Consider the following 457000-nt stretch of genomic DNA (forward strand, 5'->3'; position numbering starts at 1 on the left):
GGGATCCCGACGCCCTGGTCGTCAAGGTCGACGACCCGGGCCCGGCCTCGCCCGGCGACGCGGGCGGGACGGGCAGTGGGCTGGCCGGGATGCGGGAGCGGGTCGCCGCGTTCGGCGGCAGCATCACGGCGGGGCCGGTGGCGCCGTCGGCGGGGGGCGGGTTCCGGGTCCGGGCGGTGCTGCCGACGCGGCAGGGGCCCACGGTCGAGCCGACGGGCCCGGCAGGCGAGTGGCCGCGGCCCACCGGCGAGCGTCCGGAGTCCAGGGGTGAGGGGCAAGGGCCCACCGGCGAGCGGGAGGGCTCGTGATCCGGGTACTGCTGGCGGACGACCAGGTGCTGGTCCGGGCCGGGTTCCGGGCGCTGCTCGACATGCAGGACGACCTCACCGTGGTCGGCGAGGCGGACGACGGCGAGGCCGCGCTCCGCCTGGCCCGCGAGCTCCTGCCGGATGTCGTCCTGATGGACATCCGGATGCCCCGGATGGACGGGCTGGAGGCCACCCGCCGGATCGCCGCCGACCCGGCGCTGGCCGAGGTGCGGGTGGTCGTGCTGACCACCTTCGAGCTGGACGAGTACGTCTTCGAGGCACTCCGCTCGGGGGCGGCCGGGTTCCTGGTCAAGGACACCGAGCCGGCCGAACTGCTCCGTGCCGTCCGGGTCGCGGTCGCGGGCGACGCCCTGCTCTCGCCGGGGGTGACGCGTCGTCTGATCGGCGAGTTCGCCGCCCGCTCCAAGGCACCGGAGGCGGCGGTGGCGGGCCTGACGGACGTCTCCGTGCTCACCGAGCGCGAGCGGGAGGTGCTGGCGCTGGTCGGCATGGGGCTCTCCAACGAGGACATCGCGCGCCGGCTGGTGGTCAGCCCGCTGACCGCGAAGACGCACGTCAGCCGGGCCATGGTGAAGCTCGGCGCGCGGGACCGGGCGCAACTCGTGGTGCTGGCCTACGAGTCGGGGCTGGTCCGGCCGGGGTGGCTGGGCTGAGGTACGGGCGGCCCGGGCGGGTGGTTCAGGCGCGCCGCGGGGTACCCGATGGGGCTCCGTACTCCCCGTGCCCCTGCGGCGCGGCCGTCCGTACTCCCGCGGGAGTATCCCGACTGCCGCTCCCCGGAGGACGCGGGAGTAGCTCCGTCGGCGGGACGCTCAAGTCACCTCGGGAACCGTCCCGAGGTCCTTGAAGCCCACCGCCGAGGAGATGAACCATCATGTACACGCTGCTGGCCGACCACGACGGGCACTGGCCGGGCCCCTGGATCCTGCTGATCCCGCTGGCCTGGGCCGCCGTGGTGTTCCTCGTGATCGTCCTCCTGCGCCGGACGGTCTGGCGCCGGGGCTGCGGAGCCGGTCCGGACCACCCGCTGGCCGTGCTGGGCCGCCGCTACGCCGAGGGCGACATCGACGCCGAGGAGTACCGCGCCAAGCGGGCCGTGCTGACAGAGTCGCGCCGCGGGCAGGGCGGCGGGCAGGGCGGCGCGCAGTACCGAGGGGGTGCCGGGAAGTGACCACCCTCGACGTCGTACGCGGCACCGCCGCGCGGGTCGCCGACGCCGTCAAGATCTACGGCGTCGGCGGTACCGAGGTCCGGGCGCTCGACCACGTCACGGTCGAGTTCCCGGCCGGGCGGTTCACCGCGATCATGGGCCCCTCCGGCTCGGGCAAGTCCACCCTGATGCACTGCGCGGCGGGGCTGGACACCCTCACCGCCGGCAGCGCCTACATCGGTGCCACCGAGCTGGGCGCGCTGGGCGACCGGCGCCTCACCCTGCTGCGGCGGGAGCGGATCGGCTTCGTCTTCCAGGCCTTCAACCTGGTGCCCACGCTCACCGTCCGGGAGAACATCACCCTCCCGCTGGACCTGGCCGGCGCCGCGCCGGACCAGGCCTGGCTGGACGCGCTGATCGACGTCGTCGGCCTCGGCGACCGGCTGCACCACCGCCCGAGCGAGCTCTCCGGCGGCCAGCAGCAGCGCGTCGCGGTGGCCCGGGCGCTCGCCGGGCGGCCGCAGGTGGTCTTCGCCGACGAGCCGACCGGGAACCTCGACTCCCGCACCGGCGGTGAGGTGCTCGGGCTGCTGCGCCGCGCGGTGGACGAGATGGGGCAGGCGGTCGTCATGGTGACCCACGACCCGATGGCCGCCGGGCACGCCGACGAGGCGCTGTTCCTCGCCGACGGCCGTCTGGTCGACCGGATGGAGCGGCCCACCGCGGGCGGGGTGCTGGACCGGATGAAGGCCTTCGAACGGGGGCGGTCATGACGTCCACGACGGCCGCCGTCCGGCTCAGCCTGCGCTCGCTGGGCGCGCACAAACGGCGCCTGGTCGGCACCTTCCTGTCGATCCTGCTCGGGGTCAGCTTCCTGACCGGGACGATGGTGCTCGGCGACACCCTGCGGGCCAACTTCGACACCCTGTTCGCCGACGCCAACGCCGGTACCGACGTGGTGGTCCGCAGTGCCGACGTCCTCGATTCCCCGGGGGCGCCCGGCGGCGTCAGGGCACCCGTCGACACGGGGCTGGTCGACCGACTGCGCGCCGTCCCCGGGGTGGCCGCCGCCGAGGCATCCGTGCAGGGAGCGGGCCAGCTGGTCGGCAGCGACGGCAAGCCGATCGGCGGGCAGGGACCGCCGACCCTGGCGGGCAACTGGCTCGGTGACAGCCGGCTCAACCCCTACAAACTGGCGGAGGGCCGGGCGCCCTCCGCGCCCGGCGAGGCCGTGATCAACCGGGGTGCGGCGAAGACCGGCGGGCTGCACCTGGGCTCCACCACCGTGCTGCGCACCCCCGACCCGATGACGGTCACCATCGTCGGCATCGCGACCTTCGGGGAGAGCGCCGACGGGATGGGGCCGAGCACCTTCACCGCCCTGACGTTCGGGGACGCCGAGCGCTACCTCACGCCGAAGGGCGCCGGCCAGGCCGGATCGATCCAGCTCCGGGCCGCGGGCGGGCTATCGCAGCGCGAGCTGGTGGCCCGGATCGCCCCGCAACTGCCGGCTGGGGTGGAGGCGGTCACCGGGGCGGCGGCCACCCAGGAGAGCACCGCGATGGTGTCGGGGCGGTTCCTGACCATGTTCACCACGCTGCTGCTGGTCTTCGCCGGGATCGCGCTGCTGGTCGCGACCTTCACCATCCACAACACCTTCGCCATCGTGGTCGCCCAGCGGACGAGGGAGAACGCCCTGCTGCGGGCGCTCGGCGCGGTGCGTGGCCAGGTGCTCGGGGCGACGCTGGCGGAGGCGCTGGCCGTCGGTGCGCTGGCCTCGCTCGGCGGGCTGATCGGCGGGATCGGGGTGGCGGCGGGGCTCAAGGCGCTGTTCTCGGTGCTCGGCTTCTCACTGCCGACCGGCGGCATGGTGATCAGCACGGCCGCGGTCGTCCTGCCGCTGCTGGTCGGCACGGTGGTGGCGGTCGGCTCGGCGCTGCTGCCGGCGGTCCGGGCCGGGCGCACAGCGCCGTTGGCGGCCCTGCGTGAGACCGGTGTGGACCGGGCGGCCGAGGGGCGGTCCGGCAGGGTCCGGGTGGCACTCGGTGCGCTGCTGGTCGCGGCCGGTGTCCCGGCCGCGACCGTCGGGGCGACCGTCGGGCCGTCGGTGACGCTGACCGCCGTCGGGGCGCTGGCGGTCCTGGCCGGCGTGGTGGTGCTCGGCCCGGTCGCCGCCGCCTTCGCGGTCCGGACGCTGGGCGCCCCGCTGCCCCGGCTGCGCGGGGTCTCGGGCACCCTGGCCCGGCGCAACGCGGCCCGTAATCCGCGCCGGACGGCGGCCACGGCGAGTGCCCTGATGATCGGCGTCGCGGTGGTCACCCTGTTCACGGTGTTCGGCGCCTCCATCAAGGCCACCCTGGACACCACGGTGAGCGCGTCGTTCGCCGGCGATCTCGCCGTCACCGCGCCCTCGTTCGGTGCGGGTGGCAGCGGGGTCAGCCCGAAGCTGGCCGACACCGTCGCCCAACTGCCCGAGGTCCGGCAGACGGTGGGCCTCGGCCGTGGCGTCGCGCGGATCGACGGCCATGGGCGGACGCTGGACGTCACCGATCCGGGGCGGCTGGCCGGCATCGTCGACCTCGGGAGGGTCGACGGCACCCTCGACACCCTGGGCACGGACGGACTGGCGGTCTCGCGCAGCGAGGCCGAGCAGCACGGCTGGCGGCTGGGCCAGAGCGTCACCGTCGGTTTCACGGACGGCGCGAGCGGCCCGTTCACCATCCGTGCCCTGTACGAGGGCGGCGGTCTGGCCGGGGACTACCTGATAACCCGCCAGGCCTGGGCTCCGCACCGTGGCCAGGACGCGGACACGATGGTGGCCGTCGGCCTGAAGAGCGGGGTGACGCTCGGCGCGGGCAAGGCCGCCGTCGAGAAGGCCGCGGCCCCGTTCGGGAACCCGAAGGTGCAGGACCGGGACGAGTACGCGGAGAGCGCCGCCGGAGGGGTCGACATGATGCTCTCGGTGGTCTACGCGCTGCTGGCGCTGGCAGTGCTGATCGCGCTGCTCGGCATCGCCAACACGCTGACGCTGGCCGTGCACGAGCGGACCAGGGAGCTGGGCCTGCTGCGAGCGGTCGGCCAGACCAGGGCGCAGCTGCGTGGCATGGTGCGTTGGGAGTCGGTGCTGGTGGCCGCCTTCGGCACGGTGGGTGGGCTCGGCCTCGGGGCCTTCCTCGGCTGGGCGCTGGTGCGGGCCTCGGACAGCGCGGGGACGGGCTCGTTCGCGATACCGCCGGGGCAGCTCGCGGTGGTGCTGGCAGCCGGACTGCTGGCCGGTGCGGTGGCCGGCCTCCGTCCGGCGGGGCGGGCGGCGCGGCTGGACGTGCTCCGGGCGATCGCGACGGAGTGAGACGACGTGAAGCGGAGTAACCGCAGCGGACATGGAGGAGTGGGGCGACCGGATGGCCTGAAGCGGACGCCCGGAGGCGCGCGGGACAGGCGACAGGGGCAGGAGACGGCCGGCAGAAGGCGGTAGGCATGAAGCGCTGGACGCGGGGCAGGTGCGGGCGGGTGCAGGGGCCGGCCGCACCCGCCGTGGACGTCGACCCGGAGGCCTCAGGGCGCTAGGACCTCAAGCCGCGACCTCAAGCCGCGGCCTCAAGCCGCGACCTCCAGCCGCGACCTCCAGCCGCGACCCCAAGCCGCGACCCCAAGCCGCGACCCCAAGCCGAGGCCCCAAGTCGAGGCCCCAGGGCCCCAGGACCTCACCCGTCCTGCGGGAACACCTGCCGCAGCAGCGGGTCCGGCAGGCCGCGGCGGTGCCACTCGCGCGGGTAGCCGAGCGAGACCTCCTCGAACCGGACACCGTCGTAGTTGGTCACCCGGGGGATGTGCAGATGCCCGTAGATCATCGCGGCGGTGTTGAAGCGGCGGTGCCAGTCGGCCGTCAGCTCGGTGCCGCACCACTGGGCGAACTCCGGGTACCAGAGAACCTCGGTGGGGTGACGGACCAGCGGATAGTGGTTGACCAGGACCAGCGGCAGCTCGGGGTCGTGGGCCGCGAGCCGCTCCTCGGTGATCCGGACACGCTCCCGGCACCAGGAGTCGAGATCGGGGAACGGGTCCGGGTGGAGCATCCGCTCGTCCGCGCAGACCACGCCGCTGCTGTAGGCGGCCGCCAGGGACTCTTCCTTGGTGGTCGTCCCCGGCGCACGGAAGGAGTAGTCGTACAGCAGGAACAGCGGGGCGATGGCGACCGGCCCGCCGGCGCCCTCCCAGACCGGGTACGGGTCCTCGGGGGTCACGACACCGAGGCGGCGGCAGAGTTCCACCAGGTGCTCGTAGCGGGCGACGCCGCGCAGCTGCACCGGGTCGTCGGGGTGGGTCCACAGCTCGTGGTTGCCGGGGGCCCAGATCACGCGGGCGAAGCGTTCGGCGAGCAGGCCGAGGCTCCACTCGATGGAGGTGGTGAGTTCGGCGATGTCACCGGCGACGATCAGCCAGTCGTCGGGGGAGTCGGGCTCCAGCTTCTCGACCAGGTCACGGTTCTCCTGGTAGGAGACGTGGAGGTCGCTCACGGCGACCAGCCTGCCTGCCCGTCCGGGGCCTCCGGACCCTCCCATCCGTCCCGACTGCGCGTCACTCTGGTACTCGGTCGTCACTCCAGCCCCCATACAGTCACCCGGCCGATAGCGCCACAGTACGGGGACGGACTGGCGTGGCGCCGCAGATTGGCTGGATCGGTCGTTCGAGTGGCCCGGTTCCGGCCCTGGCCGGACGGTGCTCGGGGCGGCCGACCCGGTGCCGTCTCAGGTGCCGATCTGCCAGAGCACGCCGTGGTCGGCGGCAGTGGTGACGAAGAGGACGGCCAGGGCGGCGACGCCGAGCACCAGGCCCAGGACGGCGCGCCCACGGCGGCGGGTGCCCCGCACGAGGGCGAGCGTGGCCAGGATGATGGCGAGCGGCCCCAGGACGATGTTGAAGAGCAGCAGGCCGGGCAGGCCGAGCAGGAAGGAGGCGACGGCCAGGTTGTCGGCCTCGGCGATGGTGTGACGGCGCGTCGTCCTGGTGGCGGTGCTCGTGGCAGCGCTCGTGGCGGCGCTCGTGGTGTTGCTGGTGGCGGTGCGTGTTGCGGTGCTGGTTGCGGTGCGCGTGGCGGTGCTCATGATGGCGGCGAGTCCTTCCGAAGAGGCGCGGCGGCCGGAGGGTGAGACGGCCGAAGAGCAGGGGCGTGCCGGCTCAGCGCTGCCGCAGGCGGGCGATGCCCTCGCGGGCGCCGAACGCGAGCAGCCAGGCGGTGATGGCGGCGGAGGCGGTGAGGAAGACCGGGAGCGTGGTGTGGGCGGCGGCGCCGACGAGGACGCCCATGGCGACCAGGGCGGTGAGCAGGATCATGGCGGGCCCTTCCGGCAGCAGGCGGTGTGAGCAGGTCGTGCGAAATCAGCGGTGCGAACGGGCGGTTCCGCACCGGCGGTGCGGAACTTTGGGTTTACAAGTGTTCGCTGAATCCTCGGCCACTCTACGCCCGACTGGCCAATTTCGGCAAACACTTGTTTACTGAATGACGTGAGTCACACCGTGGGGGCCAGACAGGCCCAGAAGCAGCAGAGTCGGCGCGCGTTGCTGGATGCGGGGTTGGGCCTGCTGGCCGACCAGAACCTGGCGAGCCTCGGCGTGCGCGAGGTCACCCGCGCCGCCGGGCTCTCACCGGCCGCGTTCTACCGTCACTTCCCGGACCTCGCCGCGCTCGGTGTGGCGCTGGTCGAGGAGTCGCTCGCCAGCCTCCACGTGATGGTCCGTTCGGTGCTCGCCGGGGAGGGCGGGGCCGAGAAGCTGATCGACCGGACGGTGGACGTCATCGAGCAGCACGTCCGCGAACACCGCGCGCATGTGCGCTTCCTTTCGCGCGAGCGGCACGGGGGCGTGCGTCAGGTGCGGGAGGCGATCGACGCCGAACTGGGGCGGTTCGCCGAGGAGGTGGGCGCGGCGCTCGCGCTCCAGCCGGTGTCGCAGGGGTGGAGCCGGGAGGATCTGCGGATGCTGGCCGAGCTGTACGTCGACCACATGGTTTCCACGGCCGCCGCCTTTCTCGAGGCCCAGGAGGTCGACCCGGCCCGCGAGCGGCGCATCGCCGCCACCGCCCGGCTCCAGCTGAGGCTGATCAGCCTCGGTCGTCGCCACTGGCAAGGTGGCTGAAGGCAGTTGAGGTGGCCGGGGGCCGCGACTGCGCGGCCTCTCCGTTGTGGGCGGACTCTTGACATCACGTCATGTCCGCGCCAGCTTTGGGTGCACCCCCACAACGAGAGGTCTCTCATGAAGAAGCCGCTCATAGGCATGCTCACCACGCTCCTGCTCGCCGGGGCCACCGCCCTCGCCGGAGCCCCCACCGCATCCGCAGCCTCCGCCCAAGCCGCGGCCCCCGCCGAAGCCGCCGCCGTAACGACCGCGGCCACAGCAACCGCTGCCGACGGCGCTGCCGAAGGCACTGCCGCCGACAGCTTCACCGCGCAGGCACAGGCCGCCGCTGCCGTGAACTTCGCCGGCACGGTGGCCCTCAGCAACTGTTCCGGTTCGCTGGTCCGGCTCCCCGGCTCCGCCGCCACCGACCCTGCGCTCGTCCTCTCGAATGGCCACTGCCTGGAGAGCGGCTTCCCCGGCCCGGGTGAGGTCGTGGTCAACCAGGCGTCCAGCCGCACCTTCTCGCTGCTCAACTCCACCGGTGGCAAGGCCGCGACGCTGCGCGCGACCAAGGTGGTCTACGGGACCATGACCGACACCGATGTGTCGATCTACCAGCTGAACACCACCTACGCCTCGATCCAGTCGCGCTACGGGATCGCCCCGCTGACCATCGCGGCGGGCCACCCGGTGCAGGGCACCTCGATCAAGGTGGTCTCCGGCTACTGGAAGAAGATCTACTCCTGCTCGGTCGACGGCTTCGTCTACCGGCTGAAGGAGGGCTCCTGGACCTGGAAGGACTCGGTCCGCTACACCTCCAGCTGCAACACCATCGGCGGCACCTCCGGTTCGCCCGTGGTCGACGTCAGCACCGGCCAGGTCGTCGCCGTGAACAACACCGGCAACGAGGACGGCCAGCGCTGCACCGACAACAACCCGTGCGAGGTGGACCAGAACGGCGTGGTGACCGTCCGGCAGGGCATCAACTACGCCCAGGAGACCTACGGCATCCCGGCCTGTTTCGCGGCCGGCAACCGCCTCGACCTCACTCTGCCCGGCTGCACCCTGCCGCGCCCCTGACCAGCACATCTTTTCCCGGTGGGCCATCCGCGATCGGCGGGTGGCCCACTCGGCCGTCTACCGGACGGCCGTCCGACCGGCAGCCGGCCACCGGCTGCCGGAGAGTGTCGAACAGTTCCGTTGACCCGATGGAGAGTTGATGTCCACCAAGCTCAGAAGGCTGCTGGTCGCCGTTCTGCTGATACCCATGCTCGGCCTCGGCCTGGCGACGCCCGCGTTCGCGCAGGGGGAGCCCGGCAGCCCGGATGCCCGCGGCGGGTCCTCGGTCGCCGACGACGCCTCGGCCGACATCAAGGACCGCCTGGCGGCGATCCCCGGGATGACCGTCACCGAGGAGAAGCCCACCGACGCCGACCACCGCTACTTCCTGCTCACCTACACCCAGCCGATCGACCACTTCCGCCCGTGGTTGGGCACCTTCCAGCAGCGGCTGAGCGTGCTGCACCGGGGTTTCGACCGCCCGACGGTCTTCTACACCAACGGCTACACCCTGGGTACCACCCCGTCGCGCACCGAGCCGACCCGGCTGACCGACGGTAACCAGGTCTCCATCGAGTACCGGTACTTCACGCCGTCGCGCCCGGAGCCCGCCGACTGGACCAAGGCCGGCATCGAGCAGGCGGCCACCGACTCGCACCGGATCATCACCGCGCTCAAGCGGATCTACCACCGTGCGTGGCTCTCCACCGGGGCCAGCAAGGGCGGCATGTCCTCCACCTACCACCGCCGCTTCTTCCCGGAGGACGTGGACGGCACCATCGCCTACGTCGCGCCGAACGACGTCGACAACCGCGAGGACTCCGCGTACACGGAGTTCTTCGAGAACGTCGGCACCCCGCAGTGCCGTGCGGCGCTGGACGCCGCCCAGCGTGAGCTGCTGGTCCGCCGCGACCGGCTGGAGGCCCGCTACGTGGCCGACAACGCCGCCGCCGGCTCGACCTTCACCACCACCGGCAGTGCCGACCGGGCGTACGAGGCGGGCGTGCTCGACGTGGTCTGGGCGTTCTGGCAGTACAGCACCCAGGCGGACTGCGCCAGCGTCCCGCCGGGGGCCGCCGCCACCGACGACCAGCTGTACGCGTGGTTCGACGCCCAGTCCGGCATCACCGGCAACAGCGACCAGTCGCTCGCCAAGTACACCGCGTACTACTACCAGGCGGGCACCCAGCTGGGCTCGCCCACCTTCGAGGTCCCGCACCTCAAGGGGCTGCAGCACTACGACTTCAAGGAGCTGTACTCGCCGCGCACCTACGTGCCGAAGAGCATCCCGATGCGCTTCGACCCGTCCGCGATGCGTGACATCGACCGCTGGGTGAAGCACTCGGCCGAGCGGATCATCTTCGTCTACGGGCAGAACGACCCGTGGGGCGCCGAGCCGTTCCGACTGGGCTGGGGCAGTGAGGACAGCTACGTCTACACCGTGCCCGGCGGCAACCACGGCTCCAACATCGGCAAGCTGCCGGCGGCGGAGTCGGCCGAGGCCACCGCGAAGGTGCTGGAGTGGGCCGGCCTGGCCGACCCGGCGGCGGCCCGCTCGCTCGCCCAGTCGCACCAGATCCCGCCGTTCGGCCCGCTGGACGAGGAGGGCCTGAAGCTGGAGCACAACCGCCTCTAGCGGCGGCCGGGCCACCACGGCCTCCGGCGGGCGGTGGCAACGTCACCGCCCGCAACGGGCCGGGCCCAGATCGCCCGTAACAGCCGCCCGTGACAGCCGCCCGCGACAGCGGCACGCACGGTCCACGAGGGGCCCTCCGCCCGGCAAAGCACCGGCGGATGGCCCCTTCGCGCGGGCGTGCGGCCGGCCGGGGAAACAATGCCGCGCACCCCCTCCCCGAAGCAGTGAATCGATGCTTCAATGCTTCCGTGGCCTACCGACGCACGCCCGCCGTACAAGCCCGCCTGGACGCCCAACGTGAGGCGGTGCTCCAGGCCGCGGTCCTGCTGCTCGCCGAGCGCGGCTACCGCGGCTGCTCGATGGCCGCCGTCGCGGATCGCGCCGGGATCGCCACCGGCAGCCTCTACCAGCACTTCGCCAACAAGGCCGAGCTGTCCGTCGAGCTGTTCCGCCGGGTGGTCACCCGCGAGATCGCCGCCGTCAACGAGGCCGTCGCCCGCCGCGAGACCCCGCTGCAGCGGATCGCCGCCGTCGTCGAGACCTTCGCCGCCCGCGCCCTGCGCGCGCCTCGGCTCGCCTACGTGCTGCTGGTCGAACCGGCCGACGCCGTCGTGGACGCCGAACGCCTGGTGTTCCGCCGGGCGTTCCGCGACGTGATCGCCACCGAGATCGCCGCCGCCGTGGCGGCCGGCCGGCTGCCCCGGCAGGACCCGGAGCTGACGGCCGCCGGCATCGTCGGCGCGGTCGGCGAGGCCCTGGCCGGCCCGCTCGCCGAGGCCCACGCACCCGCTACCGGGGATACCCCGCCCGAGGTGGTCCCCGCCCTGGTCTCCTTCACCCTGCGTGCCCTGGGAGGACGCGATGACAGCGACGCATGAGGTCACCAACCAGGTGCCCCTGCCGTACGGACACGACACCGCCGCCGACCCGGCGCTGCTCGCCGCCCTGCACCGGGCCGGCGCCGGCTGGGCCGAGCCGGAGCTGCACGAGCTGGGCCGGCTGGCCGGCTCCGAACAGGCCGCCGAGTGGGGCCGGTTGGCCAACGAGAACCCGCCCGTGCTACGCACCCACGACCGCTTCGGCCACCGGATCGACGAGGTCGAGTTCCACCCCGCCTGGCACGAGCTGATGCGCACCGCCGTCGGCCACGGCCTGCACGCCGCGCCCTGGCGGGACGACCGGCCCGGCGCGCACGCCGCCCGCGCGGCCAAGTTCTTCGTCTGGGGCCAGGTCGAGGCCGGCCACACCTGCCCGGTCTCGATGACGTACGCCGCCGTCCCCGCCCTGCGCGCCACCCCCGCCCTCGCGGCCGAGTTGGAGCCGCTGCTGGCCGCCACCGAGTACGACTTCGGGCTGCGCGAGCCGCACGGAAAGCGCGGGCTGATCGCCGGCATGTCGATGACCGAGAAGCAGGGCGGCTCGGACGTCCGCACCAACACCACCACCGCGACCCCGCACGCGGACGGCACCTACCGGCTGACCGGGCACAAGTGGTTCACCTCGGCGCCGATGTCGGACCTCTTCCTGACGCTGGCCCAGGCGCCGGGTGGGCTCAGCTGTTTCATGCTGCCGCGCATCCTCCCGGACGGCGGCCGAAACCGCCTCCACCTCCAGCGGCTCAAGGACAAGCTGGGCAACAAGTCCAACGCCTCCGCCGAGATCGAGTACGACGGCGCGGTCGGCTGGCTGGTCGGCGAGGAGGGCCGGGGCGTCCCGACCATCATCGAGATGGTCAACATGACCCGCCTCGACTGCACCGTCGGTGCCGCCTCCGGCATGCGCCTCGGCGCCACCAGGGCCGTCCACCACGCCGTCCACCGCCACGCTTTCGGCCGGGCGCTGGTCGACCAGCCGCTGATGCGCAACGTGCTCGCCGACCTGGTGGTGGAGTCCGAGGCGGCCACCATCGTCGCGATGCGGCTCGCCCAGGCCACCGACCTCGCCCTCGCCGGGGACGAGTCCGAGACGCTGGTGCGGCGCCTGGGGCTGGCCGTCACCAAGTACTGGGTCTGCAAGCGCGGTCCGGCGCACGCGGCGGAGGCACTGGAGTGCCTCGGCGGCAACGGCTACGTCGAGGAGTCCGGCATGCCCCGGCTCTACCGGGAGGCGCCGCTGGTCTCGATCTGGGAGGGCTCCGGCAACGTCGCCGCCCTGGACGCGCTGCGCGCCATGGCCAAGCGGCCGGACACCGTCGAGGCCTTCCTCGGCGAGCTGGACGCGGCCGCCGGCGCGGACCGCCGGCTCGATGCCGCCGTCGCCGGACTCCGCAAGCAGCTCGCCGACCTGAGCGACGTGGAGTTCCGGACACGCCGGCTGGTCGAGTCGATGGCGCTGGCCTTCCAGGGCTCGCTGCTGGTCCGCCACGGCGACCCGGCGGTGGCGGATGCCTTCTGCGCCTCCCGCCTCGGGGGTGACCACGGCGCCGCCTTCGGCACGCTGCCCTCCGGCCTCGACGCCGGGGCGATCATCGACCGCGCCCGCCCGGTGCCCGCATGAGCGACGACGAGGTGGCGGACGTCCGAGGCTTCTGGCAGGGCCTCGGTCTGCCCGGCCTGATCGACGTGCACACCCACTTCATGCCGAAGAACGTCCTCGACAAGGTGTGGGCGTACTTCGACGCGGCCGGCCCGCTCGTCAACCGTCCCTGGCCGATCACCTACCGCCAGGCCGAGGCCGAACGCGTCGAGCGCCTGCGGGAGTTCGGCGTCCGGGCGTTCACGTCCATGCTGTACCCGCACAAGCCCGGCATGGCCGCCTGGCTGAACGCCTGGGCCGCCGACTTCGCCGCCCGCACCCCGGACTGCCTGCACACCGCGACCTTCTTCGCCGAGCCCGAGGCGCCCTCCTACGTGGCGCGGGCGATCGAGGACGGTGCCCGGGTGTTCAAGGCACACCTCCAGGTCGGCGGCTACGACCCGACGGACCGCCGGCTGGACGAGGTCTGGGGGCTGCTCGCGGAGACCGGCACCCCGGTGGTCAGCCACTGCGGATCCGGCCCGGTGGCGGGCAAGTTCACCGGCCCCGGCCCGATCGGCGAGGTGTTGGACCGACACCCCGGGCTGGTCCTGGTGGTCGCCCACCTCGGCATGTCCGAGTACCGCGACTTCCTCGACCTCGCCGAGAGACACCCGTCCGTCCGGCTGGACACCACCATGGCGTTCACCGACTTCGTCGAGGCGGACGATCCGTTCCCACGCGCCGAACTGCCGCGCCTGCGCGTCCTCCAGGACCGCGTCCTGCTCGGCAGCGACTTCCCCAACATCCCGTACCGGTACATGCACCAGCTGGAGGCGCTGGACCGGCTGGGCCTGGGGGAGGAGTGGCTTCGCGCGGTCTGCCACGACAACGCGGCCACGCTGTTCGGCCTGGCCGCCTGCTGAGGCGGGCACGGTCACGCAGTTCGGCCTCCCCGGCCGCTGACGCCGGCACCGCCATGCTGTTCGGTCCGTGTGGTCGCTGACGCCGGCGGTCACCCGACCGGACGCAGCAGCCTCAGCACGTCCCCGTGCAGCCCGGGCGCGGCGGCGAGGAAGCTGTCGGAGCCGGCCGTCCAGGCCGCCCCGGCGGCGTCCGTCACCGTCGCGCCCGCCTCGGTCGCGATCAGCGCCCCCGGCAGCAGGTTGCCCGCGTCCGCCCCGTACTCCCAGAACAGCGTCAGCTGCCCCGATCCGACCTGGGCGACCTGCAGTGACGTCGGCCCGAGGTTGCGGACCGCCAGCACCGAGCCCAACACCGCCGTCAGCGACTCGCCCGCTCGGCGCAGCGCCACCGGGTCCGCGGCCACCAGCGGTGGCTGGCTGGTCCCGGCGACGGCCACCGGCAGCTCGCGCTCCGGCGGTGCGACGGGCCGCCCGTCGAGCTCGGCGCCACCGCCCCGCACCGCGCGGTACGTCCGCCCGCCGAGCTCCGGCGCGTGCACCACGGCCAGCACCGCGGCACCGTCCCGGAGCAGGGTGGCGGTGACCGCCCACTGCTGCTGGCCGAGCAGGTACTGCACGGCGCCGTCGGTGGCGTCGCAGAGCCACCACTCGCCCTCGGCCGGCACCGCGCCCTCCAGTTCGTCCGTCACCCAGCCGGCCTGCGGGCGCAGTTCGCCCAGCCGTGCCCGCAGGTGGGCGGCGGCCGGGCCGTCCAGCTCGGCGAAGTGTGCCATCGCCTCCGCGACCGTCCGCGCGGGGGTGGGCTCGGCCGGGCGCGCCGCCGCCAGCCGCGCGCCGACCTCCCGCACCGCCGCCTCGACCCCGGGCAGCAGCTCCCTCAGCTCCTGGACCTCGTCGTTCATCGCTTCTCCTGTCCTGTCCGCCGCGGGCCGGTAGCGGGATCTTCCGGCCGCCCGGGACAAGGAGTACCGTCATTGCTGTCGAACAGGACGGCACAGCGGCCATTACTGACGGGGATCGGACTTCATGGACCTCTCGACTGCTGATCCGGACACGGCCCTGGACACTCTGGACCGCCGTCTGGTCTGCGCCCTGCAGGTCGACGGCCGGGCCGAGACCGGCCGGATCGCCGAGGTGCTCGGTGTTTCCGCCCGGACCGTCACCCGCCGGCTGGCCAGGATGCAGCAGGCCGGTCTGCTGCGCGTGGTCCGGATGCCCGATGTCGAGGACGCCGCCGTCGGCGCGCTGCTGCTGCGGGTCCGGGTGCTGCGCGGCAAGGTCGACACCATCGCGCAGGCCCTGGCGGACCGTCCGGACGTCCCGTTCGTCGACGTCATGCTCGGCGGCCAGGAGGTCGGCGCGGTGATGCTGGGCGACGCCGGCTCCCGGGACCGGCTGCTGTACGGGCAGCTGCCCGCCACCGCGGCGGTCACCGAGACCACCACGTACGCGGTACTGCACGCCTTCTCCGACGCGGGGCGGTGGCAGGCCGGCTACCTGGACGAGGCCGAGGTGGTCGCGCTGACTCCTGCGGCCCCGGCGCCGCCCGCCGACGGCCCCCGGGAGAGGTCCCCGCTCGACGCGCTCGACCGGGCCCTGCTCGCCCGCCTCTCCGTCGACGCCCGGCAGTCCCACGCCGCCCTGGCGGCGGCCGTCGGCGCGCCGGAATCGACCGTCCGCCGCCGGCTGCACCGGCTCACCGCAGCCGGTCTGCTCCGCACCCACGCCACCGTCGACCCACGGCTGCTGGGCATGGCCGTGGACGCCAACCTCTGGCTGGACGTCCCGCCGGGCCGGCTCGCCGAGGTCGGTACGGCGCTGGCCCGCCATCCCCAGGTGCACGGGGTCTTCGCCACCAGCGGCCCGGCCAACCTGATGGCCACCCTGTTCTGTGCGGACCACGGCGGTCTCTACCGCTTCCTCACCGGGACCCTCGGCCCGCTCGGCGTCGACCGCGCCGAGACGGCCATCGTCGCCCGCGCGGTCAAACGGGCGGGCGTCCCGTTGCACCGCCCGCGCCCACGGCCCTGACCCGGTCCCGACCCGAACCTGCGGCGCTTCCTCGCACCCGACGCGGTGGTCAGCGGCGGCAACGGCCTCGCCTAGCTGGCCTTCTCCGGGCCGTGGCGACCTGCCGGGTGCCGGCGGATCCACCCCGGTCGAGCCGGGCGCCGTCCGCCCGTCGCCGTACCGGCCTCGATCCCCGCGGTCGTCATGGCAGGACCGTACCGGGTGGGCCGTTCCGGCCGGTCAGGCGCCGCTGGTCGAGCCCGGCCGGATGATCATCAGCACCACGACCACCGCCCAGAGCAGGTTGAAGACGCCGGCGGTCATCGGCAGCAGCCGCAGGCCCTGAACGGCCTTGCCGTGCTCCGGGGCCCCGCCGTCGAGGTCGAGCGCGTCCACCGCCGCCTGCTGGGCGGGGAGCACGAAGAGCAGCAGGGAGAGCGCGGCGAGTGCGGTGAGCACCATCGAGACGATCAGCCAGGACTGCCCGAGCACGTCCATCACCTGGGCGACACCGATGCCCATCACCGGGACGGCTATCCCCAGCAGCGCGTAGACCTGGGTGATCCGGTGCAGCAGGCGCAGGGTGCCCGCCTCGGCGGCCCGGTCGGGTCCGCCGGCCAGAGCGGCCTTCGCCCGGCGCGGGAACATGCTGACGGCCACCGCCACCGGGCCGATGAACAGCACCGAGGCGAGGACGTGCAGGCTCAGCAGGAACTTGGCCATGGCGGGGGCACCCCTTGATCCAACGGGGGCTGCGTGCCGGGGACGCGGCGCGGGCAGCCGGGGCGTCCGGTTTCCGTGCCCCGAGCAGGCACGCTAACACCGCTTATCCGGGGCGCCGCCGGTCGGGTCGGGCCTCCGGTCGGGCTCGGTCAGCCGGCCGGCGGCGCCAGCAGCACGACCCGCGGCGCCGCGGTGCTCACGGCCGAGACGGCCGCCCCGTGCGCGGCGTCGGTCCAGTCGAGCAGATGCAGGTCCTGGTAGCGGCTGCGCAGCGGCCCGTCCGCCGGGACGTCGAGCGGCAGGGCGGAGAGATCGACGGCGGAGAGCCCGTCCAGGCTGGTCCGCCCGAGCTTGATCAGCGACTCCTTCCGCACCCACTGCCGCAGGAACGCCACCCCCGGCTCCGGGTGCGCCTCGACCAGCCGCAGCTCCGCCGGGGCGAGCACCCGCCGGGCGACCTCGGGGAGCGCGCCGCCGCGCGTGGCCAGTTCGACGTCCACGCCGATCGGCTGGTGTCCGGCGGCGGCCGCGATGACGCCGTGGGTGTGCGAGAGGCTGACGTGGACGTCCGGGTGGTCCGGCAGGTACGGGCGGCCGTGGTCGGCCTTTCCGCAGTCGGGGCAGTTCTGGGCCAGCGTCAGCCCGGCGGCCGGGACGCCGAGCAGGCGGGCGGCGCAGAGCCGGACCAGGATGTGCGCGGCGGTGAAGTCGGCCCGTCCGGAGTCGCGCCGGAACCGGGCGGCGCGCTCGCGCTCCAGCGCGGTGAGCAGGTGCTCGCCGGCCTCGGGATGCCGCAGCACGTCGGCACTGGCCGCGACGGCGGCGAGCGGGGCGTGCGGATCCTGGTCCTCGGAAGTCATGGTGCCAACCTAGCGGCGGCGCGGCCGGCGCGCGGTGACGGGCCCGGGTGGAGGAATCTCGGACCGCTCCTGAGGGCCTATAGGGTATGAATCATCCTATTTAGTGTTGGATGCACCGGATTGGCTGGAATCAACACAGGATCAACCGAACCACGGCAGGCTTCCCGGCCTGCCTTTTTCTCTGTGCGGAGGAAATGTGTCGATGGGTCAGGGCACCGGTGCGCCGGATCACCGGACGACCGCCACGAAGAGAGCGCCGGAGGCCCGCAGGCGCCGCGCCGTCCGGGTGGCGGTGGCCACCGTCGTCGCGGCGCTGCCGCTGGCCGCCGTGCTGACGGTCGGTGCGGCCGCACCGCTCGCGCCGCCGCTCGGCGCCTGCACCGGGCCCGACTGTCCGGCCGTCTGGCCGTCGCCGCCGCACAACGGCGACTTCGCCGGCCGGGACGCCACGATCAACGTCTTCACCGGCGGCGACTACACCGTGAACGGCCGGGCCGTGGAGGCCGAGGGCAAGATCGTCGCCCTCGGCGACCTCACCATCGACAGGAGTCAGGGCGGCGGCGGCTTCAACATGGGTGTGGTGGGCGTCGGTTCGCGCGTCGTGCCGCCCGACGGAAGTGACTTCGTCACCGTCGGCGGCAACGTGGACGTCAAGACCGGCAACCGGCTCCTCATCGGCGGCAGCGACTCCAAGGGTCAGGCCTTCGGCAACCTGCGGTACGCGGGCACGCTATCCGGCACCGTCAACATCGACCCGACCGGCCGGGCGATCAAGGATGCGGACGCCGCCGCGCCCTACCGGTCGGTGCTCACCCGGATCGAGGAGATTTCCTCCTGTGTCGCCAGGGCGACCGCCACCGGCACGGTCGCGGTGACCAACAGCGAGGCGACCTTCACCGGTGACGGGACCAGCATGAAGCAGGTCTTCAACGTCACTCGGAACCTGGGTTCGGCCACCCGGCAGATCGGACTGGTCTTCGCCCACATCCCGGCCGGCGCCACCGTGGTCGTCAACGTTCTGCCGGACGACGCGATCGTCAACACCTACACCGGCACCGGCCTGGCGGGCGACCAGACCACCGAGATGCGGTCCAGGCTGATGTGGAACTTCCCCACGTCGACCAATGCGCGCATCCTCGGCAGCGCGCAGTTCCAGGGCTCGGTCATGGCGGGCAACGTCGGCGGCACCACCACGATCGCCCTCCCCGGCCTCAACGGGCGGGTGTACCTGGCGGGCAACCTGATCCAGACCGGCACCGGCGGCTACGAGATCCACAGCTACCCGTTCGACGGGGACCTCCCGGACTGCGTCGTGACGCCGAGCCCGTCACCGACGTCGCCGAGCCCCTCGCCCACCTCACCGTCCCCCACCTCACCGTCCCCGACGTCACCCACTTCCACCTCGCCGTCCCCGACGTCTCCGACTCCCACCTCGCCGTCCCCCACCTCGCCGTCCCCCACCTCGCCTGCGCCGACCTGGTCGAGCGCCGCGCCGACCAGCCCGACCGTGCACCCGACCAGCCACCACCCCACGAGCCACCACCCCACCGGCCATCAGCCGACCAACGGCACGTCGACCGGCGGCAGTGGTGAGCTGCCGTCGACCGGCGCGGGCAACGCCCCGGTCGTCCTCGGCCTGGCCGGGGTCGGGGTGCTGGGTCTCGGCGGTCTCGCCGTCCTGGCCGCCCGCCGGCGCGGACGCCACAGCTGACCGCTGCAGCTGCGCGTCGCGGCTGAACGCCGTCACGCCGCTCGCTGCAGCTGAGCGTCACAGCCGAACGCCGTCAGGCCGCCCGCTCACCCGAGCGGGCGGCCTGACGCGTCGTGGGGTTGCGCTCATCGCGTCGGGTAGTCCGCCAGCCCCGTCCCCAGCAGGTTGAAGGCCACCTCGACCGCCGCCGTCACCCGGGTGCGGACGGTCCCGGTCGGCTCGCCGGCCACGATGCCGCGCCGGATCTCCGCCATCACCGCCCGGTGCGCCCCCGCGACGGCGCCGGCGAGCACCCGCGGCAGGGGGTCGTCCGGGTCGGCTCCCGACTCCGCGGCCAGTGCCGCCGCGAGCGCCGCCTCGGCGCGTTCGCCCAGCTCCAGCAGCCGGGCCCGCAGGGCCGGGCTCTCCGCGACCACCCGCCAGAACACCACCGCCTCGGCGGTCAGCCCGTACGTCGGCTCGCCCGCCGCCAGTCCGGCCAGGAGGTCGGCCCGGACGGCGTCGACGGCGGACGTGCCCGACCGCCGCTCCCGCACCACGGTGGCCAGGCGGGCGACCACCTCCTCCTGCCGGTCGAAGAAGAGGTCCTCCTTGGTCGGGAAGTAGTTGAAGACCGTGTTGGCCGAGACCCCGGCCGCCCGGGCCACCTCGACCACGGTGACCTGGTCGAACCCGCGCTCGGCGAACAGGCCCATCGCCGTGTCGGCCAGCAGGGTCCGGGTCTGCTGCTTCTTGAGTTCGCGAAGTCCCATGGGAGGAATCATAGTGTCACGCTAAATTTGCAGTGACACCAAAAATATCGGCTACGGTGGCGGCATGACCTTCACCTTCGGCATCTACCCCGGCGGTCTGCTCGGCGACGACACCGGCGTGATCGAACCCGTCCGCCCCGACGACCCGGCCCTGATCGCCGCCGCTCTGCGGGAACTCCAGGGCGCGGCGCCCGCGTTCCTGGTGCGCGCCTACCGCCACCACCCCGAGGGGGTGCCCACCCCGGCCGAACCGGAGCGCTACGCGGTCGAGGGCCGCCGGCTCGACCTCGTCCTCCAGTTCCGCGAGCCGAGCGGGAGTCTGGACGGCTGGCTGGACTTCGTCCGGCGGACCGTCCGGACCGAGGGGCACCGGATCGCCCTCCTGCAGATCTGCGAGGAGCCCAACGTCGACCTGCCCGCGCTCGACGGCAGCACCCCCAATATCCGCCAGGCGTTGGTGCAGGGCGTGATCGCGGCCAAGGAGGAGGCGCTGGCCTGCGGTCACGACCTCGCCGTCGGCTTCAACGCGGCGCTGAACTTCGACCCGGCGGACACCTTCTGGCCGGAGCTCGGCGCCCTCGCCGACGAGCGTTTCCACCGCGCGCTCGACTACGTCGGCCTGGACTTCTTCCCCGACGTCTTCCGGCCCGTCCCGCCGGAGCGGCTGGCGGAGGTGGTCGCCGCGGTGCTCACCGGCTTCCGGCAGGACTCCCTCGCCAAGGCCGGCATCGGTCCGTCGGTGCCGGTCCGGATCTGCGAGCACGGCTGGCCCACCGGTCCGGACCGGAGCGAGCGGCGGCAGGCCGAGGTGGTGGAGGAGGTGGTCCGGACGGTCGCCGGTCTCGCCGCCGAACTCACCATCGAGGGCTATGCGTTCTTCAGTCTGCGGGACGCGGACAGTGCGGGCTCCGGGGCCTTCGACCGTTTCGGCCTGCTGCGGGACGACTACACCCGCAAGCCGGCCTTCGACGTGTACCGGCGGCTGGTCGAGGAGCTGACCTCGCCGTGACGGCAACGCGGGCTGTGGGTGTGGGTGGATCGCGGATCGCCGGCCAGGGGGCGCCTGGCCCGCGATCACTGATCCCGGCCCACCGGATCGACTCATCTGCTCGACCTCGCCGGCCCATGACCTGCTCGACGGTCGGGCCGGCCGTCCAGTCGCCGTCGACGGTGGGCTCGGCGCCGGTGACAGGGGAGGAGTCGTCGGGGGTCAGGTCACCTCGCCGCGCCGGGAGAAGCGTTCCTCCCGCCACTCGCCGCTCTCCAGCACCTCGGCCAGCTGCTGTGCCGCATCCCAGACGTCCGTGTACGACAGGTAGAGCGGGGTGAAGCCGAACCGCATGAGGTCCGGGGCGCGGAAGTCCCCGATGACCCCGCGCGCGATCAGCGCCTGCACCACCGGGTAGCCGTCGGCGTGCCGCAGTGCGACCTGGCTGCCGCGCCGGGCGTGCTCGCGCGGGGTCGCCACCTCGACCCCGTCCAGGCCCTCCGTCAGGTTGATGAACAGATCGGTCAGCGCCAGGCTCTTCGCCCGCACCGCGGCCAGGTCGGCCCGCTCCCAGACGTCCAGCGAGGACTCCAGCGCGGCCTGGCCGAGCAGCGAGGGCGAGCTGGTCAGGAAGCGGCCGATGCCCGCCTTCGGGTCGTACCCGGGCTCGAAGGCGAACGGGCGGGCGTGCCCGAACCAGCCGCTCAGCGGCTGCTCCGGCCCGGCCGCGAGGTGGCGCTCGGCCACGTACAGGAAGGCCGGCGAACCGGGGCCGCCGTTCAGGTACTTGTAGGTGCAGCCGACCGCGAAGTCGGCGCCGCTCGCGCCGAGCCCGACCGGCAGCGCACCCACCGAGTGGCAGACGTCCCAGATCATCAGGGCGCCCGCGGCCTGCACCCGGGCGGTGATCCCGGGCATGTCCAGCAGCTCGCCGGTGCGGTAGTCCACGTGGGAGAGGACGACGGCGGCGACGTCCCCGTCCAGGTGCCGGTCCAGCTCCTCCGGCGTGACCAGGACGCTGCGCGCGCCCTCGAACAGCCGGGTCACGCCCTCGGCGATGTAGAGGTCGGTCGGGAACGCCGCGCCGTCGCCGAGCACCGTGTGCCGGCCGGGGCGAAGCCGCAGTGCGGCCGTCAGCACCTTGAACAGGTTGACCGAGGTGGTGTCGCAGACCACCACCTCCGCCGGCCCGGCCCCGACCAGCGGGGCGATCCGGCGGCCCAGCCGGTAGGGCTGCTCGAACCAGCCGGCCTCGTTCCAGCTGCGGATCAGCTCCCGGCCCCACTCCTCCTCGACCACCTGCCGCACCCGCCCGGGGGTGCGGGCCGGCAGCGCGCCGAGGGAGTTCCCGTCCAGGTAGACGACCCCCTCCGGCAGCGCGAACTCCTTGCGGAACGCCGCCAGCGGGTCGACGGCGTCCAGCGCCGCGCAGTCCTCGCGCGTGATCATGCCCGGTCTCTCGCCCACTCTGTCGTCCATTCCTCTGGTCACATCTCGCCCGGTCGCGTCCGGCCCGTTCACAGCTCGTCCCGGACGGTCCACAGCTCGGGGAAGACGTCCTGCTCGGCGGCCTTGCGCAGCCAGGTCAGGCCGCTGGACCCGCCCGAGCCCGGCTTGGCGCCCATCGCCCGCTTGACCGCCGCCAGGTGCCGCTGGCGCCAGCGGGTCACCCGCTCGGCGACGTCCAGCAGCGCCTCGGCGAGCGGCTGCAGTGCCGCGTACCCGGGGTCCGTGTAGACCTGCCGCCAGGCCGCCTCCACCGCCGGGTCGGCGCGGTGCCGCTGCTCGGAGGGCTCGTGCGGCACGGCCAGCCCGCGCCGGGCGAGCAGGGCCAGCGCGTCGTCGTACAGGCCGGGGGAGCGCAGTGCCGCGCTCAGCTCGGCGTGCGTCTCCGGCACCTCGTCGTACATCCGCAGCAGGGCGGCGTTCTTGTTGCCGAGCAGGAACTCCAGGTGCAGGAAGGCCGAGGACTGGAAGCCCGAGGCCTCGCCGAACACCGAGCGGAACGCGTTGAACTCCTGCGGTGTCATGGTCGCCAGCAGGTCCCAGGACTCCGTCAGCACGTCCTGGACGTGGGTGCCGCGGCGCAGCGCGGCCAGCGCGGCCGGCAGGTCGTCCTCGCGGAGTGCCTGCTGGGCCAGCGTCCATTCGTGCCGCAGCAGGCCGAAAAGCAGCTCCATCACCTGGGTGGAGACGATGAACGACATCTCGGCCGGCACCTTGCTGCGCGGGTTCTGCAGGCTGTGCAGCTCGGCCAGCCGCACGTACCGGGCGTACGGGGTGCCGTGACCCGGTTCGCCGCCCGGGCCGAACGACAGGTTCGGTTTCTCCACCGCGTCGTGCCCCATCCCGATCCCTCCTGATGACCCGCACAGTTGCGGGGCCCCATTGTGCGGCGGCCACCACCCGCTCTTGAATGGGCTCCGGGCACCCCAACGGCACTCGGACTTGTCGTTCGAGAGGTCTTTCCGCCGATCTGCTTTATGATCGCGAAACGGCTGGATCCGGCCACACAACGCCCGCCGACCACGACCTTCCTGGAGCCGCCATGGACGCCGTCGACCGCCGCCTGCTCGCCGAGCTCCAGGCCGACGCCCGGCTCTCGTACAACGAACTCTCCCGCCGGGTGAGTCTCTCCGCACCCGCCGTCGCCGAACGGGTGCGCCGGCTGGAGGCCGACGGGGTGATCAGCGGCTACCACGCCCACGTCGACCCCGCACGGGCCGGGCTGCCGATCACCGCGCTGGTCCAGCTGCAGTGCTACGGCCCCCGCTGCGTGCTGCGCGACCCCGAGGTGGCCCGCTGGCCGGAGGTGCTCCAGCTGCACCGGGTGACCGGTGGCGCCTGCTGCGTGCTGCTGGTCGCCGTGCCCGCGATGGCCGACTTCGAGGCGCTGATCGACCGCCTCGGCGCCTACGGGCAGCCGGCCAGCTCGATGATCCTGTCCAGCCCGGTGCCCTGGCGCCCGGTCGTCGCCCCCTGAGCGGGCGGGTCCCGCACGGCGGCCCGACGGAACGTCAGGTCCGGCGGAGCGGTAGGTTCCTCGCCATGCCGAACGACGACCGTCACATCCTGCTGCTCTCCGGCAGCCTGCGCGCCGGCTCCACCAACGAGACGGTGCTGCGCACCGCCGCCGCGGTCGCGCACTCCACCGAGGGCGTCACCGCCACGTTCTACACCGGCCTGGCCGGACTGCCGCACTTCAACCCCGACGACGACACCGACCCGCTGCCCGCGCCGGTCACCGAACTGCGGGCCGCCATCGAGGCCGCCGACGCCCTGCTGATCTGCACCCCGGAGTACGCGGGCACGCTGCCCGGCTCGTTCAAGAACCTGCTCGACTGGACGGTCGGCGGCACCGAGATCTCGGACAAGCCGGCCGCCTGGATCACCGCCGCCGCCCCCGGCCGGGGCCAGGGCGCCGAGGCGACGCTGCGCACCGTACTCGGCTACACCGGCGCCGCCGTGCTGGACGAGGCCTGCGCACGGATCCCGCTGGACCGCTCGGGCGTCGGCCCGGACGGGCTGGCCACGGACCCGCTGGTCCGCGACCGGATCGGCGAGGTGCTGGCCCGCCTGGCGGCCGGCTGACCCCGGCCCTCCGCCGAAGGACCCCGGACCCTGCCGGCCGGGCTCAGTGCCCGTCCGGCAGGTGCAGGCCCAGCCCCGCCAGGCCGTTCAGGAACAGTTCCACCCCGACCGCCGCCAGCAGCAGGCCGAGCAGCCGGGAGAGCACCTCCAGCGAGGTCCGGTGGGTGCGCTGCATCAGCGGGGCGAGGGCCGCCACACAGAGGTAGTTGATCACCACGACGGCGATGTACGCCCCGGCGACGGTGGTCCGCCACCCCCAGTCGTCCTTGGTGAGCGAGCCGACCAGTACCGCGGTGACCGCCAGCGGGCTGGCGATGTACGGCAGGAGCAGCTCGCGGATGCCGTCCACCATCGGATTGGCCAGGTGTTCGTCCTCGTCGTCGCTGGCGCCGAGGTGGATGCCGAGGACCAGGGCGACGGCGTAGATGAAGAAGATCGCCCCGCCCGCCAGTTGCAGCGACTGGTCGCTGATGTGGAAGAGCGAGGTGACGGCGTCGGCGGTGTAGGCGAGCACCAGCCCGATGACGGCGGAGATCACCGTGGACCAGGCCGCCAGCCGCCGCAGCTCGCCGGTGGTGCGGCTGCCGGCCAGCCGGGCGAAAGACAGCAGGACCTTCGGCGGGCCCACGACGGCGAAGAAGGCGATGAAGGCGGTGCTCAGGTTGAAGACGAACATGGGCCAAGCATGGCCGTGCTGATCATCGTAGTTCGACCGCCACGCCCTCCGCGCGCAGCGTGACGAGGATCGCGTCGAAGTAGTCGAGCCGCCGCTCGCCGAGGAAGACCGTGCCGGTCAGGTGCCGGCGGGCGGTGCCGGCGTCCTGCCAGAGCAGGGTGAACGGGGGAGTGGGGCCGAACCCGCCGTGCAGGCAGTCGGCCAGCGCGTCGAGGTTCGAACCGTAGTAGCCCCCGGGCCCGTTCAGGGCGGCGCCGAGGGCGGTGTAGAACGCGGCGCGGTCGGTGACCCCGCGGCCGTCCAGCACGTAGGTGGGCCGTTCCGGCCGGGTGACGGTCATCCGTCCTCCATTCCTGCTCACCCCCGTTCGCCCGGGTATTCCCTCCCTCCTCGATATTCGCCCGGATGGCGGTCCCGGGTCGAACCGGCCCGCCCTTTCGGCTCCTATGGAAGCCGGATCACCCTCCGCTGGAACGAGGACTCGACATGTGTCTGAACCGTAAGGACCTGGGCCTGCTGGCCCTGCGCGGCGCCGTCGGCGGGGTGCTGATCGCACACGGCACCCAGAAGCTGTTCGGCTGGTTCGGTGGCGGCGGCCTGGAGGGCACTGCCCAGGCGATGGAGCAGATGGGCTTCCACCCGGGGCGGCGGAGCGCCATGGCCGCCGGCCTCGGCGAGGCGGGCGGCGGCGCCATGCTGGTGGCCGGGCTGGCCACGCCGGCGGCCGGTGCGGTGGTGGCCGGCACCATGGCGGGGGCGGTCGCGGTGCATGCGCCGGCTGGCTTCTTCATGATGTCCGGCGGCTACGAGTACCCGGCGTTCCTGGGCGCGACCGGGCTGGCGCTGGGCCTGGCCGGCCCGGGGCGGTACTCGCTGGACCACCTGACCGGCCACGCCTTCGACCGCCCGTGGGTGGGCATGCTCGCCTTCGCCGCCAGCGCGGCCTCCGCGTACGGCGTGGTGGCCCGCCGCCGGCACGCGGTGCGGCTGAGCGAGGAGCGGGCCGCCATGGAGGCGGAGGACCAGGAGGGCTCGGGCCTCTCCTGATCCCTGCCCGCTGCCGCGAGGCCTGATGGCCTGAACGCCGATCGCCGGTCGCCGGAAACCGCCCCCGTTCGCTCCCGTCCGGCGGCGTCCCGTGCGCGGGAAGTCGGACCGGCCGACTTCCCGCGCACCGGTCCTCCGGGAACGCCACTCCTCACCCGGACGAACCAGCCCTGCTGGCGGGTGGGGCCACCACCTCGGAGGGTGGTGCGGGAGGTGTGCCGGGCACCCCGGCGCCGGGCAGAATCGAGGACCCCCGATGGATCGCCAGCCGGACCGTCAGCCGGACCGCCGGCCGGACCGTCAGCCGCAGCACCGGCCGGACCGCCGGACGACAACCCCCCACCGGCCCACCGCCCTGGACCCGGACGCCCCCGTGGTCCGCCGCCCCCGTCGTGCGTTGGCCGGCGTGCTGGCGGCGGCCGTGCTCGGCGCGGCGGCCCTGGCCGGCTGCTCCTCGGGCAGCAAGGCGAGCAGCGTCGCCTCCTCGGCCGCCGGCGCGGTGGAGTCCGGCATCTCGGCGGCTGCCTCCGCTGCCGCCTCCGCCGCCGCCTCGGCGGTGGCCTCGGCCGCGGGCGGGCTCTCCTCGGCGGCCGCGTCGGCGGCCTCCTCGGCGGAGGCGGCGGCCTCCTCGGCGATCGCGGGGATCAAGGGCGGGCTGGACGCCAAGGGTGATGTCACCACGGGCGAGGTGAAGATCGACTCGGACGGCAAGGCCGAGGTGCCGCTCACCGTCACCAACCACGGGCAGCAGTCCGACCGGTACGTGATCCAGGTCAACTTCACCGACGGCTCCGGCAACGTGCTGGACGCGACGGTGGTGACCGTCGAGGACGTCGCGGCCGGGCAGAGTGCCCAGGCCACCGCGAAGAGCAACCGTGATCTCAGCGGCACGGTCAAGGCGGAGGTGGCCAGCGCCGTCCGTTACTGACGTCCGTCGCCGATCTGCGAGGCCCGTACGGAGCCGCAGGTCAGCGGGGGCCGGGCGGGAGCGGGTGAACCTTAAGGGCGGCTCAAGGCTCAACATCACCCCTTGACGGGGGAGTTGGTCTAGTCCATTTTAATCCCAGGTGCAGGGAGCCCCTGAACCGGCGTCAGCGGTCGAGGCCGCGGGCGCCGGTTCGGCATATCCCGGTGTCCGTCAGGCATGTTCCCGCTCGATTCCCTTCCTCAGTTCTGTCATGCCCTGGTCGTGCGGCCCCACCCCGTACGGACCCGCCGGGGCGGCGGAATCCCCCACAACCAGGAGTCACGCACCCATGCTCCGTTCACGTATCGAAAGGGCCGGGACCCCGGCTCAGGAGGGCGGCCGCCGCCGGCGCCCGAAGAGCCTGGCCGCCATCGCGGCCGGCACGACCGCCTCCCTGCTGCTCGGCGCGGGCCTCGCCCTCTCCGGCGGCGCCTCGGCCAACGCGGCCGTCACCAACTCCACCGGCGCGCCGGCCACCAGCGGTGGCATCAAGGTCGCCTACTTCGACCAGTGGTCGGTCTACGCGAACGCGTACTACCCGAAGACGATCCAGGACACCGGCGTGGCCGGGAAGCTGGACTACCTGATCTACTCGTTCGCCAACATCCACCCGAGCGACCTCGGCTGTTTCGAGGCCACCAAGGCCGCCAGCCAGGACGACAACAACCCGAACGCCGGTGACGGTGCGGGCGACGCGTTCGCCGACTACCAGAAGAGCTACGGCCCGGACGTGGCGGTCGACGGTGTCGGCGACGCCTGGGGCCAGCCGATCGCGGGCAACTTCAACCAGCTGAAGAAGCTGAAGGCGAAGAACCCCAACCTCAAGATCCTGATCTCGCTGGGCGGTTGGACCTACTCCAAGTACTTCTCGGCGGCGGCCGCCACGGACGCCTCGCGCAAGCACCTGGTCTCGTCCTGCATCGACATGTTCATCAAGGGCAACCTCCCGGCGGACGCCGGCTACGGCGGCCCGGGCTCGGCGGCCGGCATCTTCGACGGCATCGACATCGACTGGGAGTACCCGGGCGGCGGCGGCCACACCGGCAACATCTCCAGCCCGAACGACAAGCAGAACTTCACTCTGCTGCTGAAGGAGCTGCGCGAGCAGCTCGACGCCCAGGGCAAGGCCGACGGCAGGACCTACGCCACCGCGGCGGCGGTCGGCGCCGGCCAGGACAAGATCCGGAACGTGGAGACCGACAAGATCGGCCAGTACCTCACGTTCCTGGACATCATGACCTACGACATGCACGGTGCCTGGGACGCCAAGGGCCCGACCAACCACCAGGCCCCGCTCTACTCCGGCCCGGACGACCCGATGACCCCGGCCACGCCGGGCCACGGCAAGTACTCGGTCGACGCCGCGATCAAGGCGTACACCGCCGGCGACACCGACTACGGCATCCCCGGCGGCTTCCCCGCCAAGAAGATCAACGTGGGGATCCCGTTCTACTACCGCGGCTGGACCGGCGTTCAGAACAACGGCAAGAACGGCCTCTTCCAGCCCGCGACCGGCCCGGCCGCCGGCGCGGCGATGTCCGGCAACGTGCCCGGCATCCAGATGTACAAGGAGCTCGCGGGCTTCGTCGACAACCCGGCCAAGACCTTCTGGGACGACACGGCGAAGACCACGTACTTCTATGACGGCACCACCTTCTGGACCGGTGAGGACGCCCGCTCGATCCAGGCCAAGGTCGACTACGCCCACTGCAACGGTCTCGGCGGTTCCTTCGCCTTCTCGCTGTACGACCTGGGCACCAGGACCGCGCTGTTCGACAAGATGGTCGAGGCCACCAACGGCTCCGCCGCCGGCTGCCCGGCCGCGCCGACGCCCACCCCGACCGCGACCCCGACGGTGACCCCCACGCCGACCCCCACCGCGACGGCCACCCCGACCGCCACCGCGACCCCGACGGCGACCGCCACCCCGACCACCCCGGCCGGCTGCTCCGGCGCCCCGGCCTGGGACCCGGCCGCCACCTACGCCACCCCGACCAAGGTCTCCTGGAAGGGCCACTACTACACCAGCAAGTGGTGGACCAAGGGCGAGGACCCCACCACCACCGGCCAGTGGGGCGTCTGGACCGACAACGGCCCCTGCTGAACCATCCGAACGCCCGAGCGCATGACGGTCTGACGGACCCGCGCACCAACCACCCGCAGCACAGACGGTCCGGCCCGCCGGGGGAGCTCCCCCGGCGGGCCGGACCGTCCGCGGTCTCCCGGCGCTCAGGCCAGGTCGTCGGTGCGCCCGAGGGCGTCGGGCTGGGTCTCCTCGATCCGCCGCAGCATCCGGGCCAGCATGCCGGAGAGCACGGTGCGCTCCTCGCCGACGAGGTCCTGGAGCAGCACCTCCTCGAAGACGGCGGCCATCCGCATCGACTCCAGCCACTTGTCGCGGCCGTTCTCGGTCAGCTCGATGATCACCCGGACCCGGTTGGCCTCGTCGCGCTCCCGGGTGACGAGGTCCTCGGCGACCATCCGGTCGATCCGGTGGGTCATCGCGGCCGGGGTGAGCCCGAGCCGCTTGGCCAGCTCGCCCGGGCCCAGCTGGTAGGGGCTCCCGGCGACCACCAGGGCCTTGAGCACCTCCCACTCGGCGGAGGTGATTCCGAGCACAGTCAGCTGCCGGTCGTAGGCGACGCTCATCCGCCGGGCGACCCGGGAGAGGGTCTGCACGATGGTCTCCACCTGGGGGTCCACATCGGGGAATTCCCGCTGGTAGACGGCCACCTGCTCGGCGATGCCCAGCTCTCGGGCGGTGGCCGGCGCGGGCTTCTCTGCAGTCATGCGGACCAGTGTCGCATGCGGGGTGCACCCCTTAAGCCTTTGACTCCTGACTCTTCCGGTGCTAAGACTTTATATCGTCAGACTTTAGCTCTTAAATCTTCCGGACTTAAGAGTATCCAGCGAAACTCGGCTCGGTGAGCCGGGAGCGACCTCGAAGGGGTGTGCACGGTGACCGGCACGGTGAAGCAGCAGAGGCAGCAGCGTCATGGGGCGGGCGGCCCGCTGCGCCGCGTCCAGATCGGCAACGCGCTCAGTGCGTTCGGCAGCGGGTTCACGATGCCGTACATGTTCGTGTACGTGGACCAGGTGCGGGGGCTGGGCTCGCTGGCCGCCGGGATGGTGTTCACCGTCTTCGCGCTGGCCGCGCTCGCCGTCCTCCCGTTCACCGGCCGCGGCATCGACAAGTACGGCCCGCGCCCGGTGCTGCTGGCCGGCGCCGCGCTCGCCGCCACCGGCGCGTTCGCGTTCGGCCACGCCACCGGGACCCCGGCCCTGCTGGTCTCCTCGTTCCTGTTCGGCGCGGGGGTCACCACCTGCCAGCCGGCGCTCGCCACGATGATCGTCCGCTGCTCGACCCCCGCGACCCGCTCGCACGCCTTCGCGCTGCAGTTCACCCTGATCAACCTGGGGATGGGCATCGGCGCGCTGGTCGGCGGCCAGATCGTGGACGTCGCCGACCCGGCCAGCCTGACCCGGCTGTTCACCATCGAGGCGGCGACCTTCCTGGGCCTGGCCCTCGTCACCGGCACAGCCCGCATCCCGCATGCGGCCCCCGTCCTCGTCCAGGACCAGAAGGGCGGCCCGCAGGGCCTGCGTGCACTGGTCGCCGACAAGGCGATGCTGCGGCTCTGCGTGCTCGCCGGGCTGATCTTCTTCACCTGCTACGGCCAGTTCGAGTCCGGCGTCGCGGCCTTCGCCACCGACACCGTCGGTACCGCGCCCTCCACCCTGGGCATCGCCATCGGCGCCAACGCGCTGACCATCGTGGTGCTGCAGATGTTCATGGTGCGGATCACCGCCCGCCGCCGGCGCACCACCGCGATGGCCGCGGCCGGCGTGGTCTGGCTGGGCGCCTGGGCGATGGCCCTGGTCGCCGGCCTGATCCGGACCGAGACCATGGCCGCCACGGTCGCGATCGTCTCGATCTACGCCCTCTTCGGGGTCGGCGAGTCGCTGCTCGCCCCCACCATGGGCCCGATCGTCGCCGATCTCGCCCCGGCCCGGCTGCTCGGCACCTACAACTCCGGGTACGCCCTGGTGAAGCAGGTCGCGATCGCGGTCGGCCCGGCCGTCGGCGTGCTGCTGGTCGGCTCCGGCACCTGGCCGTTCTACCTCGCGGCGATGGCCGGCTCGACCCTGCTGATCGTCGCCCTGGCACTGAAGCTGCGGCCGTACCTCACCGCCGCCCAGGACAACGCGGCCCCGGTCGTGGTCCGCACCGCCCTGCCCGTCCGGGAGCTGCAGACCGCGGCGTGACCTGCCCTGAGCAGCGTCGCGACTGGGCCGTCAGGGTCACCTGGACGGCGCCCGTCGTGCTTGGATTCGTGACCACCGGCACATAGTGTCAGTGGCTGTTGACCGCCCGGCCCCGGCCGGCACAGGCGAGACAGGCGAATCGGCGAGGCTATGACGCAAGCGGCGCTCACGCACCCACCCGCACCACCAGCCCCCGCAGCCCCCGCACCGGCGCCGCGGGGGCTGCTGCGCTGGGCGGCCGACCGGGCCGGCTGGCTCGGGCCGATCGGCGTGGCGCTCTTCGCCGGGATCCTCCGGTTCTGGAACCTCGGCTACCCCAACGCCTTCGTCTTCGACGAGACGTACTACCCCAAGGACGCCTGGTCGCTGCTCCACCAGGGCTACGAGGGGACGTGGCCGGACAGCGCCAACGCCGACATCCTGGCCGTCCCGCAGCACATCCCGCTCACCGCCGCCCCCGAGTTCATCGCCCACCCGCCGCTCGGCAAGTGGGTGATCTCGATCGGCGAGGCGGCCTTCGGGCTGCACCCCTTCGGCTGGCGGTTCATGACCGCGCTGCTCGGCACCGTCACCGTGCTGATGCTGGCCCGGATCGGCCGCCGGCTCTTCGGCTCCACCCTGATCGGCTGCACCGCCGCCCTCCTGATGTCCGTCGACGGCCTCCAGCTGGTGATGAGCCGGGTCGGCCTGCTCGACGGCGTCCAGATGTTCTTCGTCCTCGCCGCCTTCGGCAGCCTGCTGGTCGACCGCGACCGCACCCGCGCGCGGCTGGCCGCCGTCCGCGACGCCTACGGCGGCGACACCGTCCGGCTCGGCCGGCGCCCCTGGCGGATCGCCGCCGGGGTGTTCCTCGGCGCCGCCTGCGCGGTCAAGTGGAACGGTGCCCCGGTGCTCGCCGCCTTCGGCCTGCTCACCGTCCTCTGGGACCAGTCCGGCCGCCGCTGGGCCGGCGCCCGCCGCCCCTGGCGCTCGATGCTGCGCCGGGACGCGCTGCCCGCCCTGCTCGCCATGGTGGGCTCGGCCCTGGTGGTGTACGTCGGCGCCTGGGCCGGCTGGCTCGCCGCCGGCGGCAAGTCCGGCGGCGGGTACGACCGGCACTGGGCCGACAGCCGGGCCGGCCTCTCCCCGGACAGCGTCCTCGGCGTCCCGCTGCCGCAGGTCCCGATGAGCTGGGTGCCCGCACCGCTGCGCAGCCTCTGGCACTACCACTCGCAGATGTACGACTTCAACACCGGGCTGAGCACCCCGCACACCTACCAGTCCAACCCGTTCAGCTGGCTGGTCCAGGGCCGTCCGGTCTCCATGTACTGGGAGCAGGTGCCGAACGGACAGCACGGCTGCACCGCGTCCGGCGGCTGCGCCGCGCAGATCCTCGGCCTCGGCACCCCGCTGCTCTGGTGGACGGCCTGCTTCGCCCTGGTCTACCTGCTCTGGCGCTGGTTCTTCCGCCGGGACTGGCGCTCCGGTGCGGTGCTCTGCGGCGTCGCCGGGGTCTACCTGCCGTGGTTCCAGTACCAGGAGCGGACGGTCTTCTCGTTCTACATGGTCGTGCTGGTGCCGTTCCTCTGCCTGGCCGTCGCCCAGATGCTCGGCGCGGTGCTCGGGCCGCAGGGCTGCTCGCCCGAACGGCGGCGGATCGGCGCGGCCGGGGCCGGGCTGATCGTGCTGGCCATCGTCGGCTGCTTCGCCTTCTTCTACCCGCTCTACACGGCGGAGGTGATCCCGATGACGTCCTGGCAGGACCGGATGTGGTTCACCAGCTGGATCTGACCCCCGTGACCCCGGCGGAGGCGGTGCTGGCGGCGGGCAGCGGCCAGCTGCTGCCGGTCACCCCGGTGCTCGGGGTGGTCACCGCCGTCCTGCTGGCCGCCGCCGTGGCCGTGGCGGGGTGGGGCCTGCTCGGGCACGGGCACGCGGTGCTCCGGGCCGGCCTGCGCGCGGTGGTGCAGCTGGCCGCCGTCGCGCTGGTGATCACCTGGGTGGTCGGCTCGCTCTGGTGGTCGGCGCTGTTCGTGCTGCTGATGTTCGCGGTCGCGGTGCGGACGGCCGGCCGGCGGATGACCCCCGGGCCGGAGTGGAGGTGGGCGGCCGCGCCGATCGGCGCCGGGGTGCTCCCGGTGCTCGCGCTGCTGCTGGGCGTCGGACTGCTGCCGCCGAAGGGCCTCTCGGTCATCCCGGTCGCCGGCATCCTGATCGGCGGCGCGCTCACCGCCACCTCGCTGGCCGGCCGCCGCGCCCTGGACGAGCTGCGCCAGCGCCACGGTGAGGTGGAGGCGGCGCTCGCGCTGGGCTTCGAGGCGCGGGACGCGCGGCTGGAGATCTGCCGCACCGCCGCCGCCACCTCGCTCGTCCCGGCCCTCGACCAGACCCGGACGGTGGGCCTGGTCACACTGCCCGGCGCCTTCGTCGGCATGCTGCTCGGCGGTGCCACCCCGGCGCAGGCGGGTGCGGTGCAGCTGTTCGTGCTGGTCGCGCTGCTGGCGGTGGAGTCGGTCGCGATCGTGGTGGTGCTGGAGCTGGTCGCCCGCGCGCTGGTGGGGGCGGAGCCCGTGCACGGGGGCGTCCGGTAGGCTGGTGGGCGTTGAAGGGGAGTAGCCCTCCACCGGACCGTCGACATACTGGCCCCTCGCGGGCCCGGCGCCCGGGGCACGCGTCGTTCTCGGCGTGCCGGCGAGACCTTCGGCCGCAGTGCTGTGAATCTGTCCAGTGCTGTCGGGCCGAAGCGTCCCCCAGCGGAGCTGCCGAGGCCGGGCAGCCCGACCGAGGGAAACCGAACCCCCGATGAGCAAGCGAATCACCAGAAGGCGCGTACGGGCGCACGCCCCTGCCGGGCGAAGCGGGGCGGGCGCATGAGCCTGACCGTTCTCGCCATCACCTTCGGCATCGTCTTCCTGGCCGAGCTGCCGGACAAGACCGCCCTGGCCAGCCTGATGCTCGGCGCCAAGTACCGCGCGAGCCACGTCTTCGCCGGCATCGCCGCGGCCTTCGCCCTCCAGGTCGGCATCGCCCTGGTCGCCGGCCACCTGCTCTCGCTGCTGCCGCACCGCTGGGTGGAGGGGGTCACCGGCGTGCTGTTCCTGGCCGGGGCCGCCATGCTGCTCTTCCACGGCGGGGGCGACGACGAGGACGGCCACGCCGCCAAGGAGCCGTCCGCCAACAGCTTCTGGAAGGTCGCCGGGGCCAGCTTCGTGGTCGTCGCGATCGCCGAGTTCGGCGATCTCACCCAGATCATGACCGCCAACCTGGCCGCCAAGTACGCCGACCCGCTCGCCGTCGGCCTGGGTGCCTGGCTGGCGCTCTGCGCCGTCGCCGGGATCGCCATCGTGGGCGGGCAGAAGCTGCTGAAGCACGTGCCGATGAAGGTGATCATCCGGGTGGCGGCCGGCGTGATGGTCCTGATGGCCGGCGTCAGCATCTTCCAGGCGGTCACCGGCTGACACCCGGTCAGCAGCCCGGGTCGGCCTCCAGGGCGGCCCGGGTCTTGGGCCCGTAGACGTTGTTCTCGCCCTTGATCCGGTTGTAGTGCTGGTAGTCGCTCAGCACGGTCTGGGTCCAGTAGTCGAAGGTGCCGGTGATGATCGACTTGTCGACTATTCCGCATTCGGCGACCCACAGGCGCTGCTGCATGTCCTTGACGTCCGGGCCGGTCATGTTCAGCTGGAGCACCCGGACCGTCGGGGTCGGGGTGGGGGTCGGCGTCGTCGCCGTGGGGGTCGGCGTCGGGGTGGGGGTCGGGCTCGGCGCGGGCGGCGGGGTGGTCGGCGCCGGGGGAGCCGGCGCCGCCGGCGGCGTCGCGGCCGTGGCAGTCGGGGTTGCCGTCCTGGTCGGGCTCGGCTTGGCGGTCCTGGTCGCGGTCGGGCTCGGCGTGTCGCCGGCCGACGGCGGCGGCGCGCTCGGGCTCGGAACCGGCGGGGTGGTGGGGTCGACCGGCGCGGGCGCCAGGGTCGTCGAGGGCGCCGGCTGCGCCTGGTGGCCCGGCTCGGCGGAGGGCGTCACCGCGTACGCCAGGCCGACGGTGAGCGCCAGGAGTCCTGCGCCGGCCGCGATCAGCAGCGCCCTGCGCCGGGCTGTCGGGCTCCCCTCCGCCTGCTCCGCCGCGCGGCGGGCGGCCCGGCCGCCGGTGCTGCTCGCGGGTCCGGCGGGGGCGGAGTGCTCGAACGGGAAGAGGCCGATCTCGCCGCCGTCGGCAGGGGGCTGCCGGTACTCGTCCTGCTGGTACCCGTCCTGGTGGTACTCGTCCTGGTGGTACCCGTCCTGCCGGTAACCGCCCTGTCGGGGCGCCGGCATGACGGGGGGCAGCACGGTGGTCGCGTAGGCGTCGGCGTCCGGGCCGGCCGGCGGGACGGGTGGCAGTACGGTCGTCGGGGGTGCGGCGGGCGGGCCCGTCGGAGGCTGGACCGGCGGCAGCACGGTGGTGGCGAACGGGTCCGCCGAGACGCCGCCCGCCACGATGCCGCCCACCGGGAGGCCCCCCGACGGGGTGTCCGCGACCTGTCCGACGGCCTGCGGCACGTACGGCCGCACCAGCGGCGGGCCTTCGAGGTGCGGCAGGACGGCGGTCTCGGTCAGGCCCGGGTCCGGGAGGCACCCACACCCGGCGGATCGTGCGGTGCCGCACGTCGGGCAGCGCTGGTCCGGCATCGGCCGGTCCTCCTCGGTCTCGGATCAGTTCTCGTGTGCCCCCGACGCGTTCCCGGGCGGGTGCTCCCGGACGGCCGCTCGGACGTGCTCCCGGAGGCACGTGCCCGGACGTGTGCTCCCGGGGGCGAACGCGCCTGATTATGCAGGACGTCTCCGAGGGGGGACAGGGGCGTCCGGCCCGCTCTGGGGGTGTTGTGCCGGTTGGTGGTGGTTGGGAGTTGAAGAACGGTCGGCGAGCCCGGCCCGTCACCCGGATGGCCGCCGTTCTTACGTTCGGCTCAACTGGACGGCGCAAACCAGGGCGATTCTGACAGCATGGTGAACCGGGAGTGATCGTCCGCATGGACCCCGGCCGGCCGGGGCCCGCCACCCCGGGCCCGCGCCCCGCCCCGGGCCCGCGACCCCCTACGGAGACCCCATGACGGATCCGATCGCCGCGTCCGACCGGAGCCCGGCTAGCGAGCCGGGCCCGCCGGAGGTCACCGTCCCCAACCTCTGGGTCCCGATCGGCGCCCTGCTGCTGGCGATGCTGCTCGCCGCGCTGGACCAGACCATCGTCTCCACCGCACTGCCCACCATCGTCAGCGACCTCGGCGGCCTGGAGCACCTCTCCTGGGTGGTCACCGCGTACATGCTCGCCTCCACCGCGGCCACCCCGCTCTGGGGCAAGCTCGGCGACATGTACGGCCGGAAGCGGTTCTTCCAGGCCTCGATCGTGATCTTCCTCTTGGGTTCGGTGCTCTGCGGCATCTCCCAGAACATGGGCGGGCTGATCGCCTTCCGCGCCCTCCAGGGCCTCGGCGGCGGCGGGCTGATGGTGCTTTCGCAGGCCATCGTCGGCGACCTCGTCTCCCCCCGGGACCGCGGCAAGTACCAGGGCCTCTTCGGCGCCGTCTTCGGCGTCACCAGCGTGCTGGGCCCGCTGCTCGGCGGGCTCTTCGTGGACAACCTCAGCTGGCGCTGGGTCTTCTACATCAACCTGCCGATCGGCGTGGTCGCCCTGGTGGTGATCGCCGCCGTGCTGCACGGGGTGGAGGTCAAGCGGCGGCACCGGATCGACTACCTGGGCACCGTGCTGATCGCCTCGGTGGCCACCTGCCTGGTGCTGATGACCTCCCTCGGCGGCACGACGTGGGCGTGGAACTCCTGGCAGATCGTCGGCCTCGGCGTGTTGGGCCTCGTCCTGCTGGTCGCCTTCGTCGCGGCCGAACGGGCCGCCGACGAACCGGTGCTGCCGCTGCGGCTGTTCCGTTCGCAGACGTTCAGCCTGGTCGCCGTCATCTCCTTCGTGGTCGGCTTCGCCATGTTCGGCGCGCTCACCTACCTGCCGACCTTCCTCCAGGTGGTCATGCAGGTGTCGCCGACCATGTCCGGCATCCACATGCTGCCGATGGTGCTCGGCATGCTGCTCACCTCGATCGGCTCCGGCCAGATCGTCGCCCGCACCGGCCGCTACCGGATCTTCCCGATCGCCGGAACGGCCGTCACCACCGTGGGCCTGCTGCTGCTCTCCCGGCTGGACGAGAACACCAGCACCTTCGAGATGAGCTGCTACTTCCTCGTCTTCGGCCTGGGTCTGGGCCTGGTGATGCAGGTGCTGGTGCTGATCGTGCAGAACTCCGTCGGCTACCAGGACCTCGGCGTCGCCACCGCCGGAGCCACGTTCTTCCGCTCCATCGGCGCGTCCTTCGGCGTCTCCATCTTCGGCGCGCTCTTCGCGTCCGGGCTGAACGACCGGCTGCGGGACGCCCTCGCCGGAGTGCCGCTGCCGCCCGGCTTCAACCCCGGGGCGGTCAGTTCCGACCCTCGCGTCATCACCGTGCTCCCCGCCGACGTGCAGGCCGGGATCCACCACGCGTACGCCGAGTCGATCACCCGGGTCTTCCTGTACGCGGTGCCGGTCGCCCTGGTCGCCTTCGTGCTCTCGCTCTTCCTGCGCGAGCAGAAGCTCCGCGCGACGGTGACCACGCCCGACCTCGGCGAGTCGATCGGCCTCAACCCGGTCGAGCGCTCCTCGCTGGACGAGATCGCCCGCGCCCTCTCGGTACTGAGCAGCAGGGAGGCCCGGCACGACCTGTTCCGGAGGATCACGGAGTCGGCCGGACTCGACCTCAAGCCGGCCTCCAGCTGGCTGCTGTTGCAGATGTACCACCACGGCTCGGTCGAGCCCGCCGGGCTGGCCGAGCGCCGGACCATCCCGACCGCGGTGGTCGAGCAGGCCGTTGGCGAGGTCGAGGGCCGGGGGCTCGCCTCGCGCACCGCCGGCCTCCCGCTGCGGCTCACCGAACCGGGCGAGGCGGTGGCGCTGCGGCTGGTGGCCGCGCGGCGGGAGCAGCTCGCCGAGCTCCTCGGCGACTGGGACGAGAAGCAGTACACGGACCTCGCCGACCTGCTGACCCGGCTGTCGTCCGGACTCTGCGCCGACCTGCGCGACCGGCCGGACCGGGTCGGCCCGGAGCGCCCGTACCCGGGGGAGGGGCGTTCGTCCTGAAGGCCCCTCAGGGGGAGCCGAACCAGCGCGGGGTGTCGAGACGGAACGGGTCGCCGGGGGCGAGCGCGCGCAGGTCCGTCTCCAGGGCGCGCAGCCGCTCCTCGCCGAGCGTGGCGGACCACTGCGCGCGCAGTTCGTCGAAGATCCGGGCGGAGCGGACGAGGCAGTCGACGCCGCGCACGGTGAGCCGGACCACCTTGCGGCGGGCGTCGGCCGGGTCGCTGCCGCGCTCGACGTAGCCGAGCTGTTCGAGCTGCTCGACGGTCTTGCCGGCGGCCTGCTTGGAAACGCCGAGCCGGCGGCCGAGCTCGACGGCGGTGGTGCCGTGCGGGCCGATCGCCTGGAAGACGAAGCCGTGCATCGGGCGCAGGTCGGGGTGGCCCTCGTGGGCGATGCGCTCGTGCAGCTCGTCGATGATCACGCGGAAGGCGAGCAGGAGGCGCAGCGGCAGTTCGTAGCCGGGGGGCGGGGGTTCGCTTGACATGATGGACAACCTCATTGACTATATAGACAACGACATTGTCCATCTTAGGGGGCCCTACCGATGTCAGTCATCCGCAGCACCGAAGCCCGCCGCACCGAGACGCCCAACGCCGTCATGACCACCTACGCCTCGCCCACCCAGGGCGGCGCCGCACTGGCCGTGTGGCACGTCGACATGAAGCCCGGCCGGCAGGGACCGCTGCACGCCATGGACACCGAGCAGGTCTGGACGTTCCTGACCGGGGACGTCGTGATCGACCTCGCCGGGGAGGAGGTCGCGGTCGCGGCGGGTGACACCGTCGTCCTGCCGGCGGACGTCGCCCGTCAGCTGCGGACCTCGTCCGGGTTCACCGCCGTGGTGGCCTCGCCCACGCCGTCCGTCGCCTACAACCCGGACGCCGTCACCCCGGAGGGCGCCTGCGGGCTGGCCCCGCGGGGCGACCAGCGGGTCGTCCCGCCGTGGATCGCCTGATGCAGCAGGACACTCCCGCACCGCGGTGAGCGCGGTACGGGAGTGTCGGGTGCTGGTGCCGGGTGTCAGCACCAGGGGGTGTCAGTCGAGGCGGAGGTGGCCGCCGCGGTCCAGCTGGTCCACCATGCCCCAGGAGGCCTCGTTGTTGCGCAGGTTCGAGGTCAGGCTGCCCCCGCGGCCAGCGGGGACGTAGTTCGCGTCACCGTAGAACCACGGGTACACCCAGACGCCGATGGTCGAGTTACTGGCGTTCTCGACGGAGGCGGCGTTGTTGCGCACCTTCTGGCCGTAGCCGGCCGAGCCGTACTGGTCCTGCTTCCAGAAGGTCCCGTCGATCTCGCCGTCCTGGACGGTGTACTCCATCGTCATCGCGCCCTCGGCGCCCGGCGAGTAGTAGATGCACAGGGTGACGTAGGCGCCGTTGCTGTCCTTGCAGCGCACCGGGTTGCTCCAGGTGCTCCAGCCGTTGATCGTGGTGACGCTGTCGGCGTTGGCCGGGCCCGCGCCGGTGAGCATGGTGGTACCGGCGATGGCGAGCGCCGCCGCGCCGGTGGCCAGACGGCGGCCGGTCGACTTCAGCTTCATGGGTGTTGGTGCTCCTTCACTCGGTGGAGGGTTGCCGGGTCGGCGGAACCGGTCCGCGGTCCGGCTGCCGGACCGCCTGCTGCGGCGGTCACGGCACGGCCCCGTCCGCCCGCCCCGCGGTCCGCGCCCGACGTGAGGGCGGGGAGCGGGTCGGATCGGCCAGGGATGGTTCGGGGTGGTTCGGGGTGGTCCCAGGGGCGGGGGAGGTCAGAGGGCGGCGGGCGTGGGGGACGACCAGTCGTGGTCCAGCAGCCGCCCCAGCGCTCCCACCTCGGAGTCGAGGCTCGCCTTGACGCCGGCCAAGTCCTTCGCATGCTTGGCGATCGCCGCGTTCTGCAGGGTGGACTCGGAGGCGAACCAGATCCCGGTCACGTTGGTCCGGCCCTTGCAGTCGACGTCGGCCACGGCCTGGGCGATCTCCGCGTTGCCCGGTGCCGGGTCCTTCATCGTCGTGACGGTCGCCGGCGCCTTCAGCGGATCCGCGATGTCGAAGCCGCGGCCCTTCATGCAGTCCGCCCAGGCGGTGATGGCCGCGACGACCTCCGGCACGGACCTCGACTCGGTGAAACTCGCCGACTTGATGTCGGTCACCACGCCCTGCGGCCCGTTGCCGGGCCCCTGCGGGCCGCCGACGGCACCCGGCAGAACACGGTCGAGCTCCGCGAAGCAGCCGCCCTCGGGCAGGGCCTTGCCCTGGTACGAGGTCACCCGGGAGCCGCGGGCCGGGTCGACGCCGAGCAGGACGGTCTGGGCGGCTGCGGGCATCGCGGCCAGCGCGACCGGCTGTTCGGGGGCGGCCGGAGCGGACGCGGCCTGCGGCAGGTGATAGCCCCACCGGGCCGCGCTGTCAGCATCGGTGATGCCGTAACGGCGGTTCATCAGCGTGAAGGCGTGCACACCCGGGCCGTCCGGCCCTGGCTTCGCCGGCACCGGGTAGTCCAGCCCGTACCGCTTCATGCAGGAGCCGGTGGCGGCCTTGCGCACCCAGTCGAACTGCACCGACTGGACCGCCGTCAGCATGTACTGCTCGATGGGCAGGTGGAGTCCGGCGATGCCCGCGCCCGCCGTGGGCGGCGCCACCGGAGTGGTGGGCGGTGCGGCGATCGGTGGCACCGCGGACGTGGCCGTTGCCGTGGCGCAGCCGCTCACCAGTGCGAGTAGGGCCAGCAGCCCCGCCCCGAGGCCGGCGGGGTGCGCTTCGCGGGGAGTACGGCTGCAGCCTGTCCTCTCACTCCGGCGCAACGGCATGGCGGATCGCTCCTCGGGTCCGGTCTGGGTCTGTCGGCCCGGGCGCGGTCCTGGGAGGCGGGCGGTCGCGGCGCACCTCACGGGAGGCGGCGACCCGGCCCGGCGCCGGGCGTTTGCCCAGCGTAGGGGAGCCGCCGGACGGTGATCGCGCCCCGGACTCCGGTGGGACGCACCGCATTTCGTCTCACCGCCGGGACCTGCGGTTTGGGACGGCCGACAGCGTCCGAATGGAGACGTCCCACGGTGTTCCGGGGGCGCGGCTCGCCCGCGGAGGCCGCGCGGCCCCGCACCCGGCCGAGGCGTCAGGTGTAGGAGACTGCAGCTGACACAGACGAGGGCCGGAGCCCGACACGGGCCCCGGTGGACGAGGAGGTGCGGCATGTCCGTGGTGAAGATCAACGTGCTGACTGTTCCGGTCGAGCAGCGCGAGGTGCTGGAGAAGCGGTTCGCCTCGCGGGCCGGGACGGTCGAGAACTCGGACGGCTTCGAGTGGTTCGAGCTGCTCCGCCCGGTCGAGGGGACCGATCAGTACCTCGTCTACACCCGCTGGCGCAGCGAGGACGACTTCAAGGCCTGGATGGAGGGCCCCATGCAGGCCGCCCACCGCCAGGGCCCGCCCGCCGCGGAGGGCGAGGCCCCGAAGAGGCCGGCTGCTTCGGGCTCCACGCTGTGGTCCTTCGAGGTCGTCCAGTCGACCGGGCCGAAGGCCTGAGGTTGTCATGGTGAGCGGCGCGCCCGGATCAGTCCGGGCGCGCTGCTTTGCGATGGCGCCCCCTGTTCGGCAGTTGATCGATGGCTCGCCGTCGGTTCAGCCCGCAGGCAGGCGCCTCGCCGAGTCCATCGGCATGGCGGCGTAGGAGCAAACAGAACAAGGGGCAGAGACCCTGCCCCGCCGCTCCGTGATCGGCCCGTAGCGTCGTGTGACGTCACGGGCTCTTCGCTGTGAGGGAGCGGCTATGGCAAGGCGGGCGACCGGCGACGACGTGCAGCCGGTTCCGAAGCGCGGGGGATCCCAGGAGCAGTCTCGGGGCTGGAGCCCCTTGGACGACTGTCGGGCCGCCAGGCGCAATGCGGGACACGCGGCCGCCGCCGAGGCCCTGAGCCGGGACGCCGTCCTCGCGCACTGCGAGTGCGTTAACTGCGTCTCTGTGGAGGCGTCGTGAGTGCCGGCGAGCTGGAGCCGGTGGACCCGTGGCTGTCCGTGCTCGGTGCCCCGCAGCGGCACCGAGCACGAATTCTGCGTCAGGCGATCACCGCAGGCGAACCTGCCATGGTCGAAGGGTGCCTGAAGTGTGCGGAGTTGGACGCGCGAGAGGCCTCCGCTCGGGCTGCCTTCGACCACTCCGGGACCGTGGACGCACGTGTGCTGATGCGCCGCCACCACGAGAGTGCGCACCAGTGACGGACGACGGGCTGGACGGCGGAGGCACGCTCGACACCCGTCGGCTTACCGCTGCGTTTGCCGTCTCCGTGGCAGGCGTCGTGGTGGTCGCCGCGATGCTGCTGACGTTCTGCTGTGCGGGTGGCGCGTAGGCGCTACTCCAACTCCCGCCCTGGCCGCCGGATCCTGGCGGCGAACAGGCGGTCGGAGCGGGTCCACATCACTGAACGTCCCCACCGCAAACGAGCGTTGGGGAGAACCTCGGCGTGAGGAGACACAAGTATGACGACTCCGGCGCCGCCGCAGCAGCAGCCCGAGCCACACCCCACCCCGAGGACAAGCCGGACCAACTGATCGGCTGACCAGTGGGTTGGTCGTGTTCCGCCCGCCCTTGTCGCGCTACGGCGAAAGGGCGGGCGGGCCCCGCGTCGGATCACCTCACAGGGTGTCCTTCACCTTGATGTAGCCCTCCTCTACGACGAACTGCTGGTTGGGGTTGCCGGCCCCGCACTGGTAGATGAAGGCGTTGTCGTTGTTGTTGCGCGTACCGCCGACGTCCAGGCACATCTCCTGGGCGGTGCCGAGGGTCGACTCCAGGACGAACGAGCCCCGGCGCAGCAGCCAGGACTGGTTGGCGGTGGCCGCGTCGGAGTACTCGCAGGCCCAGATGCGGACGTTGTCTCCGTTGAAGCCGGTGTTGTCGGCGTCGAGGCACATCTCCGGGTTGGTGCCGACGGTGTCGGCGACCTTGACCCGGCCTTCGTCGAGGACGAACCGCTGGTTGGTGTGGTCGAGGCACTGCCAGATCCGGGCGTTGTCGGCGTTGAACCGGGTGTTGCCGATGTCCAGGCACATGCCCTTCGGCACGCGCGGCGGGGTGGCGACGTTCAGGGTGCCGTCGGTGATCGTGTAGTCGGTGCCGTTGTTCGGGTCCCGGTAGCGGAAGCTGCCGTTGCCGCGCGGGAGTGTGGTGTTGGCCGGTGCCGAGGCGTCCACGGTGACCTGCGGGGAGAAGCGGAAGTACCCGTTGGACGGCCAGCCGCTGCGGCCGCCGTTGAGTCCGTAACCCTCGCAGGCGAGCGTTCGGCCGGCGTTGCTGAGCGTGCAGTTTCGCAGGCCCACATTGTTGCCGGTCCAGGACGAGCCGTCGCCGCTGTACTGGGTGGGGACGGTGGACTGCGGGGCGAAGGTGGTGTTGCCCGGCGCGGTGAACACGGCCGACATGCCGGAGGGGGGAAGGAGGCCGGGCCCGCCGTTGTTCTGGTACGTCCACGGCACCGCGGCGGTCTGGCCCGGGGCGATCGTCACGGTGGTCGGGGCGTCCCGGCCGATGAAGGTCACGGCGGCGGCGGGTGACGCGAAGGCGCCGGCGAGCGCCAGGGACGTCAGGGCCACGGTCGCCGCACGGGCGACGCCCCGGTTGAGGGAACTCACGAACTCGACTCCATTTCCTGGACGGCAGGTGCGGTCGAGATATTCGTGGACGAACCGGCCCTTCGGGGCTGTGGGTCACGCCCGCGTCGCGGGATTCACCTGGAAGAGGTGTGTTCCCGCTCGGGGACGCCGCCACCTGGCGGCGGGCGGAACTCCACGGGTGCGGCAAAGGCGGCTCGGCGGGTCGCCCGGCGCAGGGCGCGCAGGACGGGGGTGCCGAGGGTGAGGCAGAGGACGACGGTGAGGGTGGCGCGGGGGAGGTCCCAGCCGAGGGAGGTGGTGAGGCAGTAGGCGGCGAAACGCACCAGGTTGGCGCCGACCGGGTCACCGGGGACGAAGGAGATCGAACTCGCCAGACCGGCGATGTAGGGCCAGCCCTGGAGGTTCATGATCGTGCCGTAGAGCACGGAGGACAGCGCCCCGTAACCGGCCAGCAGGGCGAGTTCGCGGCGGCCGCGGAGGGTGGCGGCGCCGGGCAGCAGGCCGGCGCCGAGGCAGACCCAGCCCATGGAGAGCATCTGGAACGGCAGCCAGGGTCCGACCCCGCCGGTCAGCAGAGCAGACGCGAACATCGAGAGCGAGCCGAGCACGAAGCCGAAGCCCGGGCCGAGCACCCGTCCGGCCAGCACCATCAGGAAGAACATCGGCTCCAGCCCGGCCGTCCCTGCGCCGAGCGGGCGCAGGGCCGCGCCCGCGGCAGCCAGCACGCCGAGCAGGGCGACCGACTTGGCGTCCAGGCCGGGCGCGCCGCCGCCGGCCGTGCGGCCCTCGGAGATCTGGGCGATCACGACGGCGAGCAGCAGCGGCAGGAGCAGGGCGAACAGCCAGGGGGCGTCGGTGGAGTGGCCGACCAGCGCGGAGTCGGTGGCGGCGAGCAACGGCCAGCCGAAGGCGGCCACGCCGACCAGGGAGGTGAGGAGCAGGGTCGCGATCGAGCGGCGGCCGAGGGGGACGGGGCGGGTGAGGACGGCAGAGCGGGTGAGGGGGCGAGGGGCGGCGGCGGGGCGAGGGGCGGCGGGGCGGTTCATCCGGCGCTCCCGTCGGGGCCGGTGCCGGCGTCGGGTTCGGCGCTGTCGTCGGGTCCGCTGTCGGCGTGGAGGGCCCGCTCGACCTGGTGGACGGTGATCCAGGGGGAGGGGGCGAGGATCTTGGCGACCTGCGGGGCGAACGCGGGCGAGGAGACCACCACTTCGGCCGTCGGACCGTCCGCGACGATCTCGCCCTCGGCCAGGATCACCGTGCGGTGGGCGAGCTCGGCGGCCAGCTCCACGTCGTGGGTGGCGAGCAGGACGGCGTGGCCCTCGGCGGCGAGCGTGCGCAGGATCTCGACCAGACGGGCCTTGGCGGCGTAGTCGAGGCCACGGGTCGGTTCGTCCAGCAGCAGGAGCGGGGGCCGGGCGGTGAGGACGACGGCCAGGGCCAGGGAGAGTCGTTGGCCTTCGGAGAGGTCGCGCGGGTGGGCGGCGTCGGCGATGCCGGGCAGCAGCCGCTCCACCAGGGCGCGGCAGGTGCCGGGGGCGGCGCCCGCGTCGCTGTCGGCGGCGGCGCACTCGGCGGTGACGCTCTCCCCGTAGAGCAGGTCGCGCGGGTCCTGCGGGACGAGGCCGACCTGGCGGATCAGGTCGGCGGGCCGTGTGCGGTGCGGGGTGAGCCCGCCGACCCGGGCGCTGCCGGAGGCGGGCGCGTGCAGGCCGACCAGGGTGCCGAGCAGGGTGGACTTGCCGGCGCCGTTGCGGCCCATGAGCGCCGTGATCTCGCCGGGGCGGAGGGTGAGGTCCACTCCGCGCAGGGCGGGGACGGGGCCGCGCTTGACGGCGAGGCGGTCGGTGACGGCGACGGCGGCGGGTGTGGTGGTGGGTGTGGCGGGGGGCTCCGAGGGGGCGGCTGTCGGGGAGGGGGCGGCCGTCGGGTGCAGGCCGTCGAGCCGGGTGCGCAGGGCGGCGGCCCTGCGGCGGGCGTCGCGGACGGAGAGCGGCAGCGGGTCCCATCCGGCGAGCCGGCCGAGGCCGACCACGGGCGGGTGGACGGGCGAGTGCGCCATCACCTCGGCCGGCTCGCCGAGGACGGGCGGCGCGCCGGGGTTGAGCAGCAGGACCTGGTCGGCGTACTGGACGACCCGCTCCAGCCGGTGCTCGGCCATCAGCACGGTGGTGCCGAGGTCGTGGACCAGTCGCTGCAGCACGGCCAGCACCTCCTCGGCGGCGCCCGGGTCGAGCGCGGAGGTGGGCTCGTCGAGGATCAGCACGCGGGGATGGACGGTGAGCACCGAACCGATCGCGACGCGCTGCTGCTGGCCGCCGGAGAGGGAGCCCAGGGCGCGGTCGCGGAGGTCGGCGAGGCCGAGCAGGTCGAGTGTCTCCTCGACCCGGCGCCGCATCACGTCCGGAGCCAGGCCCAACGACTCCATGCCGTAGGCGAGTTCGTCCTCGACCGTGTCGGTGACGAAGTGCGCCAGCGGGTCCTGGCCCACCGTGCCGACCAGGTCGGCGAGTTCGCGCGGCCGGTGCTCGCGGGTGTCGCGCCCGCCGACGGTGACCCGGCCGTGCAGCACACCGCCGGTGAAGTGCGGGACGAGGCCGCTGACGGTGCCCAGCAGGGTGGACTTGCCGGAGCCCGAGGGGCCGACCAGCAGGCAGAGTTCGCCCTCGGGGATCGTCAGGTCGACGCCGCTCAGGGCCGGGGCCCCGGCGTCGGCGTACTGGACGGAGACCTGCTCGAAGGTGATCACGAGGCCCTCCGGGGCGGGTGCGGTGCGGCGGGTGCGGCGGGTGCGGCGGGTGGCGGTGCGGCGGCCTCGGCCAGGGTGCGGGCCGGGGTGCGGGCCCGGGCGGGGGCCTGGGGCGAGGCGGTCACGAGGCCCTCCGGGGTGGCTGCGGGGCGGCGAACGCCGGGACCAGGCCGACGAGGACGGCGACGACGGCGGCCAGCGGCAGGGTGGGGGCGGTCGGCGGGACGACGGTGGGGGCGAAGGCGGCCGGGTCCCGGGCGGAGAGCCAGATCGTCAACCCGGCCCCGGCGGCGCCCGATCCGGCGGTCAGCCACTCGGGCAGCGCCCACGGATCCGGCCGGTAGCGACTCCTGGTGGAACGCCGGCCGCCGAGCAGCAGCCCGGCGAACGCGGCGGCCAGACCGAGCAGCAGCACGGGCAGGGCCCAGCCGGCGCCCCCGGCGGTCAGCAGTCCGTACGCGGCGAGGCAGACGCCGAGCAGGCCGGCCAGAGTGAGCACGGCGGTGGTCCGGGCGAGACGCGGCGGGACGTCGGCGGTACGGCCGAAGCCGCGGGTGTCCATGGCGGCGGCGAGTGCCACCGAACGCTCCAACGCGCCCTCCAGAACGGGAATCCCGACGCTCAGCACGGCGGCGATGCCCCGGTCGGTACGCCCACGCAACCGGCGCGCGGCGCGCAGCCGCTGGACGTCGGCGACCAGGTTCGGCGCGAAGGTCATCGCCACCACGACGGCCACGCCCGCCTCGTAGAGCGCACCCGGTAGCGCACGCAGCAGACGGGCCGGGCTGGCGAGGGCGTTCGCGGCGCCGACGCAGACCAGCAGGGTGGCCAGCCGGAGTCCGTCGTAGAACGCGGCGAGCAGGCCCTCGACGGTGACCCGGCCGCCGATCCGCACACCCTGCGCCCAGGCGGGCAGCGGCACTTCGGGGAGGGTGAAGAGCACATGCGTGCCGGGGACCGGCGAACCGAGCAGCACGGCGAACACCAGGCGGATGCCCAGCACCAGCAGCCCCAGCCGAAGGAACGCGCCGTAGGAACGCGACCACGGCGCATCGCCGCGCCGCGCGGCCACCACGTAACCGGCCACGGCGACGAGGAGCAGCAGGAGGATCGGGTTGGTGGTCCGAGTGGCCGCCGCGCCCAGACCGAGCGCCCACAGCCACCAGGCCCCGGGGTGCAGCTGGCGGGGGCCGATGGGCGGGCGGCGAGCGGCGCGGGGGGCGCGGGGCGGGCCGGCGGCGCGGGGTGTGGTCACGGGGGAGGGGGTCCAGGTCGGGGGTGGGCGGGTTGGGGCGGCATGGTGCCGGGGCGGACAGCGGGCGTTGGGCGGCGCCCGGAGTAGGAAGTCGGACGGGCCGGCTTCCTACTCCGCCTTGGTCGTACGGGCGGTCATTTTCTGTAGACCGGTCGTCATAAGTAGACCGGTCGATATAGATAGGCCGGTCGGTATATGTGGACCGGTCGACATATTCGGGCGCCCGCTTCAGCGGCGGCGACGCGCTTGCCAGACGGCGCCCGCGGCCAGGACGGCGATGAGCGCGGCGCCGGCGATCATGCCGGGGTTCGGGCCGCCGGTGCCGGGCGAGTCGTCGTTGCGCGCGGCGCCAGTAATGGCGTCGGCGGAGGAACGGTCGGAGGGCTGATCGGAGGGCCGGCCTGCTGCGCCGAGCTGGTCGGCACAGCCTGCCTTCGGGTGGCCGGCGATGGCGCAGAGCAGCCCGCTGGTGTCGTACCGCAGCGGCGGGGCGACGGTGGCCAGCACCTCGGCCGAGCTGGCGTTGCCGGGTACGACGGCGCAGGCGGTACGGGGCCCCGGCGGGGTCTCGCCGCCGGCGTCGGCGGCGGTGCCGAAGTCCAGGACGACGCCAACGCGTTTCCGCCCCTGCTGCGCGGGCGTGCCGCCGCAGACGGTGGCGAAGTCCGGGGCGGTGCCGGGGCGGGCGGCGTCCCGGCCGCCGTCGGGGCTGACGGCGAAGCGCCATCCGTCCACGCCACCGTCCGGCGGCACGTACACGGAGGGCCCCTGCTGCTGGTAGGCCCACCCGCCGTCGGACCACTTCCAGAACGACCAGTACCGGTACCCGGCGGCCTGCGCCGGCGCGGCCGCGAGCACCAGCAGGATCAGCACCCCGGCCACCACCCCGGCGACGAACCGGACGAGAGCGGGCGCCACCCGTCGGCAGTGGCCGGGAGCAGCGGGTGCCGCGGTGGATCCTGCCGGAGCAGCTGCTGCTGGGGCGGCGGCTGCCGGGGGGCCCGGTGCCGCGGCTGCTGCTGCCGGGCTCACCGGTGCCGGCGTGGTCGGGCTGGTCACGGCTTCGGGCCGCGCTTGCGCTGAATGCTCAGGACCACGCCGCCGCCGATGCCGATGAGCAGGCCGATGCCGATCGGCCACCACTGGCTGATGCTGCCGTCCTTCTTCCCCTTCGCCGGCGCGGAGGCCGTGGCGGAGGCGGTCGCCTTGGGCACCGGGCCGAGGGCGGTCAGCTGGGCGACGAGGTCGCCGCCGAACGAGGCCGGGTCGCGCTGGGCGGCCTGGGCGACGAGCAGCAGGGTGGCGGTGGCGGAGGCGTCGGTGCCGCCCTTGGTCCAGGTGGTGCCCTCCTTGGCCAGCCAGTCCACCGCGCCGGCGGCCTGCTGCGGGTGGCCGCCCTGGATCAGGCCGAGCGCGGCCCAGGCGGTGGCGGTGTAGTCGGGGGTCGGGGCGGCGCCGGGGGTGGTGAGGGTGAGGTGCTGCCCGCCGGCGGCGAGCTGAGCGGTGAGGTAGGCGCCCGCGGCCTCGCCGGAGTCGGCGCGCGGCACGGCCGTCGGCGCCGAGCCGGCCGCGCCGGTGGAGCCGTCCGCGCAGGTGAGCGCCTTGGGCGCGGCGTCGGTCCGGTTGGTGTTGGTGACCGGCAGCTTCCCGCCGACGGCGGCCAGCGAGGCCTGGCCGGTGGCGAGGGCGTTCGGTTCGAGCGCACCGTCCGGCTTGGGCTGGTAGGCGAAGGCGCCGCGCTGGTCGGCGGGGGCGGCGCAGCCGAGCTGGAAGAGCGCCAGCCCGTCGAAGGCGCTCTTGCCGGCCTTGGCGACGCCGGCCGGGTCCACCTTGGCGGCGAGCAGGGCGTTGACGGCGAGGCCGGTGGAGTCGGCGTCGCCGGGGCTGCCGGGGTTGTAGGCCCAGCTGCCGTCCGCGTTCTGGTTGGCCTTGAGCCACTGGACGCCCTTGTCGACGGCGTCCTGGTGCCCGCCGAGTGCGACCAGCGCCTGGACGGCGACGGCGGTCGCGTTGCTGTCCCCGGTCGCGGCGGCGCAGGCGGCCGTGGTGTCCGCACGGAAGGACTGCCAGCCGCCGTCCGCGCACTGCTGGCCGGTGAGCCAGGAGACGGCGGAGTCGGCGGGCGTCACCTTGGCGCCCGCCAGTGCGGTGAGGGCGAGCGACTGCCGCCACACCCCGTCGAACGTCGGGTCGCCCTTGCCGTACAGGCCCTCGGGGACGGCCGCGGCGCTGGGTGAGGGGCTGTCGGCGAGGGCCGGCACGGCGGCGGCGCCGGTGAGCAGCGTGGCGGTCAGGGCGGCGGCGCCCAGGCGGGCGGCGGTGAGCATGGTGGAGGTGAGCCTTTCGGTGAGCGGTGGTGGCCCGGGTGGGCCGATCCGTAGACCTCGACGGGTGCCGGGCGCGGGTGTGCCCGGTGTGGCCGCTCGCCCCTCCCCGGGCATTCCGACTCGCCCGGCCGTCCAGCGCCGGGCTCACGGTTGCGGGGTCAGTGCCGGATTCGCACCGGCTTTCCCCGGAGGAGAAGCGGGATGGAATTGTCCTGCGGCTCGACTCTAGCGGCCGCGCGGGGGCTGCCGAACCGGCCCGGGCGAGAACAGGTTCCACTTGGGCGGCGGGCACCGCCACCGATCGGGGCGAGCACCGGCGAACGGCCGCACGGCAGCGGTGAGCCGGCGGCCGGCAGGCGGCCGACCGGCGTCACGGCAGGGTGAGCAGCCGGGCGGCGGTGTGCAGGTCGGCGCGGACCTCGGCGATCGAGGAGCGGCCGGAGAGCCAGGACACCAGCGCCGAGTGCCAGGTGTGCTCGATCACCCGGACGGCGGCACGCTGGCTCTCGGTGGGCGGACCGGACTGGCCGATCGCGTCCAGGATCAGCTGTCCGGTGGCGGTGCTCACGAGGTCCACCTCGGTGCTGACCGAGCGGTCCGCGAAGGAGAGCGCCCGGACCATCGCCTCCGCCAGCAGTGGTTCGCGCTGGAGCGCGTGGAACGCGCGGGTGAGTGTCTCGGCGACCCGCGGGGCCGGTTCGAGCTCGGCCGGAGGGTGCCGCCGGACGTGCTCCTGGAGGCTCTGCAACTGCTCCAGCATGACCGCGACCAGCAGATGTACCTTCGACGGGAAGTACCGGTACAGGGTGCCGAGCGCGACCTGCCCGCCCTCCGCGACCTCCCGCATCTGCACCGCGTCGTACCCGCCGCGGGCCGCCAGCGCGGTCGCGGAGCGCAGGATCCGCCGCCGCCGTTCGGCCTGCCGGGCGGTCAGCGGCGGGCCGTCGGGGTGCGGTGCGGGGGTCGGTGCGGAGCGCGGCGCGGGGTGCGCCGCGGCGGGCGGCGCAGGGTGTGGTGCGGCGGGCGACGGCAAGGGTGCTCCCGGTGCGCGAGAGTGGCGGGGTGCTCCTGAAGTGCCGGAGCATGTCCGGAACGGTTCCGGAGCAGGTCCGTCCGGCCGGTCCGGCGGAGCTGGTCCGGCAGGTCGGGCGGGTGATCCGGCGTGGCGTGAATCACCAGCCCTGGCTCCTGACGAGAAGCTACGGGCCGGTATCTTCGAGGTCTCTCATTGTTCACATGGTCAGTGGCGAACTCCACCTCACACTGAAACCTGATCTACTTTACCGACCGGCAGCACACCTAGTAGCAGAGATGGGGGCCGAGGATGACCGCGCGACCGCTGCGGATTGCCCTCCTGTCGTACCGCGGCGACCCGTTCTGCGGCGGCCAGGGCGTCTACGTACGGCACCTCTCCCGTGAACTGGCCAGGCTGGGCCACCACGTGGACGTGATCGGCGCCCAGCCGTACCCCGTACTGGACGAGGTCGAGGGCCCCGGCTCGGTCCGGCTGGTCGAGCTGCCCAGCCTGGACCTCTACCGCGCCGACGACCCCTTCCGCACACCGGACCTCGCCGAGTACCGCGGCCCGGTGGACGTGCTGGAGGTCGCCACGATGCACACCGGCGGCTTCCCCGAGCCGCTGACCTTCTCGCTGCGCGCCCGTCGGTACCTTGCCCTGCACAAGGGCCGCTACGACGTCGTGCACGACAACCAGACCCTCGGTTACGGCCTGCTCGGCCTCGGGCGGCACGGGTTCCCGCTGGTCACCACGATCCATCACCCGATCACCGTGGACCGGCAGCTGGAGCTGGACGCGGCCCCCACCAGACTCCGGCGGCTGTCGCTGCGCCGCTGGTACGCCTTCACCCGGATGCAGCGCCGGGTGGCCGCCCGGCTGGAGCACATCATCACCGTCTCCGGCAGCTCGAAGCGGGAGATCGTCGAGCACCTGGGCGCCGCGCCCGGCGCGGTCTCGGTGGTGCCGATCGGCGCCGACACCCGGCTCTGGTCGCCGTCGGAGACGGTGCGGCGGATGCCCGGCCGGATCGTCACCACCTCCAGCGCGGACGTCCCGCTCAAGGGGCTGGTGTACCTGGTGGAGGCGCTGGCCAAGGTCCGCACCGAGCGGGACGCGCACCTGGTCGTGGTCGGCAAGCCGCAGAAGGAGCAGGGGCCGGTCACCGAGGCGGTGCGCCGCTTCGGCCTGGAACGGCACATCGAGTTCCGCAGCGGCCTGACGGACCAGGAGCTGGTCGACCTCTACCGCTCGGCCGAGGTGGCCTGCGTGCCGTCGCTGTACGAGGGCTTCTCGCTGCCCGCCGCCGAGGCGATGGCCACCGGTACGCCGCTGGTCGCCACCACCGGAGGGGCGATCCCCGAGGTGGCCGGGCCGGACGGCGAGACCTGCCTGGCCGTCCCGCCGGGCAACGCGGACGCGCTGGCGGCGGCGCTCGGCCGACTGCTGGACGATCCGGAGCTGCGCGAGGCGCTCGGCGAGGCCGGGCGCGAGCGGGTGCTCGAACGGTTCACCTGGCAGCGGGCCGCCGAACTGACCGCCGAGGGCTACCGGGCAGCGATCGCCACCGGGGTCGGGCAGCGCGCCCGCTCCGGTCCGGGCTGGCGGTACGTGGCCTGACGGCCGCCACGTCACCCTCTCTTCAAGTCATTCTGTCCCCCGCCCGGTCTGACGTGGCGTCGGAAGCGTTTGGTACCAAAGGAATGGGAGCCCCGCAGTGCTGACCGTTGATTTCTCGCGCTTCCCGCTCGCCCCCGGCGACCGGGTGCTCGACCTGGGCTGCGGCGGGGGGCGGCACGCGTTCGAGTGCTACCGGCGCGGGGCCAACGTGATCGCCCTCGACCAGAACACCGAGGAGATCGCCGAGGTCACGAAGTGGTTCGCGGCCATGGAGCAGGCCGGTGAGGCGCCCGAGGGCGCGTCGGCCGTCGCCATGGAGGGCAACGCGCTGGCCCTGCCGTTCGAGGACGAGTACTTCGACAAGATCATCATCTCCGAGGTGATGGAGCACATCCCGGACGACAAGGGCGTGCTCAACGAGATGTTCCGCGTCCTCAAGCCCGGCGGCCTGCTCGCCGTCACGGTGCCGCGCTGGCTGCCCGAGAAGATCTGCTGGGCGCTCTCCGACGAGTACCACGAGGTCGAGGGCGGCCACATCCGCATCTACCGCGGCGACGAACTCCTCGGCAAGCTCAAGGACGCCGGCCTGGAGCCGTACGGCACCCACCACGCCCACGCGCTGCACTCGCCGTACTGGTGGATCAAGTGCGCGGTCGGCGTGGACAACGACAAGGCGCTGCCGGTCAAGGCCTACCACCAGCTGCTGGTCTGGGACATCGTCGGCACCCCGGTGATCAGCACCCTCACCAAGGCCGCCGAGAAGGCGCTCAACCCGGTCATCGGCAAGAGCTTCGTCGCCTACGCCTCCAAGCCCAACCGCGCCGAGACCGCCAGGGCCGGCGAGTGACCGCCGCCGTCCCCGAGGTGCTGCTGCTGGACGGGGTGCTCGACGCCGAGCAGGCCGCCCGCACCGTCCGCAGCATCCTCGCCGAGCAGCAGAGCGACGGCGCCATACCCTGGTTCACCGGCCACCACCTCGACCCGTGGGACCACACCGAGGCCGCGATGGCCCTGGACACCGCCGGCGAGCACGCCGCCGCCGAGGCCGCCTACCGCTGGCTGGCCGCCAACCAGAACCCCGACGGCTCCTGGTACGCGGCCTACAGCTACGGGCAGGGCGGCGGCACGGACGGCCAGGTCTCCAACTCCGCCAAGGAGACCAACTTCTGCGCGTACGTCGCGGTCGGCGTCTGGCACCACCACCTCAGCACCGGTGACGACCCGTTCCTGGACTGGATCTGGCCCGTCGTCAGGCGCGCCCTGGACTTCATCGTCGGCCTGCGGCTGCCCGACGGGCCGATCTCCTGGCGGGTCGACGAGAACGGCTCGGCGCCCGACGAGGCGCTGCTCACCGGCTCGTCCTCCATCCTGCACGCGCTCCGCTGCGGCCTGGCCATCGCCGACTACCTGGAGGAGCCGCAGCCCGACTGGGAGCTGGCGGCCGGCCGGCTGCGGCACGCCATCGCCCACCACCCCGAGCGGTTCCTCGACAAGGACCGCTACTCGATGGACTGGTACTACCCCGTGCTCGGCACCGCGCTGCGCGGCCCGGCCGCACTGGAGCGGATCGAACGGGACTGGGACCGCTTCGTCGTGCCCGGCCTCGGTGTGCGCTGCGTCAGTGACCGGCCCTGGGTGACCGGCGGTGAGAGCGCCGAACTGGCCCTCGCGCTCTGGGCGGTCGGCGAGTCCGACCGCGCGGTGGACATCCTGCGCTGGATCCAGAAGCACCTGCGGCACACCGACGGCTCGTACTGGACCGGCTACGTCTTCGAGGACGACGCCATCTGGCCGGAGGAGCGCACCACCTGGACGGCGGGCGCGCTGCTGCTGGCCGTCGCCGCGCTCGGCGGCGACCCGGCCACGGTCGCGGTCTTCGGCGGCGACCAGCTGCCCGCCGGACTGGTGGTGCAGGACTGCTGCTGAGGCGGCCCCGCGAGGCACTGGGCCGCCGAGGACTCGGCGTCCCAGTGCCTCGGCGTCTGAGCGGCTCAGGGCTCGACGGCTCGGCGCCGCAACGCTGAAGGGGCGGGACCGGATTCCTCCGGTCCCGCCCCTTCGATGTTGCCGCTCGGGCGTCAGCCGCGCTGGATGCCCGAGGTGTCGGCCAGCACGCCCTGGGTGCCGTCCTGGAGCTGGGCGACCAGCGCGGCGCCGCGCTGCTCGACCGCCAGGTACCACGTGCCCGGGACCAGCTCGCCGACCGGGCCACCGGCCGGGTTGTCCTTCGCGGCCAGCTGACGCGGCGCCGGGACGGCGAACCAGAACGGCGCGAAGTCGGCGGCCGGGGCCGCCGGGGCGGGCTGCGCCTGGGCGGCCGGAGGCTGCTGGGCAGCGGCCTGCTGGGCGGCACCGTCCTGCGGCTGGCCGGCCTGCGGGGCCGGGTAGCCGTAACCGCCGGGCTGACCACCGAAGGCCGGCGGCTGCGCCTGGAGCGGGTCCTGACCGGGGGCCGGGTAGCCGTACTGGCCGGGCTGGCCGGGCTGACCGGCGTGCGGGGCCGGGTAGCCACCCGGGTAGCCCTGCGGGGCGGCCGGCTTGTCGGTCACCAGCGGCGCCTTCAGCGCGGGCACCAGCGGGGCGGCCGCGGCGGCACCGGCGAGCACGATCAGGGAGATGACGGCGAGCCAGGCGCCGAAGCCGTGGTCCAGGCCCTTCGGGCCGCCGCCCAGGGACCAGATCGAGGTCCAGAGCGCGGCGACGGCGAAGGCGATGCCCCACTGGTCCAGCCGCAGGCCGAGCACCTGGCGGTCGGCGGCCGCGGCACCCTGGAAACGCTGCACCAGGATCAGCACGGCGGCGAGGATGCCGAGCAGGAAGACGGAGGGCAGGACGGGGAACAGGACGCTGTCCCAGGCGTTCTGCGACGTGTCACCGCAGTACCTGCCACTGCAGTCCACGGTCCAGTACGGCAGGAAGGAGGCGATGAAGAGCAGGACGGCCGCACCTGCGACGGCGGCGTCTCCCCTGGTGAGAGCGCGCAGATTCACTAACGTTCCCCTCGTTGGTGTGTCGTGGACGGCGGTTTTTGCGCGGTCGGCTTGACCGGCCCGGAAAACTCCGAACGGACCAGAAGCCTAGGGCCAACCGCCTCGCGGGTGCACAGCGGGCTCGGGAATGGGGCGAAGTCGTTGCAAACTGTGCGGGTCCGACTCCTGCCGTCCACCTGGTGGTCGAGCCGGCCCTCTCGGCCGCGGACGCCTACCGGGTGGTCAGAAACGTCGTCAGCGCGTCGGCGATCCCCTGCGCCGCCTGCTGGCGCCACTGAGGGTCCGTCATCCGCCTGGCGTCGGTCGAGTTGCGCATGTTACCGCACTCGATGAACACCTTGGGCACCGTCGAGAGGTTAAGCCCGCCGAGGTCGGAGCGGGTGTCCAGCCCCTGACTCGCCGTGTAGTCGGCGTACGGCTCGCCGGTCGCCGCGTGGAAGCCGTCGCGCAGCAGCAGGCCGAGCCGGTGCGAGGGCGCGACGATCGCGGAGTTGTCCGCCTTCCCCGCGACCACCTTGGCGGGCATGATCACGTGGAACCCGCTGCCGCCGGCCGGACCGCCGTCGCCGTGCACCGAGACCGCCGCGTCGGCGTGCGCCTCGGCGCCCGCGCGGGCGCGCTCGTCGATGCACGGGCCCCAGGGCCGGTCGCCGTCCTGGACCAGCACCACCGTGGCGCCGCGGGCGGTCAGGATCGCGCGGGCCCGGCGGGACACGTCCAGGGTGTACTCGGCCTCGGTGTAGCCGGCGTTGGTGGAGGTGCCGGTGGTGTCGCACTCCTTGCGGGCGTTGCCGATGTCGACCAGGCGGTTGATCTCGGTGGTGTGGGCGAAGTTGCCGGGGTTGTGGCCGGGGTCGAGCAGTACGGTCCGGCCGGCGAGGGCGGTGGACACGGGAGCGGACGCGGTGGTGGGCGTGGTCCCGGGAGAGGCCGACGGTGAGCCCGTCGGTTCCCCTCCGGCGGGGGTGGCCGGGGCGCTCTCGGCGGTCGTCGGAGTGGGCGGCTCCGGAGTGGACGGCTCCGGAGAGGTGGACGGCGCCGGCGGAGCGGCCGCCCCGGCCGTGTGGGCCGACGGTGCGGCACCGTCCGCCCGGCCGTGGTCGGCGACGGCCTGCCAGCCCAGCCAGCCGGCCAGACAGAGCGGCACCACTGCGCCGGCCACCGTGGTGGTGCGCAACAGGCGGGAACGGCGGGGCGGTTCGTCGTGCGTACTGCCGTCGGTGGTGCGGGTCACGGGTGGTTCAGATCCTGTCCTGGGTGCGCGCGGTCAGGCCGTACAAGTCCGCGATGGTCTTCCACTTCGTCACGAAGTCCTTCTTCGCCTGGGTGGCCTGCGGGTTGAGCTCGTCCGCGTGCTTCTTGTCGGCGGTGTTCGGCGCCGAACCGGAGCATCCCTGCGTGGACACCGTGCGCGCCCAGCTCGCGTACGCGCGGTCGATGTCGGCGGACAGCTGCCAGGCCGACTTCAGCGACGCCACCGCGTCCGCACCGCCGGGCAGGTCGGTGACGGCCAGGGCGGCGAGCTTGGTGAGCAGCTGGTCGCGCTGCTTGGCGCCGGTGTCGAAGACCTGCGCCGCGCTGTCGATGTCGGCCTTGGACGGGCAGCTGGACACCTTGGCGACCGCGCTGCCGATCGGCGCCTTTGCGCTCTCGCCCTGGGTCAGCAGTTCGTCCAGCGTCTTGGCCTGGGCCTGCGCGTTGGGGCCGGCCGCGCCGGCCGTGGGGCTCGCGGACGCGGTGTCGGAGGCGGTCGGACTCGGCGCGTCGGCCGAACCGCTGGGCACCGGGGCGGGCTGCGGGTTGCCGGAGGCCGCCGCGTCCGTGGGTGCGCCGGTGGGGGACGGGGCGGGGGCGGCCTTGTCGGCCGAGTCGCCGGTGCCCTTCACCGCCCAGAGGATGCCGCCGCCGATCGCCAGCACCAGGAGGAGGGCGAAGGTGATCAGCAGCGGCGCACGCTTGCTGCCGGGGCGGTCCTCGTCGTCCAGGTCGTCGTAGCCGGTGGCGTAGTCGGCGGGGTAGCCGGGGGCGTAGTCGGTGCGCTGGTCGGGCTGCCCGTACGGCTGCTGCTGGGGGTACTGCTGGGGCGGGTACGGCTGCTGGGAGTCCGGCCGCTGCGGGTACGGGGGCTGCGGCGGGGCCGCCGGGTAGCCGTAGCCGTCGGGGCGGGCCGGGCCCTGGTGCTGCGGGGTCGCGTGGCCCGGGAAGCCGCCGGCGGGCGGGGCCGAGGGCGGTGCGGCCGGCGGCGGGCCCGCCGGCTGCGGGGCTGCCGCCGGGAAGGCGGGCGCGGTCGGGGCGTCGTAGCCGGGGGTCGCCGACAGGTACGGGCGCGCGCCCAGCGGCGGGCCCTGGTCGCCGACGGCACCCGGCCCGGGCGGCTGAGGCGCCCCGGCGGGCGGAGCGGCCGCGGGCGGGGGCGTGGCGGGGTTCTGGGCGGTGCCGGGGGCAGGCTGCTGCTGCGGGCCGCGGACCCAGCCGCCGGCGCCGCCGCGCGCGGTGGGGTCCCAGACCGCCGGAGCGGTGTTCTGCTGGTCCGTCATTGCGCTCTAGCCCCCACCGTCTGCCCGGATGCTCTGCCTGGTGCTGTGCCGTTTTGTCGCTGTGCGTCGCCCGCGGCATCCGTCGGCGCCGCGCGGACACCGTACCGTTCGAACCCCCGCCCGACAGCCCCGGCACGACGTTAGAGCATCCGTGATCGCCCTGGGGCGGGTCCGCTGATCTCGGCGCGGACGGATCAGGCGGCGGTCCGGCGCAGCACCCGCAGCGAACCGGTCACCGAGATCTCCTCGAACCCCTCGGCGAGCGCCCGCAGGTACACCCGGTACGGGGCCTGGCCGCCGTCCGCCGGATCGGGGAAGACGTCGTGCACCACCAGCAGGCCCTCGGGTGCCAGATGCGGCGCCCAGCCCTCGTAGTCGCCGGTGGCGTGCTCGTCGGTGTGGCCGCCGTCGATGAAGACCAGGCCGAGCCGCCCGCCCCAGAGCGCGGCGATCTGCGGCGAACGGCCGACCAGCGCCACCACGTGCTCCTCCAGCCCGGCCGCGTGCAGCGTGCGGCGAAAGCGCGGGAGCGTGTCCATCCGGCCGACCTCCGGGTCCACCAGCGTCGGGTCGTGGTACTCCCAGCCGGGCTGCTGCTCCTCGGACCCACGGTGGTGGTCGACGGTCAGCGCCACCGTCCCCGCCTCCCTGGCCGCCGCCGCCAGCAGGATCGCCGAGCGCCCGCAGTACGTGCCGATCTCCAGCACCGGCAGCCCCGTCCGCCGCGCGGCCGTCACCGCCGCCGCGTACAGCGCCAGCCCCTCGTCCACCGGCATGAACCCGGTCGCACCCTCGAAGGCCGCCAGCACCTCGGCCCCGGGTCGCGTGTTCTCCAGGAGGTCGGACATGGCAGCTCCTTGCCGGGGGTGGTCGGTACTCCGTACTCGCCGTCGGACCCTACTCGACGGTACGCCCCACCGTCCCCCCACCCCGACCTGCGCCGGAGCCGGAAGCGGGGCGGCCCGGCCGGCTTTCCGTGTCCGGTCCGCCCGGTCCGCCCGGTCAGCTCAGGGGGCGAGGAGGGAGCGGGCGATGCGGAGGCGGTGGGGGGCGAGTTCGGTGGCGATGGCGGCGGACTCGGCGGGGGAGGCGGTGACGGCGGCGGGGAGGGGCGGGCGCTGGGCGAGGAGGGCGAGGCGGAGGTGGGTCGGGGGGTGGGTGGAGTCCACGGCGGCCCGGTCCCGGGCGGAGCGGCGGAGCAGGCGCTCGCGTTCGAGCGGCGGGACGCCCGCGAGGTGGTCGCGGAGCTGGTCCCAGAGGGTGTCGGCCTTCGAGGCCTGTGGGGCCTTCGAGGCCTGTGAGGCCTCTGAGGCCGGCCGGGCGTCGGCCGCGCCACGGCGGGTCGTCCGGGGGCGGCTCTGGTGGCCGGCGCGCACGCGGGAGACCAGCGTGCCGGCGGCCCCGTCGAGCAGCAGTGCTTCCAGCATCCCGCGGGCGGCCTCGGTGGACGCGGCCTGCGCGGCGAGCGTGTCCGCGTGGTACTCGGCCTGGTGGCCGGCCCGGGCGGTGAGCCGGTCGAGGAGGAGCAGGGTCCGCAGCAGCAGCCAGGCGAGGGAGTACAGCACCGCGTTGCTGATGAGGTCGGCGACGTGGAACAGGAGCCGGAATCCCGCCCACTGCGCGCGCCTGCGCGGCCGGGCGAGGTCGTACCAGTGCGCGAGCGCGCCGATCGCGGCGTTGAGCCAGAGGCCGCGCCGGTGGTCGCCGTTGACCTGGTGGGCGAGTTCGTGGCCGAGCAGGGCGATCCGCTGTTGTCCGTCGAGCGCCTCCCAGAGCGGCAGGCCCAGGGTGAGCACCGAGTGCCGGCGCAGCCCGACCACGGCGAGGCCGGCGTTGAACGAGCCGTCGACGCGGATCACCCCGACCGGCCGTGCTCCGAGTTCGGCCGCGACCCGGTCCGCCAGGCCGTAGAGGGCGGGCGCCTGGCTCCGGGTCAGCACGGTCTCGCCGCGCGGCACCCGGCCGATCCGCGGGCGCAGGAGGACGACGACCGCGAGGGCGGCCGCACCCAGGCACCGGAGCGGGGTGCTCCCGGTGACGAGCAGCCAGAGTGCCCAGCCGAAGAGTGCGGTGGTGACGAGGTGGACGAGCGACGCGACGGCCGCCGCTGCGAGCCAGTCGCGTCGTCCGGCGGAGGTGGTGCGGCCTGCGGCGAGGTCCTGGTAGAGCTGCTCGGTCCGGGCGGCCACCGCCCGCTCGTGCGGGGTGGCAGGGGCGGTCGGAGCGGTCGCGGCGTCGTGCTCCGGTACGAGGTTCCATTCGCAGCCGGGGCACCAGACGGCGAAGCGCGGGTCGGCGTCCAGGGGCGCGGCGCACTGGGGGCAGGTGTGGGGCGTGGCGCCGGGGGGAGCGTCGGCAGGCGGGGTGGCAGGGGCGGCCGGAGCGGCGGGTGAGGACACGGCGGATGATCATGCCACTGGTGGTCCGTGTCCGGCACCTGTCGTCCGCTGCCCGGCACCCGTCGTCCGCTGCCCGGGGGCCGCCGGCGCTGCCCGGGGGCCGCTGAGTGGAACGTGTTCTACTCCGGGCGGGCGTACCGTGCCAGAATCGGCCCGACCACCGATCCGAGGGGAACCCGGGAGCAGCCCCATGCGCGCAGCCATCCTGCACAAGACCGGCCAGGACACGCTCGACGTCCGCGACGACGTGGTGGCGGTCGGCTTCGGCCCCGGCAAGGTGAGAGTCCGCCTGCGGGCGGCGAGCCTCTGCCACTCCGACCTCTCGGCGATGAGCGGTGTCCTGCCGCAGCCCGCGCCGTTCGTCCCCGGCCACGAGGGCGCCGGTGACGTGGTGGAGGTCGGCGAGGGCGTGACCGGCATCGAGGCCGGCGACCGGGTGGTGCTCTGCTGGATGGCGCCCTGCGGCCGCTGCGCCCACTGCGAGCGCGGGCGCGGACACCTCTGTGTCTCCAGCCTGCGCCGGCTCGGCGCCCCGGGGTTCCGGTTCGACGAGGACGGCGTCCCGGTCGAGGCCTCCGGCTTCTACGGCACCGGCTCGTTCGCGGAGGAGGTGGTGGTCGAGCGTGACGCCGTGATCAAGGTCCCGGCCGACCTGCCGTACGAGCTTGCCGCCCTGATCGGCTGCGGTGTGACCGCCGGCATCGGTGCCGCCGTCCACACCGCGCAGGTCGAGCCGGGCGCCTCCGTCGCGGTGATCGGCGCCGGCGGGGTGGGCGTCGCGGCCGTGCAGGGGGCCCGGGTCTGTGGCGCGGGCCGGATCGTCGTGGTCGACCCGGTCACCTCGCGGCGGGAGCGGGCGCTGGCGTTCGGTGCCACCGACGCGTTCGCCCCCGAGGAGCTGAAGGCCGTCGCGAAGGGCATGCCGGGCGGCGGGTTCGACTACGTCTTCGAGGCGGTCGGCCGCGCGGCCACCGTCCGGGCCGGGTACGACGCGGCGCGGCGCGGGGGAGCGGTGGTGGTGATCGGTGCCGGGGCGCAGGACGACCTCGCGCAGTTCACCATGGGCGAGCTGTTCTTCAACGAGAAGCGGCTGCTGCCGTCGCTGTACGGCGGGGCGTCCGTGCCGCGCACCATCGCGCTGGTGGTGGACCTCTGGCGGTCCGGGCGGATCGACCTCGAGGGGATGATCACGCACCGGGTCGGGCTGGCGGACGTCAACGAGGCCATCGCGCAGATGCGGGGCGGCGAGGCGCTGCGGACGGTCGTCACGCTGGCCTGATAGCCGTCGCCGGACGTGACAGGGCCCGCCGGTGCACCCGGCGGGCCCTGTCACGTACTGCGGGAGCGGGCTCAGCCCTGGTCGGCTCCGGTGCCGAGCCGGTGCCGCCCGTGCGGGTCGGCCTCCGGGCGGTCGTCGGCGGCGGAACGGCCGCGGTGGCGGCCGTGCGACGCGGTGTCCTCGGCCGTGGTCCCGTTGGCCGCGGGTCCGGTGGTGTCGGTGAGGGTGTCGGACATCAGAATCGTCTTCCGTGCGAGGGGGCAGGTGCTTCGGCGCCAGGCGGGCGCCGCGGGCGCGTCGGGCGCGTGACCGGCATGATCGGGCGCAGCAGCCGCGCCAGAGCCGGTGATCACGGCCCGTGCCCCGGCCACCATAACGGCCGGAACGGGCGAGATCCTATCGAGATCCTGATGGGTGGTCCGCGAACGGCACGGCTCCGCGCGGCCCGTCCGAACCCAACCAGTGGCCCACCAGCCGGCGGTACAGCGGCGACAGCACCTGGAGATCGCCGTGCCGTGCGAGCACGCCGCGGCCGCCGTCCAGCAGCAGGACGCGGTCGGCCCGGAGTGCCGAACCGATCCGGTGCGCCACCACGACGAGCACCCCGGGCCGGGCCGCGAAGGCCCGCTCGACCCGGTCCTCGGCGGCGGCGTCCAGGTGGCAGGTGGCCTCGTCCAGCACCACGACGGGGGCGGGGGAGAGGTACGTCCTCACCAGCGCCAGGAGTTGGCGTTCGCCGGCCGAGAGCGTGCCCGGATCGGCGAGCACGGCGTCGGGGCCGCCTAGCCGGGCGACGAGCGCGTCGGCGCCCAGGAGGGTTGTGGCGTGCGAGAGTCGGGAGTCGTCGGGGTGGGCCCTGGCGGGGTGGGCCTCGGCGGGCGCGTCGGGCCAGCAGAGATTGGCGCGGACCGTACCGGGGAACACGTACGCCTCCTGCGGGAGCAGCGCCACCAGGCGGGCGCGCCCGGCGTCGGGGAGCAGGTGCGGGCGGACTCCGTCCACGGTGACCTCGCCGTCGAGCGGCACCAGCAGGCCGGCGAGCAGCGCGGCGAGGGTGGACTTCCCCGTTCCGCTCGGGCCGACGACGGCCAGGTGCTCGCCGGGGGCCGTCGTCAGGTCGAGGCCGGCGAAGACCGGTTCGGCGGCCGGGCCGTGGGCGTAGCGGAGGGCGGTGAGGCGGAGGGTGGGGGGTTCCGGCTCGGGGCCGTGGCCCGGACCAGGGTCGCGATCCGGCTCGGGTCCGGGTTCCGGCTCGGGTACGGTCTCCGGCTCCGGTTCGTCGGAGGTGGTGGCGAGGCGGTCGAGGACGACGGCCAGGCTCAGCAGCCAGCCGCCGACCGTACCGGCCAAGGTCCTGACCGCGGGGTCGAGTTGCTGGAGCAGATAGGTGGCCACGCCGAGCAGTTCGCCGGGCGTGAGGCCGCCGCCGCCGAGCAGCCAGGGCGCCGCCGCGACCACCGCCAGCACGGGCAGCCGGCCGCCGAGCGCGACCACCAGCGAACGGGCCGCGGCGGCCCGGCCGAGCGCGCGGGAGGCGGCGGCGCTGTCCCCGGCGCCGGCGGCGAGTGCCTCGGCCGTGCGCTGCCGGGCGCCGGTGGCCTGAATGTCGCGCAACCCGTGGAAGGCGCGGCCGGCCTCGGCGGCGAGGCGCTCCTCGGCAAGCACGACGGCGCGGCGCCGGTCCACCAACGGGCGCAGCAGCCGGGCGAACAGCAGGCCGGCGGCGAACAGGGGGACGAGGACGAGCGGCAGGGCGGCGGGCGCGAGCAGGGTCAGACCGACCAGGGCCGCGGCCAGGGTCACCCCGGCACCGCGCAGCGTCCGCAGCAGGGTGGCGGTCAACTGCCGCGCGGATTCGACCTGTTCGGTGAGCCGGGCGACCTCGGCCGGATCGGCGTACGGCCGGGCGAGCGCGCTCAGGACGACGCGTTCCACCAGAGCGTCCCGCAGCGGTTCGACCACGGCCGCGAGGTGCGGGAACCCGGCCCGCGCCGCGTACGCGCGGGCGGCGGTCACCGCCCCGAAACCGGCCAGCCAGGCCACCCCGACCGCCGGCCGCCCGGCCAGGAACCCCTGGTCCACGGCGGCCGACACCATCAGCCCCGACACCAGCGCCGGCAGAGCCTCGAGCCCGGACCATCCGAGCAGCCGCCACAACGCCCCCCTCGTGCTCGCGAGTTGCCGCCCGAGCAGCACCCAGCCGGGCGAGCGGTGCTGCACGAGAACTCGGCGGGGCCGACTTCTGGTGTGAGCCGGGGGCGCCCCCACCGGCCCGGTGGGGGCGGGGCCCGCGCAGGCACCCTCGGGGTCGGAGAACGGCTCGGGGAGCCGCGCAGGAAGTCGACCGGGCCGACTTCCTGCGCGCGGCACGCCGCCGACGGCGCTGTGCCGGCCCATCAGGCGGTGGCCGTTTCGAGGGCGGTGGCCGCTTCGAGGGCGGTGGCCGCTTCGAGGGCGGTGCCGGAGAGGGTGGCGCGATAGTCGGGGTCGCCGAGGAGATCGGTGTGCGGGGCGAGGGCGCGGAGCCGGCCGGCGTCGAGCCAGGCGACCAGGTCGGCGCGGGCGGCCGCCGCCTCGCGGTGGGCGACCACCAGCCGGGTGCGTCCGTGAGTGGCCTGCTCCAGGGCCTCGGTGACCTGGTACTCGGTGGCGAGGTCGAGCCCCGAGGTGGCGTCGTCCAGCACCACCACCCGCACGGGGCGGGCCAGCAGCCTTGCCAGCCCCAGTCGTTGCAGCTCGCCGCCGGAGAGCCGGAGCTCGTCCAGCGGAGTGTCCCAGCCGGCGGGCAGACGGCGTAGGAAGCCGTCCGCGCGAGCGGCGGCCGCGGCCTCGGGGCCGGCGCCGTCCAGCGCCTCGCGGACGGTCCGGCCGGTCAGCGCGGGGCGCTCGAAGGCGTAGCCGACGGCGCGGCGCAGTTCGGGGGCGGTCAACTCGTCGACGGGGACGCCGTCGACGAGCACCCGGCCCTCGTCGGGGTCGCGCAGCCGGCCGGGCAGAGCGGCCAGCAGGGACTTGCCGCAGCCGGATCGGCCGACCAGGGCGACGGTGTGCCCGCCCGGCACGGTGAGGTCGAGCGGCCCGAGCAGCACACGGTCGCCGTCGCGTACCACCACACCGCGGAAGGCGAGTTCGCCCGCGCCGCCCTCCGGCAGGACGGCCGTGCCGCCGACGGCCGGTGCGAGCTCCAGCAGTTCGTTCACCCGGGCCTGCCCGGCCCGTGCGTGCGCCACCCCGACCAGCGCCTCGACCTGCTCGAAGAGCCCCGCCCCGAGCGCCGCCCAGCCGGCTGCCGCCGCGAGCGCGCCGGGCGCCAGCGTGCCCGCCGCCACCAGGGCGCCGGCGGTGGCCAGCACCGCGACCTCGACCACGGCGATCAGCAGCGTCGCCTGCCACGCCGTCCGCCGCTGGGCGGCCCAGAGCGCGTGCCCGGCCTCCGAGAGAGCGGGGAGCGGCTCCAGCACGCGCGCCGCCTCGCGCCGCCTCGCACCGGCCGCGTGGATGCTGCGCAGCCCGGTGAGCGCGCCGGCGAGCCGGCCGGCGAGGTCGGCCTGGACCTCCTGGTAGCGGAGGAAGACCTGCCCGGCCTCCCGCAGGAAGAGCCGGATCAGCACCACCCCGGGCACCACGCCGCCGAAGAAGGCGAGCGCCAGCCAGGGCGAGAGCACCCCGAGGCCGACGATCGCGCCGAGCGAGGTGAGCAGCGCGGTGGTCGCGCCGAGCACGGCCGGAAGCCGGCCGCCCGCGTCGGCGGCGGAGCCGACCAATCGCGCGGTCAGGTCGCCGGGCGGCGGCCCGCCGTGCCGGAGCCGGCCGCCGGGGCCGAGGTCGAGCAGGTGGCGCACCAGCCGGCCGCGCAGGGCGGCGGTGGCCTCGGCCGCGCAGGCGGGACCGGCCGCGGCGGCGAGCGCGTTGACGGCGGCGGCCGTGCCGAGGACGAGGGTCAGCAGCCCGAACGCGGAGCCGCCGGCGTCCCGGTCGAGCGCGGCGTCGACCGCGCCGGCGAGTGCCGGGGGCAGGGCGAGCGTGGTGGCGGCCTCGGCGGGCAGGGCGACGGCCAGCGCGAGGGTCCAGCAGGTGGGGCGGCGGGGCATGGGCGGGCTCCCGTCGGGGTGGGTCGTGGGTCGGCAAAGGGGCGGGGCGAGTAAGGAAGGAAGGAGCGGGGACGGCGAGGGGGAAGGAGGCGGGCGCAAGGGAAACGAGGGGGAAGAAGGCGCAAGGGGGCGCGGGAAAGGAAGGGAGCGAAGCGAAGGGCGGAACGGGACGGCGCCGCTCCCGCCTGTCCGGACAGGCGGGAGCGGCGCCCGTGGGTCACCGCATCAGCGGGTGACCGACCGCCGTACGACTAGCTGATCGTGAAGATCAGGCAGGTCAGGATGAGACAGGTGTACTGGCAGCCGCCGCCGTGGCCGGTCAGCTCGACGGACTCGGTCTCGGGCAGCTCCTGCAGGGCCGCGAGGTCGGTCTCGAAGTCCACCATGTTCTCCATGATCGGGTTCCTCCCCTGTGTTTCCGCCCGCCGCGATCTGCGGTACGGGCGTCGGGTGTTGCTCCCGCGGCGGCCTCCATCCACCACCGCGGGTACCACCCCGGGCCTTCGGGGCCCGGGAGTCTGTGAGCGGACCGGGTCGCCCCGTCCGGTCGGCCGGGGGCTACCCCGGTCGGCCGGTCCGCAGGAAGGCGGCCAGCAGTTCGTGCAGCACGGCGGCGCCGTCCTCGGCCAGCACCTCGTGCCCGGCGCCGGCCGCTTCGACGTACCGGAAGTCGGCGCCCTCGGTGCGGCCGATCCGCAGCAACTCGTGCCGCAGCGAGCGGGACTGGCCCACCGGGACGACCTCGTCCCGGTCCCCGTGTACGACCAGCAGCGGTGCGCTGAGCCGGTGCGCCAGCTGGAGCACATCGCGCGGGCCGCGGGCGTCCGCGATCGTGTCCCCGCCGCCGAGCCGGGTGGTCAACGCCCTGACGGGGGGCGCGGCTTCGGCCAGAAGCCGGGCGCCGGACAGGAACGGCGCGACCACCGCGCAGCGCGCGACCTGCTCGGCCGGCGCGTGCGCGGCCGCCAGCAGGGCCAGGAACGCGCCGTAGCTGACGCCGAACAGGGCGGGCGGCTCCAGGCCGAGTGCGGCGCGCTGGCCCGCGATGCCGTCCAGCAGGTACAGGATGTCGTCGAGGTCGGGCCCGCCCCAGGCGCCCCGGATGGCCATCGCGTGCGCCAACCCGTAGCCGGTGGAGCCGCGTTGGTTGGGCGCGACCACGGCGATCCCCTCGGCCGCCATGCGCTGCAGGGCGGGGTCGAACTCCAGCCGCCAGGCGTCCGCCGGGCCGCCGTGCAGGGCCAGCACCAGGTGCGGGCTGCTCAGCCAGGCGTCGCCGCCGTACACGACGGCCTCCAACGGCCCGGCCGGACCGGCGAGTTCGAGACTCTGGGCCGGGTGCCAGCGACCGCCGTCGCCGGGCGGGGTGGAGCCGTCGAGTTGCCAACCGGCCGAGGCGGTACGGGAGGTGCGCGGTCCGCCGGGCTGCCAGGGCAGGACGGTGTCGCGCCACGGCCCGGGCAGGCCGGAGCCGAGCGGCGCCAACTGCAGGGGCAGCGGCACCGGTCCGGGCCCGACGGGTGCCGGACCGTGCGCCAGCAGCGCGTCCACGTCCAGGGTGGCCAGCGCCGTCGGGTGGTCGGGCGAGGAGTACGGCACCCGCAGCCCCGCGTCCGACCAGTGTCCTACCGCGCCGAGCCGACCGGGTGGCACCGGCAGCGGGTCCAATCGCCCGGCGGAGGGCCGCCACAAAGCCAGCGCCGAGCCCGCGCCGTGGTCGATCTGGACCACCACCCGGGCCCCCTCCGGCGCGGGCCGCAGAGCCACGGGGCGCAGGAACATGCCCGAGACGTGCAGGCACTCCGGGAACCGCAGCGGCTCCCCGCCGCCCAGCAGGCCCCAGCCCAGCCGGTCGGTGCCGGGCGCGTCGCTGCGCACCATCGCGAAGCTGCTGTCCGGATCGAACAGCACCAGCCGGTCGTTGCTGCGCTCGCCGATCTCCAGCAGCGGGGTGACGGCGCCGCTGCGCAGGTCCAGGACGACGGTGCGGACGATGCCCGAGTCGACCCGGTCGAGCGACAGCAGCGTGCCGGCGCGGTCGAGCCAGACACCGCCGCCGTGCAGTCCGGGGATCTCGGCGACCTGCCGGGGCTCGCTGCCGTCGGCGTGCACCAGCCAGACGGTGGTGGCCGGGCGGGTGTCGGTTCCCAGCGCCACGGCGACCGGGGCGCTGGGGCCGTCCAGCGTACGGGCGTCGTCCGGCGTTCGCCGGCCGTCCGGCGCAGGTGGGCCCTCCGGCGCAGGTGAGCTCTCCGGGGTAGGTGCGCCCTCCGGCGCGCGGGCGCCGTCCGTAGAAGCCGCCGGAAGCGGCAGCAGTCGCAGGCCGGGCCGCCTCAGGGTGGCCAACTGACGTTCGGTGGTGGCCGGTTCGCGGCCCGGTTCGGCCGCGCTGAGCGCCACCAGGTCGTGCCGCTCGCCGTCGTGCCGGCAGACCAGGACCGAGCCGTCGGGCAGTGCGATCAGCTGCGAGCGCAGGTTCTCGGACCGGTTGCCGGGCAGTGCCAGTGAGGTCGGCACGGCCGGTCCCGTCGCCGGCAGGTGCCAGCTCTCCGCGTACCAGCCGCCGTCGGCGGCGGAGGCGAGGCAGGCGGCGTGGCTGCCGTCGGCGGCGAAGGTGAAGCTGAGGCGGCGCAGGGCCTGCGTCGCGCTCCTGGTGGCCACGGTCATGTCGCCCTCGTCTCGCCTGCGGGGGGCGGGAGTTCGCCCGGCGGCGCCGGCGGCACCGGGTCCACCCAGAGCCGGGGGCCGCCGTGCCGCAGCCGCAGCAGGAAGGCGAGCGCGCCGGCCGTCCCGGTGCCGTACGCGGCGGCGCAGCCGGTGCCGGTCTCGTCGGGCAGCACCAGCAGTCCGTCGCGCAGCGCCGGCCGGGCGGTGATCAGCTGCGCCAGCTCATCGGCTCCGGAGCGGAATTCGGCGTCACCGGTGAACTCGGCGAGGTCGATCAGGTATTCGCCGTTGCCGGCCAGCCCGTGGCAGGCGCTGACGCCGCAGTGCCAGCGCCCGGCCAGGACGGCGCGCCCGGCGGCGAGGGCGAGTTCACGGGCGGTGGCGTCGCCGGTCACCTGCCAGAGCCGGAGCAGGAAGGTGCCCGCGCCCGAGGCGCCGCTGCACCAGTGGGCGAGCCTGACGTGGTCGGGGTCGCCGGCGTCCTGCGGCCACCAGGCGCTCTCCTGCGCCCCGTCGCGGGACTCCCACCGCACGGTGGCCGCGAGCGTCCGCCCGGCCTCGGCGGCGCCTTCGAGCAGCGCCCGGTCGCCGGTGGCCTCGGCGGCGGCGAGCAGGAACGCGCCGACGCCCGCCACCCCGTGGGCGAACCCGAGGTGGGTGATCCCGGCGAGCGCCGAGTCGAAGTCCTTCGGGACCGGCCAGACCGTGCCGTACGGGGTGGCCTTTCCGGCGGCCAGCAGACCGTGGCCGCAGCGGGCGGCCCGGGCCAGGAACTCCTGGGCGGCGTCGGTGCCCGGGGCATCGGCTGCGAGGCGAAGCTGGAGGAAGCCGGCACCGGCGGCGCCGTGACAGACGTCCGGGTTGGGCCATTCGACGGCTATCCCACGGGCCAGCCCGGCGGCGCGTTCGGCGAGCGCCCGGTCGCCCAGCGAACCGGCGGCGTCCAGCAGCGCCCAGGCGGTGCCCGAGCGGCCGAAGTGCAGCCCGGGCAGGACGACGGGCTCGGCGGCGCACCGGCGCTCGATCCACTCCACGGCCGTCTCCGTCGTCCGGCGGGCCTCCTCCCGCACCCCGGCCGGCAGGCCGCGGGCCACCGCGGCCCGGGCGAGCAGGGCCAGCACCCCGGCGGCGCCGTGCTGCACGTTGCAGGGGTCGGACCGCTGCCCGGCCGGCACGGTGGGCCAGAGCCGGTCCCGCCGCAGCGGGGTGGCGGTTGCCGCGAGGTGGCGCAGGCCGTCGTGCAGGACCCGGTCGACGACGGTGTCGCCGTCCTCGGCGGGGCGGCCGGCCGAGGCGCCCGCGGGCGCCGGCCCGGCTGCCTCCGTGCGGCCGCCACCCGGCGCCGGCTCCCCGGGCCCGCCCGCCAGGGCCTCCCGGACACGGTGAAGGGGCCACCGCTGCTCGGCTTCCTCCGCGCGCAGCCCCAGCACCACCGGCGCGAGCCGCCGCGCGGTGTCGCCCGAGCGGGCGGCGAGCGCGAGCCAGCGGCCGAGGCGGTCGGCGACGGGGCGGGCGTGCGGCAGGTCCTCGGGCAGCAGCGGGTCGTGGCCGGTGGCGAGCAGGAAGAACAGGCCGCCGAGCGCGTACAGGTCTGCCGTCGGCTCGGCTGCACAGCTGCCGTGGCCCGCCGGTCCGTCCTCGACCAGGGCGAGCCGCCCGGGCCCCTGCTCGGGGGCGCGGTAGCCCGGGGTGCCGGCCGAGCCGGCGCGGCGGCCGGCCTCGGCGGCCAGCTCCAGGTCGACCAGCCGCAGCGTGCCGTCGGGCTGCACCAGGACGTTGCCGGGGGAGAGGTCGCGGAGCACCAGGCCCAGCTCGTGCACCCGCTCGACGAGGTCGAGCAGGGCGTGCACCAGGGGACCGGCCTCGGCCCAGTCGACGTCCGGGCTGCCGTCGCGGCGCAGCCGGGCGGCGACCCAGCTGCCCAGCGGTTGCCCGGCGATTCGTTCCTGCACGAGGAAGAGCGAGTCGTCCTGCTCGATCAGCTCGACCGGCCTCGGCGCCAGCCCCCGCCCCTCCAGCCGGGTCAGCAGCGCGGCCTCGTGCCGCAGCGCGGCCCGGGCGTCCGTCCCGGAGCGGTCGACCTCGATGTGTGCGCGGGCCTGCTTGACCACGACCTCCGCGCCTCCCTCGGTGTCCCGGCCGAGGAAGACCCCGCCCTTGGCGCCGTGCCGGATCGCGCCGGTGATCACGTACCGCCCGGCCAGCAGCACCCCGCCGGCCCCGCGCCGCGCCGCGGCCGGCTTGGCCGCCCCGGGCCCACGGCGGCCGGGGACGGCACCCCGCCCCTCGGCCCCCCGCCCGCCCGCTCCCTGCTCCTCGACGCCCCACCCCTCGACCCCCGGACCCTGCGCCAGCGGGTCGCGCGCCCACGGCGGACACCGGTACGAAGCCCCGCGCACGTCCTCGACCCGCTCGCCGCCCGGTCCGCGTAGCATCGACCGGTACCCGCCGTCGTTGCCCAGCTCGGCGCGGGCCGCGAAGGCGCCGTACCGGTAGTGGACGCGACTGCCGGGCCGGTACGGCCGGTCGGAGAGCACGACCGGCCCGGGCAGGCCGTCGGTGGCCCGGTGCAGCGCGGCGGCCAGCCGCCGGAACTGCTCCTCGCCGTCCGGGTAGACCGTGATGAACTTGCCCGCCGAACCCCGCTCGCTGTTACGCGAGTTGAGCTCGTGCAGCTGCGCCGGTCCGGCGGCGAACTTGAACGCGCAGGGGTCGTCGGCCAGCACCTCGGCGGCTGCGGCCAGCACCGCGCCGCCGACCGCCGACGCCGCGCTGACGTGGATCTTCCAGCCCTCCCCGGCCAGTTCACCCGCGGACGGCCTGGCCGTGCACCAGAAGCCCTCGACGGTGACCTCCCAGTCGCCGTCGCCTCCCCGGCCCCCGGCGCCGGCCAGCGCCGCCCGCGTGATCTCCGGCCACGAGCCGGCCGCTTCCGGCCCGCGGCCCGCCGATCCCTTTCCCCCGGCCGTACGAAGCGATGTGCCCGCCCCCATCCGCATTCACATCCCTTCGTCTCGGCCGGCGCCCGTGGGTGCCCACTGCTCCGGCACCCGGGCACACGGCCACGGCCTGATCGGTTTCTCGGAAACACGGGAGCGCTGCCCCGGCCGCGTCCGCCGCGGACCTCGGCCGGGACCGGGCCCCTTCCGGAGCCCGGAGCGGGCCCGTCTGACCTGGGCCCGAGCTCCGGCGGAGCGCCTTCCCGACCCCCTGGCCGGGGCAACTCCCGTTCGCAGAAGTGAAGTTACTTTCGGTTTCGGGGCGGGCTCAACGCGTAGCGAGTCACTTCACTCGTAAGGGTGATCTGGGCGCTGTTTCGAATGTGTGCGAGCCGCCCGCTGTGAGCGGTGAACCCCGCGCGCCCCGGCAGGCGCGCCGCCCGAACGGCCCGTGCGCCGTCTCCCGGCGCCGCCCGTGCGCCGCCCGAACGCACCGGACGGCGGATTGACGCGCATCTGTACGCCCCGTCCCCCACACCGGGCACCGCGCGGGCCGGCCGGCCGGGCCCGCGCCGGCCCGGGAACGCACCGGGCCCGGGCGGCCCGGGCGCCCCCGCGCGCACGGTAGTCTCGACAGGTGCCGAAACTGTCCGACGTCATCACCGCGCTCGAAGAGGTCTACCCGCCCCAGTGGGCGGAGTCCTGGGACGCCGTCGGCCTGGTCTGCGGGGACCCTCAGGCCGAGGTCCGCCGCGTGCTCTTCGCCGTCGACCCCGTGCAGGCGGTGGTCGACGAGGCCGTCGAGTGGGGTGCCGACCTGGTGGTCACCCACCACCCCCTCTATCTGCGCGGCACCACCAGCGTCGCCGCCACCACCTTCAAGGGCCGGGTCGTGCACACGCTGATCCGGGGCGGCATCGCCCTGCACGTGGCGCACACCAACGCCGACCACGCCGACCCGGGCGTCTCGGACGCGCTGGCCGAGGCGGTCGGCCTCCGCGTCACCGGCCCGCTGGTGGCGGACCCGACCGACCCGCTGGGCCGGCGCGGCACCGGCCGGATCGGCCTGCTGGAGCCCCCGCTCACGCTCTCCGCCTTCGCCGCCCAGGTCGCCAAGGGCCTGCCGGCCACCGCCGCCGGCGTCAGGGTCTCCGGGGACCCGAACCGGCTGGTCAGCCGGGTCGCGGTGTGCGGCGGCTCCGGCGACGGCCTCCTCGCCGAGGTGCGCGCGGCCGGTGTCGACGCCTACCTCACCGCCGACCTGCGCCACCACCCGGCCTCCGAGGCCGCCGAGGCGGCGCCGGTCGCGCTGCTCGACGCCGCACACTGGGCCACCGAGTGGCCCTGGCTCGCCCTGGCCGAGCGGGCGCTGCACGGCGCCGCCGAGCAGCGGGGCTGGGCCGTGGAGACCAAGGTCTCCGACAAGGTCACCGACCCGTGGACCGCGCACGCCCCCATGTCCTTCACCGCCTGACCCGATTCACAGGAGCTCTCCGCTTGAACGCCGCGCCCGCCGACCAGATCCGCCTGCTCGACCTCCAGGCCATCGACTCGAAGCTCGACCAGCTGGCCCACCGGCGTCGCAGCCTGCCCGAGCACGCCGAGATCGAGAAGGCCACCGCCGACCACACCGCGCTGAAGGACCTGGTCGTCGCCGCCCAGGCCCAGCAGGGCGACACCACCCGCGAGCTGACCAAGGCCGAGCAGGACGTCGAGCAGGTCCGCGCCCGGGCCGCCCGCAACCAGCAGCGCCTGGACTCCGGCGCGATCACCTCGCCGAAGGACCTGGAGAACCTCCAGCACGAGATCGGCTCGCTGGCCAAGCGCCAGGGCGACCTCGAAGAGGTCGTGCTGGAGATCATGGAGCGGCTGGAGTCGGCCCAGACCCGCGTCATCGAGCTGACCGCACGCCTGGAGCACTCCTCGGTCGTACTCAAGGAGGCCGAGGGCCGCCGGGACGCCTCCTTCGCCGAGATCGACGGCGAGGCCGACAAGGTCCGGCGCGAGCGCGAGACCGTGGCCGCCGTCGTCCCGGCCGACCTGCTGAAGCTCTACACCCGCCTGCGCGAGCAGCAGGGCGGCGTCGGCGCGGCCCGCCTCTTCCAGCGCCGCTGCGAGGGCTGCCGGGTCGAGTTCGCCGTCTCCGACCTGAACGCCATCAAGGCCGAGCCCAAGGACGCGGTCGTCCGCTGCGACAACTGCGGCCGCATCCTGGTGCGCACCGCCGACTCGGGCATCTGATCCGGTGGCGGGGCGCAGGTTCATCGTCGAGGCGGACGGCGGCTCCCGGGGCAACCCGGGGCCGGCCGGCTACGGCGCGGTGGTCCGGGACGGTGACACCGGCCGGATCATCGCCGAGGCCGCCGAGTTCATCGGCCACGCCACCAACAACGTGGCCGAGTACAAGGGCCTGATCGCCGGCCTGAAGGCGGCCAGGGAGATCGACCCGGACGCCTCGGTGGACGTCCGGATGGACTCCAAGCTGGTGGTCGAGCAGATGTCCGGGCGCTGGAAGATCAAGCACCCCGACATGCAGCCGCTCGCCGCCGAGGCACGCGGCGTGCTCCCGCGCGGCCAGGTCAAGTACACCTGGATCCCGCGCGAGAGGAACAAGGACGCCGACCGGCTCGCCAACGAGGCGATGGACGCGGGCAAGGCCGGCCGCCAGTGGGAGCCCAGGCCGCTGAAGTCCGCGTCGCCCGTCGTCGTGGAGCCGGCCGCCGAGCCGCCGCTGGAGAAGGCCGCGCCGAAGGCCGGCTGGGCGGCCGCCGCCGACCTCGGCACGCCGACCACCTTCGTCCTGCTCCGCCACGGCGAGACCCACCTCACTCCGGAGAAGCGTTTCTCCGGCAGTGGCGGCAGCGACCCGGAGCTCTCCGAGAAGGGCCGCTGGCAGGCCGAGCGGGCAGCGGAGGCGCTGGCCGCCCGCGGCTCCGTCCAGGCCGTGGTCAGCTCCCCGATGCGCCGCACCCGGGAGACCGCGGAGATCGTCGCCGCCCGCCTGGGCCTGGACGTCCGGTACGAGGACGGGCTGCGCGAGGTCGACTTCGGCGACTGGGAGGGACTCACCTTCGCCGAGGTCCAGCAGCGCTACCCGGACGACCTCAACGCCTGGCTCGGCTCGCCCAAGGCCAAGCCGACCGGCAGCAGCGAGAGCTTCACCACCCTCACCCACCGGGCCGGGGTCGCCCGCGACAAGATCCTGGCCCGCCACCCGGGCAAGACCGTGCTGGTCGTCTCGCACGTCAGCCCGATCAAGACGCTGGTCCGGCTCGCGCTCGGCGCCCCGCCGGACTCGCTCTACCGGATGGAGCTGTCCGCCGCCGCGCTCTGCGCCGTCCAGTACTACGCGGACGGCAACGCCTCGCTGCGGCTGCTCAACGACACCGGGCACCTGCGCTGACCGCCGGTGGGGGCTCCCCTGGCCATCAACGGTTCGCATGGCTGGAATGACTGTCTTCCCGGTTCGTGACGTTTGTTCCATGGCAACAGCGATGCCTTGCGGTGGAAGCTCGGGTGGCCGGGTGGCCGGGTGGCCGGGTGGCCGGGTGGCCGGTGTCCCCGGCCCCCGCCGGCGCCCAGGCGGCGCTGGATCCGCCGGACCGGGCCCGGCCGGTTCTCCTGGCGCGACATGAACTCCCGACCCGACCGGTCCTCCCCGCCGTGGTGACCTCCGCGTCCATCACATCGCGCGGCGGCATGACCGCGCGCACCGGGGTGGACGTCACGTCGCCGAGGTGCCCGGCCGCGCGGCGAGGCCAGGGCACCCACAGGCGCGACGCCGGGCGTACCGCCACCACCAGCGTCCTCGCAGCAGTGCGCAGCTTGTCCCCCGAGCGGTGGGAGGCGAGGACGACGTCCGCAAGGGCCAACCGGCGGCGACCGTGGAAAAAATCGCTGTCCGATCACCGGGGCACGGTGATAGACAATCGGCGTGGAAAAGAATCTTGGGTTCCCTGACCTGCTGCGACTGATCGATGAGCGGTCGACCGCCTTCCGCGCCGTGGTCGCCGCCGCGCCCAGTCTCGACGCACAGGTGCCGACCTGCCCCGGGTGGACGCTGTTCGATCTGGTGAAGCACCTGGGTGGGGGAGACCGTTTCTGGGCCGCCATCGTCGGCGCGGGGCCTGCCGACGCTCCCCCGGCCGAGGCCGCCGCTGCGCGCGCCGCTCTGGTAGTGCCGCGGGAGCGTGAGGCCCTGCTGGCCTGGCTGGCCGCGTCGACGCAGCTTCTGCTGAGCGCCCTGCGCGAGGCCGGACCGGAGAGCGGTTGCTGGACGTGGTGGCCTGCGTCGCAGTCACCGCCAACCTCCGGCGGTGTCGCCCGGCACCGGGTCCAGGAGACCGCGGTGCACACGTACGACGCCCAGCTCGCCTCGGGCGCCCCGCAGCCGCTGCCGGTCGAGGTGGTACTCGACGGTGTGGAGGAGTTCCTGTTCACCGTCTGCGGAACGCCGAGTGCTTGGCCGCACAAGCCCACGGCCTTCGACTTCCACGCCGCCGAGGGCCGCTCCTGGCGCCTCACGGTCGACGGCGACGGCGCACGCTCCGCCCGCATCCCCGCGCCCACTGCCGCGACCGGCGAGGACTCGGACGCAGCCGGCGCCTCCATTCATGGCACGGCCAGTGAGCTGGTCCTCTACTTGTACGACCGTATTCAGGCCGATTCCTTGCACGTTGACGGAGATGCAGGGCTGCTCGACCTGCTCCGCGCCTGGGAGCCGGAGGAGAAGTAGGACGTAGGGGGGGGGGGGGGGGGGGGGGCGCCCCCCCCCCCCCCCCCCCCCCCCCCCCCGCCGCCCCCCCCCCCCCCCCCCCCCCCCCCCCCCCCCCCCCGCCCCCCCCCCGCCCCCCCCCCCCCCCCCCCCCCCCCCCCCCCCCCCCCCCCCCCCCGCGGGGGGGGGGGGGGGGGGGGGGCGCCGGGGGGGGGGGGGGGGGGGGGGGGGGGGGGGGGGGGGGGGGGGGGGGCGCCCCCCCCCCCCCCCCCCCCCCCCCCTGGTCAGAGCTCGAACTCGCGGCCTCCGCACGCAGGAATGACCCGCAGGGCCGCATCAGAGCGCATCGGTGACGACCTTCCAACCTTCCGTGTGGTGCTGCCGGTTCGCCGGCGCGCGGAGGTCGGCGCCCTCGGTGACCCAGAGGTCGACGAACAGGTAGTCGCTCGGGTCGGTGGGGAGCCCGAGGCCGGCTGCCCGGCGCACGAGATCGGTGAGGTGGTCGGCGTAGAGCCGCTTGAGGTCGGGCTTGCATAAGTCCGGCGCGGCCCAGGCATCTTGACGCGAGCTCCGTTGGGGTTGTCGTCGCGGGGGCGACCGAGATGATCGGGGTTCCCCCTCGGCCCATGTCGAACTCGTGGATGCGCATGCCGAGGGCTTCACCGATCCGCATTCCGGTTTCGGCGAGCAGGGCGAACAGGAAGCGGTCGCGGAGGTTGCCCACCCACTCACCCTGGTTGTTGTCGGTGCACACCAGGTGCAGCCGTAGTCCCCAGAGGAAGCGCGAGTGGCTGGCGCAGTACCCGTACTGCGCCCACTCGGCCAGGTCGGAGCGTTTGACGGTTTCACGGGAGCGTCCGCATTCGACCGGCGTGGAGTCAACGACCCACACGTCGTCGGTCCACCCGATTCATCTCTTCGGCGGGCTTGTCCCAGACAAGCGAACAGCGCCACAGCGGATGGCGGCGAAAGTGACTCCCGGGCAGTAGCCGTCTCGCTCGCCTGCGGACCTCGCCCCACGCCATGGTCGCCATCCGGGCGGGCATGCCGTCCGGGTCGGTCTTGCCCCCATGACGGCGGGCATCGAGTCGGGCTGCCGGGACTCCCGCGCCGCTGATGATCCCGCCCTGCGCCGTCCGATTTCCGGTCAAGCCGACAATCACCAGATCATCTAGCCCGGTGGAAAAACCGGTTGCCGCAGGCAGCGGGCTGGATCACTATGGCCCGCATGGACCTGTGAGATGCCACGTACCGACAACTGAACGAGTCGCGCGTACGACCTCGGAGCCTGAGTACCCGGCTGCCGTAACGGTCGACCGCGCCCGCGTGTGCATTTTCCAGATGCTGGGAGCCGCGGCCCTGGGTCGCGAGAGCTCCCGCTCAGCCATGAAAGCAACCCGTAATCATGCATATCGACCGCAAGGCCCAGTGGGCCGTGCGCCAGTCCGGCCTGCCCACCATCGTCCGCCGCTGCCCGGACTGCTCCAGCGTGCGGCACCACCCCTCCGGCAAGATCCGGGTCAACGCGAACGGCAAGCTGCTCGACGTCTGGCTGCTGCTGAGCTGCGACGGCTGTGACCGGACCTCGAAGGCGCCGGTCCACGAGCGCGTGCACGTCTCGGCGCTCAAGCCCGCCCGGCGGGAGGCGTACGAGGCCAACTCACCGGCGATGGTCCGTGAGTTGGCGATGAGCGCGTCGCTCGCCATGAAGAACGGCTACCGCCTGGACTGGGCCGGTACCTGGGCGCTGGAGACCAATATGCCCAGCCCGGTGCTCGACGGGCCGGGTCCGCTCACGGTCGGGGTGGCCTTCGAACTGCCCGCAGCGGTCCGGCTGGAGCGGCTGCTGATGCTCGGCCTCGGGCTCAGCCGCAGCGGGATACGCCGCCTGGTCGCGGCCGGGCGCGTGCAACTGCCGGTGCCCGTGGACGGCAAGGTGCACCAGGACTTCGAGTTCACCGTTGCCGGGGCTGCTCCGGCCGGCCCCGGCCGCCTGGTGGAAGCCCCGCACCCGGTCGCCCGGCAGGTACGCCGGGACACGCTGGTGCTGGCGGCCGAGCGCTGATCGCGGCTGATCGCAGCTGCGATCAGCCGACTGCGGCTTGTGGATCCGGGTGCGTCCGGAACGGTCCGGACGCACCCGGCAACGTGTGGCTCAGCTGCGGCGGCGGGCGATGGTGATGATCTGGCGGCTGTTCGCGTCGATCGGCCCGTGGCCGGGGTCGCCGTACTGGGCCTGCACCTCGAAGCCGGCCTCGGCGAGGATGGCGTTGAGCGGTTCGACGTCGAGGAAGCAATCGATCATCCAGCGATGACGTTACGTCGTTTACGTCGTTGAACGCCTTGGATGCCCGTTGATACCCCGGGGGAGCCCCCACCGCGCCGCGGATCAGTGGATCTCGGTGACCACCACGTCCAGCTGCCACGGCTTGCGGGCGGTGCCCTCGGCCGCGACCTCCACCTTGTGGTCCAGCCCCCGCAGGGCGTCCACCAGCTCGCCCGGCGTCTTCGGCTCCGCGCCCGCCACCAGCAGGTCGCGCACCAGCCGGCCCTTGGTCGCCTTGTTGAAGTGGCTCACCACCGTGCGCTTGCCGTTGCGCTCCTGGAGCACCCGCACGGTCGCCGTCCGGGATGCCACCTCGCCCGCCGGCTTCCACGCCGCCGCGTACGCCGAGCTGCGCAGATCCAGCACCAGGCCGTCCGCCACCTCCGGCAGCACGGACGCCATGGTGCCCCGCCAGTACGCCCCGAGCGCCCCCAGGCCGGGGAGTTTCACGCCCATCGAGCAGCGGTAGGGCGGGATCCGGTCGCCGATCCGCACCGCGCCCCAGAGCCCCGAGAACACCAGCAGCGAACGCGCGGCCCGGTCGTAGGCGGCCTCGTCCAGCCGGGCCAGCCCGAGGTTGTCGAACAGCACCCCGGTGTACACCTCGCCGGCCGGCAGCGCTCCCGCCGTCGGCAGCGCGGCATTGCGCGCGATCTCGCCGCGCAGGCCCGGGCTCAGCCCGAGCACCTCGGCGGCCGCGTCCTCGTCGCCCCGGCAGAGCCCGACCAGGGTCTCCAGCACCTGCGCCCGCGCCGCCGTCAGCCCGGGCAGCGACAGGCCGTCGAGTGCCACCGGCACCCCGTCGGCGGACGCGGCCTTGCCCTCCGAGGGCGGCAACAGCACCAGCACAGCGGACTCCTCAACAGTTTGTGGCGGACGATCCCCGCCACCCTACGCAAAACCGCCCCCGGACCGGGCGCCCGGTCCGTCCTGCGAACGCCCGGCGGCCGCCGCAGGGGGTGCCCGCCCGCCCGGCGGCCGTTCCGGCCCGTCCCTGCCCGGCCGCTGACACCACTCCTGGGAAGCAGGCCCGGGTACCGGCGCGCCCGCCCCCGGATCCGCCCGGAATCACCCGATTCGCCCTACGCTGCCTCCATGCCACGCCGAAAACTGCGCGTCAAGGCCGCCGACTCCGCCCGGATCAACGCCGAACTGGCCGAGTTGCGTGCCCGTCTGGAGATCCACACCGAGTGGCCCGACCCCGTCCTCGCCGAGGCGGAGGAGGCGGCCCGCACGCCACGGCTGCCGGAGTACGACGCGACCGAGCTGCCGCTGTTCACCGTCGACCCGCCCGGATCCCGGGACCTCGACCAGGCCATGCACCTGACCCACCGCCCGGGCGGCGGCTACCGGGTGCACTACGCGATCGCCGACGTGGCGGCCTTCGTCCGGCCCGGCGGGCTGATCGACGCCGAGGCCCGCCGCCGCGTCCAGACCCTCTACTTCCCGGACCACCGCGTCCCGCTGCACCCGGCCCGGCTCTCCGAGGACGCGGCCAGCCTGCTGCCGGGGGAGACCCGCCCGGCCCTGCTCTGGCAGCTCGACCTGGACGCCGACGGCGCCGTCGTCCTCGCGGACCTGCGCCGCGCCCTCGTCCGCTCGCACCGCAGGCTGGACTACGCCGCCGTCCAGCGCGCCGTCGACGGGGGCGGCGCCGACGAACAGCTCGCCCTGCTCGCCACCGTCGGCCGGCTGCGCGAGGAGCAGGAGCGCACCCGCGGCGGGATCAGCCTGCCCGTCCCCGAGCAGGAGATCGAGGAGACCCTGCACGGCTACGTCCTCGGCTACCGCGCACCCACCCCCGCCGACGGCTGGAACGCCCAGATCTCGCTGCTCACCGGCATGGCCGCGGCCGAACTGATGCTGGATGCCGGCGTCGGCCTGCTGCGCACCCTGCCCGCCGCCCCGCCCGAGGCGTACGCGCGGCTGCGCCGCACCGCCCGCGCGCTGGACGTGGACTGGCCGGACGGCCTGCCGTACCCGGAACTGATCCGCTCGCTCGACCCGGACGCCCCGTTGGACGCGGCCTTCCTCAACGAGTGCACCGGCCTGCTGCGCGGAGCCGGCTACCGGGCCTTCGACGCCACCCAGGGCCTGCCGGCCCCGGCCGACCCGGTGCACGCCGCGCTGGCCGCGCCGTACGCGCACTGCACGGCGCCGCTGCGCCGGCTGGGCGACCGGTTCGCCCAGGAGATCTGCGCGGCCGTCGCCGCCGGTGAGACGGTGCCGGACTGGGCCCGGGAGGCGCTGCCCGCCGTCCCGTCCCTGATGGCGGGCGGGGACCGCCGCTCGGCCGAGGTGGAGCGGGCCTGCGTGGACCTGGTGGAGGCGGAACTGCTGGCGGGCCGGGAGGGGGAGGACTTCCCGGCGCTGGTCATCGACGTGGACGAGCAGCGGCCGACCCGCGGCACGGTCCAGCTGCGCGAGCCGGCCGTCCGGGCCCGCTGCGACCGCCCCGACGGCGCGGGCGGCGCGCCGGGCGCCGGCGGCGGCCTGCCGCTCGGCGAGCAGGTCGTGGTCCGGCTGACGGTGGCCGACCCGGCCACCCGGACGGTCCGCTTCGCCGCCGTCTGATCCCGGCCCGGTGGGAGGATCGTCCCGTGACCGAACAGACCTCCCCCCGTCCGCGGTCCGCCGAGCAGCCGTCCGCCGTTCCCGGCCGGCGCCGTCGGCTGCTGGTGCTGGCGATCTGCTGTCTGAGCCTGTTCATCGTCGGGCTCGACAACACCGTGGTGAACATCGCCCTCCCGGCGATCCAGAAGGACCTCGACGCCCCTGCCTCCGGGCTGCAGTGGATCATCGACGCCTACACCCTGGTGCTGGCCTCCCTGCTGATGCTGTGCGGCTCGGTGGCCGACCGCTTCGGCCGGCGCCGGGTGTTCCAGACCGGCCTGCTGCTCTTCGTGCTCGGTTCGCTGCTCTGCAGCCTGGCGCCGAGCCTGGCCTGGCTGGTGGTGTTCCGCGCGGTGCAGGCCGTCGGCGGCTCGATGCTCAACCCGGTGGCGATGTCGATCATCACCAACACCTTCACCGAACCGAGGGAACGGGCCCGGGCGATCGGCATCTGGGGCGGTGTGGTCGGCATCTCGATGGCGCTCGGCCCCCTGCTCGGCGGCTTCCTGGTGGACGGCGCCGGCTGGCAGTCGATCTTCCTGATCAACGTCCCGGTCGGCCTGCTCGCCTGCCTGCTTACCGCCCGGTACGTCCCCGAGTCGCGCGCGCCGCGGGCCCGCCGGCTGGACCCGGTCGGCCAGCTGCTGATGGTGATGCTGCTCGGCTGCGGCACCGCCGCGATCATCGAGGGCCCCGAGCACGGCTGGACGTCCCCGCTGATCCTGGCCCTCGCCGCGACCGCGCTCGCCGCGCTGGTGGCTTTCCCGCTCTGGGAGCGGAGGGTCCCCGAACCGCTCGTCGACCCGCGGTTCTTCCGCAGCGCGCCCTTCACGGGCGCCACCGTCACCGCCGTCTGCGCCTTCGCCGCGCTCGGGGGCTTCCTCTTCCTCAACACCCTCTACCTCCAGGACGTCCGCCACTACAGCCCGGTCGAGGCGGGCCTGTGGACGCTGCCGATGGCCGGGATGATGCTGGTCTGCGCGCCGCTCTCCGGCCGCATCGTCGGAGGCCGGGGACCGCGTGGCCCGCTGGTCGCGGCCGGCCTCGGGCTCGCCGCCAGCGGCGTGCTGCTCACCCGGCTGACCGCGGGCTCCCCGGCGTCCCTGCTGCTGGTCGCCTACGCGCTGTTCGGCTTCGGCTTCGGCATGGTGAACGCTCCGATCACCAACGCCGCCGTCTCCGGCATGCCGCGCGCCCAGGCGGGCGTGGCGGCGGCGGTGGCCTCGACCAGTCGGCAGGTCGGCCAGTCGCTCGGCGTCGCGGTGATCGGCACCGTGGTCACCTCGGCCGTGATCGGCCCGCTCGCCACCGGCTTCGCCCCGGCCAGCCACGCCGGCTGGTGGATCGTGACCGGCCTCGGCGTCGCCATCCTCGTCCTCGGCCTGGTCACCACCACCACCTGGGCCACCGGCACCGCCGCCCGGGTGGCGGCCCGCCTCGGCGGCGAACCGCCCGTCGTCAGGCCCGGCGTACGGGAGGCCCCGCCCGAGCGGCTACCATGACCACTACGGCGGACGAGCCGGCCGGGCGGTCGCGACGGGTCCTCAGGGCCCGCCGAGGAACGTCCGGGCTCCACAGAGCAGGGTGGTGGGTAACGCCCACCCGGGGTGACCCGCGGGACAGTGCCACAGAAAACAGACCGCCCGCCGCTCTGCGCCCCGCGAGGGGTGGCAAGGCGGCGGGTAAGGGTGAAACGGTGGTGTAAGAGACCACCAGCGACCGGGGTGACCCGGACGGCTCGGTAAACCCCACCTGGAGCAAGGTCAAGATCGGCGCCCTCGGGCGCCGTGCGCGGATGCCTGAGGGCTGCTCGCCCGAGTCCGCGGGTAGACCGCACGAGGCTGTCGGCAACGGCAGCCCTAGATGGATGGCCGCCTCCCCGGGCCGCGCAAGCAACCCGGGAGACAGAACCCGGCGTACAGGCCTGCTCGTCCGTCCTCAGGCGTGGTGAAGGCCCGCCGGTCCGCTCAGCGGGCCGGCGGGCCTTTCTCCGTCCGCCCGCGGTTCAGGCCGGGTGGGCGCCGACGGCGTCGCGGATCTGCTCGCCGAGGCCGCCGTTGACGCGGGCGCAGTTGGCGCAGCAGAAGAACCGGCCCGCCACCTCCACGCCGTGGCCCACGATCCGGACCTGGCACTGTTCGCAGCGCGGCGCGAGCTTCTCCATCGCGCACTCGAAGCTGTCGAAGGTGTAGACGTCGCCGGTGATGGTCTTGATCTCGAAGGCGAGCCAGTAGTCGTTGCCGCAGGTGACGCAGATGGCCATGGTGGCCGTCTCCCTTCCGGTGGGGGCTGAACGGCCGGTCGGGCGCTCAGCCCTTCCCAGTGTCGGAGCGGCCCCCGGGGGCGGCCACTCGGCCGCACCCGCCCGGGAGGCCCGGGAGGCCCGGCAGGCCCGGCAGGCCCGGACGTACCGGGGCCGGGCCGGCGGCGGGCCCAGGTGAGCTCAGGCGGGCCGGGCCGACAGCTCCTCCAGCGCCCGGACCGCCCGGTCGGCGTCCTCGATGCCGACGAACAGGTGGTCGTGGTGGAAGCCGGCCACCACGTTGCAGCTGATCCCCTCCTCGGCCAGCCGCCCCGCCACGGCGGCGGTCAGGCCGACGGCCTCCAGTGCCGAGTGGATCTGCAGCGTGATCCAGGCCGCCACGTAGTCGTAGCGCAGGCCGAGCGCGTCCGCCTCCTCCTGCGACACCACCACCGTGACCCCCTCGGGCTCGGCGACCGTCACCACCGGCCGCATCCCCGCGGGCACCTTCGCGGGCAGCGTGCAGTAGACGTACCGCCCCGGGTTGAGCTGCGGGTGCATCCCGCGCAGCAGGGTCGCAAGGTCTCGTTCACCGGCCATGCCCGCCACCGTAGCGGCTGGGCCTGCGCCGCACGGGTCGTCGGCCGACGTGTCGGAAACCGTTGACGAGCGACAGTCACCGATATATCGTCGAGTTATCGAGACAGTTACTCGACTGTCCGAACGACCGACAGACCGATCATGTGGAGGTGGGCGCCATGCGCTCAGGACGACGATTTCGTGAGGAGGGCCCGCTCGGCGGCCGGCGCCGTGGGCCGGGCCCGGAGTTCGGGGGGATGCCCGGGGAGGGCTTCGAGGGCCGGAGTGCGTTCGGCCCCTTCGGTCCTCCGCCATTCGGGCCCGGACGCCCGATGGGCGGGCCGTTCGGCGGCTTCGGCGGGCACGGGGGCCGCGGGCACGGTCCGCGCGGCCGGCGCGGCGGGCGGGCCCGGCGCGGGGACGTGCGGGCGTCGCTGCTGGCGCTGCTCCAGGAGCGGCCGATGCACGGCTACGAGATGATCGCGGAGATCGCCGAGCGGACGGGCGGGGCCTGGCGGCCGAGCCCGGGCTCGATCTACCCCAACCTCCAGCTGCTGGAGGAGGAGGGCCTGATCACCGCGGAGGAGGTCGGCGGCAAGCGGCTGGTCTCGCTCACCGAGGCGGGCCGGGCCGAGGCCGAGGCGGGGGCCGCCGAACCGTGGGCGGAGGCCGGCCGGGAGGTCGACTGGGAGGCCGTCCAGGAGGTCGGCCAGGCGCTCGGCGCGGTCGACCACGCGATCCGGCAGGTCATGACGACGGGCACGGAGGCGCAGCGCGCCAAGGGCCTGGCGGTGCTGAACGAGGCCCGCAAGAAGCTGTACCTGATCCTCGCCGAGGACGCGTGACGGCTCAGGGGCCGGGGGCGGACGGTGCTGCTGCTCAGGGGCGGACGGCGAACAGTGCCACGCACGCGAGCAGCAGCACCGCCCAGCCGAACCAGAGCCAGCCGTTCGGTCCGATCGCCGCGCTGTAGACGCTGACCACCACCAGCAGTCCGGCGGTGACGGCGGCCACCTGCCGGTTGTGGTGCATCACCGCGCGGGGCTTCGTCCTGGGGTGGTGCCGTACGGTCCTCGCCATCGCCGTCCTCCCTGGGTCGGGCTCCCGAGGGGAGCGGCCGTCACCCGGAGGCGCGGGTGCTGGCCGCCTCGTCGTACTCGTAGCGCCAGTACCAGCGGGCGCCCCGCTGCTGCTTGGCCCGGATGTACACCAGTGTGCGCGCGGGCGTCTCGCCGTGCGCGGGGACCGGCACCTTGTAGGTCTTGGGCACGCCGTACATGGGCCCCAGCGGGATCGGCAGGATCCGGCCGTCCAGGGGTCCGCCGACGAATTCGGTGTCCGCGCTCTTCACCACACCAGGGTCTCACCCCGGCGCAGGTGGCCGGCGGGCGGCTTCGCGGGGGCCCGCAGGTGAACGGCCGCCCGGGGTGGTCCGGGGGAGGGCTTGTGACGCGCAGGTGCCGGGAGTGTGACCGGAGAGGCACCGCCCCCGGTCATTCGGAGGCCCCGCGCACCCTTATCCTTCCTGTTACGCCCTCGGGGTTCACCCGGGTCAGCGGGCCCCGTACGGGCCGGGCAAGGCGCACGTCGGTGTGCCCGCCGGGCCGCCGAGCCGCAGCGTCCGTGCTGCCGTGACTCCGTACCGTGACCCGGGCGTCGGCCGTCCGGCAACCCCGGCTCCGGCCGGCAGGGCGTGGACGGCAGGGCCGAGCACCACCCCGGGAAGCAAGCGGGGGGCGCTGTGCGTTGCGTCGGAGTGGTACGTCGAATGCTGTGTCACACCAGGCACGGCAGTGCGCGGAGAGGGGCCCGATGGAAGCCGGCAGCAGGTGGACGACCTGGTGGCAGAAGCGTGACCGTCAGCGGGTGCGGCCGGGCGACGTGGACGGCCCCGCCGCCAGACTGGACCAGCTGCTGGGCGCCGTGCGCGCCGGATTCCCGCTCGCGCCCGCCGCGCATCCGGCCGGCTACCGGTGTTCCTGTGACCGGGTCGCCTGCCCGGCCCCCGCGCAGCACCCGGTCTCCTTCGCCTGGCAGACCCAGGCGACCACCGACCCGGAGCAGGTCGGCCGCTGGCTCTCCCGGGATCCCCAGGCCAACTTCATCACCGCCACCGGCCGCGCCCACGACGTGTTGGACGTGCCCGCCGAGGCCGGCCGGCTGGCCCTGGAGCGGCTCACCGCGCTGGGCGTCGAGGGCCCGGTGGCCGCCGTCGGCGAGGACCGCTACCTGTTCTTCACCGCCACCCGGGGCACCCCGGTGGACGAGGACGAGTGGTGGCCGAGCGCCCTCGACTCCACCCCGGACACCATGTCCGAGCACCCCGGCCTGCGCTGGCACTGCCGCGGCTCGTACACCCTGCTGCCGCCGGCCGCGCTGCCGGACGGCTCCGAGGTGCGCTGGCTGCGCGGGCCCGAGCAGCCCCTGCCGGACCCGCTGCGCGTCCTGGACGTGCTGACCGACGCCTGCACCGAGGTGGGCGCGGTCGCCGAGGAGCAGTGGCTGATCGGCTGACGCGCCCACCCCGGGTGGTTACGGCAGGGTGAGGATCTCGGCGCCGTCCGCCGTGACGACCAGGGTGTGCTCGAACTGCGCGGTGCGCTTGCGGTCCTTGGTGACGACGGTCCAGCCGTCCGCCCAGACCTCGTAGTCGTAGGTGCCCAGGGTCAGCATCGGCTCGATGGTGAAGGTCATCCCCGGCTTGATCACCTCGGTGGCCCGCTCGCTGTCGTAGTGCGGGATGATCAGGCCGGAGTGGAACGACGTGTTGATGCCGTGCCCGGTGAAGTCCCGCACCACGCCGTAGTCGAAGCGCTTCGCGTAGGACTCGATGACCCGGCCGATCACGTTGATCTGGCGGCCGGGCTTGACCGCCTTGATGGCCCGGTTGAGCGACTCGCGCGTCCGCTCGACCAGCAGCCGCGACTCCTCGTCCACGTCGCCGCAGAGGTAGGTGGCGTTGAGGTCGCCGTGCACCCCGTGGATGTAGGCGGTGGCGTCGATGTTGACGATGTCCCCGTCCTGCAGCACGGTCGAGTCCGGGATGCCGTGGCAGATCACCTCGTTGATCGAGGTGCAGATCGACTTCGGGAAGCCCCGGTAGCCGAGGTCGGACGGGTAGGCGCCGTGGTCGCACATGTACGTGTGGGCGACGGCGTCCAGCGCGTCCGTGGTGACCCCGGGCGCGATCAGCTTCGCGGCCTCCTCCATCGCCTGCGCGGCGATCCGGCTCGCGATCCGCATCTTCTCGATCGTCTCGGCGCTCTGCACCTCGGGCCCGGTGTACGGCGCCGGCGCCGGCCGCCCGACGTACTCGGGGCGCGCGATGTGCGCCGGGACCTTGCGGGTGGGGGACTGGATGCCGGGTACGAGAGCCATGGCTGCGAGTCTATCCGCCGCCCCTGACCCGCCCGGGGGCGTGCGGAGGGGCCCCCTCCTGGGAATGATCCGTACCGACCTGCCCCCCCGAACGGGAGTGACCGCCATGCCCCTGGGATTCCACCGCAAGCCGACCGGCAAGCCCGGCGAGTGGTTCTACTGCATCAAGCACGCCAAGGTGGAGGAGGGCCCCGAGTGCCCCGCCAAGGACCGCCTCGGCCCCTACGCGAGCCGCGAGGAGGCGGCGCACGCGCTCCAGCTCGCCGACGAGCGCAACCGCGAGTGGAAGAACGACCCGCGCTGGAGCGACAGGCCGACGGACGGCCGGGCCGAGTAGTCGTCAGCGGCCCTCGGGGCGGAGGTGCGTCGTCGTCAGCCGCCCTGGGGGCCGAGGTACTTCGCGCTGGTGAGCGGGGCGAGGAGCTCCCAGCCGAGCGAGGTGTAGAGGGCGTGGCCGTCCGGGGTGCCGGCGAGGATGCCGGTCTGGGCGCCCTGGTCGAACGCCGCGGTGGCGAGCGTCCGCATCACCAGGCTGCCGAGGCCCCGGCGGCGGTGTTCGACGGAGGTCTCGACCTGGTCGACGACGGCGGTCGCGCCGAGCGGGACGGTCTGCCCGCGGGCCGCCAGCGCGCCGCTGGCGTCGGTGACGAGGGTGCGGACCACGCCGCCCCGGGTCCAGGTGCGCAGGCGGTAGCCGTCCGGGGCGGTCAGCCGGTGGGCGGGGGCCGGGGCCAGCGGGACGGTCATCAGGTAGCCGGGTTCGTCGTCGATCCACCAGTCGGGGCCGAGCCAGGGGGCGACGAGGGCCGGCTCCGCGAAGATCTTGAGCCACGTCCCCTCGGCGCGGACGTCGCCGGCGACCTTGCGGACGTCGGCCTCCCGTACGGCGTCCCCGGTGGCGTCGAGGACGTGCCGGGTGACGTGGCCGGTGACGCCGACGTCCACGGTGTACCCCCACGGCTCGACGACGGGCGGCGCCGCGAGCCGCGACACGACCCACCCGTCCACCCAGCAGCGAACGACGTTCTCCGTCGTGATCTCCAGCATGGCCACCCCTCCGACCGACGATCCGATGAAGGAAAGAGTAATAGGCCAAGTGGCCAAGCGCTACTTACTTCGAGTGATCGCCTCCGTTTGTCCCACTGCTGCGGCCGCCTCAGCTCGCTCCGCCTCCGCTTGCTCGGCCGCCGCCCGCTCCACCGCGGCCTTCTCGTGCTCGGCGCGGACGGCCGCCGCGTGGGGGTCGGTGCGGTCGTCGTAGGCGAGCAGGCTGGGCAGCGCCGCGACCAGGGCGATCACACCGGTGACGCAGGCGAGGCCGCCGGCCCAGACCGACGCCCGGACGCCGACCAGCCCGGCCATGCCGCCGGCCCGGACCTGGCCGAGCTGCGGGCCGAGCGAGTAGCTGAGCAGCTCCACGCCGGCCATCCGGCCGCGCACCTCGTCCGGGATGGACTGGTTCCACATGGTGGAGCGGGCGATGCCGCTGATCTGGTCGGCGCCGCCGGCCACCGCCAGGCAGAGCAGCACGAGCCAGACGGAGGCGGAGAACCCGGCCAGGGCCATCGCCGCTCCCCAGCCGAGGGCGGCGGCCACCAGCATCCGGCCCTGCCGGTGGATCCGGGAGACCCAGCCGCTGGTCACCGAGACCGCCAGCGCGCCGACCGCCGAGGCGGAGTACATCAGTCCCAGCGCCCAGTCGGCGTGCAGCTCGGAGGCCAGGAAGGGGAAGATCGCCACCGGGAAGGCGAACAGCATCGCGACCAGGTCGACGGCGTACGTGCCCAGCAGGTCCTTGCGGCTCCAGGCGTACCGCACCCCGGTCAGGACGGCCCGTACCGACGGCTTCTCGGCGTCGGTGGGCGGTGGCACCGCGCGGATCCGGGCGAGCAGCAGCAGCGAGGCGGCGAAGGTGAGCACGTCCAGCGCGTACGCGGTCTGTACCCCGGCGAATGCCACGATGATCCCGGCCAGGGCCGGGCCGGCCACCGAACCGACGTTGCGGTAGAGGGAGTTGAGCGCGAACGCGGCGGTCAGCTGGTCGTGCGGGACGATCCGCGGAGTGAGCGAGTCCAGCGCCGGGCGCTGGAGCCCGTCGGCGGCGGCGACCAGTGCGGCCACCAGGTAGACCGGCCAGAGCACCGGCGTCGGCAGCAGCGCGTTCAGCAGCAGGACGCCGGTGAGCAGGCCGAGCCCCGCCTCCGAGAACAGCACCAGCCGGCGGCGGTCCAGCGCGTCGGCGAGTGCTCCGCCCCAGAGGCCGAAGACGATCAGCGGCACCAGCTCGAAGGCGCCGACCAGGCCGACCGCGAAGGACGATCCGGTGAGCTCCTTGATCTGCAACGGCACGGCGACGTAGGTGAGAAAGCTGCCGAGGCTGGTGATGCACCCCGAGAGCCAGAGCAGCCGGAAGTCCCGCGAGGAGTGCCAGGGCGTCAGGTCGGGGCGCAGCGATCGCAGCAGCGTCCGCAGCCGGCTGCTCGGGGGTGGTTCGGAGTCGTTCACGAACGACCATCCTCGGCGGGCCGTTCGCGCCCCGGCAACAGGTTTTCCGTGCCCGCCTGTGCCTGCCCGTGCCCGCCCGCCTGCGCGCCGGGCCGGGGTGCGGGCGGGGGCCCCTTACCAGCGGTTGACGGCCGGCCCCGCGGTGAGCCGCCCGGCGAGATCGGCCAGGCGGCCGAGCACCGACCGGCGGGCCGAGGGCTCCCCGGCGGCCGCGCTGACCAGGTGCTGGGCGAGGTCGAACGGCTCCTCCTCGGCCGTACCGACCGTCAGCCGCTCGTGGGCCAGGCCCGCCAGGCCGCCCGGCCCGGCGGTGCCGTCCAGGGCGAGTACCGTCGCCCCGCCGCGGCGGGCGTCCTGCACCCGCTCCAGCAGTCCCTCGCCGGCCGCCGCCGGGGCCACCACCAGCACGGTCGCCCCGCGCCCGGCCCCGGCCAGCCGCCGCAGGCCGTGCGCCAGGTGGGCCGGGGCCCCGGCGGGCACGCGGTGCCGAAGCAGGGTCGGTGCCAGCCGGGGGACGTCCGACCAGGCGGCCTCGTCCTCCAGGTGCGCGGCCAGGTGCCAGGGCTCGTACGCCTCGGTGCCGACCAGCAGCAGCCCGTCCGCACCGCGCCGGCCGACCGCATGCCGCAACGAGCCGGCGAAGCCACCGACCGCCTCCAGCCAGCCCGTACCGGCCAGCCGATCCCGGAGTGCCGAAACTCTCATCGCGTCCATGCGGCACAGAATGTCGCGGCGGGCCCGGCATTTGGCAGGATCGGCCCATGACTTCCCTCGATTCAGCGACAAACCCGGCCCACGAGCTGCCGGACGTCTCGCAGCTGGTGGTCGGTGTCCTCGGCGGCACCGGCGACCAGGGGCGGGGGCTCGCCCTGCGGCTCGCCAAGGCCGGCCAGCAGGTGATCATCGGCTCGCGCGACGCCTCCCGCGCCGAGGCCTCGGCGGCCGGACTCGGCCTCGGCGTGCGCGGCGCCGACAACGCGACCACCGCGCGGGAGAGCGACATCGTGATCGTCGCCGTCCCCTGGGACGGGCACGCCGCCACCCTCTCCGCCCTGCGCGAGGAGCTGGCCGGAAAGATCGTGGTGGACTGCGTCAACCCGCTCGGCTTCGACAAGCAGGGCGCGTACGCGCTGGTGCCGGAGGAGGGCAGTGCCGCCCAGCAGGCCGCCGCGCTGCTGCCGGACTCGCGGGTCACCGCCGCCTTCCACCACCTTTCGGCGGTGCTGCTCCAGGACGAGACCGTCGAGCAGATCGACACCGACGTCATGGTGCTCGGCGAGGAGCGCGCCGCCACCGACATCGTGCAGGCGCTGGCCGGCCGGATCCCGGGGATGCGCGGCATCTTCGCGGGCCGGCTGCGCAACGCCCACCAGGTGGAGTCGCTGGTCGCCAACCTGATCTCGGTCAACCGGCGGTACAAGGCCCACGCGGGCCTCCGGATCACCGACGTCTGAGCCGGCACCCGGACCGGTACCGGAGCCGGCACCCGGACCGGTACCGGAGCCGGCACCCGGACCGGTACCGGAGCCGGCACCCGGACCGGTACCCGGGTCGTCGCCGCGGGACGTGCCGGCCGCCGGTCTCACCCCTGGACCAGGTCCGGGGGTGAGGTCGGCGACAATGGGGGCCGACCGTCAGTCCGCGCTAGGAGCCCCCGCCATGCCCCGCACGTCCCTCTTCGCCTCGATCGTCGTCGTCCTCGCGCTGGCCGCCGGTGTGGTCTCGCTGACCCAGGGCTTCTGGTGGGGCCTGATCTGGATCCCGATGGCGGGCGTCGCCAGCAACGTCCTCTGGCTGAACCTGCGCCGCGAGAAGCTCGCGAAGGCCGCCGCCGAGCGGGCCGGCCAGCACGCCTAGCCTTTCCGGGCCTCCGGGCCTTCCGGCTCCTAGTTCTTCCAGAACGAGAACAGGTACCGGCCGAGCGTCGCGTAGTCCGCGTCCGCGCCGAACAGGCCCATCAGGCCGTACACGGCGTCGAAGAAGAACCGGTTCACCTCGGGCTGCCAGAGCAGTGCGAAGACCGCCAGCATCCCGTACGGGGCGAACGGCTCGACCGCGCGCCTCGTCCGGTACGACAGCCACGGCTCGATGATCCCGTAGCCGTCCAGGCCGGGCACCGGCAGCAGGTTCAGCAGGGCCGCGCTCAGCTGGAGCAGCCCGAGGAAGCCCAGCGCGCCGGAGAACGGCGAGACGGTCAGCTCGTAGCCGTGCCACTGGGCGTGCACCGACGGGTCGTCCAGCCAGCCCGCGCCGATCGGGATCAGCAGCAGCGCCGCGCAGGCCAGGTTGACCAGCGGGCCGGCCGCCGAGATCAGGCTGTGCTTGAGCCTGCCCTCGATCCGGTGGCGCTCGATCCAGACCGATCCGCCGGGCAGGCCGATGCCGCCGAGGATCACGAACACGACCGGCAGCACGAAGCTGAGCAGGATGTTGGTGTACCTGAGCGGGTTGAGCGTCAGGTAGCCCTTGGCGCCGACGGTGAGGTCGCCGCCGTGCAGCGCGGTGCGCGCGTGCGCGTACTCGTGCAGGCAGAGCGAGACCATCCAGCCCGCCACCACGAACAGGAACACCCCGAACGAGGCGTTGCCGTACCCCGCGTACACCGCCCAGCCGGACGTGGCGAGTATCGCGAGCAGCACCCAGAACACCGGGCTGATCCGGCGGTCCTCGCTGCGCGAGCGCTGCGTTGCGGCGAAGGTCATGGTGTGGGTGCTCCGGGTGTCTGGGGGGTGTCTCGGGTGTGGGTGTCCGGGATGGGGCAGGGACCGATCATGCCGGGCGGGTCCGTCGGCGGACAAGCCGTCCCGGGTGAACGTACGACGACCCGGTCCCGGTTCCGCGCCCCGGTGCCGGACAGGGGAGCCCCCGTGCCGGACAGGCGAGCCCCGGCACCGGACAGTGAGCCCCGACGGCGGACCGCGGAGCCCCCGGCACCGGACACTCGCACCGGCCACCGGCGGCGGCCCGGACAATTGTGCGTGCCGGCGGCGGCCATCGACCAGAATGGGCGGGTGCACTACGGCATCCTCGGAACCACCACGGCCCACCACGACGACGGCACCCCCGTCCCGCTCGGCGGGGCCCGGCTGCGGGCGCTGCTCGCCGCGCTGGTCCTGCGGCAGGGGCGGCCGGTGCCGGCCGACCTCCTGGTGGACGAGGTGTGGGACACCGAGCCGCCGCAGGACTCCTCCGCCGCCCTGCAGACCCTGGTCGGCCGGCTGCGCCGCACCCTCGGCCGCGACCGGGTCGGCTCCGGCCCGGCCGGCTACTGGCTGACCGAGCCGCGCACCGACCTCGGCGAGTTCCAGCGGCTGGCCGGCGAGGGCCGCCGGGCGCTGGAGGAGGCCGACCACGCGCTGGCCGCCGAGAAGTTGAGGGCCTCCCTGGCGCTCTGGCGCGGCCCGGCCCTCGCCGACCTGCCCGACCGCAGCGGCCCCGCCACCCGGCTGGAGGTCCAGCGGGACGAGGCCCGCCGCCACCGGATCACCGCCGACCTCGGCCTCGGCCGGGCCGCCGAGCTGGTCGCCGAACTCGCCGAGCTCTGCGAACAGCAGCCGCTGGACGAGCCGTTGCAGTACCTGATGGTCCAGGCGCTGCGCGAGAGCGGGCGCACCGCCGAGGCGCTGCGCCACTACGAGCGGACCAGACGGGTCCTGGCGGACGAGCTGGGCGTCGACCCCGGTCGCCAACTCCAGTCCCTCTACGCCGAGTTGCTGGCACCCGTGGAGCCGGTCGGGCCTTCGGTGCGCGAGCAGGCGCCGCCGTCGGCCCCGCTGCCCCGAAGTACGGGCAACCTGCGCGGCCGGCTGACCAGCTTCGTCGGCCGGGAGGGCGATCTGGCCGCCCTGCGCGGAGCCCTGACCGGTAGCCGGCTGGTCACCCTGACCGGCCCCGGCGGCTCCGGCAAGACCAGGCTCTCGGTCGAGGCCGGTCGCGCCGAACAGGGCACCGGGCGCTGGCCGGACGGCGTCTGGCTGGCCGAACTCGCCCCGCTGGAGAGCCCGGCCGCCGTCCCGGCCGCCGTGGTCTCCGCGCTCGGCCTGCGCGAGATCGTGCTGCACACCGGCAGCATGGTCGCCGAGGTGCTGGAGAAGCGCGCCGAGGACCCGGTGCGCCGACTGGTCGAGCACTGCGGCCACCGCCAGATGCTGCTGGTCCTGGACAACTGCGAGCACCTGATCCAGGCCGCCGCCGATCTCGTCGACCGGCTGCTCGCCGAGTGCCCCGGCCTCACCGTTCTCGCCACCAGCCGCGAGCCGCTCGGCGTGCCCGGCGAGACCGTCCTGCCGGTCGAGCCGCTGCCCGACCCGGTGGCGCTGCGCCTGCTCGCCGAGCGGGCCGCCGCCGCCCGCTCCGGCTTCGACCCGCAGAACGACCCGGAGGCGTGCGCCGAGATCTGCCGGCGCCTGGACGGCCTGCCACTCGCCATCGAACTGGCCGCCGCCCGGCTGCGGGTGATGACCGCCCGCCAGATCGCGGACCGCCTGGACGGCCGGTTCGCGCTGCTCACCGGCGGCAGCCGTACCCTGCTGCCGCGCCAGCAGACCCTGCGCGCGGTGGTCGACTGGAGCTGGGACCTCCTCGGCAAGCGCGAACGGGCGGTGCTGCGCCGGCTCTCGGTCTTCGCCGGCGGCTGGACGCTGGAGGACGCCGAGGCGATCTGCGCGGACGACGTGGAGGTGCCCCGCGAGGAGGTCGCCGACCAGCTGCTGTCGCTGGTCGACAAGTCCCTGCTGGTGGCCGACCTCGACGGCGAGGGGCTGCCGCGGTACCGGATGCTGGAGACCATCCACGAGTACGCGACCGAGCGGCTGGCCGAGTCGGCCGCCGAACGCGGCGCCACCGAGAGCCGTCACCTGGCGCACTTCCGCGAGCTGGTCAGCACCGCCGACCTGAGCGTCCACGGCCCGCAGCAGCTGCACTGGCTGGGGGTGCTGGCGCGCGAGCAGGACAACATCCGGGCGGCGCTGCGCCGCGCGGTCGACCTGCGGGACGAGGAGCAGGCGCTCGTGATGTCCCTCGGCATGAGCTGGTACTGGTCGCTGCGCGGCTTCAGCCTGGAGGCCCGCGACTGGTACGAGGCGGTGGCCGCGCTCGGCCCGGACCCGTTCGATCCGGACGGACCGGCACCGGTGCCGGTGGAGCGGAACGTGCTCGCGTACGGCCTGCCGATGCCCGAGGGGGTCATCGAGGAATCCCGCCGGCTGATCGTCCTGTACCGCCTGGCCGGGCTCTTCGAGGGCAGCCTGGAGGTCCTCGGCGACCCGATGGCGACCGCCACCGCGCAGCGGCTGCTCGACGCGTACAGCCCGGACCTGCCGCAGTCCTACCGCTTCCCGGCGCTGATGCGGGTGTTCGGGGCCTTCCTGGCCGGCCGCCTGGATCTGCTGAAGGACCTGGTGGACGACGCGGTCCGCGGCTGCGAGGAGCACGGCGGGCCGAACGACCTGGCGTTCATCCTGCAGATCCGGGCCAAGATGATGAACGACTGGCCCGGTGGCGAGGAGCAGGGTGCCCGGGACGGAGAGAAGTCCCTGGAGCTGTACACCCAGGCCGGCAACCTCTGGGGGATCTCCCAGGCGCTGGCGGCCCGCGGCGAGTCGCTGGCCAACCGGGGCATGGCCGACGAGGCCGCCGCCGCGTACGAGCGGGCGATCGAGCTGGCCGAGGAGCTGGGTGCGCCGCAGGAGGTGCCGATCCTGCGGGTGAGCCTCGGCGGTGCGGTGCTGGAGCGGGACATGGCGGAGGGCGAGCGGATCGTCCGGGACGCGATCGCCGGGATCGACGCTCCCGGGGCGAACCAGGCCACCACCGGCGCGCTGCTGTTCGGCCGTCTGACGCTCTGCGGCGTCCACGCCCAGCGGGGCGAGTACGACCAGGCGCTGGCCGAACTGGACAAGCTCGACAGCAGCAGGGTCGGCGGCTTCGCCCCCGGGGTGGTCAGGGGGCTGCTGACCACCGCCCGGGGCTGGGTCCTGGCCCGCGCCGGCGAGCCGGACGAGGGGCTTGTCCTGCTCCGCGACGGCCGGCGGCTGCTCGGCGCGATGGAGGCGGCATCCGGGTTCGCGGAGCAGATGACGGTCATGGTGGTCCCGGCCGTGGCCGGGGTGCTGCGTGCGTTCGCCGAGCGCGACGGGGACCTGGAGCGGGCCCGGGCGGCCGCCCGGCTGCTCGGCGCACACACCGGGTTGAACGGCCCGAAGGGCGGTTACCTGGACCGGATGGAACGCGATCGCGCGGCCGCCGCCCTGCGGAGCCTGTTGGGTGACGCCGCGTACGAGAGCGCCGTGGCCGCGGGCGAGGGCCTGACCTCGCAGCAGACCAAGCTCCTGCTGGACGACCTGATCGGCTGACGGGGGCCGGCCGGCCCTCACGAGGGCTGAGGGCCGGCCCCCGGGGTGAACCGAAGGGCCGGCCGTCCGGTCCCGGGGCCCGTCCCCCCGGGGCCGGACGGCCGGCCCGTCCACGGCGCGCGGCCTCAGGTCCGCTTGCGGAACCGGGCCACCGCGAGCGGCGCGAAGACCGCGGTGACGCCCACCGACCAGCCCAGCACGATGAGCACCGGGTGGGCCACCGCACCCTCACCGTTGAGCAGCGCCCGGCAGGCGTCGGCCAGCGCCGAGAGCGGGTTCACCTTGGTGAAGGACTGCAGCCAGCCCGGCATGGTGCTGGGCTCGGCGAAGATCGAGCTGCCGAACTGCATCGGCATCAGGACGAGCATGGAGACCCCCTGGACGGCCTGGGCGCTCTTCATCGCCATGCCGAGCAGCATCGAGATCCAGACGATCGACATGCCGAACACCAGGGAGAGACCGATTGCGGCCAGCAGCTCCAGCGGTCCGGTCTTCACCTCGAAGCCGAGGATCAGCGCGAAGCCGATCAGGATGGTGAAGGAGACCAACGCCCGGAAGGTCTCCGCGGCGATCTTGGAGAGCAGGACGGAGGACCGGCCGATCGGCAGGGTGCGGAAGCGGTCCATCACCCCGGTCTGGAAGTCGCTGTTCAGCCCGGTGCCGACGGCCATCGCCAGGGTGAGGCCGGTCTGCCCGAGCAGGCCGGGGATCATGTACTGCTTGTAGGCGTCCTGGCCGCCGGCGATCGCGCCGCCGAAGACGTAGACGAAGAGCACGGTGAAGATGATCGGCATCAGCACGGCGTCGAACATCGACTCCGGGTCCGCCTTGATCCGCATCAGGTTGCGGCGGGTCAGCGCGCCGACGTGGCGCAGGTTTCCGGCCAGGCCGATCCGGGTGTCCTCCACCCGGGCGGGGGAGGCGGTTGCGGTGGTCATGCGACGGGCTCCTTGGCGAGGCTGGGGGTGGTCGCCGCGGGCGCCGTGGCGGTCGCGGGCTTGCCGGTGATCGCGAGGAAGACCTCGTCCAGGCTGGGCACCTCGGTGTCGATCCCGGCTATGGCGAAGCCCCGGGTGCCGAGCACCCCGATCACGGTGGTGAGCTGGTCCTCGCCGGTGATCGGCACCGAGAGCAGCCCGGTGTCGGCGGAGAAGGTGGCCTCGGCCCTGCCGGTCTCCTGGAGGCAGCGGGCCATCGCGGGCAGTTCGGCCGGGTGCGCCGCGCGGACCTGCAGGGTCTGCCCCCCGACCTGGGCCTTGAGTTCGGCCACGCCTCCGGCGGCGATCACCCGGCCCCTGTCGATGACGGTCAGCTCGTCGGCGAGCTGCTCGGCCTCCTCCATGTACTGGGTGGTGAGCAGCACGGTGGAGCCCTCGGCGACCATCCGCTGCACCTCGTCCCAGACCTCGTTGCGGGTGCGCGGGTCCAGGCCGGTGGTGGGCTCGTCCAGGTAGAGCACCCGGGGACGGCCGATCATGCTGGCGGCCAGGTCGAGGCGGCGGCGCATGCCGCCGGAGTAGGTCTTGGCGACCCGCTTGGCGGCCTCGGTGAGCGAGAAGCGCTCCAGCAGCTCGGCGGCGCGGGCCTTGGCGTCCTTGCGGGAGAGGTCGAGCAGCCGGCCGATCAGGTAGAGGTTCTCGTACCCGGAGAGCATCTCGTCGACGGAGGCGTACTGGCCGGTGAGGCCGATGGTGCGGCGCAGCTGCTTGGGCTGGCGCAGGACGTCGTAGCCGCCGACGACGGCGGTGCCTGCGTCGGGCTTGATCAGGGTGGAGAGGACGCGGACCAGGGTCGTCTTGCCGGCGCCGTTGGGGCCGAGGACGCCGAGCACGGTGCCCTCGCGGACGGTGAGGTCGACTCCGTCGAGGGCCTTGGTGGCGCCGTAGTGCTTGACGATGCCGCGGACCTCCACGGCGTTGCCCGTGGCGGGCCCCCGGTCGTTCGGGGCGGTGGCGATGCTTGTCATGCCTCCAGGCTGTCCGGCTCCGCTGTCAGCGGGCTGTCACCGCCCGGCCGGCGCCGCCGTCCCGGTGTCGTCCCGCTGTCATCCCGCTGTCGCGCCGCCGACAGCGGCCGCCGCCGGCGGTGGGCGGGGCAGGCGGTGGGCGGGGCAGGCAGTGGGCGGGGCAGGCCAAGGGCCCCGCTCCGGCCCCGGGGACCTGGGGAGAGCGGGGCCCTGTCCTTCCGTCAGTGGAAGGTGTGCTCGGGGGCCGGGAAGGCCCCGGACTGTACGTCGTCGGCGAACGCGCGGGCGGCCTCGCCGAGGACGGCCCGCAGGTTGGCGTACTGCTTGACGAACTTCGGCACCCGGCCGGCCGTCATGCCGGCCATGTCCGTCCAGACCAGGACCTGGGCGTCGGTGTCCACGCCCGCGCCGATGCCGACGGTCGGGATCGACAGCTGCTCGGTGACCTGCGCGGCCAGCTCGGCGGGCACGGCCTCCAGGACGACGGAGAACGCGCCGGCCTGCTGGACGGCCTTGGCGTCGCGCAGCAGCTGGTGCGCCGCCTCGTCGCCGCGGCCCTGGACGGGGTAGCCGCCGAAGGCGTGCACGGACTGCGGGGTGAGGCCGATGTGCGCCATCACCGGGATGCCGGCCTCGACCAGCAGCTCGATCGAGCGGGCGCTGCGCTCGCCGCCCTCCAGCTTGACCGCGCCGACCCCGGCCTCCTTCATCAGCCGGGCGGCGTTGTGCATGGCCTGCGCGGGGGACTCCTGGTAGGAGCCGAACGGCAGGTCGGCCACGATCATGGCCCGCTTGGTGCCGCGGACGACGGCGGCGGAGAGCATCACCATCTGATCCATGGTCACCGGGACGGTGGTCTCGTAGCCGAGGTGGCAGTTGCCCGCCGAGTCGCCGACCAGCAGGACGGGGGTGCCGGCCTCGTCGAAGACGCCCGCGGTGAGGGCGTCGTAGGCGGTCAGCATCGACCACTTCTCCCCGCGCTGCTTGGCGGCGGCGAGGTCGCGGACGGTGACGCGGCGGTTGGTGACCCCGCCGTAGAGCGTGGCGGTCGACGCCTGGTTCTGGGCAGGCGAAGGCGAAGAAGCGTTCATCGAACAGGCTCCTGAAGGGTTGTCGTCTCGTGGCGCCGTGTGGCGTCCCCGGATCACCTCCATGCTTGCACGCCCCGGCACAGCCGCAAAGAGGCGTGCCGCGGGTGCGGTGCGATCTACGGCACACCGGCCCTGGCGTACGGCGCCCCGGCCCCTGGAGGAGGCCTTTGCCCACAATTTACGAAACGGGCTCGTCTCGTATCGAAAATAGCGCTACGCTGACCCAGGGGGGTTACGAGACGCTTGCGGCTCGGAATTGCCCGCCAGTGTCACGCCACCACGGACGGGAACCGCAATGACCACCGCAGTCGCGCCACCTCGCGTGCCGGAAGCCATCCACCGCCGGCGCTGGGCGATCCTGGGCACCCTCGTGCTCGCCCTGCTCGTCGTCGTCCTCGACAACTCGATCCTCAACGTCGCGATGAAGACCATCGCCTCCCCGGCGCCCACCGGCCTCGGCGCCAGCCAGAGCGACCTGGAATGGTCGATCAACTCGTACACCCTGGTCTTCGCCGGGCTGCTGTTCACGGCGGGCCTGTTCGGCGACCGCTTCGGCCGCAAGCGCTCCCTGCTGGCCGGCATGGTCGTCTTCGGCATAGCCTCGCTGCTCTCCGCGATGGCCGCCTCGCCCGGTGAACTCATCGGCTACCGCGCCCTGATGGGCGTCGGCGGCGCGCTGGCGATGCCCGCGACGCTGGCCATCATCATGAACGTCTTCGAGCGCTCCGAGCAGCCCAAGGCGATCGGCATCTGGGCCGGCGCGGTCGGTCTGGCCATCGCCATCGGCCCGATCACCGGCGGCCTGCTGATCGAGCACTTCTGGTGGGGCTCGGTCTTCCTGGTCAACGTCCCGATCGTGATCGTCTCGGTGATCGCGATGGTGCTGCTGGTGCCCGAGTCCAAGGACCCGAACCCGGGCCGGCTCGACCCCGTCGGCGTGCTGCTCTCGATCATCGGCCTGGTCGCGCTGATCTACGGCATCATCAAGGGCGGCGAGCTGGCCGACTTCACCGCTCCCGGCGCCTGGGTGCCGATCCTGGTCGGCGTGGCCGCACTGGCCGCCTTCGTCTGGTTCGAGCGCCGTACCGCGCACCCCGCGCTGGACGTCAGCTGGTTCCGCAACAAGGTGTTCAGCGCCTCCGTGGTCGTCGTCGGCGTGGTCTTCTTCGCGCTGATGGGCGTCTCCTTCTTCGGCGTCTTCTACACGCAGAGCGTGCGCGGCTACAGCGCGCTCCAGGCCGGCCTGCTGATGCTGCCGCTGGCCGTCGCCCAGCTGATGTTCGCGCCCCGGGCCCGGCTGGTCGTCGACCGCTTCGGTGTCAGCGCCACCTGTGCCGGCGGCATGGCACTGATCGCGGTCGGCTTCCTCGGCTACCTGATGCTGGACGCGACCACCCCGATCTGGATCCTGGTGGTGCTCGGTTTCCTGATGGGCGCCGGTATGGCACACGTCATGCCGCCGGTGACCGTCGCGATCATGGGCTCCCTGCCGCGCGAGAAGGCCGGCGCGGGCTCGGCGGTCAACAACACCTTCCGGCAGGTCGGCGGCTCGCTCGGGGTCGCCGTGCTCGGCGCGGTGCTCTCCACCGTCTACCGCGACGGCATGGCCGACAAGCTGGACCAGCTGCCGACCGAGGCGCTGCGCGAGAAGGCGGGGGAGTCCCTGGAGGCCACCCTGGCCGTCGCCGACCGGCTCGGCCCGCAGGGCGCCGCGCTGATCGGACCGGCCAACGACTCCTTCATCAACGCCATGCACGTGGTGGCCGGTCTCTCCGCCGGCATCACCGTGGTGGGCGCCCTGTTCGCCTGGTTCCTGCTCCCCGGCCGGATCCCGGCGGGCGGCCCCGGCGGTGCGCCGGGCGGCGCGCCCTCCCCGGAGAAGGCGGCCGGCCCGGCGCGCGAGACCGAGGCCGCGGGCGCCTGACCCGGCCACGGTGCCCGACCCGGCCGCCGGTGCCTGACCTGCGGCTGGGCGCGACCGAGTCGCGACCGGGCTGCGCGACAATGGGGGCCCTGCCCGGCCGCGTCCGGACGGGCAGGGCCGTCGTCCGCACCCAGGCCCCACCGGCCCGGCCGGCGGACGACAATCGGGAGTGGGAACGGCGCCTCGCGCCCGCAAGACCCAGGGAGAAGAGCGGGGATGAAGACGGACACCACGGCCGAGCCGGACTGCACCAACCCGCGGCGGGGCCGCCCGCGCAGTGAGGCGGCCGAGCAGGCGATCTTCGCCGGGGTGGAGGAGCTGATGGCGGCCGGCACCAGCCTGTCCGAGCTGACCATCGAGGGCATCGCCACCGCCGCCGGCGTCGGCAAGGCCACCATCTACCGCCGCTGGCCCAACAAGGAGGCCCTGCTGGTCGACATGGTCAGCCGGCTGGAGACCCCGGTGCCCGAGCCCACCGGCGGCAGCGCGCGGGACGACCTGGTCTCGATGATCGAGTACATGCGGTTGCGCGGCCTGGCCAAGCGCACGCGCTGGGTGCTCAAAGCCGCGCTCAGCCAGATGCAGGGCCTTCCGGAGCTGCACAGCGCGTACCGCGAGCGGGTGATCATGCCGCGGCGCCAGCTGGCGCGGGAGGTGATCCAACGCGGCATCGACGAGGGCGAGCTCCGCTCCGACCTCGACGAGGAGCTGCTCGGTGACCTGCTGCTGGGCCCGATCCTCTACCGCAGCATCCTCTGGGACGACTCCGACCTGGAGGACCCCGAACTGGCCCCCCGGATGGTCGACGCCCTGCTCCAGGGCCTGGCCGGCCCGGCGGCCCGGGGCTGACCGGGGCTGACCGGCAGATCCCGGAGTCCTTCGTCCGGGAGCCCTTCGTCCCGGAGCTCCGCGTCCCGGACCGGGCAAATCCGGAGCCCTTCGTTCCGGAACTGTCCGGTCCGGATGCTCGCGGCCCCCTTTGCGGCCCCCGGCGTGGCCTGGCTCACCAAACCGGGCCGCGCCGGAACCCCGCTCCACCGGCCCCGCGTCTGTCCCGGCATAGGCTGAGCCGGGAATCCGATCAAACCGGCACCAGTCCGGCACCGTGCCCGCCCACCGGCGGCTTCGGGTGCCGGACCGGCAGGCGGGACGAACGACGGGAGCCACGGCATGGCGCAGGCGGACAGGGCTGACCGGACGGGGGCACCGGCGGCGGAGGGCAGCGGCCCGGCCACCGCCGACGGCGCCGGCGACCGCCCTGACGGCCCCGGTGGCCCGGTCGGCGCCGGCGACTACCCCGACAGCCCCAGCGGCCCGGTCGGCGCCGGCTCCGGGAGCTCCGGCGGCTCGGGCCCCACCGGCGCGGGCTTCCTGGGCCTGCGCGGCTGGGGCCGGGACGGCCGGGGCAGCACCACCTGGCGGCGCGGCCTGGTCGTCGCCGCCCTCGGCTTGTTCACCGCGGCCCTGCTGGCCTTCCACTCCGAGGTGCCCAACGGAGCCGGCAACCTCGGCAGCCTGCTGGAGACCTTCCTGCCCTGGCTCGGCCTCGCCGTCCCGGTGCTGCTGGTGCCCGCCCTGCTGCGCCGTTCCGCGACGGCATTGGTCGCGCTGCTGCTGCCGGTGGTGATCTGGTTCAACATGTTCGGCGGTCTGCTCAGCGACAAGAGCGGCGGCACCGGCGACTGGACGGTGGTCAGCCACAACGTGGCCGCCGCCAACGCCGACCCGCAGGCCACGGTGAAGCTGCTGAAGGAGTCCGGCGCGCAGGTCGTCGCCCTCCAGGAGCTGGCCGGCAGGGCGCTGCGCAGCTACGAGACCGGGCTGGCCGACGCTTACCCGTACCACGCAGTGGAGGGGACCGTCGGCCTCTGGTCCAAGTACCCGATCAGCGGGGTCTCGGTGGTGGACATCAAGATGGGCTGGACGCGGGCCTTCCGCGCCCAGGTCGCCACCCCGCAGGGCCCGGTCGCGGTGTACGTCGCGCACCTGCCCTCCGTCCGGCTGAAGGCCGAGGGCGGCTTCACCGTCAACCAGCGGGACGCCAGCGCGCAGGCCCTCGGCGACGCCATCCAGGCCGAGCAGCTGAAGAAGGTGCTGCTGCTCGGCGACCTCAACGGCACCATGAACGACCGAAGCCTGGCGCCGGTCACCTCGCAGATGCGCTCGGCCCAGGGCGCGGCCGGCGACGGCTTCGGCTTCAGCTGGCCGGCGTCCTTCCCGATGGCCCGGATCGACCAGATCATGAGCAAGGGCGGCCTGCAGCCCACCGACTCCCGCACCCTGGGCCGGGACGGCAGCGACCACCTCGCGGTGGCCGCCACCTACAGGTACTAGGGGTCGCTCAGCCCCGGCGCCAGCGGTTGGTGATCGGGAGGCGGCGGTCCCGGCCGAAGCCCTTGGCCGAGATCTTCGGGCCCGGCGGGTACTGCCGCCGCTTGTACTCGGCGGTGTCGACCAGCCGGACCACCCGGTCCACCACGGCCGGGTCGAAGCCGGCCGCCACGATCGCGTCCCGGCCCTGGTCACCCTCGACGTAGAGGTCGAGCACGGTGTCCAGCAGGTCGTAGTCGGGCAGCGAGTCGGTGTCCTTCTGGTCCGGCCGCAGCTCGGCGGACGGCGGCTTGCTGATCGTGTTCTCGGGGATCGGCGGGACCTCGCCGCGCCGCTCGGCCTCTTCGTTGCGCCAGCGGGCGAGGCGGAAGATCAGCGACTTGTAGACGTCCTTGATCGGCCCGAACGCGCCGACCGAGTCGCCGTACAGGGTGGAGTAGCCGACCGCCAGCTCGCTCTTGTTGCCGGGCGCGAGCACGATGTGCCCCTCCTGGTTGGAGATCGCCATCAGCAGCGTGCCGCGCAGCCGGGACTGCAGGTTCTCCTCGGCCAGGCCGGTCAGCTCGGTGGCCGCCAGGTAGGCGTCGAACATCGGCGCGATCGAAACCGTCCGGAAGTGCAGCCCGGTACGGCGTGCCAGCTCGGCCGCGTCGTCCTTCGAGTGCTCCGAGGAGTACCGGCTCGGCATCGAGACGCAGTACACGTTCTCGGCGCCGATCGCGTCCACCGCGACGGCCGCCACGAGTGCCGAGTCGATGCCGCCGGAGAGGCCGATCAGCACCGAGCGGAAGCCGTTCTTGCGCACGTACGCCTGGGTGCCGGAGACGAGCGCGGCCCAGATCTCGGCCTCGTCCGAGAGGCGGGGGGCGACCTCGGCCCGTACCGTCCCCGGGCCTTCGGCCGCGGATGCCCCGACGGCGGGCGCCGGCAGCGGCTCGCCGTCCAGCTCCGTGCGGACCAGGTGCAGGCCGTCGCTGAGCAGCAGGCCGTCGGTGTGGTCGCTGCTCGCGGCCGGAAGCTCCAGGTCGAGGACGAGCAGGTGCTCCTCGAACTGCGGGGAGCGGCCCAGCACCTCGCCGTCGGCGCCGACCACGATCGAGTCGCCGTCGAAGACCAGCTCGTCCTGGGCGCCGACCATGTTGACATACGCCAGCGGGCAGCCCGCCTCGGCGGCGCGGCGCCGCACCAGCTCCAGCCGGACGTCGTCCTTGTTGCGCTCGTACGGCGAGCCGTTGATCACCAGCAGCAGGCCGGCCTCGGCCTCGCGGGCGGCGGTCACCCGGCCGCCGTCCTGCCAGATGTCCTCGCAGATCGCCAGCGCGACGTCCACCCCGTGCAGCCGCAGCACCGGCAGCTGGTCGCCGGGGACGAACCAGCGGAACTCGTCGAACACGCCGTAGTTGGGCAGGTGGTGCTTGGCGAACCGGGTGACCACCTCGCCCCGGTGGAGCACGGCCGCGCAGTTCTGCGGCGACCCGGCCGGGCGGCCGAACCGCGGCGAGGCGTGCTCGGAGCGGCCGAGGTAGCCGACCACCACCGGCAGCTCGCCCAGCCCCTCGGCGGCCAGCCGGGCGGCGAGCTCGACCAGCGCGGACCGGGATGCCTCGACGAACGAACGGCGCAGGGCGAGGTCCTCGACCGGGTACCCGGTCAGGGCCATCTCGGGGAACGCGACCAGCTGGGCGCCGGCCTCGGCGGCCCGCTTGGTCCAGTGCACCACCTCATCGCCGTTGCGTGCGATGTCACCGACCCACGGGTCGGTCTGGCTCAGGGCGAGACGCAGATTGGGCATGCTTCGGAGTGTAATCGTCTATCTGACGCAATGTCTCGGGCGGGGGTCGCCACTGCCCTCGGAGCCGGAGATCCGCCATGATGGGGTCAGTCGCTTTCGGGTGGTTTCCGGGCGTAACACGAACGTAAAGAGCAGAGGTGAGACTGTCCCCATGGGCAAGCAGCAGGAGTTCGTGCTTCGGACGCTCGAAGAGCGTGACATCCGTTTCGTCCGGCTGTGGTTCACCGACGTGCTCGGGTTCCTGAAGTCGGTGGCGGTGGCACCGGCGGAGCTGGAGCAGGCCTTCGAGGAGGGCATCGGCTTCGACGGCTCGGCGATCGAGGGCTTCGCCCGGGTCTACGAGTCCGACATGATCGCCAAGCCGGACCCGACCACCTTCCAGATCCTGCCGTGGCGCTCGGAGACGCCCGGCACGGCCCGGATGTTCTGCGACATCCTGATGCCCGACGGCTCGCCCTCCTTCGCCGACCCGCGGTTCGTGCTGAAGCGCACCCTGGAGAAGGCGTCGGACCTGGGCTTCACCTTCTACACCCACCCCGAGATCGAGTTCTTCCTGCTGAAGAACCTGCCCGGCGACGGCACCCCGCCGATCCCCGCCGACCAGTCCGGCTACTTCGACCACACCCCGCGCGGGGTCGGCCACGACTTCCGCCGCCAGGCGATCACCATGCTGGAGTCGATGGGCATCTCGGTGGAGTTCTCCCACCACGAGGGCGCCCCCGGCCAGCAGGAGATCGACCTGCGCTACGCCGACGCGCTCTCGACCGCCGACAACATCATGACCTTCCGCCTGGTCATGAAGGAGGTCGCGCTGGAGCAGGGCGTGCACGCGACCTTCATGCCGAAGCCGTTCTCCGACCACCCCGGCTCCGGGATGCACACCCACCTCTCGCTCTTCGAGGGCGACCGCAACGCCTTCCACGAGTCCGGCGCCGAGTACCAGCTCTCCAAGGTGGGCCGCTCCTTCATCGCCGGCCTGCTGAAGTACGCCGCGGAGACCGCCGCCGTCACCAACCAGTGGGTGAACTCCTACAAGCGGATCTGGGGCGGCTCCCAGCGCACCGCCGGCGCCGGCGGCGAGGCCCCGTCCTACATCTGCTGGGGCCACAACAACCGCTCCGCGCTGATCCGCGTCCCGATGTACAAGCCGGGCAAGCAGGGCTCCACCCGGATCGAGGTCCGCTCCCTCGACACCGGCTGCAACCCCTACCTCGCCTACGCCGTCACCCTCGCCGCCGGCCTCAAGGGCATCGAGGAGGGCCTCGAACTCCCGCCCGGCGCCGACGACGACGTCTGGGCGCTCACCGACTCCGAGCGCCGCGCCCTCGGCATCCAGCCGATGCCGCAGAACCTCGGCGAGGCCATCGACCTGATGCAGCGCAGCGAGCTGGTCGCCGAGACCCTCGGCGAGCACGTGTTCGACTTCTTCCTCCGCAACAAGCGCCAGGAGTGGGAGGAGTACCGCTCCGAGGTGACCCCGTTCGAGCTGCGGAAGAACCTCCAGGTGCTGTGACGCTTCATCAACTGTCGAGTGGGCCTGCTCCGATCGGAGCAGGCCCACTCTGCTTCGGCGGGGGCCCGGTTCCCGCGCCGGCGCCGGCCCGGAGCAGCCGGGGGCTGCTGCCGACGGGTGTGCGCCGCGAGGTGGGGCGGGCTGCCCGGACCGCGTCCCCCGCGCACGCTAATTCCTTGAGCCATTGTGCTTACTCTGCAGCGGTGCGAACCGCGACCGGGTGACGGGGGAGCGTATTCAGAAGATCCGTTTTGCGGATCATCCTGGAGTGTCATGCGTACTCGAATCACCACCCTGGTTCTGTCCGGAATCGCCTCGGCCGCCCTCGCGTGGGGCGCCGGCGGCACGGCCTACGCTTCGCCCCTCGTCGACCACGGCGCCGCCTCCGAAACGGCCGGGGCCAAGGGCGAATGGGTCGACAGCCTCCTGCGCCTGGCGGAGGAGGGCACCGGCTCGGCCGCCGGCGCCTGGACCTTGACCGGTCGCAGCACCGTCTACTCCGCGCCGGTGGTCCGCCCGGCCCACCGGGCCGACGGCGACACCGAGACCGGCGACGCCGCGGCCGACAGCCCGGCGCCGGACCTCGCGGAGCCGGACGCCGCGGACGCCGCCGACGCCGCCGAGCAGGAGGACTCGGTTCAGCCGGGCGAGGGCAGCCCCGAGCGCGGCCGGCCGATGGCTCAGCCGCCGGAGCTCGTGGTCCCCGAGGGTTCGTCGGCCGGTACCGGCGAGCACTGCGACGAGGGCGGGCACGGCCACCCCGGCGATCACGGTTCCTCCGACTGCGTCTGCCCCCCCGGTGACCACGGCGATCACGGCGGTCACGAGGGCCATGGTGACCACGGCGATCACGGCGGTCACGAGGGCCATGGTGACCACGGTGACCACGGCGGTCACGAGGGCCATGGCGACCACGGTGACCATGGCGGTCACGAGGGTCACGGTGACCACGGCGGTCACGAGGGCCATGGTGACCACGGTGACCATGGCGGTCACGAGGGTCACGGCGACCACGGCGGCCACGAGGGCCACGGTGGTCATGGCGGTCAAGACCAGGGGCAGGGTCAGAGCGGCCAGCAGGGTCAGGCTCAGGGCCAGGACCAGGCTCAGGACCAGGCTCAGGACCAGGCCCAGGGCCAGAGCCAGAGCGGCTCGCAGAACCAGGGCCAGGACCAGCACGTCAACGTGACCGTCAACGTGCAGAACGTGGTCACGAACAACCTCAACAACAGCGCGAACAACAGCGCCGCCAGCAACTCGAACAACTCCGCGCAGAACAGCGCGCAGAACTCGGCGCAGAACAACCAGTCGGCCTCGCAGGCCAACAACCTGTCCAACCACCAGAGTCAGGACAACGACCTGTCCAACAAGCAGAACCAGTCCAACCACCAGGCCTCGCACAACCTGAACGTGAACAAGGTCGACCTCGTCGCGAAGGAGCGGACGCCGAGCAAGACGGCCCACCACGGCGGTGGCGAGCACGGAGGGAAGGCCGGGCAGCACGGTGGGGGTGGGGAGCACGCGGCCGGTCACCAGGGTGCGGCGGACGAGCAGAGCTCGGCCGGGCACCACCACGGCGAGCTGGCCGAGACGGGTACCCAGAGCACGCCGATCCTGCTCGGCCTGGCGGCCGCGTTCGTCGCGGCGGGTGCGGCGGCGATGCGGCTCGGCCGACGGCGGGCATGACCGGGCCCGTCCCTCGGGGTTCCGGGTAGCGTGCGCGGTCGCACCGCGTGACTGTCCGGCGGGCAGCCGTCCCGGTCGCTTGGCCGGGCCGGCTGCGAACGGGCAGGCGAGCCGACACGCCCCGCCGGCGGCCGGGCCCTCCGGTCGGTCCGCCGGCGGCCGGGTGGGTCCGGTCCGCGGTCACGTCCGGCGCGGAGCCGCGGGGGCGCGTAACCTGCTGAGCGGGCGGATGGAGGGGCCATGGCGGTGGAGGAGCAGCGGGCCGGGAGCCGGATCAGCCGGCCGGAGATCAGGCTGGTCCGGCGCGGGTTCACCGATCCGGCGCAGGCCGTCCGGCTGCTCGCCGGGCCCGGCCTGGAGGGGCTGGCCGACGATCCGGTGCTGCTGGACGCGCTGGGCGCCACCGCCGACCCGGACCTCGCCCTGCTCGGCCTGGCCCGCCTGCTGGAGGCCGCCGACGCGCCGGACCGGCACACCCTGCGCGACACCCTGACCACCTCGAAGCCGCTGCGCGACCGGCTGCTGGGCGTTCTCGGGGCGTCCACCGCGCTCGCCGACCACCTGGCCCGCCACCCGCACGACTGGCACGCCCTGGTGACGTTCGAGCTGCGCGACATGCACCCCGGCCCGGACGACTTCCGGCGCGCCCTCCAGCAGGGCGTCCGGGACGACGCCGTCCGGGACGACGGCGCCGCCCGGGCGGACGCGCTGCGGGTCGCCTACCGCCGCTGCCTGCTGGCCGTCGCCGCCCGCGACCTCACCGGCACCACCGACCTCGCGCAGACCGCCGCCGAGCTCGCCGACCTGGCCGGCGCCACCCTGCAGACCGCCCTGGACATCGCCGCCCAGCAGGATCCGGACGCCGCCCGGGCCTGCCGCCTCGCCGTCATCGGCATGGGCAAGTGCGGCGGGCGCGAGCTCAACTACGTCTCCGACGTGGACGTGATCTTCGTCGCCGAGCCGCAGGAGGGCGTCGACGAGCACGAGGCGCTCAAGGCCGCCACCCGGCTCGCCGCCGCGATCACCCGGCTCTGCGGCGACACCACCGGCGAGGGCACCATCTGGCCGGTGGACGCCAACCTGCGCCCGGAAGGCCGCAACGGCCCGCTGGTCCGCACCCTGGCCAGCCACCAGGCGTACTACCAGCGGTGGGCCAAGACCTGGGAGTTCCAGGCCCTGCTCAAGGCCCGCCCGGTGGCCGGCGACGCCGAGCTGGGCGCCGACTACCTGGCCGCGCTGGAACCGATGGTCTGGCAGGCCGCCGCCCGTGAGAACTTCGTCGCCGACGTCCAGCAGATGCGCCGCCGGGTGATCGACTCCATCCCGGCCACCGAGCTGGACCGCCAGCTCAAGCTGGGCCCCGGCGGGCTGCGCGACGTCGAGTTCTCCGTCCAGCTGCTCCAGCTGGTGCACGGCCGCACCGACCCGGCGCTGCGCAGCGGCAACACCCTGGAGGCGCTCGCCGCGCTCTCCCGGGGCGGCTACGTCGGCCGGGCCGACGCCGCCTCGCTCGACACCGCCTACCGCTTCCTGCGCTCGCTGGAGCACCGCATCCAGCTGCACCGGCTCCGCCGCACCCACCTGATGCCCAAGGGCGCGGAGGACCTGCGCCGGCTGGCCCGCTCGCTCGCCCCGCTGATCAACGACGACACCCGGGCCGACCCGGTCGCCGCCCTCCAGCGGGAGTGGAAGCGGCACGCCGTCGAGGTGCGCCGGCTGCACGAGAAGCTGTTCTACCGGCCGCTGCTGGACGCCGTCGCCGAGTTGCCGGCCGGTGCGGCCGGCCTCACCCCGGACGCAGCCCGGGCCCGGCTGGAGGCACTCGGCTACGCCGACCCGGCCGCAGCGCTGCGCCACCTCTCCGCGCTGGCCTCCGGCGTCAGCCGCAAGGCCGCCATCCAGCGGACGCTGCTGCCGGTGCTGCTCGGCTGGTTCGCCGACTCCGCCGACCCGGACGCCGGGCTGCTCAACTTCCGCCAGGTCTCCGACGCGCTCGGCCGCACCCCCTGGTACCTGCGGCTGCTGCGCGACGAGAGCGCCGCCGCCGAACAGCTCGCCCGCGTCCTCTCGGCCGGGCGGCTCGCCCCCGACCTGCTGCTGCGCGCCCCCGAGGCGGTGGCCATGCTGGGTGACCCGCAGGGCCTGGTGCCGCGCGGCCGGGCCGGGCTGGAGCAGGAGATACTGGCTGCCGTCGGCCGGGCCGACACCACCGGCGCGGCGGTCGCCGCGGCCCGCTCGGTGCGGCGCCGCGAGCTGTTCCGCACGGCCGCCGCCGACGTGCTCGGCCGGCTCGGCGACGATCCCGCCGAGGCCCTGGAGGCCGCCGGGGAGGCGCTCACCGCGCTCAACGCGGCCACCATGCAGGGCGCGCTGCGGGCCTGCATCGCCGGCTGGGAGGCCCGGAACGGCGGCCTGCCGACCCGGATCGCGGTGATCGCCATGGGCCGGTTCGGCGGGCACGAGCTCGGCTACGGCTCCGACGCGGACGTGCTCTTCGTCCACGAGCCGCTGCTCGGCTCGCTGGAGCACGACGCCGCGAAGGCCGCCCAGGCGGTCTGCCACGAGCTGCGCGCGCTGCTGGCGGCGCCGTCCACCGAGCCGCCGCTGGAGGTCGACGCCGACCTGCGCCCGGAGGGCCGCAACGGCCCGCTGGTGCGCACCCTGGCCTCGTACGCGGCGTACTACCGGCGCTGGTCGCACGCCTGGGAGAGCCAGGCGCTGCTGCGGGCCGAGCCGGTGGCCGGGGACGAGGAGCTGGGCACGCGGTTCCGGCAGCTGATCGACCCGCTGCGGTACCCGGGGGCCGGTGTGCCGGAGCGGGACGTGGTGGAGATCCGCCGGATCAAGGCCCGGATCGAGGCCGAGCGGCTGCCGCGCGGGGCCGACCCGACCACCCACACCAAGATCGGGCGGGGCGGGCTGGCCGATGTCGAGTGGACCGTCCAGCTGCTCCAGCTCCAGCACGGGCACGAGCTGCCGGCCCTGCGGACGACGCGGACCAGGGCCGCGCTGGCGGCCGCCGCCGAGGCCGGGCTGGTCGGTGGGGAGGACGCGGCGGTGCTGGACGCCGCCTGGGTGCTGGCGTCGCGGGTGCGGTCCGCGGTGATGCTGGTGCGCGGGCGGCCGGGGGACAGCTTCCCCGCGGACGCCCGGGAGCTGGCCGGGGTGGCCCGCTACCTGGGCTACGGCGCAGGGCACAGCGGCGAGCTGGTGGACGACTACCGGCGCACCACCCGGCGGGCCCGGGCGGTGGTGGAGCGGCTGTTCTACGGGTGAGGCGGCTCGCCACGGGCTACGGGTGACCGCCGCTCGGTGGGACGCGGAAGGGCCCGGTGATCGCTCACCGGGCCCTTCCGTCGGTATGAGGGGCGTGCGAGAGGCGTACGGGACGCGTACGCGGGGTTCGGGGTCAGCGACGCCCGGCGCTCACCTCGGGGGAGCTCCACTGCTCGGGGACGGTGATCGGCTCCTGCGCCGTCTCCCGGGCCGGGACCCTCGGCAGCTTGTACGGCCAGACGTAGTAGAGCCAGCGGGCCGCGAGGAAGCCCACCAGCAGGCAGAGCTCACCGCCGACCGCGTCCATCCAGAAGTGGTTGGCGGTGGAGATGATCACCAGCAGGGTGGCCGCCGGGTAGAGCAGGCCGAGCACCCGTACCCATGTCCGGCGGGCCAGGAAGAAGATCGCCAGACCGCACCACATCGACCAGCCGATGTGCATCGAGGGCATCGCCGCGTACTGGTTGGAGACGTGCGTGGCCGGCCCGGAGGCCATCGAACCCCAGGTGTTGTGGACCTTCAGGGTGTCGATGAACCCGCCGTCGGTCATCAGCCGGGGCGGCGCCAGCGGGAAGAAGTAGAAGCCCACCAGCGCGATGCCGGTGGTGACGAACAGCACCGTGCGGGCCGCGACGTAGCGCCCCGGGTGCCGGCGGTAGAGCCAGACCAGGACGCCGATGGTCACGATGAAGTGCAGCGTCGCGTAGTAGTAGTTCATCCCGACGATCAGCCACGAGACCTTGTCGACCGCGTGGTTCACCGAGCGCTCGATCGCGACGCCGAGGCTCTGCTCGAAGTCCCAGATGAGGCTCGCGTGCTTCTGGGCCGTGGCCTCCTGCTCGGGCACCGCGTTGCGCACGAGGGAGTAGACCCAGTAGCTGATCCCGATCAGCGCCAGCTCGAACCAGATCCGCGGCCTGGCCGGCGAGCGGCGCTGCTCGCGGACGCGGTTGCGCAGCGCCGCCGAGCGGGTCTGGGCCGCGCGGGTGGCTCCGTCGGGCATCTGGCCGAGCACGGCCGGGGCCGGTTCGGAACCGCCGCCGTGGGCCGCGTCGGCGTGCTCGGCGCCGGGCTGCTCGATCTCGGTTGGTTCCCCCATGACCGAGAAGTCTGCCAGACGTCCCGTAGCCGTCTGCTCATCCTCTGGAAGTGGATTCTTCACCGGCTGTCCCCCTTGAGGGTTAGGGGGTTTCTCCCACCGGGGTAGGGGGTGAGGCTGGGTCTGGTGCTAACCGGTGGGACGGGCATACGTCCCATTGTCACGCCGGGTGGATCGACCGGCGCAATCGGGGGGTCGGGGTGCGGTACGACGAGCGGATTTTCCCCGAGCGAAACGGTTTCTGCATCTTGCTGAAACATATTGCAGCCCGCTAGCGTCCTGGCAACTCGATCACCCCTTCCCCCGCAGGGAGCCCTCAGTGGCCGATGTCCCGCCCCGGCGCCGCCGCGGCACCACCCGCAGACCCGGCCGGACGGCCGTGCTGCTCGCCGCCTCGCTGACCGCCGCCACCCTCGGCACCGCCCCGGCCGTGTTCGCCGCCGCCCCGCCCGCCCCGCCGTCGGACGCCGCGCTCGCCGCCACCGCCGGCCGCCACGACCTCACCCGTGAGCAGTTCTACTTCGTCCTGCCGGACCGGTTCGCCGACGGGGACCACGCCAACGACACCGGTGGGATCGTCGGCAGCCGGCTGGACCACGGCCTCGACCCCGCCGACAAGGGCTTCTACCACGGCGGCGACCTCGCCGGCCTGATCCAGCGGCTCGACTACATCCAGAACCTCGGCACCACCGCCATCTGGATGGCGCCGATCTTCAAGAACAAGCCGGTGCAGGGCACGGGCGAGAACGCCTCGGCCGGCTACCACGGCTACTGGATCACCGACTTCACCCAGGTCGACCCGCACTTCGGCACCAACGAGCAGCTCAAGGAGCTGATAGCCAAGGCGCACCAGCGGGGCATCAAGGTCTTCTTCGACGTCATCACCAACCACACCGCCGACGTCATCGACTACCAGCAGCAGCAGTACGGCTACCGCTCCGCCGGCGCCTACCCGGTGCTGGACGCCGACGGCCGGCCGGTCGACGAGACCGCGGTGGCCGACGCCGGCGCCGCCTGGCCGAAGCTGACCAAGGACTCGTTCCCGTACAGCCCGGTCTTCCGCAAGCCGGCCGACGCCACCGCCAAGATCCCGGCCTGGCTCAACGACCCCGCGCTCTACCACAACCGGGGCGACTCGACCTTCGTCGGCGAGTCCGCCACCGAGGGTGACTTCTCCGGCCTGGACGACCTCGACACCCAGAACCCCAAGGTGGTGCAGGGCTTCGAGAAGGTCTACCAGCAGTGGGTCAAGGACGCCGGTGTGGACGGCTTCCGGATCGACACCGTCAAGCACGTCAACATGGCCTTCTGGCAGCAGTGGGCGCCCGCGCTCAAGGACTTCGCGGCCAAGCAGGGCAACAAGAAGTTCTTCATGTTCGGCGAGGTCTACTCCGGCGACCCGGCGGTCACCTCGCCGTACGTCACCAAGGGCAGGCTCCAGGCCACGCTGGACTTCCCGTTCCAGAACGCCGCCCGCTCCTACGTCTCGCAGGGCGGCCCGGCCTCAGGCCTCGCCGACGTGTACGGGCAGGACTACCGCTACACCACCGCCGACACCGACGCCTACGAGCTGCCCACCTTCCTCGGCAACCACGACATGGGCCGCTTCGGCTCCTTCCTGCTCAGCGACAACCAGGGCGCGGACGAGGCCACCCTGCTGAAGAAGGACCGCCTCGGCAACGAACTGCAGTTCCTCACCCGCGGCCAGCCCGTCGTCTACTACGGCGACGAGCAGGGCTTCACCGGCGCGGGCGGCGACAAGGACGCCCGGCAGGACCTCTTCGCCTCGCAGACCCCCTCCTACAACAGCGACCGGGTGCTCGGCGGCACCGCCGGCCCCGCCGACCGCTACGGACAGGGCGGCGAGCTCTACCAGGGCATCGCCGGGCTGGCCAAGCTGCGGCGCGACCACCCGGCGCTCGCCGACGGCGCCCAGATCGAGCGGTACGCCGCGGACGGCGCGGGCGTGTACGCCTTCTCCCGGATCGACGCCGGGCAGCAGATCGAGTACCTGGTCGCGGTCAACAACGCGACCGAGGCGAAGACCGTCACCCTGGACACCTTCTCCGCGGGCCAGGGCTTCGACCGGATCTACCCGGCGGCGGGGGAGCGGCTGACCAGCGGCGCGGACCGCAAGGTCACCGTCACCGTGCCGGCGCTGTCGTCCGTCGTCCTCAAGGCGGCCGGCCGGCCGGCCCCCGTCGCGGCCGCGCCGGCGATCGGGGTGAAGGCCCCGGCCGACGGTTCGTCCGGCGCCGTCACCATCGGCGCCGACGTCGACGGCGGCGGCTTCAACCGGGTCTCCTTCGCCGCGCAGGTCGGCGACGCGCCCTGGCAGGTGCTCGGCACCTCCGACACGGGCAGGTCCGGCCCGGACGGCCACAGGCTCTTCCAGGTCACCCAGGACCTGAGCACCGTCGCCCCCGGCACGGTGGTCCGGTACAAGGCCGTGGTGCAGGACTCGTCCGGCCACCTGCGCTCCGCCACCGGCAGCTTCACCACCGGCGCCCCCGCACCCAAGCCGGTGCCCAGCGCCACCGCCCGCCCGTACGCCGTCGTGCACTACCAGCGCAGGAACGGCGACTACGACGGCTGGAACCTCTACGCCTGGGGCGACCTCGCGGACGGCGAGGCGACCCCCTGGCCGGCCGGGCACGGCTTCACCGGCCGGGACGCGTACGGCGCCTTCGCCTATGTGAAGCTGAAGCCGGGCGCCTCCGACGTGGGCTTCATCGTGGAGAAGGACGGCGTCAAGGACGTGGACGCCGACCGCCATCTCGATGTCGGCGCAGGCGGTGAGATCTGGCTCAAGGAGGGGGACCAGGCCGTCCGGACGGCCAACCCCGGACCGGTGAACACCCAGCCCGCCGCCACCGCGGTGATCCACTACAACCGGGCCGACGGCGACTACGACGGCTGGGGCCTGCACGACTGGACCGGCGCCGCCAACCCCACCGACTGGGGCAACCCGCTGCAGCCGGTGCGCCGCGACGCCTTCGGCGCCGTCTTCGAGGTGCCGCTGGCCCCCGGCGCGACCAGCCTCAGCTACATCCTGCACAGGGGCAACGACAAGGACCTGCCGGGCGACCAGTCGCTGGACTTCGCCGTCAACGGCCGCGAGGTCTGGATCCTCGGCGGCCGCGAGGGCTACCTGCTGCCGCAGAACGCCGCGGCCTCCTCGCAGCTGGACCTCGGCTCGGCCAAGGCCCAGTGGATCGACGCCCGGACGGTGGTCGTCCCGGCCGCCTACGGCGCGGCCGACGCCGCCCTGGCCGGGGGGACCAGCGCCCAGCTGGTGTACGACCCCGAGGGTGCCATCACGGCCGACAAGGGCGTGCTGAGCAGGCCCGGCCAGTGGATCCGGCTGACGCCCGCCCCCGGCGGGCTCACCGACGCGCAGAAGGCCAAGTTCCCGCACCTGGCCGGCTACCGCGCCTTCACGGTGGACCCGCGGGACACCGGCCGGGTCGCCCAGGCCCTCCGTAGCCAGTTGCTCTTCACCGAGCACCTGCCCAGCGGTGCCGCCCTGGCCGCCACCGGGGTGCAGACCCCGGGCGTGCTCGACGACCTGTACGCGCGCCGCACCGGCCGGGTGGACTTCGGCCCGGCGTACTACAACGGCAAGGTGGCGCTCTCGGTCTGGGCGCCGACCGCGCAGGAGGTCTCCGTCCAGCTCTTCGACGGCCCGGCCGGCGGTACTCCGAAGACGGTGCCGCTGAAGCTGGACGACGAGACCGGCGTCTGGGAACTCGTCCGGGACAAGGCCGAGTTGGACGGCAAGTACTACCTGTACCAGGTCAAGGTCTGGGCGCCGAGCGTCCAGAAGCTGGTGGTCAACACCGTCACCGACCCGTACTCGGTCGCCCTCTCCGCCGACTCGAGGCGCAGCCTGGTCGCCGACCTCGCCGCCGAGGGGCTCAAGCCGCAGGGATGGGAGAACCACACCGTCCCGAAGGCCGTGCCGCCCGCGCAGCAGCAGATCCAGGAACTGCACGTCCGGGACTTCTCGGTCGAGGACACCACCGTGCCGGCCGCCGAGCGCGGTACCTACCTGGCCTTCACCGAGTCCCAGTCGGCGGGCATGCAGCACCTGCGCGAGCTGGCCAAGGCGGGCGTGACCACCGTCCACCTGCTGCCGACCTTCGACATCGCCACCATCCGGGAGAACCGGGCCGAGCAGAAGCTGCCCGCCTGCGACCTCAAGTCCCTTGCGGCGGACAGCGAGAAGCAGCAGGAGTGCGTGGCGGCCGTGGCCGCCGAGGACGCCTACAACTGGGGCTACGACCCGCTGCACTACAACGTGCCGGAGGGCTCGTACGCCACCGACCCCGGGGGCACCGCGCGGACCGTGCAGTTCCGGCAGATGGTGCAGGCGATCCACGCGGCCGGGCTGAGGGTGGTCCTGGACGTGGTCTACAACCACACCGCGGCCAGCGGCCAGGCCGAGCACTCGGTGCTGGACCGGGTCGTCCCCGGCTACTACCAGCGCCTCGACGCCAACGGCAAGGTGACGACCGACAGTTGCTGCTCGGACACCGCGCCCGAGCACGCCATGATGAACCGCCTGGTGGTCGACTCGGTCACCACCTGGGCCCGCGAGTACAAGGTGGACGGCTTCCGCTTCGACCTGATGGGCCTCGACCCGAAGTCCACCATGCTGGACGTGCAGGCCGCGCTGCGGAAGATGACCCCGGACTCGGACGGCGTCGACGGGAAGAACGTCTTCCTCTACGGCGAGGGCTGGAACTTCGGTGTCGTCGCGGACAACGCCCGGTTCGAGCAGGCCACCCAGCTCAACATGGCCGGCACCGGCATCGCCACCTTCGACGACCGGATCCGGGACGCGGCGCGCGGCGGCAACTTCCAGCTCTCCTCGGCCCCGCAGCAGGGCTTCGCCTCGGGGCTGTTCACCGACCCGAACGGCTCGCCCGCCAACGGCAGCCCGGAGGAGCAGAAGGCCCGGCTGCTCAAGCAGATGGACCAGCTGAAGGTGGCGCTCACCGGCAACCTGGCCGGCTACCGCTTCACCGACAGCTCCGGGAAGTCCGTCACCGGCGCGGGCGTCGACTACAACGGCGCCCCGACCGGCTACGCGGCCAAGCCCGGCGAGGCCGTCGAGTACGTGGACGCGCACGACAACGCCGACCTGTTCGACGCGCTGGCGTACAAGCTGCCGGCCGGCACCGCGCCCGCCGACCGGGCCCGGATGCAGGCACTGGCGCTCTCGCTGACCGCGCTGACCCAGGGTCCGGGCTTCGCCCAGGCCGGCAGCGACCTGCTGCGCTCCAAGTCGCTGGATGCCAACTCCTACGACTCCGGGGACTGGTTCAACGCCATCCACTGGGACCCGGCGCAGGGCAACGGCTGGGGCCGGGGTCTGCCGCCGGCCGCGGACAACAAGGAGATGTGGCCGGCCGCCAAGTCCCTGCTGGCCGACCCGAAGCTGACGGTGGGCGCCGCCGACATCCGGGCGGCCAGTGCGCAGTACCAGCAGTTCCTGCAGATCAAGCAGGGCTCGCCGCTGTTCTCGCTGCCCACCCTCGCCGCCGTGCAGCAGCGGCTCTCCTACCCGCTCTCCGGCACGGCCGGCGAGACGCCCGGGGTGATCACGCTGCACCTGGACGGCACCGGGCTGGCGGGCGCGGAGAAGGGCGTCACCGTGGTGTTCAACGCCACGCCCGCCACGCAGGGGCAGACCGTGGCCGCGCTGAAGGGGACGGCGCAGGCGCTGCACCCCGTCCAGGCGGGCGGCGCGGACCAGGTGGTCCGACAGGCCGGATTCGACGCCGCGACCGGCACCTTCACCGTGCCCGGCCGCACCGTGGCGGTGTTCGTCCAGCACTGACGGCCCGCCCGGCAGGGCCCCGCTCCGCCGCCGGCGGAGCGGGGCCCGGTGCGTTCCGGACCGGATGCCGACGGGTATGGCCGAAATCCGACCCTGGCACGGCCTGAATGGTGACGTGCCGCACCCGTGCGGCGCTGCCGTCCACCATCCGGACGTCCGAGGTGCCCTGAGTGCTGGTCAGTGGCCGCCGAGGGTGATCGAACCTTTCCTGTGGTAATGAAAACCGTCTTCGAGAGTTTGTGTGCCTGTAACACGAATGCCCGCCTGACGGATGAACGGGTCCGGTAGCTAATCGGCCAATCCGTGGCATGCATCTGTCATTAACGACTCGTTTGCTGCCACGATTCCTCCGGCTGCAGACGAGGGGGCCCCACCCCCCGGTGCAGCTGTCCCAGGTCACGAACAGCGCGTCCCCCTGCCAAGAACTCGCTCGGCAACTGCTCCGCAACCGCACCCGCGCCGCGAACCCGGCGGCGGGGGCCCCCACTGCGCCGCAACCCTGCGGCCAGGTTCTCTCCACCGTTCGCGAACCCGCGCCGGTCGGAAAAGGAGTCCGCATGTCCCGTTACACCCAGGCCCGGAAGGCAGCGGTTGTCATGGCCGCCTCCACCGCGCTGCTGGTGACCGGCATTCCGGTCATTGCGCAGGCGGCCACTCCGGACGCTCCGGCAGCCGTTGCCGCCCAGCAGGCGAGCCGCGCCCAGCTGATCGCCTCCGCGAGCCAGCAGTCCACCTCCCTCGCCCAGACCCTGGGCCTGGGCAGCGAGGAGAAGCTGGTCACCAAGGACGTGTCCCAGGACGCGGACGGTACCCGCCACCTGCGGTACGAGCGCACCCTCAACGGCCTTCCCGTCCTCGGCGGCGACCTGGTGGTCCACCAGTCCGCCACGGGTGCGACCAAGGGTGTGGACCGCGCCAGCACCGCCGCGCTGACCGGTGTGAGCACCACGCCGAAGCTGGCCGCGCCGGCCGCGCAGTCCGCCGCGCTGGCCGCCGCCTCGGGCTCCTCGCTGGACGCCGCGCCGCGCCTGGTGGTCTGGGCCGCCGACAACAACCCGCGCCTCGCCTGGGAGACGGTCGTCACCTCCACCGAGGCCGACGGCACCCCGAGCAAGCTGCACGTGGTCACCGACGCCACCTCCGGTCAGGTCATCCAGAAGTTCGAGGGCATCCAGACCGGCACCGGCAAGGGCGTCTTCGTCGGCAACGTCACCATCGGTACCACCCAGTCGGGTTCGTCGTACCAGATGAAGGACGGCGCCCGCGGTGGGATGTACACCACCAACCTGAACCACGGGACCTCGGGCACCGGCACCCTGTACAGCAAGTCCAGCGACAGCTGGGGTGACGGCACCGTCGCCAACAGCGAGTCCGCCGCGGTCGACGCCCACTTCGGTGTCGCGGCCACGTGGGACTACTACAAGAACACCTTCGGCCGCAACGGCATCCGCAACGACGGGGTCGGCGCCTACAGCCGCGTCCACTACGGCAACAACTACGTGAACGCCTTCTGGGACGACTCGTGCTTCTGCATGACGTACGGCGACGGTGACAGCAACACCCACCCGCTGACCGAGCTCGACGTCGCGGGCCACGAGATGAGCCACGGCGTGACCGCGGCCACCGCCAACCTGAACTACTCGGGTGAGTCCGGCGGCCTCAACGAGGCCACCTCGGACATCTTCGGCACCATGGTCGAGTTCTACGCCAACATCCCGACCGACAACCCCGACTACCTCATCGGGGAGCTGATCAACATCAACGGGGACGGCACCCCGCTGCGCTACATGGACAAGCCGTCCAAGGACGGCGGCTCGGCCGACTACTGGTCCTCCACCGTCGGCAACAAGGACGTCCACTACTCGTCCGGTGTCGCCAACCACTTCTTCTACCTGCTGTCCGAGGGCAGCGGCGCGAAGGTCATCAACGGCGTCAGCTACAACTCGCCGACCCAGGGCAACATCACCGTCACCGGCATCGGCCGGGACAAGGCGGCCGCGGTCTGGTACCGCGCGCTGACCACCTACATGACCTCCACCACCAACTACGCCGCGGCGCGCATCGCGACGGAGAAGGCGGCCACCGACCTGTACGGCGCGGGCAGCGCCGAGCTCAACGCGGTCAGCACCGCCTGGGCGGGCGTCAACGTGGGCACCGTGCCGAACCCGGGTGGCGTCACCGTCACCAGCCCGGGCAACCAGAGCACCGCGCTGAACGGCGCGGTCAACCTGCAGATCGCCGCCACCGGCGGCACCGCCCCGCTGACCTTCTCGGCCACCGGTCTGCCGACCGGCCTGTCGATCAGCTCCAGCGGCAAGATCACCGGCACCGCGACGGCCGCGGGCACGTACAACGTGACCGTCACCGCGAAGGACTCCGCCAACAAGACCGGCTCCGCCAGCTTCACCTGGACCGTCTCCGGCGGCGGTGGCGGCACCTGCACCCCGGCCCAGCTGCTCGGCAACGCCGGCTTCGAGACCGGCAGCGCCGCCCCGTGGACCGCCACCAGCGGTGTCGTGGACAACAGCGCCTCGCAGGCCGCGCACTCCGGCTCCTGGAAGTCCTGGCTGAACGGCTACGGCTCGACCCACTCGGACAACCTCTCGCAGACGGTCACCATCCCGGCCGGCTGCAAGGCGTCGCTCAGCTTCTACCTGCACGTCGACACGGCCGAGACCGGCTCGACGGTGTACGACAAGCTGACCGTCACGGTCAACGGCACCGCGCTGAAGACCTACTCCAACGTGGACGCGGCCGCCGGCTACCAGCTGCGGACCTTCGACCTCTCGTCCTACGCGGGCCAGACGGTCACCCTGAAGTTCGCCGGCACCGAGGACTCCTCGCTGCAGACCAGCTTCGTGATCGACGACACCTCGATCCAGACCAGCTGAACCCGGGCCGGTAGCGCCGGCGGAACCAGGTAAGACAGGTGCGGGGCCCGGCAGCGACTGCTGCCGGGCCCTGTGTCGTGGGCCGGTGCCGGTGCCGGTGCCGGTGCCGTGTAGTGGGCCGGGCCGGGCCGGTGCCGTGGGCCGGGCAGGTGAGTTTTCGGAAACCGCCCGGCAACTGCGGAGCAACCGCCGGGCAACACGAAACACCGGTGAAACGTGTCCGTCCGCGACCGGAAATCCGTCCTCGCGACACTCTCCCAACCGCGACCTGCGAACCCCACCCTGACGCAGGCCTTTGGGAAGGCACCCCCTATGTTCCTGGCTGACTCGTCGCCCGGCCTCGACACCGGTGACACCGCCTGGCTGCTCGCCAGCACCGCGCTCGTCCTGCTGATGACCCCCGGGCTGGCGCTCTTCTACGGCGGCATGGTCCGCACCAAGAGCGTGCTCAACATGATCATGATGAGCTTCGTCTCGATCGCCGTGGTCACCGTGGTCTGGCTGCTGGCCGGCTACTCGCTCGCGTTCGGCCGGGACGCCGGCGGCTGGGGCCTGATCGGCGCCCCGGACCACCTCGGGATGGCCGGGATCACCCCCGCCTCGCTCACCGGCCACGTGCCCACCGTGCTGTTCGCCACCTTCCAGCTGACGTTCGCGATCATCACCGCCGCGCTGATCAGCGGCGCCATCGCGGACCGGGCGAAGTTCGGCTCCTGGGTGGCCTTCACCGCCGTCTGGACGCTGCTGGTCTACGTCCCGGTGGCGCACTGGGTGTTCGCCCCCGACGGCTGGATCCTGTCGAAGCTCGGCGCGCTGGACTTCGCCGGCGGCACCGTCGTCGAGGTCAACTGCGGGGCCAGCGGCCTGGCTCTGGCGCTGCTGCTCGGCCCGCGGATCGGGTTCCGGAAGGAGGCGATGCGCCCGCACAGCCTGCCGCTGGTACTGCTCGGCGCGGGCCTGCTCTGGTTCGGCTGGTTCGGCTTCAACGCGGGCTCGGCGCTCGGCGCCAACGGTCTGGCCGCGTCCGCTCTGCTCAACACCCAGGCGGCGGGCTGCACCGGGCTGCTCGGCTGGCTGCTGGTGGAGAAGCGCCGGGACGGTCACGCCACCACGCTGGGCGCCGCCTCGGGCGCGGTGGCCGGCCTGGTGGCGATCACCCCGTCGTGCGGCAGCGTCGACCTGCTCGGCGCGCTGCTCATCGGGCTCGCGGCCGGTGTGGTCTGCTCGTACGCGGTCAGCTGGAAGTTCCGGTTCGGCTTCGACGACTCGCTGGACGTGGTGGGCGTGCACTTCGTGGCCGGCGTCATCGGCACCGGTCTGATCGGCCTGTTCGCCACCGCCGCGATGACCGGCGGCCCGGCCGGCCTGCTGCACGGCGGCGGCCTCGGGCAGCTCGGCAAGCAGCTGGTGGCGATCCTCGCCGTCGCGGCGTACGCCTTCGCCGCGACGTACGGGATCGGGCGGGCCGTCGACCGGGTGATGGGCTTCCGCGCCAGCGAGGAGCACGAACTCACCGGCCTGGACCTCGCCGTGCACGCCGAGACCGCGTACGATCACGGCGTCCTGGGGCACGGCACGACCGCCCACGCCACCACCACCGTGCTCACGCACCCGTCCGACAGGGCCTCCTCCGCATGAAGCTGATCACCGCGATCGTCAAGCCGTTCAAGCTGGACGAGGTCAAGAACGCGCTGCAGGCCGTCGGTGTGCACGGACTGACCGTCACCGAGGCCAGCGGGTACGGCCGGCAGCACGGCCACACCGAGGTCTACCGGGGCGCCGAGTACCGGATCGACCTGGTGCCCAAGGCCCGGATCGAGGTGGTGGTGGAGGACGAGGACGCCGAGCGGGTGATGGAGGAGATCGTCCGCGCCGCCCGTACCGGCAAGATCGGTGACGGCAAGGTCTGGGCCGTGCCGGTGGAGTCGATCATCCGGGTCCGCACCGGCGAACGCGGGCCGGACGCGGTGTAGGGCCGCTCCCGGGGCGCCGCCCGGGAGCCCGACCGCCTGCGGGCGGTGCCGGTGCCGCCGGTGGAGCAGCTGTACCCGGCCGCCCGGCGGACTCGCCGCGGGCGGCGCAGGGCGGCGTGACGGCCCGTGAGAGCCCCTGCGCATACCGGGGCCGCGCCGGCCGCCCTGCCCGCCGTCGTAGCGCGTCCAGGGCCCCACGGGCGGCAGCGTGCGCGGGCGCGGCGACCAGGGTGAGCCCCGGGCCCCGTCGGCCGCGTACTGCTCGGACTCCCGGCCCCGCCCGTTCCGCCCCCGCCCGGTTCCGCCCCCGTCCGCCGCTCATCCGGCGTGGCCGCTCGTCCGACGTGGCTGTTCGTCCACGATCGTCCAGGGGGATCCCCGGCCGTCCATGCCGCCGACCCGCGGCCGTCCACGCGGTGGAGGCGGGAGCGTCGCATACGAGCTTTCCGGAGCTGCAGAAACGTTGCTTCCAAGGCCTTGACGGGCTCTGGCCACGACTCTAGGTTCAGCGCTGCAAGTTTCCAGAAAGTTTCAGCAATCTTTCACGAGCGGTACCCCAGGCTGCCCCCACCCCAGCCCCCAGGAGACATCGTGGTCACCACCGCCCCCACCCGCCGGCCTGCCCGGACGGCCGGCGCGCTCACCGCCTCGGCGGCGCTCGCCCTCTCGCTCACCGCGGCGTTCGGCGCCGCCCCCGCCCAGGCCTCCCCGCCCGGCAACGGCAAGGACGTCACGGCGACGCTCTTCGAGTGGCGCTTCGACTCCGTTGCCAAGGCCTGCACCGACACACTCGGCCCGAAGGGCTACGGCTTCGTCGAGGTCTCGCCGCCCCAGGAGCACATCCAGGGCAGCCAGTGGTGGACCTCCTACCAGCCGGTCAGCTACAAGATAGCCGGGCGCCTCGGCGACCGCGCGTCCTTCAAGAGCATGGTCGACGCCTGCCACGCGGCCGGCGTCAAGGTGGTCGCCGACTCGGTGATCAACCACATGTCGGCCGGCTCCGGCACCGGCACCGGCGGGACGAACTACACCAAGTACAACTACCCCGGGTACTACCAGGACCAGGACTTCCACTCCTGCCGCGCCGCGATCAGTAATTACGGCGACCGCTCCAACGTGCAGAACTGCGAGCTGGTCAACCTCTCCGACCTCAACACCGGCAGCGCCTACGTCCAGCAGACCATCGCCGGCTACCTCAACGACCTGGCCTCGCTCGGCGTCGACGGCTACCGGATCGACGCGGCCAAGCACATCGCCGCCGCCGACCTCGCCGCGATCAAGGCGAAGACGGCCAACCCCAACGCTTACTGGGTCCAGGAGGTCATCTACGGCGCGGGCGAGCCGATCCAGCCCTCCGAGTACACCGGTACCGGCGACGTGGACGAGTTCCGCTCTGGCACCTGGCTGAAGAGCGCCTTCCAGGGCGGCCGGATCGCCGACCTGGCGAACTGGGGCTCCGGCCTGCTGTCGAGCGACAAGGCCCGCACCTTCGTCGACAACTGGGACACCGAGCGCAACGGCTCCACCCTGACCTACAAGGACGGCTCCGCCTACACTCTGGCCAACGTCTTCATGCTGGCGTACCCGTACGGCGCGCCCAACGTCTACTCCGGCTACGCCTTCACCGGCCACGACGACGGCCCGCCGAACGGCGGCACCGTCAACGCCTGCTACAGCGACGGCTGGAACTGCACGCACGCGTGGCGGCAGGTGGCCAACATGGTCGGCTTCCGCAACGCGGTGGCGGGCACCGGGGTCACCAACTGGTGGTCCAACGGCAACAACGCGATCGCCTTCGGGCGCGGCAACAAGGGCTTCGTGGCGGTCAACCGCGAGTCCGGACCGGTCACCCAGACCTTCCAGACGTCGCTGCCGGCGGGCTCGTACTGCGACGTCCAGCACGGCGACCCGGCCGCGGGCGGCTGCACCGGGCCGTCGTACACCGTCGGTTCGGACGGCCGGTTCACCGCGACCGTCGGCGCGGGCGACGCGGTGGCGCTGTACGTGGGCGCCCCGGGCGGCTCCGGCGGCGGCAACCCGGTGAGCGGCGGCGCCTCCTTCGCGGTCAACGCCACCACCGTCCCGGGCCAGAACATCTACGTGGCCGGCAGCACCGCGGCGCTCGGCGGCTGGGACACCGGTAAGGCGCTGCTGCTCTCCTCGGCGGCCTACCCGGTCTGGAAGCTGGACGTGGCGATGTCCGCGGGGACGGCGTTCGAGTACAAGTACATCCGCAAGGACGCCGCCGGGAACGTCACTTGGGAGTCCGGCGCCAACCGGACCGCGACGGTGCCCACCTCGGGCGCGGTGACGCTGAACGACACCTGGCGTCCGTGACGCGTGCTGACGGCCGCTCCTTCCCGGCGGGGAAGGGGCGGCCGTCAGCCTGTCGTTCGACGGTTCCCCCTTGCGGGTGGCGTCGCCGGGTCAAACCTCCCGTATCGGGTGAACGCTGCCAGCATCACGGAAATGAGAGCCCTCCCCGTCGTCCTCGACGTCGAACTCTGCGGCGGCCGCTGGGACGGCCACCGCAAGCGCGTCAACGCCACCGCCCCGCCGCCCTCGCTGCGGATGGTGCTCCGCGCCGAACTGCCCGTCACCGAGGCCGGCGAGTACTGGCCGACCACCAGCGTCTACCGGCTCGACGAGCACGGCGCCCGGTGGCGCTAACCGGTACTCCCACGACGAGTAAGGCCGGCCTCGCGGCCGCCGGGGACTGCGCTCAGCCGCGCCCGATGTAGGGCATGGCCGTCGCCATCACGGTGGCGAACTGCACATTGGCCTCCAGCGGCAGCCCGGCCATGTGCCGAACGGTGCGGGCCACGTCGGCGACGTCCATGGTCGGCTCCACCGCGACCCGCCCGTCAGCCTGCCGGACGCCGACGCTCATCACCGCGGTCATGTCGGTCGCGGCGTTGCCGATGTCGATCTGCCCGCAGGCGATCCGGTACGGGCGGCCGTCCAGCGAGAGCGACTTGGTGAGCCCGGTCACGGCGTGCTTGGTCGCCGTGTACGCGATCGACTGCGGGCGCGGCACGTGGGCCGAGATCGAGCCGTTGTTGATGATCCGGCCGCCCTGCGGGTCCTGGGCCTTCATCTGCCGGAACGCGGCCCGTGCGCAGAGGAAGGCCCCGGTCAGGTTGAGGTCGACCACGGCCCGCCACTCGGCGACGTCCAGCTCGTCCACCGGGGTCGGCGCGCCGAACGTCCCGGCGTTGTTGAACAGCAGGTCGACGCGGCCGAACCGCTCGGCGGCCGCCGCGAAGAGCGCGTCCACCGCCGCCGGGTCGGTGACGTCGGTCGGTACCACGACGGCCCCGCCGTCGTCCGTCCCGGCCGCCGCTCCCGGTGCGGCCGCGTCACAGAGCCCGGCCGTCTCGCGCAGCGGCGCCTCCCGCCGTCCGGCGAGCACCGGCCGCCAGCCGGCGGCGGCCAGCTCCACGGCCACGGCGCGGCCCACCCCGCTCCCGGCTCCGGTGACGACGGCGATCTGCTGGGGCATGGCGGACTCCTCGGACGGTGGTACGGGCGAGCCGATCGTCCCCGATCCGGCTCCCGGAGTCACTGGTACGAGGGCCCAAAACGCGGCGGGCGCGGCACCTGCGCGACTGTGCTCCCCGCCGTCCGGCGGGGGCGCCTCCCCGCCGGTCGGCAGGGGTGCCGGAAGTCTTTACCGGATCAGGATCAAACGTTGGACCGACGTCGGTCGTACCGCAACCGGCCCGCCCCGGCCCACGTCATAAGATCGCAGGACGGCGCGCCGCCGCGAGGGAGGGCGCGCCGACTCCCGGGGGGTCACGGACGTCGTCGCGCCCCGGGCCTGTCCGGCCCCACCCGGGGGCCACCGCCCGACTCCCGACGGAGCGGGCGCGACACCGGTCGGAGAGTCCTCACCGTGCAGCCGCAGCCCACCCGTATTCGCGCCGTCCTGACCGGCGTCGCCGCCCTCACCCTGGCCGCCTCGCTGGCGGCCTGCGGCAGTACGGAGAGCGGCGGCGGGAAGAAGGGGGACTCCGCCAAGGCCGCCGGTACGCCGAGCACGAGCGGCAGCAGCGCCCCGGGCAGCCCGACGGCCGGGGGCAGCACCTCCGCCACGCCCGCCGGCGCCGCCCCGACCGCCTCGGGCAAGGTCCTGATGCCCACCGGTCCGACCGCCGCCCTCGCCAAGGCCCGGGACACCCCCGTCGGCCAGATCTTCGTGACCACGTTGGCCGGTCCCAAGTCGGGGGTCTCCGGCAAGGTCTGGGTCTGGCTGCCGCCCGAGTACAACGACCCGAAGTTCGCCAAGTCGGGCTTCCCCGTGCTCACCCTCTACGCGGGCGGCCAGAGCAACGGCTACAACACCTGGACCGACGACCAGCTGCCGATCCAGCAGCAGGACGCCGAACTGTCGAAGGCCGGCAAGGCACACCCGTTCATCATGATCATGCCGGTGCAGAACTTCACCTCCGACGAGAAGAACGCCCTGGACTGCTCCGACATCCCCGGCCAGCCCAAGATGGGCACCTGGATGGCCGAGGACATCCCGGACTTCGTCCGCGCCAACTTCCGCACCGTGAAGGGCCGTGACGGCTGGGGCCTGATGGGTGCCTCCACCGGCGCCTTCTGCAGCGCGAAGCTCGCTCTCCAGTACCCGGACAAGTTCAAGGCCGCCGTCCCGATCGACGGCTACTTCAACCCGGACTCCGGGTTCTGGAAGGGCCACGAGGCCGAGCGGCAGGCCAACAGCCCCGACGTGATGGTCGCCCAGGGCAAGGCCGACGTGAAGATGCTGGCCACCGCCGGCGGTGCCAACGGCTACGAGACCAAGCTGGTCAAGGCGTGGGTCGCCAAGGCCGCGCCGCCGCTCTCCGTCGAGTACTACGAGCAGCCCGGCGGCAAGCACCTCACCAGCGACTTCAAGAAGATGATCCCGGACACCCTGCAGTGGCTCAGCAAGAACCTGGCGGGCCCGGCGAGCGACTGACCCGGTCCGTGCCGCGCCGCCGGCGCCGGGAGTGCCTCCATGGCCCCCGGCGCCGACGCCTTTCCGGCGAGGTGGGCAGCCCCGGCCGGCCCGCTGACCTGCACGTCAATCGGACATTGATTCGGCTCTGATCGACTGTGAGCACTTTGGTGGAACCGCCGTCCACCAGCCGTGCCAAGTCGTGAAGAGAGTGTCATGCCGAGCCATCTGCTGCCCGTAGCGTCCCCGCCCGCAGCCCCCGCCCAGCGGGGCTCCGACCGTGTGCAGGCCGCCGACGAGGAGCCGCAGGCCGTCCGGTTCGCCGGGCTGCGGCTGGTGCACGCGGCGCTCCGCCGCGACCTGGCGCGGCTGCCCAACGCGCTGCGGCTGCTCCAGCCCGGCGAGGACGAGAAGGGCGCCGCACTGCTGCGGCACTGGCACTTCGTCAACGCGATGCTGACCTGCCACCACGAGCAGCAGGACGGCCGGGTCTGGCCGATCGTCCGCCGCTTCGCGCCCGAGCTGCGGCTGCTGCTCAACTGGCTGGAGGAGGACCACCACAACCTCGACCACTCCTTCACCCGGGTCGGCACCCTGGTCCGGATCGCCAGCCGGGACGCGGGCAGCGCCTGGCCGGTCGCCTACGCCATGGAGGACCTCGCGGCCCGGCTGGAGACCCACCTGCGGATCGAGGAGCGGCAGCTGCTGCCCCGGATGGAGCTGGTGTTCAAGACCACCTCCCGGGTCGGCGGCCTGCCCGAGCTGCTGGACCTGCTGCGCTCCGCCGACGGCCCGGGCACGGCGGACGCGCTCGCCTGGCTGCTGGACGGCGTCGAGCCGGCGCAGGTCGAGCGGCTGATCGCGGACTGCGATGACGACGTGGCCCGCAGCTGGCCGCACTGGCAGTCCACCTACCAGCGCTGCACCGCCCCGCTCTGGGGCGCGCCCGACGTCCGGGACGGCGCCGCCGAGTGACCGGCGGCCGATTTTCCGGGCCGGTGATCTACGCGCGTGGCGCATGCCCGGCACGCTTCGTCGGCCGCTGACCGCCCGAGCGGACGACGGGCGCCTACTCCGGCAGGCGGTTGAGCCAGGTCAGCGGAGTGACGGCGATCGCCTTGCCCGGCGAGCCGTCCCACTCCACCGGCAGGCCCGCCGCCTCCAGCGCCGCGACCACCTCGCGGCCGATCTCCACCGTCCGCCGCTCCGCCGAATCCTTCGACTCGCCCTCGGCGCGGAACCCGCCGTACCGCAGCATCAGCCCGCGCCCGGCGGCGGCGCCCTCGGTGTCCTGCTGGTGGAAGAAGACGAAGCCGCGGGAGTCCTCCTCGGCCTCGCCGCCGATCTCCTCGTAGCCGCAGCTCGCGCAGCAGGTGAAGTCCATGGCCGCGACGATGCCCTGATCCTCCAGGGCGTCGAACGCCTCCTCCAGCCGGTCCACGTCCGTCGTCTCCGGCCAGGACGCCTGCTCGGCCAGCCGCTCCCGCCAGAGCGGGGCGACGATCTCCTCGGCGTCCTCCTCCTCCAGCCCCTGGTCCTCGAACTCGTCGACCAGGGACTCGGCTATCTCGTCGGACTCCTGGAAGCCGCACCGGATCAACTCGCGGGCACGCTCCTCGGCCTCGCGCCGTACATCGAAGGTGAGCTCGGTCTCCTGGTTCATGCCCGAATCCTCGCACCGCCCACCGACACTCCCGCCGCCGGGCCCGGGGCTGCCGTCCGCCGGTGTTCTCCGGTCTCCGACTGCTCCCTGATCACCCGTCGGCCAGGTGCCGACCGCAGCCTGACCGCCGGCGCCGGCGTGTACGCGGGCCTGCCGCCGGCCGCCCGCCCTGTGCGCGGCCGGCAAAGCGGGTGCACCACCCGGCCGCCGGCTGCACCGGTGGCGGCCGGTCGCCGCTGTCTGGAGCCGATCGGGTGCACCGTGATGCCACGTCGGATCGGCACGGTCGCCGAGGAGTTCCGCGACGTGTCGTTCCGGCCGGTCGCCGCTCAGCCCGAGGCGAGCCGGAACTCCAGGTTGCCGAAGCGGACCTGGTCGCCCGGGCGGACCCGGACCCCGCCCGCGATCCGGAGGCCGTTCACATGGGTGCCGTTGGTCGAGCCGAGGTCGTACAGCACCCAGCTGTCGCCCTCCCGCCGCAGCTCGGCGTGGTGGCGCGAGACCGAGATGTCGTGCAGCCGCAGCCCCGAGCCGGGGACCCGTCCGATCGTCAGCTGACGTTCCCCGCCCTGCGGCAGGCTCAGTCCGGGGAGCCGCTCGATCCGCCACGCCCCGCGCAGCCGCACGCCGAACGCCGAGACCTGGCCCACCGTCCGCAGCAGGAACCGCCCGACGGGGTTGCCGGCCGGCAGGCCCGCCATCGCCTCGTCCAGCTCGGCCCGGCTGCTCGCGTGCAGCACGAGCTCCATCCGGCCGAGGAAGGTGTCGTGCGAGATCCGGCCGCTGCCCGCGCCCTCCCGCAGCACTCCGAGCGCCTGCTCGCGCTCGACCTCGGACGGCCGGACCACGTGCGTCCGGATCTCAGGAGACGTCATGGCCCGATTGTCGGCTCAGCCGCCCCCACCTGTCCAGATTGCGGCCGGGCCCCAGGGGGCGGCGCCGGCGGCGCGGACCGGGCTCCCGGGCGCGTTGAGGCGGGGTCAGCTCTTCCTCGCGGCGGCCAGGATCTTGACGGTGGTGTGCAGGAACCGGGCGGTGGCCGAGCCCCGGTAGGACTTGCCGAAGAGGTTGCCGGTGCTCTTCAGCCGGCCGTCCTGGAGGTGGACCACCACGTAGGCGGTGGCCGGGTCGGCGCCGATCACCTCGTAGTCGCCCTTCGGCGAGGTGTACGGGACCGGGAAGTCCGCCGGCAGCGGCTCGGAGAGGAAGTTGATCATCAGCCGGAGGTCCGGCGTGGCCTCGACGCCCGCGAACGGCTCGGCGGCGAGCACCGCCTCGACCTCCTCGACGGTGCGCAGCATCACCGGGACGGGGTAGCCGAGCGCCTCGGTCAGGTGCTGTTCGATGCGCCGGGTGAGCGCGGCTCGGTCCGGTTCGTCCGTGGTGAAGAAGATGTTGCCGCTCTGGATGTACGAGCGCACGTCGCCGAGGCCCAGCTCGGCGAAGAGGGCCCGCAGCCGCTCCATCTTCACCGTCCGGCCGCCGACGTTGACGGCCCGCAGGAAGGCGATGTACGTGGTCGTGGTGGTCATCCGGCCAGTCTGGCACCGGGGACCGACAACGCCCCGGTTCACCGGGATCGTCACCGGTCGGTGCCACACTGACGCCATGGCTACCTGGCAGGATTTCGAGCACGAGGCACCGGATCTGGCCCCCGCCGTGCGGGCCCGCTTCGAGGCCAACAAACACCACGTCCTGGCGACGCTGCGCAAGGACGGCTCACCCCGGGTGAGCGGCATCGAGGTGGACTTCATCGGTGCCGACCTCACCCTCGGGTCGATGTACGGGGCGGTGAAGGCCCGCGATCTCCAGCGGGACGGCCGCTTCGCCCTGCACGCCCACCCGGGCGACGAGACGATGGAGGGCGGGGACTCCAAGATCTCGGGCCGCGCCGTCGAGATCACCGACGAGGCCGAGCTGGCCGCCTACGAGGCCGATCTGCCAGAGCCGCCGCCCGGCCCGTTCCACGCGTTCCGGCTGGAGCTGGAGCAGGTGGTGCACACCACGGTGGGCGAGGACCACCTCTGGATCACGTCCTGGCGCCCGGGTGAGCCGGTGCAGCGCATCCAGCGGCACTGACGGCGGTACCGGCCGCGGCACCCACCGTGGTGCCGGTGGCCGCACCAGCACCGGGAGCGGCTCCCGCGCGGGTCAGCCCTTCTTCGGCAGTACGGACTTGAGCACCTCGGGCGTGCGGGCCACGACGGCGTGGCCGTCGTCCGCGGTGATGATCGGGCGCTGGATCAGGATCGGGTGCGAGGCCATCGCCGCGATCCAGCGCGCCCGGTCACCCGGCTCCCTGGTCCACTTCTTCATCCCGAGGTCCTTGGCGGACTGCTCGTCGAGCCTGGTGATGTCCCACGGCTCCAGCCCCAGCCGCTCCAGCACCTTCTCCAGTTCGGCGGCGGTCGGCGGGTCCTCCAGGTAGCGCCGCACGGTGTACTCGGCGCCCACGGCCTCCAGCTCGCCGAGCGCCGTTCGGCACTTCCCGCAGCGCGGGTTGATCCAGATCTCCATGCGGCCAGCGTACCGACCGCCCGGTCCGGCGCGGGTGAACCGGGCGCGGGCCGCCCGGCGCAGGGTCTGCGCCGGACGGGAACTTCCTTCCGCCCACGGAGGGTTGAGAGGCCAGGGGTCGGGTCTCGGGAGGGGAGCACCGGATGGACGGCGCGTCGATCATTGGACAGCTGATGACCAGCGAGGGCCGGGCGGATCCGTACCCGCTGTACGCGCGGGCGCACGAGCTGGGCGCGGCCGCCCCCGCCGGGCCGGGCACCGTACTGGCGATCGGGCACGCCGCCGCCAACCAGGTGCTGCGAAACCCGGCCTTCGCACTGGAGGACACCGGGGAACTGGCCCTGTCGGACGCCGCCGTCGCCCGGCACTCCTCCGTCACCCTGCTCGGCCGTTCGATCCTCCAGCGGAACGCGCCCGACCACGGCCGGGTCCGCTCGCTGATCGCCTCGGCGTTCAACGCCCGCCGGGTGGCCGCGCTGCGGCCGGCCGTGGCGGCGACGGTCGGGCGGCTGCTGGACGGCATGGCACAGCGCGGCGCCGACGGTTCGCCCGTCGACTTCATGGACGCCTTCGCCTTCCGGCTGCCGGTCGAGGTGATCTGCGAGCTGCTCGGCGTCCCCGGGCCGGACCGCCACCGCTTCCGGGGCCTCGCGGGCGACCTCACCATCGCGCTGGAGCTGATCCAGGACCTCGACGAGCTCACCGTCGCCGACGAGGCCGCCGAGGAGTTGTCCGGCTACTTCACCGCGCTGGTCGCCGAGCGCCTGGCCCGCCCGCAGGACGACCTGGTCAGCGATCTGGCCCGGATCGCCGCCAAGGCCCCCGACCGGATATCCGGCGCCGAGCTGCTGGCCAACCTGGTGCTGCTGCTGGTGGCCGGCTTCGAGACCACCACCAACCTGCTGGGCAACGGTCTCGCCCTGCTCTTCCGCCACCCGGAGGCGATGGACGGGCTCCGCACCGGCGCGGTGGCGCCCGAGCTGCTCACCGACGAGGTGCTCCGCCACGACTCCCCGGTCCAGCTCACCACCCGGGTCGCGGCCGCCGAGGGGCTCGCCGTGGCCGGGGTGCCGGCGCCGGCCGGCAGTGTGGTGCTGGTCCTGCTGGGCGCGGCCAACCGCGATCCGGCCCGCTATCACCGTCCGGAGCTGTTCGACCCCGGCCGCACCGACAGCCAGCCGCTCAGCTTCGGCGGCGGCCCGCACTTCTGCCTGGGCTCCCGGCTGGCCCGGATGGAGGCCGAGGTCGCCGTACCGGCCCTGCTCGACCGCTTCCCCAGGCTGGCTCCCGGCGGCGTCTCCACCCGCCGGGACCGCCTCGTCCTGCGCGGCTACGAGACGCTGCCGGTCACGGTCCGCTGAACTGCGGCTCCCGGGGCCAGGGGCGTTCGGCCCGGGCGGCCGGGACCAAAGCAAGGGGCCGGTGCGCCGCAGGTGGGGGAGCATGGAAGGACGAACCGGCCGCCCCGGACCGGTTCGCCCCGGACCGGCGCCCCCACCGGCCGGCCAGGAGGTCTCCGCCGTGCCCACAGCGCCCCGCCCACCGCAGCCGGTGGCCGAGGAGCCGAGACCGCCGCGCTGGGTGGCCTGGCTCCCGCTGGTGCTGCTGGTGCTCGACCTGGCGGCCGAGGCGGTCGTCCCGGACGCCGTCGCAGCCGGCTTCCTGCTGACCGCGCTGCCGGTGGTGGTGGCGTTCAGCTACGGCCCGGCGATCACCGCCGGCGCCACGGCCGGCACCCTCGTCCTCCAGCTCCTGCTGGCCCTGCGTGCCGGGCACCTCGACGAGCAGCACCACGTCTGGGTCTACATCTCCACCCTGCTCGCCGGCGTGATGGGCACCGCCCTCTCCTGGCAGCGGATCCGGCAGAGCCGCACCCTGCTGCGCACCCGCACGGTGGCCGCGACCCTGCAGCGGACCGTCCTGCGCCCCGTCCCCGAGCGGGCCGGCGGCCTGCGGGTGGCGGGCCTCTACCGGCCGCCAGTCCTTCGTGTGCGTAGAGGTCGTCGGCGAGAATCTTGGGGTGGACCAGCCGGTTCCGGATACGGGTGACGGCTGTGGCGCCATCGATTCGGCGGTCTGTTGCGTACTTGGCTAGAGCGGGGAGGGCAATTGGGTCGATCGAGGTCGGCTCGCCGGCGGAGGTCAGCAGATAGCGCAGTTTGTCCTCGGCGTGGCAGCTCTTGAAATCCTCCCTCGTCATCAGATTCCCCAGGACCAGTTTCGTCCAGGCCAGGTTCTCCAGCACGGGTGCGGCGGAGAGGATCCGCTGTTCGACGAAGCCCGTGGCCACCGCTTCGGTGGCCATCTGCATCTGAAAGCGCGTGGTGCCTTTGAGGGAGGGAGCGGCGAACGCCCTCAGGGCGCGGGTGACGAGTTCGACGCAGTCATCGGGGTTGCCGTGGTAGAGCCATCCCGATCCGATGGTCTGGGCCCGGTCGACGAGAGGGGAGAACCACTGCTCCCAATCGAAGCGCATGAGCGCTCACATCTGCCCCGTCAACACCTCTGACAGGACGGGATTCTGATGACAGCTCAGTAACAGTCAGGTTGCGGCGTAGTGCTTGACGACCTCTCATGCCCCATGGTTTCCTCCCTGCAGCACGCCGGATGTTCGACTTTCAAGTTGTTAGCGCTAACAATCCGTCGGAGACCCGGTGCCCCCCACCCCGCAGGGGTCACGCCTTGCCGCCGCCTCAGACGTGCCGTGCCTGGTCCGCACGCACCGAGAAGGACCGATCCCTGCCCAAGTCGCCCCTAGGAGGGTGCAGATGAACGCTCTCGGTACAGCTCGGCGAAGCTCGACACGGCGAGGATGGCGGCCTCGGATGGCCGCCATACTCTCGATGGTCTTCGTGGCCGGCTTCCTGGCCATGGTGAACCCGTCGTCCGCCTCGGCGGCTTCGGTCGACACCGGCAAGTGGTACGTGCTGGTCAACCGCAACAGCGGCAAGGCGCTGGACGACTACAACTTCGCCACCGCCAACGGTTCGCCCGTCGTCCAGTGGACCCGGACCAGCAACGAAGCCCAGCAATGGCGCTTCCTGGACTCCGGGAGCGGCTACTACCGCCTGCAGAACCGTAACTCCGGCAAGGTCCTGGACAACTACAACTGGTCCTCGGCCGACGGCACCGACGTCGTCCAGTGGAGCGACCTCAACGCGACCAACCAGCAGTTCCGCCTCGCCGACTCCACCGACGGCTACGTCCGCCTCCTGAACCGCCACAGCAGCAAGGCCCTTGAGGTCCAGGGCGCCTCCACCGCCGACGGCGGCAAGATCGTCCAGTACGCCGACTGGGGAGGCAGCAACCAGCAGTGGCAGCTCGTCCCCGTCGCCGACGTCTCCACCGGCACATGCGCTCTTCCGACGACCTACCGCTGGACATCGACGGGTCCGCTGGCGGAGCCGGCGAACGGGCAGCTCGCGCTGAAGGACTTCACCACCGTGAAGTACAACGGCAAGAACCTGGTCTACGCGACCACCTCCAACGGAACGTCGTGGGGCTCGACGGCGTTCAGCCCCTTCGCGAACTGGTCGGACATGGGAGCGGCCACCCAGACCGGGATGAGCCAGCCCGCGGTGGCGCCCGAACTGTTCTACTTCGCGCCCAAGAACGTCTGGGTGATGGTGTCCCAGTGGAGTCAGTGGCCGCTCTACTACCGCACGTCCAGCGACCCCACCAACCCCAACGGCTGGTCCGCAGCACAGCCGCTGTTCACCGGCAGCCTCCCAGAGGGCCCCGGGACCCGGAGGGACGCCCCGATCGATCCGACCATGATCGCCGACGACCAGAACATGTACCTGTTCTTCGCCGGTGACAATGGCAAGATCTACCGGGCGAGCATGCCGATCGGGAACTTCCCCAGCAGCTTCGGCTCGTCGTACACGACGGTCATGAGTGACACGGAGCAGCTTCTGTTCGAGGCGCCGGAGGTCTACAAGGTCAAGGGCCAGAATCAGTACCTCATGATCGTTGAGGCGCAGGGTACGAACCGCTACTTCCGCTCGTTCACCGCCTCCAGCCTGAACGGTCCGTGGACAGTCCAGGCCGGCAGCGAGAGCAGCCCCTTCGCGGGCCAGGCCAACAGCGGCTCCACCTGGGCCCAGGGCGTCAGCCACGGTGACCTGGTCCGCGACAATCCTGACCAGACCATGACCATCGATCCCTGCAACCTGCAGTTCCTCTACCAGGGCCTTCTCAAAAACGTCCCGGCGGGCACCGAGTACCTGGACCTGCCGTACCGGCCGGGCCTGCTCACGCTACAGCGCTGAGCCGCCTGCTCCACGGTGATCACGACGAGGAACCCCAGCCGCACATCGGCTGGGGTTCCTCATCCTCGGTCCGGGGCCCAGCGCGGGGTGCAGTCGCCGCTGTTGTCGATGTCGTCGGACATGGTGCCTTCTGTTGGTCATGCCGTGGACATGGGCAAGCTTCTCCAAGGGGCGAACGGCCCGGCGGACAGGTCGCTCCTCGGCCAGCGAGGCGAGCAGTGACCGACGCGGCCCGGGATCGCCTCCAGGGGGCTTGGCTACGAGGGGCGGCTGATCCGGCTCCTGGGCTACCTGGCGCTGCCGGCGGAGCGTGCAGGACGGGGATCCGGCCGAGGATGACGTGCTTGAACGGCCGCGCCGCCTCCACCTGCCCGTCGAGATCGCGGGGCACGCAGCCCCTGCACGCTCCGCGGTAGAAGATCGCTACTGATAGCGCTGCCGCTTCGGGGTACAGCTCGAACTCGGCGTGCGCAACAAGATCCTCGGTACCGGCTTCCCGCCGGGCGAGAGCCACCTGTCGGCCACGCATATGAGAGGCTGATGGGTTCGGGTGCTCCACGGGCCCGTTCCCCATTTCACTCTCATTTCACATCGCGAGCCGTCAGACAGTCGATGGCGGGTTCGAAGACAGCGTTTCCGCAGGTCAGAAGGGTTGTCTGACCTGCGAAAACGCTGAGAGATCAAACTGTGTTTCCGCAGGTCGGAACCACTCCTACAGGTCGCAGTTCTGATCGAACACGCCTCTGACCTGTGGAAACAGAGGTCGCATGGAAGGTCATTTCACAACCAGTGCACACGCGGCGGCCGCAACCGGATGAGATGAGTCGAGAAATACGGAGCAGTGACGAGGGATCGCATTGGCTGGTCGCTGCAGGGCGCTAAGCAGTGCTACCGAACTTCGAACCGGCTCGTGTGCGCCGCCGTCCAAGCCGCTCGCGTGCAGTCGCTCTACTCGCCGCCCGGCCCCTCGGCGGGCCTGTCCCGCGCGCCGGGGCGTGAGCTCACGCCCGCTTCCCCGGCGGCGCTCGCCGACGGCCCGTCAGGAGCACGGTCCCAGTGAGGCGTTGGTGGCGGTCGAGTAGATCCAGGCGGGTCAAGATTGGGTAACAGCGAGTGCTTCCTCTTGTCGACCCAATTGTTAGCGTTAACACTCTCACCGGAGCGAAACAGCGACGTCACTTCCGGTTCACACGAGCGACCTGGAAACGGCGCTGCCCGACCGCTCACGACTCCGGGCTGCGCACTCCCGCCGTCACCACGCCGACACGTGCCGCACTCGGAAAGAGACGGCCAGTCGGGCGGCCTTGTTCCCGCTGCGTCGTGCGGGGCCGACCGTGTCCCGCCCCGCCGAGACCGAGCCCGCCCACCACCCCAGTTCCTCCCTTCGCCCTGGTGCACGCACAGAACGATCAGGAGACGTCCATGTCCGCGCTTCGCGCCCGGCTGTCGGTGATGCTGCTCGCCGTCTGCCTCCTCTTCACAGGCCAAGCCCTGTCCGCAGCCCAGCGGGCCGCCGCCACCGATCCCGGCTACCTGATGGTCCACTTCACCGGCGACTCCGCGACCGGTCAGATGCTGTACCTCGCGCACAGTGCGGACGGCCTGCACTGGAACGACCTCAACGGCGGGGCACCGGTCCTGAACTCCATGATCGGCACGAAGGGAGTGCGCGACCCCGCACTGGTGCGCTCTCCCGACGGCAGCCGGTACTGGATCATCGCGACCGACCTGTGCGTCCGCTGCGGCTCGACCTACCAGAACGGCAGCCCCAACTTCGTGGTGTGGGAGTCGACGGACCTGGTGACGTGGTCGAACCCGTGGCTGCTCGGCGCCGCCGGACTGATCCCCGGTGGAAAGAACGCCTGGGCGCCGGAGGCGATCTGGAACCCCGAGACCAACGACTACGTCCTGTACTGGGCGACGAACGCCACCGTGAACGGCATCTTCAAGTACCGCATCTACTCCGCCCGCACCACGGACTTCCGCACCATCACCACCCCGCAGGTGTGGATCGACCCGCCCGGCACCACGCCGGTCGTCGACACCCAGATGACCGAGGTGCCCTCAGGTACCGGCCCCTACCGTTACCTGAGGGTCTCCGGCGACGGCCAGAACAACGTCGAGGGCAGCAACTCGATCCTGGGGACGTGGACCAACCTCGGCAACCTCTCCAGCATCGGCCTCACCGGCAACGTGGTCGAAGGCCCGGTCTGGATGAAGTTCAGGGATCGCGACGAGTGGGCCCTCTACATCGACTACAACAACCCGCAGGGCGTACGCGCGTACCGGCCGATCCTGACGGCCAACCCGTTCGACGTCAGCACCTACCGGCTCCAGCCCTCCACCGCCTACGACGTGGGCGGCACCGCGAAGCGGCACGGTGCCATCACGACCCTGACGGCGGCCGAGGAGAGCCGGGTGCTCGCCCGCTGGCCCAACACCCCCGCCCAGCGGCTCCAGTCCTTCAACTACCAGGACCGGTACGTCCGTCAGAGCAACTTCGACGTGCGGATCGACCCGAACGTCAGCCCGCTGGACGACTCCCGGTTCCGGCTCAGGCCCGGCCTGGCGGGTACCGGCACCGTCTCCTTCGAGTCGGTGAACCACCCCGGCTACTTCCTGCGGCACGCCAACTACGACTTCCAGCTCGCCCTCTACGACGGCAGCAGCCAGTTCGCCGCGGACGCCACCTTCAACAAGGTCGCCGGCCTCGCCGACTCCACCTGGTCGTCGTTCCAGTCGTACAACCACCCGGACCGCTACATCCGCCACTACGCCTACTACCTGAAGCTCGACCCGATCACCACCGCGACGGGACGCAGCGACGCCACCTTCCGCGTGACGAGCTGACCCGACCGTCTCACGGTGAGGCCTCACCGTGAGCGCTCTGCGGAGTCCGCCGCTCCGGCGGCGGACCCGACAAACTCCCGCGACGGCACCCGCCCGGAGCTACCGGCCGGGCCGAGCTGCCGCCGTGACGGCGGCACCCGGGAGCTCCACTCACCTCCCGCTCCATTCTGCGTAGGAGTTCTTCATGATCAAGGAACAGTGGATCCGCGCCCCCAGGCGCGCACTCCTCGCGGTGGGCGCCGCCGCGGCGCTCGCCGCCGGCCTGCTCACCGGCACGGGTAGCGCCCAGGCCGCCACCCAGGGGCCGTGCGACATCTACGCGGCCGGCAATACTCCCTGCGTCGCCGCGCACAGCACCACCCGCGCCCTGTACGGGACCTACAACGGCGCGCTGTACCAGGTCAGGCGCGCCTCCGACAACGCGACCAAGGACATCGGCCTGCTGAGCGCCGGCGGATACGCCGACGCCGCGCAGCAGGACTCCTTCTGCGCGAATACCAGCTGTGTCATCACCGTCATCTACGACCAGTCGCCCAAGGGCAACAACCTCACCCAGGCGCTCAAGGGGTACTGGCCCGGGCCGGCGGAGAACGGGAACGACAACCTGGCCAACGCCTTCGAGGCGCCGGTCACGGTCGGCGGGCACAAGGCGTACGGCGTCTACGTCGCCCCCGGCACCGGCTACCGCAACAACAACACCAACGGCATCGCCACCGGCGACCAGCCCGAGGGCATATACGCCATCTTCGACGGCACGCACGTCAACGGCGGCTGCTGCTTCGACTACGGCAACGCCGAGACGAGTGGCAACGACGACGGCGACGGCACCATGGAGGCCATCTACTTCGGCACCAGCACCGGCTGGGGCTCCGGCAGCGGCACCGGCCCGTGGATCATGGCCGACCTGGAGAACGGCCTGTTCTCCGGGGTCAACCGCGGCGTGAACGCGGGCGACCCGACCATCAACCACCGGTTCACGACCGCCATCGTCAAGGGCGGCCCGAACCACTGGGCCATCCGCGGCGGCGACGCCCAGTCGGGCGGCCTGTCCACCTTCTACGACGGCATACGCCCCACGGCCGGCGGCTACAACCCGATGAAGAAGCAGGGCGCGATCATCCTCGGCATCGGCGGAGACAACAGCAACACCGGCCAAGGCACCTTCTACGAAGGCGTGATGACCCAGGGCTACCCCTCGGACGCCACCGAGAACGCCGTCCAGGCCAACATCACCGCCGCAGGTTACAACAGTGGCTCGACCAGCACCGGAACCCTCACCCCCGGCTCCCGGATCTCCCTGCAGGCCACCACCGCACCCTGCTGCACCTCCCACTACCTGCGCCACAACAGCGCCGACACCAAGGTCGTGATCTCCGGCATCAACTCCGCCAGCTCGGCCACCGACAAGGCCAACGCCACCTGGATCGTCCGCGCCGGACTGGCCAACACCTCCTGCCTGTCCTTCGAGTCCGCCGACAAGCCCGGCCAGTTCCTGCGCCACTCCAACTACCAGCTCTACCTGAACACGGACAACGGCGGCAGCTCGTTCGCCCAGGACGCCACCTTCTGCCCCACCGCGGGCAACAGCGGAGCGGGCACCTCCTTCCAGTCCTCCAACTTCCCGACCAAGTACCTCCGCCACTACAACTTCACGGCCTACATCGCCGGCAACGGTGGCGCCAACGCCTGGGACAACACCAAGTCGTGGGCCCAGGACACCAGCTGGCTCACCGCGGCTCCCTGGAACTGACGAGGGACCGAACCCGTGGGCGGCCCCGGGCCGGGGCCGCCCACGGGTTCTCCATCCGCCCGCACCTTCCTACGCCGCGGAGGCACCAGATGAGCGCAACACCCCTCCCGTCGCGCCGGCTCTTCCTCGGCATGGCCGCGGCCGTGCCGCTGTCCACCACCGGCGTGCTGACCCTCGGCAGCCGGTCCGCGAGCGCCGCGACGACCTCCCCGTTCGTCATGGCCTACTTCACCCAGTCACCGAGGAACCTCGGCACGGACTACGGCCTGCACCTCGCCGTCAGCACCGACGCGCTGCAGTGGATGCCGCTGAACCAGAACAACCCCGTCGTCACCCCGACCGCGGGCGACGGCGGTCTGCGCGACCCCGTCATCCTGCCCAAGCAGGACGGCACCTACGTCGTCATGGCGACCAACCTGAAGGGCACCGACTGGACCAGGAAGAGCCCGTACATCCACGTCTGGGACTCCGCCGACCTGCGCTCCTTCGACAACTACCGCCTCCTGAAACTGCACGACATGGCCACCCACACCTGGGCGCCCGACGCCTTCTGGGACCCTTCCCGCGGCCAGTACGCCATCATCTACTCGGCCGTCAACAGCAGCGGCCACAACGTGATCATGGTCAGCTACACCACGGACTTCCAGACGGTGACGGCACCGCAGGTCTTCTTCGACCCCGGCTACGACGTCATCGACGGCACCCTGGCCAGGGGCGTGAACGGCGTCAACTACCTGTACTTCAAGGGCCACAACAGCCTCACGGGTGCGAGGTCCACCTCCCTCGCCCCCGGCAGCTTCACCCAGTTCACCTCGGGCCTGGCGCCGCAGGGAGGCATCGAGGGCCCGATCCTCGCCGAGGCCTCCGGCACCTGGTACCTGTGGGGCGACGCCAACGCGCTCTTCTGCACCTGGCAGACCAGCGACCTCTCCACCGGAACCTGGACCGCCACCGACCGGCGCGTCTACACCCAGCCGCTGAACTCCAAGCACGCCGACATCAAGCCGATCCCCCAGACCGTCTACGACAACCTGGTCGCCAAGTGGGGAAGGCCCGCCTGGAACCGGCTGAAGTCCTACAACTTCCCCGGCAGATACTGGCGGCAGGTCGATTCCCTCGGCCGCATCGACCCGTACCCGTTCGATCCCTACACCGACTCGCAGTGGACGCTGGTGCCGGGCCTGGCCGACTCCTCCGGCGTCTCCTTCCAGTCCCTCACGCAGCCGGCCCGCTATCTGCGGCACTTCGACTACCAGCTGCGGCTGGACGCCAATGACGGCACCACGAGGTTCGCCCAGGACGCCACATTCCACAGGACCGCCGGGCTCGCCGACCCGTCCTGGTCGTCGTTCCAGTCGTACAACTTCCCTGACCGCTACATCCGCCACTACGCCTACCAGCTGCGCATCGACCCGATCTCCACTGCTGCCGGCAGAGCCGACGCCACGTTCTCCGTCTGGTACTGAGGCCACGCGCCCGCTCCGAGTGCCCCCGGATCTCCCCTTCCGCATCGCGAGCCCGACAGCGCTCGGTGCGAGTCGGCGGCCTGGCGTTTCCGCAGGTCAGGAGGGTGCCTGACCTGCGGGGACGCCGGACCGGGGGAAGATCACCGCACGCCTCCATCGACGTTGATGCGCCCACGGAAATCGAGGCTGCCGCCTCACCGCCGACCGGCCACCCCGATCACGACGGGCTCCAGGGGCCCGCCCTGGCGCAGGCCGTCCAGGATGCGTTCATCAGCGGACTGTCGGCCTTCCTCCTCGTCGTCGCCATCGGGTGCCGGTTCCGTGCCCCCACCAAGAGCCCCCAACGCCGATCCGCTCAGCGGCAGCTCAGCAGTAGCAGAGCCTTGCTGACAGCACTGCCGCTCGGGGGAAAAGCTCGAACTTGGCCTGTGTCACAAGATCCTCGGACCGGCTTCCGGTCCGGCGGGGGCCGCCTGTCGGCCACGTCCAGGAGAAGCTGATGGATGCAGGGGCTCTGCGGGCCCGTTCTCCGTTTCACTCTCATTTCACATCGCTACGCAGCGCCACCGGCCAGGGGTGCGAGGACAGTAGTCTGCCGCACGGCGCGGTTGGTGATCCCCACGGGCGCGGTCACCTCGTCGAGGCGGAAGTGGTTGGCGACACTCTGCTCGGCGAAGCGTTCGACGACGGGCCTGCGCTCGGGCTCGTAGGTGTCGAGCAGGGCGTCTCCGGCCCCTCCGCGGAGCACTGCGGCGATCTTCCAGGCGAGGTTGTGGGCGTCCTGCACGCCGCTGTTGAGGCCGAAACCGCCAGTGTGCGGGAAACGGTGCGCCGCGTCGCCGGCGAGGAGCAGGCGCCCCTGCCGGAAGGCGCGGGCTGTCTGGGAGGTCATCGTCCACGTGCCGGTGGACCGGATGGTGACCTCGGTGCTGCCCAGTACCCGCGGGAGTGTCCGTTCCCAGTAGCGCCGGCTGTCCCTGGCGATTCCCTGTTCTGGGCGGAGGTAGGCGGTCATCAGGATGTAGTCGTCGTTCGCGTGGGCGATCAGGACGCCGCAGAAGGCGGGCTGGTAGATCCAGCTGAGCAGCGGGCGGACCGTGCCGGGCTGGTGCAGTCCGGGGGCGTGGAAGAAGACGCTGCCTCCACCCGGCGTCCGGCGCTCTGCCCGGCGCCGGGACGCAGTTGCTCGCGAAGATCTACGACCAGCCGATCCCTGCACAACATCCCCCAGGGCCTCCACGTGTCGGGGCGGCACGTCGAGCGCCCAAAGTGGGTCACGGTTCAGCCGCCGCCGACAGTGAAGCCGTGACCGACTCCGGCGTCCCCCTGGGGGAACCGTGACCGCAGGCGCCGCTTCTGGAGGTGACGGGTTCGTTCAGGCGCCCTCGGGCAGGGGGCGCCGGGCGACCTCGTGGGCGTCCTGCAGCGGCATGCCCAGCATCCGCAGGACCATCTCCGCCAGGTCCACCGCGGCCTTGTCGCCCTCGAGGTCGGGGCGGGCGAACCGCAGTTCCACCAGGGACAGTAGGGTTCCGCCCAGCCCGGACAGGGCGACCGCGGGGTCGGTGACCGTGAAGCGTCCGGAGGCCATGCCGGCTTCGAGATCGCGTAGTGCCCGCCGGGCCAGGCCGTTGTCGGAGTGGATGTAACCGAGGCCTCGACGACGCAGCACCTGCATTAGTTCCGGGTGGGAGTCGGCCATCCGGGCGCTGAGGCGGAAGCCTGCGGCGACACGTTCCGCCGGGTCCTCGATCCCGGTCAGCCGCTCGTCGCTCTGCTGCCCGAACTCCTCCAGGGCATCGACCACCGCGGCGTCGAACAGCTCGGCCTTCGAGTCGAAGTGGTTGTAGAAGGAGCCGAAGCCGACATCCGCCCGCTCGGCGATCGCCTGGATGCTCGCGCCAGCATCCCCGCTCTCGGCGAGTATCTGCCGGGCGGCGCGAATGAGCGCGCCGCGCGTCTCGGCGCGGCGCCGCTCAAACCGGTTGTTGGGTGGAGCTGAGGTAGGCATACGCAGAGTCTACCCTCCCTAGCGATGACGATCACATATCTGATGAATCTATCAAATCAGCAGCTGCGGGGACACGTCCTCGCGGTGACCGTCGCCGCCTGCGCGCCCCGAGACTTCGTGCAGTCAGAAGTCAGAAGTCAGAAGGCAGAAGGCAGAAGGCGGAAGGCAGAAGACGGACGGCCGGGTGCGGCGCGAGAAGATGGCCGGCTCTGCGGGCCGCGCGGCCTGCGGCACGGCGGGGCCGGCGACACGCCGTCGGCGGCGGGCTCTTGTGTTGACGGGCACAGGTGTGACTCTGATGGTTTAATCACTTCTGCGCATATGCTTCATCTCGTGCAGGCCGTCGGCCGTCGCTCGAAAGCTCCCCAAGAACATTTTGAGGCCAGATCAGGATCCCGGCGCGCCGGCCAGGGTTGGTGCGGGCGCCTGACTCCAAGGAGAGACGCCATGAGCGAGAAGGATCTGCAGTCGAAGTTCCAGAAGCTGCCGGAGGCCGTCCGGGAGAAGGTGGACGCTGCGCTGTCGGACGCGAAGATCGCGCTCAAGCTCCGCGTTGCCGAGGTGCTGGCCGACAAGGAGGAGATGGCCGAGCACGCCGTTACCACCGCCGGCCGGATCGGCGCCAAGAGCGGCGAGGTGTCCGAGCTGACGACGATCCTGCCGCTGAAGCCGAACGGCGCCGAACGCCTGCGGAAGTTCTTCAAGCTGGTCGGCGGGAACCTGGCGGGCGCCGGCCAGGTCGGCACGCTGCACAACATGCGCTTCGTGTTCCTCGAGAACGACACCAAGCTGCTGTTCGCGACCGCTTTCGACGGCGAGTGGGACCCCTACATCGACGACTTCGCGACCAAGATCCCCGAGTTCATGGACTACCTGTTCACCAACGTCGAGGGCTGGCCCGGCATTACCTCGCCCGACGTGAAGGACTTCATCGTCAAGTACCAGGTCCCGGCGGAGGCGTGGTTCGTCGCCCACCCCAACCTCACCGTCGCGGAGGGCCACCGGCTCAAGCGGCAGGAGGCCGCGGTGCAGCGTTTCCTGTCGGACCTCAACTGAAGGCAGGCGCACCATGCCGTCCCCGCTGTTCCGGCGGCTGCGCCGCCCGCCCACCCTTGACCTCGACGACATCCAGGCGACCCTGCTACGGGCCCGGCCCGAGCCCTACTTCGGCACCCACGCGATCCTGGAGATCGCCGAACCGGCCGCGGGCAGGGAACTGCTGCGCAGACTGGCTCCGCGGGTGACCTCGGCGGCACGCTGGGACGAACCGCAGCCGTCCTGGCTGGCCCTCGCGCTCAGTTACCAGGGACTGGTCGCGCTGGGTCTGCCGGAGACCTCACTGGCCTCCTTCCCCGCCAACTTCCGTGCAGGGATGGCGGCCCGCGCCGAGCGGCTGCGGGACACGGGCGTGAACGCGCCGGACCGTTGGGAGTTCCCCTTCGGCACGCCGCGCGTGCACGTCGCCGTCACAATTTACGCCGCGAGCGAGGCCGACTGGCGGGCCGAAGTCGCCGCCTATGAGAAGGAGTTGGGCGAGGTCTCGGGTGTACGGCTGCTGTCGCACCAGGACTTCGCGGCGGACGGGTTCAACGTGTTCGGCTACCGGGACGGCTTCAGCCAGCCGGTGGTCGAGGGCAGTGGCGCCGAACCGCTGCCGGGCGACGGACGACCCATCAAGGCCGGTGAGTTCGTCCTCGGCTACCCGAGCGAGACCGGTCTGCCGCTGCCCGTACCGGCTCCGGACGTCCTGGGTCGCAACGGCACCTACGTCGTCTTTCGCAAGTACCACTCCCACGTCGCCGCCTTCAACAAGTGGCTGCACGACAACGCCTCCACCGAGGCCGAACGTGAGCTGCTGGCCGCCAAGCTCGTCGGCCGCTGGCGCAGTGGCGCACCCCTCGCACTGACCCCGGAACACGACACGCCCGCGATCGGCGAGGACCCGAACCGGATCAACGACTTCGACTACTCCGCCGACCCACGCGGACTGCGCACGCCTCTCGGCTCCCACATCCGCCGGATGAACCCGCGCGACACCAAGCTCACGGTCCTCACCGACGTCAACATCCGCCGGATCGTCCGGCGCGGCACCTCCTACGGCACCCCGCTGCCCCCGGACCGCCTCAAGGACGACGGCAAGCCGCGCGGCCTGGACTTCATCGCCCTTGGGGCCCGGGCCATCGACAACGTCGAGTTCCTGCAGAGCGAATGGGTCGGCTCCGGCAACTTCATGGGTCTGGGCAAGGAGAAGGACCCGATGATCTCACTGCAGGACAAGGGCGCCTATTTCACCGTGCCGGGCACCCCGCCCCGCCGGGTGCAGAACATCCAGTCCTTCAACACCCTGCTCGGCGGCGAGTACTTCTTCATGCCCAGCCTCTCCGCCATCCGGTGGCTCGGCAGCATCTGACTCACCATCGCGCGGAGGTATTGATGACCACAGCCCGTTCCTACGTCCGCTACCACTCCGATGTCGAGCAGTTCCTCCCCGACGAGGAGGAGCTCGTCCGCCAGGTCGTCGAAGCCATGGGCAAGGCCAACCAGCAGGTCGCCGACAAACACCGCCACGGCCTGCGCGACGCCCACGCCAAGAGCCACGGTGTCCTGGTCGGCGAGCTGCGCGTCCAGCCCGACCTGCCCGCCCATCTTGCCCAGGGCCTGTTCGCCGAGCCGGCCACTTATCCGGTGGTCGTGCGCTTCTCCTCAGCCCCGGGCGGCCTTCGCTCCGACCAGGTACCGGTGCAGCGCGGCATGGCGATCAAAGTGATCGGGGCACCCGGCCCCCGTGCCCTGGACGACGGCTTCACCACACAGGACTTCCTGCTCGTGAACCATCCCACGCTGCCGTTCGGCAGCATCGCCGAGTACGCCAAACTCCAAGGCCTGCTGGAGAAACAGCCCCGCCAGAGCAACCAGCAACTGCAGCTCACGGGCTTGGCCGCGCGGACCGCGGCCAAGGCGCTCTCCCGCGCCGGACGACCGCTGCCGCCGGCTGTCGAAACCCTGGCCGCCGCCAACGACCACATCCTCGGCGAGACCTTCCATTCGATGGCGGCGCTGCGCTACGGCGACCACGTCGCGAAGATCTCCGCGTCACCCCGGTCGGCCAACGTCAAGGCCCTCACCGGCCGTCACATCGAGAGGAAGGCCGGCGAATCGGCGCTGCGCGACCTCGTCGTCGACTTCTTCGCGCGGGGCGACGCCCTGTACGAGATCCGCGCCCAGCTGTGCACGGATGTCGAACGCAATGCCCGTGGAGGACGCGTCGGTCCTGTGGCCGGAGGAACTGTCACCCCACGAGATCGTTGCGGTGCTGGACCTGCCGGCTCAGGACGCCTACAGCGACGCCCGCCGACGCTACGCCGACGACGTCCTGTCCTTCAGCCCGTGGCATGCCCTGGAGGCACACCGGCCGTTGGGCTCCATCATGCGGTCGCGTCGCGCCGCCTATCCCGCCTCCAGCGACTTCCGTCATCGCTTCAACGGCGTCGAGCCGCAGGAGCCGACCGACATCAAGGAGATTCCCGCCTGATCACCCGGTACGGTCCGCGGCTCTCGCCGCGGACCGTACCGCGGCTCGCGTGCCAGAATGACGGTGTCCGTTTCCCGTCCGGCTTTCCAGAGGTGCCTTAGTGCCGCAGCCCGTGGGCCGTGTGCCGCAACGACGCAACGCACGGTCGAACCGCGAGCGGATCCTGGCCACGGCCCGTCAGGAGCTGGGGCGCAACCCCGACACCACCCTGGAGGACCTGGCCCGCGCCTCCGGAGTCGTCAGGCGCACGCTCTTCGGGCACTTTCCCGGCCGGGCGGCCCTCCTGGAAGCGCTGGCCGAGGAGGCCGCCGAGGCCATTCAGGGCGCCGTGGCAGGCGTGCCCGAGGCGCCGGAACCGGCTGACCGGGCGCTCGCCCGTTTCTCGTTGGCGATGTGGCCCGTGGGTGACCGCTACAGGATGCTGCTCGCGCTCGCCCAACGGGATCTGGGCGTGGAACGGGTCACCGAGATCCTCGGGCCCGCCCGCGTCAGGATCACGACCATCGTGGAACGGGGCCAGCGCGACGGTGTCTTCCAGCCCCACCTTCCGCCCGCGGTACTCGGCGCCGCCCTGGAGGCGATGACCGTCGCCTTGCTGGAACAGGTCAACATGGGCGCGCTTCAGGACGACGGCACCAAGGTGGCTGTCACCATGCTCATCGCGGCCGGTGTGCCGGAGGGACAAGCCCGAGTCACGGTCGCCGAGGCCACGGCCCCGGACGCCGCGGCCAACGGTTGAGCCGCAGCCCGGACTGCCAGTGCGGGAGCCGGACCGGGGCCCGGCCGCGCGGGCCTGCCGGAACGGCAAGAGGACGGCGCTGGACTGTTCTCCAGTCCAGCGCCGTCCATCCTGGCCACCCGCGCAGGCCGCGTCCTCCCCGTCGAGAAGGCCGACCTTTGTCCGGTATCGGCCGCGTTGGCGCCGAGGACTCAGACAGCGCCCACGGTCTCGTCCTCCGGCGTCGTGACCTGAAGATCGCGGGGAGGCTGCGAGGCGCTCCTGCGGCCGGGCAGAACGGCGATGACGATCAGGGCGCCGGCAGCCATGATGACGCCGCCGATGAGACTGGTGTGGGCGATGGCGTGGGCGAAGGACTCGTGCACGGCCTGGAGCAGGGCCTGAGCCTGCTGGGTGCCGCCCTCGGGCATCTGCGCGGCGTGCTCGGCGACCGCGACGCCGCCGCCCACCGAGTCCCTGGCGGTGTCCATCGCTGCGGGCGGAAGCTGGCCGCCGACCAGGGCGGTCAGCTTGTCCTTGTAGGACGCGGCCAGCAGCGAGCCGAGGATCGCGATTCCGAGTGAGCAGCCGAGCTCCAGGGCGGTGTCGTTGGCCCCGCCGGCCACGCCGAGCTCGGATTCGGGGAACGAGCCCATGATGGTGTCCGTGGCCGGAGCAAGGCTCAGGCCGATGGCGAAGCCGAGCAGCAGCAGAGGCGCCAGGAAGTCGGGGTACGTGGAGCCGGCCTCGACCCTCGTGAGGAGGAAGACGCCCGCAGTGCCGACGATCATGCCGGTGCCCACCGTCAGCTTCACGCCCAGCCTGGGAGCGAGCTTGGCAGTGACCGCGGCGCCGACGAACACGGCTCCCGCCAGCGGCAGCAGCCGGACACCGGTCTCCAGCGCGTCGTAGCCAAGGACGAACTGCAGGAACTGGGTGGAGTAGTAGATCGACCCGAAGGTGCCGAAGAAGAAGAAGAGCACCGCGAGCATCGACCCGCTGAAGGGACGCTCCTTGAACTTGCGCACGTCCAGCAGGGGGTTGGCGTGGTGCAGCTCCCAGACGACGAAGGCCAGCAGGCCCGCACCGGCCGCGATGGCCGCACCGATCGGGCCCGGACCCCAACCGAAGTGCGGGCCCTCGATGGTCGCGTAGACCAGGCTGCCGACAGAGACGACCGACAGAAGCCCGCCGACGTAGTCGATGGCGCCCATTCGTTCCGCCTTCGAGGCCGGGACCAGGAGTGCCGCGCCGACGACGCCGAGGACCGCGACGGGCACGTTCATCAAGAAGGTGGAGCCCCAGGCGTGGTGCTGCAGCAGCCACCCGGCGGCCAGCGGTCCGGCGGCGATGGCGAGGCCGGACGTCGCGCTCCAGGCCGTGATGGCCTTGGCCCGTTCGGCCCGGGGGAAGATCGCGACCAGCAAGGAGAGGGTCGAGGGCATGACCACGGCAGCACCGACGCCCATGATCGCGCGAGCGGTGATGACCAGGTCGGTCTGGTGGACGAGTCCGCCCAGCACCGAACCGCCGGCGAAGATCAGCAACCCCAGGATCAGCGCGCCTCGGCGGCTGTACTTGTCGCCGATCGCACCGAGCAGCAGCATCAGCGCGGCGTAAGGGACGGTGTAGCCGTCGATGACCCACTGAAGGTCGCTGCTCGACAGGCCCAGATCCTTCGTCAGAGCCGGTGCTGCGACGACAAGTGAGGTGTTCGCCATGACGACGATCAGCAGGCTCAGGCAGAGCACCAGCAGAGCCCACCAGCGCCGCGGATAGGGCTCGGTCAGTTTCTCGGCAGGGGTCTTCGCAAAGGGCGGCATCGGGAGCTCCTCGGACGGGAGACGAAGCGGGGCTTCGGGACGTGGCGGATCGCGTGAGCGGCAGGAGCGCTGCTGTCGGCCTGTGCACCGACAGGCGCCATTAGTTGCCCACTGACGTGCAGGTTAGTTGATTGCTCACGGGTGGGCAAATAGTGACTCGGATCGCCTGGGCGCGTGGAGGTCCACAACTCTGATGAATCCATCATTTCCTCCGTGGAACGTCTTGACGAAGATACTGTCAAGGTTGATGATTCCCTCATTACGGCGATGTTGCTCGGAGGGCACCATGTCTGAAACCCGCGTCCACGAGCCCGATGTCAAGACGGCGCACCAGGACCTTCACAGCGAGCACGGCGCCCTGCGCGGCGAACACCCGGGCCGCTCCCGCAATCCCGTGATCAAGGTCGCCGATCTGGCCTGGCTGGAGTTCGAGAAGCCGGACCTGGACCGGGCCGGGGTCTTCGCCCGCGACTTCGGCTTCGGTATCGCCGCCCGGAGCAAGAGCGAGCTGTGGCTGCGGGGCACCTTCGCCGGCTCGCCCTGCATGGTGATCCGGCGCGGCCGGACCTCCCGTTTCATCGGCCCGGCGTTCCGCGCCGCCGAGCGGGCCGACCTGGACCGGCTGGCCCGCGCCACGGGCACCTCCGTACGGGACGCGGACGTGCCCGGCGGCGGCAAGGTGGTCGACCTGCTCGACCCCTCCGGCTTCCCGGTCCGGGTCGTGCACTGCGGGGAGGAACTGCCGGCGCTGCCCGAGCAGCAGCCGCTCCTGCTCAACTTCGGCACCGATCACCGTCGCACGAACGTCACCCAGCGCCCGCCGCGTGAACCCTCCCGCATCCAGCGTCTGGGGCACGTGGTCCTGGAGACACGGGTGTTCGGCCGGGCCCTGGACTGGTACCTGGACGCGCTCGGGATGATCGTCTCCGACTTCCTGTTCCTGGACGGGCAGCGCGGCCGCGGACCCACGATGGCGTTCGTCCGGTGCGACCTCGGCAGCGTGCCGGCCGACCACCACACCCTGGCGATGCACCTGGGGCCGGGCACCGGCTACGTCCACTCCGCCTATCAGGTCACCGACCTGGACTCGATCGCGGCCGGCGGCGAGTACCTCGCCGAGCGCGGCTACAAGCGCAGCTGGGGGATCGGTCGGCACATCCAGGGCAGCCAGCTCTTCGACTACTGGCGCGACCCGGACCGCTTCATGCTGGAGCACTTCGCCGACGGTGACCTGTTCTCCTGCGACGTGGAGCCCGGCTGGGCTCCGATGTCCACCAGCGGCCTGGCCCAGTGGGGGCCTGCGGCCACCCGCGACTTCCTCGGCGCCAGTCCCTCCCCGCAACGCGTCCGCGACGTGATCCAGGCGCTGCGGGGCGACAACGAGATGGACCCGGCACGCCTTTTCGGCCTGCTCAAGGCCGCCAAGTCCTGAGCCCCAACCCCCTCACGAAGGTACTGACATGAGCACCAATGTCCTGCGCACCGCCGACGGATGGTGGGTCGTCCGCGGCGATCGGGCCGTCCCCGTCGAGACCGAGGCCGCCACCACGGCCGAGCTGATCGCCGACCGTGACGCCGTGCGGGAGGCGACCGGCTCGGACGACCCGGGCACGCCGGTCGCGGATCTCGCCGTCCTCTCGCCGGTCACCACTCCCTGCCGGGTGGTCGCCCAGATGGTCAACTACCGTAGCCACGCCCGCGATTCGGGCTTCACCGGCGAGATCCCGCCCGCCTTCTTCCGCAAGGCCTCCGGGTCGGTCAGCGGCCCCGGCGACGCCGTCGTGCGGCCCGCCCACGTGAAGTTCCTCGACTACGAGATCGAACTCGGGCTGGTCATGGGCGCCCCCCTGCCCCTCGGCGCCGTCGTCGAGGAGCGCGACCTGCCGTCCTACGTCGCCGGACTGGTCATCACCAACGACGTCAGCGCCCGCGACGTCCAGCTGACCAAGACCCAGTTCTACGAGAGCAAGTCGTACCCCACCTTCACCCCGACCGGTCCCCACCTCGCCCTGCTGGAACCGGAGGACTTCGCCCACCTCCTCGATCTGCGCCTACGGCTGTCCGTCAACGGCGAGCCGCGCCAGGACCGCACCCTGGCCGACGTGATCGTCCGCCCCGCCCAGGCACTGACCCTGCTGGCCCGGTTCCAGACCCTCGACCCCGGGGACCTGCTGCTGACCGGCACACCCGGCGGCACGGCCCTGAAGGCTCCGCCGAAGCCGGTGGAGAAGATCGGGGCGCTGCTGCCGCCCGCGGTGAAGTGGAAGGCGTTCTTCAAGTCCCAGACGAAGAACCCGCACTACCTGCACGCGGGAGACGTGATCACGGCGACCATCGCGACCCCGGACGGCCGGATCGACCTCGGCGAGCAGCGAACTCCCGTCACGGACGCGAACTAACACACCGAAGTGAGCCGCACATGACCGTCGAAGCCGACGGGACGACCGTGCCCGTGGTGATCGTAGGGGCCGGACCGGTGGGCGTCACCGCAGCCCTGCTGCTCGCCCGGCACGGAGTACCCACCGTCGTCCTGGAACGACACCGGGACCGCTACCCCCTCCCGCGTGCCGTCGCCACCGACGACGAGATCTGCCGGATCCTCCAGGCCGCGGGCGTCGGCGAGGAGTTCTCCGCAATCGCACGCCCCGCCAACGGACTGCGACTGCTGGACGCCCAGCACCGGGTGATGGCTGAGTTCCCCCGCACCCCGCACGGCCACCACGGCTACCCGCAGACCAGCATGTTCGACCAGCCCGAGCTGGAACGACTGCTGCGCGACGCCCTCGCCCGCAACCCGCAGTGCGAGCTGCGCGCCGGCGTCGAGGTCACCGCCGTCGAAGCGGACCCGACCGGCCCGGTCCGCGTGAACTACCGCGACGAGGACGGGGAGCACCACCTGTGGGCCGAGGCGGTCCTCGGCTGCGACGGGGCCAACAGCCTCACCCGCGCCGCCATCGGCGCGGCCTGGGAGGACCTCCACTTCGAAGAGAACTGGACCGTCGTCGACGTCCGCACGAGCGCCGACGTGCGCTGCTGGGAGGGCGTCGACCAGGTCTGCGACCCGCGCCGCCCGGCCACGTTCATGCGGATCGGCGAGGACCGCTACCGCTGGGAGTTCCGGCTCCAGGACAGCGACGAGCCGGTCCGCGAGCTGGTCGCGCCCTGGCTGCCGCCGTCCTGGGACGGGGACTTCGAGGTCCTGCGCAAGGCGCAGTACACCTTCCGTGCACGCCTCGCCGACCGGTGGCGCAGCGGACGGATCTTCCTCCTCGGCGACGCCGCCCACCTCACCCCGCCGTTCATCGGCCAGGGCCTGTGCGCGGGGCTCCGGGACGCCTATAACCTCACCTGGAAGCTCGCCCGCGTCCTCGGCCAGGGCGGCGACGAGCGGCTGCTGGACGCCTACGAGAGCGAACGCAAGCCGCACGCCCGCCACCTGATACGGCTCGCCGTCCTCATGGGCTGGGCCATGACCGGCGGCCAGGACGGCGCCGCCGCACTGCGCCGAAACGTCCTGGCCACGGCCTGCCGCATACCGGGCCTGGCCACAGCGTTCGGACGCGACCTCAGCCCGCGCCTGACCGCCGGGCCCCTGATACGACGCCGCCTGCGCGGGGGCCTGGCCGGCCGCCACTGCCCCCAACCGTCGATCAGCGTCGACGGACGCCGCGTCCGCCTTGACGAGTACCTCGGCGACTCCTTCACCATCCTGACCGCCGCCGACCCCTCGCCGTCACTGCAGGCCCTCGCCCACGCGCTCGGCGTCCAGGTGATCCCCGTGACCGGCCTCGGCGACGACGGAACCGTCGCCGCCTGGCTGCGCGGCGGCCGGGCGGACGCCGTCCTGCTGCGCCCCGACCGCGTCGTCATGGACGTGATCCCGGCCGGCGGCCACGACTTCACCGACACCGCCGGCTGGGCCCACCTCCTGCACACCACGCGCAGCCCCCGACCCCCGCAACCGCAACAGTCCGCCACGAAGAGCCTGCTGAGGAGCGCCGCACGATGACCCGGCCGGAGCCTTTCACGACGCCTGACCCCCACGCTGTCGCGAGCAGCCGCATCATGGACTTCGCCCGCCACGTCGGACGCGACGGAGCCGACTACGCCTCCCTGCACCACTGGTCGGTGACCGACCTGGAAGGCTTCTGGGGCGCCGTGTGGGAGTACTTCCGCGTCGACGCGGAAACCAGCTACGAGCAGGTGCTGGCCGAGGAGCGGATGCCCGGGGCCCGCTGGTTCCCCGGAGCCACGCTCAACTATGCCCACCACGCCCTGCGCCACCCGGCAGACGACGACGTGGCGATCATCGCCCTCGACGAGACCGGGGCCGCGCACGAAGTGACCGCGGGCCGGCTGCGCGCCCAGGTCGCCTCGGTCGCCGCCACCCTGCGCGACCTGGGCGTCAGCCGGGGCGACCGGGTGGTCGGCTACCTGCCCAACACCCCGCACGCCATCGTCGCGTTCCTCGCCGCCGCGAGCCTCGGCGCGGTGTGGTCGGTGTGCGGGCAGGACTACGCCCCGAAGGCCGCCGCAGACCGGTTCGGCCAGCTCGAACCCACCGTCCTGATCGCTGCGGACGGCTACCTGTTCAACGGCACCACCCACGACCGCCGCGACGCCGCCCTCGAACTCGGCCGCGCGCTGCCGGGGTTGAAGGCCACCGTGCTGGTGGACCACGTGGGCCTGCCCTGGACGCCCCAGGCCTACCCATCCCTGACCATCCCCTGGGAGGACGCCGCCACCCGCACCGAGGAACTCACCTGCACGCCGGTGCCCTTCGACCACCCGCTCTGGGTCGTGTTCTCCTCCGGCACCACCGGCCTGCCCAAGGGCATCGTCCACGGCCACGGCGGTGTCCTGCTGGAACACCTCAAGACCCTCGCCCTGCACTCCGACCTCGGCCCCGGCGACCGCCTGCTGTGGTACACCACCACCCACTGGATGATGTGGAACCTGGTCGCCTCGACACTGCTGACCGGCGCCACCACGTGCACCTACGACGGCAGCCCGGCCCCCTTCGCCAAGCTCGACGTCCTGTGGGAGCTGGCCGCCCGCCACCGGGTCACCGTCTTCGGCACCAGCCCCCAGTACCTGCTGGGCATGGCCAAGTACGGCATCGACCCCTCGGCGCACGACCTGTCGTCGATCCGCGTCGTCGGCTGCACCGGCTCCGCACTGCAGGCCTCCGCCTACCCCTGGGTCCGCGACCACGTCGGCGACCACGTCCTGCTCGCCTCCATCAGCGGCGGCACGGACGTGGTGTCCGGCTTCGCGGGCAGCGCGCCCAACACGCCCGTCTGGGCCGGGGAACTGTCCGCACCCCAGTTGGGTGTCGCGCTGGCCGCTTACGACACCACCGGCTGCCCGGTCATCGACCAGGTCGGCGAACTGGTCGTCACCCGGCCCATGCCGTCCATGCCGCTCGACTTCTGGAACGACCCCGACGGCAGCCGCTACCACGACGCCTACTTCTCCACCTACCCCGGAGTGTGGCGCCACGGCGACTGGATCACCCACACCTCCCACGGCTCGGTCATCGTCCACGGCCGCTCCGACAGCACCCTGAACCGCAACGGCGTACGCGTGGGCAGCGCGGACATCCACGACATCGTCGAACGCCTCCCGGAGATCACAGAAGCCCTGGTCATCGGCGCCGAGGAAGCCGACGGCGGCTACTGGATGCCGCTGTTCGTCGTCCCGGCGCCAGGAGTGACGCTGGACGAGGCGATGCGCGAGAAGATCAAGGAGGAGATCCGCACCGGCGCCTCACCGCGCCACGTCCCCGACGAGATCCTCGAAGTCCCGGGCATCCCGCACACCCGCACCGGCAAGAAACTCGAGGTCCCCGTCAAACGTCTCCTGCAAGGCGCCCCCGCCGAGCAGGTCGTCAACCCCGCCGCCGTGGACGCCCCCGACCTCCTCGACCACTACGCCCGCCTGGGCGCCGCCCGCCGAAACCGGCCGTCACGATGACCGCGCAGATCATCCTCGTCGTTGGGCTCTGCCTGGTCTTCCCGCCCCTCGGCCTGGCCAAGATCGCCGGGGCACCTGTCTTGCGTCGAGCGGCAGCCCACCTCGGCCTGTCGTCCGGCCTCTACCGCCTCATCGGCACCCTGGAGGTGGCAGGAGCCAGCGGGCTGCTCCTCGGACTGGCTTTCACCCCGATCGGGGTAACCGCCTCGATCGGGCTGACGCTGCTCATGGGTGCGGCCGCGTCGGTGCACCTGCGTCGAGGCGACCCGCCCCGGCGGGCCCTGCCCGCCGCCGCGCTGGCCCTGTCGGCGCTGGCCTACACCTGGCTATCGCTCGTCGGCACCTGACGACCCGTGAACCTCTTCTGCCGATCCATCAGCTGGCGCCACGTGATGGCGCACAAGTCGACTCGCTCGAAGTCCAGGGTCCGAGGTTGATCCGGTCGGTTGGTCCTGGGAGGGCTGCTGGGACTGGGGCAGGTCTGACCATCGGGCGAGGCTGCTGTGTTGGTGGAGACTGGAGACTTCGGGACACGGACGGTCGCCTCGGGATACCTAGTGGCCTTGGTCCGTTCCGGTTGGCCACCCGGTTGCGTGCGGCCCGTCCCGCTGTTCCGGCGGGGCCGCCGGCGCCGTTCCGGGGTCTCCGCAGGCGCACGTTCCGCTCGACGTCTTCCCGCCGTCGTTGCGCTCAGCCCCTTCGGGCTCTGCGGCAGAAGATCGTCGGTGGTAGCGCTGCCGCTTGGGAGGTACAGCTCGAACTCGGCGTGCGCAACAAGATCCTCGGCGTCGACTTACCGTCCGGCGAGGGCCGCCTGTCGGCCCTGCGCGGGAGAAGCTGTCGGGCTCGGCGCTCTGCGGGCTCGTTCTCCGTTTCACCCCCATTTCACATCGCGAGCCGTCGGACGGCCGACGGCGGGTTCGAAGACAGCGTTTCCGCAGGTCGGAAGGGCGTCTGACCTGCGGAAACGATGAGAGATCACACTGCGTTTTCGCAGGTCAGAGGCACTCCTACAGGTCGTAGTACAGCTCGAACTCGTGCGGGTGCGGGCGCAGGGCGATCGGGGCGATCTCGTTGGTGCGCTTGAAGTCGATCCAGGTCTCGATCAGGTCGGGCGTGAAGACGTTGCCCGCGAGCAGGTACTCGTGGTCGGCCTCCAGGGCCTCCAGGACGGCCGGGAGCGAGGACGGCACCTGGGGTACGTTGGCGTGCTCCTCGGGGGCCAGCTCGTAGAGGTCCTTGTCGACCGGCTCCAGCGGCTCGATCTTGTTCTTGATGCCGTCGAGGCCGGCCATCAGCATCGCGGCGAAGGCCAGGTACGGGTTGGACGACGGGTCCGGTGCGCGGAACTCGATGCGCTTGGCCTTGGCGTTGGAGCCGGTGATCGGGATGCGGATCGCGGCCGAGCGGTTGCGCTGCGAGTAGACGAGGTTGACCGGTGCCTCGAAGCCCGGGACCAGGCGGTGGTAGGAGTTCACCGACGGGTTGGTGAACGCCAGCAGCGACGGGGCGTGCTTGAGCAGCCCGCCGATGTAGTAGCGGGCGGTGTCGGAGAGCCCGGCGTAGCCCTGCTCGTCGTAGAAGAGCGGCGAGCCCTCCGTCCACAGCGACTGGTGGACGTGCATGCCCGAGCCGTTGTCGCCGAAGATCGGCTTCGGCATGAAGGTGGCGGTCTTGCCGTTACGCCAGGCGACGTTCTTGATGATGTACTTGAACAGCATCAGGTCGTCGGCGGCGTGCAGCAGGGTGTTGAACTTGTAGTTGATCTCCGCCTGGCCGGCCGTGCCCACCTCGTGGTGCTGGCGCTCGACCTCCAGGCCGGCCGAGGCCAGCTCCAGGGACATCTCGGCGCGCAGGTCGGCGAAGTGGTCGACCGGCGGGATCGGGAAGTAACCGCCCTTGTACTTGACCTTGTAGCCGCGGGCGTCGCCCTCGGCGGAGCCGGTGTTCCAGGCACCGGCCTCGGAGTCGATGTGGTAGTACGACGCGTTGGCGCTGGTGTCGAAGCGGACCGAGTCGAAGACGTAGAACTCGGCCTCGGGACCGAAGAACGCGGTGTCGGCGATGCCGGAGGAGGCCAGGTAGGCCTCCGCCTTCTTGGCGACGTTGCGCGGGTCGCGGCTGTAGGCCTCGCCGGTGACCGGGTCCTGGATGAAGAAGTTGATGTTGAGGTGCTTCTCCTTGCGGAACGGGTCGAGCCGGGCCGTGGCCAGGTCCGGGACGAGTGCCATGTCGGACTCGTGGATGGCCTGGAAGCCGCGGATCGACGAACCGTCGAACATCAGGGTCTCGGACGGGTCGAAGGTCGCCGCAGGCACGGAGAAGTGCTGCATGACGCCCGGGAGATCACAGAACCGGACGTCGATGAACTTCACATCGTTGTCCTGAATGAACTGCTTCACTTCGGCGGCGTTGTTGAACATCCATCCTCCTCGGCGTGCGAATGGGGCTCACCCTAGGAATGGCCCGTTTCCAACCGGTGACCCGGTCGTTTCCTGAATGTTAACCGCCGTCGTTGAACGGGCGGCAAAGTCGTACGCTCCGGGGCAAAACGCTTCGCCCGCCCTGGTCGGGCCGCCTGAGTGGTCTGGACCAGTTGGGAAGTGCCGGAAGACGCGATTCACCCTCCGGGGGAGCCGGTGCAGGCCCGGACCGTCCGCCCGGTTAGTGTGGATTCGTGGACACCAGAGAAGCGTTGGGATCGTGGATCGACGGCCCGAAGGCGGCCGCCGAGAAGATGGGCACCGACTTCGGCCACCGCGGCGAGCGCCTCGGACTCCCCAAGGAGGGCACCGGCTCGATCGCCGGTCCGGGCCGCCGGCTGGGCGCGCTCTTCGTCGACGGCTGGCTGGTCTCCCTGGTCGCCTACGGGCTGATCGCCAAGGGCTCCCCGGGCTCGGCCAACATGTGGACCACCCCGCTCTTCTTCGCCGTCACCGCGCTGCTGCTCGCCACCACGGGGACGACCGTCGGCAAGCGGCTGTTCGGCCTGCGGGTGGTGCGCCTGGACGGCAGCCGCGCCACCATCCCCCAGGTGCTGCTGCGCACGCTGCTGCTCTGCCTGCTGGTGCCGGCCCTGGTCTGGGACCGCGACACCCGCGGCCTGCACGACAAGGCGGTCGGCACCGCCGAGGTGCGGATCTGAGGTCCGGCCCTGGGGCCTCGGTTCCGAGGCCCGGATCCCGGGGCCGAGGTTCGAGTCCCGAATCCCGGATCCGAGGCCGGGCCGGTGTCCGGACATCGGGCAGGTGCCCGGAAGCAGGTCTCGAGAACGTCGAACGGCCCCGCCGCGGAGCTTCCGCGGCGGGGCCGTTTCGTGCGAATGGGGAGGGGTGGGTCAGCGGGCCTGGCCGCCCTTGGGCATCCGGGCACCCTTGGGCATCGGGCCCTTGGGGATCGGCGCCTTCGAGAGCAGGTCGCCCAGGGCGCGCAGCCGGTCGTTGGTCTCGGTGACCTGGGCCGGGGTGATGGCGCGCGGCAGACGCATCAGGTGGATCTGCAGCTTCTTGAGCGGAATCTCGCCCTCGCCGTTGCCCACCACGATGTCGTGCACCGGCACGTCGCCGACGACCCGCGCCATCTTCTTCTTCTCCGAGGCCAGCAGCTGGCGCACCCGGTTCGGGTTGCCCTCGCCGATCAGCGCGATGCCGGCCCGGCCCACGGCGCGGTAGACCGCGTCCTGGCTACGGGTCACCGCGACCGGGGTGGAGCTGGCGCTCCAGCCTCGCCGGATGTTGTTCAGCACGGCCGCCACGGCCCCCGGCTGCCCCTCCATCTGTCCGAACGCGGCGCGTTCGGCCCGGCGCCCGAAGACGATCGCCATGGCCAGGAAGGCCACGATGAAGCCCAGGATGCCCAGGTAGATGGGGTGGTCGATTGCGAAGCCGATGGCGAGGAACACGCCGAAGGTCAGCAGGCCGACGCCGGCGATGATCAGGCCGATCTTGGTGTCGACCTTCTTGGTCATGGTGTACGCCTGGCGGATCTGCTTCAGCCGCCCGGGGTTTTCGGATGTTTCCCTCGCCATAACGCTCATGGTACGTGCCGTGGGTACGGGATATCCAAGCCCGGGTACCCGTTCGTCCCCAACCGTGACTCGGGTGAACCCGCGCGACTCCGTACGGGTACGAATGCGGGGGTTCCGAGGGGCGGTGCGCAGCCGCCGGGCGGAGCCCGCTAGCCGTGCGCGGACTCGGCGACGGCGCCGCCGGGCCGCGCGTCGCGCTCGCGGTCCGCCGCGTACCGGCGGTTCTCGCAGACCGCCGCCCAGGCGTTGCGGCGGGCCTGTCGCTGGCCGCCCGCCAGTAGCACGCTCTCGGCCAGTCGCAGCGCGGTGCCCACCGACCGGATGCCGACCTGCATGTCGAACAGCTCCCCTCGTGACGGACCCGGTGACAGGGTCCGTGGCGGAAATGATTCGAACGGTCCCATTGTCACCACCCCGTGTTACCAGACCGTGACCTGGCAGTCAAAGCCTGATGAACCCGAAGAACCCGAAGGGCGGAGCCGAGGCTCCGCCCTTCGGTGGCCAGAAGTCTCCGGCCGGTCAGACCGACGCCTGCTCGCGGCGCTCCAGCGCCTGCCGGTACAGCCGTCCGGCGCGGTACGAGGAGCGCACCAGCGGGCCGGACATGACGCCGGCGAAGCCCAGCTCCTCGGCCTCCTGCTGGAGCTCGACGAACTCGTGCGGCTTCACCCAGCGCTCCACCGGGTGGTGGCGCACCGAGGGGCGCAGGTACTGGGTGATGGTGATCAGCTCGCAGCCGGCCCCGACCAGGTCGGCCAGCGCCTGGCTGACCTCCTCGCGGGTCTCGCCCATGCCCAGGATCAGGTTGGACTTGGTGACCAGCCCGGCCGCGCGGGCCTGGGTGATGACGTCCAGGGAGCGCTCGTAGCGGAACGCGGGCCGGATCCGCTTGAAGATCCGCGGGACCGTCTCGACGTTGTGCGCCAGCACCTCCGGGCGGGACGAGAAGACCTCGGCCAGCTGCTCGGGCACCGCGTTGAAGTCGGGGATCAGCAGCTCGACGCCGGTGCGGCCGGCCTCGCGCCCGGCCGTCATCGCGTGCACCTGCCGCACCGTCTCGGCGTACAGCCAGGCGCCGCCGTCCTCCAGGTCGTCGCGGGCGACGCCGGTGATGGTGGCGTAGTTGAGGTCCATGGTGACGATGGACTCGGCGACGCGGCGCGGCTCGTCGCGGTCGAACTCGGCGGGCTTGCCGGTGTCGATCTGACAGAAGTCGCAGCGGCGGGTGCACTGGTCACCGCCGATGAGGAAGGTCGCCTCGCGGTCCTCCCAGCACTCGAAGATGTTGGGGCAGCCGGCCTCCTGGCAGACCGTGTGCAGCCCCTCCTTCTTCACCAGCGACTGGAGGGCGTTGTACTCCGGGCCCATCTTCGCGCGGGTCTTGATCCACTCGGGCTTCCGCTCGATGGGGGTCTCGCTGTTGCGGACCTCCAGGCGGAGCAGCTTCCTGCCGTCGGGTGCGACAGCGGACACGTGCGACTCCTAGAACTAGACGGGGTACCCCCAGGGTACGCCTGTGCTTGTACGGCCTTCGCCGGGCCGGTGGCCCGCAATCGCAGGGCAACATCGCTACCGGCGGGTAGATTCCCCGGACCTTCCGGGCGGATTCCCGGCTTTGCCGGGTCGATTTCCCGGACCTGCCGGGTCGTCCCGGGTCAGCGGCTGAGCGCCGGCTCCGGCAGTTCGGCGAACACGTCCGCCAGGTGCTTCTCGACCGCGGACAGCGCCTCGCCGACCGGGAAATCCCGGCCCAGCTCGCCGGAGAGCGACGCGACGCCCGCGTCCCGGATGCCGCAGGGCACGATCCGGTCGAACCAGGTCATGTCCGGATCGCAGTTCAGCGCGAAGCCGTGCATGGTCACCCCGCGCGAGACCCGCACGCCGATCGCGGCGAGCTTGCGGTCGTCGCCGCGTTGCCCGGCGTTGGAGGGCGCGTACTCCGGCCCGGCCAGGCGGGGGTCGATGCCCAGCGGCAGGCCCATCCGCAGGGTCAGCTTGCCGAGGTCCACCACCTGCGACGGGTCCACCACCGCGTCCGGGATGGCCTCGCCCAGCACCCAGACCCCGCTGCGGCCCTCGACCCGGGTGGTCTCCACACCGAACTCGCCGCAGGCCCGGATCAGGGCCTCCTCCAGCCGGCGCACGTACGCGACGACGTCCATCGGCTCGGGGAGCTTCACGATCGGGTAGCCGACCAGCTGGCCGGGGCCGTGCCAGGTGATCTCGCCGCCCCGGTTGACCTCGACCACCGGCGTGCCGTCCAGCGGCAGGTCGGCCGGGTTGGTGCGCCTGCCCATCGTGTACACGGGCGGGTGCTCCAGCAGCAGCACGGTGTCGGGGATCTCGTCCGCGACCCGCAGCGCGTGCAGCCGCTGCTGCTCTTCCCAGGCCTCCTGGTAGGGGACCGCGCCCTCGCCCATGCCCATCCGCACGAACCGCACGTTCTCGCTCATGCGCGCACCCCGCCGCACTCGGCGGTCACTTCGCGCGACGCGCACCGTCCGACCGTCTGCTCGCTACGCTCGCTCACCGTTGCTGCTCCTTGCCAGGCGTTCGAGACCAACCTCGCCACTGTACGCCCCGGCCGCGATCGGCCGTCCGGGTGCCCGCGGGCAGCCCCGGTCCGGCCGTCCGGTCAGTTGCCGGCGAGCAGCTGGAGCCGCAGCGCCAGCTGCAGCTCCAGGGAGCGTTCGGGGTGGTTCCAGTCCCGGCCGAGCAGCACCTCGACCCGGTCCAGCCGCTGCACCACCGTGTTCACGTGGACGTGCAGCTCGTCCTTGGCCCGGGTCAGGCTGCCGCCGCAGTCGAAGTAGGCGCGAAGCGTGCGGACCAGCTCGGTGCCGCGCCGGGCGTCGTAGTCCAGCAGCGGGCCGAGCGTCGCGCCGACGAAGCCGTCCACGTCGTGGCCGTCCCCGAGCAGCACCCCCAGGAAGCCCAGCGCCCGGGCCGAGGCTCCGTCCCCGGCCCGGCCGAGCACGCGCAGCGCCCGGACGCAGCGCAGGCCCTCGGCGTACGAGGCGGCCAGCGCGAGCGGGCCTGCGGCGGGCCGGCCGGCGCCCACGGTGACCGGGAACCCTGCCAGCCGGGCGAGCCGCTCGGCAGCCTGCTCGGCCGCCTCCTGCGGGGCGCCCGCCGAGCCGTCGTCCGGGAGCAGCAGGACGACTGCCTCGCCGTGCTCCGCGCTGATGCCGCGCGAGCCGAACAGGTACCGCCCGGCGGCGCCCGCCAGCCGGCCGCGGTCGGCGGCCGCTGTGGCGGCACTGAGCGCGGCGCCGGCGGCACCGGCCGGTTCGGCGACCAGCACCAGGTGCGGGCGGCCGAGGTCCACCCCGAGCCGGCGGCCGCGCGCGGTGAGGCCGGCCGGGTCGCGGTCGGGTGTGGTGAGCAGGTCGGCGAGCAGCTCGCCGCGGACGCGGTTCTCGGTCTCGGCGACCGAGCGGCGCAGCAGCAGGAGCAGTGCGGTGACCACACCGGCCCGCTCGAACAGCCGGCGGTCGGCGTCGTCCAGGCCCGGCCGGCCGAGCAGCACCAGGGTGCCCAGCGGCTCCTGGCCGGCGAGCACCGCGCAGACCCAGGCGTCGCCGTGCCGCACCGACCGGCCCTCGGACCGGGACGCCGCGACCGCCTCGGCCAGCCCCTCGGCGGGTGCGGCCCGGCCGGCCAGCGGCTCGCCGCCGGTGTCCAGGACGGCTATCTCGCCGCCCAGCAGCGCGGCCACCGCGGCGGCGACGTCCGGTACCTCGGCGCCGCGCAGCACCAGGTCGGTGAGCCGGTCGTGGCCCTGCTCGGCGCGCTGGACGGCGGCGGAGTGGGCCCGGATCAGCTCGTTGGCGCTGTTCAGCTCGGCGAGCGCGGCCCGGGTGTCGGCCAGCGACTTGGCGGTGTCCAGGGCGATCGCGGCGTGTGCGGCCAGGGTGCAGAGCAGCGCGACCTCGTCGGGGGAGAAGGCGCGCGGCGAGCGGTCGGCGGCGAAGAGCACCCCGATCACCCGGCCGCCGAGCAGCAGCGGCACCCCGATGATCGCGACCAGGCCCTCGTCCAGCACCCCGGCGTCGATGGTGCCGGTGTGGTGGAAGCGTTCGTCGGTCCGGTAGTCGGGGGTCGCGTACGGGCGGGCGGTCTGGGCGACCAGGCCGCCGAGGCCGTCGCCGAGGCTGAGCCGCAGGGTCTGGAAGAGCACGGAGACTGAGCCGTCGGTCACCCGCATGTAGGTGTCGCCGGCGGCCTCGTCCGGGAGGGTCAGGTAGGCGGTGTCGGTGCCGAGCAGCATCCGGGCCCGCCGGACGATCGCCTGGAGCACGGTGTCCAGGTCCCGGGAGGCGGCGAGATCCCCGGCGGTGTCGAAAAGGGCGGTCAGCTCGGCCTCGCGGCGGCGGTGCTGACGCAGCGTCCGGTGCACCCGCAGCGCCTGCCAGGTGGCGTCGTCGATCTCGCTCAGCACGGCGCCCGGAGCCCCCTGACGGCGCGCGTCGGCCAGCACGTCGGCGAAGTCCTCGGTGGCGGCGCCGGAGGCGAGCAGGTCGAGCAGCCGCCGCAGCGCGGGCGCCGAGCTGGTGTGGGGGACGGGGTCGTTCACGGTACGGCCGCCAATCGGCAGTGGGTCACAGGCCTCGGTCCCTGTCGTCGAAGTCCCGCCTTCCCGGCGGCGTCCGGGCGGACGACGCTGCTTCGAGGACAGGCCCCGGGGACGGAAGCGCGATCGTAGCTGCTCAGCCCCGGTGGCCGTAGCGGGCCGGCGCCCATCCGGTCATGAGCGCCGGCCGTGGAACGGGGTGTCAGGCGGTCGCGGGCTTGGCGAGCGCCACGGCCTCGGGAGCGGCCTCCGGCTCGACCTCCGTGAGGTCGCTGCCGCGGGTCTCCCGGCCGCAGAGCACCGCGAGGACGGTGACCGCGGCGGCGATCGCCACGTACACCGCGATCGGGGTGGAACTGCCGTAGTCCTTCAGCAGCGCGGTCGCGATCAGCGGCGCGGGCGCGCCGGCCGCCACCGAGGCGAACTGGGCGCCGATCGACGCACCCGAGTACCGCATCCGGGTCGCGAACATCTCGGAGAAGAAGGCCGCCTGCGGTGCGTACATGGCGCTGTGGAAGACCAGCCCGACGGTCACCGCCAGCACCAGCGAGCCGAACGATTTCGTGTCCACCAGCCCGAAGAAGACGAACGCCCAGATCCCGACGCCCACCGCGCCGACCAGGTACACCGGCTTGCGGCCGACCCGGTCGGAGAGCGCCCCGAAGAGCGGGATCAGCGCGAACTGGACCGCCGAGGCGATCAGCACCGCGTTCAGCGCGGTCTGCTTGGGCAGGTGCACCCGGGTCACGGCGTAGGCCAGGACGAACGTGGTCATCACGTAGTAGGAGATGTTCTCCGCCATCCGGGCGCCCATCGCCACCAGCACCTCCCGCCAGTGGTGCCGCATCACGGCGACCAGCGGCGGCTGCTCGGCCTGCCGCTGCGAGGCCTTGCGCGCCTCGGAGCGGGCCAGCGCCTCCTTGAACAGCGGGGACTCGTCCACCGCCAGCCGGATCCACATCCCCACCGCGACCAGCAGCGCCGACAGCAGGAACGGCACCCGCCAGCCCCACGAGAGGAAGGTGGCGTCGGACTGCACGGTGGTCAGCAGCGAGAGCACGCCCGCCGCCAGCAGGTTCCCGGCCGGTGCGCCGCCCTGCGGCCAGGACGCCCAGAACCCGCGCCGCCGGGCGTCGCCGTGCTCGGACACCAGCAGCACCGCGCCGCCCCACTCGCCGCCGAGCGCGAAGCCCTGCACCAGCCGCAGCAGGGTGAGCAGCACCGGTGCCGCCACGCCGACCTGGTGGTACGTCGGCAGCAGCCCGATCAGTGTGGTGGACCCGCCCATCAGCAGCAGGCTCACCACCAGCAGCTTCTTCCGGCCGATCCGGTCGCCGAAGTGCCCGAAGACCAGCGCGCCGAGCGGCCGGGCGGCGAACCCGATCGCGTAGGTGAGGAAGGAGAGCAGGGTCCCGGTCAGCGGATCGCTCGCCGGGAAGAACACCTTGCCGAAGACCAGCGCCGCGGCGGTGCCGTACAGGAAGTAGTCGTACCACTCGATGGTGGTGCCGATCAGGCTGGCACCGACCACCTTCCAGAGCGGTGAGCCCGGTCTCGCGACGGTGGGAGAACTGGCCATGGGATCAAGCCTCTCGGAGGGGGACGGGCGGGGTGCGGCGGGGAGCATCAGTGCGCGGTCCAGCCGCCGTCGACGGGGAGGCTGGCACCGGTGATGTAGGAGGCGTGCGGGGAGCAGAGCCAGAGGGCGAGCTGGGCCACCTCGTCGGGTTCGATGAGCCGCTTCACGGCGGTGCGGTCGAGCATGATCTGCTCCACCACCTCGTCCTCGCGGATGCCGTGCGCCAGCGCCTGGCCGGCGATCTGGCGCTCCACCAGCGGGGTGCGGACGTAGCCGGGGTTGATGCAGTTGCTGGTGACGCCGTACGGCGCGCCCTCCAGGGCGACCGTCTTGCTCAGCCCCTCCAGCGCGTGCTTGGCGGTCACGTAGGCCGACTTGAAGGCGCTGGCGCGCAGGCCGTGGACGGAGGAGATGTTGACCACCCGTCCCCAGTCCCGCTCGTACATGTGCGGCAGGGTGCGGCGCAGGATGCGGAACGGGGCCTCGACCATCACCCGCTGGATCAGGGTGAAGCGTTCCAGCGGGAACTCGTGCAGGGGCGCCACGTGCTGGAGGCCGGCGTTGTTGACCACGATGTCGGCGTCGTCCGGCAGGCCCTCGACCGCCTCCGGGTCGGAGAGGTCCGCGACGTGGGCGACGCCGCCGATCCGCTCGGCGAGCTCCCGGGCCGCGGCGGCTGAGAGGTCGACGACGTAGACCCGGGCGCCGGCCTCGGCGAAGGCCTCCGCGCAGGCCCGGCCGATGCCCGAGGCGGCCCCGGTGACCAGGGCCGTACGGCCGTCGAGCGGGCGGGCTGAAGTGGTGTCCATGGCCGAGAACGGTAGGAATCCTGCGGCCCGGCTCCTATGTGGTGGGGGCCTACAGCACTGCGGTGAACCATGGAGGTCATCACTACGACCATCGATCGGCGGTTCGGCCACCTGCAGCCAAACCCATCCTGTCCGGGCTTCCCCACAATGGGCGCCGATGCTTCACCCGTTCGGAGGATTGCTCGGCCAGAACCACCCATAGCGCCCGAATGCTCGCTACATTCGCGCCGATTCCCGACAGGGGGCGCCGCCACAGGCAGCCGAAGTGCTGGTGGAGCCGGTGCGGCGTCCGAGAGGTGTTGACTGACTATGCCCCAACGGCCTGCAACCGACAGCCCGGCGTACGGACCGCTCGACCCGCTCGACCAGCACCGAGGTCCGGTCGGCCGGGCCCTTCCGGACGCCCCCGACGCCCCGACCGCCGACGAGTTGCGAGTGCCCGCGCAGATCACTTCCGTCACGCCCGAACGGCACCAGGGCGCTGCCGCCGCCCCGGACGACTCTGCCGCGCCCGCACCCGCACCGCCCCCGCCCACGGCCGGCCACTCCGGCCCGGGTCCGCAGAACGGCCAGCTGGCCGCCCTGATCGAGGAGGCCGGGTTCTCGCACGCCGGCCTGGCCCGCCGGGTCGACCAGCTCGGCCTGGAGCACGGCCTCGACCTGCGGTACGACAAGACCTCCGTCACCCGCTGGCTCCGCGGCCAGCAGCCGCGCGGCGCCACCCCGGCCCTGATCGCCGAGGTCTTCACCCGCCGGCTCGGCCGCCGCCTCACCGCCCAGGACCTCGGCCTGGACGCCTGCGCCCCCGTCTACGCGGGCCTGGAGTTCGCCGAGACGCCGCAGGAGGCGGTGGACATCGTGGCGAGCATGTGGCGCAAGGACAACGGCCCGCAGTCGGAGCTTCGCCGGATCGCCTTCACCCCGGCCGGACTGGTCGTCCCCAGCCGGGACTGGCTGATCGGCCGGACGGACGAGCGCGTCGCCCGGGACGGCTCCACCCTGCCCCGCCCGGACGCCCCCGGCGCACCGTCCGCCGCCGCGCCCGGTGCGCCCGCCGCACCCCCGGTGCGCGGCCCGGCCCCGGCCCCTGGTGCGCCCTCCTCCCGGGCCTCCGTCCCGCCCTCGGCCGCCGGGCAGGCGGCGTCGACCGCGCTCGGCCGGGTGCCGAGCCAGAGCCGGCGCCCGCCCGTCGCCGTCGAGCCGCCGTACACCGACCCGGCCCGTGAGCAGCGCCCGGCGCTGCGGGTCGGCCGGGGCGACATCGCCGCCATCCGCGCCGTCGGGGACCTCTTCCGCGCGCTGGACCACGCCTACGGGGGCGGCCACGCCCGCCAGGCGCTGGTCCGCTACCTGGAGAGCGAGGCCGAGCCGATGCTGCGCGGCCGGTACGGCGAGCAGATCGGCCGGGCGCTGTTCGGCGCGGTGGCCGACCTGACCAGGCTGGCAGGCTGGACGTCCTTCGACATCGCCGCGCACGGCCTGGCCCAGCGCTACTTCGTCCAGGCGCTGCGGCTCTCCCAGGCCGCGGGGGACCGCGCGCTCGGAGGCTACGTCCTGGTGACGATGAGCCAGCAGGCGGTGCACCTCGGCCACGGCCGGGAGGCCGTCCAGCTGGCCCGGGTCGCCCAGCAGGGCGTCGGCACCGCCGTACCGCCCACCGTGCAGGCGCTGTTGCACGCCGCCGAGGCGCGCGGGCACGGCCTGCTCGGCGACGTCCGGGCCTGCACCACCGCGCTGGTCCGCTCCGAGCGGTCGCTGGCAGCGGCCCGGGCCGGCGACGAACTGCCCTCCTGGGCACGGTACTTCGACGAGGCCCAGCTCTCCGACGAGTTCGCCCACTGTTACCGGGACCTCCAGCAGTGGCGGACGTCCGCCCAGCACGCCGAGAAGTCGCTGCGGCTGCGCTCGCCCGCCTACGCCCGGAGCAGGATCTTCTGCCGGATGGTGCTGGCCACCGCCCGGCTCGGCATGGGCGACCTCGACGAGGCGTGCACCATGGCCACCGACGCCCTGCGCGCGGCCGGCGAGATGCGCTCGGCCCGCTCGCTGGAGTACGTCCGGGACTTCCACCGCCGGCTCACCCCGTACCGCGGCAGCCCGGTGGCCCGTGCCTTCGAGGAGACGGCCCGCCAGGCGGGGGTGATCTGACCTTCGACCACCCGCTCCCGGCGCTCACCCGCGGCCGGTCGCCCTCGGCGGCCGCCGCGCGGTCCCTGCGCCGGGAGCGGGAGGACCAGCGCCGGCACAGCGGTAAGAGCAGCGCCGGGAGCGGGGCGGGCAGCACCGGGAGCATGCCCGCGCCGACCAGCGCCGTCGCGGTGGACGAGGGCAGGTGCCCGGCGTCCGCCGCGACGGGGCCGGCCCCGACGGTCCTCGTGACCCGCCCCCGGCCGGGTCCGCGTCAGGCCGCCGCCTCCGCCTCGCGGGCGCCGGTCGGCAGTCCCAGGTCGCGCACCACGGCCTGCGCCGCCCGCCGGCCCGAGACCAGCGCACCCTGGGCGGTGCTGGTGTCCCGGTGGTCCCCGCAGACGTACAGCCCGGCCAGCAGCCGCACCGGGCGCCGGTGGTGGTGCGGCGGCGGCATGGCCGGTACCGCGTCGGGGACGTGGCGCACGCTCAGGAACTGCCACCCCTTGGTGGGCGCGCCGTACAGCTCCGCCAGCCGCGCGCGCACCGCCGGTTCCAGCGCGGCCGGGCCGCCGGCGTCGAACGAGCGCCGTCCGAGCACCGTGGTGGCGACCAGCGCCTGCCCGGCCGGGGCGTACGAGGGGTGCAGCTCGCTCAGCACCACCGAGTGCGAGACCAGCGGCGGCCGCCCGCCCGGACGGTCGCCGTCCAGCAGCAGGACGGCCTCGCCGATCGGCGCCCGGTCGGCCGCGTGGTAGAAGGTCGTGACGGGGTGGAAGTCCGGCAGCCGCAGGCCCGGCAGCAGCCCGGCGGCGGACCGCGCGCCGGTCGCCACCACCACGGCCTGCGCGCCGATCCGCCCGTGCCCGGCGGTCTCCACGCCGTCGGCCGCGATCGAGGTGACCTGCACCCCGGTGCGCACCGTCCCGGCGGGCAGCGCGGCGGCCAGCTGGGCCGGCACCGCCGCTATGCCGCCGGCGGGCAGACAGAGCCGGCCGCGTGCGTAGCTGCGCAGCACCAGGTCGGCGATCCGGCTGGACGTGCCCAGGGCCGGGTCGCTGAGCAGGGCGGCGAGCAGCGGCCGCAGGAAGCCGTCGACGGTGCGCGGGGCGAGGCCGCGTTCGGTGAGCGCACGGGCGGCTGTGGTCTCCGGCCGGGCCTGGAGCCGGCCGGCCGGGGTGGCGGCCAGCCGGCTGAGCCAGCTGCCCAGCCGGGCCTTGTCCAGCGGATTGCCCAGCGGGGCCCGGGTGGCGGCCTGCCGGGCGGTGGTCAGCTGCGGGTCCCCGGCGCGGTAGCGGCGGCCGCCGCCGTGCACGAGTACGCCGGGCGCGAGCGGGCGCAGTTCGAGGCGGTCCAGGTCGAGGACGCGGCGCAGCTCCGGGTAGGCGGTGTTGAGCAGTTGGCTGCCGTGGTCTAGCCGGAAACCGTCCAGTTCGCGGGTGGCCATCCGGCCGCCGACGCGGTCCGTGGTCTCCAGGACGTGGACGGTCAGTCCGTGGCCGGTCAGTACGCGGGCGGCGGCCAGGCCCGCGAGTCCGGCGCCCACCACGACGACGTCCGGGTCGGACTGTCGGCGGGCGCGGCGAGTGAAGTCGTACGTGGGCACTGGCGTGCTCCCTCCCTGGTCCCGGAGCTTCGGCCGACGCAGGCAGCGGGGTGCCGGGACACGGTCCGACGATGTGATGCCCAGTCAGTGTGAGCGTCAGACAAGCGCATCGGGCCGTATCCGGCGCCGGGAAGGGTTCGGCCGCACGGGATGGGGGTGCCGTCACGGACTGTGGCCCAAGGGGCCGGGTTCGGGGGTCTGCGGGCGCGCACGGTCACCAGGGGCGTGCGGCGCGCCCACTTCGTGCTCCCGTGCGCCCCCAGCCGGAGCCCCGACCGCCCCCCGTTCGGCATATGCCCCTGGCCGGCGTCGCCGCCGGAGCGGGCGTACGCGGGCCTGCGGCACCCGCGCGGACGGCGACCCGCCCCGGAAGCGGCTCGCAGGCACGACGCGGCCCGCCCCGGAAGCGGCTCGCCGCCACTACGCGACGCGCCCCCTCGGCGCCACGCGACGCGCCCCGCCGCAGGAGCGCTACAGCGCCGCCCGCACCGCCGAGTCCACGTCCGGGTGCTCGAAGCGGAAGCCCGCCTCCAGCAGCCGCTTCGGCACCACCCGGTGGCTGCCCACCACCTCGATCGCCAGCTCGCCCAGCACCGCCTTCAGCACCGGCGTCGGCACCGGGAACGCCGTCGGCCGCTTCAGCGCCCGCCCCAGCGCCGCCGTCAGCTCGCCGTTGGTCACCGGCTCCGGTGCGCTGAGGTTGAACGCGCCGCTCAGGTCGTCCCGGTCGATCAGGAACCGCAGCGCCGCGACCTCGTCCGCCAGCGAGATGAAGCTCCAGTACTGCCGGCCGTCGCCGAGCCGCCCGCCGAGGCCCAGCTTGAAGAGCGGGAAGAGCCGCCCGCCGGCCCCGCCCTTGGCGGAGAGCACCATCCCGGTGCGCGGGTGGACCACCCGGATCCCGGCGCGCTCGGCCGGCCGGGCCGCGGCCTCCCACTCGACGCAGACCTCGGCCAGGAAGTCGTCCCCGGCGGGGGAGTCCTCGTCGATCACCGCATCCCCGGTCTGCCCGTACCGGCCGACCGCCGAGGCGCTGACGAAGACCCGCGGAGGCTCCTTCAGCTCGGCCAGCGCGACGGCCAGCGTCTCGGTGCCGAGCACCCGGCTCTCCCGGATATCCCGCTTGTAGGCGTCCGTCCACCGGCGGTCGCCGACCCCGGACCCCGCCAGGTGGACCACCGCCTCGACCCCGGCGAGCCCGTCCCGGTCGACCTGCCCGAGCAGCGGGTTCCAGCCGATCGCCGTCGTCCCGTCCGGTTGCGGGCCGGTCCGGGAGCGGTGCCGGACCAGCCGGACCACCTCGTGGCCGTCCGCCAGCAGGGAGCGGACGAGTGCCGAGCCGATCAATCCCGTGGAGCCTGTGACCGCGATTCGCATGGGGTCATCCTCGCAGTTTCCGGGGGCCGGAACTCCGTGTACAGGCCGGGGGTCGCTGATTAGCATGACGCGCATGCACGACGAAGATCTGATCATCCGCCCCGCTCGGTCCGAGGACGAGAAGGAGCTGTCGGAGCTCAACCGCGCAGCCTGGTCCTGGCTGAGTGACGTCGCCCCGCAGCCGCCCGAGGGGGACGCGGTGTTCGACGAGCGCCACACCCCGGACCAGTTCCTGCTGGCGCTGCTCGGCGGCCGGGTCGTCGGCTACGTCCGGGTGGTCCCGCCCACCCCGCTGGCCAGCAACCGGCACGTGCGCCAGATCCAGGGGCTGGCGGTCGACTCCTCGGCCCGCGGCCGGGGCCTCGGCCGGGCGCTGGTCGAGGCCGCCTGCACGGCCGCCCGGGAGCAGGGTGCCCGCCGGATCACCCTGCGCGTGCTCGGGCACAACGCCCCGGCCCGGCGCCTCTACGAGGCCTGCGGCTTCGTCGTCGAGGGCTCGCTCACCGAGGAGTTCCTGATCGACGGCCGGTACGTGGACGACATCTGGATGGCCCGCCCGCTCGTGGCCTGAACCGCCCGGGCCCGCCCGCTCGTGGCCTGAACCGCCCGCCCGGGCCCGCCCGGGGCCGCCCGCACCCTCGGCACCCTCCGTCCCGCCGGTGCCGGACCCCCTGACGACCCGTCGGATTTCGTGTCCGGCCGGTAGCAGAGTCGTGACACACCCAACCTGTCTGGAGTAGCGCCACGCCGGGTACCGTACGGCCGTGAGCAACTCGACGCCTCCCGGGTGGTACCCGGTACCGGGTGCGGACGGCACAGCCGGTCATGAGCGCTGGTGGGACGGCACCGCCTGGACCAGCGACGTCCGCCCCGTCCAGGCGGGCGGCGGCGGGCTCGCCGACGCCCCGACACAGGTCTCCTGGCAGACCCCCCAGCAGGCGGCCCCCGCCCAGCCGCCCGCGTACGGCTACGGCGCCCCGCAGCAGGGCGCGCCCGGGTACGGCTACCCGGCACAGAACCAGCCCGCCTACGGCTACCCGCAGGGCGGCTACCCGCCGCCCCCGAAGCCCGGGCGGACCAAACCCGGCGTGGTGATCGGCATCGTGGCCGGAGTGCTGGTCGTGGTCGGCGTGGTGGTCGCGATCGCGCTCAACAGCGGTGGCGACACTCCGCGGGCGGACCCGACGCCGGTGCCGACGGTCACCGTCACGGACAGCCCGACCGCCAGCCCGACCAAGCGCACGCCCACCCCGACGCCGACGCCCACGCCGAGCCTGCCGCCGGTGCCGGTGATCAAGGACACCGCCGCCGACACCCAGCACTCCATCACCGTGCCGATATTCCAGGGCTGGGACGCGCAGACCGACACCACGCACTCGACGGTCTTCCTGGGCAGCGGCCGCTACACCTGTCCGACCGGCGGCTCCTGCATCCGCGGTCAGTTCTCGGTCGAGAAGGACACCATCTCCGGCACGTCCGCCCGGGCCGCCGCCGAGGCGGCGATGCCCACCTACGCGGGGGCGATCTTCACCGGGATCACCTCGCACACCGACGCCGGCTCCTCCAACACCACGGTGGCGGGCGTCTCCGGGTACGCGGTGCGCTGGCACATCACCACCTCGGACGGCACCAAGGGCTACGTGCTGATGGTGGCCGTCCCGGCCAAGGGCGGCGGCTACGTGGCCTTCGAGGGCGGCGTGGACGACGCGGCGGGCGCGCCCGACCCCGGCGTCCTCGACCAGATCCTCAAGGGCATCAAGCAGGACGGCACCGCCTCCGGCTCGGGTGCCTGAGACGGAGGCGCCGCCACGGCCCGGGCCGCGCAGCGTTGTCGGCTGCGGTGCCCGCGGCCCTGCCCGTGGCCCGATGCCGGCGGCTCAGTCCGGTGCCCGCGGCCCTGCCCGTGGCCCGGCGCCGGCGGCTCAGTCCGGTGCCCGCGGCCCTGCCCGTGGCCCGGCGCCGGCGGCTCAGTCCCCGTAACGCTCCCAGAGCTTGGGGAACCGTTTCGCCATCGCGTCCGGGTCGTCGAAGTCCAGGGAGGCACCCGACGGCCGCGCGGGCTGCCGCTCGCCCACCTCGGGCAGCGGCAGCCCGGTCAGCTGCTCGTACGCCTCGTCGGCGGCGTAGCCGAGGTCCTCGGCCTCGCCGTCCTCCTCCTCGTCGAAGTCCGGGAGCAGGTCGGCCAGGTCGTCCGGCTCGTGGAGCCCGCCCTCGAACACGTCCCGGCCCTGGCCGATCAGCCAGCAGCGGAAGTAGTCGAAGCTGTCCTCCGAGGCGCCGTCCAGCAGCAGGTACGCCGCGGCCCAGAGGTCGGTGCGGTAGGCGCGCTGGAACCGCGCCTCGAAGAGCCGGGCGAAGTCGATGACGTCGTCCGGGGTCAGTTGGACGAGCCGTTCCACCAGCCGTTCCGCCTGCTCGTCCGGGTCGCCCTCGGCGGCCTCCCGGGTGTCGTCGATGATCTGCCAGAAGTCGGTCTCGTCCATCACCGCTCCAGCATCCCCGTTCGCCCGCGCCCGCGCATGTGATGGGCCCGCGAAACGCCCGTTCTTCCGATGCCCGGCCCCTTTCGTCCGATGCCCGGCCTCCTCCGTCCGCTCCGGGAACGCGGAACCCCGCGCCGTCCGGGGACGACGCGGGGTTCCGGAGTTCCGCCGGAGTGCGACGGAGGAGCCTTACAGGCCGAGCTCGACCTCGAACTCGCCGGCCTCCAGGATCTCCTTGACGGCCACCAGGTAGCGGGCGGCGTCGGCGCCGTCCACCAGGCGGTGGTCGTAGGAGAGCGACAGGTAGGTCATGTCGCGGATGCCGATGGCGGTGCCGCCCTCGGCCTCGATGACGACCGGGCGCTTGACGGTCGCGCCGATGCCCAGGATGGCGACCTGGTTCGGCGGCACGATGACGGTGTCGAACAGCGCACCGCGCGAGCCGGTGTTGCTGATGGTGAAGGTGGCGCCGGACAGCTCGTCCGGGGTGATCTTGTTGCCGCGCACCTTGCTGGCCAGCTCCGCGGTCTTCTTGGAGATGCCGGCGATGTTGAGGTCGCCCGCACCCTTGATGACCGGGGTCATCAGACCCTTCTCGGAGTCCACCGCGATACCGATGTTCTCGGTGTCGAAGTAGGTGATGGTGCCCTCGGCCTCGTTGATCCGGGCGTTGACGACCGGGTTGGTCTTCAGCGCCTGGGCGGCGGCCTTGACGAAGAACGGCATCGGGGACAGCTTCACGCCCTCGCGGGCGAGGAAGGCGTCCTTGGCCTTGCCGCGCAGCGACATGATCTTGGTGACGTCCACCTCGACCACGCTGGTCAGCTGGGCCTGCTCGTGCAGGGCCTTCAGCATGTTGTCGCCGATGACCTTGCGCATGCGGGTCATCTTGACCGTCTCGCCGCGCAGCGGGGACGCAGCGGCGGCGGCCTTCGGCGCGGCGGCCGGGGCGGCGACGGGGGCCGGAGCGGCCTTGGCGGCCTCGGCGGCGGCGATGACGTCCTGCTTGCGGATCCGGCCGCCGACACCGGTGCCGGTGACGGAGGCCAGGGCGACGCCCTGCTCGGCGGCGAGCTTGCGCACCAGCGGGGTGACGTAGGCGTCACCGCTGTCGGCCACCGGGGCGGCCGGCGCGACCGGAGCCGGGGCGGCGACGGGGGCGGGGGCGGCCGGGGCGACCGGAGCCGGAGCGGCAACCGGGGCGGCCGGGGCAACCGGAGCCGGAGCCGGAGCGGCGACCGGGGCAGCCGGGGCAACGGGGGCCGGAGCCGGGGCGGCCGGAGCCGGGGCCGGGGCCGGGGCCGGGGCAGCAACCGGAGCCGGAGCGGCAGCCGGGGCCGGGGCGGCGGCGACGGCACCGGCGGCGCCGATCAGCGCGAGCTGGGCGCCGACCTCGGCGCTCTCGTCCTCGCCGACCAGGATCTTCACCAGGGTGCCGGCGACCGGCGACGGGATCTCGGTGTCGACCTTGTCGGTGGAGACCTCGAGCAGCGGCTCGTCGACCTCGACGGTGTCACCCTCGGCCTTCAGCCAGCGGGTGACGGTGCCCTCGGTGACGGACTCGCCCAGCGCGGGCAGCAGCACCGGGGTGGCGTCGCCGGCCGGAGCGGCCGGGGTGGCGGGCGCGGCCGGGGCCTCGGCGACCGGGGCGGGGGCGGCGGGCGCCTCAACGACCGGGGCCGGAGCGGCGACCGGAGCCGGGGCGGCCTCGGCGGCGGGGGCCGGAGCGGCGACCGGGGCGCCGGAGCCGTCGTCGATGACCGCCAGCTCGGCGCCCACCTCGACGGTCTCGTCCTCGCCGACCTTGATCGAGGCCAGGATGCCCGAGGCCGGGGCCGGGATCTCGGTGTCGACCTTGTCGGTCGAGACCTCGAGCAGCGGCTCGTCGACCTCCACGCGCTCACCCTCGGCCTTCAGCCAACGGGTGACGGTGCCCTCGGAAACGCTCTCGCCCAGCGCGGGCAGTGTTACTGAGACCGCCATGGTTTCAGCGACTCCTATCAAGTCTTGCGTACTGGAATGGGGGAAGGTGGGGCGCGATCAGTCGTGCGCGTGCAGCGGCTTGCCGGCCAGCGCCAGGTGCGCCTCGCCCAGGGCCTCGGACTGGGTCGGGTGCGCGTGGATGAGCTGCGCGACCTCGGCCGGCAGCGCCTCCCAGTTGTAGATCAGCTGAGCTTCGCCGACCTGCTCGCCCATGCGGGCGCCGACCATGTGGACGCCGACCACGGCGCCGTCCTTGACCTGGACGAGCTTGATCTCGCCGGCGGTCTTCAGGATCTTGCTCTTGCCGTTGCCGGCCAGGTTGTACTTGAGGGTGACGACCTTCTCCTTGCCGTACAGCTCGACGGCCTTCGCCTCGGAGATGCCGACGGAGGCGACCTCGGGGTTGGAGTAGGTCACGCGCGGGACACCGTCGTAGTCGATCGGCACGGCCTTCAGGCCGGCCAGGCGCTCGGCCACCAGGATGCCCTCGGCGAAGCCGACGTGGGCCAGCTGCAGGGTCGGGGCGAGGTCGCCGACGGCGGAGATCGTGGGCACGTTGGTGCGCATGTACTCGTCGACGAGGACGTAGCCGCGGTCCATCGCGACGCCGTTCTCCTCGTAGCCGAGGCCGGCCGAGACCGGGCCGCGGCCGATGGCGACGAGCAGCAGGTCGGCGTCGATCTGCTTGCCGTTCTCGGTCGAGACGCGCACACCGGTCTCGGTGTACTCGACGCCGGAGAAGCGGGCCTTCAGCTCGAACTTGATGCCGCGCTTGCGGAACGCGCGCTCCAGCAGCTTGGAGGAGTTCTCGTCCTCCAGCGGGACGAGGTGCGGCAGCGCCTCGACGATGGTGACCTCGACGCCGAAGGACTTCCAGACCGAGGCGAACTCGACGCCGATCACGCCGCCGCCGAGGATGACGGCCGACTTCGGGATGCGGTCGAGCTTGAGCGCGTGGTCGGAGGAGATCACGCGGTCGCCGTCGATGGTCAGACCCGGCAGCGACTTCGGCACGGAGCCGGTGGCCAGGACGATGTGGCGGCCCTCGATGCGCTGGCCGTTGACGTCCACCGAGGTCTGCGAGGAGAGCTTGCCCTCGCCCTGGATGAAGGTCACCTTGCGCGAGGCCACCAGGCCCTGCAGGCCCTTGTACAGGCCGGCGATGACGTCGTCCTTGTACTTGTGGACGCCGTTGATGTCGATGCCCTGGAAGGTGGCCAGAACGCCGAACTCGGCGGCCTCCTTCGTCTCGTCCGCGATCTCGGCGGCGTGCAGCAGCGCCTTGGTCGGGATGCAGCCGCGGTGCAGGCAGGTGCCGCCCAGCTCACCCTTCTCGACCAGGGCGACGCTCAGGCCCAGCTGAGCGGCGCGGAGCGCCGCGGCGTAACCGCCGCTTCCGCCTCCGAGAATGACTACGTCGAAAACGGTGCTGGCGTCGTTCGCCACGTCACGTCCTCCATGCAATGGGGTGGGTCGCCGGGCCGGTCGCGGTCCGGTGGGTCGGAAGCCTTTGTGAGGCGCCCAGTCGTGCCGGAAATACATCTTCGCACTTGTTCACGGCGGCTGATGTCCGGGTCCACCCCGGGGGTGTCCCACAGGGCGGTCACCGGGGTGGGAATACCCCCGACGGAAGGGCATCATCGCAGCTCAGGGCGGGGTTGACAGCGGCGTGAACGGCGCTTCGGGCGGTCTGTCGGCGGGCCGGTTCCGCACAGTGGAACAAAGTTTCGCCCGCAGCGAACAAGGGTGCGGGGCGGGGCTTCGTTCCTTACCCGCAGGTAACAGCGGTGCGGGCGGCCGGACGCCCGGTGGACGCGCCCGGAAAGCCGGACGGGGTCCGGCGCACCCGCGCCGGACCCCGTCCGCTCCGAACCTCCGGATCAGGCCTTGCTGCCCGCCGCGGTCTGCTCGGCGAAGCGGACCAGGGTGCGCACCGCGCTCGCGGTGCCGCCCTTGGGGGTGTAGCCGAACGGCGCGCCCTCGTTGAAGGCCGGGCCGGCGATGTCCAGGTGGGCCCAGTCGATGCCCTCGGCCACGAACTCCTTCAGGAACAGACCGGCCACCAGGCCGCCGCCCATCCGCTCGCCCATGTTGGCCAGGTCGGCGATGGTCGACTCGGTCATGCCCTTGCGCAGCTCGGCCGGCAGCGGCATCGGCCAGGACTGCTCGCCGACCTCGCCCGCGACGGTGTGCAGCGTCTCGCGCAGCTCGTCGTTGTTGGCCATCACGCCGAAGGTGCGGTGGCCCAGCGCCAGCACCATCGCGCCGGTCAGCGTCGCGACGTCGACGATCACGTCCGGCTTCTCCTCGCCGGCCCGCACGATGGCGTCGGCGAGCACCAGACGGCCCTCGGCGTCGGTGTTCAGCACCTCGACGGTCGTGCCGCCGTACATCTTCAGCACGTCGCCCGGGCGGGTGGCCGAGCCGGACGGCATGTTCTCCGCCAGCGCCAGCCAGGCGGTGACGTTGACGGCCAGGCCGAGCCGCTTGGCGGCGACCACGGCGGCGAAGACGGCGGCGGCGCCGGCCATGTCGCACTTCATGGTCTCGTTGTGGCCGGCCGGCTTCAGCGAGATGCCGCCCGAGTCATAGGTGATGCCCTTGCCGACGAACGCCAGGCTGGCCTTGGCCTTCGGGTGGGTGTAGGCCACCTTCACCAGTCGCGGCGGGTTGACCGAGCCGTTGCCGACGCCCAGCAGGCCGCCGAAGCCGCCCTTGAGCAGCGCCTTCTCGTCCAGCACCTCGACCTTGAGGCCGTGCTCCTTGCCGGCCGCCTGGGCGATCGCGGCGAAGCCCTTCGGGTTCAGGTCGTTGGGGGCGGTGTTGACCAGGTCGCGGGCCCGGTTCATCTCCTCGCCGACGACCAGGGCACGCTCGACGGCGGCCTTGGCGTCCTTGCTGCCCTTGCGGGCGGCCAGGAGGACGAGCTCGCCGACCGGCTCCTTGCCGTTGCCGTTGCCCTTGTAGGTGCCGAAGGCGTAGGAGCCGAGCAGGCCGCCCAGCGCGACCGCCTCGACCTCGTCGGCCGACTCGGCCGGCAGCGCCAGCGCGGCCTTCTTGCTGCCGGCCAGGGCGCGGGCGGCGACACCGGCGGCGCGGCGCAGCGCCTCCCGCCCGTAGCCGCCGTCGGCGGCCTCGCCGAGGCCGACCGCGAGCACGAGCGCGGCCTTCAGGCCGGCGGGGGAGGGCACCTTGACGGTCTCGCCCTCGGCGCCGGTCGCGCCCAGGGTGCTGAGGACCTCGGCCAGCTTGCCCTCGAACGCCTCGCTCACGGCCTCGGCACCGGGGGCCAGCACAATGCCCTTCGGGCCCTTCGCGACACCGATCACCAGGGCGTCCGCGCGCAGCGAGGCGGCGGAGGAGGTGCTCACAGACAATGCAGTCACGTAATGCGTCCTGTTCTTTCGCGGTCCACGACCGGTCGCGGCGCGGCTGCCGCACCGGCGCAGCCAGCCGCCGCCGCGGGCCTCCCGGTGGCGCGGGCCGGGTCCGGGGCCCCTGGCGCGCGCGGCCGCCGGTCGCGGCGGCCGCACACACCAGAAGCCCCGGCTCCTCGACGCGCGTCGGCCGGGCAGGACCTGCGACGGTGCAGGGCTGCGGTGCTCCACGCATGGTAGTCCGCATGCTGGGATCACGCGCCGCCCGGTGCCCGGTCGTCCGTTGCCGGTGCCCGCCGGTGCGCCTCAGCCCAGTAGCGCGAGCGCCAGGAGCGTGCCGGTCGCGGCGGTCTCCGCCATCGCGCCGAGGACGTCCCCGGTGATCCCGTCCAACCGCCGTATGCAGCGCCGCAACAGCAGCCAGGCGCACCCGAGCCCGGCCGCAACGGCCAGCGGAAGCCGGAGAACTGACCATCCGTCGGCCACGCCGGCGGCGGCCGCCGCCAGCATCGCCCCGGCGGTGGCCGTGATCGCGGCGGCCGGCGAAACCGTCCCCGCGACCATCGCACCGAGCCCGCCCGGCCGGGCGGCCGGCACCGAGCGCAGGCACCCCCAGGCGAGCGCGCACCGCGCGGCCGTGGCCGAGGTGAGGACGGCGAGTGCTCCGCGCGGCACCGAGGCGTCGAACTGCCCGGCCAGCGCGGCGATCTGGGCCAGCAGGACGAGCACCAGGGTGAGTACGCCGAACGGCCCGATGTCCGACTGCTTCATGATGCGCAGCGCATCCTCGGCCGGCTTGCCGCTGCCCAGACCGTCGGCGACGTCGGCCAGCCCGTCCAGGTGCAGCCCCCGGGTCAGTGCGGCCAGCATCCCGACCGCCGCCACCGCGCCGAGCAGCCCGCCCGCACGCCACGCGACCAGCGCCCCCGCGCCCGCCGCCATCGCCCCGAGCACCACCCCGACCACTGGGGCGGACGCCATCGCCCGCCCCGCCGCCGCCCGGTCCCACCGCTCGACCCGCACCCGCAGCACCGACAGCGTCCCGAACCCGAACCGCAGTCCGTCCCCCCAGCCGGCCTGGTCGTCTCTGCTCTGCACGAACCCGTTCCTCGGTCGGTCACCGCCCAGTACCGCGGCCCGGGAGGGGCGGGAACTGTGCGCGGCGGAAGGCCGCCATCGGTCCTGGAGCTCCGACGGCCGGTGGCCGTCGCTCTCTGCCCCAACGGGCAGGGCTCCGCTACACCCGCCCCAGCAGCTCCGCCGCCGACGGCAGCTTCGGCTGCTCCTTCGGCGCCGACGGCACGAAGGGCACGGGCGCCTGCTCGGCCAGGGTGTCCGCCGCGGCCTGGAGCAGCGGCAGTGCCATCAGCGCACCGATGCCCTCGCCCATGATGATCCCCTGCTCCTGGAGCGGCGTCAGGGTCAGCCGGTCGTACGCCTTCGCCTGGGCCGGCTCGCCGCTGGACTGCCCGGCCCGCCACCACTCGGGCGCCCGGAACGCGATCCGCTGCGCGACCAGCGCGCAGGCCGCCGAGACCACCCCGTCCAGGACGACCGGCAGCTTCCGCACCGCGGCCTGGAGCAGGAAACCGGTGATCGCGGCGAAGTCGGCGCCGCCGGTGGCGCCGAGCAGTGCCAACTGGTCGCCGAGCACCGGCCGGGCCCGCCGCAGCGAGTCCCGGATGGCCGCGCACTTGACCATCCACACCTTGTCGTCGATGCCCGAGCCGCGCCCGGTCACCGCGGCCGCGTCCGTCCCGCAGAGCGCGCCGACCAGCACCGCCGCCACCGTGGTCGAGCCGACCCCGAGGTCGCCCAGCACCACGAGGTCCGTCCCGGCGTCGGCCTCCTCGTCGGCGACGGCCATCCCGGCCCGGAAGGCCTTGACGGTCTCCTCCGGCGTCAGCGCGTCCTCGCGGTCGATCCGGCCGGAGCCACGCCGCACGCGGTGCGCGACCACGGCGTCGGGGAAGTCGGACGGTTCCGCGTCCACCGCGACGTCCACCACCCGTACGTCGGCGCCGAACCGACGGGCGAGCAGCGCCACCGGCGCGGTGCCGTCCAGGACCGCCCGGACCCGGGCGGCGGTGCCGCCCTGCGCGGGCAGCCGGGACACCCCGAGGGCCGCCACCCCGTGGTCGGCGGCGAACAGCAGCACCTTGGGCGCCGACAGCGGCCGCACCGGGGAGCGCCCCTGTACGGACGACAGCCAGCTGCCGAGCTCCTCCAGCCGGCCCAGACCGCCGCGCGGCCGGTCCAGCGTCTGCCAGCGCTCCTCGGCGGCTCGCCGGGCGCTCTCGTCGGGGCGCTCGACGAGCGAGGAGAAGGTATCGAGATCCACGGTCGTGTCCATCGGTCGGAAGGCTACACGCCGAAGGTGGTCAGCCTGCGGCGGGCTTGACGGTCAGAACCTGCCCCGCCACCACGAGCAGCACACGCTCCGAGGCGTCGGCCACCGCCATGTTCAGCCGGCCCAGGGTGTCCCGGAACCGGCGGCCCGCGGCGGTCGCCGGGACGACGCCCATGCCGACCTCGTTGCTGACCGCGACCACCTGCCGTCCGGTCGCCGCCCAGGCCTCGGCGAGCGCCTCGCACCGGGCCTGCACCGCCGCTTCGCCGCCGTCCGCCCACACGGCGTCGTCCCAGGCACCGCACTCGTCCATCACGGCGGTCAGCCAGAGCGCCAGACAGTCGATCAGCACCGGCGCCCGGTCCGCGTCGTCGGCCAGTACGGCTTCCAGGTCGCAGGTCTCGGCGGTGCGCCAGCTCGCCGGCCGCCGCTCGCGGTGCAGGGCGACCCGCTGCGCCCAGTCGGTGTCGTCGTCCCGGGTGCCGCTGGTGGCCACGTACAGCACGTCCTCGTACCGGCCGAGCAGCTGCTCGGCCTTGGTGGACTTGCCGGAGCGCGCACCGCCGAGGACCAGCGTGCGGGGGAGTGCGGGAGCAGTTGCCATACAGCTCATCCTGCCGGACGAGGCATACGGAAGATCCCACCGGGCAGGCTAAGGTGCGCAGCACACAGGGCCGTACAGGGCAGGCAGCACACAGGAGGAGCCGGGCATGGTGTGGACGTGGCGGTACGAGAAGGCGGACGGCACCGTGGTGGCCCCGGGCGGCGGCCAGGAGGAGGAGTTCGCCGGCCAGGGGGACGCCGAGACCTGGATCGGGGAGTCCTGGAAGCAGCTGGCCGAGGACGGGGTGGACACCGCGGTCCTGCTCGACGACGGCCGGGAGATCTACTCGATGAGCCTGCACGAGGCCTGAGGGCCGCCCGCCCCGGAGGTCAGGGCGAGTGACGGGCTACTTGGCCCCGAACACGTGCAGCAGCGCGGCGATCTGCCGGTACGGGTCCGTGCGGCCGGCCCGCTCCTCGGCTTCGAGCAGCTGGGCCAGCTGCCGCCCGTCCACCGGCGGCGCCGCGTCGTCGGGCGTGTTGTCGGTGAAGACCCGGACGCCGTACCAGTGCCGCAGCGGCACGGACACCTCGGAGAGGGTGACGGCGAGGTCGGCGAGCCGGTCGGCGCGGGCGGCCAGCCCGAGCCGGTTGTAGTACCGGTCGCTCTCGAAGGCGTGCAGGGCGGCCCGCCAGTCGCCGGCGGCGGCGGGACGCAGGGCCAGCGCGTCGCGGTTGCGGACCAGCAGGGAGAGCAGCCCGCCGGGGGCCAGCAGCCGGGCCAGCGAGGCGATCATCGGGTCCGGGTCCGGCAGGTAGGTCAGGACGCCGTGGCAGAGCACGACGTCGAAGCTGCGCGGCCCGAACCAGCGTCCGCACTGGTGGCCGTCGCCGCTGAGCAGCTGGAGCCGGCCGCGCACCTCCGCCGGTTCCTCGGCCAGCGCCCCCTGGGCGACGCCGAGCGCGACCGGGTCGGAGTCGATCCCGGTGACGTAGTGGCCGGCCCGGGCCAGGCGCAGCGCCTGGGTGCCCTGGCCGCAGCCGATGTCGAGGACGCGCTGCGCGTCGCGGCCGGTCAGCTGCTCGGCGAGCTGCCGGGCGACCATCTCCTGCCGGACGAGGTTGCGCAGGCTGCCGAGCCGGTCCAGCCAGGGGCCGGTGCCGCCGGCGAAGGAGCCGCTGCGCGAGGGCAGCCGGCGCTCCTGGGCGATCCGGTCGTGGCCGCCGTCCCCCTGGCCCGGCAGCGCGTACAGGCCGGGCCCCTCCCAGGCGGGAGGGGCCCAGCCGGAGTCCACCGGTTCGGCGGTCAGGGCTTCTCCCCGCGCCGCACCTGCGGCTTGGGCAGCCGGAGCCGGCGCATCTGCAGGATGCGCATCACGCCGTAGGCGACCGCGCCGCGGGTGTTCTGGCCGGCGAAGCGCTCGGCGAGCTGCTTGCGCAGACCGAAGCCGAGGCGGACGAAGTCCAGGATCACCAGGACGAAGAAGGCCAGGAACAGCACGGTGGAGAGCAGCTGGAGGGCCGGCACCTTCACGATGCTGAGGACCAGGATGACCACCGCGGCGGGCAGGAAGAACTCGGCGAGCGACCAGCGGGCGTCCACGTAGTCGCGGGCGAACTTGCGCACCGGGCCCTTGTCGCGGGCCGGCAGGTGGCGCTCGTCGCCCTCCAGCAGCGCGGTGCGCTGCTTCTCACGCTCGGCGCGCATGCGCTCGCGCGCCTGGCGGGAGGCCTCCTTGCGGTCCTTGGGCACGGTCACCCGGGTACGCCGGTTGGCCTCGGCCTCACTGCGCTTGGGCGTGGGGCGGCCCTTCTTCGCCTGCGGGTCGCGGGCCTGGGTCGTCTCGTCCTGCTTCTCCAGCACAGCGGCGGAGGCGGCGGCATCATCTGAACGGCGTCGGAACACACCACCAGCGTACGGGGTGCGGGACCGCTTCTTCGGGTGTCCTCGGACCCAAACGCATATCGATCGCGTGCGGCCGGGCCCGGTGCCGGGTTTCCGGGGGCCTTCCCGTAGGGGATCACTCCGGAGGACGGTGGGTGGGATGAGGGCCGGATCCACCGCGGGGATGAGGCAGTCGAGGGGGTCGCTGTAGCAGTCTTGTTGCAGGCAGGTGCACTGCGGCGACGGGCTCGCTGCACATACACTCGTCGTGTCTGGTAACGAGATAGAGACCGCAGGCCGGAGAAGGGGGCACCCGAGGCCCATGAGCGACGGAATCATGAAGCGTATGGGGCTGATCTTCCGCTCCAAGGCGAACAAGGCCTTGGACCGGGCGGAGGATCCGCGAGAGACGCTGGACTATTCGTACCAGAAGCAGCTCGAGCTGCTCCAGAAGGTACGTCGTGGCGTCGCGGACGTGGCCACCTCGCGCAAGCGCCTGGAACTCCAGCTGACCCAGCTCCAGCAGCAGTCCGCGAAGTACGAGGACCAGGGCCGCAAGGCGCTCTCGCTCGGCCGGGAGGACCTCGCGCGCGAGGCGCTGACCCGCAAGGCGAACATGCAGTCCCAGATCACCGACCTGGAGACGCAGTACCAGCAGCTCCAGGCCGAGGAGGAGAAGCTCACGCTCGCCTCCCAGCGGCTGCAGGCCAAGGTGGACGCCTTCCGCACCAAGAAGGAGACCATCAAGGCCACCTACACCGCGGCCCAGGCGCAGACCCGGATCGCCGAGTCGTTCTCCGGTATCTCGGAGGAGATGGGCGACGTCGGTCTGGCGATCCAGCGGGCCGAGGACAAGACCGCCCAGATGCAGGCCCGCGCGGGTGCGATCGACGAGCTGCTGGCCTCCGGTGCGCTCGACGACGCCAGCGGGCTCGGCCGCAAGGACGACATCGAGGCGGAGCTGGAGCGCGTGGCCGGCGGCTCGGACGTCGAGCTGGAGCTGGCCCGGATGAAGGCCGAGCTGACGGGCGGCTCGCCGTCCTCCGGCCCGCAGGCCATCGAGCAGGGCAAGGCCCAGGACGCGTCGCAGCAGGACACCCCGCGTATCAACTACAACAAGTGATCTGAGCTTCACCCCACCAACCAGGGAGACGCACGGCATGATCATGAGGGTCATGGGGGAGGGCCAGTTCGAGGTGGGCGAGACCCATCTGAACCGGCTCAACGAGCTGGACGAGGAGCTCCTCGCCGCACTGGAGTCGGGGGACGAGGAACACTTCCGGCGGGCGCTCGGTGAACTGCTGAGTGCCGTCAAGAAGTTCGGTACCCCGCTGGCGGACGACTCGCTGGAGCCGTCCGACCTGATCCTCCCGGACGCCGACGCGACGATCGACCAGGTCCGGCAGCTGCTTCGGGCCGAGGGTGACGGCCTGATCCCCGGCATCCCCGAGTAGCCGCCGTCTCGCGCCGGACGCCAGACGCGATGAAGGGCGGGCCCCCTCCGTGATGGAGGGGGCCCGCCCTTTCGGCGTCCGTACGGCGCCGGGCTACGGCAGGGCGAGCATCCGGTCCAGCGCCGCCTTGGCGTACTTCTCCGTCTCCGGGTCGACGCTGATCACGTTCGGCACCCGGCCCTCGACCAGCGACTCCAGCGCCCAGACCAGGTGCGGCAGGTCGATCCGGTTCATGGTGGAGCAGAAGCAGACCGCCCGGTCCAGGAAGACGATCTCCTTGTCGGGGTGCGCCTTGGCCAGCCGGCGGACGAGGTTCAGCTCGGTGCCGATGGCCCACTTGGAGCCGGGCTCGGCGGCGTCCAGCGCCTTGATGATGTACTCGGTCGAGCCCACCATGTCGGCGGCCGCGACGACCTCGTGCCTGCACTCGGGGTGCACCAGCACGGTGACGCCGGGGATGCGCGCGCGGACGTCGTTCACCGAGTCCAGCGAGAACCGGCCGTGCACCGAGCAGTGGCCGCGCCAGAGGATCATCTTGGCGTTCCGCAGCTCCTCGGCGGTCAGGCCGCCGTTCGGCTTGTGCGGGTTGTAGAGCACGCAGTCGTCCAGCGAGAAGCCCATCTCGCGCACGGCGGTGTTGCGGCCCAGGTGCTGGTCCGGCAGGAAGAGCACCTTCTCGCCCACCCGTCGGCCCCCGTCACCCTCGGTCGAGGCGCTTCGCGCCGCCCCTTCCTCGAAGGCCCACTCCAGCGCCCGCTTGGCGTTGGACGAGGTGCAGATGGTGCCGCCGTGCTTGCCGGTGAAGGCCTTGATGTCGGCGGAGGAGTTCATGTACGAGACCGGCACGGTGACGTCGGCTATGCCGGCGTCGGTCAGCACGTCCCAGCACTCGGCGACCTGCTCGGCGGTGGCCATGTCGGCCATCGAACAGCCGGCGGCGAGGTCCGGGAGGACGACCTGCTGGGCGTCGGTGGTGAGGATGTCCGCCGACTCGGCCATGAAGTGCACGCCGCAGAAGACGATGTACTCGGCCTCCGGGCGGGCGGCGGCGTCGCGGGCGAGCTTGAAGGAGTCGCCGGTGACGTCGGCGAACTCGATCACCTCGTCGCGCTGGTAGTGGTGGCCGAGGATGAAGACGCGGTCGCCGAGTGCGGCCTTGGCCGCCCGCGCGCGCTCGACGAGGTCCGGGTCGGAGGCGGCCGGGAGGTCGCCGGGGCACTCGACGCCACGCTCGCTGTTCGGGTCGGCCTCACGGCCGAGCAGCAGCAGAGCGAGCGGCGTCGGGGTGGGGTCGACGCCGTAGGTCTCGGTGATGGTGGTGGTCACGGGCGGGTGCCCTTCTGTGCGGCCGATCGGTCGGTGCAGCCTTCTCGTCTATCTGACGCTATCTATGATAACCGGTTAGCGTCAGACTGACGATGGCCGTCCTGTCGATGTGACGAGAACCGCTTGCCGGTTCGGAGCCCTCCGGCGGAGCCGGGAGCAAGATACGGCAGGGGTCCGGCGTGGCCGAATCGATATCCGGGCCGGATCGCGTTGGCTTGGCCCATGAAGGCAATCGCGATCCGCCGCTACGGCGGCCCCGAGGTGGTCGAGTACACCGAGCTGCCGGACCCGAAGGTCGGGCCGGACTCGGTCCTGGTACAGGTCAGGGCGGCGGGGGTGAACCCGGTGGACTGGCGGGTCCGCGAGGGGCGCCTGGACGGGCTGCTGGACGCCCACTTCCCGCTGGTGATGGGCTGGGACGTGGCCGGGGTGGTCCGCGCGGTCGGCGGCGGGGTCACCGAGTTCGCCCCCGGGGACGAGGTCTTCGGGTACGTCCGCAAGGACTGGGTCGAGCACGGCACCTACGCCGAGCTGGTCGCCGCGCCCGTCCGCACCCTGGCCCGCAGGCCGGCCGCGCTGGACTGGGCGCAGAGCGGCGGCCTGCCGCTGGCCGGGCTGACCGCGCTCCAGGGGCTCAAGGCGCTGGGGATCCGGGAAGGCGACACCCTGCTGGTGCACGCCGCGGCCGGCGGGGTCGGCCACCTCGCGGTGCAGCTCGGCAGGGCCTTCGGCGCACGGGTGATCGGTACCGCGGGGGAGCGCAACCACGACTACCTGCGGGCGCTGGGGGCCGAGCCGGTCGCACACGGCGAGGGCCTGGCCGGGCGGGTCCGCGCGCTGGCCCCCGGCGGTGTGGACGCCGCCCTCGACCTGGTCGGCGGCGGCGCCGCCGAGCTCTCCGCCGGCCTGGTCGCCGATCCGGCCCGGATCGCCTCGGTCGCCGACTACCGGGTGAAGGCGCTCGGCGGCCGGTACCTCTGGGTCCGCCCGGACGCCGCCGGGCTGGCGGAGCTGGCCGCCCTGGCCGACGCCGGCAGGTTCACCGTCACCGTCGCCTCCACCTTCCCGCTTTCCCAGGCCGCCTCCGCCCAGGCGCTGAGCGCCGAGGGCCGCACCCGGGGCAAGATCGTCCTGCTGGTGGACTGACAACCGTCCACCGGTCGTCATCTGCCAGCGGTGGACTCGGTCCTGTCATCCGCCAGAATGGTGCAGAACCGTTTCGGCGGCCGCCGCCTCCAGCTGCCCCTCGCCGATCCCGTACGACCTGTGGAGCCCCGCACCGATGAGCAGCAGCCGAGCGCACGAGACGGTCGGGGCCGACCTGGACGAGACCGACCGGCTGCTGCTCGCCCGGCTGGCCGGAGACGGCCGCGCCTCCTACGCCGAGATCGGCCTCCAGGTGAACCTCTCCGCCACCGCCGTCCGCCGCCGGATCGACCGGCTGCGGGCGCGCGGGGTCGTCCGCGGCTTCACCGTCGTCCTCGACCCGTCCGTCCTCGGCTGGCAGACCGAGGCCTTCGTCGAGGTCTACTGCCGCGAGCGGACCGCCCCCGAGGAGATCCTGGCCAGCCTGCGGCAGTTCCCCGAGGTGGTCGCCGCCTGGACGGTCACCGGAGACCCGGATGCCCTGGTCCACCTGCGCGCCACCGACATGCACCACCTCCAGGCGGTGATCGAGCGGATCCGCAAGGAGCCCGGCGTCCAGCGCAGCCGCTCCTCCGTCGTCCTCTCCCAGCTCATCGGCTGACCCCCGAAGGGCCCAGTACGGCCCCGGCCGGCCCCGGCGCAGGAATCCTGCGCGGACCGGCCCGAAGACGCCCGAATCCTGCCCGGCCGGCCGCGTTCCGACGCGCGGCGCCGGCCCCCCGCTGCCTAGGCTGATGACGTCCGGCAACGCGGTGACGAGCCCCGCGCCGCCGGTCCTCCCCCGACACCCCACAGCCGAGAGGGACCCCCGTGTCCGCAGCCCCCGACCGCATGCACCGGCCCGACAACGAACTGGTCGACCTGGTTTTCGACTACATGCGGGAGCGGCTGCAGTACGACCCCGTCCCGCTCGACCACCCCGGTGACGGCGAGCACCTGCGCGCCCAGCTGGCCGGCCTGCTCAACCCGGACGGCAACAACCCGGCCGACGTCCTCAAGCTCTACGACCACGAGCTCTCCCGCGCGGTGATCTCCGCCGACAGCCCGCGCTACCTGTCGTTCATCCCGTGCGCCCCCACCAAGGCCGCGCTGCTCTTCGACATGGTCGTCTCCTGCGCCTCCCTCCAGGGCATCTCCTGGCTGGAGGCGGCCGGCGCCATCGCCGCCGAGAACCAGGTGCTGCGCCTGATCGCGGACCGCGCCGGCATGCCCGAGACGGCCGGCGGCACCTTCGTCTCCGGCGGCTCGGCCGGCAACCTCTCCGCGCTGGTGGTCGCCCGCGACACCGCCCGGCGCAGGCTCGGCGTCGGCCCCGAGGCCCGGCTGCGGATAGCCGTCGCCGACCAGGTGCACTCCTCGGTCAAGAACACCTTCAACATCATCGGCGTCGAGGCCTTCAAGGTCCCCACCGTCGACCGCCGCTTCACCGGTGAGGCGCTGCGGGCCGCCCTGGCCGCCGACCCGAACCCGGAGACGGTGATCGCCGTCGTCGGCACCGCCGGCACCACCAACGAGGGCATCGTCGACGACCTGCAGGGCCTCTCCGAGGTCGCCCGCGAGCGCGGCCTGTGGTTCCACGTGGACGGTGCCTACGGCGGCGCGGGCCTCTTCGCCCCCTCGGTGCGCGAGCGCTACAACGGCATCGAGCACGCCGACTCGTTCGTGGTGGACCCGCACAAGTGGCTGTTCGCCCCGTTCGACTGCGCCGCGCTGATCTACCGCAACCCGCAGCTGGCCCGCGCCGTGCACACCCAGGACGCCTCCTACCTGGACGTGCTGCACACCGAGGGCGACGAGTGGAACCCCACCGACTACGCCTACCACCTGACCCGGCGCGCCCGCGGCCTGCCGCTCTGGTTCTCGCTGGCCGTGCACGGCACCCAGGCGTACACCGACGCCATCGAGACCGGCCTCCAGCTGGCCCGGGACACCGCGCAGCTGATCCGCGACACCGAGCACCTGGAGCTGCTGTTCGACCCGCAGCTCTCCGCGGTCTGCTTCAAGCGCACCGGCTGGACCAACGAGGACTACTACCGCTGGTCGCAGCAGCTGCTCGCGGACCAGATCGGCTTCGTCACCCCGACCGGCTGGGACGGCGAGACGGTCGCCCGCTTCGCCTTCCTGCACCCGGGCACCACCATGGACATGGTCCGGGAGATCCTGGACACCATGGTCTGACCAGGCCTTCGCAACCCCCGCCGGGGCGCCCGGCGGGGGTTGCGCCGTCCCCCCCCGCCGCGCCGTCCGGTGCACCGGCTACAGCAGCGCGCCGTTCGGCAGGTACGGCGTCGGTGGCCGCATTCCGCGCAGGCCCAGATAGCCCCGGGTCTGCGGGGCCAGCCCCACCTCCAGACCGACGTCCAGCGCCCACTCCTGCTCGGCGGTCAGGTACTCCACCTGGGCCTCCACCCCGTCCGGCACCCGGGCCAGCGCCTCGCGCAGCAGCCGCACGGCGATCCGCTTCGAGGTGGCGGCCAGCAGCTTCACCTCGCCGCCGTCCCGGTAGCAGTAGCCGCTGCCGGCCAGCGCGTCCGCCACCAGCAGCTCCTCGCAGTGGGCCAGCATCAGCTCGTGGTCCGGCCCGTGCGCGGCGCCGCGCAGCCGCCGGTCCACCGAGTCCAGCAGGTGCCGGTGGGTCGCGTTGCCGGGGTGCACCGGGATGTCCCCGGGATCGAGCAGCCCGGACCGGTCCACCCGCCCGGCCAGCCGCATGGCCGGGTACAGCGTGAACCCGGCCAGCCGGTAGCGCCTGGCCGCGGCCGGGGACGGCGAGGCGCAGAGCATCCCGCGCAGGCACCCCCGCCCGTACGTCGCGGCCCGCTCCAGCAGCAGCCGCCCGACACCCTTGCCCTGGGCCTCGGGCACCACCGCGAAGAGCGCGAGGATCCAGAGGCCCTCGCGGCGCAGCGACAGCACCGACCCGACCGGCCGGCCGCCGCTCTCCGCCAGCCAGCAGCCCTGCGGGTCGGTCCGCACCAGGTGTCTCGTCCGGGCCAGTGAGCGGACCGGCGGCGGGGCGTCGGCAGGGGCGCCGGCGCCGGGGGAGTCGGGGAGCGAGGCGAAGGAGGCGCGGGCGATGTACTGGACGGCCTCCGCGTCGGCGGCGGTGTCCTGGATCTGTCGCAGGATCATGCCTTCCATCCTGGCCGCCGGGACGCCCGGACGGGGCCGGTTCGTCCGGATCGGCAGGCCGGGCGGTGCCCGACCCCCGCCGGTTGTGCGAGCATGGGGAGCGTAGGGGAGCGGGTGGTACACCCGGCCCACGGAAATTCCGCCGCAGAAGACCACCGACGAAATACACCACCGTCCGGGAAATGAATCCGGACGGCCATCGGTTGGCACTGGCGGCAGACCGTCGTCAAGACCGGGAGAAAGCAGATGACCGTCCAGGACGAGACCACCGTCGAGAGTGGCATCCTCCTTACCGATGCCGCCGCGGCCAAGGTCAAGGGCCTGCTGGAGCAGGAGGGCCGCGAAGACCTCGCTCTGCGCGTCGCCGTCCAGCCCGGTGGCTGCTCGGGCCTGCGTTACCAGCTGTTCTTCGACGAGCGTTCGCTCGACGGCGACGTGATCAAGGACTTCGATGGTGTGAAGGTCGTCACCGACCGGATGAGCGCCCCGTACCTCGGCGGCGCCATCGTCGACTTCGTGGACACCATCGAGAAGCAGGGCTTCACGATCGACAACCCGAACGCCACCGGCTCCTGCGCCTGTGGCGACTCGTTCAGCTAGTCGGCAGACGGCGAAGGCGGCCCCGGATCCTCCCGGGGCCGCCTTCGCCGTTTCTGCGGACCGTCCGTGCCGCCTGCCCGCCGCCTACTTCCCGGAGACGTCCGGGGTCGCCGGGTCCGGACCGACGTGCGGGTCGGCCTCCAGCGGCACCGGCTGCCCGGTGGCGAGGTCCGTCACCGCCCGGCCCGCCAGCGGCTGCTTCAGCTCGGCCGACACCGTCTGCCGCTTGGCCAGCTCGGCGCAGACCTGCCCGGCCGGAACCGGCGCCGCCAGCGTGACCTTGACGTCCACCCGGCCCGGCTTGGACTCGTCCGCCTTCAGCGCGTACCGCTCGCAGACGCCGCCGTAGAACCAGACCGTCAGCTTGCTGCCATCCACCCGGTAGGTGACCGCGGGGCGGACCGCCGCCCCGCCCCCCTGCCCGTTCGGCGCCGGCTCGCCGACAGCGATGCCGTTGCCCGGGGGATCGGCCGGGGGCGCCGGCGGCTGCGCCGTGGACGAGGGCCGGGGGTCGGGGGTGCTCGCCGACGGATCGGCCGGCGGGGGCGTCACCGGCGTGGTGGCCCCGGCCGAAGGCGCCGCCGCGGAGGACGCGCCACCGGGGGACGCGGTAGCCGACGGCGTCGCACTCGCGGACACCGGCTGCGCCGAGCCGGGGGCCGCGTCCGAGGCCGACTTGCCGCCCCCGTCGCACCCGGCGACCGTGACGGCCGCCGCCAGCACCAGACCCGCCAGCGCCACCGTCCGCCGCCCGCGCGACCGGCGGGCAGGCACACCACCGGTGCGCCGGGGCATCGGCTCCAGATCCAACAGATCCATCTGTCCATCCTCCCGAGGGCTCAGCGGCACCGCCTTCCCGGCCGTACCGCGCGGATGTGACGTGCCCCGGACCAATCCGGTTCCCGTCCCTCCGCGCGGCCCCTCCGCCGGGCCGGCCGCGGGGCCGCCCCCGGGACGGCTCACATGCCGTATTCGGCCATTCCCGCGACCAGCCGCTGCGCCCCGGAGGAGACCCGGAAGCCGGCCCGGGCGGGGGTGGCCGGCTCGGGGCCGGTCGCCAGCAGCGGCCAGAACCGCCGCAGCTGCCGGGAGGAGTCCACCAGCGCGTCCAGGGTCTCGGCGTCCGCGTCACCCCGCAGGGCCGGCGGAACACGCAGTGGGTGGTAACTGGGCATCATCGGTGATCGCTCCGATCCACGGTGCCGCGGCCGCACTGCCACGGCTCGGTCGGGGCCGGACCCGGCCCCTGGCAGCGACCCTAGGCCGACCACCCGGCCCCCACCAGAGCTACCCGGGGGTAGTACACGTTCGACGGTGGCCGGTGCCAATTCCCGCGGTCTTGCCGCCGCCCGCCCCCCGCCGGGTACCGTGGGTGGGTTCGCCCCCTGCTTTCCGTGGCCATGCCGCCGTCCTGAGGAGACCTCCCGTGCGTATCGCCGTCGCCGGCTCGATCGCCACCGACCACCTGATGACGTTCCCCGGCCGGTTCGCCGACCAGCTCGTCGCCGAGCAGCTGCACACCGTGTCGCTGTCCTTCCTGGTCGACACCCTCGACATCCGTCGGGGCGGTGTCGCACCGAACATCGCCTTCGGCATGGGTGTGCTCGGCCTGCGTCCGATCCTGGTCGGCGCCGCCGGCGCGGACTTCGCCGAGTACCGCAGCTGGCTGGAGCGCAACAACGTGGACTGCCAGTCCGTCCACATCTCCGAGACCCGGCACACCGCGCGTTTCATGTGCACCACGGACGAGGACCACAACCAGATCGCCTCGTTCTACACCGGCGCGATGGCCGAGGCCCGCAACATCGAGCTGAAGCCGATCGCCGACCGCGTCGGCGGCCTGGACCTCGTGCTGATCGGTGCCGACGACCCACAGGGCATGGTCCGCCACACCCAGGAGTGCCGTACCCGCGGCTACGCCTTCGCGGCCGACCCGTCCCAGCAGCTGGCCCGCCTGGACGGCGAGGACATCCGGGAGATCGTCGACGGCGCCGCGTACCTCTTCACCAACGAGTACGAGGCCGCGCTGATCGAGACCAAGACGGGCTGGGACGCGGAAGAGATCCTCACCCGGGTCGGCACCCGGGTCACCACCCTCGGCAACAAGGGCGTGCGGATCGACCGCAAGGGCGAGCCCCCGGTGGTCGTCGGCTGCGCACCCGAGGAGACCAAGGCCGACCCGACCGGCGTCGGCGACGCCTTCCGCGCCGGCTTCCTGGCCGGTCTCTCCTGGGAGCTGGACCTGGAGCGCTCGGCCCAGCTCGGCTGCATGCTCGCCACCCTGGTGATCGAGACCGTCGGTACCCAGGAGTACGAGCTGCGCCCGAGCGCCTTCCTGCAGCGCTTCGAGGACGCCTACGGCGCCGAGGCCGCCGCCGAGATCCGCGCGCACCTGGTCAAGTAGCCTGCCGGCTCAGGTCGTTCGCCTCACCAGGTAGGCCGAGCCCCGGTCGCCGCCGTAGTCGGCGGCCGGGGCCTCGCCCAGGTACTCCTGCTCCCGCATCCCGCACCAGGCCGGGATGTCCAGCCGGGCCGCCTCGTCGTCCGCCAGCACGGCGACCGTCCCGCCCGGCGCCACCTCGCCGATCCGCCTGGCCAACTCGATGACGGGCAGCGGGCACCGCTTGCCGAGCGCGTCGATCACTGTGACTCGCCCGCTCGCCTCCGGGCGCTCGGACCCGGCGCCGACGCTCTTCTCTCCGGCGCGCCCTCCTTCGTCGGTCGCTTGTCGTTCCTCACTTTCGGCACCGGCGCGCCCTTCGGCTCGGGGCGTTGGCGGGGCCGTGACTCGCCCGCTCGCCTCCGGGCGCTCGGACCCGGCGCCGGCGCTCGCGGCCGCCGCCGGGGCCGGCAGGTCCAGCCCGAGCGGGGCGCGGACCCCGGCCACCACGTCCGGCAGTACGGCGAGGAACCGCTCGACGTCCTCCTCGGCCGTTCCGAACGGCAGCGAGACCCGGACGTTCCCCTCGGTGAGCACGCCCATCGCCGCCAGCACATGGCTCGGCGTCAGGGTCGACGAGGTGCAGGACGAGCCGGAGGAGACCGCGAAGCCGGCCCTGTCCAGCTCGGTCAGCAGCACCTCGCCGTCCACGTACAGGCAGGAGAAGGTGACGAGGTGCGGCAGCCGCCGTACCGGGTCGCCGACCACCTCCACCTCGGGTACCAGCTGCGGCACCCGGGTCCGGATCCGCTCGACCAGGGCATGCAACCGGGCGTTCTCCCGCTCGGCCTCGGCCCGCACCGCCCGCAGCGAGGCGGCCGCGGCCACGATCGCCGGCACGTTGACGTACCCCGGCACCCGGCCGTTCTCGCGCTCGTCGGCCGGCAGCGGCGAGGCGTACCGGACTCCCTTGCGCACTGCCAGCACCCCGACACCGGCCGGTCCGCCCCACTTGTGCGCACTGGCCGTCAGCAGCGACCAGCCCGCCGGGACGTCCACCCGCCCGGCGCTCTGCGCGGCGTCCACCAGCAGCGGCACCTCGCCGCAGAGCCCGGCCACCTCGGCCACCGGCTGCACCGTGCCCACCTCGTGGTTGGCCGACTGCAGGACGGCGAGCGCGGTGTCGGGACGCAGCGCCGCCGCGAACTCCCCGGGGTCCACCCGTCCGTGCCGGTCCACCGGGACGACCGCGACACTGCCGCCCGCCGTCCCTCCCCAAGCCTCCGGCCGGGGGGACCCCCATCGCTCCGCGGTGTGCAGCACGCTGGAGTGCTCGACGGCGGAGTGCACCAGGTGCCCGCCCCGCCGCCGGTTCCCGGCCAGCGCGCCGAGCATGCCCAGCTGCACCGCCTGTGTCCCGCTCGCGGTGAACGCGATCTCGTCCGGCCGGGCGCCGAGCACCCCGGCCACCGTCTCGCGGGCGGCGTCCAGCAGCATCCGGGCCTGCCGGCCGGAGCGGTAGAGCCGGGCGGGGTCGGCCCAACCCTCGTCCAGCGCGGCGGTCAGCGCCTGCCGCGCGACGGGGTGGAGCGGTGCGGTGGAGGCCACATCGAAGTACACGGTCACATTTAACGACACACCCGGGTGTATTCCAGCCTCCTTCCACGACTCACCGGCCGTCAGTCGATCAACCCGAATGTCCGATTCGTCCGCGTCCGACGGACCGTCACCCACGTTGTCCGAGGTCATCCCCCGATCGGGCGTACGGGCCTCGAATGCCTACGATGACCTGCGACGCAGCCCTTGCGGGGCCTGATCGGGCGACCGGGCGGCGCGTTACCGGGACCTGCCCGTCAGCAGCGCATAAGGCTGGAGTAGGGTTTGGCCCGCATAAGCATTCAAACCGTGCCCGTGGACGGGTCGCCGGGGAGGCTCACAATCCTCCGCGGGGCGACGCGAAGGCGGGCGAGACTTCGGGAAGGCGCTACGTGAGTCCCAACGGCTCCGACCGCTCGCCGCGGCGCACGATGCGGCGGAAGCTGCCTCAGGCGCTGGCACTGGGCCTCGTCATCGCGACCGCTACCGGCTGCTCGGCCAACGACCTCCCCAGGCTTGGCCTCCCGAGCCCCGTCACCGAGGAAGGACCCCTGGTCCTCCACATGTGGCAGGGCTCCTGGATTGCGGCTCTGGCAGTGGGCGCACTGATGTGGGGTCTGATCCTCTGGAGCGTGATCTTCCACCGGCGCAGCCGCACCGGTGTGCAGATCCCCCCGCAGACCCGGTACAACGTGCCCATCGAGGCGCTCTACACCGCGGTCCCCATCATTATCGTCTCGGTTCTCTTCTACTTCGTCGCCCGCGACGAGTCGAAGCTGATCTCCGTCTCCGAGAAGCCGCAGCACACGGTCAACGTGGTCGGCTTCCAGTGGAGCTGGGCGTTCAACTACGAGAACACCGAGAATCCGGACCCGGCCAACAAGGACGCCGCGTACGACGTGGGCACTCCTGCGGAGATGCCGACGCTGTGGCTCCCGGTCAACGAGTCCGTCGAGTTCCGGCTGACCTCGCGTGACGTCATCCACGACTTCTGGCCCATCAACTTCCTGATGAAGATGGACGTCGTGCCGGGTGTGGTGAACAAGTTCGAGGTCACCCCGAACGTCAAGGGCGAGTACGACGGCAAGTGTGCCGAGCTCTGCGGCGTGGACCACTCGCGCATGCTGTTCAAGGTCAAGGTCGTCGACCGCGCGGACTACGACAAGCACCTGGCGGACCTGCGGGCCAAGGGCCAGACCGGCGCGTTGCCCTCCGGCATCACGACCATGGGAAGTGAAGAGAAGTGACCATCCTCAACGAGCCCGCCGCGGCCGGCGGGGGCGCCGGGGCCGTCACGGTCGGGGCGCAGCGGACCCGCAAGCCGGGTTCGACCATCATCAAGTGGCTGACCACCACTGACCACAAGACGATCGGCACGCTCTACCTGGGCACGTCGTTCGCCTTCTTCCTGATCGGTGGCATCCTCGCCCTGGTCATGCGCGCCGAGCTGGCTCGTCCCGGGACCCAGATCCTGTCGAACGAGCAGTTCAACCAGGCGTTCACCATGCACGGCACGATCATGCTGCTGATGTTCGCGACGCCGCTCTTCGCCGGCTTCGCGAACTGGATCATGCCGCTGCAGATCGGCGCCCCGGACGTGGCCTTCCCGCGTCTGAACATGTTCGCGTACTGGCTGTACCTCTTCGGTTCGACCATCGCGGTGGCCGGCTTCGTCACCCCGAACGGTGCGGCCGACTTCGGCTGGTTCGCCTACTCCCCGCTGTCGGACGCGGTCCGTTCGCCGGGTGTCGGCGCCGACATGTGGATCATGGGTCTGGCTTTCTCCGGCTTCGGCACGATCCTCGGTGCGGTCAACTTCATCACCACGATCATCTGCATGCGCGCGCCCGGCATGACGATGTTCCGGATGTCGATCTTCGTCTGGAACGTCCTGCTGACCGCCGTGCTGGTCCTGCTGGCCTTCCCGGTGCTGGCCGCCGCGCTGTTCGCCCTGGAGGCGGACCGTAAATTCGGGGCGCACGTCTTCGACCCGGCGAACGGAGGGGCGCTGCTCTGGCAGCACCTGTTCTGGTTCTTCGGCCACCCCGAGGTGTACATCATCGCGCTGCCGTTCTTCGGCATCGTGTCGGAGATCATCCCGGTCTTCAGCCGCAAGCCGATGTTCGGCTACTCCGGCCTGATCGCGGCCACCATCGCGATCGCCGGTCTGTCCGTGACGGTGTGGGCCCACCACATGTACGTCACCGGCCAGGTGCTGCTGCCGTTCTTCTCCTTCATGACCTTCCTGATCGCGGTCCCGACCGGTGTGAAGTTCTTCAACTGGGTCGGCACCATGTGGAAGGGCTCGCTGAGCTTCGAGACCCCGATGCTCTGGACGGTCGGCTTCCTGGTCACCTTCCTCTTCGGTGGTCTGACCGGTGTCCTGCTGGCCTCCCCGCCGATCGACTTCCACGTCTCGGACTCGTACTTCGTCGTCGCCCACTTCCACTACGTGGTCTTCGGCACCGTCGTCTTCGCGATGTTCGCCGGCTTCCACTTCTGGTGGCCGAAGATGACCGGCAAGATGCTGGACGAGCGCCTCGGCCGGATCACCTTCTGGACGCTGTTCATCGGCTTCCACGCCACCTTCCTGGTGCAGCACTGGCTCGGCGCCGAGGGCATGCCCCGTCGCTACGCCGACTACCTGGCCTCGGACGGTTTCACCACCCTGAACACCGTCTCGACCATCGGCTCGTTCCTGCTCGGTCTGTCGATCCTGCCGTTCCTCTACAACGTCTGGAAGACCGCCAAGTACGGCGAGAAGGTCGAGGTCGACGACCCGTGGGGCTACGGCCGCTCGCTGGAGTGGGCGACCTCCTGCCCGCCGCCGCGGCACAACTTCCTCACGCTGCCGCGGATCCGCTCCGAATCCCCGGCCTTCGACCTCCACTACCCGGAGATCGCCGCGCTGGACTACCTGGAGAACCACGGTGAGCCGGCCAAGCACCTCGCCGGTGTGACCCCGGCCAAGTACGACGCTCCGCAGCTGGGCAAGGGCAAGAAGGAGGGCGACGCCTGATGAAGGAACAGGGCAAGATCTTCCTCGGCTTCGCGGTCTTCATCCTCGCGATGGCGATCACGTACGGCCTGTGGACCAACAACTCCGACCTCGGTATCGAGGCCGCGGGCACGACGGCGCTGTTCCTCGCCTTCGCGCTCTGCGCCTTCATCGGGTACTACCTCGCCTTCACCGCCCGCCGGGTGGACAGCGGCGCCGGTGACAACCCCGAGGCCGAGGTCGCGGACGACGCCGGCGAGCTGGGCTTCTTCGCCCCGCACAGCTGGCAGCCGCTCTCGCTCGCGATCGGCGGTGCGCTCGCCTTCATGGGAGTGATCTTCGGCTGGTGGCTGCTGTACTGGTCGATCCCGATCATCATGATCGGCCTCTTCGGCTGGGTCTTCGAGTTCTACCGGGGCGAGAACCAGAACCAGTAGGTCCTCCCCCTCTCGCACAGGGCCGGGCATCCCGCACGGGATGCCCGGCCCTTTTGCGTCCCCGGAGTGAGGCGCTCACTCCGGTGGGTCAACGGCGGGTCCCCCGGATGTCGCTCTTCCGTGGACCGTTCCTACGATCTGATCAATCGTGCGACCCCTCGGAGGCGGTCATGGCCGACAGGCGCGGAATCGCAGGTATAGGCAGCATCTCGCTGGCTCTCGCAGTACTGGCCCCGCTGGCGGCCTGCACGTCCGGTGGGGACGGCGACGTCACCGGCGCCGTCCACAAGGTCGACGCGGCCCCGCTCGTACACGTCTCGGCCGAGGGCACGGTGGACCCGTCCAAGCCCGTCACGGTGACCGCCGTCCCCGGCAGCCGGCTCACCGACGTCACCGTGGTCGGCCCGGACGGCCGGGTGGTGGCCGGGAAGCTCTCGGAGGACCAGCGCAGCTGGCAGACCACCGGGCGGCTCAAGGCGGCCACCGCCTACACCGTCAGGATCGCCGCCGCCGACGGCAACGGCGGCCGCGGCGAGACCACCGCGGGCTTCTCCACCCTCGCCGGGCAGCGCCTGCTGACGGCCAAACTCGGCCCGGACTCCTCCGGCAGCGGCCTCTACGGCGTCGGCCAGCCGCTCACCGTGCAGCTCTCCGAGGCGGTGAAGGACCCGCAGGCCCGCCAGGAGGTCGAGCGCGCCCTGACGGTCACCTCGCAGCCCGCCGTCACCGGCGGCTGGTACTGGGTGGACGACAAGAACCTGCACTTCCGGCCGGAGGAGTACTGGCCGACCGGGACGACCGTCAGCCTGGTCTTCGACGACACCGGCAGCCGGATCTCGGACGGCCTCTACGGCGGCGACCGCGCCGCTCTGGCCCTGCGGATCGGCGAGCGGGTGGAGTCGGTGGTGGACGCCGCCGCCCACGAGCTCACCCTGAAGCGCGGCGGCGAGGTCGTCCGGACGATCCCGGTGACCACCGGCAAGCCCGGCTTCGACACCCGCAACGGCGTCAAGGTGGTGCTCGGCCAGGAGCGCCAGGTGCGGATGAGCGGCGAGACGATCGGCATAGCCGCGGGCAGCTCGGAGTCCTACGACCTCAATGTCGAGTGGGCCACCCGGGTGACCTGGAGCGGCGAGTACGTGCACGCCGCACCCTGGTCGGTCGCCTCGCAGGGAGTGGCGAACGTCAGCCACGGCTGTACCGGCATGAGCACCGAGAACGCCAAGTGGTTCTACGACAACACCCGGGTCGGCGACCTGGTGACGGTGGTCAACAGCCACGGCGCCGCCATGGAGCCGTTCGGCAACGGCTTCGGTGACTGGAACGTCGCCTGGGCCGACTGGGTCAAGCACAGCGCCCTCGGACAGTCCGTCAGCACCACCCCGCCGTCCTCCCGGGCCCCCGCCACCGGGATCATCCGCCCGGAGGTCTGACGGGCCCGCCACGGGGGCTTTCAGCCCTCCCGGCCCGGCACCTCGTACGCCAGCCGCAGCGCGGTCTCCACGGCCGCCAGGGCGTCCGCTCGCGGCACCCCGAGGCGCCGGGCCCGCTCGGCGTACTCGGTGGCGGCCGCGGCGGCCAGCCGGTGGCCGGTGTCGCCGGTCGCGGCGATCAGGGTGCCGCGCCGGCCGTGGGTCTCCACCACCCCGTCGGTCTCCAGCTCCCGGTAGGCCTTGGCGACCGTCCCCGCGGCCAGCCCGAGCTGCTCGGCCAGGGCCCGGACGGTGGGCAGCCGCAGCCCGGTCGGCAGCTCGCCGCTGCGGGCCCGCTCGGCGATCTGGGCGCGGACCTGCTCGTACGGGGGAGTGGCGGAGGCGGGGTCGACGGACAGCTCCACGAGGGCTCCTGAGGGTGGGGCGAGGGCGGGAGGGACGACGGAAAGCCCGAGGGCCGCCGACCAGAGCGAAGTCTGGTCAGCGGCCCTCGGGGGTGACGCGGGGTGCGTACGGGATCAGTGGTGGCCGTGGCCGCTGGTGATCTCGTGGTGCTCCTCGGCGGTGGGCTTGGGAATCTGGCTGCCCTCGCCGAAGTAGCCGCGGGAGATCTTCGCCCGGGTGCGGGTGAGGATGCCGGCCTTGAGGGCCACGCCGTTCTCGTCCGTCTGGGCCGGGAGCTCGAACGGCTGCTGCTGCTCGTGCGCGGTGAGCTTGTGCAGGTCGCCCTGCGGCAGCTGCGCGTGCACCTCGACGAACTCGCCGTGCGGCAGGCGCTTGATGACGCCCGTCTCGCGGCCGTGCAGCACCTTCTCCTTGTCCCGGCGCTGGAGGCCGAGGCACCAGCGCTTGGTGATGATGAAGGTGAGCACCGGCACCACGAAGAAGCCGACCCGGACGAAGTACGTGACGTCGTTGAGCGACAGGTGCAGGTGGGTGGCGAAGAGGTCGTTGCCACCGGCGACCAGGAGCACCAGGTACAGGCTGATCCAGGCGGCACCGAGCGCGGTGCGGACCGGGGCGTTGCGCGGGCGGTCCAGGATGTGGTGCTCGCGCTTGTCGCCGGTGACCCAGCCCTCGATGAACGGGTAGGCCGCGATGGAGACCAGGACCAGCGGGAAGACCACCATCAGCGGGATGAAGACACCCAGGTTCAGGGTGTGGCCCCAGAGGCCGATCTCCCAGCCCGGCATGATGCGGATCAGGCCCTCGGAGAAGCCCATGTACCAGTCCGGCTGGGCGTCGGTGGACACCTGGTCGGGGCGGTACGGGCCGTACGCCCAGATCGGGTTGATCGAGGCGACCGCGGAGATGACCGCGATCAGACCGAAGACCAGGAAGAAGAAGCCACCGGCCTTGGCCATGTAGACCGGCATCAGCGGCATGCCGACGACGTTCTTCTCGGTCTTGCCCGGGCCCGCCCACTGGGTGTGCTTGTGGTAGAAGACCAGGATCAGGTGCGCGACCAGCAGGCCGAGCATGATGCCCGGGATCAGCAGGACGTGGATGGTGAAGAACCGCGGCACGATGTCGTGGCCGGGGAACTCGCCCCCGAACAGGAACATCTGGATGTAGGTGCCGATCAGCGGGGTCGCCAGGACGGCGCCCTCCATGAACCGGATGCCGGTGCCGGAGAGCAGGTCGTCGGGCAGCGAGTAGCCGAAGAAGCCGTCGAACATGCCCAGGACCAGCAGCAGGAAGCCGAAGACCCAGTTGATCTCACGCGGCTTGCGGAACGCGCCGGTGAAGAAGACTCGCAGCATGTGCACGAGCATCGCGGCCACGAAGACCAGTGCGGCCCAGTGGTGGATCTGACGGACCAGCAGGCCGCCGCGGACCTCGAAGCTGATGTCCATCGTCGACGCGTACGCCTCGGACATCGGGATGCCCTTGAGCGGGACGTACGACCCGTCGTAGATGACCTCGCCCATCGAGGGCTTGAAGAAGAGCGTCAGGTAGACGCCCGTCAGGATGATGATGATGAAGGTGTAGAGGCAGATCTCGCCCAGCATGAAGGACCAGTGGTCCGGGAAGATCTTCCGCAGGTTGGCCTTGGCGAGGGAGTAGATCCCCAGCCGGCCGTCCGTCCAGTCAGCGGCCTGCTCCCACTTGTTGGCGGGCTTGGCGCGCGTGCTGGCCGGCTTGGAGGCACCGGAGGTGGTGCTGCTCGCGCTACTCATCGAGCACGCTCCCAGTAGCTCGGGCCGACGGGCTCGTCGAAGTCGCCGGTGGCGACCAGGAAGCCCTTCTCGTCAGTGGTGATCTTCAGCTGCGGCAGCGGGTGGCCGGCCGGGCCGAAGATGACGCGCGCGCCGTCCGCCAGGTCGAAGGTCGACTGGTGGCAGGGGCAGAGCGCGTGGTGGGTCTGCTGCTCGTAGAGGCTGATCGGGCAGCCGACGTGGGTGCAGATCTTCGAGTAGGCGAGGATGCCCTCGAAGCCCAGCTCCCGGGACGCGTTGTCCTTGATGTCCTCCGGCGCGATGCGCACCAGCATCAGGGCGTCCTTGGCGATGCGCTGCTGGAAGTCCTCGTCGTGGGTGTGCAGACCCTGCGGCATCGCGAAGGTCAGCGACCCCTGGATGACGTCCTCGGCCTTCATCGGCAGGTTGGTGTTCATGTTGATGAGCGCCAGGGGCTTGGCCGGGGTGGCCTCGTCCCAGCCGGTGTGCTCCAGCTTGTCCTCGGGCAGCGGGCCGAGGTCGCGCAGCAGCACCACACCGGAGAGCGGCACCAGGGCCATCGAGCCGATGAGGGTGTTGCGGATCATCTTGCGGCGGCCGAAGCCGGACTCGGCGGCGCCGGTCCTGAACTGCTCGATGACGTCGTTGCGGACCTCGTCGTCGGCCTCGATCGGGTGACGCTCGGCCGGGATCTCGTGGTCCGACATCAGCGTGCGGGCCCAGTGGACCGCGCCCGCGCCGATCATGAACAGCGCCACACCCAGGGTCAGGCCCAGCGCGAAGTTCAGCGCGCTGATGTGGCCCAGCGGGAAGACGTAGACGATCTTGTCCGGGTCGATGGCCACGTAGGAGGCGATGAAGCCCACCGTGGCGAGCATCGAGATCACGAACATCAGCGAGACCTGGCGCTCCGCGCGCTTGGCGGCCCGCTCGTCGATGTCGGTGCGACGCGGTTCGTGGGCCGGCAGGCCCGGGTCGGCGAACGGATCGCCGTGGGCGGCCACCTCGTGGTGCCCGGCGGAGCCGTGCGACTCCGGGAGCTTCTCTTCTGGCATGTCCTGGCTCATGACTTCTTGGCCTTGGTGGTGTGGGCGGCGACCCAGATCGCGACCGCGATGAGTGCGCCGAGACCGAAGATCCAGCCGAACAGACCCTCGGTCACCGGACCGAGGCTGCCGAGCGTGAGACCACCGGGGTTCGGCTCATCGTTGGTGGTGTGGCGGACGAAGGCCACGATCTGCTTCTTCTGCTCCTCGGGCATGGTGGTGTCCGGGAACGACGGCATGTTCTGCGGGCCGGTCTGCATGGCCTCGTAGATGTGCTTGGCGTCCACACCCTCCAGCGACGGGGCGTACTTGCCCTGGGTCAGGGCACCGCCCTGGCCGGCGAAGTTGTGGCACTGGGCGCAGTTGGTGCGGAACAGCTCGCCGCCCTTGGAGATGTCCTCGGGGTTGGTCGAGGTGTACTGCTCCTCCCTCGGAGTCACCGGGCCGGGGCCGAGCGAGGCCACGAACGCGGCGAGCTGGTCGATCTCCGCCTGCGAGTAGATGTTCTTCTTGCTCGGCACCTGGGCGCCGGGCTGCTGGGCCGGCATGCGGCCGGTGCCGACCTGGAAGTCGACCGCGGCGGAGCCGACGCCGACCAGGCTGGGACCATCGCTGCTGCCCTGGCCGTTCAGGCCGTGGCAGGAGGAGCAGCCCACGGCGAAGAGCTTCTTGCCCTCATCGATCGCGAGCGACTGCGCGGCGACGTCGGCCTGCGCCTTGTCGGCGGGCGCGAACGCGGCGTACAGCCCCCCGGTTGCCGCCAGGGCGAGAAGTAGGACGACCAGCGCCGCCAATGGGTGGCGCCGTCGTGCGGAGAGCTTTTTCACGGAATAACCCCGGTGTCAGGATCTGGTCGACTGGTGGGTGCACCCGGCGGCCGGTCTGGCCGGCACGAGGCTGCCTGTCTAGGGCTGCGCGCGCGGTCGGTCGGTGGGAGCGTCGGCACCGGCAAAGAGGCCCGTCGCCGGTGAGGGCGGGGGCCCGAGGCCGGTGGCCAGCGACCTGATCAGCTGGTTACTTGATCAGGTAGATGGTCGCGAACAGGCCGATCCACACGACGTCGACGAAGTGCCAGTAGTACGACACCACGATCGCGGCGGTGGCCTGCTCGTGCGTGAAGCGCTTGGCTGCGTACGTCCGTCCCAGGACCAGCAGGAAGGCGATCAGACCACCCGTCACGTGCATACCGTGGAAACCGGTGGTGAGGTAGAACACCGTGCCGTACGGGTCGGAGGACAGCGAGAGGCCGTCCTTCTTGACCAGCTCGGTGTACTCGAAGATCTGGCCGCCGATGAAGATCGCGCCCATCACGAAGGTGATGACGAACCACGACCGGAGCTTCTTCACGTCCCCGCGCTCGGCAGCGAACACGCCGAGCTGGCAGGTGAGCGAGGAGAGCACCAGGATCGTGGTGTTGACCGAGGAGAAGGGCACGTTGAGGGCGTGCGCCTTCTCGCTCCAGAACTCGGCTCCCTTGACGGAGCGGAGCGTGAAGTACATCGCGAAGAGGGCCGCGAAGAACATCAACTCGGAACTGAGCCAGACGATCGTTCCGACGCTGACCATGTTCGGCCGGTTGACCGATCCGTGCGCGTGCCCGGTTTCTACTGCTGTTGCTGTCGCCACGACGGACATTATGTCGGTCCCTTATTCCGTCTTCACGCCGGGGGGTGTCCCTCGGAGTGTCCGGTGCGTGCGGTATGCCCCAGTGGGACCCGACGGAGCGTCCGGACGGCGGCTGAGCAGCGGCGTGTCCCTTTTCTGATGGTTCTTCGAAGGCCTCTTCGACCCTCTTGCCCTGCGTGTCGCTGCACGCCCGTGCGGCCCGCGGGGAGTAAGGAGAGGGCGGTTCTGTCGGCCGTACGGGTGGACCGCACCGCTGAGGGTGACGCGCCGTCCTCCGGGCGGGTGAGTCGTGGGCGCGGCGGCTTGAGATGGATCTCGCGGGAGGGGCTCGGCGGCCGGTGATCGGGAGTAGCATCCGGATTGAGGCGAACGTGGTCCGGATCACACTTCGAGGGAGCAGGGCCCATGGCGTACACGACCGACGAGACGCTGACCGTTCTCGTCTACAGCCACGACCGCAACACCCGCGAGCAGGTGCTGACGGCGCTCGGCCGCCGGCCGTCCGCGGACCTGCCGGAGCTGTCCTACCTGGAGTGCGCGACGACCCCCGCGGTGCTGAAGGCACTGGAGAAGGGGGGCGTGGACCTCTGCGTGTTGGACGGCGAGGCGGTGCCGGCCGGAGGGCTGGGGCTCGGGCGGCAGCTGAAGGACGAGATCTACGGCTGCCCGCCCGTACTGGTGCTGATCGGCCGGCCGCAGGACTCCTGGCTGGCCGCCTGGAGCCGGGCCGACGCGGCGATCTCCCAGCCGGTGGACCCGGTGGCGCTGGCCGAGGCCGCCGCCACCCTTCTCCGGGCCCGGCTGGCGAAGCGGACACCGGCCACCCGGTAGAAGGCGGACACCGGTGGCCCGGTAAGAGGGAGCGCATCTCACCAGGAGAGAAGAAGGGTCGCGGCGGGACGGTGGCGTCCCGCCGCTCGATAGGCTGACTCCAACCCTACGGAGATCCCTTTCCGGGAACCGACGAGAGCTGGAGTCAGCCATGGTGAACGTGAACCCTGCGAACGGCGGCAAGGACCCCGTGCAGGTGGTCCGCACCTGGCCGGACATCCTGTCGGTGCTGCTGCGGGGCGAGGACCTCGGCCAGGCGGACACCACGTGGGCGATGGACCGGATCATGAGCGGCGAGGCCTCCCCGGCCCAGGTGGCCGGCTTCATGGTGGCGCTGCGGGCCAAGGGCGAGACGGTCGGGGAGATCGCCGGCCTGGTGGACGCGATGTACGCGCACGCCGAACCGCTCTCCATCCCCGGCCCGGCGGTGGACGTCGTCGGCACCGGCGGCGACCGCGCCAAGACCGTCAACATCTCGACCATGTCGGCGATCGTCGCGGCGGCGGCCGGCGCCAAGGTGGTCAAGCACGGCAACCGGGCCGCCTCCTCGGCGAGCGGCTCCTCGGACGTGCTGGAGAAGCTGGGCATCGCCCTCGACCTCTCCGCCCGGAGGGTCGCCGAGGTGGCCGAGGAGATCGGGCTCACCTTCTGCTCCGCCGCCATGTTCCACCCGTCGATGCGGCACGCCGCCACGGCCCGGCGCGACCTCGGGGTGCCGACGGCGTTCAACATCCTGGGCCCGCTGACCAACCCGGCCAAGGTGACGGCCCACGCGATCGGCTGCTTCGACACGCGGCTGGCCGGGCTGATCGCCGGGGTGCTGGCCCGGCGCGGCTCCAGTGCGCTGGTCTTCCGCGGCGACGACGGTCTGGACGAGCTGACCATCACCACCACCTCGCGGGTCTGGATCGTGCGGGGCGGCGAGGTCCGCGAGACCACCTTCGACCCGCGCGAGGTCGGTATCGAGCCGGTCGGCATCGAGGCGCTGCGCGGCGCGGACCCGGCGTACAACGCGGACGTCGCCCGTCGGCTGCTGGCCGGGGAGCGCGGGCCGGTGCGGGACGCCGTCCTGCTGAACACGGCGGCGGCGCTGGTGGCGCTGGACCTCACCGACGCGCCGCTCACCGGGCAGCTGGCGGCGGGCATGGAGCGGGCCGCGGCCGCCATCGACTCGGGCGCCGCACTGGACCTGCTGAAGCGCTGGTCGGAGGCCACCAGCAAGGCGTGAGGCGGTAGTTGGGGCTCGCGCGGGGGAGTGACCCCGGGCGGGCCCCGCCGCATGAGCGCGCCGGGCCCGGGCGGCCCGCAGGCGGGAGCGCGAGCCCCGTCCGGATGGTGGACCTGTGTTTGACCACCCGGCGGACGCGACCTAGAGTCTTCGGCAGGTCATGAGTGACAGCGCCAAGCCCCAGCTTGCTGTCCGGCAACCCTCCGTCCGTGGCGGGGTGCCCTGGGTGAGGACCGGGTCCCGCGGCAATCCGTCCGCGTGACAAGCGCGGACGCCGGCGACACGCACTCCCCGGGGTCCTTCACCCAGGAGGAGTGCATCCCCATGTCCGTCGCCACCGAACTCTGCGCCCCGCTCCCCGTCCTCGGCCACGACGTCCTGGTCCCGCTGGCCAGCGGCGAGAAGGTCACCTACGCGGCGCTCGACTACGCGGCCAGCTCCCCGGCGCTCCAGCGGGTCTGGGACGACGTCGCCGCCTACGCCCCCTACTACGGCAGCGTGCACCGCGGCGCCGGCTACCTGTCGCAGCTCTCCACCGACCTGTTCGAGCAGAGCCGCCGTACCGTCGCCGAGTTCCTCGGCCTGCGCGAGGGCGACCAGGTGGTCTTCACCCGGGCCACCACCGACTCGCTGAACCTGCTGGCCGGTGCCGTCCCGGCCGGCACCCGGGTCTTCGCGTTCGAGACCGAGCACCACGCCTCGCTGCTGCCCTGGGCGCACGCCGGACTGGACGTCACCTACCTGCGCGCTCCGCGCTCGAGGGCCGAGGCGGTCGCCGCCCTGGACGCCGCACTGGCCGCGGCCCCCGAGGGCCCCAAGCTGCTCTGCGTCACCGGCGCCTCCAACGTCACCGGCGAGCTCTGGCCGGTCGCCGAGCTGACCGCGACCGCGCACCGGTACGGCGCCCGGGTGGTGCTGGACGCCGCGCAGCTCGCCCCGCACCACCGGGTCTCGGTGCGCGAGCTGGACGTGGACTGGATCGCCTTCTCCGGGCACAAGATCTACGCGCCGTTCGGCGCCGGCGTGCTGGCCGGCCGGGCCGACTGGCTGGACGCGGCCGAGCCGTACCTGGCCGGCGGCGGCGCCACCCGTACGGTGGCCCGGGAGACCGACGGCTCGGTGGCCGTCCAGTGGCACACCGGCCCGGCCCGGCACGAGGCCGGCTCGCCGAACGTGATCGGCGCCTACGCCGTCGCCTCGGCCTGCCGGGCGCTGACCGACGCCGGCTTCGACGCGCTCGAGGCCCGTGAGCAGCAGCTGGTCGCCCGGCTGAAGGCCGGTCTGGCGGAGGTTCCGCAGGTCAAGGTGCTCAACCTGTTCGGCGCCGACTCGGCCCGGGTGGGAGTGCTCTCCTTCGTCGTCCAGGGCTGGAACAGCTCGCACTTCTCGGCCGCGCTCTCCGCCGAGTACGGCATCGGGGTGCGCGACGGCCTGTTCTGCGCGCACCCGCTGCTGCGCACGCTGCTCGGCGACGAGGAGGTGGCACCGTCCGAGTGCGGCGCGCCGGAGCCGTCGCTGCCGGGTGAGCGGAGCCTGAACGCGATCCGGGTCAGCTTCGGCGCCGGCACCCCGGACGAGCACATCGAGCGCTTCCTGACCGCCGTCCGCGAGCTGGTCACGGACGGCGCGGCCTGGAACTACCGCAACGAGGGCGGCCGCTGCGTCGTGGACACGCGGCGGGAGGGCTGAGCCCTACTCGTCGAGGCCGAGCGCGAAGGCGGCCTCGAGGTCGTGCTGGGAGTAGGTGCGGAAGGCGATCTGGGTCTCGGTGTGGGCCACGCCCGGGACCTTGTTCAGCCGGCCGGGGATCACCTCGGCCAGGTCGTCGTGCCGGCGCACCCGGACCATCGCGACCAGGTCGTAGCCGCCCGTGACCGAGTAGACCTCGCTGACGCCCTCGATGGCCGCGATCGCCTCGGCGATCTCCGGGATGCGGTCGACGCTGGTCTTGATCAGGACGATGGCGGTGATCACTGTTCGGGCTCCTTTGTGAGGTGCGGCCAGGGTATCGGGCGTCAGCCCGACCGTCGCGGGGGGCGGGTGGCCACCGTGCAGGCGTACAGGAAGCCGGCCGAGAAGCCGATCACGTGGACGAGGTAGGCCACCCCGGGCCCGGCCGAGTGCACCGACCACCACTGCAGGGCGAACCAGAGACCGAGCACCAGCCAGGCCGGGAACCGCAGCGGGAGGAAGAGCAGGAGTGGTACGAGCGTGGTGACGCGGGCGTGCGGATGCAGCCTCAGGTAGGCGCCGAGGACGGCCGAGATCGCCCCCGAGGCGCCGATCAGCACCCGGGTGGAGTCCGGCGAGTGCGCCTCGGCCAGCGCGAAGCCGTACGTGGCGAGCGAGCCGGCGGCCAGGTAGAAGAGGGCGAAGCGGGCCCGGCCGAGCCGTTCCTCGACGGTGGGGCCGAAGACATAGAGGAAGAGCAGGTTGCCCAGCAGGTGCAGCCAGCCGGCGTGCAGGAAGAGCGCGCTGAGCACCGCGAGCGCCGGATGCTTGCCGGGGGTCGGCCGGGCCGGGCAGCCGGGCACCGGGTCGGGGGCCTCGGCGAGCTGTTCGGCGGTCAGCGGGCGCCCGGCCAGCAGCTCGGCCGGGACGGCGCCCCAGCGCTGCTCGTACCGCTGCTCCGCGCAGACCCGGTCCTGGCCGCGCCCGTACAGCGGGTTGAGCCCGGCGGCCGGGCCGAGCAGGAAGACCAGGGTGTTGAGCGCGATCAGCGCGTAGCTGACGGCCGGGACGGGAGTTGCCGGGCGGCCGGCCCGCGCACCGGTGTGGTCGAGGACCGGGATCGCCATGCGGCCAAGCATCCCTCCGCCCGGCACGGGCGGCACCGGGCTTACGGCAGGTGGGCTACGTCCTGTCCGGTCGAGGGGTTGTCCGCGGACTCCTGGGGTCGCCCGCGAGCGGGAGTTCGCGGACCTGCCCCGGGGGCGTGTCCGGGCCGCCCGATCGCTGTGACCGGTGGTCGGGACGGTTGCCTCAGGCAATAGGCTTGGGGCGGGCATTCCCGCCTCCCGCCGCCGATGCCGGGGCTCCGGGGGGAGCGCCTGAGCCCACCCAGGGACCACCCGAGAGGACCCCCGATGACCGTCCCCGCCCTGACTGCCGAGACGCGTTGGCGCTGCACCCTGTGCGGCAACCTGACCCGTTTCGACGTGACCCGTTCCGCCCGGGTCACCGAGTTCCTCCACTTCGACCTGGCCGGCGAGTCCAAGGTGGAGGAGACCGAGGTGCTCAGCGAGACCATCGAGTCGGTGCGCTGCCGCTGGTGCAACGCGGTGGACCAGGTCGAGCTCGTGGCCCGCCCCGGGGCCGAGGACGCCGAGGCTGCCGAGGCCGCCGAGCAGGGTTGATGCCCGGCCCGTGCGGAGGGCGGCGGTGCGGGGCACGGCCGCCCGCCGCACGGGACAATACAGACAGAGCGCACGGAGCGTGAGGACGAGGGCGGCCGCCGTTGGCCGTGCCGCTGGAACAGGATCGGAGCCTAGGACGTGGTGGACGCAGCGAAGGAGCCCGCGGGGCCGCAGGGGCGGCAGCCCGCTGTGGACGCGCAGGCGCCGGACGCGGCCGAGGCAGCCCCGTCCGCGCCCGCCCCGGCCGGAGACCCGCTGTCGGACGGGACGGCCGGCGCCGAGGAGTCCGGCGGTGACGAGCCGGCGGCAGAGCACGCCGACGGGACGGCGGCGGCTGCCGAGAAGGCCGCGGAGCGGGCGTCGGAGAAGCTCGACCGACCGCTGCCCGAGGGCGTGCGCCGCCGGGTGGTCGGCCTCGCCGCGGACGCGCTCGGCGGGCTGCCGCCGGGCGAGCTGCCGCAGACGCTGCGCCAGTACGCCAAGTTCACCCCGGCCCGGCGGGCCAAGTACGCGGCCACCGCGCTGGCTGCCGCGCTGGAGTCCGAGCCGGCCTTCCGGGTGCGGATAGCGGAGCGGCTGCGGCTGGGCCAGCCCGATCTGGTCAAGGCGCTGGAGTCCGGCAGCGTGCCCGGGGCCGCCGATCCGATGGACGTCGCGGCCGCCGCCTACCTGGTGCGTTCGGCGGGCTGGAGCCGGCTGGTGTCCGAGGCCGGCGAGGAGGCGGAGCGGGCCGGCGCCGAGGGCGCGGCCGCCGAGGCGGCCCGGCTGGTGGAGAAGCTGCAGGCGGAGCTGGCCGAGGTGCGGTCCGCGGCGCGCTCCGATCTGGACCGGCAGCGGACCGAGTCGGAGGACGTCCGCAAGGAGGCCGACTCGCTGCGCCGGAAGGTGCGGTCGCTGGAGAGCGACACCCGCAGGGCCCAGGCCGAGACCCGCCGGCTCAGCGCCGAACTGGAGGCGCTGAAGACGCAGTCGGGAGCCGAGCGCAGCGCGGCCGAGAACGAGGCGCGCCGGCTGCGGCACCGGATCTCCGAGCTGGAGAACGCCGCCGAGCAGGGCCGCCGGTCGGCCCGTGAGGGGCGCAGCGTCGAGGACATGCGGCTGCGGTTGCTGCTGGACACCGTGCTGCAGTCGGCGCAGGGCCTCCAGCGGGAGCTGGCCCTGCCGGTCTCCCAGATCCGGCCGGCCGACCTCGTGGAGGCGGTGGTCCCGGGTGCGGCCTCGCCGCACGACGTGGCCCGGCGCGGGCTGGCCGAGGACGATCCGGCGCTGCTGGACCAGCTACTGGCGATCCCGCAGGTCCATCTGGTGGTGGACGGCTACAACGTGACCAAGACCGGCTATCCGGCACTGCCGCTGGAGCAGCAGCGGATCCGGCTGCTGGGCGGGCTGGCGATGCTGGCGCAGCGCACCCAGGCGGAGGTCACCTGTGTGTTCGACGGCCAGGACCTGGACGTACCGGTGATCATGGCGCCGCCGCGCGGGGTCCGGGTGCGGTTCAGCCGGACCGGGGAGACGGCGGACGAGCTGATCAGGCGCCTGGTGCGGGCCGAGCCCCAGGGCCGGCCGGTGGTCGTGGTCTCCACCGACCGGGAGGTCGCGGAGGGCGTGCGCAAGGCGGGTGCGCGCCCTGTCGCCTCGGTGCTGCTGCTGAACCGGCTGGCCCGGCCGTAGGCTGTCCCGGGCCCCGCCGGACGGGGTGACGCCTGGTCAGCGCGGGGCTTGCGGTGCTGTGGCGATCTCGTGAAGTCATGGCGGCGGGGCGGAGTTCACGCCAACGGGGGAGTGGCGCAAAGCCTGGATCTTCACTAGGGTCTGGCGTCAAACCTATTTTCCGGATTCTCACTCGATTGGGTGAGTCCGTAAAAGGAAGGAGCCGGTCACTTGGCCTCCCACCGCCGTCCCAAGCAGCCGAGCCGCGCGCGGGTCTCCGTGCTCACCGCTGCCGCGGCGACCGCGGTCGCCCTCTCCGCCCAGGTCGCCGCCCACGCCGCGCCGACCCCGTCCCCCAAGAAGGAGGACGTGAAGGCGCAGATCGACCAGCTCCAGGAGGAGGCCGAGCAGGCGACCGAGAAGTACAACGGCGCCAAGGAGCGGGCCGACCAGCTCCGCAAGCAGGCCGACCAGCTCCAGGACCAGGTGGCACGCGGCCAGGACCAGATGACCCAGCTTCAGGGCGGGCTGGCCGCGGTGGCCGGCGAGCAGTACCGCACCGGTGGCATCGACCCGTCCGTGCAGCTGATGCTCTCCTCCGACCCGTCCGGCTACCTGGACAAGGCCTCCAGCGTGCAGCAGGCCAGCTCCAGCCAGGCCGACGCGCTCAAGGGCCTCCAGGACCAGCAGCGCCGGCTGGACCAGCAGAAGACCGAGGCCGCCGCGATCCTCGCCTCGCTGGACACCACGACCAAGGACCTGAACCAGTCCAAGGCCGAGGTCAACAAGAAGCTGAAGGAGGCCCAGGACCTGCTGAACTCGCTGAGTGCGGCGGACCGGGCCGCGCTGAAGGCCGCCCAGCAGCAGGACGACCGGGCCTCGCGCGGTAGCGAGCGTGCCGACCTCGGCAGCCTGCCGCAGGCCTCCGGTCTCGCCGGGGCGGCCGTCTCCAACGCGATGAGCAAGCAGGGCTCGCCGTACATCTGGGGCGCCACCGGCCCGAGCACCTTCGACTGCTCCGGCCTGATGGTCTGGGCGTACGGGAAGGCCGGCGTCTCGCTGCCGCGCACCTCGCAGGCACAGGGCAACGTCGGCACCCGGGTGCCCTCGCTCGCCGAGGCCCAGCCGGGCGACCTGATCATCTACCGCGACGACCGCAGCCACGTCGCGATGTACATCGGCAACGGCATGGTGGTGCACGCGCCGCACACCGGCGATGTGGTGAAGGTGATGAAGGCCGACGCGATGAAGATCAACACCATCCGCCGGGTCTGACGGACCGACACGCCCAGGGGCCGGGATCCGGCCCTGTGATCCGCGCCACCTCCGAGCGGGGGTGGCGTCGGTGTTCCCGGCCGTATGTGAGAAATGATCAGCTCCGCGTACGGCGCCCGTCACACCCGGTCATATTCACAAATGAACTTGGGTATTCTTCCGTCTTTTTTCTGACAAGGATTTGAACGGATCACGGTTCTGTTACTAGGGTCGTGCCTCGAACCACCGCACAGTCGATCACCCAGCCTGGGTGGCGGCGGGGGTTTACCGCCGAGTTCGTGAAGCAGCGGGACGGGTCGCAGACCGGTCCGACGGGGAGCCCAGCAGTCGGGGGCGCTGTGGAGCGGAGCCGGGGAACCAATGTTCCTCCGGGGTGAATCGGCGCCAGGTCGGCCGCTGGAACGGCCGGTGAGGCGTCGTAGGGCACGCTTCCGGCCCGAACCCGTCAGCTCACCCGGTAGGCGGGCGTTGGAAGAAGGAGTCCGCCTTCGTGGCGTCCCATCGTCGTCCCAAGCCTGCCGGCCGCGCCCGGGTCTCGATCCTGACCGGTGTCGCCGCCGCTGCCGTCGCCCTCTCCGCGCAGTCCGGCGCCCACGCCGACCCGACGCCGACCAAGGACCAGGTCAAGGAGCAGGTCGACCAGCTCAACGAGCAGGCCGAGCAGGCGACCGAGAAGTACAACGGTGCCCAGGCCAAGCAGCAGGAGCTGCAGAAGCAGGTCGGCGAGCTCCAGGACCAGGTGGCCCGTCAGCAGGCCTCGGTGACCGAGGCCCAGGGCGGCCTCGCCGAGATCGCCGGCGAGCAGTACCGCAACGGCGGCATATCGTCGACCGTCCAGCTGATGCTCTCGTCCAGCCCGGACAACTTCCTGAACCAGGCCGGTGCGCTGACCCAGGCCAGCAGCACCCAGTCCGGTGCGCTGAAGGACCTCCAGGAGCAGCAGCGCAAGCTCGACCAGGACCGCAACGAGGCCCAGGCCAAGCTCGGCGAGCTGGAGACCACCACCCAGCAGCTGAAGGCCTCCAAGGAGGAGGTCCAGGGCAAGCTGGCCAAGGCCCAGGACCTGCTCAACACGCTGACCGAGCAGGAGCGCCAGGCGCTGCGCGCGGCCGAGGAGAAGGCCGCCGCCGAGGCGAAGGCCAAGGCGGACGCCGCCAAGGCCGAGGCGAAGGCCAAGGCCGACGCCGACCGCGCCTCCCGCGACAACAGCCGCACCGACCTCGGTGCGTCGTCCTCGGCGCCGGCCGCCGCCAAGCCCGCCGCGCCGGCCGCCAACGGCTCGCGCGCCGCCGCCGCGATCGCCGCCGCCGAGAGCAAGCTCGGTTCGCCGTACGTCTACGGCGCCACCGGCCCGAGCTCCTTCGACTGCTCCGGCCTCACCGGCTGGGCCTATGCGCAGGCGGGCGTCTCGCTGCCGCGCACCTCGCAGCAGCAGGCCGGTTACGGGACCAACGTCGGCACCAACATCGCCAACGCCCAGCCCGGCGACCTGATCATCTACCGTGCCGACGCCAGCCACGTCGCCCTGTACGTGGGCGGCGGGCAGGTCATCCACGCGCCGAAGCCCGGTGCGGTGGTCCGGTACGAGACCGCCACCATGCTGCCGATCTCCGCCATCGTGCGCGTCTGATCCGCATCGGCCCCGACAGGCCCGGCCTCCCCTCGTGGGAGGCCGGGCCTGCGGCTTTTCCGGCGGCTCGGGCAGATGTCCGATTGAGGGTCAAATATTCGGGTTGGGAGGGGTTTGGACTCGATCGCCCGGACTCGCTAACGTCTGCCACCGGACTCCCGCTCACGAGCCGCCCACCCCCGGTGCGGCGGCGGGGCCGGGCCGCAGGATTGGAGCCACCGTCGCATGGCCGTGCACCGCCGTTCCCCGCTGTCAGGAGCGCACGCGCTCGCCCGTGCGCTGGTGCTGACAGCGGCGGCCACCACCGTGCTCGGTATGGCCGGTGGCGGCACCGCCCAGGCCGCGCCGGGCTCGCCGGACACGCCCTCCAGCCGCAAGGACGTCAAGGCGCAGGTCGAGCAGCTCTACGACGAGGCCGAGCAGGCCTCGGAGAAGCACAACGCGGCGCTCGACGCCCAGCAGCGGCTCCAGCACGAGACCGGCACCCTCCAGCAGCAGGTCGCCGTCGCCCAGGACGAGCTCAACCAGCTGCGCGGCGACCTCGCCACCGTGGCCGGCGCCGAGTACCGCGGCGGAGGCATGACGCAGACCGTCCAGCTGATGCTCTCCACCGACCCCGAGGGCTACCTCTCCCGGGCCCGCAGTCTGGACCAGGCCGCCGAGCGGCAGAACGAGACGCTGCACGAGGTGGTGGCCCGTCAGCGCCGGCTCGACCAGCGCCGTGCCGAGGCCTCCGCCAGGCTCTCCGAGCTGGACCAGACCCGCCGCATCCTGGCCGACAGCAAACAGCAGATCCAGCAGCGGCTGGCCGAGGCGCAGAAGCTGCTCAACAGCCTGGGCGCCGGCGAACGGGCCCGGATGGCCGCCCAGGACGCCCGCGAGGCCGAGCAGCGCGCCACCCGCGGCACCGACCGGCTCGACCTGGGCACCGCCCCGCCCGCCTCCGAACGCGGCGCCGCCGCGCTGGCCGCCGCCGTGAAGATGATCGGCTCGCCCTATGTGTACGGATCCACCGGGCCCCGCGCGTTCGACTGTTCCGGTCTGATGTACTGGAGCTGGCGGCAGGCCGGAGTGACCCTGCCGCGCACCTCGCAGGCCCAGGCGTACGCCGGTCAGCGGGTCAGCATCTCCGACGCGCGACCGGGAGACCTGGTGATCTTCTACCGGGACATGCACCACGTCGGCATGTACGCCGGCGGCGGGGTGATCGTGCATGCCCCGTACCCGGGTGCCAAGGTCCGGTACGAGAGTGTCAACGCGATGCCCGTCGCGGGGGTGATCCGGCTCTGAGCCGGTCCGGGCCGAGACCTTCCTCCACCGCCGCCGGGGCACGCCGCTGCACGCTGTCCCGGCGCGGTGCCCTGCTGCTCGCCGCCGGCGGGCTGGCCCAGCTCTCGCTGCCCGGGGCCGCCCCGGCGGCGCCCGCGCGGGCGGTGGCGGACCAGCAGGCCGAGGTGACGGCACTGCTGGCCGAGCGCGCCCGGGCCCTGGCCGCCGGGCCGTCCGCGCTGCCGCTGGCCGAGGCGGGCTACCGCAACCTCGTACTCGGCCCGGCCGGCGCGCCGGACCGGCTGAGCGCCACCGCCGAGCTGGCCGTCCGGGTGGCCGGGTACGACGAGTACCCCGTGGTGTACCCGCGCCGGCTCGCGCTGCTGCGCACCCCCGGCGGCTGGCGGGTCGAGCGGGAGGAGAGCGCCGGGGGCCCGCCGCCGTTCTGGGACCTCGGCACCGTCGCGCCCGCCCGCGGTGAGCACACCCTGGTGCTCGGCCTGGCGGGCGGACCGGACGCGGCCGGGCTCGCCGCCGTGGCCGACCGCGCCGTCCCGGCCGTCGGCGCGCTCTGGGGCACCGGCTGGGCGGGCCGGCTACTGCTGGAGCTGCCCGCCACCGAGGCACAGTTCGCCCGGCTGCTGGAGGCCGACCCGGCCGCCTGGACCGGCATGGCGGCCGTCACCACCGCGGCGCCCGGCGCGCCCTGGCACACCCCGGCCGACCGGGTGCTGGTCAACCCCGAGGCGTACGGCGGGCTCAGCGACTTCGGCCGTCAGGTGGTGATCACCCACGAGGCCACGCACGTGGCGACCAGGTCCGACACCCGCTCCTGGACGCCGCTCTGGCTCTCCGAGGGCGTCGCCGACTGGACGGGCTACCGGGGCTCGGGCCGCTCCCCGCAGCAGATCGCCCCCGAGCTGGCCCGCGACGTCGCCGCCGGGAGGCTGCCCACGGCGTTGCCCGCCGACCAGGACTTCACCGCCGGCTCCGCCGGCATCGCCCAGGCCTACGAGCAGTCCTGGCTGGCCTGTGAGCTGATCGCCCGCCGTCACGGGCCCGAGCGGCTGGTCGCCCTCTACCGTGCGGTCGGCGCGGCGGGCCGGGGGGACGGCCGGGAACAGTGGCTGGACCGCGTGCTCCGGGCCGAACTCGGCCTCGGGCTCGCCGAGTTCACCGACCTCTGGCTCGCCGAGGTCCGGCGGCTCAAGGGGTAGGCGTCGTCCGGCCGGTCTCGCCGGGCGCGCGATCGACCGGACGGTACCGCGGGCCCGTCCGCCGCGGGCAGGAGCGAGGATCCGTCCGCCGCCGGAGGGACCTAGCGCCGCTCGCCGGCCGTCGGCCGGTCGATGCCGTCCAGCAGGTCCTGCTCGTACGCGATACCCGGCCGCACCGGGTAGGCGGAGGCGGGCTCCGGGCGGGCCAGCACCACGGTGGGCGGCAGCTGCTCGGGGCCTCGGGTGGAGCGCCAGAGCCGGATGCAGGAGAGCACGGTGGCGGCCACCAGCAGCAGGTTGCGCAGGGTGAGCCAGGTGATCGCCCACGGCTCGCTGCCGACCACCTCGCTGAACATCAGCGGGAACTCCACCAGGGTCAGCGGCGTCGCGGCCAGGATCAGCAGCGCCACCGGCCGCTGGCTGCTGCCGCGTACGGTCAGGCAGACCGCCGCCACGCCGACCAGCCAGACCAGGTACTGCGGGCTGATCACCCGGCTGGTCACGGTGAAGATCAGCAGCGCGGTCAGCGCCGCGTCGTACATGGTGGCGGCGTTGCGGCGCTTGGCGGTGAAGCGCCAGAGCAGCAGCCAGGCGAAGCCCAGCAGGGTGCCGGCCATCATCACCTTGCCGACCACGTTGACCCACGGCCCGAGCATCTCCACCGAGCCGTAGTTCATCATCACCTTGCCGTCCCAGGCCCCGGCGATCCGGGCGAAGTGCAGCGGAAGCGCGCCCACCGACTCCACCTCGACGCCACGGTCCTTCTGGAACGTCAGGAACTCGAACGCGCCGTTCATCCCGGCCGCGAGCAGGAAGCCCACCGAGACGGCGGTGGCCGCAGCGGCCGTCCAGGCGCGGCGGGTGCGCCGGCCGGACGGGGTGCCGATCAGGCCGATCAGCGGCCAGATCTTGATGATCCCGCCCAGGCCCAGCAGCAGTCCGCCGATCGCCGGGCGGCGGATCAGCGCCAGCAGGCCGGCCACCGCGACCGCGGTGACGATGACGTCGTACCGGTTGTAGATCATCGGGCCGAGCAGCGGGACGCCGGCCACCCAGACCCAGGCGCCGGTCAGCGCCCGGCCCTTGCGCAGCCCGGTCCGCACCAGCAGGGCCATCGCGGCGGCGTCCGCGATCCCGCAGATCACCCAGAAGGAGACCAGGTACGACCAGGGCAGCAGCCCCGGCAGCATGATCACCAGAGCGGCGCCGGGCGGGTACTGCCAGGTGACGTCGTCCAGCGGGAAGGTGCCGGTCTGCAGGACGCCGTACCAGCCGTGGTAGATCAGCCAGACGTCGGTGGTGACGTCCCCGCCGGGCATCCGCAGCACGCCGGTCACCAGCAGGAGCAGCAGTGCCCGGGTGGCCAGCCAGCTTCCGCCGAGCGCGCAGAGCGCCCCGGCACGCCCGGCGGGGCGGGCGGGGGCCTGGACGGGCTCCCGGCGGACGGCCAGGGCCGTGCCGGGGCCGTCGGCGCCGCTGGGGTTACCGGACTCGGTGGCCGGGGCCAACTCCACTGCGCTCCCTCGTTCGTCTCGGACGTCCCACCGGAGGCGTCGCGAGACGGACGCCCGGGCGGTCGGTGTCGGGCACTGCGCCGTCGTCCGGGCGGGCCCCACCGGCTGCCTAGGTACTAGGACAGACCCGGGGGTGAAACGGTTGCCGTGCACGGTTCCGTTCCCGGCGGGTCATGGTGTTGACCTATCGTACGGATCACCCAGCGGTACACCGAGCACCCCCCGACCGAGCGAGCCGTGGCCTGATGCACAAGACCTTGATCGTCACCAACGACTTCCCGCCGCGACCCGGCGGTATCCAGGCCTTCGTCCACAACATGGCTGTCCGTCAGCCCGCCGGGAGCATCGTGGTGTACGCCTCGACCTGGCGCGACGGCAGCGAGGTCGCCCGGTTCGACGCCGAGCAGCCGTTCCCGGTGATCCGCGACCGGACGAAGGTGATGGTTCCCACACCGCGGGTCACCCGGCGGGCCGCCGAGATCCTCCGGGCCGAGAAGTGCGACTCCGTCTGGTTCGGCGCGGCCGCCCCGCTCGGGCTGATGGCGCCCGCGCTGCGCCGTGCCGGGGCCGGCCGGCTGCTCGGCATGACGCACGGGCACGAGGCCGCCTGGGCCCAGCTCCCGGCGGCGCGGCAGCTGCTGCGCCGGATCGGCGCGGGCACCGACACCCTGACCTACCTCGGCGAGTACACCCGCTCCCGGATCGCCGGCGCGGTCGGCCCGGAGGCGGCCGCGCGGATGGTGCAGCTGCCGCCGGGCGTGGACGAGCAGACCTTCCACCCGGAGTCGGGCGGCGCCGAGCTGCGCCGCCGGCTCGGCCTGGCGGACCGGCCGGTGGTGGTCTGCGTGTCCCGGCTGGTGCCGCGCAAGGGCCAGGACACCCTGATCGAGGCGATGCCGCAGATCCTCGCGGACGTGCCGGACGCCGTGCTGCTGATCGTCGGCGGCGGCCCGTACCGGGCGGATCTCGAGAAGCTCGCCGACGCCCGGGGCGTCCGCGCCTCGGTGCGCTTCACCGGGTCGGTGCCGTGGGAGGAGCTGCCCGCGCACTACGGCGCCGGGGACGTCTTCGCGATGCCCTGCCGCACCCGCCGGGGCGGGCTGGACGTCGAGGGCCTGGGCATCGTCTACCTGGAGGCCTCGGCGACCGGCCTGCCGGTGGTGGCCGGGGACTCCGGCGGTGCGCCGGACGCGGTGCTGGAGGGCGAGACCGGCTACGTGGTGCCGGGCGGCTCGCCGGCCGCGGCGGCCGAGCGGATCGTCCGGCTGCTGAACGACGAGGAGCTGCGCCGACGCCTCGGCGAGGCCGGCCGGCGCTGGGTGGACCGGTCCTGGCGGTGGGACCTGCTGGCCGGCCGGCTCACCTCGCTGCTGGCGGGCTGAGCGCACGCCCAAGGGCCCCCGCCGAGGCGGGGGCCCTTCGCGTGTGGCCTCAGCGCTGGTAAATGGCCTCGACGTCGGCCGCGAAGTCCTTCAGCACGACGTTGCGCTTGAGCTTGAGGGAGGGCGTCAGGTGCCCGCTCTCCTCGGAGAAGACGGTGTCCAGCAGGCGGAACTTCTTGACCGCCTCGGCGTGCGACACGGCCGCGTTGCCGTCGTCCACCGCGGCCTGGAGGGCGGCCAGCAGGTCAGCGTCCTCGCGCAGCTCGGCGACGGTGGCGGTGGCCGGCTTGCCGTTCAGCTCCTTCCACTTGGGGAAGAAGTCCTCGTCGACGGTGACCAGGCAGCCGATGAACGGCTTGCGGTCGCCGACCACCATCACCTCGCCGATCAGCGCGTGCGCCCGGATGCGGTCCTCGATCACCGCAGGGGCGACGTTCTTGCCGCCCGCGGTGACGATGATCTCCTTCTTCCGGCCGGTGATGGTCAGGTAGCCCTCGTCGTCCAGCGAGCCGATGTCGCCGGTGGCGAACCAGCCGTCCTGCAGGGCGTCCGCGGTGGCCTGCGGGTTGTTCCAGTAGCCGGTGAAGATCTGCGGGCCCTTCAGCAGCACCTCGCCGTCCTCGGCGATCCGCACGGCCGAGCCGGGCAGAGGCTGGCCGACGGTGCCGATCTTCGGCTTGTCGTGCGGGTTGAAGGCGGTGGCCGCGCAGGTCTCGGTCAGGCCGTAGCCCTCCAGGACGGTGAAGCCGATGCCCCGGTAGAAGTGGCCGAGGCGCTCGCCGAGCGGGGCGCCGCCGGAGATCGCGTGGGTGGCCCGGCCGCCGAGGGCGGCGCGCAGCTTGCTGTAGACCAGCTTGTCGAAGACGGCGTGCTTGATCCGCAGGCCCAGGCCCGCACCCCCGCCGTCGAGCGCCCGGCTGTACGCGATCGCGGTGTCGGCGGCCCTGTCGAAGATCTTGCCCTTGCCGTCGGCCTGGGCCTTGGCACGGGCGGTGTTGTAGACCTTCTCGAAGACTCTGGGCACGCCCAGGATCAGCGTCGGGCGGAACGACGCGAGCTCGGCCGTGACGTCCTTGATGTCCGAGACGTGGCCGAGCTTGATGGGGGCGATCGCGGCGGCGATCTCGGCGATCCGGCCGAGCACGTGCGCGAGGGGGAGGAACAGCAGGACGGAGCCCTCGCCGGTCCGGAACAGCGACTCCATGCGGGCCGTCACGTTGCCGAGCTCGGCCAGGAAGTTGCCGTGGGTCAGCTGACAGCCCTTGGGGCGGCCGGTGGTGCCCGAGGTGTAGACGATGGTCGCGACCGAGTCGGAGGTCGCCACCGAGCGGCGCTCGTCGAGGGTGGTGTCGGAGACGTGCTGCCCGGCCTCGGCCAGCGCGGCCAGGGCGCCGGCCTCGATCTGCCAGGTGTGCTTCAGCTCCGGCAGGCGCTCGCGGACCTGCTCGACCACCTCGGCGTGCCGGTCGGTCTCGGTGAGGACGGCCACCGCGCCGGAGTCGCCGAGGATCCACTCGACCTGCTCGGCGGAGGACGTCTCGTACACCGGCACGGTGATCGCGCCGGCCGACCAGATCGCGAAGTCCAGCAGCGTCCACTCGTACCGGGTGCGGGACATGATGCCCACCCGGTCGCCGGGCTCGATGCCCGCCGCGACCAGGCCCTTGGCCGCGGCGTGCACCTCGACCAGGAACTGGGTGGCGGTCAACTCCTGCCACTGGCCGTCCACCTTACGACTGAGCACCGCGACGTTCGGGTGCCGCTCGGCGTTCTGGTGCACGAGGTCGGAGAGGTTACCGCCGCTCGGTACCTGGTAGAGGGCCGGAAGGCTGAAGTCGAGCAAGACTGCTCCTCGTTCGCGACGCTGCGGGACGGCAGGACGTTACTGCCCGGTAGGCAGCTTCGACCAGGGGGGTCGGCTCCGGTGTTCGAAGTGTCACACCTTTACCCGGTCCGACCAGGCCGTGACCGGGTCGTTCGAATGGCACCCTACGGCAGCCCCGGGGTGACCGACCGGTAGCCTGCCACGCCCCCGGAGCCCGGGCCCCGGCGGCGTGGCAGGCCACCGGGCCCTGGACCGGAGGGCACCCCCGGGCGCGATAGCCTGCTCCGGGCGCACCCGACCGAGCAGGCTCGGCCGGGCCGGCAGCAAGGGACGACGCGGAGGGCCATTCCATGGCGGAGCACACCAGGTCGAGCATCACCATCGACGCGACCCCGGCAGCGGTCATGGCCGTGATCGCCGACTTCGCCGCCTACCCGGCCTGGACCGGCGAGGTCAAGGAGATCGAGGTACTGGAGAACGCCGAGAACGGCCGCGCCGCCCAGGTGCGCCTGCTGCTCGACGCCGGCGCCATCCGCGACGAGCACGTCCTCGCCTACACCTGGGACGACGACCGCGAGGTCAGCTGGACGCTGGTGCGCAGCCAGATGCTCCGCTCGCTGGACGGCTCCTACGCGCTCGCCCCGCTCGACGGCGGCCGGACCGAGGTCACCTACCAGCTCGCCGTCGACGTCAAGATCCCGATGCTCGGCATGATCAAGCGCAAGGCCGAGAAGGTCATCATCGACCGGGCGCTGGCCGGCCTGAAGAAGCGCGTCGAGGGCTGACGCCCGGAAAGCGGGGCAGCACGGCATGACGGCCACACGCACCATCCTGGTCAGCGGCGACGCTGCGGCGCCCATGGTGGCCGCCGCCACCGCCCTGCACGCCGCCCGGCAGGGTCACCGCACCCTGCTGCTGGCCGCCGACGACCCGCACCGCGCCCTGGACACCGTCCTCGGGACCCGGCTGGAGGCCGAACCCGCCGCCTACGCGCCCGGGCTGACCGTGGCCCGGGCCGACGAGCAGGCCGCCTTCCGGCACGCCCTCGGCGAGATCGGCGGCCGGCTCAAGCCCGCCCTCGACCTGCTCGGCGCCGAGCCGCTCGACCCCGAGGAGCTCACCGCGCTCCCCGGCACCGCCCGCCTCGCGCTGCTGCGCGCCCTGCCCGCCGCCGACGCGGACGTCCTGGTGGTGCTCGCCCCGCCGCCCGCCGAACTGATCGGCACGCTCGCCCTGCCCGAGCAACTGGAGCGCTACCTGGCCCGGCTCGTCCCCGAGCAGCGCCAGGCCGCCCGGGCGCTGCGCCCGCTGCTGGCCGGCCTCGCCGGGGTCCCGATGCCCGCCGACTGGCTGTACGAGACCCGGACCAAGGCGGCCGCCGCGCTCGCCGAGGCCCGCGCCGCGATCACCGCGCCCGGCACCAGCGTCCGCCTGGTCACCGCCGCGGACGGACACCCGTACGAGGAACTGCGCCGGATCCGCGCCGGGCTGGCCCTGCACGGGCACCGGCCGGACGCCGTCGTGGTGCACGGCGCACTGCCGGACGGCGCCGCCGACTCGCCCGACCCGTGGCTGGCCGGGCTGGCCCGCCGCAGGCAGGAGGAGCTGGCCGCCCTGGCCGCCGCCGGCGACGTGCCGGTGCTGGTCACCGGCCTTGCCGAGGTCACCCTGGAGGCTGTCGCCGACCGTCTCTACGGGGCCGGGCCCGGCCCGGCGCCGCTCGCCCCCGAGCCGTGGTCGGTCGAGGACCGGCTGGCCGAGGACGGCCTGCTGGTCTGGCACCTCGCCCTGCCCGGCGCCGACCGGGCCGATCTGGACCTGGTGCGACGCGGCGACGAGCTGGTGGTCGGCCTCGGCGCCCACCGGCGCGTCCTCACCCTGCCCTCGGCGCTGCGCCGTTGCACCGTCGCGGGCGCCGGCCTGCACGACGGGGCGCTCGCCGTCCGCTTCGCGCCGGACCCAGCGCTCTGGCCGCGCGGCTGAGACTCCCGGGTGGCCAGGGGCTTCCGAGCGGCCCCGGGGGTGCGGGCCCGGTCCGGTAGCGTCGGGGCCAGTGGCCGCAGGCGCGGCCGGAGCCGAGGAGACGCCCGCGATGACCACCGCCGACGACCGCACCGAGCAGGCCGCCGAGCACCCCTTCGGCCCGGAGCTGGGCCCGCTGGTGGACGAGGTCCGCCGGTTCGCCGGCGCCGTCGGTCAGAAGGCCCAGGAGGCCGGCGCCGAGACCCTGATCTCGCTGGCCGGCCTCGCCGACCGCCTGCGCGAGAAGCAGCCCGACGTGTACGAGCACCTGGCCGCCGCGGGCAGCGGGCTGGCCGCGGCCGGCGGCGAGCTGCTGGCCGCCTACCGGGCCGCCGTGGCCGGTCACGAGCACCGCTGGACCGCCGGCGAGGGCGCCCGCAGCGAGCGGATCGATCTCGACACGCCTGACGGGCCGTCCGACAAGCTGTGAAGCCCTGATCCCGAAAGAGTCACCAAGCGGCTGCGTGCTGCGACGGTGCGGGTAAGAATGTACGACTTTTGAAGGGGATCGGCGAGCTTGGACGTCGATTGTCTTCGGTTAATGTATGCGACGGTGTATACGGGGGCAGGGTTGGGCGGTACCGTTCCGTCCAGCGGGAACGAGTGAATAGCTGAGGGACACATGGCTCTGACCATCGGCGTCGACGTCGGCGGGACCAAGATCGCGGCAGGCGTGGTCAACGAGGCGGGCGAGATCCTGGCCCGGACCAGGGTGCCCACCCCGGCCGACCCGCAGTGGGCGGTCGACGCCATCGCGCAGGCCGTGCGCGAGCTCAAGGAGCAGTACCCCGACGTGGTCGCGGCCGGCGTCGGTGCCCCCGGCTTCGTCGACCGCGGCCGCTCGACGGTGATCTTCGCCCCCAACATCGACTGGGAGGACGAGCCGCTGCGCACCCGGATCGAGGAGCTCACCGGCCTGGACACCGTGGTCGAGAACGACGCCAACTGCGCCGCCTGGGCCGAGTACCGCTTCGGCGCGGCCGCCGGGCACGACGACATGGTGCTGATCACCGTCGGCACCGGCATCGGCGGCGGCCTCGTCCTGGACGGCCGGATGCACCGCGGCCGGTTCGGCGTGGCCGGCGAGATCGGCCACCTCAACATGGTTCCCGACGGCCTGGCCTGCGGCTGCGGCGGCAGGGGCTGCTGGGAGCAGTACGGCTCGGGCCGGGCGCTGCGCCGCTACGGCCGCGAGAAGGCCGCCGCCGACCCGATCCACGGCAAGCGGATGCTGGAGCTCAACGACGGCGTCGCCGAGACCATCCGCGGCATCCACATCACCCAGGCCGCCGAGGAGGGCGACCCGCTCGCCCTGGAGTGCTACGCCGAGCTGGCCGACTGGCTGGGCCGGGGCATGGCCGACCTCGCCGCGCTCTTCGACCCGGGCGTCTTCGTGCTCGGCGGCGGTGTCTCCGACTCCGGCCGGCTGCTGCTCGACCCGGTCGCCAAGGCCTTCGAGTACTACCTGACCGGCGGGGTGCACCGCCCGCGCGCCGAGGTGGTGCTCGCCTCGATGGGGTCGGCCGCCGGCATCTCCGGCGCGGCCGACCTGGCCCGCACCGTCTGACCCCACCAACGCGCACGCCGGCGGCGGCGCGGCCACGGCCTCCGGGCCACGGCCGTGCCGCCGCCGGCGCGTGATCCCCCGCCCTCGCGTTCCCCGGTGCCCTGTCCCCGCGTTCCCCCGCCTTCGTGTTCTCCCGCCGCCGGGCCCTCCCGCTGCCGTACGGTCGTCAACGGATCACCACCGGACGCCAGGGGAGGACCGCCATGACGAGTGAACCGACGAGCGCCGGCCCGGCCGGGCTGCCGCCGCCCGGGCCGGGGCGGCTGCGGCTGCTCAGCTACAACGTCCGCTCGCTGCGCGACGACCGGCACGCCCTGGTCCGGGTGATCCGGGCCTGCGAACCGGACGTGGTCTGCGTCCAGGAGTCGCCGCGCTACTGGCGGCCGGAGGGCCAGGCGGCGTGGCTCGCCCGGCAGACCGGCACGGTCGTCCTGTCCGGCGGCGGCCGGACCGCCGCCGGACCGCTGCTGCTCGGCCGGCTGGGGGTGGACGTGCTCGGCGTCCACGACCGGCTGCTGCCCAAGACCCGCGGCCTGCACGCCCGCGGCTTCGCCAGCGCGGTCGTCAGGGTGGCCGGCTCGGTGCCGTTCTCCGTCACCGCCTGCCATCTGAGCCTGGACCGGGCGGAGCGGTACGGGCAGTTCGAGCTGCTGCTCGACCAGCTGAGGCTCACCGAACTCGGCGTGGTGGCAGGCGACTTCAACGAACACCCGGACGGCCCCGGCTGGCGGCTGCTGGCCGGGCGGCTCCAGGACGGCCATGTGGTCGCGCCCTGGGGCGGCGAGTTCACGTCCGTCCCGGAGAACCCCTACCAGCGGATCGACGCCGTCTTCGCCACCCCCGGCGTACGCGTTCTCGCCTGCGGCGTCCCGCACGGCCTGCCCGGCGTCACCGAGGCCGACCTGCGGGCCGCCACCGACCATCTCCCGGTGCTCGCCGTCCTGGAGCTGCCGGTCGGCTGAACGGCGGGCGGGGCCGGCCGGGAGTCAGACGACCGCACCGCCGTGCGGGTCCTCGGGCTCGTCCTCGTCGCGCTCCTTCATCCGGACCACCAGGGTGACGAAGCCGCCCAGGAAGGCCGTCACCCCGACCCAGGCCGGCCAGCCGGAGACCTCGCGCCAGACCACCGCGTCGAACAGCAGCAGCGCCGGGCCGCCGAGCACGGCCAGCCACGCGAACTTGGCGGTGACGTCCGCGGCGGGCAGCGGCGGCGGCTCCGGCGGGACGAAGTGGCCCTCGTCCGTCTCCTCGTCCAGCTCGAAGTCGCGCGGGCCGGAGGCGGCGGCCGGCATCACGGGCTTGGTGGAGCGGGGGCGGGGTTGCGGCGCCAGGTCGGAGAGGTCGTCCGGGTCGGTGCGGCGGTCGGTGGCGTCCTTGAAACCGCCCTTCAGCTCGCCGCGCGCCCTGAGGTCCTCGATCTCCGGCCAGTTCGGGTTGTTGAGGTCGACGGGGTCGTCGAACTGGGCGACCAGCGCGGCGAAGATCTCGTCCTGTTCGGCCTGGCTGCGTTCGGGCGCGCGCCGCACCCGGGGCGGCTCGGCGGCGCCGGTGGCGCCCTTGCCGGCGTCCGCACCGGTGCCGGGGCCACGGTTCGCGCCGGTGTCCTTACCGCCGTCGGCGCCCTCGGCGGCGTCGGCCTTCTCGTTCTCCGCGTCCTCGCGGGGCGCCTCGTCCTCGCCGCCCGCCGTGCTGCTCTCGTGCACTTCCGGCCCTTCAGCCTTGGTGATCGTCGGATTCGACCCGGGTGACGCCCGCCGCGTGTGCGGGAGCCAGCCGTCGGATGAAGTCCCGGCTGGCCGTGAATATTTCCGCCGCGTCGTGGTCCAGCGTCGCGACGTGGTAGCTGCGCTGGCACAGCCGCTCCGTCACGTCGGTCGAGGATATCCGGGCCAGCACCAGTTCCGAGTTGGCCGGCGAGACGACGTGGTCCTGCGGACTGTGGAAGAGCAGCACCGGCTGGGTCACCTGCGGCAGCCGGCCCTGGACGTCCTTCCAGAGCCTGGTCAGCGACCAGGCCGCGTGCAGCGGTGTCCGGTCGTAGCCGAGCTCGGCCGAGCCCGGGCGGGCGATGTCGTTGGCGATCCCGGGCAGGCTGGGCACCAGGTGACGCAGCACCGGAAGCAGCACACTTGCGGGGTTGTCGGAACGCACCGACGGGTTGACCAGCACCAGCCCCGAGACGGCCGGCCCGTGCACGGCGGCCAGCCGCAGCGCCAGCGAGGAGCCCATCGACAGGGCGAAGACGAAGACCTGCTCGCACTCGGCGGACAGCGCCAGCAACTCCCGCTCGACCTCGGCGTACCAGTCCTCCCAGCGGGTCACCTGCATGTCCTGCCAGCGGGTGCCGTGCCCGGGCAGCAGCGGCAGTGCGACGGTGTACCCGGCCGCGGCCAGCTCCTCGGCCCACGGGCGCAGCGACTGCGGCGAGCCGGTGAAGCCGTGGCAGAGCAGCACGCCCACCGGTCCGCCCCGGTGGCGGTACGGTTCGGCACCGGGCAGCAGCGGCATGGCGGGCTCCTTCGCGGGCGGGGACGCTGAGAAGAGGACGCGGGAAAGGGCGGTACGGCAACGGCAGGCTGCGGAAACCGCATCGTCCCATGTGCCCGCCCACGCCGTACACCCCCGCCGTACACCCCCTCCGGACGCCCCGCCGGGGCGGGGCGGGGCGCGGGCGGCCGCCGCGGGGCATTAGGATCGACCGGTCCGCATAACAGGAGGCCCGGGTTGTTCTACCGACTGATGAAGATGATCGTCGCGCCACTGCTTCGGATCTTCTTCCGGCCGTGGATCGAGGGTGAGGAGAACATCCCCACCGAGGGTGCCGCGATCATCGCGAGCAACCACCTGTCCTTCTCGGACTCCTTCTTCTTCCCCGCGCTGATCAAGCGCCGGGTGACCTTCATCGCGAAGGCCGAGTACTTCAACACGCCCGGTGTGAAGGGCAAGCTGACGGCCGCCTTCTTCAAGGGCGTCGGCCAGCTGCCGGTCGACCGTTCGGGCGTGCGCGGCGCCGGCGAGGCGGCGATCCGCTCCGCGATCGCGGTACTGGACCGCGGCGAGCTGTTCGGCGTCTACCCGGAGGGCACCCGGTCGCCCGACGGCAAGCTGTACCGCGGCAAGGTCGGCGGCCTGGCCCGCGTCGCGCTGGCCACCGGCGCGCCGGTGATCCCGGTCGCGATGATCGACACCGAGAAGGTGCAGCCGCCCGGCCAGGTGGTCCCCAACTTCGGCATCCGCCCGGGCATCCGGATCGGCCGGCCGCTGGACTTCTCCCGCTACCACGGCATGGAGAACGACCGCTTCATCCTCCGTTCGGTGACGGACGAGGTGATGTACGAGATCATGCGGCTCTCCGGCCAGGAGTACGTGGACATCTACGCGACGGCCGCCAAGCGGCAGATCGCCGACGACAAGAAGCGCGCGGACGCCGAGCGCAAGGCGGTCCAGAAGGCCGAGCAGGCCGCCGCCAAGGCCGAGAAGGCCGAGGCGGAGAAGGCGCAGAAGGCCGCCGAGCAGGACCAGAAGGCCGCCGAGTAGGACCAGCAGGAGCGGCCCGGCCTGAGGGCGTGTCCGACGGTTCCCGCCCCGGCGCGCGACGGGGACGGGCGGACGCGCCCCCGGCCGCCGAGGGAGGGGCGGGGACGATGACGGACGGCGGCAGAACGGCTGCGGTCGGCGGGGCGGTCGCGGCCGGCGGCATGTCCGTCGAACTGCCGCTCTGGCGGGCCATTTCCTTCTTCCGGGTCCTGGCGCTCTGCTACGCGGTGCTGCGTTTCTTCAACTCGTACCTGGAGTTCCTGCACCCCGTCGCCGGCTGGATCTACCTCGGCGCGCTGACGCTCTGGACGCTGGCCAGCACCCGTGCCTTCGCCGGGCCGCAGCGCTGCACCTGGTACGTGCTCGGCACCGACCTCACGCTCGCCGTCACCGGCATCGTGATGAGCGGTCTGACCGACGACCCGGCCCGGATCAGCCACGGCGCGCCCACCCTGCCGACCATCTGGGCGGCGGGCACCGTGCTCGGCTTCGCCGGCCGGGGCGGCTGGCGCTGGGCGGCGGCGGCCGGTTCGGTGATCGGGGTGGCCAACATCCTCGGCCACGGCGGTCCGACCGGCGACAACATCCACAACATCGTGCTGCTGATGGTGGCCGGCTGTGCGATCGGCTACGTGATCGAACTGGCCCGGGCCAGCGAGGCGACGCTCACCCGCGCGCTCCAGGTGGAGGCCGCCAACCGGGAGCGCGAGCGGCTCTCCCGGGACATCCACGACGGCGTGCTCCAGGTGCTCGCGCTGGTCCAGCGCAAGGGCGGTGAGCAGGGTGACGGCCGGAACGCCGACTTCGCCGAGCTGGGCCGGCTGGCCGGAGAGCAGGAGCGCGCGCTGCGGGCACTGATGAGCGGCGGCCCGCTGCCGGCCCAGCGCGCACCGCTGGAGCCGCGGGACCTCCGCACGCTGCTCGGCGCGTACGCGGACGAGCGGATCACGCTCTCCGCCCCCGGCACCCCGGTGCTGCTGCCCGCTCCGGCCGCCGGTGAGCTGGCCGCGGCCGTCGGCGCCGCCGTGGACAACGTCCGCAAGCACGCCGGCTCCGGAGCCCGCGCCTGGATCCTGGTCGAGGACGAGCCGGAGGCCGTCACGGTCAGCATCCGCGACGACGGCCCGGGCTTCGCCCCCGGGCGGCTCGGCGAGGCGGAGCAGGCCGGCCGGCTCGGTGTCTCCCAGTCGATCCGCGGCCGGCTGCTGGACCTCGGCGGCACGGCCGAGCTGTACTCGGTGCCCGGGGAGGGCGTCGAGGTCGAACTCCGCGTCCCGAGGAAGGGCTCTGATGACCGACCAGCCGACTGACCGGCCGACGACTGACCGGCCGACGACCGACCTGCCGATGGCCGACCGGCCGGTGCGGGTCATGGTCGTGGACGACCACCCGATGTGGCGCGACGCCGTCTCGCGGGACCTCGCCGAAGCCGGGCTGGACGTGGTGGCCACCGCCGGTGACGGCGAGGAGGCCGTCCGCCGGGCCCGCGCCTGCGCCCCGCAGGTGGTGGTGCTGGACCTCAACCTGCCCGGCCTCTCCGGCGCCGAGGCCTGCCGCCAGGTGGTGGCCCAGGACCCGTCGGTGCGCGTCCTGGTGCTCTCCGCGAGCGGTGAGCACGCGGACGTGCTGGAGGCGGTGAAGTCCGGCGCGACCGGCTACCTGGTGAAGTCGGCCGGCCGGGACGAGCTGCTGGACGCGGTGCGCCGTACCGCCGTCGGCGACGCGGTCTTCACCCCGGGCCTGGCCGGCCTGGTGCTCGGCGAGTTCCGCCGGCTGGCCGCCGAGCCCGCCGCGCCGACCGCCCCCGCCGTCCCGCAGCTGACGGCCCGGGAGACCGAGGTCCTGCGGCTGGTCGCCAAGGGGCTGTCGTACCGGCAGATCGCCGACCGGCTGGTGCTCTCCCACCGCACGGTGCAGAACCACGTCCAGAACACCCTCGGCAAGCTCCAGCTGCACAACCGCGTCGAGCTGGTCCGGTACGCGATAGAGCAGGGCCTGGACGACGAGATCTGAGCGGTGGGCCGCACGGGCGGCGCACCGCTCGGGGACCTGCGGGGAACCTCAGCCGCGGACGGCGGCGGCCTCCCGGAGCAGCCCGGCGACGATGTCCACACCGTCGCGGGTGAGCACCGACTCCGGGTGGAACTGCAGGCCGGCGAAGCCGGGGCCGCGCAGCGCGTGGACGTCGCCGGTCAGCGGGTCGCGCGAGACCTCGACGCCCTCGGCGGCCAGCCGGGCGGCGTCCGCGTCCGAGCAGCGCGCGGTGAACGTGTTGTAGAAGCCCACCGTGCGCTTCACCCCGAACAGGTCGACGCTCTCCTGCGCGCCCTGGAACGGCACGGCCTTGCGGGCCAGCGGCAGCCCGAGGACGTCCGAGAGCAGCTGGTGGCTGAGGCAGACGGCGAGCAGCGGCGCGGTGCGGGCGCCGGAGCGGACGGCGGCCAGCGCGTCGGCGACGATCGGGCGGAGCACGGCCATCTTGGGGTCGTCGGCCGCGGCCGGGTCGCCCGGGCCGGGGCCGAGCACCAGCGGGCCCCGGTGGGCGGCGACCCGCTCGCGCAGGCCGGGCTCGTCGAAGCGGACGACGGTGACCTGGTGGCCGAGCGAGGTCAGCAGGTGGGCGAGCATCGAGGTGAAGGTGTCCTCGCCGTCCACCACCAGGGCCGGCTCGGCCTGGGTGATCCTGGCCGGCTCCTGCATCCGAAGCCAGAACGGGGCCAGGTTGGCGCGCCGGGCGTCCAGCGCCGCCTGGACCCGGTGGTCGTCGGCGAGCCGCGGGCCGGACGGGTTCGGCAGCCGGGCGGGCGCGGGGCGGGCACCGATCGCGGTGAGCACCCCGGCGGCCTTGGCGTGCGTCTCGGCGACCTCGGACTCCGGGTCGGAGTGGCGCACCAGGGTCGCGCCGACCCGGACGACCAGACGGCCGGTGGCGGGGTCGATGTCGGCGGCGCGGATGCAGATCGGGGAGTCCAGCTGCTGGCCGCCGCTGGCCGAGCGGCCGATCAGGGCGAGCGCGCCGGCGTAGTAGCCGCGGCCGCCGCGCTCGTACCGGCTGATCACCCGGGTGGCGTTCTGCACCGGGCTTCCGGTGACGGTGGCGGCGAACATCGTCTCCTTCAGCACCTCGCGGACGTCCAGCGAGGTGCGCCCGCGCAGCTCGTACTCGGTGTGCGCGAGGTGGGACATCTCCTTGAGGCGCGGCCCGAGCACCTGGCCGCCGAGGTCGCCGACGGTGCACATCATCTTGAGTTCCTCGTCGACCACCATGGTGAGCTCCTCCAGCTCCTTGGGGTCGTGGAGGAAGGCGATCAGCGAGTCGAGGTCGGCGCCGCCCGCCGGATAGCGGTAGGTGCCGGAGATCGGGTTCATCACGACCGTCCCGCCGCTCTGGCGCACGTGCACCTCGGGGGAGGCGCCGACCAGGACGCGGTCACCGGTGTGCACCAGGAAGGTCCAGTAGGCGCCGCGCTCCTGCTGGAGCAGCCGGCGGAAGAGCGTGAGCGCGAGGGCGGGGGAGCAATGTCCGTCGGCGGCTCCGCCGCGGGCCTCCAGGGTGGCGGTGAAGTCCCGCCGGATCACGAAGTTGGCGCCCTCGCCGCGCCCGATCTCGTCCTCGATCACCCGGCGGACGATGCCGGCGTACTCCTGGTCGTCGATGTCGAACGCACCGCCGGACAGGGAGACCGGCAGCTGCGGGAGGGCGGGCGTCAGTTCGGCCAGCGGAAGTGCGTACTGCTCGGTCACCGCGAGGGCCTGCAGCGGGGTGGCGTCGTCGTGCGCCTCGAAGCCGCGTTCGCGGATCTGCCGGTACGGGACGAGCGCGAGCAGGTCGTGCACCGGGCCGCCGGCCGGGACGCCCTCGCGGACCGGCAGGTCGGCCAGCCGCTCGTAGCTGCCGACGGTGCCCAGCAGCACCTCGACGGTGTCCGGGGCGAGCCGGGGGGTGCGGCGGTGCAGCAGGGCGAAGGCGGGGGCGTCCGGGCCGGTCAGTCGGGCGAGCAGGTCGGTGGCGGTGGTCACGGTGGCGGCTTCCTTCTGAGTGGAGGCGGGGGCGGTACTGGAGTTCCGCTCCCGGGAGGGCCGTCTGCTCATACGCCGACGGCCGCCCCGAGGGGCGGCCGTCGTGTTCGTCTAGGAACGCGGGATCTGCGGGCCACCCGAGGGGTCGGCCCACCACCAGGAGTAGGTGTGCGGCGCGTTCATGCGTCGAGCGTAGCGGATGCGCAGGACCTTGGCGGGGCCGTCACACGAATGTCCGGCAGGTGTCTCATCCCTCGGGCAGTGGTCACAAATCGGTTGTCGCACCCCGTAGCCTTGCCGTGTGACCGTGACAAATCACCCCTGGCAGTCCCTGCCCGCGGCGCAGCAGCCTGAGTGGCCGGACCAAGAGGCTCTGCGCAAGACCCTTGCTGAGCTCGCCGCGTATCCGCCGCTCGTCTTCGCCGGCGAGTGCGACCAGCTGCGCGCCCGGCTCGCTGCCGTGGCGCGTGGTGAAGCGTTCCTCCTGCAGGGCGGCGACTGCGCCGAGGCCTTCGACGGCGTTTCGGCCGAGCACATCCGCAACAAGCTGAAGACCCTGCTGCAGATGGCGGCCGTGCTGACGTACGCCGCCTCCGTCCCCGTGGTGAAGGTCGGCCGGATCGCAGGCCAGTACTCCAAGCCGCGCTCCAAGTCGACCGAGACCCGTGACGGTGTGACCCTGCCGGTCTACCGGGGCGACTCGGTGAACGGCTTCGACTTCACCCCCGAGTCCCGCATCCCGGACCCGGAGCGGCTGAAGCGGATGTACAACGCGTCCGCCGCGACGCTCAACCTGGTGCGCGCGTTCACCACCGGTGGATACGCGGACCTGCGCCAGGTGCACGCCTGGAACCAGGACTTCGTGCGCAACTCGCCGGCCGGCCAGCGCTACGAGCAGCTCGCCCGCGAGATCGACAACGCGCTGGCGTTCATGAACGCCTGTGGCGTGGCGCCGGAGGAGTTCAAGACGGTCGAGTTCTACTCCTCGCACGAGGCGCTGATCCTCGACTACGAGACCGCGCTGACCCGCGTGGACTCGCGCACCGGCGAGCTGTACGACGTCTCCGGCCACATGGTCTGGATCGGCGAGCGCACCCGCCAGCTGGACCACGCACACATCGAGTTCGCCTCCCGGATCCGCAACCCGATCGGCGTGAAGCTCGGCCCGACCACCTCGGTCGACGAGGCGCTCACCCTGATCGAGAAGCTGGACCCGGAGCGCGAGCCCGGCCGGCTCACCTTCATCACCCGGATGGGCGCGGGCAAGATCCGCGAGCACCTGCCCACCCTGGTGGAGAAGGTCACGGCCTCCGGTGCACAGCCGGTCTGGATCTGCGACCCGATGCACGGCAACACCTTCGAGGCCTCCAGTGGCCACAAGACCCGCCGCTTCGACGACGTGCTCGACGAGGTCAAGGGCTTCTTCGAGGTGCACCGCGCTCTCGGCACCCACCCGGGCGGCATCCACGTGGAGCTGACCGGCGACGACGTCACCGAGTGCGTCGGCGGTGGCGACGAGGTGCTGGTCGACGACCTGCACCAGCGCTACGAGACGGCCTGCGACCCGCGGCTCAACCGCAGCCAGTCGCTGGACCTGGCGTTCCTGGTGGCCGAGATGTACCGCGGCGGCCACTGAGCCCGCGAGGCTCGGACCGGCCCGGCCGGCCCCTGATGTGACGAAGGCCCCTCCGGATTCGGGATTCCCGAGCCCGGAGGGGCTTTTTCGTGCCCGGATCGCCGGGTAAGGTGAGGCTTAGTGAACTAAGGCGTGCCTTAGTCAAGATCCACTCCGCCGCACCCCCGGGAGAGACCGCGATGTACGTGTGCATGTGCCATGCGGTCACCGAGGCCCAGGTGAAGAAGGAGATCGACGCGGGTGCCAACAGCCCGCGCCAGATCGCCAAGGGCTGCAAGGCCGGCACCGACTGCGGCTCCTGCGTCCGGCGGATCCAGGCCCTGCTGGGCGAGCACGGCGCGCGGCCCTGCCCGACCGCCCGGCTGGCCGCCAGGCTGGGGCTGGCCGACCCGGAGGCCGCCCCCTCGGAGGCCGCGCCGTCGGAAGCAGCCCCGCTCGCGCCGCTGCGCGCAGCCTGACGGTTCGGGGCGCCCGCCGCTCTCAGGACTCCGGCTGCTCGACCAGCTGGGCGATGTAGAGCGCCTCCCCGAGCTTCTCCAGCAGCTCGAGCTGGGTGTCGAGGTAGTCGATGTGGTGCTCCTCGTCCGCCAGGATGGACTCGAAGATGTTCGCCGAGGTGACGTCGTTCTTGGCCCGCATCACCACGATCCCGCGCTTGAGCCGGTCGATCGCCTCGACCTCGACCTGGCGGTCCGCCTCGAACATCTCCTTGACGGTCTGGCCGATCCGGACGTGGAAGAGCCGCTGGTAGTTGGGCAGTCCGTCCAGGAAGAGGATCCGGTCGGTGAGCACCTCGGCGTGCTTCATCTCGTCGAAGGACTCGTGCCGGGTGTACTTGGCGAGCTTGGTCCAGCCGAAGTTCTCCTGCATCTTCGCGTGCAGGAAGTACTGGTTGATGGCGGTCAGCTCGGCGGTGAGCTGCTCGTTGAGGAATTCGATGACCTCTGCGTCGCCCTTCATGGCGCTGCCTTCCTGCTGTGCGTCCGGGAACCTCGGCCGTGCCTGCGGCTGCACGCATCCTGGCATCGCGATGGGACGAAATTCCAGTAAGTTCACACTCAGTAGGACATGTGTCGGAATATCCGATTTGGTCGGCTATTGGCCCGTATGGGCGGGCGTGCAGCGCCGGAAAGGGGCGCGCTCCGGGGTTGTCCGCCGTCTGTCACCATGGACCCATGGGTCAGTCCGAACAAGAACCGCTTCCCCCGTCTGACCCGAGGCTCCCTCCGGGGCAGCGCCCGCAACGCGGCTGGCCCGCCCTGCACTACGGCCCGGTGCCCCGCTTCAAGCCACTGACCTGGGACTTCCAGGTGTTCGGGGCGACCGCCTCGGCGGAGAAGCACAGCTGGGACTTCGCCGGCTTCAGCGCCCTTCCGCGCACCACCGTCCGGGCCGACCTGCACTGCGTCACCAAGTTCTCGATGCTCGGCAACGAGTGGACGGGCGTGTCCGCCGCCGCCGTACTGGAGCAGGCGCCCCCCGCGCCCGACGTCACCCACGTCATGGTCTGGGCCGAGTACGGCTACAGCGCCAACCTGCGGCTGGCCGACTTCGCCGACCCGCGGACCGTCTTCGCCACCCACCGCAACGGCGAGCCGCTCACCGCCGAGCACGGCTTCCCCGTCCGGCTGGTGGTCCCGCAGCTGTACGCCTGGAAGGGGCCCAAGTGGGTCCGGGCGGTCGAGTACATGCGGGCCGACCGGCGCGGCTTCTGGGAGGAGCGCGGCTACCACAACCTCGCCGACCCCTGGCAGGAGCAGCGCTACTCCTACCAGGAGGAGCCGGGCGACGGGCCGCTGCGCTAGGTCGTCCGCGGGTCAGGCCCGGATGTTCTGGTTGAGGTGGAACAGGTTGCCGGGGTCGTACCGCCGCTTCAGCTCCACCAGACGGTCGTAGTTGCCCCGGTAGTTGGCCTCGATCCGGTGCTGGTCGTCGTGGTCCATGAAGCCGATGTAGCCGGCCTCGTCGGAGTGCGGGGCGAGGGCGGCGTAGTAGTCGCGGACCCAGGCGGTGTTCGCGGCGTTGTCGGCCGGGTCCGGCCAGACGCCGGCGATCACGGTGGCGAAGGTCGCGTCCCGGTGGGAGAAGGCCGTCGCGTCGGCGGGGACGCGGTGGCAGGCGCCGTTGATCGGGTAGATGTGCACCGCCGAGTTGACCGCCGGCACCCGCGGGCCGTACTCCATGTGGGCGGCGATCGCCCCGTCGGTGAGCTCGGTCGCGAAGAGGCCCTTCCAGTACTGCTGGAGGCCCGGCGGCAGCAGCGGGTCGAAGACGGCGGCGAACGCCGGGTACGGCGCCGGGCCGACGCCCTCGGCCACCACCGGCGCCGCGTCCCGCAGCGCGGCGAGCACCTTCTCCGCATCGGCCGGCGGCCCGGCCCAGCAGGGGACCAGCAGGATGAAGGGGTCGCCGACCCGGTCCTCCGGAATGAACGGCAGCGGCGGCGCGAGGTGGAACCCGGGGAAGAGGCCGAGCTGCTCGGGGGCGTCCCGGATGTACTCGCGGTAGAACCGCAGCACCTCGGCCGTGTGCTCCAGCTCGTAGACCATGGGCCCGGCGACCACGTCGGCCACCGGGCTCAGCCGGTACTCGAAGGACGTCACCGCGCCGAAGTTGCCGCCACCGCCGCGCAGCGCCCAGAAGAGGTCCGGCTCCTTCTCCCCGCTCACCGTGTGGAACCGTCCGTCGGCGGTGACCACGTCGGCCGAGAGCAGGTTGTCGCAGCTCAGGCCCAGCCCGCGGGCCAGGTGGCCGAAGCCGCCGTTGAGGGTCAGCCCGGCGATGCCGGTGGTGGAGATGATCCCGCCGGTGACCCCGAGGCCGAAGGCGTACCCGGCGGCGTTGAGGTCGCCCCAGGTGACGCCGCCCTCGCAGTGTGCCGTCCGGCGCTCCGGGTCGATCCGCACGCCCCGCCGCCCGGAGAAGTCGATCACCACGCCGTCGTCGCAGGTGCCGAAGCCCGGCGCGCTGTGGGCGCCGCCGCGCACCGCGAGGTCCAGCGCGTTGTCCCGGGCGAAGTCGACCGTGGACATCACGTCGCCGGTGTTGGCCACCCGGACGATCACGGCCGGCCGGCGGTCCACCATGCCGTTGTAGACCCGGCGGGCCTCCTCGTACCCCTCGTCCGTGGGGGTGATCACCGCGCCCCGCACGCGCTCCCTCAAGCCGTCGACGGTGGGTCCGCCCATGACGACCACATCCTCGGATACCGGCCGCCGCGCAGCCCCGTCCGGAGGTCCCGGCGCCGCAGCCCTCCCGACTCTACGGCGGGCGGGGCCGGGCAGGCCTGGTTCCACGCTACGCCGCATGTCCCCAAGGCGCCCGGCAAAATCCTTAGATGAAGGGGAAGTTGACCGTCACCACGGTGTGCTGCGGGCGGCGCTCGCCGGGGGCGGGGGACTGGCTGGAGACCTTGCCGGTGCCGAACAGGTTGACGCCGCTGCTCTGCATCGCGAAGCCGGCGGCCTGGAGCGCCTTGGCGGCGTCGTCCTTGGACATCCCGGTCACGTCCGGGACGGGCACCATGCCCTTGCTGACCACCAGCGAGACCGGCGAGTTCTCCGCCAGCTGCTGCCCGGCCGCCGGCGAGCTGCTGATCACCGCGCCCTCGGGAACGGTGTCGCTGTACGTCTCGGTGACGTTGCCGCGGGCCAGCTGGACGCCGGCCAGTGCGGCGGCGGCCTGGTCGGCCGGCTTTCCGGCCAGCTCCGGTACGGCGATCCGCTTCGGGCCGCGGGAGACGGTGACGCCGACGGCGTCGCTCTTGCGGGCCCGGGCGCCGACCCCCGGGTCGGTGGAGATCACCTGCCCGGCGGGGACGGTCTCGCTGTAGACCTCGGTGAACCGCCCGTGCATGCCCGCGCCGTCCAGGATCCGCTGCGCCTCGGCGCGGTCCTTGCCGAGCACGCCCGGCACCGTCGTGTACAGGGCGCCGGAGAGCGTGTAGGTGGTGCCGCCGACCAGCAGCACCAGGGCGGCCAGGACGGAGGCCCAGACCAGCGGCTTGCGGGGGAGGCGGCGCAGCAGGCCGGGGCGGCCGGTGCGCACCGGCGGCGGCTCGTCGTACGGGCGCGGCTCGGTGAGCAGCTGCTCCATCACCTCCGGCGGGACGTCCAGCACGCTGGTCCGCTCGACCGGCGGCCCGGCGTCCGTCGCGGTGTCCGTCGCGTGGGCCTGAGTGGAGACGGCCTGTGCGGAGACGACCTGTGCGGAGACGGCCCGGGCCGTGACGGCGGGCCGGATCACCGAGGTCGGCTCGTTGGTCGGGTACTGCGGGCTGTCCAGCGTGGAGGCGGGCGGCTCGGCGTCCAGCTGGGCCGGGGTGAGCGTGCGGCGCACCCGCTGGAGGGCGGCCAGCAGCTCGACCGCGTCGTACGGGCGGGCCTGCGGGTCGCGTGCGCAGGCGCCGGCCACTATGGCGTCCAGCTCGGGGACGACGCCGGGCACGGTCAGCGAGGGTGCGGGGACGTCCTCGTGCAGGTGGCGGTACATCACCTGGACGGGGTTCTCGCCGGTGTGCGGGCGGTGGCCGGTCAGCATCTCGTACAGCAGGATGCCGGCGGCGTAGACGTCCACCCGCTGGTCGGTCCCGTCGCCGGGGCGGATCTGCTCGGGGGCCAGGTAGGAGACGGTGCCGAGGACGGTGCCGGTGGTCGCGGTGGTGGAGGTGGCCGCGCCGTCGGCGGCGTTCAGCACCCGGACCAGGCCGAAGTCGGCGACCTTGACCAGGCCGCCGTCGGTGATCAGGACGTTCTCCGGCTTGACGTCGCGGTGGACCAGACCGGCCCGGTGGGCGGCGCCGAGCGCGGCGAGCACCGGCTCCAGGATGTCCAGGGCGGCGCGGATGGAGAGCGCGCCGCGGTCGCGGAGCAGGTCCCGCAGGGTGCGGCCGGGGACGTACTCCATGGCGAGGAAGACGTTTCCGCCGTCCGCGCCCTGGTCGAACACGTTGACCACGTTGGGGTGCGCGAGCCGGGCGACCGCCTTGGCCTCGCGGATGAACCGGCCGGTGAAGCCCTCGTCGCCGGCCAGCGAGGGGTGCATCACCTTGAGCGCCACGACCCGGTCGAGCCGGGTGTCGGTGGCGCGGTAGACGGTGGACATCCCGCCGGCCGCGATGCGCTGCTCGACCCGGTACCGGCCGTCGAGCAGGGAACCGATCAGGGGGTCGTGCAATGCCATGTCCGCCTTGTCCACCCGGCGAGTCTAGTGGCGCAGACGGGCCCTCAGCCCCGGGCGGCACCGCTCCCGGGGCTCTCTGTACCCGGGTTGTGACACCGTCCGGGCCCTTCGGGGTCAGAACGCCGGGCGCTCGCGGGTGTCCAGGTCGGCCCGGCCCGCCATCGCCGAGGAGGCCTCGGCGTGGAAGCGGCGCGGGATGCGGCCGGCCCGGTGGGCGAGCCGTCCGGCCTCGGCGGCGTGCCGCATCGCCTCGGCCATCAGCACCGGGTCCTGGGCGCGGGTCACCGCCGAGGCGAGCATGACGGCGGCGCAGCCCAGCTCCATCGCCAGCGCGACGTCCGAGGCGGTGCCGGCGCCCGCGTCCAGGATCACCGGGACGTTGGCGCCCTCCACGATCAGCTGGAAGTTGTGCGGGTTGCGGATGCCCAGGCCGGAGCCGATCGGCGAGCCGAGCGGCATGATCGCCGCGCAGCCGACGTCCTCCAGCTTCCGGGCCAGCACCGGGTCGTCGTTGGTGTAGGGGAGGACGGTGAAGCCGTCGTCGACCAGCGTCTCGGCGGCGTCCAGCAGCTCGATCGGGTCGGGCAGCAGGGTCCGCTCGTCGGCGATGACCTCCAGCTTCACCCAGTCGGTGCCGAGCGCCTCGCGGGCCAGCCGGGCGGTCAGCACGGCCTCTCCGGCGGTGAAGCAGCCGGCCGTGTTGGGCAGGATGCGGATGCCGTTGCGGGTGAGCACGTCCAGGACGGAGCCCTGGGTGGTGGCGTCGACCCGGCGCATCGCCACGGTCGTCAGCTCGGTGCCGGAGACCCGCAGCGCCTGCTCCAGGACCTCCAGGCTGGGGGCGCCGCCGGTGCCCATGATCAGGCGCGAGTCGAAGGTGGTGCCGGCGATGGTGAGCAGGTCGTCAGCCATGGTCAGCCTCCCTGCACGGCGGTGAGGATCTCGATCCGGTCGCCGGCCGAGAGCTCCGTGAGCGGCCACGAACTGCGCGGGACCACGGCCTCGTTGAGCGCGGCGGCGACGCCGGAGTTGGCCCGGCTGAGGGTGGCCACCACCTCGGCGAGGGTGGTCGCGGCGGGCACCTGGCGGGGCTCGCCGTTGACGGTGAGGGGGATGTCGCTCATGCGGGGACCTTCGTCGTGAAGCGAGTGGGGGAGAACGGCGCGGCGAGGTCCGGCGTCGTGCCGGTGGCCAGGTACTCGGCGACCACGTCGGCGGTCACCGGGGTGAGCAGCACGCCGTTGCGGTAGTGGCCGGTGGCGGCGACCAGGCCGGGCAGGGCGGTCGGTCCGAGCAGCGGCGCGTTGTCGGGCGAGCCCGGGCGCAGCCCGGCCGACGTCTCCACCAGCGGCAGTTCGGTGATGCCGGGGACCAACTCGTGGGCGTCGCGCAGCAGCTCGTACACGCCGCCGGCGGTGACGGTGGTGTCGTACCCCTGCTCCTCGCTGGTGGCGCCGATCACCAGCTCGCCGTTCTCACGGGGCACCAGGTAGAGGTGCCGGCCGCGGACCACCGCGCGGACGTTGCGGGAGAGGAACGGCCGGTACGCCTCCGGGATCCGCAGCCGCAGGATCTGGCCCTTCACCGGGCGGATGGCCGGCAGCACGCCCTCGGGCAGGCCGGGCAGCCGGTGGCTCCACGGGCCGGCGGCCAGGACGACCTGATCGGCGGTGACGGTCTCGCCGGTGGCGAGCCGGGCGCCGGTGGCGCGGCCGCCCTCGGCCAGCAGCTCGGTCGCCTCGGCGCGGTGCAGCCGGACGCCGGCCCGCTCGCAGGCGAGGACGAGCGCCTTGGCGAGCCGGCGGCCGTCGACCTGGTGGTCGTCGGTGACGTGCAGGCCGCCGCGGACGCCCGGGGCGAGCATCGGTTCGAGCCGGCGGGCCTCGCGGCCGGTGAGCCACTGCGAGTCCAGGCCGAGCCGCCGGTGGAAGGCGTGCAGCTCGCGCAGCTCCTCGCGGTCGTCCGAGTCGAGGGCGACGGCGAGGGTGCCGCACGGGCGGTAGCCGGTGTCCTGGCCGCCACTGGCCTCGGTGAGCTCGGCGGCGAAGGCCGCGTACCGCTCGTTGGAGGCCATGCCGAGGCGCAGCAGCGGCTCCTCGCCGTACTGGAGCTCGGTGACGGGGGCGAGCATGCCGGCCGCGACCTGGGCGGCGCCGCCGCCGGGCCGCGGGTCGGCCACCACGATGTTCTCCAGCCCGCGCTGGGCGGCGCGCCAGGCGACGGCGAGGCCGATGATGCCCCCGCCGATCACCAGTACGCCGGCGTGGGCGTCCGGTGCCAAGCGTGTCAAAGTCGCTGCTCTCCCTTCGCCGGTATGACCCGGATCAGGTTCGGACGGTCGCAGGCCGTGTCAGCCCGCCTCTCAGCCCGGTCCGCCGGGCTCCCGTGATGGTGCCCCCACCTTAACTCCGGGCGTCCGAGCCGCCGAAGGCGCGTACGAAGGGTGGGACGCGGGCGGCCGGGGCCCGAGCAGGCCGGGGCGGCCGGGGCGCCGAAGGCGCGTACGAGGGTGGGGCGGGAGTGGGCCGCGGGGCCGGGAGGAGCGGGAGTGGCCGGTGCTGCCGAGGGGCGGGTACGAAAGGTGGGACGCCCCCTGGCGCGCCCGGCGGGCGCCAGTACAGTGACGGCGTGGCAGAGCTGAGCGGGACGGATCAGGTGGTCGTGGTCGTGGTCGGGGCCGGGCTGGCCGGGGCGCAGTGCGCCTCGGGCCTGCGGCGGGGCGGCTGGCAGGGGCGGATCGTGCTGGTGGGCGACGAGCCGCACGCGCCCTACGACCGGCCGCCGCTCTCCAAGGAGGTGCTGCTCGGCAAGGCCGACGCCACCACCCTGGACGTCGACTTCGCGCACCTCGGCATCGAGGTGCTCACCGGCCGCCGCGCCACCGGCCTCACCCCCGGCCTCCTGCACACCGACGGCGGCGACCTGCCGTACGGCGCCCTGGTGATCGCCACCGGCGCCACTCCGCGCGTCCTGCCCGGCGCCGAGCGCGCGCACCTGCTGCACACCCTGGACGACGCGCTCGCCCTGCGCGCCCTGCTCCGCCCGGGCCTGCGCCTGGTGCTGGTCGGCGCGGGCTGGATCGGCGCCGAGGTCGCCACCGCCGCCCGCACGGCCGGCTGCGAGGTGACGGTCGTCGAGGCGGGCCCGGCGCCCGTCCCCGGTGCGCTGCCCACCGAGATCGGCCGGGCGATGGCCGCCTGGTACGCCGAGGCCGGGGTCGAGCTGCGCTGCGGCGCCGCCGTCGCGGCCGTCGAGCCGGGTGCGGTGCTGCTGGCGGACGGCTCGCACCTGCCGGCCGACGAGGTGGTGGTCGGCATCGGTGCCCGCCCGGCGACGGAGTGGCTGGCCGGCTCGGGCGTCGAGCTGGACGCGGCCGGCGCCGTCCTGGTGGACGAGCGGCTGCGCACCGGCCTGCCCGGCGTCTACGCGGCCGGCGACTGCGCGAGCTACCCCTCCGCCCGGACGGGCGGCCGGCTGACCGTCCAGCACTGGGACCACGCGCTGCAGTCCGGCGAGGCCGCGGCCGCCGCGGTGCTCGGCGCGGACGCCCCGTACGACCCGGTGCCGTACTTCTGGTCGGAGCAGTTCGGCCGGATGGTCCAGTACGTCGGCCGGCACGGCGACGGCGACGAGCTGGTCTGGCGCGGCTCTCCGGCGGACCCGACCTGGGCCGTGCTCTGGCTGCGCGACGGCGCGCTGCGGGCCCTGCTCACCGTCGACCGCCCGCGCGACCTCACCCAGGGCCGCCGGCTGGTCGAACGCGCCACGGTGCTGGACCGGGCCCGGGCCGCGGACCCGGCGGTACCGCTCAAGTCGGCCGCCGCGGGGTAGCGCCGGGGGCCGCTGGACGAGCCCCCGGGCGGCCGGCTGGTGCGCGGCGGGCCGCGGAGGTGGCAGTCTGGTGGCGTGAGTGAGATCGAAAGCAAGATTGAAGCCCTGGTCCCCGAGTGGATGTACCTGCCCGACATCTCGGAGCAGTGGGGGGTCCGGGTCACCGAGGTGCGTGACCTGGTCAAGAACGGCGGGCTGATCGCGATCCGGCGCGGCCCGAACAGGTCGCTGCAGGTGCCGGCGGCGTTCATCGACGGCCCGGGCCTGGTCAAGCACCTGTCCGGCACCCTGACCGTCCTGCGCGACTGCGGGTACAACGACGTGGAGATCCTGGAGTGGCTCTTCACCGAGGACCCGTCGCTGCCGGGCAGCCCGATCCAGGCGCTCCGGGAGAACCGCGGCACCGAGGTGAAGCGCCGCGCCCAGGCGATGCTGATCTGATGGCCGCGGAAACGCTGCGCCGGCGGCTCGCCGACGCCCGGCTCTACCTGTGCACCGACGCCCGGCGTGAGCAGGGCGACCTCGCCGAGTTCCTGGACGCGGCGCTGGCCGGTGGGGTGGACATCGTCCAGCTCCGTGACAAGGGGCTGGAGGCCAAGCAGGAGCTGGCGGCGCTGGAGGTCTTCGCCGACGCCTGCCGCCGGCACGGCAAGCTGCTCTCGGTCAACGACCGCGCCGACGTCGCGCACGCCGCCCGCCCCGAGGTGCTGCACCTCGGCCAGGACGACCTGCCGGTGGCGGCCGCCCGCGCGATCCTCGGCGAGGACGTGCTGATCGGCCGTTCCTGCCACGCCGAGGCCGAGGTGGACGCGGCGATCGCCGAGCCCGGCGTTGACTACTTCTGCACCGGCCCGGTCTGGCCCACCCCGACCAAGCCCGGCCGCCACGCGCCCGGCCTCGGCCTGGTCTCGTACGCGGCCGGGCGGGCCACCGACCGGCCGTGGTTCGCCATCGGCGGCATCGGCCTCGGCAACCTGGACGAGGTGCTCGCGGCCGGCGCGAGCCGGGTGGTCGTGGTGCGCGCCATCACCGCCGCGGAGGACCCGCAGGCGGCCGCCACCGCGCTCGCCCGGCGGCTGCGCCAGGCCTGACGCCGCAGGCGTACGGACGCACAGACGCCGGACAAGGCCGCCGCCGCGCCCCGGGTACTCCTCAGTACTTGCGGACGGTGGCGGCCTCGGCCAGCGCCAGCAGCACCTCGCGGGCCCGTCCGTCGGCCAGCGGTGCGGCCTCCAGCGCGGTCAGCGACTGCCGCATCAGCTCCTCGATCCGCCGCTCCACCAGCTCGGGCGCGCCGCTGCACCCGACCAGGGCCCGCAGCCGGGCCACCTCCTCGGGCGCGAGGTCCGGCGCACCGAGGCGCTCGTCCAGGTGGCGGGCGTCGGCGGCCGACAGCCCGCGCATCGCGTGCGCGACCAGCAGGGTCCGCTTGCCCTCGCGCAGGTCGTCCCCGGCGGGCTTGCCGGTGACCGCCGGGTCGCCGAAGACGCCGAGCAGGTCGTCCCGGAGCTGGAACGCCTCGCCCAGCGGCAGGCCGAACGCCCCGTACGCCTCGACCAGTTCCGGCCCCGCGCCGGCCAGCAGCGCGCCGACCTGCAGCGGCCGCTCGATCGTGTACTTGGCCGACTTGTAGTGCAGCACCGTCTGCGCCCGGTCCAGCGCGCCCGGGTCGGTGGAGTCACCGGCGACCGGCTCCAATACGTCCAGGTACTGGCCGACCATGACCTCGGTGCGCATCAGGTCGAACATCGGCTTGGCGGCCAGCACCGCCGCCGCGTCCAGGCCCGAGCGCAGGAACAGCTCGTCGCACCAGATCAGCAGCAGGTCGCCGAGCAGCACCGCGGCCGAGGTGCCGTACTGCTCGCGGTCGCCGCGCCAGCCGCTGTCGCGGTGCAGGGCCTCGAAGCGGCGGTGGACCGAGGGCAGGCCGCGGCGGGTGTCGCTGCGGTCCATCAGGTCGTCGTGGACCAGCGCGCTCGCCTGGAGGAGCTCCAGGGCGGCCGCCGCGTTGGCGATGCCCTCGCCGGCCGCCGGGCCGCCGGCGCCGCGCCAGCCCCAGTAGCAGAACGCCGGGCGCAGTCGCTTACCGCCGTCCAGCAGGAAGTCGCGCAGCGCCTCGACCGCGGGCGCCAGCTGCGGGGAGATCTTCCCGAGCAGGGCCGCCTGGCCGTCCATGAAGCCGGCGAGGGCCGCGTTGACGCGCCCGCGCACGTCCTCCACGTCAATGGGGTTGGCCGGCCGGTTGCTGGACGAGGTCACGATGAGGCTCCGGGAGTTTGACAGGGGGTGCAGCAAGCCTAGCCGGGCGGCCGGGAACAGCTGTACGGACGAGCCTCCGGGGCCTCCCGGGGCGGCGGGGCCGGGAAGCGGAATACCGTCCACCATTTGTCTCAATTGGTGGGACCGAGTTGTCCGTGCCCTTCGACCGGCGGTTAACCTGCCAGCATGGCACTCGGCGTCGCTTCCACCAGAACAGACCGCGCGCTGACGGTCCGCGAGCTTCTGGCGGCCGGCAAGCGATCCTTCTCCTTCGAGTTCATGCCCCCGCGCACCGAGGTCGGCGAACAGCGTCTCTGGGACGCCATCCGCCGGCTCGAACCGCTCGACCCCAACTTCGTCTGCATGACGTACGGGGCCGGCGGCTCCTCGCGCGAGCGCACCGTCAACATGGTCGGCCGGATCGCCACCGAGACCACGCTGACGCCGGTCGCCCACCTGACCGCCGTCGACCACTCGATCGCCGAGCTGCGCAACATCATCGGCCACTACGCCGACCAGGGCGTACGCAACGTGCTCGCGGTGCGCGGCGACCCGCCCGGCGACCCGATGGGCGAGTGGGTGAAGCACCCGCAGGGGGTCACCTACGCGTACGAGCTGGTGGAGCTGATCAAGGGCATCGGCGACTTCTGCGTGGGCGTGGCCGCCTCGCCGAACATGCACCCGCGCTCGACCGACTGGGACGAGGACATCCGCCACTTCGTGGCGAAGATCCGCTCCGGGGCCGACTACGCGATCACCCAGATGTTCTTCGAGGTCGACGACTACCTGCGGCTGCGCGACCGGGTCGCGGCGGCCGGCTGCGAGACGCCGATCATCCCGGAGATCATGCCGGTCACCAACGCCAAGCAGCTGGACCGGTTCCCGCAGCTGAGCGGTTCGGCCTTCCCGGCCGAGCTGGAGGCCCGGCTGCGCGCGGCCATCGACGACCCGGCCGCCCTGCGCGAGGTCGGCATGGAGCACGCCACCGCGATGTCCGAGCGGCTGCTCGCGGAGGGCGCCCCCGGCCTGCACTTCATCACGCTCAACCACTCGACCGCGACCCTGGAGATCTACCAGAACCTCGGTCTGCACCAGCGCTGAGCTGCGCCGCCGGCCCGGCCGGGCCGGCGGCCGGCGGCACCCCGCACGGGCGGGAGCCGCCGGGAACGCGATGCGGTACCCCGGCCGTTGAACCGGTACAGTCGCCGCACACGCGCGGCGCGCGCGGGCACGCGACTGGAGGTAGCGGGCGGATGGGCATCGGATACCTGCTGCTGTACGCCGCGTTGGCGGTGGTGGCGCTCTGGCTGGTCGCCGAGCTGCTGCTGCAGAACCGCGCCCCGGTGCACTGGCGGGCCCTGGCCCTGGCCGGCTTCCTCGGGGTGCCCGCCGGGATGGCGCTCGGCTCGGTCGTGGTGATCGGCGCCGGCGCGGCCCTCTTCGCGCTCGGCCAGACCCTCGTCACCCTCTCCGTGAAGCGCGGCTACGCCGCCGGCTGGTCGCTGCGCAGCGCCGACGGCAGCCTGCCCGGTCCGCTCGCCAAGGTGCCGCTGCTCGGAGCGCTGACCGGCGGGGCGGTGGTGGCCACCGCGGTGGCGGTCGACCGGATCGGCACGGTCAGCGCGGTCGAGGAGAGCAGCCCCGAGCCGGCACCGGCCGCCGAGGAAGCCCCCGCCGTCGAGCAGACCGCCGCCTTCGAGATGCAGGAGCTCGCCGCGGACGGCGTCTACGCGCCCGGGTACTACGAGCAGCAGGTGCAGCAGCCGCAGCAGGCCCAGCCGGACCCGTACGCCGAGGCCTACCAGGCCGGCTACGACGCCCCGCAGCAGCAGGCCTGGGACCAGAACGTCCAGCAACAGCAGCAGTGGCAGACCCAGCAGCAGCCGGCCTTCGCCTACGACCAGGGCTACGGCGGCTACCAGCAGCAGGCCGTCCAGCCGGACCAGTACGCGGCCTACCAGCAGCAGCCCGACGCCTACGGCGCGTACCAGCAGCAGCCCGACCCGTACGGCTACGAGCAGCAGGCGCAGCACGCGCAGCAGGCCCAGCAGCAGTGGCAGCCCGAGCAGCAGCCGCAGCAGGGCATCCCGCAGCAGCCGGTCTACGAGTACGGCTACCAGCAGCAGAACACCTGGCAGCAGCAGGGCTGAGCCGGGCGCGGCCCCGCAGAGGGAGTCGGCCAGGCCGGTTTCCCCCGCGCGGCGCGCTCAGGCCGGGCCGATGAGGTTGGCCGCGATGCAGGCCGACATGCCGACCCGGGCCAGCCCGCCGCCGGGGTGGGCGGCGCCGCCGATCAGGTAGAGGCCGGGGACGGGTGACTCGTTGGCGGACTGCAGGAAGTTCCCGCCCTGCCCGGCCAGCGCGGGGCGGGGGACGGCTCCCATGAACGCGCCGGTTTCCCGGCGGGTGTCCTCGGGCGTGCGCACCACTCGCCACAGCACCCGCTCGCGCAGGCCGAGCCCGGCCGCGTCGACGTGGTCCAGCAGCCGGTCGGCGTAGCGGTCGGCCAGGCCGGGCTCCGTCCAGTCGACATCGCCCTGCCCCGGCACGGTCACGGTGAGGACGACGCTCTCGTGGTCGTCGTCCGGGCGCAGCGAGGAGTCGTCGGGTCGCAGGACCTGCACCGTCGGGTGCTCGCAGGGCTGGGCGGCAAGGGTGAGCGCGTTCCACTCGGCCGCCGGCTCGGCGGCGTGGACCACGGTGCGGTGCGGGGTGCCGTCCGGCCGCGCCCCGCGCAGCGCGAGCAGAACGACGAAGCGGCCGTTCGGCTGCTCGTAGTGCCCCCACTCGGCGGGGTCGCCGCCGTCCGGCCACTCGGCGATGCGCCGGCTGAACAACGACCAGGCGTCCATCGAGGAGACCACCGCGTCGGCGTCGATCCGGCCGGCCGTGGTGTCGACGCCGCAGGCGCGGCCGTCCTTGGTGGCCACCGCGATGACCTCGGTGTCGAAGCGGAAGTCCACGGCGCGCAGTTCGCAGCGCCGGTACACCGCGTCGGCCAGCGCGCGGAGGCCGCCCTGGACGTACCAGACGCCGAAGGACTGCTCCATGTACGGCAGCACGGTGGCGCTCGCCGGGGCCGTGTCCGGGTGGAGCCCGAAGCGCAGCGCGTACTCGGACAGCAGGGCGGTCAGGGCCGGGTGGCCACCGAGCTCCTGGGCGGCCACACTGGTGAGCGTCCGGGGCCGCGGGCGGAGGAGCCTGGCCAGGCCCTTGCGGGGCGGGCCGGGGTACGGGTCGGTGTGCAGCGGTGCGGGGTCGGCGGGGAGCGGCTCCTCCAGCAGCGGGCGGCGGGTCGCCTCCCAGACCGTGCGGCCGTGGTTCATCACCTCGGCCCAGCGGGCGCCCGAACCGGCGCCGAACGCGGCGTCCAGCGCCTGGATGACGCCGCCGCGGGAGGCGTTCGGCAGCGTCAGGTCGGTGCCGTCGGGGAAGACGTGCCGGCTCTCCGGGTCGACCGGGGCCAGCCCGACCAGCTGCTCCAGCGGCTCCTTGCCGGTCTTCAGGGCGAGGTCGCGGTAGACGGCGGGGAGGGTGAGCAGCCCGGGGCCGGTGTCGAAGGCGAAGCCGTCCCGCTCGTACCGGCCGACCATGCCGCCGTACGTCCCGCTCGCCTCGCAGACCGTCACCCGGTGTCCGAGGGTCGCCAGCCGGGAGGCCGCCGCGAGCCCGCTCATTCCTGCGCCGATGATGACGATCCTTGCCATGGCCCGCATCCTATGACCGCAGGACGGACGCCTCCTCCGCCGGTCGGGCGCCGGCCGCGCGGGCGGCCTTGCGCTCGCGGCGGCGGGCCCGGAAACGCCGGATGCGGTTGATCGCGAACCAGACCATGAGCAGGCCGGCGATCAGCAGGACGGCGGCGACCGAGGCGGCCAGCCACGGATGGAAGATCGCCAGGGTGACCAGGCCGGCCACCGAGAGGTCCTCGGCCAGGCTGACCACGATGTTGCTGGCGGGCTCGGGCGAGGTGTTGACCGCCATTCGCAGCGAGGCCTTCACCAGATGGCTGACCAGCGCCGTGGCACCGCCCATCGCCCCTGCCGCGACCTCGGGCAGCGAGCCCGGGTCGGTGCTCGCGATCAGCGCGCCCACGGTGGCCCCCGCGATCGGGCGGATCACCGTGTGGACGGTGTCCCAGAGGCTGTCCACGTACGGGATCTTGTCGGCCACCGCCTCCAGCAGGAACAGCACGGCCGCCGCGGCCAGCACGTCGGTGCGCTCCAGTGCGGGCGGCACCGAGTCGGCCCCGGCGAACCGGCCCAGCAGGCCGAGCAGCAGCACCACCGCGTACGCGTTGATCCCGCTCGCCAGACCGCTGGTGAAGATCAGCGGAACGATCGTCATCCGTTCCCTCCCTCGGAGTGCCGCCGGGATCCGCCCGGCTCGCCGTACCGTACCGGGACGCCGGGCGGGAGCCCTCCGGTTCCCTCCCCGGGCGGACTGAGTACGGATACTCAGACGCACGGTTGAGTAGCTGAGCGGATGGCCTCCGACCTGCGGAGACGGGAGAGTGGTGGCACCGGGTCGGCGGCGCGTCGGGCACTGCGGGCCCGGGACGGCGGACACGTGCCGTCCGCCGGCCACGGGGGCCGGCGGACGACACCGGCGGGTCCGCACCGGAGCCGGTCGTAGGCCGCGCACCGCCGACACGGGGCGGCGGAGCGGGGTCAGGGGGGACCGGTGACCCGGGGGGCTCCGAAGCGCCGCCGGTGGGGGGACGGCGCTCCGGCGGGTGCGGGGCGGTGGGCGCGGGCCGGCGGGGGAGCGGCCGGCGACCGCCGCCCGCACGCATGTCCGTGCCCGGAGCAGGCGTGCGACGCCTCGGGGCCGCATTGTCAGTGGTCCCGTTCACGATGGAGACGCACGGATCATCCGGCCCGTGCGCTGCCTCGGAACGGGGGAGACCATGACCATCAGCCGGCCTGAGCCCGTCACCGCCCGCCTCCACCTCGCCGCCCACCGGCCGGGCACCCACCAGCCGGGTGCCGACCGGCCCGGCGCCGACGTCCCCGCCGGCGGAGACGTCCACCCGGTGCTGCGCCGGGTCGCCGCCCCGCCCGCCGCGCTCGACCTGCTCGCCGACGCCCGCCGCACCCTCACCCGCTCCCGCGCCCTGGAGGACCCGCTGGAGCGGTACGCCGCCGCCCACCTCGCCGCGCTGCGCACCGTCGCGGCGGTGCTCGCCGTCCGGGGCCGGCCGGAGAAGAGCCCCCGGCGGCGCCGGGCGATCCGCAGCGCCTGGGAGGTGCTGCCCGAGGTCGCGCCCGAACTCGCCGAGTGGGCGGTGTACTTCGCGGCCGGCGCCCGCCGCCGGGCCGCCGCCGAGGCCGGGATCAGGGGTGCCGCCTCGGCCCGCGACGCCGACGACCTGATCCGCAACTCCGCGCTCTTCCTCCGGCTGGTCGAGCGGCTGCTCGGCCTGCACCCGGCGCCGCCCGCCCCCCGGTTCCCGCCGGACGACGCCGGAGGCCCCCACGACCCGGGCGCCCGGCGGTGACCAAGCGCCGGGCGGTGACCGGTCACCGCCCGGCGGCGCGGCCCGGCGGCCCGCAGCGGCCAGGCCGCCGGCCCGGTCTAAGGTGGAGGCGTCCTGATCGATCTGCACGTGCCAAGGAGTCCCACCGTGTACCCGACGCGTCCCCGCAGCGCCCTGCGTACCGCCGTGGTGTGGGAGGTGGTGCGGGCAGCCCTGGAGAAGCGGGCGGCCGAGCTGGACCAGCCGGTGCTCGACGTGGTCGACACCGGCGGCGGCACCGGCAACTTCGCCGTGCCGGTGGCCCGGCTCGGTCACCGGGTCACCGTGGTCGACCCGAGCCCCGACGCGCTGTTCGCGCTGGAGCGCCGGGCCGCCGAGGCCGGTGTGACCGACCTGGTCCGCGCCGTCCAGGGCGACACCCAGACGCTGCCCGACGTGGTCGCGCCCGGCACCGTCGACGCGGTGCTCTGCCACGGCGTGCTGGAGGTCGTGGACGACCCGGCCGACGCGCTCGGCAGCCTGGCCGGGACCTTGCGCCGCGGTGGCTTCGTCAGCCTGCTGGCCGCCAACCGCAACGGCGCCGTGCTGGCCCGCGCGCTCGGGGGCCACTTCAACGACGCGCGGACGGTGCTGGAGGCCTCCGACGGTCGCTGGGGCGAGGCCGACCCGATGCCGCGCCGCTTCACCGGCGAGGAGCTCGACCGGCTCGCCGTCGGCGCGGGCCTGCGGGTGGACTCGGTGCACGGTGTGCGGGTCTTCGCCGACCTGGTGCCGGGCGTCCTGGTCGACGCCGAGCCGGGCGCGCTGGAGGCGCTGCTCAAGCTGGAGGAGGCCGCCGCCGGGCAGCCCGCCTTCCACGCCGTGGCGACCCAGCTCCACCTGCTGGCCACCCTGGCCTGACCCGGGCGGTCGGCACCGTTCGCCGACCCGCCTCACCCCTCTTCTCCTCCCCCTCTCCTCCGAAGCTCCCCAGGTCCCGGCCGATTCCACCCGGTCGGGCACTTGTCCGGGCCTCACCGCGTTGAGCCCAGTGCGGCCCGGACGGCCCGGAGTGGCCCGGCCCACGCGTGGCCGACCACCCCGTAACGGGCCCGTGGACCGTATGATCTGGGTAAAGCCGGAAAGCATGACAGCCGGATGCATGGGGCATATGGACGACACGGGCCCGGGCCCCCGCACAGGCGTCCGACCGCATGTTCTCAAGGCTGATTGGACTTGCCTCCCCGACCGGGGCGGCGGACCGGTCGCACCCGCGACCGACGAGTAGGAGGACTCCGTGCCGCTCTCGGAGCACGAGCAGCGACTGCTCGACCAGATGGAGCGAGCGCTGTATGCCGAAGATCCCAAATTCGCGTCGGCGCTTGAGGGAACCGGGCTGCGCACCCACACCCGTCGACGGGTCTATCTGGCCGTCGGCGGCTTCGTGGTGGGCATCGGCCTGTTGATGGGCGGCATGGTGGTCCCCGACCAGATCTGGGTCAGTGTCGTCGGGTTCCTGGTGATGCTCGGGTGTGCGGTCTTCGCCGTGACGGGCTGGCGCCGTGGTCCGGCCGGCCAGACCTCTGGGCCCCGTCCGGCCCCTGCTCCGCGCCGCAAGGCGGGGATGATGGACCGGGTCGAGCAACGCTGGCAGCGCCGCCGGGACGAGCAGACCGGCGGTTTCTGAGCCTCCGGGCACGAGGCCTGCGGGTACCACCGCACGAACGCCGCGAGGGCGGGCAGTCGATCCGACTGCCCGCCCTCGGCGTGTCCGGTCTCAGGACTCGGTGCCGTCCGGGCCACCCGTACCGCCCCGGCGCCGCAGCCGGCCCCAGACCCGGCGGACCGGACCGGTGACCGTGCCGGCCGCCCGGGCCACCCGGTCGCGCACCGTGAGCCGCGCGGCCAGCACGGCGTCGGAGACCTTCCACCAGAGCTGCGCCGAGGACGGCGGCAGCAGCACCGCCCTGGTCCGCCCGGCCCGGCCGGCGCCGGCCCGCAGCCCGTCCCGGGCGGTCCGGACGTCCGCCGCCACCGGGGCCGACACCTGGGCGGAGCGGGCGTAGAGCACCCGCTCGGTGGCCAGCGCCACCCGGCCGGCGGCGGCCGCCGAGGCCTCGTCCAGTGCGGCGGCCTCGGAGATCCGGCGGGCGGTCGCGCGCGGCGTGCGCGACTCGTCCGGCTGGATGCCGATGTCCCAGGCGGAGTCGATCAGCTCGTCCCAGGCGGCCAGCACCTGTTCGTCGGTCGGCTCCGCGGGGCCGTCACCGCCGGGCCGCCGCCGCCCGCCCGCGCCGAGCCGGCGGCGGCGCAGCAGCGTCCGCCAGAGCATCGGGGTGAGCAGCAGCGCGACCAGCACCAGGACGCCGGCCAGGGCGGCCAGCACCTGCCAGGAGAGCAGCCAGGACTCGTCCTGGGCGCCGGTGGCGCTCTTCTTCTGGTCCCCGCACTCGCCCATGCGTCGCAGCTTCGCGTCGCAGTCGCTGCTGCCGGAGGGCACCGCGACCGGCCCGCTGCTCTGCGCGGCGGCGGTGGGCGCGGTGCTCGGCGCGGTGGTGGCCGCGGGGAGCGGCTCGGTGTAACGGGGCGCCACACCGCGGCCCTTGGTGGGCTCGAAGCGCGTCCAGCCGAAGCCCTCGAAGTACAGCTCGGGCCAGGCGTGGTACATCAGCCCGTTGACCGAATACCGGTCGTTGCCCTTGGTTTCGCCCGGGGTGAAGCCGACCGCGACCCGGGCCGGGATGCCCAGGGTGCGGGCCATCGCCGCCATGGTGGAGGCGAAGTGCACGCAGAAGCCCTTGCGGTTGCGCAGGAACTCCACGATCGCGTCGTTGCCGGTGCCGGCCTTGATGTCGGTGCGGTAGCTGAAGTCGGGGCCGGTGAACCAGTCCTGCAGCGCCAGCGCCTTGTCGTACGGGGTGGGCGCCTTCCTGGTGACCGCCTCGGCCTGCTGCCGGACCACCGGCGGGAGGTCCTTGGGCAGGTCGGTGTAGTGCCCGGCGATCTGCGGACGGGCGGGCAGCGCCTGGCGCAGCTCCTCGGCGGTGGGCCGGACGTCGTACGCGGTGACCTGGTAGTGCAGGCCCTTGATCGCCTTGTCCTTCGTCGGCTGGACGGTCCCGGTGAGGGTGTCCACCTTCCAGTTGCCGGGGACGGGGACGGTGGCGTTCTTGGCGGGGTAGGGCATCGGCAGCCAGGCGGAGTCCAGCTTCTCGGAGACCTGGAAGTCGCCCGGGACCGCCGGGACGTCGAGGTTGCCGAGCCCCTCGGGGGCGGCGAAGGAGCCCTTGAAGTCGGTGGTGCCGGGATTGCTGAGCTTCCACGCGGTGCCGTCGAACGAGTCCAGCGAACCGGTGCGCAGGTAGGCGGTGTCCGCCAGGCTGCTGTCCATCCGGTAGGTGAGCAGCTCGATGTCGCTGGGCTTGGTCAGCGCGGACTCCAGGGTGACCAGCGGGTCGAGGCTGGAGACACCCCCGGTGCCGGTGCCGCCGTTGGAGGCGCCGTTGGAGCCGGTGTGGATCAGCCCGCCGTCCCAGTGCGGCAGGAACACCGGCACCAGCAGGGCCAGCGCCAGCGCCAGGACGCCGATCCGCTGGCCGCTCAGGCTGAGCGTGCCGGAGCCCTCGGCTCCGCGCGAGGTGCCGCGGAAGACCCGGCCCCAGCGGGAGACCCGGTCCTGGCCCTCGGCGAAGAGCAGCACCAGGTAGCCGGCGGAGGCGAGCCCGAACCAGACCCAGCTGCCGTGGTCACCGGCCAGGCCGTTGCCGACCGAGTAGAGCGCCAGCAGCGGCAGCCCGGCCAGCGCCGAGCGCCGGTACGTCACCGCGACGGTGTCCACCATGATGGCGATCAGCCCGACGGACGCGACGAGGATCAGCCGCAGGCCCGGCTCGGGCGGCGCCGGGATGGCGTACTGCCGGATGTCGTCCAGCCCGCGGCCGAGGACACTGCCGAGGGTGTGCACCGACTCGGGGCCGGGCAGCATGCCGCCGAACTTGTTGGTGGCGCTCGCGAAGCCGACCAGCAGCAGCCCGAACAGGACGAGCAACTGCCCGAGCGGCACCGTCCAGCGGTAGAAGGGCGTCCGGCGCAGGCCCGCGCCGGCCAGCGCGATCACGGTGATCACCAGGAGGGCGTGGGCGATCCAGCTCCTGCCGGTGAGCAGCGGGGTGAGGCAGAGCGCGGCCAGGGCGGTGGCCAGCGCCGAGTACACGGTCAGTTTGGCCCGGGTGGTCACGCGCCGGCCTCTTCTCGGTAGGGGGAGGGCGACTCGGTCCGGTCGGCGGCCTGCCACAGCTCGGGGACGGAGTCCCCGGCGCGCACCGGGAGCACGGTCCAGCCGGCCTCGCGCAGCTGCCGGACCCGGTCGCGGAACTCGTCCCCGCCGGTTTCGGGCGCGAGCATCCGCAGACCGGACCAGGTGCCGGTGTCGAGCAGGAAGGCCACGGCGCCGCCGGTGCGGTTGCGCAGCCGGGCCAGCCGGGCGGTCTGCGCCTCGTCCAGCTCGCCGAGGACGGCGACCAGCAGGCCCTCGCCGGCGGTGCGCAGCGGCTCCTCGGCGCGGGAGAGCCCGCCGCCGTCGGAGAGGTCGACGACCGCGAGCGCGTCCAGGATCAGGCCGGAGGATTCGGCGGCGGTGGTGCCGCCGCCGGCGGCCGGGCCGGGGACGCAGTGGCCGGTGTCGGTGAGCAGGCGGGTCTGGTAGCCGCGCTCCAGCAGGTGGACGGCGACCGAGGCGGCGCAGCTGACCGCCCACTCGAAGGAGGAGGCGGGGCCGCTGCCGCGGTGGCCGGCGTCCCGGGTGTCGAGCAGCACGGTGGCGCGGGCCTTCTGCGGCTGTTCCTCGCGGCGGACCATCAGCTCGCCGTACCGGGCGGTGGACTTCCAGTGCACCCGGCGCAGGTCGTCGCCGTGCCGGTACTCGCGCAGGATGACGTCGTCGTCGCCGGCCAGCGCCAGGGTGCGGGTCCGGCTCTCGCCCTGGCCGGTCCACTCGCCCCTGAGCCGCACGAGCGGCAGGTTCTGGACCTGCGGTACCACGGTGAGGACGTCGGAGGCGGCGAAGGAACGGTTCAGCTCGCACATCCCGAACGGGTCGGAGAGCCGCAGCTGGAGCGGCCCGAGCGGGTAGCGGCCGCGCAGGTCGGAGCGGACCCGGTAGGACACCTCGCGGTTCCCGCGCGGTTCGACCCGGTCCAGCACGAACCGCGGGCGCGGCCCGAGCACGTACGGGACCTTGTCCTCCAGCAGCAACAGGCCGGTGGGCACCCGGGAGACGTTGTCCACCCGCAGGTGGACCCGGGCCTCCTGCCCGGCCACGGCCCGGCGCGGGGAGAGCCGGCGGCCGCTGGCCACCCGGTAGCGGGTGTTGGCCAGCAGCAGGGCGGCGGCCAGCGGCAGGGCCGCGAGCAGTACGCCGACGCGCAGCAGCGCGTCCTGGTCGAGCAGGTAGGAGCAGACCACCGCGGTGGCCCCGGCGGCGAGGAAGGAGCGGCCCCGGGTGGTGAGGCCGCGCAGGCCGGCGCGCAGGCCCGACGGTGCGTCGGACGGCCCCACCTCAGCCCCTCCGGACGGCCGGGCCGCCCTGCGGGCGCGGCAGCGGCAGCCGGGCGACGAGGTCGGTCACGATCTGCTCGGACGTGCGGCGGCTGAGCTGGGTCTCGGCGGTCGGCATCAGACGGTGGGCGAGCACCGGGACGGCCAGCCGCTGGATGTCGTCCGGGGTGACGTAGTCGCGCCCGTCCAGCGCGGCGGCGGCGCGGGCGGCCCGTACCAGGTGCAGGGTGGCGCGCGGCGAGGCGCCCAGGCGCAGCTCGTGGCTGGTCCGGGTGGCACCGACCAGGTCGACGGCGTAGCGCCGGACCGGGTCGGCGACGTGCACGGTGCGCACCAGCTCGATCAGCTTGAGGATGTCGGCGGCGTGCGCGACCGGCTGGAGGTCCTCCAGGGGGCTGGCGCCGGCGTGCACGTCGAGCATGGCGAGCTCGGCCTCGGGGCTCGGGTAGCCCATCGAGATCCGGGCCATGAAGCGGTCCCGCTGGGCCTCCGGGAGGGGGTAGGTGCCCTCCATCTCGACCGGGTTCTGGGTGGCCACGACCATGAACGGCGAGGGCAGCTCGTAGCTGGTGCCGTCGATGGTGACCTGGCGCTCCTCCATCGACTCCAACAGGGCGGACTGGGTCTTCGGCGAGGCCCGGTTGATCTCGTCGCCGACCACGATCTGGGCGAAGATCGCGCCCGGGCGGAACTCGAAGTCACGCTGGTGCTGGTCGAAGATGTTGGTGCCGGTGACGTCCGAGGGCAGCAGGTCGGGCGTGAACTGGATGCGCCGCACGGTGCAGTCGACGGACCGGGCCAGCGCCTTGGCCAGCATGGTCTTGCCGACGCCGGGCACGTCCTCCAGCAGCAGGTGGCCCTCGGCGAGCAGCACGGTCAGGGCGATCCGGACGGCCTCCGGCTTGCCCTCGATGACGCTCTCGATGTTGGTCCGCACCCGGTCCACGACGGCGGCGAGCTCGGGCAGGCCGACCCGGTGGTACCCGGGCGTCCGCTGATCGCCCCCCGTACGACCTTCGAGACCGGCCTGATCGTTGTAGCTCGTCACCCGTACGCTCCCTGGCACGCTGCGCCCGCCTCACCCCGAGGCCGGCCCCCACCCCTGCTTGACGCGGCCCCTCCGGGAGCGGTTCCGTGGGGGATCCGGTGCCGGGGTGCGGCCTGCGGCCTGGCCGCCCCAGGTGGTTCGGGGTCAGACCGGCAGGCGCATTCTCCCCCGGGTGGTGGCCAGAAGTCACCATCTCACCGGGAAGCACCGGGTCGCGCGCCGGGGAAGCGGGTACGCGGGCGTCACGGGAACGCCGCGGAGGGCCCGGACGGCGCTGGCCGGGCCGACGGCGGCGCTGGGAGCGGGGGAGAGGTCAGGAGATCTCGCGGAGCAGCCCGGTGTGGACGTCGAAGACGAAGCCGCGTACGTCGTCGGTGTGCAGCAGGAACGGCGAGGTACGGACCCGCTGCATGGACTGCCGGACGTCGCCGTCGAGGTCGACGAAGGACTCCACCGCCCACTGCGGGCGCTGGCCGACCTCCAGTTCCAGCTCGCGCCGGAAGTCCTCGGTGAGGCCGAGCAGGCCGCAGCCGGTGTGGTGGATCAGTGCGACCGAGCGGGTGCCCAGGGCACGCTGGCTGATGGTGAGCGAGCGGATGGTGTCGTCGGTGACGACACCGCCGGCGTTACGGAGCACGTGTGCGTCGCCGAGTTCGAGCCCGAGGGCGGCGAACAGGTCGAGCCGGGCGTCCATGCAGGCCACCACGGCGACCTTCTGGACCGGGCGGGCGTCCATGCCGCCGTCGCGGAAGGTCACCGCGTACTCGCGGTTGGCCGCGACGAAGCGGTCGATGATGTCGGGACCTGTGGAGTCGGCAGCGGCGGTCGGCGTGGGCCGGTCGGGGGTCACTGTCATATCGGAGACGTTAGTGCGATTCTCCCGTCCGTGGTGGAGTCAGGGGCTACAGAGCGGGCGGCTGTGATCGAGTGCATATCCACAATCCGCAGGCCCAGGGGACCGTTCCGGCCCGATTTGTCCGCTCCCCGCACGGGAGCCGGCCCCGCCGGGGCGCGCGGAGCCGCCGCGCGACCACGGGCGGCCGCGCCCGCAGCTCGCCGGAACGGCCGCGACCTGCGGTGATCCGTACCGCCGCCCGGGTGGTGCGCCGGAGCGGGCCATTGACTGGCGGGGTCCGCGCGATAGAGTTGCGGCGCAGTGGAGCACACCCGCCGGAGCCCGTCAACCGGGCCTTTCCGGCCGGTGCGGCGGCCGACGCGGCCCGTGGCCTCCACCCGCTCCGTGCCACCTGGCGCACCTTCCCCGGTGCCGGGCGGTCACGACCTTCCCCAGAGCGGGCGGGGACCACGGGCCGCGTCCCTGGCCGGGGCAGCTCCCCCCAGGCGCCGGTTCCGGCACGCAGTGGGCCAAAATGGTCGGAGCTCCCGGACATCGGGCTGCTCCGCACCGAGGAAGGGCGCCCACAGCGCATGAGCACCAACGAACCGGCTCCCAAGCACGTCCCCGTGATGCTGCAGCGGTGCATGGACGCGCTGGCCCCGGCGATCTCGCAGCCGGGCGCCGTGGTGGTGGACGCCACCCTCGGCCTCGGCGGGCACAGTGAGGCCCTGCTGACCCAGTTCCCGGACGTCCGGCTGGTCGCGGTGGACCGCGACCCGGCGGCGCTGAAGCTCTCCGGCGAGCGGCTGGCCCCGTTCGGCGACCGGGCCACCCTGGTGCACGCCGTCTACGACGAGATCCCCGAGGTGCTGGAGCGCCTCGACATCCCCAGGGTTCAGGGCATCCTGTTCGACCTCGGCGTCTCCTCGATGCAGCTGGACGAGGCCGAGCGCGGCTTCGCCTACTCCCAGGACGCCCCGCTGGACATGCGGATGGACCAGACCCGGGGCCTGAGCGCGGCCGAGGTGCTCAACACCTACACCCACGGCCAGCTGGCCCGGATCCTGAAGGTCTACGGCGAGGAGCGGTTCGCCGGGAAGATCGCCTCGGTGATCGTGCGCGAGCGCGAGAAGGAACCGTTCACCACCAGCGCGCGTCTGGTCGAGTTGGTGCGCAACGCCATCCCGGCCGCCACCCGTCGTACCGGCGGGAACCCGGCCAAGCGCACCTTCCAGGCGCTGCGGATCGAGGTCAACGGCGAGCTGGAGGTGCTGGACCGGGCGATCCCGGGCGCGCTGGACGCCCTGGCGCTGGGCGGGCGGATCGTCGTGATGTCCTACCAGTCGCTGGAGGACCGTCTGGTGAAGCAGTACCTCGCCGCCGGAGCGACCAGCACCGCCCCGCCGGGGCTGCCGTTCGTCCCGGAGGAGCACCAGCCCTGGCTGAAGCTGATCACCCGCGGTGCCGAACTGGCCACCGAGGAGGAGATCGAGGAGAACCGGCGCGCCGCGCCCGTGCGGTTGCGGGTGGCGGAGAGGATCAGGGACCGAAGCACCCGGGGCTGACCAGGTCGGGGCGGTCGGAAGGGCGGAGGAGAAAGCGTGGGGCCGGTGGCCGGAGGCGGGGCGGGGGGCGCGGTGCTCCCCGGGCAGGGCGGGAGGGCGCGGATCACGGTCCGCCCCGGGCGGCGCCCGGTACGGGGGCGGACGCCGTTCGCGGTCCTGGTGGTCGTCCTGCTCGCGGCCGGGCTGCTCGGCCTGCTGGCGTTGAACACCGCGCTCAACGAGGGCTCCTTCGAACTCTCCCGGCTCCAGCGGCAGACCACCGTGCTCACCGACGAGCAGCAGGGCCTCCAGCACCAGATCGACCAGAACTCCGCGCCGGACGCGCTGGCGCGCCGGGCTGCCGAGCTGGGCATGGTGCCGGCCGGCGGGATGGCATTCCTGGACGTCCCGAACGGCGGCAAGGTGCTCGGCACGCCCGGCCCGGCCCAGGACAGCCAGCCGGTGAAACGGTCCACCGCCGAACCGTGGCCCGGGAATCCGCAGCCCTCGCCGGGCGCCCAGCCGGGCACCGCCGTACCGACGGCCCCCGCAGCCGGCGGCGACACCACCGTCCAGATCAACCCCGCCGCGCCGCAGCCGGCGCCGACCGCGACCGGGGGTGCGGGCCGATGAGCGAGCGAGACGACCGGAAGGTGCGCGAAGCGCTCGCCGGGTGCAGCGAGGTGGGCGCATGAGTACGCCGCGACAGCCGTCCGGGGGCGGCGGCACCGGCCGTCCCCGGCCCGCCGCCAAGGGCGCCGCGCCGCGCCAGGCCCCGCGCGCCCAGCCCGGCAAGGCACAGCCCGGCCGGCCCCAGCCCGCCAGGCAGCAGCCGGCCAAGCCGCAGCCCGCACGGTCGCAGCAGCCCCCGAAGGCCCAGCCCGCCAAGCAGTCGGCCAAGGCCCAGCCGGCCCGGAACCCCCAGGGCAAGGCGCCCCGGACGCCGCAGCAGCGCCGCCCGGAGGCCCGCCCGCCGGTCCGCGGCCAGGCGGCCGGCCGGCCGCGCCCGAAGTCCCGCCCGCCGCAGCACCCGCGGCCCAAGCCGATCCGGCTGGCCGACTCGCGCCGCCGGCTCCGGGTGGTCACCGTGGCGCTCTCCCTGGTGTTCTCGGTCTTCGCCGGCCGCCTGGTCCAGCTCCAGCTGCTGGACTCCGACGCGCTGGCCGCCGACGCCAACACCAACCGCTACCTGGACATCCCGATCACCGCCGAGCGCGGCTCGATAACGTCCGCCGACGGCGTGGCGCTGGCCACCACCGTCGACGCGTACGACATCACCGCCGACCCGGCCATGTTCACCCCGGGCTCGGCCGGCATCCCCGACGCACCCGAGCAGGCGGCCGCACTGCTCGCGCCGATCCTCGGCCTGCCCAAGGAGAAGATCGCCGCCGACCTGCGCACCCCCAAGAGCCGCTACAAGCGGCTCGCCGCCCAGCAGACCCCCGACGTCAAGAACCAGATCAGCGACCTCAAGTCGACCCTGGAGAAGCAGGCCAACTCCCGGGCCTGCGTGGCCCAGCGGCGCCTGCTGAACAAGCCCGCGGAGGAGGGCGGGCGGAGCAGGGTGGACAACGAGTGCTTCAACCCGCTGGGCGGGGTCTTCAACCGGGACACCCAGAAGCGCGTCTACCCCTCGGACGGGCTGGCCGCCAACGTGGTCGGCTTCGTCAACGCGGAGGGCGAGGGCGCCGGCGGCCTGGAGTCGCAGTACCAGAAGGTGCTGGCCGGCAAGGACGGCCACAGCAGCTACGCCCAGTCCGGCGGCCGGCTGGTGCCGACCGCAGGGGGCTCGCTGGACCCGGCCGTGTCCGGCACCGACCTGCGGCTGACCGTCAACCGGGACATCCAGTGGGCGGCCCAGCGCGCCATCACCGACCAGGTCGCCAACGCCGGGGCGGAGAAGGGCTACGTCGTCGTCCAGGACGTGAAGACCGGCCAGGTCCTTGCGATGGCCACCTCACCCGGCTTCAACCCCAACGACCTGAGCAGCGCCAAGTCCTCCCAGCTCGGCAACGCGGCCCTCCAGGACGCGTACGAGCCCGGCTCCACCGCCAAGCTGATGACCATGGCCGCCGTGCTGGACACCGGCAAGGCCACCTGGGACACCAAGGTGACCGTCCCGTACCCGCTGGTCCGCGGCGATGTGGCGTTCAAGGACGACGTCGAGCACCCGACCTGGTACCTGACGCTGGCCGGGGTGCTCGCCAAGTCCTCCAACATCGGCACCATCGAGGCCGCCCAGACGCTCGGCGCGACCCAGCCCGAGGCCAACCAGGTGCTCTACGACTACCTGCGCAAGTTCGGCATCGGCCAGCAGACCGGCCTGGGCTTCCCCGGCGAGACCGCCGGCCTGCTGGACAAGCCGGAGGACTGGAAGGCGTCCAAGCAGTACACCATCCCGTTCGGCCAGGGCCTGTCGGTCAACGCCCTGCAGGCGACCTCGGTGTTCTCCACCATCGCCAACGGCGGGGTGCGGGTCACGCCCAGCATCGTCCAGGGCACCACCGCGCCGGACGGCCGGTACACCCCGGCCGCGCCCGGGGCGGAGTCCCGGGTGGTCAGCGAGCAGACCGCGAAGACGCTCACCGAGATGCTGGAGTCGGTCGTCACCGACGAGCAGGGCACCGGCGGGAAGGCGGCCATCCCCGGCTACCGGGTGGCCGGGAAGACCGGCACCGCCAACCGGGTGGACCCGAAGACCGGCGGCTACCACGGGTACACCGCGTCGTTCATCGGTTTCGCCCCGGCCGACCAGCCGCGGGTCACCGTCTCCTGCGTCATCCAGGACCCGGTCAACGGCCACTTCGGCGGCCAGCTCTGCGGGCCGGTGTTCAAACAGGTGATGGAGTTCACCCTGAAGACCCTGCAGGTCCCGCCGAGCGGCAGCGAGGCACCCAATCTGCCCGTCGAGTGGAAGCCGTGATCGACCATGAGCGACCAGCGGGCCGGGCGGGACGACGGCACGGCGCAGGCCCGGTTTGGCCCTGGGCACCCTTCGGCGGATAGCCTTCCCGCCGTGCCGAAACCCGATCAAACCACCGTGACTCCGCCCCGCCCCGCCCGGGCCGAGGCCCAGCCGCTCGCCGGGCTGGCCCGTCTGCTCGGCCTCGCGCCGGTCGAGGGGGGCCTCGTCACCGGCGTCACCCACGACTCCCGCGCGGTGCGCCCGGGCGATGTGTACGTGGCCTTCCCCGGGGCCAACCACCACGGCGCGGCCTTCGCGGCCCAGGCCGCCCAGGCGGGCGCGGTGGCCCTGCTCACCGACCCGGCCGGCGCGGAGCTGGCGGCCGGTACCGGCCTGCCGCTGCTGGTGGTCGACCGGCCGCGGGCCCGGATGGGCGAACTGGCCGCCGCGGTCTACGGCCGGCCCTCCGAGCGGCTGCTGATGATCGGGCTGACCGGTACCAACGGCAAGACCACCACCTCCTACCTGGTCGAGGGCGGCCTGCGCGGCGCCGGGCGCAGCCCCGGCGTGATCGGCACCGTCGAGATGCGGGTCGGCAGCGAGCGGATCAAGAGCGAGCGGACCACCCCCGAGGCCACCGACCTGCACGCGATCCTCGCCGTCATGGGCGAGCGCGGTGCGGACGCGGTGACCATGGAGGTCTCCAGCCACGCGCTGGTCTTCGGCCGCACCGACGGCGTGGTCTACGACGTCGCGCTGTTCAACAACCTCACCCCCGAGCACCTCGACTTCCACCCGGACATGGAGGACTACTTCCAGGCGAAGGCCCGGCTGTTCCAGCCCGGCAAGTCCCGCCGCGGGGTGGTCAACGTGGACGACCCGTACGGGCGCCGGCTGGTGGCCGAGGCGAAGATCCCGGTCACCTCCTTCTCCGCCACCGGCGCGCCCGAGGCCCACTGGCGGGCGGTGGACGTCCAGCTCGGCCCGGCCGGCTCGACCTTCCGGGTGCTCGGCCCCGACGGCGCCGCGGCCGACGCGGCCGTCCCGCTGCCCGGCCCGTTCAACGTCGCCAACGCGCTGGCCGCGATCACCCTGCTGGTCACCGCCGGGCTGCCGTTGGAGCAGGCCGTCGCCGGGATCGCCGCCGTGCCCGGGGTGCCGGGCCGGCTGGAGCGGGTCGACGCCGGGCAGCCGTTCGTCGCGGTGGTCGACTACGCCCACAAGCCGGACGCGCTGGAGGCCGTCCTCGGCTCGCTGCGCGAGGTCACCAAGGGCCGGCTGCACGTGGTGGTCGGCTGCGGCGGCGACCGCGATCCGCACAAGCGCGCCCCGATGGGCGCCATCGCCGCCCGCCTGGCCGACACCGCCGTGCTGACCAGCGACAACCCGCGCAGTGAGGATCCGCTGGCGATCCTCGCCACCATGCTGACCGGCGCCGCCTCGGTGCCCGAGGCCGAGCGCGGCGCCGTCCTGGTGGTGCCCGACCGCGCCGAGGCGATCCACCTCGCGGTGGCCCGCGCCCAGGCCGGCGACACCGTGCTGGTGGCCGGCAAGGGCCACGAGCTCGGCCAGTACGTACGAGACGAGATCCGCCCCTTCGACGACCGGGAGGTGCTGCGCGAATCCATCACGCAGACCACGGCCGCCCGGGGCACCGGAGGAGTAGAGCAGCCGTGATCGCACTGACCCTCGCCGAGGTGGCCGCAGCAGTCGGGGGCACCCTGGACGGCGCCGACCCCGACACCCCGGTGACCGGCCCGGTCGAGGTCGACTCCCGCAAGGTGCGCCCCGGCGGCCTCTTCGCCGCCTTCGTCGGCGAGCGCGTGGACGGCCACGAGTACGCCCGGACGGCGGTCGAGGCCGGCGCCGTCGCCGTGCTCGCCTCCCGCCCGGTCGGCGTACCCGCCGTCCTGGTCGACAGCGTGGTCGACGCGCTGGGCAAGCTGGCCCGCGCCGTGGTCGCCCGGGCCGAGGCCACGACCGTGGTCGCGCTGACCGGCTCGGCCGGCAAGACCAGCACCAAGGACCTGATCGCCCAGCTGCTCCAGCGGCACGGCGAGACCGTCTACCCGCCCGGCTCGCTCAACAACGAGATCGGCCACCCGATGACCGCGCTGCGGGTCGAGGCCGGCACCCGGCACCTGGTGATGGAGATGGGCGCCCGGCACAAGGGCGACATCGAGTACCTCACCTCGGTCACCCCGCCCCGGATCGGCCTGGTGCTGAACGTCGGCACCGCGCACGTCGGCGAGTTCGGCTCCCAGGAGGCGATCGCCGAGGCCAAGGGCGAGCTGGTCGAGGCGCTGCCCGCGGACGGCGCGGCGATCCTCAACGCCGACGACCGCCTGGTGCGCGCGATGGCCTCCCGGACCAAGGCCAGGGTGGTCCTCTTCGGGGAGTCCCCCGACGCCCATGTCCGGGCACAGGATGTTCGCCTGGACTCCACCGGACGGCCATCGTTCACGCTGATCACCCCGGCCGGTTCCGCACCCGTGCACCTGCGCCTGTACGGTGAGCACCACGTCTCGAACGCCCTCGCCGCCGCTGCGGTGGCGGTGGAGCTCGGGATGTCCGTCGACGACACCGCCGAAGCACTGAGCGAGGCGGGTGCGCTGTCCCGCTGGCGCATGGAGGTCGTCGACCGGGCCGATGGTGTCACCGTCGTCAACGACGCCTACAACGCGAACCCCGACTCGATGCGGGCCGCGCTGCGGGCGCTGGTCTCGATGGGGGGGCGTGGCCCGGAGCGCCGCCGGACCTGGGCGGTGCTCGGCGAGATGCGGGAGCTCGGCGAGGAGAGCCTGGCCGAGCACGACGCCATCGGGCGGCTCGCGGTACGGCTGGACGTCACCAAGCTGGTGGCGGTCGGCGGGCGCGAGGCGGCCTGCATGGAACTGGGCGCGAGGAACGAAGGTTCGTGGGGTGAGGAGTCGGTGCTGGTGTCCGACGCGGACGCGGCGGTCGAGCTGCTGCGCAGTCAGCTGCTGCCCGGGGATGTGGTCCTGGTGAAGGCCTCCCGTTCGGTGGGGCTGGAGAAGGTTGCCGAGGCTCTTCTCGCGGACGGTGCTGCGTAAATGAAGCAGATCCTCTTCTCCGGCATGATCGGTCTGATCCTGTCGCTGCTCGGCACGCCGGCCCTGATCAAGCTTCTCGCCCGGCACGGCTACGGCCAGTACATCCGCGACGACGGCCCCAAGGCGCACCACAGCAAGAAGGGCACGCCCACGATGGGCGGCATCGCCTTCATCCTGGCGACGCTCATCGCCTACTTCGCCACCAAGGCGATAACGGGCGAAAGCCCCACGATCTCCGGGCTGCTGGTGCTGTTCCTGACGGTCGGCCTGGGCCTGGTCGGCTTCCTGGACGACTACATCAAGGTCGTCAAGCGCCGCTCGCTCGGCCTGCGGGCCAAGGCGAAGCTGGTCGGCCAGTCGGCGGTGGCGCTCGCCTTCGCCGGTCTGGCGATGCAGTTCGCCGACGACCGGGGGCTCACGCCGGCCTCCGACCACCTGTCCTTCGTCCGGGACTTCAAGTGGTCCATCGGGCCGGTGCTGTTCGTCATCTTCGCGTACTTCATGATCGCCGCGATGTCGAACGGCGTGAACCTGACGGACGGTCTGGACGGTCTGGCCACCGGCGCCTCGGTGATGGTCTTCGGCGCCTACACCTTCATCGGTGTCTGGGAGTACGGCCAGAGCTGCGCGTACACGATCTCCGCCACCGCCAACTGCTACGACGTCCGCGACCCGCTGGACCTCGCCGTCGTCGCCGCCGCCCTGATGGGCTCCTGCTTCGGCTTCCTCTGGTGGAACACCTCGCCCGCCAAGATCTTCATGGGTGACACCGGCTCGCTCGCCCTCGGCGGCGCCCTGGCCGGCCTGGCGATCTGCTCCCGCACCGAGCTGCTGCTCGCGCTGCTCGGCGGCCTCTACGTGATCATCACCCTCTCGGTGATCATCCAGGTCGGCTCCTTCCGGATGACCGGCAAGCGCGTCTTCAAGATGGCCCCGCTGCAGCACCACTTCGAACTCAAGGGCTGGACCGAGGTCCTGATCGTGGTCCGGTTCTGGATCATCCAGGGCCTCTGCGTGGCCGTCGGACTCGGCCTCTTCTACGCGGGATGGGTGACCGGATGACCAACCCCGACTGGGCCGGACTGCCGGTCGCCGTCGCCGGCCTCGGCGTCTCCGGGATCAGCGCCGCCCGCGTCCTGCACGGCCTCGGGGCCCGCGTCACCGTCGTGGACGGCGGCTCCGGCGAGGGCCTGCAGGCTCGCGCCGCCGAGCTCCGGGCGCAGGGAATCACCGTCCGCCTCGGCGACGGCGACAGCCTGCCCGAGGGCACCCGGCTGGTCGTCACCTCGCCCGGCTGGCCGCCCAGCAGCCCGCTGTTCGCCGCCGCCGGCGCGGCCGGCGTCGAGGTCTGGGGCGACGTCGAACTGGCCTGGCGCCTGCGCAAGCCGCTGCCGTCCACCGGCGAGCCCGCCCCCTGGCTGGCCGTCACCGGCACCAACGGCAAGACCACCACCGTCCAGATGCTCGCCTCGATCCTCGCCGCCGCCGGCAAGCGCACCGCCGCCGTCGGCAACGTCGGGGTCTCGGTGCTGGACGCGGTGCTCGCCGCGGAGCCGTACGACGTGCTCGCGGTCGAGCTCTCCAGCTACCAGCTGCACTGGGCACCCTCGCTGCGCCCGTACTCGGCCGCCGTCCTCAACCTGGCGCCGGACCACCTGGACTGGCACGGCTCGATGGAGGCGTACGCCGCCGACAAGGGCCGGATCTACGAGGGCAACGTCGTCGCCTGCGTGTACAACCTGGCCGACCCGGCCACCGAGGAGCTGGTCCGCGAGGCCGACGTCGAGGAGGGCTGCCGCGCCGTCGGCTTCGGCCTCGGCGCGCCCGGCCTGTCGAACTTCGGCGTGGTCGACGGTCTGCTGGTGGACCGCGCCTTCGTGGCGGACCGGGCCAAGAACGCCGCCGAGCTGGGCTCGGTCGAGGACGTCAACCCGCCGGCCCCGCACAACATCGCCAACGCGCTCGCCGCCGCCGCCCTCGCCCGGGCGTACGGGGTCGACCCGAAGGCCGTCCGCGAGGGGCTGCGGGCCTTCCGCCCGGACGCCCACCGGATCGCCGAGGTCGGTGTGGTCGACGGCGTCACGTACATCGACGACTCCAAGGCCACCAACACCCACGCCGCCGCGGCCTCGCTGGCCTCGTACCGGCCGATCGTCTGGATCGCCGGCGGCCTGGCCAAGGGTGCCACCTTCGACGACCTCGTCCAGGGCGCGGCCGAGCGGCTGCGCGGCGCGGTGCTGATCGGCGAGGACCGCGCGCTGGTCCGGGAGGCGCTGGCACGACACGCGCCGGATGTCCCGGTGATCGAGGCGGCCGAGGGCCAGACTGGCGCGGTGGCGATGACCGAGGTGGTCCGCGCGGCCACCTCGCTCGCCCAATCGGGTGACACGGTGCTGCTGGCGCCGGCCTGCGCCTCGATGGACATGTTCACCAACTACGGCGAGCGCGGCGACCTCTTCGCGGCGGCGGTCCGGCGGCTGGAAGGCACCTGGGGCACGCCCTAGGGCGGGAGGAACACCCTCGGCCGGGGCACGCCTCGCGGCCCTTCGGCTCGCGAGGCGCAAGAAGAGGAGAGCAGGGGCGTGGTGGCGGGGCAGGGCAGGGCGGGCGGTACCGGTGCGCCGGAGAAGAGCCCGGCCGATCCGTGGCGGGTGATCTCGGCCACCACGACCGCCTACAAGTCGGCCGGCCCGGTGGCCCGGGCACAGGCCTTCCGGGCCCGCCTGCGGTACACGCTGGACCGGCCGCTGACGCCCTATCTGCTGATCATCGGCTCGACGCTGCTGCTGGTGGTGCTGGGCCTGCTGATGGTCTTCTCCGCCTCGCAGATCCTCGCCCTGGGCCAGCACCGCTCGTCGCAGTTCTACTTCCTCAAGCAGCTGGTCGCGGCGATGCTCGGGCTCGTCCTACTGATCGGCCTCGCGTCCGTGCCGGTCGCGGTGCTGCGGGTGATCACCTATCCGGTGATGTTCGGGGTGATCGGCGCGCTGGCGCTGGTCGCCGTCCCCGGCATCGGGGTGGAGGTCAACGGCAACCGGAACTGGCTGGATCTGGGCTTCTTCCAGTTCCAGCCGTCCGAGTTCGCCAAGCTCGCCTTGGTGCTCTGGGGCGCCGACCTGCTCGCCCGCAAACAGAAGAACGGCAGCCTCGACCAGTGGAAGCACCTGCTGGTCCCGCTGGTCCCGGGCGCCCTGCTGCTGCTGGCGATGATCATGCTCGGCGGCGACATGGGCACCTCGATGATCCTGGTGGCCGTGCTGTTCGGCCTGCTCTGGATGGTCGGCGCCCCGCTGCGGCTGTTCGTGGCGACCCTCGGCGTCGCCGTCGTGGTCTGCACCGCCCTGGTGGTGACCGTCCCGCACCGGGCCGAACGGCTCGCCTGCATCGGCGTCACCAAGCTCGACCCGGCCGGTGCCTGTTTCCAGGCGCTGCACGGCATCCAGGCGTTCGGGCTCGGCGGTCTCTTCGGGTCCGGGCTCGGCGCCGGCGTCGAGAAATGGGGCCAGCTCCCGGAGGCGCACACCGACTTCATCTTCGCCGCGACCGGCGAGGAACTGGGCCTGGTGGGGACGCTGTCGGTGATCGGCCTCTTTGCGGCACTAGGCTACGCGGGTATCCGTGTGGCCATCGGTACGAAGGACCCCTTCGTCAGGTACGCCGCGGGAGCCGCCACCACGTGGATCATGGCACAGGCCGTGATCAACCTCGGGTCGGCGCTGGGACTGCTGCCCATCGCGGGCGTCCCGCTCCCGCTGTTCTCCTACGGCGGTTCCGCCATGCTGTCGGCCATGTCCGCGATCGGTGTGCTGCTCTGCCTCGCACGCAGCACCTCGGGCGCGAAGGCGGCCCTGGCCGCCCGGAGCAAGAACTCCCGGGTCAGGAGACGACTGGCCCGGGTGCTGCCACGACGACGAACCACAGCGCGCCCGGCCCCGGTGCCGGCGCGCAGGGAGCGGTGAATTTCGGTGCATGTCGTACTCGCCGGCGGGGGGACCGCCGGTCACATCGAGCCGGCCCTCGCCCTCGCGGACGCCCTCCGCAGGCACGACCCGTCCATCGGGATCACCGCCCTGGGCACCGAACGCGGTCTGGAGACCCGGCTGGTACCCGAGCGCGGCTACCAGCTGGAGCTGATCCCGGCCGTCCCGCTGCCGCGCAAGCCCACCCCCGAGCTGATCACCGTCCCGGGCCGGCTGCGCGGCACCGTCCGGGCCGCCCAGGAGATCATCGAGCGGGTCAACGCCGACGTCGTGGTCGGCTTCGGCGGCTACGTCGCGATGCCGGCCTACCTGGCCGCCAAGCGGGCCGGCGTGCCGATCGTGGTGCACGAGGCCAACGCCCGGCCCGGCCTGGCCAACAAGATCGGCGCCCGGTACAGCGACTTCGTCGCCGTCTCCACGCCGGACAGCAAGCTGCGCGACTCCCGGTACATCGGCATCCCGCTGCGCCGGACCATCGCCACGCTGGACCGCAACGCGGCCCGCCCGGAGGCCCGGCACTACTTCGGCCTCGACCAGCGGCTGCCCACCCTGCTCGTCTCCGGCGGCTCGCAGGGCGCCCGCCGGCTCAACGAGACCGTCACCGCGATCGCGCCGCGGCTCCAGCAGTACGGCGTGCAGATCCTGCACGCGGTCGGCCCGAAGAACGAGCTGCCGCAGGTGGACGACATCCCCGGGATGCCGCCCTACCGCCCGGTGCCGTACGTGGACCGGATGGACCTCGCCTACGCGGCCGCCGACCTGATGCTCTGCCGGGCGGGCGCCATGACGGTGGCCGAGCTGGCCGCCGTCGGCCTGCCCGCCGCCTTCGTCCCGTTGCCGATCGGCAACGGCGAGCAGCGGCTGAACGCCCAGCCGATGGTCAAGGCCGGCGGCGGCCTGCTGGTCGACGACGCGGAGCTGACCCCGGACTGGGTGCTGCAGAACGTGCTGCCGGTGCTCACCGACCCGCAGAAGCTCTGGGACATGAGCCGGGCGGCCGCCGAGTTCGGCCGCCGGGACGCCGACGAGCTGCTGGTCGGCATGGTGTACGAGGCGATCGAGGCCGCCCGGGGTGGTCGCCGACGTGGCTGACGGCCGGCTCGCCGACCCTCCCCCGGCCTCCGGCCGGGGGTACGCCCAGGACGAGGTGGAGTTCGGGGACGAGGGGTACGCTCCCCGGCTCCGGCTCTCCCGGCGGGGCATCGTGGTGCTGGGCGCGCTCGGCGCCGCGGTGATCGGCGGGCTGGCCTGGCTGGTGTTCCTGTCGTCGGTGCTGGACGTGCGCAGCGTCTCGGTGCAGGGCGTGCAGGACGACAAGCTGACGGTCGACCAGGTCCGCGCGGCGATCGGCGAGGTCGGCGGCGGCCCGCTGGCCCGGGTGGACCTGGCCGACGTCGAGCGGCGGGTGAAGGCGATCCCGCGGGTGGCCGGGGCCGAGGTCTGGCGCGGCTGGCCGCACACGCTGCAGGTGAAGATCGTCCAGCGCACGGCGGTCGCCGCCGTCAAGGGGGAGGACGGCCAGTTCACCCAGGTGGACGCGGGCGGCGTGAGCTTCGCCACCGAGGCGACCGCCCCCGAGGGGGTGCCGGTGGTCGAGCTGCGGCTCGGTCAGCCGGCCCGGGACGCGGACTCGGTGATCACCCGTTCGCAGTTGGTGCAGGGCGCGGTGGCGGTGGCCGCCGGCCTGCCCGCCGAGGTCCGGCAACGGGCCGGGGTGGTGCTGGTGCACTCCTACGACGACATCCAGGTGCAGCTCAGCGGGGGTGCGACGGTCCGCTGGGGGAGTCCGGACCAGACTGATCGCAAGGCCCGGGTGCTGGTGGCGCTGCTGCATCAGAAGGGTACGAACTTCGATGTCAGCGCTCCGGAGGCGCCGGCGGTGTCCGGATGATCCGGTAGGTTCTCTGTCTGGGGGAGGGGTTGACGCGGGTTTCGTGTCGGCCTGACCCTTGGTGGTCACCCCGGTTTCATAAGCCGGTTGATGATCACATAGGCTCAAAAGAAAAAGGGAAGCTCGGCGTGTTCGTTGAAACACGTGCCCGGGGCCACCTAGTGTCCTGTGTCACCAGACTGTGTCCCCTGGTGATGTGACGGGGGCACAGGACTAACCCTAAAGGTCAAGTTTAGGGTTGGGGTCGGCGGTCGGCATTTCGGACATTCAGTCAGAAACCAGGCTCCCTACCCATCGACATCCGTCGGAACGACACCCCACCGGGAGTCGGGCCGACCCGGAAATTCGAGGCGAGAGGCCTTCGACGTGGCAGCACCGCAGAACTACCTCGCAGTCATCAAGGTCGTCGGTATCGGCGGCGGTGGTGTCAACGCCATCAACCGGATGATCGAGGTCGGTCTCAAGGGCGTCGAGTTCATCGCGATCAACACCGATGCGCAGGCCCTCCTGATGAGCGACGCCGACGTCAAGCTCGATGTGGGCCGTGAACTCACCCGGGGCCTCGGCGCCGGCGCCAACCCCGAGGTCGGCCGGAAGGCCGCCGAGGACCACCGCGAGGAGATCGAGGAGGTCCTCAAGGGGGCCGACATGGTCTTCGTCACCGCCGGCGAGGGCGGCGGCACCGGCACCGGCGGCGCGCCCGTCGTGGCCAACATCGCCCGCTCGCTCGGTGCGCTGACCATCGGTGTGGTCACCCGCCCCTTCACCTTCGAGGGCCGGCGTCGCGCCAACCAGGCGGAGGACGGCATCGCCGGCCTGCGCGAAGAGGTCGACACCCTGATCGTGATCCCCAACGACCGGCTGCTGTCCATCTCGGACCGCCAGGTCAGCGTGCTGGACGCGTTCCGCTCCGCCGACCAGGTGCTGCTCTCCGGCGTCCAGGGCATCACCGACCTGATCACCACCCCGGGCCTGATCAACCTCGACTTCGCCGACGTCAAGTCCGTCATGTCGGACGCCGGCTCGGCGCTGATGGGCATCGGCTCCGCCCGCGGGGAGGACCGCGCCAAGGCGGCCGCCGTGATGGCGATCTCCTCGCCGCTGCTGGAGGCGTCGATCGACGGCGCCCGCGGTGTCCTGCTCTCCATCTCCGGCGGCTCCGACCTCGGCCTGTTCGAGATCAACGAGTCCGCCCAGCTGGTCAGCGAGGCCGCGCACCCCGAGGCCAACATCATCTTCGGTGCGGTCATCGACGACGCGCTCGGCGACGAGGTCCGCGTCACCGTGATCGCCGCGGGCTTCGACGGCGGCCAGCCGCCGGCCATCGTCCGCGACCCGGTGGTCAAGGCCGGCCAGACGGCCCCGGCCTCCACGCCGGCCCCCGCCCCGGAGCGCCCGGCGAGCCGGCCCTCGTACGGGAGCATCGGCTCGGTGACGGCCCGCCCGGAGGGTGAGACCGCCGGCGCGCCGCGTCCGGCCGAGGCACCGTCCACCGCGACCGCCGCACCCGTGCCTCCGCAGGTGCAGCCCGCCCGCCAGCCGTTCGTGGAGAGCCCCGCCGAGGAGCTCGACGTCCCGGACTTCCTTAAGTGATCGATCGCACGTCCCGCAACGGTGCTCACTTCGCCTTCACCACCCGGTGGGGCGGGGTGAGCACTTCGCCGTACGGGGAGCTGAACCTCGGCGGTGCGGTGGGGGACGACCCGGCCGTCGTCCGGGAGAACCGGGCGATCGCGGCCCGCTCGCTGGGGCTCGACCCGGCGGACGTGGTCTGGATGAACCAGGTGCACGGCGCGGACGTCGCCGTGGTGACGGAACGCCAGCCGTCGGGGGAGGCCCCGAGGGTGGATGCGGTGGTCACCGACCGGCCGCTGGCGCTGGCGGTCCTGACCGCCGACTGCACCCCCGTCCTGCTGGCCGACCCGGTGGCGGGTGTGGCGGGGGCGGCCCACGCGGGCCGGCCCGGGCTGGCGGCCGGCGTGGTGCCGGCGGTGGTCGGGGCCATGGTGGAGCTGGGCGCCGAGCCGGGGCGGATCACCGCCGCGATCGGGCCCGCGGTCTGCGGCCGCTGCTACGAAGTACCGGCCGCGTTGCGCGCCGAAGTCGCCGGACTGGTGCCGGCCGCGTACGCCGAGACCTCCTGGGGCACGCCGGCCCTGGACCTGCCGGAAGGAGTGGCGGCTCAGCTGGCCGCTGCGGGAGTCACCGAGTTGGTGCGATCATCGGTCTGCACCCTCGAATCCTCCGATCACTACTCCTACCGCCGCGAGCAGCGCACGGGCCGGCTCGCGAGCTACGTCTGGTTGGGCTCTGAACTCTCATGACGAACGACATCTACGGACCGTTCCCGGGCAGCCAGGAATTCCTCTCCGCCCTGACACAGGGACAGCGGGCCCGGTACGAGGAGCTCGGGACCAACCTCGAGGTCGTCGAGCGCCGGATCGCGGACGCCTGTGCGGCCGCCGGGCGGGCGCGTGACGAGGTGAAGCTGGTCGTGGTCACCAAGACCTACCCGGCCGAGGACACCGCGCTGCTGGCCGCACTGGGCGTCACCGATGTCGCGGAGAACCGCGACCAGGACGCCGCTCCCAAGGCGGAGCAGTGCAGAAACCTTCCGCTGGACTGGCACTTCGTCGGCCAGCTGCAGACCAACAAGGTCCGCTCGGTGGTCCGGTACGCGAACCACGTGCACTCGGTGGACCGGCTGCGGCTGGTCGGATCGCTCTCCGCGGCGGTGCTCAAGTCCGGGCGGCCGGAGCTGGGTTGCCTGGTCCAGGTCGCACTGGAGAAGGAGCAGGGCGAGGGGGAGGGCCGGGCCGGGGTCGCCCCGGCGGAGGTCGGGGCGCTGGCCGACGCGATCGCGCAGGCGCCCGGGCTCCGGCTGGACGGTGTGATGACCGTCGCGCCGCTCGCCGGACCGCTCGCCGCGGACCCGGCCCGGGCGTTCGCGCGGCTGGCGGAAATCGCAACCGCCGTACGGACGGCCCATCCTGCTGCCACCATGGTTTCCGCAGGAATGAGTGGTGACCTTGAGCAGGCCGTTGCCGCCGGGGCGACACATGTGCGCGTCGGAACGGCGGTACTCGGAGTGCGGTCACCCCTCAGGTAACGTCACCGGGTAGTAGATCAGACTGCAGGACAAAATAGGACAGAAACTAGCAGCTTTCCAGAGCGCTAGCGAACCGTGGATCGCAGCTCCGCGGCCCCCACCCACGACTTCTGAGCGGCCGTCGGCCTGACGGGCAGTCGTGGGCGGACCGCGGAATCCGCAGGCAGGGCCGTACGGCGTGGCCGCCGGGACGGGGCCGGTCCGCAGAGCGAGCGGAGCGGGCGACCATCGGAAGGTGCGCGTTCGCGAAGCAGCCACCGAGCGCAGCGAGGTGGACATGAGCGGAGGAGACAGGAGCATGGCCGGCGCAATGCGCAAGATGGCGGTCTACCTCGGCCTCGTGGAGGACGAGACGTACGACGGTCAGGGGTACGACCCCGACGACGACTACGACGCGGACCCCGAGCCGATTCGCACCGGGCGGACGGAGGACATCCCCCGGCCTGCCTCTCCGGCGCCCGCCCCGGTCTCCTCGATCACGCCGCAGCCCGTGCCGGCCGCGGTCCCGATCCGGCAGGAGACTCCGAGGATGGCCCCAGTGTCGTCCATCACACCCGAACGCCGCCACAACCTGGAGAAGAGCGCCCCGGTGATCATGCCCAAGGTAGTGAACGAACGAGAGCCCTACCGCATCACCACGCTGCACCCCCGGACCTACAACGAGGCCCGTACCATCGGGGAACAGTTCCGTGGCGGCACCCCGGTGATCATGAATTTGACCGAGATGGACGACACTGACGCGAAGCGCCTCGTAGACTTCGCCGCTGGACTCGTCTTCGGTCTGCACGGCAGTATCGAGCGCGTGACACAGAAGGTGTTCCTGCTGTCGCCTGCTAACGTCGATGTCACGGCGGAGGACAAGGCTCGGATCGCCGAGGGTGGGTTCTTCAACCAGAGCTGACCCGACCACGACTTTACGTGTGGATCTGATCGACAGTGAGTTAGCGACAGGCAGCAGGGCCCGAGGGCCGAGAACCGGGGAGAGGGAAGCGCGATGGGGATCGTGTGGGCGGTGCTCTATTACGCGCTGACCGTCTTCCTGGTGTTCCTGCTTGCGCGGCTGGTGATGGACTGGGTTTTCCAGTTCGCGCGTTCGTGGCGGCCCGGCAAGGCCATGGTCCTGGTCCTGGAGGCCACGTACACTGTCACGGATCCGCCGCTCAAGCTTCTTCGGCGGTTCATTCCGCCGTTGCGTCTCGGGGGCGTGGCGCTCGACCTGTCCTTCTTCGTACTGATGATCATTGTGTATGTCCTGATCTCGCTTGTGCGGCCCTAGTCGTAGGTGAGCGATGCGACAGGATGCCGGTGTGCCGACGATCACGTTGAGGTGAAGAGATGCCATTGACCCCCGAGGACGTTCGGAACAAGCAGTTCACGACCGTCCGCCTGCGCGAAGGCTATGACGAGGACGAGGTCGATGCCTTCCTCGACGAGGTCGAGGCGGAGCTGACCCGCCTTCTCCGCGAGAACGAGGACCTGCGCGCCAAGCTGGCCGCCGCGACCCGTGCCGCCGCGCAGAACCAGGCCAACATGCGCAAGGAGCCGCCGCAGGACTCGCGTCCCGGCGCCCCCGTGCCTGCCGCCATATCCGGCCCGCCGGTCCCCGGTCAGCAGCAGGGCCCCGGTCCGCAGCAGATGGGCGGCCCCGGCGGTCCGCAGCAGATGGGCGGCCCGCAGCAGCAGCAGCAGATGGGCAACCAGCCCCTCGGCCTGCCGTCCGGCGCCCCGCAGCTCCCGTCCGGCCAGGGCGGCCCGATGGGTGGCCAGCAGCAGCAGATGAACCAGACCATGGGCGGCCAGCAGCAGCTGGTCCAGCCGATGGGCGGTCAGATGCTCCAGCCCATGGGCGGTCCCGGTGGCCCGCAGCAGATGGGCAACCCGATGGGCCAGGGCATGGGCCAGCAGCAGATGCAGCAGATGGGCGGCCCCATGGGCGGCCCGCAGCAGCAGCAGATGGGCGGCCCGCTCGGCGCCCCGATGCAGCAGCAGGGCCCCGGTGGCGACAGCGCGGCCCGCGTGCTGGCGCTCGCCCAGCAGACCGCCGACCAGGCGATCTCCGAGGCCCGTTCCGAGGCCAACAAGATCGTCGGCGAGGCGCGCAGCCGGGCCGAGGGTCTGGAGCGCGACGCCCGGGCCAAGGCCGACGCCCTGGAGCGGGACGCGCAGGAGAAGCACCGCGTCGCGATGGGCTCGCTGGAGTCCGCGCGGGCCACGCTGGAGCGCAAGGTCGAGGACCTGCGGGCGTTCGAGCGTGAGTACCGCACGCGTCTGAAGTCCTACCTGGAGACCCAGCTGCGCCAGCTGGAGTCGCAGGCGGACGACTCGCTCGCCCCGCCGCGCATCCCGGCCACCGCTTCGCTGCCGCCGGCCGCGTCGTCGATGGCTCCGGCCGGTGCGTCCGCGATGAGCAGCGGTGCGCCGAGCTTCGGTGGCAACCAGCCGTCCTTCGGTGGCAACCAGCCGTCGTTCGGTGGGCAGAGCTCGTTCGGCGGCAACTCCGGTGCGCCGAGCTTCGGCGGGCAGGCGTCGGGCGGCAACACCGGTGCGCCGCAGATGCAGCCGGCCGGGATGACGCAGCCGATGGCGGCCGTCCGTCCGCAGCCTCCGCAGCCGATGCAGCAGGCGCCGGCGCCGATGCGCGGGTTCCTGATCGACGAGGACGGCGACAACTAGGCGGTACGCAGTACATCGAGGGCGCCCCCTCTGTGACCTCCGGGTCACGGTGGGGGCGCCCTCGTTTCGTCCCCGGGAGCGTCCCGGGACCGCCGGGGGAACGGGCGGGGGAACGGCGAAGCCGCCGTCACCGGGGAGGTGACGGCGGCTTCGGCGCGTTCGGTCAGGCCTTGCGGAGCTGGAAGGCGAGGCCGAGGCCCTCGTCGGAGAAGGTCTCGGACTCCCAGTCGGCGGCGCCGGCGGAGAAGTCGGTGGCCAGGACCTCCTCGGCGACCAGGGGACCGTGCTCGGCGATGGCCTCGGCGGTCTCCTCGGTTGTGGCGCGCCAGCGCAGGACGATCCGGTCGGCGACGTCCAGGCCGGAGTTCTTGCGGGCCTCCTGGATCTGGCGGATCGCGTCGCGGGCGATGCCCAGGCGCTTGAGCTCCGGCGTGATGGCCAGGTCGAGGGCGACGGTGGCGCCGGACTCGTTGGCGACGGCCCAGCCCTCGCGCGGGGTCTCGGTGATGATCACCTCGTCGGGAGAGAGGGAGATCTGCTCACCGTTCAGCTCCACCGAGGCGGCGCCGGTGGCCCGCAGGCCGGCGGCGAGCGCGGCGGCGTCGGCGGCGGCGACCGCCTTGGCGACGTCCTGCACGCCCTTGCCGAAACGCTTGCCCAGCGCACGGAAGTTGGCCTTGGCGGTGGTGTCGACCAGCGAGCCGCCCACCTCTGCCAGCGACTCCAGGGTGGAGACGTTCAGCTCCTCGGCGATCTGCGCGCGCAGGTCGGCCGGCAGCTCCTCCCAGCCCTGGGCGGCGATCAGCGCCCGGGAGAGCGGCTGGCGGGTCTTCACGCCGGACTCGGCGCGGGTGGCCCGGCCGAGCTCCACGAGCCTGCGGACCAGCGCCATGTGGCGGGAGAGATCGGCGTCGATCAGCGTCTCGTCCGCCTCCGGCCAGGTGGCCAGGTGGACCGAGGCCGGGGCGTCCGGGGCGACCGGGACGACCAGGTCCTGCCAGACCTGCTCGGTGATGAACGGGGTGAGCGGGGCCATCAGGCGCGTGACGGTCTCCAGCGCCTCGTGCAGGGTGGCGAGCGCGGCGGCGTCGCCCTGCCAGAACCGGCGACGGCCACGGCGGACGTACCAGTTGGAGAGGTCGTCGACGAAGCCGGAGAGCAGCTTGCCGGCGCGCTGGGTGTCGTACGCCTCGAAGGCCGAGTCGACCTCGCGGACCAGGGTGTTCAGCTCGGAGAGCACCCAGCGGTCCAGCTGCGGGCGGTCGGCCGGGGCCGGGTCGGCCGCCGAGGGGGACCAGCCGGAGGTGCGGGCGTACAGAGCCTGGAAGGCGACGGTGTTCCAGTAGGTGAGGAGGGTCTTGCGGACCACCTCCTGGATGGTGTTGTGGCCGACCCGGCGGGCCGACCACGGCGAGCCGCCGGCCGCCATGAACCAGCGGACCGCGTCGGCGCCGTGCTGGTCCATCAGTGGGATCGGCTGCAGGATGTTGCCCAGGTGCTTGGACATCTTGCGGCCGTCCTCGGCCAGGATGTGGCCCAGGCAGACGACGTTCTCGTAGCTGTTCCTGTCGAACACCAGGGTGCCGACGGCCATCAGCGTGTAGAACCAGCCGCGGGTCTGGTCGATCGCCTCGGAGATGAACTGCGCCGGGTAGCGCTTCTCGAACAGCTCCTTGTTCTGGTACGGGTAGCCGTACTGGGCGAAGGGCATCGAACCCGAGTCGTACCAGGCGTCGATCACCTCGGGCACCCGGGTCGCGGTGCCGGAGCACTCGCGGCAGGCGAAGCTGACGTCGTCGATGTACGGGCGGTGCGGGTCGAGGCCGCTCTGGTCGGTGCCGGTCAGCTCGGAGAGCTCGGCCAGCGAGCCGACGCAGGTGAGGTGGCCCTCCTCGCAGCGCCAGATCGGCAGCGGGGTGCCCCAGTAGCGGTTGCGGCTGAGCGCCCAGTCGATGTTGTTGTTCAGCCAGTCGCCGAAGCGGCCGTGCTTGACCGTCTCGGGGAACCAGTTGGTGGCCTCGTTCTCGCGGATCAGCGCGTCCTTGACGGCGGTGGTCCGGATGTACCAGGACGGCTGCGCGTAGTAGAGCAGCGCGGTGTGGCAGCGCCAGCAGTGCGGGTAGCTGTGCTCGTACGGCAGGTGGCGGAAGAGCAGGCCGCGCTCCTTGAGGTCCGCGACCAGGGCCTCGTCGGCCTTCTTGAAGAACTGGCCGCCGACCAGCGGGACCTCGGGGGCGAAGGTGCCGTCGGCGAGCACCGGGTTGACCACCGGCAGGCCGTAGCGGCGGCAGGTCGCCAGGTCGTCCGCGCCGAAGGCGGGGGACTGGTGGACGATGCCGGTGCCGTCCTCGGTGGTGACGTAGTCGGCGTTGAGGACGTAGTGCGCGTTCTCGATCTCGACCAGGTCGAACGGGCGGCGGTAGGCCCAGCGCTCCATCTCGGCGCCGGTGAACGACGGGCCGGTGGCCTCCCAGCCCTCGCCGAGGGCCTTGGCCAGCAGTGGCTCGGCGACGACCAGCCGCTCGTTGCCGTCGGTGGCCACGACGTAGGTGACGTCCGGGTGGACGGCGGCGGCGGTGTTGGAGACCAGGGTCCACGGGGTGGTCGTCCAGACCAGCAGCGAGGCCTGGCCCGCGAGCGGGCCGCTGGTCAGCGGGAAGCGGACGAAGACCGAGGGGTCGACCACGGTCTCGTAGCCCTGGGCCAGCTCGTGGTCGGACAGGCCGGTGCCGCAGCGCGGGCACCAGGGGGCGACGCGGTGGTCCTGGACCAGCAGGCCCTTGTCGAAGATCTGCTTGAGCGACCACCAGACGGACTGGACGTACGACGGGTCCATCGTCCGGTAGGCCTCGTCGAGGTCGACCCAGTACCCCATGCGGGTGGTCAGCTCGGTGAAGGCGTCGGTGTGGCGGGTCACCGACTCGCGGCACTTGGCGTTGAACTCGGCGATGCCGTACGCCTCGATGTCCTGCTTGCCGGAGAAGCCGAGCTCCTTCTCGACGGCCAGCTCGACCGGGAGGCCGTGACAGTCCCAGCCGGCCTTGCGGGCGACGTGGTAGCCCTTCATCGTCCGGTAGCGGGGGAAGACGTCCTTGAAGACGCGGGCCTCGATGTGGTGGGCGCCGGGCATGCCGTTGGCGGTCGGCGGGCCCTCGTAGAAGACCCACTCGGGGCGGCCCTCGGACTGCTCCAGGCTGCGCTGGAAGACCTTGTTGTCCTGCCAGAACGACAGGATCCGGTGCTCCAGGGCAGGCAGGTCGACCTGCGCGGGAACGGGGTGATAGAGGGGGGCCGCGCGAAGTGCGTCCTCAGAAGGGCGGTGGTGGGTGGCGGGTTGGGGGCTCATCGCGGGCGTCTACCTCCGGCGGATGCGTGGACGGGATCCGACGGAGGGACGAGACGGCATGCCGCCCCGCGGTACCACCCTCCTTGGCCGCGGTGGTGTCTGCGGCCCTCTTGTTTGGGCTTGCTGCCGGGTCTAGTGGGCCGTGGCGTGCTGCCTCGGCCGTTCTTCCGGCGGCTCCGGGGTGATCTTCCCGCCGTGCACGCCCCCGGGCTCGCACCGTCCCCGGGTCGCTGGTGGCTGCGTACGTCGGTACTCGTCCCATCTGCGCCTTGCAGGCCCAGTGTATCGGCCGCCGCAAGTCGGTTTTGTCCGTCGTTCCGGCTGTCACCGGAGCGACGCCCGGGAGGTGGTTAGACAGGGGTGATCTGGGCACAACTCTGGTCAGCGCGCGGGGCGGGGCGGCTGTGACGGCTGCCTGGGTGGGATCATGGTGAGGCGTCGGTATGTCATGTTGTGACCGGTTTTGATGGGGATTATCGTTCCGGCACTGGAAGCCGCCGGGAACCGGCGGCTCGATTCGTTCGTAGATGGGGTCGAAGCCATGGCTGAGAAGGCAACCGGCGCGGGTACCGCCACCAAGCGGACACGCAAGGCCGTGGCAGGCGAACCAGGGGAGGGGACCGTGACCACTACCGCACGGCACAAGACCAGCAACGACGCCACCCTCGTGGCCCCCGGCCGCACCCGCGCGCCGGCCGCCACCGCGGCCCGTGGCGGAGGCGCCGAATCGGTGGACCCGGCCGAGCTTCCCGTCCGCCCGGGCGAGGACGCGTGGACCACGGAAGAGGTGCGCGAGCTGCACGCCGAGCTGATCAGCGAGCTGGACCGGCTGCAGAACGAGATCGACGCCGCCGAGGCCGCCATCACCGGGCTGATGCGTGACTCCAACGACGGAGCCGGCGACGACCAGGTGGACGCCGGCACGAAGAACATCTCGCGGGAGAGCGAGCTGGCCCTGGCCAACAACGCCCGGGACAGCCTCGCCCAGACCGAGCACGCCCTCGTGCGACTGGAGGGCGTCGGCTTCGGCGTCTGCGAATCCTGCGGGCAGGCCATCGGCAAGGCCCGGCTGCAGGCCTTCCCTCGGGCGACGCTCTGCGTCCAGTGCAAGGCCAAGCAGGAACGCCGCTGACCGGGACGACGCGGGGGGTCGGGCTTGCCGTACGCTCGACCCCGTAACGTCGCCCGACCGGCCCGGGTCGGCGACCAGCGGCCCACTCTCCCCCCACCTTCGACCGGGGGGATCCCCATCGGCAGCGGAGCGGATCATCAGTACGCAAGGTTCCCCCCAGACGCGGGACGAAGCCGTCCCCACCCCCGCCGAAGCCGTGGAGGAGGCCGTGGCCGAGCCCGGTGAGGTGACCGCCGCCCCGGCGGCGCAGGAGGCGCAGAGGGGCCGGCGGCGGATCGGCGTCCTGCTGACCGTCGCGCTGGTCGCCTTCCTGATCGACCTGGGGACCAAGCTGCTGGTCGTGGCCAGGCTCGAGAACCATGCGGCGATCAAGGTGATCGGCGACGTGATGACCTTCCAGGTGATCCGCAACTCCGGGGCCGCCTTCGGCATGGGCCAGGCGCTCACCATCGTCTTCACCGTGATCGCCGCGTCCGTCATCGTGGTGATCTGGCGGATCGCCCGCCGTCTCTACAGCCTGCCGTGGGCGATCGCGCTCGGGCTGCTGCTCGGCGGCGCCCTGGGCAACCTCACCGACCGGCTGTTCCGCGCGCCGAGCGCCTTCCGCGGCCACGTGGTGGACTTCATCTCCGTCCAGCACTTCGCGGTCTTCAACCTCGCCGACTCGGCGATCGTCTGCGGCGGCATCCTCGTCGTCCTGCTCTCCTTCCGCGGCAGCAACCCGGACGGCACCGTCCACCAGCAGGCCGAGAAGAGCGGGAAGGCCGACGGCGGCAAGGGCGAGTAGGACGGGCTCGGGCTCAGAAGGCGGGACCGGACGGGTAAGGGGCGGGCCCCCGCGTCCGGCATACTCGTACGGGTGAGTACCGCAGCGCAGATCCGCAGCCTCCCCGTACCCGACGGCCTGGAGGGCGAGCGCCTCGACGCCGCCCTCGCCCGGATGTTCGGCTTCTCCCGGACGAAGGCCGCCGAGTTGGCCGCCGACGGCAAGGTGACGCTCGACGGCGCCGTGGCCGGCAAGTCGGACCGGGTGACCGCCGGCTCCTGGCTGGAGGTCGAGATCCCCGCCCCCGCCGCGCCCGTGCAGATCGTCGCCGAGCACGTCGAGGGCATGCGCATCGTCCACGACGACGAGGACATCGTGCTCGTCGACAAGCCGGTCGGCGTCGCCGCGCACCCCAGCCCCGGCTGGACCGGCCCGACCGTCATCGGCGGCCTCGCCGCGGCCGGCTACCGCATCTCCACCTCCGGTGCCGCCGAGCGCCAGGGCATCGTGCACCGGCTCGACGTCGGCACCTCCGGCCTGATGGTGGTCGCCAAGTCCGAGCGCGCCTACACCGACCTCAAGCGGCAGTTCCACGACCGGGTGACCGAGAAGAAGTACCACACGCTGGTGCAGGGCCACCCGGACCCGATGAGCGGCACCGTGGACGCGCCGATCGGGCGCCACCCCAGCTCCGACTGGAAGTGGGCGGTCACCCGTGACGGCAAGGCGTCCGTCACCCACTACGACCTGATCGAGGCCTACCGGGCCGCCTCGCTGCTGGACATCAAGCTGGAGACGGGCCGCACCCACCAGATCCGGGTCCACATGTCGGCGCTGCGCCACCCCTGCGTGGGCGACCTCACCTACGGTGCCGACCCGACGCTGGCCAAGCGGCTCGGGCTGACCCGGCAGTGGCTGCACGCGGTCTCGCTGGGCTTCGAGCACCCGTCGGACGGCGAGTGGGTGCAGTTCAGCAGCGAGTACCCGGCGGACCTGCGCAAGGCGCTGGACATCATCGCCTCGGAGAGCTGACATGAGCTCCCCCGCGGTGCGGATCCGGGTGGCCGAGGGCGAGGGCGACCTGGCGCTGGTGCACGGCGTCCGGCGCGAGGTGTTCATCGTCGAGCAGGGGATCGCCGAGGAGGAGGAGTGGGATCACCTCGATCCCACCTCCGAGCACCTGCTGGCGGTCGGGCCGGCCGGCGAGCCGCTGGGCACGGCCCGGCTGATCCACGGCGCGCAGGCGCTGGAGCTGACCGGCGGGACCGAGGGGCGGGTGCTGCTCGGGCGGCTCGCGGTCGTGAAGGCGGCGCGCGGGACGGGTCTGGGCGCCGAGCTGGTGCGGGCGGTCGAGGCGGCCGGGCGCGGGCGCGGGGCACGTGAGGTGGAGCTGCACGCGCAGGTGCAGGCGCTGGGGTTCTACGAGCGGCTCGGATACGCGGCGGAGGGGCCGGTCTACGACGACGCGGGGATCCCGCACCGGACGATGACGCGGGTGCTGTAGGCGGCGGACGCCGGTGCGTCAGAGAGTGTCCGGTCCTACGGGTCGTCCCGGCGCCCTCCCACGCGTGGGCGGGGGAGGGCGCCGGGGCGGGACGTGCGTACGACACCCGGGCGTAGGCGGGTGAATCGGGCGAACCGGCGCTGCTCGGCCGGGGATGTCCCGGGCGGCTTTATCGGACGCCTACCGGCCCGGCGGATACGATCACCGACCATGGAGCTCGGTGGGGCGTGGCGCCGGTGGCGCGGTCGCGGAACGGCGGCCGGACGGAGACTGCTGGCCGGCGCGGTGGCCCTGGTGGCGGTGGCCGGGGCCGGTACGGCGGTGGCCGTGGCGGACGGCGGGCAGCGGACGGTTCACCAGGAGAACCGTTTCCTCGGCATGCCGGAGACGCCCGGCAGCGACCGGCAGATCCAGCTGGACACCTCCTTCTTCACCACCGGGACGAGCCCGCGCCCGGCGGTCCTGCTCGGCCACGGCTTCGGCGGCTCCAAGGAGGGCGAGCGCGAGCGCGCCCAGCAGCTGGCCCGGCAGGGCTACGCGGTGCTGACCTGGTCGGCGCGCGGCTTCGGGCACTCCGGCGGGAAGATCGGCCTCAACGCGCCCGACCGCGAGGTACAGGACGTCAAGCACCTGGTCGACTGGCTGGCCCAGCGGCCGGAGGTGCAGCTGGACGGGCCCGGCGACCCGCGGGTGGGCATCACCGGCGCCTCGTACGGCGGGGCGGTGGCGTTGCTCGGCTCCGCCTACGACAGCCGGATCGACGCCGTGGCCAGCCAGATCACCTGGTGGAACCTGGCCGACGCGCTGTTCCCGCAGGGCGTTCGGGGCTCGGGCGCGGTGGACGGGGTGTTCAAGAAGCTCTGGGCCGGAATCTTCTTCACCACCGGGGCCGCGGGCGACCTCGGCCCGTCCGGCGGTGCGCCCCGGCCCACGGCGGGGGCTACCCCGGGTGGTCCCCAGGACGGCACGGGGGACGGGACGGTCGGCTGCGGGCGGTTCCTGGACGAGCTCTGCCGGATGTACGACCGGGTCGCGACCGCCGGGCACGCCGATCCGGAGGCGGTCGCGCTGCTGGAGCGCTCCAGCCCGTCCTCGGTGGCGGCGCGGCTCAAGGCGCCGACGCTCGTCGTCCAGGGCCAGCAGGACTCGCTGTTCCCGCTCGACCAGGGCGACGCGATCGCCCGGGCGGTCGCGGCCAACGGCGCTCCGGTGGCGGTGGACTGGTTCGCCGGCGGCCACGACGGCGGCACCGACACCAGCGCCCGCGTCGACGACCGGGTGGGTGCCTGGTTCGACCGCTTCCTGAAGAATCGCGACCCGAAGGGCTCGGGGAACGACACCGGGCCGGCGTTCCGGGTCACCCGCACCGGCGGGGTCGACTCCACCGGCTTCCAGGCCGTGCTGCGCGGCGCCTCCGCCGACGCCTACCCGGGCCTCGGCGGCACCGGCTCGCGCACCGTCGAGCTGCGCGGCGGTACGGCCGGCGCCGAGCAGACCTTCGCCAACCCGGCCGGCGGCGCCCCGCCGAACATCTCCGCGCTGCCCGGCGTCGGCGCGCTCAGCCAGGCAGCCGCCCTGGGCGCCGGGCTCTCACTGGACTTCCCCGGGCAGCACGCCACCTTCGACAGCGCGCCGCTGGACGGCGCGCTGCACCTGACCGGACAGCCCACCGTGCCGGTCCGGGTCCAGGCCGACAAGCCCGACGCGGTGCTCTTCGCCAAGCTGTACGACGTCGGGCCGGACGGCAAGCAGAGCCTGCCGCAGCAGCTGGCCGCCCCGCTCCGGGTGACCGGCGCCGACGCGGCCGGCGGGAGGACCGTCACGGTGGCGCTGCCCGCCGTCGACCACACCTTTGCCGCCGGGCACCGGCTGCGGCTGGTGCTGGCCTCCACCGACCTGGCGTACGCCTCGCCCGCCGAGCCGGCCACCTACCGGGCGGCCGTGGCCGGGGCGCTCACCGTGCCGACCGTCGACGAGCTGGTCACCGAGGCGGCGCCGCTGCCCGCGCGGACCTGGCTGCTCCCGCTGGCCGCCGTCGCGGTGGCGGCCGCGCTGCTCCTGGTGCCGCGGCTGCACCGGCGTGGCCGGCGCAGCCGCGGGCCGGCGTACGACCCGGCGCTGGCCGGGGTGCCACTGCAGATCACCGGTCTGAGCAAGCGCTACAAGGGCGCCGCCGACCGGTACGCCGTCCGGGAGTTGAGCTTCCGGGTCGAGCAGGGGCAGGTGCTCGGCCTGCTCGGGCCCAACGGCGCCGGCAAGACCACCACCCTGCGGATGCTGATGGGCCTGATCAGGCCCGACGAGGGCGAGATAAGGATCTTCGGCCACCTGGTGCGTCCGGGCACGCCGGTGCTCTCCCGGGTCGGCGCCTTCGTGGAGGGGGCCGGGTTCCTGCCGCACCTCACCGGCCGGGCCAACCTGCGGCTCTACTGGCAGGCGACCGGCCGCCCGGAGACGGACGCCCACCTGGAGGAGGCACTGGCCATCGCCGGGCTCGGCGAGGCGCTGGACCGGGCGGTGCGCACCTACTCGCAGGGCATGCGCCAGCGGCTCGCCATCGCCCAGGCCATGCTCGGTCTGCCGGACCTGCTGATCCTGGACGAGCCGACCAACGGGCTGGACCCGCCGCAGATCCGTGAGATGCGCGAGGTGATGATCCGGTACGCGGCCGCCGGGCGGACCGTCATCGTCTCCAGCCACCTGCTCTCCGAGGTGGAGCAGAGCTGCACCGACCTGGTGGTGATGGACCGCGGCCGGCTGGTCACCACCGGCGCCGTGGCCGAGATCGTCGGCGCGGGCGAGCTGCTGCTGGTCGGCACCCCGGCCTCGTACGGGCCGGAGGAGCTGGCGGCGGCCGCCGACAAGGCGGGCGCGCTGGCCGGTGTCGGCTCGGTCGAGGCGGTCGAGGGCGGGCTGCTGGTGCGGCTGGACGGCATGGCGGCGAGCCGGCTGCTGGCCGAACTGGTGCGCCTCGGCGTGCCGGTGGAGCGGGCCGGGCCGCACCGCCGGCTGGAGGACGCGTTCCTGTCGCTGATCGGAGGCCCGGCGTGAGCGAGCGAGACGAGCGGATGATCAAGGGGCGCGCGTTGTGCGAAGCGTCTGCCGGGCGGTGGGGGTACCTCCCGGCCGCCAAGGCTGGGGGAGGGGTGGGGTCATGAGCACGGTCGTTTCACCGGACCACGCCGCCGGCTACCGGGCGGGCCGGACGCTGCCGCTGCGGGTCGAGGCGATGCGCCAGCTCCGGCGCCGCCGGACCATGGTGATCGGCGGGGTGCTGGCGGCGATGCCGTTCGTCATCCTGGCCGCGTTCCAGATCGGTGGCACGCCGGGCCGGACCGACCGGACCACCTTCATCGAGCTGGCCACCGCCTCGGGGCCCAACTTCGCGACCACCATGCTCTTCATGGGCACCGGCTTCCTGCTGGTGATCCCGGTCGCGCTGTTCTGCGGGGACACGGTGGCCTCGGAGGCGAGCTGGTCCTCGCTGCGCTACCTGCTGGCCGCGCCGGTGCCCCGGGCCCGGCTGCTGGCGCGCAAGTTCGCCGTGGGGCTGGCGTTCTCGGCGGCCGCCGTGGTGATGCTGCCGGCGATCGGTCTGCTGGTGGGTACCGCCGCGTACGGCTGGGGGGACCTCAAGCTGCCGGCCGGGATGAGCCTGTCGGCGGGGGAGGCGCTGCCGCGGCTGGCGCTCGCGGTGGCGTTCGTCTTCCTGAGCGAGGTGGTGATCGCGGCGCTGGCGTTCTGGCTCTCCACCGCGACGGACGCGCCGCTGGGGGCGGTCGGCGGGGCGGTGTTCGCCTCGATCATCACCGGGGTGCTGGACGCCGTCACCGCGCTCGGCGGCCTGCGCGAGTGGTTGCCCGCGCACTGGCAGTACGCCTGGGCGGACGCCCTGCAGCCCCAGCTGGAGTGGGGCGGCATGGTGCAGGGCGTCTCGCTGTCGCTCTCCTACGCGGTGGTGCTGCTGGCGCTGGCGTTCCGCGGGTTCGCCCGCAAGGACGTGGTGTCCTGAGGGGTGCGCCTTCGCGGGCGCACCCCTCAGGGCCGGCGGCTCACTTGACGGGCGAGTAGACCCGCTCGATCTGCTGGGTGCCGGACTTGGTGCGGTAGGAGCGCGTCCACGAGCTGGTGGCGTCCTTGCGGGTCCGGTCCGAGAGCACGTAGTAGTCCATCTGCGTCTGGCCCGGGGTGATGTCCAGGACGCCGTAGCCGTGCGAGTCCAGGTCGACCCACTTGATGTGGCGGTTTCCGGCCTTGATGGCCGCGGCGGCCGCCAGCGAGACCGTCTGCGGGGCGACCTTCAGGATGTCGTCGATGTTGTCCGACGTCACCGAGGTGACCACGAACTCGGTGGCGGCGCTGCCGGACAGCGGGTAGGTGGCGGCCTCGTTCGGGACGTCGGCGGCCCAGGCGGAGTGGATGTCGCCGGTCAGGAAGACGGTGTTGGTGATGCCGTTCGCCTTGAGGTGGCCGAGCAGCTCGCGGCGGTCGTGGGTGTAGCCGTCCCACTGGTCGGTGTTGACGGCCAGGCCCTCGCCGGGCAGGCCGAGCAGCTTGGCCAGCGGCCGGAGTATGTAGTCGGGCAGCGAGAAGAACGCGACGGGCGAGATCATCACCTCGTTGCCGATCAGCCGCCAGGTGGTGTCGGACGCGGTGAGCCCGGCCTTCAGCCAGTCCATCTGGGCGCGGCCGGTGAGGGTGCGGTCGGCCGAGTCGACGTCGCCGTTGCCGACCTTGACCTGCTGGGAGCGGAACGAGCGCTGGTCCATCAGGTGCAGGTCGGCCAGCTTGCCGTAGCGCAGGCGGCGGTAGGTGGTGCCGGCGATGGACGGGCGGACCGGCATCCACTCGAAGTAGGCCTGCTTGGCGGCGGCCATGCGGTCGGCCCAGTTGCCCTCGGTGCCCGGGGTGTGGTTCTCGGCGCCGCCGGACCAGGCGTCGTTGGCGAACTCGTGGTCGTCCCAGATCGCGATCGTCGGGATCTGCGCGTGCAGCGCCTGGAGGTCGTCGTCGGTCTTGTAACGGCCGTGCCGGGTGCGGTAGTCGGCCAGGTCCAGGATCTCGTGCGCCGGGGCGTGCGGACGGACCACGGTGCCGCGGGCGCAGAACTCGCCGCTCTTGTACTCGTAGATGTAGTCGCCGAGGAAGAGGAAGGCGTCGAGGTCGCCGCGGGCCGCGAGGTGGCGGTAGGCGGAGAAGTAGCCGGCCTCCCAGTTGGCGCAGGACGCCACGCCGAGGCGGAGGCGGTCGAGCGCGGCGTCGGCGGCCGGGGTGGTGTGGGTGCGGCCGACCGGGGAGACGGTGGCGCCGGCGGTGAAGCGGTACCAGTACGCGGTGTCCGCGGTCAGGCCGCGGACGTCGGCCTTGACGGTGTGGTCGGAGGCGGCGGTGGCGGTCACCGTGCCGCTCGCCGCGATCCGCGTGAAGGCCTTGTCGGTGGCCAGCTCCCAGCGGACCTCGGTGTCCGGTCCGGTGGCCGAGCCGGGGACGGCCTCGGGGGTCGGGGTGACCCGGGTCCAGAGCAGGATGCCGTCGGGGAGCGGGTCGCCGGAGGCGACACCGTGGAGGAACTGCGGGGCGGTCGCGGCCTGGGCCGCGGTGCCGAGGGTCAGTGGCAGGGCGGCGGCGCCGGCCGCGATGGCGGTGGCCTTCAGCACCTGGCGGCGGTGCGGGCGGGCGGCGGTCATGTCATCGACAAGGTCAGTCACGGCCGACAGGCTACCGGTCGGTAATGCTCTGTTCCATACGCTGAACTGACTGTTCGTCGTCGCTTCACCGGCGCGTGACGTCCCGCCACCACCCCGCAGACGGGCCGCCACCCGGCGGCCATGCGCGATGATGGAGGCGACGCTGCCCACCCTGCAAGGAAGTTCGACCCGTGGCCCAGATCCTGCTCCTGCACTCCGTCTACGGCCTGCGCCCGGCCGTCCACGCCGCCGCCGACCGGCTGCGTGCCGCCGGGCACACCGTGCACACCCCCGACCTGTTCGACGGCAGGACCTTCGACGACATCGAGGAGGCCATGGCGTACAAGGAGGAGCTCGGCAGCGACGAACTGCTGCGCCGGGCAGTCGGCGCCGCCGCCCCGCTGCTCGGCTCCGGTGACGCGCTCGTCTACGCCGGCCTCTCGCTCGGCGGCTCGCTCGCCCAGAACCTCGCCCTCGCCGACGAGAAGGCCCTCGGGCTGCTGCTCCTGCACGGCACCTCCGACATCCGCGAGGACGCGGCCACCTCGATCCCGGTCCAGCTGCACGTGGCCGAGCCGGACCCCTTCGAGTCCGAGGACTGGCTGAACGCCTGGTACCTGGGCATGCGCAAGGCCGGGGCGGACGTCGAGGTGCACCGCTACCGGGGCGCGGGCCACGTCTTCACCGACCCGGAGCTGCCGGACCACGACGCCGAGGCGGCCGAGCAGACCTGGGCCGTCGCGCTGGACTTCCTGGCGGAGCTGGACGAGCAGGAGGGCTGATGGGCCGGGGGGTGAGGTACGCGCCGGCCGGCACGCTGCCGGGGCTGCTGCAGCGCGGGCGGGGGCTGGGCGCGCGGATGGCCGCGGAGAATCCGGCGGCGGCCGGCGAGCTGGTGCACGGGTGCATCCGCCGGGACTGGCGGTGGGACTCCGTCGATCAGCGGGCGCTGTACCTGGCGCGGCTGGTCCGGGACCTGGCGCTGCCGCTCGGCCCGGTGGCCGAGCTGCTGGCGGGGGACGAGGACACCTGCGAGCGGGCCACCAGGGTGCTGGGGCTGCTGGCGCTGGGGGGCTCGGCCGAGGCGCGGGAGGCGCTGCGGGCGTACGTCCGGGACGGGGAGCACTGGGTCGCGGCGCTCGAGGAGATGGCGAGCCGGTGGCCCGTGGAGTGGTGGGACGACCTGGCCGGGACCGCGCGGGACAGGGCGGGGCGGGGCGGGGACGACCGGTGGGGGCAGCCGTGGGACCGCTGGGGGCCGGCCGCGCCGCGCCCGGTGCGCGGGCCGAGGCGGCCGCAGCCGTTGGCGGAGGTGGGCAACGCCGGGCTGCTGGAACTGCTGGCGGATCCGGAGGAGTCGCAAGAACGCAGGACGGCTGCGCTCGACGTGCTCGATGACCGGGGGCCGGAGCCCGGGGCGATCCCGCTGGTGCCGTCGCTGGGGACGGCGGACGGCGAGCACCTGCTGTGGCCGGCGATCGGGGTGGTGGAGAAGCTGGGGACGTCGGCCGTGCCGGCGGCCCGGGAGTGGGCCGCCGTGGCGGAGCCGGCGTGGCTACGGCTGCTGGGGCACAACGTGCTGGCCGACCACGGGGAGGCCGAGGATGTTCCGGTGCTGGTCGCCGAGCTGGAACGGGACTGGGTGGAGCGTCGCTGGTGCGGGCCGCGGAGGACGGCCAGGGGGCTGCGGCGGTTCGGGGCCGGGGCCGGGGACGCCGTGTCGCTGCTGCGGCGGTTCTGGCTGTGGACGCCGCACTCGTACGAGCGGGCCTCCTACCTGGAGGCGCTGGCCGCGATCGGCCCGGCGGGGCTCGCCGAGGTGTACGTCGAGTGCCTCTGGGACTGCGAGGACGACGCCCGGCTGCTCGGGATCGCGCACGCCCCAGACGGGGCCGAGGTGCGCGAGCGGCTGGCGTACCTGCGGGACGACGCCATGGAGGAGCCCGAGGTCAGGGCCGCCGCCGGGGTTCGGCTGGCGGCCCTGACCGGATCGCCCTAGAGGCCGGGGATGCGGCCGTTGCGGTAGAGGTCCACGAAGAGCTGGTGGTCCTGACGGGCCCGGGCGCCGTACGCGTGGGCGAAGTCCACCAGTGCCGCGGTGAAGCCGGCCTCGTCGCGGGCGATGGTGGCGTCGATGGCGTGTTCGGTGGAGAACGGCACCAGGCTGTGGCCGCTGGAGGACTCGTCGGCGGCGGCGTGCATGGTGGCGGTCGCGCGGCCGAGGTACTCGGTGACGGCGAGCAGGTCGTTCAGCTCGTTGAGGTCCGTCCAGTCGAGGTCGGTGGCGTACGGGGAGACCTCGGCGACCAGCTGGCCGTGGCCGTGCAGGGTGGTGTACCCGAGCCACGGGTCGCTGTGGGCCTGGAGGGCGCGCTGGGAGATGACCGTGCGGTGGCCCTCGTGCTCGAAGTAGCCGGCGATCGCCGGGTCGGTGACGTGGCGGGACACGGCCGGGGTCTGGCCCTGCTTCATGTAGATGATCACGTCGTTCTCGAGCGCGTCGGTGTGCCCCTCCAGCAGCAGGTTGTAGGAGGGCAGGCCGGCGCTGCCGATCCCGATGCCGCGGCGGCCGACCACGTCCTTGACCCGCAGCGACTCGGGCCGGGTCCGGGAGGCGGGCGGCAGGGTGGCGAGGTAGTTCTCGAAGGCGGCCAGCACCTCGGTCCGGGTGGGCTCGTCCAGCTCGATCGCGCCGCCCCCGGTGCGGAAGCGGCGGTCGTAGCCCTCGACCACGGTCTCGGACTCCAGCAGCGCGACCCGGGTCTGCAGCCGGGCCTGGCGCAGGGTGTCCAGGACCGGGCCCGTCGCGGTGTCCAGGGTGAACGGCGCGGCGTCCCCGGCGCGGACGTGGGCGGCGATCTGGGCCCGGTACGCGGTGGCGAAGGCGGTGACCAGCTGGGTGATCGTCTCGTCGGAGAGCGCCTTGGCGTAGCCGATCAGCGCCAGCGAGGCGGCCAGCCGCTGGACGTCCCAGGTGAAGGCGCCGACGTAGGCCTCGTCGAAGTCGTTGACGTTGAAGACCAGGCGGCCCTCGGCGTTGAGGTAGGTGCCGAAGTTCTCGGCGTGCAGGTCGCCGTGGATCCAGACCCGGCTGGTGCGCTCGTCCAGGAAGGCGGCGCCGTACCCGGCGAAGGGGCCGTCCGCGAGGTCGGCGTAGTAGAGCCCCGCGGTGCCCCGGTAGAAGGCGAAGGCGGAGGCGGCCATCTTCCGGAACTTCACCCGGAAGGCCGCCGGGTCCTTGGCGAGCAGGTCACCGAAGGCCGTGTCGAAGACGCTCAATATGGTCTCGGCACGGTGGTCGGCGGCGGGCTGGGGGTGAGCCATGGGAAGGCATCCTCTGGGAGAGTGACGAGCTGGGCCGGAGGCTAGAGTAGGGGCGTGAACGTGTGAGTGCCGGTCCGGGCCCCTGGTGAGGCGGCTCGGGCCTCATATGTTTCCAGGACCTTTCGTGACCTGCGCGTTCGCCGGCCAGCCAGACAGCACAAGCCTCCGGAGGCCCCGCCTTGAGCGATCAGCCGTACGCGCACCTGCACGTCCACACCGAGTACTCGATGCTGGACGGTGCCGCCCGGCTGAAGCAGTTGTTCAAGGAGGTCGAGCGGCTGGGCCAGACCCATGTCGCGATGACCGACCACGGCAACATGTACGGCGCCGCCGAGTTCCACAAGCAGGCCACCGCCGCCGGCATCACCCCGGTGATCGGCATCGAGGCGTACGTCGCGCCGGAGTCCCGCTCCAACACCAAGCGCGTCCTCTGGGGCCAGCCGCACCAGAAGAAGGACGACGTCTCGGCGTCCGGCGCCTACACCCACAAGACCATCTGGGCCCGGAACAAGGAGGGCCTGCACAACCTCTTCAAGCTGACCTCGCGCTCGTACGCCGAGGGCTGGCTGGTGAAGTGGCCCCGGATGGACAAGGAGATCATCTCCGAGCACGCGGCCGGTCTGATGGCCACCACCGGCTGCCCCTCCGGCGAGGTGCAGACCCGGCTGCGGCTCGGCCAGTTCGACGCGGCGCTGAAGTCCGCCGCCGAGTACCAGGAGATCTTCGGCAAGGAGAACTACTTCCTGGAACTGATGGACCACGGCCTCGACATCGAGAAGCGGGTCCGCGACGGGCTGCTGGAGATCAGCGGGAAGCTGAACATCCCGCCGGTGGTCACCAACGACTCCCACTACACCACCGAGGCCGACGCCGGCGCCCACGACCTGCTGCTCTGCGTGCAGACCGGCAAGAACCTCTCCGACCCGGACCGCTTCCGCTTCGACGGCACCGGCTACTACATCAAGTCGGCCGCCGAGATGTACGGGCTGGACTCCTCCGACGCCTGGCAGGAGGGCTGCCGCAACAGCCAGCTGCTGGTGGCGCAGCGGGTCGACACCGCCGGCATGTTCGAGTTCAAGAACCTGATGCCGCGCTTCCCCATCCCGGAGGGCTACGAGTCCGAGGCGGACTTCTTCAAGGCCCAGGTGTGGAAGGGCATGGACTGGCGCTTCCCGAACGGGTACGACGAGGAGCACAAGAAGCTCGCCGAGTACGAGATGGACACCATCATCCAGATGGGGTTCCCGGCGTACTTCCTCGTGGTCGCCGACTTCATCATGTGGGCGAAGAGCCAGGGCATCGCGGTGGGCCCCGGCCGTGGTTCGGCGGCCGGCTCGCTGGTCGCGTACGCGATGGGCATCACCGACCTCGACCCGATCCCGCACGGCCTGATCTTCGAGCGCTTCCTCAACCCCGAGCGCATCTCCATGCCCGACGTCGACATCGACTTCGACGAGCGCCGGCGCGGTGACGTGATCCGGTACGTGACGGAGAAGTGGGGCTCCGACAAGGTCGCCATGATCGTCACGTACGGCACCATCAAGGCGAAGGCCGCCATCAAGGACTCCTCGCGGGTCCTCGGCTACCCGTACGCGATGGGCGACCGGATCACCAAGGCGATGCCGCCGGACGTCATGGGCAAGGGCATCCCGCTCTCCGGCATCACCGACTCCTCGCACCCGCGCTACAGCGAGGCCGGCGAGATCCGCGGGCTGTACGAGAACGACCCCGACGTCCGCAAGGTGATCGACACCGCCCGCGGCATCGAGGGCCTGATCCGCCAGCCCGGCGTGCACGCGGCCGGCGTCATCATGTCCGCCGAGCCGCTCACCGACCACATCCCGGTCTGGACCCGGCACACCGACGGCGTCACCATCACGCAGTTCGACTACCCCACCTGCGAGGGCCTCGGCCTTCTCAAGATGGACTTCCTCGGCCTGCGCAACCTGACGATCATGGACGACGCCGTCAAGGCGATCGAGAAGAACAAGGGCGTCAAGATCAACCTGCTTGATCTGCCCCTGGACGACAAGCCCACCTACGAACTGCTCGCCCGCGGCGACACGCTCGGCGTCTTCCAGCTCGACGGCGGCCCGATGCGCTCGCTGCTGCGCCTGATGAAGCCCGACAACTTCGAGGACATCTCCGCCGTCCTCGCGCTCTACCGACCGGGCCCGATGGGCGTCAACTCGCACACCAACTACGCACTGCGCAAGAACGGCCAGCAGGAGATCACCCCGATCCACCCGGAGCTGGAGAAGCCCCTGGAGGAGATCCTCAAGCCGACGTACGGCCTGATCGTCTACCAGGAGCAGGTGCAGAAGGCCGCGCAGATCCTGGCCGGCTACTCGCTCGGCCAGGCGGACCTGCTGCGCCGGGCGATGGGCAAGAAGAAGAAGGAGATCCTGGAGGCCGAGTTCGTCCCGTTCCGGAAGGGCTGCCGCGAGCACGGCTACTCGGACGCGGCGATCCAGGCGGTCTGGGACGTCCTCGTCCCCTTCTCCGGCTACGCGTTCAACAAGGCGCACACCGCCGGGTACGGACTGGTCTCGTACTGGACGGCCTACCTCAAGGCCAACTACCCGGCCGAGTACATGTCCGGCCTGCTCACGTCAGTCAAGGACGACAAGGACAAGTCGGCGGTCTACCTCAACGAGTGCCGCAAGATGGGCATCCAGGTGCTGCCGCCGGACGTCAACGAGTCGGACTCCGACTTCACCCCGCACGGCAACGAGCTGGTGCGGTTCGGCCTCACGGCCATCCGCAACGTCGGCGGGCCGGTGGTGGACTCGATGATCCGTACCCGGAAGTCCAAGGGGAAGTTCGGCTCCTTCCCGGACTTCCTGGAGAAGGTGGAGTCGGTGGTCTGCAACAAGCGGACCGTCGAATCGCTCATCAAGGCGGGCGCCTTCGACTCGCTCGGGCACACCCGCAAGGGCCTCACCGCACAGTTCGAGCCGATGATCGACAACGTCGTCGGGGTCAAGCGCAAGGAGGCCGAGGGCCAGTTCGACCTCTTCGGCGGCGACGCGGTCAGCGACGAACCGAGCTTCGGGCTGGACGTGGTCTTCTCCGAGGAGGAGTGGGACAAGTCCTTCCTGCTCACCCAGGAACGGGAGATGCTCGGCCTGTACGTCTCCTCGCACCCGCTGCACGGGATCGAGCACGTGCTCGCCGACAAGGCGGACTGCGCGGTCGCCGACCTGGCGGAACGGCCGGACGGCAGCATCGTCACCATCGGCGGCATCATCTCGGGCCTCCAGCGGAAGATGACCAAGCAGGGCAACGCCTGGGCCATCGCCACCGTGGAGGACCTGGCCGGCTCGATCGACTGCATGTTCTTCCCGGCCAGCTACCAGCTGGTCTCCTCCCAACTCGTCGAGGACGCCGTGGTGTTCGTCCGCGGCAAGCTGGACAAGCGGGAGGACGTGCCCCGGCTGATGGGCATGGAGCTGTCCGTCCCGGACCTCTCCAACGCGCACGCCGAGGCGCCGATCGTCATCAACATCCCGAGCGGGAAGGTGACGCCGCCGCTGGTCGCCAGGCTCGGCGAGGTGCTGAGCAGCCACAAGGGGACGACCGAGGTGCGGCTGCGGCTGGAGGGGACGCGCAGCACCACGGTGCTGCGGCTGGACCGGCACCGGGTGAAGTCGGACCCGGCGCTGTTCGGGGACCTCAAGCAGCTGCTCGGGCCGAGCTGTCTGGCGGGCTGAACCCCCACCCGGCGGCGGGCCGCCGGGGCCGCCACCGGACGGGTGGTGACCCGCCGGTCAGGACCCGCCGCCGAGGCCCGGCGGCACCGCCGTGTGCAGGGCCGAGACGAAGGCCGAGATCGCCGGGTGGGAGCCCGCGCCCGCGCGGAAGGCGGCGCGGGTGCGGCGGTACATCGGCAGGCGCGTGAGGACGACGCCGGGCGGGGTCTGCGCGGTGCCCAGGTGGGGGACGAGCGCGACGCCCTGGCCGGCCGCCACCAGGGCGAGCACGGTGGCGAAGTCGTCGATCTGGTGCCGGATGCGAGGCGCGAAGCCGGCGCTCTCGCAGGCCCGGACGGCCATGCTGTGGCAGAGCGTCCCGCGCGGCGCCATGATCCACGGCGCCGAGCGCTGCTCGGCGACCGTGCCCGCCCGCCGCGCCGCCAGGTACATCGGCTCGGTGAAGACCGGGCGGGTCACCGCCAGGCCGGGCTCCGGGTCGGCGGGCACCAGGTCGTACTCGTGAACCAGCGCGACGTCCAGTTCGCCCGCGCGCAGCGCTGCCGCCACGGCCGCCGGGTCCACCTCCGTCACCATCGGCTCCAGGCCGGGGTGCCAGCCGGCCAGCTCGGCGAGGAGCGCGGGGATGATCGCCCGGGCCGCCGACGGATAGGTGCCGATCCGCAACGGGCCGGCCAACCCCTCCCGGGCGTGGGCGAGTTCGGCGTCCGCCTGCTCCAGCCGCTCCAGCACCGCCTCGGCGTGCCGGACCAGGCCCAGCCCGGCCGGCGTCAGCGCCACGCGGCGGCCGGTGCGCTCCAGCAGCGGGACGCCGGCCTCCTTCTCCAGGACGGACAGCTGCTGGGAGACCGCCGAAGGGCTGAACGAGAGCGCCTCGGCGACGGCGGCGATGGTGCCGAGGTGGGCGAGTTCGCGCAGCAGGCGCAGGCGTCGGACATCAAGCATCGGCTCAGCTTACGAGAAGCGTCACCAATGTGAACTGGACCTGGGGGATCCGGGGCCCGCAGGATCATGGGCATGGAGCACACGGTTCTCAAGGGCATCTACGTCCCGCTGGTCACCCCGTTCGCCGCCGACGGCTCGGTGGCGCTGGACGCACTGGAAAAGCTGGCCGGCTCGGTGCTGGACGACGGCGCGGCCGGGCTGGTGGCGCTCGGCACCACCGGCGAGCCGGCCACGCTGAGCGCGGACGAGCGGCGCGCGGTGACGGAGGTCTGCGCGTCGGTCTGTGCCGGGCGCGGTGCGCAGCTGCTGGTCGGCGTGGGCGGGGCCGGCACCCGGGCGGTCGCCGAGGAGCTGGCCGGGCCGGCCGGGCGGGTCCCGGGGGCGGTGGCCGCGCTGGTCACCGTGCCGTCGTTCGTCCGGCCGGGCGAGGCCGGGACGATCGCGCACTTCCGGGCGCTGGCCGAGGCGAGCCCGGTGCCGCTGGTCGCGTACCACATCCCGTACCGGACGGGGCAGCAGCTGACGGCCGGTGCGCTGCTGGAGCTGGCCGCCGTCCCGGGCATGGTGGGCGTCAAGTACGCGACCGGCGGGCTGGACCAGGCCGCAGTGGAGCTGCTCGCCGCCGCCCCGGAGGGATTCGCGGTCATGGCCGGGGACGACGTCTTCCTGTCGCCGCTGCTGGCGCTCGGTGCGGCCGGCGGCATCCTGGCCTCCGCTCACCTGGCCACCGCGCGGTTCGTCGAACTGGCCGCCGCCTGGGAGCGCGGGGACGTCCCGAAGGCCCGTGCGCTGGGCCGCCGGCTCAACGCCCTGGCGGTCGCCGCCTTCGCCGCGCCGAACCCGTGCGTGATCAAGGGCGTGCTGCACGCCCAGGGCCGGATCCCCACCCCGGACGTCCGGCTGCCGCTGCTGCCGGCCGGCCCGGCGGAGGTGGCCGCGGCACTGCGACTGGCGAGTGGTCTGGACCAGTAGGCGAGGCATGGCCTCTCACACCGTGGAATACCAGGTCGCCCCGCCCGAGTGACAAGGCATGATGGGCGGAGTGCGGCTGTGACCAGCGACATCAAGAGGAGTAGTCGGAATGAAGATCGGCATTGTCGGGGCCACCGGCCAGGTCGGCGGCGTGGTCCGCGAGATCCTGGCGGAGCGCGCAGGACTTCCCGGCGGCTTGGGCCCGGTGGAGCAGCTCCGGCTGTTCGCCTCGGCGCGTTCGGCCGGGCGCACGCTGCCCTGGCAGGGCACCGAGATCACCGTCGAGGACGCGGAGACGGCCGACTACACCGGCCTGGACATCGTGATCTTCTCGGCCGGCGGCGCCACCTCCAAGGCCCTCGCCCCGAAGGCCGCCGCGGCCGGCGCCGTGGTGATCGACAACTCCTCCGCCTGGCGCCGCGACCCCGAGGTCCCGCTGGTCGTCTCCGAGGTCAACCCGCAGGCGATCGCCGACCGGCCCAAGGGCATCATCGCCAACCCGAACTGCACCACCATGGCCGCCATGCCGGTGCTGCGCCCGCTGCACGACGAGGCCGGCCTCGCCGCACTGGTCGTCTCCACCTACCAGGCCGTCTCCGGCAGCGGCGTGGCCGGCGTGGCCGAGCTGCAGGACCAGGCCGCCAAGGTCGTGGACGGCGCCTCGGCGCTCGCCCACGACGGCTCCGCGGTGGAGTTCCCCGAGCCCAAGGTCTACAAGCGCCCGATCGCCTTCAACGTGCTGCCGCTGGCCGGCTCCATCGTCGAGGACGGCTCCAACGAGACCGACGAGGAGCAGAAGCTCCGCCACGAGAGCCGCAAGATCCTCGGCATCCCCGGCCTGAAGGTGGCCGGCACCTGCGTGCGCGTCCCGGTCTTCTCCGGCCACTCGCTGCAGATCAACGCCCGCTTCGAGCGCCCGATCAGCCCCGAGCGCGCGGCCGAGCTGCTCGCCGGTGCCCCCGGCGTCGAGCTGAGCGAGATCCCCACCCCGCTCCAGGCCGCCGGCCGGGACCCGAGCTACGTCGGCCGGATCCGGGCGGACGAGACGGTCGAGCACGGCCTCTCGCTGTTCGTCTCCAACGACAACCTGCGCAAGGGCGCCGCGCTCAACGCCGTCCAGCTGGCCGAGCTGGTGGCCGCCGAGCTGAAGGGCTGACGCCCCGGTCGCACCCGGCGGACCCCCGTCTCCGGACGGGGGTCCGCCGTGCTTCCGCAAGGTCCGCAGGGGCCGCGCCGCCCGTTGCCGGACCGGGACATCCGCCGAGGTTCGGCGCGCGAACCAGGGGTAAAGGTGACCCAACGATCGGGCGGCCACGGGCTCCCCCTCACCCCACGCGGGCCCGAACGCCGGGCGCACCGCCGCCCACCCGGTACCGCCGGCCGAGGCGGCGCCTGACCCCGAGGGCGAGCGAAAAGAGGTGCGCGATGGACCGCTGCGTCGTCCTGGTGGACGCCGGATACCTGCTGGGCGCCGCCGCCAGCCTGCTCGCCGGGGATCCGTCCCGCTCCAAGGTCACCGTCGACCACACCGCGCTGATCACCGCCCTGCGCGAGCGGGCCGAGGCCGAGACCGGCCTGCCGCTGCTGCGGATCTACTGGTTCGACGCGGCGCCCGACCGCCGTCCGATGCCCGAGCACCGCCGCCTGCGGGTCCTGCCGCGGGTGACCGTCCGGCTCGGCGCCCTCACCCGGGCGGAGGGCCGCTGGGTGCAGAAGGGCGTGGACGCCGCGATGCACGCCGAGCTCTCCGAACTCGCCCGCAACCGGGCCTGCGCCGACGTCGTGCTGATCACCGGCGACGGCGACCTGCTGCCCGGCATGATGTCCGCCAAGGAGCACGGCGTCGTCGTCCACCTCTGGGCCCTCCAGGCCGCCGACGGCGACTTCAACCAGTCCGAGGACCTGGTCGGCGAGGCCGACGAGCGGCGGGTGCTGGACCGGGAGTGGATCGAGGGCTCGTTCAGCCTGCGCGAGACCTCCACCGTCTTCCCCGCCCCCGGGCCGCGCCACGAGATCGCCAAGATCCTCGCCGCGCCGCCGGCCGCCCCGCCCGGTGTCGTCCCGGCGCCCGGCGTCCGGCCCGCGGCGGGCCCGGCGCCCGCCGCCGTGCCGGTGGCCAACGGGCGCCCGGCCGCGGCCGCCACCGCGCTCAAGGTCGTCCCGACGCCCAAGGACATCGCCGGGCGCGCCTCCGCCCCGCAGCCCGCCTCCGCCCAGCACCCGACCGGCCCGGTCCTGCGCTGGTCCTCCGACCGGGGCTGGGTCGAGCGGCCGGCCGCCGAGCAGGCCGTCACCGCCGGGGACAGCCTCCCCACCCTGGCCCAGCTCACCACCGCCGAACAGCGCTGGGCCGACCGGGAGGAGGACATCACCTCCATCGGCGGCGACGCCCACGAGGTCGGCCAGGTCTTCGCCCGCCGCTGGACCGAGCGGCTCGGCGACGTCGAGCGGCTCACCGTGCTCTGGCCCGACTACCCGCGCATCCCGCACCGGGTCGACGGCGAGCTGCTCCGCTACGCCGCCCGGTTCGGCCTGCTCGCGCACAAGGACGACCAGATCGACGAGCACGACCGGTACGCGATCCGGGCCGGCTTCTGGAAGGAGCTGGCCGGCCGCGTGCCCGGCGGGGACCTGGTGGTCGAGGACTAGTGAGCCCGTCCGGCCGGGCGCGCATCGTCGGAGCCGCCCCGGGCGGAGGGCCGGGGGAGTGCCGGTCGCGGGGGAACGGGCCCCCTTGTCCGGTTCACGGGTTCCACGGCGTAAAGTCTTCGATCGTGGACGAGACGGCCGGGCGGGCACCCCAGGATTCCTCGCCGTGCTGTGCCGTACGCGACCTGGTCAAGACGTACCGCTCCGGGCGCGGCGGCCCCATCGACCCGATCAGGGCCAACGACGGCATCACCCTGACCGTCCGGCAGGGCGAGATCTTCGGGCTGCTCGGGCCCAACGGGGCCGGCAAGTCCACCCTGGTCCGCCAGCTCACCGGGCTGCTGCGGCCCGACTCCGGCTCCGTCGAGCTCCTCGGCCACGACATCGTGCGCCACCCCGAGCGGGCCGCCCGCTTGCTCGGCTACCTCGGCCAGGAGTCCACCGCGCTGGACGAGCTGACCGTCGCGCTCGCCGCCGAGACCACCGGCCGGCTGCGCGGCCTCGGCCGGGCCCAGGCCCGGGCCGCCGCGGACGAGGTGCTCACCGAGCTGGCCCTGGAGCCGCTCGCCCACCGGCCGCTCGCCAAGCTCTCCGGCGGCCAGCGCCGGCTCGCCTGCTTCGCCGCCACCCTGGTCGGGGACCGGCCGCTGCTCGTCCTGGACGAGCCGACCACCGGCATGGACCCGGTCGCCCGCCGCGCCGTCTGGACCGCCGTCGAGCGGCGCCGGGCCGAGCGGCGGACCGCCGTCCTGCTGGTCACCCACAACGTGATCGAGGCGGAGACCGTGCTGGACCGGGTCGCGGTGGTGGACGAGGGCCGGGTGATCGCCTGCGACACCCCGGGCGGGCTCAAGGCGCTCGTCGACGGTGACGTCCGGCTCGACCTGGTCTGGCGGGACGAGGCTCCGCTCGCGGTGCCCGCCGTCGCCGCCCTGGCCGAACGGGCCGAGCGCACCGGCCGCCGCTGGACCGTGCGCACCACCCCCGAACAGGCCCGCGAACTGGTCGCCGCCGTCACCACCGGCCCGGCCTTCGCCGCCCTGGACGACTTCACCCTGGCCACCCCGAGCCTTGAGGACGCCTACCTCAAGCTGGGCGGCCGCCATGGAGGACTGGCCAAGTGACGCTGCTCTCCGCGCCGCCGCAGACCGCTCCGGTCGAGGGCACCGGGCCCGCCCCGCTGGCCCCGGCCGCCCGGCTGCTGCCCGCGCTGGCCGCCGTCTACCGGGCGCAGCTGGCCCGGGCCAAGGTGGCCCGCATCCCGCTGCTGTTCGTGGCCACCTTCCAGTCGCTCGGCATCCTGGTGATGATGCGGGGCGTCGTCGACCCCGGGCAGACGGCGGCCGCGCGTTCGGTGGTGGCCGGCTCCAGCGTGCTGGTGGTCGCCTTCGTCGCGCTCAACCTGCTCGCCCAGTACTTCGGCCGGCTGCGGGCCACCGGCGGCCTCGACCACTACGCCACGCTGCCCGTCCCCGCCGCCTCGGTGGTGCTCGGCGCGGCCGCCGCGTACGCCTCGTTCACGTTGCCCGGCGCGCTGGTGACGGCCGCCGCGGGGGCCGTGATGTTCGGGCTGCCGCTGGGGCAGCTCTGGGTGCTGCTCGCCGTGGTGCCGCTGGCCGGTGCGGCGCTCTCCGGGCTCGGCGCGGCCTTCGGGCTGCTCGCCCCCCGGCAGGAGATCGCGACCATGCTGGGGCAGCTCGGCATGTCGGCGGCGCTGCTGCTGGGCGTGCTCCCGGTGGACCACCTGCCGCAGCCGGTGCTCTGGCTGCGCGACCTGCTGCCCTCCACCTACGGGGTCGAGGCCTTCGCCCGGACCTTCGCGGCCGACCCGGACTGGGCGGCGGTGGCGGGGAACCTCGCCGTCTGCGCGGGGGTGGGCGCGGTGTCGCTGGCCGTCGCCACCTGGGCGTACCGGCGGGCCACCACCCGGTAGGGCGCCGCGGGGCCGGTGTCCGCGGTGCGGGTGGCGGGGCCGTTCGGGCGGCTGTCGTGAAACGATGGGCCCGTGACCGTACCGAACACACCTCCGGATCCCCTGCACGCGGCTGCGGGCACCGACGCGGACACCGCCGGCCAGGGCCCGGCCGCCGCCCCGAACCCGTACGCGCCGCCGGCCCCGGACGCCGCGGGCATCCCGCCCCTGCCGGCGGGCGTGCACACCGGCCCGGAACGGCAGCCGGTGCTGGAACGGCTGCGGCCCGAGCTGAAGGTCGGCGCGATCACGCTGCTGGTCTGCCTGGTGCTCGGCGTGGCGATGGCCGCCCTCTGGGCGTGGCTGGCGCCGAAGGTGCCGCTGGTGGTCGACGGCAACAAGATCCTCTACGGCGACCCGGAGGGCGAGCAGCGGGCCGGCGCCGACAGCGTCTTCGTGCTCATCGGGCTGGGCATGGGCATCCTGACCGCGCTCGGGGCCTTCCTGGTCACCCGCCGCCGCGGCGGCGGGATCGCGGTCGCGGTCGGCCTCGCGGTCGGCGGCCTGCTGGCCTCGGTGGGCGCGTGGTCGCTGGGCCGCCGGCTCGGCCCGGGCAGCGACCTGGTCGCCGAGGCCCGGCGGGTCGGCAACGGCGGGCACTTCAACGCCGACATCGACCTGGGGGCGTACGGGGCGCTGCTGGCCTGGCCGATGGCGGCGATGGTGGTGCTGCTGGCGCTGTCGGCGGCGTTCGGCAAGCGCGAGGAGGACCCGCCGCCGTACTGGGCCGGGCCGTACGACGCGCCCCGGCCCGTGGACGCGCAGCCGGGCGTACCCCCGGGGACGCCGCCGGGCTCGGCGGGGCAGCCGCAGGACGCGCTGCCGCAGGAGGAGCGCAAGCCCTGACGCCGCGCCCCGGCCCTCGGCCCGGGAGTCAGCGGCCGATCGGGGCCGTCAGGGCGCCGGTGACGGTGACGAGGTCGGCGGGGGCGAGTTCGACCTCCAGGCCGCGGCGGCCGGCCGAGACGTAGACCGTCGGGTGGGCGAGGGCGCTGTCGTCCAGCACGGTGCGCAGCGGGCGGCGCTGGCCGAGCGGGGAGATGCCGCCGAGGACGTAGCCGCTGCTGCGCTCGGCGGCGGCCGGGTCGGCCATCGCCGCCCGCTTGCCGCCGACCGCCGCCGCGAGCGCCTTGAGGTCGAGCCGGCCGGCCACCGGGACGACGCCCACGGTCAGGACACCGTCGACGTCGGCGACCAGCGTCTTGAAGACCCGGTCGGCGGAGATGCCGAGCGCCTCGGCGGCCTCGCCGCCGTAGGAGGCGGCGGCCGGGTCGTGCTCGTAGGCGTGCACGGTGAACGCGACGGCGGCGTGCTCGAGGGCGACCGTGGCGGGGGTGCCCTGGCCGCCCTTCCTGGGCTTCTTGGCCATGGTGGAGGTCTCCGGGAACGGGAAGGCGGGCTCGGGAGGCGGGCTCAGTTCGGGCTGAACGACTGGCGGGTGAGGTCCACCGCCGGGAGCGAGGGCAGCCAGCTGAGCACGGCCGTCTCGCGCCGCAGCAGCTCCAGCTCGCTGCGCAGCCGCTGCGCGGTGTCGGGGCAGGCGAGCAGCCCCTGCTTGACCGGGGTCTCGAACACCGAGGCGGCGGCCACCAGGTAGGAGAGCACCTGCGGGTCGTCCGGGAGCTCCTGGTGGCCGACCGTGCTGGCCTCGCGGGCGCCGGCCAGCCGCTTCTGGTAGGCGCGGAAGGCCCGTTCGACGCCGGCGGCGAGCACGCTCGCGCCCTCGCCGGGCTCCTCCTCGATCGGCTCGATCTCGCCGGTCAGGTACGGTCCGCCGGTGTCCACCGAGCGGAGCCGGAACCGGGTGGTGCCGGTGACCAGCAGTTCGTACCGGCCGTCGGGCTGCTCCTGGGCGGAGGCGACGTCGGCGACGCAGCCGACGTGGTGCAGGGCCTCCAGCGGGTCGCCGGTGACGGTGCCGAGGCCGTCGAGCGGTCCGGCCGGGCCGTCGTCGGGGCGGACCGGCGCGACCTCGCGGCCGTCCTTGATGGCGAGCACGCCGAACCGGCGCGGCTCGTCCTCGGGGAGGGCGAGCAGATCGGCCAGCAGACGGCGGTAGCGCTCCTCGAAGACGTTCAGGGGCAGCACCAGGCCCGGGTAGAGCACGGTGTTCAGCGGGAAGAGCGGCAGCCGTTCTGTCACGGCGGACAGCGTAGTTCCCCGAGCGGTGAATACGCCCGGGGGTTATCCGCGCTGGAGCATCCGGGTGGCTCCGGCGGCGACGGTGGTGGCGAGGATCCAGCCGACGATCACCAGGCCGGAGGCGACCCACTGGTCGGCGCCGCCGGGGTTCCAGCCCTGCTGGCCGAGGTCGACGACGGGCAGCAGCTGGCCGAGGGCGTACAGCACCGGGTCCCAGTGCGGCCGTTCGTCGGCCTTGAGCGGCTGCAGCCGGTGGGTGGCGAAGTAGATGCTGCCCAGGGCCCAGGCGAGGAGCAGCCAGAGCGCGGCCCGGCCGGGGCGGAAGCCGTAGCCGACGGTGACGTCCTGGATCCGGCCCCAGATCCGGGCGGGCAGCGGCAGGGTCTGCCGGCGGCGGCGCTGCTTGGCGTAGAGCACCTCGCGGGCGTCGTCGTCGGCGCCGTCGCGGCGCAGGGCGGCGGCCAGCTGCTCGTAGGACTCGGGCTGGAAGTCCACCGAGGAGCCCTCCAGCCAGGCGATCCGCTGCTGGACGGTGAACGGGACGGCCGGGCGCAGGCACTCGTAGGTGAAGCCGGTGAGGCCGAGCTGCTTGCCCTGCGGCCAGGAGCCGGGCGCGTCGACCAGGTTGCCGACCCGGGCGCGGGAGAGCGAGACGGTGCCGCCGTCGGGGAAGCGGCAGGTGAACCGCAGCTCGGGGGTCTGGATGCGGCGCAGGGCCAGCTCGTCGTCCGGGCCGAGGCGGAACTCGGCGTCGGAGAGCAGGCAGGCGGCCTCGAACCGGCCGTCGGAGAGGCGGACCCGCCCGTGGGCCCGGAACGGGGTGCTGGGGGCGCCGGCCGGCGGTATCTCGCCGTAGCCGGAGCCGTAGTAGGTCTGCGAGCCGTACCAGCCGCCGTCCGCCGAGCCGCTGAGGTACAGGGTGTGGCCGACGGTGACCCGGACCAGGTTCAGCGCGGTGTGGTTCTCCGGGACGGCGTGCAGCTGGGCGCCGCGCAGCGAGAGCCGGCCGCCGATCCGGCCGGTGCGCAGGCTGACCTCGCCGCGGGACTCCAGCCGGTCGGCCTCGAAGTCCTGACTGACGGCCATGCCGTCGGCGGAGAGCGCCCGGCCGAACCGGTCGCCGCCCAGCACGGCCTGGTTGAGCAGCAGGTCGGTGCCGATCCGGGCGTCGGTGAGCCGGACGCCCTCGGGTATTCGGCAGCGGGCCAGGTGCAGATCGCCGGAGGTGGCGAGGCGGGAGGCCTCCAGGCGGGGGATCAGACAGCTGACGAACCGCAGCGTGCCGGCCTCGGCCTCGGAGATCAGGATCTTCTGCTCGAAGCGGCAGTCGTGCACCTCGACGTAGTGGCCGATGGTGGCGCCGGCCAGCCGCAGCGGGCCGGTGACCTTGATGCCGGTCAGCTTGAGCGAGGCGACCCGGCCAGGGGCGGCGGCCGGCCCGGCCAGCAGCAGCCGGGAGAGCACCTCGGCGCGGACCGTGCGCTCCGGGCCCCAGGCCGCCCCGCCGAACGGGTCGTCCTGGTCGGCGTCGCCCGTGCGCAGGTCGTACACCCGGCCCTGCCGGAACGCCTCCCACAAGCCCTGCTCCACCGGTGTCCAGCCGTCCGGTGCCCGCTCCGCCATCGTTCCCCCGTCTCCCCCGGTCGTCTCGCCTTTCGTATCACGGACTGAAATGCGGGGCCGTCGGTTCCGGCCACTCCTTACACTGGGTGGCGTGATCTCTCGAATCGACCTGCGCGGATCCCTCGACGACCCGCGCGACCTGCTGCCCCGTGCCGACTTCGACGTCGCGGCCGCCCTGGAGAAGGTGCGGCCGATCGCCGAGGACGTGCACCATCGCGGGGTCGCGGCGCTGATCGAGATCACCGAGCGGTTCGACGGTGTGCGGCTGGAGTCCACCCGGGTGCCCGCCGGGCAGATCGCCGAGGCCCTGGAGACGCTGGACCCGAAGGTGCGCGCCGCGCTGGAGGAGTCGATCCGCCGCGCCCGCCTCGTCCACGCCGACCAGCGCCGCACCGGACACACCACCCAGGTGGTGCCGGGCGGCACGGTCACCCAGCGCTGGGTGCCGGTGGACCGCGTCGGCCTGTACGTGCCGGGCGGCCTGGCCGTCTACCCGTCCTCCGTCGTGATGAACGTGGTGCCGGCCCAGGAGGCGGGCGTCCAGGGCATCGCGGTGACCTCGCCGCCGCAGAAGGCCTTCGGCGGCCGGGTGCACCCGACCATCCTGGCGGCCTGCGCGCTGCTCGGCGTCACCGAGGTGTACGCGGTCGGCGGCGCCCAGGCGGTCGCCATGTTCGCGCTCGGCACCGAGGAGTGCGAGCCGGTCAACATGGTCACCGGCCCGGGCAACATCTACGTGGCCGCCGCCAAGCGTTACTTCGCCGGCCGGATCGGCATCGACTCCGAGGCCGGCCCGACCGAGATCGCCGTCCTCGCCGACGACAGCGCCGACCCGGTGGACGTCGCCGCCGACCTGATCAGCCAGGCCGAGCACGGCCCGACGTCCGGCTCGGTGCTGGTCACCGACTCGACCGGGCTGGCCGACGCGGTGGAGGCCGAGCTGAAGACGCAGGTCGCCCGGACCAAGCACAGCGAGCGGGTGGCCGAGGCCCTGGGCGGCCGGCAGTCCGGCATCATCCTGGTCGACTCCCTGGAGCAGGGCCTTCAGGTCGTCAACGCGTACGCCGCCGAGCACCTGGAGATCCAGACCCGGGACGCGCACGCCGTCGCCGCGAAGGTCCGCAACGCCGGCGCGATCTTCATCGGCCGGTGGACGCCGGTCTCGCTGGGTGACTACGCGGCCGGCTCCAACCACGTGCTGCCCACCGGAGGCTGCGCCTGCCACTCCTCCGGGCTCTCCGTGCAGACCTTCCTGCGCGGCGTCCAGGTCGTCGAGTACGACCGCGAGGCGCTGGCCGGTATCGCCGCGCACGTCGTCAACCTCGCCGACGCCGAGGACCTGCCCGGTCACGGTGACGCGATCAAGGCCCGATTCGACTGGAGTGTGCCGGGCGCGTGAAGATCGACGACCTCCCCATCCGCGACGAACTGCGCGGACAGACCCCGTACGGCGCCCCGCAGCTGGACGTGCCCGTCCAGCTGAACACCAACGAGAACCCGTACCAGCTCCCCGAGGAGCTGGTGGCCAGGATCGCCGAGCGCGTCGCCGAGGCCGCCCGCAACCTCAACCGCTACCCCGACCGGGACGCGGTCGAGCTGCGCGAGGGCCTGTCCGCCTACCTGACCAGGACCACCGGCTTCGCCCGCACCCGCGAGCAGGTCTGGGCCGCCAACGGCTCCAACGAGATCCTCCAGCAGCTGCTCCAGACCTTCGGCGGCCCCGGCCGCACCGCGATCGGCTTCGAGCCCTCGTACTCGATGCACGCCCTGATCTCCCGCGGCACCGGCACCGACTGGATCTCCGGCCCGCGCAACGAGGACTTCACCATCGACGTGGAGGCCGCCGTCGCGGCCATCGCCGAGCAGCGGCCCGACGTGGTCTTCGTCTGCTCGCCGAACAACCCGACCGGCACCGCCGTCGCCGCCGACACCGTGCTGCGGCTCTACGAGGCGGCGCAGGCCGCCCGGCCCAGCCTGGTGATCGTGGATGAGGCGTACGTCGAGTTCTCGCACCGCGCCTCCCTGCTGCCGCTGCTGGAGGGCCGCCCCAACCTGGTGGTCACCCGCACCATGTCCAAGGCCTTCGGCGCGGCCGGCCTGCGCCTGGGCTACCTGGCCGCCGACGCGGCCGTGGTGGACGCGGTGCAGCTGGTCCGCCTGCCGTACCACCTGTCGGCCGTCACCCAGGCCACCGCGCTGGCCTGCCTGGAGCACACCGACACCCTGCTCGGATACGTCGGCCGGCTCAAGGCCGAGCGCGACCGGCTGGTCGACGCGCTGCGCGCACTGGGCCTGGAGGTGACCGACTCGGACGCCAACTTCGTCCAGTTCGGCCGCTTCGCGGACGCCCACGCCGTCTGGCAGGCCATCCTCGACCGCGGCGTCCTCGTCCGGGACAACGGTGTCCCCGGGTGGCTGCGCGTCACCGCCGGCACCCCCGCCGAGAACGACGCGTTCCTTGACGCCGTCCGCACCGCCCTCCCCCCGTCCTTGCCCGCCATCGGGCAGGAGGGGCCCAGGCCCACCCCCACCCTTGAAGGACCGCGCTCCGCGCGCGCAGCCAGTCAGGAGCTGTAACCCCGTATGTCCCGTATCGGACGCGTTGAGCGCACCACCAAGGAGACCTCGGTCCTGGTCGAGATAGACCTCGACGGCACCGGCAAGACCGACATCTCCACGGGCGTCGGGTTCTACGACCACATGCTCGACCAGCTCGGCCGCCACGGCCTCTTCGACCTCACCGTGAAGACCGACGGCGACCTGCACATCGACACCCACCACACCATCGAGGACACCGCCCTCGCGTTGGGCGCCGCCTTCAAGCAGGCGCTCGGCGACAAGGTCGGCATCTACCGCTTCGGCAACTGCACCGTGCCGCTGGACGAGTCGCTCGCCCAGGTCACCGTGGACCTCTCCGGCCGCCCCTACCTGGTGCACACCGAGCCGGAGCACATGGCGCCGATGATCGGCAGCTACGACACCACCATGACCCGGCACATCCTGGAGTCGTTCGTGGCCCAGGCGCAGGTCGCCCTGCACGTCCACGTACCCTACGGACGCAACGCCCACCACATCGTGGAGTGCCAGTTCAAGGCACTGGCCCGGGCGCTGCGCTACGCCGCCGAGCGCGACCCGCGCGCGGCCGGCATCCTCCCCTCGACCAAGGGTGCGCTGTGAGCAAGGCCTCGATGATCCTCATCTTCGTCGGACTCTTCCTGGCGGGCGGGGTGATCTCGTTCTGGAAGCAGAAGATTCCGAAGGGCGTCATCGCCGTGCTCGCCATAGGCTCGGTGCTCTGCCTGGCCTCCGGCGTCATGCGCCTGTGACGGCGCCGTACAGAGCCGCTTCGGAAACCGCCGAGTAGCCGCCAAGACCACGTGGCCCCCGGGGCTGCGCAGTCGCCAAGAAGATGGACACCTGAACATGGGCAAGAACGTCGTCGTACTCGACTACGGGTCGGGGAACCTCCGCTCGGCCCAGCGCGCAGTCGAGCGCACCGGCGCGACCGTCACCGTCACCTCCGACTTCCGGACCGCCATGGAGGCGGACGGCCTGCTCGTCCCCGGCGTCGGCGCCTTCGAGGCCTGCATGCGCGGGCTGAAGGCCGTCCGCGGTGACTGGCTCGTCGGCCGCCGCCTCGCCGGGGGCCGCCCGGTCATGGGCATCTGCGTCGGCATGCAGATCCTCTTCGAGAAGGGGGTCGAGCACGGCGTGGAGACGGCCGGCTGCGACGAGTGGCCGGGCACCGTCGAGCCGCTGGACGCGCCGGTCGTCCCGCACATGGGCTGGAACACCGTGGACGCCCCCGAGGGCAGCCGGATGTTCGCCGGGATGGACGCCGACACCCGCTTCTACTTCGTGCACTCCTACGGGGTGCGCACCTGGGACCTGGAGGTGCACAGCGCGCGGATCAACGCCCCGCTGGTCACCTGGTCCACCCACGGCCGGCCCTTCGTCGCGGCCGTCGAGAACGGCCCGCTCTGGGCCACCCAGTTCCACCCCGAGAAGTCCGGCGACGCCGGCGCCGCCCTGCTGACCAACTGGGTCAACACCCTCTGACGATCTGAGAGTTGTCAACACCATGAGCCGCCTCGAACTGCTCCCCGCCGTCGACGTCCGGGACGGCCAGGCCGTCCGCCTGGTCAAGGGCGCCTCCGGCACCGAGACCTCCTTCGGCGAGCCGCTCGCCGCCGCCCTCGCCTGGCAGAACGCCGGCGCCGAGTGGCTCCACCTGGTCGACCTGGATGCCGCCTTCGGCACCGGCTCCAACCGCGACCTGCTCCGCGAGGTCACCGGCGCGCTGGACATCAAGGTCGAGCTCTCCGGCGGCATCCGCGACGACGAGTCGCTGGCCGCCGCCCTCGCCACCGGCTGCACCCGGGTCAACCTGGGCACCGCCGCGCTGGAGAGCCCCGAGTGGGTCGCCAAGGTCATCGCCGAGCACGGTGACAAGATCGCCGTCGGCCTCGACGTGGTCGGCACCACCCTGCGCGGCCGCGGCTGGACCCGCGACGGCGGCCAGCTCTTCGACGTGCTGGCCCGCCTGGACGCCGAGGGCTGCGCCCGCTACGTCGTCACCGACGTCAACCGGGACGGCACCCTGACCGGCCCCAACCTCCAGCTGCTGCGCGACGTCTGCGCCGCCACCGACAAGCCGGTCGTCGCCTCCGGCGGCGTCTCCTCGCTGGACGACCTGCGCGCCATCGCCACGCTGGTCGGCGAGGGAGTCGAGGGCGCCATCGTGGGCAAGGCACTCTACGAGCAGAAGTTCACCCTCGAAGAGGCCCTGGAGGCGGTTTCAGGATGACGGAACGTCAGATCGTACGCGGCCGGGTCGCCGGATTCTCCCCCTGGGAGGGGCAGTTCGGCTACTCGCGGGCGGTCGCGGCCGGGGACCACGTGCACGTGGCCGGCTCCACCGCCTGGGTCGACGGGAAGATCGAGCACGAGGGCGACCCGTACGGGCAGACCCTCGCCGCCTTCGGCGTCGGCCTCCAGGCCCTGGCCGCGTACGGCCTGACCGCGGACGACGTGGTCCGCACCCGGATGTACATCACCCACGTCCGCGACGCCGACGAGGTGGGCCGCGCCCACCACACCCTCTTCGACGCCGCCCGCCCGGTCGCCACCATGGTGGTGGTCGCCGGACTGATCGACTCCCGGATGATGGTCGAGGTCGAACTCGACGCCTACCGCGCCGGGCTCGCAAGCACCCTGGAAGGCAAACAGCCGTGACCCTCGCAGTACGAGTCATCCCCTGCCTGGACGTCGACGCCGGCCGAGTGGTCAAGGGCGTCAACTTCCAGAACCTGCGCGACGCCGGCGACCCGGTCGAGATGGCCAAGCTCTACGACGCCGAGGGCGCCGACGAGCTCACCTTCCTCGACATCACCGCCTCCTCGGGGGACCGCGAGACCACCTACGACGTGGTGCGCCGCACCGCCGAGCAGGTCTTCATCCCGCTCACCGTCGGCGGCGGCATCCGCGCCGTCGAGGATGTCGACAAGCTGCTGCGGGCCGGCGCCGACAAGGTCGGCGTCAACACCGCGGCGATCGCCCGCCCGGAGCTGATCCGCGAGATCGCGCAGCGCTTCGGCCGCCAGGTGCTGGTGCTGTCGGTGGACGCCCGGCGCTGCCCGGAGGGCACCGAGACGCCGTCCGGCTTCGAGGTCACCACCCACGGCGGACGCAAGGGCACCGGCCTGGACGCCGTCGAGTGGGCCGGCCGGGCCGCCGAGCTGGGCGCGGGCGAGATCCTGCTCAACTCGATGGACGCGGACGGCACCAAGGACGGCTACGACCTGGACATGATCCGGGCCGTCCGCAAGACCGTCTCCGTCCCGGTGATCGCCTCCGGCGGCGCGGGCAAGGCAGCCGACTTCGCCCCGGCGGTGGAGGCCGGCGCGGACGCGGTGCTGGCCGCCAGCGTCTTCCACTTCGGCGACCTGCGGATCGGCGAGGTCAAGGCCGCGCTGCGCGAGGCCGGCCACCCCGTACGGTGACGCGCGAGGGCCCGCCCGCCACGATGTGTTCCCTCGTGGTGGGCGGGCCCGCTCTTCTCCGCGCTCAGGACTCCTTCGGCGGCTCGCCCTTGATCAGGGCGAACGGCGCGCCGAACGGGTCCGCCAGCCAGGCGATCCGGCCGACGTCCGGGACCTGCTCCGGGCCCATCATCACGGTGCCGCCGGCCGACCGCCCCCGCTCGACCAGCTCGTCCACCACTTCGGTGGCGAAGTACGGCGTCCAGGACGGCGGCTGGCCCTCGCCCATCACCGGGGCGATGCCGCCGAAGCTGGTGGCCCGCTGGTCGCCGTCGGCGGTGGAGACCACCAGGTACTCCATCCCCGGTGCCGGGAACTTCTCCGAGCGCCAGCCGAAGAGCGTCCGGTAGAAGCCGAGGCCGGCCGCCTGGTCGGTGGTGTGCAGCTCCACCCAGACCAGCGCGTTGTCGGTGGACACCGCGTCCAGGCCCTGGGTGGTGCCCGCCTGCCAGATCGCGAACCGGGCGCCCTGCGGGTCGGTGAGCTGGGCCATCCGCCCGGCCTCCATGACGTCGAACGGCGCGACCCGGACGGCGCCGCCGGCCTGCTCGACGGCCTTGGCGGTGGCGTCCGCGTCCGGCGTCTTGAAGTACGTCGTCCAGGTGGACTTCGCACCCTCCTCGGTGAGCGGCCCGACGGCGGCCACGGTCTTACCGTCGGCCTGAAGGAAGCCGTAGCCGCCGGCCTCCGGGCCGAGAGCCTGGAACGTCCAGCCGAACACCGCGCCGTAGAAGGCGGCGGCCGCGGCGGGGTCCGGGCTGCCGAGGTCGATCCAGCAGGGCGCGCCGGTGGGAAAGTCGGTGGTGAGCATGGGGTGGTGCTCCTTCGACGGGAAGGGACGGCCGGGCGGGTTCGTGGGGGCGTGGGCGCACCCCACCCCGGCCATCTGCGAGTCTGCACCCCGGTACCGGCATCCGCAGCCGGGGCGCCGCCGACGCGCCGCAGGCCCCCGGCCGTGCGGGGGACTCCCGCTACGCGCCGGCCACGGGCTCCGCCGGGGGCAGCGGGAGCACGTGCCGCAGGGCGGTGACGGCGTCCGGCGGACCGTCCACCGACAGCTCCGTCCGCTCGCCGCGGCCGTAGACGAACAGCACGAGCTCGCCGGGCTCGCCGGTGATCCGCACGGTCGGAGCGCCCGCTGGGCCGACGGTCACGCTCTGCCCGTCCGGGCGGCGCAGCTCCAGCCGGGCGGGGGAGCGGCGGCCCGCCTCCAGCCGGGCCAGCAGCGGCAGCCGGCGCCAGAGCGCCGCGGCCCGCCCCGGCGGCACCGCCTGCGGCTGCCACTGCGGGCCCGCGCGGCGGATGTCCTCGGCGTGGACGAAGTACTCGACGGTGTTGGCGGCCTCGTCGGCGCCGGGCAGGGCGAACAGCGAGAGCAGCGGCGGGCCGGACCGGAACCGCCGCACCAGCTCCTCGTAGGGGCGCTCGGCGTACCCGCTCTGGACCTGGTGGGTCCAGCCGGCCAGCGGGCCGAGGCGGATGCCCGCCGCGGCGTCCGGCCGGCTCTCCCGGACCACCAGGTGGGCGGCGAGGTCCCGGGTGGACCACCCGGCGCAGAGGGTGGGCGCGTCCGGCCCGGCGGCGGCCAGCAGTTCGGCCAGCCGGTGGCGCTCGGCGAGGGCATGGTTCGACATGGCCACAGCGTAGGGCGTGCCGGACGGCGTGTCGGCCGGCCCTACTTCAGGTGGCCCGTGAGCCGAGTGCCGCCCGGGTGGTTGCTGGCCGTCAGGGTGCAGGTGTAGTCCCGCCAGCCCTGCTGGTAGAAGGTCATCGACGGGCCGAACGGGTAGCCGTAGTACGGCCCGCCGCCGCCCTGGCGGGCGTCCGCCGCGGCCTGGGCCTCCTTGCAGCCGTCCCGCATCGCCTTGCTGATCTGGCTGTCGCCGGTCAGCCCGTCCGGGAGCTGCGGGTTGCCGATCGCCTCGCCGTCGTGCGCGCCCTCGCAGGGGCGCGCCTCCGGCTTGGTGACCGACTTGTTCAGCTGCGGGTGGTCGAAGCAGGAGCCGGCCGTGAAGAAGGTGTACGGCACCGCCTTGGTGGGCGTCGGCGTGGGCGTGGGGGTGGGCGTCGGGGTCGGGACCGGAGTGCTGACGCTCGGGGCGGGCGGGGGCGGCAGCGCGGCCGGCTTCTTCTCCGGCCAGAGCAGCACGGTGGCCACCACCGCGAGCAGCACGGCCAGCACGGCGGAGACGGCGAGGACCAGGCCCCGCGACGGACGGGCGGCGCCGGCTCCGGCCGGCTGCGCGGAGACCGACGGCCCGGGGCCCGACTGCCCGGGGGGCGGCTGCTCGGAGGTCATGGCCACGAGGATGGCCCACGCCGGGGCCGCCCGGCAGGCGGTTGGCACAACTCGTACGAGCAGACCGGCTCCCTGCGCGGGAGTCGGCTAGGCTTCCCGGCGGCACGACACGATCCCAGGAGTAGGCGGATGCGCGTCGGAATCACCGGTCACCGGGGCCTGTCGGGGGGCATCACCGAGATGCTGGTCCGAGGGGACCTCTGGAAGCTGGTCACCACCTTCGGCCCGTACGAACTGGTCGGCGTCACCTGCGCGGACGAGGGCCCGGAGACCTGGTTCGCCGACTCCGTGCTGGAGCACGGCGGCAAGCTGGAGGTCATCGTCCCCGCCGGGGCGCCCGTCGTCGGCCGCGCCGACGACACGCACCGGGGCACCCGGCTGCGGCTGATGAACGAGGCCAACGCCGTCCACCGGCTGGCCGCCGCCGAGCACGGCGGCCTCGGTGACGACACCGGGCGGGCCGTGGTCGGCATGATCGACGAGCTGATCGCGGTCTGGGACGGCGGATCCGGCAGCGAGCCCGCACGGGTCGCCGAACTGGCCCGACGGGCCGGGCTGTTCGTGCACCGGATCTGGCCGGCCGGCTGCGAGCGGCCGCACTGAGCGGCCGCACTGAGCGGCCGGGGCCTGCGCCGGCGGGCCGCTCCCCGGCGGTGGCGGTCCCGGGCCGGGCCGGGATCCGGCCGGGGGACCTCCGGGCCGGGCCGGGCTGACACAATGGCCCCATGTCCACCCCCGCCACCCCCAACACACCCGCCATCCCCGGCTCCACCGCCCTGGACCCCGCGATCGCCGCGCGGCTCAAGCGCACCGACGACGGCCTGCTCCCGGCCATCGCGCAGCAGTACGACACCGGCGAGGTGCTGATGCTGGGCTGGATGGACGACGAGGCGCTGCACCGCACCCTCACCACCGGCCGCTGCACCTACTGGAGCCGCAGCCGCCGCGAGTACTGGGTCAAGGGCGACACCTCCGGCCACGTCCAGCAGGTCAGGTCGGTCGCGCTGGACTGCGACGGCGACACCCTGCTGGTCAGGGTCGACCAGACCGGCGCCGCCTGCCACACCGGCGACCGCACCTGCTTCGACGCCGACGTGCTCCCGCTCTCCTGACCCCTCCTACCCCGTAAGGTGCCGCCCGCCATGGACCTCGAAGCCTTCCGCAAGCTCGCCGTCGACACCCGGGTCATCCCGGTCACCCGCAGGCTTCTCGCGGACGGCCTCACCCCGATCGGCCTCTACCGCAGCCTCGCCGACGAGCGCCCCGGCACCTTCCTGCTGGAGTCCGCCGAGCAGGGCCGCAGCTGGTCCCGGTACTCCTTCGTCGGCGTCCGCAGCGGCGCCGTGCTCACCGCCGGCGAGGACGGCGACGCCCGCTGGCACGGCGCCCCGCCGGTCGGCATCCCCACCACCGGCGACCCGCTCCAGGTGCTGCGCGCCGCGCTGGAGACGCTGCACACCCCGCGCCGCACCGACGACGGCCTGCCCCCGCTCACCGGCGGCCTGGTCGGCTACCTCGGGTACGACGTCGTGCGCCGGCTGGAGAAGCTGCCCGACCTCAACCCGGACGACCTGAAGCTCCCCGAGCTGACCATGCTGCTGGCCACCGATCTCGCCGTGCTCGACCACGCCGACGGCACGGTGCTGCTGATCGCCAACGCGGTCAACCACAACGACCTGGCCACCGGCGTCGACGAGGCCTACGCGGACGCGGTGGCCCGGCTCGACGCGATGGAGGCCGACCTGCGGGGGCCGGTCGACCCGGGCCTGGCCACCTTCACCCCGTCCGGCCCCGGCGAGGTCCGCTCGCCGTTCGGCGGCGAGCCCTACCGGGCCGCCGTCGAGGAGGTCAAGGAGCGGATCCGGGCCGGCGAGGCGTTCCAGGTGGTGCCCTCGCAGCGGTTCGAGGCGCCCTGCCCGGCCTCCGCGCTGGACGTCTACCGCGTGCTGCGCACCACCAACCCCAGCCCGTACATGTACCTGTTCCGCTTCCCCGGCCCGGACGGCGGCGCCGAGGGCGGCTTCGACGTCGTCGGCTCCAGCCCGGAGGCGCTGGTGAAGGTCACCGAGGGCGAGGCTATGGTGCACCCGATCGCCGGCACCCGGCACCGCGGCGCCACCCCGCACGAGGACTCCGAGCTGGCCGCCGAGCTGCTCGCCGACCCCAAGGAGCGGGCCGAGCACCTGATGCTGGTCGATCTGGGCCGCAACGACCTCGGGCGGGTCTGCGAGCCGGGCAGCGTCGAGGTGGTCGACTTCATGCAGGTCGAGCGGTACAGCCACGTCATGCACATCGTCTCCACGGTGACCGGCAAGGTCGCCCCCGGGCGGACCGCCTTCGACGTGCTGACCGCCTGCTTCCCGGCCGGCACCCTCTCCGGCGCGCCGAAGCCGCGCGCGATGCGCATCATCGAGGAGCTGGAGCCCACCCGCCGGGGCCTGTACGGCGGCTGCGTCGGCTACCTGGACTTCGCCGGGGACTCCGACACCGCGATCGCCATCCGCACCGCCGTCCTGCGCGACGGCACCGCGTACGTCCAGGCGGGCGCGGGCGTGGTCGCCGACTCGGACCCGTACGGCGAGGACACCGAGTGCCGCAACAAGGCCGCCGCCGTCCTGCGGGCCGTGGCCACTGCGAATACGCTGCGGACGCCGCTATCGTGAGGACGGCGTCGAGCTGCTGAGGGAGGCGGCGAGGATGACCGCGATGACCACGGCGAGTGCCTGGGACGCTCTCGAGGGCGTGAACCTTCCGAAGGGTTACCGGGTGGAGATCACGGACGGAAGGATCATCATGACGCCGCAGGGGGAGAGCCGGTGGGAGGTGATCCTCAGCGCATCGCCCCAGATCAAGAAGCAACTCGCGGGTCACGGGCGAGTCCTGTCGGACGTCATGATCGACTTCCCGTCGACACACTTCGGCTACGCCCCCGACGTGGCGGTGATCGCCCCGGGGGCCGAGCACAACGGCCGAGGGCGTTACGAGTGGCACGATGTCGAGGCCGTGCTCGAAGTGGTCTCGCCGTCGGGTCGGGACAAGGACTACGTCACCAAGGTGCGGGTCTATGCGGAGTGCGGGATTCCGATTTTTGTGGTGATCGATCCGGCGGACGGGAACTGTACGGTCCACACGGCTCCGTCCCGCGGCGGTGCGTACCGGGAGGCGGAACGGGTTCCGTTCGGAAACGACCTTTTCCTGCCGCTCGGTGATCGGACGCTCGTGGTGGAGACCGATGAGTTCCCGGTCGAGCGGCCCACCCCGGGTGGGGCGTGAGACATCGGTCGGGGGATAGTGGACGGGTGAGCGTTCCTGACCAGTCCCGTGCCGAGACCAAGTCCACCCCTGCCGGGGCGAAGCCCGGGCGGCGCACGCTCGGCCTGATGTTGCTGCTGACCGTGCTGGGCGCGGTGCTGGTGCTGACCGCCGTCGGCCGGGTCTGGGCCGAGGGCGCGGCCGGCACCCTGGAGGTGTCCGTCACCGGCGGGAAGATCTCCGAACTGCCCGGCGGGCTGGCACTGGTGGCGCTGGCCGCGGCTGTCGCGGTGTTCGCGGTGCGCGGCGCCGGCCGGATCGCGGTCGGCCTGCTGACGCTGCTGGCCGGCCTCGGGGCGGCGGCCGCGGCCGCGGCGGGGGCCGGCGACACCGCCGCGCTGGACACCGAGGCGGCCCGCAAGCTCGCCCTCTCCGGCACCACCGCGACCGAGGTCGCCCACACCACCTGGCCCTGGGTGGCCCTGCTCGGCGGGCTGCTGCTGGCGCTGGCCGGGCTGCTCACCGCCCGGTACGGGCGCGGCTGGCCGGCCATGGGCAGCCGCTACGAGGCGCCCACCCGCAAGGCGCCGGCGAAGGCCGCGGAGTCCCCGGCCGACCTCTGGAAGGCGCTGGACCGCGGCGAGGACCCGACCGCGGTCTGAGGCGACGCACCGCGCCCGCGCGGCGTCGCACCGCGCCGGGGGCGCCGCGTGGCGGTGTGACCCGATAGACGAGCACCCGCCTTGGGGCGCCGCCGTGCGGCCCGGCACAATGGGACACGTCAACCCGCCAGGGGCCGGCAGGCCCGGCCGGGCCCCGGAGAGCCAAGGAGCACCATCAGATGGCAGCAGCAGCACACGGTCACACCCCCGCCGCCTGGACCGGCGTGACCATCGCCTTCGTCGGTTTCGCGATCGCGGGCGTCGCGATGATCCTCCCGTCGGTGCTGCTGGTCTGTGCCGGCCTCGCGGTCGTCCTGCTCGGCGGCGTGGTCGGCAAGGCCATGGCGATGGCGGGCATGGGCAGGCAGCCCAGCACGATGGTGTACACCCACGAGGAGCAGGCCGCGCTGGCCACCGCCTGATCTCCCGGCACCTTGTGAACGGCGGGCGTCAACGCCCGCCGTTTTCGTTTCCCCGGTCGGTGTCACGGTGCCCGCCGGGCGTGCCGGGCGGGCACAATCATGGGCGTGACCGCCTCCTCCACCGCCTCCGCCCGGCCGCCCGTCCTGCGCCGGCTGGGCGCGCCGCTGACCGCCCTGGCCGCGGCGACCGTCCCCACCGTGTTCGTCGCCGTGGTGGACCCGAACGCCCCCGGGCACTACCCGACCTGCCCGTTCCTGGCTTTCACCGGCTGGTGGTGCCCCGGCTGCGGAGGGCTGCGCTGCGTCCACGCGCTCGCCCACGGAGACCTCAGCGGCGCGCTGCACGACAACGCGCCCGCGGTGCTGCTGTTCGCCGTCCTGGCGGTGCTCTGGGTGCGCTGGGTGTGGGCGGCGGTGAGTGGCGGGCCGGCGCCGCGGCTCGCGCTCGGTGCGCGGCGCTGGGCGCTGGTGGCGCTGCTCCTGCTGGTGTTCACGGTGGTGCGCAACCTGCCGATCGGGGCCGGGCTGGCACCGCCGCTGGTCTGACCCGGCCGTCGGTGTGAGGACGGTGAAATCGCAGCTCGGAGCTTGCCCCGGGGCGTCCGTTCCGCGAGACGCGCGCCGGGCGGATGCGCTGCGCGCCCCCCTTGCCGATACCATCGAAGGGCCGGGGGCCCACTGGCCGTCCGGCTCCTCGCTAGCAGAACTAGCAGACATGATGGGGGCGCTTGCGTGAGTGTGCTCGACTCGATCATCGAAGGGGTCCGCGAGGACCTCGCCGAGCGGCAGGCCCGGGTCTCCCTGGACGAGCTCAAGGAGCTCGCCGCCAAGGCTCCGGACGCCAAGGACGGCGTCGCCGCCCTCCGGGGCGACGGCGTGCGGGTGATCTGCGAGGTCAAGCGCTCCAGCCCGTCGAAGGGCGCACTGGCCGCGATCGCCGATCCGGCCGCCTTGGCATCCGACTACGCGGCCGGTGGCGCCGCCGCGATCAGCGTCCTGACCGAGCAGCGCCGCTTCGGCGGGTCGCTCGCCGACCTGGACGCCGTCCGCGCCGCGGTGGACACCCCGCTGCTGCGCAAGGACTTCATCGTCACCGCCTACCAGCTCTGGGAGGCCCGCGCCCACGGTGCCGACCTCGCGCTGCTGATCGTCGCCGCCCTCGACCAGCCGGCCCTGGTGTCGCTGATCGAGCGCGCCGAGTCGATCGGCCTCACCCCGCTGGTCGAGGTGCACGACGAGGAGGAGATCGCCCGCGCGGTGGACGCCGGCGCGAAGATCATCGGAGTCAACGCCCGCAACCTCAAGACCCTCGAGGTGGACCGCAACACCTTCGGCAACGTCGTCCACGCGATCCCGGACAGCGTCGTCAAGGTCGCCGAGTCCGGGGTGCGCGGCCCGCTGGACGTGATCTCCTACGCCAACCTGGGCGCCGACGCGGTGCTGGTCGGCGAGTCCCTGGTGACCGGCAAGGACCCGCGCGCCGCCGTGGCCGACCTGGTCGCGGCCGGTGCCCACCCCGCCCTGCGGCACAAGGACTGACCCCGCCGCCATGAAACTCGCCTCCCGTCTCGCCCCCGGCTGCCGCCCGCGCGGCTGCCGCGCGCCCGCACGCCGGGTGCTGGGCAGGCGGGTGCGCTACGTGATCGGCTGCGAGCCCGGGCAGGTGCAGGGCCGGCGATGGCGCAGGACGCGCGGCTGACCAGCCGTTCCGACGTCACTGTCGTCATCTTCCAGAAGGACTTCACCATGTCCGAGAAGGACTACCTGCCCGGCGCCGAGGTGCCGGACGCCCGCGGTTACTTCGGCGCCTACGGGGGCCGCTTCATCCCGGAGGCGCTGGTCGCCGCCGTGGAGCAGGTCGCCGAGGAGTACGAGAAGGCCAAGGCCGATCCGGCGTTCGCCGCCGAGCTGGACGGGCTGCTCAAGGACTACACCGGCCGCCCCAGCCCGCTCACCGACGTGCACCGCTTCTCCGCGGAGGCGGGCGGCGCGCGCATCCTGCTCAAGCGCGAGGACCTCAACCACACCGGCTCGCACAAGATCAACAACGTGCTGGGCCAGGCGCTGCTCACCCGGAGGATGGGCAAGACCCGGATCATCGCCGAGACCGGCGCCGGGCAGCACGGCGTGGCCACCGCCACCGCCTGCGCGTTGTTCGGCTTCGACTGCACCATCTACATGGGCGAGGTCGACACCCGGCGCCAGGCGCTGAACGTCGCCCGGATGCGGATGCTCGGCGCCGAGGTGGTGGCCGTGAAGTCCGGCAGCCGCACCCTCAAGGACGCCATCAACGAGGCGTTCCGCGACTGGGTCGCCAACGTGGACTCCACCCACTACCTGTTCGGCACCGTGGCCGGCCCGCACCCGTTCCCGATGATGGTCCGCGACTTCCACCGGGTCATCGGCGTCGAGGCGCGCCAGCAGGTCCTCGACCGGACCGGCAGGCTGCCGGACGCCGTCGTCGCCTGCGTCGGCGGCGGCTCCAACGCGATGGGCATCTTCCACGAGTTCATCCCGGACGCGGGCGTGCGCCTGATCGGCTGCGAGGCGGCCGGCGAGGGCGCCGAGACCCCGAAGCACGCCGCCACCCTCACCAAGGGCGATCCGGGCGTGCTGCACGGCTCCCGCACCTACGTCCTGCAGGACGAGGACGGCCAGACCATCGAGTCGCACTCGATCTCGGCCGGCCTGGACTACCCGGGCGTCGGCCCGGAGCACGCCTGGCTGAAGGACACGGGCCGGGCCGAGTACCGCCCGGTCACCGACGACGCCGCCATGCAGGCGCTGCGGCTGCTGTCCCGCACCGAGGGCATCATCCCGGCCATCGAGAGCGCCCACGCCCTGGCCGGCGCCCTGGAGCTGGGCCGCGAGCTCGGGCCCGAGGCCACCATCCTGGTCTCGCTCTCCGGGCGCGGCGACAAGGACATGCACACCGCGGCCGAGTACTTCGGCCTGTACGACGAGGCCGGCAACAACCCGGCCGGCGACAACGGCGACAACGGGGCCGACGGCGCCGGCAACGGGGGTAAGTGACCATGGCTTCGAAGCTCAGCGGCATCCTGGCCGCCGCCAAGGCGGAGAACCGCGCCGCGCTGATCGGCTACCTGCCGGCCGGCTTCCCGAGCGTCGACGGCGGCGTGCGCGCCGTCAACGCGCTGGTCGAGGGTGGCTGCGACATCGTCGAGGTCGGCCTGCCGCACTCCGACCCGGTGCTGGACGGCCCGACCATCCAGACCGCGGACGACATCGCGCTGCGGGCCGGCGTGCGGATCAAGGACGTGCTGCGCACCGTCCAGGAGGTGGCCGGTGCCCACCCCGGGGCGGCGGTGCTGGTCATGACCTACTGGAACCCGGTCGAGCGCTACGGCGCCGCGCGGTTCGCCGCCGACCTGGCCGCCGCCGGCGGCGCCGGCTGCATCCTGCCGGACCTGCCGGTGGAGGAGTCCGAGGAGTGGCGCAAGGCGGCGGACGAGCACGGGCTCGACACCGTCTTCGTGGTCGCCCCGAGCAGCAAGGACAAGCGCCTCGCCGAGGTGACCGCGGCGGGCTCCGGCTTCGTCTACGCGGCCGCGGTGATGGGCGTGACCGGCTCCCGCGCCCAGGTCGGCGACCTCGCCGAGGACCTGGTCGCCCGTACCCGGGCCACCACGGCGCTGCCGGTCTGCGTCGGCCTCGGCGTCTCGACGGCCGACCAGGCCGCCCAGGTGGCCGGCTTCGCCGACGGCGTGATCGTCGGCTCGGCCTTCGTCCAGCGGATCCTGGACGCCGACGGTGACGAGCAGGCCGCACTGGCGGCCGTCCGTACCCTGGCCGGCGAGCTGGCGGAGGGCGTCCGCCGCCGGTAGGCACATCCGCTCCGTGACGGCCCGCCGCCCCCTCCACCGGGGGCGGCGGGCCGTCGTCGTCCCCGGGTGGAACCCGAACGGGTGAACAGTGGCGCTCTGACGCATCAGCGGGGGTTGACCGGCGTTGAGTGGAGGGACGAGTGCACGAACGACGTGCGCGGGGGGCGTGAGACGAACGGAAGGGGTCCGCCGGTGCCGGGTCTCCAGCGAGCGGTGCTGCTGCGGGCGGCCGCGGCCGTGCTGGCGCTGGGTGCCGCGGTCGGGGCTGACCACACCGTGGTGGGGGAGGCGCTGGCCAAGCGGGGTGCGGAGCGCGCCGAGCGGGAGGCGTACGTGTGCGCGCAGGCGGCCCGGGCGGACGCGGTGGCCAGGGCCGCGCGGTCGCATCTGCTGGGGCGCCCGGCGCTGGACGGCCCGGGGCGCCCGCCCGGCTGCGGCACCGGCGGCCGCTAGCGCGGATTCGGACAGAACCTTATAAGCCGTCACTCTTTCGGCTTAATTCCTGAATATGGAGGAACCGCCCTTCATCCCTTACGGTTCATCAGGAAGTGAAGGTGTTTCCCGAGGGGGTTACCTCTATGGCGGCCGGCCCGGCGGTGCGGCGCAGCAGCGTGGTGTGGACGGAATGGGTCGGTACGGCGGTGCGGCTGGGCCTCGCCGTGGTCTGGGGCTGGGCCGGTCTGGCCAAGATCTCCGACCCGGCAGCGGCCGCCCAGGCCGTGCGCGCGTACGAGATCCTGCCCGAGTCGCTGGTCAAACCGGTGGGGTACGGGCTGCCGTTCCTGGAACTGGCGCTCGCGGCGCTGCTGGTGATCGGGCTGGGGGTGCGGCTGGTGGCCGCGGTCTCCGCGCTGCTGCTGCTCGCCTTCATCGGGGGGATCGCCTCCGCCTGGGCCCGCGGCATCTCGATCGACTGCGGCTGTTTCGGCGGCGGCGGAGCGGTGGACGCGTCGCAGACGGAATACCTCCAGGAGATCCTGCGCGACACCGGCTTCCTGCTGCTGGCCGGCTGGCTGCTCTGGCGGCCCCGCACCAAGTTCTCCGTGGACGGCTGGCTGGCGACCTGACCGGCAGGCACCCCGCACCCACCCCGACCTGGCCCTCCCCCCCGATTGTGGATGTCAAGGCAGATGAGCGAGAAGAACCGAGAAGGCAAGCGCACCGCCCGCGAGCGGATGCAGGCGGAGCGGGCGGCCGACGAGGCCCGCGCCCGGCGGAAGAAGAAGCTGCTGGTGGGCGGGGCGGTGCTGGCGGTGATCGCCGCCGCCGTGATCACCGGCGTCGTGGTGCAGAACGAGCGCTCCAAGCCGGAGACCCCGGCCGCCGCCCCGGTCGGCACGATCGGCGACAAGAACCTGGTCGTCCCGGTCGGCGCGGACAACGCCCCGTCCGTCCTCACCGTCTACGAGGACCCGCGCTGCCCCGCCTGCGGCACCTTCGAGCGTGAGTTCTCGTCGACCGTCGACCAGCTGGAGGACGCGGGCAAGATCTACACCAACTACCACGTCGTGTCGTTCATCGACCGGGCCGTGCCTGGCAAGGGCTCCAAGTACGGGGCCAACGCGCTGGCCTGCGCCCAGGACGCGGGGCACTTCCGTGACTACCACGACGTGCTCTACCGCAACCAGCCGGACGAGACCAACGACGCCTTCGGCGACAAGGCCACCCTGATCAGCCTGGCCAAGCAGGTCGACGGCCTGGACACGCCGGCCTTCGAGGCCTGCGTCAACGACAACAAGTACGGCGGCTGGGTCTCCGCCGTCCAGCAGGACTTCGACAAGTCCAGCTACAAGTCGACGCCGACGGTGCTGCTCAACGGCCAGCCGATCTACCCGAAGAACGGCAGCGAGGAGATCACCCCGCAGAACCTGGTGAAGTGGGTGGACGCCGCCAACCAGGGCAAGCCGCTGGGCACGACCGGCTCGCACGGCCAGTCCCCGGCGCCCACCAGCACCGCCTCGGAGAGCAACAACCCGTCGCCGAAGGCCGGCTGAGGACCGGCCCGGCCGGGCCCGCCCGCCGCCGTCCCCTCCCCGTCCGGAGGGGGCGGCGAGCCGCCGCGCACCCTGTTGTTCGGGATCTGTGACCCCGGGGGTGTCCGGGGCGGGCCGCCGACCCTGTAGCGTCGGAGCTGCCATGGATATCGCCTACATTCCCAGCCCGTCGCGGGGCGTCCTCTATCTCGGACCGATCCCGCTGCGCGCCTACGCCTTCTGCATCATCCTCGGTGTCGTCGTGGCCGTCTGGCTCGGCAGCAAGCGCTGGGTCGCCCGGGGCGGTGGCAAGCACACGGTCGGCGACATCGCCGTCTGGGCTGTGCCGTTCGGCCTGGTCGGCGGCCGGCTCTACCACGTGATCACCGACCACCAGCTGTACTTCGGCGAGGGCAAGAACCCCTGGAACGCCTTCAAGATCTGGGAGGGCGGCCTCGGGATCTGGGGCGCGATCGCGCTGGGCGCGGTCGGCGCCTGGATCGGCGCCCGCCGCCGGGGCGTGCCGCTGCCCGCCTACGCCGACGCCATCGCGCCGGGCATCGCGCTCGCGCAGGCGATGGGCCGCTGGGGCAACTGGTTCAACCAGGAGCTGTACGGCCGGGAGACCACGCTGCCGTGGGGCCTGGAGATCGACAAGACGCTGCCCAACGGTGAGGTCGTCACCGGGGTCTACCACCCGACCTTCCTCTACGAGTCGCTCTGGTGCGTCGGGGTCGCGCTGCTGGTGATCTGGGCGGACCGCCGGTTCACCCTCGGCCACGGCCGGGCCTTCGCGCTGTACGTGGCCGCGTACACGGTCGGCCGGTTCTGGACCGAGTGGCTGCGGATCGACGAGGCGCACGTGATCCTGGGCCTGCGGCTCAACGACTGGGTGGCGATCGCGGTGTTCCTGGCCGCCGTCGCCTACTTCGTGATCGTCGGGAAGAAGCGGCCCGGCCGGGAGGACCCGGCGAGCATCGACCCGACGGCGACCGATCCGGCGGCGACCGGCCCGTCCGGTGCTTCCGAGGCGACGGGTGCCTCGGACGGGAGCGCCGCACAGTCTCGCCCCTCGGACAAGAAGGTGGACACCGAGCCGGCCGACGCGGCCCGCGGAAGTGCCGGCAAGGACGCCAAGAACCTCACCTGACCAGCGACTTCCATCGCCTCCGGCCGCTCTTCCGCACCTCGCGGAGGGCGGCCGGAGCGCTGTTCGGACAGCCTTACTTTGCTGGAAATGCCCAGGCCGGGCGGGCTACGTTCGAATCATCAGACGATCGGACGGAGGCCCGAAAACAGTGAGCGCGACCACCCTTGACCCCGAGGCCGGGCACCACCCCCGCATACCCGCCGCCGGGCACCACCGCGATGTGAACGGCGGCTGGCTGCGCCCGGCCGTGTTCGGCGCGATGGACGGGCTGGTCTCCAACTTCGCGCTGATGACCGGCGTGGTGGGCGGCGCGGTCTCCAGCAGCACGGTGGTGCTGACCGGCCTGGCCGGCCTGGCGGCGGGCGCCTGCTCGATGGCGGCGGGGGAGTACACCTCGGTGGCCTCCCAGCGTGAGCTGGTGCAGGCCGAGATCGAGGCCGAGCGGCTCGAGCTGAGCCGCAACCCCCACGGAGAGCTGGCCGAGCTGGCCGAGCTGTACGTGGCGCGCGGGGTGGAGCCGGCGCTGGCGCACGAGGTGGCCCGCCAGCTCTCCGCCGACCCGAACCGGACGCTGGAGGTGCACGTCCGGGAGGAGCTGGGCGTCGACCCCAACGACCTGCCCTCGCCGTGGGTCGCAGCCGGCTCCTCGTTCGTCTGCTTCGCGGTCGGCGCGCTGCTGCCGCTGCTGCCGTACCTGCTGGGCGCGACCTCGCTGGTGCCGGCGCTGCTGCTCTCCGTTGCCGGTCTCTTCGCGTGTGGCGCCGTGGTGGCCCGGGTGACGGCGCGCACCTGGTGGTTCAGCGGGCTGCGGCAGCTGCTGCTGGGCGGGGCGGCGGCCGGGGTGACGTACCTGCTGGGCTGGCTGATCGGCGGCCACGTCGGCTGAGCGGCCGGGCAGTCACGTCGGGTGAGCGGGCCGGCGGCCACCTCGGGCGAGCGGCCGGGCCGCCACCTCGGCCGGCGGAGTGTCGGGCGGGTGAGCGGCCCGGAGCCGGGTCGTGGGATGGTACAGCGACCTGCATGATTATGCGACGGATCGCGTGACGTTCCGCACATGGAGGGCGGATGGCGCCTGGCCTAGTCTCACCATTCGGGCCCAGGAGCCGCGGATTCGCATCCTGGGGCCGACTCCGGGAATGGATTCGCAGGCGACCTTGATCGGCTTCTGTGGCCGGGGGATTTCGCCCCTGTTTCGAGCGGCCCACCGCCGGGCACAATCGTCGGGACGTGCGCTGTGGCACGTCCTCTCATTGCGCCCTTGACCTGCGCATCCGTCCGCGATGTGGACGCGATATTCCGCTTCCCGGGATCTTGGGCATCATGTAACTTGCACGAAATCGCACCAGGGCCAACGTCGTCCCTACTGCACCAGCTCCCCCAGCCCTCTGCTGGGAGGTAACGAATGACGACGACGGGAGAGCCGATGCTGTCTGCATCCATGCACTCCGCCAACGAGCCCCAGGCCGGCGCAGCGCGCCCGCCGTACGCGCTCGTTCCGGATGCGCGACCTGCTGCTCAGGGCCTGTACGACCCGCGAAACGAGCACGACGCCTGTGGCGTCGGCTTCGTCGCCACGCTGACCGGCATCGCCGACCACAAGATCGTCGAGCAGGCGCTGACCGTCCTGCGCAACCTGGAGCACCGCGGCGCCACCGGCGCCGAGCCGGACTCCGGTGACGGCGCGGGCATCCTGACGCAGGTCCCGGACGCATTCCTGCGCTCCAAGGTCGACTTCGAGCTGCCCGTCGCCGGCGCGTACGCGGTCGGCATCGCCTTCCTGCCCGACGAGGACGCGGCCGCCGCCGCCGCCGTCGCGCAGATCGGGGCCATCGCCGCCGAGGAGGGCCTGACCGTCCTCGGCTGGCGCGACGTCCCGGTCACCCCGGACCTGCTGGGCGCCACCGCCCGCAGCGTGATGCCGCGCTTCCGGCAGGTGTTCCTCGCGGCAGCGGGCAATGGGCGGAGCCTGGGCAAGGACGGCGTCGAGGGCATCGCGCTGGACCGGATCGCCTTCGTCGTCCGCAAGCGCTCCGAGCGTGAGGCCGGCGTCTACTTCCCGTCGCTCTCCGCGCGCACCATCGTCTACAAGGGCATGCTGACCACCGGCCAGCTGGAGCCCTTCTTCCCCGACCTGTCGGACCGGCTCTACGCCTCCGCGCTCGGCCTGGTGCACTCGCGGTTCTCCACCAACACCTTCCCGAGCTGGCCGCTCGCCCACCCGTACCGCTTCGTCGCGCACAACGGCGAGATCAACACGGTCAAGGGCAACCGGAACTGGATGACCGCCCGCGAGTCCCAGCTCGCCACCGACCTCATCCCCGCCAACAGCAAGGGCCAGGGGCTGAGCCGGATCTTCCCCGTCTGCACCCCGGACCACTCCGACTCGGCGTCCTTCGACGAGGTCCTGGAGCTGCTCCACCTCGGCGGCCGCTCGCTGCCGCACTCGGTGCTGATGATGATCCCGGAGGCGTGGGAGAACCACGCCACCATGGACCCGGCCCGCCGCGCGTTCTACCAGTACCACTCCAACCTGATGGAGCCCTGGGACGGTCCGGCCTGCGTCACCTTCACCGACGGCACCCAGATCGGCGCCGTGCTGGACCGCAACGGCCTGCGCCCGGCCCGCTACTGGATCACCGAGGACGGCCTGGTCGTCCTCTCCTCCGAGGTCGGCGTGCTCGACATCGAGCAGGAGAAGGTCGCCAAGAAGGGCCGCCTGCAGCCCGGCAAGATGTTCCTCATCGACACCGCGGAGCACCGCATCGTCGAGGACGAGGAGATCAAGTCGGCGCTGGCCTCCGAGCACCCCTACGCGGAGTGGGTGGCCGGCGGCCAGATCCAGCTCGCCAAGCTGCCCGAGCGCGAGCACATCGCGCACACCCACGCGTCGGTCACCCGCCGCCAGCAGACCTTCGGCTACACCGAGGAGGAGCTGCGGGTCATCCTGGCGCCGATGGCGAAGACCGGCGGCGAGGCGCTCGGCTCGATGGGCACCGACAGCCCGATCGCCGCGCTCTCCGAGAAGCCGCGCCTGCTGTTCGACTACTTCGTGCAGCTCTTCGCGCAGGTCACCAACCCGCCGCTGGACGCCATCCGCGAGGAGCTCGTCACCTCGCTGCTGTCCAACCTCGGCCCCGAGGGCAACCTGCTGGCCGCCGAGGCCGCCGCCTGCCGTTCCGTCGGCATCACCTTCCCGGTGATCGACAACGACGAGCTGGCCAAGCTCGTCCACATCAACGCCGACGGCGACCAGCCCGGGCTCAAGGCCGTCACCCTGTCCGGCCTCTACAAGGTCGCCACCGGCGGCGAGGGCCTGGCCGCCCGCCTGGCCGAGATCGCCGCCGAGGCCGACGCCGCGATCGCCGACGGCGCCCGGATCGTCGTGCTCTCCGACCGGCACTCCGACGCCGAGCACGCCCCGATCCCCTCGCTGCTGCTCACCTCCGCGATCCACCACCACCTCATCCGCACCAAGCAGCGCACCCAGGTGTCGCTGCTGGTCGAGGCCGGTGACGTCCGCGAGGTGCACCACGTCGCGCTGCTGATCGGCTACGGCGCCGGCGCGGTCAACCCGTACCTGGCCATGGAGTCCGTCGAGGACCTCGTCGCCCAGGGCGTCTTCATCGAGGGCGTCGAGCCCGAGAAGGCCATCAAGAACCTGATCAAGGCGCTCGGCAAGGGCGTGCTCAAGGTCATGTCCAAGATGGGCATCTCCACCGTCGCCTCCTACCGCGGCGCGCAGGTCTTCGAGGCGATCGGCCTCTCCCAGGAGCTCGTCGGCACCTACTTCGCCGGCACCACGACCAAGCTCGGCGGAATCGGCCTGGAGCAGATCGCCAAGGAGGTGGCCGCCCGCCACGCCAAGGCGTACCCGGCCTCCGGCATCCCCGCCGCGCACCGCGCGCTGGACATAGGCGGCGAGTACCAGTGGCGCCGCGAGGGCGAGCCGCACCTGTTCGACCCGGACACCGTCTTCCGGCTCCAGCACTCCACCCGCAACCGCCGGTACGACATCTTCAAGCAGTACACGGACCGGGTGAACGAGCAGTCCGAGCGGCTGATGACGCTGCGCGGCCTGTTCCGGCTGGACGGCCTCGGCCGCACCCCGATCTCCGTCGACGAGGTCGAGCCGGTCTCCGAGATCGTCAAGCGCTTCTCCACCGGCGCCATGTCGTACGGCTCGATCTCCCGTGAGGCGCACGAGACCCTCGCCATCGCGATGAACCGCCTCGGCGGCAAGTCCAACACCGGTGAGGGCGGCGAGGACCCGGACCGCCTGTACGACCCGGAGCGCCGCTCGGCGATCAAGCAGGTCGCCTCCGGCCGGTTCGGCGTCACCTCCGAGTACCTGGTCAACGCGGACGACATCCAGATCAAGATGGCCCAGGGCGCCAAGCCCGGCGAGGGCGGCCAGCTGCCCGGCCACAAGGTGTACCCGTGGGTCGCCAAGACCCGGCACTCCACCCCGGGTGTCGGCCTGATCTCCCCGCCGCCGCACCACGACATCTACTCCATCGAGGACCTGGCCCAGCTGATCCACGACCTCAAGAACGCCAACCCGGCGGCCCGCATCCACGTGAAGCTGGTCTCCGAGGTCGGCGTCGGCACGGTCGCCGCGGGTGTCTCCAAGGCGCACGCGGACGTGGTCCTGGTCTCCGGCCACGACGGCGGCACCGGCGCCTCGCCGCTGACCTCGCTCAAGCACGCGGGCGGGCCCTGGGAGCTCGGCCTCGCCGAGACCCAGCAGACCCTGCTGCTCAACGGCCTGCGCGACCGCATCGTCGTCCAGACCGACGGCCAGCTGAAGACCGGCCGCGACGTGGTCATCGCCGCGCTGCTGGGCGCCGAGGAGTTCGGCTTCGCCACCGCCCCGCTGGTCGTCTCCGGCTGCATCATGATGCGCGTCTGCCACCTGGACACCTGCCCGGTCGGCGTCGCCACCCAGAACCCGGTGCTGCGGGACCGCTTCTCCGGCAAGCCCGAGTTCGTGGTCAACTTCTTCGAGTTCATCGCCGAGGAGGTCCGGGAGATCCTGGCCGAGCTGGGCTTCCGCTCGATCGAGGAGGCCGTCGGCCACGCCGAGCACATCAACGCGGCCGCCGCGATCGACCACTGGAAGGCCGCCGGGCTCGACCTGGCCCCGCTCTTCCACGTGCCCGAGCTGCCCGAGGGCGCGGCCCTGCACTGCACTACCACGCAGGACCACGCGCTCGACAAGGCCCTGGACAACCAGCTGATCGACCTGGCCCAGGACGCCCTGGAGCGCGGCGACGCCGTCCGCATCCAGCTGCCGATCCGCAACGTCAACCGCACGGTCGGCACCATGCTCGGCCACGAGGTGACGAAGCGGTACCGCGGCGAGGGCCTGCCCGAGGGCACCATCGACGTGACCTTCACCGGCTCGGCCGGCCAGTCGTTCGGCGCCTTCGTGCCGAAGGGCGTCACGCTGCGGCTGGAGGGCGACGCCAACGACTACGTCGGCAAGGGCCTCTCCGGCGGTGTGGTCGTCGTCCGCCCGGCCCGGGACGCCGCCGCGATCGGCGCCGACGCGCAGAACCACGTCATCGCCGGCAACACCATCGGCTACGGCGCCACCGGCGGCCGCGTCCACCTGCGCGGCAAGGCCGGCGAGCGTTTCGCCGTCCGCAACTCCGGTGCGACCCTGGTGGTCGAGGGCGTGGGCGACCACGGCCTGGAGTACATGACCGGCGGCCGGGTCGTCATCCTCGGCGAGACCGGTCGCAACCTGGCGGCGGGCATGTCCGGCGGTATCGCCTACGTGCTGGACCTGCGCCCCGCCAACGTGAACGACGGCATGGTGGGCATCGAGGCCCCGACCGCCGCCGACCGCGACTGGCTGCGCGAGACCGTGCAGCAGCACTACGAGGAGACCGGCTCCACCGTGGCCGCCGAGCTCCTGGCCGACTGGGGCAGCGGGGTCTCCCGCTTCTCCAAGATCATGCCGACCGACTACAAGGCTGTGCTCGCCGCCAAGGACGCCGCTGAGCGCGATGGCCTCTCCGAGGCCGAGACCACTCGCAAGATGATGGAGGCGGCACGTGGCTGACCCCAAGGGCTTCCTGACCACCGGCAAGCAGCTGGCCGAGCGCCGGCCCGTGGACGTCCGTCTGCGGGACTGGAACGAGGTCTACGTCGAGCGCAGCCTCCTGCCGATCATCACCAAGCAGGCCGGCCGCTGCATGGACTGCGGCATCCCGTTCTGCCACAACGGCTGCCCGCTCGGGAACCTCATCCCCGAGTGGAACGACCTCGCCTACCGCGACGACTTCGCCGGCGCGATCGAGCGGCTCCACGCGACCAACAACTTCCCGGAGTTCACCGGGCGGCTCTGCCCGGCTCCCTGTGAGTCCGCGTGCGTGCTGGGCATCAACCAGGACGCGGTGACCATCAAGAACGTCGAGGTCACCATCATCGACAAGGCCTGGGACCGCGGCGGCGTCACGCCGCAGATCCCGGAGCGGCTGTCCGGCAAGACGGTCGCCGTCGTCGGCTCCGGCCCGGCCGGCCTGGCCGTCGCCCAGCAGCTCACCCGGGCCGGGCACACCGTGGTGGTGTACGAGCGCGCCGACCGCATCGGCGGCCTGCTGCGCTACGGCATCCCCGAGTTCAAGATGGAGAAGCGCCACATCAACCGCCGCATCGAGCAGATGCGCGCGGAGGGCACCCGGTTCCGCACCGGCGTCCACGTCGGCGAGGACATCACCGGGCAGCAGCTGCGCGAGCGCTTCGACGCGGTCGTCGTGGCCGCCGGCGCCACCACCGCCCGCGACCTGCCGGTGCCCGGGCGCGAGCTCAAGGGCATCCACCAGGCCATGGAGTACCTGCCGCTGGCCAACAAGGTGCAGGAGGGCGACTTCGTCGAGCCGCCGATCACCGCCAAGGGCAAGCACGTCGTCGTCATCGGCGGCGGCGACACCGGCGCCGACTGCCTCGGCACCGCGCTGCGCCAGGGGGCGGCCTCGGTCACCCAGCTGGAGATCATGCCGCGGCCCGGCGACGACCGCCCCGGTCACCAGCCCTGGCCGACCATGCCGATGACGTACAAGGTCACCTCGGCCCACGAGGAGGGCGGTGAGCGGATTTACGCGGTCAACACCACCCACTTCACGGGCGACGAGGACGGCAACGTCCAGGAGCTGCACCTCGTCGAGGTGGAGTTCAAGGACGGCCGGTTCGAGCCGGTGCCCGGTACCGAGCGGTCGATCCCGGCCCAGCTCGTGACCCTCGCCATGGGCTTCACCGGCACGGACGTCAGGAACGGCCTGGTGGAGCAGCTCGGCGTCGAGCTGGACGCCCGCGGCAACGTGGCGCGGGACGGCCGGTTCGCCACCAACGTGGACGGCGTGTACGTCTGCGGTGACGCCGGCCGCGGCCAGTCGCTGATCGTCTGGGCCATCGCGGAGGGCCGCTCGGCCGCCGCCGCGGTGGACAAGTACCTGGGCGGCAAGACCCCGCTGCCCGCCCCGATCCGGCCCACGGACCGCCCGCTGGTGGTCTGACGCCCCGCCCGACCCGCCGGCGGCCCCACCGCCGGCGGGACCGGGCCACCCCCCCGAACGCCCGGCACCGCATTGCCGGGAGTACGAGCCGCTGCCCCCGCCAGCGTCGCCGGGCCTACGCGGTACCCAGGCGCCTGCCCTCTCCCCGACCAGTGGAGGGCGGGCGCCTCTTCGCGTCCGGGGGCCGTTGGCGTCCGGGGCTCTTGGCGTCCGGTGTCTCTTCGCGTCCGGGACCGGCCGTCCGGGACCGGCTGTGCGGGGTCACTGGCGCAACAGGAGTTCGGCCGCCTCGGTACGGGCGTACAGCACCGTACGGCCGGTGCGGTGGCGGGCGGTCAGGCCCGCCCCGGTCAGCGCGGTCAGGTGGTGCGAGACGTTGGCGGCGGACAGGCCGGTGCGGGCGGCGAGTTCGGTGGTCGAGGCCGGCGGGTCGAGCTCGGCGAGCAGGCGGGCGCGGGTACGGCCGATCACGTTGGCCAGGCCGTCCGGCACGGCGGCCCCGGACGTCTCCCACAGCGTGGCCACCCCGCGCGGCGGGTAGACCAGGCCCGGCTGCCACGGCGGGTTCAGCTGGGAGTAGACGCCCGGCCAGGCGAAGACGGTGGGGGCGAGGACCAGGCCGCGCTCACCGTCCAGCCGCCGCTGCACGTCCACCAGGCGGTGGGCGATCCGCAGGGTGTCACGCTCCCAGCTCACCTGGGGGTGCAGGTCCGCGAAGAGCGCGGCCGGCCCGCCCGCCGACATCTGGCGGGCCCGCCGCAGGATCTCGCCCTCGGTGAGCCGCTGGATGCGCGGCCAGTGCGGGGCGATCGCGGCCGTCCAGTACGCCTGGACCTCGGCCGCCAGCCTGGCCAGCCCCGCCTCCGGGTCGGCCCACAACTCGGCGACCAGCGGAGGGAGTTCTCCGTCGAGCCGGGCGAGGTCGCGGCGGACCACCGCCGGGTCGGCGGCGGCCAGCTCGGCCACCGCCTGCTCGATGGTGAGCGTGGAGTGCACCGGTACCGGGGTCAGGAAGTCGGGCACGTACACCGTGGGCAGCCGGACCAGCTGGGAGAGCAGCTCCCAGCGGACGCCGGCCAACCGCTGCCGGGCCTGCCGCACCCAGGGCAGGTGGACGCCGTGCCGGCCCGGCTCCTTCAGCACCTCCACGCTGGTGACGACCTCCGACAGCGGCGAGGCGGCGAAGCGCGTCCGGGCGAGGTCCTGGGCCGAGAACTCCCAGACGAGCATGGCGGCCTCCGTCGAGGATTCGATCAGAATGGAATCTCTGTGCAGAGGTGATCATGCCCGGGAAGCTCGTGCCATGACCACCGCCACGCTCCCCCCGCTCCGGGACCGGCTCGGCCTCCCGGAGACCGCCGGCCGCCACCGCCTGATCGGCGCCCACCTCGTGGACAGCCTCGGCACCGGGCTGATCCTCGCCTTCACACTCGTCTACTTCGCCCGCACCACCACCCTCACCCTGGCCGCCATCGGCGCCGCCGTCACCACGGCCCGGCTGCTGGCCCTGCCCACCGCGATCGCCGTCGGCCCGCTGATCGACCGGTACGGTGCCCGGGCGGTGGCGGCCTGCGGCAACGCGCTCTCCGCGCTCGCCTACGGCGGCTTCCTGCTCGCCGGGCAGGCCTGGCAGATCGTGCTGGTCTGCCTGCTCACCCAGATCGGGCACGTCGCCTACTGGACCTCCAGTACCGGCCTGGTGGTGCTGGCCTCCGCCGAGGGCGAGCGGACCCGCTGGTTCGCGCTGGTGCAGACGCTGCGCAACACCGGGATGGGGCTGGGCGGGGCGCTCGGCGCCGTCCTGGTGGCCGACGACGGGACGGGCGGGCTGCGGGCACTGGTGGTGCTCAACGCGGCCAGCTACGCGGTGGCGGCGGCCCTGCTGGGCTCCTGGCGCCCGGCCGCGGCGACGCCCGCCCCCGCGGAGCCCGCCGCGCCGCCCGCGAAGGCGCCGTCCGTGACGGCGGAGCCCGTGGCGGCGGAACGGGAGCGCGGCGGCTACCGGGCGGTGCTGCGGGACCGGCGGTACCTGCTGCTGGTCGTCGTCCACCTGGCCTTCGTCTTCGGCTCGATGATCATCAGCATGCTGCTCGCCGTCTACCTCACCGAGGGCCTGCACCGCGACGCCTGGCTGGCCGGCTCGCTGCTCGTCCTCAACGGCGTCCAGGTGGTGCTCACCCAGAACGCGGTGGCCCGCCGGCTCGAACGGTTCCGCCCCACCCGGGTGGTCGCCGCCGGCGCCCTGCTCAACGCGCTCTCCTTCGGCCTGTTCGCGCTCCTGGCCGCCGCCCCCGGCTGGATCGTCACCGCCGGCCTGTTCGCGGCGATGGCGGTCTTCAACCTCGCCGAGACCGTCGCCACCCCCTACGCGGAGGAGCTCAGCGTCTCGCTCGCCGACCCCGCCCGCCGCGGCCGCTACCTCGCCGTCTACCAGCTCTCCTGGAACCTCGGCCAGGCCGTCGCCCCGGTCCTGCTCACCCTCCTCCTCGGCCGCGGCGCCGCCTGGCCGTGGCTGTTCCTGCTGGTGCTGAGCCTGGCCGCGGTGCCCGGACTGCTGCGCCTGGAACGCCTCCGCTGACGGACTGTTGTTTGTCGGTGCCAAGTGGCAGACTGCGCCCGACGGCCGGGGGGCTGCGCGAGGTGCGGAGGTTGACGGGATGAGCATGACTCAGGCAGGCGGGGGTGCCACGGTACGGCGCCTGCTGCTGGGCTCCCAGCTGCGAAGGCTGCGAGAGGCCAGGGGCGTCAGCCGGGAGGAGGCCGGCTACTCGATCCGCGCCTCGGAGTCGAAGATCAGCCGCATGGAGCTCGGCCGGGTCGGTTTCAAGGAGCGCGACGTCGCCGACCTGCTCACCCTGTACGGAGTCGAGGCCGAGCAGGAACGGGCCTCCGTCCTCGGCCTCGTCCGCGACGCCAACGCGACGTCCTGGTGGCACGCGTACGGCGACGTGCTGCCCGGCTGGTTCCAGACCTACCTCGGGCTGGAGGAGGCCGCCTCCGACATCCGCAGCTACGAGGTCCAGTTCGTCCACGGGCTGCTGCAGACCGCCGACTACGCGCGGGCCGTGATCACGCACGGCGGCCACGTCACCGAGCCGGGCGAGGTCGAGCGGCGGGTCGAGGTCCGGCTGAGGCGCCAGCAGGTCCTCACCGCCGGACGGCCGCCGCGGCTGCTCGCCGTCCTGGACGAGGCCGCGCTGCGCCGCCCCTGGGGCGGGCCGGAGCTGATGCGGGCCCAGATCGACCGGCTGCTGGAGCTGACCGACCTGCCCAACGTGGTGCTCCAGGTGATGCCCCTGGGGTTTGGAGGGCTGCGGGCGGAGGGCGGCGCCTTCTCGGTGCTCGGCTTCGCCGAGCCGGAGCTCGCGGACGTCGTCTACCTGGAGCAGTTCACCACCGCGCTGTACCTGGACAAGCCCGCCGAGGTGGCCGAGTACGCGGGCGCGATGGACGGCCTGGCGGCGGACGGACTCTCCCCCGAGCGGACACGGGAACTTCTTCGCTCCGTACGCCAAGAGCTTTGAAGCATAAGTACGATGAGGCCCGATCAGATCTGATCGGGGAAGGCCCGCGCGTCTTCCCGCATCGGCACGAGAGGGACCAGATGTCGTACCTTTCCGAGTTGGCGCTGCAGTACATCGACGGCGAGTGGCGGGCCGGCAGCGGCTCCTGGGACATCGTCGACGTCGACCCCTACACCGGCGACAAGCTCGCCGGCATCACCGTCGCCACCGTCGGGGAGGTCGACCAGGCCTACCGGGCCGCCGAGCGGGCGCAGAAGGAGTGGGCCGCCACCAACCCCTACGCCCGCCGGCTGGTCTTCGAGCGCGCACTGCGCATCGTCGAGGAGCGCGAGCAGGAGATCGCCGAGGCGATCGCGGCCGAGCTGGGCGGCACCGCGCTCAAGGCCGGGTTCGAACTCGCCCTCACCAAGGACATGCTGCGCGAGTCGATGCAGCTCTCCCTGCGCGCCGAGGGGCGGCTGCTGCCCTCGCCGGTGGAGGGCAAGGAGAACCGCCTCTACCGCCTGCCGGTCGGCGTGGTCGGTGTGATCAGCCCGTTCAACTTCCCGCTGTTCCTGTCGATGAAGGCGGTCGCCCCGGCGCTGGCGCTCGGCAACGGCGTCGTGCTCAAGCCGCACCAGGAGACCCCGGTCGTCGGCGGCACCCTCATCGCCAAGATCTTCGAGGAGGCGGGCCTGCCGGCCGGCCTGCTCAACGTGGTCGTCACCGACATCGCCGAGATCGGCGACGCCTTCATCGAGCACCCGGTGCCCAAGGTGATCTCCTTCACCGGCTCCGACAGGGTCGGCCGGCACGTCGCCACCGTCGCCGCCTCGCACTTCAAGCGGACCGTGCTCGAACTCGGCGGCAACAGCGCGCTGATCGTCCTCGACGACGCCGACGTCGACTACGCCGTGGACGCCGCCGTGTTCAGCCGCTTCGCCCACCAGGGCCAGGTCTGCATGGCCGCCAACCGGGTGCTGGTCGACCGTGGCGTGGCCGACGAGTTCACCGAGAAGTTCGTCGCCAGGGTCGCCGCCCTGCGCGTCGGCGACCCCAGGGACCCGGCCACCCAGATCGGCCCGCTGATCAACCCCGTCCAGGCCGACGCCCTCACCACCCAGGTCGACCAGGCGATCGCCGCCGGCGCCACCGCCCTGCTGCGCGGCGGGACCGACGGCAGCCTGATGGACCCGGTCGTCCTCGCCGGCCTGCCGGCCGGCGCGCCCATCCTCCAGCGCGAACTCTTCGGCCCCGTCGTCCTGGTGGTGCCCTTCGACGGCGAGGACGAGGCCGTCCGGCTCGCCAACGACACCCCCTTCGGCCTCAGCGGCGCCGTCCACACCGCCGACGTCGAGCGCGGCGTGCGGGTGGCGCAGCGGATCGAGACCGGCATGATCCACGTCAACGACGGCACCATAGCCGACGAGCCCGTCGTGCCCTTCGGCGGCGAGAAGAACTCCGGCGTGGGCCGGCTCAACGGCGACTCCACCGTGGACGCCTTCACCACCGTGAAGTGGATCTCCATCCAGCACGGGCGCAGCCGCTTCCCGCTCTGACCCGGAGGCGCGGGGCCTTCCAGCCGGCCGGCGGGGTGAGGCTCTGCGCGTAGGCCACCAGCCGGGCATGCCGTTCGGGGGCGCGGAACTCGCTCATGCCGCCATCCTCTCACCGCACGGGCAGACCCCGGGTGTGCGGCAGCCCCGGACCGTCCGAGGCGGTCCGGGGCTGCCGCAGTACGGCTCAGGGGGTTCAGAACACCGGCTGGCCGGCGCGCACCAGGCGCCAGGACTCGGTGGCGAAGTCGGCCGGGTCGATGACGCCCTTGGCCTTCACCCAGGCGATCATCGCGTTGCGGATCTCGTCCGAGTTGGCCCACACCTTCTGGGCGGCCGCGACGTGCGGGAAGTTGCCGCCGCCGTTGGCACGGTAGTTGTTGACGGCCAGCACGAACTGGGCGGCGAGGTCGATCGGCTTGCCCTCGAAGGTGAGGTTGACGATGCGGGAGCCGGCCGGCTGGGCGATGTCGATGTCGTAGCCCAGGCCGTACACCGAGTCGTAGTTGTAGTCCGGGGTGTTCTGGGCGTTGGTCAGGGTGGCCTTGTCGACCGGGGCACCCGGGGCGAGCTGGTTGTAGTACCTCGCCGAGAACTCCAGGTAGTCCTTGATCTGGGCGCCCGTCAGGATGCGGGCCTCCAGGGTGTTCTCGTAGATGTACAGGCCGGCCGCGTCGCGCAGCTTGACCTGGCCCGCCGGGATCCGCGCGGTGCGGTTGAACGGCGCGGCCTGGGCGAGCACCGGCAGCTTGGCGTACTGGCCGCCGGCCAGCGCCGCCTTGACCACGTCGGCCTGGACGCGGCCGATCAGGTCGATGATCGGGACGTCCTTGAACGGCGCGTCGGCGATCGACAGCTCGATCTTCGCGGTGCCGATCACCTGGTTGACGTACGCGACCACCTTCTTGTGCTGGTCGGTCATCAGGTTGACGATCTCCGGGTCCTCCGGGACGGTGTTGGAGTTCAGCACCCGGGCGGAGAGCGAGGAGACCTTCCAGGCGCCCTTGTCGAACTCCACCTCGAAGTCGAAGCAGGTCAGGCGCTGGCCCCAGCAGAGCGGCTCGGACAGCACGACCGTCCTGCCGGTCTCCTTGTTGACGACCAGGCGCTGCGGGATCTCCTTGTGGGCGTGGCCCACCAGCACCGCGTCGATACCGGGCACCTGCTCGGCCAGCGCGACCGAGGCGTTCTCCGGCCAGGGCAGCTGGTCGCCGTAGGAAGTGGCCTCGTCCATGCCGGAGTGGCAGGCCACCACGACGACGTCGGCGCCGGCGGCCTTCACCTTCGGCACCCAGATCTTCGCGGTCTCGACGATGCCCGGGAAGGTCATCTTGCCGGCGACGTTGGCCTTGTCCCAGATCGCGATGCCCGGGTTGGTCAGGCCGAGGATGCCGACCTTCAGGGCCGGCCCGTTGCCCAGCTTCAGCTTGCGGATGACGTACGGCGGGAAGGCCGGCCGGTCGTTCTTGGCGTTCAGCGCGTTGGCGCCGAGCAGCGGGAAGTCCAGCTGCTCCTCGTAGGCGCGCAGGGTGTCGATGCCGTAGTTGAACTCGTGGTTGCCGAGCGCCGCGGCGGTGTACTCCATGGTGTTCATGGCGAGCGCCATCGGGTGCTCGGGCGCGGTGTCGGCGTCGGTGGCGATCGGCTCGACGCGCGCGAAGTAGTAGGTCAGCTGGGTGCCCTGGATGGTGTCACCGGCGTCGATCAGCAGACAGCGGTCCCAGCCCTTCTCCTCGCGGACCTGCTTGGCCAGCGTGGAGATCTTGGCGAGGCCGACCTCGTTGTGCGCCTTGTCCGCGTACACCGCGTCGGTGAAGTAGTCCCAGTTCAGCACCCGGCCGTGCAGGTCGGTGGTGCCCATGACGGTGAAGGCCTGCTTCTTGGCCGGCTTGCCCTTGGCGAGGGCGTCGTCCGGGCCGGCCGCCGCGGCGGGGGAGGCGGCGGCGAGCGTGGCGCCACCGGCGAGGGCGGCGCCGGCGGCGGTGGCGGCGGACCGGGTGACGAAGTCACGGCGGTTCAGGGGCATGGACGACTCTCCCGGGTGGGACTGCGGACGGACCGTCAATAGTCTGGTGACGCGCGTAGAGGTACGCGCGTAGAAGTTTGCCGCGCGGCCTCGAGGATTGATAGCCCCGGGACGTTTCCAGCAGGTGAGATCTTGGCGACTCGTTCGTGACGAGGCCGGGCGGGTGCTGCGTGGTACGGCCGTACCCGGAAGGCACTGCCGGCCGTACCGGGAAGGCGCTGCCAGCCGTACCCGGAAGGCACTGCCGGCCGTACCGGGAGGAGGCTGCCGGCGGTACCGGGAACGGGCGCCCGGCGGCACCCGGGAGGCACGCCCGGCCGTACCCCGGAGCGAGCCTCGCCCTACCGCGGAGCGCGCCCTGCCGACCCGGGAAGCCCGGCCGGGAGATCCGTCCGAGAGCGGCGCCCGGAAGTGGGGCGGGAAGTGTGCGCCCGGAAGAGCCCCGCCTGGAAGAGCCCCGCCCGGAAAACACGCCACCCGCCGCGCCGTGCGGGCACGGCGGGCGGGTGGAATGGCTGCCCGGAACGATCAGACAAACGCCCTAGATGTAGCCCTCGCGCACCGCGTGGGCGACCGCGTGCGCCCGGTTGCGCAGCTGCAGACGGGTGGTCAGGCCGTGCAGTACGTTCTTGACGGTGCGCTCGGAGTACGACAACCGGGCCGCGATCTCCCCGGTGTCCCAACCCTCGGCGACCAGCCGCAGCACATCCGACTCCCGCTCGGACAGCCCCGCCGGCGCATGCCCCGGCATCCCCTGGACGCTCCGCTGCAACCGGCCCACCTGGCTGATCAGCCGGCCCAGCAGGTCGGCCGGAAGGTCCCCGTCGCCGCGCGCCGCGGCGAGCACCGCCCGCCCCAGCCGCTCGGCGGTCGCCTCCCGCCGCCAGAGGATCGCGGCCACCCCGCACTCCACCGCCTCCAGCAGCTCGGCCTCGCGCATCCGCTCGACGACCAGCACCACCTTCTGGTCGGCGCCGCGCACCAGCCGGCGCAGCGTCGCCACCACGGCGGCGTCCGCCGTCTCGGCGAGCAGCACGGTGACGGCGCCGGGCGCCGTCGCGTCGTCCGCCGCCAGCTCCAGGCCCGGGTGGCGGCGCAGCTGCGCCTCCGCACCGGCCCGCGAGATCGGGTCCGCGGCCCGTACCACCACGCCGGTCCGGACGCCGCCGCCCGGGGAGGCGGCGCCCGCGGGGGCGTGGCGTGCGGGCGCGGGCCGCTGGGCCGGGACGGTGCGCGGCATCGTCGTGGCAGGCACCCGTCGGGCCGTGCCGCGGTGGTCGGGCTCGGTGTGCAGGACAGTCAATCTGGCCCCCTCCTGGAGAATCCCGGCCCGCCACACGGACGGCCGGTATGCGTCGCCCCGGGGGCGTTGCAAGAACTCGACCGGACGGGGGGCCGTGCGGTGACGCGTCCCGGGGCAGCGGTGCCCCCGGCTACCCGGAGCGGCTGCCCCCGGTTGCTCCCATGCTTTCCCGCCACGGGCGGCCGCGGCCATCGTGGTCCACCACGAGATCGGGCCCGCCCGGCGGTCTCGGCACAGCCGGGCAGGGCAGCCCACAGGCGCAGCAGGGGCCGCCCCGGCGGCGGCCCGGAGGTAGGCTGCGGAGCGGCACCGGACGGCGGGTTGTACGGACAAGTAGAGGACGCGCGGGGCCCGCGGGTGGGGGTGCGGTACCCGCCCGGGCGGGGTGCGACGAGAATCACATCACTAGCCCAGGCGCTGACAAGCAGTCAATCCGTTTCCCTGGATGACGGCCAAGAGTGCCCGACCGGCCATGCCGGAGGGGGCACCACGGGGAGGGGAAGCAGTTGACTTCCTCCCCCGCGTGAAACGCGGGGGAGTCCCCTCGGTCTCGCGGCTGAGCCGCGGCGCCTGGCGCTGCGGTGGGACTACTTCCTGCTTCACCGACGACTGCCCGCCCGGAGTGCTCCGTTGAGGTCTTACACCGTCTCCACAGCCTGCGACCCCCGCCGGTCCGGCGGCCAGGACGTTGCGGGCCGCGCGCACGCCCCGGCCGGCGGTCGAAAGCGCCACCGGCGACGCGACGCCGGCCCGGACGGAAGCGGTACGTGAATGCCCGCTTCACAGGAGTGGCCACGGCTCACAGACACCTCGGCAATCCTCGGCGCTTCCGGGGCATCCGATGGCATTCGATGACGTACAGCGGTCCGCCGTGACGGCGAAACGACGATCCGTGACCTACCCCGCAGGAGTTTCACCTCCTCCCTCCGCCGAAGCCTGCGGTATCCACGAAAGGACCCCGATGAGCACCGTCCGGATCCGCCGACCGCAACAGGCCCCCCGCATGCCCCTCACGGCCCGCGACCCCCAGCTGGACCGGATCGCCGCCCTCGCCGACCGCGCCCGGGCCGGCACCGGAGGCGTCCTGCTGCTCACCGGCGCGGCCGGCACCGGTCGCAGCACCCTGCTCGCCGAGGCCGCCCGGCGCGCGGCCGCCGACGGCACCACCGTGCTGTGGGCCCGCTGCGCGGCCGACGAGGCCGGCACCCCCTACGCCGCCGCCCGCCAGCTGTTCGAGACCGGCCCCGAGGCCGGCCCTGTCCGCGCCGAACGGACCGAACGCCTTGAACGGGCCGAACGCCTTGCCCGTGCCGACCGCTCCGACCCGTCGCCACGGGCAACACGGGCAGCACAGGTCGGACGCGCCCACGGGACCCACCGGCCCGAAGAGCCCGCCGCCGCCGACCTCTGGGCCCTGCTGCGCCTGTACGCCGCCCACAGCCCCGTCCTGCTCGCCGTCGACGACATCCACCACGCCGACCGCCCCTCCCACGACTGGCTGCTCCAGGTCGCCCGCCGGATCGACCGCCTCCCCGTCCTCCTGCTCGCCACCGAACGCCGCCAGTCCGTCCTCGGCACCCCGCCCACCCGCTTCGGCCGCGACCTGCCCCCCGGCCTGACCGAGACCACCCCACTCGGCCCGCTCGACACCCCCGCCGCCACCCGGCTCACCGAATACCACCTCGGCCCCGCCACCCCCACCACCCTCACCACCGACTGCCTCCGCGCCACCGGCGGCAACCCCCTGCTGCTCACCGCCCTCCTCACCGACCTGCACCGCCACCCCGAACGGCCCACCCCGCCGGCCCTCCCCGGCACCTGCGCCCGGCTCCCCGGCGACGCCTTCCCCGAAGCCGTCGAGGCCTGGCTGCGCGGCGGCGGCGAGCGCGCCCTCACCGCCGCCCGCGTCATCGCCCGGATGCAGGAACACCCCGCCGCCCGCACCGCACCACTGCCCGGCACCGGCCACAGCGACCCCACACCCATGCTCGCCGAACTCGCCGACGCCGACCCCGACCAGCTCGCCGGCTGGCTCGCCGACCTCACCACCCAGGGCCTGCTCGACAACCCCGGCCCCGGCCACTGGCCCCGCTTCACCCACCCACTCCTGGCCGACGCCGTCCTCACCGGACACGAACCCGGCCACCGCGCCCACGTCCACCGCGCCGCCGCCGCCTTCCTGCACCGCGCCGGCGCCCCCGACGAACGTGTCGCCGGCCACCTGCTCCTCACCCCCGCCCCCGGCCCCCGCTGGGCCGCCGACACGCTCCGCTGCGCCGCCCGCAATGCCGCCGACGCCGACCGCCCCACCGACGCCGTCACCCTGCTGCGCCGCGTCCTCGCCGAACCGCTCGGCGACCGCCGGCGCGGCCTGGTCCTCACCGAACTCGGCAGCCTGGAGGTGACCCTCGGCCCGGACGAGCGCACCGCCGGCGTCCGCCACCTCGCCGAGGCCGTCCACCTCCAGCAGTCCGACGAAGGCGTCTTCCGCACCGCCAACACGCTCGGCGCCGTCCTCGCCGCCCGCGGCGACACCCCCGCCGCGCTGGAGGTGATGGAGGAGCTGGCCGAGCGCTTCGCCGACCGCGACGACCTCGTCCACGCCGTACAGGCCGCCGCCGCCCTGATCGCCGCACACGACGGGAAGAGCTGGCTCCAGGTCGTCGAGGGCGTCCGGCGGTTCGCCGCCCGCAGCACCCAGCTGCCCGCGCCGCCCGCGTACGCGCTGCTCACCGAGTTCGACTCGACCAGCGGAGTGCTGACCGCCACCGAGGTCGCCGGACGGATCCAGGAACTGCTCGACGCCCCGGTCGACCCGCTCTGCCGCTCCTACGTGCTGGTCTCCGCGGCCACCCTGGCCCAGTGGGCCGACCTGCTCCCCGAGGCCGACCGACTGGTGGAACACGGCCTCACCGCGTACCGCGGGCCCTCGCTGGACCCGGGCTACCAGTGCCTGCTGAGCGTCCGGGCCGAGGCACGGGTCATGCGGGGGGAGTACCAGGCACTTCTGGACGACCTCGCCCTCACCGGGCCGGCGCCGGCCGCGGACCCGCGCCCGGGAGTGCGCGAGCACGGCGGTGCCGGCGACCGGACGCCGCAGATCAGGCAGGAACAGCCCGAGCGGCCCGAACAGCCCGAGCGGCAGGAGCGGTCGGTCTGGTCCTGGTGGTGCGGCACACCACCGGAGAACGGGCCCGCCACCGGCCCCGTCGGCCACGGACCGGACCGGCACGGACGGGACGGACGCGACGGAGCCGCCGGCGCCGAGGCCGCCCGCGCGCGCTACGCCGGACTGCTCGGCCAGCAGAACGCCCACCTGGTCGCCCAGGCCGTCCTCGCCCTCACCGAGACCGGCCGCTACTGGCAGGCCCACGGCCTGGCCCGCGCCATCGCCGCCGACCGCGTCCAGGGCTCCTGGGAGTGGAACGAGTACCTGTACGCCCGCGGCATGCTCCATCTCGCCACCGGCGAGCCCGCCGCGGCCCTCGCCGACCTGATGGAATGCGGACGCCGGCAGGACGAACGGCAGGTCCTGAGCCCCATCGTCACCCCCTGGCGCTCCGCCGCCGCCGACTGCCACACCCTGCTCGGCGAACCCGGCCCCGCCGTCGCCCTCGCCGAGGAGGAGCTGCGGCTCGCCCGCATCTGGGGCACCCCGCGCACCATCGGCCGCGCCCTGCGCGCCCTCGCCGCCGCCACCGGCGGCCGGCACGGGCTCGACCTCGCCGCCGAGTCCGTCGAACTCCTGCGCGGCGCCGGGATCGAGACCGAACTGATCCCCGCACTGATCACCTACGGCCGGCTGCTCGCCGACGGCGGCCGGCGCGGCGCCGGCCGCCGGGCCCTGCGCGAAGCCGTCGTCCGCGCCGAACAGCTCGGCGCCGTCCGGCTGAGGGCGGTCGCCGTGGAGTCGCTACGCGTCTCCGGCGCCCGGCTCGGCCGGGGCGAGCACGCCGGGGCCGAGGCACTCACCGACAGCGAGCTGCGGATCTGCCGTCTGGCGGCCGCCGGGAACTCCAACGCGGAGATCGCCGCGATGCTGCACCTGGCGGTGCGGACGGTGGAGACGCACCTGACCAACAGCTTCCGCAAGCTGGGCGTGCGGCGGCGGGCCGAGCTGGCGCGGGTGCTGGAGGGCTGAGACGGGCCAGTCCCAGCCCGCTCAGCCGGCCCGATCAGCCGACCCGGTCAGCCGGTCAGCCGGTCAGCCGGTCAGGCCCGCCGCCATCAGCTCGACCTCGTGGGCGAGCTCGGCCCCCGGATCGCCCGCCCCCGCCCGCCACCGCTCCCACGTCCGCGCCCGCAGATAACCGTCCACCGCCACCGGCAGCCGCCCGCCGACGACCAACTCGGTGGACGGCCGCGGCCCGAGCTCAGCCAGCCGGTCCAGCAGCCCCTCCAGCAGCGCGTCCAGCTTCGCCCGGTCCTGCGGTCGCGCCACGCCCCGCAGGTAGACCCGCAGCTCGTCCAGCTCCGGCCAGGGCCGTGGGGACTGCGAGGGCTGCGGCCCGACCGGGCCACCCGTCCCGCCCTGCCCACCGATCCCGCCCTGCCCACCGATCCCACCCGGCGTGCCCGTGCCGTCCCGTCCGCCCTGCCCGCCCGGCGTGCCCGTGCCACCCTGCCCACCCGGCCAGAGCAGCACCCCCGCGCCGTACAACGCGGCCACGATCCCCGGCCACCAGGCACCGCCCAGCCCCGCGAAGTGCAACCCCAACCCACCCGCACCGGCCGCGCAACCGACCAGGTTCCGGGTCGACTCCAGATACCCCAGCACCCGACGCCCGCCCGAACCCCCGCCATCCCCACGACCGTTGGAGCCACCCGGCCCCCCGGCCCCACCGGAGCCGGAGCCGGAGCCGGAGCCAGGGCCAGGGCCAGGGCCAGGGCCGGTACCGCTACTGGTACCCACGGATCTCCTCGAACGCCCCGTCCAACGAACCCGTCCCGTCGAACAACTTGCCCCCGGTCAGATCCGCGATCCCCTGCAACTGCCCCTTCGCCGCATCACCGAACAGGATCGGGAACACCGGCACCGCCTTCTGCGACGACGAGAGCCCGTTGTAGAAATCCTTGAAATCCCTGTCCGACGCACCCTCGTTGCTCTCGCCGTCCGTCATCACCACGATCGACGTGAACCGGTCGTCCCGGGCCTCGGCCTGCTGCCGCTCGATCAGCTTGTACGCCTCCTCCAGCGAGCTGTACACCGCCGTACCGCCATCCGCCGACAAGGCCTGCACATCCGCGTTGATCGACGCCAGCTCCTGCTGCGAATCGGCCGCCGGCACCGCATGCGTCCTCGCCGACTTCACCTTCGACGCGAACGACATCAACGTCACCTCCTCACGATTGCGGAACCGCCGTACCCCCCGCGTGTCATCCGCCCCCGTCAACCGCCCCAGCGCCTTCTTCAACGACGCCAACCGGTCACCCGCCATCGAACCCGACGTATCCAGCACGTACACCGTCCGCGACGGCCGCCGCAGCTCGTTCTGGTACGACGCGAGCAGCCCGTCCGCCACCGACTTCGAACCCGGGAAAGGCAGCTCACGCCGCCGGTCGGTCGGCAACGACGACGCCGGCGCCGCACCCGCCGCCACCGGACGGCGCAATGTCAGCTCCGAAATCCGCCGCTGCACATCGTCCTTCAGCAGATACGCCGTCAACCGCTGGAACGAATCCCGCTCACGCTGCGCCGACGAACCCAGCAACGTCAACGGATAGTCCGCCGACACCACCCCGTCCGTCGGCCGCACCACCGTCAACCGCTGCCCCTCCGCCAGCGTCCTGTTCATCGACAACAACACCGACTCGTAGTTCACCAGCGCCCCCACCCGGCCCTGCTCCGCCCGGCCGTACGCCTGCGCCAGCCAACCCGACGAACCCGACGTCAGCTTCTGCCCGGTGAAGAACTTCTTCAGCGACGGCGTCGCCTTCTGCACATCCGCATCCGTGAGCGCCGACTCCGCCCCCGAGAACGCCGACGCCACCGCGACCAACGCCGAGAAACCCGAGTTCGACCGCGACGGGTCCGCCATCCCGTACGCCAACTTGCCCGCCGAGGCCGCGTCCGCCACCTGCGCCCAGCTCACCTGCGAACCATCGCCCCAGCCAAGCTCGTTCAACGCCGCCGAACGCACACCCACCGCCACCGGCGACACCATCACCGGCGTCTCCGACAACAACTTGGACCGGCCCGAGTCGTCCAACCGCAGATAGTGGTTGGACGGGAACCACACCGCGTCGTACTTACCGTCCGCCCGCCCCGACGACACCGCGTCCGCACCGTCCAGCGAACCCGTCCAGGCGAACTGCACCGCCACCCCCGTCGCCTTCTGCGCCTCCTCCAACACCGGCGCCATGTCCTGCAGTTCACTGCCGGCCAGAATCCGCAGCACACCCGCCTGCGCGGTCGGCGCAGGCGCGTCCGTCGGACGCGGAGCCGGAGACGAACCGGAGGAGGAGGTGCACGCCGTCGCCACCAGCAGGGCCAGCCCCGTCGCGAGCACCCGGCCGCCGCGCCCAGCCGCGGTCTTCACACGCATCGCCGTCGCCATCCCCGTCACTTCCCCTTGGCAGCGTTGATCAGTTTGTTCAGGACCGCCACCGTCGGCACCTGCGCCTGCTGCACGCCCGCCGCCGCCAGGTCGGGCGCGTAGACCGGGCCCTGCTTGTCGCGGACCGCCTTGCTGAGCGCCAGCGGGTCGGCCTGCGGACGGAAGCCGTACTTGGCCTCCAGATCACGCAACACCTGGTCGTCCCGCAGCAGTTCGGCGAGCTTCTCGGCCCCCGGCTTGAGCGCCACCAGGGTGTGGTCGCTGAACACCGTGGTGTCCGGGTAGAGCACCACCAGATCGCCCGCCGAACCGCCCGGCGTGGACACGCCCTTGGCGGTCAGCGCCGCCACCTGCGACTCGTACGCCAGCACCGGCCCGTTGCCCACCCCGGACAGGAAGTCCTTGAACGGGCCGTCACTGCTGGTCTTCTGGTCGCCCTGCACCGACGTCACCTGCCGGACCACGTCCTTGACCAGACCCACCCCGGCATCGTCCGACACCACCTGGTGGCCGTTGGCCAGGTACGAGATCGTCGCCAGGTAGAGCGCCCCGGAGGAGGAGGTGGACGGGTCGGTCGTGGTCAGGAAGAGCAGGCCCCTCAACTCGTTATGGCTGCTCGCCCCCTTGAGGTCCTGCCACTTCCGGCCCTCCTGGACGGCCTTCAGATAGGCGTCCATCCTGAGTGTCCAGACCTTCGGATCCGACTCGCTCCGGGCGGCCAGGCCGTTCTCCCTGAGGACCTCCGCCATCGACTGGTGGGCCAGCGCCACCAGCGGCGAGTAGAACGGCCGCACCGGCTCGCTCTTGATCTGCCGCTGCTTGCGGATCTCCTCCGCCGGCGAGAGGCTGGCCGGGAACGCGAAGTCGTACCGCGTGAGGTCGCTCTCTCCCATCAGCCAGGAGCCGGTGGTGTCGGTGATGACCTTGAGGCCCTGCTTCTGCAGCTCCGCGATGACGTCCGGGTCGGCGAAGAACTCCCGTTTCTCCGAGCCGATCAGACCGGAGATGGTGACGACCTTGCCCGAACCGGGGGGATCGTCGTCCCGGAACAGCGCGACTCCCACCCCGGCAAGCAGCGCCAGCGCCGCCAGTACCCCGAACACACGCCTCATGCCGGACGATTCCCCCTCGTCGGTTCCCTGCCCGGGCTCCCACCCGGGTGACGAGCGTCCCGCCGGGCCGCGAGCGGCGGCAGAAGTCACGGTGAACACGGGGTGAACACCCCTTCACGGAATCGCATCGGCGAACGGGCCGCCGACCACCGCGCGCACACCAGTCCGACCATGTGTCAGATTGTTCAACTCGCCTTCCGGCAAAGGTCATCCCCCTGTCCGGACGCACGTCGATGTTACGCGCCGGTAATGCCTACGCTCAGGGGTATGCGCCGAGCAAAAATCGTCTGTACCCTCGGGCCCGCCACCGACTCGTACGACCAGATCAAGACCCTGGTCGACGCCGGGATGGACATCGCCCGATTCAACCTGAGCCACGGCTCCCACATCGAGCACGAGGAGCGCTACCGCCGGGTCCGCAAGGCCGCGGACGAGACCGGCCGCAGCGTCGGCGTGCTCGCCGACCTTCAAGGTCCGAAGATCCGACTCGACACCTTCGCCGACGGGCCCGTACTTCTCGAACGCGGCGACGAGTTCACCATCTCCACCGACAAGGACGTCGTCGGGGACCAGAACATCTGCGGCACCACCTACGCCGGCCTCGCCGCCGACGTCACCCGGGGCGAGCGGATCCTCGTCGACGACGGCCGGGTCACCCTGGAGGTCGTGAAGGTCGACGGGCCCCTCGTCCGCTGCACCGTGATCGAAGGCGGCCTCGTCTCCGACCACAAGGGCCTCAACCTCCCCGGCGTCGCCGTCTCCGTGCCCGCGCTCAGCGACAAGGACGTCGCCGACCTGCGGTGGGCCCTGCGGACCGGCGCCGACCTCGTCGCCCTCTCCTTCGTCCGCAGCGGCCGCGACATCGAGGACGTCCACCGGGTCATGGCGGAGGAAGGACGCTTCGTCCCCGTCATCGCCAAGATCGAGAAGCCGCAGGCGGTCGAGAACCTCGACTCCATCGTCGACGCCTTCGACGGCATCATGGTGGCCCGCGGAGACCTGGGCGTGGAGATGCCCCTCGAACAGGTCCCGATGGTCCAGAAGCGCGCGATCAAACTGGCCAGGCGCAACGCCAAACCCGTCATCGTCGCCACCCAGATGCTCGACTCGATGATCAACGCCTCCCGCCCCACCCGCGCCGAGGCCTCCGACGTCGCCAACGCCGTCCTCGACGGGACGGACGCCGTGATGCTCTCCGGCGAGACCTCCGTCGGCAAGTACCCCGTCGAGACGGTCAAGACCATGGGCCGCATCATCGAGGCGGCCGAAGCGGACATCCTCGCCGCCGGCCTGCCGCCGCTCACGGCCTCCAACAAGCCCCGCACCCAGGGCGGCGCCGTAGCCCGCGCCGCCGCCGAGATCGGCGACTTCCTCGGCGCCAAGTACCTCGTCGCCTTCACCCAGTCCGGCGACACCGCCCGCCGCCTCACCCGCTACCGCTCGCCCATCCCCGTCCTCGCCTTCACCTACGAACCCGCCGTCCGCAGCCAACTCGCCCTCACCTGGGGCGTCGAGACCTTCCTCGGCCCCTTCGCGGCCACCACGGACGAGATGGTCGAGCAGGTCGACGCCGCGCTGCTCTCCCTCGGCCGCTGCCGCAAGGGCGACATCGTCGTCATCACCGCCGGCTCCCCGCCCGGCCTCGCCGGCTCCACCAACCTCGTCCGCGTCCACCACGTGGGGACGCTGGACGACTGACACCGCTCACCGATGGCGGCACGCTCATGGAGCGTGCCGCCATCAGTACTTGGGGCCGATGTGAGTGTCCATGAGGGCGACGGAGGCCTTGCGGGCGACGGAGACGTTGACCGCGCCGGTGGGGCGGGTGACGGACTTCCACTGCACTCCGACGGCGTCGAGGGTGTCGGTGAAGAGGCGGATGATGTCGGCCGAGGTGTTGGTGAAGAAGTAGCGCGGGTACTCGTAACGCTTCCGGACGCCGCCGACCGTGCGGGTCGTCCAGTTGGTGATGCGGCAACCGTCGGAGTGGATCAGGCCGCGCAGGAATTCCCAGGGGTGGGCATCGACGATCTCCTGCTGCCAGGCCACGAGGGCGATGGAGCGAAGGTGCTTCGGGCCTGGGCCGTGCTGGGGGAAGAGGCAGGGCCAGTGCTTGCTGGTGCTGACCACGCTGGTGTACCCGGTGGCGTGGACGCGCTGGACCTTGTTGTGCGGCATGACGGTGGCGATGGCCCGTGCGCACTCGTCGATGAGCCCGGGCCAGGCATCGCCACAGGCTATGCGGAGCGCGTGGACGTTGCGGCGGCCCTCGCTGATGCAGCCGTCGCCGAGGTAGAGGCCGAGGAGATAGGCGTAATCGGCTCGTGGACGCGCGGGGTCGAGCCGGCCGTTGATGACGGGGCATTCGGCGGTCATGCGCGGACTGGGTGTGATCCCGGAAGCCCACTCGCGGATCGCGAAAGGGGAGATCCCGGTTGCGCGGCTGACCTGGCTGAGGGTCAGCCCGGACGCGTGGAGAGTGATGGCTCGCTGCCGTGTGGCCATGTCGTACATATGGCCGAGATTGCAGGCGTGGATGGAAGTGCACAGGCGAAGCCGGGGATCTTCACTCGCAATGATGAAGATCGCCAATGCTCTGCAGTGTGCACTTCCTTCGAATTGAAGGAAAAGTGCCCCGAGTGGGATTCGAACCCACACTGTATGGTGTTTGAGACCATTGCCTCATGCCAATTGGGCTATCGGGGCCTACGATTTGAAGGTGACTGCCCTCGCGTCGTGACTCAAACATACCGTGTCTAGGTACCCTCGTGCATGCAGTACCCCGCCGGAACGAGGAGCCCCGTGAGCACCGCCGACGAGCAGGCCGAGCCGCTTGAGACCGATATGCCCCAGATCACCCGGATTGTGATCGCCGAGGACGAGGCGTTGATCCGTCTCGATCTGAAGGAGATGCTCGAAGAGGAGGGGTACACCGTCGTCGGCGAGGCCGGGGACGGGGCGACGGCGCTCAAGCTGGTCGAGGAGCTGCGGCCGGATCTGGCGATCCTGGACGTGAAGATGCCCGTCCTGGACGGGCTCTCCGCCGCCGAGCAGATCCACGAGGCGCACTTGGCGCCCGTCCTGATGCTGACCGCGTTCTCGCAGCGCGAGCTGGTGGACCGGGCGCGGGACGCGGGCGCGATGGCGTACATCGTGAAGCCGTTCTCCAAGAGCGACCTGGTGCCGGCGATCGAGATGGCCGTCTCCCGGTACACGGAGATGCGGACGCTGGAGGAGGAGATCGCCGATCTCACCCAGCGGCTGGAGACCCGGAAGCTGGTGGACCGGGCGAAGAGTGTCCTGCAGACCAAGTTCGGGCTGAACGAGCCGGCCGCGTTCCGGTGGATCCAGAAGACCTCGATGGACCGTCGCATGACGATGGCCGCGGTTGCGGAGGCCGTGATCGAGGAAGGCGAGGCCCAGGACAAGAAGAAGGCCGACGAGGGCAAGGCCGAGGGCTGAGAAAGCACGAGAGGGGCCCCGTCCGGTCGGACGGGGCCCCTCGCCGTGTGCGGGGTCGGTCAGTCCTCGCCGAGGTACGCCTTGCGCACGGACTCGTCGTGGAGCAGGTCGGCGCCGGTGCCCTGGAGGACGATCCGGCCGGTCTCCATCACGTATCCCTGGTCGGAGAGCGACAGCGCCGCCTGGGCGTTCTGCTCGACCAGCAGGATCGTCGTGCCGGAGGACTTCAGCTCGACGATGGTCGCCATGATCTTCTGCATCATCAGCGGCGAGAGGCCCATCGACGGCTCGTCCAGCATGAGCAGCTTGGGCTGGGACATCAGTGCCCGTCCCATCGCGAGCATCTGCTGCTCGCCGCCGGACAGCGTGCCCGCGGCCTGCTTCCGGCGTTCGCCGAGGATGGGGAAGAGGCCGTAGGCCCGTTCCACGTCGGCGGCGATGCCGGCGGTGTCGCTGCGCAGGAAGGCACCGAGGAGCAGGTTCTCCTCGATGGTCATGCGGGGGAAGATGTGCCGGCCTTCGGGGGAGTGGGCGAGGCCGAGGGCGACGATCTTGTGGGCGGGGACGACGCCGAGGTCCTGCCCCTCGAAGGTGATCTTCCCGCTGGTGGGCTTGAGGAGCCCGGAGAGGGTGCGCAGGGTGGTGGTCTTGCCGGCGCCGTTGGTGCCGATGAGGGTGGTGACTTCGCCCTGGTTGACGGTGAAGCTGATGCCCTTGACGGCTTCGATCTTGCCGTAGGAGACGCGGAGGTCCTCGACCTCAAGGAGCGCGGTCACTGGTTGTCCTCCGAAGCGGTGGTGCCTTCGAGCGGGGCGCCGAGGTAGGCGGTGATGACGCGTTCGTCGTTCTGGACGGTTTCGCGGTCGCCTTCGACGATCTTCTGGCCCTGGACGAGGACGGCGGTGCGGTCGCAGAGGTTGAAGATGAACCGCATGTCGTGCTCGATGACGAGGATGGAGACGCCGCGGTCGCGGATGGCGAAGACGAGTTCCTCGGCGGCCCTGGTCTCCTGCGGGTTCATGCCGGCGGTGGGCTCGTCGAGGAGGAGGAGGCCGGGGTCGGAGGCGAGGGCGCGGGCGATTTCGAGCTTGCGCTGCTCGCCGTAGGGGAGGTTGCGGGCGAGGTGCTCGGCCTTGTCGGCGAGCCCGGTGAACTCGAGGAGTTCCATGGCGCGGGCGCGGCTCTCGGCTTCGGCGCGGTGGTAGCCGGGGCCGCGGAGGATGGCGGAGAAGAGGCCTTCCTTGGTGCGGCTGTGGCGGCCGACGAGGACGTTTTCCAGGACGGTCATGTTGGCGAAGAGCCGGATGTTCTGGAAGGTGCGGGCGATGCCGGCCTGGGTGACGAGGTGCGGCTTCGGGGGGAGCACGGTGCCCTGGTAGGCGACGCGTCCTTCGGTGGGGACGTAGAGCCCGGTGAGGCAGTTGAAGAAGGTGGTCTTGCCGGCGCCGTTGGGGCCGATGAGACCGATGATCTCGCCTTCGCCGACGGTGAGGGAGACGTTGTTGACGGCGGTGAGGCCGCCGAACCGCATGGTGACGCCGGAGACCTCGAGGAGGGGCTTGGCGACGGCGGGGGTGCTGGGGGCGTCGGTGGTGGTCATCTGGCTTTTCACGCCCCTGCCTTGGTGAGTGCGGCGGCGTCGCCGGTGGGCTGTGCCGGGATCGAGGCCTCGTGGAACTCCAGTTGGCGGCGCCGGTTGGGGATGAGTCCTTCCGGGCGCACGCGCATCAGCACGATGAGTGCGATGCCGAAGGCGAGCAGCTGGTAGTTGGAGAGGAATTCGAGCTTCTTCGGGACGAGGAAGAGGAGGGTGGCGCCGGCCAGTGGTCCGCTGATGGTGCCCATGCCGCCGAGGATGACGGCGGCGAGCAGGAAGGCGGAGTTGGGCGGCAGGGCCTCGGCGAAGGTGTACTGGTCGGGGGTGACGGTGTAGCTGACGTGGGCCTGGACGGTGCCGGCGAGGCCGGCGAGGCAGGCGCCGAGGGCGAAGGCGAGGAGCTTGAGGCGGAAGCCGTTGATGCCCATGGCTTCGGCGGCGGTCTCGTCCTCGCGGATGGCGACCCAGGCGCGGCCGATGCGGGAGTTGCCGACGCGGGCGAAGACCAGCACCACGAGGGCGGTGACCAGCAGCATCAGCAGGTAGTAGTTGGAGAAGCGGCCGAGTTCGACGCCGAAGATCGTGGTGGGCTTGCCGAGGTCCCAGCCGAGGATGTTGAGGTCGGGGATCCGGGGGATGCCGTTGGAGCCGTTGGTGATCTTGGGGCCGGTGGTGCCGTTGAGGTTGAGCATGGTGATGCGGAAGATCTCGCCGAAGCCGAGGGTGACGATGGCGAGGTAGTCGCCGCGCAGTCGCAGGGTCGGGGCGCCGATGAGGACGCCGAAGACCATGGAGACGACGGCGCCGGTCAGCATCGCGGCCCAGAAGGGGAACTGGACGTGGATCGGCGAGGCGGGGGAGCCGGAGACCAGGGCGGCGGCGTAGGCGCCGACGCCGAGGAAGGCGACGTACCCGAGGTCGAGCAGGCCGGCGAGGCCGACGACGATGTTGAGGCCGAGGGCGACGGTGGCGAAGATCAGGATGTTGGCGGCGACCGAGGTGTACTGGTCGCTGGTCTGGGTGAACGGGAAGCTGGCGGCGGCGGCGAACGCGGCGCCGGTGGTGACCGAGCGGTACTTGACGGTCAGGGCGCGCAGCCGGGGCAGCAGGCCGGACTTGGTGATCGCGGGCACGACGGCGCCGGCGAGCAGCAGGTAGCCGATGAAGAGCTCGCCGTACTCGGTGTCGATGCCGAAGGTGATGGCGAACAGGCCGATGGCGAAGGCCGCGACGATGAGCAGGACCTCGGCCCAGGAGGGGAGTTCGCGGGCGGCGGGGAGCGGCCGGGTGACGGTGCCGAGGCGCAGCCAGTGGTGGGCGAGGTGGCCGAGCTGCATGAGGAGGACGGCGGCTGCGGCGATGACCACGCCGTTGGCGAGGGCGGTCATGACCGGGGCGACGGGCTTGCTCTCGGGGATCGCGTTGGCGCCGAGGTAGGCGATCAGGGCGATGGGGACGAGGAGGAAGAGCCGCCGGTCGAGGATGCGCAGTTTGACACCGGTGCGGCGGTCGAGGGGGAGGCCGAGGGCGCCGGCGAGGGTGAGCAGTGAGCCGGCGCCGAGGACCCAGCCGCCGGGTTCGAGGTTGGCGAGGCCGCCGAGGTCGACGGCGATGGCGATGATGGAGAACCAGCCGACGGCGAAGGCGCCGGCGGCGGCGGCGAGGACGGCGTTGTTGCTGCGGGTGGGGGCGGCCCAGCGGAGGCCGGGGACGCCTTGGGTGGCGAGCAGCAGGGCGAGGGTGAGCAGGCCGGCGGTGAGGGCGAGCCACTGGAGGCCGGCGGGGGAGCCGGTGTAGGTGAGGTCGCCGGGGAATTCGGAGGTCCAGGTCCAGGACATCAGGGCGGAGCCGGCGGTGGCGGCTGCGCCGAGGCCGGTGAGGAGGGTGGCGGCGCGGGTGGGCAGGGGGATGACCGGGGTGGTCTCGGTGTTGGGGGTGGTGGTCATGGTGGTCACGCCCTGTCCGCGACGCGCTCGCCGAGCAGGCCCTGTGGCCGGACGAGCAGCACGACGATGAGGAGTACGAAGGCCCAGACGTCCTTCCAGGCGCCGCCTCCGAAGAGGTGCATGCCGGGGAGGTGCTGGATGTACCCGGTGGCGAGGGCTTCGGCGAGGCCGAGGGCGACGCCGCCGAGCATGGCGCCGTAGATGTTGCCGATTCCGCCGAGGACGGCGGCGGTGAAGGCCTTGAGTCCGAGGATGAAGCCCATCCGGAAGTCGACCTGGCCGCTGCGCAGGCCGTAGGCGACGGCGGCGACGGCGGCGAAGGCGGCGCCGATGGCGAAGGCCATGACGATGATCCGGTCGGTGTCGATGCCCATGAGCTTGGCGGTGTCGGGGTCCTGGCTGGTGGCCTGCATGGCGCGGCCGGAGCGGGTGCGGGTGACGAACCAGCCGAGGGCGAGCATGCAGAGCGGGGCGGCGATGATCAGGAAGATGTCGCTGCGCTGGATGGTGACGGAGCCGAGTGCGAAGGGGTCGCCGGGGATCTTCGGGAAGACGCGGGCCTTCTTGGCGTCGGGGTAGAAGGAGAAGACCAGCTGCTGGAGGACGATCGACAGGCCGATCGCGGTGATCAGCGGGGCGAGCCGGGGGGCGCTGCGCAGGGGCCGGTAGGCGAAGCGCTCGGCGGCGACGGCGGTGAGGGTGGAGACCAGGATGCCGGCGATCAGCATCAGCGGTAGGGCCAGCCAGAGTGTGGTGCCGCCGGGGAGGGCGAGGTAGGCGGTCAGGGCGCCGAAGCCGCCGACCATGACGATCTCGCCGTGGGCGAAGTTGATGAGCTGGACGATGCCGTAGACCATCGTGTAGCCGATCGCGACGAGCCCGTAGAGGGCGCCGAGGATCAGGCCGTTGGCCAGCTGCTGCGGTAGGTCGTGCACCGCTGGGCCTCCGTTGTGCGTGGGTGGGTCCGCGTGGGTGGTGGATGTGAGGCGCGCGGGGGCACTCGTGGCGCCCCCGCGCGGGTAACTCCGACGTGCTGTAGTGCTGCTGACGCAGGTCAGGATCAGCCGTTGAAGGTGCCGGACTTCTCCACGGCCCACTTGCCATCCTTGACGGCGTAGACGGTGAGCTGCTTGTTGGTGGTGTCGCCGAACTCGTCGAACGAGACCTTGCCGGTGACGCCGTCGAAGGAGACCTTCTGGACGGCCTCGACGACCTTGGCGCGGGGGCTGTCGGGGAGCTTGCCGTTGTTGGCGGTCACGACGGCCTTGACGCCCTGGATGATGGCCCAGGCGCTGTCGTAGGAGTAGCCGCCGTAGGTCTCGTAGGCGTCCTTGTAGCCGGCGGTCTTGTAGTCGGCGATGAACTTGGCGGCGGTGGGGAGCTGCTCGACGGGCAGGCCGACGGCGGTGGCGTAGTCGCCCTGGCTCTTGGGGTTGAGCTTGATGAAGTCGCCGCTCTGGATGCCGTCGCCGCCCATCAGGGGGATGTTGACGCCGGCGTCCTTGAGCTGGAGGGAGAGCGGGCCGGCGGCGGGGTACTCGCCGCCGTAGTAGACGGCTTCGGCGCCGGAGGCCCTGACCTTGGTGACGACGGCGGCGAAGTCGCGGTCGTCGGGGTTGACGTGCTCCTCGCCGACGATGGTGCCGCCCTGCTTGGTGAACTCGCCCTTGAAGGTGGCGGCGAGGCCGGCGCCGTAGGTCTTCTGGTCGTCGATGAGGAAGACCTTGGTCTTCTTCGCGTCCTTGGCCAGGAACTGGGCCGCGAAGGGGCCCTGGACGGCGTCGGTGGTGGCGGTGCGGAAGTAGGACTTGAAGGGGCGGGCCTTGGTGCCGCTGGCCCACTTCTCGCCCTGGCTGAGGGCGACGCCGGTGTTGGCGGGGGAGATCTGGACGAGGTTGGCGTCGTTGAAGATCTGCTGCATGGACTGGGCGACGCTGGAGTTCAGCGGGCCGACGACGCCGATGACGTTCTTGTCGGCGACCAGCTGGGTGGCGTTCTGCTGGCCCGGGGCGGGCTTGGCGGTGTCGTCCAGGGCCTTGATCTCGAACTTGACGCCGGGCACCTCGTTCTTCTCGTTGGCCTGCTTGACCGCGAGTTCGACGGAGTTGCGGATGCCGAGGCCGAGGGCGGAGAGGTCGCCGGTGAGGGGGGCGTCGACGCCGATGGTGACGGTGGTGCTGGACCCGGCGTTGTTGCCGTCCCCGGACTTCTTCTCGTCGCGGGAGCCGCAGGCGCTGAGGCTCAGGGCGCCGATCACGGCAATGCTCACGACAACTGCTGAACGGTGACGCACGAGGGTCCCCTTCGGTTCGGGAGGGCGCCGCGCCGGAATGGCGGGAACCGGATGCGCGGTGGGCCTGGCCCGATCCGGTGGCGCGGTGACTGGCTGTGACTCTAGATGCCGTTCGGCGGCTCGGGCAGTGGTGTGGCGAGGCTGTGATTCTCTTGTTATGAGCACACGGAGCGCCCGTCTCAGTATGTGGTCGTTTCGGTTCGATCGATCCTGTACTTCCGGGCGTCTACTGGCTGGTAGGTGGATGTAAGGCCCAGAAATGCGGGTCACTCCTGGCCTCTCCGATAATCGGACGCGACCGTTCGCAGCGCTGGTTTCGGGCGTGTGCGTCCGAATAACGGACGATGGAGGGGTCGAGGCCGGAATCCCGGGCCGAGGCGGGGTCCGGGAGGTGCTGAATGCTCGGATTTCCTACCTGTTACGCAGTGTTACATTCTGAATGTCTGCCAACATGACAATGCCCCCTTGTATAGACCAACGCCTGCCCAGGGCAGTCGAAGGTCAAACAAGGGGGCGGACAAGGGAATTGACGGTCGGCCGGGCCGTCCGGGGAGGACCGGCCGGCCGACGGTGCGTCAGAGGTCGCGGAGCATGCAGGTCAGCCGGCAGCTGGTGACCCGCCGGCCGGTGTCGTCGGTGATCGCGATCTCGTAGGTGGCGGCGGTGCGCCCCTTGAACACGGCGGTCGCCACCCCGGTGACCAGCCCGGAGGTGGCCGAGCGGTGGTGGGTGGCGTTGAGGTCCACGCCCACCGCGTACCGGCCCGGGCCGGCGTGCAGCATCGCGCCGACCGAGCCGAGGGTCTCGGCCAGCGCCGCCGAGGCGCCGCCGTGCAGCAGCCCGTACGGCTGCTGGTTGCCCTCGACCGGCATGGTGCCGACCACGCGGTCGCCCGAGGCCTCGACGATCCGGATGCCGAGCTTCTCGCCGAGGTGGCCGCCGGAGAAGGTGGCCGGGTCGACGCCGAGCTTGGCGAAGTGGTCCAGCACCTCCTGCGGGACCTTCAGGACGGGGGCCGCGTCGGGGGCAGCGTCGGTCATGGGGGAGCTCCTGCCGCTTGGGGTCACGTCATCGTGCTGCCAGTGATCGTACGACCGTCCTACTCGGCGGTAGCGGTCGCCTCGGGAGGCTGGCGCGTCGGCGGCCCGGCCTGGCGGGCGGCCGCCGGGGGCGGCGGGCAGCGGCTCCGGCGCGCCCCTTTTGTCGGTGCCGGGCCATAGGATCGGTGACCGGCAGTGGAATCGGCAGGAACGGACGTTGACGTGGCTACGCAGAGTACGGACAAGAGCGCGGCGGGTGGCGGCGGGGCCCGGCCCCGGCTGATGCTGCTCGACGGGCACTCGATGGCCTACCGGGCGTTCTACGCGCTGCCCGTGGAGAACTTCAACACCTCCACCGGCCAGCCCACCAACGCGGTGTACGGCTTCGCCTCGATGCTCGCCAACACCGTCCGGGACGAGCAGCCCACCCACCTCGCGGTGGCCTTCGACCTCTCCCGGCAGACGTTCCGCTCCGCCGAGTTCCCCGACTACAAGGCCAACCGGGCCAAGACGCCGGACGAGTTCCGCAGCCAGGTCCCCCTGATCGGTGAACTCCTCGACGCCATGCGCATCCCGCGGATGACCGTCGAGGGCTTCGAGGCCGACGACATCATCGCCACCCTGGCCACCGCCGCCGAGGCGGCCGGCTTCGACGTCGACATCGTCACCGGCGACCGGGACTCCCTCCAGCTGGTCACCGAGCACGTCACCGTCCTCTACCCGACCAAGGGCGTCTCCGAACTCACCCGCTACACCCCGGAGAAGGTCGCCGAGAAGTACGGCGTCACCCCCCGCCAGTACCCCGACCTCGCGGCGCTGCGCGGCGACCCGTCCGACAACCTGCCCGGCATCCCCGGCGTCGGCGAGAAGACCGCCGCCAAGTGGGTCAACCAGTTTGGCTCGTTCGACGAACTCGTCGCCCGCGCCGACGAGGTGAAGGGCAAGATCGGCGAGAAGCTGCGCGAGCACCTCGACTCGGTCAAGCGCAACCGCATCCTCACCGAACTCGTCCGCGACGTCGAACTCCCCCTCGGCATCGACGACCTGGGCCGCACCGCGTTCGACCGCGAGGCCGTCGCCACCCTGATGGAGTCGCTGGAGTTCCGCAACGCCAACTTCCGCGACCGCGTCCACGGCATCGACCCGGCCGCCGCCGAGCCCGAGGCCGCCGCCGAGCTCGCCCCCGGCGTCGAGGTGGACGGCGAACTGCTCACCGACCCGGGCACGCTCGCCGCCTGGCTCCGGCAGCACGCCGCCGGCAAGGCGCCTGTCGCGCTCGCCGCCGTCTACCGGTGGGCGCTCGGCACCGGCGAGGTCACCGAGGTGGCGCTCGCCGCCGGAGAGGCCGCCGCCTGGTTCGACCCGGCGCTGCTCGCCGAGGAGGACGAACGCGCCTTCGCCGCCTGGCTGGCCGACCCGGCCGCCCCCAAGGCCCTGCACATCGCCAAGCAGGTCATGCGCGCCTTCGCCGAACGCGGCTGGACCATCGAGGGCGTCGTCGCCGACACCGCCCTCGCCGCCTACCTGGAGAAGCCCGGCCGCCGCACCTTCACCCTGGAGGTGCTCGCCGAGGAGTACCTGGCCCGCTCGCTCGCCCCGGCCCCCGTCGCCGAGTCCGGCCAGCTCGCCTTCGACGCCCCCGACGAGGGCGACGACACCGACGCGGTGGCGGCCCGCGCCCAGGCGCTGATGCTCCAGTCCCGCGCCGTGCTCGACCTCGCCGCGCTCTTCGACACCCGCCTCGCCGAGGTCGGCGCCACCGAGCTGCTGCGCGACATGGAGCTGCCGATCGCCGCCCTGCTGGCCCGGATGGAGCGCACCGGCATCGCCGCCGACCACCCCTGGCTCACCGGCCTGGAGAGCCAGTTCGCCGCCGAGATCCAGCGCGTGGTGGAGGAGGCGCACGCCGCCGCCGGCCACGAGTTCAACCTCGGCTCGCCCAAGCAGCTCCAGGAGATCCTCTTCGGCGAGCTGGCCCTGCCCAAGACCAAGAAGATCAAGACCGGCTACACCACCGACGCCGACGCGCTCACCTGGCTCGCCACCCAGACCGACAACGAACTGCCGGTCATCCTGCTGCGCCACCGCGACCAGGCCAAGCTGCGCACCACCGTCGAGGGCCTGCTCAAGACGGTCTCCCCGGCCGGGCGGATCCACACCACCTTCAACCAGATGGTCGCCGCCACCGGCCGGCTCTCCTCGCAGGACCCGAACCTGCAGAACATCCCGGTCCGCACCGAGGAGGGCCGGATGATCCGCCGCGCCTTCGTCGTCGGCGAGGGCTACGAGGCGTTGCTGACCGCCGACTACTCGCAGATCGAGCTGCGCATCATGGCCCACCTCTCCGAGGACGAGGCCCTGATCGAGGCCTTCGCCACCGGCGAGGACCTCCACACCACCGTCGCCTCCCAGGTCTTCGAGGTCCCCGGCGACGCGGTCGACGCCGAGATGCGCCGCAAGATCAAGGCGATGTCCTACGGTCTGGCCTACGGGCTCTCCGCGTACGGGCTCTCCCAGCAGCTCGGCATCAAGCCCGCCGAGGCCCAGGGCCTGATGGACACCTACTTCGAGCGGTTCGGCGGCGTCCGCGACTACCTGCGCCGGGTCGTCGACGAGGCCCGCGCCACCGGCTACACCGAGACCCTGCTCGGCCGCCGCCGCTACCTGCCGGACCTCAACAGCGACAACCGCCAGCGCCGCGAGATGGCCGAGCGGATGGCCCTCAACGCCCCGATCCAGGGCTCGGCCGCCGACATCGTCAAGATCGCCATGCTGCGGGTCGACGAGGCGCTGACCGCCGCCGGCCTCACCTCCCGGATGCTGCTCCAGGTGCACGACGAAATCGTGCTGGAGCTGGCCCCCGGCGAGCGTGAGCAGGTCGAGGCGATCGTCCGCGAGCAGATGGCCGGCGCCTACCCGCTGCGCGCCCCGCTCGACGTGTCCGTCGGTGTCGGCGCCAACTGGGAGTCCGCCGCGCACTGACGCGGTGTCAAGGAGTCGCGGGTGCAGGCCGGTTCCCGGATCCGCCCGCGGCTCCTACCCTGGTCCCATGGGGATTGCGGGGGTGCTGCGGAGCGGGCCGGAGTCGGCGGCCCTGGTGCTCCGGGAGGGCGGCGGGACGCGGCGCCGGGCGCTCGCGCGCTGCCTGACCGCGTTCGGGACGGCGCTGGGCGCGCCACTGGTCCTGGCCGTGCCGACCCTGCTGGTCGCGTTCTTCATGCTGCTCGCCGGAGCGACCGCCGCCACCATCGGCCGGGTGGCCGGGGGGATCGCCGGCGTCGAGTACCTGCTGGCCGTCCCGCTCCTGGCCCGGCTGGCGTACACCACCGTCCACCGGCTGGAGTTCGCCCCGGCGGCGGCCCCGGACAGGTTCCGGCTGGTCCGGGTCGGACGCCCGGACGCCTGGCAGCCGCTCGCCGGGCTCTGCGGCATCCGGCTGGAGCACAAGGTCACCGAGCCCTACCCGGGCGATCCGCAGCCGGCCGAGGAGCAGCTCGTCGTCCGCCTGGACCTCGCCGGCGACGAACTCCGGTGGACCCCGCCCGCCGGCACCGACCCGGAGCGGCTGCACCGGGCCCTGACCGCCCTGCTCGGCCCCGGCGGCGTGCGGGTCGAGCTGGTCACCGGCCGCACCGTCCGGTCCCGCCCGGCGCGCGGAACCGGCCGGACCACAGGCGGCTCGGCCTCCGCCAACTCCGGCGGCTTCTCGGGCGGCGGCTGAGCCGGCCCGGCCCCTCGCGGGGCCCTGCCGGCGGGCATTGGTGCGCTTGGCCGGCTCGGCGGCGAGCGGAGCGGGATGGGGTCCTCCCTAGCCGGAGGCCGGGGGAGGGTCCTCCGGCCACGGATGCCTCGGGTAGCGGCCGCGCAGGTCGGCGCGGACGGCCCGGTAGCCGTCGCGCCAGAACGAGGCGAGGTCGCCGGTGACGGCGGCCGGGCGCCCGGCGGGGGAGAGCAGGTGGACGGTGAGCGGCACCCGCCCGCCGGCCAGCGCCGGGGCCGCGGCCCAGCCGAACAGCTCCTGCAACTTCACCGCCAGCACCGGGCGTTCGCCGCTGTAGTCGACCCGGATCCGGGAGCCGGACGGCACCGTGATCCGTTCCGGCGCCAGCTCGTCCAGCCGCCCGGCTTCGCCGGTGGCCCAGGGGAGCAGGCGCTGGAGGGCGGCGGTGGTGTCGATGCGGGCGAGGTCGGAGCGGCGGCGGGCGCGGGAGAGTTCGGGCTCCAGCCATTCATCGGCGCGTTCGAGGAGCGCGGCGTCGCTGACGTCGGGCCAGGGGTCGCCGATCGCGGCACGCAGGAAGGCCAGGCGTTCGCGCAGGCCGGGGGAGGGCCAGGCGAGCAGGGTGCTCACGCCCTCGCGGGCGAGGCCCTCCAGCAGTGCGGCGCGCACCAGCGCCGGCTCGGGCCGGTCCAGCTTCGCCGAGGCCAGCTCGACGGCGCCCAGCGACTCCACCCGCCGGGCGGTCACCTCGCCGTGCCGGGTGGACCAGTGGACCTCCTCCCGGGAGGCCAGCAGCGGCGCACCGGCCAGGCGGGCGGTGGACTCGTCCAGCGCGGCCGCGTGCAGCACCCGCGCGGAGGGCGAGCCCGCGGGGCGGTCGGCGACGGCGACGGCCAGCCACGGGAGGGCGCCCAGCGCGGTGCCGGGGGCCAGCTCGGCGGCCGTCCCGGAGGCCATCAGGTACGGGCTGCGCTCGCCGGGCTCGGGCCGTTCCACCCGGGCCCGGGCGATCCGCTCGGGGAAGGCCAGTGCCACGACGAGGCCGACGGCCGCGGCGTCCGGCAGGGCGGTGGCTGGGGTGTCGTCGACGCCGCGCAGCAGCCGGCGGACCTCGTCGCGCCAGCGGCCCGCGTAGGGGTCGCGGGAGTCCCGGACGGTGCGCCGGACCGCGCCCAGGTCGTCCCCGAGGGCGCGCGGGGGCTCCTCGGACAGCAGTGCGACCACCTCGGCGGCCCGGCGCGCGCCGACCGCCTGCGCGCCGTCGACCAGGGCGCGGGCGAGGCGCGGGTGCAGTCCGGTGCGGGCGAGGCGGATGCCGCGCGGGGTGGCCCGGCCGTCCTCCTCCACCGCGCCGAGTGCCCGCAGGGTCTGCCGGGCGGCGGCCATCGCGCCGGCCGGGGGTCGGTCGGGCAGGGCGAGGCCGGTGGCGTCCGGGTCGCCCCAGCAGGCGGCCTGGAGGGCGAACGGGGTGAGGTCGGCGAGCGCGATCTCGGGGGTGGGGTAGCGGGCGGCGAGGGCGTCCTCGGCCTCCGCCCAGCAGCGGTAGACGGTGCCGGGGGCCTCGCGGCCGGCGCGGCCGGCGCGCTGGCGGGCGGCGGCGAGCGAGGCGCGGACGGTGACCAGGCCGGCCAGGCCGCGGGCGTGGTCGGTTCGCGGCTCGCGGGCCAGGCCGGCGTCGACCACGACCCGCACGCCCGGCACGGTGAGCGAGGACTCGGCGACGGCGGTGGCCAGCACCACCCGCCGCCCCTCGCCCGCGGCCAGCGCCGCGTCCTGCACCGCCTGCGGTGCGCGGCCGTGCAGCTGGAGCACGTCGGCCGGTGCCCCGGCGAGCAGTCCGGCGACGCGGGCGATCTCGCCGACGCCGGGCAGGAAGCAGAGGACGTCCCCGTCGCGTTCGCCGAGGGCCCGCCGGACGGTGGCGGCGACGTGGTCGAGCAGCGCCGGGTCGACCCGGGTGCCGTGCGCGGGGCGGACGCCGCGCGGCGGCGGCGCCCAGACCGTCTCGACGGGGTGGGCGACCCCGTGCGCCTGGACCACCTCGGCGCCGCCGAGCAGGTCGGCCCAGGCGGCGGTGTCGGAGGTGGCGGAGGCGCAGACGATGCCCAGCTCGGGCCGGAGCGCGGCCCGGACGTCGAGCAGGAAGGCGAGCGCGGTGTCCGCGTCGAGGTGCCGCTCGTGGCACTCGTCCAGCACGACGAGGTCGACGCCGGGCAGCTCCTGGTCGCGCTGGAGGCGCTGGAGCAGCACGCCGGTGGTGACCACCTCGACCACGGTCCGCGGCCCGGTCCTGCGCTCGCCGCGCACGGTGTAGCCGACCTGGTCGCCGACGGCGGAGCCGAGCAGCCAGGCCATCCGCCGGGCCGCGGCCCGGACGGCGAGCCGGCGCGGTTCCGCGACGAGCACCCGGCGGGCGGGGCGGCCGTCCCCGAGGAGGCCGGCCAGGGCGAGCGGCACCAGCGTGGTCTTGCCGGTGCCGGGCGGCGCGGCCAGCACGGCCACGCCGTGAACGTCGAGCGCGCGGTGCAGGGCGGGCAGGGCGGTACGGACGGGCAGCTCGCGCCAGGCAGGGTTCACCCGCACAGTCTCCCCGACGGCCGGGCACACCGACGGCCCGGCGGTCCCGGCCGCCCGGTGCTGCGGGGCGGCCGGGGCGCCCGCCAGGCCTCAGTCCCGCTCGGCGACGAAGATCGCCGTTCCGGGGATCAGCCGCCCGCGCAGCGGCGACCAGCCGCCCCACTCCTGTTCGTGTCCCTCCGGCCACTCCGGCTCCACCAGGTCCACCAGCCGGAACCCGGCGCCGACCAGCTCGCGCACGCGGTCCCCGACGGTGCGGTGGTGCTCGACGTAGGTGGCGTGCCCGTGCTCGTCCTGCTCGACGTACGGGGTGCGGTCGAAGTAGGAGGCGACGGCGGTCAGCCCCTCGACGCCGGGCTCGTCGGGGAAGGCCCAGCGGATGGGGTGGGTCACCGAGAAGACCCAGCGCCCGCCGGGCCGCAGCACCCGGTGCACCTCGCGCATCAGCGCGTCGGTGTCGGCGCTGAACGGCACCGCGCCGTAGGCGGAGCAGGCGAGGTCGAAGGAGCCGTCGGCGAACGGGAGCACGGCGGCGTCGGCCTGGACGACCGCCACCGGCGGGGTGTCGCGGGCGAGGTCGATCCGGAGGGAGTGCTGGAGCTGGCGGAAGGAGATGTCCAGCGCGACGGGCCGGGCGCCCTGGCGGGCGAGCCAGCGCGAGCACTGGGCGGCGCCGGCACCGATCTCCAGCACGGTCCGGCCCTCGACCTCGCCGAGCAGCCGGGCGTCGGCCTCGTCCAGGCCCTCGGGGCACCAGGTGAACCGGTCGTCACCGAGGAACTCGCCGTGCTCGTCCTGGTATTCGTCGGCGTTGCGGTCCCACCAGTGCCGGCTGGCCCGGCTGCTCTCACCGGCCTGGGCGTCGCGCCTTACCGCGTCGTCGCCGTCGTCGTCAAGATCATGGACGTCGGACTGGGGGGTGGTGGCCACGGTGATAATGCCCATCGCGTAGGGTGTGGTCTGCGGAAGCGCCGCTGCCGCGAACCGGCCCCGCAAGGGTCCGGGTCCTGGCGGTGGCATCCGGGGAAAGGCTTCCTGCGGCCGCCACTGTGAGGTGCGCAATCGGAGGATATGGCCTGATCCATACCGGCCTCCACCGTCTTGGCGCTCTTGGCGTTGACCGTGCCTGGCCGTCCCCGTATGCTACAAGTTGCGCTGCGGGCCTGCGCGCCTCGGACGGAGCAGGTCGCGCTCGCATCTGTCGAAGACCCCACGGTCGCAAGACGGACGCCGATTTCTCGCTTCCTGCGGGAACTCTGGTGGGCCGTGTTCTTGGCTGTCCGGCTTTCGGTGGGAGCGATACGGGCCCTCCGCGTGGCATTACCTACGACTTCATGTCCGTACCGGAGCCCTTTTCCTAATGACGAGCCCCACCGACTCCTCCACCAGCACCACCCCGCAGGTCGCGGTCAACGACATCGGCGACGCTGAGGCCTTCCTCGCCGCCATCGACGAGACCATCAAGTACTTCAACGATGGCGACATCGTCGAGGGCGTCATCGTGAAGGTCGACCGTGACGAGGTGCTCCTCGACATCGGTTACAAGACCGAGGGCGTCATCCCGTCCCGTGAGCTCTCGATCAAGCACGACGTTGACCCGCACGAGGTCGTCTCCGTCGGTGACAACATCGAGGCCCTGGTTCTCCAGAAGGAGGACAAGGAGGGTCGTCTCATCCTGTCCAAGAAGCGCGCTCAGTACGAGCGTGCCTGGGGCACGATCGAGAAGATCAAGGAAGAGGACGGCATCGTCACCGGTACCGTCATCGAGGTCGTCAAGGGTGGTCTCATCCTCGACATCGGCCTCCGTGGCTTCCTGCCGGCCTCGCTCGTCGAGATGCGTCGTGTCCGCGACCTCCAGCCCTACGTGGGCAAGGAGCTCGAGGCCAAGATCATCGAGCTGGACAAGAACCGCAACAACGTGGTCCTGTCCCGCCGTGCCTGGCTGGAGCAGACCCAGAGCGAGGTCCGCCAGACCTTCCTCACCACCCTGCAGAAGGGTCAGGTGCGCTCCGGCGTCGTTTCCTCGATCGTCAACTTCGGTGCGTTCGTGGACCTCGGCGGCGTCGACGGTCTGGTTCACGTCTCCGAGCTGTCCTGGAAGCACATCGACCACCCGTCCGAGGTTGTCGAGGTCGGCCAGGAGGTCACCGTCGAGGTTCTCGACGTTGACATGGACCGCGAGCGCGTCTCCCTGTCGCTGAAGGCGACCCAGGAGGACCCGTGGCAGCAGTTCGCCCGTACCCACCAGATCGGCCAGGTCGTTCCGGGTAAGGTCACCAAGCTGGTTCCGTTCGGTGCGTTCGTCCGCGTGGACGAGGGCATCGAGGGTCTGGTCCACATCTCCGAGCTGGCCGAGCGCCACGTCGAGATCCCGGAGCAGGTCGTCCAGGTCGGCGACGACATCTTCGTCAAGGTCATCGACATCGACCTCGAGCGTCGTCGCATCAGCCTCTCGCTGAAGCAGGCCAACGAGGCCCTCGGCGCCAACCCGGCCGAGGTCGAGTTCGACCCGACCCTGTACGGCATGGCCGCTTCGTACGACGACCAGGGCAACTACATCTACCCGGAGGGCTTCGACCCCGAGGCGAACGACTGGCTGCCCGGCTTCGAGAAGCAGCGTGAGGAGTGGGAGCGCCAGTACGCCGAGGCGCAGTCGCGCTTCGAGCTGCACCAGGCCCAGGTCATCAAGAGCCGTGAGGCCGACGCCGAGGCCGCTGCCGAGGGTGGCGACGCCGTCGCCGCCGCCGCCGGTGGCTCGTACTCCTCCAGCAGCGACGAGGGCTCCGGCGCTCTCGCTTCGGACGAGGCCCTGGCCGCCCTGCGCGAGAAGCTGGCCGGTGGCCAGAGCTGAGGCTCTGACCCCGCTGGTGCTCGGCGCATAGCGCCATAGCGTCACCGATGAACCCCACCCGGTATTCCGGGTGGGGTTCATTGTTTTTCCTCTTCACTTATTTGTTCCTTATGTGCACGATTTTTGTGATAAGGGGCTCATCGGATGCCTATGGGCGATTCGGGACCTAGGACCTACCTTGGGATGAGTTGCCCCATGGGCGGCTCCCCCCGGCCCCGCACGCTAGGCACCCCCCCACATGCGCCGTAGCACCGCAGTGACCTCCCCCGCCCGTTCGTCCGCCGACCCCAAGGTCGACGGACGCCTTGCCGCCCTCGGCCGGTTCTGCTTCCGGCACCGGCGCTGGGTGCTCGGCTTCTGGGCGGTCGTCCTGGTCATAGGCGTGCTGATCGGCGGCCGGGTCTTCGCGGGTTCGGTGGCCGGCGCCTCCTCGGCCAGCTCCGAGGCCGACCGGGGCAGCGCGGTGGTCACCGCGGCCGACCCGGCCCGCGGCACCGTGACCGCCGTGGTGGACGGAAAGCCGGTGGACGACCAGGCCGTGCGGGCGGCCGTCACCCGGGCCACCGCCGAGATCGCCGCCCTGCCCGGTGTCTCCTCGGTCACCGACGCCTACGGCTCCGGCCCGGCCGGCGCCGCACTGCGCTCCGCCGACGGCAACGCGAGCCTGGTCTCCGTGCGGATGGCCGACACCAGCACCGACGCCCAGACCGCCGCCGTCACCCAGCGCCTCGCGGACATCGAGGCCGACGGTGCCCAGGTCAAGGTCGGCGGGGACATCGTGCTCCAGGACGAGGTCAAGAAACAGACCGAGAAGGACACCCGGTTCGGCGAGATCGTCACCCTGCCGCTGACCCTGATCGTCATGGTGCTGGTCTTCGGCGGCCTCGCCGCCGCCAGCCTGCCGGTGATCGGCGCCGTCGCCTCGGTGGGCGGCGCGCTGCTGGCCATGTTCGGCTTCAGCAAGATCATGGACATCGACACCAGCGTGCTGCCGATCGCCACCGTGCTGGGGCTCGGGCTCTCGATCGACTACGCGCTGCTGATGGTCAACCGCTTCCGGGAGGAACGCGGCCACGGCGCGGGCATCGCCGCCGCCGTCGAGCGGACCGCCGCCACCGCCGGCCGGACCGTCGCCTTCTCCGGGCTGACCGTCGCCGTCGCCCTCTCCGGCCTCTTCGTCTTCACCAGCCCCGTGCTCGGCGCGGTCGCCGCCGCCGGCGTGAGCGTGGTGGTGATCGCGGTCGCGGCCGCGCTCACCCTCGTCCCCGCGCTGCTCGGCTTCGCCGGCAGCCGGATCAAGGCGCCCACCGCACCCGTGCCCGACGAGGGCTTCTTCAGCCGGACCGTCCGCCGGGTGCGCAAGCGTGCGGTGCCGGTCGCGCTCGCCTGTGTCGCGCTGCTGATGGCCGCCGGGGCGCCGTTCCTCCATGCCGACATGCGCAGCTCGGGCGCTGCCGTCCTGCCCGCCTCCTCGGCCGGCCGCCAGGTCGCCGACACGATCGACCAGCGTTTCCCGCTGGCGTCGCCGGCCCCGATCACCGTGGTGGTCGAGGGCGGCGCCCCGGTCGCCCAGGCCTATGCCGACGACGTGGTGGCCAAGCTGCCCGGCGTCAGCGGGGTCCGGGCGGTCACCCCGGTGAGCGACAAGGTCTCCACCATCGACGTCCTGGTGCACGGCGACCCGCAGGGCGGGCAGGCCAAGAAGGTGGTGGAGGAGCTGCGCGCCGACCGCGGCGGGCTCACCACCCACGTCACCGGCGGTGCGGCCTCGATCGTCGACTTCCGGCACGAACTGCTCACCCGGGGGCCGATCGCGCTCGGCCTGGTGGCGCTCGGCACGCTGGTGCTGCTCTTCCTGATGACCGGCTCGGTGGTGATGCCGGTCAAGGCCCTGCTGATGAACCTGCTCTCGCTGGGCGCCTCGCTCGGCGCGCTCACCCTGGTCTTCCAGGACGGCTACTTCAGCGGACTGCTCGGCTTCACCCCCACCGGCGGGCTGGAGACCTTCATCCCGGTGCTGGTCTTCGCCTTCGCGTTCGGGCTGTCGATGGACTACGAGGTCTTCCTGCTCGCCCGGATCAAGGAACTCCGGGACAAGGGCCACAGCTGTACGAGGGCCGTGGAGCTGGGCGTGCAGCGCAGCGGGAAGATCATCACCTCGGCGGCACTGCTGATGGTGATCGTCTTCGCCGGCTTCGCGCTCGGCGACATGCTGATGGTCAAGCAGATGGGCATCGCGCTGGCCGTCGCGGTGGCCGTCGACGCGACGCTGGTCCGCTGCCTGCTCGTGCCCGCGGCGATGAGCCTCTTCGGCGAGTTCAACTGGTGGGCGCCGGGCCCGCTGCGCCGCCTGCACAACCGGTTCGGGCTGAGTGAGCACGTCGAGCTGCCGACCATCGAGCCGGCGGTGATCCCCGGCCAGCGCCCGGCGGCCAAGGAGCTCGTGGGCACGACGCCGTAGCGGGTCAGCGGGCGGGATCGGTGGCCGGCTGCCGGAGGAGGGCGAGACGGCTGGCGGTGCGGTCGAGGTCGCGCTGCAGGGTGGAGCCGGCGGGGAGGCCGGCCATCGGGTCGGCGCCGATCAGGACCAGCCGCAGGTCGCGGTCGCAGCAGACGTCCACCAGGTTGGCGAAGCGCTGGCGGGCGTCGGGGGAGGCCTCGGTGAGCGGCGGGACGCCGTCGAGGACGAGGGTGGGGAAGCGGTCGGCCAGCGCGAGGTAGTCGGGCACGGCGGTGCGGCCCTCGCACAGCTCGGCGAAGCCGAACCAGGCCAGGTCGTCGCGGACCGCCCGGGCCGGCAGCTCGTGGTGGTGCACGGCCACCGGGGCGGCCTCCTCCGCCCGGGGCGGGGTGAGCCCGGCCGCGGCCTCGTCGCCGGGGTGCAGGAGGGCGCCGAGCGCGAAGCCCTGGGTGCCCTCCGGCCGGGGCCGGCGCCGGAAGTCGACCGGCCCGGAGACGTCGATGACGTCCATCCGCTCCTCGATCAGCCGGATCGTCGGCTCGAAGAGGTGGTGGTACAGCGGGTCTGGCATCAGGCCGGCGGGCGGGTAGTTGGACGTGGTGACGAGGGTGATCCGCCGGTCCAGCAGGGTGCGGAAGAGCCGGGCGACCAGCATCGCGTCGCCCGCGTCATGGGCGTGGAACTCGTCGAAGACGAGGATGCGGCAGTCGCCGAGCAGCTCGTCCACGGCCCGGTCCACCGCGGCTCCGTCCCCGTGCGGGCCGTCGGTGTGGTGGCCGTCCGTGTGGTGGGCGACGCCCTCGTGCAGCCGGCGGAAGAAGTCGTGGAAGTGCAGCCGCCGCTTGCGCGGGGTGGGCAGGCCGTCGAGGAAGGTGTCCACCAGCCAGCTCTTGCCGCGGCCGACCGGGCCCCAGAGGTAGAGGTGGCGCGGCGGGCGCCGCAGCCGCCAGGCCGGGTGGGCCAGCTCGCCGGCGAGCCGGCTGAGCCGCTCGACCGGGGGCTCCTGGGCGGGGTCGAGGGTGAACCCGCGCTGCCCGGCGGCGCGCAGGAAGTGCGCGCGCATCGACTCGTACTGTTTCCCCGCCCTGTCCGTCACGGTTCGGGACCCTAGCAGGGCGTCAGAACGCCGATGATCGCGGGGAGTTCTCTTTCCCTGCGGGCGGTCAGTGCAGACGGCGCAGCAGCTCGACGGCCGTGCGCAGGGTCTCCTGCTCCTCCGGGGTGAGGCGGGCCTCGATGGCGGTGGCGATCCGGGCCTCGCGGCGGGCGCGCTGTTCCTGCAGGGCGGCGCGGCCGGCGTCGGTGGGGGTGACGAGGAGCTTGCGGCCGTCGGTGGCGTGCGGTGTCTGGGTGACCAGGCCGGCCTCGGTGAGGAGGGTGACCGTGCGGGCCATCGACTGGTGCCGGACGCGCTGGTGGGTGGCCAGTTCGCTGACGGTGCGGGCGTGGGCGTCGCGGATCAGCAGGCCGAGGACGGCGGCCTGGTTCTGCGGCAGGGCGTCGCTGGTCCGCAGGGCGCGGACCAGTTCGCCGACGGCGGTGCGCAGGTCGGCGGCGAGTTCGAGGGTGTCCGGGTGCGGGGTTGGTGGTGCCTGCGGTGCGTGCGGTGGGTGTGGTGCCTGCGGTGAGTGTGATGCCTGCCGTGCAGGTGGTGCCTGCGGTGTGTGTGGCGCCGGCGGTGTGTGGGGCGCGTTCGGGGTCTGCGGTGCGTCGCTGGTCATGGGAGAAGCCTAGCGGCACAGTGTGCAGCAAAACTGCACAGCATTGCTGTATGTTTTGGGGCATGCGAATCACCAAGTTCGGACATGCCTGCGTACGCCTGGAGCACGAGGGCGCCACCGTCGTCGTCGACCCGGGCGTGTTCACCGACCCCGCCGCCCTCGCCGGCGCCGACGCGGTGCTGATCACCCACGAGCACGTCGACCACTTCGAGGAGGCCCGGCTGCGCGCCGCCCTGGAGGCCGATCCGGCGCTGCGGGTCTGGGCCAACGGCGCGGTCGCCGCGCAGCTCGACGGCGTGGCGCAGCGGGTGACGGTGGTCGGCGAGGGCGACGCCTTCGACGTCGGCGGGTTGGGCGTCTCCGTGCACGGCGAGTGGCACGCGGTGATCCACCCCGACATCCCGCGGGTGAAGAACATCGGGTTCCTCCTCGACGGCCGGCTCTTCCACCCCGGCGACGCGCTCACCGTGCCGCCGCACCGGGTGGAGACGCTGCTGCTGCCGATCGCCGGGCCGTGGACGAAGGTCTCCGAGCTGATCGACTACGTCCGGGAGGCGGCCCCGCGGCAGGCGGTGCCGGTCCATGACGCGGTGCTCAGCCCGGCCGGCCTGGCCGTGCACACCCGCCTCGTCGGCCCCGGCGGCCCGGGCACGGGGGTGGAGTTGCGGACGCTCGGCGAGGGCGAGAGCCTCGACCTGGGCTGACCGGGCGCCCCAGGCGCCGGTAGCCTGACGCCATGCTGAAGATCGGACTGACGGGCGGCATCGGCGCGGGCAAGAGCGAGGTGTCGCGGCTGTTCGCCGCCCATGGCGCGGTGCTCGTGGACTCGGACGTGATCGCCCGCGAGGTGGTCGCCCCCGGGACGGACGGGCTGAAGGCCGTGGTGGCCGAGTTCGGCTCCGGGGTGCTCCGGGCCGACGGCTCGTTGGACCGTCCCGCGCTCGGCGCGGTCGTCTTCGCCGACCCGGAGCGGCTGAAGGCCCTGAACGCCATCGTCCACCCGCTCGTCCGGGCCCGCTCCGCCGAGCTGGAGGCGGCGGCGGCCCCGGACGCGGTGGTGGTGCACGACGTCCCGCTGCTGGCCGAGAACGGGCTCGCCCCGCTGTACGACCTGGTGGTGGTGGTCGACGCCGAGGACGACGTCCGGATCGAGCGGCTGGTCCGGCTGCGCGGCATGGCCGAGGAGGAGGCCCGGGCCCGGATGGCCGCGCAGGCCACCCGGGCCGACCGCCTGGCCGTCGCCGACCTCGTGATCGACAACAGCGGCCCGCTGGAGGCGCTGGCCCCGCGGGTCGCCGAGGTCTGGGGCGAGCTGAAGGGTCGCCAGGGCTGACCGGTTCTGGCCTGTGCAAGGGCGGTCCGGAAGAGGATCATGACCGGGTGACTGATCATCCTGCCTCCGCAGCGCCCGTCGTGGTGCGCCTCGCCGACTACACCAAGGCCGACGTCGAAGGGATCCTCGGCGCCGGTGACGACCACTTCGGCGTCGCGTACACCGGTCTGAGCTGGTTGCCCAAGGACATCCACTTCGGCATCCATGCGGCGGACGGCCGCCTGGTCGCCCACACCGGCCTGCTGCGGCTGCCGCTCACGGTGGGCGGTGTCGACCTGGACGTGATGGGCGTCGGCGGGGTGGCCGTCGCCGCCGACGCCCGGGGCAGCGGCCTGGCGCGCGCGGTGGTGGGTGCGGCCCTGGACCACGCGCGGACGCTCGGCCCGCGGTACGCGCTGCTGTTCTGCCGGCAGCAGGTGTCCGGGCTCTACCGGAGGCTCGGCTTCCGGGAGTTGGCGGGGGACGTCCACGTGGAGCAGCCCGGTGGTCGGGTCGTGGTCATGCCGCTGCGGACCATGTGGACGCCGCTGCACGACGGTGCCGGCTGGCCGGAAGGGCCGGTGCGGCTGCGCTCGCTGCCGATGTGAGCCGGCGGCGGTCACTCCGCCCGGGCGGAGGCCCGATCACCGCGACGGCGTCGCGGGTGCCCCCTCGGTGGTGGTGCGCCGGCTGGTCGCGTGCTCGACGGCGGCTGCCGCCAGTGCGCGGACGACCGGGTGGGCGCGGGTGCCGTCGCCGGCCAGCTCCGGCTGGAACAGCGTGGCGAGGAAGAACGGGTGCCCGGGGAGTTCGAGTACCCGCAGGTCGCCGTCGTCGTCCAGGCCGCTGAACCGCAGCCCGTGCTCGCGCAGCCGGTCCAGGTACGCGGGGTTCAGGCCGTACCTGCAGTGGTAGCGCTCCAGCGTGCGGGTCGTCCCGAGGACGCGCTCGGCGAGCGATCCGGGGACGATCTCCACCGCGCCCTCGTGCCCGACCAGCGAGCAGCTGAGCGGCACGATCACCAGGTCGTCCTCGTCGGGGTGGCTCTCGCCGTGTGCGGCGCCGCCGATCCCGCAGACGGCGCGGGCGTACTCCAGGACGGCGTGCTGGAAACCGGCGCAGGTGCCGAGGAACGGGATGCCGTGCTCGCGGGCCGTCCGGACGGCGGCCACCGCGCCCGGCTCGCTGCGGTACGGGCTGCCGGGGAGCAGCCAGATCGCGTCGAAGCCGTCGAGGGCGGTGGTCGTTCCGGCGTCCTCGGTCGGGATCCAGTAGGCGTCCAGGACGAGCTGGTCGCGGGTGGCGAGTGCGTCGAGCAGCCCGGGGATGCGGGCGTGCGAGCGGATGGCGGGGGAGCGGTCGCCGACGAGGGCGATGCGGGGGGCGGGGTAGGTCATGCGGCTATCCTGACCGCGCGTTGGACATCAGCGCCAACGATGATTTCTGACCCGTCGATCAGAGGCTCTGATAACCGTGGATCCGCACCAGCTGCGCACCTTCGTCACCGTGGCCCGGCTGGGCTCCTTCTCCGAGGCGGCCCGCGAGCTCGGCTACACCCAGTCCGCCGTCTCCCAGCAGATCGCGGCCCTGGAGGCGGACCTCGGCGCCGGTCTGCTGGTGCGACGCCCGGTCGGCCCGACGGAGGCCGGCGTGCGGCTGTTGGAGCACGCCGTCCCGCTGCTGCTGCGGCTCGACGCGGCGCGTGCCGACGTCGCGCGCCTGGCCGGCGCCCCGAACACCCGTCTCCTGCTCGGCGCCAGCCCGCTGGCGGTCGGCGCGGCCCTGGGGGGCGCGCTCGCCGAGGTGCGCCGGGCGTACCCGGGGGTGGACCTCACCGTACGGGTGGTGGCCCAGGAGGCCCTGCCCGCCCTGGCCGCCACCGGTGAGGTGGACCTCGCCCTGATCGACGGCCTCGCCGCCCCCAGTGACCCGCTGCCGCTGCCGGACGTCGGCCCGCTCACCACCGTCGCCGTCGACGAGCAGCCGCTCGCCGTCGCCCTGTCCGCCGGTCACCCGTTGGCCGGCCACCCGGGCCTGGCCCTGGCCGACCTCTCCGCCGCCCGCTGGCTGGACGCCCCCGACATCGCTCCCGGCGCCGCCCGGCTGCGTGCCGCCACCGCCGTCGACGGCTTCCGGCCGGCCGCCCGGTACCTGGGCACGGACGTGCGCGGGCTGCTCGCCCTGGTCGCGGCCGGGCACGGGCCGGTCGTGCTGCCGGCCTCGGCGCTCGACGGTGCGGTGGGCGTCGCCGCGGTGCCCGTGCGGGAGCCGCGGCTGGTACACCGGACGGAGCTGGTGCACGGCAGCCTGCCCGAGGGGCCGGCGGCGCTGCTGGTGCGGCTGCTGCACGGCTGACGGCCCGGTGCCCTATCCGACGATCTCGGCGCCCTCGCAGCACGGCCCGTCGAGCTGATAGCAGAGGTAGCGCAGGCACCCGAGGCAGATCTCGATGTTCTCCATCCGCCAGGTGTCGCCGTGACAGGCGCAGACGGCGCGTTGGCGCAGCGTCATGTCCCAGCCGGAGCGGCCGCCGAGGGCGTCGTAGGCCTGCCCCAGGAAGGCCGATGTCGGCTCGCCGAGCCGCTCGCCCCGGCGTACGGCGTCCAACTGCCAGCAGTGGAGGGCGAAGAAGGCCCTGCCGTCCACCAGCCCGTCGGGGCTGCGGCCGCTTGCGTCCCAGGCCCGGGCCGCCGCCGCGACCCGTTCGGGGAACGGGAGGGTGCGGTCGAGGAGGAGGGAATTCCCTCCTGGTGCGGTGGAGTTCGGTATCCGGCCGGTCGTCATGGCGGCCCCCTTTCGGGGCTCACGGTAGGTCATCGCCCGTCTCGGGCGTCAATGCGGGGTGCCGGGCCGGCCCTCGGCCCTGCACCTCCGCGTCCCCCCGTCGGGGGTGCCGCCCGAGGCGCCGCGGTATGTCCGCGGAGACCTCCGCTCAGACAGCGGCGGCGGGGCCGGCCGTGGCCTTCCCGGCGGCGACCAGGGCCCGGAGCGAGGTGCGCTGGGCGTAGGCCATCAGGGAGACGGTGAGGGTGGCCATCACGACCGCGAAAGCGGCGTGGCCGAGGGTCGAGGTGACGCCGAAGCCGATCGCACCGAGGGCCAGGTGGCTGCCGAGGCGCAGGCCGAGCAGGGCGATGGCGATGTTGCGAGTGCTCTTGCCCCGCCAGAGCAGCGCGGCGAGCTTCAGCCGCGAGCGCAGCACGGTGAGGGAGACCGTGATGTTGACGGCGATCAGCGCGATCAGGGCGGGCCAGGCGGCGGGGAAGGCGTGCAGCAGGTCGAAGGCGCCGGCGATGACCCCTTCGAAGCCGAAGTACCAGGTGGGGAGCCGGAGTTCCGCGACGGTGGGGACCGGCTCGGGGGCGGTGGTGACGGTGTCGCTGGTGGCGGTGGTGGTGCTCATGGTGTTCCCCCGGGTCGTGGCCGCTGCCCGGCCTGCGCCGGTGATCACACTATGGCGGGTCGGCGGCGACCGCCGGAAGGATCTGACCTCACGTCTGTCGTATGACGGATGTCACGGCGCCGCCGGGTGCGGCCGGCCGGCGCGGGGTGCCGGGGGCGGCCGCTCTCCCCAAGCGGCGGCGGATGTCCGTGGACACGCTGCCCGCGCACGAGGCGGCGGTGCCCCGGCGAGGGTGCCGAACCGGTACCGATGAGCCATCGTGCCGCCTTCAGGCCAAGGTGATTCGGTGGCCATTCCGCACGGTACCGCCCCGCAGGCCCGGCCTGCGGGGCGGTACCGTGCGGTACGCGGCCGGCCGCGCCTACGCGCCGGGGCGCCGGAACAGCGCGCTGAGCAGCACGGGGATGCCGAAGAGCGGCGAGCCGGCCGGCTGCGGCTCCATCGGGCGGATCTCGACCTCGGTGAACTCCGAGAAGAGGTGACGCAGTTCGTCCGGCGTGTAGGCGAGACCGCCCTCCAGCCGGCCGTTGCGGTAGAGCTCCTCGTCTGGCAGTTCGGAGCCCATCGCCCCGGCGGCGAACGCGTTGACGACGAGGTGGCCGCCGGGCGCGAGGACCCGGTCGAGAAGGGCGAGGTAGCTGATCCGGCGGTGCGGCGGCAGATGGTGCAGGCAGCCCGAGTCGTACACCAGGTCGTACTGCCGGTGGGGGAGTTCGACGGCGAAGATGTTCCCGCAGTGGAACCGGACGTCGGCGCCGGCCTCGGCGGCCCGCTCCTGTGCCCAGGCGACCGCGGTGGGCGAGAGGTCGACGGCGTCCACCTCGAAGCCGCGCGAGGCGAGGTGGATGGCGTTGCGCCCCGGCCCGGCCCCGAGGTCCAGGACGCGGCCGGGCGTGGTGAGCAGGCCGCGGTCCAGGTAGGAGACGAGATTCTCGTCGGGCTTGGGGACGAAGAACGGCCGCCCGGCGGAACGGTCCGCGTAGAACTGGTCCCACCAGCCGGCGGCCCGGTCCGTCCACCGGTCGGCCTCCGGGGGGAAGAGTCGGTCCAGCAGGCGCAGAACGTCTTCGGTGGTACGGATGTCGCGGTGCACGCACAGCCCCCTTCACGGGCGGACGCCGTTCCGTCCGCTGCTGTGAATTCTAGTGACCACGGGGCAGGAAATCCCTGGTCAGAAGTGGTGTCCGGCCTGCCCGCAGGCCCCCGCCCGGCCCCTTCCGGACGCCGCCGGCCCCGACCCTCCGGGGGTGCCCCGTGCGTGGTCGCCGACCCCCGGGGAGGGCCGTCCAGGGGCCTTCGGGGGGCTCGGCGGCGACCGCCTTCCCGGTGGCCCGGATAACGCTTTCGCCACGGTGCGGGGGCGTGCCCGAGGGCGCGCCGCGGGAGGCCGGCCCGGCCGCTACCGGCCCTCAGCTCCGCTCGAACAGCATCCGGAGTACCGACCGGGCCAGCTCCTCCACGTCGCCGTCCGCGCTCTCCGGGAGTGCGCCGCTCAGCCAGAGGCCGGCGAAGCCGTGGGCCAGTGACCAGGCGGCGATCGTCGTGGCGCGGTCGGCCTCCTCACCGGGGGAGAGCTTGCGGGCGCTGGCCGCCAGGACGGCGCCCGCGCGCTTCTGCGCCGCCGCGAGGTCCAGGTCGTCCGCCCGGTACAGCTCCGGTCTGAACATCACCTCGAAGTAGGGCCGGTGGTCGACGGCGAACCGGACGTACGCCACGCCCGCCCCGTACGGATCGCCGGCCGCGCGCTCCAGGCTGTCCGCGAACTGCTCGAACCCCTCCGCGGCCACCGCGGTCAGCACCCCCGTCTTGTCCCCGAAGTGGTGCGCCGGCGCCGCGTGCGACACCCCCGCGCGCCGGGCCAGCTCGCGCAGGCTCCACCCGGACGCGCCGGACTCGCCGATGGCCTCCAGGGCCGCGTCCAGGACGGCGCGCCTCAGGTTCCCGTGGTGATAAGTCGGCTGGTTGATCGGTCCCGCCTCCGCTCTCGGTCGTTCCTCCTGTCCGTCCACTCTATCTAGACATTGACAAGATGGCGCGCGTGCCCCAATCTTGCCAGTGACAAGATTGGAGGCCGGGATGGTCCCGCTCATCGCTCTCCTCGGCGGCTTCGCCCTTCTTCGCCTGCTCGGCATCGTCGCCGTGGACGCCCTCGACGCCTGGCAGCCCGCCCTGCGCGGCGGCCTCGCGCTGATGTTCGTCGCCACCGGCGTGCCGCACTTCATCGCCTCCTGGCGGCGCGACTTCGTCGCGATGATCCCGCCGGCGCTGCCCCGGCCCGACCTGCTGGTCACCCTCACCGGCGTCCTGGAACTGGCCGCCGCCGCCGGGCTGCTCGTCCCGCCGCTCGCGCCGTTCGCCGCGGCCGGGCTGGCCCTGCTCATGCTCGCGATGTTCCCGGCCAACGTGCACGCGGCCCGCAGCGGACTCACGCTCGCCGGAAAGCCCGTGACGCCGCTGCCCGCCCGGACCGCCCTCCAGGTGGTCTTCGTCGCGGCCGCCGTCGCCGCGGCCCTCTGAACGGGCCGGGCGGCCGCACGGTCCTCGCCGCCCCCTCGCCGCCGGACCCGACCGGCGGCGAGGGGGCGGCGAGAGCCGTCGCGCCTGTGGGGGGAACCGGAGTGCCCCGGGGGGCGGGTGCGCCGGAGTACCCGGGGGCGCCCGCCACCGGCGTTGCGCGGGGCGGGCGTTGGGCCGCACCGGCCCCGGTCCGGTGGCTACAGTGGCCGGATGAGCGACGACCAGGTGAGCCTCCGTCCGATCTCCGAAGCCGACCTCGGGCCGCTCGAGCGGCTGCTCCTCGACCCCGGGGCGATCGGCGCGCTCCAGTGGTACGGCTGGTCCGACCCGGGCCGCCTGCGGCGGAAGTGGGCGGAGAACGGGCTGCTGGGGGCGGACCAGTCACAGCTCGCGGTGGAGTCCGGGGGCGGCCTGTGCGGGTTCGTCGCCTGGAGGGCGCGGGCGGTCGTGCCGGCGGCGCCCTACTGGAACATCGGCATCCAGCTCGTCCCGCAGGCGCGCGGCCGCGGCATCGGCACCGAGGCCCAACGCCTGCTGGTGGACTACCTGTTCGCGCACTCGCCGGTGGTCCGCCTGGAGGCCGACACCGAGACCGCCAACCGTGCCGAGCAGCGCGCCCTGGAGAAGTGCGGCTTCGCCCGTGAGGGCGTCCAGCGCAGCCTGGTCTTCCGCGACGGCCAGTGGCGCGACATCGTCCGCTACAGCCTGCTGCGCGGGGACGCCCGCCCGCCGGCTGCGTCCGGCACGCCGTAGGGCGCCGGCCGTCAGCAGGCGCGGGGGGCCTCGGAGGCCCCGGGGACCGGGCCGGGCTCGGGCCCGGTGGCGGGGTCGCGGGTGAGCAGGTAGCGGGCGCCGGAGCCGGCCGCGGCGGCGCGGTCGCCGGCGTTGTAGAGGGCGCAGCGGGTGAGGGAGAGGCAGCCGCAGCCGATGCAGCCGCTCAGTTTGGCCTTCAGGCGCTCGAGTTCGGCGATCTGCTCGTCGATGCGGCCCTGCCAGGACTCGGCGACACCGGCCCACTCGGCGCCGCTGGGGGCCGGGCGCTCGGGCAGGCGGTCCAGGGCGACCTTGGCCTCGTCGAGGGAGAGCCCGACCCGCTGGGCGGCCCGTACGAAGGCGACCCGGCGCAGGATGCCGCGGGTGTAGCGGCGCTGGCCGCCGGTGGTGCGGGTGGCGTGGATGAGACCGAGCTTCTCGTAGTAGCGCAGGGCGGAGGTGGCGAGGCCGCTGCGGTCGGAGAGTTGGCCGATGGTGAGCAGGTCGTGCCGGCTCGGTCCGGCGGAGGTCTCGGGTGCGGTCATGAGGTCAATGTACCGGCTTGACTTCAAGTCGACTTCAACATGCAGCATCGTGGCCATGACGACGAACACCCGTACCGAAGTCACCTTCGCGGACCTCCCGGGCCTGATGAGCCTGATGACCGGCGACGAGAAGCACGGCCCTGCCGCCACCTCCACGCTGGACGCCCTCTGGGTGCTCTACGACCGGGTGCTGCGGGTCACCCCGGCCACCGCCGAGGAGCAGGACCGTGACCGCTTCCTGCTCTCCAAGGGCCACGGCCCGATGGCCTACTACGCCGTACTCGCGGCCAAGGGCTTCCTCGACCCGGCGGTGCTCTCCAGCTTCGGCGCCTACGACTCGCCGCTCGGCCATCACCCGGACCGCACGCTGGTGCCCGGCGTGGAGATCGGCTCGGGCTCGCTGGGGCACGGCCTGCCGCTGGCGGTCGGCACCGCGCTCGGGCTGCGCGCCCAGGGGCTCGCCGACCCGGCGGTCTGGGTGCTGGTCGGGGACGCCGAGTTCGACGAGGGCTCCAACCACGAGGCGGTCGCCTTCGCCGGCGCGTCCGGACTGGACCGGCTGCACGTCGTCGTCATCGACAACTCCTCGGCCACGCACGGCTGGCAGGGCGGCATCGCGGCGCGCTTCGCCGCCGAGGGCTGGTCGGCCGAGACGGTGGACGGGCGTGACCACGCGGCGCTGTACGCGGCGTTCACCGCCGCACACCCGGGCCGTCCGCGCGCCGTGGTCGCCCGCGTCGAGCCCAAGAACTCCTGACGGCCGCCCGAGAACGCCTGACAACCTCCGAAGGACAAGGGACCAGACCGATGGACACCATGCGTGAGCGCTTCCTCGACGTGACCACCCGCATGCTGGACGACGACCCCCGGCTGGCCGTCGTGCTGGCCGACATCAGCGCGTCCGGCTTCGCGCCCGCCGCCGAGCGCCACCCCGACCGGGTGATCAACGTCGGGATCCGCGAGCAACTGCTGATCGGCGCCGCCGGCGGCCTGGCGCTCACCGGGATGCGGCCGATCGCCCACACCTTCGCCAGCTTCCTGATCGAACGCCCCTTCGAGCAGATCAAGTTGGACCTCGTCCACCAGGGAGTCGGCGCCGTCCTGGTGAGCGCCGCCGGCTCCTATGACTGGCCGTCCGGGGGCCGCACCCACATGTCGCCGGGTGACGTCGCACTGCTGGACACCCTGCCGGACTGGACGGTCCACGTGCCCGGCCACCCGGACGAGGCCGAGCGGCTGCTGCACCACGCCGTGGCGGACGGCGACCGCAACGTGTACGTGCGGCTCTCCGTGCACCAGAACGCCGCCGCGGTGCCGGTCGAACCGGGCCGGTTCACCACCCTGCGCACGGGGGCCAAGGGCGTGGTGCTGGCGGTCGGCCCGATGCTCGACGCCGTGCTGGCGGCCACCGAGAACCTGGACGTCACGGTGCTGTACGCGGCCACCGTGCGGCCGTTCGACGCGGCCGGGCTGCGCGAGGCCGCCGGCGGGCGGGCGGACGTGGTGCTCGTCGAGCCGTACCTGGCCGGGACCTCCGCCAACGAGGCGCACGCCGCGCTGAGCGACCGGCCGCACCGGGTGCTGGGCCTCGGCGTGCCGCGCGAGGAGCACCGGCACTACGGCTCGATCCCCGAGCACCTGGCCGCCTACGGTCTGGACGCGGCCTCGCTGCGGGAGCGGATCGCCACCTTCCTCTGGTGAGCCGCGCGCGTCAGACCCGGACGATCGCGACCGAGTGGGCCTCCAGCTCCGCCGCCGTACCGGCCAGGGCGCACGGCCCGAAGGACGCCACCACCTCCCGGCCCTTCGCCCCCAGCGGCAGCCCGGCGGCGGAACCGGACAGGTTGACCGCCACCCGGTACGGCCCCCGGTGCACCACCAGCCACCGGGCCGCCTCGTCGTGGACGACCCTGACGGCCGAGAGGTCCGGGTCGGCCAGCTCCGGCCGTTCGCGTCGTAGCCGGATCAACGCCCGGTACCAGGCGAGCAGTTCGGCGTGCGGGGCGCGCCTCGGCTCGGTCCAGTCGAGGACCGAGCGCAGTACGGTGGCCGGCTCCTGCGGGTCCGGCACCTCCTCCGCCTGCCAGCCGTGCTCGGTGAACTCCCGCCGCCGGCCCTGCCGGACGGCCTCGGCGAGGCCCGGGTCGGTGTGGTCGGTGAAGTACTGCCAGGGTGTGGTCGCGCCCCACTCCTCGCCCATGAACAGCATCGGGGTGAACGGCGAGGTGAGCACGAGCGCCGCCCCGCAGGCGAGTCGGCCGGGGTCCAGGCTCGCCGAGAGCCGGTCGCCGAGCGCCCGGTTGCCGATCTGGTCGTGGGTCTGGAGGTAGCCGAGCAGCCGGTGCCCGTGGGCGGGCGGGAACGGGCGGCCGTGGCTGCGGCCGCGGAACGAGGACCAGCCGCCGTCGTGGAAGAAGCCGCGGGTGAGCGCCTTGGCGACCGCCGACAGCGGTGCGACCGCGAAGTCGCCGTAGTAGCCCTGGGATTCGCCGGTGAGCGCGGTGTGCAGCGCGTGGTGGAAGTCGTCGCTCCACTGGGCGGTGAGGCCCTGGCCGCCCGCCTCGCGCAGGGCGGTGGTGCGGGGGGAGTTGGCGTCGGACTCGGCGACCAGGAACAGCGGCCGGTTGGTGGCGATCGCCAACTTCTCGACCTCGGTGGCGAGTTCCTCCAGGAAGTGGACGGCGCGGTCGTCGGCGAGCGCGTGCACCGCGTCCAGCCGCAGTCCGTCGATCCGGTAGTCGCGCAGCCAGGCCAGTGCGCTGCCCGCCAGGTAGGCGCGCACCTCGTCCGAGCCGGGCGCGTCCAGGTTGACCGCCGATCCCCACGGGGTGTGGTGCCGGTCGGTGAAGTACGGGCCGTACGCGGGCAGGTAGTTGCCGGACGGCCCGAGGTGGTTGTGCACCACGTCCAGGATGACGCCGAGGCCCTTGCGGTGCGCGGCGTCGACGAAGCGCTTGAGCCCCTCCGGCCCGCCGTAGGGCTCGTGGACGGCCCAGAGCGAGACGCCGTCGTACCCCCAGCCGTGCCGGCCGGGGAACGGGCAGACCGGCAGCAGCTCGACGAAGTCCACGCCCAACTCGACCAGGTGGTCGAGGTGGTGGGCGGCGGCGTCGAAGGTGCCGGCGGCGGTGAAGGTGCCGATGTGCAGCTCGTACAGGACGGCGCCGGGCAGCGGACGGCCGCGCCAGCCGGTCCGCGACCAGCGGAACGCGGCGTGGTCGACGGCCCGGCTGGGCCCGTCCGGGCCGTGCGGCTGCCGGGGCGAGCGCGGGTCGGGCAGCGCCGGGCCGCCGTCCAGCCGGAACGCGTAGTCCCCGGCGGGCGCCTCGCCGCGCCACCACCCGGCCCTCGCCCCGTCCCGGGCCAGCGGGTGGCGGGCGCCGCCGACCTCCACCTCGACCAGCTGGGCCGCCGCCGGCGCCCACACCTCGTACGTCCGCAGCTCCGGCAGAGTCACGCGTCGCCCTTCCTGGTCTTCCCGGTCTTCCTGGTCAGCAGCGCCACCGGGGAGGCGGCCAGCAGGTCGGCCACCGGTACCGTGCCCGCCGCGAACCGGCGCCCGGTCAGTTCGTCCGTCCACCCGCCGCCGGCCGGCAGCTCCACGGCGGTGTCGTGCCAGCCGCCGGCCCGCTCCAGGCCGTACGGCAGCCGGGTGACCGCCGTGACCACGTCGTCCCCGCGGGCGAAGGCGAGCAGGTGGTCGCGGGAGTGGCCGCCGGCGGTCAGCGGGCGGTAGGCGCCCAGCGGGCGGGCCCGGCGCAGGTGGAGAGCGGCCGCGGTGAGGTGCAGCTTCTCCCGGGCCAGGTCGCCCGGGCGGGGCGTGGCCGAGTCGGTCAGCCGGACGGCGAGCGCGCCGAGGTCCACCACACCCCGGTTGTCCGGGTCGACCAGGGTGTGGAGCGGCTCCTCGCTGCCCTGGTAGAGGTCGGGCACGCCGGGCACGGTGAGGTGCAGCAGGGCGGCGGCGAGGGTGTTGGAACGGGCGTACGGCGCGAGCGTCCGGACGTACCCCTCGATCCGGGGGAGCAGGCCGGGGTTGCCGTACACCGCGTGGGCGCGTTCGGTGAGGTCCTGTTCGTAGCCGCTGTCCGGGGACGTCCACGAGGTGCGCAGCTTGGCCTCGCGGGCCGCCTTGAGCAGCGCGGTGACCAGCCGCTCGGGGGTGATCGGCCAGGCCGCGACCAGGGTCTGCCAGAGCATCCAGTCGCCGTCCCGGTCGCCGCCGGGGCCGGCGGCGGTGGACCAGGCGGCGGCTTCGGCGGCCCAGGCGTCCGGCTGCTCGGCGAGGACGGCGAGGCGGGCGCGGGCGTCGGCGCTGCGCTTGGTGTCGTGGGTGGAGAGCACCGTCATGGTGGCCGGCCAGTGGCGTTCGACGTAGTGGCACCAGGCGTGGAAGTCCTCCGGGAGCAGGCCCGGCCTGGCCGGCTCGCCGCCGACCTCGTTCAGGCTCAGCAGGGCGTTCCAGCGGTAGAAGGCGGTGTCCTCGACGCCCTTGGCGGCCACGGCGGCGGCGGTCTGGGCGAAGCGCACGCAGAACTCGTCCTTCTCGGGGCCGGTGCCGAGCCGGCCGAGGGCCAGCTCCGCGACCAGCCGGTCGGACGGGTCGGCGGAGCCGTCGAGCGCGGCCCGCAGCTGCTCCGCCGAGACCGCCGGCACGGGCTCGCCGGGCCTGGCGTACGGCCGGTACGCCGGGTAGCCGGTGAGCACCCGCTGCAGGGCGTCGCGCAGCTGCCAGGGTGCGTGGTCCGCGTGCGCGGGCTCGGCGGCGCCGATCCGGACGGCGAGCCGGACCAGCCGCTCGACCTCGGCGGCGAGCTCGCCCCGGGGCCCGGTCATGTCGGCCCGCCCGCGCCGGGCGGCCGCGACGGCCGGGTGCGGGTCGGCGCAGGGCTCGCCAGCGGGTGCGGGGCCGCCGAGGAAGTGCTCGTAGCGCCCGGCCAGCCGGCCGGCGCCGGCGTGGTCGGTGAGCACGCCGTCGATCCGGCGCAGCGCGTCGTACCCGGTGGTGCCCGCGCACGGCCAGTCGGCGGGCAGGCGCTCGTCGCCGGTGAGGATCTTCTCCACCACCGTGTACGCGCCGCCGGTGGCCTCGGCGAGCCGCCGAAGGTAGCCGCGCGGGTCGGCGAGGCCGTCGGGGTGGTCGATCCGGAACCCGTCGAGGACCCCGTCGCGGTGCAGCCGCAGCAGCACGTCGTGGGTGGCCTCGAACACCTCGGGGATCTCGACCCGGACGGCGATCAGCTCGTTGACGGTGAAGAAGCGCCGGTAGTTCAGCTCGGTGCGGGCCAGCCGCCACCAGGCGAGCCGGTACCACTGCCGGGCGAGCAGCTCCGCGAGCGGCAGGCCCTCGGTGCCGGGCCGTAGCGGGAGGGTGTGGTCGTGGTAGCGGAGCACCGGTCCGGGGCCGCCGGCGGGCGCCCCCGTGCCGACCACGGTCAGCTCACCGGAGGAGAGCACCGCCCCGAGCCGGTCGCCGAGCAGCGGCAGCAGCACCCGTCCGCGTTCCGGGGCGTCCGTCGGCCCCGGCTGGGCCGCCCAGTCGATGTCGAACCAGCGCGCGTACGGCGAGTCGGGGCCGTCCCGCAGCACGTGCCAGAGCGGCTGGTTGAGCTGCTCGGGGACGGGGACGGCCATGTGGTTGGGCACCACGTCGGCGATCAGCCGCAGGCCGTGCCGGTGGGCCTCGGCGGCCAGCGAGCGCAGCGCGGGCTCACCGCCGAGCTGCTCGCTGATCCGGCCGTGGTCGACGGTGTCGTACCCGTGGGTGGAGCCGGGGGCGGCCTCCAGCAGCGGGGAGAGGTGCAGGTGCGAGACGCCGAGGGCGGCGAGGTAGGGCACGCCGGCGGCGGCGTCGCGGAGGGTGAAGCCGGGCTGGAGCTGGAGCCGGTAGCTGGCCGACGGTGGTGGGGGCGGGGGAGTAGCGGCCGGGCGGGGCTGCGCGGGCTCGGCGGCGGAGGTCATGTGTCCATGAGTACCCGCGCGAGCCCGCCGCCAAGACCCGTTGCTGATCCGAACAGGTGAACCCACGCCTCAGGCGGGCCGCTGGAGGACCATCAGCGAGCGGTCGGTGAGCCAGAGGGCGTCGCCGGCCTTGACCCGGGGGCCGGTGCCGGGGGCGGGCAGCCTGGGCTGGGCGGTGTCGACCACGACCTGCCACTCCTGCCCGTGGCCGGCCGGGACGGTGAACTCCAGCGGCTCGAAGTGGGCGTTGAACATCAGCAGGAAGGAGTCGTCGATGATCCGCCCGCCGCGCCGGTCCGGCTCGGAGATGGCGTAGCCGTTGAGGAAGACGGTGAGCGACTTGGCGTAGCTCGCGCCCCAGTTGCGCTTGGTCATCTCCTCCCCGCTGGGGGTGAACCAGGCGATGTCGGTGAGGTCCTCGTAGCTGCCGGCTGCCGGACGGCCGGGGACGGGGCGACTGGAGACCGGGCGGCCGTGGAAGAAGCGGCGGCGCCGGAAGACGGGGTGGTCGCGGCGGAGCCAGATCATGCCCTGGGTGAACTCCAGCAGCCGCGCCTCGGGCCCGTCCTCCTCGGGCCAGTGCACCCAGGTGAGTTCGTTGTCCTGGCAGTAGGCGTTGTTGTTGCCGTGCTGGGTGCGGCCGAGTTCGTCGCCGTGCGAGAGCATCGGCACGCCCTGGGAGAGCATCAGGGTGGCGATCAGGTTGCGTTGTTGGCGGGCGCGCAGCTCCTCGACGGCCGGGTCGGTGCCGGGGCCCTCGGTGCCGCAGTTCCAGGAGCGGTTGAACGATTCGCCGTCCCGGTTGTCCTCGCCGTTGGCGTCGTTGTGCTTCTCGTTGTACGAGACGAGGTCGCGCAGGGTGAAGCCGTCGTGGCAGGTGACGAAGTTGATGGAGGCGATGGGCCGGCGGCCGTCGTCCTGGTAGAGGTCGGAGGAGCCGGTGAGCCGGGAGCCGAACTCGGCGAGCGTGGCGTTCTCGCCGCGCCACAGGTCACGGACGGTGTCCCGGTACATGCCGTTCCACTCCGTCCACAGCGGCGGGAAGTTGCCCACCTGGTAGCCGCCCTCGCCGAGGTCCCAGGGCTCGGCGATCAGCTTGGCCTGGGAGACCACCGGGTCCTGCTGGACGAGGTCGAAGAACGAGGAGAGCCGGTCGACCTCGTGGAACTGCCGGGCCAGGGTGGCGGCGAGGTCGAAGCGGAAGCCGTCCACGTGCATCTCGGTGACCCAGTAGCGCAGCGAGTCCATGATCAGCTGGAGCACGTGCGGGCTGCGCATCAGCAGGCTGTTGCCGGTGCCGGTGGTGTCCTCGTAGAACCGCTGGTCCTGGGCGAGCCGGTAGTAGGAGACGTTGTCCAGGCCGCGCAGCGAGAGGGTGGGGCCGAGGTGGTTCCCCTCGGCGGTGTGGTTGTAGACGACGTCCAGGATGACCTCGATGCCGGCCGCGTGCAGCGCCTTGACCATCGACTTGAACTCCTGCACCTGCTGGCCCCGGTCCCCGGTGGAGGAGTAGGAGGAGTGCGGGGCGAAGAAGCCGATGGTGTTGTAACCCCAGTAGTTGGCGAGGCCGAGGTCGCGCAGCCGGTGGTCGCGGACGAACTGGTGCACCGGCATCAGCTCGATCGCGGTGACGCCGAGCTTGGCCAGGTGCTCGATCACCGCGGGGTGGGCGAGGCCGGCATAGGTGCCCCGGATCTCCTCGGGGATGCCGGGGTGGAGTCTGGTGAGGCCTTTCACGTGGGCCTCGTAGACGACGGTGCGGTGGTAGTCGGTGCGCGGCGGCCGGTCGGTTCCCCAGTCGAAGTACGGGTTGATCACCACCGAGTGCATGGTGTGCGGGGCGGAGTCCAGGTCGTTGCGGCGCTCGGGGGCGCCGAAGTGGTAGCCGTAGACCGACTCGTCCCAGTCGATGGTGCCGCTCATCGCCTTGGCGTACGGGTCCAGGAGCAGCTTGGCGCTGTTGTGCCGCTGGCCGAGGCCCGGGTTGTACGGGCCGTGGACGCGGAATCCGTACCGCTGGCCGGGCTGGATGCCGGGCAGGTAGGCGTGCCGGACGAAGGCGTCCGTCTCGCGCAGCTCGACGGCCGTCTCCGAACCGTCCTCGTCGAGCAGGCAGAGCTCGATCCGATCGGCGCTCTCCGAGAACACCGCGAAGTTGGTGCCGGCGCCGTCGTAGGTGGCGCCGAGGGGGTAGGGCTTCCCTGGCCAGACCTGCATGAGTCCTCAACTTCCTTACGCTGAAGGGAAACTGACAGGTAGTCCGACAATCAGCCCGGACCCCGACGCTCTCTTCCCGGCGGGGTGGCCGGGCATGTGCGGCGGTCGCGCACCGTGACGTACGGCACAGTCCGCATACTCCCCGACGCTTTCCCCGACAGCGGGGCCATTCGGCGTGTGTTCGCCCGAACGGGTGTCCGGCGGGTGTCCGGTGGGCGGTCGGCGGGAGATCGGCGGGAGGGTCGGTGGGAGATCGGCGGGAGGGTCGGTGGGCGGTCGGAGCGGCGCGGCGGGGGCCCGGGGGCGGCGGTGCGCGGAGCGGCGTCCGGGGCGGCCGGGGCGGGTGGTGCGGCCGGGGCCTCCGGCTTTCCCGTCCGCCGACCGGCTGCGGTCGGCTCGCGGCGGGCAGTACCCTTGATCGTCCGGCCGCCCCCGCGCTCGTGGCGATTCATCAGAAGGACCGGCGGGGGCCTTCGGGGCCGGCAGACGAAGCAGACGACGTAGCAGCTCCATCAGGAACCAGGTGAGGTGGCGCATGGTGTTCCCCGCCGGCGGCCGTGGCGGTGGGCCCGGCGGCCCCGACCGGGGCGGCGCCCGCAGCGAGGCCCCGACCGTCGTCATGCGCCCCACCCTGACCGGCCGGGCGCTGGTGCCCGCCCAGAGCGGCCCGGTCGAGATACCCGCCCTCGCCTGGTCCGGCGCCGAGTGGGAGGACGCCTACCAGCGGGTCCGGCTGGCCGGGCGCGCGTACGTCTGGCTCAACCTGGTCGAACAGCGGCTGCGCGCCCTCGTCGACGAGGTGCTGTACCCCATCTACGCGCCCGCCCACGGCGAGGACTGGGTCACCGCCGCGGCCGGCCCCGCCGGCGAGGAGTGGGCCCACCGGGCCGGCGCCGTCCGCGAGGTCAGCCGGCGCAAGGGATACCTGCTCGACCCCGCCGACGACGACCCGCTGGTCTTCCTCACCCTGCCCCAGCTGCGCGAGCTGATGGTCCAGCACTGGCCCTGCTTCGAGCCGTACCTCGCCGACCGCCGCGACATCGAGCTCGCCCTCGACGAACTGGAGGTCGCCCGGCACGTCGTCTCCCGCAACCGCGTCCTCACCCAGACCGTCCTCGCCCAGACCGAACGCGCCGCCGCCCGGCTGCTCGCCCTGCTGGACGGCGGCTCCGGCGGCGTCCCCGCCGACGTGGTCGAGTCGCTGGTGGCCGGCCGGTACGCGGACGTGGTCGCGGTGCACGCCGACCGGGTCCGGCTCCAGCGCGACCTCCCGGTCGAGGACCTGCTGGACGGCGCCCGTCGGCTCGACGCGCTCGGCATCGGCCTCGGCATGCTCTGCCAGAACTACACCGGCAAGCGCCTCGTCCGGCTCGCCACCGACGGCTGCCGGGTCCGGCTGCTCTTCCTCAACCCGGCCAGCAGCGCCGTCCGCCGCCGCGAGCGCGAACTCGGACTCGGGCGCGGCGAGCTGGCCCGCTCGATCGAGATGAACATCATGCACGTCCGCCGGGTCCGCGCCCGGCTGCGCGACCAGGGCGGCTTCGAGATCCGGGTCTTCGACGAGACCCCGCGCTTCACCGCCTACCTGGTCGAGGGCCCGCGCCCGGCCGGCCCGACCGGCGGCCCCCGCCGGCAGACCCGCGACCTCGGCGTCGTCCAGCCCTACCTGCGCCGGGCCCGCGGCATGGAGTCGCCCGCCCTGGTGCTGCGCGGCGGCGCCGGCCAGCAGCCGGGCGGCACGGACGCCGGGCTGCTGGAGGTCTACCGCGAGGAGTTCGAGGGGATCTGGGGGGACTCCCGGCCGGTCTCCTGACACCCGCCGGCCGCCGCGGCGGGGCGGGTCGGTGCGGGCGGCCGGAAAACCACCCGGATGAACAGCGCCCCCGCCCGGACCCTGCGGCCCGCCGGGACCACCGGCGTCGAACCCGTCGCCGGACTGCGCGCCGAGGTCGTGCGCCCCGACCTCGAACGGCTCGGCCGCTACGACGGGCGACGGGTGCGTCAGCGGCTGCGGGACTCCCCCTCCACCCGGTGGACGCCGACCGGGCCGCTGCCCCGGGCCGCCGACCGGGCCGCCGACGAGGCCCTCGCCTAGGCCGGACGGATGGCAACCCGCGGGTATTCGGCCGATGGGCGGTCAGCCGGGGCGCGCGGGCGGGGCGGGGGCACGAGGGGCTTGCTAGCGTCGATTTCATGATCAGCAGGCCGGGTCCCGGTACCTCCGGGGCCTGTGGGCCCGTGATCGCCCTCCCGTAGCCGACGAGCCCCCGCTCAGGCATGCCCGCGCCCGCGCCCGCCCCCGACCCGGAAGGCCGACCGATGACCAGCCCGGACCACCCCGGCGCCTCGCGCCGCAGCTTCGTGCGCACCGCCCTCGGCGCAGGCACCGCTGGGGCGCTCGCCCTCGGCACCGCCCGCCCCGCCGCCGCTGCTCCCGCCGCTCCCGCCGTGCCGCGTTCGGCCGCCGGGCGGATCCCGTTCCACGGCGTCCACCAGGCCGGCATCACCAACCCGCCGCCCGGCTACGGCAGCTTCGTCGCCCTCGACGTCCAGGCCGCCGACCGCGCGGCGCTGGAGACGCTGCTGCACACCCTCACCGACCGGATCCGCTTCCTCACCGCCGGCGGCACCCCGCCCGACCTCGGCCCCGCCGCCGCGCCCGCCGACAGCGGCACCCTCGGCCCAGGCGCCCTGCCCGCCGACGACCTCACCGTCACCGTCGCCGTCGGCGCCTCGCTCTTCGACGCCCGCTACGGCCTCGCCGCCGTCAAGCCCGGGCGCCTCACCCCGATGCGCGACTTCCCCGGCGACGCCCTGCGCCCCGCCGAGACCCACGGCGACCTCTCGCTCCAGATCTGCGCCGAGAGCCGCGACACCGTCCAGCACGCCCTGCGCGACCTGTTGCGCGCCACCAAGGGGGCGGTCCGCCCGCGCTGGCAGCTGGACGGGTTCCAGAACCGCGCCCGCCCCACCGGCGCCGCCCGCAACCCGCTCGGCTTCAAGGACGGCATCGCGAACCCCGACACCGAGTCGGCCGCGCAGATGGACGAGCTGGTCTGGGTCGGCGAGGGCGGCGGTGAACCGCGCTGGGCGGTCGGCGGCAGCTATCAGGTGGTGCGGGCGATCCGCACCCTGGTCGCGCCCTGGGACGAGGCGGCCCTGAAGGACCAGGAACGGATCATCGGCCGCCGCAAGGCCGACGGCGCCCCGCTCGGCCGCGGCAACGAGACCGACGCCCCCGACTACGGCCACGACCCCGACGGTGCCGTCATCGCCCTCGACTCCCACATCCGGCTCGCCAACCCGCGCACCGACGCCACCCGCGACAGCCGCATCCTGCGCCGCGCCTTCACCTACGACCGCGGCCTCGACGAGCACGGCGAGCCCGAGCTGGGCCTCGCCTTCTGCTGCTACCAGCAGGACGTGGCCCGCCAGTTCGAGGCCGTCCAGACCCGGCTCGCGGGCGAGCCGCTGGCCCGCTTCCTGCGGCCCACCGGCGGGGGCTACTTCTACGTCCTGCCCGGCGTCCGGGACGACGCCGACTGGCTCGGCCGGAGCCTGCTCACCGGGGCCTGAACCGGGCCGGCAGGCTGCGTCCGCCCGCCCCAGCGACCGCGTTGTCGGTGGGGCGGGCGATGATAGGGGCTGTTTCGACGAGCAGGACGGAAGGACACACCCCTATGAGCTGGTGGCAGCAGCCACTGGTCGGCTTCGACCTGGAGACCACGGGCACCGACCCGGCCGTGGACCGCATCGTCACGGCCGCCCTCGTGGACACCCTCGGAGCCCGCCGGCTGAGCGCCACCGACTGGCTGCTCGACCCGGGCGTCCCGATCCCCGCGGAGGCCGCGGCGATCCACGGCATCGGCGACGACGTCGCCCGCAGCAAGGGCCGCCCGGCCAAGGAGGCGGTGGACGAGATAGCCGCGGCCCTCTGCGAGCGGCTCGCCGCCAGCCGCCCAGTCGTCGCCTTCAACGCCCCCTTCGACCTCTCGCTGCTCGACGCCGAGTTGCACCGGCACGGCCTGGCCCCGCTCGCCGAGCGCCTCGGCGGGCCGGTCACGCCGGTGCTCGACGCGCTGGTCATCGACCGGGCCGTCGACAAGTACCGCAAGGGCTCGCGCACCCTCCAGCGGGTCTGCGAGGTCTACGGCGTCGAGCTGACCGACGCCCACGAGGCCGGCAGCGACGCCCTCGCCGCCGTCCGGGTCGCCGTCGCCCTCGCCGAGCGCTACCCCACCGAGGTCGGCGCCGTCCCCCTCGCCGACCTCCACGCCCGCCAGATCGGCTGGTACCGCGACTGGGCGGAGGGGCTCCAGGCCTGGCTGCGCCGCGGCAAGGACCCGCAGGCCGTCATCGATCCGCGCTGGCCACTGCGCTGAGCCCCGTCCGGTTCGGGGGCTTGCCCCGGGTGGTGTACCCCGGGTCGTGGTGGACCGGCGGACGGCCGGTCAGCAGAGTACGTAGATGCAGTAGTGCTCGCTGCTCTCCACGAAGCAGTAGGTCGCGCCGCTCTCGGTGATTTCGATGTCGTTGCAGCCGGCATCGGCGCTGAGCAGCGACTGCCCGCCTCCGTGGCACGGGCGGCCCTTCTCCGTGGGCCGTGCCGCGCCCGGACGGCGCCGCACGATGAAGGGCGGCGGAGCCCCGGCGCCGGCAGGGCCGCCGGCGCGGGCGGCGTCGGCCGCTCTGACCTGGCGGAAGGACTCGACCACCACGGACGCGTCCGCCGCCACGGCGAAGTCGTACAGTTCGTCACCGCCGGTGGTCCGTCGGCCGGTCGCGGTACGGCCGCGGACGGCGGCCTCGTCCAGCCAGATGATCGGGTGATCGTCGCAGGGGCACGGGTCCGTCACGCAGACGCACGACTGGATCGGCACGCCACCGGCCGCGCGGAGCGGGTGGTCGTCGGAGACGTCGAGCGGCACACCGGTGAGGGTGGTGGTCGCCGCCCGGGTGAACGCCTTTGTTCGGGCACTTTCGTAACTGGCCATTGTCGCTCCCGGCTGAATTCGGCATGGACGGACCACGCCGCAGACTGGTCGGCCTTGGTCGTTCGTCAACGAATTGAATGGGGAATCGCCTGGGACTGACCCGATCGGATCGCCATTTCACGGTAGCGCCGGGCCGTGCGGTCCGCCTCCCCGTACCGCGCGGCCCAGCCGCCTCCGGCTCTGCCGCAGTGGCGGGCGGCCCGGCGGACGACGGCGAGGAGGGGGCCCGCCCGGGGTGCCCGCTCGGGGCCTGCCCGGGGCCTGCTGATCGGCGCCGAGCCGGCCGGGCCTGCCGGGCTTGCACCTCACGCGACGTCAGGACGCACCATCGGGGTATGGGCATCGACCACACATGGAAGGTCGGGGCGCTCGCCGAGGCGAGCGGACTGACCGTACGCACCTTGCACCACTGGGACCAGATCGGGCTGCTCGGCCCGTCCCGGCGGACCGCCGCCGGACACCGTGAGTACACCGAGCCGGATGTCGTCCGCCTCTACCAGGTCCTCGCGCTGCGACGCCTCGGGCTGGGGCTGGAGACCATCGCCACCTGCCTGGACGTCGGGGTCGACCCCGTCCGGCTGGTGGGCGAGCACCTCGCCGGAGTCGAGGCGGCGATCGCCTCGCTGGAGGCCCTGCGGAGCCGGCTGGCCCACGTCCACGACGAGCTGGCCGCCGAACGGGCCCCGGAGACCGCCACGTTGATCGGCGTGCTCCAGGCGATGGGCGGGGCCGGCCCGGAGGGCGGGCAGGCGCTGCGGCGCCACCTCGACGAGGACCAGCTCCGGGCTCTGCAGGACCGGGCGGCCGCGGTCGGCCCGGGGGTCCACTACCTGGTGGAGGTCGAGTGGCCGGAGCTCTACCGCAGGGCCGAGGCGCTGCGCGTCGCCGGAGTGGAGCCGACGGCGCCGGAGGTGCGGAGGCTGGTGGCGCGGATGGACGAGCTGGGCCGACTGTTCAACGGCGGCGACTCCGGCCTCTCCGGTGCGGTGCGGGCCGCCTGGCACCACGAGCCGGCCGCGATGTCCGGTGATCCCACGGTCCCGGCCGACGCCTGGCACGACCTGACCGCCTACCTCGACCGCGCCCGCGCGTGACCACCCGTTCCCGACCTGCCGAATCCCGAGGAGTCTCCGTGAACCGCCGCCTGCGCATCGGCATCGCCCTGCTCGCCGTCCTGCCCGCCCTGCTCCCGGCCCTGCTCTTCGGCCGGGTCGTGCCGTGGACCGCCCTCCTGGCCCTCCTGCCGGCGTTCGGCGTGCAGGCGTTCATCACCTTCCGCCGGCTCGGCCGGCTCCGGAGGATCTGAGCCTGCCGCCGCCGGCGGTCGGGAGGTGAGGGGGTGGGGAGCCGAGCGGGACCGGGGTGGACCGGGGGAGGCCGGCATCCGGTGCTCGGTGGCGCCGAGCGGACGGCGGGTGGGCCCCTGCGGTGGTCGACTTCGGCCGACCGCAGGGGATGCGGCGGACGAACCGGTCAGCTCACCGGGAAGTCGAAGCGGTAGCCCTGGGCTGCCAGCCAGGGCAGCAGCTGCTTCAGTGCGGCGACGGTCTGGCTGCGGTCGCCGCCGCCGTCGTGCATCAGGACCACGCCGCCGGGCCTGAGTTGGCTCTTCACGGTGGAGACGATCGACGCGACACCGGGGCGGGACCAGTCGCGCGGGTCGACGGACCAGCCGAGCGGGCGCAGGCCGAGGTCGGCGGCGATCCGCTGGTTGTCGGCGGTGAACCCGCCGCCGGGGGCGCGGAACCAGGTGACCTTGGTGCCCGGGCCGCCGGCCTGGACGATCATGTCCTTGCCCTTGGAGATCTCGTACACGGCCCGGTCGTGCGAGAGCGCGGCGAACGGCTGCGGGTGGTCGACGGTGTGGTCGCAGAGCCGGTGGCCGTCGGCGACGATCCGCTTGACCAACGCCGGGTTGGCGGCGGCCTGTTGGCCGACCAGGCAGAACGTCGCCCGCACGCCGTACTGGGCGAGCAGGTCGAGGACCGGACCGGTGGCCGGGCCGGGGCCGTCGTCGAAGGTGAGGGCGACCGTCCGGCCGCCGGAGGCCGTGGAGCTGACCACCGTGGTGGACACCCCGCTCGCGGGCGGCGGGGGCGGGGCCGGCGTCGTGGTGGGCGGACGGGTGGCCGGCGGGGTGGCCGGAGCGTGCGTCGGGCCCTGCGTGGGGCTCTGCGCCGGAGCGTGCGTCGGCGGCTTGGAGGTGCTCGGTGGGGGTTTGGGCGCGGTCGGCTTCGGTGTGCCCGGCGTGCCCGGTGTGTCGGGTTCGCTCGGCGTGCCGGGTGCGCTCGGCGCGGTCGGCGTGGAAGAGGACGGCCCGGCCGAGGTGGGGCCGCCGGGGGAGGAGGCCGGGGCGGCGGGAGACGAAGCCGAGGGCGCCGGGGTGACCGGACCCGACGCGGTGACGCTCGGCTGCGGCTGGAGCGCGCCGTTGGCGGTGCCGCAGGCGGTCAGGCCCAGGGCGGCGGCCACCGCGATACAGCCCGCGACCAGCGGTCGGCGGCGGTGACGGGCGGACGACGAGGCGCGCTGCGAGGTGGCGTGTTCGGGCATGTCTGCGGCTCCTCGGGTGCGGAGGTGATCCCGATCCCCTGGGTCAGGCCGTTTCAGGCTGACTGTCAGATAGGACGCCGATCCGACCACGTCCGGTTGCGCTCCACAAGGACGTCCGCGGGGACGCCCTCAAGGACGCCCGCAAGGATGCGGGCCAGGAGCCGCACGACCGTCAGAACGGGTACCAGCGCACGTCCGTCGCCCCCGCGCGCAGCGACTCCACCCGGCGGCGGAACTCGGCGAGCGCGGCCGGGTTGCCCGGCGCCTGCTGCGCCACCCAGGAGGCGCTGGCCGTCTCCCGGGCCCCGCGCAGCACCGCGAAACCGGCCCACTCCCGGACGTCCCAGCCGTACGCCGCGGTGAACGCCCCGTACTCCTCGGCGGGGACGCCGTACCGGTCGTGGCTGAGCGCCAGCACGACCAGGTCGTGCTCGCGCAGGTCGTGCGAGACGTTCTCCAGGTCGAGCAGGACGGGCCCGTCCGGGCCGACGTGCACGTTGCGCGGCAGCGCGTCGCCGTGGATCACACCGGCCGGCAGGTGCGGGGGGAGGTCGGGCAGGGCGGCCGCGAAGGCGTCCCGGCGGTGGCGCAGGAAGGCGACGTCGGCCGGGTCGACGTGCCCTTCGGCGGAGGCGAGCCAGCGCTCGACCGGGGCGAGGAGGTCGCGGCGGTCGAGCGGGAAGGGCGGCGGGGGGAGCCGGTGCAGGGCGCGCAGCAGCGGCGCGAGGTCGGCGGGCCGGGCGGGCCGGACGGCGGGCGCGAGCCGGTGCCAGAAGGTGACGGGGTGTCCGTGGGCGATCTGCGGCTCGGGCGGCACGCCGTCGTAGGGGCGGACCACGGGGACATCCCGGCCGGCCAGCCAGTGGGCGACGGCGAGTTCGTGGTGCGCGCGCTCGTACAGCTCGGGGCCACGGCCGACCTTGGCGACCACGGCCGGGTCGCCGAGGTCGAAGACGGCGTTCTCGCCGAGCGCGAGCAGCCGGGCGTCGCCGGGGCCGGGCAGGCCGGCGGACTCACAGGCGTGGGCGAGCAGCAGCCGGGCACGGCCCTCGTCGAAGGGGAGCATGGCGGACTCCGTTCCGTGGTGGCGGGTGGCGGGTGGCGGGTGGCGGGTGGCGGGCGGTGGCGGTGGCGGAGGGCGGGTCCGGTGGCACGTGCCGGGCCCTGCGGGACGGTGATCATTCTGGCAAACGCGGGCCGGGCCCCGCGTGATGCGGGGCCCGGCCCTGATGCGTCGTCGTACTGCCGCGGGATCAGACGGCGATCCGGCGGTGGCGGGCGCCGTCGGTGGCGGGCGCCGGGGCGGCCGCCGGGCCGTGGGCGCCGACCGGGCGGAAGGACTCGCCGTGCGAGAGGTCGGGCAGCCACCGCAGCCAGGACGGCAGGTACCAGTTGCGCTCGCCGAGCAGGGTCATCACCGAGGGCAGCAGCACCGCGCGGATGAGCGTCGCGTCGATCAGTACGGCGACCGCCAGGCCGACGCCCATCTGCTTCATCGCCTGCATCGAGAGGGTGCCGAAGACCGCGAACACCGCCACCATGATCACCGCGGCGCTGGTGACCACCCCGGCCGTGGAGCGGATGCCGTGCGCGATGGCGGTCCTGGTCGGCAGGCCCCGGTCGCGGCCCTCCTTGATCCGGGAGACGACGAAGACGTGGTAGTCCATCGAGAGGCCGAAGAGGATCACGAAGAGGAAGAGCGGCACCCAGGACTCGACCGCGCCGACCCCGGCGGTGCCCAGCAGCGAGGCGCCCACCCCGTGCTGGAAGACCAGCGTCAGCACCCCGTAGGCGGCGCCGACCGAGAGCAGGTTGAGCACCACGGCGGTGGCGGCGACGGCCAGGGAGCGGAACGAGGTGAGCATCAGCAGGAAGGCGAAGGCCACCACGAAGCCGAAGACCAGCGGCATCGAGCCGGTCATCTTCTCGTTGAAGTCGTACGAGCCGGCGGTGCGCCCGGTGACCGGGGCCTCGGTGCCGGCCACCCGGAGCACGGTGGCGGGGACGATCTCGGTGCGCAGGGTCTTCAGGGCGGCGTTGCTGGTCGCGTCGTTGCCGCTGCCGTTGAGCGGGATGTCGACGGTGGCGATGTTCTTGTCGGGGTGGACGGTGACCTCCACCGGGCCGTGCATCCGCCCGCTGGCCAGCGCCTTCTCCTTGAGGCCCGCGATGGCGGCGGTCATCGCCGGGGAGTCGATGTCGGCGGCCTTGATCACCACGGTGGCGGGTGCCGGGCTGCCGGGGAAGGCCGCCTCGATCTTCTGCGAGGCGGCGACCAGCGCGTTGCCCTCGGGCAGTTGCTGCTGGAACGTGAGGTTGGCGGTGTGCATGGTGACCAGCGGTGCGGCCAGGCCGACCAGCAGCGCGCCGGCCAGGACGGTGGCGGCGAGCGGGCGGCGCAGCACCGGGGTGAGGATCGCGTTCCAGACCCGGCCGCCGGCGGGGGCGGTGCCGGGGCGGCGCAGCTCGGCGAGGAAGGGGACGCGGCCCTTCTCGACCCGGTCGCCGAGCATCGAGAGCAGCGCGGGCAGCACGGTGAGCGAACCGAGCACCGCGGTGATGACGACCACGATGGTGGCGTAGGACATGGCCTGGAACTCGGCGATGCCGGTGAGGAACATGCCGGCCATGGCGACCACCACGGTGACGCCGGAGACCAGGACGGCCCGGCCGCTGGTGGCGGCGGCGATCTTCAGCGCGGTCTCCAGGTCCCGCCCGGCGGCCCGCTCCTCGCGCTCGCGGCGCAGGTAGAAGAGGCAGTAGTCGACGCCGACGGCGAGGCCCACCAGCAGCATCACCGAGCTGGCGTTGTTGCTGGTGTGCAGGAACCCGCTGCTCAGCGCGACCAGTCCGCCGGCCGCGACGAAGGCGGTGATGGCGAGCACGACGGGCAGGACGGCGGCGACCAGTGCGCCGAAGGCGACCAGCAGGATGCCGAGGGCGAGCGGCACGGCCGTCCACTCGGCGCGGGCGAAGTCGTCGGAGAACTGCTCGTCGATCCACTTGCCGGAGCTGGCGTCGCCGAGCTCGACCACGGTGAGGCCGGGGTGCTGCTTCTGCACGGCGGCGACGGCGTCCAGGACGGCCGGGACGTTCCTGACGGCGTCCTCGTGCTCCCCCTTGAGCGTCAGCTGGACGAGCGCCGAGTGGCCGTCCGGCGAGACCGCCCGGGTGTCGTACGGGGAGCGGATGTCGGCGGCCTTGCCGGTGGCGCCGACACCGGTGATCACCTGCTCGACGGTGGCCCGGAAGGCCGGGTCGTCGGCGACGAGCGAGGCACTCTGGATCAGGACGGTCTCGCTCGCCGGGGACTTCAGCCCGGCGTCGTCGAGGATCCTGGCCGCGCGGGAGACCTGGCCGGGCATCGCCTCGGACTCCTTGACCTCGGTACTGCCGTGCACGCCGCCGAGGTAGGCGGCGAGGACGACGAAGAGCAGCCAGCCGAAGACGGCCGTCTTTCTGTGGCGGGCGCTCCAGGCGCCCATGGCCGCAGCTGTGCCGAGCCTGGTCTTCACGGGAATCCCCCTGGGAGAGCGGCGGTGGCCGGCCGAGAGGTCGGGCGGGCCGCCGGTATCGGGCGCCGGCTGTGGGTCCGGCGTCTCAACCGACAGTAGAAAAGGGGAGGTTGGCGGGGTATCCGGCTGGCGGGGGAGTTCTCCCTGGGGTCTGCCCGGGGGGCGGGGTGGGGTTATCCCTACCGGGGAACCCTGACTTCTCCTCCTTGGGGCCGGGTGCGAAGTCCACCCTGAGGGGGAGCTGTCTCCACCCGGAGCACGAGGTCAAGAGGCCAGGCGGCGGGTCAAGATGGTGTGGGGCGCCGATGGGCGTTCCCCGAGGGGGTCGGCTTTACGGGGGCCGCTTGCCGGGCGGCAAGCAAGTACTCGTAGGATGATGTCCTCAGACTCACTTACCTGCCGACCGGCTAGGGGCGAGCCTCGTGCCATGCCCTTGCCGGTCCTCCGTCGCCCGACGTCCCGTCCCCCAAGGGCTGGCGGTGAACCATGCCCAGGAGGCATCACGAGCATGTTCCACCGACTAGGACAATTCATCGTCCGCCGCGCCTGGTGGGTGATCGCGGCGTGGGTCGTCGCGATGATCGCCATCGTCGCCACCGCGCCGAAGATCACCGCGCAGACCGACGAGTCGGCGTTCCTTCCCAAGCACTACGAGTCCATCCAGGCCGCGCAGATCCAGGAGAAGGCCTTCCCGTCCGCGTTCACGCCGTCCGCGCTGCTCCTCTTCGAGCGCACCGACGGTGCCCCGCTGACGGCGGCCGACCAGGACTCGATGGACAAGATCGTCAACGGCCTGACCGACCAGCACATTCCCGCGGTCGAGAAGATCCTGCCGGTCGGTGACGCGAAGTCCAAGGACGGCAAGTACGCCCTGTCGAGCGTTGCCATCGACAAGGCCAAGATGCAGACCGACGAGTTCACCGAAGCGGCCAAGAAGCTGCGTTCGGAGGGCACCAAGCTGGCCGCCGACACCGGGCTGAAGTTCCAGGTCGGCGGGCAGGCGGGGAGCAGTCTGGACCAGAAGGAGGCCTCCGGCGCGACCGATGCCATCGTCATGCTGGGCAGCCTGGTGCTGGTCATCCTGATCGTCGGCATCATCTTCCGGAGCATCCTGGCCGGCATCCTGCCGGTCCTGCTGTCGCTCGTGGTCGCGATGCCCGTGTCCAACGGTCTGATCAACGACGCGATCAAGCTGTTCAAGCTCGAATCGTCACCGATGACCTCGGCGATCCTGATCATCGTCGTGCTCGGCGTCGGCACCGACTACTTCCTCTTCCTGGCGTTCCGCTACCGCGAGCGGCTGCGGGCAGGTGACGACCGCAAGGAGGCCGTGGCCAACGCGGTCGGCCGGGTCGGCGAGGCCATCGCCTCGGCGGCCGGCGCGGTCGCCGTCGCCTTCGCGGTGCTGATCCTCTCCAGCCTGGGCATGTTCACCGCCCTGGGCCCCGCGTTGGCCATCGCCGTGGTCGCCACCGCCCTGGTCGCGCTCACCCTGGCCCCGGCCGTCCTCGCCGTCATCCCGTCCCGCGGGGTCTTCTGGCCCGGCAAGAAGTGGATGCAGGAGCCCGCCAACGCCCGCTTCGCCGCGCTCGGCCGGATGACCGGCAAGAAGCCGGGCCTGGTGGCCCTGGTCTCCGGCGGTCTGCTGGCGGCGCTGGCCCTGGCCGGCATCAACTACAACGGCACCTTCGACCTGGCGGGCAGCTCCATGCCCAAGAGCAAGGAGTCGATGGTCGTCCAGGACAAGGTGATGACGGCGTTCTCGGCCGGCGCCGCCGACCCGAGTCACGTGTACCTGACGGGCACCAACGGCGCCAAGCTCGACGAGGCCGGCTTCAAGGACTACGCAGCGAAGCTCGGCGCGGTCGACGGCGTCGCCTCCGTGGTGCCGCCGGTCAAGGACAAGACCATCAGCGCCGACGGCGCCACCGCCACGTTCACGGTCATGCTCAAGGACGGGCCGGCCACCAACGAGGCCATCGACACCGTCGGCAAGCTCCGGGACGTCGCGCACTCGTCGGCCCCGGCCGGCAGCAAGGCCCTCGTCGGCGGCACCACGTCCGTCTACAAGGACATCAACACCGCGATGGCGCACGACTACAAGCTGGTCTTCCCGCTTGCGGCGCTGCTCATCATGATCATCCTCGGTCTGCAGCTGCGCAGCGTGGTCGCCCCCTGGTACCTGATGGCCTCGGTGGGCCTCGGCTTCGGTGCGACGCTCGGCTCCACCACGCTGATCTTCCAGAACATCAAGGGCGAACCCGGTCTGATGTTCATGCTGCCGATCTTCATCTATCTGTTCGTGGTGGCGATCGGGACCGACTACAACATCCTGATCATCGCCCGCCTTCGCGAGGAGGCCCGCGCGGGCCGAAGCCCGCGCGAGGCGGCCCGCGAGGCCGTCAAGCACGGCGGCCCGACCGTCGCTGCGGCCGGTTTCATCCTGGCGGCGTCCTTCGCGACCTTCATGCTGGCGGGGAACACCCTCTTCATGGAGCTCGGCTTCGCGCTGGCCTTCGGCATCTTCCTGGCGGCCTTCGTGATGGCGATGTTCTTCACCCCGGCCATCACCGCGCTGATCGGCCGCGCCGCCTGGTGGCCCGGCCACGGCGCCGACGACCAGCACCAGTCCGGCCCCACCCCGGTGGCCGGTCCGCACGGTGTGCCGGAGCCGGCCGGACGGCACTGACCGTCCCCGGTGCACGGCAGGCACGCGGCGTCCGCTCCGGCGGGCGCCGCGTGCCCCTTTCCGTGCGGCGGCAAACGTGACGTGGTCGGCAAAAAGTCCCCGGTCAATCCGGGTGCCCTCGTGCTACAGTCGGAGCAGTTGCAGTTTTGGTTCCCATGAACGTTTGTGTGCGCCTGCTGGTTCAACCCAACAGGCGCATTTGTTTTGTCCGGTGTTTCAGTCTCCGGATGGGGATCGCGGCTACTTGGGGTTCACGAGGTGTGGACCCTGATGCCCCAGTTTTATGAGGAGACGGTTATGGCTACCGGCACCGTGAAGTGGTTCAACAGCGAAAAGGGCTTCGGCTTCATCGAGCAGGACGGTGGCGGCGCTGACGTGTTCGCCCACTACTCGAACATCAACGCCCAGGGCTTCCGTGAGCTCGTCGAGGGCCAGAAGGTCGAGTTCGACGTCACGCAGGGCCAGAAGGGCCCGCAGGCCGAGAACATCCGCGTCATCTGAGTCCAGCTTCCGAGCTGACTCGCGATCTCGCGTAGCGAGGGCCCGTACCGCACGGTGCGGGCCCTCGCGCATGCCGCCGAACGGCCGGGGCGGCGAACTCCATCCCGACGGCCGACCAGCCCCGACAGGGGCTGTGCCTTCCATCGGACGGAGACTCCGTGACCACCCCTGCCCGCTCGCCCCGTGACGGCGACCGCACCAACCGCCGCACCGACCGCACCGCCGGCGACCGTACGGCCGGTGACCGCACCGGCGGCGACCGCCCGCGCAAGCCGCGCAGCCGCACCGGCGGCGGCGCCCCGCGCACCGGCGGTGCCCCGCGCGCCGCCCGCAACGGCGCACCCCGCAACAACGCCCCGCGCGCCGCCCAGGCGCCCGCCGACTTCACTGTCGTCGAGGGCACCCCGGCCCGGCCCCCGGCGGCGAGCTTCGGCGAGCTGGAGCTGCCCAAGGGCATCCTGAACGCGCTCACCCGCGAGGGCGTCACCGAGCCGTTCCCCATCCAGGCCGCCACCCTGCCGGACTCCATCGCCGGCCGCGACGTGCTCGGCCGCGGCCGCACCGGCTCCGGCAAGACGCTCGCCTTCGGCCTGCCGCTGCTCGCCCGCACCGCCGGCAGGCGTGCCGACGCCCGCCACCCGCTGGCGCTCGTCCTGACGCCCACGCGCGAGCTGGCCCAGCAGGTCACCGAGGCGCTCACCCCGTACGCGACCGCCGTCAACCTGCGGATCGCCACCGTCGTCGGCGGCATGTCGATCACCCGGCAGGCCAACGCCGTGCGCCGCGGCGCCGAGGTGCTGGTGGCCACCCCGGGCCGGCTGGACGACCTGATCAACCGGGGCGACGTCGTGCTCGCGGACGTGGCCATCACCGTCCTCGACGAGGCCGACCAGATGGCCGACATGGGCTTCCTGCCGCAGGTCACCAAGCTGCTGGAGCAGGTCGCCGAGGGCGGTCAGCGGATGCTGTTCTCCGCCACCCTGGACCGCAACGTGGACCGCCTGGTCAAGCGCTTCCTGACCGACCCGGTGACCCACTCGGTCGACCCGTCGGCCGGCGCGGTCACCACCATGGACCACCACGTGCTCCAGCTGGACCCGGCCGACAAGGCCTCCGCCACCGCGCACATCGCCTCCCGCGACGGCCGGCTGATCATGTTCGTGCACACCAAGCACGGCGCCGACCGCCTCGCCAAGCAGCTGCTGGCCAACGGCGTGAAGGCGGCCGCGCTGCACGGCGGCAAGTCCCAGCCGCAGCGCAACCGGGTGCTCGACCAGTTCCGCGACGGCCACGTCACCGCGCTGATCGCCACCAACGTCGCCGCCCGCGGCATCCACATCGACGGCCTCGACATGGTCGTCAACGTCGACCCGCCGATCGACCACAAGGACTACCTGCACCGCGGCGGTCGCACCGCCCGGGCCGGCGAGTCCGGCACCGTCGTCACCCTGGTCCTGCCCGACCAGCGGCGCGAGGTCAGCCGGCTGATGACGGTGGCCGGCATCCGCCCGACCACCACCAAGATCCGCCCGGGCGACGCCGAGCTGAGCCGGATCACCGGCGCCCGCACGCCCAGCGGCGTGCCCGTCAGCGTGGCCGTCCCGGCGCCGGCCGCGGCGCCCGCCGCCGAGGGCAAGGCGGCCGGCAACGGCGCGCCCCGCCGCCGGCCCGGCAAGCGCTCCGGCCTGCCCACCGACGTGGACATGAACGGCAACCCGCGCCGCCCCCGCCCGAAGCAGCGCATCGGCGGTGCCGGCGGCGGGCAGGGCGGCGGCGGCACCCGTCAGGCCGCCGGCTTCATCGGCCGCTCCTCGGGGCGTGCCAAGCCCGGCTCCGGCGCCAAGTCCGGCTCCAACTACGGCACCGGCCGCCAGCGCCGCAAGGCCGACTGACGCCGAGCACCGAACGCCGGGCGACCGGCTTCGAACGACGGCCCGGCTCCCCCTCGCGGGGGAGCCGGGCCGTCCGCCTTTCCGCCGCCGTCGGCCTTTCCGCCGCCGCGCCCCCGCCGCAGCGCCCCCGCCGCCGGGCCCCGGCGCCGCGCCGCCCGGGCTCTTTCCGGCCGGATCGTGGGGCCGCCCGCCACCCGTCCGGACCCGGGCCCGGCCGGCGGTGGCGCTGTTCGTGCCCCGTCCGGCCCACGGCCCCCGGACGTACTCCGTGAACGGAGCGATGGCGGATTAGCGCCCGTGCGGTTGACGGCCGTCACACCTTCCCCAGAGGCTTCACCGGAACCGCACATCTGGCACACGGTCACAACACGTTGTCCGAGCGCGAGTTCCTCCGGTCAACCGTCTTCGGAAGGATCTTCCTGATGCGTCGTACCGCCGCAGTACTGGCCACCTCACTGCTCGCCGGCGCCGCCGCGCTGACCGCTCCGGCCGCCACCGCCCAGGCCGCCGGGGGCTGCTCCGCCTACGTCGGCGGGTGGAGCGCCTACGGCTCCTGTACCGGCATCGACCCGCTCCAGAGCTGGTACGTCACCGCGAGCTGCGAGTGGTGGAACCCCGACCACACGGCCCGGTTCTCCCGCCCGGTCAACAGCTTCGTGGTGGTCGGCGACGGCACCGCCTCCGCCCAGTGCGGCATCAACGAGACCGTCATGTTCCCCAGGATCGTGGCCGGCCCCAAGGTCCCGCCGCAGCCGGGCGGGCCGGTCGGCCAGATCACCGGCTACGCGGGCAAGTGCGTGGACGTGAAGGGCGCCAGCGCGGCCGACCGCACGCCCGTGCAGATCTGGGACTGCAACGGCACCGGCGCCCAGCAGTGGAAGATCGCCACCGACGGGACGATCCGCGCGTTCGGCAGGTGCATGGACGTCACCGCCGCCGGGACCGCCAACGGCACCAAGGTCCAGCTCTACTCCTGCAACGGCACCGGCGCCCAGCAGTGGCAGGTCCGCGCCGACGGTTCGATCCTCAACCCGCAGTCCGGCCGCTGCCTCGACGACCTCGGCTTCGCCACGAACAACGGCAACCAGCTCGGCATCTGGGACTGCAACGGCGCCGAGAACCAGGTCTGGCACGTCCCGGCCTGACGCCCGGTCGGCGCCTCAGACGGTCGCGGCGGCCGGGGCGAGCCTGCGCAGGCGCTCCCCGGTCTCCGCGTCCCGCGGCGACAGCACCAGCAACTGCAGCCCGCCGGGAGCCCGCAGGACCACCTGGTCGAGCCGGAGCAGCCCGACCTCCTCGTGCCGGATGTCCTTCTCCACGCCCGTCCGCTCCCGTACCCGGTGCTCGTCCAGCCAGCGCTCCGCCTCCGGGCACTGCGCCCGCAGCCGCCCGATCAGCCGGGCCAGCCGCCGCGCCGCCGGAGCGCCGTCGCCGCCGCGCTCGGCGTAGGCCGACCGCAGCTCCGCCAGCAGCCGCCGGGCGTGCTCCTCCCAGCCGACGACCCGGGCCCGGTGGACCGGATCGGTGAACACCACCCAGGCCACGTTGCACTCCTCCGGCGGCCGGCGGGAGAACCCGAACAGCGCCTCCGCGCCCGGGTTCCAGGCGCGGACGTCCCAGTCGGCGTCCAGGACGAAGGCCGGCGCGGGCCACTGGGCGTGCAGCAGCCGCAGCAACGGAGCCGGGACCTCCTCCGCCACGGCGGCTTCGTCTCCCCGCGGGTGGCTGCCGGCCAGCCGGAACAGGTACGCCGTCTCCGCCCGGTCCAGCCGCAGCGTCCGGGCCAGGCTGGCCAGCACCTCCGGGGACGGGTTGATCGCCCGCCCCTGCTCCAGCCACGTGTACCAGGTGACCCCGACCCCGGCGAGCAGCGCCAGCTCCTCGCGCCGCAGCCCCGGTGTGCGCCGCCGCACCCCGGGGGCCATGCCCACGTCCTCCGGCGTCAGCCGGGCCCGCCGGCTGCGCAGGAAGCTCGACAGTGCCTTCCGGCGGACCTCCGTGTCGTCCATTCCCCCGCCCTCCCTGGTAGTCGCGCTACCAGCATCCGCACGCACTGCCGTGCCCCCTCCGGCCCCGCGAGGCTTGATCCCGTCAACGGATCGCACTCGCGGGAGAATTCCTGATGGAACGCCAGAACAGCTCACTCCGCCGCACCGTGGTCGCCGCCGCGGCCACCGCCGTCCTGCTGGGTACCACCGGCGCGCTGCCCGCCGCCGCCGTCCCCGCCCTCCGGGCGCCCGCCGTGATCGAGGGGCACGCCCCCGCGCTCGTGCCGGAGGGCGCGACCTGGGACGAGGCCCGCGGGCGGTTCCTGGTCGGCTCGCTGCGCCACGGTACCGTCTCCACCGTCGGGACGGACGGCACCGTCCGCACCCTGGTCGACGAGCCCGACACCCTGGTCTCGGTCATCGGTCTGCACGTGGACAGGGCGCGCGGCAGGGTCCTGGTGGCCAACGGGGACAACGGCCTCGGCGAGCGCAGCTCCGCCGCGACCCGCGGCCTGCTGGCCGGGCTCGGCGCCTACGACACCGGGAGCGGCCGGCGGCTCTTCTACGTCGACCTGGCCGCGGTGGCGGGGGACGGCGGTCCGCACTTCGCCAACGACGTCGCCTTCGGCCCGGACGGTACCGCGTACGTCACCGACTCGCGGGCGCCGGTCGTCTACCGCATCGGGGTGGACGGCACGGCCTCCGTCCTGGTCCGGGACGCCCGGCTGGCCGCGCCGCCCGGGGAGGTCGGCCTGAACGGCATCGTCTACCGGGACGGGCGGCTGGTCGTCGGCAAGTGGGACGACGGCACGCTCTGGCAGGTGCCGGTTCGGCGGCCGGAGGCGGTGCGCCCGGTCGAGGTGGCCGGGGGCGGCGGCGCGCTGCTCCACCTCGACGGCATGCTGGGCCGTCCGGACGGCAGCATCCTCGGTGTGACCAACGACTTCGGCGGTGCGGGCCGCGACGCCACGGTCGAGCTGCGCTCCGACGACCACTGGCGCAGTGCCCGCCCGGTCGCCGTCCGCCCCACGGCGGAGCCGCTGCCCACCGCCGTCACCCCGGGGCCCGGGGGCGCGGTCTACCAGCTCTTCGGCCGTCTCGGTGCGGCCATCGCGGGCACGCCGTCGGACACGTTCACCCTGCGGCGGGTCTGACGACCGAGAAGGACGTTTCCGGGCCCGCGTTCAGGCGGTGAGCGCGGGGAGCACCCGGGCGCGGGCGCGCGCGTCGTCGTAGCGCTCCAGCAGCAGCCCGGCCACCTCGGGGGCGGCGCCGAGGACGGCCGCCAGCAGGTCGGCGTCGGTGGCGGCCCCGGCGATGCGGTCGGGGAGGAGGCCGGGGGCCAGGAGGTAGGGGGCGACGGCCACGGTACGGGCGCCGGTGGCGCGCAGGGCGGCGACGGCGTCGCGGACGCGGGGGCCGGCGGCGGAGGCGTACGCGACCTCGACGCCGGCCCAGCCGCGGGTGCGCCGCCACTCGGCGGCGACGGCGCGGGTGGCGGCGTCGGCGGCCGGGTCGGAGGAGCCGGCCGCGGCGAGAACGACGCCGGTGCGGGCACGGACGGCGGGGGAGGCGAGGTCGAGCCCGGCCTCGGCGAGGCGGCGGTCCAGTGCGGCGAGCAGCAGCGGGGACGGGCCGAGGACGTCGGCGACCGGAAGGCCGGCGCCGGTCGCACGCAGGGCGGCGGGGATGTCGTGCTTGGCGTGGAAGGCCCGGTTGAGCAGCAGCGGGACGGCCACGGCGGCGGAGAGCCGGGAGACCACCTGCGGGATCCGCGGGGCGCAGTGGTCCAGGTAGGCGGTGGCGACGTCCAGCCCGGGCCGCAGCGCCCGCATCCGGGCGACCAGGGCGGCCACCGTCGCGGCGTGGCGGGGGTCGCGGCTGCCGTGGGCGATCAGCAGCAGGGCGGGACCGCCCGCCGCCACCGGGGTGGCGGGGGCGACGGACAGCCGGCCTTCGTGCACGGTGGGAGCCTTACTTGACGGCGGCCAGCAGGCCGCGGTTGCGCAGGACCCGGCGCTCGACCGGGGTGAAGACGAGCAGTTCGATGGCGATGCCGACGAACAGGATGAGGATGATGCCGAGCAGCACGCCCGCCATGTCGGAGAACTCGCGCTGGTTCTCCAGGTACCGGCCGAGGCCGAGGCCCAGGTCGGGGGAGGAGGCGACCAGTTCGGCGGCCATCAGCGAGCGCCAGGAGAACGCCCAGCCCTGCTTGAGGCCGGCCAGGTAGCCGGGCAGCGCGGCCGGCAGCAGGATGTGCCGGGCGCCCGCGAGGCCGGTGGCGCCGATGGTCCGCCCGGCGCGCAGGAACAGCGGCGGCACCTGGTCGATGCCGGCCACCAGGCCGTTGGCGATGGACGGGACGGCGCCGAGCAGGATGACCGCGTACATCATCGAGTCGTTGATGCCGAGCCAGATGACCGCGGCCGGCACCCAGGCGACCGAGGGCAGCGACTGGAGTCCGGAGAGGACGGGGCCGAGCGCGGCCCGCACCGGCTTGACCCGGGCGACCAGCAGGCCGATCGGGGTGCCGATGACGAGCGCTATCAGGAAGCCGGACAGGCCGCGCCAGACGCTGGTCCAGATGATCGAGAACAGCGTGCCGGCGGTCCAGAGGTCCCCGGCGGCGTTCCAGACGTCGGTCGGGCTGGGCAGCTTGTAGGCGCTGGTGAGGTGCAGGCTGTAGGCGCCCTGCCAGAGGGCGAGTACCAGGACCACGCCGAGCAGCGGCGGCAGGGCCTTCTGCCGGAACATCTCGGCGGTGGAACTGCGCTGCGCGGAGACGGTGTCCAGCGCGTCCAGGCCGGCGCCGACGTCGGCGGTGTCGGACGCGGGGCTCTTGTCGAGGACGGGGGTGGTGTCAGTGCTGGCCATGGCGACGGATCTCCCCACGCAGTTCTTCGGTGATCTCGATGGACAGGTCGGCGACGCCGGAGGACTCGATCCGGCGCGGCTGCGGCAGGTCGATCCGCCACTCACGGGCGACCCGGCCGGGGCGGGAGGAGAGCAGCACCACGCGCTGGGCGAGCCGGACGGCCTCCCGCACGTTGTGCGTGACGAACAGGACGGAGAGCTTGCGTTCGGCCCAGATCCGGGTGATCTCGTCGTGCAGGACGTCCCGGGTGATGGCGTCGAGCGCGGCGAACGGCTCGTCCATGAGCAGCACCGAACCGCCCTGGGCGAGCGCGCGGGCCATCGCGACGCGCTGGCGCATGCCGCCGGAGAGCTCGTGCACGCGCTTGCCGTAGGAGCCCTGGAGGCGGACCAGTTCGAGCAGCCGCTCGGCCTCGGCCCGGCGCTCGGGGCGGGGGACACCGGCGAGCTTGAGGGCGAGTTCGATGTTCTTGCCGGCCGTGAGCCAGGGGAACAGCGCGTGCTCCTGGAACATCAGCGCGGGGCGACCCCCGGTCACCTCGATCGTGCCGCGGGTGGGCTTGTCGAGGTCGGCGACCAGGTTGAGCAGGGTGGACTTGCCACAGCCCGAGGCGCCGAGCAGCGTGACGAACTCGCCGGGCGCGACGTCGAGGGTGATGTCGTCCAGGACGTGCGTCTGCGCGCCGGGACGGCCGAAGGACTTGTGCACGTGCGAGATCCGGACGGCGGGCGAGCCGCCGCGGGTGCCGACGCCGGCGGCGTCGTCCGAGGTGGTCAGTGCCGGGGTCATCCGGACACCTCCTGCATCTGGGGCACCTCCCAGCCGGAGGCTGGGGGCGGTCATGGGCTCCTCCGGCCGGTCGGCGGGCCAGGAGGGAGGGTGGCGGGGTTCGGGGCCGGGGTCCGGGCCCCGCCCGTCCCGTGTGCTTGGGGCATCGATCGGGCATCGACCGGGCGGGCGGGGGTCCGGACCGCGGAGCTCGGGTGCGGGCCGTGCGGTACGACCGCTGCTACTTGGCGCCGAGGCCGGCGTCCGCCACGGGGCTCTGGCCCTTGGCCGCGAGCACCTTGTTGAGCAGCGTGAGGTCGTAGATGCCGTTCAGGTTCGGCTTCTTGAGCAGACCCGCGGTGACGGCGTGGTCGGCCTCGGCCTGCAGGGTGGAGGCCAGCGGGTCGTCCAGGAAGTCGATGTCCTGCCAGGCCGGGTCGAGGACGGCCGGCTCCAGCGCGTTGCCGGCCTCCTTCTTGATGGCCTCGTTGGCGTCGGCCTTGGCCTTGTCCGGGTTGGCCTTGATGAAGGCGTTGGTGTTCACCGAACCGCGCAGCACGGCCTCCACCACGTCCGGGTGCTCACTGAGGAACTTCTGCGAGACGATGATGTTGGTGATCACGAACTTCTTGTCCGGCCAGACGTCCTTCTCGTTGAGCAGGACCTTCGCGCCGAGGGTGACCAGCTTGGACGCGGTGGGCTCGGGCACCCAGGCACCGTCGATCGAGCCCTGCTTGTAGGCGTCCGGGGTGACCTTGTTGTCGGTGCGCACCACGCTCACGTCGCCGGCGCCGGACGAGGGGTCGACCTTGTAGCCCTTGCCGGCCAGGTAGTTGAGGAGCGCCACGTCCTGGGTGTTGCCCAGCTGCGGGGTGGCGATCTTCTTGCCCTTGAGGTCGTCCAGGGTGGCGATCTTGTCCGGGTTGACCACCAGCTTGACCCCCCCGGAGGCCGAACCGCTGATGATCTTCAGCGACTTGCCCTCGGACTTGGTGAAGCCGTTGATCGCCGGGGAGGGGCCGATCCAGCCGATGTCGATGGAGCCGGCGTTCAGCGCCTCGATCTCGGCCGGGCCCGCGTTGAAGACCTGGGTCTTGACCTGGGTGGCGCCCAGTTCCTTCTGGAACAGGCCCTCCTGGAGGCCGACCAGCGGGGTGCCGTGGGTCAGGTTGGCGAAGTAGCCGATCCTGACCGTGTCGGCGGAGAGCTTCGCGCCGGAGGCGGAATCACCGGCCGCGGCCGTCGTCGCGGCCTTCTTGTCGTCGCTCTTCGAGCCGTAGCCGCAGGCCGAGAGCAGCGCCACGGCGGTGAGGCCGGCCACGGCGGCCGCGGCGGAGCGTCTGATCCGGCCGGCGGCGGGGCTTGCGGGGCTATGGAGGAGTGCCTGGTTCGGTGCCATGGGCGGAGTCCTGTTCACGGACGGACCGTCAGAAGGCGGTCTCGGGAGGGAGATCGGTCAAGGCGGTGCTTGCGGCATCGGGGGATGCCGGGCAAGCCGGGCGGCGTCGCTGTGCCTGCTGTGGGGAGGGACAGCGGCCGGCCCGGTGACGGGGCTGTGTGTCAGCCCCGTCGGCCCACACATCGCGTCAGGCCGCCCTGGCCGCTGCCGAGGACGCCGCTGCCGATGCGGCCGCCTTCCTTGTCCATGCCCGAGAACGCCTCGCTGGGCATCAGACCCAGTCCTCCTCGTCGGGGTCGGTGGTGCGTACGGTCTCGAAGGCCTCGCCCGCCATGCCGGCGGTGAGGGTGGTGCCGTCGGCCGGGTCGATCAGCAGGAACGAGCCGGTGCGGCGGTTGTCGGAGTAGCCGTCGAGTGCCAGCGGCTCGGCGGTGCGCAGCACCACGTGGCCGATGTCGTTGACGTTCAACCCCTCGGGGGCGGAACGCTGTTCGAGGCCCCTGTCGCTGACCGGCGCGGTGATGTCGATCCGGTAGCTGATCTCCTTGACCAGTGCGCGCACGGTGCGGGTGGTGTGCTTGAGCAGGACCTTGTCACCGGTGCGCAGCGGGCGCTCGCTGAGGTGGCTGACGGTGGCCTCGATGTCCTTGGTGGGCAGCGGGGCGGGGCCGGCCGCGATCAGGTCGCCGCGGGAGATGTCGATGTCGTCGGCGAGGCGGACGGTGACCGACTGGGGGGCCCAGGCGATGTCCGTTTCCCGGCCGAGTGCGTCGATGCCGGCGACGGTGGTGGTGTGGCCGGAGGGCAGCACCGTCACCGGGTCGCCGACGCGCAGCACGCCGGAGGCCAACTGGCCCGCGTAGCCGCGGTAGTCGGGGTGCTCGTCGGTCTGCGGGCGGATCACGTACTGGACGGGGAAGCGGGCCGGCTCGGCGCTCGTGTCGGTGCCGACCGGCACCGTCTCCAGGTGCTCCAGCAGGGTCGGGCCGCCGTACCAGTCCATGTGGGCGGAGGGTTCGACCACGTTGTCGCCGGCGAGGGCCGAGATCGGGACGGCCACCACGTCCCTGACGCCGAGCGAGGCGGCGTAGGCGGTGAACTCCTCGGCGATGGCGGCGAAGACGGGCTCCGCGTAATCGACCAGGTCCATCTTGTTGACGGCCAGCACCACGTGCGGCACGCGCAGCAGCGCGGCCACGGCGGCGTGGCGGCGGGTCTGCTCGACCACGCCGTTGCGGGCGTCGACCAGGACGACGGCCAGCTCGGCGGTGGAGGCGCCGGTCACCATGTTGCGGGTGTACTGCACGTGCCCGGGGGTGTCGGCGAGGATGAACCGCCGCCGGGGGGTGGCGAAGTAGCGGTAGGCGACGTCGATGGTGATGCCCTGCTCGCGTTCGGCGCGCAGGCCGTCGGTGAGCAGTGCGAGGTCGGGTGCCTCCTGGCCGCGGCTGAGGGAGGCGCGTTCGACGGCCTCCAGCTGGTCGGCCAGCACGGACTTGGAGTCGTGCAGCAGGCGGCCGACCAGGGTGGACTTGCCGTCGTCGACGGAGCCGGCGGTGGCGAAGCGCAGCAGGGAGGTGGCGCTGGTCTCGGTGGTGGTGCTCATTTAGAAGTATCCCTCGCGCTTGCGGTCTTCCATCGCGGCCTCGGAGAGCTTGTCGTCGGCCCGGGTGGCGCCGCGTTCGGTGAGGCGGCTGGCGGCGATCTCGGCGATGACGGCCTGGATGTCGGTGGCGTCGGAGTCGACCGCTCCGGTGCAGGACATGTCGCCGACCGTGCGGTAGCGGATCAGGCGCCGCTGGACCGGCTCGCTCTCCTTGGGGCCGCCCCACTCGCCGGCGGTCAGCCACATGCCGTCGCGGGAGAAGACGTCGCGCTCGTGCGCGTAGTAGATCTCCGGGAGCTCGATGCCCTCGCGCTCGATGTACTGCCAGACGTCCAGCTCGGTCCAGTTGGAGAGCGGGAAGACGCGCACGTGCTCGCCGGCGGCGTGGCGGCCGTTGTAGAGCGACCAGAGCTCGGGGCGCTGGCGGCGAGGGTCCCAGGCGCCGAACTCGTCGCGCAGGGAGAAGACGCGCTCCTTGGCGCGGGCCTTCTCCTCGTCGCGGCGGCCGCCGCCGAACACCGCGTCGAACTTGTGGGACTCGATGGCGTCGAGCAGGGGCACGGTCTGCAGCGGGTTGCGGGTGCCGTCGGGGCGCTCGCGCAGCCGGCCGTCGTCGATGAAGTCCTGGACGTGGGCGACGTGCAGGCGCAGGTTGTGCCTCGCCGCGACCCGGTCGCGGTACTCGATGACCTCGGGGAAGTTGTGGCCGGTGTCGACGTGCAGCAGCGAGAAGGGGACGGCGGCCGGCCAGAAGGCCTTGAGCGCCAGGTGCAGCATGACGATGGAGTCCTTGCCGCCGGAGAAGAGGATCACCGGACGCTCGAACTCCCCCGCGACCTCACGGAAGATGTGCACCGACTCGGCCTCGAGCGCGTCCAGGTGGGACAGCGCGAAAGGCCCCTTTGAATCCTTGTCGGGGTCCTGAGCCGGGATCAGGCTGTCGGTCGCGGTGGTCATGCGAGACCCCTCTCGGTCAGGAAGGCGTGCAGCTCGGCGGCGCTCTCGGCCACCTCGCGGCCCTGGGTCTGCAGTCGCAGCTCCGGGTCCGCGGGGGCCTCGTACGGGTCGTCGACGCCGGTCAGGCCGGAGAGTTCGCCGGCCGCCTGCTTGGCGTAGAGCCCCTTGACGTCGCGCTCGGCGCAGAGCTCGACCGGGGTGGCGACGTGGATCTCCAGGAAGTCGGTGCCGTGGGCGGCGTGCCGGTCGCGGACCGCCGCGCGGGAGTCCGCGTAGGGGGCGATCACCGGGGCGAGCACCTTGACGCCGTTGGCGGCGAGCTTCTCGGCGACGAAGCCGATCCGGGTGACGTTGGTGTGCCGGTCCTCGCGGGTGAAGCCGAGTCCCTTGGAGAGGAACTCGCGGATCTCGTCGCCGTCCAGGACCTCGACTTTGTGGCCCTCGGCGCGCAGCCGCTCGGCCAGGGCGAAGGCGAGCGTGGTCTTGCCGGCGCTCGGCAGCCCGGTCAGCCACACGGTGGCGCCGCGCTCGCAGGGGGCGGCCGCGGGGGCCGCCACAGCGTCTGCGACGGAGCCGCGGCGGCTCACGGTGGTGGTGGTCACGGGGTGTCTCCAGACGGGTGTCGACGGTGGGTCAGAGGTGGATGCCGCACTCGGTCTTGCCGGAGCCGGACCAGCGGCCGGCCCGGGCGTCCTCGCCCTCGGCGGGCTTGCGGGTGCAGGAGAGCGGCGAGCAGCCGACCGACGTGTACCCCTCCCACAGCAGCGGGTTGAGCAGGACGCCGTTGGCGTTGACGTAGGCGTCCACGTCCTCCTGCGTCCAGCGGGCGATCGGGGCGATCTTGACCTTGCGGCGCTTGGCGTCCCAGGCGACGACGGGGGTGTCGGCCCGGGTCGGCGACTCGTCGCGGCGCAGCCCGGTGGCCCAGGCGTCGTAGCCGCCGAGGCCGCGGTTCAGCGGCTCGACCTTCCGCAGCGAGCAGCAGAGGTCCGGGTCGCGGTCGTGCAGGTGGGGCCCGTACTGGGCGTCCTGCTCTGCCACGGTCTGCAGCGGCTTGAGGGTGATGACGTTGACCGGCATCACCGCGGCCACCGCGTCCCGGGTGCCGATGGTCTCCGCGAAGTGGTAGCCGGTGTCCAGGAACACCACGTCCACGCCGGGGAAGACCGAGGAGGCGAGGTGGGCGACGACCGCGTCCTCCATGGAGGAGGTGACGCAGAACCGCTTGCCGAAGGTGTCGGCGGCCCACTTCAGGATCTCCTGCGCGGTCGCCTCCTCCAGCTCGCGGCCGGCGGCGGTGGCGATCGCCTCGTAGTCGTTCGTCGTGCCGGTCATTCCGCGGACCCCCCGCCGGTCGGACCGCCGTTGGCCGGCGAGAGCAGGCCGAGGAACTTCAACTGGAAGGCCCGGCGGCAGCCGTGGCACTCCCAGGCGCCGTGCCCGGCCTCGGACGGGCGCAGGTCCTCGTCCCCGCAGTACGGGCAGAAGAACGGGGCGGCTCGCTCACTCACGACAGCTGCTCCTCACTGGCCCGGGCCGCCCACTGGGCGAAGCGCTCGCCCTCGGCGCGGTCGGCCTGGTAGCGGGTCAGGACGCGCTCGACGTAGTCGGGCAGGCCGTCCTTGGTGACCTTGAGGCCGCGGACCTTGCGGCCGAAGCCGGCCTCCAGCCCGAGCGCGCCGCCCAGGTGGACCTGGTAGCCCTCGACCTGCTCGCCGTTCTCGCCGGTCACCAGCTGGCCCTTGAGACCGATGTCCGCGACCTGGATGCGGGCGCAGGCGTTCGGGCAGCCGTTGATGTTGATGGTCAGCGGCTCCTCGAAGTCGGGCAGCCGCTTCTCCAGCTCGTCGATGAGCGTGCGGCCGCGCTCCTTGGTCTCGACGATGGCGAGCTTGCAGTACTCGATGCCGGTGCAGGCCATGGTGCCGCGGCGGAACGGCGACGGGGTGACCCGTAGGTCCAGCGCCTCCAGGCCGGCCACCAGGGACTCCACCTGGTCCTCGGCGATGTCGAGGACGAGCATCTTCTGCTCGGCGGTGGTGCGCAGCCGGTCGCTGCCGTGGGCGGCGGCGAGGTCGGCGATCTGCCCGAGCAGCCTGCCGTCGACCCGGCCGACCCGCGGCGCGAAGCCGACGTAGAACTTGCCGTCCTTCTGCCGGTGCACGCCGACGTGGTCGCGCCAGCGGCCGCCGGGCTCCTTCGGCGCGGGGCCGTCGACCAGCCGGTACTTGAGGTACTCGTCCTCCAGGACCTGGCGGAACTTCTCCACGCCCCAGTCGGCGACCAGGAACTTCAGCCGGGCGCGGTTGCGCAGCCGGCGGTAGCCGTAGTCGCGGAAGATGCCGATCACGCCGCCGTAGACGTCCGCGACCTCGTCCAGCGGGACCCACGCGCCCAGGCGGACGCCGAGCTTGGGGTTGGTGGAGAGGCCGCCGCCGACCCAGAGGTCGAAGCCGGGGCCGTGCTCGGGGTGGACGACGCCGACGAAGGCGATGTCGTTGATCTCGTGCGCGACGTCCAGCAGCGGGGAGCCGGAGACGGCGGACTTGAACTTGCGCGGCAGGTTGGAGAAGTCCTTGTTGCCGATGAACCGGCGCTGGATCTCCTCGATGGCGGGGGTGCCGTCGATGATCTCGTCCTCGGCGATGCCGGCCACCGGGGAGCCGAGGATGACGCGGGGGGTGTCGCCGCAGGCCTCGGTGGTGGAGAGCCCGACGGCCTCCAGCTTCTGCCAGATCGCCGGGACGTCCTCGATCCGGATCCAGTGATACTGGACGTTCTGCCGGTCGGTCAGGTCCGCGGTGTTGCGGCCGTACAGCTCGGAGACCTCGGCGATCGCCTTGAGCTGGGCGACGGTCAGCCGGCCGCCGTCGATGCGGACCCGGAGCATGAAGTACTCGGCGTCCAGCTCGTGCGGGTCCAGGATCGCGGTCTTGCCGCCGTCGATGCCCTCCTTGCGCTGGGTGTACAGACCCCACCAGCGCATCCGGCCGCGCAGGTCGGCGGGGTCGATCGAGTCGAAGCCGCGGTGCGCGTAGATCGTCTCAATACGTGTCCGCACATTGAGACCGTCGTCATCCTTCTTGAACTGCTCGTTGGCGTTCAGAGGAGTGAAGTGCCCCATGCCCCACTGGCCCTCACCGCGGTGGCGGGTCACCTTGCGCGGCGCGGCGGGACGGCGCGCGGCGGCGCTGTCGGCCGTGGGCTCGGCGGTCTCGGGAGTGGTGGCCATGGTGAAGTCCTTCGGGGCAGGTGGCTCTGACGCCGGGTGGGTCGCTGGACGTGCACGGCGGTACGGTGCTGCTGTGACCTGCTGGTTTGTCAGGGCCGGGAGAGCAGTGGCCGGGGCCGGGCGGGCGCCTGCGCATCCGCTTCAGCGGGGATGGCAAGGGTGGTGGCGCCGGGTGCGGTGGGTGGCGGCGGGGTGGGGCTCAGATCACCGGACACATGGCGCTGGACACGCGAAGGAGATCGACGTGGAGTCGACCTACTAGGGTGGTTCCGGCGCTAGGCATGGCAAGAGATTCGCACGGCGCACGACGTGCGGTCCACTAACGTCCGTATTCTGGACGCAAAGGTTTCGCATTTCGAGATGCCTGGGCGTTCCCGCCGCTCGCCGGTCCGGCACCCGGTGACCGCCGTCCGACACGGAGATCAACGGACCCGTTCCGGCCCGATACCGTTAGCCCTGTGCAACCAGCAGGCGAAACGACGAGACCGAACCCCGAGCGGCCCTCCCGTCGTCGGGGCAGGGGCTCCCGGCGGGCGGCCAAGCAGGTCACCTGGCGCAGTACGGCCTGGGCCCTGGTCAAGGACACCACCAACACCTGTGTCGAGTACCGGGTCACCGGCCTCGCCGCCGAGGCGGCGTTCTTCACCCTGCTGTCCATCCCGCCGCTGCTGCTCTGCCTGGCCGGCACCCTCGGTTACCTGGACGACTTCCTCGGCGCGGGCACGATCGACAAGCTCAAGCAGGACATCCTCACGGCCTCCGGGACGGTCCTGTCGGACTCGTCCATCAAGGAGGTCGTCGTCCCGCTGCTGGACGAGGTCTTCAACCACACCCGGCCCGACCTGGTCTCGATCGGCTTCCTGCTCTCGCTCTGGTCCGGCTCCCGGGCGCTCTACATCTTCATCGACACCATCACCGTGATGTACGGGCTCGACGGCAAGCGCGGCATCGTCAAGACCCGGCTGATGTCACTCGGCCTCTACCTCGGTGCGCTGGTGATCGGCTCCCTGGTGCTGCCGCTGCTGCTGGCCGGGCCGGGCCTGGTGCAGAACGCCGTGCAGGACCTCGCGACCGTGGTCAACGCGCTCTACTGGCCGTTCGCGATCCTGCTGCTGATCGTCTCGCTCACCACGCTCTACCACCTGGCCGTGCCGGTCTCCACCCCGTGGCGCGAGGACATCCCCGGTGCCCTGGTGGCCCTGGTCGTCCTGGTCTTCTGCAGCGTGGGTCTCCGGCTGTACCTGGTCAGCTCGGTCGAGGGCCGGTCGGCGTACGGCTCGCTGGCCGCGCCGGTGGCCGTCCTGCTCTGGATCTTCGTGGTCGCGCTCGCGGTGCTGATCGGCGCCGCGATGAACGCCGCCATAGACCGCCGCTGGCCCACCCTGGAGACCGCCGACGCCCGCGCCGAGAACGAGCGCGCCCACGAGGAGGCGGCCGCGGCCGTGGTCCGCGAGGTCGCCGCCCGGCGCGCCGTCGAACGCGCCCGGCGGGCACGCGAGCTGGGCCTCGGCGAGGGTGCCGAGGAGGAGTACTGGGAGGAGGAGGGCGAGGACGTCGACGTGCCCTCCGAGTACCCGGAGCGCTGGGCCGACGTGCTCGCGGCCGACAACGTCCGGGCCCGGCTCACCACCCGCGGCGGCGGCCCGCACCACCGGCCGGCCCCGCCGCCCCCGGACAGCGACCGGCCGACCGCGCCGCCGCCCGAACACCCGCTGCCCGGCCACCCGCCCCGGCCGCCGTGGGACCAGCGCTGACCCCTCCCGCCGGTGCTACCGGGCGGGCTTCAGCGCCGTCCGCCCGGCCGAGTCGCTGAGCTTCAGCAGCAGGGCGGTCATCAGCCAGTTCGCCAGCAATGACGAGCCGCCGGCCGCCAGGAAGGGCAGCGCCTTGCCGGTCAGCGGGATCAGCCCGCTGACCCCGCCCACCACCACGAACACCTGGAGCGCCAGGGCGGCCGACAGCCCGGTGGCCAGCAGCTTCCCGAAGGGGTCGGTCAGGCCGATCGCCGTCCGCAGCCCGCGCTGCACCAGCAGGCCGTAGAGCAGCAGCACCGCCGTCACCCCGGTCAGGCCCAGCTCCTCGCCGATGGTGGTGAAGATGAAGTCGCTGCGCCCGGCGAAGCCGATCTCCCAGGAGTGGCCGAGGCCGAGCCCCGTCCCGGTCAGGCCGCCGGTGCCCAGGCTGAACAGCGCCTCGGCGGGCTGGGCCGAGATCAGCGCCGGGTCGTGCTTGGGGAGGTAGTAGTCCAGCGGGTGCAGCCAGGCCTCCACCCGGCCGTGCACGTGCGGCTCCAGGGTGCCGACCGCGGCCGCGCCGCCGACCGCCATCAGCAGGCCGATCACCGTCCAGCTCGTCCGCTCGGTGGCCGTGTAGAGCATCACCACGAAGACACCGAAGAAGATCAGCGAGGTGCCGAGGTCGCGTTCGAAGACCAGCACCAGCAGGCTGACCACCCAGATCGTCAGCACCGGCCCGGCGTGCCGGCCGCGCGGCAGGGTCAGCCCCCAGACCCGGCGGCCGGCCAGCGCCAGCACGTCCCGGTAGGTCATCAGGTAGCCGGCGAAGAAGATCGTGATGGCGACCTTGACGAACTCGTCCGGCTGGAAGGAGAGCCCGCCGAGCCGGATCCAGCGCTTCGCCCCGAAGGTGTCGCCGGGGAAGAAGGCGGGCGCGGCCAGCAGGATCAGCGCGCCCGTCATCAGCAGGTAGACGTACCGCTGGAAGGCGCGGTGGTGGCGCACCGCCACGATCAGCACCACGGCCGCCACCACGGCGATCACCACCCAGGTCAGCTGGGACGGCGCGGTCGGGACCTTCTGCCAGTCACCCTTGGCGGCGTGGGCGAGCCGGTAGGAGAAGTCCAGGCGGTCGAGCAGGACCAGGCCGAATCCGGTCAGCAGCACCGCGAGCGGCAGGATCAGCGGGTCCGCGTACGGGGCGAAGCGGCGTACCGCCAGATGGGCGGCCAGCGCCAGCAGGCCCAGGCCGGTGCCGTGCGCCGCCAGGCCGGGCGGCAGGCGGCCGGTCAGCCCCAGGGCGGCGTCGGCGTGCCCGGCCAGGCAGACCAGGACCGCGAGGACGAGCAGGAGGAGCTCGACGTTGCGAAGGCGCGTGGCCCGGCGGCGGCCCTCGCCGCGTGCAGTGCTCGGCACCCCTGCGTCTCCCCGCTCGACCCCGTGGGCGCGGTGCCGACGGCATACCGGTCCAGACGAGCCCCGGCGGTACGGCGGTTGCGGTGCGGGTGCGGGTGCGTCGGCGATGGGGCGCGGTCGAGGTCCGACGCGGACGAGGACAGGACTTGACCTCGGCAAAACCTTGAGGGGCCCAGGCAAAGCCTTGTCCAGCCCGAGGTATGGAAACGCCCCCCGAGGCCGGTGATCCACTCCGGCCCGGCCATCATGGCCGGGCGCCGTCCACTCCGCCCGGACGGCGGCGAGGCGGCGACGGCACGGCACGGACGGGGTGAGCGGACGGATGGACGGCTCGGCGCAGGCGACCGGCTACCACGGACCGCCGCCCTGGCGGTGGGCCGACCTGGCCACCTCGTGGACGGCCGAGCCACTGGTGCTCACGCTCGCCGTGCTGCTCGGCGGCTGGTACCTGTACGCCGCGCGGACGGCCGGCCGGGCCGGGCCGGAGCGCTGGCAGCCGACCAGGACCGCCGCCTTCCTCGGCGGGCTGCTGCTCTGGGTCTGGGCCACCTGCTCCGGCGTCGGCGTGTACGAGCGGGTGCTGTTCACCGACCGGGCGGTGCAGGTCGTGCTGCTGCTGATGCTGGTCCCGCTGCTGCTCGCACTCGGCGCGCCGGTCTCGCTGCTGGCCCGCTCGTCACCGCCGGACCGCCGCGAGCGGATCCTGCGGGTGCTGCGCAGCCGCCCGTCCAAGGTGCTGATGTTCCCGGCCGTGTCGACCGCCCTGCTGCTGGCCCCGCCGTGGCTGCTGTACTGCACCCCCTGGTACGAGGAGTCGCTGACCAGCCCGGTGGGGAACACCGTGCTGCACCTGGCACTGGTCGCGCTCGGGCTGGCGTACTTCTGGCCGCGGCTGCAGATCGACCCGGTCGGGCACGAGTACCCGCACCTGGTCGGCCTGTTCATCACCTTCGCGGAGGTGATCTTCGACGCGGCGCTCGGCATCCTGCTGATCTACGGGGGCCATCGCGTCGCCGGGCACTACTACGACGCGCTCGGCCGGCCCTGGGGCCCGAGCCCGGCGCAGGACCAGACCTGGGGCGGCAACGCGCTCTGGGTGCTCGGGGACCTGGTCGGGCTGCCGTTCCTGGCCGCGCTGGTCCGCCGCATGATCGTGCAGGGGCGGGAGGAGACCGCCGCCGTGGACGCCGAACTGGACGCCCGCTTCGAGGCGGCGGCCGCCGAGGCACGGGCGACGGGCGCGCCGGCCGAGGACGAACAGGGCATGCGGCCCTGGTGGCTGGACGACCCCGGCCTGCGGAACCGGTACGGCGGGTCGTCGTCCTGAAGCCCGTGGCGGAAGGCCGTCGGCGGGCCGGCTGTTCCACCGCCCCGGCCGCTCCACCGCCCCGCCCGCTCAACGGCCCCGCCCGCTTCACCGCAGCTCAAAAACCGGTTGGCAGGGGCGGCAGCGCTCGTTACGGTGTGATCAGTCCGATCGGGGGGCCGCGTTCTTGCCGGCCCGAGAAGAAGCAGGAGGTGAGCCTCGTGGCTGTCGCTGTCGTCACGGCTGCCCTGAGCAGCGCTCGCACACACCACCTCTCCCTCCCGGCCGTCGGCTGACACCGCCGCACTCGCGCGCGCAGCCGTAGCCCGGCGGGATCACTTTCCTCCCGAAGGGCCCACTGCGTTGTTCAACGCTGCCTCCGTTTCCTCTTCTCCTTCTCTCCTCACCTCCTCCGAGACCTCGGACTCCGCGCTGGCCGGCTACGGCTGGACGTCCGAGTCCGCGGAGCGCTTCGCCCCGCTCGCCGAGGCCGGGCTGACGCCTGCCCGGATCGTCCGCGTCGACCGGGGCCAGTGCGACGTCGTCCTGGCCGACCCGGAGACGGGCGCGCTGCGTACCGTCCGGGCCGACACCCGGCCGGTCGGCGACGCCGACATGATCAACTGCCCGTGCACCGGCGACTGGGCGGCCGTGGACCTCGCGGCCCAGCCGATGCCGGCCGTCGCGGCGCTGCTGCCGCGCTCCACCGCGATCATCCGCAAGGTGGCCGGCAAGCGGTCCGACGGCCAGGTGCTGGCCGCCAACGTCGACACCGTCGTGATCGCCGCCTCGCTCGCCGCCGAGCCCGACCTCGGCCGGATCGAGCGCTTCCTCGCCCTGGCCTGGGAGTCCGGTGCCGAGCCGGTCGTCGCCCTCACCAAGGCCGACCTGGTGGACGACGCCGACTTCATCCGCGCCGACGTCGAGTCCATCGCCCCCGGCGTCACCGTGCTGGTGGTCAGCGCCGAGACCGGCGAAGGGGTGGACGTGCTGCGCGCCTGCACGCCCGGCACCACCGCCGTGATCGGTCAGTCCGGCGTCGGCAAGTCCACCCTGACCAACGTGCTGGCCGGCGCCGACGTGATGGCCGTCCAGCAGGCCCGCGCGGTCGACCAGAAGGGCCGCCACACCACGACCACCCGGGAGCTGATCCCGCTGCCCGGCGGCGGGGTGCTGATCGATACCCCCGGTCTGCGTGAGGTCGGCCTCTACGGCGGCGAGGGCGTCGCGATGGCCTTCTCCGACATCGAGGAGCTGGCCGAGGACTGCCGCTTCCACGACTGCGGCCACCACACCGAGCCCGGCTGCGCCGTCCGGGCCGCGCTGGCGGACGGCACGCTTCCGCAGCGCCGGATGGACAGCTACCTCAAGCTCCAGCGCGAGAGCGAGTGGATCGCCTCCCGCTCGGACGCCCGGCTGGCCTCGGCCCGGCTGAAGAAGTGGAAGACCATGACCAAGTCGCTGCGCGCTTCGGGAGGCCCCGTGAAGAAGTGACCGTCACGGCGGCCGGGCCCCTCCGGCCCGGCCGCCGGGTGTCATGGACGAGATCGACGGGGTGGAGATCATCGCCTTTCCGGACGCCGAGGCGTTCGAGACCTGGCTCGGCGAGCACCACACCCGCCGGGAGGGCGTGTGGATCAAGCTGGCCAAGAAGAAGACCGGCATCCCGACGGTCAGCAGCGACGAACTGGTCGACCTCGGGCTCTGCTACGGCTGGATCTCCGGGCAGCGCAGGCCGCTCGACGCGCAGTACTACCTGCAGAGGTACGTGCCGCGCCGCCCCAGGAGCCTCTGGTCGCAGGTGAACGTCGAGAAGGTGGCGGAGTTGACGGCGGCCGGGCGGATGCGCGAACCCGGGCTGGCCGAGGTGCGCCTGGCCCAGCGGGACGGGCGTTGGGCGGCGGCCTACGAGTCGCAGAGGACGGCGACGGTGCCGCCCGACCTCGCGGCGGCGCTCGCCGCCGACCCCGCGGCGGGCAGGGCGTTCGAGGCGCTCGACCGGACGGGGCGGTACCAGCTGATCCTGCCGCTGCTCCAGGCGCTCACGCCGCAGGCCCGGCAGACGCGGCTCGCCAAGGCGCTTCGCACCCTGGCGGGCGGCGACCGGCCGGCGTGACCGGGCGTGGCGCCCGCCGCGGCAGGCCTCCGGGCCGGCCCCGGCACGGCCCCCCGACGCCCGTGTCCGATATCCGCCAGTCGACCGGCCTCCGGTGCCGCAGACTGGACTGCGTGATCGACGACGACATCCGGTACCGAGCCGTGGACAGCCGCGACGCCCGCTTCGACGGCGTCTTCTTCACGGCCGTCACCTCGACCGGCATCTACTGCCGACCGAGCTGCCCCGCCGTGACCCCCAAACGCGCCAACTGCACCTTCTACCCCAGCGCGGCCGCCGCCCAGGGCGCCGGGTTCCGCGCCTGCCGCCGCTGCCGCCCCGACTCGGTGCCCGGCTCGCCGGAGTGGAACCACCGCGCCGACCTGGTCGGTCGCGCCATGCGGCTGATCGGCGACGGCGTGGTCGACCGCGAGGGGGTCGCCGGCCTCGCCGACCGCCTCGGCTACAGTGCCCGCCAGCTCCAGCGCCAGCTCACCGCCGAACTCGGCGCCGGGCCGATCGCCCTGGCCCGCGCCCGCCGCGCGCAGACCGCCCGGCTGCTGCTCCAGACCACCGAACTGCCGGTCACCGAGATCGCCTTCGCGTCCGGCTTCGCCTCCGTCCGGCAGTTCAACGACACCGTCCGCGAGGTCTACGACCGCACCCCCAGCGGGCTGCGCGCCGAGGTCACCGCCGGCCGCCGGACCGCCACCCCCGCCGGCGGCCTCACCCTGCGCCTCGCCTACCGCGGCGCGCTCGACAGCGACCACCTGATCGACTTCCTCGCCCTGCGCGCCGTTCCCGGCGTGGAGGAGGTCGTCCCCGGCGCGCGACCCGGCGTCCGCACCTACCGCCGCACCCTCGCCCTCCCGTACGGGCACGGCATCGCCGAGGTCGACGGCCTCGCGCCCGAGGAGCCGCGCACGCGCGGGTGGCTGGACTGCCGGCTCTTCCTCACCGACCTGCGGGACCTGCCCACCGCGGTCCAGCGGGTGCGGATCCTCTTCGACCTCGACGCCGACCCGGACGCCGTCGACGAGCAGCTCGGCGCCGACCCGGTCCTCGGCGCGCTGGTCCGCTCCCGCCCCGGCCTGCGCTCACCCGGCCACGTCGACCCGCACGAGCTGGCCGTCCGCGCCGTGCTCGGCCAGCAGATCACCGTCGGCGCCGCCCGCACCCTGGCCGCCCGGCTCGCCGAGAAGTACGGCACCGCGCTGCCCGAGCCCAGCGGCGGCCTGCGGCTGATCTTCCCGAGCGCGGCCGCCCTCGCCGTGGCAGATCCCGAGGACTTCGCCATGCCGGCCGCCCGCCGCCGGGCGCTCACCGGCCTCTGCGCCGCCCTGGCCGAAGGCGTCGTGCGGCTCGACGGCGGCGTCGACCGCGAGGACGCCGCCGCCCAACTGCTCGCCCTGCCCGGCATCGGCCCCTGGACCGTCGGCTACCTGCGGATGCGGGCCCTGGCGGACCCGGACGTCTTCCTGCCCACCGACGTCGGCATCCGCCACGGCCTCACCCGGCTCGGCGCCCCCGGCGACCCGAAGTCCGCCGCCCACGTGGCCGGGGCCTGGGCACCCTGGCGCTCGTACGCCGTCCACCGGCTCTGGGCGGGCGCCGCGAGCGACCACAGCACCGAGAGCACCGGAACGGAGATGCAGGACGCATGACCACCACCGTCTTCACCCACATGGAGAGCCCGTTCGGCCGGCTGCTGCTCAGTGGCGTCCTGCCGGAGGACGGCGGACCGGCCGCCCTGGCCACCGTCACCGCCCCCGGCCAGAAGTACGCGCTCGCCGAACCGGCGGACGCCTGGGTCCACGATCCGGACGCCCTCGCCGAGCCGGTCGCCCAGCTCACCGCGTACTTCGCCGGTGAACGCACCACCTTCGACCTCCCGCTCGCCCCCGTCGGCACCGAGTTCCGCCGGCAGGTCTGGGCCGCCCTCGACGAGATCCCCTATGGCGAGACGGTCACCTACGGTCAGCTGACCGACCTCGCGGGCGCCTCCCCGAAGGCCGTCCGCGCCGTCGGCGGCGCCGTCGGCGCCAACCCCCTGCTCATCGTCCGCCCCTGCCACCGCGTCCTCGGCGCCAACGGGGCCCTCACCGGTTTCGCCGCCGGCACCGACCGGAAACGGTGGCTGCTGGACCTGGAGAGCGGGACGTTGTTCTGAGGCTGCGTGAATCGGACGTGAGTCAGACGTGGATCAGTGAAGCGGATCGGACGCCGAGGTCGTCCGGCAGGAGCCGGAGGGCCGCGTGATCGGTCAGCGGCCGGATGGCGCGCGTGGTCCGTCGACGGCGGCAGCTATTCGGCCTTCGCCCGCAGGGTGACGCGCCAGTTGTTGCTGCGCATGGGGCGGCCGGGCGGGAACTCGAAGTCCGTCTCACCCAGGAGGGTGAAGCCGGCCTTGCGGCAGACGGCGTTGGACGCGGGGTTGCCGATGGACGGGAAGGCGTGCAGATGCCGGTGCCGGGCCGAGGTGCGGGCGGCGGTGACGGCCAGGCGGACGGCGGCGACGGCGATGCCGCGGCCCTGGTGGGGCGGGAGGACGTTCCAGCCCATCTCGTGGACGGTCTCGCCCTGCCAGCTGCGGGTGCCGTAGCCGACGGTGCCGACGGGTTCGCCGGCAGCGTCGCCCTCGGGGACCAGGACGATGCGGTACATGCAGCCGATGCCCGAGGGCACGAAGTCCAGGTAGCGGCGGTGGCGGACGAGGAGTTGTTCCTCCGTCTCCGGGCCGCCGACGTGCTGCTTCATCTCGGGGACGTTGACCCGGCGGAGCAGGGCGAGGTCGGCGTCGGTCCAGGGTTCGAGGCGGAGGTGCGCGGGGTCCATCCCGGGACGGTAGCCTCGGCCGCCGCCCGGCGGCACCGGATTATTCGGGGGCGGCCGGCCGGGCGAGGGCGCGGGCGAGGTTGTCGAGGGCGGGGAGCGCCTGCGTGACGGCCTCGCGGTCGGCGGGGGAGAGGGCGTCGAGGGCGGTCGCGATGCGGCGCTCGTGGGCCTGCTGCCAGTCGTCGAGCTGGCCCCGGCCGGCCGGGGTGAGGGCGATGCGGGCGGTGCGGCGGTCGCCGGGGTCGGCCTGGCGGTCGACGAAGCCGGCTTCCAGGAGCTTGCCGACCAGACCGCTGACGGTGTTGGGGGCGAGCCGCTGGCGGGCGGCGAGTTCGCCGACCCGGAGCGGGGCGGCGGCGAGCGTCTGGAGGAGTTCGACCTGCGCCATCGGCAGGGACTCCCACGGGTAGTCGGTGCGGATGCTGCTGCGCAGGGCGCGGCGCAGCCGGGTGACCACGTCGGTGAGCCGCCGGGCGCGTTCGATCGCCGGGGGTGCGAGTTCCGGACGTTCGGCGGCCTCGTGCCGCTGGGGTTCGGCGGCGGGGTCGGGAACGGGCGGTGACGGCGACATGGCGGACAGCGTATCGCCTGGTGATGACCGTTCCGACGTTCCGTTCGCATGCCGATCAGCTCGTTGAGAGAACATGTCTGCATCAGATATATTCCCCGCATGAACGCCACCGACCTCGCCGCCCGACTGCTCACCGAGCACCCCCGGCCGCGCGGCATCGCCCGGTGGCGGCACGCCCACTGGCTGGCCGTCGGCACCGTCTGCCTCGGGGCGTTCCTCGGCCAGCTGACCGCCAGCGTCACCGCCCTCGTCTTCCCCGCGCTCGGCAGCCACTTCCGGGCCGGCTTCGCCGCCGTCGAGTGGGTCGCGCTGGCCTACCTGCTGGTGCTGGTGGCCCTGCTCGCGCCGATCGGCTGGCTCTCCGACCTGGTCGGCCGCAAGACCATGTACCTCGGCGGCTTCGCCGTCTTCGGGCTGGCCTCGCTCGGCGCCGGCCTGGCCGGCGGCCTCGGGGTGCTGGTGGCCTGCCGGGCGGTGCAAGCGGTCGGCGGCGCGATGATGCAGGCCAACAGCGTAGCCCTGGTGGCCCGCGGCGTCCCCGAGCACGCGATGCGGCGGGCGCTGGGCATCCAGGCGGCCGCGCAGGGGCTCGGCCTGGCACTCGGTCCGAGCCTCGGCGGGCTGCTGGTGGAGCACGCCTCCTGGCGCTGGGTGTTCTGGATCAACGTGCCGATCGGGGCGCTGGGCATCCTGGCCGGCTGGTTCCTGCTGCCCCGGACCCGCGCCGAGGGCACACCTGCGGAGAAGGAGGGCGAGCGGGCCGGGACGGAGGACGAGGGCCGCTTCGACCTGCCCGGCCTGCTGCTGCTCACCGGCGCCACCACCGCACTGCTGCTCGCCCTCTCCACCGCCTCCGGCCTGCCGCTGCCCGGCTGGGCGGTCGGCGTGCTGGTGCTCGCCTCGGCGGTGCTCACGCTCGGCCTCGTCCGCCAGGAGCGGCGGGCGAGCCGGCCGCTCCTGGCGCCGGGGCTCGTCAACACCCCCGGGGTGCGGCCGGGGCTGGTGGTCGCGCTGATCGGCTACCTGCTGCTGTTCTGCCCGCTGGTGCTGGGCCCGGTGCTGCTCACCGGGGCGGGCGTCCCGCCGGCGAGGGCAGGCCTGGTGATCACGCTGCTCCCGGCCGCGTTCGCACTCGCGGCGACGGTCGGCGGCGGTCTGCTGCCCCGGAGCTGGTCGGACGTCGCCCGCTGCCGGGCCGGCGCGGCCGTCGCGGGCGCCGGGCTGCTGCTGTTCGCGGTGGTGCCGGTGGGCGGCGAGCCCTCGGCCGGCCCGCTGCTGCCGGCCGCCCCGCTGGTGGTCGCCGGCTGCGGGCTCGGCCTGCTGCTGCCCGCCAACAACGCGCTGGTGATGCGGGCGGTCCCGGCGGAGTGTTCGGCGGTCGGCGGCGGGATGGTGAACATGGCCCGCAGCCTCGGTACGGCCCTCGGGACGGCGCTGCCCGTCCTCGGCGTCCATCTGGCGGGCGCGGCGTCCGGCGGCCGGGCGGTGCTGCTCGGCCTCGCCGCCGTCGCCGCCCTGGCGGTGGCGCTGGTCCGGCCGGCCCGCGTCCGCGGGCCGGCCCCCGCCCGGACCCCGGCAGGCGTCTGACGGGCCGGCGGCGCCAGCCGAACCGTGCAGAGCCGAAGGTGCAGAGCCGGCCGCGCCAACCGAACCGGGCAGAGCCGGACCGCGCAGGGGCGAACCGCGAAAGGGCCGGGGTGTGGCGGACGGTCGGGCCGTCCGCCACACCCCGGCCCTTTCGGGGCGCGGAGCGTCAGGCGGGAACGCCGGGGGCGGCGCCGCGCTCCGTGAGCATGTCGGTGATCAGCTGGATCTCGGACGTCTGCCCGACCACCATCGACTGGGCGAGGCGCTTCTCGGTCTCGTTCTTGGCCAGGTCGACATAGCCCTGGGCCATCTCCACCCCGCCCTTGTGGTGCTCCAGCATCAGCTGCAGGTAGTACACCTCGGCCTCACGCCCGCCGAGCGAGCGCAGCTTGGCGAGCTGGGCGTTGGTGGCCATGCCGGGCATCAGCGAGCCGTCGTGCGCGTCGTAGGTGTGGTTCATCTTCATCCATGCCATCGGCTTGGCCGGCGAGTGCTGCGGGAGCCTCCACTGGTCGAGCCAGCCCATCATCATCCCGCGCTGGTTGGCCTGGGTGTTGATGATGTCGAAGGCGAGGGTGCGGACCGGCTCGTCGCCCGTCCGGTCGCGGACGATGAACGACAGGTCGACGGCCTGCTGGTGGTGGGTCGCCATGTCGCGGGCGAACCCGGCCTCGGGGGAGTCGCCCGCCGGGGCCGTCAGCGAGGACGAGCCGGAGGCGGACGTCCCGCTCGCCACCAGCGCGGGCACCCCGAGGGCGAGGGCGACCGCGGCGGCCAGCGCGGCCGGCCACCAGAGCCGCCGGCGGGAGGTGCCGGGGGCCTCGTCCGCGTCCTCGGGTGTCGCCGCGTCCGTGGTCACATCGCCCCCATGGTGCAGGACGCGCCCGGCTCCTGGGTCTGCTGGCCCTGCACGTACTTGGTGAAGAACTCGTTCACCCGGGGGTCGTTGGCGTTGTCCACGATCAGCTGGGTGCTCCACGCGTTCAGCGTGATGGTGCCCTGCTCGTCCGGGTACGGGCTCATCAGCGAGTACGGGGTGGCCTTCACCTTGTCGGAGAGCGTCTTGATGTCGTCCGGCGTGGCCTTGCCGTTGTACGTCACCCAGACCGCGCCGTGCTCCAGCGAGTGGACGGCGCGCTCGTTCTCGACCGGCTGGTCGTAGACGTGGCCCATGCAGTCCAGCCAGACGGCGTTGTGGTCGCCGCCGACCGGCGGGGTCATCGGGTAGGTGACCTTCTCCTTGACGTGGTTGCGGCTCAGGTCGCCGAAGGTCTTCACGCCGTCGATCGGCGCGTTGGCGGCGGCCTCCTTGGCCTTCTTGTCGTTGTTGGCGTCGACCACGATCCAGGTGCCGGTGGCTATCGCGGCGATCACCAGCACGCCTACGAGCACGGAGGCGAGGATCTTGTTGCGGCGGTCGCGGCGCTGCTCGGCGGCGCGGAGCTCGACGATCCGGGCGCGGCGGTCCGCCGTGCCCTGCTTGCCGCCGGGCTTGTTGGACTGCTTGGAGGCGGAACCCATGTGGTGTCCTTGTCCCCGCCGCACGCTGCTGGCGCGGCGGTCTGAAGTGGGGGGCGGAGGGGCGGATCCGTCGGTGCCGTCCGTCCTGCCGGTCCGCTCGGACGGGCAGGGGGGCGGCCGGCGGTGGGTTCCGCTCAGGACCGGTGGACTTGGAGCGCGTGCAGGTCGGGTGCCGGGTGCGAACCGTCCAGCAGCCCCCGCGGCACCACCCGGGGCAGGGCCTCGGGCGGGTCCGGGCGGGGCGCCACGGCGGGCTGGGGCTGCGGCGGCGCGTTGGGGAGCTGGGCGTCCTGGCCGCAGTACGGGTGGCCGGAGCAGCCGTTGTTGCGGTGCGGCGGCTCGCCGTCGGCGGAGCACCACGTCCAGTGCCGGGGTCCGTCGACATGGCGGGGCGGGTGTACCGCGTCCGCTGCCCCCGGCACCGCCGGCGCCTCGGCGGTCAGGCTCGCGGACAGGCCGGCGGACAGGCCGGCGAGGGTGGTGGACGTCGCGGCCGCCGACGGGCCGGACCGGTCGGCCGAGGCCGCCTGGGCCTGACCCGCGCACGGCAGCGCGGTCAGCAGTCCGACCAGCAGCAGGACCCACAGCACACCCACCGGGCGACCCGCGACTGCGGACCTCCCCGGTCGGGACGATCTGGGGGCCGACGCGGTCATGCGCACATTTAATCAGCCGAACGAGTGAAGCGATGCCCCTCCTCGGCCCTCATTTTCGGCGCCCGAAGGGGTCGAACACCCTGTAAACGCCCTGCTCGGGGCAAGTCCGGCAAGCACGGACGGAACGGAAGCGGAACACCGGGCGAACCCGGCGATCGGGATCATCCGATCAGTGCACGGTATGTCGCCGAAACCCGGACAGCGTCGTTGCTCTTGGAGACAATGACGTCGAGTCCGGCCCCGCCGGGGGCGGCGCGCACACGGACCGACCAGGAGCCGCCAGATGAGCAAAAAGGGTGCACCCGCACAGCAGCACCGGTCGGACGACGGCTGGTGGGACACGGTCTACGAAGGGCCGGCGGGCACCCTCCCGGACACCCCCGACGCGCAACCGGGGGAGGGCAGCGTCGACGACTGGTTCGAGACGGCGGCCGGGATGATCGGGCGGCAGCGGACGGACGAGGCAGTCGCCGAGACGGTGGCCGAGGCCGCGGACGCGGGTACGGAAGCGCCTGCCGAGCGGGCGCGTGCCGACGAGGTCGTCGCGCAGGAGGCGGTGCTGGAGCGGGACAGCATCGACGACTGGTTTGACACCGCGATCGGGGTGATCGGGCAGCAGCGCGACCCGGAGGAGACACACCGGTTCCCGGCCCCGCCCTGGGCGGCAGCCGAGGCGGAGGTGGCAGCGGCTGCGGAGGTGGGAAAGGGGACGGAACCGGAGGCCGAGGTCGACCCCGGGCCGGCTCACGTTCCGGAGAAGACAGCCGAATCCACGCCCGAACCCGAACCTGAGCCCGAACCCGAAGCCGTACGGGAACCCGCGCCGGATCCCGTTCCGGAACCCGCGCCGGTCGTCGCACGGGAGCCGGAGCCCGTCGCGCCCGAACCTGAAGCCGTACCGGAACCCGAGCCCCGGCCCGGCCCCGCCCCCGCCCCCGCGCCGCGCCCCGCCCCCCGGTCGGTGCTCGCCGGTGCCGGGCCCACCGTGCCGCACGTCGGCGAGCGCCCGCCCACGTACGGGCCCGAGCCGACCGTCGTGCCCGAGGCGGACCCCGGCGCACTCGGCGCCGTCGTGCCGGACACCGTCCTGGAGGGTGCCCAGTACGGCGCCGCCACCCTGCGGGCCGTCTCCGTCCGCGGCGACTCCGCCCGCTACCGCGGCGAGCCCCGCCGGGACACGCTGCTGGTGACCAGGTTCGGCGAGGCCCCCGACGGGCTGCTGCTCGCCGCGCTCGGCGGCTTCGACCGCACCGGCGCGGACGGCGAGGTGGCCGCCGAGGCCGTCGCCATCGCCACCGCCGAGGCCGTCCGCCAGCTCGCCACCGCGATCGGCCGCAGCCGGACCGGGCTCGCCGCCGACCTGCGCGACGGCGCCCGCGACCGCCTCCGGTACGGCCTCCAGCGCCTCGCCACCAGCGCGGCCGCCCCGTTGCGTGCGCTCGCCCACGACCCGGAGGGCGACGACGGCGCGGCGTCCCCGGCCGCGCTGCACTGCATGCTGCTCCCGCTCGACCCGGAGGCCTCCTACCGGGCGGCCTTCGGGGTCGGCCCGGGCGGGCTCTACCTGCTGCGGTCCGGCCACTGGATCGACGCGTACGCCGCGCGGCTGCTGCACCACCCGGACGGCCAGCCGCCGGTGCCGGACGCGCCGGCGCCGGACCGGCGCCCGTTCCGCTTCCGGATGGTCCCGGCCACCCCGGGCGACATCCTGCTGCTCTGCACCCCCGGCCTGGCCCGCCCGATCGCCGACGAGCCGGCCGTCGCGCACTTCCTCTCCTCCCACTGGGCGCACCCCCACCCCCCGGGCACCGTCGACTTCCTCCGCCAGGTCCAGGTCCGTGCCAAGGGCTACGCCGACGACCGCACGGCCGCCGCCGTCTGGACGGAGTGAGGCGCGGGGAGCGGCCCGGCCGGCCGGGTCAGCTCCCGGCGCCCAGCAGGGTGGCGCAGGCCGACTCGGCGAGCTGCAGCGCGCGGGGGCGCAGCGCACCGGGGAGTCCGAGGGCGAGCGGGACGGCGAGGCCGTCGAGGAGGGCGCGGATCTGGGCGGCGCGGTCGGGGGCGGCGCCGGGCGTGAAGTGGCCGGTGGCGGTGCCCTCTTCGAGGAGGGCGACGAGGTCCGCGTCCCACGGTGCCTCGATCTCCAGCTGTCCCTGCCGGAGCTCCTCGCTGGCGGGGGAGCGGCCCCACACCTCGACCCAGAGGATCCAGCGCGGGTCGCCGGGGCCTTCGGGGAGGTAGAGGCGGGTGTAGGCGGAGAGCCGGTCCCAGACGTCCCGGGTGCCGTCGGTCAGGGCGTCGTGGCGGCGGGCGCCGAGCTGCTCCTCGCTCCAGCGCAGCGTCTCCAGCAGCAGCTGGTCCTTGCTGCCGAAGTAGTAGAGCAGGTGCCCGGCGCTCATCTGGAGCTGCTTGCCGAGGCCGGCCATGGTGAGCTTGGCGAGCCCGTGTTCGGCGATCGAGGCCCGTGCGGTGGCGAAGACCTCCTCGCGGGCGCGCGCCGGGCGGCGCGGGCGGGCGTCCGCCATCTGCTGCTCTCCTCTGTGTCCGGGGGCCTCACGATACTGACCAGGCCGGGAACGGCGCGGCGTGGGAAGCCGGCCGGTCCGGCTTCCCGCTCCGATCAGCCCGGGTGCGGCTCCGGCCTCCGCAGCCGCCACGCCCCGGGTGCTGGAGATCACGACCCCGGTCCGATGATCGGCAGGCAGCATACCCACGGCCTGCGTCCGACCTGGGCCGCCGAGGCGATCTCACCCACCCGCATCAGCCCGACCGCCCGGTCGAGGGCGATGAGGGCACGGTCAGGGTGCGGCTGCGCCGGGGGGAACCCCACCGACCAATCCCGAGCAGGTCGGCCTGTCCGGGCGGGCGCAGCAGCGGTACGTCGCGCGCGTACAGCTGCGCCACGGGCACCATGGGGTTCGGACCGTCGTGCCACTCGTCGACCGAATCGGCGTACACCTCGTACGCCTCGTACAGCTGGGCCGCCTGGTCGTGCAGCTCGTCGCAGTACGGCCACGGCTCGTCGGCGGGCCACAGCAGTGGCCCGCCGACCGAACTGTCGTGCGGCGACGGAGATCCAGGGCGGGGATGCAACCGGATCGCCGGGCGTGCCAGCCGAGCCAGTCGGGGGACGACCGCGGTGACGTCGACCGGCCGAGGTGGGGTGGTGCGGATGCCGTCCATCGCAGCGATGCTGCCAGCAGTCTCTGACACCGGGCACGCCGATCCGCGCAGGCACCTGGGCCTGCCGCCGGGCCTTTTGTCTCTCTACAGGCCAGGGCCCTGACCTGCGGGAACATCAGGCCTTCGGCTGCTGCTGGGTAATACAGTGGATGCCGCCGCCGTTGGCGAAGATCTCCGTGGCGTCGACCAGTTCGACCGTGCGGCCGGGGTAGGCCCGCTCCAGGACGGCCTTGGCCTCCTCGTCGCGCGGGTCGTTGAAGGCGCAGAGGATCACGGCGCCGTTGGCCACGTAGTGGTTGATGTAGGAGTAGTCGACCGGCTCGCCCTCCTCGTCCAGCAGGACGGTGGGGGCGGACAGCTCGATGACCTCGAGCGCCCGGCCCTGGGCGTCGGTGGACGCGCGCAGGATGGCGACCAGTTCCTTGCACACCTCGTGGTCGGGGTGGGCCGGGTCCGGCTGGACATGGGCGACCACGACACCGGGGCGGACGAAGGAGGCGACGATGTCGATGTGGCCGCGGGTGCCGAACTCGTCGTAGTCGCGGGTGAGTCCGCGGGGCAGCCAGATCGCCTTGGTGGTGCCGAGGAAGGCGTGCAGCTCGGCCTCGACCTCCTCCTTGGTCCAGTCGGAGTTGCGGCCCTCGCCGAGCTGGACGGTCTCGGTGACCAGGACCGTGCCCTCACCGTCGACGTGGATGCCGCCGCCCTCGTTGATCAGCCGCGAGGCGAACCGCTGGACGCCCGTCAGTTCGCCGATGTGCTCGGCGATGTGCTGGTCGTTGTCCCAGCGGGCCCAGGACTGCGCGCCCCAGCCGTTGAAGATCCAGTCGGCGGCGGCGAGCGAGCCGTTGCCGTCGATCAGGAAGGACGGGCCGATGTCGCGCATCCAGGCGTCGTCCAGCGGGCGCTCGACGATCTCCACCTGCTCGGAGACGTACTTGCGCGCCTCCTCGGTCTCACCGGTGTTGACCACCAGGGTCACCGGCTCGTACCGGACGATCGTGTTGGCCACCGCGGCCCAGGCCTCGCGGCCGGCGTGCAGGTGCTCCGGGCTGTCGAAGGTCGGGTTGGTGGTGGGGAAGGCCATCCAGGTGCGGTCGTGCGGGTGCCATTCGGCGGGCATCCGGTAGCCGAGCGAGGCGGGCGTGGGGGTGGTCATCTTCGCGTCCTAGGAAGGGAGGTGAGGGTGGGGGAGGTCTCAGAGGAAGTACAGGCGGCTGAGCGAGACGCTGTCGGCGGGCTCGGAGCGCAGCGGGTCGCCGTCGAGCGAGACGAGGCCGGTCTCGGTGACCTGGACGTTGCCGATCCGGGCGTTGCGCACCATGTCGCGCGGGCCGATGCCGCGGGTGCCGCGGACGCCGACACGCCGGCGGCGGGTGGGCATGCCGTCGGCGGCCCGGTCGAGGTAGGCGCCGTCGGCGGCGGCCTGGGCGACGAAGGCGACGGAGATGTCGGCGGCGGTGGCGCCGTGGGCGCCGAACTGGGGGCCGAGGACGAGGGGTTCGCAGCGGTCGGTGGAGGCGTTGGGGTCGCCGACGACGCCGTAGGCGGGGAAGCCGGACTTGAGGACGAGCTGGGGTTTGGCGCCGAAGTGGTCGGGGCGCCAGAGCACGATGTCGGCGAGTTTGCCGATCTCGATGGAGCCGACCTCGTGGGCCAGGCCGTGGGCGATGGCGGGGTTGATGGTGAGTTTGGCGATGTAGCGCAGGACGCGCTCGTTGTCGTCGCCGCTCTCGGTCGTCCCGTAGCCGCCGTCGAGGGGGCCGAGTTCGGCCTTCATCTTGCCGGCCATGGCGAAGGTGCGGCGCACGGTCTCGCCGGCGCGGCCCATGCCCTGGGCGTCGGAGGAGGTGATGCCGATGACGCCGAGGTCGTGCAGGACGTCCTCGGCGCCCATGGTGCCGGCGCGGATGCGGTCGCGGGCCATGGCGGCGTCGCCGGGCAGGTCGACCTTGAGGTCGTGGGCGGAGACGATCATGCCGAAGTGCTCGCCCAGCGCGTCCCGGCCGAAGGGCAGGGTGGGGTTGGTGGAGGAGCCGATGACGTTGGGGACGCCGGCCATCTTCAGCACGTTGGGGACGTGCCCGCCGCCGCAGCCCTCGATGTGGAAGGCGTGGATGGTGCGGCCTTCCAGGACCTTGAGGGTGTCCTCGACGGAGAGGCACTCGTTCAGCCCGTCGGTGTGCAGGGCGACCTGGACGTCGTACTCCTCGGCGACGCGCAGGGCGGTGTCCAGGGCGCGGGTGTGGGCGCCCATGTCCTCGTGGACCTTGAAGCCGGAGGCGCCGCCCTCGGCGAGGGCCTCGATCAGCGGGGCCTCGTCGGAGGACGAACCCCGGCCGAGGAAGCCGATGTTGACGGGCCAGGCGTCGAAGGCGTTGAAGGCGTGCCGCAGCGCCCACGGGGAGTTGACGCCCACCCCCCAGACCGGGCCGAACTCCTGGCCGATGATCGTGGTGACGCCGGAGGCGAGGGAGGCCTCCATGATCCGCGGGGAGAGCAGGTGGACGTGGGTGTCGATGGCGCCGGCGGTGGCGATCATGCCCTCGCCGGAGACGATCGTCGTGCCCGTCCCGACCACCACGTCCACGCCGTCCAGGGTGTCCGGGTTGCCGGCCCGCCCGATCGAGGCGATCCGGCCGTCGATCAGGCCGATCGAGGTCTTCCGGATCCCCTGGATCGCGTCGATCACCAGCACGTTGCTGATCACCACGTCGCAGGTGTCGCGGACGGCGGCGGGCTTGAGGTGCAGGCCGTCGCGGGCGGTCTTGCCGAAGCCGGCCAGGAACTCGTCCCCGGGCGCCTGCGAGTCGGACTCCACCCGGACGATCAGGCCGGAGTCGCCCAGCCGGATCCGGTCCCCGGCCCGGGGGCCGTGCACGGCGATGTAGTCGTGGGGAGTGATCGCGGTCATGCTCGGGCCTCGCTTCGGTCGCCGGACCACGCCCGCGTGGCGGCACTGTTCGATTGCTTCCTCTGCTCGCTCACGACTCGACCTCCGCGTCGTCGAAGCTGGTCAGGTAGCCGGTCGCGCGGGCCTTGGCCAGCGCGGCCTCCTTGGCGCCGGGCGCGTCCAGCGGGCCGTCCACCAGGCCGGCGAAGCCGATGGCGACCCGTTCGCCGCCGATCGGCACCAGGCCGACCTCGACGGTGGCGCCCGGGTCGAAGCGCACCGAGGAGCCGGCCGGCACCGCGAGGTGGGTGCCGTAGGCGGCGGCGCGGTCGAAGGCGAGACGCGGGTTGGCCTCGAAGAAGTGGAAGTGCGAGGTGACCGAGATCGGCACCGCGGAGGTGTTGTGGACGAGCACCACGACCGTCTCCTCGACCGGGTCGTAGCCGGCGCCGTCACCGATCAGGGCGCCGCCGGGGGCCTCGTCGCCGAGCGAGCCGGCGCCCTTGAAGGGGTCGTTGACGACGGCGAGGCGGGTGCCGTCGTCGAAGACCGCCTCGACCTGGACCACGGTGACCACGTCGGGGACCCCGGGCAGCACGTCGGCGGCGGTGAGGACGGAGCGGCCGGCCTCGATGGCCTCGGCGAGACGCTTGCCGTCGCGGGCGGCCTCGCAGACGGTGTCCGCGATCAGGGCGTGCGCCTCGGGAATGTTGAGGCGTACGCCTCGGGCGCGGCGGGCACGGGCCAGCTCGGCTGCTGTGAAGATCAGCAGCCGGTCCCGCTCGGTGGGGGTCAGTCGCACGGTTCCTCGCTCGCGGTCGCCGGGGAGGGTGGGAGGGGAATGAAGTTAGAACGGCGTTCAAACATCTCGGGCCATTGAACCCGGACCCGGCCGCCCTGTCCAGCGTTGCCGCTTCCCGGATGTTCGGCTCGCCGGGCGCCGCCATCGGGTCCGCGGGGGTGTCGCGGGCCGGGCGGGTGCCGCTGCGGGGCCGGTGCCCGGCCGGTGCAAGGGCCGGAGTGCGGGCCGGGGCGCGCCGGGCGCGCAGGTGCCGGACGATGACCGGAAGTCGTCGAAAACCGCCCGTACGCTTCGCAAACCTGTCCGGCGCCGGCAGTTGGATCACGCGGACCGCCCCGTGCCCCTTTCACCACGGGTGATCGGACGCACACTGTTGCAAAGGCCGAAAGCTGGGCATGAGGATGGTGGTCAGAACGAGGGGCCGCCCGGCCGGCGGGGGATCCGGCACCGGGTGGCCGGATTGAGGGCGGGGGCATGTGTTGATGGACGGTCAGTCGCGATTCCCGCGGCAGCGGACGAGTTCGGGGGACGCATTCCGGCCCAGGCCCCAGGGCGGCAAGCCGGGCGGGCCGGGAGTCAACGGGGGGCCGGGGATCACCGGCGGACCGGGGGTCACCGGCGCGGTGGAGCAGGCGCCGCCCGGCGCCCCGGCACCCGACTGCGCGCTGCACCCGCGGCTCCACCTGGCGGTCGACGCGGCCGACCTGGTCGCGGTCGGCGCCGTCCGGCACCGGCTGCGCTCCGCGCTCCGCCACTGGGGGGTGCCCGAGCTGGCCGACACGGCCGAGCTGCTCTCGTCCGAGCTGGTCACCAACGCGCTGCTGCATACCGGCCAGGGCGCGGTCTTCGACGCGGTGCTCACCGCCGACCTGCGGTTGCGGATCGAGGTCCAGGACGGCGCCGGCCGGCTGCCCGGCCGCCGCCGCGACCCGGAGGCCGAGTACGCCACCTCGGGGCGCGGACTGGTGCTGGTCGAGGCCCTGGCCGATGCCTGGGGGGTGCAGCTGCGCGGGGACGGCAAGGTGACCTGGTTCGAGCTGGCCTCGCCCTGATCCGGCCCGCCCGGTCCGCTTCCCCGGCCCGCCCGTCCCCTTCGGTGGGGCGTGCCACGGAGGCCGGGGGAAATGCGTCGTTCGCCATCGAACGGAACCGTGGACCGAAGGCCTGGAGGAAGATTTCCGGCCCGTTGCCATTGCCGCTCGGCCGAACATTGGCCAGGATGGTGGGAATGTGTGTCCACGTGCGGGAAGCAGCGGGGAGACCTCACCTCGACTGACCACCGCCCGTCGCACGGCCTTATCCAGCACCACCCATCACACCGCCACGCGGCCCGCCCGAACGGTCGGCGCGGTCCGTCACGGCAGCGGCAGGAGCAGCATGCCCACTGAGCCCGAGTCCCAGGGGCCGGCGCTTCCTCCCGGCCAGTCCACGGCCGGGTCGGGGCGGGCGAGACCACCAGCCCAGGCAGTGCGCCGGCATGCGCTGCGGACCGCACCGGGGCTGGCGGCCGGGCGGCTGGCGCCGATGCTCTCCGGCGGCCTGCCGGTCGCCTCGGGAGACTCCACGCCGGACTGGCTGGAGCCCGCGATGGCCGCCAACGGCATCGGCTCCTTCGACTGGGACATCCGCCGCGACGTCCTGGAGGGCGACCAGCGGGCCTGCACGATCGTCGGCCTGGACGCGGGGGACAAGACCCGCTTCGACCGCACCTCCGCGTCCTTCCTGGCCCTGCTGCACCCCGAGGACGCCCCCGTGGTGCGCCGCCGGGTCGAGCGCGCGGTGGCCGAGCTGGGCCAGTGCGGCGCCTACTACCGCACGGTCGGGCCGAACGGGGCGATGCGGGCGGTCCGGTTCCGCGGCCGCGTCCTCGCGGACGCCTTCGGCCGTGCCTCCCGGATGGTCGGCTTCGTCTGGGACGCCACCGTCGAGCTGCACAAGCGCGACCGCGCCGACCGGATGGCACTGCTCCGCGAGGAGCGCTCGCGGTTCATCAAGGAGGCCGCCCGCGCGCTCTCCGAGGCCGTCACCGTCCGCGACGTCGCCCGGGTCTTCACGGAGCTGCCGCTGCCCGGCCTGCCGCCGGACGGCCTCGTGCTGGCCTCCTTCGAGGCAGGCCGGGTGCAGATCCTCGGTGCCTCCGGCTACCGGCCGGACGAGCTCGCCGTCTGGGACCGCTCGGTGCTGCCCGCCGCCCACCCGGCGGCCGAGGCGCTGCGCAACCGCGCCCCCGTGATCATCGCCAGCCGCGACGAGTACCGCGAGCGCTACGCCGAGGTCTGGGAGCCGACCAGCCGGACCGGCCGCAGCTCCTGGGCCTTCCTGCCGCTGGTGGCCAGCGGCCGGGCGATCGGCGTCTGCGTCGTCAGCTTCGACGACGACCGCGAGCTCGACGCCGACGAGCGCACCCTGCTCTCCACCCTCGGCGGCCTGGTCGCCCAGTCACTGGCCCGGGCCCGGCTGCACGACGCCGAGCACGAGCTGGCGGCCGGCCTCCAGCGGGTGATGCTGCCGCGCACCGTGCCGTCCGTGCCCGGCGTCACCACCGCCGTCCGCTACCTGGCGGCCGGGTCCGGCCTGCAGATCGGCGGGGACTGGTACGACGTCGTCCCTCTGCCCGGCGGGCACGTCGGGCTGGTGATCGGCGACGTCCAGGGGCACGACGTGCACGCCGCCGGGATCATGGGCCAGCTGCGGATCGCGCTGCGCGCGTACGCCGCCGAGGGGCACCCGCCGGCCGCGGTGATGGCCCGCGCCTCCCGCTTCCTGGCCGACCTGGACACCGACCACTTCGCCACCTGCACCTACGCCGAGGTGAACGTCGACTACGGCGTGGTGTACGCGGTCCGGGCCGGCCACCTCGACCCGATGGTCCGCCGGGCCGACGGCACCGCCTCCGTCGTCCCGGTCGCCGGCGGTTTGCCGCTGGGCATCGCCCCCGACGAGGAGTACCGCGTCACCCGCTTCAGCCTGGACCCGGGCGAGACGGTGCTGCTCTGCACCGACGGTCTGGTCGAGGCGCGCGGCATGGACCTCGACGACGGCATCGCCCGGCTCAACGCGGTGCTCGCCGGCCCGCTGGCCGACCGGGCCGCCGAGGCACGCGACCCGCTGGAGAGCCTGGCCGACCGGATCGCCTCCCAGGCCGCCGACGACAGCGAGCGCGAGGACGACATAGCGCTGCTGCTCCTGCGCTGGGACGGTCCGGAGGGCGGCCTGGCCGCCCAGCAGCTGCGCCGCCGGATCGGCCAGGCCGACCTCGCCCGGATCTCCGAGGTGCGGGCCGAGCTGCGCGACGCGCTGCGCCGCTGGGGCGTGGCGGAGCTGGTGGACACCGCCGAGCTGCTCGCCTCCGAGCTGGTCACCAACGCGATCCGGCACACCGACCGGGACGCCATGTTCACCGCCCGGCTCTACCGGGAGCCGGTGGGCGACGGCGGCCGGGCCCGGCTGCGGGTCGAGGTGGAGGATGAGTCCGACCTCTGGCCCACCCGCCGGACACCGGGGGAGCAGGCCTCCTCCGGGCGCGGGCTGATGCTGGTCGAGGCGCTTGCGGACGGCTGGGGCGTGGAGCCGCGCGGCTCGGGCAAGCGCATGTGGTTCGAGCTCACCGCCACGCCCGCGGCCTAGCAGACGAGGTCCGAGCTCACGGCCACGGCTGCGGCCTGGCAGACGACCCGCCTCAGCCGAACTGCTGCTCCAGGTCCTTCAGCTTGCGCTCCAGCGAGTCCAGCCGGGGCAGCGCGACGGTGTCCTCCTCCATCGTGAGGTCGATCGTGCGCCGCTCCGGACGGGCCGGCAGGCCCGCCTGGACGACCGCACCCTCGCCGGGCGCCGCCGCTTCGACGGCGGGCCGCTCCAGCGAGGGCGCGCCGGCTATGGCGGACTCCTGGCCGGACTCCAGCTGCCGGGCCGCACCGCGCGGGCGCCAGACGCTGTTGGTGCGGTTGATGGCCCGGATCTCGGCCCGTTCGCGGCGGCCGGCCAGCTTGCGGCGCTCCCTCTCCGCGAGCTTCTCCCGCTTGTCCTCGCGGACCTCGTCGACCGCCTCGTCCAGGCTGCGCACGCCCTCCAGCAGCATCAGCGACCAGGCCGCGTAGGTCTCGCGCGGGGCGCGCAGCCAGCGGACGATCCTGATCTGCGGCAGCGGGCGGGGGACGAGCCCCTGCTCGCGCAGGGCGGCCCGGCGGGTCTGCTTGAGCGCCCGGTCGAACAGCACGGCGGCCGAGAGCGACATCCCCGCGAAGAACTGGGGTGCGCCGGCGTGGCCGAAGCCGCGCGGGGCGTGCACCCAGTTGAACCAGGCCGAGGCGCCGGCGAAGAGCCAGACCAGCAGCCGCGAGCCGAGCGCGGCATCGCCGTGGCTGGCCTCGCGGACGGCGAGGACGGAGCAGAACATCGCCGCGCCGTCCAGGCCGAACGGGACGAGGTACTCCCAGCCTCCGGAGAGGTTGAGGTTCTGCACCCCGAATCCGACCAGGCCGTGGAAGGAGAGCGCGGCCGCGACGGCGGCACAGCAGAACAGCAGCGTGTACGAGGCCCCGCCGTACAGGGATTCCTTGCGGCGGCGGCGCTCCTCGGAGCGCTCCCAGGAATCCGCGCCGCCCGGTCCGACGGCGGATCCCCGGTTCCGGGCCAGGGCCACCAGCAGGGCGGTGACCAGCAGGACCGCCACGCCGGTGACGGCCCAACCGAGCGGTATATCGGACAATTTCATCGCCTGGACCAGCCTCGCTTTCCTGCGTCGTGATGGCGGGGACCATCATGGCGGATGTGCGGCCGGTGAATGACTGATTTGGCGTCAATGCGCTGAGGAGAGGGATTTCTGACGTGGGAGAAGTCGCATTGTCGTACTAGTGTGGGGTGGTTCTTTCCCGGAATTCCGGGCTCGACGGGGGGTGTCCCGAGAGGAATTCGGTCAACTTCGCGTGACGCGGGGACAGCCGCCGCACATCTCCTCGGGCTGGACGGTGTAAACGAGGCAGCAGCTGGCCCGGGCGCGCTCGGCGGCGGCCCGGGCGGCAGGGCCGGGGCCGGCGGCGGGCGTGCAGGGGGCCGCCGGGGTGAAGCCCGCGCCCGGCGTGAACGGCGAGACGGATGCGCCCGGCGTGCACGCCGGCGGCGCCGGCAGCGCGGCCGCCCCGGAGGTCCCGAGGCCCCCGAGGCTCCCCGGCGTCCCAGGCGTCGTCGCCGCGGCCGCCGTCGTCGCCGCGGTCTCCGCCACGGCCGCCGTCTCCGCCGTGCCGGGCGTGAGCAGCCCGGTCAGTTCGGCGCGGGCGCGCTCCTCCTCGCCGAGCAGCCCGCCGACATACCAGAGGCCCTCCACCACCGCGTCCGTCGCCATCGCCCAGAGCGTGCGCGGCCCGCGCCGCACCTCCGGGCGGAACGCCGCCAGGACCGGCGTCAGGAACCCGGCCAGCGCCACCCGCAGTTCGGCGGCCAGTGCCGGTTCGTCCGCCACCGTACGGGCGCCGGGCAGGCCTGCCGCCGGGTCGTCGGGCAGGCAGGCGAAGGCGCCGGGGCGGGCCGTCAGCTCGCCGGTGGAGCGGCGGACCGAGACGTCCCCGGGGGTGAGCAGCGGCACCCGGCGCTCCAGGAACCAGGGCAGGGTGAACAGCAGCGCGGCCGGCCAGGTGAAGCGGTGCAGCGCGAAACCGGCCGCGACGTCGGGGCGCAGCGGCCGCCCGTACTGGGCCAGGCCCTGCCGGGCGTCGTGGGCGATCAGTTCGCGCAACGCCTCCGGGCCCGCGAGCAACTCGGCGCCGGCGAGCCAGCCGTCGCCGGTGCGCGGCGGTGCGCAGTGCACCCGCAGGGCGGGGAACAGCTCGCCGAGCCGTCGGTAGCTCGCGGCACAGGGCTGTGGCGGCAGCGCGGCGGCGGGGACGGCCCGGGCACCGGGGGCGGCGGGCGTGGTGCAGGGGGCGGTGCTGTTCGCGGTCATGGTGCGGCCCCATCGGGTCGACCGGAGCCCGTGCGGGACCGTCCGGACCGTCCCGGCCGGTGCGACGCCGGCGGGCGCGTCCATGGCCGGGCCCGGCCGGCCGGGGCCTGGCGGGCCCGGGAACGGCAAGGCGAACCCGGCCGGGGCACTGCTCGCCCCGGCCAGGTTAGGCTCACCTTAGCTGATAGTTCCCTGCGGTTCCCGCCCGATGCCTCCGTCCGGGGGAGCGCCCGGCGTGCGCGCCGCGCTCAGCTGGCGCGCGAGCCACACCGGTACACCACCGAGCGCCTGCACCAGCCTGGTCGCCTCGGCCCGCATCCGGGCCGCCTCGCCCGGCTCGGAGACCTCGGCCAGCGCCGCCAGCGCCGGCGCCACCCCCACCGTGAAACCGAGCTGCTCGCGCAGCCGCAGCGAGGCGTCGAAACCCTCCCGGGCCCGGTCGTGGTCCCCGGCGGCCTGGGCCAGCGCCGCCAGGTGACGCCAGGTGTAGGAGCGCAGGAGCTCGTCCCCGCGCTCGCCCGCGCCCTCGTGTGCCCGGCGGTAGGCGATCCAGGCCGCCGTCCGGTCACGCAGCAGGTTCTCCGCGACCAGGCCGCGGCGGAAGTCCAGCAGCGGGCGCCCGGGCGCGTCCGGCGGGAGCAGTGCCGAGGTGCGGCCGAGCGCCGCCTGGGCCTCGTCGAGCCGGTCGCGCGCGCCGAGCACGCTGGCGACGTACGCCAGGAACCCGCGGGCGCAGGCGGCGGCCGCGCGCTGCTCGGTCGTGGTGACCACGGCCTCGGCCAGGCGCAGCGCCTGCTCCGCCTGGGTCCAGTGGGCGGCGGTGAACAGACATTGTTCGATGAGGAGTTCGGCCCGGCCGAGTGCGGCCGTCGGGTCGCGTTCGGCGGCCGGGCGTAACAGCTCCGCGGCCTCCTGCCAGCACGCCCGGGACCGCAGCCGCCACACGGTGTCCCCCGGCTCCTGGGGCGCCGCCCGCCCGCGCCCGTCCCGCCCGTCCCGGCCGCTCGGGCCCCATCCGTGCTCCGACAACGCCACCTCCTTGTGTGCGCCATCCAGCAGGGCACGGGCCTCTACCCCCCAAGGCCCGCGCTGTGGCGGCAATTCAACACGGGGGTGAGCTTGTGCACCAGATCACGAGCGTAGGTTGTTGCGTTCGAAGACGGAATGATCTACGGCGTGTCCGACAATGTCCGGCCCGGCGCCGGGAACGGTCGGACACGCCCTGGCCCGCCGGGTGGGCTCAGGACGTCCAGCCGGTCTCCATCAGCGCCTCGGCGGCGCCGTTGGCGGGCTGCGGGACCCCGGCGAGGTCCAGGCTGAACAGGGCGACCAGCAGCTGCTCGCCGCGGACGGTGGCCTGGTGGGAGTAGCCGGCCAGAGTGAACATCGCGGCGGCCATCTCCTCGGCGTGCAGGGTCTGCAGCCAGAGGCACTCCACCGACTTCACGTCGGCCGGCTCGGTCCAGGTGTCCACCTGGGCGACCATCCGGCTGCCCAGCAGGGTGACGCCGTCCCGTTCCTGGGCCTCCGTCAGCTCCAGGTCCTCGAAGCCCAGCCACTCCAGGTAGCGGGCGGCCGTGAACACCGCGTCCTGCGAGGTGCGGACGGGGTGCGGGCGGAACGGCGCCCGCCGACGCCAGGGCGTGGCCGAGGCACCGGCCCCGCCGGGCGGGGCGGGCACGGGCGCGCCCTGCGGGTGGGCCGGGGACGGGTGGGCGGCCTGCGGCCCGGCGGGACCGAGCTGCCCGCTGGAGGCCCGTCCGGTGGTGGCGCTGCCGCCGAGGCGGGTGGTGCGGTCCACCGGCAGGCGGACGGTGGCGCCGCAGTTGCAGGTGAACTCGGGCTGCGGCCACTGGTCGGAGCGGCCGCAGTGCGGGCAGCGCATGTTCAGCCAGGAGTCCTCCCAGGACCGGAACCGCACCTGCACCGGCACGCCGCCGCGCAGCAGCGGGACCTTGAGCGAGGCGCCGCAGGGGCAGGGCAGCGACGGCGGCTCGTACAGGTGCTCCCGCCGGCAGGCGGGACAGCGGATCGCCCGGGCACCACCACCCGCCCCCGGCCCGTGCTGCGCGGGGTCGCGTCCGGTGAAGTCGTCGGGCAGTCCGGACATCACGGGCACCGTCCGTTCGAATCGGGGTGGAAGGACGTGTCCCATGCTCCCCGAAACGCGGTGGCCGTGGCGCGGAATGCGGCAATCCTCAGGGACAGATCAGGGGTGTGCGGCCGATCCCTCGCCGGAGAGGAGGAGGGCGGCCCACCCCGGAGGGCGGGAGCGGTGCCGGGGCGGGCCGCGGACGGTCAGCCAGCGGACCAGCGGGCCAGGTCGGCGGGGGTGTCCAGGTCGTCCGGGACGGCGACATCGGCGCACTCGACCAGCGCGATCTCGGCGGCGTGCGCCGCCAGCAGCGCCCGCGCGCCCGCATCACCGGTCGCGCCCGCCGCCGCCTCGGCGAAGTGCCGGGCCCCGATCAGCACCGGGTGCCCTCGCCGCCCGTCGTACGCCGCCGCGGCCAGGTCCGCGCCCGCCCGGTGGGCGGCCACCAGCCGGGCCACCGCCGCAGGGGAGACCCCGGGCGTGTCCACCAGCATCACCAGCACCGCCGAGGCCTCCGGCGGCACCGCGGCCAGCCCCACCCGCAGCGAGGAGCCCATGCCGCCCGCCCAGTCAGGGTTCGCCACCAGCAGGCAGCCCGGCAGGTGCGCGGTGGCCCGGACCTGCTCGCGCGCTGCGCCCAGCACCACCGTCACGTCCGGGCAGCCGCCCGCCCTGACCGTGGCCACCGCGTGCTCGACCAGCGGCCGCCCCCGGTACGGGATCAGGGCCTTGGGCCGCCCGCCCAGCCGCCGCCCGCCCCCGGCGGCCAGGACGAGGGCGGCCACCGGCGCGCGGCCGGCGGCGGGCACGGGCCCGCCGGCCGGGGTGGGTCCGGCGGCGGGCGCGGCCGGCGGGCGATCACTGCGCTGCATGCGCCCAGCCTGCCCGCCGGGGCCGCAGCGCGCAGCCGTAGGAAGCCACAGTTGGACGATTGCACAAGGCGAACCCGCAGGTCGCGGCCGCTCCCCGGCGGTTCGGCCGCTGGATCTGCCGCCCGGCTGCCCCTGTACTTGGCTGATGAACACCGCACCGCGCCCGCTGCTGGACCGCTTCGGCAGGGTCCACACCGACCTGCGGGTCTCGCTCACCGACCGCTGCAACCTGCGCTGCACCTACTGCATGCCGGCCGAGGGCCTCAACTGGCTCCCCAAGGCCGAGGTGCTGAGCGACGACGAGGTGGTCCGGCTGGTGCGGATCGCCGTCGAGCGGCTGGGCATCGCCTCGGTGCGGCTCACCGGCGGCGAACCGCTGCTGCGGCGCGGACTGCCGGAGCTGGTCGGGCGGATCACCGCCCTCGGTCCCGAGGTCTCGCTCACCACCAACGGCATCGGACTGGCCCGGACGGCCGGCGTGCTGAAGGAGGCCGGGCTGCACCGCGTCAACGTCAGCCTCGACACCCTGCGCCCCGAGCGGTACGCCGAGATCACCCGCCGCGACCGGATCGCCGACGTCTTCGCCGGCCTGGCCGCCGCGCAGGCCGCCGGTCTCGCCCCGGTCAAGGTCAACGCGGTGCCGGTGCGCGGCGTCAACGACGACGAGATCCTCGACCTGGCCGAGTTCGCCGCCGGGCACGGCTACCGGATGCGGTTCATCGAGTCCATGCCGCTCGACGCCCAGGGCGCCTGGGACCGGGCCACGATGATCACCGCCGACGAGATCCTGGCCGTGCTCTCCGCCCGCTGGGAGCTCGTCCCGGTCGGCCGGCACGATGCGGCAAGAGGTGACGGGTCTGCGAGACGTGGCACCCCGCCCGCCGAGGAGTGGCGGATCGCCGGCACCGACACCGTGATCGGCGTGATCGCCTCCGTCACCCGCCCCTTCTGCGGCGGCTGCGACCGCGTCCGCCTCACCGCCGACGGCCAGCTGCGCAACTGCCTCTTCGCCACCGAGGAGTCCGACCTGCGCGTCCTGCTGCGCGGCGGGGCAGACGACGACCGGATCGAGCGGGCCTGGCGCAACACCATCGCCCGCAAGGGCCCCGGACACGCCATCGACTCGGCCGACTTCGTCCGGCCCGACCGGCCGATGTCGGCCATCGGAGGCTAGCTAGGAGGTGCCCGGCCACTCGCTTCGCGTCAGTGCGCGGCGGGAACGGTCGGACGACCCTGGTCCGCCGGCCCGGCGGGCCCTCTTCCGGTTCGCGGCCGCACCCGCCGTCGTGGCCGCCGAACCGGCCTCCTACCCGGCCGACCTGGACGCGCCGCACAGCTGGAGCTACCTCGGCGACGTGGCCGCCACCCTGGTCGCCGCCGGCCGCAACGAGGCCGCCTGGGGCCGGGCCTGGCACGTGCCCAGTACCAGCGAGGCGTCCGCCCGCACGCTCGCCGGCCAGTTGGCGAAGGCGGCGAGCGCGCCCGAGCCACGGCTGACCGCGATGCCGGAGGCGGAACTGGCACGGCTGGCCGAGAACGACGAGATCCTGGCCGCGGTGATCGAGACGAACTACCTGCGCTACCGCCCACTGCTGCTCGACTCGGCCCGGACGGAGCAGGTGCTGGGCGTGTCGGCGACGCCCCCGGACACCGTTCTAGCCGAGACGGCGCGCTCGCTGCGGCGGTGACCCGCGCCGGGTGTGAGCTTCGACATGCCCGAACGCTCCGCGCTGCGCCGCCTTGACGGGCTGTGGGGTGGCTGGTCTGCTGGTTCGCCGTCACCCACCCCCCCATCCCGGGAGCCCTCCGTGCCCGCCCGTCGCTCCGCCGTGTCGGCCGCCGCCGTCTTCCTGATACCCGTCCTGGCGCTGGCCGGCTGCTCCGGCACCGAGAAGCCCGACGCCGCCGCGCCGGCCGGTGGTGCGGGCACCAGCCCGCTGCGCAACCCCGACGGCACCAAGCCCGGCCTGGCGCCGCTCACCTCGCCGGAGGACCGGAAGGCCGGCCGGGACATCATCGCCGGGGTCGCCACCGCCGCCGCCGGCCCCAAGGACGGCTACGACCGCAACGAGTTCGGCCCGGCCTGGACCGACAACGTGGACGGCGTCCCCGGCGGCCACAACAACTGCGACACCCGCAACGACCTGCTGGCCCGCGACGGTCGGGCGGTGGAGCGCAAGGACGGCTCGAACTGCGTCGTCACCGCGATGACCATCGACGACCCGTACACCGGAAAGACGGTCCGGTGGACCAAGCAGCAGGCCACGAAGATCCAGATCGACCACGTGATGCCGCTCTCCTACGACTGGCAGATGGGCGCGGCCACGTGGGACAAGGCCAAGCGGGTCCAGATCGCCAACGACCCGCTCAACCTCATCCCGGCCGACGGCTCGCAGAACGCCTCCAAGGGGGACTCCGGCCCGGCCACCTGGCTGCCCGCCGACACGACGATCCGCTGCGCGTACGCGGTCCGCTTCGCCCAGGTGTCGCGGAAGTACCAACTGCCGGTCACCGTGGCGGACAAGAAGACGATGCTCCAGCAGTGCGGCGGTTGAGGAAACGTTTCGCTACCCTTTGTCCGCTTTGGGCTTCCGGGCCGCGGCGAGAAGGTGACTGGTGTGATGAGAGGCTGATATTCGTGTGCGGTGTACTCGATGATCATCCGGTTCTCACGGCGCACGCTTCCCGCCGCCGTCGCCGCCGCCCTCCTGGCCGGCTGCACCAGTTCGGCCGGCTCCACCGACGCCGCCTCCGGCACGCCGTCCCCGGCAGCCACCACGGGCACGCCCACCGCGCCGCCGACCACGTCGCCGGCCACGTCGCCGGCCCCGACCGCCACGCCCACCCCGACGACCAGGCCCACCGGCGCCGCGGACCCGGCGCTCAAGCCGTTCTACGGCCAGCAGATCGCCTGGGCGCCGTGCGCCGACGACCCGACGACCGACAAGGCCGGCGAGTCGGCCGTGCAGTGCGGCACGCTCAAGGTGCCGCTGGACTACACGAGCCCGGCCGGTGAGACGATCGACGTCGCCGTCGTCCGCGTCCCCGCCACCAAGCAGGACCAGCGGGTCGGCTCGCTGCTGGTCAACCCCGGTGGCCCCGGCGGCTCCGGCGTCGGCATGGTCAAGCGCAACCCGTCGCAGTTCGACGGTCCGCTCCACGACCGGTTCGACACGATCGGCTTCGACCCGCGCGGCGTCGGCCTCACCACTCCGTTGAACTGCCTGGACGACGGCACCCGGGACGACTGGGTCGTCACCGACACCCCCGGCCCCGACCACGGCCAGGTCCTCGCCGACGCCTGCCAGGCCAAGTTCGGCAAGCTGCTGCCCTTCGTCGGCACCCGCAACACCGCCCGCGACATGGACGTGCTGCGTGCGGCCCTCGGTGACCAGAAGCTCAACTACCTCGGCATGTCGTACGGCACCTACCTCGGCAGCCTCTACGCCGAGGAGTTCCCGGACCGCGTCGGCCGGCTGGTCCTCGACGGCGCGGTCGACCCGTCCGTCCCGCTGGTCCAGAACAACATCGCGCAGTACGCGGCGTTCGAGCGCTCGCTGGAGGCCTTCGCCGCCAACTGCACGACCAAGAGCGGCTGTCCGCTCGGCAAGGACCGGGACAAGGCCGCCGGGAACCTCGCCGACTTCCTCGACGGGCTCAAGGAGAAGCCGCTGACCACCGCGAGCGGGCGCAAGCTCACCGCCAACGCGGCCTGGACCGCCATGGTCGACGCCCTCTACGGCGACGAGCAGGGCTGGGAGTCCCTGCGCAACGACATCGGCTGGGCCATGGTCCAGGGCAAGGGCGACTACCTGCTCGCGCGTGCGGACAGCTCGAACCGCCGCGACAAGGACGGCCACTACAGCGTCTCCGCCGACGCCTACACCGCCATCCACTGCGCCGACGGCGCCACCGGGGTGCCGGTCGGCGACGACCTGCAGGCCGCGTACGCGGAGATCGCGGCGAAGGCCCCGCTGTTCACCCGGCACGAGCCGAGCTTCGAGCTGTTCGACCCCGACTGCCGTTCCTGGCCGTTCCGTTCCGCCGAGAAGCCCCACCCGATCACGTCCAAGAGCGACGCCACGATCGTCGTGGTCGGCTCGACCGGCGACACGGCGACGCCCTACGCCTGGGCCGAGAAGCTCACCGCCCAGCTCGGCAACGCGGTCCTGCTCACCCGCGAGGGCGAGGGTCACACCGGCTACGGCTGGAGCACGTGCATCCGCACCTCGGTGGACGCCTTCCTGGTCGGCGGGAGCCTCCCCGCCGCCGGAACGCGCTGTGCGAGCGACGCGGCCGAGTGACCG

General features: G+C 73.2%; 393 protein-coding genes, 1 tRNA gene, 1 other RNA gene, 4 pseudogenes and 4 riboswitches (1 of these 403 only partly in view). Of the genes and pseudogenes, 220 read left to right on the top strand and 179 right to left on the bottom strand.

Going from position 1 to position 457000, the window contains the following annotated elements; genetic code table 11:
- From ACZ3YO_RS00235 to ACZ3YO_RS00255, 5 genes are all read left to right on the top strand, one after another.
- Window positions 1-308, top strand: partial view of a sensor histidine kinase gene (locus ACZ3YO_RS00235; protein WP_465562849.1) — the 3' end only. It extends 1081 nt beyond the left edge of the window; 308 of the gene's 1389 nt are visible here — the last part of the coding sequence; its start codon lies beyond the left edge, outside the window; it ends in the stop codon at window positions 306-308.
- Entirely contained in the window at window positions 305-982 is a 678-nt protein-coding gene (locus tag ACZ3YO_RS00240; RefSeq protein ID WP_465545340.1) for a response regulator, read from the top strand. The genes ACZ3YO_RS00235 and ACZ3YO_RS00240 overlap by 4 nt, the downstream gene beginning before the upstream one ends.
- Window positions 983-1203: 221 nt before the next feature.
- On the top strand, window positions 1204-1500 hold the full coding sequence (locus ACZ3YO_RS00245) for an SHOCT domain-containing protein (RefSeq protein WP_465545342.1): 297 nt from the start codon (window positions 1204-1206) through the stop codon (window positions 1498-1500).
- Entirely contained in the window at window positions 1497-2252 is a 756-nt protein-coding gene (locus ACZ3YO_RS00250) for an ABC transporter ATP-binding protein (protein ID WP_465562850.1), read from the top strand. Before ACZ3YO_RS00245 ends, ACZ3YO_RS00250 begins: the two co-directional genes overlap by 4 nt.
- Entirely contained in the window at window positions 2249-4828 is a 2580-nt protein-coding gene (locus ACZ3YO_RS00255; protein ID WP_465562853.1) for an ABC transporter permease, read from the top strand. The genes ACZ3YO_RS00250 and ACZ3YO_RS00255 overlap by 4 nt, the downstream gene beginning before the upstream one ends.
- 355 nt (window positions 4829-5183) lie before the next feature.
- On the opposite strand, the gene ACZ3YO_RS00260 is transcribed toward ACZ3YO_RS00255, so the two are convergent.
- The 3 genes from ACZ3YO_RS00260 to ACZ3YO_RS00270 all read right to left on the bottom strand — a co-directional run bounded on the left by ACZ3YO_RS00260 (window position 5184) and on the right by ACZ3YO_RS00270 (window position 6813).
- Complete coding sequence (locus tag ACZ3YO_RS00260; protein ID WP_465562856.1) at window positions 5184-6041, bottom strand: metallophosphoesterase family protein; 858 nt, start codon at window positions 6039-6041, stop codon at window positions 5184-5186.
- Between the two features lie 186 nt (window positions 6042-6227).
- Window positions 6228-6584, bottom strand: a complete 357-nt coding sequence (locus ACZ3YO_RS00265) for a DUF4190 domain-containing protein (RefSeq protein ID WP_465562859.1) — start codon at window positions 6582-6584, stop codon at window positions 6228-6230.
- A 73-nt stretch (window positions 6585-6657) separates the two neighbouring features.
- A complete protein-coding gene (locus ACZ3YO_RS00270) occupies window positions 6658-6813 on the bottom strand; it encodes a hypothetical protein (RefSeq protein WP_396319577.1) in 156 nt (51 codons plus the stop codon).
- A gap of 171 nt (window positions 6814-6984) precedes the next feature.
- On the opposite strand from ACZ3YO_RS00270, the gene ACZ3YO_RS00275 reads away from it, so the two are divergent.
- From ACZ3YO_RS00275 to ACZ3YO_RS00300, 6 genes are all read left to right on the top strand, one after another.
- Window positions 6985-7614 (top strand): TetR family transcriptional regulator, encoded by a 630-nt coding sequence (locus ACZ3YO_RS00275; RefSeq protein ID WP_465562861.1) that lies wholly within the window; start codon window positions 6985-6987, stop codon window positions 7612-7614.
- Between the two features lie 117 nt (window positions 7615-7731).
- Window positions 7732-8676 (top strand): S1 family peptidase, encoded by a 945-nt coding sequence (locus tag ACZ3YO_RS00280; protein WP_465562864.1) that lies wholly within the window; start codon window positions 7732-7734, stop codon window positions 8674-8676.
- Window positions 8677-8815: 139 nt separating this feature from the next.
- The gene (locus tag ACZ3YO_RS00285; protein WP_465562867.1) at window positions 8816-10291 is read left to right on the top strand and encodes a S28 family serine protease; all 1476 of its coding nucleotides are present in this window, start codon (window positions 8816-8818) and stop codon (window positions 10289-10291) included.
- A gap of 248 nt (window positions 10292-10539) precedes the next feature.
- Entirely contained in the window at window positions 10540-11169 is a 630-nt protein-coding gene (locus ACZ3YO_RS00290) for a TetR/AcrR family transcriptional regulator (protein ID WP_465545359.1), read from the top strand.
- Window positions 11153-12787 (top strand): acyl-CoA dehydrogenase family protein, encoded by a 1635-nt coding sequence (locus tag ACZ3YO_RS00295; protein WP_465562872.1) that lies wholly within the window; start codon window positions 11153-11155, stop codon window positions 12785-12787. Before ACZ3YO_RS00290 ends, ACZ3YO_RS00295 begins: the two co-directional genes overlap by 17 nt.
- The gene (locus ACZ3YO_RS00300; protein ID WP_465562874.1) at window positions 12784-13671 is read left to right on the top strand and encodes an amidohydrolase family protein; all 888 of its coding nucleotides are present in this window, start codon (window positions 12784-12786) and stop codon (window positions 13669-13671) included. Before ACZ3YO_RS00295 ends, ACZ3YO_RS00300 begins: the two co-directional genes overlap by 4 nt.
- An 89-nt stretch (window positions 13672-13760) precedes the next feature.
- On the opposite strand, the gene ACZ3YO_RS00305 is transcribed toward ACZ3YO_RS00300, so the two are convergent.
- On the bottom strand, window positions 13761-14573 hold the full coding sequence (locus tag ACZ3YO_RS00305) for an inositol monophosphatase family protein (protein ID WP_465562876.1): 813 nt from the start codon (window positions 14571-14573) through the stop codon (window positions 13761-13763).
- Between the two features lie 124 nt (window positions 14574-14697).
- Here ACZ3YO_RS00305 and ACZ3YO_RS00310 point away from each other — a divergent pair, with 124 nt between their 5' ends.
- Entirely contained in the window at window positions 14698-15702 is a 1005-nt protein-coding gene (locus ACZ3YO_RS00310; RefSeq protein ID WP_465562878.1) for an Lrp/AsnC family transcriptional regulator, read from the top strand.
- Between the two features lie 219 nt (window positions 15703-15921).
- Here the strand turns inward: ACZ3YO_RS00310 and ACZ3YO_RS00315 are convergent, their stop codons facing one another.
- The gene (locus tag ACZ3YO_RS00315; protein WP_465562881.1) at window positions 15922-16404 is read right to left on the bottom strand and encodes a DUF2269 family protein; all 483 of its coding nucleotides are present in this window, start codon (window positions 16402-16404) and stop codon (window positions 15922-15924) included.
- A gap of 149 nt (window positions 16405-16553) precedes the next feature.
- Window positions 16554-17264 (bottom strand): 4'-phosphopantetheinyl transferase family protein, encoded by a 711-nt coding sequence (locus ACZ3YO_RS00320; RefSeq protein WP_465562884.1) that lies wholly within the window; start codon window positions 17262-17264, stop codon window positions 16554-16556.
- Window positions 17265-17466: 202 nt separating this feature from the next.
- Between ACZ3YO_RS00320 and ACZ3YO_RS00325 the strand changes: the two genes are divergently transcribed.
- On the top strand, window positions 17467-18975 hold the full coding sequence (locus ACZ3YO_RS00325; protein WP_465562886.1) for a choice-of-anchor A family protein: 1509 nt from the start codon (window positions 17467-17469) through the stop codon (window positions 18973-18975).
- A gap of 125 nt (window positions 18976-19100) precedes the next feature.
- Here the strand turns inward: ACZ3YO_RS00325 and ACZ3YO_RS00330 are convergent, their stop codons facing one another.
- The gene (locus ACZ3YO_RS00330; protein ID WP_465562888.1) at window positions 19101-19727 is read right to left on the bottom strand and encodes a TetR/AcrR family transcriptional regulator; all 627 of its coding nucleotides are present in this window, start codon (window positions 19725-19727) and stop codon (window positions 19101-19103) included.
- A 64-nt stretch (window positions 19728-19791) separates the two neighbouring features.
- Between ACZ3YO_RS00330 and ACZ3YO_RS00335 the strand changes: the two genes are divergently transcribed.
- A complete protein-coding gene (locus ACZ3YO_RS00335; protein WP_465562891.1) occupies window positions 19792-20736 on the top strand; it encodes a hypothetical protein in 945 nt (314 codons plus the stop codon).
- Between the two features lie 201 nt (window positions 20737-20937).
- Here ACZ3YO_RS00335 and kynU read toward each other — a convergent pair whose 3' ends face one another.
- Complete coding sequence (gene kynU, locus ACZ3YO_RS00340) at window positions 20938-22164, bottom strand: kynureninase (protein ID WP_465562894.1); 1227 nt, start codon at window positions 22162-22164, stop codon at window positions 20938-20940.
- A gap of 68 nt (window positions 22165-22232) precedes the next feature.
- The gene (locus ACZ3YO_RS00345) at window positions 22233-23063 is read right to left on the bottom strand and encodes a tryptophan 2,3-dioxygenase (RefSeq protein WP_396319561.1); all 831 of its coding nucleotides are present in this window, start codon (window positions 23061-23063) and stop codon (window positions 22233-22235) included.
- A 200-nt stretch (window positions 23064-23263) separates the two neighbouring features.
- Here ACZ3YO_RS00345 and ACZ3YO_RS00350 point away from each other — a divergent pair, with 200 nt between their 5' ends.
- Window positions 23264-23698: an Lrp/AsnC family transcriptional regulator gene (locus tag ACZ3YO_RS00350; protein ID WP_396319560.1), complete on the top strand. Its 435-nt coding sequence runs from the start codon at window positions 23264-23266 to the stop codon at window positions 23696-23698.
- Window positions 23699-23763: 65 nt separating this feature from the next.
- A complete protein-coding gene (locus tag ACZ3YO_RS00355) occupies window positions 23764-24306 on the top strand; it encodes an NADPH-dependent FMN reductase (RefSeq protein ID WP_396319559.1) in 543 nt (180 codons plus the stop codon).
- Between the two features lie 43 nt (window positions 24307-24349).
- On the opposite strand, the gene ACZ3YO_RS00360 is transcribed toward ACZ3YO_RS00355, so the two are convergent.
- Complete coding sequence (locus ACZ3YO_RS00360; protein WP_465562899.1) at window positions 24350-24982, bottom strand: MarC family protein; 633 nt, start codon at window positions 24980-24982, stop codon at window positions 24350-24352.
- A 22-nt stretch (window positions 24983-25004) separates the two neighbouring features.
- The gene (locus tag ACZ3YO_RS00365; RefSeq protein ID WP_465545385.1) at window positions 25005-25322 is read right to left on the bottom strand and encodes a barstar family protein; all 318 of its coding nucleotides are present in this window, start codon (window positions 25320-25322) and stop codon (window positions 25005-25007) included.
- A gap of 146 nt (window positions 25323-25468) precedes the next feature.
- On the opposite strand from ACZ3YO_RS00365, the gene ACZ3YO_RS00370 reads away from it, so the two are divergent.
- From ACZ3YO_RS00370 to ACZ3YO_RS00380, 3 genes are all read left to right on the top strand, one after another.
- The gene (locus ACZ3YO_RS00370) at window positions 25469-26029 is read left to right on the top strand and encodes a DoxX family protein (RefSeq protein WP_465562902.1); all 561 of its coding nucleotides are present in this window, start codon (window positions 25469-25471) and stop codon (window positions 26027-26029) included.
- A gap of 256 nt (window positions 26030-26285) precedes the next feature.
- Window positions 26286-26957: an FxLYD domain-containing protein gene (locus tag ACZ3YO_RS00375; protein ID WP_465562904.1), complete on the top strand. Its 672-nt coding sequence runs from the start codon at window positions 26286-26288 to the stop codon at window positions 26955-26957.
- A 328-nt stretch (window positions 26958-27285) separates the two neighbouring features.
- Window positions 27286-29100 carry a glycosyl hydrolase family 18 protein gene (locus ACZ3YO_RS00380; RefSeq protein ID WP_465562906.1) on the top strand — a complete coding sequence of 605 codons (1815 nt, stop codon included), beginning with the start codon at window positions 27286-27288 and terminating at the stop codon, window positions 29098-29100.
- A gap of 125 nt (window positions 29101-29225) precedes the next feature.
- On the opposite strand, the gene ACZ3YO_RS00385 is transcribed toward ACZ3YO_RS00380, so the two are convergent.
- Window positions 29226-29786 carry a MarR family winged helix-turn-helix transcriptional regulator gene (locus ACZ3YO_RS00385; protein WP_396319553.1) on the bottom strand — a complete coding sequence of 187 codons (561 nt, stop codon included), beginning with the start codon at window positions 29784-29786 and terminating at the stop codon, window positions 29226-29228.
- Window positions 29787-29954: 168 nt separating this feature from the next.
- Here ACZ3YO_RS00385 and ACZ3YO_RS00390 point away from each other — a divergent pair, with 168 nt between their 5' ends.
- The 4 genes from ACZ3YO_RS00390 (at window position 29955) to ACZ3YO_RS00405 (ending at window position 34699) form a co-directional block, all read left to right on the top strand.
- A complete protein-coding gene (locus tag ACZ3YO_RS00390) occupies window positions 29955-31262 on the top strand; it encodes an MFS transporter (protein ID WP_465562909.1) in 1308 nt (435 codons plus the stop codon).
- Window positions 31263-31412: 150 nt separating this feature from the next.
- A complete protein-coding gene (locus ACZ3YO_RS00395; RefSeq protein WP_465562912.1) occupies window positions 31413-33032 on the top strand; it encodes a dolichyl-phosphate-mannose--protein mannosyltransferase in 1620 nt (539 codons plus the stop codon).
- A gap of 26 nt (window positions 33033-33058) precedes the next feature.
- Entirely contained in the window at window positions 33059-33832 is a 774-nt protein-coding gene (locus ACZ3YO_RS00400; RefSeq protein WP_465545926.1) for an ABC transporter permease, read from the top strand.
- 279 nt (window positions 33833-34111) lie between these two features.
- A complete protein-coding gene (locus ACZ3YO_RS00405; protein WP_465562915.1) occupies window positions 34112-34699 on the top strand; it encodes a TMEM165/GDT1 family protein in 588 nt (195 codons plus the stop codon).
- 7 nt (window positions 34700-34706) lie between these two features.
- Here the strand turns inward: ACZ3YO_RS00405 and ACZ3YO_RS00410 are convergent, their stop codons facing one another.
- Window positions 34707-35903 (bottom strand): peptidoglycan-binding domain-containing protein, encoded by a 1197-nt coding sequence (locus ACZ3YO_RS00410; RefSeq protein ID WP_465562918.1) that lies wholly within the window; start codon window positions 35901-35903, stop codon window positions 34707-34709.
- A 418-nt stretch (window positions 35904-36321) separates the two neighbouring features.
- Here ACZ3YO_RS00410 and ACZ3YO_RS00415 point away from each other — a divergent pair, with 418 nt between their 5' ends.
- Entirely contained in the window at window positions 36322-38394 is a 2073-nt protein-coding gene (locus ACZ3YO_RS00415; RefSeq protein WP_465562921.1) for an MFS transporter, read from the top strand.
- Window positions 38395-38401: 7 nt separating this feature from the next.
- On the opposite strand, the gene ACZ3YO_RS00420 is transcribed toward ACZ3YO_RS00415, so the two are convergent.
- On the bottom strand, window positions 38402-38878 hold the full coding sequence (locus ACZ3YO_RS00420) for a MarR family winged helix-turn-helix transcriptional regulator (RefSeq protein ID WP_465562924.1): 477 nt from the start codon (window positions 38876-38878) through the stop codon (window positions 38402-38404).
- 60 nt (window positions 38879-38938) lie between these two features.
- On the opposite strand from ACZ3YO_RS00420, the gene ACZ3YO_RS00425 reads away from it, so the two are divergent.
- Window positions 38939-39349 (top strand): cupin domain-containing protein, encoded by a 411-nt coding sequence (locus tag ACZ3YO_RS00425; RefSeq protein ID WP_465562926.1) that lies wholly within the window; start codon window positions 38939-38941, stop codon window positions 39347-39349.
- A gap of 81 nt (window positions 39350-39430) precedes the next feature.
- Here the strand turns inward: ACZ3YO_RS00425 and ACZ3YO_RS00430 are convergent, their stop codons facing one another.
- Both ACZ3YO_RS00430 and ACZ3YO_RS00435 read right to left on the bottom strand, forming a co-directional pair.
- Entirely contained in the window at window positions 39431-39934 is a 504-nt protein-coding gene (locus ACZ3YO_RS00430; RefSeq protein WP_465562929.1) for a hypothetical protein, read from the bottom strand.
- A gap of 207 nt (window positions 39935-40141) precedes the next feature.
- Window positions 40142-41083 (bottom strand): hypothetical protein, encoded by a 942-nt coding sequence (locus tag ACZ3YO_RS00435; RefSeq protein WP_465562931.1) that lies wholly within the window; start codon window positions 41081-41083, stop codon window positions 40142-40144.
- A gap of 478 nt (window positions 41084-41561) precedes the next feature.
- Between ACZ3YO_RS00435 and ACZ3YO_RS00440 the strand changes: the two genes are divergently transcribed.
- Window positions 41562-41894 carry an antibiotic biosynthesis monooxygenase family protein gene (locus ACZ3YO_RS00440; protein WP_396319543.1) on the top strand — a complete coding sequence of 111 codons (333 nt, stop codon included), beginning with the start codon at window positions 41562-41564 and terminating at the stop codon, window positions 41892-41894.
- 1107 nt (window positions 41895-43001) lie between these two features.
- Here the strand turns inward: ACZ3YO_RS00440 and ACZ3YO_RS00445 are convergent.
- From ACZ3YO_RS00445 to ACZ3YO_RS00480, 8 genes are all read right to left on the bottom strand, one after another.
- Window positions 43002-43997 (bottom strand): RICIN domain-containing protein, encoded by a 996-nt coding sequence (locus tag ACZ3YO_RS00445; RefSeq protein ID WP_465562934.1) that lies wholly within the window; start codon window positions 43995-43997, stop codon window positions 43002-43004.
- A 95-nt stretch (window positions 43998-44092) separates the two neighbouring features.
- Window positions 44093-45025 carry an ECF transporter S component gene (locus ACZ3YO_RS00450; protein ID WP_465545425.1) on the bottom strand — a complete coding sequence of 311 codons (933 nt, stop codon included), beginning with the start codon at window positions 45023-45025 and terminating at the stop codon, window positions 44093-44095.
- A complete protein-coding gene (locus tag ACZ3YO_RS00455) occupies window positions 45022-46725 on the bottom strand; it encodes an ABC transporter ATP-binding protein (RefSeq protein ID WP_465562936.1) in 1704 nt (567 codons plus the stop codon). Before ACZ3YO_RS00455 ends, ACZ3YO_RS00450 begins: the two co-directional genes overlap by 4 nt.
- The gene (locus ACZ3YO_RS00460; protein ID WP_465562937.1) at window positions 46722-46850 is read right to left on the bottom strand and encodes a hypothetical protein; all 129 of its coding nucleotides are present in this window, start codon (window positions 46848-46850) and stop codon (window positions 46722-46724) included. The genes ACZ3YO_RS00455 and ACZ3YO_RS00460 overlap by 4 nt, the downstream gene beginning before the upstream one ends.
- Window positions 46847-47980, bottom strand: a complete 1134-nt coding sequence (locus ACZ3YO_RS00465; RefSeq protein WP_465562940.1) for a CbiQ family ECF transporter T component — start codon at window positions 47978-47980, stop codon at window positions 46847-46849. Before ACZ3YO_RS00465 ends, ACZ3YO_RS00460 begins: the two co-directional genes overlap by 4 nt.
- 228 nt (window positions 47981-48208) lie before the next feature.
- Complete coding sequence (locus ACZ3YO_RS00470; protein WP_465562942.1) at window positions 48209-48898, bottom strand: SCO2322 family protein; 690 nt, start codon at window positions 48896-48898, stop codon at window positions 48209-48211.
- Window positions 48899-49035: 137 nt separating this feature from the next.
- On the bottom strand, window positions 49036-50307 hold the full coding sequence (locus ACZ3YO_RS00475) for a prenyltransferase/squalene oxidase repeat-containing protein (protein ID WP_465562945.1): 1272 nt from the start codon (window positions 50305-50307) through the stop codon (window positions 49036-49038).
- Between the two features lie 88 nt (window positions 50308-50395).
- Window positions 50396-50516, bottom strand: a riboswitch (cobalamin riboswitch).
- A gap of 161 nt (window positions 50517-50677) precedes the next feature.
- Window positions 50678-51340 (bottom strand): TetR family transcriptional regulator, encoded by a 663-nt coding sequence (locus ACZ3YO_RS00480; RefSeq protein WP_465545436.1) that lies wholly within the window; start codon window positions 51338-51340, stop codon window positions 50678-50680.
- A 291-nt stretch (window positions 51341-51631) separates the two neighbouring features.
- On the opposite strand from ACZ3YO_RS00480, the gene ACZ3YO_RS00485 reads away from it, so the two are divergent.
- The 3 genes from ACZ3YO_RS00485 to ACZ3YO_RS00495 all read left to right on the top strand — a co-directional run bounded on the left by ACZ3YO_RS00485 (window position 51632) and on the right by ACZ3YO_RS00495 (window position 54868).
- Window positions 51632-52942, top strand: a complete 1311-nt coding sequence (locus ACZ3YO_RS00485) for a glycosyltransferase family 4 protein (protein ID WP_465562949.1) — start codon at window positions 51632-51634, stop codon at window positions 52940-52942.
- A gap of 97 nt (window positions 52943-53039) precedes the next feature.
- Window positions 53040-53789: a class I SAM-dependent methyltransferase gene (locus ACZ3YO_RS00490; RefSeq protein WP_465562952.1), complete on the top strand. Its 750-nt coding sequence runs from the start codon at window positions 53040-53042 to the stop codon at window positions 53787-53789.
- Window positions 53786-54868 (top strand): prenyltransferase/squalene oxidase repeat-containing protein, encoded by a 1083-nt coding sequence (locus ACZ3YO_RS00495; protein WP_465562954.1) that lies wholly within the window; start codon window positions 53786-53788, stop codon window positions 54866-54868. The genes ACZ3YO_RS00490 and ACZ3YO_RS00495 overlap by 4 nt, the downstream gene beginning before the upstream one ends.
- A 152-nt stretch (window positions 54869-55020) precedes the next feature.
- Here ACZ3YO_RS00495 and ACZ3YO_RS00500 read toward each other — a convergent pair whose 3' ends face one another.
- From ACZ3YO_RS00500 to ACZ3YO_RS00520, 5 genes are all read right to left on the bottom strand, one after another.
- Window positions 55021-55932: a hypothetical protein gene (locus ACZ3YO_RS00500; protein ID WP_465562956.1), complete on the bottom strand. Its 912-nt coding sequence runs from the start codon at window positions 55930-55932 to the stop codon at window positions 55021-55023.
- 211 nt (window positions 55933-56143) lie between these two features.
- On the bottom strand, window positions 56144-57166 hold the full coding sequence (locus ACZ3YO_RS00505) for an N-acetylmuramoyl-L-alanine amidase (protein ID WP_465562959.1): 1023 nt from the start codon (window positions 57164-57166) through the stop codon (window positions 56144-56146).
- Window positions 57167-57173: 7 nt separating this feature from the next.
- Window positions 57174-58469: a hypothetical protein gene (locus ACZ3YO_RS00510; protein ID WP_465562962.1), complete on the bottom strand. Its 1296-nt coding sequence runs from the start codon at window positions 58467-58469 to the stop codon at window positions 57174-57176.
- A gap of 194 nt (window positions 58470-58663) precedes the next feature.
- Window positions 58664-59317, bottom strand: coding sequence for a class I SAM-dependent methyltransferase (locus tag ACZ3YO_RS00515; RefSeq protein ID WP_465562965.1), 654 nt, complete (start codon window positions 59315-59317; stop codon window positions 58664-58666).
- A gap of 159 nt (window positions 59318-59476) precedes the next feature.
- A complete protein-coding gene (locus ACZ3YO_RS00520; RefSeq protein WP_465562967.1) occupies window positions 59477-60868 on the bottom strand; it encodes a M48 family metalloprotease in 1392 nt (463 codons plus the stop codon).
- Window positions 60869-61058: 190 nt separating this feature from the next.
- Here ACZ3YO_RS00520 and ACZ3YO_RS00525 point away from each other — a divergent pair, with 190 nt between their 5' ends.
- Window positions 61059-62147, top strand: coding sequence for an alcohol dehydrogenase catalytic domain-containing protein (locus ACZ3YO_RS00525; protein ID WP_465562969.1), 1089 nt, complete (start codon window positions 61059-61061; stop codon window positions 62145-62147).
- A 71-nt stretch (window positions 62148-62218) separates the two neighbouring features.
- Here ACZ3YO_RS00525 and ACZ3YO_RS00530 read toward each other — a convergent pair whose 3' ends face one another.
- From ACZ3YO_RS00530 to lanL, 6 genes are all read right to left on the bottom strand, one after another.
- Window positions 62219-62383, bottom strand: a complete 165-nt coding sequence (locus tag ACZ3YO_RS00530) for a hypothetical protein (protein ID WP_396319523.1) — start codon at window positions 62381-62383, stop codon at window positions 62219-62221.
- Between the two features lie 160 nt (window positions 62384-62543).
- Window positions 62544-64367: an ATP-binding cassette domain-containing protein gene (locus tag ACZ3YO_RS00535; RefSeq protein ID WP_465562973.1), complete on the bottom strand. Its 1824-nt coding sequence runs from the start codon at window positions 64365-64367 to the stop codon at window positions 62544-62546.
- Window positions 64368-64543: 176 nt separating this feature from the next.
- Window positions 64544-66238, bottom strand: coding sequence for an ATP-binding cassette domain-containing protein (locus ACZ3YO_RS00540; protein WP_465562975.1), 1695 nt, complete (start codon window positions 66236-66238; stop codon window positions 64544-64546).
- Window positions 66239-66489: 251 nt separating this feature from the next.
- Window positions 66490-66633, bottom strand: coding sequence for a VenA family class IV lanthipeptide (locus ACZ3YO_RS00545; protein ID WP_153882823.1), 144 nt, complete (start codon window positions 66631-66633; stop codon window positions 66490-66492).
- A gap of 163 nt (window positions 66634-66796) precedes the next feature.
- A complete protein-coding gene (locus ACZ3YO_RS00550; protein ID WP_465562980.1) occupies window positions 66797-68905 on the bottom strand; it encodes an alpha/beta hydrolase family protein in 2109 nt (702 codons plus the stop codon).
- The gene (lanL, locus tag ACZ3YO_RS00555; protein WP_465562983.1) at window positions 68902-71898 is read right to left on the bottom strand and encodes a class IV lanthionine synthetase LanL; all 2997 of its coding nucleotides are present in this window, start codon (window positions 71896-71898) and stop codon (window positions 68902-68904) included. The genes ACZ3YO_RS00550 and lanL overlap by 4 nt, the downstream gene beginning before the upstream one ends.
- A gap of 583 nt (window positions 71899-72481) precedes the next feature.
- Between lanL and ACZ3YO_RS00560 the strand changes: the two genes are divergently transcribed.
- The 4 genes from ACZ3YO_RS00560 to ACZ3YO_RS00575 all read left to right on the top strand — a co-directional run bounded on the left by ACZ3YO_RS00560 (window position 72482) and on the right by ACZ3YO_RS00575 (window position 76579).
- On the top strand, window positions 72482-73318 hold the full coding sequence (locus tag ACZ3YO_RS00560; RefSeq protein ID WP_465562985.1) for a Nif3-like dinuclear metal center hexameric protein: 837 nt from the start codon (window positions 72482-72484) through the stop codon (window positions 73316-73318).
- Window positions 73319-73341: 23 nt separating this feature from the next.
- Window positions 73342-74085, top strand: a complete 744-nt coding sequence (locus tag ACZ3YO_RS00565) for a zinc ribbon domain-containing protein (RefSeq protein WP_465545466.1) — start codon at window positions 73342-73344, stop codon at window positions 74083-74085.
- A gap of 4 nt (window positions 74086-74089) precedes the next feature.
- The gene (locus tag ACZ3YO_RS00570) at window positions 74090-75247 is read left to right on the top strand and encodes a bifunctional RNase H/acid phosphatase (RefSeq protein ID WP_465562988.1); all 1158 of its coding nucleotides are present in this window, start codon (window positions 74090-74092) and stop codon (window positions 75245-75247) included.
- Between the two features lie 531 nt (window positions 75248-75778).
- A complete protein-coding gene (locus tag ACZ3YO_RS00575; RefSeq protein ID WP_465562991.1) occupies window positions 75779-76579 on the top strand; it encodes a maleylpyruvate isomerase family mycothiol-dependent enzyme in 801 nt (266 codons plus the stop codon).
- 315 nt (window positions 76580-76894) lie between these two features.
- On the opposite strand, the gene ACZ3YO_RS00580 is transcribed toward ACZ3YO_RS00575, so the two are convergent.
- Both ACZ3YO_RS00580 and ACZ3YO_RS00585 read right to left on the bottom strand, forming a co-directional pair.
- On the bottom strand, window positions 76895-77044 hold the full coding sequence (locus ACZ3YO_RS00580; protein ID WP_465562994.1) for a hypothetical protein: 150 nt from the start codon (window positions 77042-77044) through the stop codon (window positions 76895-76897).
- Between the two features lie 259 nt (window positions 77045-77303).
- Window positions 77304-77441 (bottom strand): annotated as a pseudogene (locus ACZ3YO_RS00585) (IS982 family transposase); the annotation flags it as partial.
- Between the two features lie 522 nt (window positions 77442-77963).
- Between ACZ3YO_RS00585 and ACZ3YO_RS00590 the strand changes: the two are divergent.
- Window positions 77964-78623, top strand: coding sequence for a DUF1062 domain-containing protein (locus ACZ3YO_RS00590; RefSeq protein WP_465562997.1), 660 nt, complete (start codon window positions 77964-77966; stop codon window positions 78621-78623).
- 90 nt (window positions 78624-78713) lie between these two features.
- Here the strand turns inward: ACZ3YO_RS00590 and ACZ3YO_RS00595 are convergent, their stop codons facing one another.
- Together ACZ3YO_RS00595 and yaaA are read right to left on the bottom strand one after the other, a co-directional pair.
- Window positions 78714-78863: a hypothetical protein gene (locus ACZ3YO_RS00595; protein WP_465563000.1), complete on the bottom strand. Its 150-nt coding sequence runs from the start codon at window positions 78861-78863 to the stop codon at window positions 78714-78716.
- 84 nt (window positions 78864-78947) lie between these two features.
- Window positions 78948-79733, bottom strand: a complete 786-nt coding sequence (yaaA, locus tag ACZ3YO_RS00600; RefSeq protein WP_465563003.1) for a peroxide stress protein YaaA — start codon at window positions 79731-79733, stop codon at window positions 78948-78950.
- 246 nt (window positions 79734-79979) lie between these two features.
- On the opposite strand from yaaA, the gene ACZ3YO_RS00605 reads away from it, so the two are divergent.
- The 3 genes from ACZ3YO_RS00605 (at window position 79980) to rnpB (ending at window position 83432) form a co-directional block, all read left to right on the top strand.
- Window positions 79980-81458 (top strand): RNB domain-containing ribonuclease, encoded by a 1479-nt coding sequence (locus tag ACZ3YO_RS00605; protein ID WP_465563006.1) that lies wholly within the window; start codon window positions 79980-79982, stop codon window positions 81456-81458.
- 104 nt (window positions 81459-81562) lie between these two features.
- Entirely contained in the window at window positions 81563-82999 is a 1437-nt protein-coding gene (locus ACZ3YO_RS00610) for an MFS transporter (protein WP_465564120.1), read from the top strand.
- Window positions 83000-83012: 13 nt separating this feature from the next.
- Window positions 83013-83432: RNase P RNA component class A (gene rnpB / locus ACZ3YO_RS00615), an RNA gene on the top strand.
- Between the two features lie 70 nt (window positions 83433-83502).
- Here the strand turns inward: rnpB and ACZ3YO_RS00620 are convergent.
- Both ACZ3YO_RS00620 and ACZ3YO_RS00625 read right to left on the bottom strand, forming a co-directional pair.
- On the bottom strand, window positions 83503-83760 hold the full coding sequence (locus tag ACZ3YO_RS00620) for a Prokaryotic metallothionein (RefSeq protein WP_148645382.1): 258 nt from the start codon (window positions 83758-83760) through the stop codon (window positions 83503-83505).
- Between the two features lie 180 nt (window positions 83761-83940).
- Window positions 83941-84339: an ACT domain-containing protein gene (locus ACZ3YO_RS00625; RefSeq protein WP_405365850.1), complete on the bottom strand. Its 399-nt coding sequence runs from the start codon at window positions 84337-84339 to the stop codon at window positions 83941-83943.
- Window positions 84340-84497: 158 nt separating this feature from the next.
- Between ACZ3YO_RS00625 and ACZ3YO_RS00630 the strand changes: the two genes are divergently transcribed.
- Entirely contained in the window at window positions 84498-85163 is a 666-nt protein-coding gene (locus tag ACZ3YO_RS00630; protein WP_465563010.1) for a PadR family transcriptional regulator, read from the top strand.
- A 34-nt stretch (window positions 85164-85197) separates the two neighbouring features.
- Here ACZ3YO_RS00630 and ACZ3YO_RS00635 read toward each other — a convergent pair whose 3' ends face one another.
- Both ACZ3YO_RS00635 and ACZ3YO_RS00640 read right to left on the bottom strand, forming a co-directional pair.
- Window positions 85198-85398 carry a hypothetical protein gene (locus tag ACZ3YO_RS00635; RefSeq protein ID WP_465563013.1) on the bottom strand — a complete coding sequence of 67 codons (201 nt, stop codon included), beginning with the start codon at window positions 85396-85398 and terminating at the stop codon, window positions 85198-85200.
- A gap of 40 nt (window positions 85399-85438) precedes the next feature.
- Complete coding sequence (locus tag ACZ3YO_RS00640; RefSeq protein ID WP_465563016.1) at window positions 85439-85669, bottom strand: hypothetical protein; 231 nt, start codon at window positions 85667-85669, stop codon at window positions 85439-85441.
- Window positions 85670-86130: 461 nt separating this feature from the next.
- On the opposite strand from ACZ3YO_RS00640, the gene ACZ3YO_RS00645 reads away from it, so the two are divergent.
- A complete protein-coding gene (locus ACZ3YO_RS00645; protein ID WP_465563018.1) occupies window positions 86131-86832 on the top strand; it encodes a bifunctional DNA primase/polymerase in 702 nt (233 codons plus the stop codon).
- An 18-nt stretch (window positions 86833-86850) separates the two neighbouring features.
- Here the strand turns inward: ACZ3YO_RS00645 and map are convergent, their stop codons facing one another.
- Window positions 86851-87696 (bottom strand): type I methionyl aminopeptidase, encoded by an 846-nt coding sequence (map, locus tag ACZ3YO_RS00650; RefSeq protein ID WP_465563021.1) that lies wholly within the window; start codon window positions 87694-87696, stop codon window positions 86851-86853.
- A 106-nt stretch (window positions 87697-87802) separates the two neighbouring features.
- Between map and ACZ3YO_RS00655 the strand changes: the two genes are divergently transcribed.
- Window positions 87803-88033: a hypothetical protein gene (locus tag ACZ3YO_RS00655; RefSeq protein ID WP_465545493.1), complete on the top strand. Its 231-nt coding sequence runs from the start codon at window positions 87803-87805 to the stop codon at window positions 88031-88033.
- A gap of 35 nt (window positions 88034-88068) precedes the next feature.
- Here ACZ3YO_RS00655 and ACZ3YO_RS00660 read toward each other — a convergent pair whose 3' ends face one another.
- The 3 genes from ACZ3YO_RS00660 to ACZ3YO_RS00670 all read right to left on the bottom strand — a co-directional run bounded on the left by ACZ3YO_RS00660 (window position 88069) and on the right by ACZ3YO_RS00670 (window position 90915).
- Window positions 88069-88743 carry a GNAT family N-acetyltransferase gene (locus ACZ3YO_RS00660; RefSeq protein WP_465563024.1) on the bottom strand — a complete coding sequence of 225 codons (675 nt, stop codon included), beginning with the start codon at window positions 88741-88743 and terminating at the stop codon, window positions 88069-88071.
- Between the two features lie 60 nt (window positions 88744-88803).
- Entirely contained in the window at window positions 88804-90201 is a 1398-nt protein-coding gene (locus ACZ3YO_RS00665) for an MFS transporter (RefSeq protein ID WP_465563027.1), read from the bottom strand.
- A gap of 114 nt (window positions 90202-90315) precedes the next feature.
- Window positions 90316-90915 carry a hypothetical protein gene (locus ACZ3YO_RS00670; RefSeq protein WP_465563030.1) on the bottom strand — a complete coding sequence of 200 codons (600 nt, stop codon included), beginning with the start codon at window positions 90913-90915 and terminating at the stop codon, window positions 90316-90318.
- 47 nt (window positions 90916-90962) lie between these two features.
- Between ACZ3YO_RS00670 and npdG the strand changes: the two genes are divergently transcribed.
- Together npdG and ACZ3YO_RS00680 are read left to right on the top strand one after the other, a co-directional pair.
- Complete coding sequence (gene npdG / locus ACZ3YO_RS00675) at window positions 90963-91655, top strand: NADPH-dependent F420 reductase (protein ID WP_465545499.1); 693 nt, start codon at window positions 90963-90965, stop codon at window positions 91653-91655.
- Window positions 91656-91860: 205 nt separating this feature from the next.
- Window positions 91861-92058, top strand: coding sequence for a hypothetical protein (locus tag ACZ3YO_RS00680; protein ID WP_465545501.1), 198 nt, complete (start codon window positions 91861-91863; stop codon window positions 92056-92058).
- 29 nt (window positions 92059-92087) lie between these two features.
- Here the strand turns inward: ACZ3YO_RS00680 and ACZ3YO_RS00685 are convergent, their stop codons facing one another.
- On the bottom strand, window positions 92088-92903 hold the full coding sequence (locus ACZ3YO_RS00685) for a site-2 protease family protein (protein ID WP_465545503.1): 816 nt from the start codon (window positions 92901-92903) through the stop codon (window positions 92088-92090).
- Between the two features lie 309 nt (window positions 92904-93212).
- Between ACZ3YO_RS00685 and ACZ3YO_RS00690 the strand changes: the two genes are divergently transcribed.
- A complete protein-coding gene (locus ACZ3YO_RS00690) occupies window positions 93213-96554 on the top strand; it encodes an ATP-binding protein (RefSeq protein ID WP_465563035.1) in 3342 nt (1113 codons plus the stop codon).
- Between the two features lie 125 nt (window positions 96555-96679).
- Here ACZ3YO_RS00690 and ACZ3YO_RS00695 read toward each other — a convergent pair whose 3' ends face one another.
- The 3 genes from ACZ3YO_RS00695 to panB form a co-directional block, all read right to left on the bottom strand.
- Entirely contained in the window at window positions 96680-97492 is an 813-nt protein-coding gene (locus tag ACZ3YO_RS00695) for an ABC transporter permease (protein WP_465563037.1), read from the bottom strand.
- Window positions 97489-98520 (bottom strand): ATP-binding cassette domain-containing protein, encoded by a 1032-nt coding sequence (locus ACZ3YO_RS00700; RefSeq protein WP_465563040.1) that lies wholly within the window; start codon window positions 98518-98520, stop codon window positions 97489-97491. Before ACZ3YO_RS00700 ends, ACZ3YO_RS00695 begins: the two co-directional genes overlap by 4 nt.
- 221 nt (window positions 98521-98741) lie before the next feature.
- Window positions 98742-99611, bottom strand: coding sequence for a 3-methyl-2-oxobutanoate hydroxymethyltransferase (gene panB, locus ACZ3YO_RS00705; protein ID WP_396319495.1), 870 nt, complete (start codon window positions 99609-99611; stop codon window positions 98742-98744).
- Window positions 99612-99906: 295 nt separating this feature from the next.
- Between panB and ACZ3YO_RS00710 the strand changes: the two genes are divergently transcribed.
- The 3 genes from ACZ3YO_RS00710 to ACZ3YO_RS00720 all read left to right on the top strand — a co-directional run bounded on the left by ACZ3YO_RS00710 (window position 99907) and on the right by ACZ3YO_RS00720 (window position 103869).
- Window positions 99907-101535, top strand: coding sequence for a DHA2 family efflux MFS transporter permease subunit (locus tag ACZ3YO_RS00710; protein WP_465563043.1), 1629 nt, complete (start codon window positions 99907-99909; stop codon window positions 101533-101535).
- Window positions 101536-101751: 216 nt separating this feature from the next.
- The gene (locus tag ACZ3YO_RS00715; RefSeq protein ID WP_396319493.1) at window positions 101752-102384 is read left to right on the top strand and encodes a TetR/AcrR family transcriptional regulator; all 633 of its coding nucleotides are present in this window, start codon (window positions 101752-101754) and stop codon (window positions 102382-102384) included.
- Between the two features lie 321 nt (window positions 102385-102705).
- Window positions 102706-103869 carry an endonuclease/exonuclease/phosphatase family protein gene (locus ACZ3YO_RS00720; RefSeq protein ID WP_465563046.1) on the top strand — a complete coding sequence of 388 codons (1164 nt, stop codon included), beginning with the start codon at window positions 102706-102708 and terminating at the stop codon, window positions 103867-103869.
- A gap of 7 nt (window positions 103870-103876) precedes the next feature.
- On the opposite strand, the gene ACZ3YO_RS00725 is transcribed toward ACZ3YO_RS00720, so the two are convergent.
- On the bottom strand, window positions 103877-105658 hold the full coding sequence (locus ACZ3YO_RS00725) for an NAD+ synthase (RefSeq protein WP_465563049.1): 1782 nt from the start codon (window positions 105656-105658) through the stop codon (window positions 103877-103879).
- A 151-nt stretch (window positions 105659-105809) separates the two neighbouring features.
- Here ACZ3YO_RS00725 and ACZ3YO_RS00730 point away from each other — a divergent pair, with 151 nt between their 5' ends.
- The 3 genes from ACZ3YO_RS00730 (at window position 105810) to ACZ3YO_RS00740 (ending at window position 112133) form a co-directional block, all read left to right on the top strand.
- Window positions 105810-107171 (top strand): glutamine synthetase family protein, encoded by a 1362-nt coding sequence (locus ACZ3YO_RS00730; RefSeq protein WP_396319490.1) that lies wholly within the window; start codon window positions 105810-105812, stop codon window positions 107169-107171.
- 273 nt (window positions 107172-107444) lie between these two features.
- Window positions 107445-108857, top strand: coding sequence for a hypothetical protein (locus tag ACZ3YO_RS00735; RefSeq protein ID WP_465563053.1), 1413 nt, complete (start codon window positions 107445-107447; stop codon window positions 108855-108857).
- Window positions 108858-109097: 240 nt separating this feature from the next.
- Entirely contained in the window at window positions 109098-112133 is a 3036-nt protein-coding gene (locus tag ACZ3YO_RS00740; RefSeq protein ID WP_465563056.1) for a bifunctional [glutamine synthetase] adenylyltransferase/[glutamine synthetase]-adenylyl-L-tyrosine phosphorylase, read from the top strand.
- A gap of 133 nt (window positions 112134-112266) precedes the next feature.
- On the opposite strand, the gene ACZ3YO_RS00745 is transcribed toward ACZ3YO_RS00740, so the two are convergent.
- Window positions 112267-113232: a phosphatase PAP2 family protein gene (locus ACZ3YO_RS00745; protein ID WP_465563059.1), complete on the bottom strand. Its 966-nt coding sequence runs from the start codon at window positions 113230-113232 to the stop codon at window positions 112267-112269.
- Between the two features lie 319 nt (window positions 113233-113551).
- On the opposite strand from ACZ3YO_RS00745, the gene pulA reads away from it, so the two are divergent.
- From pulA to ACZ3YO_RS00775, 6 genes are all read left to right on the top strand, one after another.
- On the top strand, window positions 113552-119077 hold the full coding sequence (gene pulA, locus ACZ3YO_RS00750; protein WP_465563062.1) for a pullulanase-type alpha-1,6-glucosidase: 5526 nt from the start codon (window positions 113552-113554) through the stop codon (window positions 119075-119077).
- 557 nt (window positions 119078-119634) lie between these two features.
- Window positions 119635-121968, top strand: a complete 2334-nt coding sequence (locus ACZ3YO_RS00755) for a M4 family metallopeptidase (RefSeq protein WP_465563064.1) — start codon at window positions 119635-119637, stop codon at window positions 121966-121968.
- 312 nt (window positions 121969-122280) lie between these two features.
- Window positions 122281-123606 carry an ammonium transporter gene (locus tag ACZ3YO_RS00760; RefSeq protein WP_465563066.1) on the top strand — a complete coding sequence of 442 codons (1326 nt, stop codon included), beginning with the start codon at window positions 122281-122283 and terminating at the stop codon, window positions 123604-123606.
- Window positions 123603-123941: a P-II family nitrogen regulator gene (locus ACZ3YO_RS00765; RefSeq protein ID WP_396319482.1), complete on the top strand. Its 339-nt coding sequence runs from the start codon at window positions 123603-123605 to the stop codon at window positions 123939-123941. The genes ACZ3YO_RS00760 and ACZ3YO_RS00765 overlap by 4 nt, the downstream gene beginning before the upstream one ends.
- Before the next feature lie 591 nt (window positions 123942-124532).
- Complete coding sequence (locus ACZ3YO_RS00770) at window positions 124533-126278, top strand: carbohydrate-binding module family 20 domain-containing protein (RefSeq protein WP_465563069.1); 1746 nt, start codon at window positions 124533-124535, stop codon at window positions 126276-126278.
- Window positions 126279-126410: 132 nt separating this feature from the next.
- Window positions 126411-126611: a hypothetical protein gene (locus ACZ3YO_RS00775; protein ID WP_465563072.1), complete on the top strand. Its 201-nt coding sequence runs from the start codon at window positions 126411-126413 to the stop codon at window positions 126609-126611.
- Between the two features lie 52 nt (window positions 126612-126663).
- On the opposite strand, the gene ACZ3YO_RS00780 is transcribed toward ACZ3YO_RS00775, so the two are convergent.
- The gene (locus ACZ3YO_RS00780; protein WP_465563074.1) at window positions 126664-127443 is read right to left on the bottom strand and encodes an SDR family oxidoreductase; all 780 of its coding nucleotides are present in this window, start codon (window positions 127441-127443) and stop codon (window positions 126664-126666) included.
- A 393-nt stretch (window positions 127444-127836) separates the two neighbouring features.
- Here ACZ3YO_RS00780 and ACZ3YO_RS00785 point away from each other — a divergent pair, with 393 nt between their 5' ends.
- Both ACZ3YO_RS00785 and ACZ3YO_RS00790 read left to right on the top strand, forming a co-directional pair.
- Window positions 127837-128907, top strand: a complete 1071-nt coding sequence (locus ACZ3YO_RS00785; RefSeq protein ID WP_465563077.1) for an alpha/beta hydrolase — start codon at window positions 127837-127839, stop codon at window positions 128905-128907.
- A 195-nt stretch (window positions 128908-129102) separates the two neighbouring features.
- Complete coding sequence (locus ACZ3YO_RS00790) at window positions 129103-129861, top strand: hemerythrin domain-containing protein (protein WP_465563080.1); 759 nt, start codon at window positions 129103-129105, stop codon at window positions 129859-129861.
- A gap of 94 nt (window positions 129862-129955) precedes the next feature.
- On the opposite strand, the gene ACZ3YO_RS00795 is transcribed toward ACZ3YO_RS00790, so the two are convergent.
- The 3 genes from ACZ3YO_RS00795 to ACZ3YO_RS00805 all read right to left on the bottom strand — a co-directional run bounded on the left by ACZ3YO_RS00795 (window position 129956) and on the right by ACZ3YO_RS00805 (window position 132081).
- Window positions 129956-130549 carry a DUF6891 domain-containing protein gene (locus ACZ3YO_RS00795; RefSeq protein WP_465563083.1) on the bottom strand — a complete coding sequence of 198 codons (594 nt, stop codon included), beginning with the start codon at window positions 130547-130549 and terminating at the stop codon, window positions 129956-129958.
- Between the two features lie 329 nt (window positions 130550-130878).
- Entirely contained in the window at window positions 130879-131424 is a 546-nt protein-coding gene (locus tag ACZ3YO_RS00800) for an FHA domain-containing protein (protein ID WP_396319475.1), read from the bottom strand.
- Window positions 131425-131529: 105 nt separating this feature from the next.
- A complete protein-coding gene (locus ACZ3YO_RS00805; RefSeq protein ID WP_465563086.1) occupies window positions 131530-132081 on the bottom strand; it encodes a DUF1697 domain-containing protein in 552 nt (183 codons plus the stop codon).
- A 76-nt stretch (window positions 132082-132157) separates the two neighbouring features.
- Between ACZ3YO_RS00805 and ACZ3YO_RS00810 the strand changes: the two genes are divergently transcribed.
- Entirely contained in the window at window positions 132158-132628 is a 471-nt protein-coding gene (locus ACZ3YO_RS00810) for a pyridoxamine 5'-phosphate oxidase family protein (RefSeq protein ID WP_465563089.1), read from the top strand.
- 72 nt (window positions 132629-132700) lie between these two features.
- Here the strand turns inward: ACZ3YO_RS00810 and ACZ3YO_RS00815 are convergent, their stop codons facing one another.
- Window positions 132701-133066 (bottom strand): arsenate reductase family protein, encoded by a 366-nt coding sequence (locus ACZ3YO_RS00815; protein WP_396319471.1) that lies wholly within the window; start codon window positions 133064-133066, stop codon window positions 132701-132703.
- Between the two features lie 143 nt (window positions 133067-133209).
- On the opposite strand from ACZ3YO_RS00815, the gene ACZ3YO_RS00820 reads away from it, so the two are divergent.
- The 6 genes from ACZ3YO_RS00820 to ACZ3YO_RS00845 all read left to right on the top strand — a co-directional run bounded on the left by ACZ3YO_RS00820 (window position 133210) and on the right by ACZ3YO_RS00845 (window position 143403).
- Entirely contained in the window at window positions 133210-134427 is a 1218-nt protein-coding gene (locus ACZ3YO_RS00820; RefSeq protein WP_465563092.1) for a cytochrome P450, read from the top strand.
- Window positions 134428-134587: 160 nt separating this feature from the next.
- A complete protein-coding gene (locus ACZ3YO_RS00825) occupies window positions 134588-135115 on the top strand; it encodes a hypothetical protein (RefSeq protein ID WP_465563095.1) in 528 nt (175 codons plus the stop codon).
- 776 nt (window positions 135116-135891) lie between these two features.
- A complete protein-coding gene (locus ACZ3YO_RS00830) occupies window positions 135892-137337 on the top strand; it encodes a non-reducing end alpha-L-arabinofuranosidase family hydrolase (protein WP_465563097.1) in 1446 nt (481 codons plus the stop codon).
- A gap of 1422 nt (window positions 137338-138759) precedes the next feature.
- The gene (locus ACZ3YO_RS00835) at window positions 138760-140187 is read left to right on the top strand and encodes a glycoside hydrolase family 43 protein (RefSeq protein WP_465563100.1); all 1428 of its coding nucleotides are present in this window, start codon (window positions 138760-138762) and stop codon (window positions 140185-140187) included.
- 184 nt (window positions 140188-140371) lie between these two features.
- Window positions 140372-141937: an alpha-L-arabinofuranosidase B gene (locus tag ACZ3YO_RS00840; protein WP_465563103.1), complete on the top strand. Its 1566-nt coding sequence runs from the start codon at window positions 140372-140374 to the stop codon at window positions 141935-141937.
- An 89-nt stretch (window positions 141938-142026) separates the two neighbouring features.
- Complete coding sequence (locus ACZ3YO_RS00845) at window positions 142027-143403, top strand: glycoside hydrolase family 43 protein (RefSeq protein ID WP_465563106.1); 1377 nt, start codon at window positions 142027-142029, stop codon at window positions 143401-143403.
- Window positions 143404-143956: 553 nt separating this feature from the next.
- On the opposite strand, the gene ACZ3YO_RS00850 is transcribed toward ACZ3YO_RS00845, so the two are convergent.
- Together ACZ3YO_RS00850 and ACZ3YO_RS00855 are read right to left on the bottom strand one after the other, a co-directional pair.
- On the bottom strand, window positions 143957-144622 hold the full coding sequence (locus ACZ3YO_RS00850; protein WP_465563109.1) for an FAD-dependent monooxygenase: 666 nt from the start codon (window positions 144620-144622) through the stop codon (window positions 143957-143959).
- A gap of 156 nt (window positions 144623-144778) precedes the next feature.
- Window positions 144779-145414 carry a TetR/AcrR family transcriptional regulator gene (locus tag ACZ3YO_RS00855; RefSeq protein ID WP_465563111.1) on the bottom strand — a complete coding sequence of 212 codons (636 nt, stop codon included), beginning with the start codon at window positions 145412-145414 and terminating at the stop codon, window positions 144779-144781.
- Window positions 145415-145861: 447 nt separating this feature from the next.
- Between ACZ3YO_RS00855 and ACZ3YO_RS00860 the strand changes: the two genes are divergently transcribed.
- The 4 genes from ACZ3YO_RS00860 to ACZ3YO_RS00875 are packed head-to-tail and all read left to right on the top strand — an operon-like array spanning window position 145862 to window position 149685.
- A complete protein-coding gene (locus ACZ3YO_RS00860) occupies window positions 145862-146470 on the top strand; it encodes a hypothetical protein (protein WP_465563114.1) in 609 nt (202 codons plus the stop codon).
- Window positions 146471-146483: 13 nt separating this feature from the next.
- A complete protein-coding gene (locus ACZ3YO_RS00865; RefSeq protein ID WP_465563117.1) occupies window positions 146484-147824 on the top strand; it encodes a Dyp-type peroxidase in 1341 nt (446 codons plus the stop codon).
- Between the two features lie 23 nt (window positions 147825-147847).
- Window positions 147848-149047, top strand: coding sequence for a catalase family protein (locus tag ACZ3YO_RS00870; protein ID WP_465563120.1), 1200 nt, complete (start codon window positions 147848-147850; stop codon window positions 149045-149047).
- Window positions 149047-149685 carry a TetR/AcrR family transcriptional regulator gene (locus ACZ3YO_RS00875; RefSeq protein WP_465563123.1) on the top strand — a complete coding sequence of 213 codons (639 nt, stop codon included), beginning with the start codon at window positions 149047-149049 and terminating at the stop codon, window positions 149683-149685. Before ACZ3YO_RS00870 ends, ACZ3YO_RS00875 begins: the two co-directional genes overlap by 1 nt.
- 191 nt (window positions 149686-149876) lie before the next feature.
- On the opposite strand, the gene ACZ3YO_RS00880 is transcribed toward ACZ3YO_RS00875, so the two are convergent.
- Window positions 149877-151487 carry an MFS transporter gene (locus ACZ3YO_RS00880; protein WP_465563125.1) on the bottom strand — a complete coding sequence of 537 codons (1611 nt, stop codon included), beginning with the start codon at window positions 151485-151487 and terminating at the stop codon, window positions 149877-149879.
- Between the two features lie 286 nt (window positions 151488-151773).
- On the opposite strand from ACZ3YO_RS00880, the gene ACZ3YO_RS00885 reads away from it, so the two are divergent.
- Genes ACZ3YO_RS00885 through ACZ3YO_RS00905 form a run of 5 tightly spaced genes read left to right on the top strand, consistent with a single transcriptional unit; the run spans window position 151774 to window position 157810 of the window.
- A complete protein-coding gene (locus ACZ3YO_RS00885) occupies window positions 151774-152919 on the top strand; it encodes a VOC family protein (RefSeq protein ID WP_465563127.1) in 1146 nt (381 codons plus the stop codon).
- A gap of 28 nt (window positions 152920-152947) precedes the next feature.
- Window positions 152948-153886 carry a fumarylacetoacetate hydrolase family protein gene (locus tag ACZ3YO_RS00890; RefSeq protein WP_465563129.1) on the top strand — a complete coding sequence of 313 codons (939 nt, stop codon included), beginning with the start codon at window positions 152948-152950 and terminating at the stop codon, window positions 153884-153886.
- Between the two features lie 20 nt (window positions 153887-153906).
- Window positions 153907-155496 carry a bifunctional 3-(3-hydroxy-phenyl)propionate/3-hydroxycinnamic acid hydroxylase MhpA gene (mhpA, locus tag ACZ3YO_RS00895; RefSeq protein WP_465563132.1) on the top strand — a complete coding sequence of 530 codons (1590 nt, stop codon included), beginning with the start codon at window positions 153907-153909 and terminating at the stop codon, window positions 155494-155496.
- Window positions 155493-157463, top strand: a complete 1971-nt coding sequence (locus tag ACZ3YO_RS00900; RefSeq protein WP_465563134.1) for an acetoacetate--CoA ligase — start codon at window positions 155493-155495, stop codon at window positions 157461-157463. Before mhpA ends, ACZ3YO_RS00900 begins: the two co-directional genes overlap by 4 nt.
- Entirely contained in the window at window positions 157460-157810 is a 351-nt protein-coding gene (locus ACZ3YO_RS00905) for a DoxX family protein (protein ID WP_465563137.1), read from the top strand. The genes ACZ3YO_RS00900 and ACZ3YO_RS00905 overlap by 4 nt, the downstream gene beginning before the upstream one ends.
- Window positions 157811-158473: 663 nt before the next feature.
- Here the strand turns inward: ACZ3YO_RS00905 and glnA are convergent.
- Entirely contained in the window at window positions 158474-159886 is a 1413-nt protein-coding gene (glnA, locus tag ACZ3YO_RS00910) for a type I glutamate--ammonia ligase (RefSeq protein WP_465563139.1), read from the bottom strand.
- A gap of 254 nt (window positions 159887-160140) precedes the next feature.
- On the opposite strand from glnA, the gene ACZ3YO_RS00915 reads away from it, so the two are divergent.
- On the top strand, window positions 160141-160608 hold the full coding sequence (locus ACZ3YO_RS00915; protein ID WP_396319466.1) for an RDD family protein: 468 nt from the start codon (window positions 160141-160143) through the stop codon (window positions 160606-160608).
- Between the two features lie 192 nt (window positions 160609-160800).
- Here the strand turns inward: ACZ3YO_RS00915 and ACZ3YO_RS00920 are convergent, their stop codons facing one another.
- The 7 genes from ACZ3YO_RS00920 to ACZ3YO_RS00950 all read right to left on the bottom strand — a co-directional run bounded on the left by ACZ3YO_RS00920 (window position 160801) and on the right by ACZ3YO_RS00950 (window position 168451).
- Window positions 160801-161499: a DUF4191 domain-containing protein gene (locus tag ACZ3YO_RS00920; RefSeq protein WP_396319465.1), complete on the bottom strand. Its 699-nt coding sequence runs from the start codon at window positions 161497-161499 to the stop codon at window positions 160801-160803.
- A gap of 140 nt (window positions 161500-161639) precedes the next feature.
- On the bottom strand, window positions 161640-161825 hold the full coding sequence (locus tag ACZ3YO_RS00925) for a hypothetical protein (RefSeq protein WP_396319464.1): 186 nt from the start codon (window positions 161823-161825) through the stop codon (window positions 161640-161642).
- Window positions 161826-162009: 184 nt separating this feature from the next.
- Window positions 162010-162963, bottom strand: a complete 954-nt coding sequence (gene lipA, locus ACZ3YO_RS00930) for a lipoyl synthase (protein ID WP_396319463.1) — start codon at window positions 162961-162963, stop codon at window positions 162010-162012.
- A 182-nt stretch (window positions 162964-163145) separates the two neighbouring features.
- Window positions 163146-163943, bottom strand: a complete 798-nt coding sequence (lipB, locus tag ACZ3YO_RS00935; protein ID WP_465545551.1) for a lipoyl(octanoyl) transferase LipB — start codon at window positions 163941-163943, stop codon at window positions 163146-163148.
- Between the two features lie 182 nt (window positions 163944-164125).
- Window positions 164126-166066, bottom strand: a complete 1941-nt coding sequence (locus ACZ3YO_RS00940) for a helix-turn-helix domain-containing protein (RefSeq protein ID WP_465563144.1) — start codon at window positions 166064-166066, stop codon at window positions 164126-164128.
- Window positions 166067-166265: 199 nt separating this feature from the next.
- Window positions 166266-167642 carry an MFS transporter gene (locus ACZ3YO_RS00945; RefSeq protein WP_465563147.1) on the bottom strand — a complete coding sequence of 459 codons (1377 nt, stop codon included), beginning with the start codon at window positions 167640-167642 and terminating at the stop codon, window positions 166266-166268.
- A gap of 47 nt (window positions 167643-167689) precedes the next feature.
- Window positions 167690-168451, bottom strand: coding sequence for a 3-hydroxybutyrate dehydrogenase (locus ACZ3YO_RS00950; RefSeq protein ID WP_465563148.1), 762 nt, complete (start codon window positions 168449-168451; stop codon window positions 167690-167692).
- A gap of 309 nt (window positions 168452-168760) precedes the next feature.
- Here ACZ3YO_RS00950 and ACZ3YO_RS00955 point away from each other — a divergent pair, with 309 nt between their 5' ends.
- On the top strand, window positions 168761-170599 hold the full coding sequence (locus tag ACZ3YO_RS00955) for a regulator (protein WP_465563151.1): 1839 nt from the start codon (window positions 168761-168763) through the stop codon (window positions 170597-170599).
- Window positions 170600-170852: 253 nt separating this feature from the next.
- Here ACZ3YO_RS00955 and ACZ3YO_RS00960 read toward each other — a convergent pair whose 3' ends face one another.
- Entirely contained in the window at window positions 170853-172184 is a 1332-nt protein-coding gene (locus tag ACZ3YO_RS00960) for an NAD(P)/FAD-dependent oxidoreductase (protein WP_465563153.1), read from the bottom strand.
- Between the two features lie 471 nt (window positions 172185-172655).
- Window positions 172656-173561 (bottom strand): TIGR01777 family oxidoreductase, encoded by a 906-nt coding sequence (locus ACZ3YO_RS00965; protein WP_465563155.1) that lies wholly within the window; start codon window positions 173559-173561, stop codon window positions 172656-172658.
- Between the two features lie 73 nt (window positions 173562-173634).
- Between ACZ3YO_RS00965 and ACZ3YO_RS00970 the strand changes: the two genes are divergently transcribed.
- Both ACZ3YO_RS00970 and ACZ3YO_RS00975 read left to right on the top strand, forming a co-directional pair.
- Window positions 173635-174132: a GNAT family N-acetyltransferase gene (locus tag ACZ3YO_RS00970; protein WP_465563158.1), complete on the top strand. Its 498-nt coding sequence runs from the start codon at window positions 173635-173637 to the stop codon at window positions 174130-174132.
- Window positions 174133-174325: 193 nt separating this feature from the next.
- Window positions 174326-175354, top strand: a complete 1029-nt coding sequence (locus tag ACZ3YO_RS00975) for a DUF2510 domain-containing protein (RefSeq protein WP_465563161.1) — start codon at window positions 174326-174328, stop codon at window positions 175352-175354.
- Window positions 175355-175528: 174 nt separating this feature from the next.
- Here ACZ3YO_RS00975 and ACZ3YO_RS00980 read toward each other — a convergent pair whose 3' ends face one another.
- From ACZ3YO_RS00980 to cobU, 7 genes are all read right to left on the bottom strand, one after another.
- Entirely contained in the window at window positions 175529-176044 is a 516-nt protein-coding gene (locus ACZ3YO_RS00980; RefSeq protein WP_396319453.1) for a DUF4240 domain-containing protein, read from the bottom strand.
- Between the two features lie 189 nt (window positions 176045-176233).
- A complete protein-coding gene (sucB, locus tag ACZ3YO_RS00985; RefSeq protein WP_465563164.1) occupies window positions 176234-178027 on the bottom strand; it encodes a 2-oxoglutarate dehydrogenase, E2 component, dihydrolipoamide succinyltransferase in 1794 nt (597 codons plus the stop codon).
- 57 nt (window positions 178028-178084) lie between these two features.
- Window positions 178085-179473: a dihydrolipoyl dehydrogenase gene (lpdA, locus tag ACZ3YO_RS00990; RefSeq protein WP_449770487.1), complete on the bottom strand. Its 1389-nt coding sequence runs from the start codon at window positions 179471-179473 to the stop codon at window positions 178085-178087.
- A gap of 434 nt (window positions 179474-179907) precedes the next feature.
- Window positions 179908-181413, bottom strand: a complete 1506-nt coding sequence (locus ACZ3YO_RS00995) for a leucyl aminopeptidase (protein WP_465563167.1) — start codon at window positions 181411-181413, stop codon at window positions 179908-179910.
- A gap of 297 nt (window positions 181414-181710) precedes the next feature.
- Window positions 181711-182502 carry an adenosylcobinamide-GDP ribazoletransferase gene (locus tag ACZ3YO_RS01000; protein ID WP_465563170.1) on the bottom strand — a complete coding sequence of 264 codons (792 nt, stop codon included), beginning with the start codon at window positions 182500-182502 and terminating at the stop codon, window positions 181711-181713.
- A gap of 139 nt (window positions 182503-182641) precedes the next feature.
- Window positions 182642-183757 (bottom strand): nicotinate-nucleotide--dimethylbenzimidazole phosphoribosyltransferase, encoded by a 1116-nt coding sequence (cobT, locus tag ACZ3YO_RS01005; RefSeq protein WP_465563173.1) that lies wholly within the window; start codon window positions 183755-183757, stop codon window positions 182642-182644.
- A gap of 28 nt (window positions 183758-183785) precedes the next feature.
- A complete protein-coding gene (gene cobU / locus ACZ3YO_RS01010) occupies window positions 183786-184358 on the bottom strand; it encodes a bifunctional adenosylcobinamide kinase/adenosylcobinamide-phosphate guanylyltransferase (protein ID WP_465563176.1) in 573 nt (190 codons plus the stop codon).
- Window positions 184359-184464: 106 nt separating this feature from the next.
- Here cobU and ACZ3YO_RS01015 point away from each other — a divergent pair, with 106 nt between their 5' ends.
- Window positions 184465-184668, top strand: coding sequence for a hypothetical protein (locus tag ACZ3YO_RS01015; protein ID WP_359802666.1), 204 nt, complete (start codon window positions 184465-184467; stop codon window positions 184666-184668).
- Window positions 184669-184704: 36 nt separating this feature from the next.
- Here ACZ3YO_RS01015 and ACZ3YO_RS01020 read toward each other — a convergent pair whose 3' ends face one another.
- Window positions 184705-185403: a methyltransferase domain-containing protein gene (locus ACZ3YO_RS01020; protein WP_465564123.1), complete on the bottom strand. Its 699-nt coding sequence runs from the start codon at window positions 185401-185403 to the stop codon at window positions 184705-184707.
- Window positions 185404-185603: 200 nt separating this feature from the next.
- Window positions 185604-186203, bottom strand: a complete 600-nt coding sequence (locus ACZ3YO_RS01025; protein WP_396319445.1) for a DUF3043 domain-containing protein — start codon at window positions 186201-186203, stop codon at window positions 185604-185606.
- 301 nt (window positions 186204-186504) lie between these two features.
- Between ACZ3YO_RS01025 and ACZ3YO_RS01030 the strand changes: the two genes are divergently transcribed.
- Both ACZ3YO_RS01030 and pspAA read left to right on the top strand, forming a co-directional pair.
- Window positions 186505-187305, top strand: coding sequence for a PspA/IM30 family protein (locus tag ACZ3YO_RS01030; RefSeq protein ID WP_396319444.1), 801 nt, complete (start codon window positions 186505-186507; stop codon window positions 187303-187305).
- A 37-nt stretch (window positions 187306-187342) separates the two neighbouring features.
- Window positions 187343-187636, top strand: a complete 294-nt coding sequence (gene pspAA / locus ACZ3YO_RS01035; protein ID WP_396319443.1) for a PspA-associated protein PspAA — start codon at window positions 187343-187345, stop codon at window positions 187634-187636.
- A 93-nt stretch (window positions 187637-187729) separates the two neighbouring features.
- On the opposite strand, the gene nadA is transcribed toward pspAA, so the two are convergent.
- Window positions 187730-188962, bottom strand: a complete 1233-nt coding sequence (gene nadA / locus ACZ3YO_RS01040; protein ID WP_465563181.1) for a quinolinate synthase NadA — start codon at window positions 188960-188962, stop codon at window positions 187730-187732.
- Window positions 188963-189184: 222 nt separating this feature from the next.
- Here nadA and ACZ3YO_RS01045 point away from each other — a divergent pair, with 222 nt between their 5' ends.
- The 3 genes from ACZ3YO_RS01045 to ACZ3YO_RS01055 all read left to right on the top strand — a co-directional run bounded on the left by ACZ3YO_RS01045 (window position 189185) and on the right by ACZ3YO_RS01055 (window position 192286).
- Complete coding sequence (locus tag ACZ3YO_RS01045) at window positions 189185-190108, top strand: NADP-dependent oxidoreductase (protein WP_465563184.1); 924 nt, start codon at window positions 189185-189187, stop codon at window positions 190106-190108.
- A gap of 136 nt (window positions 190109-190244) precedes the next feature.
- Window positions 190245-190709 carry an Lrp/AsnC family transcriptional regulator gene (locus tag ACZ3YO_RS01050; protein WP_396319440.1) on the top strand — a complete coding sequence of 155 codons (465 nt, stop codon included), beginning with the start codon at window positions 190245-190247 and terminating at the stop codon, window positions 190707-190709.
- A gap of 209 nt (window positions 190710-190918) precedes the next feature.
- On the top strand, window positions 190919-192286 hold the full coding sequence (locus tag ACZ3YO_RS01055) for a pyridoxal phosphate-dependent decarboxylase family protein (protein ID WP_396319439.1): 1368 nt from the start codon (window positions 190919-190921) through the stop codon (window positions 192284-192286).
- Window positions 192287-192364: 78 nt separating this feature from the next.
- Here ACZ3YO_RS01055 and ACZ3YO_RS01060 read toward each other — a convergent pair whose 3' ends face one another.
- A complete protein-coding gene (locus tag ACZ3YO_RS01060) occupies window positions 192365-193240 on the bottom strand; it encodes a GNAT family N-acetyltransferase (protein ID WP_465563188.1) in 876 nt (291 codons plus the stop codon).
- Window positions 193241-193486: 246 nt separating this feature from the next.
- Here ACZ3YO_RS01060 and erpA point away from each other — a divergent pair, with 246 nt between their 5' ends.
- A complete protein-coding gene (erpA, locus tag ACZ3YO_RS01065) occupies window positions 193487-193840 on the top strand; it encodes an iron-sulfur cluster insertion protein ErpA (protein ID WP_465563191.1) in 354 nt (117 codons plus the stop codon).
- An 84-nt stretch (window positions 193841-193924) separates the two neighbouring features.
- Here erpA and ACZ3YO_RS01070 read toward each other — a convergent pair whose 3' ends face one another.
- The gene (locus tag ACZ3YO_RS01070; protein WP_465563194.1) at window positions 193925-194659 is read right to left on the bottom strand and encodes a hypothetical protein; all 735 of its coding nucleotides are present in this window, start codon (window positions 194657-194659) and stop codon (window positions 193925-193927) included.
- Window positions 194660-194799: 140 nt separating this feature from the next.
- Window positions 194800-195018, bottom strand: coding sequence for a hypothetical protein (locus tag ACZ3YO_RS01075; protein WP_465563197.1), 219 nt, complete (start codon window positions 195016-195018; stop codon window positions 194800-194802).
- 248 nt (window positions 195019-195266) lie between these two features.
- On the opposite strand from ACZ3YO_RS01075, the gene ACZ3YO_RS01080 reads away from it, so the two are divergent.
- Complete coding sequence (locus ACZ3YO_RS01080; RefSeq protein ID WP_465563199.1) at window positions 195267-196244, top strand: carbohydrate kinase family protein; 978 nt, start codon at window positions 195267-195269, stop codon at window positions 196242-196244.
- A 9-nt stretch (window positions 196245-196253) separates the two neighbouring features.
- Here the strand turns inward: ACZ3YO_RS01080 and ACZ3YO_RS01085 are convergent, their stop codons facing one another.
- The gene (locus tag ACZ3YO_RS01085; protein ID WP_465563202.1) at window positions 196254-197840 is read right to left on the bottom strand and encodes an aminotransferase class V-fold PLP-dependent enzyme; all 1587 of its coding nucleotides are present in this window, start codon (window positions 197838-197840) and stop codon (window positions 196254-196256) included.
- Between the two features lie 368 nt (window positions 197841-198208).
- On the opposite strand from ACZ3YO_RS01085, the gene ctaC reads away from it, so the two are divergent.
- The 4 genes from ctaC to ACZ3YO_RS01105 all read left to right on the top strand — a co-directional run bounded on the left by ctaC (window position 198209) and on the right by ACZ3YO_RS01105 (window position 202684).
- On the top strand, window positions 198209-199063 hold the full coding sequence (gene ctaC, locus ACZ3YO_RS01090) for an aa3-type cytochrome oxidase subunit II (RefSeq protein ID WP_396319433.1): 855 nt from the start codon (window positions 198209-198211) through the stop codon (window positions 199061-199063).
- Window positions 199060-200835 (top strand): aa3-type cytochrome oxidase subunit I, encoded by a 1776-nt coding sequence (gene ctaD / locus ACZ3YO_RS01095; protein WP_396319432.1) that lies wholly within the window; start codon window positions 199060-199062, stop codon window positions 200833-200835. Before ctaC ends, ctaD begins: the two co-directional genes overlap by 4 nt.
- Complete coding sequence (locus tag ACZ3YO_RS01100) at window positions 200835-201251, top strand: cytochrome c oxidase subunit 4 (RefSeq protein WP_465545599.1); 417 nt, start codon at window positions 200835-200837, stop codon at window positions 201249-201251. The genes ctaD and ACZ3YO_RS01100 overlap by 1 nt, the downstream gene beginning before the upstream one ends.
- Window positions 201252-201421: 170 nt before the next feature.
- Entirely contained in the window at window positions 201422-202684 is a 1263-nt protein-coding gene (locus ACZ3YO_RS01105; protein WP_465563206.1) for a L,D-transpeptidase, read from the top strand.
- A 20-nt stretch (window positions 202685-202704) separates the two neighbouring features.
- On the opposite strand, the gene ACZ3YO_RS01110 is transcribed toward ACZ3YO_RS01105, so the two are convergent.
- The 5 genes from ACZ3YO_RS01110 to ctaE form a co-directional block, all read right to left on the bottom strand.
- Window positions 202705-203088: a GntR family transcriptional regulator gene (locus ACZ3YO_RS01110; RefSeq protein ID WP_396319429.1), complete on the bottom strand. Its 384-nt coding sequence runs from the start codon at window positions 203086-203088 to the stop codon at window positions 202705-202707.
- A gap of 114 nt (window positions 203089-203202) precedes the next feature.
- Complete coding sequence (gene qcrB, locus ACZ3YO_RS01115; protein WP_465563209.1) at window positions 203203-204864, bottom strand: cytochrome bc1 complex cytochrome b subunit; 1662 nt, start codon at window positions 204862-204864, stop codon at window positions 203203-203205.
- Window positions 204861-205931, bottom strand: coding sequence for a cytochrome bc1 complex Rieske iron-sulfur subunit (gene qcrA, locus ACZ3YO_RS01120; protein WP_396319427.1), 1071 nt, complete (start codon window positions 205929-205931; stop codon window positions 204861-204863). The genes qcrB and qcrA overlap by 4 nt, the downstream gene beginning before the upstream one ends.
- Window positions 205928-206737, bottom strand: a complete 810-nt coding sequence (gene qcrC / locus ACZ3YO_RS01125) for a cytochrome bc1 complex diheme cytochrome c subunit (protein WP_465545606.1) — start codon at window positions 206735-206737, stop codon at window positions 205928-205930. The genes qcrA and qcrC overlap by 4 nt, the downstream gene beginning before the upstream one ends.
- A 187-nt stretch (window positions 206738-206924) precedes the next feature.
- A complete protein-coding gene (ctaE, locus tag ACZ3YO_RS01130) occupies window positions 206925-207545 on the bottom strand; it encodes an aa3-type cytochrome oxidase subunit III (RefSeq protein ID WP_073923280.1) in 621 nt (206 codons plus the stop codon).
- A 396-nt stretch (window positions 207546-207941) separates the two neighbouring features.
- Here ctaE and ACZ3YO_RS01135 point away from each other — a divergent pair, with 396 nt between their 5' ends.
- The 3 genes from ACZ3YO_RS01135 to ACZ3YO_RS01145 all read left to right on the top strand — a co-directional run bounded on the left by ACZ3YO_RS01135 (window position 207942) and on the right by ACZ3YO_RS01145 (window position 211284).
- On the top strand, window positions 207942-208367 hold the full coding sequence (locus ACZ3YO_RS01135) for a hypothetical protein (protein WP_465563213.1): 426 nt from the start codon (window positions 207942-207944) through the stop codon (window positions 208365-208367).
- Window positions 208368-208518: 151 nt separating this feature from the next.
- Window positions 208519-209595, top strand: coding sequence for an anthranilate phosphoribosyltransferase (trpD, locus tag ACZ3YO_RS01140; RefSeq protein WP_465563215.1), 1077 nt, complete (start codon window positions 208519-208521; stop codon window positions 209593-209595).
- A 156-nt stretch (window positions 209596-209751) separates the two neighbouring features.
- Window positions 209752-209869: riboswitch (SAM riboswitch) on the top strand.
- A 50-nt stretch (window positions 209870-209919) separates the two neighbouring features.
- Window positions 209920-211284 (top strand): aminotransferase class V-fold PLP-dependent enzyme, encoded by a 1365-nt coding sequence (locus ACZ3YO_RS01145; RefSeq protein ID WP_465563217.1) that lies wholly within the window; start codon window positions 209920-209922, stop codon window positions 211282-211284.
- Between the two features lie 3 nt (window positions 211285-211287).
- Here the strand turns inward: ACZ3YO_RS01145 and ACZ3YO_RS01150 are convergent, their stop codons facing one another.
- Both ACZ3YO_RS01150 and ACZ3YO_RS01155 read right to left on the bottom strand, forming a co-directional pair.
- The gene (locus ACZ3YO_RS01150; protein WP_030240061.1) at window positions 211288-211569 is read right to left on the bottom strand and encodes an Lrp/AsnC ligand binding domain-containing protein; all 282 of its coding nucleotides are present in this window, start codon (window positions 211567-211569) and stop codon (window positions 211288-211290) included.
- 41 nt (window positions 211570-211610) lie between these two features.
- On the bottom strand, window positions 211611-212393 hold the full coding sequence (locus ACZ3YO_RS01155) for a rhomboid family intramembrane serine protease (protein ID WP_465563220.1): 783 nt from the start codon (window positions 212391-212393) through the stop codon (window positions 211611-211613).
- 288 nt (window positions 212394-212681) lie between these two features.
- Between ACZ3YO_RS01155 and ACZ3YO_RS01160 the strand changes: the two genes are divergently transcribed.
- The 6 genes from ACZ3YO_RS01160 (at window position 212682) to ACZ3YO_RS01185 (ending at window position 219992) form a co-directional block, all read left to right on the top strand.
- Window positions 212682-212951: a hypothetical protein gene (locus ACZ3YO_RS01160; RefSeq protein WP_396319421.1), complete on the top strand. Its 270-nt coding sequence runs from the start codon at window positions 212682-212684 to the stop codon at window positions 212949-212951.
- 255 nt (window positions 212952-213206) lie between these two features.
- Window positions 213207-214622, top strand: coding sequence for an NYN domain-containing protein (locus ACZ3YO_RS01165; RefSeq protein WP_465564126.1), 1416 nt, complete (start codon window positions 213207-213209; stop codon window positions 214620-214622).
- Between the two features lie 210 nt (window positions 214623-214832).
- Window positions 214833-215876, top strand: coding sequence for a C40 family peptidase (locus ACZ3YO_RS01170; RefSeq protein WP_465563223.1), 1044 nt, complete (start codon window positions 214833-214835; stop codon window positions 215874-215876).
- Between the two features lie 324 nt (window positions 215877-216200).
- Window positions 216201-216356: riboswitch (cyclic di-AMP (ydaO/yuaA leader) on the top strand.
- Between the two features lie 10 nt (window positions 216357-216366).
- Entirely contained in the window at window positions 216367-217506 is a 1140-nt protein-coding gene (locus tag ACZ3YO_RS01175; protein WP_396319419.1) for a C40 family peptidase, read from the top strand.
- A gap of 225 nt (window positions 217507-217731) precedes the next feature.
- On the top strand, window positions 217732-218796 hold the full coding sequence (locus ACZ3YO_RS01180) for a C40 family peptidase (protein WP_465563227.1): 1065 nt from the start codon (window positions 217732-217734) through the stop codon (window positions 218794-218796).
- Window positions 218797-218939: 143 nt separating this feature from the next.
- Window positions 218940-219992 (top strand): gluzincin family metallopeptidase, encoded by a 1053-nt coding sequence (locus tag ACZ3YO_RS01185; protein WP_465563230.1) that lies wholly within the window; start codon window positions 218940-218942, stop codon window positions 219990-219992.
- A gap of 101 nt (window positions 219993-220093) precedes the next feature.
- Here ACZ3YO_RS01185 and ACZ3YO_RS01190 read toward each other — a convergent pair whose 3' ends face one another.
- Window positions 220094-221506, bottom strand: coding sequence for a glycosyltransferase 87 family protein (locus ACZ3YO_RS01190; protein WP_465563233.1), 1413 nt, complete (start codon window positions 221504-221506; stop codon window positions 220094-220096).
- Window positions 221507-221751: 245 nt separating this feature from the next.
- On the opposite strand from ACZ3YO_RS01190, the gene ACZ3YO_RS01195 reads away from it, so the two are divergent.
- Window positions 221752-222888, top strand: coding sequence for a glycosyltransferase family 4 protein (locus ACZ3YO_RS01195; RefSeq protein ID WP_465563236.1), 1137 nt, complete (start codon window positions 221752-221754; stop codon window positions 222886-222888).
- 49 nt (window positions 222889-222937) lie between these two features.
- On the opposite strand, the gene ACZ3YO_RS01200 is transcribed toward ACZ3YO_RS01195, so the two are convergent.
- Entirely contained in the window at window positions 222938-224731 is a 1794-nt protein-coding gene (locus tag ACZ3YO_RS01200; protein WP_465563239.1) for an AMP-dependent synthetase/ligase, read from the bottom strand.
- A gap of 332 nt (window positions 224732-225063) precedes the next feature.
- Here ACZ3YO_RS01200 and ACZ3YO_RS01205 point away from each other — a divergent pair, with 332 nt between their 5' ends.
- The 5 genes from ACZ3YO_RS01205 (at window position 225064) to ACZ3YO_RS01225 (ending at window position 229264) form a co-directional block, all read left to right on the top strand.
- Complete coding sequence (locus tag ACZ3YO_RS01205) at window positions 225064-225498, top strand: SRPBCC family protein (protein ID WP_465563242.1); 435 nt, start codon at window positions 225064-225066, stop codon at window positions 225496-225498.
- Window positions 225499-225523: 25 nt separating this feature from the next.
- Entirely contained in the window at window positions 225524-226696 is a 1173-nt protein-coding gene (locus ACZ3YO_RS01210) for an ArsA family ATPase (protein ID WP_465563245.1), read from the top strand.
- Window positions 226697-226805: 109 nt separating this feature from the next.
- Window positions 226806-227165: a DUF5304 family protein gene (locus tag ACZ3YO_RS01215; RefSeq protein ID WP_465545631.1), complete on the top strand. Its 360-nt coding sequence runs from the start codon at window positions 226806-226808 to the stop codon at window positions 227163-227165.
- 192 nt (window positions 227166-227357) lie between these two features.
- Window positions 227358-228302 (top strand): ROK family glucokinase, encoded by a 945-nt coding sequence (locus ACZ3YO_RS01220; RefSeq protein ID WP_396319410.1) that lies wholly within the window; start codon window positions 227358-227360, stop codon window positions 228300-228302.
- Window positions 228303-228505: 203 nt separating this feature from the next.
- A complete protein-coding gene (locus tag ACZ3YO_RS01225; RefSeq protein WP_465563250.1) occupies window positions 228506-229264 on the top strand; it encodes an endonuclease/exonuclease/phosphatase family protein in 759 nt (252 codons plus the stop codon).
- Window positions 229265-229288: 24 nt separating this feature from the next.
- Here ACZ3YO_RS01225 and ACZ3YO_RS01230 read toward each other — a convergent pair whose 3' ends face one another.
- Together ACZ3YO_RS01230 and ACZ3YO_RS01235 are read right to left on the bottom strand one after the other, a co-directional pair.
- Window positions 229289-230005 (bottom strand): hypothetical protein, encoded by a 717-nt coding sequence (locus ACZ3YO_RS01230; protein WP_465563252.1) that lies wholly within the window; start codon window positions 230003-230005, stop codon window positions 229289-229291.
- 10 nt (window positions 230006-230015) lie between these two features.
- On the bottom strand, window positions 230016-230810 hold the full coding sequence (locus ACZ3YO_RS01235; protein WP_465563254.1) for an alpha/beta hydrolase: 795 nt from the start codon (window positions 230808-230810) through the stop codon (window positions 230016-230018).
- A 231-nt stretch (window positions 230811-231041) separates the two neighbouring features.
- On the opposite strand from ACZ3YO_RS01235, the gene ACZ3YO_RS01240 reads away from it, so the two are divergent.
- From ACZ3YO_RS01240 to ACZ3YO_RS01250, 3 genes are all read left to right on the top strand, one after another.
- Window positions 231042-231839 (top strand): lysophospholipid acyltransferase family protein, encoded by a 798-nt coding sequence (locus ACZ3YO_RS01240; protein ID WP_465545942.1) that lies wholly within the window; start codon window positions 231042-231044, stop codon window positions 231837-231839.
- 107 nt (window positions 231840-231946) lie between these two features.
- Window positions 231947-233149 (top strand): MacS family sensor histidine kinase, encoded by a 1203-nt coding sequence (macS, locus tag ACZ3YO_RS01245; RefSeq protein ID WP_465563257.1) that lies wholly within the window; start codon window positions 231947-231949, stop codon window positions 233147-233149.
- Between the two features lie 37 nt (window positions 233150-233186).
- Entirely contained in the window at window positions 233187-233852 is a 666-nt protein-coding gene (locus ACZ3YO_RS01250; RefSeq protein WP_465564130.1) for a response regulator, read from the top strand.
- Window positions 233853-233900: 48 nt separating this feature from the next.
- On the opposite strand, the gene ACZ3YO_RS01255 is transcribed toward ACZ3YO_RS01250, so the two are convergent.
- Window positions 233901-235931, bottom strand: a complete 2031-nt coding sequence (locus ACZ3YO_RS01255) for an anthranilate synthase family protein (RefSeq protein WP_465563259.1) — start codon at window positions 235929-235931, stop codon at window positions 233901-233903.
- 229 nt (window positions 235932-236160) lie between these two features.
- On the opposite strand from ACZ3YO_RS01255, the gene ACZ3YO_RS01260 reads away from it, so the two are divergent.
- Window positions 236161-237495 (top strand): class II 3-deoxy-7-phosphoheptulonate synthase, encoded by a 1335-nt coding sequence (locus ACZ3YO_RS01260; protein WP_465545644.1) that lies wholly within the window; start codon window positions 236161-236163, stop codon window positions 237493-237495.
- A gap of 179 nt (window positions 237496-237674) precedes the next feature.
- On the top strand, window positions 237675-237953 hold the full coding sequence (locus tag ACZ3YO_RS01265) for a (2Fe-2S)-binding protein (protein WP_465563263.1): 279 nt from the start codon (window positions 237675-237677) through the stop codon (window positions 237951-237953).
- Window positions 237954-237975: 22 nt separating this feature from the next.
- On the opposite strand, the gene bfr is transcribed toward ACZ3YO_RS01265, so the two are convergent.
- Window positions 237976-238455 (bottom strand): bacterioferritin, encoded by a 480-nt coding sequence (gene bfr, locus ACZ3YO_RS01270; protein WP_396319402.1) that lies wholly within the window; start codon window positions 238453-238455, stop codon window positions 237976-237978.
- A 215-nt stretch (window positions 238456-238670) separates the two neighbouring features.
- Between bfr and ACZ3YO_RS01275 the strand changes: the two genes are divergently transcribed.
- Window positions 238671-239300 (top strand): sulfite oxidase-like oxidoreductase, encoded by a 630-nt coding sequence (locus ACZ3YO_RS01275; RefSeq protein ID WP_465563266.1) that lies wholly within the window; start codon window positions 238671-238673, stop codon window positions 239298-239300.
- 12 nt (window positions 239301-239312) lie between these two features.
- Here the strand turns inward: ACZ3YO_RS01275 and ACZ3YO_RS01280 are convergent, their stop codons facing one another.
- From ACZ3YO_RS01280 to thiO, 5 genes are all read right to left on the bottom strand, one after another.
- Window positions 239313-240683, bottom strand: coding sequence for an FAD-binding oxidoreductase (locus tag ACZ3YO_RS01280; RefSeq protein ID WP_465563268.1), 1371 nt, complete (start codon window positions 240681-240683; stop codon window positions 239313-239315).
- A gap of 145 nt (window positions 240684-240828) precedes the next feature.
- Complete coding sequence (gene pknB, locus ACZ3YO_RS01285) at window positions 240829-242691, bottom strand: Stk1 family PASTA domain-containing Ser/Thr kinase (RefSeq protein WP_465563271.1); 1863 nt, start codon at window positions 242689-242691, stop codon at window positions 240829-240831.
- A 99-nt stretch (window positions 242692-242790) separates the two neighbouring features.
- A complete protein-coding gene (locus ACZ3YO_RS01290; RefSeq protein WP_465563274.1) occupies window positions 242791-243588 on the bottom strand; it encodes a thiazole synthase in 798 nt (265 codons plus the stop codon).
- 2 nt (window positions 243589-243590) lie between these two features.
- A complete protein-coding gene (gene thiS / locus ACZ3YO_RS01295) occupies window positions 243591-243800 on the bottom strand; it encodes a sulfur carrier protein ThiS (protein ID WP_465563277.1) in 210 nt (69 codons plus the stop codon).
- Window positions 243797-244966 carry a glycine oxidase ThiO gene (thiO, locus tag ACZ3YO_RS01300; RefSeq protein WP_465563280.1) on the bottom strand — a complete coding sequence of 390 codons (1170 nt, stop codon included), beginning with the start codon at window positions 244964-244966 and terminating at the stop codon, window positions 243797-243799. Before thiO ends, thiS begins: the two co-directional genes overlap by 4 nt.
- Window positions 244961-245073, bottom strand: a riboswitch (TPP riboswitch). Its footprint overlaps the gene before it by 6 nt.
- A 240-nt stretch (window positions 245074-245313) precedes the next feature.
- Here thiO and ACZ3YO_RS01305 point away from each other — a divergent pair.
- The 3 genes from ACZ3YO_RS01305 to thiE all read left to right on the top strand — a co-directional run bounded on the left by ACZ3YO_RS01305 (window position 245314) and on the right by thiE (window position 247598).
- Window positions 245314-246507, top strand: a complete 1194-nt coding sequence (locus ACZ3YO_RS01305; RefSeq protein ID WP_465564136.1) for an NAD(P)/FAD-dependent oxidoreductase — start codon at window positions 245314-245316, stop codon at window positions 246505-246507.
- A 75-nt stretch (window positions 246508-246582) separates the two neighbouring features.
- On the top strand, window positions 246583-246948 hold the full coding sequence (locus ACZ3YO_RS01310; RefSeq protein WP_396319394.1) for an Rv2175c family DNA-binding protein: 366 nt from the start codon (window positions 246583-246585) through the stop codon (window positions 246946-246948).
- Complete coding sequence (gene thiE / locus ACZ3YO_RS01315; RefSeq protein WP_465563283.1) at window positions 246948-247598, top strand: thiamine phosphate synthase; 651 nt, start codon at window positions 246948-246950, stop codon at window positions 247596-247598. Before ACZ3YO_RS01310 ends, thiE begins: the two co-directional genes overlap by 1 nt.
- A 61-nt stretch (window positions 247599-247659) precedes the next feature.
- Here the strand turns inward: thiE and ACZ3YO_RS01320 are convergent, their stop codons facing one another.
- Window positions 247660-248766, bottom strand: a complete 1107-nt coding sequence (locus ACZ3YO_RS01320) for a polyprenyl synthetase family protein (RefSeq protein WP_465563286.1) — start codon at window positions 248764-248766, stop codon at window positions 247660-247662.
- A gap of 186 nt (window positions 248767-248952) precedes the next feature.
- Here ACZ3YO_RS01320 and metF point away from each other — a divergent pair, with 186 nt between their 5' ends.
- Window positions 248953-249867 (top strand): methylenetetrahydrofolate reductase [NAD(P)H], encoded by a 915-nt coding sequence (metF, locus tag ACZ3YO_RS01325; RefSeq protein ID WP_465563289.1) that lies wholly within the window; start codon window positions 248953-248955, stop codon window positions 249865-249867.
- Between the two features lie 152 nt (window positions 249868-250019).
- A complete protein-coding gene (locus ACZ3YO_RS01330; protein ID WP_465563292.1) occupies window positions 250020-250916 on the top strand; it encodes a hypothetical protein in 897 nt (298 codons plus the stop codon).
- A 57-nt stretch (window positions 250917-250973) separates the two neighbouring features.
- Here the strand turns inward: ACZ3YO_RS01330 and ACZ3YO_RS01335 are convergent, their stop codons facing one another.
- The gene (locus ACZ3YO_RS01335) at window positions 250974-252473 is read right to left on the bottom strand and encodes a phytoene desaturase family protein (protein WP_465563295.1); all 1500 of its coding nucleotides are present in this window, start codon (window positions 252471-252473) and stop codon (window positions 250974-250976) included.
- A 10-nt stretch (window positions 252474-252483) separates the two neighbouring features.
- On the bottom strand, window positions 252484-253113 hold the full coding sequence (locus tag ACZ3YO_RS01340; RefSeq protein WP_465545673.1) for a DUF4126 domain-containing protein: 630 nt from the start codon (window positions 253111-253113) through the stop codon (window positions 252484-252486).
- A gap of 638 nt (window positions 253114-253751) precedes the next feature.
- Between ACZ3YO_RS01340 and ACZ3YO_RS01345 the strand changes: the two are divergent.
- The 3 genes and pseudogenes from ACZ3YO_RS01345 (at window position 253752) to ACZ3YO_RS01355 (ending at window position 255911) form a co-directional block, all read left to right on the top strand.
- A pseudogene (locus ACZ3YO_RS01345) lies at window positions 253752-254266 on the top strand (SAV_6107 family HEPN domain-containing protein).
- 126 nt (window positions 254267-254392) lie between these two features.
- Entirely contained in the window at window positions 254393-255145 is a 753-nt protein-coding gene (locus tag ACZ3YO_RS01350; protein WP_465563299.1) for a methyltransferase domain-containing protein, read from the top strand.
- A gap of 376 nt (window positions 255146-255521) precedes the next feature.
- Window positions 255522-255911 (top strand): DUF3040 domain-containing protein, encoded by a 390-nt coding sequence (locus tag ACZ3YO_RS01355; protein WP_465563302.1) that lies wholly within the window; start codon window positions 255522-255524, stop codon window positions 255909-255911.
- 90 nt (window positions 255912-256001) lie between these two features.
- Here the strand turns inward: ACZ3YO_RS01355 and ACZ3YO_RS01360 are convergent, their stop codons facing one another.
- The 4 genes from ACZ3YO_RS01360 to ACZ3YO_RS01375 form a co-directional block, all read right to left on the bottom strand.
- A complete protein-coding gene (locus ACZ3YO_RS01360) occupies window positions 256002-258461 on the bottom strand; it encodes a transglutaminase TgpA family protein (RefSeq protein ID WP_465563305.1) in 2460 nt (819 codons plus the stop codon).
- A complete protein-coding gene (locus tag ACZ3YO_RS01365; protein WP_465563308.1) occupies window positions 258458-259780 on the bottom strand; it encodes a DUF58 domain-containing protein in 1323 nt (440 codons plus the stop codon). The genes ACZ3YO_RS01360 and ACZ3YO_RS01365 overlap by 4 nt, the downstream gene beginning before the upstream one ends.
- Before the next feature lies 1 nt (window position 259781).
- The gene (locus ACZ3YO_RS01370) at window positions 259782-260747 is read right to left on the bottom strand and encodes an AAA family ATPase (protein ID WP_465564139.1); all 966 of its coding nucleotides are present in this window, start codon (window positions 260745-260747) and stop codon (window positions 259782-259784) included.
- A 394-nt stretch (window positions 260748-261141) separates the two neighbouring features.
- Window positions 261142-261684, bottom strand: a complete 543-nt coding sequence (locus ACZ3YO_RS01375) for a beta-class carbonic anhydrase (RefSeq protein WP_396319382.1) — start codon at window positions 261682-261684, stop codon at window positions 261142-261144.
- A 572-nt stretch (window positions 261685-262256) separates the two neighbouring features.
- Here ACZ3YO_RS01375 and rsmH point away from each other — a divergent pair.
- The 16 genes from rsmH to ACZ3YO_RS01455 all read left to right on the top strand — a co-directional run bounded on the left by rsmH (window position 262257) and on the right by ACZ3YO_RS01455 (window position 280842).
- Window positions 262257-263231 (top strand): 16S rRNA (cytosine(1402)-N(4))-methyltransferase RsmH, encoded by a 975-nt coding sequence (gene rsmH, locus ACZ3YO_RS01380; RefSeq protein ID WP_396319381.1) that lies wholly within the window; start codon window positions 262257-262259, stop codon window positions 263229-263231.
- 36 nt (window positions 263232-263267) lie between these two features.
- On the top strand, window positions 263268-263843 hold the full coding sequence (ftsL, locus tag ACZ3YO_RS01385; RefSeq protein WP_465563312.1) for a cell division protein FtsL: 576 nt from the start codon (window positions 263268-263270) through the stop codon (window positions 263841-263843).
- A gap of 58 nt (window positions 263844-263901) precedes the next feature.
- Entirely contained in the window at window positions 263902-266133 is a 2232-nt protein-coding gene (locus ACZ3YO_RS01390) for a peptidoglycan D,D-transpeptidase FtsI family protein (protein ID WP_465563314.1), read from the top strand.
- 6 nt (window positions 266134-266139) lie between these two features.
- Window positions 266140-267792, top strand: coding sequence for a UDP-N-acetylmuramoyl-L-alanyl-D-glutamate--2,6-diaminopimelate ligase (locus ACZ3YO_RS01395; protein WP_465563317.1), 1653 nt, complete (start codon window positions 266140-266142; stop codon window positions 267790-267792).
- Window positions 267789-269189, top strand: coding sequence for a UDP-N-acetylmuramoyl-tripeptide--D-alanyl-D-alanine ligase (locus ACZ3YO_RS01400; RefSeq protein ID WP_465563320.1), 1401 nt, complete (start codon window positions 267789-267791; stop codon window positions 269187-269189). Before ACZ3YO_RS01395 ends, ACZ3YO_RS01400 begins: the two co-directional genes overlap by 4 nt.
- Window positions 269190-270251 carry a phospho-N-acetylmuramoyl-pentapeptide-transferase gene (mraY, locus tag ACZ3YO_RS01405; protein ID WP_396319373.1) on the top strand — a complete coding sequence of 354 codons (1062 nt, stop codon included), beginning with the start codon at window positions 269190-269192 and terminating at the stop codon, window positions 270249-270251. It abuts the gene before it with no gap.
- Window positions 270248-271693, top strand: coding sequence for a UDP-N-acetylmuramoyl-L-alanine--D-glutamate ligase (murD, locus tag ACZ3YO_RS01410; RefSeq protein ID WP_465563323.1), 1446 nt, complete (start codon window positions 270248-270250; stop codon window positions 271691-271693). Before mraY ends, murD begins: the two co-directional genes overlap by 4 nt.
- A 147-nt stretch (window positions 271694-271840) precedes the next feature.
- On the top strand, window positions 271841-273148 hold the full coding sequence (gene ftsW / locus ACZ3YO_RS01415) for a putative lipid II flippase FtsW (RefSeq protein WP_465564142.1): 1308 nt from the start codon (window positions 271841-271843) through the stop codon (window positions 273146-273148).
- 6 nt (window positions 273149-273154) lie between these two features.
- The gene (gene murG / locus ACZ3YO_RS01420; RefSeq protein ID WP_465545695.1) at window positions 273155-274261 is read left to right on the top strand and encodes an undecaprenyldiphospho-muramoylpentapeptide beta-N-acetylglucosaminyltransferase; all 1107 of its coding nucleotides are present in this window, start codon (window positions 273155-273157) and stop codon (window positions 274259-274261) included.
- Window positions 274254-275060, top strand: coding sequence for a cell division protein FtsQ/DivIB (locus ACZ3YO_RS01425; protein ID WP_465563327.1), 807 nt, complete (start codon window positions 274254-274256; stop codon window positions 275058-275060). Before murG ends, ACZ3YO_RS01425 begins: the two co-directional genes overlap by 8 nt.
- Before the next feature lie 366 nt (window positions 275061-275426).
- Window positions 275427-276653 carry a cell division protein FtsZ gene (ftsZ, locus tag ACZ3YO_RS01430; protein WP_465563330.1) on the top strand — a complete coding sequence of 409 codons (1227 nt, stop codon included), beginning with the start codon at window positions 275427-275429 and terminating at the stop codon, window positions 276651-276653.
- Complete coding sequence (pgeF, locus tag ACZ3YO_RS01435) at window positions 276650-277384, top strand: peptidoglycan editing factor PgeF (RefSeq protein ID WP_465563333.1); 735 nt, start codon at window positions 276650-276652, stop codon at window positions 277382-277384. Before ftsZ ends, pgeF begins: the two co-directional genes overlap by 4 nt.
- On the top strand, window positions 277381-278169 hold the full coding sequence (locus tag ACZ3YO_RS01440; RefSeq protein ID WP_465563335.1) for a YggS family pyridoxal phosphate-dependent enzyme: 789 nt from the start codon (window positions 277381-277383) through the stop codon (window positions 278167-278169). The genes pgeF and ACZ3YO_RS01440 overlap by 4 nt, the downstream gene beginning before the upstream one ends.
- A 298-nt stretch (window positions 278170-278467) precedes the next feature.
- Window positions 278468-279070, top strand: coding sequence for a cell division protein SepF (locus tag ACZ3YO_RS01445; RefSeq protein ID WP_030391444.1), 603 nt, complete (start codon window positions 278468-278470; stop codon window positions 279068-279070).
- A gap of 93 nt (window positions 279071-279163) precedes the next feature.
- Window positions 279164-279445 (top strand): YggT family protein, encoded by a 282-nt coding sequence (locus tag ACZ3YO_RS01450; protein WP_238740330.1) that lies wholly within the window; start codon window positions 279164-279166, stop codon window positions 279443-279445.
- A 59-nt stretch (window positions 279446-279504) separates the two neighbouring features.
- Window positions 279505-280842 (top strand): DivIVA domain-containing protein, encoded by a 1338-nt coding sequence (locus ACZ3YO_RS01455; protein ID WP_465563338.1) that lies wholly within the window; start codon window positions 279505-279507, stop codon window positions 280840-280842.
- 163 nt (window positions 280843-281005) lie between these two features.
- Here the strand turns inward: ACZ3YO_RS01455 and ileS are convergent, their stop codons facing one another.
- Complete coding sequence (ileS, locus tag ACZ3YO_RS01460; protein WP_465563341.1) at window positions 281006-284188, bottom strand: isoleucine--tRNA ligase; 3183 nt, start codon at window positions 284186-284188, stop codon at window positions 281006-281008.
- A 622-nt stretch (window positions 284189-284810) separates the two neighbouring features.
- On the opposite strand from ileS, the gene ACZ3YO_RS01465 reads away from it, so the two are divergent.
- The 6 genes from ACZ3YO_RS01465 (at window position 284811) to ACZ3YO_RS01490 (ending at window position 291602) form a co-directional block, all read left to right on the top strand.
- Entirely contained in the window at window positions 284811-285320 is a 510-nt protein-coding gene (locus tag ACZ3YO_RS01465) for a TraR/DksA family transcriptional regulator (protein WP_465563344.1), read from the top strand.
- 196 nt (window positions 285321-285516) lie between these two features.
- A complete protein-coding gene (lspA, locus tag ACZ3YO_RS01470; protein WP_465563347.1) occupies window positions 285517-286107 on the top strand; it encodes a signal peptidase II in 591 nt (196 codons plus the stop codon).
- A gap of 72 nt (window positions 286108-286179) precedes the next feature.
- A complete protein-coding gene (locus tag ACZ3YO_RS01475; RefSeq protein ID WP_396319362.1) occupies window positions 286180-287118 on the top strand; it encodes an RluA family pseudouridine synthase in 939 nt (312 codons plus the stop codon).
- A gap of 1 nt (window position 287119) precedes the next feature.
- Window positions 287120-287590: a GNAT family N-acetyltransferase gene (locus tag ACZ3YO_RS01480; protein WP_465563351.1), complete on the top strand. Its 471-nt coding sequence runs from the start codon at window positions 287120-287122 to the stop codon at window positions 287588-287590.
- 210 nt (window positions 287591-287800) lie between these two features.
- A complete protein-coding gene (locus ACZ3YO_RS01485; protein ID WP_465563354.1) occupies window positions 287801-290641 on the top strand; it encodes an alpha/beta fold hydrolase in 2841 nt (946 codons plus the stop codon).
- Between the two features lie 103 nt (window positions 290642-290744).
- Complete coding sequence (locus tag ACZ3YO_RS01490) at window positions 290745-291602, top strand: ABC transporter permease (protein WP_465545718.1); 858 nt, start codon at window positions 290745-290747, stop codon at window positions 291600-291602.
- Window positions 291603-291642: 40 nt separating this feature from the next.
- Here ACZ3YO_RS01490 and ACZ3YO_RS01495 read toward each other — a convergent pair whose 3' ends face one another.
- Entirely contained in the window at window positions 291643-293277 is a 1635-nt protein-coding gene (locus tag ACZ3YO_RS01495; RefSeq protein WP_465545949.1) for an alkaline phosphatase D family protein, read from the bottom strand.
- 191 nt (window positions 293278-293468) lie between these two features.
- Between ACZ3YO_RS01495 and ACZ3YO_RS01500 the strand changes: the two genes are divergently transcribed.
- The gene (locus tag ACZ3YO_RS01500; protein WP_465563357.1) at window positions 293469-294059 is read left to right on the top strand and encodes a dienelactone hydrolase family protein; all 591 of its coding nucleotides are present in this window, start codon (window positions 293469-293471) and stop codon (window positions 294057-294059) included.
- Window positions 294059-295276, top strand: coding sequence for a hypothetical protein (locus ACZ3YO_RS01505; RefSeq protein WP_465563360.1), 1218 nt, complete (start codon window positions 294059-294061; stop codon window positions 295274-295276). Before ACZ3YO_RS01500 ends, ACZ3YO_RS01505 begins: the two co-directional genes overlap by 1 nt.
- Here the strand turns inward: ACZ3YO_RS01505 and ACZ3YO_RS01510 are convergent.
- Window positions 295273-296601: a DUF2252 domain-containing protein gene (locus ACZ3YO_RS01510; protein ID WP_465563363.1), complete on the bottom strand. Its 1329-nt coding sequence runs from the start codon at window positions 296599-296601 to the stop codon at window positions 295273-295275. The genes ACZ3YO_RS01505 and ACZ3YO_RS01510 overlap by 4 nt on opposite strands.
- 179 nt (window positions 296602-296780) lie before the next feature.
- Here ACZ3YO_RS01510 and dnaE point away from each other — a divergent pair, with 179 nt between their 5' ends.
- Complete coding sequence (dnaE, locus tag ACZ3YO_RS01515; RefSeq protein WP_465563366.1) at window positions 296781-300314, top strand: DNA polymerase III subunit alpha; 3534 nt, start codon at window positions 296781-296783, stop codon at window positions 300312-300314.
- Window positions 300315-300371: 57 nt separating this feature from the next.
- Here dnaE and ACZ3YO_RS01520 read toward each other — a convergent pair whose 3' ends face one another.
- Window positions 300372-301259: a LysR family transcriptional regulator gene (locus ACZ3YO_RS01520; RefSeq protein ID WP_465563369.1), complete on the bottom strand. Its 888-nt coding sequence runs from the start codon at window positions 301257-301259 to the stop codon at window positions 300372-300374.
- Window positions 301260-301331: 72 nt separating this feature from the next.
- Between ACZ3YO_RS01520 and ACZ3YO_RS01525 the strand changes: the two genes are divergently transcribed.
- The 6 genes from ACZ3YO_RS01525 (at window position 301332) to ACZ3YO_RS01550 (ending at window position 307698) form a co-directional block, all read left to right on the top strand.
- Window positions 301332-302231, top strand: a complete 900-nt coding sequence (locus ACZ3YO_RS01525; RefSeq protein WP_465563372.1) for a dihydrodipicolinate synthase family protein — start codon at window positions 301332-301334, stop codon at window positions 302229-302231.
- A 109-nt stretch (window positions 302232-302340) separates the two neighbouring features.
- Window positions 302341-303387 carry an aspartate-semialdehyde dehydrogenase gene (locus ACZ3YO_RS01530; RefSeq protein WP_465545732.1) on the top strand — a complete coding sequence of 349 codons (1047 nt, stop codon included), beginning with the start codon at window positions 302341-302343 and terminating at the stop codon, window positions 303385-303387.
- A gap of 269 nt (window positions 303388-303656) precedes the next feature.
- Entirely contained in the window at window positions 303657-304880 is a 1224-nt protein-coding gene (locus tag ACZ3YO_RS01535) for an NYN domain-containing protein (protein WP_465545734.1), read from the top strand.
- Between the two features lie 125 nt (window positions 304881-305005).
- Window positions 305006-306004 (top strand): ABC transporter ATP-binding protein, encoded by a 999-nt coding sequence (locus ACZ3YO_RS01540; RefSeq protein WP_405365864.1) that lies wholly within the window; start codon window positions 305006-305008, stop codon window positions 306002-306004.
- Entirely contained in the window at window positions 306001-306813 is an 813-nt protein-coding gene (locus ACZ3YO_RS01545) for an ABC transporter permease (RefSeq protein WP_396319349.1), read from the top strand. The genes ACZ3YO_RS01540 and ACZ3YO_RS01545 overlap by 4 nt, the downstream gene beginning before the upstream one ends.
- Window positions 306814-306885: 72 nt before the next feature.
- On the top strand, window positions 306886-307698 hold the full coding sequence (locus ACZ3YO_RS01550; RefSeq protein WP_465563379.1) for a hypothetical protein: 813 nt from the start codon (window positions 306886-306888) through the stop codon (window positions 307696-307698).
- Between the two features lie 28 nt (window positions 307699-307726).
- Here ACZ3YO_RS01550 and ybaK read toward each other — a convergent pair whose 3' ends face one another.
- Genes ybaK through ACZ3YO_RS01565 form a run of 3 tightly spaced genes read right to left on the bottom strand, consistent with a single transcriptional unit; the run spans window position 307727 to window position 310617 of the window.
- Complete coding sequence (gene ybaK, locus ACZ3YO_RS01555; protein ID WP_465545739.1) at window positions 307727-308221, bottom strand: Cys-tRNA(Pro) deacylase; 495 nt, start codon at window positions 308219-308221, stop codon at window positions 307727-307729.
- A gap of 44 nt (window positions 308222-308265) precedes the next feature.
- Complete coding sequence (locus ACZ3YO_RS01560) at window positions 308266-308994, bottom strand: LON peptidase substrate-binding domain-containing protein (protein WP_465563381.1); 729 nt, start codon at window positions 308992-308994, stop codon at window positions 308266-308268.
- Window positions 308995-309036: 42 nt separating this feature from the next.
- The gene (locus ACZ3YO_RS01565; protein WP_465563384.1) at window positions 309037-310617 is read right to left on the bottom strand and encodes an oxidoreductase; all 1581 of its coding nucleotides are present in this window, start codon (window positions 310615-310617) and stop codon (window positions 309037-309039) included.
- Between the two features lie 91 nt (window positions 310618-310708).
- Here ACZ3YO_RS01565 and hisD point away from each other — a divergent pair, with 91 nt between their 5' ends.
- The 8 genes from hisD (at window position 310709) to hisF (ending at window position 316619) form a co-directional block, all read left to right on the top strand.
- Window positions 310709-312016 (top strand): histidinol dehydrogenase, encoded by a 1308-nt coding sequence (gene hisD / locus ACZ3YO_RS01570; RefSeq protein ID WP_465563387.1) that lies wholly within the window; start codon window positions 310709-310711, stop codon window positions 312014-312016.
- Entirely contained in the window at window positions 312013-313194 is a 1182-nt protein-coding gene (locus ACZ3YO_RS01575) for a histidinol-phosphate transaminase (protein ID WP_465563389.1), read from the top strand. The genes hisD and ACZ3YO_RS01575 overlap by 4 nt, the downstream gene beginning before the upstream one ends.
- A 6-nt stretch (window positions 313195-313200) precedes the next feature.
- Entirely contained in the window at window positions 313201-313794 is a 594-nt protein-coding gene (hisB, locus tag ACZ3YO_RS01580) for an imidazoleglycerol-phosphate dehydratase HisB (RefSeq protein WP_465563390.1), read from the top strand.
- The gene (locus ACZ3YO_RS01585; RefSeq protein ID WP_465545751.1) at window positions 313791-313943 is read left to right on the top strand and encodes a hypothetical protein; all 153 of its coding nucleotides are present in this window, start codon (window positions 313791-313793) and stop codon (window positions 313941-313943) included. The genes hisB and ACZ3YO_RS01585 overlap by 4 nt, the downstream gene beginning before the upstream one ends.
- A 97-nt stretch (window positions 313944-314040) precedes the next feature.
- A complete protein-coding gene (gene hisH, locus ACZ3YO_RS01590; protein ID WP_465563392.1) occupies window positions 314041-314676 on the top strand; it encodes an imidazole glycerol phosphate synthase subunit HisH in 636 nt (211 codons plus the stop codon).
- A 22-nt stretch (window positions 314677-314698) separates the two neighbouring features.
- Complete coding sequence (priA, locus tag ACZ3YO_RS01595; RefSeq protein ID WP_148645547.1) at window positions 314699-315424, top strand: bifunctional 1-(5-phosphoribosyl)-5-((5-phosphoribosylamino)methylideneamino)imidazole-4-carboxamide isomerase/phosphoribosylanthranilate isomerase PriA; 726 nt, start codon at window positions 314699-314701, stop codon at window positions 315422-315424.
- Complete coding sequence (locus ACZ3YO_RS01600) at window positions 315421-315852, top strand: RidA family protein (RefSeq protein WP_465563395.1); 432 nt, start codon at window positions 315421-315423, stop codon at window positions 315850-315852. Before priA ends, ACZ3YO_RS01600 begins: the two co-directional genes overlap by 4 nt.
- A complete protein-coding gene (hisF, locus tag ACZ3YO_RS01605; RefSeq protein WP_465545757.1) occupies window positions 315849-316619 on the top strand; it encodes an imidazole glycerol phosphate synthase subunit HisF in 771 nt (256 codons plus the stop codon). Before ACZ3YO_RS01600 ends, hisF begins: the two co-directional genes overlap by 4 nt.
- A gap of 64 nt (window positions 316620-316683) precedes the next feature.
- Here hisF and ACZ3YO_RS01610 read toward each other — a convergent pair whose 3' ends face one another.
- From ACZ3YO_RS01610 to ACZ3YO_RS01620, 3 genes are all read right to left on the bottom strand, one after another.
- On the bottom strand, window positions 316684-317469 hold the full coding sequence (locus tag ACZ3YO_RS01610; RefSeq protein ID WP_465563398.1) for a VOC family protein: 786 nt from the start codon (window positions 317467-317469) through the stop codon (window positions 316684-316686).
- 160 nt (window positions 317470-317629) lie between these two features.
- The gene (locus tag ACZ3YO_RS01615) at window positions 317630-318292 is read right to left on the bottom strand and encodes a TIGR03085 family metal-binding protein (RefSeq protein WP_465563401.1); all 663 of its coding nucleotides are present in this window, start codon (window positions 318290-318292) and stop codon (window positions 317630-317632) included.
- 41 nt (window positions 318293-318333) lie between these two features.
- Entirely contained in the window at window positions 318334-318957 is a 624-nt protein-coding gene (locus ACZ3YO_RS01620; RefSeq protein ID WP_465563404.1) for a hypothetical protein, read from the bottom strand.
- Between the two features lie 129 nt (window positions 318958-319086).
- Here ACZ3YO_RS01620 and ACZ3YO_RS01625 point away from each other — a divergent pair, with 129 nt between their 5' ends.
- From ACZ3YO_RS01625 to ACZ3YO_RS01710, 18 genes are all read left to right on the top strand, one after another.
- The gene (locus tag ACZ3YO_RS01625) at window positions 319087-319560 is read left to right on the top strand and encodes a hypothetical protein (RefSeq protein ID WP_465563406.1); all 474 of its coding nucleotides are present in this window, start codon (window positions 319087-319089) and stop codon (window positions 319558-319560) included.
- A 122-nt stretch (window positions 319561-319682) separates the two neighbouring features.
- Window positions 319683-320069, top strand: coding sequence for a phosphoribosyl-AMP cyclohydrolase (gene hisI, locus ACZ3YO_RS01630; RefSeq protein WP_465563408.1), 387 nt, complete (start codon window positions 319683-319685; stop codon window positions 320067-320069).
- Between the two features lie 30 nt (window positions 320070-320099).
- Window positions 320100-321620 (top strand): anthranilate synthase component I, encoded by a 1521-nt coding sequence (locus tag ACZ3YO_RS01635; RefSeq protein ID WP_465563410.1) that lies wholly within the window; start codon window positions 320100-320102, stop codon window positions 321618-321620.
- Window positions 321621-321654: 34 nt separating this feature from the next.
- Complete coding sequence (locus ACZ3YO_RS01640; protein WP_465563413.1) at window positions 321655-322230, top strand: Uma2 family endonuclease; 576 nt, start codon at window positions 321655-321657, stop codon at window positions 322228-322230.
- A gap of 26 nt (window positions 322231-322256) precedes the next feature.
- Window positions 322257-322871, top strand: coding sequence for a TIGR02234 family membrane protein (locus ACZ3YO_RS01645; RefSeq protein WP_465563416.1), 615 nt, complete (start codon window positions 322257-322259; stop codon window positions 322869-322871).
- Between the two features lie 179 nt (window positions 322872-323050).
- Window positions 323051-323293 carry an HGxxPAAW family protein gene (locus ACZ3YO_RS01650; protein ID WP_396319329.1) on the top strand — a complete coding sequence of 81 codons (243 nt, stop codon included), beginning with the start codon at window positions 323051-323053 and terminating at the stop codon, window positions 323291-323293.
- Window positions 323294-323392: 99 nt separating this feature from the next.
- Window positions 323393-323839 carry a DUF2752 domain-containing protein gene (locus ACZ3YO_RS01655; RefSeq protein WP_465563419.1) on the top strand — a complete coding sequence of 149 codons (447 nt, stop codon included), beginning with the start codon at window positions 323393-323395 and terminating at the stop codon, window positions 323837-323839.
- 186 nt (window positions 323840-324025) lie between these two features.
- Entirely contained in the window at window positions 324026-324832 is an 807-nt protein-coding gene (gene trpC / locus ACZ3YO_RS01660) for an indole-3-glycerol phosphate synthase TrpC (protein WP_465545775.1), read from the top strand.
- A 10-nt stretch (window positions 324833-324842) separates the two neighbouring features.
- Window positions 324843-324992, top strand: coding sequence for a tryptophan biosynthesis modulator TrpM (trpM, locus tag ACZ3YO_RS01665; protein ID WP_174315761.1), 150 nt, complete (start codon window positions 324843-324845; stop codon window positions 324990-324992).
- A gap of 47 nt (window positions 324993-325039) precedes the next feature.
- Window positions 325040-326326: a tryptophan synthase subunit beta gene (trpB, locus tag ACZ3YO_RS01670; protein WP_465564146.1), complete on the top strand. Its 1287-nt coding sequence runs from the start codon at window positions 325040-325042 to the stop codon at window positions 326324-326326.
- 2 nt (window positions 326327-326328) lie between these two features.
- Window positions 326329-327138 carry a tryptophan synthase subunit alpha gene (trpA, locus tag ACZ3YO_RS01675; RefSeq protein WP_465545778.1) on the top strand — a complete coding sequence of 270 codons (810 nt, stop codon included), beginning with the start codon at window positions 326329-326331 and terminating at the stop codon, window positions 327136-327138.
- A 192-nt stretch (window positions 327139-327330) separates the two neighbouring features.
- Window positions 327331-327591, top strand: a complete 261-nt coding sequence (locus tag ACZ3YO_RS01680; protein WP_396319325.1) for a hypothetical protein — start codon at window positions 327331-327333, stop codon at window positions 327589-327591.
- Between the two features lie 125 nt (window positions 327592-327716).
- Window positions 327717-328205 carry a MauE/DoxX family redox-associated membrane protein gene (locus tag ACZ3YO_RS01685; protein WP_465563425.1) on the top strand — a complete coding sequence of 163 codons (489 nt, stop codon included), beginning with the start codon at window positions 327717-327719 and terminating at the stop codon, window positions 328203-328205.
- Window positions 328206-328268: 63 nt separating this feature from the next.
- Window positions 328269-329132, top strand: a complete 864-nt coding sequence (locus tag ACZ3YO_RS01690) for a DsbA family protein (RefSeq protein ID WP_465563428.1) — start codon at window positions 328269-328271, stop codon at window positions 329130-329132.
- Window positions 329133-329274: 142 nt separating this feature from the next.
- Entirely contained in the window at window positions 329275-330261 is a 987-nt protein-coding gene (gene lgt / locus ACZ3YO_RS01695) for a prolipoprotein diacylglyceryl transferase (RefSeq protein WP_465563431.1), read from the top strand.
- A gap of 148 nt (window positions 330262-330409) precedes the next feature.
- A complete protein-coding gene (locus tag ACZ3YO_RS01700) occupies window positions 330410-331147 on the top strand; it encodes a VIT1/CCC1 transporter family protein (protein WP_396319321.1) in 738 nt (245 codons plus the stop codon).
- 552 nt (window positions 331148-331699) lie between these two features.
- A complete protein-coding gene (gltB, locus tag ACZ3YO_RS01705) occupies window positions 331700-336328 on the top strand; it encodes a glutamate synthase large subunit (protein WP_465564149.1) in 4629 nt (1542 codons plus the stop codon).
- Window positions 336321-337781: a glutamate synthase subunit beta gene (locus ACZ3YO_RS01710; RefSeq protein ID WP_465545788.1), complete on the top strand. Its 1461-nt coding sequence runs from the start codon at window positions 336321-336323 to the stop codon at window positions 337779-337781. Before gltB ends, ACZ3YO_RS01710 begins: the two co-directional genes overlap by 8 nt.
- A gap of 261 nt (window positions 337782-338042) precedes the next feature.
- Here the strand turns inward: ACZ3YO_RS01710 and ACZ3YO_RS01715 are convergent, their stop codons facing one another.
- Complete coding sequence (locus ACZ3YO_RS01715) at window positions 338043-339011, bottom strand: DUF5937 family protein (protein ID WP_465563436.1); 969 nt, start codon at window positions 339009-339011, stop codon at window positions 338043-338045.
- 73 nt (window positions 339012-339084) lie between these two features.
- Here ACZ3YO_RS01715 and ACZ3YO_RS01720 point away from each other — a divergent pair, with 73 nt between their 5' ends.
- The 3 genes from ACZ3YO_RS01720 (at window position 339085) to ACZ3YO_RS01730 (ending at window position 342843) form a co-directional block, all read left to right on the top strand.
- Complete coding sequence (locus tag ACZ3YO_RS01720) at window positions 339085-340359, top strand: MFS transporter (RefSeq protein ID WP_465563438.1); 1275 nt, start codon at window positions 339085-339087, stop codon at window positions 340357-340359.
- A gap of 79 nt (window positions 340360-340438) precedes the next feature.
- Entirely contained in the window at window positions 340439-341305 is an 867-nt protein-coding gene (locus tag ACZ3YO_RS01725; protein ID WP_465545794.1) for a helix-turn-helix domain-containing protein, read from the top strand.
- 80 nt (window positions 341306-341385) lie between these two features.
- Entirely contained in the window at window positions 341386-342843 is a 1458-nt protein-coding gene (locus tag ACZ3YO_RS01730; protein ID WP_465563442.1) for an aldehyde dehydrogenase family protein, read from the top strand.
- 193 nt (window positions 342844-343036) lie between these two features.
- Here ACZ3YO_RS01730 and ACZ3YO_RS01735 read toward each other — a convergent pair whose 3' ends face one another.
- Window positions 343037-344866, bottom strand: coding sequence for a bifunctional metallophosphatase/5'-nucleotidase (locus tag ACZ3YO_RS01735; RefSeq protein WP_465563444.1), 1830 nt, complete (start codon window positions 344864-344866; stop codon window positions 343037-343039).
- Between the two features lie 541 nt (window positions 344867-345407).
- A complete protein-coding gene (locus ACZ3YO_RS01740) occupies window positions 345408-346106 on the bottom strand; it encodes a helix-turn-helix transcriptional regulator (protein WP_465564152.1) in 699 nt (232 codons plus the stop codon).
- 1066 nt (window positions 346107-347172) lie between these two features.
- Between ACZ3YO_RS01740 and ACZ3YO_RS01745 the strand changes: the two genes are divergently transcribed.
- On the top strand, window positions 347173-350310 hold the full coding sequence (locus ACZ3YO_RS01745; RefSeq protein ID WP_465563446.1) for a helix-turn-helix transcriptional regulator: 3138 nt from the start codon (window positions 347173-347175) through the stop codon (window positions 350308-350310).
- 63 nt (window positions 350311-350373) lie between these two features.
- Here ACZ3YO_RS01745 and ACZ3YO_RS01750 read toward each other — a convergent pair whose 3' ends face one another.
- The 3 genes from ACZ3YO_RS01750 to ACZ3YO_RS01760 all read right to left on the bottom strand — a co-directional run bounded on the left by ACZ3YO_RS01750 (window position 350374) and on the right by ACZ3YO_RS01760 (window position 353838).
- Window positions 350374-350946: a hypothetical protein gene (locus tag ACZ3YO_RS01750; protein ID WP_465563449.1), complete on the bottom strand. Its 573-nt coding sequence runs from the start codon at window positions 350944-350946 to the stop codon at window positions 350374-350376.
- A 121-nt stretch (window positions 350947-351067) separates the two neighbouring features.
- Window positions 351068-352714, bottom strand: coding sequence for a VWA domain-containing protein (locus ACZ3YO_RS01755; RefSeq protein ID WP_465563452.1), 1647 nt, complete (start codon window positions 352712-352714; stop codon window positions 351068-351070).
- 17 nt (window positions 352715-352731) lie between these two features.
- Window positions 352732-353838 (bottom strand): hypothetical protein, encoded by a 1107-nt coding sequence (locus ACZ3YO_RS01760; protein ID WP_465563455.1) that lies wholly within the window; start codon window positions 353836-353838, stop codon window positions 352732-352734.
- Window positions 353839-354105: 267 nt separating this feature from the next.
- On the opposite strand from ACZ3YO_RS01760, the gene pyk reads away from it, so the two are divergent.
- Complete coding sequence (pyk, locus tag ACZ3YO_RS01765) at window positions 354106-355536, top strand: pyruvate kinase (protein WP_465563457.1); 1431 nt, start codon at window positions 354106-354108, stop codon at window positions 355534-355536.
- 42 nt (window positions 355537-355578) lie between these two features.
- Here the strand turns inward: pyk and ACZ3YO_RS01770 are convergent, their stop codons facing one another.
- Window positions 355579-356214: a hypothetical protein gene (locus tag ACZ3YO_RS01770; RefSeq protein ID WP_465563460.1), complete on the bottom strand. Its 636-nt coding sequence runs from the start codon at window positions 356212-356214 to the stop codon at window positions 355579-355581.
- A gap of 255 nt (window positions 356215-356469) precedes the next feature.
- A tRNA-Leu gene (locus ACZ3YO_RS01775) sits at window positions 356470-356544 on the bottom strand.
- Between the two features lie 66 nt (window positions 356545-356610).
- Between ACZ3YO_RS01775 and ACZ3YO_RS01780 the strand changes: the two genes are divergently transcribed.
- Window positions 356611-357300, top strand: a complete 690-nt coding sequence (locus ACZ3YO_RS01780) for an ANTAR domain-containing response regulator (RefSeq protein ID WP_465545811.1) — start codon at window positions 356611-356613, stop codon at window positions 357298-357300.
- A 59-nt stretch (window positions 357301-357359) separates the two neighbouring features.
- Here ACZ3YO_RS01780 and ACZ3YO_RS01785 read toward each other — a convergent pair whose 3' ends face one another.
- The 6 genes from ACZ3YO_RS01785 to ACZ3YO_RS01810 all read right to left on the bottom strand — a co-directional run bounded on the left by ACZ3YO_RS01785 (window position 357360) and on the right by ACZ3YO_RS01810 (window position 364176).
- The gene (locus ACZ3YO_RS01785) at window positions 357360-358076 is read right to left on the bottom strand and encodes an ABC transporter ATP-binding protein (protein ID WP_465545813.1); all 717 of its coding nucleotides are present in this window, start codon (window positions 358074-358076) and stop codon (window positions 357360-357362) included.
- A complete protein-coding gene (locus ACZ3YO_RS01790; protein WP_465545815.1) occupies window positions 358073-358900 on the bottom strand; it encodes an ABC transporter ATP-binding protein in 828 nt (275 codons plus the stop codon). Before ACZ3YO_RS01790 ends, ACZ3YO_RS01785 begins: the two co-directional genes overlap by 4 nt.
- A gap of 8 nt (window positions 358901-358908) precedes the next feature.
- A complete protein-coding gene (locus tag ACZ3YO_RS01795) occupies window positions 358909-360843 on the bottom strand; it encodes a branched-chain amino acid ABC transporter permease (protein ID WP_465564155.1) in 1935 nt (644 codons plus the stop codon).
- Between the two features lie 5 nt (window positions 360844-360848).
- Entirely contained in the window at window positions 360849-361778 is a 930-nt protein-coding gene (locus tag ACZ3YO_RS01800) for a branched-chain amino acid ABC transporter permease (RefSeq protein ID WP_396319305.1), read from the bottom strand.
- 125 nt (window positions 361779-361903) lie between these two features.
- Window positions 361904-363136, bottom strand: coding sequence for a branched-chain amino acid ABC transporter substrate-binding protein (locus ACZ3YO_RS01805; RefSeq protein WP_465563465.1), 1233 nt, complete (start codon window positions 363134-363136; stop codon window positions 361904-361906).
- A 575-nt stretch (window positions 363137-363711) separates the two neighbouring features.
- Window positions 363712-364176, bottom strand: coding sequence for a PaaI family thioesterase (locus ACZ3YO_RS01810; protein WP_465563468.1), 465 nt, complete (start codon window positions 364174-364176; stop codon window positions 363712-363714).
- A gap of 282 nt (window positions 364177-364458) precedes the next feature.
- Between ACZ3YO_RS01810 and polA the strand changes: the two genes are divergently transcribed.
- Both polA and ACZ3YO_RS01820 read left to right on the top strand, forming a co-directional pair.
- On the top strand, window positions 364459-367158 hold the full coding sequence (polA, locus tag ACZ3YO_RS01815) for a DNA polymerase I (protein WP_465564158.1): 2700 nt from the start codon (window positions 364459-364461) through the stop codon (window positions 367156-367158).
- Window positions 367159-367225: 67 nt separating this feature from the next.
- Window positions 367226-367897, top strand: coding sequence for a hypothetical protein (locus ACZ3YO_RS01820; protein ID WP_465563471.1), 672 nt, complete (start codon window positions 367226-367228; stop codon window positions 367895-367897).
- Window positions 367898-367984: 87 nt separating this feature from the next.
- Here the strand turns inward: ACZ3YO_RS01820 and hrpB are convergent, their stop codons facing one another.
- Together hrpB and ACZ3YO_RS01830 are read right to left on the bottom strand one after the other, a co-directional pair.
- Entirely contained in the window at window positions 367985-370474 is a 2490-nt protein-coding gene (gene hrpB, locus ACZ3YO_RS01825; RefSeq protein ID WP_465563473.1) for an ATP-dependent helicase HrpB, read from the bottom strand.
- Between the two features lie 90 nt (window positions 370475-370564).
- Window positions 370565-371419 (bottom strand): class I SAM-dependent methyltransferase, encoded by an 855-nt coding sequence (locus ACZ3YO_RS01830; RefSeq protein WP_396319301.1) that lies wholly within the window; start codon window positions 371417-371419, stop codon window positions 370565-370567.
- Window positions 371420-371834: 415 nt separating this feature from the next.
- On the opposite strand from ACZ3YO_RS01830, the gene rpsA reads away from it, so the two are divergent.
- Window positions 371835-373325 (top strand): 30S ribosomal protein S1, encoded by a 1491-nt coding sequence (gene rpsA, locus ACZ3YO_RS01835; protein WP_396319300.1) that lies wholly within the window; start codon window positions 371835-371837, stop codon window positions 373323-373325.
- A 238-nt stretch (window positions 373326-373563) separates the two neighbouring features.
- A complete protein-coding gene (locus ACZ3YO_RS01840; RefSeq protein ID WP_465563477.1) occupies window positions 373564-375786 on the top strand; it encodes an MMPL family transporter in 2223 nt (740 codons plus the stop codon).
- A 4-nt stretch (window positions 375787-375790) separates the two neighbouring features.
- Here ACZ3YO_RS01840 and zapE read toward each other — a convergent pair whose 3' ends face one another.
- Together zapE and ACZ3YO_RS01850 are read right to left on the bottom strand one after the other, a co-directional pair.
- Window positions 375791-376882 (bottom strand): cell division protein ZapE, encoded by a 1092-nt coding sequence (zapE, locus tag ACZ3YO_RS01845; protein ID WP_465563480.1) that lies wholly within the window; start codon window positions 376880-376882, stop codon window positions 375791-375793.
- Between the two features lie 67 nt (window positions 376883-376949).
- Window positions 376950-377507 (bottom strand): MarR family winged helix-turn-helix transcriptional regulator, encoded by a 558-nt coding sequence (locus ACZ3YO_RS01850; protein ID WP_465563482.1) that lies wholly within the window; start codon window positions 377505-377507, stop codon window positions 376950-376952.
- Between the two features lie 62 nt (window positions 377508-377569).
- Between ACZ3YO_RS01850 and ACZ3YO_RS01855 the strand changes: the two genes are divergently transcribed.
- Genes ACZ3YO_RS01855 through ACZ3YO_RS01865 form a run of 3 tightly spaced genes read left to right on the top strand, consistent with a single transcriptional unit; the run spans window position 377570 to window position 379427 of the window.
- Window positions 377570-378211, top strand: coding sequence for an MBL fold metallo-hydrolase (locus tag ACZ3YO_RS01855; protein WP_465563485.1), 642 nt, complete (start codon window positions 377570-377572; stop codon window positions 378209-378211).
- Between the two features lie 32 nt (window positions 378212-378243).
- On the top strand, window positions 378244-378840 hold the full coding sequence (gene coaE / locus ACZ3YO_RS01860) for a dephospho-CoA kinase (protein WP_465563488.1): 597 nt from the start codon (window positions 378244-378246) through the stop codon (window positions 378838-378840).
- 47 nt (window positions 378841-378887) lie between these two features.
- On the top strand, window positions 378888-379427 hold the full coding sequence (locus ACZ3YO_RS01865; RefSeq protein ID WP_465563490.1) for a GNAT family N-acetyltransferase: 540 nt from the start codon (window positions 378888-378890) through the stop codon (window positions 379425-379427).
- Window positions 379428-379463: 36 nt separating this feature from the next.
- On the opposite strand, the gene ACZ3YO_RS01870 is transcribed toward ACZ3YO_RS01865, so the two are convergent.
- A complete protein-coding gene (locus ACZ3YO_RS01870; RefSeq protein WP_465563493.1) occupies window positions 379464-380216 on the bottom strand; it encodes a CTP synthase C-terminal region-related (seleno)protein in 753 nt (250 codons plus the stop codon).
- Window positions 380217-380292: 76 nt separating this feature from the next.
- On the opposite strand from ACZ3YO_RS01870, the gene ACZ3YO_RS01875 reads away from it, so the two are divergent.
- Window positions 380293-381174 carry a LysR family transcriptional regulator gene (locus ACZ3YO_RS01875; RefSeq protein WP_465563496.1) on the top strand — a complete coding sequence of 294 codons (882 nt, stop codon included), beginning with the start codon at window positions 380293-380295 and terminating at the stop codon, window positions 381172-381174.
- Window positions 381175-381186: 12 nt separating this feature from the next.
- Here the strand turns inward: ACZ3YO_RS01875 and ACZ3YO_RS01880 are convergent, their stop codons facing one another.
- The 4 genes from ACZ3YO_RS01880 to ACZ3YO_RS01895 form a co-directional block, all read right to left on the bottom strand.
- On the bottom strand, window positions 381187-381603 hold the full coding sequence (locus ACZ3YO_RS01880; protein ID WP_465563499.1) for a hypothetical protein: 417 nt from the start codon (window positions 381601-381603) through the stop codon (window positions 381187-381189).
- Between the two features lie 148 nt (window positions 381604-381751).
- Window positions 381752-382222 carry a hypothetical protein gene (locus ACZ3YO_RS01885; protein ID WP_465563502.1) on the bottom strand — a complete coding sequence of 157 codons (471 nt, stop codon included), beginning with the start codon at window positions 382220-382222 and terminating at the stop codon, window positions 381752-381754.
- Between the two features lie 361 nt (window positions 382223-382583).
- Complete coding sequence (locus ACZ3YO_RS01890) at window positions 382584-383315, bottom strand: class I SAM-dependent methyltransferase (protein WP_465563504.1); 732 nt, start codon at window positions 383313-383315, stop codon at window positions 382584-382586.
- Between the two features lie 316 nt (window positions 383316-383631).
- Window positions 383632-384231, bottom strand: a complete 600-nt coding sequence (locus ACZ3YO_RS01895) for a TetR/AcrR family transcriptional regulator (protein WP_465563506.1) — start codon at window positions 384229-384231, stop codon at window positions 383632-383634.
- A 67-nt stretch (window positions 384232-384298) separates the two neighbouring features.
- Here ACZ3YO_RS01895 and ACZ3YO_RS01900 point away from each other — a divergent pair, with 67 nt between their 5' ends.
- Both ACZ3YO_RS01900 and ACZ3YO_RS01905 read left to right on the top strand, forming a co-directional pair.
- Entirely contained in the window at window positions 384299-384739 is a 441-nt protein-coding gene (locus ACZ3YO_RS01900) for a DoxX family protein (protein ID WP_465563509.1), read from the top strand.
- A 210-nt stretch (window positions 384740-384949) separates the two neighbouring features.
- Window positions 384950-385492, top strand: a complete 543-nt coding sequence (locus ACZ3YO_RS01905; protein WP_465563512.1) for a GNAT family N-acetyltransferase — start codon at window positions 384950-384952, stop codon at window positions 385490-385492.
- An 11-nt stretch (window positions 385493-385503) separates the two neighbouring features.
- Here the strand turns inward: ACZ3YO_RS01905 and soxR are convergent, their stop codons facing one another.
- On the bottom strand, window positions 385504-386037 hold the full coding sequence (gene soxR, locus ACZ3YO_RS01910) for a redox-sensitive transcriptional activator SoxR (protein WP_465563515.1): 534 nt from the start codon (window positions 386035-386037) through the stop codon (window positions 385504-385506).
- Window positions 386038-386092: 55 nt separating this feature from the next.
- Here soxR and ACZ3YO_RS01915 point away from each other — a divergent pair, with 55 nt between their 5' ends.
- The gene (locus tag ACZ3YO_RS01915; protein ID WP_465563518.1) at window positions 386093-386794 is read left to right on the top strand and encodes a thiamine pyrophosphate-dependent enzyme; all 702 of its coding nucleotides are present in this window, start codon (window positions 386093-386095) and stop codon (window positions 386792-386794) included.
- A gap of 50 nt (window positions 386795-386844) precedes the next feature.
- The gene (locus tag ACZ3YO_RS01920; protein WP_465563521.1) at window positions 386845-387738 is read left to right on the top strand and encodes a transketolase family protein; all 894 of its coding nucleotides are present in this window, start codon (window positions 386845-386847) and stop codon (window positions 387736-387738) included.
- Window positions 387739-387748: 10 nt separating this feature from the next.
- On the opposite strand, the gene treZ is transcribed toward ACZ3YO_RS01920, so the two are convergent.
- From treZ to glgX, 3 genes are all read right to left on the bottom strand, one after another.
- The gene (treZ, locus tag ACZ3YO_RS01925; protein ID WP_465563524.1) at window positions 387749-389494 is read right to left on the bottom strand and encodes a malto-oligosyltrehalose trehalohydrolase; all 1746 of its coding nucleotides are present in this window, start codon (window positions 389492-389494) and stop codon (window positions 387749-387751) included.
- Window positions 389491-391998 carry a malto-oligosyltrehalose synthase gene (gene treY, locus ACZ3YO_RS01930; RefSeq protein ID WP_465563527.1) on the bottom strand — a complete coding sequence of 836 codons (2508 nt, stop codon included), beginning with the start codon at window positions 391996-391998 and terminating at the stop codon, window positions 389491-389493. Before treY ends, treZ begins: the two co-directional genes overlap by 4 nt.
- A gap of 69 nt (window positions 391999-392067) precedes the next feature.
- Complete coding sequence (gene glgX / locus ACZ3YO_RS01935; RefSeq protein ID WP_465563529.1) at window positions 392068-394215, bottom strand: glycogen debranching protein GlgX; 2148 nt, start codon at window positions 394213-394215, stop codon at window positions 392068-392070.
- Between the two features lie 535 nt (window positions 394216-394750).
- Here glgX and ACZ3YO_RS01940 point away from each other — a divergent pair.
- The 4 genes and pseudogenes from ACZ3YO_RS01940 (at window position 394751) to ACZ3YO_RS01955 (ending at window position 398597) form a co-directional block, all read left to right on the top strand.
- Complete coding sequence (locus tag ACZ3YO_RS01940) at window positions 394751-396028, top strand: SAV2148 family HEPN domain-containing protein (protein WP_396319264.1); 1278 nt, start codon at window positions 394751-394753, stop codon at window positions 396026-396028.
- A 57-nt stretch (window positions 396029-396085) separates the two neighbouring features.
- A pseudogene (locus tag ACZ3YO_RS01945) lies at window positions 396086-396250 on the top strand (GNAT family N-acetyltransferase); the annotation flags it as partial.
- A 284-nt stretch (window positions 396251-396534) separates the two neighbouring features.
- Window positions 396535-397791, top strand: coding sequence for an iron uptake transporter deferrochelatase/peroxidase subunit (gene efeB, locus ACZ3YO_RS01950; protein WP_465563532.1), 1257 nt, complete (start codon window positions 396535-396537; stop codon window positions 397789-397791).
- A 104-nt stretch (window positions 397792-397895) separates the two neighbouring features.
- Entirely contained in the window at window positions 397896-398597 is a 702-nt protein-coding gene (locus ACZ3YO_RS01955) for an exonuclease domain-containing protein (RefSeq protein ID WP_465563535.1), read from the top strand.
- A gap of 69 nt (window positions 398598-398666) precedes the next feature.
- Here the strand turns inward: ACZ3YO_RS01955 and ACZ3YO_RS01960 are convergent, their stop codons facing one another.
- Window positions 398667-399209 carry a hypothetical protein gene (locus ACZ3YO_RS01960; protein ID WP_465563538.1) on the bottom strand — a complete coding sequence of 181 codons (543 nt, stop codon included), beginning with the start codon at window positions 399207-399209 and terminating at the stop codon, window positions 398667-398669.
- A 335-nt stretch (window positions 399210-399544) separates the two neighbouring features.
- Here ACZ3YO_RS01960 and ACZ3YO_RS01965 point away from each other — a divergent pair, with 335 nt between their 5' ends.
- The gene (locus tag ACZ3YO_RS01965) at window positions 399545-400303 is read left to right on the top strand and encodes a MerR family transcriptional regulator (protein WP_465563541.1); all 759 of its coding nucleotides are present in this window, start codon (window positions 399545-399547) and stop codon (window positions 400301-400303) included.
- Window positions 400304-400341: 38 nt separating this feature from the next.
- A complete protein-coding gene (locus ACZ3YO_RS01970) occupies window positions 400342-400515 on the top strand; it encodes a hypothetical protein (protein WP_465563544.1) in 174 nt (57 codons plus the stop codon).
- A 167-nt stretch (window positions 400516-400682) separates the two neighbouring features.
- Here ACZ3YO_RS01970 and ACZ3YO_RS01975 read toward each other — a convergent pair whose 3' ends face one another.
- Window positions 400683-401273: a polysaccharide deacetylase family protein gene (locus tag ACZ3YO_RS01975; RefSeq protein ID WP_465563547.1), complete on the bottom strand. Its 591-nt coding sequence runs from the start codon at window positions 401271-401273 to the stop codon at window positions 400683-400685.
- Here ACZ3YO_RS01975 and ACZ3YO_RS01980 point away from each other — a divergent pair.
- Complete coding sequence (locus tag ACZ3YO_RS01980) at window positions 401260-401718, top strand: hypothetical protein (protein ID WP_465563550.1); 459 nt, start codon at window positions 401260-401262, stop codon at window positions 401716-401718. The two genes, ACZ3YO_RS01975 and ACZ3YO_RS01980, sit on opposite strands and share 14 nt — an antisense overlap.
- A gap of 216 nt (window positions 401719-401934) precedes the next feature.
- Here the strand turns inward: ACZ3YO_RS01980 and ACZ3YO_RS01985 are convergent, their stop codons facing one another.
- Both ACZ3YO_RS01985 and ACZ3YO_RS01990 read right to left on the bottom strand, forming a co-directional pair.
- Window positions 401935-402828, bottom strand: a complete 894-nt coding sequence (locus ACZ3YO_RS01985) for a phosphotransferase enzyme family protein (RefSeq protein WP_465563553.1) — start codon at window positions 402826-402828, stop codon at window positions 401935-401937.
- A 187-nt stretch (window positions 402829-403015) separates the two neighbouring features.
- Window positions 403016-405247 carry an MMPL family transporter gene (locus ACZ3YO_RS01990; protein WP_465564161.1) on the bottom strand — a complete coding sequence of 744 codons (2232 nt, stop codon included), beginning with the start codon at window positions 405245-405247 and terminating at the stop codon, window positions 403016-403018.
- A 538-nt stretch (window positions 405248-405785) separates the two neighbouring features.
- On the opposite strand from ACZ3YO_RS01990, the gene ACZ3YO_RS01995 reads away from it, so the two are divergent.
- From ACZ3YO_RS01995 to ACZ3YO_RS02010, 4 genes are all read left to right on the top strand, one after another.
- On the top strand, window positions 405786-407966 hold the full coding sequence (locus tag ACZ3YO_RS01995) for an MMPL family transporter (RefSeq protein ID WP_465563556.1): 2181 nt from the start codon (window positions 405786-405788) through the stop codon (window positions 407964-407966).
- A 297-nt stretch (window positions 407967-408263) separates the two neighbouring features.
- The gene (locus tag ACZ3YO_RS02000) at window positions 408264-408467 is read left to right on the top strand and encodes a cold-shock protein (RefSeq protein WP_148645627.1); all 204 of its coding nucleotides are present in this window, start codon (window positions 408264-408266) and stop codon (window positions 408465-408467) included.
- A gap of 158 nt (window positions 408468-408625) precedes the next feature.
- Window positions 408626-410359: a DEAD/DEAH box helicase gene (locus tag ACZ3YO_RS02005; RefSeq protein ID WP_465563560.1), complete on the top strand. Its 1734-nt coding sequence runs from the start codon at window positions 408626-408628 to the stop codon at window positions 410357-410359.
- A gap of 422 nt (window positions 410360-410781) precedes the next feature.
- Window positions 410782-411504 (top strand): ricin-type beta-trefoil lectin domain protein, encoded by a 723-nt coding sequence (locus ACZ3YO_RS02010; RefSeq protein WP_465563563.1) that lies wholly within the window; start codon window positions 410782-410784, stop codon window positions 411502-411504.
- A 15-nt stretch (window positions 411505-411519) separates the two neighbouring features.
- Here the strand turns inward: ACZ3YO_RS02010 and ACZ3YO_RS02015 are convergent, their stop codons facing one another.
- Window positions 411520-412368, bottom strand: a complete 849-nt coding sequence (locus ACZ3YO_RS02015; protein ID WP_465563565.1) for a helix-turn-helix transcriptional regulator — start codon at window positions 412366-412368, stop codon at window positions 411520-411522.
- Window positions 412369-412481: 113 nt separating this feature from the next.
- Between ACZ3YO_RS02015 and ACZ3YO_RS02020 the strand changes: the two genes are divergently transcribed.
- Entirely contained in the window at window positions 412482-413501 is a 1020-nt protein-coding gene (locus ACZ3YO_RS02020; RefSeq protein ID WP_465563568.1) for an SMP-30/gluconolactonase/LRE family protein, read from the top strand.
- 30 nt (window positions 413502-413531) lie between these two features.
- Here the strand turns inward: ACZ3YO_RS02020 and ACZ3YO_RS02025 are convergent, their stop codons facing one another.
- The 11 genes from ACZ3YO_RS02025 to ACZ3YO_RS02075 all read right to left on the bottom strand — a co-directional run bounded on the left by ACZ3YO_RS02025 (window position 413532) and on the right by ACZ3YO_RS02075 (window position 423470).
- Window positions 413532-414311, bottom strand: a complete 780-nt coding sequence (locus ACZ3YO_RS02025; RefSeq protein ID WP_465563571.1) for a sirohydrochlorin chelatase — start codon at window positions 414309-414311, stop codon at window positions 413532-413534.
- Between the two features lie 10 nt (window positions 414312-414321).
- Window positions 414322-415224, bottom strand: coding sequence for an ABC transporter permease (locus ACZ3YO_RS02030; RefSeq protein ID WP_465563574.1), 903 nt, complete (start codon window positions 415222-415224; stop codon window positions 414322-414324).
- Window positions 415211-416014, bottom strand: a complete 804-nt coding sequence (locus ACZ3YO_RS02035; protein WP_396319251.1) for an ABC transporter ATP-binding protein — start codon at window positions 416012-416014, stop codon at window positions 415211-415213. Before ACZ3YO_RS02035 ends, ACZ3YO_RS02030 begins: the two co-directional genes overlap by 14 nt.
- Window positions 416015-416234: 220 nt before the next feature.
- Window positions 416235-417392: an aliphatic sulfonate ABC transporter substrate-binding protein gene (locus tag ACZ3YO_RS02040; RefSeq protein WP_465563576.1), complete on the bottom strand. Its 1158-nt coding sequence runs from the start codon at window positions 417390-417392 to the stop codon at window positions 416235-416237.
- 271 nt (window positions 417393-417663) lie between these two features.
- A complete protein-coding gene (locus tag ACZ3YO_RS02045) occupies window positions 417664-418998 on the bottom strand; it encodes a sulfate adenylyltransferase subunit 1 (RefSeq protein WP_465563579.1) in 1335 nt (444 codons plus the stop codon).
- Window positions 418999-419955: a sulfate adenylyltransferase subunit CysD gene (gene cysD, locus ACZ3YO_RS02050; protein ID WP_465563581.1), complete on the bottom strand. Its 957-nt coding sequence runs from the start codon at window positions 419953-419955 to the stop codon at window positions 418999-419001.
- On the bottom strand, window positions 419952-420512 hold the full coding sequence (gene cysC, locus ACZ3YO_RS02055) for an adenylyl-sulfate kinase (protein ID WP_465564164.1): 561 nt from the start codon (window positions 420510-420512) through the stop codon (window positions 419952-419954). Before cysC ends, cysD begins: the two co-directional genes overlap by 4 nt.
- A 76-nt stretch (window positions 420513-420588) precedes the next feature.
- Complete coding sequence (locus ACZ3YO_RS02060) at window positions 420589-421290, bottom strand: phosphoadenylyl-sulfate reductase (RefSeq protein ID WP_465563583.1); 702 nt, start codon at window positions 421288-421290, stop codon at window positions 420589-420591.
- Entirely contained in the window at window positions 421287-421466 is a 180-nt protein-coding gene (locus tag ACZ3YO_RS02065) for a hypothetical protein (RefSeq protein ID WP_396319246.1), read from the bottom strand. The genes ACZ3YO_RS02060 and ACZ3YO_RS02065 overlap by 4 nt, the downstream gene beginning before the upstream one ends.
- Window positions 421463-423187 (bottom strand): nitrite/sulfite reductase, encoded by a 1725-nt coding sequence (locus tag ACZ3YO_RS02070; RefSeq protein WP_465545895.1) that lies wholly within the window; start codon window positions 423185-423187, stop codon window positions 421463-421465. The genes ACZ3YO_RS02065 and ACZ3YO_RS02070 overlap by 4 nt, the downstream gene beginning before the upstream one ends.
- 199 nt (window positions 423188-423386) lie before the next feature.
- Complete coding sequence (locus ACZ3YO_RS02075) at window positions 423387-423470, bottom strand: putative leader peptide (protein ID WP_353963037.1); 84 nt, start codon at window positions 423468-423470, stop codon at window positions 423387-423389.
- A 175-nt stretch (window positions 423471-423645) separates the two neighbouring features.
- On the opposite strand from ACZ3YO_RS02075, the gene ACZ3YO_RS02080 reads away from it, so the two are divergent.
- Window positions 423646-424941: a YihY/virulence factor BrkB family protein gene (locus ACZ3YO_RS02080; RefSeq protein ID WP_465563587.1), complete on the top strand. Its 1296-nt coding sequence runs from the start codon at window positions 423646-423648 to the stop codon at window positions 424939-424941.
- A 15-nt stretch (window positions 424942-424956) separates the two neighbouring features.
- On the opposite strand, the gene ACZ3YO_RS02085 is transcribed toward ACZ3YO_RS02080, so the two are convergent.
- The gene (locus ACZ3YO_RS02085) at window positions 424957-426339 is read right to left on the bottom strand and encodes an FtsW/RodA/SpoVE family cell cycle protein (RefSeq protein ID WP_465563589.1); all 1383 of its coding nucleotides are present in this window, start codon (window positions 426337-426339) and stop codon (window positions 424957-424959) included.
- 322 nt (window positions 426340-426661) lie between these two features.
- Here ACZ3YO_RS02085 and ACZ3YO_RS02090 point away from each other — a divergent pair, with 322 nt between their 5' ends.
- From ACZ3YO_RS02090 to ACZ3YO_RS02110, 5 genes are all read left to right on the top strand, one after another.
- On the top strand, window positions 426662-427666 hold the full coding sequence (locus ACZ3YO_RS02090) for a cytochrome c oxidase assembly protein (protein WP_465563592.1): 1005 nt from the start codon (window positions 426662-426664) through the stop codon (window positions 427664-427666).
- A gap of 342 nt (window positions 427667-428008) precedes the next feature.
- Window positions 428009-429139 carry a ribosome small subunit-dependent GTPase A gene (rsgA, locus tag ACZ3YO_RS02095; protein WP_465563594.1) on the top strand — a complete coding sequence of 377 codons (1131 nt, stop codon included), beginning with the start codon at window positions 428009-428011 and terminating at the stop codon, window positions 429137-429139.
- Window positions 429140-429182: 43 nt separating this feature from the next.
- Window positions 429183-429761: a YdeI/OmpD-associated family protein gene (locus tag ACZ3YO_RS02100; protein ID WP_465563597.1), complete on the top strand. Its 579-nt coding sequence runs from the start codon at window positions 429183-429185 to the stop codon at window positions 429759-429761.
- A gap of 113 nt (window positions 429762-429874) precedes the next feature.
- On the top strand, window positions 429875-431404 hold the full coding sequence (locus tag ACZ3YO_RS02105) for a DNA-3-methyladenine glycosylase 2 family protein (protein WP_465563600.1): 1530 nt from the start codon (window positions 429875-429877) through the stop codon (window positions 431402-431404).
- Window positions 431401-431910 carry a methylated-DNA--[protein]-cysteine S-methyltransferase gene (locus tag ACZ3YO_RS02110; RefSeq protein WP_396319240.1) on the top strand — a complete coding sequence of 170 codons (510 nt, stop codon included), beginning with the start codon at window positions 431401-431403 and terminating at the stop codon, window positions 431908-431910. The genes ACZ3YO_RS02105 and ACZ3YO_RS02110 overlap by 4 nt, the downstream gene beginning before the upstream one ends.
- A gap of 134 nt (window positions 431911-432044) precedes the next feature.
- Here ACZ3YO_RS02110 and ACZ3YO_RS02115 read toward each other — a convergent pair whose 3' ends face one another.
- Both ACZ3YO_RS02115 and ACZ3YO_RS02120 read right to left on the bottom strand, forming a co-directional pair.
- The gene (locus tag ACZ3YO_RS02115) at window positions 432045-432575 is read right to left on the bottom strand and encodes a GNAT family N-acetyltransferase (protein WP_465563602.1); all 531 of its coding nucleotides are present in this window, start codon (window positions 432573-432575) and stop codon (window positions 432045-432047) included.
- Window positions 432576-432615: 40 nt separating this feature from the next.
- On the bottom strand, window positions 432616-433146 hold the full coding sequence (locus tag ACZ3YO_RS02120; RefSeq protein ID WP_465563605.1) for a MarR family winged helix-turn-helix transcriptional regulator: 531 nt from the start codon (window positions 433144-433146) through the stop codon (window positions 432616-432618).
- 99 nt (window positions 433147-433245) lie between these two features.
- On the opposite strand from ACZ3YO_RS02120, the gene ACZ3YO_RS02125 reads away from it, so the two are divergent.
- On the top strand, window positions 433246-434733 hold the full coding sequence (locus tag ACZ3YO_RS02125; protein ID WP_465563607.1) for an MFS transporter: 1488 nt from the start codon (window positions 433246-433248) through the stop codon (window positions 434731-434733).
- Between the two features lie 166 nt (window positions 434734-434899).
- Here the strand turns inward: ACZ3YO_RS02125 and ACZ3YO_RS02130 are convergent, their stop codons facing one another.
- The 3 genes from ACZ3YO_RS02130 to ACZ3YO_RS02140 all read right to left on the bottom strand — a co-directional run bounded on the left by ACZ3YO_RS02130 (window position 434900) and on the right by ACZ3YO_RS02140 (window position 436850).
- Entirely contained in the window at window positions 434900-435592 is a 693-nt protein-coding gene (locus ACZ3YO_RS02130) for a DUF305 domain-containing protein (protein WP_465563610.1), read from the bottom strand.
- On the bottom strand, window positions 435589-436254 hold the full coding sequence (locus tag ACZ3YO_RS02135; protein ID WP_465563613.1) for a DUF3105 domain-containing protein: 666 nt from the start codon (window positions 436252-436254) through the stop codon (window positions 435589-435591). Before ACZ3YO_RS02135 ends, ACZ3YO_RS02130 begins: the two co-directional genes overlap by 4 nt.
- A gap of 134 nt (window positions 436255-436388) precedes the next feature.
- Window positions 436389-436850, bottom strand: coding sequence for a hypothetical protein (locus ACZ3YO_RS02140; RefSeq protein ID WP_465563616.1), 462 nt, complete (start codon window positions 436848-436850; stop codon window positions 436389-436391).
- Window positions 436851-437193: 343 nt separating this feature from the next.
- Between ACZ3YO_RS02140 and ACZ3YO_RS02145 the strand changes: the two genes are divergently transcribed.
- Window positions 437194-438801, top strand: a complete 1608-nt coding sequence (locus ACZ3YO_RS02145; protein ID WP_465563619.1) for a protein phosphatase 2C domain-containing protein — start codon at window positions 437194-437196, stop codon at window positions 438799-438801.
- Between the two features lie 28 nt (window positions 438802-438829).
- Here the strand turns inward: ACZ3YO_RS02145 and ACZ3YO_RS02150 are convergent, their stop codons facing one another.
- From ACZ3YO_RS02150 to ureA, 5 genes and pseudogenes are all read right to left on the bottom strand, one after another.
- The gene (locus ACZ3YO_RS02150; protein WP_465563622.1) at window positions 438830-439435 is read right to left on the bottom strand and encodes a TetR family transcriptional regulator C-terminal domain-containing protein; all 606 of its coding nucleotides are present in this window, start codon (window positions 439433-439435) and stop codon (window positions 438830-438832) included.
- Between the two features lie 310 nt (window positions 439436-439745).
- A pseudogene (locus tag ACZ3YO_RS02155) lies at window positions 439746-440093 on the bottom strand (hypothetical protein); the annotation flags it as partial.
- Between the two features lie 115 nt (window positions 440094-440208).
- Entirely contained in the window at window positions 440209-441252 is a 1044-nt protein-coding gene (locus ACZ3YO_RS02160; RefSeq protein WP_465563624.1) for an agmatine deiminase family protein, read from the bottom strand.
- A gap of 39 nt (window positions 441253-441291) precedes the next feature.
- A complete protein-coding gene (locus tag ACZ3YO_RS02165) occupies window positions 441292-443007 on the bottom strand; it encodes an urease subunit alpha (RefSeq protein WP_465563627.1) in 1716 nt (571 codons plus the stop codon).
- 70 nt (window positions 443008-443077) lie between these two features.
- Window positions 443078-443788, bottom strand: a complete 711-nt coding sequence (gene ureA / locus ACZ3YO_RS02170) for an urease subunit gamma (RefSeq protein ID WP_465548348.1) — start codon at window positions 443786-443788, stop codon at window positions 443078-443080.
- Window positions 443789-444411: 623 nt separating this feature from the next.
- On the opposite strand from ureA, the gene ACZ3YO_RS02175 reads away from it, so the two are divergent.
- Together ACZ3YO_RS02175 and ACZ3YO_RS02180 are read left to right on the top strand one after the other, a co-directional pair.
- Window positions 444412-444840 (top strand): ATP-binding protein, encoded by a 429-nt coding sequence (locus tag ACZ3YO_RS02175; protein WP_465563631.1) that lies wholly within the window; start codon window positions 444412-444414, stop codon window positions 444838-444840.
- 325 nt (window positions 444841-445165) lie between these two features.
- Entirely contained in the window at window positions 445166-447415 is a 2250-nt protein-coding gene (locus ACZ3YO_RS02180) for an ATP-binding SpoIIE family protein phosphatase (protein ID WP_465563634.1), read from the top strand.
- A 52-nt stretch (window positions 447416-447467) separates the two neighbouring features.
- Here ACZ3YO_RS02180 and ACZ3YO_RS02185 read toward each other — a convergent pair whose 3' ends face one another.
- The 5 genes from ACZ3YO_RS02185 to ACZ3YO_RS02205 all read right to left on the bottom strand — a co-directional run bounded on the left by ACZ3YO_RS02185 (window position 447468) and on the right by ACZ3YO_RS02205 (window position 452606).
- A complete protein-coding gene (locus ACZ3YO_RS02185) occupies window positions 447468-448502 on the bottom strand; it encodes a DUF2637 domain-containing protein (RefSeq protein ID WP_465563637.1) in 1035 nt (344 codons plus the stop codon).
- 201 nt (window positions 448503-448703) lie between these two features.
- Window positions 448704-449726, bottom strand: coding sequence for a (2Fe-2S)-binding protein (locus ACZ3YO_RS02190; RefSeq protein WP_465563640.1), 1023 nt, complete (start codon window positions 449724-449726; stop codon window positions 448704-448706).
- Window positions 449727-449903: 177 nt separating this feature from the next.
- Complete coding sequence (locus ACZ3YO_RS02195; RefSeq protein ID WP_465563643.1) at window positions 449904-450755, bottom strand: hypothetical protein; 852 nt, start codon at window positions 450753-450755, stop codon at window positions 449904-449906.
- A 211-nt stretch (window positions 450756-450966) separates the two neighbouring features.
- Complete coding sequence (locus ACZ3YO_RS02200) at window positions 450967-451836, bottom strand: hypothetical protein (protein WP_465563646.1); 870 nt, start codon at window positions 451834-451836, stop codon at window positions 450967-450969.
- Between the two features lie 188 nt (window positions 451837-452024).
- Entirely contained in the window at window positions 452025-452606 is a 582-nt protein-coding gene (locus ACZ3YO_RS02205; RefSeq protein ID WP_465564167.1) for a nucleotidyltransferase family protein, read from the bottom strand.
- A gap of 232 nt (window positions 452607-452838) precedes the next feature.
- Between ACZ3YO_RS02205 and moaA the strand changes: the two genes are divergently transcribed.
- From moaA to ACZ3YO_RS02225, 4 genes are all read left to right on the top strand, one after another.
- On the top strand, window positions 452839-453867 hold the full coding sequence (moaA, locus tag ACZ3YO_RS02210) for a GTP 3',8-cyclase MoaA (protein WP_465563649.1): 1029 nt from the start codon (window positions 452839-452841) through the stop codon (window positions 453865-453867).
- Window positions 453868-453979: 112 nt separating this feature from the next.
- Complete coding sequence (locus tag ACZ3YO_RS02215) at window positions 453980-454381, top strand: Rossmann-fold NAD(P)-binding domain-containing protein (protein WP_465563651.1); 402 nt, start codon at window positions 453980-453982, stop codon at window positions 454379-454381.
- A 141-nt stretch (window positions 454382-454522) separates the two neighbouring features.
- Window positions 454523-455248: an HNH endonuclease family protein gene (locus ACZ3YO_RS02220; protein ID WP_465564170.1), complete on the top strand. Its 726-nt coding sequence runs from the start codon at window positions 454523-454525 to the stop codon at window positions 455246-455248.
- A gap of 99 nt (window positions 455249-455347) precedes the next feature.
- Window positions 455348-456997: an alpha/beta hydrolase gene (locus ACZ3YO_RS02225; protein ID WP_465563654.1), complete on the top strand. Its 1650-nt coding sequence runs from the start codon at window positions 455348-455350 to the stop codon at window positions 456995-456997.
- Window positions 456998-457000: the final 3 nt, after the last annotated feature.

This window comes from Kitasatospora sp. NPDC022785, assembly GCF_055561295.1.

Coding starts and splice junctions, on each gene's coding strand:
- ACZ3YO_RS02160 (WP_465563624.1), bottom strand. CDS start 441,252: ATGACCACCCCCACGCCCGCCTCGCTCGGCTACCGGATGCCCGCCGAA.
- ACZ3YO_RS02040 (WP_465563576.1), bottom strand. CDS start 417,392: ATGGCACCGAACCAGGCACTCCTCCATAGCCCCGCAAGCCCCGCCGCC.
- moaA (WP_465563649.1), top strand. CDS start 452,839: ATGAACACCGCACCGCGCCCGCTGCTGGACCGCTTCGGCAGGGTCCAC.
- ACZ3YO_RS01870 (WP_465563493.1), bottom strand. CDS start 380,216: ATGACCTACCCCGCCCCCCGCATCGCCCTCGTCGGCGACCGCTCCCCC.
- ACZ3YO_RS00855 (WP_465563111.1), bottom strand. CDS start 145,414: ATGCCTACCTCAGCTCCACCCAACAACCGGTTTGAGCGGCGCCGCGCC.
- ACZ3YO_RS01880 (WP_465563499.1), bottom strand. CDS start 381,603: ATGACGACCGGCCGGATACCGAACTCCACCGCACCAGGAGGGAATTCC.
- ACZ3YO_RS01205 (WP_465563242.1), top strand. CDS start 225,064: ATGGCGGAGCACACCAGGTCGAGCATCACCATCGACGCGACCCCGGCA.
- ACZ3YO_RS01330 (WP_465563292.1), top strand. CDS start 250,020: ATGGGCATCGGATACCTGCTGCTGTACGCCGCGTTGGCGGTGGTGGCG.
- ACZ3YO_RS01210 (WP_465563245.1), top strand. CDS start 225,524: ATGACGGCCACACGCACCATCCTGGTCAGCGGCGACGCTGCGGCGCCC.
- rpsA (WP_396319300.1), top strand. CDS start 371,835: ATGACGAGCCCCACCGACTCCTCCACCAGCACCACCCCGCAGGTCGCG.
- ACZ3YO_RS01280 (WP_465563268.1), bottom strand. CDS start 240,683: ATGGGCGGACCCACCGTCGACGGCTTGAGGGAGCGCGTGCGGGGCGCG.
- ACZ3YO_RS00955 (WP_465563151.1), top strand. CDS start 168,761: ATGCCCCAACGGCCTGCAACCGACAGCCCGGCGTACGGACCGCTCGAC.
- ACZ3YO_RS00525 (WP_465562969.1), top strand. CDS start 61,059: ATGCGCGCAGCCATCCTGCACAAGACCGGCCAGGACACGCTCGACGTC.
- ACZ3YO_RS00815 (WP_396319471.1), bottom strand. CDS start 133,066: ATGGAGATCTGGATCAACCCGCGCTGCGGGAAGTGCCGAACGGCGCTC.
- ACZ3YO_RS02165 (WP_465563627.1), bottom strand. CDS start 443,007: ATGACCGCGATCACTCCCCACGACTACATCGCCGTGCACGGCCCCCGG.
- ACZ3YO_RS00805 (WP_465563086.1), bottom strand. CDS start 132,081: ATGACCACCACGACCACGTACATCGCCTTCCTGCGGGCCGTCAACGTC.
- ACZ3YO_RS00590 (WP_465562997.1), top strand. CDS start 77,964: ATGCATATCGACCGCAAGGCCCAGTGGGCCGTGCGCCAGTCCGGCCTG.
- ACZ3YO_RS00510 (WP_465562962.1), bottom strand. CDS start 58,469: ATGACGGACCAGCAGAACACCGCTCCGGCGGTCTGGGACCCCACCGCG.
- qcrA (WP_396319427.1), bottom strand. CDS start 205,931: ATGAGCCAGGACATGCCAGAAGAGAAGCTCCCGGAGTCGCACGGCTCC.
- ACZ3YO_RS00760 (WP_465563066.1), top strand. CDS start 122,281: ATGTTCCTGGCTGACTCGTCGCCCGGCCTCGACACCGGTGACACCGCC.
- ACZ3YO_RS01020 (WP_465564123.1), bottom strand. CDS start 185,403: ATGGTCGCCCGGCAGCTCGCCGAGCAGCTGACCGGCCGCGACGCGCAG.
- ACZ3YO_RS00295 (WP_465562872.1), top strand. CDS start 11,153: ATGACAGCGACGCATGAGGTCACCAACCAGGTGCCCCTGCCGTACGGA.
- ACZ3YO_RS01075 (WP_465563197.1), bottom strand. CDS start 195,018: ATGATGCCCAGTTACCACCCACTGCGTGTTCCGCCGGCCCTGCGGGGT.
- ACZ3YO_RS01390 (WP_465563314.1), top strand. CDS start 263,902: ATGAGTACGCCGCGACAGCCGTCCGGGGGCGGCGGCACCGGCCGTCCC.
- mraY (WP_396319373.1), top strand. CDS start 269,190: ATGAAGCAGATCCTCTTCTCCGGCATGATCGGTCTGATCCTGTCGCTG.
- ACZ3YO_RS00925 (WP_396319464.1), bottom strand. CDS start 161,825: ATGCAGGTCGGCATCCGGTCGGTGGGCACCGCGCTGCGACTGGCCGAG.
- ACZ3YO_RS00345 (WP_396319561.1), bottom strand. CDS start 23,063: ATGGGGCACGACGCGGTGGAGAAACCGAACCTGTCGTTCGGCCCGGGC.
- ACZ3YO_RS00300 (WP_465562874.1), top strand. CDS start 12,784: ATGAGCGACGACGAGGTGGCGGACGTCCGAGGCTTCTGGCAGGGCCTC.
- ACZ3YO_RS00950 (WP_465563148.1), bottom strand. CDS start 168,451: ATGGACACCACTTCAGCCCGCCCGCTCGACGGCCGTACGGCCCTGGTC.
- ACZ3YO_RS01885 (WP_465563502.1), bottom strand. CDS start 382,222: ATGAGCACCACCACCGCCACCAGCGACACCGTCACCACCGCCCCCGAG.
- ACZ3YO_RS01060 (WP_465563188.1), bottom strand. CDS start 193,240: ATGATCCTGCGACAGATCCAGGACACCGCCGCCGACGCGGAGGCCGTC.
- ACZ3YO_RS00260 (WP_465562856.1), bottom strand. CDS start 6,041: ATGGGAGGGTCCGGAGGCCCCGGACGGGCAGGCAGGCTGGTCGCCGTG.
- ACZ3YO_RS01795 (WP_465564155.1), bottom strand. CDS start 360,843: ATGACCACCACCCCCAACACCGAGACCACCCCGGTCATCCCCCTGCCC.
- ACZ3YO_RS00325 (WP_465562886.1), top strand. CDS start 17,467: ATGGGTCAGGGCACCGGTGCGCCGGATCACCGGACGACCGCCACGAAG.
- ACZ3YO_RS01530 (WP_465545732.1), top strand. CDS start 302,341: ATGAAGATCGGCATTGTCGGGGCCACCGGCCAGGTCGGCGGCGTGGTC.
- ACZ3YO_RS01640 (WP_465563413.1), top strand. CDS start 321,655: ATGACCGCGATGACCACGGCGAGTGCCTGGGACGCTCTCGAGGGCGTG.
- ACZ3YO_RS02100 (WP_465563597.1), top strand. CDS start 429,183: ATGGACGAGATCGACGGGGTGGAGATCATCGCCTTTCCGGACGCCGAG.
- ACZ3YO_RS02225 (WP_465563654.1), top strand. CDS start 455,348: ATGATCATCCGGTTCTCACGGCGCACGCTTCCCGCCGCCGTCGCCGCC.
- ACZ3YO_RS01715 (WP_465563436.1), bottom strand. CDS start 339,011: ATGCTCGTCTGGGAGTTCTCGGCCCAGGACCTCGCCCGGACGCGCTTC.
- ACZ3YO_RS01755 (WP_465563452.1), bottom strand. CDS start 352,714: ATGCGTGTGAAGACCGCGGCTGGGCGCGGCGGCCGGGTGCTCGCGACG.
- ACZ3YO_RS01780 (WP_465545811.1), top strand. CDS start 356,611: ATGCAGTACCCCGCCGGAACGAGGAGCCCCGTGAGCACCGCCGACGAG.
- ACZ3YO_RS00835 (WP_465563100.1), top strand. CDS start 138,760: ATGTCCGCGCTTCGCGCCCGGCTGTCGGTGATGCTGCTCGCCGTCTGC.
- ACZ3YO_RS01485 (WP_465563354.1), top strand. CDS start 287,801: ATGGAGCTCGGTGGGGCGTGGCGCCGGTGGCGCGGTCGCGGAACGGCG.
- ACZ3YO_RS00970 (WP_465563158.1), top strand. CDS start 173,635: ATGCACGACGAAGATCTGATCATCCGCCCCGCTCGGTCCGAGGACGAG.
- ACZ3YO_RS00845 (WP_465563106.1), top strand. CDS start 142,027: ATGAGCGCAACACCCCTCCCGTCGCGCCGGCTCTTCCTCGGCATGGCC.
- ACZ3YO_RS01650 (WP_396319329.1), top strand. CDS start 323,051: ATGGCAGCAGCAGCACACGGTCACACCCCCGCCGCCTGGACCGGCGTG.
- ACZ3YO_RS01625 (WP_465563406.1), top strand. CDS start 319,087: ATGCGCGTCGGAATCACCGGTCACCGGGGCCTGTCGGGGGGCATCACC.
- glgX (WP_465563529.1), bottom strand. CDS start 394,215: ATGCAGGTCTGGCCAGGGAAGCCCTACCCCCTCGGCGCCACCTACGAC.
- ACZ3YO_RS01900 (WP_465563509.1), top strand. CDS start 384,299: ATGGTCCCGCTCATCGCTCTCCTCGGCGGCTTCGCCCTTCTTCGCCTG.
- ACZ3YO_RS01495 (WP_465545949.1), bottom strand. CDS start 293,277: ATGACCGCCGCCCGCCCGCACCGCCGCCAGGTGCTGAAGGCCACCGCC.
- ACZ3YO_RS02045 (WP_465563579.1), bottom strand. CDS start 418,998: ATGAGCACCACCACCGAGACCAGCGCCACCTCCCTGCTGCGCTTCGCC.
- ACZ3YO_RS00405 (WP_465562915.1), top strand. CDS start 34,112: ATGAGCCTGACCGTTCTCGCCATCACCTTCGGCATCGTCTTCCTGGCC.
- ACZ3YO_RS01840 (WP_465563477.1), top strand. CDS start 373,564: ATGCGCCGTAGCACCGCAGTGACCTCCCCCGCCCGTTCGTCCGCCGAC.
- ACZ3YO_RS01955 (WP_465563535.1), top strand. CDS start 397,896: ATGAGCTGGTGGCAGCAGCCACTGGTCGGCTTCGACCTGGAGACCACG.
- ACZ3YO_RS01810 (WP_465563468.1), bottom strand. CDS start 364,176: ATGACCGACGCTGCCCCCGACGCGGCCCCCGTCCTGAAGGTCCCGCAG.
- ACZ3YO_RS00385 (WP_396319553.1), bottom strand. CDS start 29,786: ATGACTGCAGAGAAGCCCGCGCCGGCCACCGCCCGAGAGCTGGGCATC.
- treY (WP_465563527.1), bottom strand. CDS start 391,998: ATGACCTCCGCCGCCGAGCCCGCGCAGCCCCGCCCGGCCGCTACTCCC.
- ACZ3YO_RS01720 (WP_465563438.1), top strand. CDS start 339,085: ATGACCACCGCCACGCTCCCCCCGCTCCGGGACCGGCTCGGCCTCCCG.
- ACZ3YO_RS01965 (WP_465563541.1), top strand. CDS start 399,545: ATGGGCATCGACCACACATGGAAGGTCGGGGCGCTCGCCGAGGCGAGC.
- ACZ3YO_RS00545 (WP_153882823.1), bottom strand. CDS start 66,633: ATGGAGAACATGGTGGACTTCGAGACCGACCTCGCGGCCCTGCAGGAG.
- ACZ3YO_RS02060 (WP_465563583.1), bottom strand. CDS start 421,290: ATGACCGGCACGACGAACGACTACGAGGCGATCGCCACCGCCGCCGGC.
- priA (WP_148645547.1), top strand. CDS start 314,699: ATGAGCCGCCTCGAACTGCTCCCCGCCGTCGACGTCCGGGACGGCCAG.
- ACZ3YO_RS00450 (WP_465545425.1), bottom strand. CDS start 45,025: ATGAACCGCCCCGCCGCCCCTCGCCCCGCCGCCGCCCCTCGCCCCCTC.
- ACZ3YO_RS00900 (WP_465563134.1), top strand. CDS start 155,493: ATGACCCGGCCGGAGCCTTTCACGACGCCTGACCCCCACGCTGTCGCG.
- ACZ3YO_RS00790 (WP_465563080.1), top strand. CDS start 129,103: ATGCCGAGCCATCTGCTGCCCGTAGCGTCCCCGCCCGCAGCCCCCGCC.
- rsmH (WP_396319381.1), top strand. CDS start 262,257: ATGAGCACCAACGAACCGGCTCCCAAGCACGTCCCCGTGATGCTGCAG.
- ACZ3YO_RS01610 (WP_465563398.1), bottom strand. CDS start 317,469: ATGCTCACCACCGACTTTCCCACCGGCGCGCCCTGCTGGATCGACCTC.
- ACZ3YO_RS01985 (WP_465563553.1), bottom strand. CDS start 402,828: ATGCTCCCCTTCGACGAGGGCCGTGCCCGGCTGCTGCTCGCCCACGCC.
- ACZ3YO_RS01520 (WP_465563369.1), bottom strand. CDS start 301,259: ATGCTTGATGTCCGACGCCTGCGCCTGCTGCGCGAACTCGCCCACCTC.
- ACZ3YO_RS01690 (WP_465563428.1), top strand. CDS start 328,269: ATGAGCGAGAAGAACCGAGAAGGCAAGCGCACCGCCCGCGAGCGGATG.
- ACZ3YO_RS02190 (WP_465563640.1), bottom strand. CDS start 449,726: ATGACCGCGAACAGCACCGCCCCCTGCACCACGCCCGCCGCCCCCGGT.
- ACZ3YO_RS01490 (WP_465545718.1), top strand. CDS start 290,745: ATGAGCACGGTCGTTTCACCGGACCACGCCGCCGGCTACCGGGCGGGC.
- ACZ3YO_RS01155 (WP_465563220.1), bottom strand. CDS start 212,393: ATGGCGATCCCGGTCCTCGACCACACCGGTGCGCGGGCCGGCCGCCCG.
- ACZ3YO_RS01770 (WP_465563460.1), bottom strand. CDS start 356,214: ATGACCGCCGAATGCCCCGTCATCAACGGCCGGCTCGACCCCGCGCGT.
- ACZ3YO_RS01620 (WP_465563404.1), bottom strand. CDS start 318,957: ATGACCTCCGAGCAGCCGCCCCCCGGGCAGTCGGGCCCCGGGCCGTCG.
- ACZ3YO_RS00550 (WP_465562980.1), bottom strand. CDS start 68,905: ATGACCGTGGCCACCAGGAGCGCGACGCAGGCCCTGCGCCGCCTCAGC.
- ACZ3YO_RS00255 (WP_465562853.1), top strand. CDS start 2,249: ATGACGTCCACGACGGCCGCCGTCCGGCTCAGCCTGCGCTCGCTGGGC.
- ACZ3YO_RS02185 (WP_465563637.1), bottom strand. CDS start 448,502: ATGAAATTGTCCGATATACCGCTCGGTTGGGCCGTCACCGGCGTGGCG.
- ACZ3YO_RS01525 (WP_465563372.1), top strand. CDS start 301,332: ATGGAGCACACGGTTCTCAAGGGCATCTACGTCCCGCTGGTCACCCCG.
- ACZ3YO_RS01615 (WP_465563401.1), bottom strand. CDS start 318,292: ATGTCGAACCATGCCCTCGCCGAGCGCCACCGGCTGGCCGAACTGCTG.
- ACZ3YO_RS01740 (WP_465564152.1), bottom strand. CDS start 346,106: ATGCCGCGCACCGTCCCGGCCCAGCGGCCCGCGCCCGCACGCCACGCC.
- ACZ3YO_RS00670 (WP_465563030.1), bottom strand. CDS start 90,915: ATGGACGCGATGAGAGTTTCGGCACTCCGGGATCGGCTGGCCGGTACG.
- ACZ3YO_RS01275 (WP_465563266.1), top strand. CDS start 238,671: ATGGGTCAGTCCGAACAAGAACCGCTTCCCCCGTCTGACCCGAGGCTC.
- ACZ3YO_RS01445 (WP_030391444.1), top strand. CDS start 278,468: ATGGCCGGCGCAATGCGCAAGATGGCGGTCTACCTCGGCCTCGTGGAG.
- ACZ3YO_RS01685 (WP_465563425.1), top strand. CDS start 327,717: ATGGCGGCCGGCCCGGCGGTGCGGCGCAGCAGCGTGGTGTGGACGGAA.
- ACZ3YO_RS00245 (WP_465545342.1), top strand. CDS start 1,204: ATGTACACGCTGCTGGCCGACCACGACGGGCACTGGCCGGGCCCCTGG.
- ACZ3YO_RS00775 (WP_465563072.1), top strand. CDS start 126,411: ATGAGAGCCCTCCCCGTCGTCCTCGACGTCGAACTCTGCGGCGGCCGC.
- ACZ3YO_RS01850 (WP_465563482.1), bottom strand. CDS start 377,507: ATGACCAGCGACGCACCGCAGACCCCGAACGCGCCCCACACACCGCCG.
- ACZ3YO_RS00310 (WP_465562878.1), top strand. CDS start 14,698: ATGGACCTCTCGACTGCTGATCCGGACACGGCCCTGGACACTCTGGAC.
- ACZ3YO_RS00305 (WP_465562876.1), bottom strand. CDS start 14,573: ATGAACGACGAGGTCCAGGAGCTGAGGGAGCTGCTGCCCGGGGTCGAG.
- ACZ3YO_RS00350 (WP_396319560.1), top strand. CDS start 23,264: ATGGACGCCGTCGACCGCCGCCTGCTCGCCGAGCTCCAGGCCGACGCC.
- ACZ3YO_RS01145 (WP_465563217.1), top strand. CDS start 209,920: ATGTCCGTCGCCACCGAACTCTGCGCCCCGCTCCCCGTCCTCGGCCAC.
- lanL (WP_465562983.1), bottom strand. CDS start 71,898: ATGGGGGCGGGCACATCGCTTCGTACGGCCGGGGGAAAGGGATCGGCG.
- ACZ3YO_RS00980 (WP_396319453.1), bottom strand. CDS start 176,044: ATGGACGAGACCGACTTCTGGCAGATCATCGACGACACCCGGGAGGCC.
- ACZ3YO_RS00870 (WP_465563120.1), top strand. CDS start 147,848: ATGACCACAGCCCGTTCCTACGTCCGCTACCACTCCGATGTCGAGCAG.
- ACZ3YO_RS00700 (WP_465563040.1), bottom strand. CDS start 98,520: ATGACAAGCATCGCCACCGCCCCGAACGACCGGGGGCCCGCCACGGGC.
- ACZ3YO_RS00285 (WP_465562867.1), top strand. CDS start 8,816: ATGTCCACCAAGCTCAGAAGGCTGCTGGTCGCCGTTCTGCTGATACCC.
- ACZ3YO_RS00755 (WP_465563064.1), top strand. CDS start 119,635: ATGTCCCGTTACACCCAGGCCCGGAAGGCAGCGGTTGTCATGGCCGCC.
- ACZ3YO_RS01195 (WP_465563236.1), top strand. CDS start 221,752: ATGCACAAGACCTTGATCGTCACCAACGACTTCCCGCCGCGACCCGGC.
- ACZ3YO_RS01100 (WP_465545599.1), top strand. CDS start 200,835: ATGAAGGAACAGGGCAAGATCTTCCTCGGCTTCGCGGTCTTCATCCTC.
- ACZ3YO_RS00885 (WP_465563127.1), top strand. CDS start 151,774: ATGTCTGAAACCCGCGTCCACGAGCCCGATGTCAAGACGGCGCACCAG.
- ACZ3YO_RS00375 (WP_465562904.1), top strand. CDS start 26,286: ATGGATCGCCAGCCGGACCGTCAGCCGGACCGCCGGCCGGACCGTCAG.
- lgt (WP_465563431.1), top strand. CDS start 329,275: ATGGATATCGCCTACATTCCCAGCCCGTCGCGGGGCGTCCTCTATCTC.
- gltB (WP_465564149.1), top strand. CDS start 331,700: ATGCACTCCGCCAACGAGCCCCAGGCCGGCGCAGCGCGCCCGCCGTAC.
- ACZ3YO_RS01050 (WP_396319440.1), top strand. CDS start 190,245: ATGAGCAGCAGCCGAGCGCACGAGACGGTCGGGGCCGACCTGGACGAG.
- ACZ3YO_RS02110 (WP_396319240.1), top strand. CDS start 431,401: ATGACCACCACCGTCTTCACCCACATGGAGAGCCCGTTCGGCCGGCTG.
- ACZ3YO_RS00270 (WP_396319577.1), bottom strand. CDS start 6,813: ATGATCCTGCTCACCGCCCTGGTCGCCATGGGCGTCCTCGTCGGCGCC.
- ACZ3YO_RS00635 (WP_465563013.1), bottom strand. CDS start 85,398: ATGGCGAGGACCGTACGGCACCACCCCAGGACGAAGCCCCGCGCGGTG.
- murD (WP_465563323.1), top strand. CDS start 270,248: ATGACCAACCCCGACTGGGCCGGACTGCCGGTCGCCGTCGCCGGCCTC.
- ACZ3YO_RS01760 (WP_465563455.1), bottom strand. CDS start 353,838: ATGAGGCGTGTGTTCGGGGTACTGGCGGCGCTGGCGCTGCTTGCCGGG.
- ACZ3YO_RS00730 (WP_396319490.1), top strand. CDS start 105,810: ATGGGCAAGCAGCAGGAGTTCGTGCTTCGGACGCTCGAAGAGCGTGAC.
- ACZ3YO_RS01535 (WP_465545734.1), top strand. CDS start 303,657: ATGGACCGCTGCGTCGTCCTGGTGGACGCCGGATACCTGCTGGGCGCC.
- ACZ3YO_RS02030 (WP_465563574.1), bottom strand. CDS start 415,224: ATGGCCAGCACTGACACCACCCCCGTCCTCGACAAGAGCCCCGCGTCC.
- ACZ3YO_RS01960 (WP_465563538.1), bottom strand. CDS start 399,209: ATGGCCAGTTACGAAAGTGCCCGAACAAAGGCGTTCACCCGGGCGGCG.
- ACZ3YO_RS01250 (WP_465564130.1), top strand. CDS start 233,187: ATGGCCGACCGGCCGGTGCGGGTCATGGTCGTGGACGACCACCCGATG.
- ACZ3YO_RS01265 (WP_465563263.1), top strand. CDS start 237,675: ATGTACGTGTGCATGTGCCATGCGGTCACCGAGGCCCAGGTGAAGAAG.
- ACZ3YO_RS01990 (WP_465564161.1), bottom strand. CDS start 405,247: ATGGGCGCCTGGAGCGCCCGCCACAGAAAGACGGCCGTCTTCGGCTGG.
- ACZ3YO_RS01565 (WP_465563384.1), bottom strand. CDS start 310,617: ATGGCGGAGCGGGCACCGGACGGCTGGACACCGGTGGAGCAGGGCTTG.
- ACZ3YO_RS01820 (WP_465563471.1), top strand. CDS start 367,226: ATGGGGATTGCGGGGGTGCTGCGGAGCGGGCCGGAGTCGGCGGCCCTG.
- ACZ3YO_RS00860 (WP_465563114.1), top strand. CDS start 145,862: ATGAGCGAGAAGGATCTGCAGTCGAAGTTCCAGAAGCTGCCGGAGGCC.
- ACZ3YO_RS00395 (WP_465562912.1), top strand. CDS start 31,413: ATGACGCAAGCGGCGCTCACGCACCCACCCGCACCACCAGCCCCCGCA.
- lipB (WP_465545551.1), bottom strand. CDS start 163,943: ATGAGCGAGAACGTGCGGTTCGTGCGGATGGGCATGGGCGAGGGCGCG.
- ACZ3YO_RS00680 (WP_465545501.1), top strand. CDS start 91,861: ATGCCCCGCACGTCCCTCTTCGCCTCGATCGTCGTCGTCCTCGCGCTG.
- ACZ3YO_RS01375 (WP_396319382.1), bottom strand. CDS start 261,684: ATGACAGTGACCCCCGACCGGCCCACGCCGACCGCCGCTGCCGACTCC.
- ACZ3YO_RS00370 (WP_465562902.1), top strand. CDS start 25,469: ATGTGTCTGAACCGTAAGGACCTGGGCCTGCTGGCCCTGCGCGGCGCC.
- ACZ3YO_RS02015 (WP_465563565.1), bottom strand. CDS start 412,368: ATGGACGACACGGAGGTCCGCCGGAAGGCACTGTCGAGCTTCCTGCGC.
- ACZ3YO_RS01855 (WP_465563485.1), top strand. CDS start 377,570: ATGCGAATCACCAAGTTCGGACATGCCTGCGTACGCCTGGAGCACGAG.
- ACZ3YO_RS00865 (WP_465563117.1), top strand. CDS start 146,484: ATGCCGTCCCCGCTGTTCCGGCGGCTGCGCCGCCCGCCCACCCTTGAC.
- ACZ3YO_RS01655 (WP_465563419.1), top strand. CDS start 323,393: ATGGGCGTGACCGCCTCCTCCACCGCCTCCGCCCGGCCGCCCGTCCTG.
- ACZ3YO_RS00315 (WP_465562881.1), bottom strand. CDS start 16,404: ATGGCCAAGTTCCTGCTGAGCCTGCACGTCCTCGCCTCGGTGCTGTTC.
- mhpA (WP_465563132.1), top strand. CDS start 153,907: ATGACCGTCGAAGCCGACGGGACGACCGTGCCCGTGGTGATCGTAGGG.
- ACZ3YO_RS00830 (WP_465563097.1), top strand. CDS start 135,892: ATGGCCGCCATACTCTCGATGGTCTTCGTGGCCGGCTTCCTGGCCATG.
- thiE (WP_465563283.1), top strand. CDS start 246,948: ATGGCCGCGGAAACGCTGCGCCGGCGGCTCGCCGACGCCCGGCTCTAC.
- ACZ3YO_RS01105 (WP_465563206.1), top strand. CDS start 201,422: ATGGCCGACAGGCGCGGAATCGCAGGTATAGGCAGCATCTCGCTGGCT.
- soxR (WP_465563515.1), bottom strand. CDS start 386,037: ATGACCGCACCCGAGACCTCCGCCGGACCGAGCCGGCACGACCTGCTC.
- ACZ3YO_RS00660 (WP_465563024.1), bottom strand. CDS start 88,743: ATGCTGGAGATCACGACGGAGAACGTCGTTCGCTGCTGGGTGGACGGG.
- npdG (WP_465545499.1), top strand. CDS start 90,963: ATGACTTCCCTCGATTCAGCGACAAACCCGGCCCACGAGCTGCCGGAC.
- ACZ3YO_RS01235 (WP_465563254.1), bottom strand. CDS start 230,810: ATGCCGCTGCTGCCCGGTGCCGAACCGTACCGCCACCGGGGCGGACCG.
- efeB (WP_465563532.1), top strand. CDS start 396,535: ATGACCAGCCCGGACCACCCCGGCGCCTCGCGCCGCAGCTTCGTGCGC.
- ACZ3YO_RS01450 (WP_238740330.1), top strand. CDS start 279,164: ATGGGGATCGTGTGGGCGGTGCTCTATTACGCGCTGACCGTCTTCCTG.
- ACZ3YO_RS01045 (WP_465563184.1), top strand. CDS start 189,185: ATGAAGGCAATCGCGATCCGCCGCTACGGCGGCCCCGAGGTGGTCGAG.
- ACZ3YO_RS01395 (WP_465563317.1), top strand. CDS start 266,140: ATGAGCGACCAGCGGGCCGGGCGGGACGACGGCACGGCGCAGGCCCGG.
- ACZ3YO_RS02000 (WP_148645627.1), top strand. CDS start 408,264: ATGGCTACCGGCACCGTGAAGTGGTTCAACAGCGAAAAGGGCTTCGGC.
- ACZ3YO_RS01015 (WP_359802666.1), top strand. CDS start 184,465: ATGGTGTGGACGTGGCGGTACGAGAAGGCGGACGGCACCGTGGTGGCC.
- erpA (WP_465563191.1), top strand. CDS start 193,487: ATGACCGTCCAGGACGAGACCACCGTCGAGAGTGGCATCCTCCTTACC.
- ACZ3YO_RS01920 (WP_465563521.1), top strand. CDS start 386,845: ATGGACACCATGCGTGAGCGCTTCCTCGACGTGACCACCCGCATGCTG.
- cobT (WP_465563173.1), bottom strand. CDS start 183,757: ATGGACACGACCGTGGATCTCGATACCTTCTCCTCGCTCGTCGAGCGC.
- kynU (WP_465562894.1), bottom strand. CDS start 22,164: ATGATCACGCGCGAGGACTGCGCGGCGCTGGACGCCGTCGACCCGCTG.
- ACZ3YO_RS00485 (WP_465562949.1), top strand. CDS start 51,632: ATGACCGCGCGACCGCTGCGGATTGCCCTCCTGTCGTACCGCGGCGAC.
- ACZ3YO_RS00715 (WP_396319493.1), top strand. CDS start 101,752: ATGAAGACGGACACCACGGCCGAGCCGGACTGCACCAACCCGCGGCGG.
- ACZ3YO_RS01160 (WP_396319421.1), top strand. CDS start 212,682: ATGACCGTCCCCGCCCTGACTGCCGAGACGCGTTGGCGCTGCACCCTG.
- ACZ3YO_RS01455 (WP_465563338.1), top strand. CDS start 279,505: ATGCCATTGACCCCCGAGGACGTTCGGAACAAGCAGTTCACGACCGTC.
- ACZ3YO_RS00630 (WP_465563010.1), top strand. CDS start 84,498: ATGCGCTCAGGACGACGATTTCGTGAGGAGGGCCCGCTCGGCGGCCGG.
- ACZ3YO_RS00265 (WP_465562859.1), bottom strand. CDS start 6,584: ATGAGCACCGCCACGCGCACCGCAACCAGCACCGCAACACGCACCGCC.
- ACZ3YO_RS01940 (WP_396319264.1), top strand. CDS start 394,751: ATGGTGTTCCCCGCCGGCGGCCGTGGCGGTGGGCCCGGCGGCCCCGAC.
- ACZ3YO_RS02180 (WP_465563634.1), top strand. CDS start 445,166: ATGCCCACTGAGCCCGAGTCCCAGGGGCCGGCGCTTCCTCCCGGCCAG.
- trpA (WP_465545778.1), top strand. CDS start 326,329: ATGGCTTCGAAGCTCAGCGGCATCCTGGCCGCCGCCAAGGCGGAGAAC.
- ACZ3YO_RS00810 (WP_465563089.1), top strand. CDS start 132,158: ATGGCTACCTGGCAGGATTTCGAGCACGAGGCACCGGATCTGGCCCCC.
- ACZ3YO_RS00380 (WP_465562906.1), top strand. CDS start 27,286: ATGCTCCGTTCACGTATCGAAAGGGCCGGGACCCCGGCTCAGGAGGGC.
- ACZ3YO_RS01255 (WP_465563259.1), bottom strand. CDS start 235,931: ATGAGCAGACGGCCCTCCCGGGAGCGGAACTCCAGTACCGCCCCCGCC.
- ACZ3YO_RS02070 (WP_465545895.1), bottom strand. CDS start 423,187: ATGGCCACCACTCCCGAGACCGCCGAGCCCACGGCCGACAGCGCCGCC.
- qcrB (WP_465563209.1), bottom strand. CDS start 204,864: ATGAGTAGCGCGAGCAGCACCACCTCCGGTGCCTCCAAGCCGGCCAGC.
- trpB (WP_465564146.1), top strand. CDS start 325,040: ATGTCCGAGAAGGACTACCTGCCCGGCGCCGAGGTGCCGGACGCCCGC.
- ACZ3YO_RS02115 (WP_465563602.1), bottom strand. CDS start 432,575: ATGGACCCCGCGCACCTCCGCCTCGAACCCTGGACCGACGCCGACCTC.
- ybaK (WP_465545739.1), bottom strand. CDS start 308,221: ATGGCCAAGAAGCCCAGGAAGGGCGGCCAGGGCACCCCCGCCACGGTC.
- ACZ3YO_RS01915 (WP_465563518.1), top strand. CDS start 386,093: ATGACGACGAACACCCGTACCGAAGTCACCTTCGCGGACCTCCCGGGC.
- ACZ3YO_RS00415 (WP_465562921.1), top strand. CDS start 36,322: ATGACGGATCCGATCGCCGCGTCCGACCGGAGCCCGGCTAGCGAGCCG.
- polA (WP_465564158.1), top strand. CDS start 364,459: ATGCTGCTCGACGGGCACTCGATGGCCTACCGGGCGTTCTACGCGCTG.
- ACZ3YO_RS01600 (WP_465563395.1), top strand. CDS start 315,421: ATGACGGAACGTCAGATCGTACGCGGCCGGGTCGCCGGATTCTCCCCC.
- ACZ3YO_RS00655 (WP_465545493.1), top strand. CDS start 87,803: ATGCCCCTGGGATTCCACCGCAAGCCGACCGGCAAGCCCGGCGAGTGG.
- ACZ3YO_RS00740 (WP_465563056.1), top strand. CDS start 109,098: ATGGCGGTGGAGGAGCAGCGGGCCGGGAGCCGGATCAGCCGGCCGGAG.
- ACZ3YO_RS01240 (WP_465545942.1), top strand. CDS start 231,042: ATGAAGATGATCGTCGCGCCACTGCTTCGGATCTTCTTCCGGCCGTGG.
- ACZ3YO_RS01440 (WP_465563335.1), top strand. CDS start 277,381: ATGACGAACGACATCTACGGACCGTTCCCGGGCAGCCAGGAATTCCTC.
- ACZ3YO_RS00890 (WP_465563129.1), top strand. CDS start 152,948: ATGAGCACCAATGTCCTGCGCACCGCCGACGGATGGTGGGTCGTCCGC.
- ACZ3YO_RS01290 (WP_465563274.1), bottom strand. CDS start 243,588: ATGGCTGACGACCTGCTCACCATCGCCGGCACCACCTTCGACTCGCGC.
- ACZ3YO_RS00320 (WP_465562884.1), bottom strand. CDS start 17,264: ATGACTTCCGAGGACCAGGATCCGCACGCCCCGCTCGCCGCCGTCGCG.
- metF (WP_465563289.1), top strand. CDS start 248,953: ATGGCACTCGGCGTCGCTTCCACCAGAACAGACCGCGCGCTGACGGTC.
- ACZ3YO_RS01070 (WP_465563194.1), bottom strand. CDS start 194,659: ATGGATCTGTTGGATCTGGAGCCGATGCCCCGGCGCACCGGTGGTGTG.
- ileS (WP_465563341.1), bottom strand. CDS start 284,188: ATGAGCCCCCAACCCGCCACCCACCACCGCCCTTCTGAGGACGCACTT.
- ACZ3YO_RS00905 (WP_465563137.1), top strand. CDS start 157,460: ATGACCGCGCAGATCATCCTCGTCGTTGGGCTCTGCCTGGTCTTCCCG.
- ACZ3YO_RS01635 (WP_465563410.1), top strand. CDS start 320,100: ATGGACCTCGAAGCCTTCCGCAAGCTCGCCGTCGACACCCGGGTCATC.
- ACZ3YO_RS02150 (WP_465563622.1), bottom strand. CDS start 439,435: ATGGCGGACGCCCGCCCGCGCCGCCCGGCGCGCGCCCGCGAGGAGGTC.
- ACZ3YO_RS00360 (WP_465562899.1), bottom strand. CDS start 24,982: ATGTTCGTCTTCAACCTGAGCACCGCCTTCATCGCCTTCTTCGCCGTC.
- ACZ3YO_RS02145 (WP_465563619.1), top strand. CDS start 437,194: ATGAGCAAAAAGGGTGCACCCGCACAGCAGCACCGGTCGGACGACGGC.
- ACZ3YO_RS00720 (WP_465563046.1), top strand. CDS start 102,706: ATGGCGCAGGCGGACAGGGCTGACCGGACGGGGGCACCGGCGGCGGAG.
- pyk (WP_465563457.1), top strand. CDS start 354,106: ATGCGCCGAGCAAAAATCGTCTGTACCCTCGGGCCCGCCACCGACTCG.
- hisH (WP_465563392.1), top strand. CDS start 314,041: ATGGGCAAGAACGTCGTCGTACTCGACTACGGGTCGGGGAACCTCCGC.
- ACZ3YO_RS00410 (WP_465562918.1), bottom strand. CDS start 35,903: ATGCCGGACCAGCGCTGCCCGACGTGCGGCACCGCACGATCCGCCGGG.
- thiS (WP_465563277.1), bottom strand. CDS start 243,800: ATGAGCGACATCCCCCTCACCGTCAACGGCGAGCCCCGCCAGGTGCCC.
- ACZ3YO_RS00625 (WP_405365850.1), bottom strand. CDS start 84,339: ATGGCCGGTGAACGAGACCTTGCGACCCTGCTGCGCGGGATGCACCCG.
- ACZ3YO_RS00420 (WP_465562924.1), bottom strand. CDS start 38,878: ATGTCAAGCGAACCCCCGCCCCCCGGCTACGAACTGCCGCTGCGCCTC.
- ACZ3YO_RS00620 (WP_148645382.1), bottom strand. CDS start 83,760: ATGGCCATCTGCGTCACCTGCGGCAACGACTACTGGCTCGCCTTCGAG.
- trpD (WP_465563215.1), top strand. CDS start 208,519: ATGGTGAACGTGAACCCTGCGAACGGCGGCAAGGACCCCGTGCAGGTG.
- pspAA (WP_396319443.1), top strand. CDS start 187,343: ATGATCATGAGGGTCATGGGGGAGGGCCAGTTCGAGGTGGGCGAGACC.
- ACZ3YO_RS02135 (WP_465563613.1), bottom strand. CDS start 436,254: ATGGGTTCCGCCTCCAAGCAGTCCAACAAGCCCGGCGGCAAGCAGGGC.
- ACZ3YO_RS00280 (WP_465562864.1), top strand. CDS start 7,732: ATGAAGAAGCCGCTCATAGGCATGCTCACCACGCTCCTGCTCGCCGGG.
- ACZ3YO_RS02090 (WP_465563592.1), top strand. CDS start 426,662: ATGGACGGCTCGGCGCAGGCGACCGGCTACCACGGACCGCCGCCCTGG.
- ACZ3YO_RS00725 (WP_465563049.1), bottom strand. CDS start 105,658: ATGCCCAATCTGCGTCTCGCCCTGAGCCAGACCGACCCGTGGGTCGGT.
- ACZ3YO_RS02020 (WP_465563568.1), top strand. CDS start 412,482: ATGGAACGCCAGAACAGCTCACTCCGCCGCACCGTGGTCGCCGCCGCG.
- ACZ3YO_RS00440 (WP_396319543.1), top strand. CDS start 41,562: ATGTCCGTGGTGAAGATCAACGTGCTGACTGTTCCGGTCGAGCAGCGC.
- ACZ3YO_RS01905 (WP_465563512.1), top strand. CDS start 384,950: ATGAGCGACGACCAGGTGAGCCTCCGTCCGATCTCCGAAGCCGACCTC.
- ACZ3YO_RS00920 (WP_396319465.1), bottom strand. CDS start 161,499: ATGAGCGTTATGGCGAGGGAAACATCCGAAAACCCCGGGCGGCTGAAG.
- ACZ3YO_RS00735 (WP_465563053.1), top strand. CDS start 107,445: ATGCGTACTCGAATCACCACCCTGGTTCTGTCCGGAATCGCCTCGGCC.
- ACZ3YO_RS00820 (WP_465563092.1), top strand. CDS start 133,210: ATGGACGGCGCGTCGATCATTGGACAGCTGATGACCAGCGAGGGCCGG.
- ACZ3YO_RS01480 (WP_465563351.1), top strand. CDS start 287,120: ATGAGCTCCCCCGCGGTGCGGATCCGGGTGGCCGAGGGCGAGGGCGAC.
- ctaE (WP_073923280.1), bottom strand. CDS start 207,545: ATGTCCGTCGTGGCGACAGCAACAGCAGTAGAAACCGGGCACGCGCAC.
- glnA (WP_465563139.1), bottom strand. CDS start 159,886: ATGTTCAACAACGCCGCCGAAGTGAAGCAGTTCATTCAGGACAACGAT.
- trpM (WP_174315761.1), top strand. CDS start 324,843: ATGAAACTCGCCTCCCGTCTCGCCCCCGGCTGCCGCCCGCGCGGCTGC.
- ACZ3YO_RS01830 (WP_396319301.1), bottom strand. CDS start 371,419: ATGGGCATTATCACCGTGGCCACCACCCCCCAGTCCGACGTCCATGAT.
- ACZ3YO_RS00685 (WP_465545503.1), bottom strand. CDS start 92,903: ATGACCTTCGCCGCAACGCAGCGCTCGCGCAGCGAGGACCGCCGGATC.
- ACZ3YO_RS00530 (WP_396319523.1), bottom strand. CDS start 62,383: ATGTCCGACACCCTCACCGACACCACCGGACCCGCGGCCAACGGGACC.
- sucB (WP_465563164.1), bottom strand. CDS start 178,027: ATGGCGGTCTCAGTAACACTGCCCGCGCTGGGCGAGAGCGTTTCCGAG.
- coaE (WP_465563488.1), top strand. CDS start 378,244: ATGCTGAAGATCGGACTGACGGGCGGCATCGGCGCGGGCAAGAGCGAG.
- ACZ3YO_RS00355 (WP_396319559.1), top strand. CDS start 23,764: ATGCCGAACGACGACCGTCACATCCTGCTGCTCTCCGGCAGCCTGCGC.
- ACZ3YO_RS02120 (WP_465563605.1), bottom strand. CDS start 433,146: ATGTCGCCGTCACCGCCCGTTCCCGACCCCGCCGCCGAACCCCAGCGG.
- ACZ3YO_RS01510 (WP_465563363.1), bottom strand. CDS start 296,601: ATGGCTCACCCCCAGCCCGCCGCCGACCACCGTGCCGAGACCATATTG.
- ACZ3YO_RS00710 (WP_465563043.1), top strand. CDS start 99,907: ATGACCACCGCAGTCGCGCCACCTCGCGTGCCGGAAGCCATCCACCGC.
- ACZ3YO_RS00840 (WP_465563103.1), top strand. CDS start 140,372: ATGATCAAGGAACAGTGGATCCGCGCCCCCAGGCGCGCACTCCTCGCG.
- ACZ3YO_RS00335 (WP_465562891.1), top strand. CDS start 19,792: ATGACCTTCACCTTCGGCATCTACCCCGGCGGTCTGCTCGGCGACGAC.
- ACZ3YO_RS00430 (WP_465562929.1), bottom strand. CDS start 39,934: ATGAAGCTGAAGTCGACCGGCCGCCGTCTGGCCACCGGCGCGGCGGCG.
- ACZ3YO_RS01790 (WP_465545815.1), bottom strand. CDS start 358,900: ATGACCACCACCGACGCCCCCAGCACCCCCGCCGTCGCCAAGCCCCTC.
- ACZ3YO_RS02125 (WP_465563607.1), top strand. CDS start 433,246: ATGAACGCCACCGACCTCGCCGCCCGACTGCTCACCGAGCACCCCCGG.
- ACZ3YO_RS01030 (WP_396319444.1), top strand. CDS start 186,505: ATGAGCGACGGAATCATGAAGCGTATGGGGCTGATCTTCCGCTCCAAG.
- cobU (WP_465563176.1), bottom strand. CDS start 184,358: ATGGCAACTGCTCCCGCACTCCCCCGCACGCTGGTCCTCGGCGGTGCG.
- ACZ3YO_RS00330 (WP_465562888.1), bottom strand. CDS start 19,727: ATGGGACTTCGCGAACTCAAGAAGCAGCAGACCCGGACCCTGCTGGCC.
- ACZ3YO_RS00645 (WP_465563018.1), top strand. CDS start 86,131: ATGGAAGCCGGCAGCAGGTGGACGACCTGGTGGCAGAAGCGTGACCGT.
- ACZ3YO_RS00475 (WP_465562945.1), bottom strand. CDS start 50,307: ATGCTCACCGCCGCCCGCCTGGGCGCCGCCGCCCTGACCGCCACGCTG.
- ACZ3YO_RS00800 (WP_396319475.1), bottom strand. CDS start 131,424: ATGACGTCTCCTGAGATCCGGACGCACGTGGTCCGGCCGTCCGAGGTC.
- ACZ3YO_RS02010 (WP_465563563.1), top strand. CDS start 410,782: ATGCGTCGTACCGCCGCAGTACTGGCCACCTCACTGCTCGCCGGCGCC.
- ACZ3YO_RS00880 (WP_465563125.1), bottom strand. CDS start 151,487: ATGCCGCCCTTTGCGAAGACCCCTGCCGAGAAACTGACCGAGCCCTAT.
- ACZ3YO_RS00425 (WP_465562926.1), top strand. CDS start 38,939: ATGTCAGTCATCCGCAGCACCGAAGCCCGCCGCACCGAGACGCCCAAC.
- ACZ3YO_RS01995 (WP_465563556.1), top strand. CDS start 405,786: ATGTTCCACCGACTAGGACAATTCATCGTCCGCCGCGCCTGGTGGGTG.
- ACZ3YO_RS00365 (WP_465545385.1), bottom strand. CDS start 25,322: ATGACCGTCACCCGGCCGGAACGGCCCACCTACGTGCTGGACGGCCGC.
- ACZ3YO_RS02035 (WP_396319251.1), bottom strand. CDS start 416,014: ATGACCCCGGCACTGACCACCTCGGACGACGCCGCCGGCGTCGGCACC.
- ACZ3YO_RS00745 (WP_465563059.1), bottom strand. CDS start 113,232: ATGGGGGAACCAACCGAGATCGAGCAGCCCGGCGCCGAGCACGCCGAC.
- ACZ3YO_RS01505 (WP_465563360.1), top strand. CDS start 294,059: ATGGGCCGGGGGGTGAGGTACGCGCCGGCCGGCACGCTGCCGGGGCTG.
- ACZ3YO_RS01730 (WP_465563442.1), top strand. CDS start 341,386: ATGTCGTACCTTTCCGAGTTGGCGCTGCAGTACATCGACGGCGAGTGG.
- hisB (WP_465563390.1), top strand. CDS start 313,201: ATGTCCCGTATCGGACGCGTTGAGCGCACCACCAAGGAGACCTCGGTC.
- ACZ3YO_RS00945 (WP_465563147.1), bottom strand. CDS start 167,642: ATGGCCAGTTCTCCCACCGTCGCGAGACCGGGCTCACCGCTCTGGAAG.
- ACZ3YO_RS00695 (WP_465563037.1), bottom strand. CDS start 97,492: ATGACCACCGCAACCGCCTCCCCCGCCCGGGTGGAGGACACCCGGATC.
- panB (WP_396319495.1), bottom strand. CDS start 99,611: ATGAACGCTTCTTCGCCTTCGCCTGCCCAGAACCAGGCGTCGACCGCC.
- ACZ3YO_RS01215 (WP_465545631.1), top strand. CDS start 226,806: ATGACCACCGCCGACGACCGCACCGAGCAGGCCGCCGAGCACCCCTTC.
- ACZ3YO_RS02200 (WP_465563646.1), bottom strand. CDS start 451,836: ATGTCCGGACTGCCCGACGACTTCACCGGACGCGACCCCGCGCAGCAC.
- bfr (WP_396319402.1), bottom strand. CDS start 238,455: ATGAAGGGCGACGCAGAGGTCATCGAATTCCTCAACGAGCAGCTCACC.
- ACZ3YO_RS01735 (WP_465563444.1), bottom strand. CDS start 344,866: ATGCCCCTGAACCGCCGTGACTTCGTCACCCGGTCCGCCGCCACCGCC.
- ACZ3YO_RS01220 (WP_396319410.1), top strand. CDS start 227,358: ATGGCTCTGACCATCGGCGTCGACGTCGGCGGGACCAAGATCGCGGCA.
- ACZ3YO_RS01335 (WP_465563295.1), bottom strand. CDS start 252,473: ATGGCAAGGATCGTCATCATCGGCGCAGGAATGAGCGGGCTCGCGGCG.
- macS (WP_465563257.1), top strand. CDS start 231,947: ATGACGGACGGCGGCAGAACGGCTGCGGTCGGCGGGGCGGTCGCGGCC.
- ACZ3YO_RS00765 (WP_396319482.1), top strand. CDS start 123,603: ATGAAGCTGATCACCGCGATCGTCAAGCCGTTCAAGCTGGACGAGGTC.
- cysD (WP_465563581.1), bottom strand. CDS start 419,955: ATGACCACCGCGACCGACAGCCTGATCCCGGCTCAGGACCCCGACAAG.
- ACZ3YO_RS00965 (WP_465563155.1), bottom strand. CDS start 173,561: ATGCGAATCGCGGTCACAGGCTCCACGGGATTGATCGGCTCGGCACTC.
- ACZ3YO_RS00605 (WP_465563006.1), top strand. CDS start 79,980: ATGCCACGCCGAAAACTGCGCGTCAAGGCCGCCGACTCCGCCCGGATC.
- ACZ3YO_RS01745 (WP_465563446.1), top strand. CDS start 347,173: ATGCCCCTCACGGCCCGCGACCCCCAGCTGGACCGGATCGCCGCCCTC.
- ACZ3YO_RS01180 (WP_465563227.1), top strand. CDS start 217,732: ATGGCCGTGCACCGCCGTTCCCCGCTGTCAGGAGCGCACGCGCTCGCC.
- ACZ3YO_RS00515 (WP_465562965.1), bottom strand. CDS start 59,317: ATGTCCGACCTCCTGGAGAACACGCGACCCGGGGCCGAGGTGCTGGCG.
- ACZ3YO_RS02075 (WP_353963037.1), bottom strand. CDS start 423,470: ATGCCTAGCGCCGGAACCACCCTAGTAGGTCGACTCCACGTCGATCTC.
- ACZ3YO_RS00795 (WP_465563083.1), bottom strand. CDS start 130,549: ATGAACCAGGAGACCGAGCTCACCTTCGATGTACGGCGCGAGGCCGAG.
- ACZ3YO_RS00540 (WP_465562975.1), bottom strand. CDS start 66,238: ATGCCCCGCCGCCCCACCTGCTGGACCCTCGCGCTGGCCGTCGCCCTG.
- map (WP_465563021.1), bottom strand. CDS start 87,696: ATGGCTCTCGTACCCGGCATCCAGTCCCCCACCCGCAAGGTCCCGGCG.
- hisI (WP_465563408.1), top strand. CDS start 319,683: ATGTCCACCCCCGCCACCCCCAACACACCCGCCATCCCCGGCTCCACC.
- ACZ3YO_RS01135 (WP_465563213.1), top strand. CDS start 207,942: ATGGCGTACACGACCGACGAGACGCTGACCGTTCTCGTCTACAGCCAC.
- ACZ3YO_RS01225 (WP_465563250.1), top strand. CDS start 228,506: ATGACGAGTGAACCGACGAGCGCCGGCCCGGCCGGGCTGCCGCCGCCC.
- ACZ3YO_RS00780 (WP_465563074.1), bottom strand. CDS start 127,443: ATGCCCCAGCAGATCGCCGTCGTCACCGGAGCCGGGAGCGGGGTGGGC.
- ACZ3YO_RS01340 (WP_465545673.1), bottom strand. CDS start 253,113: ATGACGATCGTTCCGCTGATCTTCACCAGCGGTCTGGCGAGCGGGATC.
- ACZ3YO_RS01725 (WP_465545794.1), top strand. CDS start 340,439: ATGAGCATGACTCAGGCAGGCGGGGGTGCCACGGTACGGCGCCTGCTG.
- ACZ3YO_RS00595 (WP_465563000.1), bottom strand. CDS start 78,863: ATGATCGATTGCTTCCTCGACGTCGAACCGCTCAACGCCATCCTCGCC.